Source organism: Rhizobium sp. TRM95796, assembly GCF_025779995.1.
In the GTDB taxonomy this organism is placed as follows: Bacteria; Pseudomonadota; Alphaproteobacteria; order Rhizobiales; family Rhizobiaceae; genus Rhizobium_E.
Genome location: NZ_JAOXHE010000008.1, coordinates 1 through 402,257, shown reverse-complemented (window position 1 = coordinate 402,257; position 402,257 = coordinate 1). Strand labels below are relative to the sequence as shown.

Sequence of the window (402,257 nt, the reverse complement as noted above, 5' to 3'; positions counted from 1 at the left end):
CACCGCCGAAACATCCGCTTCAGCCAGAATTCAGAGACGAGCGCGCCTGCCGCTAGAAGCAACCGCCGCCCCCGTCGTCTTGAAGCGGTTTATAGTCGCGTCCCCCTGACCTGTCAAAGGCTTTTTTGCGCCTTTGTGAAGTTTTTTTGAAAGCGCGAGAGTTTCAGGCTGTTGCGGCGCGCTCATCCACAGGCCCGCGTTTCGGGATCGCTTTCGCCGCTTTAATTTCACATTCTCGGCGCACAAGCCGCCCCTTGTTGCCGCCCCTTGTTGGAGTGTGTTCTCTCTATAGAGGCGCGGATTTGACTTGGGGGGGCGATTGATGCAGTCATTGTCTCCGCGCCGAACGCGACGGGAAAAAAGCGGTTTCCATGCAAGAAGTGAAGATCATCCGGTCTCTGGGCGAAGAACCGCCGATTCTGGCGGAAGGCCGCCGTACGCCCGACCGGCGCGAAGTCTCCCTGCGCTGGCTGTCGGGCACCGTGTTGACCGGGCTGACCAGCTCGGTGCTGATGGGCGTGGCGCTGTTCGCCGCCCTCGAGGGCCGGGAAATCCTCGCGACGCCGGCCGAAGCCTCGGCGATGAATCAACCGCTTCCCAATGATCGCGACGCCCAGCTTTCCTCCTCCCGCAAGGGCGCGCGGCTCATTTCCTCCCTGCTCGCCGCCAAGCCGGCCGACAAAGCGGTGATGGACGTGCCGACCGTGATCGTCGAGGGCGACAAACAGGTGGTGCGCAAGCTGCCGTTCGCGCATGTGAAGATGGCGTTGGCGGCCAATTACCAGATAGACCAGTCCTATCCCCGTTTCGATCCGCTCGACATCGCCTCCGAAGGCGAGACGCCCGCCTCCGCCGCTCCGTCCCCGGTGTTTTACGGATCGGACGTCGAATCGGAAGTGTCGCTCGAGGTCGAGGACTTCCGGACCGACCGGTCCGACCTGCCGCTCGCCCAGTCCATGTCGCTGGAAGAGGTCGAGGAAAATGTCCGCACCAACGGTTCGCTGCTGACTTCCGACGACGCCAAGGTGGCGACGCTCTATTATGTCGACCCCCAGCGCTTCGCCTCCGGCGACAACGGCATCGACATTCTCGGCCGGCTGTCGGCCAAGGTGGTCGAAGAGAATATGTCGGTGACCGAATCCGCCGCCGTCACCCCGCAAATGCCCGAATATGCCGACGACGTGATCCCCGTGCGCGTCGGCGCGACGCTGAGCGCCGTGATGGTGGGCGCCGGTTATGCGAAAGCGGAGGCCGGCGATGTCGAGGACTTCTTCGCCTCGGTCACCCAGCGCCGAGAGCTCGCCGAAGGCGATGTCGTCCGCGTCGGCGTGCTGCAGCAGGCCGAAAAGGCCCGCATCGTCCGCGTCAGCCTCTACCGCGACGGCCGTCACCAGCTGACGGCGGCGATCGACGACAAGGGCAAATTCGTGACCGGCCAGGAGCCGCCCTACCTCGCCGCCGTGACCAGCGCCTTCGACGATGCGCCGCCGGTCGTGGCCGGCAATCAGGATCTGCCGAGAGTCTATGACGGAATCTACCGCGCCGCGCTCTCCTACGGCATGAACAAGCGGATGGTGTCGCGGGTCATCCGGCTGCTGGCGCCGGCGGTGGATTTCCAGGCGCGGCTCAAGGCGACCGACCAGCTCGAAGCGTTCTATTCCGCCGAGGACGAGAGCGGTGAAGCGACCGACGAATCGGAACTGCTGTTCCTGCACGCCAAATTCGGCGATTCGGACACGCGGCTCTATCGTTTCCAGGACCCGACCGATCTGTCGGTCGATTATTACGACCAGAACGGCAAGAGCCTGAAGCAGTTCCTGATCCGCAATCCGCTGCCGGGCGGCGCGTTCCGCTCGGGCTTCGGCATGCGCCGCCATCCGATCCTCGGCTATATGCGCATGCATACCGGCGTCGACTGGTCGGCGCCCAGGGGCACGCCGATCATCGCCGCCGGCGACGGCATCGTCGAAAAGGCCGGCTGGGACCGCGGCGGCTATGGCAACCAGACGCTGATCCGCCATCCCAACGGCTATGTCACCTCCTATAATCACCAGTCGGCCATCGCCAAGGGCGTGGCGCCCGGCGCGCAGGTGCGGCAGGGCCAGGTGATCGGATGGGTCGGCACGACGGGACAATCGACCGGCCCGCATCTGCATTACGAAGTCATCGTCAACGGCAACAAGGTCGATCCGCAACGCATCCGCCTGCCGGCGGGCAAGGCGCTGAAGGGCGAGGCGCTGGCGAAATTCGAGGACGAGCGCAAGCGCATCGACGACCTGCTCGAAAAGGGCGAGGCCAAGCAGGTGGCGAGCCAGTAATCCGGGCGCAGGCCATGAATATGAAGCGGGGGCCTTGCGGCCCCCGTTGTCGTTTTCTGTGTCAGGCTGCGGCCTGGGCGTCGACGGCTTTGGCCGAGAACAACAGCCGGTCCGATCCCGCCGCGACATGGATCTTGGATCCATCGGCGAATTCGCCCGACAGCAGCCGCTCCGACAGCGGATCCTGCACATAGCGCTGGATCGCCCGCTTCAGCGGACGCGCGCCGTAGACCGGGTCGTACCCCTTGTCGGCCAGCCAGGCGCGGGCGTCCTGCCCGAGTTCCAGCACGATCTTGCGATCGGCCAAGAGCTTGGCGAGGCGGGTGAGCTGGATTTCGACGATCGCGCCCATCTCCTTGCGATGCAGGCGATGGAACAGGATGATCTCGTCGACGCGGTTGAGGAATTCCGGCCGGAACGAGGCCTTGACCACATTCATGACCATCTCGCGCACGCTGTCGACCTCGTCATTCTCGCCGAGCTGGGTGAGGAATTCCGCGCCCAGATTGGAGGTCATGATGATGATCGTGTTCTTGAAGTCGACGGTGCGGCCCTGGCCATCGGTCAGGCGGCCGTCGTCGAGCACCTGCAGCAGGACGTTGAAGACGTCGGGATGGGCCTTTTCGATCTCGTCGAACAGCACGACCTGATAGGGTCGGCGACGGACGGCTTCGGTCAGCGCGCCGCCTTCCTCGTAACCGACATAGCCCGGAGGCGCGCCGATCAGCCGGGAAACGGAGTGCTTCTCCATATATTCCGACATGTCCATGCGCGTGATCGCGGTCTCGTCGTCGAACAGGAAGCGGGCCAGCGACTTGGTCAGCTCGGTCTTGCCGACGCCAGTGGGGCCGAGGAAGATGAACGAGCCGATCGGCCGGTTCGGATCCTGAAGGCCGGCGCGGGCGCGGCGAACAGCGCGCGACACCGCCTGCACGGCGTCGCCCTGACCGACGACGGAGGCGGCCAGCATGTCTTCCATGCGCAAGAGCTTGTCGCGTTCGCCTTCGAGCATCTTGTCGACCGGGATGCCGGTCCAGCGCGAGACGACATGGGCGATATGGTCGGGGGTGACCACCTCCTGCACCATGGCCGCGCCCTGGCCCTCACGGCTTTCGGCGTCCTGCAACTGCTTTTCGAGCGACGGAATCGTGCCATAGGCCAGTTCGCCGGCGCGCTGATACTCACCCTTGCGCTGGGCGATGGCGAGTTCGTTGCGCGCGTCGTCGAGCGCTTTCTTGAGATCGGCGGCGAGACCCAGCTTCTGCTTTTCCGACTGCCAGCGGGCGGTCAGCGCATCGGCCTTTTCCTCGAGCTCGGTCAGATCGGCTTCCAGCTTTTCCAGCCGGTCGCGCGAGGCCTGGTCGGTCTCCTTCTTCAGCGCTTCCCGCTCGATCTTGAGCTGGATGATGCGGCGATCGAGCTCGTCGAGTTCTTCGGGCTTCGAATCCACCTGCATCCTCAGCCGCGACGCCGCCTCGTCCATGAGGTCGATGGCCTTGTCGGGCAGGAAACGGTCGGTGATGTAGCGGTTCGACAGCGTCGCGGCCGCCACCAGCGCCGAATCGGAGATCCGCACTTTGTGATGCTGCTCGTATTTCTCCTTGAGGCCGCGCAGGATCGAGATCGTGTCGTCGACCTTGGGCTCCTCGACGAAGACGGGCTGGAAGCGGCGGGCGAGTGCTGCGTCCTTTTCCACATGCTTGCGATATTCGTTGAGCGTGGTCGCGCCGACGCAATGCAATTCGCCGCGGGCGAGCGCGGGCTTCAAAAGATTGGAGGCGTCCATCGCGCCATCGGCCTTGCCGGCCCCGACCAGCGTGTGCATCTCGTCGATGAACAGGATGATCTCGCCATTTTCCGCCTGCACTTCGTTAAGCACGGCTTTCAGGCGCTCTTCGAATTCGCCGCGGAATTTGGCGCCGGCGATCAGCGCGCCCATGTCGAGCGCCATCAGCTTCTTGTCTTTGAGGCTTTCGGGCACATCGCCATTGACGATGCGCAGCGCCAGACCCTCGGCGATGGCCGTCTTGCCGACGCCGGGCTCGCCGATCAGCACCGGATTGTTCTTGGTCCGGCGCGACAGAACCTGGATCGTGCGGCGGATTTCGTCGTCGCGGCCGATCACCGGGTCGAGCTTGCCGTCGCGGGCCTCGGCGGTGAGGTCGCGGGCGTATTTCTTGAGCGAATCGAAGCCCTGTTCGGCATTGGCCGAATCGGCGGTACGGCCCTTGCGAATGTCGTTGATCACCTGATTGAGCGATTGCGCGGTGACGCCGGCCTTTTTCAGGCTGTCGGCGGTCGAGGCGGAGGCTTCCACCGCGAGCGCCACCAGCAGGCGTTCGACGGTGACGAAACTGTCGCCGGCCTTCTTGGCGGCGTTTTCCACTGTGTTGAACACGCGGGCGAGCGGTTGCGCCAGCGAGATCTGGCCATTGCCGCCGGAGGTCTTGGGCAGCTTGCGCAGCGCTTCGTCATTGGCCAGCTTGGCGACCTTAGGGTCGCCGCCGGCACGGGTGATGAGCGAGGCCGCCATGCCCTGGTCGTCGTCGAGCAGCGCCTTCAGCACATGTTCGGCGGTGAATTGCGGATGGCCTTCGCCCAGCGCATGGGTCTGCGCATTCTGGAGAAAGCCGCGCACGCGCTCGGAATATTTCTGCAAGTTCATGATCGTCTCCGTTTCCCGCCGCGCCCTTGAGGCGCGCGGCGTCTGTCAGGATCGAGCCCCCATTCGTGGCGGGCCCGGGAAGTCTTTCGCTTCTTGAGCCGCATATGGGAATGACCCCGATCAAAATAAAGAGGGCGGAAAAGACCATGTTTGCTGTTTGTTTTGCGAGGCTTGCGCTTCGTCAAGAAGACCTGCCCCGGCGATCAATCGATGTTGTATTTTTTCAGCATCGCCTCGGTTTCGGCGAGTTCCGCCCGGGCCTCGGTGAGGATCGCCTGCGTGTCGACGGGCTTGTCGAATTCTCCGGCCTTACGGCGCGCTTCCAGGCTTTCAAAATTCGAGCGCCAGGCCTCGAAGCGCCAGTATTGCGGGCTCCGCGGATGGAGAGTCGTCATGGCCAGCACAATACCCCTGTATTCCGCAAATTCCTCCAGAGGTCGGGCCGGCGAATGATCTGATGACGCGCTCGAAAAATATCGAGAATGATGAGCCTGACGCGGTTGAGGTTCGAGGCGAACTGACTGTCGGAATGACAGGTCAATCGAGCGCCCGGACTCTCGATTCTCTGGCATGACTGGGCGCGCCGGCAGTAGCGGCTACGACACGGCTTTTGGAAAAAACGGCAATGGCGTGCGGTCATCCTACGGTCCACCGCCAGCAGAAAGTCTTCCATATGCTCATCGTCATGATCAGGCATGATCCGCAATCCTTTGCAAAGGCAGCTGTTCCGCGCGCCAAATCGCTCCGCCGCGTCATCCCGCCCGGAGTTGTCCGTCATTGTCTCGCTTCGCCCATGAGGGCTCGGCCGGGGCGCGAAGAACGCCTCGTTAAGTGAGTTTAATATGACGCTCATCGCGCCCCGCATTCGGCGGTTTGTGCCTCGAACTTGACGCTCGTCGCCGCAGGTCGAGCCTGCGGGTAATCCGCCTCTAAAGCGGGCCTTACTATGACGTCCCTTGCGAGGCGCCACCCTGGGGGGACGCTTTCACGCCCAGGTCCCCAGTTTTCGGGGGTCGTCGTTTCTCGAAGCCCCGGAGAAAGAGGGCCACGTCGTCCCCCTTCCCCCAGCGCCGGCCCCATCTCGCCGCGACGCCTCGCGGTGTAGCCGATGACAGGACGAGAGACAGGATAGGGGGCGTGGGATGGTGGGGGATGAAAATATTTTTGGGAGGATGATTTTTTGGAGAAGACCCTCCCCCACCCCTCCCACAGGGGGAGGGGCTTAACTCGGGGCTGCCGCCGGCGCGCCACAGGTCAGCGCTGCGGACGAGAGGCCGATTTGGCTCGGCGGGTGAGGCGGCGCGAGCCCCTCCCCCTTGTGGGGAGGGGTTGGGGAGGGGTTTCCCCCGCTCTGTCGTCATCCTCGGGCTTGTCCCGAGGATCCAAGACAGTGAACAAAATCAAGCCGTTGCAGATGCTCGGGACAGGCCCGAGCATGACGACGACGAGGGTTTTAGTCTGTACACGGTTGACGGCGTGCACAGCCCCTCATCCGGCTGCCGCCACTTTCTCCCCGCGATTAGCGGGGAGAAGGGCGATCGGGGCGCCAACCGCGCCCAATACCAGTCCTCCCCAAAATCCGAAAATTTTCCGCATTCCCGTCTAGAAAAGGCCGGAATCACTCCCCAGATTAGGCTCGACCCTGGTCCGGGCCCCTCTGGTAGAAGCCGCCGGCGCTTTTACGATGTCGGACCTTACCGACAGCGATTGCCGGCGAGAGGATCTGGGCCATGACCATTTTCCCCATGACGACGCATGTCCGCGCGCCCCTGACCACAGGCGCTCGCAATCCCCTGCCCGCCCGCCCCGGGCTGGATGGCTCCGAGCCGCGTCAGGCGTCGGGACGGTTTCCCGCGACTATCTATCGCCAGCCGGCCAGCGCCGCGCGGCTATGACCGGCCGCGGGCCAGAGCAGGCCTGCGCGCGGAATGCGCCTCAAACTCATCCCCCACCTCCATCCGCGACGCAGAGCCCCAAGGCCGCGCCGGAGAGGCCCGAAAGGAAAAACTGAATGTCCGACTTCATCGCCGCCCTGATCGCCTTCTTCGTCATCGATCCGCTGACAGCGGAGCTCGACGGCAAGATCGCCGGGTTGAAATCCGCGCCCGAGACTGCGGCGATCGTCCGCGATTGCGCCGGCGCCATCGGCCCGCAACTGATCCAGAAGGCCTCCGGCGACTACTGGTGGGCCGCCACCACCGCCTTCAGCGTCGCTACCGGCCTGACCTCGCCCGAATCCCTGCTCGCCGACGGGCCCGCCTCCTGCCAGACCGCGCTTTCGCTGATGAAGGGCGAATCCGGCGAAGAGGCGGGCGAAGCCTGACGCCCGCTTTTATGGAGATCGACATGCATTCCCTGGAGACAATGATGCCCCCTCATACCGCCGCGCTTCGTCGCGAACCCGCTGATGACGTAGACAACGACAATATTCGCGCCCGCCGCAACGCGCTGATGGCCCATTGGGCGGCGGAGCGACTTGCGCTGTCCGCATGGGAGATCGCGGCCTATGCCGAGATGCTGCATGCCGTGGATCACGAAGAGCCCGGCGACGCCGATGTGCTGCGCCAACTGAAGGCGGATTTCGCCGAACGCGGCGTCGCCATCGACGAAAGGGAACTCGAAAGCGCCCTCAGGACTTGTCACAAGCAGGCGCTTCGCGAGACCTGGTGCACCGACTGACAGGCGACGGAATGGACGATACGACACAACAGCAACCGCCCCGCCGCGGCGTTGCCACGGAGACGCTCGAACGTCTGGTGGCGCGCGCCGCGGCGACACCCGATGGCAGCCTCAGCCTCAACGAGGTGGTAGGGGCCATGGGCCGCACCAGCATCGCCTTCACCATCCTCATCCTGTCGCTGCCGCCGCTCTGCCCGATCCCCGGCCCGTTCGGCGTGGTGTTCGGCACGGTGCTGGCGCTGGTGTCGCTGCAGATCATGGCCGGCGCGCGGCATATCTGGCTGCCGGGCTTTCTCGGCCGGCGGCGCATTTCAGCCCGCGTGCTGGACGTGACCTTCCGCTATACCGCGCCGATCATGGCGCGGGTCGAACGCTTCCTGAAGCGCGACCGGATGAAGGGCCTGACGGGGCTCGGCGTGCAGCGGATGCTGGGCCTGCCGGTGTTCCTGCTGGCGGTGGCGGTGGCGCTGCCCATTCCCTTCGGCAATTTCCTGCCGGTGCTGGCGCTGATGGTGATCTCCACGGCGCTGATCCAGCGCGATGGACTGGCGGTGATCGGTGGGCTGGCGATGACGCTGGTGGCGCTGGGCGCCACCGCGGCGCTGGTCTATGGCGCGGCGGAAGCCACGCTCTATCTGTTCGGTTGATCCGCGCTCGGACGCCTAGAGCCGCAGACCGGGAATGGCGAGCGGATTATCCTCGAGCGCCTGCCGATCCGGCCGATCGATCCGGGGGCGGCCGGTGAAGGCGTCGAACAGCGAGCGGACGAAGTCTTCGTCGAGATCCTGGGTGATCACCACCATGCGGGTGCGCCTGTCCTCGCCGGGCCAGGACGCCAGCCGCTCCGGCTGATGAAATACCGATTGCACGCCATGCAGCACCAAGGGACGGTCGGGATCGTCGCTCAGCTGCACGATGGCCTTCATCCGCAACAGCTTTTCCGCATGCGCAGAACGCAGCAGATCGACGAACATGCCGATGGCGGCAGGATCGATCGGCCGGTCATGGGTGATCGAAAAGGATCGGATCGCCTGATCGTGATGGTGGTGAGCGCCGTGATGATGGTCGTGCTCGCCGTGGTGAGGGTGGTCGTCATTATGATGACGGAGATGCCGGTGATGATCATGGCCGCAATGATCGTCGCAGACATGATCGTGATCGTCCTGCGCGGCGGCGTCGGCCAGCCAGCGGGCGGCGTCGGCGGTGCGGGTACGGGCGTCGAACAGGCCGGCGGAGAAGGTGTCATAGGCGCCCGCGCGGGCGGAATCGCCGTCGATCAGTTCGGCGCGCGGATTGAGCCCGCGCAGCCGCGCGATCAGTGCGGCGGCGGCCTCGTCCGAGGCCAGCGATTTCTTGGACAGGATCAGCCGATCGGCGAGCGCCGCCTGGCGGCGCGCTTCCTCATGCCGCTCCAGCGTCGAGACGCCGTTGACCGCATCCGCCACGGTGATGACGCCGTCGAGCGAAAAGACGCGGGCGAGATCGGGATGGCCGATGATCGACTGGATGACCGGGGCGGGATCGGCGAGCCCGGTGGTTTCGATCACCACGCGCGAGAGCGGTTTCATGCGGCCGCTCGCAATCGCTTCATGGAAGTTCATGAGCGTGTCCGTCAACTCGCCGCGCACCGTGCAGCACAGGCAGCCATTCGACAATTCGACGACCGAATCGGAGGCTTCCACCAGCAGATGATCGATGCCGACTTCGCCGAACTCGTTGATGATGACGGCGGCGTCGGCCATCTCGGGCTGTTTCAGCAAACGGTTGAGCAGCGTGGATTTGCCCGCGCCGAGAAAGCCGGTCAGGATCGAGACCGGGATGCGATCGGCCGGCGCGGCCATCAGTTGATCGGCCTCGGCTCGGGGATCGGGATATTGGCGATGACATCATCGCCGGCCGCGCTCTTGGCCGGCTTGCCCGCCGGCGTGATGGTGACGAGCGACAGCACCAGCGGCCGGCCGATCGGCTTCAGATAGGGCGACTTGACCTTCATGCTGACATCGTCATGGCCTTCCGAACGCACCTTCTTCTTGCCCTTCTTGGGGCAGATGTCGTCGGAAATGTCGCTGACCGCCTCGCGACCCGCGCCGTAAGCCGGCAGCCGGTCGATGCGCGGCATGCCGCCGTCGGAATTGATCGACAGGCCCTTTTCGAGCAGCGAGGCCGACAATTCGGCGCGCGCCACCAGACTGTCGGAGCCGAGCACGACCGAGAGGACCTGGCGGCCGTCGCGGGTGGCGGTCGAGACCTGGTTGAAGCCAGAGGCGCAGATGAAGCCGGTCTTCATGCCGTCGGCGCCCTCGAAGCGGCCGATCAGCTTGTTGTAATTGGGGATCTGCTTCTTGCCGACCTGCAGGCCTTCGATGCCGAAATAGCCGGCATATTGCGGATAGCGGTGGCGCAGCGTCAACGTCAGGATCGCCAGATCGCGGGCGGTGGTGTATTGGCCCTTGCCCGGCATGCCGTTGGGATTGATGAAATGCGACGAGCTCATGCCGAGATTGGCGGCCTCGGCATTCATCATGCCGACATAATTCTCCACCGAGCCGCCGAGATTTTCGGCGATGGCGAAGGCGATATCATTGGCCGATTTGACCAGCAGCAGCTTGAGCGCGTCGTCGAGCGTCATGGAATCGCCGGCCTTGAGATACATTTTCGAGGCGGGCTGGGCGGCCGACAGCTTGCTCATCACCACCGGCGTCGACAGCGAGGCCCGGCCGGCCTCGATCTGGCGGAAAGCGACATAGGCCGTCATCAGCTTGGTCAGCGAGGCTGGATACCACTTCTGAAAGGCGTCTTCGTGTTCGATCACCTTGCCGCTCTTCATGTCGACCAGGATATGCGGACCGGCTTCGGCCAGCGTTCCGCCCAGGGCAAGGCCCAAACCCAAGGTCACTGCGAGCAGTCTGTTCACGCCTTGCCGGACATCCGCCATCATCGCGTCTTCGCCTCGTCGATCGCCATCATAGAACTTTCTTTACCGGGCGGTATTTAGCCTATATGGCAAGGAGATGGCAGAAGTATTTTATTCTTCCGGTCATTTTCGCGCCTCCCCCGCGCGTCGACGCTCCGAGAAAGGATCGCCTGGAATGCCCATCCTCAACCGCGCCGGCGAAATGCAGGCGGAAATCGCCGCCTGGCGCCGCGACATTCATGAACATCCGGAACTGAATTACGACGTGGTGCGGACGGCCGCTTTCGCCGCCGCCAAACTGCGCGACTTCGGCGTCGACGAGGTGGTCGAGGGCCTGGGCCGCACCGGGGTGGTCGGGCTGATCAAGGGCGCCAAGGGAGATGGTCCGGTGATCGGCCTGCGCGCCGACATGGACGCGCTGCCGATGACCGAGATCAGCGGCAAGCCCTGGGCCTCCAAAACGCCCGGCAAGATGCATGCCTGCGGCCATGACGGACACACCGCCATGCTGCTCGGCGCGGCCCGCTATCTCGCCGAGACGCGGAATTTCGCTGGTTCCGTGGCGGTGATCTTCCAGCCGGCCGAAGAGGGCGGCGGCGGCGGCGACGCCATGGTGCGCGACGGCATGATGGAGCGTTTCGGCATTGCCGAAGTCTATGGCATGCACAATCTGCCGGGCCTGGAGATCGGCAAATTCGCCACCCGCAAGGGGCCGATCATGGCCTCGACCGACGAATTCCTGATCACCGTGCGCGGCAAGGGCGCGCATGCGGCGCTGCCGCATCGCGGCGTCGATCCGATCGTCATCGCGTCGCAGATCGTCTCGGCGCTGCAGACCATCGTCTCGCGCGTGACCGATCCGTTCGAATCGACCGTGGTGACAGTGACCAAATTCAACGCCGGCACGGCGATGAACGTCATTCCCGACGAAGCCCATCTCGGCGGCACCATTCGCACGCTGAACGCCGAGCAGCGCAGCCAGGCGCAGACGCGACTGAAGGAGATCGTGACGGGCGTCGCCACAGCGCTCGGCGCGGACGCCGATGTGCGGGTGCATACCGGCTACCCGGTCACCGTCAATCACGGCGCCCAGACCGACGCCGCCGTGCGCGTCGCCGCGGACATCGCCGGCGCGCCGAATGTCGACGGCGAGGGTTCGGCGATGATGGGCGGGGAGGATTTCTCCTATATGCTCAACGCCCGGCCCGGCAATTTCATCTTCATCGGCAATGGCGACAGCGCGGGGCTTCACAATCCGCGCTACGATTTCAACGACGAGATCATCCCCTATGGCGTGTCCTATTGGGTGAAGCTCGCCGAGACCAGACTGGCCGAACTCGGCTGAAAGCAAAAAGAATATGTAGGGAGGAGACCCTGACCATGAGCGCGACCAGCTGGCTCGACCTGCCCACCCATCGCGACTGGCTGAAGGCGGAAGCCGGCAAGCTGTTCGATTATTTCCAGTTCCGCTCGATCAATCCGAACGGCGGCTTCTTCGAATTCGGCCCCGATGGCCAGGTCCTCAATGCCGACAATCCCGTCCGCCCCGTCCATCTCGCCGCCCGCATGGTTCATTGCATGGTGATCGGCCATCTGCTCGGCCGTCCCGGCTGCGCCGATCTCATCGATCACGGCATGCGCTTTATCTGGGAGCGGCATCGCGATGCGGAGCATGGCGGCTATTTCTGGTCGGTCGACGACAACGGCCCCGTCGACGCCACCAAGCAGGGCTACGGCCACGCTTTCGTGCTGCTCGCCGCCTCCTCGGCGCTGCTGGTCGGCCATCCGCTCGCCGATCCGATGCTCGAGGATATCACCACCATTCTCGAAACCAAATTCTGGGAAGAGACCCACGGCGCGATCGCCGAGGAATTTGCCGCCGACTGGACGCCGGTCGCAGGCTATCGCGGCCAGAATTCCAACATGCATCTCACTGAAGCGCTGATGGCCGCCTATGAGGCGACCGAGGACGAAGGCTATCTCAAGATGGCCGAGCGCATCGCCGACCTCATCATCAACCGCAAGGCGCGGGAAGCGGGCTTCGTGGTCGGCGAACATTTCGACGAGAACTGGACGCTTCTGAAGGATTACAAGGGCAACGAGATGTTCCGCCCTTCCGGCACGACGCCGGGGCATGCTCTGGAATGGGCGCGGCTGATCCTGCAGCTCTACGCGCTCGGCGAGCGCAAGCTCGACTGGATTCCCGAAGCGGCGCAGGCATTGTTCGCCCAGGCCATGGCGCTGGGCTGGGACGGCAAGCATGGCGGCTTCTTTTACACGCTCGACTGGGACGGAGAGCCGGCCAAGCGCATGAAACTCTGGTGGCCGATGTGCGAAGGCGCCGCCGCAGCAGCCTATCTCATCCGCCACGTGCCCTCCGACATGCATGAGGATTGCTATCGGCTGATCTGGAACAAGATCGCGATGCACCATCTCGATCACGTCAGAGGCGGCTGGCATGAGGAACTGACCGAGACGCTTCAGCCCGCCCATGAAATCTTCCCCGGCAAGGGCGACATCTATCACGCGCTGCAGGCTTGCCTCATCCCGCTCTATCCCGCCGAGGGCTCGCTGACGCGGATGATCCTGGACGAGCAGGCCGGGCTGACGGCGACGGAAGAGTAAAAAACTCTCCAACGTCGTGCGCGGCCCCTCATCGAACGTCGCATCCGCACACCCTCCGTCATGCTTGGGCTTGTCCCAAGCATCTGCAACGGCTTCATGTTTCGCGATGGCTCAGATCCTCGGCACAAGGCCGAGGATGACGACGGAGAGGCCTTCAAACGCAAAAAAGTCGCCGACCTCTCGCGAGATCGGCGATCCTCATTCCATAAGCCAAAGCTATCTGATCAGAACTCTTCCCAGCCGCCGGCGCCGCCGCCTGCGGCAACTGCCCCGCCGCCTTCATAGGCGAGCGTGCTGGAGAACAGGTTTTCCAGATTGAGAAAACAGATCATCTGATTCTGATGCGCAAGAATGCCGTCGGCGAAGGCCGTGCTCTGGCCGGCGCTGGTCGGGATCGGCTGCAGGCTGTCGGCCGGCACGGTGAGGATGTCGGAAACGCCTTCGACCAAGAGGCCGACCGTCATCTTGTTGACGTCGGTGACGATGATGGCGCTGCGTTCGGAGGCTTCGGTGCCGGGCATGCCGAGTTTGACGGCGAGATCGATGATCGGGATGACCGTGCCGCGCAGATTGATGACGCCCAGCACTTCGTAAGGCGAATGCGGGATGGGCGTGACCGGGGCCCAGCCGCGAATTTCCCGGATCGAGCCGGTCTTCACGCAGAAGGATTGGTCATTGACTCTGAAGGCGATGATTTCCAAAGATCCGCTCATACCGATATTGATGCTCACGCCCCGACCCCCGCGACGACAGATGATATTGTTCTATCGCTATAGCGGGCAAAACTGGCGCAAGGCTGGCGCGGGGGCCTCGGGCCTGCGGCTACCGCCACTCGTGAAGTCTGTCGGTCATCAGCGGTCGGGCCGAGGCCAAAGACAGGGTCTCGCCCGCTTGCGCCGCAAAGGCTTGCGCATCGTCCGCAGCATTGAAGCCGATGAAGATCATCGACAGCGAGCGCGATTTCGCCGCGCCCTTCTTGCGATAGGCAAGCCGGACTGCGCAGTGCGGAAAATCCTCGTCGAGCGTCACGCCGGCCGGCAAGGCGTCGGCGAAGGCGAGATGCGCGCCGAGACCGAGAAAGCGGTCGATGGCGGCGTGAGCAGCCGCCTCGGGCAGCTGGCGGTTCTCAGTAGCCTTGGGCGGACGGCCCCAGAACAGACTGTCGACCACGCCCTTGGCCCGCTTGGTCTGCAACACCACCAACCCGCCCGCGGCGGCCAGCTCAATATGGGCGTCCCAACTCTGGAAGCGCTCGGGCGTCTGGGCGAGTTGGGTCAGGAGCGAGCGGAGGTCGGCGGTGAGATCGGAATAGAGGGCGGCGGGCATGGAGGTGGTCTCGGACTTGAGGAAGGTGGTGGTTTAGCGCCTCCTAGCATGACAGGAGTGTGGTGGACATGGGCGTTGTGAATTGCACGCAAGAAGCCTATATTGTGGTCTCTTGTGGTCACAGCGGAGATAATTCTATGGCCAGTGTCGGCGTGAAGGAAGCCAAGGCGGCGCTGTCGGGACTGGTGGATGAGGCGGCGTCCGGCGTATTCGTGACCATCACTCGGCACGGCAAACCTGCAGCGGTTTTGGTCAGCCTGGAGGCGGCGGAGGCGGCGAGGCGCGCTCTGGCTGCGGACCGCCCGAGTCTGGTCGATCACCTCAAGCGCTTTCCGGTCGATATCGATCTCGACGACGAGATTTTCTCACGGAGCAGAATGCCTTCCCGCGAGATCGATCTTTGAGCGGCTATCTGTTCGATACCGATGTGCTCTCCCTGCTGGCTCCGGGGCGCGTGAATGTGCCGGAAGGTTTTGTTGCCTGGGCGGAAGCGCGGGAAAGCCGGATCTTCATCTCAGCCGTGTCGATCCACGAAATTGAAAAAGGCGTTCGACTATTGGAGGCCAAGGGCGCTGTACGTAAGGCGCGCAACCTAGAACAATGGCTGCAATCGCTCGTCACGAAGCTCGGAGATTTCGTCTTGCCGGTCGATGCAGCCGTGGCCAGGGTTTCCGGAGAATTCGAAGCCAAGGCTATCACCGGTGGTTTCAATCCTGGCGCTTCAGATGCGATGATCGCCGGAACGGCGAAATATCACCAACTTACCGTCGTCACACGAAATATGCGGCATTTCAGTGCGTTCGAGATTGAGGTGATTGGCGTTGACGCCATCACATAGTGCGAACATTGCGCCGCGAGTCTCTCCGTTCGACGCCACAGAGGATGTCGAGCGTTGGTGCAAAGTGGAGACAGATTATGTCGGCAACAGCGCAGCGGGAATGATCACCCCGCCGCCTTCAGCGGCTCCGGACGCTTGACCAGCCTCGACGCCTCGATGACCAGCGGCAACAACCCCTCGCCGCCGGCGTCGACATGGTCGAGAAAGGCGCGGCGCATGCGCGGCTCCCAGAACTTGTTGATATGCGCCGCGACGCCTGACGCGCGCTCGGCTTCGGGCTGCGACAGAAAGAAAGTGGCGATCTGGTTGGCCATGCGCACGAGCTTGTCAGGCTGCATCGGCTTTGTCTCCCGTGATGATCCGGTCTGCGCCGGTGAAAATGTCGAAATCCTCGCCGCGCGCCAGCGCCACGAGCGTCATGCCGGCGCGCGCGGCCATGTCGATGGCGAGCGCGGTGGGCGCGGAAATGCCGATGAGCGCTCCCGAACCGAGCTTGGCCGTCTTCTGCACCAGTTCGACCGACAGGCGCGAGGTCATGATCACGGCGCCGGAGGCGCCCTCGACGCCAGCGCGGGCCAAGGCGCCGATCAGCTTGTCGAGCGCATTGTGGCGGCCGACATCCTCGCGCACGGCGACGAGGCCCTGGCCGGGAATGTAGAAAGCGGCGGCGTGGACGGCGCGGGTTTCAGTGTTGAGCGGCTGGCGCGGCGTCAGTTCCGCCATGGCGCGGGCGATGTCGGCGGGCGCGAGGCGGAGGCTGGCGGCGGAGACGTCGGCGGCGGGCTTCAACGCCTCCTCGATCGATTCCACCCCGCAGAGGCCGCAGCCGACCGGCCCGGCCTTGGCGCGGCGGCGGGCGCGCAGCGTGACATCGAGATCGTCGCGGAGCGCGATCTGCAGGTCGACGCCGCCCGAGGCGGGCTCGATGGCGATCGCCTCGATCTCATCGATGCCAGTGACAATGCCTTCCGACAATGAGAAGCCGATGGCGAAATCTTCGAGATCGGCAGGGGTCGCCATCATCACCGCTTCCGTCGAGCCGCCATAGGACAGCGCGACGGCGCTTTCTTCGGCGACGATGCGCTGGTCTTGCGAGAAGCGGTCGTTGCGGAAGATGAGGTCGGGGACGCGGCGGGAGGGGTCAGGCGCTTCAGGCATTGAGCATGCCCCCCTCTGCCCTGCCGGGCATCTCCCCCACAAGGGGGGAGAATAGCAGACGGCTCTCACCCTGCCTCATGGAGAAGTCGAGTGCTGCGTTTATGACGCTAGAGAGAGGGCGAACGGATGCCCCATACAATCTCCCCCCTTGAGGGGGAGATGCCCGGCAGGGCAGAGGGGGGTACGCCACCGATGCAATCAACAACCTTACTCCGCAGCTTCCAGCTTGCCGGCGATGCGGCGGCTGAGCCTGGAAAGTTCGCTGTAATCCTCCTGCCATTCCGACGGACCATTCGACGGCGACACCTGCACCGCCGTCACCTTGTATTCCGGACAATTGGTCGCCCAGTCGGAGAAATCGGTGGTGATGACGTTGGCCTGGGTCACCGGGTGATGGAAGGTGGTGTAGACCACGCCCGGAGCGACCTTGTCGGTGATCAGCGCCCGGAGCGACGTCTCGCCGGCGCGGGAGGCGAGCCGCACCCAGTCGCCATCGCGGATGCCGCGATTTTCGGCGTCATGGGGATGGATTTCCAGCCGGTCCTCGGGATGCCAGGCGGTGTTGCCGGTGCGGCGGGTCTGCGCCCCGACATTGTACTGGCTGAGCACGCGGCCGGTGGTGAGCAGCAGCGGGAAGCGCGGGCCGGTCTTCTCGTCGGTCGCCACATATTCGGTGCGGATGAACTTGCCCTTGCCGCGCACGAAACCATCGACATGCATGATCGGCGAACCCTCGGGGGCCTTCTCGTTGCAGGGCCATTGCACCGAGCCCATCTTCTCCAGATACTCATAGCTGACGCCGGCGAAGCTGGGCGTCGTCGCGGCGATCTCGGCCATGATCTCGGAGGGATGGCTGTAGGTCCAGTTGAGCCCCATCGCCTGGGCGAGATGCTGGGTGACTTCCCAATCGGCGTAGCCGTTTTTCGGGCTCATGACCCGGCGGACGCGGTTGATGCGGCGCTCGGCATTGGTGAAGGTGCCGTCCTTCTCAAGAAAGGTCGAGCCCGGCAGGAAGACATGGGCGTAATTGGCCGTCTCGTTGAGGAAGAGATCCTGCACCACGACGCATTCCATCGCCGCCAGACCCGCCGACACATGCTTGGTGTCGGGATCGGACTGCAGAATGTCCTCGCCCTGGATATAGATGCCCTTGAACGTGCCCTCGACGGCGGCGTCCAACATATTGGGAATGCGCAGGCCCGGCTCGTTGGAAAGCGTCACGCCCCAGAGATTTTCGAACACGGCGCGGGTGGCGTCGTCAGACACATGCCGGTAGCCCGGCAGTTCATGCGGGAAGGAGCCCATGTCGCAGGAGCCCTGGACATTGTTCTGGCCGCGCAGCGGGTTCACGCCGACGCCGGGCCGGCCGATATTGCCGGTGGCCATGGCGAGATTGGCGATGGCCATGACAGTGGTCGAACCCTGGCTGTGTTCGGTGACGCCCAGACCGTAATAGATCGCGCCGTTGCCGCCGCGGGCGAAGAGACGGGCGGCGCCGCGCGCCAGTTCCGGATCGACGCCGGTGACGGCGGCGAGAGCTTCGGGGCTGTGGCGTTCGTCGGAGACGAATTCCGCCCAGTCCTCGAATTCCGACCAGTCGCAGCGCTCGCGGATGAAGGCCTCATTGAACAGCCCTTCGGTGACGATGACATGGGCGAGCGAGGTGACCACCGCGACATTCGTGCCGGGCTTGAGCGGCAGATGGTAATCCGCCTTCACATGCGGCGAAGAGACGAGCTCGATCTTGCGCGGATCGATGACGATGAGCTTGGCGCCCTGGCGCAGGCGCTTCTTCAGACGCGAGCCGAACACCGGATGGCCCTCGGTGGGATTGGCGCCGATGACGATGACCACGTCGGTATGCTCGACCGAATCGAAATCCTGCGTGCCGGCCGAGGTGCCGAAGGCCTGGCCGAGGCCATAGCCGGTCGGCGAATGGCAGACGCGGGCGCAGGTGTCGACATTGTTGTTACCGAAGCCGGCGCGGATCAGCTTCTGCACCAGATAGGTTTCTTCATTGGTGCAGCGCGACGAGGTGATGCCGCCGATCGACTCGCGGCCATACTGATACTGGAGGCGGCGGAATTCCGAGGCGACATGCGCATAGGCCTCCGCCCAGGTGACTTCGCGCCAGGGGTCGGAGATCTTCTCGCGGATCATCGGGTTGAGGATGCGATCCTTGTGGGTCGCATAGCCATAGGCGAAACGGCCCTTGACGCAGGAATGGCCGCGATTGGCCTTGCCATCCTTCCAAGGCACCATGCGCACCAGCTCTTCGCCGCGCATTTCCGCCTTGAAAGAGCAGCCGACGCCGCAATAGGCGCAGGTGGTGACCTTGGAATGTTCGGGCTGGCCGATCTCGATCACCGACTTTTCCGTCAGCGTCGCGGTGGGGCAGGCCTGCACGCAGGCGCCGCAGGAGACGCATTCCGAATTCAGGAACTGCTCATGCATGCCGGGCGAGACGCGGCTGTCGAAACCGCGGCCTTCGATCGTCAGCGCAAACGTGCCCTGCACTTCCTCGCAGGCCCGCACGCAGCGCGAGCAGACGATGCATTTGGAGGGATCATAGGTGAAATAGGGATTGCTCTCGTCCTTGGCCATCCAGCGGGCGTTGACCTCGCCGCCGGTGTCGCGGGCCTTGACGTGATTGTCACCCTCATAGCCATAGCGGACATCGCGCAGGCCGACCGCGCCGGCCATGTCCTGCAATTCGCAATCGCCATTGGCGGCGCAGGTGAGACAGTCGAGCGGATGGTCGGAGATGTAAAGCTCCATCACGCCCTTGCGGATGTCCTTCAGCCGCGAGGTCTGGGTGTGGACGACGAGGCCATCGGCGACCGGCGTGGTGCAGGAGGCGGGCGTGCCGTTGCGGCCTTCGATCTCGACAAGACAGAGGCGGCAGGAGCCGAAGGCGTCGACCATGTCGGTGGCGCAGAGTTTCGGCACCTGAATGCCGGCTTCCATCGAGGCGCGCATGATCGAGGTGCCCTCGGGCACGCTGATCGTCTGGCCGTCAATGGTCAGCGTGACGGTCTTTTCGGACTTGGACGCCGGGGTGCCGTAGTCGATTTCATGAATGAGGCTCATGGATTTCCTCCAGTCAGTTCTGTCGCTGGCGAAAGGCGCACGCGCGCCTCACTGCTCATAAATTCAATCAGGCCCAACGGCAGGCCTTCCTCGAATGCGGAAAACGAGAAGCTTTTTTCTACGTCCGAATAGAAAACCTCAGCAACCTGCTCTGTCTTGTCGCCGAGGATCTCCCAAGCTTCCAGTGACATGCCGTTGCGTACGAGGTCAGAAGCAATCGCCGTTTCGAACACTCTGCTGCCAAAGGTCAAAGTCGCCATATTTACTCCGTGTGGAAGCCGGCTATTCTGAGTCGATTTCACGGATGAGGAACATGAATCCCAACTCTCTACTGTCATCCTCTGGCTTGCCGTTCGCACATTAATGTGCGACATTGATTTCTCGTGAACTGGATAGCCCCGATGAAGCGCGAGCAGTTTATCCGAGAACTTCGAAAGCTGGCGCGCGAGATGGGCAAGCCGTTCGACGTGTTCGAGGATCGCGGCAAGGGCTCTCACTACCGCGTGACCTGCGACGGACGGATGAGCACCATCAAATCCGGGGACCTGACGCCGACTTATATGAAGCTCGTCAAGAAGCAGCTCGGACTGGACTGAACAGTCTGCAGCTTCGTTGGAAGGAATGAGACCATGCGCTACGCCTATTTCGCCACTGTGACGGAAGATGCGGATGGAGGCTTCATCGTGACCTTCGACGACGTTCCCGAGGCGATCACCGCTGGCGACACGCGGGAAGAGGCGCTGAGCAACGCGCGCGACGCGCTGGGACTTGCCCTGCGCGGCATTCTCGCCGAAGGACGAACCATACCGACGCCCCAGGCTGATGACGGCGCGCCGATCTCTGTGGACGCCGATGTCGCCGCTAAGCTCGCGGTCGTTCAGGCCTTCCGTGACGCCGGCATTTCCAAGAGCGAACTCGCCAGACGGCTGGGCAAAAGCGAGAACGAGGCGCGGCGTCTTCTCGACCCCGACCATCCCTCCAAGATCGGCCCGTTGCAGGACGCGCTGAGAGCGCTGGGCATGCAGATGTATGTAACGGTTCAGGCTGCCTGAACCAGATCTCTCCGCCGTCATCCTCGGGCTTGTCCCGAGGATCTGCTGTGTCTGAATGTCGGCATTCGGCGCCGTCGCCCGAATGGCGATCACGCTAGATCCTCGGGACAAGGCCGAGGATGACGGAGAAGAAAGCACGCTCACTCCGCCGCCTCCCGCAGCGGCGCCGGGATGAAATCCTCCGGGAAATGCGTGATCGCGCTCATCACCGGATAGGGCGTGAAGCCGCCGAGCGCGCAGAGCGAGCCGAATTTCATCGTGTTGCAGAGATCCTTGATGAGCGCCATGTTCTTCTCGACCTCGACGCCCTGCAGGATTTTGTCGATCACTTCGGCGCCGCGGGTCGAGCCGATGCGGCAGGGAGTGCATTTGCCGCAGGATTCGACGGCGCAGAATTCGAAGGCGAATTTGGCCTGGGCCAGCATGTCGGCGGTGTCGTCGAACACGGTGATGCCGGCGTGTCCGATCAGCCCGTCCTTGGCCGCGAAGGCTTCGTAATCGAACAGCGTGTCGAAGAGGTCGGTGGGGAAATAGGCGCCCAGCGGGCCGCCGACCTGCACGGCCTTCACAGGACGGCCGGTGGCCGCGCCGCCGGCGATATGCAGCACGATCTCGCCGAGCGACAGGCCGAAGGCCGTCTCGTAGAGGCCGCCATATTTCACATTGCCGGCGATCTGGATCGGGATCGTGCCGCGCGAACGGCCCATGCCGAAATCCTTGTAGAAGGCCGCGCCGCGATCCAGGATCACGGGCACCGACGCCAGCGAGATGACGTTGTTGACCACGGTCGGGCGACCGAGGAAACCCTGAAGCGCCGGCAGCGGCGGCTTGGCGCGGACGACGCCGCGCTTGCCTTCGAGCGAATTGAGCAGCGCCGTTTCCTCGCCGCAGACATAGGCGCCCGCGCCGACCCGGACCTCCATGTCGAAGGCCTTGCCGGATCCGAGCACGGAGGGACCGAGCACGCCGGCGCTCCGGGCGATCTCGATGGCTTCGCGCATGATCAGGATGGCGTTGGGATATTCCGAACGGGTGTAGATATAGCCGCGCGTCGCGCCCACCGCGAGACCGGCGATCGCCATGCCCTCGATCAGCACGAAGGGGTCGCCTTCCATGATCATGCGGTCGGCGAATGTGCCGCTGTCGCCTTCGTCGGCGTTGCATACGATGTATTTCTGGTCGGCCTGCGCCTGGGCGACCGTGTTCCACTTGATGCCGGTGGGGAAGCCCGCGCCGCCGCGGCCGCGCAGGCCCGATTCGGTGACCTCTCGGACGATGGCGGCGGGATCGAGCTTGACGGCCTTTTCGAGCCCGGCGAGGCCGGCATGGGCGCGGTAATCCTCGAGCGACAGGGGATCGATGACGCCGCAGCGGGCGAAGGTCAGCCGCGTCTGGTTCTTGAGGAAAGGAATGGCCTTTGTGCGGCCATGACAGAGCGGATGATCCGCGCCCGCCATCAGGCCGGCGTCGAGAAGGCCGGCGACATCGGAGGCCTTGACCGGACCATAGGCGATGCGGCCTTCCGGCGTGGCGACTTCCACCATCGGCTCCAGCCAATGCAGGCCGCGCGAACCATTGCGGATGATGACGGCGTCGAGGCCGCGGGCGGCGATTTCGGCATGAAAGGCCTGGGCGACCTTTTCGGCGCCGAGGGCAAGGGCTGCGGAATCGCGGGGGACATAGATCTTGACGGTCATGCCCTGATCTCCTGGATGAGGGCTGACAACTCGTCCTTGGTCAGGCGGCCGTGAAGCGCCCCGTCCAACTGAGCGGCGGGGGCGGTGGAACAGAGCCCGAGGCAATAGACCGGCTCCAGCGTAACCTTGCCGTCGGGCGTGGTCTCGTGCCAGTCGAGGCCGAGTTCGGCGCAGGCATGCTCGGCGATCTCGCGCCCGCCCATGGATTGGCAGGCTTCGGCGCGACAGAGTCGCAGCACATGCCGGCCGGCAGGCTCATGGCGGAATTCATGATAGAAAGTGACGACGCCATGAACCTCGGCGCGCGACAGATTAAGCTCGCGGGCGATGACGGGCAGGCAATCTTCCGGCACATAGCCGAACTCTTCCTGGACGGCGTGCAGGATCGGCAGAAGCGGGCCTTCGAGACCCTTCAGCCGATGCACGATTTCAAGCGCCGCCTCAGTTGCGCCATCGGGCTTCACATGGATATTCATACGGTCCTCGCCGGTTCAGGTCGCCGCGTCCGGCAGGGCGAAAGCCATTGGGCCCCCTCCTCGCCTCCAACCGAGCCTGTGCGGAACACAGGCCGCCCGACCGGAACTCTGTCGGCCAGGCAATCGCTGACATCGGAGGGTGACGAAAGAACGGCCGTAGGTCAATAAGGGGGAATCGTGGATCGATAGGAAATTTCTATCAAGGCTGGACGGTTGCGCTCCGATAAATTCGCGTAATACTTTGATCTCCTGAAGCCAAGGGAGAGAAGCATGAAAGTGTCGTCAGCGGATCTCGTCGAGAATTTTGGCGCCATTTCAGACAAAGCGCTTGTAGAGCCGGTGACAATCACGGCTGATGGACAGGAGCGACTGGTGCTTCTTTCAAGCGCCGAATACGACCGTTTGAAGCGGCGAGACCGACGCGCCATCCTCGTTGAAGATCTGTCGGACGAGGAGATGGCCGACATCGTTGGCCAGCGCGTTCCGGAACGCTTTGACCATCTCAATGAAGAACTGAAAGACTGGCAGCCATGACATGGCCCCTTCCCGAGCCGGGCATGGTGATCCGCTATGCCTATCTCTGGAAGGAAGACGCGATCGCCGGTCGAGATGAGTCGAGAAAAGACCGACCCTGCGCGATCGTTCTTGTCACACGGATGGAACAAGACGATCGAAAAGTTCTTGTTGTTCCTGTAACGCACACGCCGCCCCGCATTAGCGCCAGCGCAGTTGAAATACCGTTGCAAGTCAAACAAAGACTGGGATTGGACAGCGAACGATCCTGGGTGGTGCTGACCGAACTGAATGAATTCATCTGGCCGGGCCCAGACATCCGCCCCATCGGCAAAACCGGAAGCCCTGTCTATGGATTTTTGCCCAACACCTTCTTCCGGCATCTGATAACGCGCCTTGCTGCAGCGCGGGCCAGCCGCATCAAACGAACATGACCTTCAACGCAGCCCCCGCGCCGCATTGATCAGCGCCGAAACCAGCGGCGTGTTGGGATCGCGTTCCAGCGCCACCAGACCGACGAGATGCGTGGGTGCGGGATCGGTGAGCGGAATGATCGCCACCTGGTCGGCAAAACCGAAGGAGCGGGCGGCTTCCTCCGGCATGATCGAGGCCCATTGGCCCGTCAGCACATGAGTGAAGAGCACGATCATCGAATTGGTTTCGAGCCGCGGCTCGACCTTGGCGCCGGCTTCGCCCAGATGCTTGTTGATGATGCGGCGGTTCTGCATGTCGGCGGTCAGCAGGCAGAGCGGCAAATCCGACGCCTCGCGCCAGGTGATGCTGGCGCGGTTTGCCTCGGGCGCGCGTTTCGATACGACGAGGTGATAGCGTTCTTCGATCAGGGGAACGCTGACCACCCGGCCGAGCGGCTCGTTGTCGAGATAGGTGATGCCGATATCGGTTTCGAGATTGTCGAGCTGACTGAGGATCTTGAGCGAGGTCGCCGACTGCACCGAAAAGGTGACGGCGGGGTGCTTTTCCTGAAACGGGCCCGTGAGCCTCGGGATCAGCGACAGCGCGGTCGGGATGGCGGCGATGCGAACATGGCCGGAGAGACCCGTGCGCGCCGCCCGCATCTCCTGTTTCATGGTGCGGGCGTCGCCGACGATGCGGCGGGCCCATTCCAGCACCCGCTGGCCCTCCGGCGTCAGACCCTGATAGCGTGAGCCGCGACTGACGAGCATGACGCCGAGTTCGTTTTCCAACTGACGGATCGCCGCCGACAGCGTCGGCTGGGTGACGCCGCATTCCTCGGCGGCGCGGCCGAAATGCTGCTCGCGCGCCAGCGTCAGAAAGAATTGCAGCTTGTCGATCATCTCGGCCTCTTCGCCCGAAAGGATGCGGCCGGGCGTCCGACCGGTTTGCAAGATTTTCCTTCAAAAGCCAAGCGATCTGCGCTAGAGGGCTGAACCAAACGAAGACCCATCGTCAGAAGGCCAGACCCATGGACAAGTTCACCACGCTGACCGGCATCGCCGCCCCCTATCCCGTCGTCAATATCGACACGGACATGATCATCCCCAAGGATTATCTGAAGACCATCAAGCGCACCGGTCTGGGCTCGGGTCTGTTCGCCGAGGCCCGCTTCAAGGAAGACGGCTCTGAAAACCCCGATTTCGTGCTAAACAAGCCGGCCTATCGCAAGGCCGAGATCCTGGTGGCCGGCGACAATTTCGGCTGCGGCTCCTCGCGCGAACACGCGCCCTGGGCGCTGCTCGACTTCGGCATCCGCTGCGTGATCTCCACCAGCTTCGCCGACATCTTCTACAACAACTGTTTCAAGAACGGCATCCTGCCGATCGTGGTGAAGCCGGAAGAACTGGAAAAGCTGCTCGACGACGCCTCGCGCGGCGCCAACGCCACGCTGACGGTCGACCTGGCCGCCCAGGAAATCCGCGGTCCCGACGGCGGCGTCATCAAGTTCGACATCGACGCCTTCAAGAAGCATTGCCTGCTGAACGGTCTCGACGACATCGGCCTGACGCTCGAAAAGGCCGCCTCGATCGACGCTTTCGAAAAGTCGAACGCCGCTTCGCGCCCCTGGGCGTAAACGCGCTCTCCGCTGGATTTGCTCTAGCGCATAGCTTGAAGAACCGGAGACGGCTCGCTGAGGCGGGCCGTTTTTGCGTCTGACGCGACCGTGATTCCCTGGTCGAGAAGCGCCTGCCGGATGGCGTCGACGGGCTCGGTGCTCGGAATGGCTCCGAGGAAACGCCGGAGCTTGCCATCGTCGAGCGAATGCGGTCGGCGCCAGAGATAGGTCATCGTCAGCAGCGCCTTGACCACCGGCGTGAAGGGCGCGACGAGCCGCATCGGCAGCCAGGACATATGCTTGAACGTCACGGGCCGGCCGAGCGCCTGCTGCGTGAGCGCGTGAAACGCATGGCCGGTGAGCGTATGCCCTTCGAAATTGAAGGTTTCGAAGGCGGGCAATTCCGTCATGCGTTCGCCGAGCCGCACGAAGGTTTCGGCGAGATCCGGCAGATAGGCAAAGGCGTGGGCGATATCCATGTCGCCCGGCCATTGCAGCACGCCCTTGCGGATCCGGGTGATCATCGCCTGGTCGAACCACGCGCCCTTGCCGGCCGTTCCGTAGAAATCGCCGGCGCGCAGGACGACCGTCTGGACGCCGGATCGTTCGGCCTCTTCCGCGAACAACGTCTCCATGGCGATGCGGATGCGCGCATGCTCGGTGTCGGGTGAAAAGGGCGTCTGCTCATCGGCCTGCATCGGAATGCGATAGCCGTAATTATAGACATTGCCGGCGAAGAGATGGCGCGCGCCATGGGCGCGGGCGGCCGCCATGACATTGCGCGCCATCGGCAGGGCGTAGCGCGGCCATTGATGATAGAGCGGATTGAGGCCGTTGAAGATGATATCGGCGCCGCGCGTGGCGGCGATCAGATCGGCCTCCACCATCGCATCGGCGGCGCGGTAATCGACGCTGCCGACCAGACCGCGGCAGACGCCGGAACGGGTGACGGCGATGACCTGATGGCCATGCGCGAGAAAGGCGCGGGCTACGGCATGGGCTACTCTTCCATTGGCTCCGAGAACGGCGATGCGCATGATGTTTTCTCCTGGTCGGTGCGTGAAGACTGGAACATAGCGATCGGCTTCGTTATATTAAATCGATAGAAAGCTATAGTTTCTATTCGAAAGTGAATAGATGGATCTCGACTGGAATCTGATCCGCAGCTTCGTCACCGTGGCGGAAAGCGGCAGCCTGATTGCGGCGGCGCGATGGATCGGCGTCAGCCAACCCGCGCTCGGCCGGCATATCGACGAACTGGAACGCCAGCTCGGGCTGACATTGTTCAGCCGCGGCCGCGCCGGCATGCGGCTGACGGAAGCCGGAATGGCGCTGCTCGAAGACGCCCGCTCGATCCGCAGCGACGTCGATCACCTCCTCTTGCGGGCGGCGGGCCAGAGCGACCGGGTGAGCGGATCAGTCAGGATCACCGCAAGCCAGGTAATGGCGACCTATGTGCTGCCGCCGATGCTGGCGCGCCTGAAACAGGCCGAGCCCGGGCTGGACATCGAACTCGCGTCCGACAATGCCATCGCCAATCTTCTGGCCCGCGACGCCGACATCGCCATCCGCATGGCGCGGCCCGTGCAGAACGACCTGATCGCCCAGAAGATCGGCGACCTCGCTCTGGGCTGTTTCGCGCATCGCGACTATGTCGCGCGGCGCGGCGCGCCCGTATCGCTGAAAGAATTCGGGGAGCATGATCTGGTCGGTTATGACCGCGTCACCCGCATTCTCGACGCGATGGGTCATTTCGGTCTGACGATGAACAGGAGCGATTTCGGCTTCCGCACCGATGACGAAGTGGCGCAATGGGAACTGGTGCGCGCCGGCGGCGGCATCGGCTTTGCGCAACTGGCGATCGCCGCCCGCGACGCCGATCTCCAGAGGCTTCTTACCGATCTGCCGCTTCCGCGCCTGCCGCTCTGGCTGGCGGCGCATCAGGAACTGAAGACCAACCGGCGCATCCGCCGCGCACTGGATTTCCTGCAAGGAGAACTCAAGGCCTATGCGGCCGAATGCGCCGAGCCGTGATCACGCCTCGGAAACCGACGCCTCGATCTCCTCGATGTCCTCGTCGGACAGGCCGAAGTGGTGGCCGATCTCGTGGATCAGCACATGGGCGATGATGTCGCCCAGAGTCTCCTCGTTCTCGGCCCAGTAATCGAGGATCGGACGGCGATAGAGGGTGACGCGATTGGGCAATTCGCCGTTTTCGACCGAGAACCGTTCGGTGACGCCGCGGCCTTCGAAAAGGCCGAGCAGGTCGAACGGCGTCTCCAGCGCCATGTCCTCGAAAATGTCGTCGGACGGGAAATCCGCAATCTGGATGATCAGATCCTGACAGAGCGCGCGGAAATCGTCGGGCAACTGCCCATAGGCCTCGCGCGCCAATTGTTCGATCGCTTCCAGCGACGGGGCATAGGCGTCCCGCCAAATATCCGTCTGGTCTATACTCGCCATGATCACTCCTGTCGGCCCGTATATAAAGCCAGGCTTTCGCTTTTGCGAGTATGAAAATCGTCAGTTTCGGCGCTCGGCTCAGGTTCCCGTGCGGATGATCCTGAGGATGACCAGCAGGATCACGGCGCCGATGGTGGCGTGGATCACCGACCAGACGAATCCGCCTCCGACCCCGAAGCCGAGATAGGGCAGCAGGAAGCCGGAAATGACCGCGCCGACGACGCCGACCACGATATTGCCGAGCAGGCCGAAGCCGCCGCCCTTGACGAGAAGCCCCGCCAGCCAGCCGGCCAGCGCGCCGATGATGAGGAAAACCAGAAGACTACCGACGCCCATGCGCGCCCTCCCATAATCCCGATGGATCATAGGTGGCGCGTCCCGAAGCCGCTGTCAATCAGGCTTCGGTCGACCAAAAGCCGGAAAAACAGGGGTCAGACGATGCCGCCGCCGCCGGACGTGACCACAGGGCGCTCGGCTGCGACCTTGGCGCGATAGTTGGAGGCGCGATAGGCGCCGATCGGGTTGATCGCGCCGCCGCGCTCCAGCCGGGCCATGGCCAGGATCGGCTCGACATCGGTGCGGAAGGCTTTCTTCAGCGTTTCCGTCGCCATGATCGCGTCATTGTTGTCCTGGCAGGCGACGAGCGTTTCGCGATTGACCATCAGCGCCTGGGCGTAAGCGCGGCTGACTTCGGTGGCGCTGGCGATCAGGCTTTCGATGGGATCGGTGACGTTATGGCTCTGGTCGAGCATATGCGCCGGCCGGAAGTCCTTGACCTTGTTGACTTCGGCGTCGACCAGCTCGTTGAACACCAGGAACAGCCGGTAGGGATCGACCGAGCCGGTGTCGAGATCGTCGTCGCCATATTTCGAATCGTTGAAATGGAAGCCGCCGAGCTTGCCGAACTGGATCAGCCGGGCGACGATCATCTCGATATTGGTGTTGGGCGCGTGGTGACCGAGATCGACCAGGCACTGCGCTTTGGGGCCGAGCTCCTGGGCGATGAGGTAATTGGTGCCCCAATCCTGCACCACGGTCGAATAGAAGGCCGGCTCGAACATCTTGTGCTCGGTGAACAGCCGCCAGTCGTCCGGCAGGCCGGCGTAAACGGCCTTCATGGATTCGAGATAGCGCTCGAAGCTCTTGGTGAAATTGACCTGGCCCGGGAAATTCGAGCCGTCGCCGATCCACACCGTCAACGCCTTGGAGCCGAGCGCCTTGCCGATCTCGATACATTCGAGATTGTGCTCGATCGCCTGCTCGCGGGTGGCGTAATCGGTGTGGCTGAGCGAGCCGTATTTATAGGAGCGCGCCTGGTCGGGCTGGTCCTGGAAGGTGTTGGAGTTCATCGCATCGAAGGCGAGATCGAGCTCGTCGGCCTTCTGCTTGAGGGCCGCGAGATCCTCCACCTTGTCCCAGGGGATATGCAGCGACACCGTGGGCGTGATGCGGGTGAGCTGGTGGATCACGGCGCAATCTTCGAGCTTGTCGAAGATGCCGCGCGGCTCGCCGGGGCCGGGGAAGCGGGCGAAGCGGGTGCCGCCGGTGCCGACGCCCCAGGAGGGCACGGCGACGCCATAAGCGGCGACCTTGCTCTTCACCCAGTCGATGTCGATGCCGCGACGGGCGAGCAGCTCGCCGAGATGATTGTATTCGCGGCGGAGCGCGCCGACATATTTGTGATTGTCGCTGTCAACGACACTGGACGTCAAGATTCCCATCCGCCTGTCTCCCGATCCCCTCAGCGCGTAAACGCCTGGGCGTTACCAGCATCTACATTCAATATATTACCAGTTGATTTGGAAGATGCCGAAGACGCGAAGAAATATATGCCCTCGGCGATGTCTTCGGGATAGACGGACAGTTTGAGCATCGAGCGGGCGCGATAATGCGCCTCGAGATCGTCGGTGGACATGTTGTAGGCGGCGGCGCGCTGTTCCTTCCATTCGCCGGTCCAGATCTTGGAGCCGCGCAGCACCGCGTCGGGATTGACCGTGTTGACGCGGATGCCCTTGTCGGCGCCTTCGAGCGCCAGGCAGCGGGCGAGATGGATTTCGGCGGCCTTGCCGGTGCAATAGGCGGCGGCGTTGGGCGAGGCGGCGAGCCCGTTCTTGGAGGCGACGAAGACGATGTTGCCGCCGATCTTCTGGGTCTCGAACAGTTTGAAGGCTTCCCGCGACACGAGGAAATAGCCCTTGGCGAGAATGTCGATATTCTTGTTCCAGAGATCGAGCGTGGTCTCGGTGATCGAGGCCGACGAGGCCAGACCGGCATTGGAGACCAGGATATCGAGCCCGCCGAATTCCGCCACGGCGTCGGCGAAACCGGCCGCGACCTGCGCTTCTGTGGTGACGTCGATCAGCACGCTGCGCACCTGATCCTTGCCGTGCCGGCCGGTAAAATCGGCCTGCGCCGCATCCAGCGCGGTCCGGTCGATATCGGCGAGCACCACGCAGGCGCCTTCCTTCAGGAAGCGTTCGGCGGTGGCCTTGCCGATGCCGCCCGCGCCGCCGGTGATCAGCGCGACTTTGCCGGCGAGCGATTTGGGCTTGGGCATGCGCTGCAGCTTGGCCTCCTCCAACAGCCAGTATTCGATGTCGAAGGCTTCCTGCTCGGGCAGACCGACATAGGTGGAGACGGACGAGGCGCCGCGCATGACATTGATGGCGTTGACGTAGAATTCGCCCGAGATGCGCGCGGTGGCCTTGTCCTTGGCGAAGGTGAGCATGCCGACGCCGGGCACCAGATAGACCACCGCATTGGGATCGCGGATGGCGGGCGAATTGTCGTGCTTGCAACGCTCGTAATAGGCCTTGTAATCCTCGCGATAGGCTGCGACCGCGCTATCGAGACCGGCCAAGGTCGCCGAAACATCGGGTTTGGCGGGATCGAAGTCGATCACCAGCGGCCGGATCTTGGTGCGCAGGAAGTGGTCGGGGCAGGAGGTGCCGAGCGCGGCGAGCGGGGCGAGATTGGCGGAGCAGACGAATTCGAGCACGGCCGGTGAATCGTCGAAATGACCGATCTTGGGCTCGGCGGCGGAGATCATGCCGCGAATGACGGGCATCAGCGCGCCGGCGACCTTGCGGCGTTCCTCAGCGGCGAGCGGCTGGCTTTTCGCGCCGCCGAACACCGGGCCGGTGATCCTGGCTTCGAGCCAGGCGATCGCCTTGTTGATGATTTCCACCGTGGTCAGATAAGATTCTTCCGCCGTATCGCCCCAGGTGAACAGGCCGTGGCTTTCGAGCACGCAGCCCCGCGCCGTCGGGTTCTCGCGGCAGAATTTTTCCAGCCAGAGGCCGAGCTCGAAGCCGGGCCGCTTCCAGGGCAGCCAGCCGATTTCGCCGCCGAAGATCTCTTCGGTCAACTGCTTCGAATTCTCTGACGCCGCAATCGCGATGATCGCGTCGGGATGCATGTGATCGACATGCTTGCGCGGCACATAGGCGTGCAGCGGCGTATCGATGGAGGCCGCGCGCGGATTGAGCGCGAAGGTGCAATGCGGCAGGTAATCCACCATTTCGTCCTCATGAGCGAGACCGCGATAGAGACCCTTCAGGGCTTCGAGCTTCTCCATGTAGAGCGTGGCGAATCCATCGCGCTTGATCGTGCCGACATCGCCGCCCGAGCCCTTGACCCAGAGCACCTCGACCATCTGGCCGGTGAGCGGGTCCTTTTCCATGACCTTGGCGGAGGTGTTGCCGCCGCCGTAATTGGTGATGCGCTTGTCCGACCCCAGGAGGTTGGAGCGATAGATCAACCGCTCCGACTCGCTCATCGCTTCCGCCTTGGCTTGATCCCAAAGGTTGGCGAGGCGCGCGCCGCCTGCTTGTGTGCTCATGATGTTTCCTCCACTAGGTCCGCGCCGGCGCGGATCGTTTGCGCTGAATTCACAGGACCACGGTCTATTTGTCAATCACAAATGATCATTTACAATCATATTGCGCCGCACAATGAAATAATATGATCGAACATGATTGACACTGACGAAAATCAATGAAAACTTAACCGGGAAGGGGAGAGCCGATGCACGAGAAGGAACGCCACAGGATCATCATGTCAGCGGTGCAGGAAAGGCCCGTGGTGACCGTGCCGGAACTCGTGGAACTCACGGACAGTTCCGAGGCGACCATCCGCCGCGACATCGCCGCGCTGCATGTGCAGAAGAAGCTGCGCAGGGTGCGCGGCGGAGCCGAGGCGCTGCATCCGCCGCAATTCGTGGGCCTGGCCGGACGGCCCTTCAGCGTCAACGAAACGATCAATTCCCGTCAGAAGCAAGCAATCGCCCGCGAGGCGGTGGCGCTGTGCGACGATGGCGACGCCATCATCATCAATGGCGGCACAACGACGTTCCAGATGGTGCATTTCCTGGTCAACAGGCGGCTGCAGGTGTTCACCAACTCGTTTCCGATCGCCGAGCATCTGCTGAAGAACTCCAAAAACACCGTGATGCTGTCGGGCGGGGTGATCTATCGCGAGCAGAACATCATTCTCTCGCCCTTCGACAATGACGTGACCCGCAATTTCTACGCCCAGCGCATGTTCATGGGCGCGCAGGGGCTCGGCGCGCTCGGCCTGATGGAGGCCGATCCGCTGCTGATCCAGGCCGAGCAGAAACTGATCGACCAGGCTGACGAACTGGTGGTGCTGGTGGATTCATCGAAATTCGCCAAACGGTCGAGCCTGATCCTCTGCGAACTCAGGCGGATCACCACCGTGATCACCGACGCCGGCATCGAGGACCGCCACGCCGCCATGCTGGAGCAGGCGGGCGTCACGCTGATCGTGGCGCAGGAGAGATCGAACGAGAAATCATCCGCCGCGTCGTGAGGAGACGGCGCGCGCGGAGGAGGAACTGAAACCCAAGGGAGGAGACATCATGGGTATTCTGAAGAAACTGCTGGTGACGGCGGCCATTTCCACGGCCCTCATCGCCAATGTCGCGCATGCCGAAAACAAGAAGATCGCCCTCGTCGTCAAGGCGTTGGGCATCGGCTTCTTCGACGCCGCCAACAAGGGCGCGCAGGAAGCGGCCAAGGAACTCGGCGATGTCGACATCATCTATACCGGCCCGACCGACACCACCGCCGAAGGCCAGATCGAAGTGATCAATTCGCTGATCGCCCAGAAGGTCGACGCCATCGCCATTTCCGCCAATGACCGCGACGCCGTGGCGCCGGCGCTGAAGAAGGCCATGGATCGCGGCATCACAGTGATTTCCTGGGATTCGGGCGTCGCGCCCGAAGGCCGGATGATGCATCTCAATCCGTCGTCGAATTCGCTGATCGGCAATATGTGCGTGAAGATGGCCGCCGACAATCTGCCCGAGGGCGGCGATGTCGCGATCCTCTCGGCCACCGCCACCGCCACGAACCAGAACACCTGGATCGAGGAAATGAAGAAGGTGCTGCCGAACTACAAGGGCATCAACATCGTCACGACCGTCTATGGCGACGACAAGACCGACAAGTCCTACACCGAGACGCAAGGCCTGATCAAAGCCTATCCCAACCTCAAGGCGATCATCGCGCCGACCTCCGTCGGCATCGTCGCCGCGGCCCAGGCCGTGGAAGACGCCGGCATGACCGGCAAAATCAACGTCACCGGCCTCGGTCTGCCCTCGGAAATGGCCGGCCATGTGAAGTCGGGCGCCTCCAAGTCCTTCGCGATCTGGAACCCGATCGATCTCGGCTACGCCGCCACGATGATTTCCTACAATCTCGTGACCGGCAAGGCCAAGGCGGACGCCGGCGCGGAAATCCCGATGGGCCGCATGGGCAATGTCAAGCTCGACGACAACAGAGAAGGCGCGATGGCCGACCCGTTCGTCTACGACGCCAAGAATGTCGAGGAATTCGCCAAGATCTTCTGATCCGGCAACCTCACCAAGACGCCGTTCTCGCCGGGCCTTCGAGCCCAGCGGGAACGGTTGATCCCAAGACGACGGCGGGCTTGATTGCGCGCCGCGCCGGTCGCTCTTTCTCTTTCGGTTCAGCTCTCATGAATGTCGTCGCCATGCTCAACACACCGACGGTCCGGCTGAAGGGAATCTCGAAATCCTTTCCCGGCGTGCGCGCCCTCTCCAATGTCGAATTGTCGCTGCATCCCGGCCAGGTCACCGCGCTGATCGGCGAGAACGGCGCCGGCAAATCGACGCTGGTCAAGGTGATGACCGGCATCTACCAGCCGGACGACGGCGCCATCGAGATCAACGGGAAGCCGACTGAACTGCCGAGCGCCTTCGCAGCCCTGAAACAGGGCATCACCGCCATCCATCAGGAGACCGTGCTGTTCGACGAACTCTCGGTCGCCGAAAACATCTTTCTCGGACATGCGCCAAAGAACCGCTTCGGCCTGATCGACTGGAAGAAGATGTATGCCGAGGCCGAAACGCTGCTCGGCCGCGCCGGCGCGAGTTTCGATCCGCGCGTCAGGCTCCGCGAACTCTCCATCGCGTCAAGACATCTGGTCGCCATTGCGCGGGCGCTGTCGGTCGACGCGCGCGTGGTGATCATGGACGAGCCGACGGCGGCGCTGTCGCATAAGGAAATCCACGAACTCTATGAGCTGGTCGAGCGTCTCAAGGCCGACGGCAAGGCCATCCTGTTCATCACCCACAAATTCGACGAGATTTTCAAGATCGCCGACCGCTACACCGTGTTCCGCGACGGCCAGATGGTCGGCGAAGGGCTGATCCGCGACGCGAGCCAGGACCAGCTGGTCAGGATGATGGTGGGCCGCGACATCGGCCAGGTCTTTCCCAAGAAGACGGTCGAACCAGGCCCCCCGGTGCTGACGGTGGCCGGCTATTGTCATCCGACCGAATTCGACGGCATCGGCTTTGAACTCAGGCGCGGCGAGATCCTCGGCTTTTACGGGCTGGTCGGCGCCGGCCGTTCGGAATTCATGCAGTCTCTGATCGGCGTGACCAAACCATCCAAGGGCGCGATCCGCATCGATGGCGATGTCGCCGTGATCCGCAGTCCCGACGAGGCGATCGCCAAGGGGATCGTCTATGTGCCGGAGGAGCGCGGCCGCCAGGGCGCGATCACCGCCATGCCGATCTTCGAGAATATCACCCTGCCCTCGCTGTCGCGCACCTCGCGGCGCGGCTTCCTGCGGCTGGCCGAAGAATTCAAGCTGGCGCGCGACTACACCCAGCGGCTCGATCTGCGCGCCGCCTCGCTCGACCAGCCCGTCGGCACGCTGTCGGGCGGCAACCAGCAGAAAGTGGTGATCGCCAAATGGCTGGCCACCAAACCCAAAGTCATCATTCTCGACGAACCCACCAAGGGCATCGACATCGGCTCCAAGGCCGCTGTGCATGAATTCATGAGCGAACTGGCCGCCGAAGGCCTGTCGGTGATCATGGTGTCCTCTGAAATTCCTGAAATTCTCGGCATGGCCGACCGGGTGATCGTCATGCGCGAAGGCCGCATCGTGGGCGAATACGCCCGCGACGGCCTGACCGCCGAAGCCTTGGTGCGCGCCGCCGCCGGCATTGGAGACGCAGCATGATCAAACTGCTCCGTTATCGTGAAATCCAGCTGCTGATCGCCATCGCCGCGCTGGCGCTGATGATCGCGCTGCGCTTTCCCTCCTTTATCTCGCCGGCGAGCCTCGGCAATGTCTATGCCGACACCTCGATCCTGATCATCCTGGCGCTCGGCCAGATGGCGGTGATCCTGACCAAATGCGTGGATCTGTCGACGGCGGCGACGCTGGCGCTGACCGGCATGGTCGCGGCCATGCTCAACAACGCTTTTCCCGGCCTGCCGATCACCGTGATCGTGCTGATCGCGATTGCGCTCGGCGCTCTGCTCGGAGCGGTCAACGGTCTGTTGGTCTGGAAGCTCGACATGCCGCCCATCGTGGTGACACTCGGCACCATGACCGTCTATCGCGGCGTCATCTTTCTCTTGACCAATGGCAAATGGATCAATGCGCATGAGATGACCGACGCCTTCAAGGCGCTGCCGCGCGATCATCTGTTCGGCCTGTCGCTGCTCAGCCTGTCGTCGCTGGTCGTCATCGCCGTGATGGCCGTCATGCTCGGCCGCACCACCACCGGCCGCGCCTTCTATGCAGTGGGCGGCAACGCCAACGCCGCCATCTATGCCGGCATCGATCCCGGCCGCACCCACTTCATCGCTTTCATCGTCTCCGGCGCGCTGTCGGGCCTGGCCGGCTATCTCTGGATCGCCCGCTATGCAGTGGCCTATGTCGATATCGCGCTCGGCTTCGAGCTCGACGTGGTCGCAGCCTGCGTGATCGGCGGCGTTTCGATCGCTGGCGGCATCGGCTCGGTCGCGGGCGCTGTGCTCGGCTCGCTGTTTCTCGGCGTGATCAAGAATGCGCTCCCTGTCATCAACATCTCGCCCTTCTGGCAATTGGCGATCTCCGGCGCCGTGATCATCCTCGCCGTCGCCTTCAACGCCCGCGCCGAACGCAAGAAGGGGCGCGTCATCCTCAAAAGCGCGGAGGTCGTCGCATGAGCACTGCTGCCGAAACCATGACGCCACGGACTATTCCCGACCGGCTGAGAACGCCGGGGCAACGAGCGGTCAGGAGCTGGGAAAGCCTGTTGTTCGCCGTGATGGCGGCGATCTTCATCGTCAATTCCTTCGCCTCGCCCTATTTCCTCGATCCCTGGAACCTGTCGGACGCCACCTTCAACTTCACCGAAAAGGCGATCGTGGCGCTGGCGCTGGCGCTGGTGATCATTTCCGGCGAAATCGACCTGTCTGTCGCCTCGATCATCGCGGTCGCCTCGACGCTGATGGGCGCGGCGCTCAAAGCAGGCGCCGGTCCCTATGAACTGGTGGCGGTGGGCCTTGCCGCCGGCCTGGTCTGCGGCATGATCAACGGCTATCTGGTCACCGGCCTCGGCCTGCCCTCAATCGTGGTGACCATCGGCACGATGAGCCTGTTTCGTGGCGTCTCCTTCATCATTCTCGGCGACAAGGCCTATACCGGCTATCCTGAAGAATTCTCCTGGTTCGGCCAGGGTTATGTCTGGTGGGTGTTCTCCTTCGAGCTCGTGCTGTTCGTCGGCCTCGCCATCCTCTTCCATGTCCTGCTGCACCGGACGAGTTTCGGCCGCACCGTCTTTGCGATCGGCAACAACCAGACGGCGGCGATGTTTTCCGGCGTGAAGGTGGCCAGGGTGAAGTTCATCCTCTTCGCGCTGACCGGCCTCATGGCCGGCCTCGCCGCCGTCTGCCTGACGGCGCGGCTCGGCTCGACCCGGCCCTCCATCGCCACCGGCCTCGAACTCGAAGCCATCACCATGGTGGTGCTCGGCGGGATCAACATCAATGGCGGCTCGGGCTCGATCCTCGGCGTGGTGCTCGCCGCGGTGATCATGGGGCTCGTCACCTTCGGCCTCGGCCTTCTCAACGTGCCGGGCATCGTGATGTCGATCTTCATCGGCCTGATGCTGATCCTGGTCATCGCCATGCCGACGCTGATCGCCCGCCTCGGCCGTCGCCGCGCCAAAGCCTGAGGGTCGCCATGCGGTATATCGCGGTCATCGATATCGGCAAGACCAACGCCAAAGTGGCGCTGTTCGATCTGGTGGAAGGCAAGGAAAGCGATGTCAGGCGCACGGCCAACCGGGTGATCGACGCTGCCCCCTACCCGCATCATGACATCGACGGGCTCTGGCGCTTCATCAAGGAAGCGCTGGCTGAGCTCGCGCGGAACCATCAGATCGACGCAATCTCGATCAGCGCCCATGGCGCCTCGATCATCCTGCTCGACGAGAAGGGCGACCTCGCGCTGCCGATGCTCGATTACGAGCATCGTGGCGTGGATGAAACCGCAGCGGCGTATGACGCGATCCGCCCCGGGTTCAACGAGACCGGTTCTCCCCAGCTGGCGGCGGGGCTGAATGTCGGCGCGCAGCTTCATTGGCAGCAGAGGCGCTTTCCCGAGGACTTCGCGCGGGTTGCGACTATTATCCCCTATCCGCAATACTGGGCCTTCCGGCTGACCGGCCGACGCGTCAGCGAAATGACCTCGCTCGGCGCCCATACCGATCTCTGGAACCCTGAAGCGCGCGATTATTCCTCGCTGGTCGACAAGATGGACTGGCGTCGGCTGATGCCGCCGATGAGCGATCCCTTCGAGCCGGTGGGCGGGCTCGCGCTGGAGATCGCCGCAGAACTGGGTCTAGCCGAGGGTCTGCCGGTGTTCGGCGGCCTGCATGATTCCAACGCCTCGCTGCTGACCCATCTCAAGGTGCGGGCCGCGCCCTTCTCGGTCGTGTCGACCGGAACCTGGGTGATCTGCTTTGCGATCGGCGGAAGGGCCGTCGCGCTCGACCCCGCCCGCGACACGCTGGTGAATGTCAACGCCTATGGCGACCCGGTCCCCTCCTCCCGCTTCATGGGCGGCCGGGCCTTCGCGGCTCTGGGGGCCGATCCCCAGGCCGATGTGTCGGAAGACGACAAACGCGCGGTGCTTGAGGGCGGCGTGATGTTCCTGCCTTCGGAACCGGTCGACACCGGCCCCTTCATCGGCCGCAAAGGCGGTTGGACGCATCCGGCGGACGCGCTCACGCCCGGAGCCCGGCTCTATGCAGCCTCGCTCTATCTCGGCCTGATGACCGGCGTCTGCCTGGAACTGATCGGCGCGGACGGGCCGAGCATCGTCGAAGGCCCCTTCGCCGCCAACGCCGATTATCTCGACATGCTCGGCGCCGTGACGGCAAGGCCCGTGGAAACCGGCGGCGCCGGCGCGACCGGCACCAGCGCCGGCGCCGCAGCGCTCGCGCTCGGTCGCGCCGGTCGGATGAAGGCGGCAGGCAAGACGGCGCCCGCCCCCGACCCGCGCCTTGTCGAATACGCCCGCCGCTGGCGCGAAACCGTGGACAAGCATGAGGGTTAACGCCCGCCGAACACCCATGGTTAATGCTCAATTAACTCTCTGCCGCTAAAGTTCGAGCAATCTGGCCGCGTTTCTCAGCGGCCGTGAACGGCATTTGCGAACGCGGCGAGTCGACATCCATGGCGAGAAGCATCCCGGCGGACTACGAAAACCGCTCCCTGCGCTTTATCCTGACCTCCTTCCTCTGGCGACAGACCAAGGCGGTGTCGGGCTTCGCGCTGCTCGGCCTTCTCGGCCTGGCCGTCACCGCGCTGTCGACCTGGGATGTGCTGGACCCCAGCTATTCCAACGCCACGTCCCGCGAGCCGACCAATCTGCTCGGCTCCGGCGGCGCCTATTTCGCCGACATGATGATGCAGTTCTTCGGCCTGGCTTCGGTGATGGCGCTGCTGCCCGTTTTCGCCTGGGCGCTGATGATGATCCTCAATGTGCCGGTCTACCGGTTGATCAAGCGCGGCGCGGCCTGGTTCGGGGGCTCGGTGCTGGCCGCGGGGGCCTTGTCCTGCTTCCAGGCGCCGGCGACATGGCCGATTCCCAACGGGCTCGGCGGCGTGTTCGGCGACATGATCCTGAAATTTCCCGGCCTGTTCATCGGCGCCTATCCGCAAGGCGCCCTCGCCGCCGTGATCGGAACGATCTGCGCCGCGCCCGCTTTCGGCCTGCTCGCCTTCGCCGCCAATCTGATCGTCACCGAAGAGCCGGAAGAAAACGAGGAAGACGAAGCCCGCGCCGTGATGCCGATCCGGCATGCCCGCGCGTCGCAACAGGCGAGCCTGATCGAGGAAGACGACGAGCGCGAAAGCGCCTTCGCCTTCATCCGCGGCTATGCGGCGCATGCGATGTTTTCGCTCAAGGCGCGGATGCGCCGGATGGCCGGCAAGCAGGGACGCCCGCAATCGCGCCGCGACATCGAGCATCCCTTCGATCTCAACGAAGAGGAATTCGGCCTGCAATCGGCGGGCGGACGGGCGGAGCCGGATCTCAGCGAAGACAAGCGCCCCTATCTCCGCCGCATCATCTCTTCGCCGCCGCTCGACGCCGGTTACGATGACGACGAGGAAGAGGACGACGACGCGCTGGAGCTCGACCGCCACCGTCCCGCCGGCCTGCTGGCGGACGACGAGGACGACGACGAGGGCGACTGGGCTGTGAAGGCCGAACCGCGCGGCGCCCGCCGCCCGGCGCCGATACAGCCAGCCCCGCAGCCGCAAGCCGCCCGTGCGCCGCAGCCGCGCATGGCCCCGCGCCCCATCCAGCCCGGCCCACGCACCGACAACGGCTTCGACCTGCCGCCGATCGGTCTGCTCGCCGAGCCGAAGAACGTGGCGCGCGACGCGACGCTGTCGACCGACGCTCTGGAGCAGAACGCCCGCATTCTCGAAGGCGTGCTCGACGATTTCGGCGTCAAGGGCAACATTATCCATGTGCGCCCCGGTCCTGTGGTGACGCTTTACGAACTCGAGCCGGCGCCGGGGATCAAGTCCTCCCGCGTCATCGGGCTCGCCGACGACATCGCCCGCTCGATGAGCGCCATCGCCGCCCGCGTGGCCGTGGTGCCCGGCCGCAACGCCATCGGCATCGAACTGCCGAACCGCAATCGCGAGATGGTCTATCTTCGCGAAATGTTCGCCTCGCGCGATTTCGACGGCTCCAAGGCCAAGCTCGGCGTGGCGCTCGGCAAGACGATCGGCGGCGAACCCGTGATCGCCGATCTCGCCAAGATGCCGCATCTGCTCGTCGCCGGCACCACCGGCTCGGGCAAGTCGGTCGCCATCAACACGATGATCCTGTCGCTGCTCTACAAGATGACGCCGGAACAGTGCCGCCTGATCATGATCGATCCCAAGATGCTCGAACTCTCCGTCTATGACGGCATTCCGCATCTGCTCTCGCCTGTCGTCACCGATCCCAAGAAGGCCGTCGTGGCGCTGAAATGGACGGTGCGCGAAATGGAAGAACGCTACAAGAAGATGTCCAAGATCGGCGTTCGCAATATCGACGGCTTCAACGCCCGCGTGACCCAGGCGCACGAAAAAGGCGAGCAGATCACCCGCACGGTGCAGACCGGCTTCGACCGCCAGACCGGCGAGGCGATCTATGAGAGCGAGGAATTCGACCTCAAGCCGCTGCCCTATATCGTGGTGATCATCGACGAAATGGCCGACCTGATGATGGTGGCCGGCAAGGATATCGAGGGCGCCGTGCAGCGGCTGGCCCAGATGGCCCGCGCCGCCGGCATCCATGTCATCATGGCCACCCAGCGTCCTTCCGTCGACGTGATCACCGGCACGATCAAGGCCAACTTCCCCACTCGCATCTCCTTCCAGGTGACGTCGAAGATCGACAGCCGCACCATTTTGGGCGAACAGGGCGCCGAACAGCTGCTCGGCATGGGCGACATGCTCTATATGGCCGGCGGCGGACGCATTCAGCGCGTCCACGGCCCCTTCGTCTCCGACGGCGAGGTCGAGGATGTCGTGGCCTTCCTGAAGACGCAAGGGTCGCCGCAATATCTCGACGCCATCACCGAAGACGAGGACGAGGATGGCGAGGGCGGCCATGGACCTGCCGGAACCGGCAACATGGCCGACTCGGACGATCCCTACGACCAGGCGGTGGCCGTGGTGCTGCGCGACGGCAAGGCCTCGACGTCCTATATCCAGCGTCGCCTGGGGATCGGCTACAACCGCGCCGCCTCGATCATCGAACGCATGGAGAAGGAGGGCATCGTCGGACCCGCCAACCATGCCGGCAAGCGCGAGATCCTCGTGCCCACAGAGGACGACGTCCTCGCCCGCTAGGCGCTTTTTCGCATCCTGTGCGGAACGCCTTGAAGGCGCCGCACTTTCTATGGAGAAAAGGCCAAAAAGGAGACCAGAATGACGCGCAAGACGCTTCAAACGCCGCTCAAGACCGCCAGCCGCCGCTCCGTGCTGGCGAGCCTGGGCTTTACGGCTTTGCTGGCTTTGTCGCCTGTCGATTTCGCCGCCGCCCAATCCAAGTCGGTCGCGCAAACCATCGCCGACCACTTTTCCTCGGTGAAGACCATGGGGGGTGAATTCGTGCAGTTCGGCCCGCGCGGCGAGCAGACCGGCGGCAAGTTCTTTCTCGAACGGCCCGGCAAGATCCGCTTCAATTATGAGAACCCCTCGCCGATGCGGGTGATCTCCGACGGCCGAAACGTGGCCATCGGCAATGTCAAATTGAAGACCTGGGATCTCTATCCGCTGTCGAAGACACCGCTCGCTTTGCTGCTCGACAACAAGATCGACCTGACCGGAAAGATGGTGCGCGGCGTCAAAGAAGAGCCCGATCTCATCACCATCAAGCTCGGCGACCGCTCTCTCTTCGCCGACTCGACCATCACCATGATGTTCGATCCCAAGACCTATGACCTCCGGCAGTGGACCATCACCGACAATCAGGGCAAGGACACCTCGGTGATGATCTTCAATGTGCAGACGGGCCTGTCCTTCGACGATCGCGTGTTCCGTATGCCGCCGGAAATCCTCGACAAGCAACGTTGAACGCCTTCTTACTTGATGTGACGAAGCATATCGCGTCGACGGCCTGAAAATCGATTGGGATTTTCGGGCCGTTCGTTTAGTGTCCGGCCAAAACAAACGGACGAATCTTTATGACGCTGACGCTTGCCACCTGGAACATCAATTCCGTCCGACTGAGACTGCCGATCGTCGAGAAACTGCTCGACGAGAAGAATCCCGACATTCTCTGCCTTCAAGAAACCAAATGCGCCAATGAGCTGTTTCCCGCCGAGGCCTTTACCGCCCGCGGCTACCGGCATCAGGCGATCAATGGCCAGAAGGGCTATCACGGCGTCGCCATTCTCTCCAAACTGCCGCTGTCGGAGATCGATCGCCGCGACCACGGCAATGTCGGCCATGCGCGCCATGTCTCGGCGCTGTTCGAGGCGGGCGGCAAACGCATCCGGCTGCACAATTTTTACGTTCCTGCGGGCGGCGATGAACCGGATGCCGTGAGGAATCCAAAATTCGCCCACAAACTCGACTATATCGAGGAGATGAAGGGGATGAGGGCCGATGGCGAGCCCGGCGTCTCCAGCATTCTCGTCGGCGACCTCAACATCGCGCCGCTCGAACACGACGTCTGGTCGCACAAGCAGATGCTGAAGATCGTCAGCCACACGCCGGTGGAGACCGAAGGCCTGCTCGACGTGATCGCCAAGGGGGGCTGGGTGGACCTGATGCGCCGGCATACGCCCGAACCCGCCAAGCTCTACACCTGGTGGAGCTACCGCGCCGCCGACTGGGCCGCCTCCGACCGTGGCCGCCGGCTCGACCATGTCTGGTCGTCCCCCGACCTCGCTCCGCACCTGACCGGCGTCGAGATCCTGCGCGACGCCCGCGGCTGGGACAAGCCGTCGGATCATGTGCCGGTCATTGCAAATCTGACATTCTGAGGAGAGCGACGCCATGTTGACAGGCCGCGCGGACGAATTGGTTGACGGGAAGCTGGTTGGCTGGGCGTTCAACGAGGATAACCCGGACGAGCATCTCGTCATCCGGGTCATGTACGGCCAGCAGGTGGTCGGCAGCGGCGTCGCCAATATCGAGCGCGTCGATCTGGTCGACGCGGAGATCGGCAAGGGCGATCACGCGTTTCATGTCGTGCTCGCGCCGCATATCACCTCTTTGGACGGCTTGATGGTGATCGCGCAATCGGTCCGCTCGGGGGAGGCGCCTTTGCCGATCGCGTCGAGCGACGATCGCAAGATCGATACGCTGTTTCATGCCTTCGGAGAGCAGTATGACGCGGCAATCCAGCAGTTGAAGGAGGAGATCGACTCGCTGTCGGAGCAGGTAGCGGAGCAGATCGAGGCGTATCAGGCCCGTCCTGCACAGTCGGTGGACCTGCCGGAGAATGTCGCCGACCGACTGATCGCCATCGAAAGCCGGCTGGATGCGACCGAGGTGTTCATCATGCGCATCGACGAGTCGCTGCGGAAGCTGACGGCTGAGATGAGCCCGAAGAAGCGCAAGCGGCTGTTCGGCATTTTCTGACAGACGCGTCGCCATCAAGGCCGCGTCTCGGCGGAAGCGCGAGGACCGGTCGCTATGGTCCGAAAGCGTTGCCGACCCAAATGTCTGCTAACAGGCGATCCCCATGAAGATATTGTTCATCCATCATTATTTTCCCGGCCAATTTGCACGGATCGCACGCGATTACGTGACCCGCGGCCATGATGTGATCGCGCTTCATCGCGGACTGAAGGATGGGCGAAGCAATCCGCCGGTCGACGGCGTGCGGATGGTCGAATATGGGCAGGAGGTCGAGGTTGATCGCCCCGAACATCATTCTTTGTTCGAAACCGAACAATATATCCGGGAATCGGCGAGCGTCGTCAAACGGGCGCTCATGCTTCGAGACGATGGCTGGATCCCCGACATCGTCTATGGCCATACGGGCTGGGGCACCGGCGCATTCGTGCAGGATGTGTTTCCCGACGCCAAATATGTCAAATATTGCGAGTGGTTCTACAACAACAACGCCGAAAGCACGGAGTTTCTGGAGGGCGATCGCGGCTACGTGAACCGCTTCCTGACCAGCCTTCTCAATATGCCGATCTTGTCGGATCTGATGCGGGCGGACCTGATGATATCGCCGACGGAGTGGCAGAGGGCGCAATTCCCGGCAGCGATCCGATCGGCGATCCAGGTGCTTCCCGACGGCGTCGACACCGACCTTCTCAAGCCCGATCCCGATGCGACCTACACAACGCCGGCCGGCCGGACGTTCCGACATGGCGACCGCGTCGTCACTTATGTGGCGCGGGGCTCCGATCCATTTCGCGGCTTCAAGCCGTTCATCGGCGCTCTAGAAAAGCTTCAGAAGCGGGATCAGCGGGTCGAAGCGATCGTGGTGGGGGACCGCACGGTCTATTACGGCTCGGGGCACGACACGGAGACGCATTTCGACGAGGTGATGGCCGAGGCCGATCTCGATATGGCGCGCACGCATTTCGTCGGCTCCCTGCCCTATGACAGTTATCGGCGGGTGCTGCAGGTGTCGGCCGCGCATATCTACCTGACCGTGCCTTTCGTGCTGTCCTGGTCGGCGCTCGAAGCGCTGTCGACGGGCTGCGCCTTCATCGGCTCGAACACGGCGCCGGTGCGCGAATTCGTCACCGACGGGGAAAACGGGTTTCTGGCGGATTTCTTCGATCCCTCGGCGATCGCCGAGGCGGCGCTGCGGGCGCTGGACGGCGGTGACGGCGTCGACCGTATGCGCCGCAAAGCGCGCGAGACGATCCTCGCGCGGTGGGATGCCGACCATGCCTTGAATCGTCACAGGGCGGCGGTCGACAGCCTGTTTTCGGTGGAAGCGTCGCGATAAAGCGCCAGATGCGCGTTGAGAAGATCCGCCGGTCCGGGGAGCTGGCGCCGTGCGACCGAAACGGCTTCGGTCCCGCGGTCGAGAAACGCCCGCAGCGCCGCAGCGAGCGAGGCGACGTCGGACCTGCGGGCCAACCTGCCGGCCTGATGCCGGGCGAGAATTTCCGCGGCGCCGCCGTGGGGATAGGCGATGATCTCTCTGGCGTGGTGCATAGCTTCATAGACCACCAGCGGCGCGTTTTCCCACCAGATGGACGGGAAGACCACGCAATCGACATCCGCCATCAGCATGGGCAGGTCCTCGGGACGATAGGCGCCGAAGAACCGGACGTCACCCTTGATCTCGGCCAACGCCGCGTCGAGCCGCGCCTGGAAATCAGGATCCTTGTAGAGCTGGGATCCATGCACGTGCAAGCGGAAGCCTGTCACGCCGGCGGCCTTGAGCATGGCCAGCGCCTCGAGCAGATGATCGAGCCCCTTGATCGCCGAGACATTGCCGAAATAGCCGAACACCGTCGTCCCGCCCTTCGCCTCCGGCGCGTCCAGGACGTCCGCCGAACCGAGATAGCCGTTTTCGATGAACGTCACCGGCTGGGCGAGATCGAGGACGCCTTCGATCTTATCCTTGAGAAACATCGACGGCGACACCAGCGCGTCGCAAACCGACAGCGCCGCGGCGACATCGATTTGCCGAAGCTTCAGGCGCTCTGGGCTGATCGACGGCAGACATTTGCGACATTGGATCAGGCTCGGCCCGTCGCATCGGGTCTGGTCATGATGCTTGAAGAGCTGGCCGTTGTTGGCGCAGATCAAATAGTAATCATGCAGCGTCAGCACGATGCGCGCGGACGGGAGCCGCCGTCGCGCCGCAAACAACGCCTCGAGGCCGAAATTGATGACGTGGTGAAAATGGACGACATCGGGCTGGAGAGCTTCCAGATAATCGCCGAACTCACGCAGGAAGCCGAAGTGATCGGGCTGTGCGAGCATGAAATAATCGAAACTGTCGGTGAACAACGCCGCTTCCCGCTGATCGTCGCTCAGCGCCATCATATGCGTTCCCGGGTGCGGGACGGCGAGATCCTTGTCGAGCGCACCGAGGAACCAGCTGTCCAACCCCTCGGCGAGCGCCTGCCGATGCAGCGACATCGCAACCGCCTCGGTGCCGCCCGCCGGAAAGAGCGGGTGATTGTGGGCGATCTGGAGGATACGGAGCGTTTGGGCGCTCATGCGTCGGCTCCCAGCGTTTCGAGGACATCGTTCCAGCGATGCGTGTGCAAAAGGCGGTTGTAGACGCTTTCCGGCCTTTCGGACGGACCTTCCGCTCCGATCGACTGCCGTTCGAAATGGAAGAGTTCGGCTCGTGGAACGCAGACCATCTCACCGCCTCGCGCGGTGAGCGACAGGCAGAGATCACTGTCTTCGAAGTCGCCGCCGATATAATCGGTGGAGAAGCCGCCGACGGCGACGAAGTCGCGCTTGCGGATGACGAGGCATGCGCCGGTGAGCGCATCGACGCGCCGTTCGACCAGAGTTGGCGGGAAATGACGCGCGAAGCCTTTCCAATCGTGAAAATTACGCCAAAGGCCGTCGGAGAATCGTTTGAAACGCATGCCCACATGCTGGATCGATCCGTCAGCATATAGAAGTTTCGGTCCGACCGCCGAATAGGCCGGCATAGGCTCCAGTTTGTCTCGCAGCAGGTCCAGCCAGCCCGTTTTATCGGGCACGACATCGGAATTCATCAGGACGAGCGTTTCGCCCTCGGCGATGGAAGCGGCGATATTGTTGGCTTGCGCATAGCCGCCGTTCTGCTTGAGCGTCACCACTCTGAGATCGAGATCGTACACGAAAGCCGCGCCTTCGATCAGGGCGGCCACCCTATCGGCGAGCGGGGGATCGTCGACGACGAAGATGATCTCGGCCAATTGCGCCAGCTCCGCGTCCCGGGCGAAAGCCATCAATTGCGACCGCATAAAGGAAAGGTCGCGATAAAGCGGAATCAGCAGCGATGCTTTTCGTGAAGACCGTCGCCCGAAATCCGAGATATCCAGCACCTCCTGCCGCTCGAGCAGCGTCTGCTGCAACGGCGCGAGCGCCGGATGATAAACATGGTCGAACAGGGCGCGCGCATTCCTGCCTTGCTTGGCCAGAACGCTCAGCGCCGCCGCGCGCTGGGTCGAGAGATCGCGCGCGAACAATGCCGGGCTGACGAACACGGCGCCGCCATTTTTGAGACCAAGTCGCAATGTGACGGCCTGACAGGCGGGTGCGCCGTCTTTCCGACCGACGAAGACCGAGACATGTTTACCCTCACGTTCGGCGCCGAAGATCTTTTCCGACCCGGATGTGAGGAGCCATTGATCCGACAGAACCGGATCCGCGAGTGAATAATCGATGGCGACGACGTCCTCGATCTGCGCTTCCGGATCAAAACACCAGCCAGCGATCAGAAGCCCATGCGGCATCGACACGCACGCCTCCAGCGTGAAAGCCAGACTCGCGCCCCAATCCGCCGCCTGGCCGCTCCCGGTCGTGCGGCCGCGATGAAGATCGATCTCGCCGGCAAGAGCCTCGTCCGCAGCCTGGAGCAAAGCGAGTTTATCGAGATCGCCGTTCGGCCAAGGCTCCGTCTGCGCTGAAAAATCCGGGTAAACTTGTGTCTTGACCGTGGCGTCGAACAGTTCCCTCGACCCGATCAACAAGTAGCGGCCTTCCGCAAAAGACCGGCGTCGTTGAATGGCGGCAATGCGCTTGTCGGACTGTGGCGCGGACAGACGGCGCGCCGGCGCGCCGAGCCGCAGGATTTCCAAGCCGTCATCGACGGCAATCAGGAGAGCTCCGTCTTCAACGTCAAGCCTCCCCGGCAAAGACACGATCCCGTAATCCTGCTCGCCGAAAACATCGAGGGCGAGCGTCGCTTTCCGCAATTCACCGGCGAGGAGGCCTTCGAAGAGCGCCTTGAAACATGGATCGCGGTCGAGCTGCAGCATTGGTCCGGCGAATCCGAAAACGGATCTCAACAGGCTCGCCGTTTCATGGTCAGCGAGACCGATCAACGCGGAAAATTCTCGAAAATCGGCACAGAGGCGGATAGCGGATCCGTGATCGTCTTGCAGCGGCGAGCGAAGAACCGCGGCGGTGAACGCGCGGGCTCCTGCCCTGAGCTCGAGAAGGCGTTCGGACAGTGTCTCCAGCACGGGTGGCGAAGCACCCGCGCTCCGGAAGAGCAGGACACGCTCCCCGATGCGCATCACCACGGCAGGCGCATCGGTCCGGGGCTCGGCGGAGGCCTTATTGCTCACGGAAAGCCTTGTTGAAACCGCGCATCATGGGACCGGTGAGATAGGCGATCGCGGTTCTCGTCCCGTTGACGATGTACATGTCCGCGGTCATGCCGGGATAGAGAAACAGGTTGGGTTGCTTCGCCATCGATTCCTTGTCGATGACGGCTTGCACCACATAGACGGTCTCGCTGGTTTTCTCGTCGACGATACTGTCCGGCGCGATATACGTGATACGTCCCACAAGAGGATGCGTCTCGGCTGCCCCGAACGCCGACAGCCGGATTTCGGTCTTGGCGCCGACCCGCAGCGAATCGATGTCGGAGGCTCGCGCCCGCCCTTCGACCAGCATCAGCTGATCGTCAGGAACGACATCGAGGATCGGCTGACCGCCAGGCACCGCGGAGCCCGGCGTTCTGACCTTGATATTGGCGACGATGCCGTCTTGGGGCGAACGGATCTCCGCTTTTGCGACGACGTCTTCCGCCGAGACAATTTCCTGGCGGATACGAGCGATCTCGGCCTGCGCTTCCTGGATCTGCTCGGAAATGATCTTGAAATACTCCATGCGGCGATTCGAGAGGCCGAGTTCAGCCTGCATTTCGCGCTGCACATTGTCGGCGAGATCGAAGTCGTTGTCCGAAAGCCGCGTCTTGAGATCCAGCATCTGGTACTGTTTCTCATTGGCGTTGGTGCGGGTCGCCAACTGGCTCTTTTGCAGCTTCTCCAGCGCCTTGAAATCATCGGTGACGAAATCCAGCTGCTTCGCCAGCGCTTCCTTGCGGGCCAATAGAGCGACGCGCTGACTCTGAAGCTGCTGAACCATCGATCTGTCGGTGGCCAACTGATTGAGGAACTGATCGCGCCGTTCCTTGAACAGCTTCTGTTCGACGCTGATCATCTGGTCGATGACCGTTCGCTCCACGCCGGCCGGCAGCGCAGCGGAAAAGACGAAATCGTTCTTTTCGTCCTTCTCGCTCAACAGACGCTGCAGCTTGATGGTCTGGACGACCAGATCCTGCTTGAGGCGAACGAGTTGGGCGACGCTTCTCGTGACGTCGAGCCTGACCAGAAGGTCGCCCTGGCGCACATGTTGGCCATCATTCACCACGAGGGACTGCAGCGTGCCGCCTTCGAGATGGGTGATCGTCTTCGTCTTGCCCTCGACGATGATCTTGCCGGAGGCGGCGGATGCTTGCGCCATCTCGGCATAGCTGGCCCAGCCAAAAAATCCTCCGATTGCGATCAGCAGCGTCAGCCCGCCATAAACGATAGGGCCCCGCAGCGAAGATTTCTTGACGGATTCTTCCAGCACCACATCGTCCCAATCGCTGAGATTGGAGGCGGGTTGATGGCCGAGCACACGATATTCCGTCTTATCGATGGTGATGGAGGCTGACGACATCAGGCTTCTCCCGGCATGTTCGAATTGCTGATCTCGCGGCGACGCGATTCCGCCCGCGAGCGCGCATCCGGCGTGATCATGGCGATGACTTCCGTGCGCGGGCCAAACTGCGTCACCGCGCCGTTTTCGATCACGACCATCTTGTCGGTGGCCGCCATGACCGAAGGCCGATGCGCAATGATGACAACGATCGCGCCCCGGGCCTTGCAGGTTTGAATGGCGCGGATCAGAGCCTGCTCGCCGACGGAATCCAGGTTCGAATTCGGCTCGTCGAGAATAATGAGTTTTGGGTCGCCATAAAGGGCGCGGGCCAAGGCGAGCCGCTGCATCTGTCCGCCCGACATCAGATGGCCTGTCTCGGCCACAGGCGTGTCATAACCGAACGGGAGCCGACCGATCAGTTCGTGAATGCCGGCGAGCTGCGCGGCGCGAATCACGTCTCTCGGGTCGCTGTCGCGCATCCGCGCGATCGTCTGGCGCACGGTCCCGTCGAGAAGAGAAAGGTTTTGCGGCAGATAACCGATCGCTCGACCGAAGGAGCCGCGCTCCCAGAGATAGGTGGAGTGACCATCGAGATAGACGCCGCCCATGCTGGGTTTGATGATCCCGGTCAAGCAGCGGGCCAAGGTGGATTTGCCCGCGCCCGATGGACCGACGATGCCCAGAACTTCGCCCGGGGCTATCGAGAAAGAAATCCCGCGCAGAACGGGCGTGTCCCGCCCATCCGGCATATAGACGAGGTTGTCGATATCGAGATCGCCGTCGCCTGCCGGCGCCGGCATGGTCTGCCGCTCGTTCTCATAACCTTCGATCAGCAAGCGGATACGACCCCAGGAATCGACAGCGTTCACCCAGGAACGCCAGGATTCGATCATGTTGACGAACGGGCTGACGGCCTGCGACGTCATGATCATCGCAGGGAACAGCACCGAGTGGCCGACGGCGTTGGCGAGCGTGAGAAAGGCGCCGGTGGCGACCACGATCATGGTCAGGCTCTTCTGCAGGCTCTTGGTGATGGCGACGACGATCCGGTTGCGAACACTCGACACATGCCCCATGTCGAGCATTTCTTCCTGCGATCGACGCCAGGTCCGCACCAGCGCAGGCAACATGCCCATCGCTTCAATGACTTCGGCATGGCGAAGTGAATTCGCCACGTCCTGAAGATGTCGTTGCTGCGCCTTGCTTGCGTCCTGAATAGCCTGACGCGTCACCCGGTCGGTGATGAAATTGAGAAACAGCATCACCAGAATATAGATGATGGCGACCGCAAGATAGACGGGATGAAGAAAGTAGAGCGCGATCAGAAAAACGATCGACCAGAACGCATCGATCGGCGCAGAGATCGCGCCGCCCTGTATGAAGGCGCGTAATTCGGCGATGTCCTTGATGACCGCGCCGCCCTCTCCGGCGCCGCCCTGGATGGAACGGAGAACCCCGGCCTGCAGGGCGGGAAGATTGAGGCGGCGCGCGAAGACATCCGCCATGACGGCATAGGTCCAGCTTCGGATGAAGTCGAGCACGCCGAACAGAATCACGCCGAACACGCCGATGACGATCAGGCCATAAAGCGTTTCGTAGCTGCGTGACGGGATGACGCGTTCATACACCTGCATCATGAACAGCGGACCGATCAGCATCGTGAAGTTGATGAAGAAACTGACGAAGGCCGCATAGAGAAATCCGCGCAACATATTGCTTCGGACATAGTGAAACATCGACGTAGCGTCGGTCTTCGGATTCAAACTCTTCATAAACGCCTCAAAACCCTGTGCAGGTTCGACGAAGGCCGCATCATCGAAGTCCTGACGTTCTTTCTGCCATTCAACCGATGCCGGCCCGCAGGCGCGCCATCGGAATTCCCAACAGCCCTAGAACAGGGCCTCTCATCGATCGCGAAGCTGCCCCAAACCACGATGTGCGACGGGCAACCGCAAAGTTCATACCACAAAAGTTCCGTCTATGTGAGCATATTCGTCAAAGCGTTGCGCAGACGGCGACTTGCGACGATAAAAGCTTGTTCGTTCGCAAGAACATACTTCCGATCCCGTCTCTGTCTTCATAAAAGCGATAAAATTAAGCCTCACCGCTCCCGTTTCTACTTTTTTTCCGGAGTGGCGGCAGCAATGTCCAGGGATTGATGAAGCCTTCGCCGCCCATGCGATCGTCGACCTCTGCGATTTGCTGGATCATCACCGGGGCCAACTGACGATTGGTCAGCAGAGTCAGCAACAGGACACGGACGTTCTCCTTGAAGTCGTCCGAGAGAAGGTCATCGAGCGAGATATCTCCGCATGCGCCCAGTTCACGACAAACGGCCTCCTGTCCAAGCGCCAGCAGGGGAAAGAGATGCTGCGATCTGCTCTTCGCCCCGAATTCGAAGCGGTATCCCGGCGCCGTGGCGGTCGGTGTGATGTCGTCGACCTGGCCATAGTCGGCGGACATCAGCACTTCGAAGATCAGTGTGCTGTCGAGAAAGGGATTGCCGTCGCCGAATCGCCCTTGCCGCTCGAACAGGGCTTTCCTGCGTCCGTCGAGTTTCGACTGCGGCGACGTCAGCGCGTCGGAACCGATGCAGTAGAAACCGGCGCAGGTCCGGCCGGTGAGCCGGTGAAGAAGCTTTTGGATCGTGCCGCTATAGCCGACATCCGCGATCAATCCAGGTCCGTCAAAGTAGCCCGATTCTTTGAGATAGGCGGTATAGGCCTCGCGGCGGCCCGTGAGGAAGTCACCGAGGCCCGGAGCATGGTTCGCCAGAATATGCGCCAACCAGTCGGCATCGGCGGGAAGCGACAACTGGCCGGCAGCGATGGCCGGGGAGACGCCGATCCGCTCCAATTGTCCGGACGTAATCGATAGTCGATCGCTGAAAAATCCCGATACCGAGCCATGATAGCTGAGACCTGCCGACAACTCGCCGATCGCATCCGAAAAGACCATTTTCAGCAACAGCGTCCGAGACGCGATCAACGGCCGTGACCGCAGGGACAGGCCGCGCGCCTCGCAGAAAGCAGTGAAGGCGCGAGACAGAAACTGACCTTCCCGAGAGATGAAGAAGATGGTCGGTTGCTCGCTTGTCTCGTCCGCGAGGGAAGACGCCTCGGTCGCCAAGGCCGCGAAATAAGCGTTGAGGAGAGGCGCCAGAGAAAAGACGAAGTAATTTTCGAGATCTTGCAAGCCGTCGTCAGTCAACATGGATCGCAACCTCGTGGTCATAAAATGGATCGCAGCCGACGGCTTCGGCGATCCTCAGCCAATGCGCCCTCAAGGCTCCGCTCATCTGCTCGAGGTCGATCCGGCGGTTGGTGCAAGCGCGAAACTTGTCGAGCGGATGCAGGACGGCATAGGTTCCTACACCGTGGTCGGTCGCGATCTGGACATCTGAGACGAGATTGTCGCCGAGGTGCAGGATCTGGTTCGGCTCGACATTCATCGCGCGCGCGACATGACCCCATATGCGACCGGTGTCCTTTCGCGCTTGCAAAGCCGACGACACGAAGACCTCGTGCGCCGCATGAATGCCTGCTTTCGTGATCAGGCGCCCGATCTGTTCCCGGCTGTAGTAGGAATCGCTGGTAAAGATGAGCCTCGTGCGCCGGCCGATCGTGTTGAGGGCGTCGACGATGGCGAGGCGAGGCTTTTGGTCGGCCAGATCAGCCTCGAATTCGGATTCAGAGAGCTCCGCCGGGTCCGGACTGCCGACGCCCAGAACAGCGACGAGCCGATGATAAATCTGCTCCAGTCCGACGTCGCCGACGAAATTCTGCTCCAGGCGGAGCTCCAGTTCGGTGCTGTTGCGGAGGGAAACAAAATCGTCGACGCTGCCGATCAGCCCGAGATCGACGAGACGTCGACCGACCGCGCGTTTGCCGATTTCGACATCCATGCTGCGCCGATAAACGATCGTGTCGAAGACGTCGCTCGAAACGACATCGGCGTTGGCGGCGAGGCGAATGAGGTTCGCCTTACTTTCCTTCTTGTAAATCGCCAGTTCGTCGTAACGATCGAGCCCGTAGCGGTTCGACCACGGCTCGTAATAGAGCAGGTTCGAACCCGACGATCGGCAGATCGAGCCGACGCATCGCTCCAACGCATGCTGCGGCGCGCCATCGGTCTGGCCGTCTTCCGCAGGAAAATCGGAATAACTCCAGGGATAGTCCAGCAAAGACTTCAGCGCAGACGGACGCATCCAGAACATACCTCCCACAGGATAGCTGTGAAAGCCGAATTCCGGCTCAAATCCCAGGCGCGCGGAGAGATCTCGAACCGATTGGCTGTTCTTCAGCGTATGATTTGCCCAGTGCGGGAGCTTGTGGAACGGCGTCAGGGCCAGCAGACCGATGGAGGGATCGTTCTGCATGAGTTGAAGATGACGATAGACGACGTGATGATCGCCCAGCAGGAACGTATGCGCATAACTTGCCCAACCCGCCTGTTCGCCGCCGGCATAGAGCGATTTTTTCGAATGCAGGTGAAGAACGTAATCGTATTCTTGCAAGTCTTCGCGAAAATCGACCAGCATCGGCCCGAAATTCCGACCACGATTTTCTCCGACACGGCATTCGACGAGACGTACATTCGGCAGGTCATAGAAGAGACGACTGGACTCTTCGATGTCCTCGAACGGCGTCGAGATCAACAGATCGAATTCGAAGCGGACATTGCTCAAGAGGTCGAAGAACCGCTTGAGGTAATCGCGGTAGAAGATGTGCAGATGGATGGCGATATGCGGGGAAGCGTCCGATTGCGCGGCATCGTCAGGCTCGGCATACTCGATATTGTCCGGAATCCAGGAAAACTCGCGCCAGGCGTCGGCGATCCCGCGCTCCTCATCCTGGCCCTTTGACGCATAGTGCCAGAGCGGCGAATGCTCGGCGGCGATCACGTCCGGGTGTGAGCGCAGATATCCGATCGAATCGAATTTCGCCGAATATGAGCGGCCGTCATAGGCGGACCGGTTGAGGAAATGTGAAACGACTTCCTCATGGGAAATTTCAGCGCCGTAACGCGATCGATAAAAATTCGAATTGATGTGTCCGGATGAGATGAGGCGCTTCAGGCCCTTCTCATGAACACGAATCGTCATGGGACCGGTTTTTTCGGCTTCCGCATGACTGACGATGTCGTACCCCTTCGCCCGCCCTTCCCGGAGATAGTGAAGGATGGGCGACACTCCGCTCTCTTCCACCTCCGGATAGGCGTCCAGATACGCCCGGACATTCATCTTGGCGGAGTAGGAACGACCATCGCTTGACGAGTGCCATTTGAAGTGATCGAGCACCGCGTCGTCCGATATCGGCAGATTGTAACGGCGGCGGAAGAAGGCGGCGTCTATGAAGCCGCCTTGAAAGAGCGCGGAAATTTCAGAAGACGACAGAAAGAGGTATTTGCGCGGCTGTGTGCGGGCGTCCGGGGATCCGTTCTCGGTCCGTGAGGCAAGGTCGCCGCCTTCGTCTTCACCCGCCATGCTCATTCATTCGCCTCCGTTTCCGCTTGGGCCAAGCCGTCGGAAAAATTTATAAGACACCCCAACAATAAAAAAAGGGGGCAGAGCCCCCTTTTCCAAGACGAGAAGTGACGCCGTCTTCAGATGACGTCGAAAAACTTGTCCGGGTTCTTCTTGAGCTTGGCGAGATCCGTGTCCTTGATGGTGATCTTGCCATCCTTGCCGAGGTTGATCACGACGTCGCCGCCCTTGGTTTCCTTGGCGAGCTTGAGGATGTCGCCGACCTTCTTGATTCCAGCCACGCCCTTGGCGATCTGGATCACGTCCTTGCCAAGTTCGAACTTGGTGATCGTGTCGTTGCCGCCCTTCTTGCCGAAGACAAAATCGTCCTTGCCTGCGCCGCCGTTGAGGGTGTCGTTGCCCGAGCCGCCAGTGAGGACGTCATTGCCGTCGCCGCCGAACAGCTTGTCATTGCCGGAGCCGCCGAACAGCTTGTCATTGCCGGAGTCGCCGAACAGTTGGTCATTGCCGGAGTCGCCGTACAGCTTGTCATCGCCGGTCTTGCCCTTGATGATGTCCTTGCCGCCAAGACCCCAGATCTTGTCGTCTTTGTTTTGACCAAAGTCGCCGTTGAGCTTGTTGTCTTTGTTGTTACCCTTAAGTGTGGCCATTGTTGCCCCCTTTTCCTGCTTGAGCGCCGTTTACGCAGCCGGAAAGTTGCACAGGTATCCCTAAAATGCAAATGCAAAAATCACAGGATCTTTGAAACTGAAAATTAATGCTTTCCCAATCCGCGCCCCTACTATTTGCGAAGCGTCTAGCTGAAGCATAGAAAAGCAAGTAGATTCAGCAATGAACTTGAACACACTGAAGAAGAGACCGGTCAATTGGCGCACTGTTGTGCGCCTGCAACAACAGCCAATTTTCTTATGCACCGCACAAAACCGAGCGTGGCTCATTCCCGGAGACGGCGTCTCGCCCCGAGCTTTGACACCCGGCCGACAGGAGGCGAAGGCGTAAGGCGACGTCTCGCAAAGTTTCCGAATTCCGAAAAGAGACGGGCAGACGCCGCCTTTCGACGGGCCTGCCCGGCTGCTCTCAGGCTAAAATTCGTCAAAACGTCGCAGTGATCGGATCAGGGCCGATTCGGGCCGCCGGCGAATCGAGATCTGCGAGTTTCGCCACGTCCGAATCATCGAGGACAAAATCGAAGACCTGAATGTTTTCAGCGATTCGGCTCGGCGTGACGGATTTGGGGATGACGATCAGCCCGGACTGGATGTGCCAGCGGATGATCACCTGGGCGGCGCTGCGGCCGTGCTTTTCGGCGATCGCGGCGATGACGGGATGATCCAGCAGTGCGCCCTGGCCGAGCGGGCTCCAGGATTCGGTCGCGACGCCGAGTGAGGCGTGTTTTTCGCGCAGCGCCTTCTGCTGGAAATCCGGATGCAGTTCGATCTGGTTGAGCGCCGGCGTGACGCCGGTCTCGGCGATGACGCGGTCGAGATGTTCGGCTGCGAAGTTGGAAACGCCGATAGAGCGCGCCCGGCCCTCTTCCTTCAGGCGCGCCAGCGCTTTCCAAGCCTCGACATATTGGCCGCGATGCGGCGACGGCCAGTGGATCAGATAGAGATCGACATAATCGGTCTTCAGCCGCTTCAGGCTTTCGTCGAAGGCGGCGAGCGCGCTGTCATAGCCCTGCCGGTCGTTCCAGAGCTTGGTGGTGAGGAAGAGCTCGCTGCGCGGCAGACCGGATTGGCGTATGCCGTCGCCGACTCCCTGTTCGTTTTCATAGATCGCCGCGGTATCGACATGGCGATAGCCGGCCTCGATGGCGGTGCGCACCGCGTCCGCCGCGCCGTCGTTCGGCGTCTGCCAGACGCCGAGCCCGATCTGCGGGATCTTCGCGCTGTCATTCAATGTCATAAGGGGATTGTGCGTCATGATGTTCTCCTTGCCTCATGCGTCGGACCTGTCCGCCGCCGGGAAAGCGGATCTCGGCGGCGCGAGCGCGCGCCCCGCCTTGCCGCGCGTCACGATATAGGCTTTATTTCCGGCAAACCAACCAGTGGCAGCGACAAACGATCGACCCATGACCGAGGTTCCCGCAGAAACGTCGAACGCCGCCCCCGCGCGTCGATCCGACAAACGCCTGATCCTGCTGCGCCACGCCAAATCCGCCTGGCCGGATGGGGTCGAGGATCGCTTGAGACCGCTCGCGGATCGCGGTCGTCGGGCCGCGCCGCTGATGGGCGCCACTCTCGCCAAACGTCGCCTGACGCCCGACCTCGTTCTGGTGTCGCCGGCGCGGCGCACGGAGGACACCTGGTCGCTGGTGCGAAAACTGCTGCCTGAGACCACGTGCTCGCAGACCGAGGATAGGATCTATGAAGCCAGCGCCGAGACCTTGCTGGCGGTGGTCCACGAAACGAAAGCCTCGATCAAGACCCTGATGATCATCGGCCATAATCCCGGCCTCGAAGATCTCGCCCGCCGTCTCCTCGCGTCGCGCGAGGGTGAGCATGCCGAGCGTCTCCTCAAGAAGTATCCGACCGCGGGGCTCGCGGTCTTCGACTTCGAAGGCGCGGATTGGTCCGCCGTCCAGCCGGGCAAGGGGCGCCTCAAGGCCTTCGTGACGCCGAAGTCGCTGGCCGGGAAAGGCTGACCGCGTTCCTGAATCAAAGCACCCGCAGCATGGTCTTCGGTCCGATCAGCGGCAGAAGCCTCTCCATGTCGCGCCTGGCGATCGCCACGCAGCCTTCGGTGGGCGTGTAGCCGGGGCGGGTGAGGTGAAAGAAGATCGCCGAGCCCGCGCCCTGCTTGCGCTCGCTCATATTCCAGTCGAGCACGAGGCAGATGTCATAGAGACTGTCGTCGCGCGTCAGCACCTCATGGCTCTTGCCGAAAGGGATCCGGACCGGGCGGTTGTAATTGGCGTCCCCCGGCGCATCGCACCACAGCATCCAGCTCCGGATGGGGATGAGCTTCAGCAGGGAGCGCGGAGGGGCGCCATGATCGCGGCGATAGAAGCCGTAGAGAATCCGCATCGCGGCGATCGGCGTCGCGCCATCGCCTTCACGCTTGCGGCTCGACCGACCCGAGCGGCCGAGCGCGGCGCGAAAGGTCAGAGAGCCCGCCTGGACGATGGCGCGCCGCCGATCGCCGGGAGCGGGACGCACAATGATCTCGGGGAGCGGTTTTGCTGGCATCATCGCCTCCGGACGCTATTTTCACAGAGAATTGTGTTGCAGGTGATGTTTTTTCCGAAGCTAGGAAGGGGTGGAATCGCCCTGGCCTTGCCCTCGCTGCGTATTCTGACATACCAATCGATTGACTCGTTGCAAATGAGAGAACGACGCCATGAACGCCCGCAATCTTCTTCTCGTGGATGACGACCAGGACCTGCGCGAAGCGCTCGTCGAACAATTGTCGCTCTACGAGGAATTCCGCGTCGTCGAAGAAGCAAGCGCGACCAAGGGCATCCAGACAGCCCGTTCCGAACAGATAGACCTCCTGATTATGGATGTCGGCCTGCCCGACATGGATGGCCGCGAGGCGGTGAAGCTGTTGCGCAAGAACGGCTTCAAGAGCCCGATCATCATGCTGACCGGTCACGACACCGACGCCGACACGATCCTGGGACTGGAAGCCGGCGCCAACGACTATGTCACCAAGCCCTTCCGCTTCGCCGTATTGCTCGCCCGCATCCGCGCCCAGCTGAGACAGTACGAACAGAGCGAGGACGCGACTTTCAATGTCGGCCCCTACCTGTTCAAGCCGGCGCAGAAGCTGCTGACCGACCAGGACGGCAAGAAGATCCGTCTGACGGAGAAGGAAGCGGCGATCATTCGCTATCTCTTCCGCGCCGGGCAGAAATCGGTCAGCCGCGACGAATTGCTGGAAGAGGTCTGGGGCTATAATTCCGGCGTCACCACCCATACGCTGGAAACCCATGTCTACCGCCTGCGCCAAAAGATCGAGCGCGACCCCTCCAACGCCGAAATTCTCGTGACCGAGAACGGCGGCTACAAGATCATTCCGTAAGGCAGGACAGGCTTTGGCGCTCAAGGACGATATCGCGCTGTTTCAGCGTCTCTCGATCTTCCGGGATCTGAGCGAGGACCATCTGCGCCTTCTGGCCTTCGGCGCCGAGCGCCGCCGCATAGAGCCGGGCCGCATCCTATTTCGCCAGGGCGAGGCCGCCGACGGCGCCTATGTGGTGACGGCGGGGCGTATCGACCTCGTGCGCTATTCTCCCTCGCGCGGCGAGCACAAGACCGGCGAAGCCGGACCCGGCTCGATGCTGACCGAAATCGCCATGGTCGCCGAGGTGGAGCGGCAGTTCTCCGCCGTTGCGGCCGAAGCCAGCGAAGTGATCCGTATCTCCCGGGCGCTGTTTCACCGCATGCTGGAGGAATATCCGGAGGTGGCGGTGTCGCTGCAGCAACGCCTGCGCGAGAACTTCACGAAGCTCGCCGCCGATCTGGAGGCCCTGTCGTCGAGGCTCACGTGACGGCGCGCGGCGACCACGGCAACAAGGGCGCCGAGCCCTACCGGGTCGGCTTTCTGTTGCTGCCGGGTTACGCTCTGATGTCCTTCGCCTCGGCGGTGGAACCGCTGCGCGCCGCCAATCTCTTAGCCGGCAAAACATTGTTCGAATTGCGCTTTTTCGGCGCGGAAATCGACATGGCGGAATCCTCCGTGGGCGTGCTTGCCCCGGTCGAGCCGCTGCCGCGCGAGGCGAGTGAACTCGACATTCTTCTCGTGGTGGCCGGCGGCGATCCGGCCCGTTATCTCGCCAATGCGCAGCTGACGGCGTTCTTCAGACGGATGGCCCGGTCGGGTCTGGCGCTGGGAGGCATTTCAGGCGGCCCGCTTCTGCTCGCGGCGGCGGGCCTCTTGGCCGGACGTCGTTTCACCGTGCATTGGGAGTATGCCGCCGCGTTGACCGAGCGCTGGCCCAACCTGGTGCCGGAGCGGGTGCGCTTCGTGATCGATCGCGACCGGATCACCTGCGGCGGCGGCGTCGCCCCGCTCGACCTCATGCATTCGCTGATCGAGGATCGACACGGTCCGGATTTTGCGCGGGCGGTCAGCGACTGGTTCCTGCATCGGCATGTCGATCCGCCCACCAGCCCGCAACGGTCGTCGGTGACGGCGCGCTACGGCATACGCCATGCGGGGCTGATCGCCGTGCTCGAGCGAATGGAAACCTCGGTGGAAGAGCCGGCGAGCCGGGCGGAGTTCGCAGCGCTCGCCGGCGTATCCGAACGCCATCTCGACCGGCTGTTCGCCGCCCATCTCAACGCCAGCTTTCAGCAGGAATATCTGCGCATCCGTCTGGAGCACGGCCGGTCGCTGCTCCGGCAGAGCCCCATGAAGATCTCCGAGATCGCGCTGGCCTGCGGCTTTTCCGGCGCCTCGCAATTCTCGCGCGCCTTCCGAAGGCTCTATGGCGAGAGCCCGAGCGACATGCGAAAATAACCAAAACCTCTTTCCTGTGGCGGCGTATTCCTGTTAAGATTTTTCCCATCAGGAAATTCGGAAAGCGCAGAGAATGACGACAGTCGAAGCTGGCCATGACGGCCTGCCGTTCCAAAACCCGCATGCCGTGCGCGAGGATGCGCGGGAAAACAATCTGGAGCGGGCCATCGGCCATGAAGTCCGCACACTGCGCAAAAAGCTCGGCATCACCGGCTCGGATCTCGCCAGCGCCACCGGGATCTCGCTCGGCATGCTCTCCAAGATCGAGAACGGCAACACGTCTCCCTCGCTGACGACGCTGCAGGCGCTGGCCCAGGCGCTGGGCGTGCCGGTCACCGCGTTTCTCCGCCGCTTCGAGGAAAGCCGCAACGCGATGTTCGTCAAGGCGGGCGAAGGCGTGGAGCTCGAACGCCGCGGCACCCGCGCCGGCCATCAGTACAATCTGCTCGGCCATATCGGCAACAACACGTCCGGCGTCGTGGTCGAACCCTATCTCATCACGCTCACCACCGATTCCGATGTTTTCCCGACCTTTCAGCACGAAGGGCTCGAATTTCTCTATATGCTTGAAGGCGAAGTCCACTACCGCCATGGCGACAAACTCTATCCGATGACTCCCGGCGACAGCCTGTTTTTCGACGCCGATGCGCCGCATGGACCCGAGGTTCTGGTGAAACTGCCGGCGCGTTACCTGTCGATCATCTCCTACCCGGAAAAAGCGCGCGGACGCCGGTAAAATATCTTTCATAACAGTTGAACTAATTTCATGTGGGTGATATTTGTCCGGGCGTAGGAACTGGAGAATAAACCCATGTGCGGCATTGTTGGCCTCTTCATCAAAGACAAAAGCCTGGAGCCCGAACTCGGCGCGCTGCTCTCGGACATGCTGATCACCATGACCGATCGCGGCCCCGATTCGGCCGGCATCGCGATCTATGGCGGCGCGGAAGGCGGCAAGGCGAAAATCACCGTGCAATCGGCATCGCCGGAGACGGATTTCGCGGGCCTCGACGCAGATCTCGCCAAAGCTGGCGTCGGCGCTTCCGTCGAACGCAAGAGCACGCATGCAGTTATCGAAGTGGATCAGGCCGACCTGCCGCGCATGCGCGAGATTCTCGCCGAAATCCGTCCGGGCATCCGGCTGATGGGGTCGGGCGAAAGCGTCGAGATCTATAAGGAAGTCGGCTTACCCAAGGATGTCGTCGCCCGTTTCGGCGTCCGCGCCATGAAGGGCACCCACGGCATCGGCCACACCCGCATGGCCACCGAAAGCGCGGTCACCACGCTCGGCGCCCATCCCTTCTCGACCGGGCCGGACCAGTGCCTGGTGCATAACGGCTCGCTCTCGAACCACAACAATCTGCGTCGTGAACTGATCCGCGAGGGCATGCGCTTCGAGACCCAGAACGATTCCGAAGTCGCCGCCGCCTATCTCACCGCCGAAATGGCCAAGGGCAAGGATCTCGGCGAAGCGCTGACCGGCGCGCTCGACGATCTCGACGGCTTCTTCACCTTCGTGGTCGGCACCAAATCCGGCTTCGGCGTGGTGCGCGATCCCATCGCCTGCAAGCCCGCCGTCATGGCCGAGACCGACCAGTATGTCGCCTTCGGCTCGGAATACCGCGCGCTGGTCAATCTGCCGGGCATCGAGAACGCCCGCGTCTGGGAGCCCGAGCCGGCCACCGTCTATTTCTGGGATCACGACAAGGCGGCCTGAGCCCGTCCGCGCTTCAAGACAGGAAAGTTAGAAATCCATGCCAGTATTCGATCTGTCGCAAACGCCGCTGCGCGATCTCAACAAGGCGCTGCACGGCCTCGCCGCCGGCGCCAACGACACCAATTTCGAAGTGATCAATCCGCGCGGCCACCACGCCGTCGCCGTCGGCATCGACAGCCCCGTCACCGTCGAGGTCAAGGGCTCGGTCGGCTATTACTGCGCCGGCATGAATGACGGCGGGACCGTCACCGTGCATGGCTCGGCCGGCCCCGGCGTCGCCGAAAACATGATGAGCGGCGCGGTGGTGATCGAGGGCGACGCCAGCCAGTATGCCGGGGCCACCGGCCGCGGCGGCCTGCTCGTCATCAAGGGCAACGCGGCCTCGCGCTGCGGCATCTCGATGAAGGGCATCGACATCGTCGTCCACGGCTCCATCGGCCATATGTCGGCCTTCATGGGCCAGTCGGGTCATCTCGTGGTCTGCGGCGACGCCGGCGAAGCGCTCGGCGATTCGCTCTATGAAGCCAAGCTGTTCGTGCGCGGCTCGGTCAAAAGCCTCGGCGCCGACTGCATCGAAAAGGAGATGCGGCCCGAACATCTCGAAAAGCTCGCCGAGCTTCTCGAAAAGGGCGGCGTCACCGGCGTCAAGCCCGAAGAGTTCAAGCGCTACGGCTCGGCGCGCAAACTCTACAATTTCAACATCGACAATGCCGACGCTTACTGAGGCAAGGGGAAATCATGTCCTATCACAATCCCTATACCCCGCCCCGCAAATCCGCGACCTTCGACGACTACACGCTCGCGGAAATCCGTCGCGCCGCAGCGACCGGCATTTATGACATCCGCGGCGCCGGCGCCAAACGCAAGGTTCCGCATTTCGACGACCTCTTGTTTCTCGGCGCCTCGATCTCGCGCTATCCGCTCGAAGGCTATCGCGAGAAATGCGACACGTCCGTGGTGCTGGGAACCCGCTTCGCCAAGAAGCCGATCCATCTGAAAACGCCGATCACCATCGCCGGCATGAGCTTCGGCGCGCTCTCGGGCAACGCCAAGGAAGCGCTGGGGCGCGGCGCGACCATCGCCGGCACCTCGACGACGACGGGCGACGGCGGCATGACCGACGAAGAGCGCGGCCATTCCGAAAAGCTCGTCTATCAGTATCTGCCGTCGCGTTACGGCATGAACCCACGGGATCTGCGCCGCGCCGACGCCATCGAAGTGGTGGTCGGCCAGGGCGCCAAACCCGGCGGCGGCGGCATGCTGCTCGGACAGAAGATCTCCGACCGCGTCGCCAATATGCGCAACCTGCCCAAGGGCATCGACCAGCGCTCGGCCTGCCGCCATCCCGACTGGACCGGTCCCGACGATCTCGAGATCAAGATCCTCGAACTGCGCGAAATCACCGATTGGGAAAAGCCGATCTATGTAAAAGTCGGCGGCGCGCGTCCCTATTACGACACCGCGCTGGCGGTGAAGGCCGGGGCTGACGTCGTGGTGCTCGACGGCATGCAGGGCGGCACGGCCGCCACCCAGGACGTGTTCATCGAGAATGTCGGCATGCCGACGCTCGCCTGCATCCGTCCGGCCGTGCAGGCGCTGCAGGATCTCGGCATGCATCGCAAGGTGCAGCTGGTGATTTCGGGGGGCATCCGGTCGGGCGCCGATGTCGCCAAAGCCTTGGCGCTGGGCGCGGATGCAGTGGCCATCGGCACCGCGGCGCTGGTCGCGATCGGCGACAACGACCCGAAATGGGAAGAGGAATACAGACAACTCGGCTCCACCGCAGGCGCCTATGACGACTGGCATGAAGGCAAGGACCCGGCCGGCATCACCACGCAGGATCCGGAACTCGCCGCCCGTCTCGACCCCGTCGCCGCCGGCCGCCGTCTCGCCAACTATCTCAAGGTAATGACGCTCGAAGCCCAGACCATCGCCCGGGCCTGCGGCAAGAACAAGCTCCACAATCTCGAACCCGAAGATCTCTGCGCGCTGACGATGGAAGCCGCCGCCATGGCCCAGGTGCCGCTCGCCGGCACCAGCTGGTACCCGGGCAAGGGAGGCTTCTGACATGGCGAGCTACACCGCCACGATCCTCTGGGAGCGCGCGGAAGGCGAGGTGTTTTCGGACAATCGCTACAGCCGCGGGCATTCCTGGGCGTTCGACGGCGGCGTGGTTCTCCGGGCCTCGTCATCGCCGCATGTCGTGCCGCGCTATTCCGACCCGTCGGGGGTCGATCCGGAGGAGGCCTTCGTCGCCAGCCTCTCGTCCTGCCACATGATGACCTTCCTCTACCTCGCGGCAAAGCGGGGACTGGTGGTCAATCGCTATGAGGATGAAGCCGAAGGCGTCATGGAAAAGAACGCCTCGGGCCGTTTCTGGGTCAGCCGGGTGACGCTCCGGCCCCGCATCGCTTGGGAGGGCGATGCGCCGGAAAAGTCCGTCATCGATGATCTCCACCATCTCGCGCATGAGGAGTGCTTCATCGCCAATTCGGTTCGCACCGAGATCCGCTGCGAACCCGCCGTCTGAGCGAGAGCCCGGAAACAAACGCCGTCAGCGCGTCCGGGCTTTGCGAATGTCACATGTTCAGGGGCCGTAGAGCCCCGCCATCGAGGGGAACTGAAATGACACTGGATCTTGAAAGCTGGGCCAAGGAGCGCGGCGTCAAATATTTCATGGTCAGCTATACCGACCTGTTCGGCGCCCAGCGCGCCAAGCTGGTCCCGACTGCCGCCATCAAGGGCATGCAGGAGGAAGGCGCGGGCTTTGCCGGTTTCGCCACCTGGCTCGACATGACGCCCGCCCATCCCGACCTCTTCGCCAAGCCGGATCCGTCCTCGGTCATCCAGCTGCCGTGGAAAAAGGACGTCGCCTGGGTCGCCGCCGATTGCATCATGGAGGACGAACTGGTCGAACAGGCGCCGCGCGTGGTGCTGAAGAAGCGCATCGCCGAGGCGGCCGAGAAAGGCCTGCGCGTCAAGACCGGCGTCGAGGCCGAATTCTTCCTGATCACGCCCGACGGTTCGACCATTTCGGACGCCGCCGATACGGCCGAAAAGCCCTGCTACGACCAGCAGGCGCTGCTCCGCCGTTACGACGTGATCGCCGAAATCTGCGATTACATGCTGGAGCTCGGCTGGAAGCCCTATCAGAACGACCATGAGGACGCCAACGGCCAGTTCGAGATGAACTGGGAATATGACGACGCGCTGATCACCGCCGACAAGCATTCCTTCTTTAAATTCATGGTCAAGTCGGTGGCGGAAAAGCATGGCCTTCGCGCCACTTTCATGCCCAAGCCGTTCAAGGGCCTGACTGGAAACGGCTGCCATTGCCATATCTCGGTCTGGGATCTCGACGGCAAGGTCAACGCCTTCGCCGACAAGGCCATGCCCTTCGGTCTGTCGCAGAAAGGCAAGACCTTCCTCGGCGGCATCATGAAGCACGCCTCGGCGCTCGCCGCCATCACCAATCCGACCGTCAATTCCTACAAGCGCATCAATGCGCCGCGCACCATATCCGGCGCGACCTGGGCGCCCAACACCGTGACCTGGACCGGCAACAACCGCACCCATATGGTGCGCGTGCCCGGCCCCGGCCGCTTTGAACTCCGCCTGCCCGACGGCGCCGTCAACCCCTATCTCCTGCAGGCGATCATCATCGCCGCCGGCCTGAGCGGACTGGCGAGCGACGCCGATCCCGGCCCGCATCACGACATCGACATGTACAGGGACGGCCACAAGATCACCGATGCGCCGCGCCTGCCGCTCAACCTTCTCGACGCGCTGCGCGAATATGACCGGGACGAAGGCCTGAAAGCCGCCATGGGCGAGGCCTTCTCCTCGGCCTATCTCAAGCTCAAGCATCAGGAGTGGAACAGCTACTGCTCCCAGTTCACCGAATGGGAAAGGGCGACCACGCTCGATATTTGACGGGCGGCATCAAGGAGCTGTCGCAAACAGCAAATAGCGACACGGGAAATGCCCTATGCTGCCTCCGAACCGACGCGCCCGCCAAACACCGGCGGAAGGCGTCCGGACCGGGGGCGGCCTTGTCATAGACGCCAGGGGAAGTTAATGCGGGCCTCGCCGGCCCGCCGGGTGGAATTTTGTCAAACAGGCGTTCGAAAGGCCTCACATGAAGAACTATGTCCTGACCGTATCCTGTGTTTCGACCAGAGGCATCGTTGCGGCCATCACCGGCTTTCTGGCCGACAAGGGCTGCTACATCGTCGACTCCTCGCAGTTCGACGATCTCGACACCGGCATGTTCTTCATGCGGCTGACCTTCACCAGCCAGGAAGGCGTGGCGATCGAGGAAATCGTCGAAGGCTTCGAGCCGGTGAAGAAGAAATTCGCCATGGTGTCGGAATTCCATGACGGCGACGCCAAGATGAAGGTGCTGTTGATGGTGTCGCGCTTCGGCCACTGCCTGAACGACCTGCTCTATCGCTGGAAGATCGGCGCGCTGCCGATCGAGATCGTCGGCGTGGTGTCCAACCACTTCGAATACCAAAAAGTCGTCGTCAACCACGACATTCCCTTCCATCACGTCAACGTCACCAAGGCCAACAAGCCGCAGGCCGAAGCGCGCCTGATGGAAATCGTCGAGCAGTCCGGCGCCGAACTGATCGTGCTCGCCCGCTATATGCAGGTGCTGTCGGACGATATCTGCAAGAAGATGTCCGGCCGGATCATCAACATCCACCACTCCTTCCTGCCGAGCTTCAAGGGCGCCAACCCGTACAAGCAGGCCTTCGAGCGCGGCGTCAAGCTGATCGGCGCGACGGCCCATTACGTGACCGCCGATCTCGACGAAGGTCCGATCATCGAGCAGGACGTCGCCCGCATCACGCATGCGCAGTCGGCCTCCGACTATGTGTCGATCGGCCGCGACGTGGAAAGCCAGGTTCTGGCCCGCGCGATCCACGCCCATATCCACCACCGCGTGTTCCTGAACGGCAACCGGACCATCGTCTTCCCGGCGAGCCCGGGCTCCTACGCCTCCGAGCGCATGGGTTGACGCCCAGCGGCCAGCGCCCTAATCATCCGGCCGCAGACGGACACCGTCTGCGGCCGATTGTTTGAGTATAGGCGGCCGCGGCCGCCATGTGGAAAATACGAATTCCAGCACAATGCGACAAGTAACTGTTCCTTGCGAAGGAAAAGTGTGATTTTCTCAATTCGATTGTCTATTAGAAATCTTTAAAGCAGAACGAATCCGCATGGAGCAAGTCTTGCGATTCACAGAGATCATGCATTTTCTGGTAACCACGTCCGAAGTCCCCTCTTCGGAGAGATTATCAGCAGAAATCGAACGTATTCTAGGCGTTTACGGGTTCAAATATTACTGCGTCTTTCATCAGCCGAAGCCGATCGAAAACGCCGCCGAACTGATCGTCGCCGCAAATTGGCCGCCCGAATGGGTGAAACGATACGTCGCCAAGAAATATATCGTCATGGATCCGACGATCCGTTTCCTGCTGCGCGCCAACCGCAGCTTTTCCTGGCGCGACGCCGTGGAAGCCTATCGAGACAATCCGCATTACCGCCGGATGAAGGCGATGATGGCGGACGGCAAGGCGCATGGCCTGACCTCGGGATACATCTTCCCAGTCTTCTCCCGCGCCGGGCTGATCGGCGCGACCACGATCGGCGGCCCCGAGGACGTCGAACTGTCTCCCGCCGAAGTGGCGCTGTTGGAAACCGCCTTCCGCAACGCCTATATCCGCTATCTGGAATTCATGGGAGAGGCGCCTGCGACGGCGGTCCAGCCGACGGCGGAGATGACCATGACGCATCGCGAGATCCAGACGCTCAACAATCTCGCCGAAGGCAGAACCTCGCCCGAGATCGGCACCATCCTCAACGTATCGTCCAACACGGTCGACTGGTATGTCGCAAGCCTGCAGGCCAAGCTCAAGGCGCGCAACAGAAACCATGCCGTGGCACTGGCGTTCAGGCAGGGGCTGATCACCTGAATCGATTTAAATTGTTTCTGATCGATGAAACAATTCAAATTGAAATTCCGTGTGCGACGCGCTAGCGTCTGTTCGCGCACGCAATAATTTTCTGCCGTTCCGCACAAAATTCTTCGCCGGTAGGGGAAACCGGCGGCGCTGATTGAACAGGTCGACCGGCGCGGCGGAGATATCATGGGCGTGCACCACATCCGTGTCAGGAGGGACTTCGGCCTTGTCTATCAAGAAAATTCTCGTCGCCAATCGGTCAGAGATCGCGATTCGCATCTTCCGCGCCGCCAATGAACTGGGATTGAAAACCGTCGCGATCTGGGCCGAAGAAGACAAGCTGGCGCTGCACCGCTTCAAGGCCGACGAATCCTACCAGGTCGGCCGGGGCCCTCATCTGGAACGCGATCTCGGTCCCATCGAGAGCTATCTGTCCATAGACGAAGTCATCCGCGTCGCCAAACTGTCGGGCGCGGACGCCATCCATCCGGGCTATGGCCTGCTGTCGGAAAGCCCGGAATTCGCCGAGGCCTGCGCCGAAGCCGGCATCACCTTCATTGGCCCCAAGCCCGAAACCATGCGCCAGCTCGGCAACAAGGTCGCGGCCCGCAATCTCGCGATTTCCATCGGCGTGCCGGTGGTTCCCGCCACCGATCCGCTTCCCGACGATCCCGAGGCGATCAAGCGGCTGGCCGAAGAGATCGGCTATCCCGTCATGCTCAAGGCCTCCTGGGGCGGCGGCGGCCGCGGCATGCGCGCCATCCGCGACCCCAAGGATCTGCTGCGCGAAGTCACCGAAGGCAAGCGCGAGGCCAAAGCCGCCTTCGGCAAGGACGAAGTTTACCTCGAAAAGCTGGTCGAGCGCGCCCGCCATGTCGAAAGCCAGGTGCTGGGCGACACGCATGGCAATGTCGTACATCTCTTCGAGCGCGATTGCTCGATCCAGCGCCGCAACCAGAAAGTCGTCGAGCGCGCGCCCGCGCCCTATCTCTCGGACGCCCAGCGCCAGGAGCTGGCTTCCTATTCGCTGCGGATCGCCGAGGCCACCAACTATATCGGCGCGGGCACCGTCGAATACTTGATGGATTCCGACACCGGCAAATTCTACTTCATCGAAGTCAATCCGCGCATTCAGGTCGAGCATACCGTCACCGAACAGGTGACCGGCATCGATATCGTCAAGGCGCAGATCCACATTCTCGACGGCTTCACGATCGGCACGCCGGAATCGGGCGTGCCGGCCCAGGAGGACATCCACCTCAACGGCCACGCCCTGCAATGCCGCATCACCACCGAGGATCCGGAACAGAACTTCATTCCCGATTACGGCCGCATCACCGCCTATCGCGGCGCGACCGGCTTCGGCATTCGTCTCGACGGCGGCACCGCTTATTCCGGCGCCTTCATCACCCGCTATTACGATCCGCTGCTCGAAAAGGTGACGGCCTGGGCGCCGACCCCGACCGAAGCGATCCAGCGCATGCATCGCGCCCTGCGCGAATTCCGCATCCGCGGCGTGGCCACCAATCTGACCTTCCTGGAAGCGATCATCAGCCACCCCGCCTTCCAGAGCAACAGCTATACGACGCGCTTCATCGACACGACGCCGGAGCTTTTCCAGCAGGTCAAGCGCCAAGACCGCGCCACCAAGCTTCTGACCTATATCGCCGACGTGACGGTGAACGGCCATCCCGAAGTCAAGGGCCGCGCCAAGCCGCCGAAGGACGCAGCGGCGCCTGTCATCCCCTTCTGCGACCTGCCGCAGCAGCCGGGCACGAAGCAGCTGCTCGACGAACTCGGCCCGAAGAAATTCGCCGACTGGATGGTGGCGCAAAAGCGCGTGCTGATGACCGACACCACCATGCGCGACGGCCACCAGTCGCTGCTCGCCACCCGCATGCGCACCTATGACATCGCGGCCATCGCCGGCACCTATTCCAAGGCGCTGCCGAACCTCTTTTCGCTGGAATGCTGGGGCGGGGCGACCTTCGACGTCGCCATGCGCTTCCTGACCGAAGATCCCTGGGAGCGCCTGTCGCTGATCCGCCAGAACGCCCCGAACTTCCTGCTGCAGATGCTGCTGCGCGGCGCCAACGGCGTCGGCTACAAGAACTATCCTGACAATGTCGTAAAGTATTTCGTTCGCCAGGCGGCCAAGGGCGGTATCGACCTCTTCCGCGTGTTCGACTGCCTGAACTGGGTGGAGAATATGCGCGTCTCCATGGACGCCGTGATCGAAGAGAACAAGCTCTGCGAAGCGGTGATCTGCTACACCGGCGACATCCTCAACTCGGCCCGTCCCAAATACGACCTCAAATATTATGTCGATCTCGCCAAGCAGTTGGAAAAGGCGGGCGCGCATATCATCGCCGTCAAGGACATGGCGGGCCTGTTGAAGCCGGCCGCAGCCCGCGTGCTGTTCCGGGAACTCAAGCAGGCGACGTCTCTGCCGATCCATTTCCACACCCATGACACGTCGGGCATCTCGGCCGCGACCGTGCTGGCGGCGGTGGAAGCCGGCGTCGATGCGGTGGACGCCGCCATGGACGCCTTTTCCGGCAACACCTCGCAGCCCTGCCTGGGCTCAATCGTCGAGGCGCTCTCGGGCACCGAACGCGATCCCGGCCTCGATCCCGCCTGGATCCGCCGCATCTCTTTCTACTGGGAGGCCGTGCGCACCCAATACGCAGCCTTCGAAAGCGACCTCAAGGGACCGGCCTCCGAAGTCTATCTGCACGAAATGCCGGGCGGCCAGTTCACCAATCTCAAGGAGCAGGCCCGTTCCCTGGGTCTCGAGACGAGGTGGCACAAGGTCGCCCAGGCCTATGCCGACGCCAACCAGATGTTCGGCGACATCGTCAAGGTGACGCCGTCTTCCAAGGTGGTCGGCGACATGGCGCTGATGATGGTCAGCCAGGATCTCGCCGTCGAAGACGTGGTTGATCCCACCAGGGAAATCTCCTTCCCGGAATCGGTCGTCTCCATGCTCAAGGGCGATCTCGGCCAGCCGCCCGGCGGTTGGCCCGAGACGCTGCAGAAAAAGGCTTTGAAGGGCGAGAAGCCCTATACCGCCCGTCCTGGCTCGCTCTTGGCGGACGCCGACCTCGACAAGGAGCGCGCCGATATCGAGACCAAGCTCGAGCGCAAGATCAGCGACTTCGAGTTTGCCTCCTATCTGATGTATCCGAAGGTGTTCACCGATTTCGCCATTGCGCAGGATCAGTATGGTCCGGTCTCGGTGCTGCCGACGCCGAACTACTTCTACGGCCTGCCGCCGGGCGAAGAGCTTTTTGCCGATATCGAACAGGGCAAGACGCTGGTGGTTCTCAACCAGGCGATCGGCGAGACCAATCAGAAGGGTCTGGTCACCGTATTCTTCGAGCTCAACGGCCAGCCGCGCCGCATCAAGGTGCCCAACCGCGCCCAGGGCGCCGCCAACGGCGCTGTGCGCCGCAAGGCGGAAGCCGGCAATGCCGCGCAGCTCGGCGCGCCGATGCCGGGTGTCGTCTCGGCGGTGGCTGTTTCCGCGGGCCAGGCGGTGAAGGCCGGCGACGTGCTCCTGTCGATCGAAGCGATGAAGATGGAAACGGCGCTGCACGCCGAAAAGGACGGCGTGATCGCCGAAGTGCTGGTGCGCGCCGGCGACCAGATCGACGCCAAGGACCTGCTGATCGTCTTCGGTTGAGCGAAACAAGCCGGGACGGGGCGCGCGTCGCCCCGTTCTGGCGATCTAATGGTCGAGCCATAACGAATTCTTTACGCCGAATCTGAAAAGGGTTCGGATTATCGCGTAAAATTTGAGTCGATTTAAAACGAATTAATGCTTTTCGCCTAGCTTTTCCGCTGTCTGACAACGACCGCAAGGGCCGCGCCGTGGAACACGAGCCGCTTCAAGACCGCGCCACTCTCCGCCGACAGAGGATCGAAAACATCCTGATAGGCGGAGCAACTCTGGTTTTGTTCATCGTCGCGCTCATGGCAGGATTGCATCACGATCTCGTGGCGCTATTTTCCCGGTTGCACGTTTCCGAGACCCTGTCGACGTCTCAGCCCCTGACCAGGTCCTTCGGCGCTGTTCCCCGGCTCGGAGACGACCATCAAGCCTTCGACGGAATCCTGATGTTCGGCCTGTTTGCGAGCCTCGGCCTCACCGCATTCGCCGTCGTCCAGTATCAGCGGCTGCGCGCTGCGCTTCGCCGCCAGCAGCAGGCCGAGCTGCATTCGCGACGCCTCGCCCTGCATGACCAGCTGACCGGCCTCGCCAATCGCCGCAATTTCGAAAGCTTCGCCGAGCGCGCCATGTTCGAGCGCCCGGCGACGGAAAAGCGGGCGGTGTTCCTGATCGATCTCGATCACTTCAAGCCTGTCAACGACGCCCATGGCCATGCGGCGGGGGACAAGGTGCTGATCGATTTCGCAAGCCGGATCGAAGGCCATTTTCCGGGCGGCCTCGTCGCCCGTTTCGGCGGCGACGAATTCGCCGCCATCACCCCGCCGCTCGGCGACGAACAGGATGCGCTGAATTTCGCGCGCTATGTAATCGCCGCCGTTCAGGCGCCGTTCGACTACAATGACGTAGCGCTGCGCATCGGCGCTTCCGTGGGCGTCGCCATGATCGGCGACGACAAGGTCGACAGCGTCGGAGAGGCCCTGCGCCGAGCCGACATCGCCCTTTATGAGGCCAAGCGCCGCGGTCGCCGCCAGATCGCCGTCTATGAAAGCGCGCTGGAAAGCGCCGTGCAGGCCCGCAGCTGGATGGAAGCGGAGCTGAAGCTGGCGTTGCAGGCCGGCGACATCGTGCCCTATTTCCAGCCGATCGTCGATCTCGCGACCCGCGACGTCATCGGCTACGAGGCGCTGGCGCGATGGCGGCACCAGACGCGCGGCATGATCAACCCCGCCGACTTCATTCCCATTGCCGAGCAGACGGGCCAGATCCAAGAGGTCTGCGAGGCGATCATGACGCAAGCCGTCACGCTCGGTCGTTTCTGGCCGGCGCATGTGATGCTGTCGGTCAACCTGTCGCCGGTGCAGCTGCGCGACAAGGACCTTGCCCAGAAATTGCTCGCCATTCTCGCCGCGCATGATTTTCCCGCTTCGCGGCTGGAAGTGGAAATTACCGAAAATGCGCTGATCACCGATCTGATGACGGCCAAGACCAATATCGAGGCGCTCCGCGCCGCCGGCGTCTCCGTTGCGCTCGACGATTTCGGCACCGGCGCCTCGACGCTCAATCACCTGCGCGTCTGCCAGTTCGACAAGATCAAGATCGACCAGACCTTCGTGCAATCCATGGCCGACAGCAATGACAGCATCGCCATCATCAGCGCCATCATCGGGCTATCGCGCAATTTCAACCTGCGCTGCACCGCCGAAGGTATTGAAAAGGCGAGCGATCTCGAATTGTTGAGCGGCTGGGGCTGCGCCGAGGGCCAAGGCTATCTGTTCGGTCGGCCGGCCGAACGGACGGCGTTCGAGACGACCGCCGCACCGGAAGTCAGCGCCGCCGACGGTCGCTGACGCTTCATAACTAGCAAAATCCCGCCATTGACGAGTAATTCCCGTTTATGCATGTTCATGCCGAATTCGACAGGCATGACCATGACAGATCTTCTTCCACATGAACGGCACGCCGCGATACTCCGCAAACTGACGGAGGAAGGCCGCGTATTGGCTGCCGACCTCGCAGCCCTTTTCGAAACGTCGGAGGACACGATCCGGCGTGACCTGCGCGAAATGGCGGCGCAAGGCGTGTGCCGCCGCGTCTATGGCGGCGCTTTGCCGATCGACGCGCCGCCGCCGCTCAGCCGTCGCATCGACGTCGCCGTGGACCGGAAACAGGCGCTTGCGCGCCGGACGGCGCAATTGATCGAGCCCGGATCGAGCCTTTTCATCGACGCCGGGAGCGCCAATCTCGCGGTCGCCCGCAATCTGCCGCAAGACGCATCGCTGACCGTGATCACCAACGCCCCGGTGATCGCCGCCGCCCTGATGGAGCGACCCGATATCGAAGTGGCGCTGATCGGCGGGCGCATGGATCCCAAGTCCGGCGCCATCCTCGGCGCCAAGGCGATGAGCGAGGCGGCCAGTTATAGAACCGATATCTGCATCCTCGGAAGCTGCGGCCTGGATCTGGACGCCGGCGTCAGCGCGTCGTTCCTGGAAGAGGCGGAATTCAAGCGCGCCATGGCGAAGGCCAGCCGCCGCGTGATCGCCGCCGTGACCAATGAGAAATTGGGTCGCCCGGCCCCCTTTCCCGTCATCGGCCTGTCGAATCGTTTCACCATCGTCGTGGAACAGGATGCGGATGACGAGCTTTGCGCTGGCTTTGCCGAATCCGGCGCCCGCTTCGTGAAGGCGTCATCGCCTTGAGCGGCGCGCCTTGGGAATAACGATCGAAAGACATCGCGTCGCGGCCCGACCGCGCCAGGAGGAGTATTCATGACCACGCCCGTCCGTTCCGCCGCACCGCCCTTGACCGGCTCCGACCCCAGGGAGCGCATCGCGGTGTCGCTGCTGTTCCTCGCCAACGGTCTCTATATCGGGGCCTGGTCGCCAAAACTGCCGGTGATCGCCGAGACGCTGTCGCTGTCGCCGCAATGGATGGGCTATCTGCTGCTGTTCTTCGGCGTCGGCTCGGTCACCATCATGCCGATCGCCGGCGCCCAGATCGCCCGCTTCGGCTCCAGCAAGGTGGCGATGGCCTTTTCCATCCTGTTCCTGCCGTTGATGCTGATTCTCACCTTCATGCCGAACTTCGCGTCCGCGGCGGTGATCGTCTTCCTGCTCGGCGGTTTCGCGGGCGCCATGGACGTGGCGATGAACGCCAACGCCGTCGAGGTCGAAAAGCGCATGCGCCGGGCGATCATGTCGTCCTGCCACGCCTATTGGAGCCTGGGCGGCCTGATCGGCTCGGCGACCGGCGGCGCGCTCATCGACCAGTTCGGCCCGGCCTGGCATGCGGTGATCATCACCGTCTTCAATGCAGGCGTGGTGGCGCTGGCGCTGGCCTGGCTGATGCCGGACGGGCCGCATGCGGAAGAACATCACGACGCCGCGCCGCGGCCCAGCATCTTCTCGAGCCCCCTGCCCTGGCTTCTCGGCTTCATGGCGCTCTTCTCCATGCTGCAGGAAGGCATCGTCATCGACTGGAGCGCGCTCTATCTGAGCCGTGAACTCGGGGCGACGCTGACGGTCGCGTCGCTCGCCGCAGGCTCCTTCCACGCCACGATGATGGTCGTGCGTTTCGCCGGCGACGCGGTGCGCGACCGGCTGGGCGCGGTCAAGACCATGCGGGTCTCCGGCGTCATCGCATTCGCCGGCATGTGGATCGGGGCCTTCGCGCCGCATCCCTATGTCGCCGTGTTCGGCTTCGCGCTGGCCGGTCTGGGCGTGGCCAATCTCGTGCCGATCGCCTTTTCGGCCGCCGGCAATCTGCCGGGCATGGCCAAGGGCGTCGGCCTGTCGGTGGTCACCGCCATGGGCTATTCCGGCACGCTGTTCGCGCCGACCTTGTTCGGCTTCGTCGTCGAGCATACCGGCTACCAAGCCATCTATATCGGCGCGCCGCTGCTGCTCGCCATCGTGCTGGCGCTGTCGGGCCTGGCGCGCCACGCCGATGGCGTGAAGGGCGGAGGTCATTGACTTTGCGCCACAATCAGGGCGGCCGGGCTTGTCTCCCGGCCGCAAACATGATTGACCTTTCATCAGACAGATGCGGGGGTTGACATGTTGAGAGAAGCGCTTGTCGTCATCGACGTCCAGAACGACTTCTGCCCGGGCGGCGCGCTCGCGGTCGCCGATGGCGACGCCATCCTGCCGGCGGTCAACGCGCTGATCGCGCGCTTCGACCATGTTGCGCTGACCCAGGATTGGCATCCGGCCGGCCATTCGAGCTTCGCCTCCAGCCATTCCGGCAAGGCGCCCTTCGAGAGCGTGACCATGCCCTATGGCGAGCAGACGCTCTGGCCCGACCACTGCATTCAGGGCACGCCCGGGGCGGAGTTTCATCCGGATCTCGTCTGGACCAAGGCCGAACTGGTGATCCGCAAGGGGTATCGGACCGCGATCGACTCCTATTCGGCCTTTTTCGAGAACGACCATGCGACGCCGACCGGGCTGGCCGGCTATCTGCGCGAGCGCGGCATCGATGCCGTGACGCTGTGCGGCCTCGCCACCGATTTCTGCGTCGCCTTCTCGGCGCTCGACGCCGTGGCGGCGGGCTTCAAGACCACCGTGGTGCTGGAGGCCTGTCGCGGCATCGATCTCGGCGGATCGATGGCGGCGCAACTTGAAAAAATGCGGCAGGCGGGCGTGACGCTCGTCTGACCGACACGGAGGAGACGCCGCATGGCGGCCAAGACAGACATCGCCCGGCGCGTGTATAACCACGCCTGGAAACTGGACCCCATCGTCCGCAGCCTGCTGGACACGGATTTTTACAAACTCCTGATGCTGCAGATGATCTGGAAGCTGCATCCGGACGTCCGCGCCACTTTTTCGCTGATCAACCGGTCGACGCGCGTGCGCCTGGCGGACGATATCGACGAGCAGGAATTGCGCGACCAGCTGGACCATGTCCGCGAACTCCGCTTCACCAAGAAGGAGCTGATCTGGCTGGCCGGCAACACCTTCTACGGCAAGAAGCAGATCTTCGAGCCGGATTTCATCGCCTTCCTCGCCAATTTCCGCATGCCCGACTACGAATTGTCGGTGAAGGACGGCCAGTATGAGTTGTGCTTCGAGGGCCGCTGGATGGAAACCACGATGTGGGAAATCCCGGCGCTGGCGATCATCAACGAACTCCGGTCGCGCGCGGCGATGAAGGGTCTGGGCAAATTCACCCTCGACGTGCTCTACGCCCGCGCCAAGGCCAAGATGTGGTCGAAGGTCGAACGCCTCCGGCAATATCCGGGCCTTCGCATCTCCGATTTCGGCACGCGGCGGCGCCATTCCTTCCTCTGGCATCGCTGGTGCGTCGAGGCGTTGAAGGAAGGCATCGGCCCGGCCTTCACCGGCACCTCCAACGTGTTGCTCGCCATGGACACCGATCTGGAAGCGGTCGGCACCAATGCGCATGAACTGCCGATGGTGAAGGCGGCGCTGGCCGAAACCGACGAAGACCTGTGCCAGGCCCCTTACAAGGTGCTGCAGGACTGGACCCAGCTTTACGGCGGCAACCTGCTGATCGTCCTTCCCGACGCTTTCGGCACAGCCGCCTTCCTGCGCAATGCGCCGGATTGGGTGGCCGACTGGACCGGCTTCCGCCCCGACAGCGCCCCGCCGATCGAGGGCGGAGAGCGGATCATCGACTGGTGGGAGGCGCATGGCCGCGATCCGCGCGAGAAACTGCTGATCTTTTCGGACGGGCTCGACGTCGACACGATCATCGAGACATACAAACATTTCGAGGGCCGGGTGCGGATGAGCTTCGGCTGGGGCACCAATCTCACCAATGATTTCCAGGGCTGCGCGCCGACCGAGCTGATGGGTCTCGATCCGATCTCGATCGTCTGCAAAGTCGTCGAAGCCAATGGCCGTCCGGCGGTGAAACTGTCGGACAACCCCCGCAAGGCGACCGGCGACCCCCAGGAGGTCGAACGCTACCAGCGCTTTTTCGGCACCGAGGACTTTCACGAGCTGCAGCTCAAGGTCTGAACCCGGATGTAAAGTGGAGAGGCGTCGACATATTTTGTCGCAGGCCTCCTTGCTTATCTTGACATTTGCCATCCGCTTTAGGATACAGGACCCCATTGGAAGTCGAGCGGGTTCCTCGCCATGATGGTCTGCAGCTGCAACATTATCACCGACAAAGACATCAGGGACGTCATCGTCTCGATGCTCGACGAGGACTGTTGGCAGCTGATCGTGCCGGGCAAGGTCTATCACGCGATGAACAAGCGCGGGAAATGCTGCGGCTGCTTCCCCAATGTCGTCGACATCATCGTCAAGACCACCGAGGACTATCACGCCCGCCATCGCGGCGAGACGGCCGAAGTCGTGGATTTCCTCGACCGTCTCAAGCGCTTTCATGCCGAGCAGAAGGCCGCGATCCTCGAACGGCGCCAGCGCACGGCGCGCGTGGCCTGATTTCCCATACGACCGGTCGAAACACTCGGCTAGATTTGGAATCATTCCAAACTAGGGCCTCGACTTTGCGCCTATTTCCTGCTCTTATCCCATCATATTTACGCTGCATAACAGGAGATGGACTATGAAGGGCGACGCCAGAGTCATCGAACGCCTCAACGAAGCGCTTTTTCTAGAGCTTGGAGCGGTCAATCAGTATTGGCTGCATTACCGCCTGCTCGAAGATTGGGGCTATCAGAAGCTGGCGAAGAAAGAGCGCGCCGAATCGATCGAGGAAATGCAGCATGCCGACAAGCTCGTCGCGCGCATCATTTTCCTCGAAGGTCATCCGAACCTCCAGACGCTCGCGCCGCTGCGCATCGGCCAGACGGTCAAGGAAGTGCTCGAAGCCGATCTAGCCGGCGAATATGACGCCCGCACCGCCTACAAGAAGTCCCGCGACATCTGTCACGAGGCCGGCGACTATGTGTCGATGAAGCTGTTCGAAGAACTGCTGATGGACGAGGAGGGCCATATCGACTTCCTCGAAACCCAGCTGGAACTGATGTCGAAGCTCGGCGAGGAAAAGTACGGCCAGCTGAACGCCGTGTCCGCCGACGAAGCGGAATAACCCAGACCGCCGGAAATGAAGAAGCCGCCGGGGCAACGCTCCGGCGGCTTTTTGCATGCAGTCGGGCGTCAGGCGCTGACGCCGGAAAGATGGGCGAATTCGGCGACGACCTTGTCGTAGACGGCGCGCTTGAACGGCACGATCAGGCCCGGCAGATCCTCCATCCGCTTCCATTCCCACTGGTCGAACTCCGCCTCATGGCCGCCGGGCGGCGGGTTGATGGCGATCTCGGAGTCGTCGCCGTCGAAGCGGAAGGCGAACCAGGCCTGGGTCTGGCCCCGATATTTGCCCTTGAGGCCGATGCCGACCAGTTCCGGCGGCAGATCATAGTTGATCCAGTCCTTGGCGCGGGCGATCAACGTCGCCGACTTGATGCCGGTTTCCTCATAGAGTTCGCGATAGGCGGCGGCTTCCGGCTCCTCGCCCTTGTCGATGCCGCCCTGCGGCATCTGCCAGAGCTGCGGCGAGCCGTCATATTCCGAATTGCCGAGCGGGATGCGCCGGCCGGCCCAGACCAAGCCCTCTCGATTGAGCACCATGATGCCGACACAGGGGCGGTAGGGCAGGTCTTCGGCCTTGATCGTCTTGCTCATCGTCTTGTCCTTGCGCGGCGACCGCGCGTTCGTCAGTTGGGAACGGTTGCGAGGGCGGAAACGCCCACAATTTCGATGCCGCGGCGGCCCGCCTCGCGCGACCATTCGGCGATCGCCGCGACGCTGTCGTCGAAGGCGGAGGCGACGCCGATCGCAGAACCCTTGCGCAGCGCGATGCGTTCGAGGTCGTCGAGCTTGGCGAGGATCGCACCGTGATTGACCTCTTGGTCCAGCACCAGATCGGCAAAGGCGAGCGGCATGCCGTAGGCCTTGGCGTAGACCGGCGAGAGCGACTGCGTCGACGTGCCGTCGTCGAGGAACATCAGGCCGCGCCGCGCGATGTCGCGCATCACCGGCTCGGATGCTTCGGCGTCCGACAAGAAGCGGCCGCCGAGGTAATTCATCACCCCGGTGTAATTGGTCATCTTGCCCATGCCCTGATGCAGGAGATCGAGATTGCGCGCCTCGCTCTGGTCATGGGTCAGCGTCAGCGGACCGGGATCGTTGTCGGGATAGTCGAACGGCTCCATCGGCGCCTGCAGCAAGATTTCGTGGCCGGTGCGCCGCGCTTCCGGCGCCCAGCGCGACAGCGAATTGCCGTTTGCGGCGAAAGCCAGCGTGATCTCTTCGGGCAACGCCTGCAGCGCTTTCTGCGTGCCCGTCTGGCTGAGCCCGAGGCCGGCGACGACGATGGCGATCCGCGTACCGCGTGCGCCCGACCAGGGGCGCGCATAGCGGTCGAAGGGGCGCGTGCCGTCGTCGGCGACGATCGGCAATTTTCCGTCGGGCGTGTTCTCGATCAGCGCTTCGTCTGGAAAGGCGGCGAGATCGGGCGATTGCGGGCCGGTCGCCGTCGCGTCGATCAGCTTTGGCCCGTTCTCCGCGCTGGCGCGGGGTGTGTATTTGGTCACCACCGAACCATCCGGCATGACCTGACGGACGACATCGGCGCCGTCGGAAGGGCGGCTGGGCTTGATGCCGTCGGGATCAGCCGGCGCGGTCGGTGCGACGTCATCCGCCGACCCGGTCGGTTCATCGGCGACCGAGACGGGTTTTTGCAGCGGATCGGGGGAAAGATAGGGGTAGGCGACAAGACCGCCGAAAATCAGCGCGACGGCCGAAAACGCCGAAACGCTGCCCCAGGCGAACCTGGGGCGTTTTTCGGTTTTCGGCTTGCGCCCCTTGCCCAGCGGCGAATGGAGTCCCGACGTCACGTTCGAGCCTGCCCCCGTTCGACAGAGCGGCGGCGGGATCATGTCCCGCCGCGCCCGTCTTACTTCTTCTGCTGTTCGACCGCGACGGCCTTGGCCTGATCCGGCGGGAAGGCCGGATCGGTCTTCTTGCCGCGCAACAGGTCGAGCGCATAATTGAGCTGCACGTCGTCCTTGGGATCCGGCGGCACATAGGCGGCCGAACCGGAGCCTTCTTCGGTCTCGTCCTGGCCCTTGATATGGCCCTTGAGCGCCGATTCGGCGGCGGTCTCGATCTTGCCCTGCAGTTCGGCCGGGATCGGCTCCTCGACCTTGATGTCGGGGGTGATGCCGATGCCCTGGATCGATTTGCCCGACGGGGTGTAATAAAGCGCCGTGGTCAGCCGCAGCGCGCCGTTGTCGCCGAGCGGGATAATGGTCTGCACCGATCCCTTGCCGAACGACCGCGTGCCGAGCACGGTGGCCCGCTTGAGATCCTGAAGCGCGCCGGAGACGATTTCGGAGGCCGAGGCGGAGCCGCCATTGACCAGCACGATCACCGGCTTGCCATTGACCAGATCGCCATCCGTGGCGCTGAAGCGACGCGTTTCGCTTTCGACGCGGCCGCGGGTCGAGACGATTTCGCCCTTGTTGAGGAAAGCGTCCGACACGTTGATCGCCTGATCGAGCAGACCGCCCGGATTGAGGCGAAGGTCGAGGACAAACCCCTTGAGCTTATCGTTCGGCACCTGGGCCTGGATCTTCTCGATGCCCTTCTTCAGGTCATCATAGGTCTTTTCGGTGAAGGAGATGACGCGGAGGTACCCGACATCGCCCTCGACGCGGGTCTTGACCGCCTGCACGGCGATGATGTCGCGCTTGATGGTCAGTTCGATCGGCTTGTCGGCGCCCTTGCGCAGGATGGTCAGCTTGATCGGCGCGCCGACTTCGCCGCGCATCTTGTCGACGGCGTCTTCGAGCTTCAGGCCGCGCACGTCGGTTCCGTCGATCTTGGAAATCAGGTCGCCGGCCAGAACGCCGGCCTTGGAGGCAGGCGTATCGTCGATCGGCGCGATGACCTTGACCAGTTCGTTGTCCATGGTGACTTCGATGCCGAGACCGCCGAATTCGCCGCGCGTCTGCGTGCGCATGTCGTCGGCGTCCTTGGCGTTCATATAGCTCGAATGCGGATCGAGCGAGGTCAGCATGCCGCTGATGGCGGACTCGACCAGCTTCTGCTCGTTGGGCGGCGTCACATATTGCGCGCGCACGCGTTCGAAGACTTCGCCGAACACGCTGAGTTCCCGATAGGTCGAGGAGCCGGCGGCCTGGGCCGGAAGGCCGGCGGAATAGACAGCCAGCGTGGCGGTGGAGCCCAGCAACGCGCCCAGCAGCACCAGTGAAGTCTTACGTATCATTTCGCGCCTTTCCAAGCTCTTTGACGGACCACCAGGGCCGCGAATCGACCGGTTTTCCATCCTTTCGGAACTCTATGTACAGCGTTGGCCGGTCCGTTTCCAGATTGAGACCGGTTGCGCTGGCTATTCTCTTTTCGCCCATCTGGCCGACCGGTTCGCCGGAGACGACGAACTGGCCCTGACGGACGGAAACCTTGTCCATGCCGGAGAGCAGTATATGGTAATTCTCTCCCGCATTCATAATCACCATTTCGCCATAACTGCGAAAAGGCCCCGCGAACATCACCCAGCCGTCGGCCGGGGCGGTGACCACCAGGCCTGGTCCGGCCGCGACCGTGAGGCCTTGGGCGGGATGGCCGGTGCCGTCGTCGTCGCCGACCTGACGGATGACGTCGCCCGCCACCGGCAAGGCCAGCTTCGCCTTCAGAACGGAGAAAGGATATGCGGGGGCAATGCGGTTTTTGTCGGGCAGGATGGCGCCTGCCTCCTCCTGCAACCGGGCCCGCTGTTGAGGGGTGAGAGCCGCCATGTCGCGATCGTTGGCGCGAGCGGCTTCGGCGGCGTCGCGCGCCGAGGCGATGCTTCGCTCCAGCGAGGCGATGAGGTTTTCCAGGCTGGTGGCGCGGGCGGCCAGTTGCTCGACGCGCTGGTTCTCCCGCTCCAGTTCTTCCTTGCTCTCGGACGACAGCTTGGCGTTTTCTTCCAGAAGCGCGTTCATCCGCTGCTCCTCCTCGATCGCCGAGGTCATGGTGGTCACATAGGTCTGACGCTGGGCGGCGAGCGCGACGGAGAGGTCGGTGAGGCTCTTGAGGTCGGCGGCCAGGCGCTCGGTTTCACGACGCACGCCGGGCACGACGGCGCCGAGCAGAATCGCGCTGCGCACGGAGGAGAGAGCGTCGTCGGGCGACACCAGAAGGGCCGGCGGCGGATTGCGGCCCATGCGCTGAAGCGCGGCCAGCACTTCGGCGAGGAGGCCGCGCCTTTCGTGCAGCGACGCCTTGACCTTGCCGAGCCTGCCTTCGAGCTCGCGGAGCTTGGCCTCGTCCTCGAGCGTCTGATTTTCCAGCGATTTTCGTTTTTCGGCCGATGCGACCAGCGCCTGACGCAGCCCGGCGCTGGTGCGTTCGATGCCGATCAGACCCGCCTGCAGCGTCTTGGTGCGATCGCGCGATTCGGCCAGCGTCTTGGCGAGCTCGCGCAGCTCGCTTTCCGTGGCGTTTCGGCGGATGCGCAGCAAGCCCTCTTCATTGACCGCGGGTGCGGGTTTGACCGCGTTTTCCTGCGGAACGGCCGGGACGGCGAACGCAATGAGGCCCGCAGCCGCGGCCGCGCGCAGCAACGCACCCCGTTTCGATTGTCCGCCGATCTTCAACAAGCCACCGCCATTGCTCAATGGCCCGACTCTAAGCTGATTTGCCGCAAGCGCCAATCGATTTGATCAGGAGGAAAAATCCGAGGCCGCGCTCAGACGCGATGATAGGGATGGCCGGACAGTATGGTGACGGCCCGGTAGAGCTGTTCGGCCAGCATCACCCGCACCATCTGATGCGGCCAGGTCATCTTGCCGAAGCACAACATGTGATCGGCGCGACCGGCGAGCGCCGGATCGTGGCCGTCGGGCCCGCCGATGGCGATAACGACCTCGCGCCTCCCCTGGTCGCGCAGGCCCCCGAGCAGATCGGCGAAGGCGACGCTGTCGAGCGCCCTGCCGCGCTCGTCGAGCAGGATCAGTTGCGCGCCGTCGGCCAGCAGCCTGTCGAGGCTCGCGCCTTCCTCACGCTTGCGCGTCTCCGCATTGCCGGCGCGGCTTTCGGTGATCTCGGTGATTTTTCCCAATTCGAGGCCGGTCGCAGGCCCCGCCTTGGCGAAACGATCGAAGTAACGATCGGCCAACTCTCTTTCGGGTCCGGACTTCAACCTGCCGACCGCAAACACGGATATGCGCATGTCTTACCAGACCAGATCTTTCACGCCGGAGAAGATCATTCTCCGCGGGTATTGGCCTGCTTTCCCAGGGAAAGCGGCTTAGTGCAGGGTTTCTTCGTCGATATCAGGCGCGGCCCACATCTTTTCGATGTTGTAGAACTCGCGGATTTCGGGTCGGAACACATGCACGATGATGTCTCCGGCATCGATCAGCACCCAGTCGCCGGTTTCCAGCCCTTCGACGCGGGTCGGGCCGAAACCGGCCGCCTTGATGTCGTCGATGAGGTGATCGGCAATGGCTGTCACGTGACGGTTCGAGCGTCCGGATACGATCACCATGTGATCGCCCAGCGCGGATTTGCCCGTGATGTCGATATGGGAGATGTTTTCAGCTTTCGAATCCTCGAGGCTTTCGAGGACGGTTTCAAGAGCTTTGGCTGCGGCGTCGCTACCGCGCTCCATGCTCTTGGAGGGGGCGAAACGCGCCGCTCCTTTGGCGTGCACTGTCGTCAGAGGACTTCCTTTCTATCTTAAACGGACATGCACCGGCGCTGAAGCGCCGATCCCTAAAGATAGGCGCCAAAGGTTAAAAGTTTCAAGACAAGCCGGTTAACTATTTTCGGTCGAACTCCCCTTACGGCAGCGCGCCGTCGAGCAGCTTGGGATTGGCGCGCCCGGTGGTGCCCGCCGCCTGGCCGATGAAGAAATTCTTGAGCGACGGCAGGCGATCGACAAGGCCGAGACCGAAATCGCGGGCGATGCGGATCGGCGCGATGTCGTTGGAGAACAGCCGGTTGAGCACATCGGTGGTCACGCCCATGCGGAACGTGTCGAAGCGACGCCACGTCTCGTAGCGTTCGAGCCCCGAAAGCGAACCGATGTCGAGACCCAGCCGGTCGGCGTCGACGATGGTTTCGGCGAGTGCGGCGACATCCTTGAAACCGAGATTGAGGCCCTGGCCGGAGATCGGATGGATGCCGTGCGCGGCGTCGCCGGCCAGCGCGAAGCGATCGGCGACGAAGGCGCGCGCCAGCGTCAGCCCCAACGGATAGGCCCGACGCGGCGAGACCACTTTCAAGGCGCCGAGCTTATGGCCGAAACGCCGTTCGAGCTCCTCGTCGAACAGAAAATCGTCGCCGCGCACCAGACGTTCGGCATCCGCCGTTCTCTCCGTCCAGACCAGCGACGAACGATTGTTCGGCAAGGGCAGGATTGCAAAGGGGCCGGCGGGCAGGAAATGCTCTTCCGCGACGCCTTCATGCGGCCGCTCATGTTCCACTGTCGCCACGATGCCGGATTGGCCATAGTCGAAATGCACCGTCTTGATGCCGGCCGCGTCGCGCAGTTTCGAGCGAACGCCGTCGCAGGCGATCAGCAGGCGGGCCTCGACCGTCTCGCCGGTCGACAACGTCGCGGCGACGCGCGCGGGATCGCGCGAGAACCCATCCACCGTCGCCGCCTGGCGCAGCTCGACGCCGAGTTCGCCGACCAGCCGCAACAGCGGTCCGATCATGGCGGGGTTCGGCACCATATGGGCGAAGGGCTGGCCATCGGCCACCCTGCCGTCGAAGGTCAGGAAAACGGGACGAACGGGATCGGCCGTCTTGGAATCGGTGACGATCATTCTATTGATCGGCTGGGCGCTCGCCAGAATTTCATCCCAGACGCCGAGTGCGGAGAGCAGCCTCGAGGCAGCCGCGGCGATCGCGGAGGCGCGGCCATCTTTTTTCCAGGCGCCGGAGGGCGCTGCGTCGACCACCAGAATGCTGAGATGCTGAGCGGCCTTCTTGATCGATACCGCCGTCGAAAGACCGACATATCCGCCGCCTGCGATCAGAATATCATACATGAGGTCTTGCTCCTTCTCGCGGCTTGCCCGCATTCCGACTGGGAGTATAGAGGAATGAGGTCGTCGATTAAACCATCGGAGAAAGCCAAAATGCCGCGCCAGGGAAACAAGCTCACCGACATGGCCCAACTCCTGGAGATCCTCGATCTCGAAAAGATCGAGGAAGGCAAGTATCGCGGCGCAAGCCCCGATGTCGGCTGGCAGCGGGTGTTCGGCGGGCTGGTGATCTCACAGGCCCTGGTCGCCGCCTGCCGCACCGCGCCCGAAGGCCGGCATGTCCATTCGCTGCACGCCTACTTTCTGCGTCCCGGCGATCCCTCTTTGCCGATCCTCTATGAAGTCGAGAACATGCGCGACGGCGGCAGTTTCTCGACGCGGCGGGCGATCGCCATCCAGCATGGCAAACCGATCTTCGCATTGTCGGCCTCGTTCCAGATCGACGAATCGGGCCTTACCCACCAGATCGACATGCCCGACGTGCCCGCTCCCGAGACGCTGCCGGACGCTCGGGAACTCTACGACACCTACCTCAAGCAGGCGCCCGACCACGTGCGCGCTTATTGGCTGCGCGAGCGCCCCGTCGAGGTGCGCCCGGTGTCGATGGCGCATTATGTCTCGCGTGAAAGACTGACGCCGTCCCAGCATATCTGGATCAAGGGAAACGGCGCGCCGCCGGCAGACCGGGCGCTCCGCGCCGCCGTCCTCGCCTATCTCTCGGACATGACGCTGCTCGACACATCGCTGTTCGCGCATGGCCAATCGGTGTTCGACCGCGACATCCAGGCGGCCAGCCTTGACCACGCGATGTGGTTCCACGCCGAGGACCCGCTGGACGACTGGCTGCTCTATACGCAGGACAGTCCCTTCGCCGGCGGCGCGCGGGGGTTGAGCCGCGGCGCGATATATAACCGTTCAGGACGCCTGATCGCCTCCACCGCGCAGGAAGGTTTGATTCGCAAACGAGCAGATGATTAATTCATGGGCGTTTTTTGATTTTTGCACTTTTCTTGGGCGGTTAATGTCGAGTTAACTGCCTTCTTTTTGATCCAGAAACAAATATCTCATATTTTTCAACCGCTTAAAATTGCGGCGCGAATCTGGCACGCGCTTTGTATTGGTATGGGCAGTCACGGGAGGGCTTCAGACTTTTTCCCGAGATCACGGAGAGGCGGATCCCCGCCGGCATGTTCGTCAAAGGATGGGAAACCAGATGAAAATTGTGATGGCCATTATCAAGCCGTTCAAGCTCGACGAGGTGCGCGAAGCCCTCACGGCTGTCGGCATTCAAGGCCTGACCGTAACCGAAGTGAAGGGCTACGGGCGGCAGAAGGGACACACGGAAATCTATCGCGGCACCGAATACGCCGTCAGCTTCCTGCCGAAGCTGAAGATCGAACTCGCCGTATCGGGCGAACTGGTCGACAAGGCGGTCGAAGCAATCGCCGGCGCCGCCAAGACCGGCCAGATCGGCGATGGCAAGATCTTCGTCTACTCGATTGACCACGCCGTGCGCATCCGCACCGGCGAAACCGACGCCGAAGCGCTCTGACGTTCGCTATCGTAGGGAGTTATATTTTATGTCCGCAACGAGACTTTCCACTCTTCTGAGCCGCGCGGCGCTTGCCGCCTCGGCCGTGATGGCTCCGGTCGTCGCTTTCGCCCAGGAGGCCGCGCCGGCCGCCGCCGCCGCCGCGCCGGTTCCCGACAAGGGCGACAGCGCCTTCATGTTCCTCGCCACCATCCTCGTGCTGTTCATGGCCGTTCCCGGCCTCGGCCTGTTCTACGGCGGCCTCGTGCGCGCCAAGAACATGCTGTCGGTGCTGATGCAGTGCACCGTGATCGCGGCCGTCGTGATGATCGCCTGGGTCGTCTACGGCTATTCCTTCGCCTTCGGCGGCGGCGCGAATCCCTTCTTCGGCGGCTTCGCCAAGATGTTCCTCTCCGGCGTGACCAAGGACACGACCGCGGCCACCTTCAGCCAGGGCGTCGTGATCCCGGAATATCTGTTCGTGCTGTTCCAGATGACCTTCGCCGCCATTACGCCGGCGCTGATCATCGGCGCCTTCGCAGAACGCATCAAGTTCTCGGCCTCGATCCTCTTCGCGCTGCTCTGGGTGACCGTGGTTTATTTCCCGATCGCGCATATGGTCTGGGACGCCAACGGCTACCTGTTCGGCAAGGGCGCGCTTGATTTCGCCGGCGGCACCGTCGTGCACATCAATGCGGGCGTGGCCGGCCTCATCGGCGCGATCATGGTCGGCAAGCGCATCGGCTTCGGCAAGGACATGATGGCTCCGCATTCGATGACGCTGACCTATGTCGGCGCAGCGATGCTGTGGTTCGGCTGGTTCGGCTTCAACGCCGGCTCCAACCTCGAGGCCTCGGGCGGCGCCTGGCTCGCCACCGTCAACACCTTCCTCGCCACCGCCGCCGCGATCCTGTCCTGGTCGGCCGTCGAAGCCTTCACCCGCGGCAAGGCCTCCATGCTCGGCGCTGCGTCCGGCATGATTGCCGGCCTCGTGGCCGTCACCCCGGCCGCCGGCATCGTTGGCCCGATGGGCGCGATCGTCATGGGCCTCATCGTCTCGCCGCTCTGCTACTTCTTCGTCTCCGTGGTGAAGAACAAGTTCGGCTATGACGACACCGCCGACGTGTTCGGCGTCCATGGCGTGGGCGGCATCTTCGGCGCCATCGCCACCGGCATCTTCGCCTCCGCTTCTCTCGGCGGCATCGGTTACGCCGGCGAACAGACCATGGGCGGCCAGCTCTGGGTGCAGATCGAAGCGGTGGTGATCACCATCCTGTGGACCGGCATCGGTTCGGCGATCCTCTACAAGATCGTCGATCTGATCGTCGGCCTGCGCGTGCCGGTGGAAGCCGAACGCGAAGGTCTCGACCTCGCCTCGCATGGCGAAGCCGCCTACCACAACTGAGATTGCGCGCGGCGCCGGTCTTCCGGCGCCGCACCGCCCGGTCGGGGCTTCATCCTCCTTCCCGCCCCGACCGGCGCCATCCTCCCAGGCGGCCGCATGCGCATGCAGGGCTGCTACCTTCCACCCGGGATCGTCACGCGTCCCGGGTTTTTTCGTGTCCGCAGACACGAAAAAGCCGGCGGGGTGACCGCCGGCTCGAAATTTGGGAAAGTCTGGCTGGATCAGCCGCGCGCCCAGGCCGGCAGCCACTCGCCATGCGCCTTCAAGAGGTCGTCGGTGAGCGCCCAGATCTGGTCGAGATCGAGCTCGGCGGCCGTATGCGGATCCATCATCGCGGCGTGATAGATATGCTCGCGATTCTCCGTCAGGAGCGCCTTCACCGTCAGCTCCTGCACGTTGATGTTGGTGCGGATGAGCGCGGTGAGCTGCGGCGGCAACTCGCCGATATAGGTCGGCTGGATGCCATTGGCGTCGACCAGACACGGCACTTCGGCCGCGCAATTGGCCGGCAGCGAGGTGATGCAGCCATTGTTGCGGATATTGCCGTAGATCACCGAGGGCTGGCCGGTCCAGACCGAGTTGACGATTTCGGAGGCGTATTCATGGCTCTGCTTGATCTCGATGGTCGGCGAGTTCTTGAGCTCTTCGGCCTCGGTCTTCCAGCGCTCGATCTGCTCGACACAACGCTTGGGATATTCATCCAGAGGAATGCCGAACTTCTCGATCAGATCCTCGCGGCCTTCCTTGATGAAATAGGGCGTGTATTCGGCGAAGTGCTCCGAGCTCTCGGTGACGAAATAGCCGAGACGAGTCAGCATTTCATAGCGCACCTTGTTGGGGCAACGCGGATTCCAATGGCTCGGCTTGGGGAAGCGTCCTTCGCGATAGCCCTTGAGCAGATCCGGATAAAGATTCGTGAAGGAGCCGTCCGGCTGACGATGCTCGAAATTGAGGTAGAAGGCCATGTGATTGATGCCGGCGGCGCGATAGCGGATCTCCTCGACCGGGATGTCCAGATCGCGCGCCAGTTCCCAGGCGGTGCCCTGGACGGAATGGCAGAGGCCTACCTGCTTGATCGTGGGGTACTTTTCCGCGATCGCCCAGGTGTTGATGGCCATCGGGTTGACATATTGCAGCATGATCGCGTTCGGGCAGACCTCGAGCATGTCCTCGCAGATCGACCAGAGATGCGGCACGGTGCGCAGGCCGCGCATGATGCCTCCGATGCCAAGCGTGTCGGCGATGGTCTGGCGCAGGCCGTATTTCTTCGGCACTTCGAAATCGGTGACGGTGCAGGGCTCGAAACCGCCGATCTGGAAGGCGACGACCACGAAATCCGCGCCTTCCAGCGCTTTCTTCTGATTGTCGTAGGTCTCGACCTTGGCGCTGGCCCCGAGCGTGGAGACCAGCTTGCCCGCCACCACTTCGCTCTCGGCGAGGCGCTCGGGATTGATGTCCATCAGCGCCACCGTCGCGCCCGAAAGCGCCGGCCGCTGCAGGATGTCGCCGATAATGTTCTTCATGAACACGGTGGAACCCGCGCCGATGAAGGTGATCCTGGGATTTCTCGTCATTTTGTGCTGTCTCCTTGGGAGGGATGCGCCGATTGCGCGCACCATAATCCTCGTCTAATCAGGAGGTAAGAGGATAGTTGTGCTGCAAAGGGTAATATCGTGCTCTCGGATCTCATCGCCGCCGGACCCTATCTGAAAACGCCGCCCCGGGGCGGCGCGCCTTTCGTCATCTACCCGACCGGATGCGGCTACGAAAAAAGGCGCGGGCCCGATTATGACTGGGACGGGCGAAAGCGCGGCGCGGAACCTTTCACCATATTTCAATATACAATCTCTGGAGCGGGCCGCCTGACCTTTGGCCGCGACCGGCATGTGGTCGGAACGGGGCAAGCGATGCTCCTGATGGTTCCGGAAGATCATCGCTACTGGCTGGAAGAGGGCGAAAACTGGGAGTTTTTCTGGGTGTCGCTGCGCGGACCCGAGGCGCTGCGGCTGATGGAGCGGGCGCGGCTTGCTGGAGGCGCGACGCCAGTGATCTCACTCGACGCGGCGGACAGGCTCGCCGGTCTCTGCCTCGATCTCATGCGGGAAGACCACGATCCCTATCGCGCCTCAAGCCTCGCTTACGCCTTTGCGCTGGGCGCGCTTCAGGCGGTCACCGGCCAGAACGGCGCCCAAGGGGATGCGCCTGAGGGCGTGGCGCGGGTGCTCGCTTATCTCGCGGCCCATCCCGGCAAAGCCATGAGCGTCACGCGCATGGCCGAGCTCGCCGGTCTCAGCCGCGCGCATTTCTCCCGGCAATTCACGGCGGCGACGGGCGAGACGCCGGCGGATTATCTGTTGCAGGAGAATCTGCGTTACGCCGGGCGGCTCCTGGCTGCGGAGCCCGCGCCCTCGATCCGGGATGTGGCGGCGCAAGCAGGCTTCGCCGACGCCAATTACTTTTCGAAAGCCTTTCGGCGCATCTTCGGCGTCACGCCGACCGACTTCAGGGCGTCCGGAATGCATCGCGACCCGGCGCGGCCATGGGGCAGAGGCTAGCGGAACCACCATAAACCGCCCTCAGCACGGCCATTGCCGCCCGTTTAGAATGATGGTAAAGAAGCGCCATGAGCAAACGCGCGCCAAAGAGATATTTTTTCGTGCTGCAGGACCGCAAACGCCTGCCGCAGCGCTTCTTTGCCGCCCTTTCCGGCCGCGCCACCGCCCATCTCGGCTGATCCCGTCCGCTGACCGCGCTTGCGGTTCAGCGCCTCGCGACGCCTTCTTCCTCTATACTTCAGCACGGTGAAACCCATGAGCGCACCCCGCACACTCTATGACAAGATCTGGGACGACCACGTCGTCGATCAGCAGGCCGACGGCACCTGTCTCCTCTATATCGATCGCCACCTGGTCCACGAAGTGACCAGCCCGCAGGCGTTCGAAGGCCTGCGCATGACCGGCCGCAAGGTCCGCGCGCCGGAAAAGACGCTGGCCGTCGTCGACCACAATGTGCCGACCTCGCCGGATCGTCATCTCGGCATCAAGAATGAGGAAAGCCGCATCCAGGTCGAGGCGCTCGCCCAGAACGCCGCCGATTTCAACGTCGAATATTATTCGGCCAGCGACAAGCGGCAGGGCATCGTTCACATCGTCGGACCCGAACAGGGCTTTACCCTGCCGGGCATGACCATCGTCTGCGGCGACAGCCACACCTCCACCCATGGCGCCTTCGGCGCGCTGGCGCATGGCATCGGCACGTCCGAGGTGGAGCACGTTCTGGCCACCCAGACGCTGATCCAGAAGAAGGCCAAGAACATGCTGGTGCGCGTCGACGGCCAGCTGCCGCCGGGCGTCACCGCCAAGGACATCATCCTCGCCATCATCGGTGAAATAGGCACCGCCGGCGGCACCGGCCATGTCATCGAATTTGCCGGCGAAGCCATCGAGGCGCTGTCGATGGAAGGCCGCATGACGGTTTGCAACATGACGATCGAAGGCGGCGCGCGCGCCGGCCTGATCGCCCCGGACGAGAAGACCTTCGAATACATCAAGGGCAAGCCGCGCGCGCCGCAGGGCGAGGCGCTGGAGAAGGCGATCGAATACTGGAAAACGCTGAAATCGGACGAAGGCGCGCATTATGACCGCGTCGTCGTGCTCGACGCCGCCAATCTGCCGCCGATCGTGTCCTGGGGTTCTTCGCCTGAAGACGTCATCTCGGTTCAGGGCGTCGTGCCGAACCCGGACGAGATCACGGATGAAAACAAGCGCACCTCCAAGCAGCGCGCGCTCGACTACATGGGCCTCACCGCCGGCACCAAGATCACCGACATCGCTGTCGACCGGGTGTTCATCGGCTCCTGCACCAATGGCCGCATCGAAGATCTGCGCGCCGTCGCCAAGGTCGTCGAAGGCAAGACGGTGGCCTCCACCGTGTCTGCGATGATCGTGCCGGGCTCGGGCCTCGTCAAGGAACAGGCGGAAGCCGAGGGGCTCGACAAGATCTTCAAGGCCGCCGGTTTCGACTGGCGCGAGCCGGGCTGCTCCATGTGCCTGGCCATGAACGACGACCGCCTGAAGCCGGGCGAACGCTGCGCCTCGACCTCGAACCGCAATTTCGAGGGTCGTCAGGGCTTCAAGGGCCGCACACACCTCGTGTCGCCGGCCATGGCCGCAGCCGCCGCGATCGCCGGACATTTCGTCGACATTCGCGAGTGGAATTGATCCGGTCTCGCCGAGCGCTCTCATACGAACGGGCGGCCCTGAGGGCCGCCCGTTTTGTTTGCGCCCGAGCGATCCGCGGCGCATGGCGGAAAAGAAAAACCCGGCGTCTCCGCCGGGTTCAAAGTCTCTATCGGAAACTCGCCTCTCAGGCCGCGACCGACGACAGGCTGTCGAGGTCCGCGATCAGCTGAGAAATCCGGGTGCGGGCCTCATCGTCCGGCGCGCTGGCGAGATCGGCCTGCGCGACTTCTATCCGCTTGGCCAACTGATCCTTGCGGAATTCGCTGACCGGCAGCGCCGATTCGGCAAGCAGGGTGCAACCTGACGGCACGATGTCGGCGAAGCCGCCGAACACCACGAATTTCTGGGTCTGGCCGGAGGCTTCCTTGACGGTGACCACGCCGGGGCGGATCGTCGTCATGAAAGGCGCGTGATTGGCCATCACCGCCATTTCGCCTTCGGTCGCCGGAAGGACCACTTCGGTCGCGCTTGCCGACATGAGCAGGCGCTCCGGAGAGACAAGTTCGAAACTGAAGCTATCAGCCATGATCACTCACTCTTTCGTGTCGGAGACGGCGCGGCCGGAAGACCGCGCCAGAGATTATCAGGCGGCTTCGGCAGCCAGCTTCTTGGCCTTTTCGACCGCTTCGTCCATCGAGCCGACCATGTAGAAGGCGGCTTCCGGCAGGTGGTCGTATTCGCCGTTGACCAGGCCCTTGAAGCCCTTGATCGTGTCTTCGAGCGAGACGAGCTTGCCAGGCGAACCGGTGAAGACTTCGGCGACGTGGAACGGCTGCGACAGGAAGCGCTCGATCTTGCGGGCGCGGGCGACGGTCAGCTTGTCGTCTTCCGACAGTTCATCCATGCCGAGGATGGCGATGATGTCCTGGAGAGACTTGTAGCGCTGCAGGGTCGACTGAACCTTACGCGCCACTTCATAGTGCTCTTCGCCGACGATCATCGGGTCGAGCATGCGCGAGGTGGAGTCGAGCGGGTCCACGGCCGGGTAGATGCCCTTTTCGGCGATCGAGCGGCTGAGAACGGTCGTCGCGTCCAAGTGCGCGAAGGACGTGGCCGGCGCCGGGTCGGTCAAGTCGTCGGCGGGCACGTAGATGGCCTGCACCGAGGTGATCGAACCCTTGTTGGTGGTGGTGATGCGTTCCTGCAGAGCGCCCATGTCGGTGGCGAGCGTCGGCTGATAACCCACGGCCGAAGGAATACGGCCGAGCAGCGCCGACACTTCCGAACCCGCCTGGGTGAAGCGGAAGATGTTGTCGACGAAGAACAGCACGTCTTGGCCCTTGTCGCGGAAGTCTTCCGCGATGGTCAAGCCGGTCAGAGCGACGCGGGCGCGAGCGCCCGGCGGCTCGTTCATCTGGCCGTAGACGAGCGCGCACTTGGAGCCGGCAGCGGAACCGCCATGCTCGCGCGGATCGACGTTGACCTTGGACTCGATCATTTCGTGATAGAGGTCGTTGCCTTCGCGGGTGCGCTCGCCGACGCCGGCGAACACGGAGTAACCGCCGTGGGCCTTCGCGACGTTGTTGATCAGTTCCATGATCAGAACGGTCTTGCCGACGCCTGCGCCGCCGAACAGGCCGATCTTGCCGCCCTTGGCGTAAGGAGCCAGGAGGTCGACGACCTTGATGCCGGTGACGAGAATCTGGGCTTCCGTCGACTGCTCCACATATTCGGGAGCGGCCTGGTGGATCGCGCGGCGGGCTTCGGTCGGAACCGGGCCGAGTTCGTCGACCGGCTCGCCGATGACGTTCAGGATTCGGCCGAGCGTTTCGTCGCCGACCGGCACCGAGATCGGCGCGCCGGTGTCGGTGACGGCCTGGCCGCGCACGAGACCTTCGGTGGAGTCCATCGCGATGGTGCGGACGGTGTTTTCGCCGAGATGCTGCGCCACTTCGAGAACGAGGCGGTTGCCGCCATTGTCGGTTTCGAGCGCGTTCAGGATCGGCGGCAGAGCGCCTTCGAACGAGACGTCAACGACGGCGCCGATGACCTGGGTCACCTTGCCGGCGGCGGACTGGGTAGCTGCCGTAGCCATATTCATACCCTCTTTTCTTGTAGATCAGAGCGCTTCCGCGCCTGCGATGATTTCGATCAGTTCGGTGGTGATTTTCGCCTGACGCTGGCGGTTGTAGCTGAGCGTCAGTTTGTTGATCATCTCACCGGCGTTGCGCGTGGCGTTGTCCATGGCGCTCATCTTGGCGCCCATTTCGCCGGCGACATTCTCGAGCAGAGCCCGGAAGATCTGCACGGTGATGGCGCGCGGGATGAGATCGCCGAGGATGGCGCCTGCGTCCGGCTCGTAATCGTAAACTGCCGACGCCGAGGTCGTGTCCGCCGCGGCCACCGCCGGCGCGACGGCCGGGATGAGCTGCAGAGCGGTCGGGATCTGCGAGATCACCGACTTGAACTCGGAATAGAACAGCGTGCAGACGTCGAATTCGCCCTTGTCGAACAGGCTCATCACCTTGCGGCTGATGGCCTCGGCGTTCTCGTAGCCGACCTTCTTGACGTCGCGAAGTTCGACGCGGTCGATGATCAGGCTCGCGAATTCACGGCGCAGGATGTCGTTGCCCTTCTTGCCGACGGTGATGATCTTCACCGTCTTGCCTTCGTTCAGAAGGCGGCGGGCGTGATCGCGCGCGAAACGCGCGATCTGCGAGTTGAAGCCGCCGCACAGACCGCGTTCGGCGGTGCAGACGACCAGCAGATGGGTCTTGTCGGATCCGGTGCCGGTCATCAGGCGCGGCGCGTCGGCGTCCCCGCCCACAGCGCTGACGATGTTCGCCATGACGGCGCCCATGCGCTGTGAATAGGGCCGAGCGGCCTCGGCCGCTTCCTGGGCGCGCCGAAGCTTCGCCGCGGCGACCATTTTCATCGCCTTGGTGATCTTCTGCGTCGCCTTGACGGAAGCGATCCGGTTTTTCAGGTCCTTGAGGGAAGCCATTGGTTCTCCGTCCCAGCTTGTCCGATCAGGCGAACGTCTTGGAGAAGCTGTCGAGAGCGGCCTTCAGCTTGCCCTTGGTGTCGTCGGTGATCTGCTTGTCGGTGCGGATCGCATCGAGGATCGCCTTGCCTTCGGTGCGGAGGTAGCCGAGCAGACCCTGCTCGAACTTGCCGACCTGAGCCACAGTGAGCTTGTCGAGGTAACCGTTGACGCCGGCGAAGATCACCGCAACCTGTTCTTCCGTCTTGAGCGGAGAGAACTGCGGCTGCTTGAGCAGCTCCGTCAGGCGGGCGCCGCGGTTGAGCAGGCGCTGCGTGGCGGCGTCGAGGTCCGAGCCGAACTGAGCGAAGGCGGCCATTTCACGATACTGGGCGAGTTCACCCTTGATCGAACCGGCAACCTGCTTCATCGCCTTGATCTGGGCCGACGAACCGACGCGCGACACCGACAGGCCGACGTTCACGGCCGGACGGATGCCCTGATAGAACAGGTCGGTTTCGAGGAAGATCTGGCCGTCGGTGATCGAGATCACGTTGGTCGGGATGAAGGCCGACACGTCGTTGCCCTGGGTCTCGATGACCGGCAGAGCCGTCAGCGAACCGGAGCCGCGCTCGTCGGAGAGCTTGGCGGCGCGTTCGAGCAGACGCGAGTGCAGATAGAAGACGTCGCCCGGATAGGCTTCGCGGCCCGGCGGGCGGCGCAGAAGCAGCGACATCTGGCGATAGGACACGGCCTGCTTGGACAGGTCGTCGTAAGCGATCAGGGCGTGCTGGCCGTTGTCGCGGAAATATTCGCCCATGGCGCAGCCCGCGAACGGTGCGAGATACTGCATCGGCGCCGGATCGGACGCGGTCGCCGCGATCACGATCGAATATTTCAGCGCGCCGCGCTCTTCGAGAACCTTGACGAACTGTGCGACGGTCGAACGCTTCTGGCCGACGGCGACATAGACGCAGAACAGCTTGTCGTTGTCCGGGCCGTTGTCGTGGATCGGCTTCTGGTTCAGGAACGTGTCGAGAATGATGGCGGTCTTGCCGGTCTGGCGGTCGCCGATCACGAGTTCGCGCTGGCCGCGGCCGACCGGGATGAGCGCATCGATGGCCTTGAGGCCGGTCGACATCGGCTCATGGACCGACTTGCGCGGAATGATGCCCGGAGCCTTGATGTCGACGCGCGAACGGCGCGTCGCATTGATCGGGCCTTTGCCGTCGATCGGATTGCCGAGGGCGTCGACGACGCGGCCGAGCAGTTCCGGACCGACGGGAACGTCGACGATGGCGCCGGTGCGCTTGACGGTGTCGCCTTCCTTGATGTCACGGTCGGAGCCGAAGATAACCACGCCGACATTGTCGGATTCGAGGTTGAGGGCCATACCGCGAATTCCACCGGGGAATTCGACCATTTCGCCGGCCTGAACATTGTCCAGACCATAGACGCGGGCGATGCCGTCACCGACGGACAACACCTGACCCACTTCGGAGACTTCAGCCTCCTTGCCGAAATTCTTGATCTGGTCCTTGAGAATTGCGGAAATTTCCGCGGCGCGGATATCCATCAGCCAACCTCTTTCAGTGAAAGCTTAAGGGTAGAAAGTTTGGTGCGAAGCGAGGTGTCGATCTGACGCGAACCGAGCTTGACGATCAGGCCGCCAAGGAGAGAAGGGTCCACGGCAACATTGATCGCCACGTCTTTTCCGGTGACGCTCTTCAACGCCGCCTTCAATTCTTGTTCCTGCTCGGATGTCAGAGCATGGGCCGAAGTCACTTCGGCGACCGCCTCGCCGCGATGGCGGGCGTAGATGGCGCGATAGCCGCGGATCATGCCGGGCACGGCGAACAGGCGGCGGTTCGACGCCGCGACCTTGATCAGGTTGCCCGCGAGACCGCCGATGCCGGCCTTGTCGAGAATGGCGGAGATCGCGCGCAGCTGCTCGTCGGCGCCGAACACCGGGCTCGTCACGAGACGGCGCAGATCCTCCGACTCATCCAGAAGCGCCTGGAAGCGATCGAGCGCGCTGGCGACGTCGCCCGCGGCGTTCTGCTCCAGCGCCAGTTCGAAGAGGGACGAGGCATAACGTTCTGCCACGCCAGACACGATTTGCGATGACTCTGCCACGCGCCGAGTTTCCCTATTTCTCTTCAGGCTCAAGGGCCCGGCGCACCGAATCCAAGAACCTGAAAATGTTGCATTATTTTCGGAATTTCCCTGAGCGCAGACGCTCAACTCCCCAAAAACTCGCAAGCCATCTAGCATAGCTCCACAGGACTCGCAACACAGGATGTTGCGGCCAATCGCGGCAGAATCGCATTTATTTGCCAATTTACGGAGCGTTTGGCCTCGGCGTTGGAATTTTTTTCCCTTTGAAGCCTCGGACCGGCCTCAAATCATTCCCGCGAAGCCCCAGGCCAGCGCCGCCGCAGTTAGCAAGGAAAGAACGAGAATAATCAACGAAAACGGATAGTTGCCACGATTGAGCGTCAACGCTGCGATCCGACCGACACCCGAGACGATCAGCGCCGCGACCATTCCCATGGCCAGAAACAGATAGGCGACGTAAAGGCTTTCGGTCAGTCCTGCGACATAGATTCCCAGAAGACCAAGCGCGAGAAGAATTCCGCCTGCCGAGCGGATCGGGCCATGACCGGCCTGTGCGAGGAAGGCCAGACCGGCAGCGCGGGCGCTTACCCTGGGCATGAACATGATGACGAGGCCGGCTAATGCGAGAGCTGCATAGGCGTAAGCCGACAGTTGCGTCTGGAACTCGACCGGCCATAAAAAGGCTCCGGCTTCCGCGAGAGCTTCCGGAAGTCGCGCCGCGAGCGCCCCGGCCATAATGGCCTGCAAAACGAGCATGACGATATTGACGAGGCTCGCCGCCTGATCGGACATCAGCGACAAGAGCCTGCCGAAAGCGCCGACGCCGAGCGACAACCCCAGCGCTGCGTAGAGAATGGGTTGATCGAGAAGCAAGGTCGCGGCGGCGAAGCCGGCCAGAAATCCTCCGGCCGGGCGCAGCTCGCCGATCGCGCCGTCCCGACCCGACTGCAGCCCGATCAGGCGGCCCATGCGTTGCGGGATGATCAGGTAGAGGAGTCCGAAAGCGAGCGCGAGAGCGGCCGAAACGAAGGCCGCCTGTCCGACGGGGGTCGCGGGAAATTCGGGGAGGGAGAATTCCATATACGCCTCTCTGCTGCTTCGCTCCTTATGGCATAGGCGGCAGCCGCTGAGAATCGGGCCGAACGAGAATGCTGTGACTTTCGCCTCTGGATGAAGAGGCGATCAGAGAAAGCTCTGCGGATCGATATCCAGTTGCACCTGCACGGAGCCGCGCTCCTTCGGTCCCTGCTCGACCATGGCCCGCACGAAGGCCTGCATGTCCGATCCGCGCCGGCCATGGATCAGCAGGCGGAACCGGTGACGCCCGCGCACCAGGGCCAGCGGCGCTTCAGCCGGCCCCAGCACGCTCAAGCCCGACATCTGCGGAGCGGCCTGCCGGAGGCTTCGGGCATGGGCTTCTGCGTCGTTGCGGCTGTCGGCGGAAACGATGATCGAGGCGAGCCGTCCGAAGGGCGGCATCAGCGCCTTTTCCCGCTCGAGAATCTCGCGTTCGTAAAAGGCCTCGGAATCGCCCGACACGATGGCCTGCATCACCGGATGGCCGGGCTGATAGGTCTGGATCAGGCCCCGGCTCTGAAGCCCGCTGCGGCCGGCGCGCCCGGTGACCTGCGACAGAAGCTGGAATGTCCGCTCGGCGGCGCGCGGATCGCCATTGGCGAGACCGAGATCGGCGTCGACGATGCCGACCAGCGTCATTTTCGGAAAGTTGTGGCCTTTGGCGACCAGTTGCGTGCCGATGACGATGTCGGCGTCGCCCTTGGCGATCGCCTCCAGCTCCAGCCTCAGCCGCTTCACCCCGCCGGCCATATCCGACGAGAGCACGATGATGCGGCTTTCGGGAAAGCTCTTCTCCACCTCTTCGGCGATGCGCTCGACGCCGGGGCCGCAGGCCGCGAGATGGTCGAGCGCGCCGCATTCCGGGCAGGCGTCCGGGCTCTTCTCGTTGTGGCCACAATGGTGGCACTGCAGAACGCCGCGAAAGCGATGTTCGACCAGCCAGGCCGAGCAATTCGGACACTGGAAGCGATGGCCGCAGACCCGGCAGAGCGTCAGCGGCGCATAGCCGCGGCGATTGAGGAAGAGCAGCGATTGCTCGCCGCGCTCCAGGGTCTTGGCCATGCCCTTCAGCATGATCGGCGACAGAAAGCCGCCGCGCGCCGGCGGATGGCGACGCATGTCGACGAGATGAAGATCCGGCAGCGCCGCGCCGCCGAAACGCCCGGGAAGGTGCACTTTCTCATACCGTCCCTGATCGGCGTTGACCCGGCTTTCGACCGAGGGTGTCGCAGACGCCAGCACCACGGGGAAACCTCCGATGCGGCCGCGCACCACCGCCATGTCCCGCGCATTATAGAAGACGCGGTCTTCCTGTTTGTAGGCGGGATCATGCTCTTCATCGACGATGATCAGGCCGAGATTCTCGAACGGAAGGAAAAGCGCCGAGCGCGCGCCGGCGACGACCTTCACCCTGCCCTCGGCCGCCTGGCGCCAGACGCGCTCGCGCATGCGCGGCGGCAGATCCGAATGCCATTCGGCGGGCTTGGCGCCGAAGCGATCCTGGAAACGTTCGAGAAAGGCGGGCGTGAGCGCGATTTCCGGCAGCAGGATCAGCGCCTGCTTGCCCTGGCGGATCGCCTCGGCGATCGCCTCGAAATAGACCTCGGTCTTGCCCGATCCGGTGACGCCGTCGATGAGCGTGACGTTGAATTCGCCCCGCTGCACCGAGGCGATCAGCTGGTCGGCGCCTGCGCGCTGATCGGCCTCCAGCTTGGCCTGGGCGTAATCGGCGTCCGGCTCGGCCGTCACCGGCGGCGGCGGAAGAAACACCGGCTCGAACACGCCCTGTTTGGTCAAGCCGTCGATGACGGAGGAAGAGACCCCGGCGGCATGCGTCAGACCAGACCGGGTCCAGGCGGGAGCCTCCCCGGCGAGCGCGATCACGCGACCGCGCGCAGGGGTCACCCGCTCCGGCCGGCTGTCGGTGAGCCGAAGCCCTTCCACCATGGGCTCGGGATCGAAGGCGGCCGGCGCGCGCAACGCCATTCGCGCCACCAGCCCCGGCGGCGACAGCGTGTAGCTCGCGACCCAGTCGATGAACTGCCGCATGTCTTTCGTCAGCGGCGGGCAATCGAAAATGGCGGCGATCGGCTTCAGTTTCTTCGGATCGATCTTGTCGGATGGTTCGCCGTCCCAGACCACGCCGAACACCTGGCGCGGCCCGAGCGGGATCTGCACGATCGAGCCCGGCTCGACATGCATGCCCTCGGGCACCGCATAGGAATAAGGCTTCGGGGTCGGCAAAGGCGCCATGACCGCCGCCACTTTCGGCTGCGGTCTTTCTCCGAACAGGTCGTCGAGCGAATCTCTTGCCATAGCCGTGAAATGGCACATCCGGACCGGTAATGAAAACAGGTTCGGCGTAATTTATCCGTTTCGCCGCGCTTCGCCGGCGTAGCTCTGCCCCGTCATCAGCCTTCGAGCTCCTCGCGAAGAATTTCGAGCTCCAGCCACTCTTCTTCCATGCGGGCGACCTCGTCGCGCGCCTTTTCCAGCTGCGCGGCGATCTTGGAGAAGCCGTCGGGATCGCGCGCAAACAGATTGGGATCGGCCATTCTCGTCTCGAAGGCGGCGATCTCGGCTTCCTTGGCCGCCATCTGCTTGGGCAGGTTCTCGATCGCGAATTTCTGCTTGAAGGACAGCTTTCCCTTGTTCCTGCCGGCGTCGGACGAGGCGGCCGGCGCGTCGGCTTTCGCCTGAGCGGCTTTTTCCTTTTCGACCCTCCGGCGCTCGTCGGCCTGGCCCTTGCGTTGCGTCAGCATGTCGGAATAGCCGCCGGCATATTCGATCCAGCGACCATCAGGGTTTTCGGGATCGGCGGGAGCAATCGTCGAGGTGACGGTGCGGTCGAGGAAGTCGCGGTCGTGGCTGACGAGGATGACGGTGCCCTGATAGCCGGAGACGACCTCCTGCAACAGATCCAGCGTTTCGATGTCGAGATCGTTGGTCGGCTCGTCGAGGATCAGCAGGTTGGACGGCCGGGCGAGAATGCGCGCCATGATAAGCCTGGCCCGCTCGCCCCCCGACAGATTGAGGATCGGCGTGCGCGCCTGCTCCGGCTGGAACAGGAACTCCTTCATATAACCTGTGACGTGCCGCTGGACGCCGTTGACGAGCAGATTTTCGCCGCGACCATCGGTCAGGTAATTGGCGAGCGTGTCGGTGAGGTCGAGATCTTCGCGTTTCTGGTCGAGCGTGGCGATATCGAGATTGGTGCCGAGCTTGATCGTTCCAGAATCCGGCTCCAGCTGTCCGGTGAGCATCTTGAGCAGCGTGGTCTTTCCCGCGCCGTTGGGGCCAACGAGACCGATGCAATCGCCGCGATGCACGCGCAGCGAAAACGGCGCGACGATCGCGCGATCGCCATAGCTCTTGGTGATCTTGTCGGCCTCGATCACCAGCTTGCCGCTTTCGCGTCCTTCGGAGACGGTCGCCTGCACCAAGCCGACCGCGCCTTTGTGACTGCGGTGACGATGGCGCATGTCCTGCAATTCGCCGAGCCGGCGCATATTGCGCTTGCGCCGCGCGGTCACGCCATAGCGCAACCAATGCTCTTCGCGCTCGATCGCCTTGCCGAGCTTGTGCTGCTCCATCTCTTCTTCTTCGAGCACCTTGTCGCGCCAGGCTTCGAAATGGCCGAAGCCGCGATCGAGTCTCCTGGCGACGCCGCGATCGAGCCAGATGGTGGCGGTTGAGACTTTTTCGAGAAAGCGCCGGTCGTGGGAGATCAGGATCAACGCGCTCTTGGTCTTCATCAACTCGCCTTCCAGCCATTCGATGGTCGGCAGGTCGAGATGGTTGGTCGGCTCGTCGAGCAGGAGAATATCGGGCTCGGGCGCCATGACTCGGGCGAGCGCGGCGCGACGGGCTTCGCCGCCCGAGAGATTGGCGGGGCTCGATGCGCCGTCGAGACCGAGATGCTCGAGAAGATAGGTGACGCGATAGGGATCGTCGGAAGGGCCCAGACCTGCGGCGGCATAGGCTTCGATCGTGGCGTAGCCCTCGAAATCCGGCGCCTGATGCAGATAACGAACCGTCGAGGCCGGATGGCGAAACACCTCGCCCGATTGCGGCTCGACGAGGCTGGCGGCCATCTTGAGCAGCGTCGATTTGCCCGAACCGTTGCGGCCGACCAGGCAGACGCGCTCGCCGGGTTCGAGCTGGAAGCTGACGCCGTTCAGAAGCGGCGCGCCGCCGAAGCTCAGGTGAATGTCGTCAAGCTTGAGAATGGGCGGGGCCAAGGGTCACACTCCGGTCATGTCATAGGGACGCGCAAGCGTCACGGCCCGGCCGCTGCCGAGCTTCAGGGTGATCGGTCCTTCCGCGACATTGGACAGCGTGCGCGAAGAACCGAAAGGAAGGTGAAAATCGTCGAGCGGATACCGCGCGTTGTCGATCGACAAGCGAGTCAGATCGGAAAATCCCATGATCGAAAACAGGCTGCCGGAAGGAAGATCGAGACTGACCTCGCCCGCCAGCAGCGGATAGCCTTCTTCGTCGCCCGACGTCAGCATGACCTCGACGCCGCGCTCGGCGAGCGCCACGGCATGCAGGAGATGGCCGACGCCGTGATCGGTGCGCGCCCCGCCCATGGCGCCGACGAGGATCAGACGGCGGGCGCCGAGGGTAAGCGCCCGCTCGACGGCCAGCTCGCCGTCTGTGAGCGATTTGTCGGGCGGATGCGTCTCCCGCGGCGTCTCGGGAAACCGGGCGAGAAGCGTCTCGGACGCTGAATCGAAATCGCCGAGCCAGAGTTCGGGCGTCACTCCAAGCGTCTCGGCATGCGCCATCCCGCCATCGGCGGCGATGAAGCGCGCGCCGAGAAGTTGCGAGGATAGCCTTGTGGTCGCGACGAGACGACCGCCGAGCAAGATGGCGAATGTGGTCATGGCGATCGCTTTAGACGAAAACGATCCGCATGGGGAGGGCGTGACGGCAGGAATTTCAGTCGCGCAGCTTCTGGACCTTGTCGAAGAATTTCAGCACCTGGGCCAGTTCATGACCCCGCTTGAGGATGCGGCCCTGCGTGTTGACGATCGCGAACGCTCCTTGCTTGGCGGCGAGTTTCGGGACCTTTTCGACCTGATAGAGCGGCGCATCCCCGGAACGCTTGTAGATAGAGAACACCGCCTTGTCGCGAAAGAAGTCGATCGCGTAATCTCTCCACTCGCCCTCGCCGACCATGCGTCCATAAATGCGCAGGATCTGGTTGAGTTCGAGGCGATGGAAGGTGACGGGCGCGGGATCGCGCGCTTCTCGATAATCCTTGAGGTCGATGACCGCGGGACCGTTGCGCTCGGAAGAGCCCTGCTGCTCGGTGTGATCCGCCATGGAAACCTTTGCGCCGAAATGCCTTGCGTCTAGCTCCGTCGGATGCGCGTGATCATGACGGATTGACGACAGTGTGCCTGAAAGGCGCGGAAATGCAAGTCCAATTGGCGCATGGCGACCCCGGGCTAGAGGGCTGCGGCCCCGTAGATTCGTCCGGGATTGCCATCGGCGTCATGCGCCTGGAGCAGAATGGCGCAGCCGTCATAGCCGGGTTTGGAGCCCACGGAGGCCGGCAGTTTCAAGGTCATCGCCTTGCCGTCCCACATGCCGACCGTCTCCAACTTGGTCACCGCATTGCGGTAATGAAGCGTTCTTCCGGTATTCTCGCCACTCTCGATCGCGACCGTGGTGCTGCGCTTGAAATAGGCTACCACCACATTCGCCTTGCCGGAGCCCGCGCCGATGGCGATGGTCATCGTTTCTGGGGTAAGCCGGGCCGAAACGGGCACGCTGACCGCCTGACCGCCCCGCGCCAGGGCGTCGAGATCGGTCATGACGTGAGAAAGCCCTCCCGTCTTGGCCGTGCGCACGCCGTTCAGCACAACCTGCGGCGTGAAGACATTGCTCGCGCCGAAGCTCTTGCTATAGCCATATTGCCGCTCGGTGTTTTCGCGCGCCGACAGCGTGTCCTGCCAGCCCAGATAATTCCAATAATCGACATGATAGGAGATCGCGACGATGTCGCGGCGATCCGCCAGCCGCGCAAAAGCCGCATCGGCTTTCGGACAGGAGGAACAGCCCTGCGATGTGAAAAGTTCGACCACGCCGACGGGTTTCGAAGACACGGTCTCTCCGGCGCGGCATTGCAGACCGAACACGGCAAGGACGAACGCGCCCATGGCGAGAAGTACGAATGCGAGCCTGCGCAATGGATTTGCCTTTCGATCGGACGCGCTGATGGCGTCGCTTGCGGGACAATCATATAGCGAATAGGAGCCTCACGGCTAAATCAAATTCGCTTGAGCGGGAGGGGGCCGCCTCAGCGGCTTTTTTTGCGGCTGCGCGGAACGATTTCGCAATGAAACTGTTAGGTTGCAGGAAAACCCGCTTCTTTCACGAATGGCAAAAAAACGCCCTTCCGGCGTCGGGTTTTTCCGACTAAAAAGTTTCGCTCTTATAAAAAAAATCCGGAGGTTGCACATGAGTATTTTGGACGAAACGGATCGCAGCCTGCTCGCCCTGCTCCAGAAAAATGACAGGCTGTCGCTCGCGGAGATCGGACAAGAACTCAAACTGGCGCCCTCGACGGTGAACGACCGCATCAAGCGTCTGATTCGCAACGAAATTATTTCCGGCTTCCATGCAGCGGTCAATCCTGAGAAAGTCGGCCTCGATCTCCTGGCCTTCGTCTTCGTCGGCTGGAACGACCCGGAAGTGGAAGAGCGGTTTCTAAAGAAGGTTGCAGAGAGCGGCGCCGTCCTCGAATGCCACCACGTGACCGGCGCGTGGAATTACCTCCTGAAGGTGCGATTGAAGAACACCCGGGAGCTCGAACGTTTCCTGGCTCAGGAGCTGAAATCCATCGAAGGCCTGATGCGCACGGAAACACTCATCGTTCTCTCGTCCGCCAAAGAAGTCTCGACCCTCGCCGTCTGAGTTCGGCAAGGGTTCCCTCCTTGGCCCGTCGATGACGACGCGGCCTATCTTTACAGTTGCGGATTGACGACGATGCGGCCTTTGACGCCGCCTTTCAGGATGGAAGCGCCGAGCCCCGGCATTTCCGCGAGACCATGTTCGCTGACCATGGCTTCGAGTTTATCCATCGGCAGGTCGGCGGCCAGCCGCGACCATGCCTCGACGCGTTGATCATGCGGCCGCATGACCGAATCGATCCCGAGCAGATTGACGCCGCGCAGCAGGAAGGGAACGACGGTGAAGGACGGAACGGCGGCGCCGGCCGCAAGGCCGATGGCCGCCACGGAGCCGTTGTATTTGACCTGCTTCAGCACCCGCATCAGCATATCCCCGCCCACTGCATCGATGCCCGCCGCGAATCGTTCGGACTCCAGCGGCTTGGCCGTGGGCTCCGCAAGCTCTCCGCGGGGGATGATGGTCTCGGCGCCGAGATCGCGCAGATAGTCCTCCGTCTCGGGGCGGCCGGTGACCGCCGCCACGCGATAGCCGAGCCTGGCCAGGATCGCGACCGCAACCGACCCGACGCCGCCGGCCGCGCCGGTCACCACCACCTCGCCTTGATCAGGTTTGAGCCCCGCTTTTTCCAGCGCGATGACGGCCAGCATGGAGGTCAACCCAGCTGTGCCCACAGCCATGGCCTGACGCGTGGAGATGGCGTCCGGCAGTTTGACCAGCCAGTCGGCCTTGACCTTGGCGCGTGAGGCGTAACCACCCCACCAGACCTCGCCGACCCGCCAGCCGGTCAAAATGACACGGTCGCCCGGTCGATAACGCGGATCGGCGGATTGTTCGACCACGCCCGCGAAATCGACGCCCGGCACATGCGGGAAGGCGCGCACGAGCCCGCCTTTTCCATGCATGCAGAGGCCATCCTTGTAGTTTAGCGTCGAATAGTCGACCTTCACCGTCACATCGCCATCGGGAAGCATCGCATCGTCAAGCTCTTCGACCGCCTGCGAAATCGCACCATCCTCCGCCTTGCGAACCACCAGAGCCTTGAACATGAAAACCTCCCTTGATTGATGCGGCAGTGTTCGCCCGAACCGCGCGGGATGGCAACTGGCAAAAAGTCTGATGCGGCCGCATGGTTTTCTTCTTGCCTGCGCCGCACTATCTTCGGGCAAACAGGAGGCCGCCATGAGCGATCAGGACAATCCCGCCACCCAGGGCGAAATCGGCATTCTCGCCCGCCGCACCATCGAAGCCGGAATCATCAGGCCGATCTATGAAGAAATGAAGGCGGAGATCGGCGAGGACAAGGCCAAGGCGATCCTCGATTCGGCCATCCGCAAGGCGGCCATCGCCGCGGGCGCCGCCTTCGCCGCCAAGACGCCGGGCGGCACCAGCCTGAGGACCTTTCAGGATCTGCAGAGCCTCTGGACCCAGGACGACGCGCTGACGATCGAGGTGACCAAGGCGACCGACACGGAATTCCACTATCGCGTCGATCGCTGTCGCTACGCCGAGACCTACCGCGCCATGGGTCTCGGCGAAATCGGCCATCTCCTGTCCTGCAACCGCGACGGCACATTCTGCACCGGCTATGATCCACGCATTACGCTGAAGCGCACTCAGACGGTGATGGAAGGGGCCAGCCATTGCGACTTCCAATACAGTTTCGATCCGGATGCGGCGCCCGCCAAAACCGCGCCATGAATCAGCGCTTTCCTTGACATTGGCGCGCCTGTTTGCCACCTGACTGCCAACGACCTCACTTGCTGGAAAAAGCCATGTCGCTCCCTTCCGATTTCGATCCGAAACCGCGCCGCGCCTCCGTCGCCGTCGATGTCGGCGGCGTGATCGTCGGCGGCGGGGCCCCCGTCGTCGTGCAGTCGATGACCAATACGGATACGGCGGATGTCGATTCAACGGTGGCGCAGGTTGCGGCGCTGTTTCGCGCCGGCTCGGAAATCGTCCGCATCACGGTGGATCGCGACGAGAGCGCAGCCGCGGTGCCGAAGATCCGCGAGCGCCTGTTGCGGCTCGGCATGGATGTGCCGCTGGTCGGCGACTTCCACTATATCGGCCACAAGCTGCTGGCCGATCATCCCGCCTGCGCCGAGGCGCTGGCGAAATACCGCATCAATCCCGGCAATGTCGGCTTCAAGGACAAGAAGGACAAGCAGTTCGCCGATATCGTCGAAATGGCGATCCGCTATGACAAGCCGGTGCGCATCGGCGTCAACTGGGGCTCGCTCGACCAGGAACTGCTGACGCGGCTGATGGACGAGAACCAGGCAAACGGCTTTCCGCTTTCAGCCCGCCAGGTGACGCGCGAGGCGATCGTGCAATCGGCGCTTCTGTCGGCCCAATTGGCCGAGGAGATCGGCCTCGCCCGCAACCGCATCATTCTTTCCGCCAAGGTCAGTCAGGTGCAGGATCTCATCGCCTGCTATCAGATGCTCGCGGCCCGCTCGGATCACGCTCTGCATCTCGGCCTCACCGAAGCCGGCATGGGCTCCAAGGGCATCGTCGCCTCCTCCGCCGCCATGGGCTATGTGCTGCAACACGGCATCGGCGACACGATCCGCGTGTCGCTGACGCCCGAACCGAATGGCGACCGCACCCGCGAGGTGATCGTGGCGCAGGAGCTGCTGCAGGTCATGGGTTTCCGCCAGTTCCTGCCGGTCGTGGCGGCCTGTCCCGGCTGTGGCCGCACCACGTCGACGGTCTTCCAGGAACTCGCCCAGAAGATCGAGACCGACCTGCGCAAGAACATGCCTGTCTGGCGCGAGAAATATCCCGGCGTCGAGGCGCTCAACGTCGCGGTGATGGGCTGCATCGTCAACGGTCCCGGCGAGAGCAAGCATGCCGATATCGGCATATCCCTGCCCGGCACCGGCGAAAACCCGGCGGCGCCGGTGTTCATCGACGGGGAGAAGGCTTTGACGCTGCGCGGTCCCAAGATCGCCGAGGATTTCGAAGCTCTGGTGATCGGCTATATCGAAAAGCGTTTCGGCCAGAAAACGGAAGCGGCCGAATAAGCCGCGCCCGATGCTTGCAAATATTCAGCAAGCCGAAATGCTCCGGTCTTGCGTGGCATTGCCCGTGATTTTGCCGTATTTGTTCGGTTGAGCGGCAACGACGCCACGAAAGGACAGTCCGGCATGAAAAAAGTCATTTTGATCGCGCTTTGCGCGACCTACCTCTCCGCCTGCACGACGACCGATCCCTATACGGGCGAGAAGAAGATCTCCAACACCGCCGGCGGCGCGGCCATCGGGGCAGGCCTCGGCGCGCTCGCCGGTCTCGCGGTCGGCAATGACGGCCCGGGTCGCCGCAACGCCGCATTGATCGGCGCGGGCCTCGGTGCGCTGGCGGGCGGCGCGGTCGGCAATTACATGGACAATCAGGAAGCCGAACTGCGCGCCCAGTTGCAGGGCACCGGCATTTCCATCACCCGCGCCGGCGACCGCATCATCCTCAACATGCCGTCGAACGTGACCTTCGACACCGATCAGGACGCCGTGCGCTCGGAATTCTACCCGACGCTGAATTCCGTGGCGATCGTGCTGCGCAAGTTCAACAAGACGCTGATCGACATTGCCGGCCACACCGATTCGACCGGCAGCCTCGGGCACAATCAGGAACTCTCCGAGCGTCGCGCTGTCTCCGTCGCGAACTATCTCGGCGGCCAGGGTATCGACACCCGCCGCATCGCCGCCATGGGTTATGGCCCGAGCCGGCCGGTCGCGTCCAACGCCTCGCCCGAGGGACGCGCCCAGAACCGCCGCGTGGAAATTTCGATCTCGCCGCTCAAGGGCGCCTGATCTGTTGAATGAGAGAAGGCGCGGCGAAATACGCGCCTTTTCTTCTCAGAGCCGCGCCGTCAAGAGCTTGACGCCGGCAAAGGCGAAGAAGGCGCCCATGACGCCATCGATGCCGCGACGCCCCTTACGATAGAGCGCCACCACCGGCGACAGCGAAAACAACGCCGCCATACCGTTGAGCGAAATCAGACCGATCAGGAAGCATCCGGCGATGTATAGCGCGATCATCGACGCCGGCGCGCCCATGGGCAGGCCGAGCGAGATCAGCGAGATCCAGGCAAGCACCGCCTTGGGATTGGTGAGATGCAGGCCGAGTCCCTTGAGATAGAGGCGGCGCAGGCTTTCCTTTCCGCCGTTTTTCGAAGACTCGGCGAGATCGCCTGACGTCATCGCCGAGCGGAAGGATTTCCAGGCGAGATAGAGTAGATAGAGCCCGCCTGCGATCTTCAACACGATGAGCGCCTCGGCGTAACTCGCCATGACGGCCGCCAGCCCGATCGCCGAGGCGCAGGCCCAGGTGAGCGACCCCGTCATCACCCCCAGGGCAAAGGCCATGCCGGCGGCGCGGCCGCGCGTCATCGAAGTCGAGATCAGGGCAAGCGTCGCCGGGCCGGGGCTGACCACGGCGATGAAATAGGCCAGCCAGGCGACGGCGAGATGGGGAAGCGTGTCAGCGATCGACATGGAAGAAGATCCTTTTCGGCCGACCATACCCGAACCCGTGACGGGCGAAAGCGACATTTGCTGAAGCCGGCATCACTGAAAATGATGGATCATGGACGGATGGCGCGGATGTCTGCGATCGCCTCGTCGAAGTCTCGCGCCGGGCGGAGGGTGAAAGGGGTTTCGCTCAAATGCGCTTCGAGGATGCGGTCGCACCGAAAGCTGCGCACCGCCTCCCGCTTGTAGTCCCATCCCATGACATACCAGACAGGCGCATTCAGCAGCAGCCATTGCGGCTCGATCTCGCGCCCTGTCAGCCGCCCCTCGACATCGCGATAGGAAAGGCGCACGCGCTTCTGTTCCAGAAAACCCGTCAGCAGGGCTTCGGTGATTTCCGCCCCGAGCGGGGAGAAGCTTTCGACGACGGCGGCCGAAGCAGAGCCGCCGATCAGGATGCGGCTTCTCAAACCGGCGATCTTGTCCTTGAGCGACGGCGCGAAAGACGCCACCAGCTTGCGCCTGACGGCGGCCAGATTGGCGATCAGCCAGGGCGACGGCAATTGCTCGGCGATGGCGAGGCAGACCAGCAACTCCACCGCTTCGCGATAGGTGAGGCTCAACTTTCCCACGCCCCAATTACGCGGCAGGCGCACCCCGCCGCCGCGGCCCCTATCGGCCTCAACCGGCACGCCGCGGTCGCGCAACAAAGCAAGATCCCGGCTGACCGTCCTGAGGCTGACGCCCAATTGCTCCGCCAGGTCTTTCGCCGTCAGCCCAGCGTCGTCCTTGAGCCGGGCTGCGGTGGCGTCGAGCCTTTCAAAACGGGAGCGGTCGGTGGCGCGCATCGAAGAAACATGACATAAAATGGCGTATTAATCCATAGATCATCCTCATCGACAGAGGAGACCTTTGATGACGACGATAAATATCGAGATGGCCAGCTTCCGCCTGAAGCCGGAGATCGAGGAGACAATTTTCGTGGCTGCGTCCGACCGCTTTCAGCGTGAGTTCCTGAATGCCGCGCCCGGCTTTCTGAGCCGGGAATTGTTGCGTGGGGCGGAAGGCGTCTACCTCGATCTCATCCACTGGCGCAGCAAGGAGGACGCGGCGGCGATGATGAAGACGGCGGAGACGTCGCCCGATTGCGCAGAATATTTTGCGTTGATGGATGTTCAGGGCGCTGAAATGCGCCACTTTGAGCCTCTCGCCGTCTATCGGAAACAGTGAGCCCCCATGGAACCGCTCAAGAACCTATTCTCGCGCGAACTCGTGGCTTGGACCGCGTTTCATCTGCAGCGCGCCGCGCCGGACATCGAAGCGGATCCTTTCATCGAAGCCGTGATGGCGCGGCTGCCCGACCTCGAACTGAAAGCGCGGGCGCAACTGCTTGCCGACGCCCTGCATGAACGCCTGCCGAAGAACCCGACGCTCCGCTTTCCCATGCTCCGCGCCATGCTGCATCCCGATGAAGGCGGGGACAGCGACAGGGCTTCGGACGCAGATGGTTTGCGTGGTTGGGCGATCATGCCGCTGACCCTGCTGGTCGGCCAACATGGTCTCGACGATTTCGATGGCGCGATGGCGCTGATGCGCGACATGACCAAACGCCTCACCAGCGAATTCGGCATCCGCTATTGCCTCAGGCATGATCTCGCGCGCGGTCTCGCGATCATGGAAGACTGGGTCGACGATCCCAACCCGCATGTCCGGCGGCTGGTGTCGGAGGGGTCTCGCCCGCGCCTGCCCTGGGCGATGCAACTGCCGGCGCTGATGGCGGACCCGGCGCCGATTTTGCCGCTCTTGGCCCGGCTGCGCGACGACCCGTCGGACTATGTTCGCCGCTCCGTCGCCAATCATCTCAACGACATCTCCAAGGATCACCCGCGCCTGACGGTCGATCTGGGGCGGAACTGGGCGAAGGATGCGCCCCCTGAGCGTCTGTCTCTGCTCAAGCATGGGCTGCGGACGTTGATCAAGAAGGGCGATCCCGGAGCGTTGGAGATCTTCGGCCGCAATGCGCCGGCGGTGTCCGCCAGCTTGCTTCGGCTCTCCGCATCCGGCGTCGTCATGCCCGGCGTGCTGGTCTTCGAAGCCGGGATTACGTCATTGGCGGATCAGCCTCAGATGCTGACGGTCGACTACGTCATCCACTTCCGCAAGGCGCGGGGCGATACGGCGCCCAAGGTGTTCAAGGGCGGCTCGATGACGCTGGCGCCCAGCGAATGCAGGCTCTTCCGCCGCAGCCACGCTTTTCGCCCGATCACCACCAGACGATATTACGCCGGCGAACATTCGATCTGCCTGAGGATCAATGGCGTCGATCAGGATCCCGCCCTGTTCGATCTCACCCCATGAAAAAACCGCCGGGATTTCTCCCGGCGGCTCGATGTCGGTCCAGGCTGCCTGATCAGGCGGCGAGGTCGCGCAGCACCGTCTGCAGGATGCCGCCATTGTGGTAGTAGTCGATCTCGTCGAGCGTATCGATGCGGCAGATGATCGGGATTTCCTTCACCGCGCCGTCGCCATAGGTGACCTTGGCCACCGTCTTGTCGCGCGGCTTGATGTCGGCGAGGCCTTCGATCGTCACCACTTCATCGCCCTTGAGGCCGAGCGTCTGCCAGTTCTGGCCATCCTCGAACACGAAGGGAACGATGCCCATGCCGACCAGGTTGGAGCGATGGATGCGCTCGAAAGACTGGGCGATCACGGCGCGGACGCCGAGCAGGTTCGTGCCCTTCGCCGCCCAGTCGCGCGAGGAGCCGTTGCCATATTCGACGCCGGCGAAGATGACGAGCGGCACGCCCTCTTCCTTATACTTCATGGCGGCGTCGTAGATCGACATCTCTTCCTTGGACGGGTAGTGGATGGTGAACCCGCCTTCCTTGCCGTTCGCGCCCAGCATGTGGTTGCGAATGCGGATATTGGCGAAGGTGCCGCGCATCATCACTTCATGATTTCCGCGACGCGTGCCGTACTGGTTGAAGTCGGCCACCGAGACGCCATGGCCGAGCAGGTAGGCGCCGGCGGGAGACGCGGCCTTGATCGAACCGGCCGGAGAAATATGGTCGGTGGTGATCTTGTCGCCGAACAGGCCGAGTACGCGCGCGCCCTTGATGTCGGTCACGCCGCCAGCCTGCTTCTGCATGCCCACGAAATAGGGCGGGTTCTGCACATAGGTGGAGTTGTCGTCCCAGGCATAGGTCTGGCCATCCGGAACCTGCACGGCCTGCCAGTTGGCGTCGCCCTTGAACACGTCGGCATATTTGCTTTCGTAGAGCTCGCGGGTCACGTATTTCAGGATGAATTCCTGGATTTCCTTCGACGTCGGCCAGATGTCCTTGAGGAAGACCGGGTTGCCGTCCGGGTCATGGCCGAGCGGCTCCTTGGTGAGGTCCTTCTGCACCGAACCGGCCAGCGCATAGGCGACAACCAGCGGCGGCGAGGCCAGATAGTTGGCCTGCACGTCGGGCGAGATGCGGCCTTCGAAATTGCGGTTGCCCGAGAGAACGCCGGCGGTGATCAGGCCCTTCTCGTTGATGGTCTTGGAGATCGGCGCCGGCAGCGGGCCGGAATTGCCGATGCAGGTGGTGCAGCCGAAGCCGACCAGATTGAAGCCGAGCTTGTCGAGCGAGTCTTGCAGGCCGGACTTGGCGAGATATTCGCCGACCACTTGCGATCCGGGCGCCAGCGACGTCTTGACCCAGGGCGCCGACTTCAGGCCCTTGGCGACCGCATTGCGGGCCAGAAGGCCGGCGGCGATCAGAACGCTCGGGTTGGAGGTGTTGGTGCAGGAGGTGATGGCGGCGATCGCCACATCGCCATGGCCTAGATCGAAATCCTCGCCTTCGACCGCGTAACGGTTGGTCAGCTGTCCCGGCTTCTTGTAATCGCCTTCGAGCGCGGCAGCGAAGTTCGGCGCGATGGTTTCGAGGGCCAGACGGCCTTCCGGACGCTTGGGGCCGGCCATCGAGGGCACGACATCGCCGAGATCGAGTTCGAGCGTGTCGGTGAAGACGAGATCGGCGCCGTCGCCGTCACGCCACATGCCTTGCGCCTTGGAATAGGCTTCGACGAGAGCAATCCGGTCCGTGGTGCGGCCCGACATGGTGAGGTAGTTGATGGTTTCGCCGTCGACCGGGAAGAAGCCGCAGGTCGCGCCATATTCCGGACCCATATTGCCGATGGTGGCGCGGTCGGCGAGCGACATCGAATCCAGGCCCGGGCCGAAGAATTCGACGAACTTGGACACGACGCCCTTCTTGCGCAGCATCTGCACGACCGTCAGCACGAGGTCGGTGGCGGTGACGCCTTCCTTGACCTTACCGGTGAGCTTGAAACCGATGACCTCGGGCAGCAGCATGGACACCGGCTGGCCGAGCATGGCGGCTTCGGCTTCGATGCCGCCCACGCCCCAGCCGAGCACGCCGAGACCGTTGATCATCGTGGTGTGCGAATCGGTGCCGACGCAGGTGTCGGGATAGGCGACCGTCTCGCCGTCTTCATCCTTGGTCCAGACCGTCTGGCCGAGATATTCCAGATTGACCTGGTGACAGATGCCGGTGCCCGGAGGAACGACGCGGAAATTCTTGAACGCCTGCTGGCCCCATTTCAGGAAGCGGTAGCGCTCGCCGTTGCGCTCATATTCGAGCTCGACATTGCGATTGAACGCCTGCGGCGTGCCGAATTCGTCGACGATGACGGAGTGGTCGATGACCAGATCGACGGGCACCAGCGGATTGATCTTTTCGGGATCGCCGCCGAGCGCCTTGATGCCGTCGCGCATCGCCGCGAGGTCGACCACGGCGGGAACGCCGGTGAAGTCCTGCATCAGCACGCGGGCCGGGCGATAGGCGATCTCATATTCGCTCAAGCCCTTGTTGACGAGCCAGGCGGCGACCGCCTGAATATCGGCCTTGGTGACCGAACGGTCGTCTTCGTTGCGGAGCAGGTTCTCGAGAAGGACCTTCATCGAATAGGGCAGCTTGGAAACGCCGGCCAGGCCGTTGGCTTCGGCCTTCGGCAGGCTGTAGTAGACATAGTCCTTGCCGTTCACGGTCAGCGTAGAGCGGCAATTGAAACTATCGAGGGAATGCGACATGGAAAACCCGTCTCGTCTGTTCAGCTGAACTGACGTGCGAACGCCCGGCGCCCGAAAGCGCATGATGGGATGCGGGTGCAACCATTTCCGCTGTCCGCACGAAGAATTGTTTTTCAACTCTTGGTTCGGCGCAAGGATGACCTTCACGCCGGCTGCTGGCGCGATTGCGGACGTTATAGATAATTTCTAAACAAGGTTCCATACTGACGAAGGTCGAAGCTGAAGTTTTTTTGCATCGCAGAACAAATCGCCCGGGAGATGAAGAATGCGTTTGGAAGCCCGCGAAATCGCGGCAAACCGTGGCGGGGAAAGGCTTTTTTTGGCTGTTTCTTTCGACTTGGCCTCCGGTGAGAGCCTGGTTCTGAAAGGCAAGAACGGCACGGGAAAATCGACGCTGATTCGCACCGTGGCCGGTCTGCTGCCGCTGGAAGAGGGATCGGTGACGCTGACGCTCGACGATGGGAGGACAGCTCCACGCGCCGCCGAGGCCTGCCACTATCTCGGCCATCGAAACGCCATGAAAAAGGAACTGACGGTTGAGGAAAATCTCCAGTTCTGGAAGTCCTTCTTCGGAGATTATCAGGGCAGGTCCGGCATGGAGATCGACGAGGCGGCCGACGCGCTCGGCCTCATCGGCCTTTTGCACCTCCCCTTCGGCTATCTCTCGGCCGGCCAGCAGCGACGCATGGCCATGGCGAAGCTTCTGACCGCCTGGCGGCCGGTCTGGCTTCTGGACGAGCCGACGGCGGCGCTGGACAGCCAGTCCGAATCCCTGTTTGCACGGCTGATGAAAACCCATCTTGACCAGGGCGGACTGATCATTGCCGCCACGCACCAGCCGCTCGCCCTCGACGGCGCCCGAGAACTCGTTATGACCGGCTTCGATTATCTCGGCGAGGCCGCATGACCGCTCTCTTCCTCCGCGATCTCAGACTGGGTTTCCGCGCCGGCGGCGGCGTGATGATCGGCATCCTGTTCTTCATGACCGTGGTCGCCGTGATCCCGTTCGGCGTCGGCCCCGATCTCAATCTCCTGTCGCGCATCGGGCCTGCGATCCTCTGGGTGGGGGCGCTGCTCGCCTCGCTGCTCGGACTGGACCGGTTGTTCCAAGCCGATCGCGACGATGGGTCGCTCGATCTGCTGATGATGCAGGAGACGCCGCTGACGCTGATCGTGCTGATCAAATGCCTGGCGCATTGGGTCTCCGCAGTCCTGCCGCTGGTCGCAGCCTCGCCGCTCCTCAGCCTCTTCATGAATATGAACGAGACGGCGATGGGGGCTCTCGCCTTGACGCTGCTGGCCGGCTCGCCCGCCATCACCTTCATCGGGGCTGCGGGCGCTGCGGTGGCGGTGGCCCTGCCGCGAGGCGGGCTGATCGTCTCGATCCTCGTCCTGCCGCTGACCATCCCGGTGCTGATCTTCGGCGTCTCCGCCGTCTATGCGGCGGTCGAGGACCCCGCCCCCTTCCTGCCGCCCTTTCTGGCGTTGATCGCGCTCAGCCTGTTCTTCGCCGTCATCGGCCCTTTGGCGGCCGCTTTCGCGCTGCGCGCATCGGCGGAATGATGACCAAGATGTGAGGCCGATTCCGCTCCAGGTTTGACGAGGATCAATTGCGGGCCGCCCGCTTTGACGGTAAGACTTCGCCCATGACAGAGACAAGCCTCACCCTCTCCAAGCTCACGGCGCTCGCCAACCCGACGCGCTTCATCGCGCTGGCCACGCGGATCATTCCCTGGCTGGCGGCGATTTCGGCGCTCTGTCTGATCGCGGGCGTCTATCTGAGCTTCACCACCGAGGGCGATTATCAGCAGGGCGAGACGGTCCGGATCATGTATATCCATGTTCCCTCGGCCTGGCTGTCGATGATGTGCTATACGGTGATGGCGGCTTCGGCGTTGGGCACGCTGGTCTGGCGGCATCCGCTTGCGGACGTCTCGGCCAAGACCGCAGCGCCGCTCGGCGCCGCCTTCACCTTTCTGGCGCTGGTCACCGGCTCGCTCTGGGGCAAGCCGATGTGGGGAACCTGGTGGGTGTGGGACGCGCGGCTGACTTCGGTCTTCATCCTGTTTCTGATGTATCTCGGCCTCATCGCCTTCAACCGCGCCATGGACGATCCCGGCCGCGCCGCCCGCGTCAGCGCGATCATGATCCTGGTCGGTTTCGTCAATATTCCGATCATCAAGTTTTCGGTCGAGTGGTGGAATACGCTTCACCAGCCGGCCAGCGTCATGCGGCTCGACGGGCCGACCATCGATCCGGAATTTCTGAAACCGCTGTTGATCATGGCGATCGGCTTCACGCTGCTGTTCTTCACCCTGCATCTGACAGCCATGCGCAACGAGATTTGGCGGAGGCGCATCGCGGTGATGCGCCGCCACGCGGCGCGCTCCGCCCAGGCCGGAGGCGCGTCATGACGCATGCCTTTTACGTCTATGCGTCCTGGGGCGCCGCCGCATTGGTGCTGATCGGTGTGATCGCGGCGACCTGGCTCGACAGCCGCAAGCTCCAGGCCGATCTGAAGCGCCTGGAAGCCCAAGGCATCCGCCGGAGATCCGCCGCCGGGAGCGACGCATCGTGACCGATATGCCCGAGCAGCCCAAGGGCAAGGGACGTCGCGTCCTGATCGCGCTCCTGCCGCTTCTGTTGTTTTTCGGCCTGGCCGGCGTGTTCCTGATGCAGCTGACCTCGGGACGCGACAGGTCGATCATCCCCTCCGCCTTGATCGGCAAGCCTGCGCCGACGCTCGCGCTGCAGCTGCTCGACGGCGCGGTGAAGAACGGCCAGCCGGTTCCGGCGCTGACGTCGGAGGCGATCGCCGGCAAGCTGACGCTCGTCAATGTCTGGGCGTCCTGGTGCGTGCCCTGCCGGCAGGAGCATCCGATCATTCTCGGCCTGTCGACCGACGACCGGCTGACTGTCGTGGGGATCAATTATAAGGACAAGAACGACGCGGCGCTGGCTTTCCTCGGCGAGCTCGGCAACCCCTTCTCGGCGATCGGCGTCGATCCCAAAGGCGCAGCCGCGATCGACTGGGGCGTCTATGGCATTCCGGAATCGTTCCTGGTCGGGCCGGACGGGACGATCGTCTACAAGCATGTCGGCCCCTTCGACGAGGCGTCGGTGCGCGCCGAGTTGCTGCCCGCCATCGAAAAGGCGCTCGCACAGAAGAAGTAACGACCAGGCGAAGCGTCGTCGCCTTCTCGAACTGGATTTCAGACAACAAAAAAGCCCGGGCAGGCCGGGCTTTTTCGCAAAACTCTTTCGAGCGTCGATCAGATGCCGAGGCCGGAGAAGCGCTTGTTGAACTTGGAGACGCGGCCGCCGCGGTCCATCAGCTGCTGATTGCCGCCGGTCCAGGCCGGATGCGACTTCGGATCGATTTCGAGGTTCATGACCTGACCTTCCGAACCCCAGGTCGAACGGGTTTCGTATTCGGTGCCGTCGGTCATGACGACCTTGATCATGTGATAGTCGGGGTGAATTTGAGCTTTCATGACACTGTCCTGCCGTCAGAGTGGTCTTTTGCCGCATGACTTGCGGCTGCCGAGCCAAACGAATAAATGAAGCCGCAGTCGCCTGTGGACCACGGCTTCGCTTGATGGCGAGGCCTATACATGAAGCGATTGAGGATAACAAGTGCCTGCGCCCGGGAATCTCCGCAAGGATGCCCTCCAGCCGGCCTCACACAGCGGAGTAGGCCGGGTGGCCCGTAAAACAGAAACGACCTCGCGCGCGAACCTGAAACCGCTGGCGCGCCTCGCGCCCTACATCGGCCGATACAAGGGGCTGGCTGGCGGCGCGCTCTTCGCGCTGGCGCTGGCGGCGGCCACGACATTGGTCCTGCCGCTCGCCGTGCGCCGGATGATCGACAACGGCTTCTCCCATTCCGACCCGAGCTTCATCAATACCTATTTCTCGATGCTGATGGGGCTGGCCGTGGTGCTGGCTCTGGCCTCGGCGCTGCGCTACTACTTCGTCATCACCATCGGCGAGCGCATCGTCGCCGACCTCCGGCGCGACGTTTTCGCCCATATCGTCAAGCTGTCGCCGTCCTTCTTCGACGCCAACCAGTCCGGCGAGATCGTCTCGCGACTGACCGCGGATACGGTGCAGATCAAGTCGGCCGTCGGCGCCACCGCTTCGCTCGCGCTGCGCAATATGATCCTCTGTCTCGGCGCGATCGCCATGATGATCTACACCAGCCCGAAACTGTCGGCGCTGGTGCTGATCGCCATTCCGCTCATCGTCTTCCCGCTGGTCGGCTTCGGCCGCTCGGTGCGCAAGCGCTCGCGCGAGGCGCAGGACCGGTTGGCGGGGGCTTCCGCCTATGCCTCCGAAGCCATCGGCGCGATCCGCACCGTGCAGGCCTTCAACGCCGGCGGCATCGCCCGCGACCGCTTCGGCGACGCCGCGGAGCAAGCTTTCGAAGCCGCGCGGCTCTCCACCCGCCAGCGCGCCTTCCTGACCGGCTTCGCCATCACCATGGTGTTCGGCAGCGTGGTGGCGGTCCTCTGGTATGGCGCCCAGGGCGTGCTCGCAGGCACGATCACCGCCGGCACGCTCAGCCAGTTTCTGCTCTATTCGGTGATGGCCGCCGGCGCGCTCGGCGCATTGTCGGAAGTCTGGAGCGAACTGTCGCAGGCCTCGGGCGCAGCCTCGCGGCTGATGGAGCTCCTCGCCGAAACGCCCGATATCGCCGCCCCCCCTGCCCCCGCCGCTCTGCCGAGTCCGGCGCGCGGCGGCGTCGGCTTCGACCAGGTGGATTTCGCCTATCCCAGCCGTCCGGGAACCTCCGCCCTCAAGGGCTTGAGCCTGACCGTCGCCCCCGGCGAACGCGTCGCCGTGGTCGGTCCTTCCGGCGCGGGCAAGAGCACGCTGTTTTCCCTCATCCTGCGCTATTACGATCCCGGCGCCGGCCGCATCCTGATCGACGGCGTCGACGCCCGCTCGGTCGACCCGATAGATTTGCGCGACCGCATCGCCATCGTGCCGCAGGATGTGACGATCTTCGCCGCCTCGATCTTCGACAACATCGCCTTCGGCGCGCCGAACGCGACCCGGGCGCAGGTGGAGGCCGCCGCCCGCGCCGCCCAAGCCGAGGAATTCATCCTGAGGCTCGAAAACGGCTACGACACCGAAGTCGGCGAGCGCGGCGTGATGCTCTCGGGCGGCCAGCGCCAGCGCATCGCCATCGCCCGCGCCATCCTGCGCGACGCGCCCATCCTGCTGCTCGACGAGGCCACCTCGGCGCTCGACGCCGAAAGCGAAAAACTGGTGCAGACGGCGCTGGACGGGCTTATGACCGGCCGCACCACCATTGTCATCGCCCATCGCTTGGCCACCGTGCTCAAGGCCGACCGCATTCTGGTCATGGATCAGGGTCGCGTGGTGGAGGAGGGCACGCATGCCTCGCTCTCCGCGCTGGGCGGCATCTATTCGCGCCTCGCGCGTTTACAATTCGGGATCGAGCATGATGCGCCCGCCGGGACGCCGTTGCGCTCTGTGTCGGCGGGCGAATAGCCCGCCCGCGTTCATAGTCCGACACTCCTGCCGGCCACGCGGCCGGAATATAGGCACCCGCCGAGAAACGTGCCTTCGAGCGCGTTGTAGCCATGCATGCCGCCCCCTCCGAAGCCGGCGGCCTCGCCGACCGCATAGAGGCCGGGGATTTCCCGGCCTTCAGCGTCGAGCGCCCGCGCCTTGAGATCGGTGTGCAGCCCACCCAGCGTCTTGCGGGTGAGAATATTGAGCTTCACGGCGATCAGCGGCCCGGCGGCCGGATCGAGAATGCGGTGCGGCTTCGCCGTGCGCATCAGCTTATCGCCGAGATAGGCGCGGGCGCCGCGAATGGCCGTCACCTGCGCGTCCTTGGCGAACCGATTGTCGATCTCTCGGTCGCGGGCCTCGATCTGCCGGCGGATAGCTCCGGCGTCGAGCAGCGGCTCGTCGGTCAACCCATTCATGCCGGCGACGAGGTCCTCCAGCGTGTCGCGCACCACGAAATCGGCGCCCTTCTCCATGAAGGCCCGCACCGGTCCGGGCGGCTCCTTGCCGAGCCGTTTCAGAAGCAGCGGAATGTCCTTGCCGGTGAGATCGGGGTTCTGTTCGCTGCCCGAGAGCGCGAATTCCTTCTTGATGATCGCCTTGGTCAGGATGAACCAGGAATAGTCGTGCCCGGTGGAGAGGATCGCCTTCAACGTTCCGAGCGTGTCGAAGCCGGGCATGTAAGGGGCGGGAAACCGCCGCCCCAACGCATCGAACCAGAGGGAGGACGGCCCCGGAAGGATGCGGATGCCGTGATCGGGCCAGATCGGATCCCAATTGCGCAGGCCTTCGGTATAATGCCACATGCGGTCGGGATTGATGACGTCGCCTCCAGCCTCCTGGGCGATGTCGATCATGCGGCCGTCGACATGGGCGGGCACGCCTGACACCATGTTGCGCGGCGCCTGTCCCAGCCGCTCCACCGGCCAATTGCGCCGCACCAGATCGTGATTGCCGCCGATGCCGCCCGAGGCGACGATGGTCGCGCCCGCCGAAATCTCGAAATCGCCGATGACGTCGCGACTGCTCTTGCCGCCCCGGACCACGGCATCCTGCGCCAGCACGCTGCCTCGCGCCCCCGTAACGGCGCCGTTGACGGCAACGAGGCCATCGACCTGATGGCGGAAGCGGAAAGAGAGACGGCCTGCACGCTCCTGTTCGCGGGCGCGGCGGATGAAAGGAGCGAGCACGCCGGGACCGGTGCCCCAGGTGACGTGAAAGCGGGGAACCGAATTGCCGTGACCGCTGGCGAGCGCTCCGCCGCGCTCGGCCCATCCGACGACGGGAAACCAGCGCATGCCCTGCGCATGCAGCCAGGCGCGCTTCTCGCCGCTCGCGAAATCGAGATAGGCTTCCGCCCAGAGCCGTGGCCAGAGATCTTCGGGGCGGTCGAAAGCGGCGGAGCCGAACCAGTCCTGCCGCGCCAGGTCGAACGTGTCGCGGATGCGCATGCGGCGCTGCTCGGGACTGTCGATGAAGAACAGGCCGCCGAGCGACCAGAAGGCCTGGCCGCCCAGATTCTGCTCGCCCTCCTGATCCAGGACGATGACCTTAAGCCCCCGATCGGCGGCCTCGACGGCGGAAACCAAGCCCGCCAACCCGCCGCCGATCACCAAGACGTCGCAATCCATGAAATCCTCCCAAACTTCGACGGGAAGTCTAGGACGGGATCACGGCGCGCGCAATCATTTATGACAGATGATCAGGTTAACCCTTGGGGACGGGACGGTTCGCGACATCGCGCAGCGCCTTGTGGATATGCTCGTTGCCGGCCACGATCGTGCCGCTGCCGAAAATATCCGCGCCGCCGTCCATGTCGGAAGAAAAGCCGCCGGCTTCGCGGATCATGACGATGCCCGCCGCCATATCCCAGGGGGACAGGCCTTCTTCCCAGAAACCGTCCATGCGGCCGGCCGCCACGAAGGCGAGATCGAGCGACGCTGCGCCCAGGCTGCGCAAGCCCGCCGCTTCACCCATGACATGGCGAAGCTGGATGAGGTAGCGGCCATGCATGCCGTGGCCTAGATGCGGCATGCCGCAGCCGATGACCGCGTCCGACAGGCTCTTGCGGGCCGACACCCGCAGGCGTCGGTCGTTGACATAGGCGCCGCCGCCGCGTTCGGCGGTGAAGAGCTCGTCGCTGGCGGGATTGTAGATCACGCCGGCGACCATCTCGCCGCCGCGCTCCAGGCCGATCGACACCGCGAATTGCGGGATGCCGTGCAGGAAGTTGGTGGTGCCGTCGAGCGGATCGACGATCCAGCGATGCGAACCGTCGGTGCCCTTGATCTCTTCGCTTTCCTCGCCGAGGAAGCCATAGGTGGGACGCGCCTTGAGCAGTTCCTCGCGGACGATCTTTTCGGCCTTGCGGTCGGCCTGGCTCACATAATTGCCGGGGCCCTTCAGCGACACCTGCAGGTTCTGCACCTCGCCGAAATCGCGGGAGAGGGACTTGCCGGCCTTCAAAGCGGCCTGGACCATCACATTCAAGAGCGCCGAACGGGCCATGGGGGAGTTCCTTCAAAGTGAAGCGGCCCCGCAGACGGGGCCGTACAACGAGCAATCGGCTGCGGCTCAGAGGCGCGCCGATGAGATTGGCGGCCTCAAGACCACAAAACCCGGCTTTTTTCAAGCCTCTTGTGGCGCATGGCTCCCGCGCGCCGTCGTCAAGGTTAAGAGACCAGGCTCGCCGCTAGCGAGCGCGAAACTGGTTGGCCCGGTGAATGGCTTCCTTCTGCTGCTCGTCCTCGATGCCGAGAAAGAAATCCTCCAGATCGAGATCGGCAAAGCCCGCCCGCCGCGACAGCACATACCATTTGGCCGCCTCGACCGGGTCGGGTCGGGTGCCGATGGCGTAGACATAGAGATGGGCGAGTTTGTTCTGCGCCAGCACATGACCGCGATTGGCCGCGCGCTTCATCCATTGAAAACCGGTTTCGTAGTCGCGAGGGCCGGCGACGCCGTTGATGTTCCAGACGGCGAGATCGAACAGCGCCGTGTCGAAGCCGGATTTCGCCGCCTTCAACAGCCAGCCGCGGGCGGCGGCCTTCTTTTCGGCGTCGACCGGCAGGTTGGCGTAGATCTGCGCCACCGCGTATTCGGCGTCGGGCACGCCCTTCGCGGCGGCTTTCTCATACCAGGGCAATGCTTCGGTGAGCCCGTCCGGACCGGGTTTGGCGGCGACCAGGATCTGGGCGACGTTGAACTGCGCCTGCGGATTGCCGCCGCGCGCCGCCTGCCACATCATGTCGTCCGCCTTCTTCTTGTCGCGCGCAACGAGTCCGCCGTCCATCAGCATCAGAGCGTATTTGAACTGGGCGTTGGCGTCCCCGGCGCGGGCGGCCTGTTCATACCAGAACACCGCATCCTTGGGATTGCGCCGTACGCCCAGCCCGTTGTTCAGAAGCTCGGCCACCAAAGTCTGGGCGGCCGACTCGCCTTTCTGCGCCCTGGGAAGCGCCAGATCCATGGCTTCGAGATAATAGCCGCGTTGATAGGCGCCATAGGCGTCGTCGACCTTTCCCTGAAACGGCTTTTCCGGCGGAAGATCGGGAAGGGATGCGCCCATGCGCGCAAGCAGGCTCAGGCCGCCGGATGGGGCGATGTCGCTCTTCTGCGGCGAATTCAACGCCGGCAGCGCTTCGGCGTTGCCGGTGGGGGCCAGACGATCGCGCTTGATGGCGCGGCTTTCGTCGCCGCCGCCCAGCATGCGCTGCATGACGTCGGTCGACGCCGCCTGCGCGCCATGAAGGGCCGCCAGAAGCGCCGCCAGACCCAATAATCCCGCCCAAATCGATCTCTTCGCCGTCATGCGAATCGTTCAACCCTCAAAGCGTGGCGCTTTTTCGTCCAGCAGCGCATTCACTTCCTGCACGATCTGCGCGGCGCGGCCGGGTTCGGCGAACACCGCGAGTCGGAGGGCTGCGAATTCCGCGCCGCTCTCGGCGATCGCGATGACGGATGCAGGGTCGGTCCCGCCCATGACGATGCAGGGAATTTCCACCAGCGACGACCACCATTCGCCGAGCGCGACATTCTTGGGATGGGCCTCGGGCTTGATGTCGCCCGTCGCCTTGCCGAAGAAGATGTAGTCCGGCTGCGCCTCGCCCACCTCCAGCGCCTTGTGGCGATCCTGGGCGTTGCCGCCGCCGACGATCATCTTCGGCGCATGCTTTTCGATCGCTTCGGCCAGCGCCTCGGGATTGGCTTCGATATGCAGGCCGTCGGCTTTGACGCGGCCCGCCACGCGGCTGTCGCCCGCAATGAGGGCGGCGGCGCCGGCGTCCTGCACCACGGGGACGACGGCTTCGGCGAGCTTCTGGAACGCGCCGTCGTCGAGACCGTATTGCGGAATGATCACGGAGGCGACGTCGCCGCCTTTCAGCGCGTCGGCCATCGCCTGCGCCGCGTCCTGCGGGTCGGCGATTTCGGGCGCGATCAAGACGAGGCGGCAGCGGTTTTCGACGGTCGACATGGACTTCCTGTTCTCGTTCTGCTCTTTTGCGGCGCGACGCGGCCGAGAGCCTCGGCTTCTGCCATAACCCCGGGAATGAAAACGATCAACATGCCCATCGACGCCAGCTTCTATTTCATCGCCATTCCGGCCGTTCTTCTGGTGGGGCTGAGCAAAGGCGGGCTTGGCGACGCGCTCGGACTGCTGGGCGTGCCGATCCTCTCCATGGCCGTGCCGCCGGCGCAGGCGGCCGCCATCCTGTTGCCGATCCTGATCGTCATGGACGGGGCGTCGCTATGGATGTGGCGCAAGCACAATGCGCCGGGATTGGTGAAGATCATGCTGCCGGGCGGATTGGTCGGCATCGCGATCGGCTGGGCGACCTGGGCGATCGTCCCGTCCTACGCCATGCGGTTGATCATCGGCGTGATCGCCGTCACCTTCGCCGCCCGCTTCTTCATCAATCGCTACGGTCCGAGACGGCGTGAAGAGACGCCGCCTCGTCCCCACGACTGGCGCCGCGCCGGATTTTGGGGGACTCTTTCCGGCTATGGAAGTTTCGTCGCTCACGCCGGCGGCGCGCCGTTCCAGGTCTACGGACTGCCGCTCAAGCTGCCGCCCCGCGACTATACCGGCGCCGCCGTGCGCTTTTTCGCCATCGTCAATTTCATCAAGCTCGCGCCCTATCAGGCGCTGGGGCAACTCGACTTCACCAATCTGGCGATTTCCGCCAGCCTGTTCCCGATCGCGCCGCTGGCGACGATCGCCGGCGGCGCGATCGTCAGGCGCATGCGCGTCGAGGTGTTTTACCCCTTTATGTACGCCATGCTGTCGATCGCCGGGCTGAAGCTGTGCTACGACGGCGGCGCAGCGGTTGTTTCCGCGCTCGCTAAGCTTTGAATGCAATGCAGAAAATTTAAATGCGATGCACAAAAAACACTTGTGAGACCTGAAACTCTGGCTTAGCTTTTCGCTGATGAGCGCAGATCCTTTCGCAGCAATTTCCGATTCCAATCGCCGCTTCCTCCTGGAGGAATTGCGGAGGGCCCCGCGCACGGTCAACGAACTGGCGGCGCTTCTGCCTGTCAGCCGTCCGGCTGTGTCACAGCATTTGAAGGCATTGCTGGATTGCCACATGGTGACGGTGGAGAGCCAGGGCACGAAACGGATCTACGCGATCAATCCGCAGGGCTTCCAGAAAATCGGCTTCTGGCTGGATCAGTTCTGGTCCGCCTGAGCGTCGCGACGATCGTGGCGCCGGCGTAACTGTCGGTGGAAAGGGCCGCCTGTCGCGGCTCCCGAATTGACGCAATGACGATGCGCAGAAGCGGGACGGCGACCCTTCGAAGTTTGGGGGGATGGGCGGATCAGTGACGCGTATTCTTACGCAGCCGTTCGATTTCGTCCTTGATTTTCAGCTTCTCTCTCTTGATCTGGCTGATGGTCGTATCGCCTGTGGCGGGATGCAGCATTGCGGAATGCAGTTCGGCTTCAAGGGCTCCATGCTTTTTTTCGAGCGTCTGAATATGAGCTTCTATAGTCATGGGCAGTTTCCTTTTGGTTCGGCCCACACCCGGCCATCCTCCGCCGGATGTTTCAGGCTGCAACATAAGGAGTCTGCCATGTAATGCCCCGTTTGTCGAAGCCCATTTCGCCGGAAAGGAAAACTTCCCGTTAGCGGATGATTCGTGTTAGGAGCGAAATCTGCCAAGTGGCGGGACTACAGGCGCTTGCCGCCGAAGACAAAGAGAATGGGGACGGGACCGAATGGCCGATCAGGAGCAGGCTGAGCTTAGATTGAATGCGGCGAGACTGCGGCAGGAGCACGAGGATTACGACGTGGCGATCAATGCGATGATCGCGACCGGCTGCGACGCGCTTCGGATCCAGCGCATGAAAAAGAAGAAGCTGGTCATCAAGGACAAGCTAAGCCAGGTCGAAGACCAGATCATCCCCGACATCATCGCCTGACGAAAGCCTGTTCATGACGCTCTCCAAGCCGCCCGTCGCCATCATCATGGGAAGCCAGTCCGACTGGGAGACCATGAAGAACGCCGCCGACACGCTCGATGCGCTGGAAATTCCCTATGAAGCGCGCATCATTTCCGCCCATCGCACCCCGGACCGCCTGGTCAATTTCGCCAAGACCGCTCGCGACGAAGGCTTCAAGGTCATCATCGCCGGAGCCGGCGGCGCGGCCCATCTGCCCGGCATGGCCGCGGCGATGACGCCCTTGCCCGTATTCGGCGTGCCGGTTCAGTCCAAGGCGCTGTCGGGACAGGACAGCCTGTTGTCGATCGTGCAGATGCCGGCCGGCATTCCCGTGGGAACGCTGGCGATCGGCCGCGCCGGCGCCGTCAACGCCGCATTGTTGGCCGCAGCCGTTCTCGCCCTTTATGACGACGACCTCGCCGACCGGCTCGACACCTGGCGTGAAGAGCAGAGCGCGTCGGTGGCCGAACATCCGGTGGATCTCTGAGATGAGCGCAAAAACGATCGGCATCATCGGCGGCGGCCAGCTCGGCCGTATGCTGGCCATGGCCGCGAGCCGGCTGAATTTCCGCACCCTCATCCTGGAGCCAGCGCGCGACTGCCCGGCGGCGCAGCTCGCCAATGGCCAAATCGTCGCCGCCTATGACGACGAGGCGGCGTTGGCAGACCTCGCCGCGCGCTGCGATGTGGTGACCTATGAATTCGAAAACGTGCCGGTCGAGGCAGCACGCCGGCTCGCCGACAGCGTCGCGGTCTATCCGCCTCCCTTCGCGCTCGAAGTCGCACAGGACCGGCTGACCGAGAAGCGCTATCTCAATTCCGTCGGCATCCCCACCGCCGATTTCCGCGCCGTCGACAGTCAGGCCGATCTCGAAACCGCTTTGGCGGAATTCGGCGGCGAGGGCGTGCTCAAGACGCGGAGGCTGGGCTATGACGGCAAGGGCCAGATGCTGTTCCGCGAGGGCGACAGCGCCGAAGGCGCATTCGACAAGCTCGGCGGCGCGGCTCTGATCCTCGAAAGCTTCATCCCTTTCGAACGCGAGATTTCGGTGATCGCCGCCCGCGACGCGGAGGGCCAGGTCGTCTGCTTCGACCCGGCGGAGAATGTTCATCGCAACGGCATCCTGCACACCTCCACTCTGCCGGCCGCCATCGACGATCATGTCGCAGCCCAGGCGCGCGACGCCGCCGAAAGGCTGCTCGCTGGCCTCGATTATGTCGGCGTCATCGGCATCGAGTTCTTCGTCGGCAAGGGCGGCGCGCTGATCGCCAACGAGATCGCGCCGCGCGTGCATAATTCAGGACACTGGACGGAAGCCGCCTGTGTCATCTCACAATTCGAGCAGCATATCCGCGCCGTCTCCGGCCTGCCGCTCGGCGACCCTGCCCGCCATAGCGACTGCGTGATGCAGAACCTGATCGGCGACGACATTCAGAGCGTGGAAGACTGGGCGCGCCAGAAGGACGTCTATATCCATCTCTATGGCAAGACCGAGCCGCGGCCGGGCCGCAAGATGGGCCATATCACCCGTCTGACCGGACCCGCATCGCGATGACGGATCGCGCTCTGGTCGCCTGAAACCATCGCGCCGGGAATGTTCTGCCGGCGGCTTGCGCAGCGGCAGTGAAAGCGAGCCTCGCGCCAGGTCCATGCCGGCATTTTCTCTGCCTATAGACTTTGTCGGCGGCCTGTCGCCTCCTTGCCAAGAATGGCCGTTTTGTGACAGGGTTTGCCGCCACAAAATTCGGAGTTTCCCATGACCCTGCGTCGCAGTTTCCTTCTCGGCCTCGCCGCCCTCATCGCCGCCCCGTTTGCCTCGCATGCGGCTGAACTGCCCGATCTCGGCGGCCGCAAGGTGGTCGTGGTCACCGAAAACGCCTATCCGCCGCTGCAATTCGTCGACCCCAAGACCGGCAAGCAGATCGGCTGGGAATATGACGCCATGGACGACATCGCCAAGCGCCTGAACTTCAAGGTCGAATATCAGAACACCTCGTGGGACGCCATGATCCAGGCGGTGTCCGACGGCCAGTACAATATCGGCATGACGGGCATCACCATCAAAGACGACCGCAAGGAGAAGGTCGACTTCTCCGCCCCCTATATGCGCTCGCAGCAATTGATGCTGGTGCGCGGCGATGAAAGCCGCTTCACCGACGCCAAGACCTTCAAGGCGCTGGAAAGCGGTCTGGTCGGCGCGCAGCCGGGCACCAGCCCGTTCTACACCGCCGTCTACGAAGTGCTCGACGGCAACGAACAGAATCCGCGCATCAAGCTGTTCGAGACCTTCGGCGCCACGGTCCAGGCGCTCAAGGCCGGCGACGTCGATCTGGTGCTGACCGACAGCACCGCCGGCAAGGGCTATGTGGACGCCTCCAACGGCGCGCTGAAGATCGTCGGCGAGCCGCTCGGCACCGAGGATTTCGGCTTCATCTTCCCCAAGGGTTCCGATCTCGTCGCGCCTGTCAACGCCGCCATCGCCGCCATGAAGGCCGACGGCACAATGGACGCGCTCAACAAGAAATGGTTCCTGGACTACAAGATGGGCCAGTAAGTCGTCTGAGATGGCGACAGCCCCCACGAACGAACAGGCGGGCGCGACCGACTTCCCATGGTGGTTGGTCGCGCTCGCCGTTATCGGCCTCGGCATTGGCGGCGTCATCGTCGCCAACGACCTCTATGCGCAGGTCTTCACCACCGTCGCCAAGGGACTGGCGGTGACGATTTTCGTGACCTTGGCCGGTTTCACCCTTGCCACGCTACTCGGGCTCTCGGTTGCGCTGCTCGGCCTGTCCGATTCCAAGGCGCTTCGGCAGATCTCGCGCTTCTACATCGAGCTCATCCGCGGCGTGCCCGTGCTCGTGCTCCTGTTCTACATCGCCTTCGTCGGCGCGCCGGGTTTCGTCGCCGGCTGGAACTGGCTCACCGCCCCGCTGGCGACCGCAGGCCTGATCGAGCCGATGATGGTGAGGGACGTGTCGCTGATGTGGCGCGCCATCATCGCGCTGATGATCGCCTATTCCGCCTTCATCGCCGAAATCTTCCGCGCCGGCATCCAGTCGGTCGACAAGGGCCAGGTCGAAGCCGCCAAGGCGCTCGGCCTGTCGCGCGGCCAACGCTTCCGGCTGGTGATCTTTCCGCAGGCGCTGAAGGTGATCTTTCCGCCGCTCTCCAATGACTTCGTGGCTATGGTCAAGGACTCCTCGCTCGTCTCGGTGCTCGGCGTCGCCGACATCACCCAGATGGGCAAGGTCTACGCCTCCGGCTCTTTCCGCTTCTTCGAAACCTATTCGATCGTCGCCTATATCTATCTCGTGCTGACCATCGGCCTGTCCCTCGGCCTGAGACGCATCGAAAAGAGCCTGCGCGAGCGCAGTTCGGTCTGACGCCGGCCATCTCGGATCTGCGAGGAACTTAGGGCCTCTTCCGGAAGTTACACTCGGGAGCCCGTTAATCAGGACGGGCCGAGGATATCCGGGAGAGATCCATGAGCGAGAACGATATGACCCGCGACCTCGCGTCGCGGCAGCAAGCCGGCCAGGGCTCCCTGGGCGGCCAGACTGCAAACCCGACCGGCGCCTCGCCGGCGCCCAGCATCGAGGACATCAAGCGACAGGCCAAGGAAGATCTGGGCTCCGTCCGCGAAGCCGCCGCCGCCAAGGTCGAACAGGCGACGGACAAGGCCGCCGAGATGGCCGACGAACAGAAGACTTTCCTAGCCCAGCAGTTGTCGAGCCTTGGCGAGGCGCTCGAGCGCACCGGTCGCGACATGCAGTCCGGCGACGGCGCGGCCATGGGCCGCTATGCCGGCGACATCGGCTCGAGCATCAGCCGGTTCGCCGCCGATATCGAGGGCCGCGACATGGGCGAGATCACCGCGATGGCCGAAGATTACGGTCGCCGCCAGCCGCTCGCCTTTCTCGGCCTCGCCGCTATTGCCGGCCTTGCCGCCAGCCGCTTCGTGACCGCCTCCGCCCGCCGCCACGACAGGGGCATGAGCCAGTCGCACCGGCCGACCCCCGGCCTCGACCGCCGAGACGATTCCGCCGCGCTGTCCGACACCACCCTGCCCGCAACACCTTTCTCTGGAGACCGCGCCAATGTCCAATACTGACAATCGCCCGATCACCGAACTCGTCTCCGGCCTCGTCGGCGATATTTCCAGCCTGTTTCGGAAGGAAATCGCCCTCGCCAAGGCCGAGACCTCCGAGAAGATCTCCCGCGCCATGGGCGGGATCGAAATGCTGGCGATCGGCGCGGTCTTTGCGATCGGCGCCGTCGGCGTGCTGTTGTCGGCCTTGGTCACGGGGCTCGGCGCTTTCTTCGTCGCGCAGGGCATGACCGAACCCAACGCCAATTCGCTGGCCGCCGTGATCGTCGGCGTCGTCGTGGCCTTGGTAGCCTGGCGTCTCATGGCGAGCGGGCTCAATACGCTGCGCGGTTCGGAACTGTCGCTCGACCGCACCACATCGTCGCTGCAGCGCGACGCCAAGATCGTGAAGGAGAGACTCTGATGGCTCTGACAGACCGTAATCCCGCCGAAATCGAACGTGAGATCGATGGCGATCGCCGTCGCATCGAGGAGAAACTCGACGCGATTCAGGAACGCCTGTCGCCGGGCCAGATGGTCGACGAATTGCTCGGCTACGTGAAAGGCAGCGGCGGCGCCGATTTCGTCAACAATCTCGGCCGCTCCGTGAAGAACAATCCCATGCCAGTGGCGCTGATGGGCGTGAGCCTCGCCTGGATGATGGCGAACCAGGCCATGCCGGCCTCGTCCGAACGAGACAATCACGCGCGCGGCCATGACGACAGCGTCGACGAAGCGTTCTACCCGCTCGCGCCGGTCACCGGCTCAGTGCGCCGCCTCGGTCCTGCGTCGATGCACGAGGGTTCGAGCTACAGCCACTTCACCGACGACGCCGGCAAGCGTTTCCGCGCTTTGACCGACACGACGGGTCGCCGCGCCGGCCATTTCATCGACGAAACGGGCCAGACCTATCGCGGCTTCGCCGACACGGCCGGAAAACAGGTGTCGGACATCCGGGACGAAGCCGGCCGACTACTCGATGAAGCCTCGGGCTGGACCGCTTCGGCCTGGCGTGAAACCCGCCGCCGCGTGTCAGACATGGGGTCCTCGATCAAGAGCGGTTCGAACGCCGCCTACCAGGGACTGCAGCAACAGACGGCGCAGATGGGCGACATGCTGACGCGACAATTCCGCGATCAGCCGCTGGTCGGCGGAGCCCTCGCCTTCGCCTTGGGCGCGGCCATCGGCGCAGCCCTTCCTCACACCCGCATCGAGGACGAAGCGATCGGCGATGTCGGCGACAAGGCGCGAGACACGCTGTCGCGCAAGACGTCCGACGTGATGGACGAGGGCGAGAAGCTCGCCGCCGAAACCTATCAGAAAGCGACGCAGGTCGCCTCCAATGTCCAGGATGCGGCGCGCGAAAGCGTTCGCGACAGTTTCGGCGCAAACGGGCGTCCGAACACGCACTGATTGGATCGCCATCCGATGTGATCCGTTGAAACCCGGCCCCGGCGGCCGGGTATCTCTATGCGCTCATGCAGACAACGAAAAAGCGGCCCGTGAGAGCCGCTTTCAAAAAGAAATGCTATGTCTGCGAGGCGCGCCGCCCGCCGCCAAGGCGGACGGGCGCAAACGTCTCAGCGCAGGCCGAGGAACGAAAGGATTGCGAGGACGATGACGACGGCGCCGACGAGCCAGATCAGGTTGTTCATGATGGTGTGCCTCCTGTTGATCACACGTGTTGAACACGCGACGACGCTTTAGGTTCCCAATCGCGCGCCGTCTTTCCGTTAAAACAGCGGATTCGGGCCCGGCCTCCGTCATGGGTATCGGTCGCGCGAAATGATCGGGAGATCTGCGGAAGCCGCTTTTCGCCGCGCCGTCATCGGCAATCCGCTATGAAAGGTTCTCAGCCTTGCGGCCCACGGTGTCGGCGACGAAGGCGCCGCGATCGCCCATCGGTTTGGGCGCGCCGGTGGTGGAATCATGGCGTGTCTGATGTTCGAGCTCGGCGTTGATTTCCGCGCCGACGATCAGGATCATCACCGAGATCCACACCCAGATCATCACACCGATCAATGTGCCGAGCGCGCCATAGGTGGCGTTGTAGTCCGCGAAATGCGCGAGATAGTAGGAAAAGCCGAGCGTGGCGATGATCCAGAGCAATGCCGCGACGCCGGCGCCCCAGGTGATCCAGCGCAGTTTCGCCGGCTCGCGGCTGGGGCCGAAACGATAGACCAGCATGATCATGCCGATCATGATGACAAGCGCCAGCGGCCAGCGCAGCACCCGCGCCAGCATTTCCAGCCAACCGTCCAGTCGCAGGAAGGCGAGAACCGCCGGGATGACGCCGACGGCGACGATCAACAGCGTCGCCAGGAGCGTGGCGAGAAGCGTAAACGCCAGCGCGACCGCGTTGAGCTTGAGAATGCTGCGGCTTTCGGTTTCGCCATAAGCAACGTTCATCGCATCGAACAGCGCCTTGACACCGCTCGACGAACTCCACAGCGCCAGGACGAAGCTGGAGGCGAAGGCGAAGCTGAGGGTGGAATTCTTCTGCGACGACAGGCTCTGAAGCTGGTCGGTGATCAGCGCCATGCCGCCCGGCGGCAAAAAATCGGTGAGAAAACCGATCTGGGCTGCGATGGTGCTGGGATCGGAGAAAAAGCCGTAGATCGTCGCCAGCAGCGCCATGGAGGGAAAGAAGGCGAGCAGCAGGAAGAAGGTCACGCCGGCCGCGATCAGCGAGATACGGTCTTCGAAAATCGCATAGAACACCCGCCAGGCCACGTCCTTCAGGCCGAGCGGCGGAATGTCGTGCGGCGCAGTGGCGTCGCGACCCCGCTCCGCTTCATCCATGGGAGCATGTGTCTCGGTCAACATCGCGGCCTTCTTGTCGGTCATTCCTCATCCTTCCCCGGCGTCTGAACATTCTGTTCGGACAATCGCGGTCCGGCGCGAATGTTCCGGCTCTTCGGCGCGGTTTCGCCGGGAAATCTCGGGGCGGCGGGATGCCCGACCCTTGGGAGACCGCGCCGACATCGGATCATGATGGAATCGGCGCATAAGATTCCCGCCGGCCGACGGAACGAAGCAGCCGGTCTCGGCATTTCGCGTCCTGAACAGCATGAGGAGCGGCGGTGGTGAACTGGTCGAAAAGCGTGGAAGTGGCGATCAATCCAGCCCGCGAAACGCGCGTGATTTCCAACCTGCACGACGCCGCCCAATGTCTGCTGCACAAATGGCCGTCGAAAACCGGCAAGGCCTATTCCAAAGCCCGCACCGCCTGCCTGAACGCGCTCGACGGCCATGTTCCGGCCTACTACGCCCGCGAGGCCTTCGTGGCCGCCGCGTCCGAGGCGAACATCCTGCGCAGCGCCTGAAGCGAACCGGAAAGCCCCGCCCCGGACTTGACATTTGTCGCTCCGGCGTTAGGCGGAATGGATCTTTTCTTACAGCGCTTCGGATCCGCCATGCTCCATCCCGACAAGACCTATGCCGCCCTGTTGTTCGACATGGACGGCACGCTTCTGAGCTCGATCGCCGCCGCCGAACGGGTGTGGTCGAACTGGGCGCGCCGGCACAAGCTCGACGTCGGCGCCTTTCTGCCCACCATCCACGGCGTCCGCGCCGCCGACACGATCCGCAAGCAGGGGCTCGCCGATATCGATCTGGACGCCGAAGTGGCCTTTATCGAGCGCGCCGAGATCGAAGATGTCGAGGGCGTCATGCCGATCGACGGCGTGGTGGATTTCTTGAACGCGCTTCCCGAAGATCGCTGGGCGATCGTGACGTCGGCGACCGTGGAACTGGCGACGGCGAGGCTCGACGCAGCCGGCATCAAGCGGCCGAAGATCTGGGTGACCGCCGAGGACGTCGAGCGCGGCAAGCCCGCCCCCGACTGTTTCCTGCTTGGCGCCGAGCGTCTGGGCGTCGACATCGAAGATTGCCTGGTGTTTGAAGACGCTCCCGCCGGCATCGAGGCAGCCCGCGCGTCCGGCGCAGATCTGCTTGTAGTCACCGCCACCCATGCGCACCCGCAAACGGATGGCCCGGCCATCGCGGATTATCGCGGCATGACGGTGGGCGTGACGGAAAGCGGCCATATTCGCATCACCCATCGCCAAGCCTGACGCATTACACAAAAGATTTTCTTGGCGAAGCCCGCCTCTTTTTGTATGGAAGGGTCAGTGGTTCCGTAGCTCAGCAGGATAGAGCATCAGATTCCTAATCTGAGGGTCACGCGTTCGAATCGCGTCGGAATCACCATTTCAGCCCTGCGCAGGCGGACACGGCTCGGAGCCGCGCAAAAGTTAACCAACCCCTAATAAACGGATTGACTCCGAACCTCTGCGAGTCTTCTAATCGAAGACAATCAGGGAGCGGCATGATGGCCAATCAAAACGATGCCTATGAACAGGTCACGCACAATATCGGCGGGAGCGAACGTCTGGCGCAGCGGCTTTCCGCGACGATCGCGCATCTGAAAGCGCATGGTCAGGCGGTGGACACCGCAGAACAGCAGCAGAAGCGGCATGTGGCCATGGCCGAGGCCTATCGCGCCCATAAGAAGATGCTGGAAGAACGGTTCCTGGCGCGCCGCGGCGACAAGGCCTGATCCGTCATTCGCCGCCTGATTTTCGGTCGCCGCCGACGCTCATGTCATATCGGATGCGGCCGCCGATGCGGATGCACGTCTTGCCGCCATTGACGGGCGCATATCCCTCCCCATAGACCGCGCAGGGATTGGCGTCCGGGGCAGGCGTGTCAGAGGGAGGCGCCGTCACGGCGTCCTCCGCGAACGCTTCGGTCCCGAGAAAGACGAGGATGGCGGCGGCGGCAAATCTCTTCATTGTCGGGTCACCTGTCTGCAGCGCGACGAGCCTATCTCATGACATCCGCAACGTCAGCCCGCGCGAACGTGGAACTTTCACGCCGATTGCGGCATTCTGCGGGCATGACCAAGATCGAGACTGCCCAGAGAACCGAACGCCGCGCATCGCGCCGCATGATCTATTTCGTCCTGGCGCTCGCCGCCCTCGCGGCGGCGGTGACGCTGATCTACCTGCTGGGATTTCACCCCGGCGCGACCACGTCGATCTGACGTCGGCCGACGTCAGATCCCGCCTTGCCAGACCTTGATCGCCTCGATCGGGTAGATCAGCATGATCACGTTGAGCGTGAGATTGTCGCGGATGAGGATGCCCGTGGCGATCTCCGCCGCGATGGCGAGCGCGATCGTCACCTTCACCGGCAATTTCCAGGCTGCAAGAAAGCCGAGCGTCATCCACACGGTGTCCATGCCCGAATTGAGGATGGAATCGCCCATATAGTCATAGGCCATGGTCGCCGAGCGATAGCGCTCGATGATCACGGGCGAGTTTTCGAGCAGTTCCCAACCCGCCTCGATCAGCCCCGCCAACCCCAGCCTGAGCGACAGCGGCGCGCGGCGCAGCACGAGAAATCCTAGCCCGTAGAACAGGAAGCCATGGATGATGTGGCTCGGCGTATACCAGTCGGCGATCTGCTGGGAGTTTCCGGAAGAGTGAACCTCGCCCTCCCATAGTTTCACCACGCCGCATTCGCAGAGCCAGACGCGGCCCATCAGACGCTCGACGATCACCTGGACGAGAATGATCAGCGCGATCAGGCCGAGCCCGAGGAAAAGATGGCGACGGGTGCTGCCGCTTTCAGTCATTCTGTCCATCCAGCTGGTGTTTCATGATCAGCGGCATCTGGCTGAGCGTGAAGAGGAAGGTGATCGGCATGGTGCCCCAGACCTTGAACGTCACCCAGAAATCATCGGCGGCTTTGACGTCAGGCAGGTAATAGGCGTTGGCGCCGCGCCAGACCACTTCGTTGAGCACCGCGAGAAACAGGAAGAAGAAGCCCCAGCGCCAAGTCAGCTTGGTCCAGCCTTCGTCATCGAGCTGGAAGGCGGAATTGAAGACGTAACCGAGCAGGGAGCGGCCAAACAGAAGACCGCCCAGCAGGATGGTTCCGAACAGCGTGTTGATGATGGTCGGCTTCATCTTGATGAAGGTCTCGTTTTGCAGCCAGATCGACAATCCGCCGAAGGCCAGCACCACGACGCCTGACACGAGCGGCATCATCGGCAATTTGCCCATCACGATCTTGGAGACGACAAGCGAGATCACCGTCGCCGCCATGAACAGGCCCGTGGCGATGAAGATCGGCCCGCCCAGGCTCGCGAGCGGCGGATAGGCTTTCGCCAGCTTCTCGCCATAGGAATTGGCGAAGAAGAACACCAGAAGCGGCCCGAGCTCGAGTGCGAGCTTGATCACCGGATTTTCTTTGTGCGCGGCGGTCTTGCCATGGGTTTCGGCGGTCATGCGCCCGTCTCCTGTTGCGGCTAACGCCTGCTTATTGTTTCTGCGTCTGCAGGCCGGCGATGGCTTCGGCGAAATCTTCGGCGTCGAAGGGTTCGAGATCGTCGACGCCTTCGCCGACGCCGATGAAGTAAACCGGCAATTTGTGCTTGGCGGCGATGGCGACCAGAATGCCGCCGCGCGCCGTGCCGTCGAGCTTGGTCATGATCAGGCCGGAGACGCCCGCGACATTGCGGAAGATCTCGACCTGGTTGAGCGCATTCTGGCCGGTCGTGGCGTCGAGCGTCTGCAGCACGGTGTGCGGCGCCTCCGGATCGAGCTTGCCGAGCACGCGGACGATCTTTTCGAGCTCGGCCATCAGCTCGGTCTTGTTCTGCAACCGGCCGGCTGTGTCGATGATCAGCACGTCCTGTCCGGACGCCTTGGCCTTCTCGTAGGCGTCATAGGCGAGTCCCGCCGCATCGGCGCCGAGCTTGGTCGAGACGATTTCGCAGCCGATGCGGCTCGCCCAGATATGCAGCTGCTCGATAGCCGCGGCGCGGAACGTGTCGCCGGCGGCGAGCATGACTTTCAGGCCCGCGCGGCTGAGTTTGGCGGCGAGCTTGCCGATCGTGGTAGTCTTGCCGGTGCCGTTGACGCCGACGACCAGGATTACATGCGGCTTGTGGCTGAGATCGAGTTCCAGCGGCTTCGCCACCGGCTTCAGCACCTTGACGATTTCGCCGGCCATGATGCGCGACACATCCTCGCCCGAGACATCCTTGCCATAGCGTTCTGATGACAGCGTATCGGTGATGCGCAGCGCCGTCTCAACGCCGAGATCGGCGCGGATCAGCAGGTCTTCCAGCTCTTCCAGGGTGTCCTCGTCGAGCTTGCGCTTGGTGAACAGCGCCGAGATCTGCGCGCCGAGCTGAGCCGAAGTGCGGGCGAGACCCTGGCGGAGCCGCTCGATCCAGCTCAGTTTCCTGATTGGTTCAGGCGCTTCAGTGGCGAGGTCGCGCGCGCCGGCGACGACGAAGCCTTCGGGCAGAGCCGGCTCGCTTTGCGCTACCGTGTCAGACGGACTTTCGAGGAGATTGTCCGGCACTGGCGCCGGGTCCAGATCGGGCGCAGGCTCGACCCGCGCCTCCGGCTCAACGATCTCGGTGACGGGCTCCACGACGACCGGCTTGGGCTCAGGCTCCGGAGCCGGCTCGACGACCACAGCATCCGCCTCGACCTCCGCAGACTTCGCCTTGTCCTCGGCTTCGTCCTTGCCGAAGCTGAACATCTTCTTGATGAAACCGAGCGCCATGGCTGATCCGGCTGGCCTTTTCAGGCCGCCGCCTCCTGAATTCTGTCTGCGACGAGGTGCTTGCCGTTATGGCCCGTGACGGTGACCGTGGCAAGGCTGCGGGGCGCGAGCCCCAATCCCTCGCAAAGCGTGAAGTTTTCCGTATGAGCGAGACCGGTATTCTCGACGAGAATGGTCTGGCGGCTGCCGACCATGCGGTCGAGATGGGCGTGATGCAGCCGCTCGCCGGCCTCGCGCAGACGTGCGGCGCGTTCCTTGACCAGCCGGCGGTCGAGCGCCGGCATGCGAGCGGCGGGCGTGCCCTCCCGCGGCGAATAGGGAAACACATGCAGCTTGGCGATCCCGCATTCCTGCGCCAGCAGCACGGAGTTGTCGAACATCTCCTCGGTCTCGGTGGGAAAGCCGGCGATGATGTCGGCGCCGAAGCTGATCTCGGGCCTGAGAGCCCGGGCGCGGGCCACGAAGGCGATCGCATCCTCGCGGCTATGGCGCCGCTTCATGCGCTTGAGAATGAGATTGTCGCCATGCTGGAGCGACAGATGCAGATGCGGCATGAAGCGCGGCTCATCCGCGATCAGGTCCCAGAGATGCTCATCGGCCTCGACGCTGTCGATCGACGACAGTCGTAGGCGCAGGATGTCGGGCAGGTGGCTGAGGATGGATTTCGCCAGTTGCCCCAGCGTCGGCGCGCCCGGCAGATCTGCGCCATAGCTCGTGGCGTCGACGCCGGTCAGCACGATTTCCCGATAGCCGTTTTCGGCCAGCCTGCGAGCCTGCTCCACCACCGCGCCCATCGGCACGGAGCGCGAATTGCCGCGGCCATAAGGAATGATGCAGAAGGTGCAGCGATGATCGCAACCGTTCTGCACCTGGATAAACGCCCTGACATGGCCGTCGATGACATCCACCATTTGCGGCGCGGTGGCGCGCACGCTCATGATATCGTTGACCTGCAATTTTTCAGAGGCCGAGACGCCGAAATCGGGCAGACGGGCGAAGCTCTCCGCCTTCAGCTTTTCCTCGTTGCCGAGCACGGCGTCGACTTCGGGCATTTGGGCGAAGGTCGCGCCTTCGGTCTGCGCGCCACAGCCGGTGACGATGATGCGGGCGGCGGGGTTGTCGCGGCGGGCGCGGCGGATCGCCTGGCGCGCCTGGCGCACGGCCTCCCCCGTCACCGCGCAGGTGTTGAAGATCAACGCATTGTCGAGGCCGGCCTTGGAAGCCTCGGCCTTGATGACTTCCGACTCATAGGTGTTCAGGCGACAGCCGAAAGTGATGACGTCGACGCCGGTCACTGGGCCGCGGCCTCCTGGTCGCGCGAAAAAGCGCCGGTGGCGGGATCGAGCATGCCCGACCATTCCCATTCGGCCGGGCCGGTCATCACGACGTGATCGTTCTTTCGCCAGTCGATCGACAGCACGCCGCCGCTGGGCATGGTCACGTCGACCTGGTGTTCAGTGCGGCCGGTGCGCGCGGCGGAAACAGCGGCGGCGCAAGCGGCGGAGCCGCAAGCGAGCGTCAGTCCGGCGCCGCGCTCCCAGGTGCGCAGATCCAGCGAATGGCTGGACGTGACGCGGGCTATCGAAATATTGGCGCGCTCGGGAAACATCGGATGATGCTCGAGAAGAGGGCCGAATCTCGCGAGATCATAGTCCCAGACGTCGCGATCCACCCAGAACACCGCATGCGGATTGCCCATCGAGGCGACCGACGGCGAATGCAGCACCGGCGCATCGATCGGCCCGATCTGCAATTCGATCCGGCTTGTATCGTGAAATTCTTCCGAGAGCGGGATCTTGTTCCATTCGAAGTGCGGCTTGCCCATATCGACCGACAGCAGCCCGTCTTCGCGTTCCTCGCCGGTCAGCACGCCGGCGCGGGTGTGGAAGGTAAAGCTCTTGATCCCGGTTTCGGCGGCCAGCGCCTGCACCACGCAGCGCATGCCGTTGCCGCAGGCCTGCGCCTCGGTGCCGTCGCAATTGATGATGCTCACCCAGGCGAAGGTGCCCTCGGCCTTGGGGTCATGGATCGCCATGATCTGGTCGAAGGATGTGGCGGGGTCGGAAGCGAGCGCGATGGCCGCCTCGGGCGTGATGCGATCCTTGCGGCCGCGCATGTCCGCCACCAGGATCTTGTTTCCCAGTCCGTTCATCTTGGCGAAAGGCGCATTAATAGTCATGGCGTAAGCCGTAATCCTCGACAATTTGGCCCTATATGGCGGAAGCGCGTGAAAAAGGCCAGATGTTTCGCCTCCTACAAGGGAATGTCGACGCTTTCGCCTGCGCGAAGAGGCCGAAAACGCTCCCGTTCGACGCCGGCGGCGTCGAGCGCTGCGGCCAAGGCCTCCAGCGGAGCCTCCACGGCCTCGTTGGTGAGCTGGAACGTGCCCCAGTGATGACCCACGGCGTAGCGGGCCCCCGCAAGCCGCATGCCCTCGACCGCTTCGGCCGGATTCTGATGCTGCCCCTTCATGAACCAGCGCGGCTCGTAAGCGCCGATCGGCAGGATCGCCAGGCGAAAGCCGCCATGCTTCTCCGCCGCCGCGCGATAATTGATTCCGCCGTGAAAACCGGTGTCGCCGATATGGTAGATCGCGCCTGCTGGCGTCGTGATGACGAAGGCCGCCCACAGCGCCATGCGGCGATCGCCCATCCCGCGGGCAGACCAGTGATGACAGGCTTCGGTATGAATGGTGAAGGGTCCGAAATCGGTCTCGTCGCCCCAGTCCGTCGTGATAATCCGGGCGTTCGGGATCGACTTTCGGATGATGGCGTCGTTTCCGAGCGGCGTGATGATCTCAGGATGATGCTTCGCCACGATCGCCTTCAGGCTGGCGATATCCAGATGATCGTAATGATTGTGAGTCACCAGAACGAGGTCGATCCTGGGCAAATCATCCAGGCGGACGCCCGGCGGATTGTGCCGCTTGGGTCCAGCGAAGGAGAGCGGGCTCGCCCTTGTGGAAAACACCGGATCGGTCAGGATGTTTTGCCCCTGGGTCTGGATCAGCAGGCTGGCGTGACCCACCATCGTCACGCGGAGGTCGTCGCCCGCGACCCGCTCACCGGGCTTTGCCCCGACGAAGGGGCTGGGATAGACGTTCGGCCATCGGGCCCGTTTTTCCAGCCACTGCCATTTCAGCAGCGCAGTGAGGCCGAGCGGCTCGATCCCGTCGGGATTGAAGAACCTGACGCCGTCGAAATGGTCGCTTCGCGGCCCGTCATAGTAGGGGTTCTTCGCGCGCCGTCCGTTGCTCGTCATGAACTCATCTCGCTTTGTCGGTTTGACAGAGATAGAGGCTCGGCGCGCAGTTGCAAGGCGCAGGCGGCAGAGGCCGGTTTGACCTTTCGTCATCCTGTCATTAAAGCAGCGACACTGAGACGACAGGACGGGACAGCCATGATCGAGTACGAGAAGTTCATCTATCTGGACATGTACAAGACGGGCAGCAGTTACGTCGTCGCCCTTCTCAACCGTCTGGTTGCCGGCAAACCCGTGCGCGCCTTCCGTCATGCGCCGCTGACAAAGGGCCGCCCCTTCTTCTGGAAACAGGGTAAATACGCCTTCGCCACGGTCCGCAACCCCTGGGACTGGTATGTATCGATGTGGTCCTATTCGATCGAGCAGCCCAATGTCGTGTTTTTCCGTGATGTGAGGAAATCGCTCGGTGAAGAGGGCGTTCAACGCCTTTTCGACCGTTCAAACCCCAAGGCGTCCTTCCGGCTATGGCTGCGCTCGGTCAACGACCCCAGCTTTTTCAAGACGATCGAAACGGAAAACCCCTACGCCCATTCCTCGGTCAATCCGTTTCTCGGCTTCTATTCCTATCGCTTCTTGCGGGTGACGACGCCGCATCCCGCGCTTGCGCTGCATCGCGGCTATCTCTGGAACATGGACCGCGCCATCGCCCATCAGAAACGCTGGGCGATTTATGATCGCGTGTTCAAGAGCGAGACGCTGACCGAAGAGTTTTCCGCCTTCGTGCTGGACAATGTCGAGCGATGCGGCTTCAAGAAGAACGCCGAGGCGATTCTGAGGAAGCACGCGCCGCAGCCCAAGAACGTCTCGACTCGCACGCTGACCTCCTATCGCGATTATTACGACGACGAATTGCGCGAGCTCGTCGCCCGACGCGACCGCCTCATGATCGAGCTGTTCGGCTACGAATTCTGATCAATCGCCTGCAAGGCTTGACTTTTACGGCGCGCTGATGTTTAAGCCGCCGCATCTCACAGGTCTAGGATGATCTGAGCAGCCGACCGGACCGTCGTTCGACGATTGTGTCAGGAGGTCAACACCCGACAGCGCGACGCGCCCTCGGGTGCTTTTTTGCTTGGTCTCTTGTCAGATCGCCTGGGGATGCCGATGTTCCGGGCAGACAGGTTCGGACAAAAGGATGGTTGGATGTTTGAGAGCCTTCAGGAACGCCTAGGCGGCATATTGAACGGACTGACGGGCCGCGGCGCCCTGTCGGAGGCCGACGTCAACGCTGCGCTCCGCGAAGTGCGCCGCGCGCTTCTGGAAGCCGACGTGGCGCTGGACGTGGTCCGCTCCTTCACCGAGCGCGTCCGTGAAAAGGCGGTCGGCGCGACCGTTCTCAAGGCGATCAAGCCCGGCCAGATGGTCGTCAAGATCGTCCATGACGAACTTGTGGAGATGCTGGGCGCCGAAAGCGAGACGGTCGACCTCAACGCGCCCGCTCCCGTCGTCATCATGATGGTCGGCCTGCAGGGATCGGGCAAGACCACCACCACCGGCAAGATTGCGCTGCGCCTGACCAATCGCGAGCGCAAGAAGGTTCTGATGGCCTCGCTCGACACGCGCCGTCCGGCCGCCCAAGAGCAGCTCCGCCAATTGGGCGTTCAGACCAATGTCGACACGCTGCCGATCATTGCCGGCCAGTCGCCCGTGGACATCGCCGCCCGCGCCGTCCAGGCCGCCAAGCTCGGCGGCCATGACGTCGTCATTCTCGACACCGCCGGCCGCACCCATATCGACGAGCCGTTGATGGTGGAAATGGCGGAAATCAAGCGGAAGTCCAATCCGCATGAAATCCTGCTGGTCGCCGACGCTCTGACCGGTCAGGACGCCGTCAATCTCGCCCGCAATTTCGACGAACGCGTCGGCATCACCGGCCTCGTGCTGACCCGCATGGACGGCGACGGCCGCGGCGGCGCGGCGCTGTCGATGCGCGCCGTCACCGGCAAGCCGGTCAAGCTGATCGGCGCCGGCGAAAAGATGACGGATCTGGATGAATTCCATCCACGCCGCATCGCCGACCGCATCCTGGGCATGGGCGACATCGTCTCGCTGGTCGAAAAGGCCGCTGAGACGATCGACGCCGAAAAAGCCAAGGCCATGGCCGAGAAGATGGCCAAGGGCAAGTTCGACCTGAACGACCTCGCCGACCAGCTCGCGCAGATGCAGAAGATGGGCGGCATGGGCGGCATCATGGGACTGATGCCCGGTATGGCCGGCATGAAGGACAAGCTGGCCGGCGCCGGCTTCGATGATCGCTCGATCAAGCGCCAGATTGCCATCATCTCCTCGATGACCAAGGCCGAGCGCGCCAATCCCGACATTCTCAAGCATTCGCGCAAGAAGCGCATCGCCGCCGGCTCCGGCACCGACGCCGCCGAAATCAACAAGCTGCTCAAGATGCATCGCGGCATGGCCGACATGATGAAGGCCATGGGCGGCGGCAAGGGCGGCGGCATGATGAAACAGATGATGGGCGGCCTCGCCAGCAAGATGGGCCTCGGCGGCATGGGTGGAATGGGCGGCATGCCCGACCTCTCCAAGCTCGATCCGAAGCAGCTCGAAGCGCTGGCCAGGCAGGCGGAGGCCGCGGGCCTTCGCCCCGGCTCCGGCATGCCCGGCCTCGGCGGCCCCAAACTTCCGGGTCTGGGCGGCGGCTTCCCCGGCCTTCCCGGTCTGCCGAAGAAGAAGTGAGGCGCCGAGACATGACCGAAGCCGAGGTGAAGAGCCAACTCGCCCAGTATCGCCAGTCGATCGACAATGTCGACGCAGCGCTTGTTCACATGCTCGCCGAGCGCTTCCGCTGCACCAAGGCGGTGGGCGTGCTCAAGGCGACCTACAATCTGCCGCCGGCCGATCCGGCGCGCGAGGAATACCAGATCAACCGCCTGCGGCAGCTTGCCAAGGACGCCGATCTGGACCCTGATTTTGCCGAGAAATTCCTGAATTTCATCATCAAGGAAGTCATCCGGCATCATGAGGCCATCGCCGCCGATCTCGGCGGCAAAGAGACTGCCGCCTCCTGAGGGAAGCGGAACCACCATCTAGAGACATCCAAGGAGAAAAACATGTCCCTGAAAATTCGTCTGGCCCGCGGCGGCTCCAAGAAGCGTCCTTACTACCATGTCGTCGTCGCCGACGCCCGCTCGCCGCGCGACGGCCGCTTCATCGAGAAGCTCGGCTCCTGGAACCCGATGCTCGGCAAGGACGACGCCAACCGCATCGTTCTGAACAACGACCGCATCAAGCATTGGCTCGACAACGGCGCCCAGCCGACCGACCGCGTGCTGCGCTTCATCGCCGACGCCGGCCTCGGCAAGCGCGACGCCCGCAACAATCCGGAAAAGGCTCAGCCCGGCAAGAAGGCCATCGAACGCGCCAAGGAAAAGGCCGCCAAGGCCGAAGCGGCCGCCGCTGAATAATTCGGCTTCGCCGGCATTCGAAAGCCCTCGCGCGAATTCGCGCGGGGGCTTTTCTTCGTGTGCGCTTCGGCGCTAATAGCAGTCAGCGCCGACAGAGGCGAAAACCGCGATCCCAAGCGAGGTGACCATGGCCCTGGGCAACAAGAAACTCGAAAACCCCGTGCTGATGGGCGTCATCGGCGCGGCGCAGGGTCTGCGCGGCGAAGTGCGCGTCAAGTCCTTCACCGAAGAACCCGTCGCCATCAGCGAATACGGCACGCTCTACGGCGTGGACGGCAAGCCCTACGAGATTCTCGATATCCGCCCGCACAAGGACATGGTCGTCATCCGCTTTCGCGGCGTCAACGACCGCAACCAGGCCGAAGAATTGCGCGGGACCGAACTCTATGTCGAACGCGACGCGCTCGACGACGAGGATCTCGACGACGACGAGTTTTTCTATGCCGATCTCGAAGGCCTGGAAGCGCGCGACGCCGATGGCAACGCCTATGGGGTGGTCAGCGGGATCTTCGACTTCGGCGCCGGCGACATTCTCGAATTGACCCAGGAAGGAAAGCGGGCGCAATTGATCCCCTTCTCCGAGGCTGCAGTGCTCGAAATCGACCTCGAGGCGGGCGTGCTGCTGATCGACCCGATCGCCGCCGGCCTGGTCAATCCCGATGGCGACGACGAGCCTCGCGGCGAGGGTCGCGGATGACGTTCGGCGCCTCGATCCTGACGCTCTATCCGGAGATGTTTCCCGGCTATCTCGGCGAATCCCTGTCCGGCAAAGCGCTGTCGCGCGGCGATTGGGCGCTGGAGACGATCCATATCCGCGATTTCGCCAGCGACAAGCATCGCAGCGTCGACGACACGCCCGCAGGCGGCGGCGCCGGCATGGTGCTTAGGGCCGACATCCTCGCCAAAGCGATCGATTCGGTGGCGGCCGACGACCGTCCCCGACTGCTGATGAGCCCGCGCGGACGACCGCTGACCCAGGCGAAGGTGCGCGAACTCGCGGCCGGCCCCGGCGTCGTCATCGTCTGCGGCCGCTTCGAAGGCGTGGACCAGCGGGTGATCGACAGCCGCAATCTCGAGGAAGTGTCGATCGGCGACTATATCCTCTCGGGCGGCGAACCGGCGGCGATGATCCTGCTCGACGCCGTGATCCGCGTCCTGCCTGGCGTAATGGGCAATCCGCTGTCGGGGACCCACGAGAGCTTTGAAAACGGACTGCTCGAACATCCGCACTACACCCGTCCACAGAGCTTCGAAGGCGTCGATATCCCGGAGATCCTCACCTCCGGCAACCACGCCAGGATCGAGGCCTGGCGGCGCGAACAGGCGCTGAAACTGACTTACGAACGCCGGCCCGACCTCCTGCCGGCTCAGCCGGTCAAGAAGTAGTAGATAGACAATCCCAGCCCGCAGGCGACCACCATCCAGCGCAGGAGCGCCTGCGGCGCGCGCTTGGCGAAATGCACGCCGGCATAACCGCCCAAGGCTGCGGCCGGCAGCATGATGGCGGCATGCGTCCAGGCGACCGCGTCAGCCGCCGAAAAGACGATGATGGCGACCAGCGCGATGACGATGGCCAGGAAATTCTTGATGGCGTTCAGCCGGTGATAATCGCCGCCCATCGCGAGCCCCAGCGACGCCAGCATCATGATGCCCATGCCGGCGCCGAAGAAGCCGCCATATATGGACGTCGCCGTTTGCGCGGCGAGGCCGACAATGCCGGGGGCGTGGCGCTCGCCGAGATGTTTCGGCCTGAGCCATGGACCGGCGGCGAAGACGATGGTCGCGGCGAGCAACAGCCAGGGCACCATGCCGCGAAAATCCGCGTCGCTCAGCGACATCAGGAACAGGGCGCCGAGCAGACTGCCGACGAGCGACACGATGCCCAAGGGGAGCGCGCTCCGCCACAGGCGGCGGAAATCCCTGAAATAGGCGAGCGTCGAGGTGATATAGCCGGGAAACTGGATGATCGACGACGTGGCGTTGGCCGCCACCGGCGGCAGGCCCGCCAGCGTCAGCACGCCGAAAGTCAAAAACGTGCCGCCGCCGGCCACCGCATTGACGGCGGCGGACAGAAAACCTGCGGCGAACATGGCGGCGATCATGCCTGCGGTCACGGTGCGCTCTCTCCTATGGACATCAATCTCGCTCGACTACTCATAGACCGATTTGTCTGGAAACTCCCGCCTTACGAAATCGTCGAACAAGGGAACGGTGAATTCGGTGCTGCCATAGGCCGGGCTCCAAACCATGCCCTTCGCGATAAGGCTTGAGCGCAGGGGCGCGACGGTAGAGACCTTGGCGCCATAAGCCTTGGCGATATCTCCGGACAGATGCGGTCCTGGCCCGAGATAGGCCATCGCGATGATGTACTTTCGCTCGGTTGGCGTCATTCGCTCCAGACGCATTCGGAAGAAGCTCTCATCAAGCCGCCGCATGGCTTCAGGTCTCGCGCTAACCACGTCGGCTTCGGTGATGACCGGACCTTTGGCGACATTCCAGGACACAAATCCCCACTCCTGCAAAAAGTAAGGATAGCCTCTCGTCACGTCGAAGATCGCCTTGAGAGCAGCCTCGGTGAATTCCACGCCATTGTCGGCCGCAGGCTCGGAAATCGCCTTTCGCGCATCTGAATAGCTGAGAGCCTGAACCCGCGGAAAGTCGAACAGGCGCTCCGCATAGGATCTGGAATCGCCCATCTTGGCAAGCAACTGCGGAAGACCGGCGCCGAGGAGCACGATCGGCAGGCCGCGTTGATTGACTCGATGGATGGACATGACGAGCGCGCTCAGTTCGAGCTGCGAGAAATACTGCATCTCGTCGATCAGAATGGCGAGCGCGGTTCGCCGGGCCTTTGCCGCAAGTCCGACGGCTTGGATCAGTTCGGGAAGATCGTTGCTCAAGTCTCCGCTGTCCGCCGTGCCGGCTTCCTCTCCAAGGTCCACGCCGACTTCGATCTCTCCAAGCTTCACATTGATCGTCTTGGCAAAATTTCTGAGAATCCGCAGTCCTCGCTCCGCGAGCGCCTTGGCGGATTCCGTACGGGACATTTTCAAGAGGGCGCTTCTTAATTGTGGAACAATCAATTTCGCTAGCGAAGCGTCGTCATGCGCTTCCATGTAGATCACATGATAGTTGCTGTCCTCGGCGAGTTCCTGGACCTTGTTCAAGACAACCGTCTTCCCGACCCCACGCAAACCGACCGCGATGAAGCTCTTACCCTGAAAGCCGTTGCGAGCACGTTGAAGAGTCGCGGTGGCTGTGGCGACGAGATCGTCGCGGCCTGCGATAACAGGCGGCCTGCTGCCCGCGCCGGGCGCATAGGGGTTTGTGGCCAGATCCATATTTGATTTGCCAGCTTATCGAGATTAGGAAAGTTTAAGGTAGTTTATCATGAGCATGATAAGCGAGCAATAAACTGGTGAGGCGAACTGGGCTTGTTACGCTACGGTTTGAGCTCGATTATTGAGTTTAGGATAGTTTATGCGACTGTCGATGTGAGAACTGGCGGGCAAATAGTTTGCTCAACGGGGTGACAAACAGGCAAAGCTGGTGTAAAGCCCCGCGCGGAATGGGCAAAAGCCCATCAACCAGCAATGAAAGGCAGACGTATCCGCTCCCGCCCGAAAGGGCAAGCGCCAGAGGTTTCGACCAAAGGCGGATCGAGGGCGCTCTGGCTGTCAAACCACAAATGAGGTTGACTATGAACATCATCCAGCAGTTGGAAGCCGAACAGGCCGCCAAGATCGCCGCCAAGCGCACGCTTCCCGACTTCTCCCCCGGCGACACGATTCGTGTCGACGTGCGCGTCGTCGAAGGCACCCGCACCCGCGTGCAGGCCTATGAGGGCGTCTGCATCGCCCGTTCGGGCTCGGGCCTGAACGAGAGCTTCACCGTTCGCAAGATCTCCTATGGCGAAGGCGTCGAGCGCGTGTTCCCGGTCTACTCGCCGATGGTCGAAGGCGTGGAAGTTGTGCGTCGCGGCAAGGTTCGTCGCGCCAAGCTCTACTACCTGCGCGACCTGCGCGGCAAAAAGGCTCGCATCATCGAAAACACCAGCGTTCGCGCCCGCAAGCTCAACGAAGGCGTTCGTCAGGCTCAGCAGGCTGAAAAGGCCCGCATCGAAGCCGAGAAGGTCGCCGCCGCCCAGGCTCTGGCCGCCGAGAAGGCTGCTGCCGAAGCTGCCGCCGCTGCTGAGAAGGCTGCCGCCGAGAAGGCCGCCGCCGAAGGTTCTGCTGAATAAGCCGATCTGCACATGCTGTTCGAACGGCGCCCCCCGGGGCGCCGTTTTTGTTTGCAGGCGCCGATATCCAGCGAATCGATGAGGCGTGGATCGACGGCCAGCGCCCCCAATTCGTGCTTGCGGCCTGCTCAATCCAGAGTTACCTCCCAGGAATTCACCTGTGGAGTTTCTATGCGTTTCTTCAATTTCTTGAACTGCTTGGCAATTTGCGTTTCCCTGTCGGCATGCGTCCAGAGTGACGAGGATCTGAGGCGGCTGCGAACGGACATGAAAAAATACCCAGACGCCGTGGCGGCGGCTCAGAAAATATGTGTTCGCAATCTGACTTACTGGGATCTGGACACCAAGTCGAATGCGGCGATTTACATGCGCACGAGCAAGGAAGATTTGCCGAAGACCGCCTGCCGCCGCATTCTGAAGGCTCTGGCGTCGGATCGACTGCAAGCGTCCGATTTCGTCGCCCTCCGGCGGGACGGGCGTTTCACGCCGCGGATGATCGCGGCGCTCAGAAACGGCTGACGAGGTATTCGCGGATCGGAAGATGCTTATCCTTGCCGCCCTCCGGCGAGCGGGTTAGATACGACTTTCCAATTCATCGGGCGAAGCGGTCGGCATGACGAGAAGCATTACTATCCTCGGGGCCACGGGCTCCATCGGCGTCAATACGCTCGACGTGCTGACGCAAATGGAAGCCAAGGACGAATTCGAGGTGGCGGCGCTGACGGGCGCCGGCAATATCGCCCTCCTCGCCGAGCAAGCGGTGCGGCATCAAGCAAAGCTCGCCGTCACTGCCGATGAGTCCCGCTATCTGAATCTCAAGGACGCGCTGGCGGGCACAGGCGTCGCCGTCGCGGCCGGCGAGAGCGGTCTGATCGAGGCCGCCGATATGCCCGCCTCCATGGTCATGGCCGCGATCGTCGGCACGGCCGGGCTTGCGCCCACGCTCGCGGCCGCGCGCCGCGGCGCCGATATCGCGCTGGCCAACAAGGAATGCCTGGTGTCGGCGGGCGAGTTGTTCGTAAGCGCGGTCAAAGCGGGCGGCGGACGCCTCCTGCCGGTCGACAGCGAGCACAGCGCCATTTTCCAGTCGCTCGATCCCGAACGTCGTCATGCGGTGGAGCGTGTGATCCTGACCGCCTCCGGCGGCCCCTTCCGAACCTGGAGCCGCGAACAGATGGCCGGCGTCAGCGCCGACGTCGCTCGCGCCCATCCCAACTGGTCGATGGGGCTGAAAATCTCCATCGGCAGCGCCAGCATGTTCAACAAGGCGCTCGAGGTGATCGAGGCCAAGCACCTCTTCGATCTCGAACCGCATGAGATCGAAGTGATCGTGCACCCGCAATCGATCATCCATTCCATGGTCGGCTATCGCGATGGGTCGATCATCGCCCAGCTCGGCGCGCCCGATATGCGCACCGCGATCGGCTATGCGCTGGCCTATCCCGACCGCCCTGCCCTCAATGTCGAACGGCTCGATTTCGCCAAGCTCGCGCGGCTGGATTTCGAGGCGCCAGACGAAGTCCGTTTTCCGGCGCTCCGGCTGGCGCGTCTCGCGCTGACGCGTGGCGGCGTGCAGGCGCTGACGATGAACGCCGCCGAGGAAACCGCCTTTCACGCCTTCTGCGACGGCAGGATCGGCTTTCTCGACATGGCCGACATCGCCGAAAGCGCCATGGAGTCCATGGTGGATTGGCCGGCGGCGAACACCATCGAAGACGTCTTCGCCGCCGACGGCGAGGCGCGCCGGCGCGCGGCGGAATTCATCGCCCGCAAGGCGTTCTAATTTCAGCCATAGATCGCCTGGACGATTTCTTCGGGATAGCGGCCCGTGCAGCCTTCGAGCGCATTGTTGGTGACCGAAAGACCGGTGATGCGGTTGACGGGATCGATGAACCAGTTGAGCCCGTAGACCCCGCCCCATCGCACCGTGCCTTCGGGCTGGAGCGTCATCGCCAGACGACGGTCGGTGACGAGGGCGCCGACATAGGTGAATTTGCGGCCCGGCTCCGCCTCGATCTCGCCGATCTGGTTGGACAGCGCCGATCGCACCGTCTCGGGCGAGAGTATGTCGCCGCCGCCCTGCGCCAGCGTGTCGAGAAAGGTCATCACGTCCGGCGCCGTGCCGGCCATGCCGGCGCCGCCGGATTGAAACGCCCGGGGATTGAAGATCCGGCCCGGCGAGAAGGTCAGGGTCCAACCCTCCGTTTCCGGCGGGCTATAGGGATCGGGCATGCGGACCGCCTCCGGATGACTATCCGCATAGGCGACCGCCAGCCTGTTGGCGTCGGTGACATGAAAGCGGCAGTCATCGAGCCCCAGGGGATCGCAGACATAGGTCCTGACCGCCTCTTCCAGCGTTCCGCCCTGCACTCTGGCGATCACAGCGCCGAGAATGTCGGTGGCGTAGGAGTAAAGCCATTGGCTGCCGGGCTCGAAATGCAGCGGGATCGCGTTGACGCGGGAGAAATTGGCTTCATAATCGAGATCGGTGTCGGCGAGGCCGCAATTGACGGCGAGATCGGCCGGCAGGCGCTCAAGCGCTGGATCATAGGCGAGCCCGGCGGTATGGGTCAGCAGATGATGAAGCGTGATATCGCCCACTCGCCCATCCGCCAGCTTGGGCTGGAACCAGGGCAGATGATCGCGCACGAGATCCTGGACCGACAGCAGGCCGCGTTCGGCCATGGCGAGCGCCGTGGCGGCGACGAAGGGCTTGGTGACCGAGGCCAGGCGAAAGATCGTGTCCATGGCGACGGGTCGCCCTGCCTCGCGATCAGCAAAGCCAGCGGCGCGGGCATAGACCGGCTCGCCGTCGCGATGCACCAGAACCACAGCTCCCGTGATGCGCCCCTCGCCGATGGCGCGGTCGATCGTCTGGTCCAATCGCTGGTCCATACCCATGAAAACCCTCCCCTGAAACGACACATGCGGACCATCTCTCGATGATCCGCATGACGATTTCAAGCGATGGATTTGATCAGGCGACGGCGCGGGCCAGGGCGCAGCGCGCCCACAGCGAATGCAGCGAGCCGACCAGATGGTCGATATCGCCATCGGTGTGATAGGGGGCCGGGGTGATGCGCAGGCGCTCGGTCTTCTTCGGCACCGTCGGATAGTTGATCGGCTGGACATAGATGCCGAAATTGTCGAGCAACAGGTCCGAGATCCATTTGCACTTGGCGGCGTCCTTCACCATCACCGGCACGATATGGCTGGGATTGTGAAGATGTGGAATGCCGTTAGCGTCGAGTGCGGCGCGCAGCTTGCGCACACGGTCCTGATGCCGGGCGCGCTCGAACGGGCTCGCCTTCAGATGCTGGATCGAGGCGAGAGCGCCGGCGGCGATCGCCGGCGGCAGCGAGGTCGTGAAGATGAAGCCCGAGGCGAAAGAACGCACGAAATCGCACAGCGCATGCGACCCGGTGATATAGCCGCCCATGACGCCGAACGCCTTGCCGAGCGTGCCTTCGATCACCGTGAGGCGGTGCATCTGGCCGTCGCGCTCGGCGATGCCGCCGCCGCGGGGACCATAGAGGCCGACGGCGTGCACTTCGTCTAGATAGGTCATGGCGCCGAACTCGTCGGCGAGATCGCAGATTTCCTTGATGGGCGCGATATCGCCGTCCATCGAATAGACCGATTCGAAAGCGATCATCTTCGGCGCCTTAGGATCGGCAGCTTCGAGATGGGCGCGCAGATCGGCGAGGTCATTGTGCTTGAAGATTACGCGCTGACACTTGGCGTGACGAATGCCTTCGATCATCGAAGCGTGGTTGCCGGCGTCCGAGAATACGATCATTCCCGGGATCTTCGAACAGAGCGTCGAGAGCGTGGTCCAGTTGGACATATAGCCGGAATTGAACAGCAGCGCCGCCTCCTTGCCATGCAGATCCGCGAGCTCCTGCTCGAGCAGAACATGGTAGTGATTCGTGCCGGAAATATTTCGCGTGCCGCCCGCGCCGGCGCCGCAGGAATCGATCGCTTCCTTCATCGCCGCGATGACCTTGGGATGCTGGCCCATGCCGAGATAATCGTTCGAGCACCAGACGGTCACTTCCTGCGGGCCGTTTTCCGTATGGCGAATGGCCTTGGGGAATTGTCCCGCGCGACGTTCCAAATCGGCGAAAACGCGGTAGCGGCCTTCCTGGTGCAGCCCATCCAGCGCTTCCGTGAAGAAGGCTTCGAATTCCATAATCATCTCCAGACTCTTAAGGTCTTTTGTGTTTGGAATCATTCCAAACGTCAACCCCTGCCCCTGCGAATCATGAGCTCCGCGTCGTTACAGCGCATTATCATTCATATCGCTAAAATAGGCATTAAAGCCTGAAACACGATGCCGCCTTGACTTACGTCAAGACGGCCCGGAATGGCGCGAAAGAGCCGCGTTTCAGAATTCTTCCCAATTGTCCTGGGCGAGCGCGGTGGCGCCGATGGACGCCGGAGCGCTGCGTTGCGGCCTGGGTGAGGCATGTTTAGCCGGCGACGGCTGGGGCGCACGGATGGAGGGTTTCGGCGCGGTGACAGATTTGGCCGGCGCTCGCGTCCTCACGGCTTCCTTGGCCCGACCGGTGCGGAACTCGCCGAGCATCTCATTGATTCGCACCGCCTCGTCGGCAAGGTGATTGCTGGCGCTGTTGGTCTGTTCCACCATCGCTGCGTTCTGCTGCGTGCCCTGATCGATGACGGTGACGGAAGAATTGATGTCCGACAACGCATTGGTCTGGTCGCGCGCCGCCTCGTGGATGGCGTGGATATGCTGGCTGATTTCGGTGACTTCGTGGACGATGCGGCCAAGCGCCTCGCCGGTTTCGGCCACCAGCGCCACGCCGTTCTTAACCTGTTCGCCGGAATTGGTGATCAGGCTCTTGATTTCCTTGGCCGCCTTGGCGGAGCGTTGCGCGAGTTCCCGCACTTCCTGCGCCACGACAGCGAAACCCTTGCCGGCGTCGCCGGCCCGCGCCGCTTCCACGCCTGCATTGAGAGCGAGCAGATTGGTCTGGAAGGCGATCTCGTCGATCACGCCGATGATGTTGGAGATCTCCTTCGACGAATTCTCGATGCCGCTCATCGCCGCCACCGCCTGATCGACGATCTGGCCGGATTGCTGGGCGCCGGCCTTGGCGCGGCCGGCGAGATCATTGGCCTGGGCGGCGCGCTGGGCCGAATCGGACACTGTGGCGGTGATCTGCTGGAGGGCTGCGGCTGTTTCTTCCACGGAAGCCGCCTGCTGCTCGGTGCGCTTGGCGAGCTGGTCGGCAGAGGAATGGATGTCGCTCGCCTCGGTTTGTATCTGGGCGGCCGACGTCTCGATACGGTGAATGGTGCCGGCCAGCTCTTCCATCGCGGCGTTGAACGCCTGGCCCATCGCGGCATAGGCCGGAGGCAATTCCGCGCCGATACGGTGATCCAACCGCTTTTCGCCGAGCGCGGCGATCGCCTGGCCCAACACCTGGGACACGTGCTCGGCTTCCTGCAGCGCCTGTTGCTGCGTCGCCTTCAGCGCCGCTTCTTTCTCCTCGACATAGACGGAGATCGCCAGATCCATGTCCAGGAACACCGCCTTGGCGAGACTGCCGAGCATGGCCCCGAGTTCGTCTGCGTCGGCGCCCTTCTTGCCGAACAGACCGTTGCCCGGCGCATGCGCCTTGACCGCTTCTTTCAGGAGATGGTCGAGGATGATCGCGTAGCCGCCGATATACCATTGCGGTTCGAGCCCGATCCGGGCATGCGCCATGCCGATGGCCCGGACATTGGACGCATATTTCTCGGTGAAGTCGCCCTTGATGATGCTGGTCCAGTGACCGACTTGGGCGCCCTTGGCGGCCGCCATATGCTGATCGGAAGAAAAGAAGCGGCGCGTCTCCGGCGTGCCGGCGACCTTGCCGTAGAATTTGTCGAGCGCTTTGGGCAGTTCGCGCTCGATCACCTCGCGAAGAGACCCGACCTGCTCCTTTTCGGCCTGGGCGAATTGCATGAATTCCAGACGGCGGTCGATCTTGGGCGCGGCATTGTCTTGAAGCGGCGAGGTCATCGAAATTTCCTGAAAGCACTCCCTGCCCCAGCGCGCGTCATGCAGCCGAGCGGGCTCACGTCCGACAGCATCGTCGAACCCGACATCCCCAAATTCTTACAAATAAAACAATAAACACTTGTTAAACGGCAAATCGCCGCGACCCGAATTTCGACGGGTCGCGGCGATCGATTTGATCCGCTTCGATCAACCGGCGGCGGCGACTGCCCGCTTGGCCATTACCCGCACCAGATTGGCGCGATAGGCGGACGAGCCGTGGATATCGGCCATCATCGAGCCTACGTCGACATCGACGCCGGCGACCGCATCCGCCGACCAGTCGGCGGCGAGCGCCCCTTCCATGCCTGCATGGCGGAAGACGCCGTTGGAGCCCGCCCCCGTCACCGCCACGCGGACGCCGCCCGAGGCGGATTTCGCCACGAAGACGCCAGCCATGGCGTAGCGCGAAGCGGGATTGGCGAATTTCGAATAGCCGGCCTTGGCCGGCGCCTCGAATTCGAAGGCGACGATGATCTCGCCGTCCGAAAGCGCCGTCTCGAACATACCGCGGAAATAGTCGTCTGCGGCGATGCGGCGCTTGTTGGTCACGACGGTGGCGGCGAGCGCCAGAACGGCGGAGGGGTAATCCGCCGCCGGATCGTTGTTGGCCACCGATCCGCCCATCGTGCCCATGTGACGAACATGCGGATCGCCGATCATACCGGCGAGTTGCGTGATGGCCGGGCAGACGACGCGCAGCGCCGACGACGTCGCCACCTCGAAATGGGTGACGCCGGCGCCGATGCGCACCGACGAGCCGTTGACCGAGATGCCCTTGAGCTCCGGCGCATGCCGGAGATCGACGAGATCGGACGGCGCCGCCAGCCGTTGCTTCATCGTGGCGATGAGCGTCATGCCGCCGGCGAGATATTTGGCGTCTTCGCCGGCGCCGAACTTGGCCGCTGCGTCATCGACGGAAGAGGCGCGGTGATAGGACGTGTTGTACATCGTGGTTCCTCCCCGGGTCAGGCGTTGGCGAGCGACCACACCTTTTCAGGCGTGGCGGGCATGGTGAGCGCATTGTTGCCGATGGCGTCGGTGATGGCGTTTATCAGCGCCGGCGGCGAGCCGATGGCGCCGGCTTCCCCGCAACCCTTGATGCCGAGCGGATTGCCCGGGCAGGGCGTGTTCTGATGCGACACGGAGAAGGACGGCAGGTCGTCGGCGCGCGGCATGGCGTAATCCATATAGCTCGCCGTCAGCAACTGGCCGTTCTCGTCATAGATGACGCCTTCGAGCAGCGCCTGGCCGACGCCCTGGGCGATGCCGCCATGCACCTGCCCCTCGACGATCATCGGATTGATGATGTTGCCGAAATCGTCGGCGGCGACGAACTGGCAGATCTCGGTCTTGCCGGTTTCCGGATCGACTTCGACCTCGGCGATGTAGCAGCCGGCCGGGAAGGTGAAGTTGGACGGATCGTAGAAGGCGCTTTCCTTCAGGCCCGGCTCCATACCGGACGGCAGGTTGTGCGCGGTGTAAGCGGCGAGCGCCACCTGGAACCATGGCAGCTTCTTGTCGGTGCCGGCGACCACCAATTCGCCATTCTCGATCTGGATATCGGCCTCGTCGGCCTCCATCAGATGCGCGGCGATCTTCTTGGCCTTGGCTTCGACCTTGTCGAGCGCTTTGACGATCGCCGACATACCGACGGCGCCGGAGCGCGAGCCATAGGTGCCCATGCCCATCTGCACTTTGTCCGTGTCGCCATGGACGATATTGACATTGGCGATCGGCACGCCGAGGCGATCGGCCACGAGCTGGGCAAAGGTGGTTTCATGACCCTGGCCGTGGCTGTGCGAACCGGTCAGCACTTCGATCGTGCCGACCGCGTTGACACGCACTTCCGCCGATTCCCAGAGGCCGACGCCGGCGCCGAGCGAGCCCACCGCCTGCGAAGGGGCGATGCCGCAGGCCTCGATATAGCAACTCATGCCGATGCCGCGCAGCTTTCCTCGGGTCTTGGCTTCGGTCTTGCGGGCGGCAAAACCGTCCCAATCCGCAGCTTGCATGGCGGCGACGAGCGACGCCTCGTAGTCGCCCGCGTCGTAATTCATGATCACCGGCGTCTGATAGGGGAAGCTGCGGATGAAGTTCTGCTTGCGCAATTCGGCCGGCGAGACGCCGAGTTCGCGCGCCGCCGTTTCCATCGTCCGTTCGAGAAGATAGGTCGCCTCCGGACGACCCGCGCCGCGATAGGCGTCGACCGGGGCGGTGTTGGTGTAGACGGTGCGGACATTGCAGTGGATCGCCGGAATGGCGTATTGGCCCGACAGCAGCGTCGCATAGAGATAGGTCGGCACCGCCGAAGAGAACAGCGACATATAGGCGCCGAGATTGGCGATCGTGTCCACCTTGAGGCCGATGACCTTGTTGTCGGCGTCGAACGCCATCTTGACCTTGGAGACATGGTCGCGGCCATGCGCGTCGGTCAGGAAGGCTTCGGTGCGATCCGACGTCCATTTCACCGGCACGCCGGTCTTCTTCGAGGCCCAGAGACAGACGATTTCTTCCGGATAGATATAGATCTTCGAGCCGAAGCCGCCGCCGACATCGGGGGCGATGACGCGCAGCTTGTTTTCCGGCGCGACATTGTAGAAAGCGCTCATCACCAGCCGCGCCACATGCGGATTCTGCGAGGTGGTGTAGCAGGTATAGTGATCCTCGGCCTCGTCATAGATGCCGAGGGCTGCGCGCGGCTCCATCGGATTGGGCGAAAGACGGTTGTTGTGGATCTCGATCTCGGTGACATGCGCGGCGCGGGCGATGGCCGCATCGGCAGCCGTGCTGTCGCCGATCTCCCAGTCGAAGATCAGATTGCCGGACGCTTCCGGATGGATCTGCGGCGCGCCGGCTTCCAGCGCGTCGGTCGCCGAGACCACCGCGTCCAGCACGTCGTAATCGACCACCACTTGTTCGGCGGCGTCGCGGGCTTCGCCCACGCTGTCGGCCACCACCACCGCGACGGCGTCGCCGACATAGCGGACGGTGTCGTAGGCGAGTGGACGCCAGGCCCCCATCTTCATCGGCGAACCATCCTTGGAATGGATCATCCAGCCGCAGATCAGATTGCCGATGCCGTCTTCCTGCAATTGCTTGCCGGTCAGTACGCCGATCACGCCCGGCATCTCCTTTGCGGCGGAAAGGTCGATGCCGGTGATCTTCGCATGCGCATGCGGGCTGCGCACGAACACCGCGTATTTCATGCCGGGCACGCTCATGTCGTCGGTGTAGCGGCCCTTGCCGGTGAGGAAGCGCTTGTCTTCCTTGCGCGCAACGCGCGCGCCAATTCCTTCGATACCCATCGGTTTCTCCTCCCGAGAGATTGAATCTTATTCGGCGGCTTGCTTGGCGTTCATGTCGGCGGCGGCCGACAACACCGATTTGACGATGTTATGGTAGCCGGTGCAGCGACAGATATTGCCTTCGAGCTCATGCCTGACGGTCGCTTCGTCGAGCTGGCCGCCATGGCGGCGGATCATGTCGATCGACGTCATCACCATGCCGGGCGTACAGAAGCCGCATTGCAGGCCGTGGTTTTCCTTGAACGCCGCCTGCACCGGATGCAATTCGCCGTCGGCGGCGACGCCTTCGATCGTGGTGATCTCCGAACCGTTCGCCTGAACGGCCAGAACCGAGCAGCTCTTGACCGACTTTCCGTCCATGTGAACGACGCAGGCGCCGCATTGGGTGGTGTCGCATCCAACATGCGTGCCCGTCAGAGCCAGCTTGTCGCGTATGAAATTCACGAGAAGGGTGCGGTCATCGCAATCGGCGGACATGCGCCGGCCGTTCACCGTCAAGGTTACCTTTGTCATCCTAATCCTCCCAAGGGTTAGACCCTTCCGGCAGTGTGCCAGCTTCCCGCCGTTCATCAAGCAGCATCGTCGTGAGCGGGCCGTGCGCGCAGAAAAAGTGACGCATTGGTGAGACAGTGCCTTCGGGAACAACAACGGCCGATTGGCGCAGGGTAGAAATTTTTCTGCTCAAGGCTGGAACGAATTCACATTTTGAGCTTTTTTAGCTTCTAGCGATCTCCGGTCGGAATCGCGAAACGGGCGTTCGTTCCGGCTGGAAAGCTTGTTTTTGCCGGATGGCCGGCAAACTTTCGGAGGCAATCAATGTACAAAGCAATCGCAATCGTGGTGGCGGGCCTGACGGTGGCCGGCTGCACCCAGACGGAAAGAGGCGCAGCGGTCGGCGCGGCGTCCGGCGCCGTCATCGGCGGCATCGTGTCCAACGACGTGCGCGGCGCAGCCGTCGGCGCAGCGATCGGCGGCGTCCTCGGCGCCGTGGCCGCCCAGCCGGGCCAGTGCTACTATCGCGACAAGTGGGGCCGTCGCTATATCGACGATTGCCCGCGCCGCTATCGCCAGCGCACACGGGTGGTCGTGCGCTACTGAGCGTCGGCGCCAGAGAATTTTCAATCCCGGGGCGACGCTCCGGGATTTCTTTTATCGGGCGTTGCGTCGAGATGTCGGCCCGATCAGTTTTGCGCCCGTTCATGGAGCGAGAAACACGCTTTTTTATTAAAACATAATTCTTTGTTAAATTCTTTTGTGAAATCTACAGTGGCTTCGTGGATGAATTTTGGACCGACGGTGCGGCCCACCGTCTTGTCGACGTCCTGCCGGATGTCTGCGTCACTTCACGCTGTTTCTCCCGGCTTCGCACCGGCAGCGCCAGCTCGTATCCACACAACAAGATGATTGGATGTCCGAGATCATTCGGCGCATGTAGGACGAGTCTATAATGATGTCTTTCAGTCTCGGCGGCGACGCCGGAAGTATCTTGGCCGCCTTGCAAAAGTCGCTCGCCATCATCGAATTCACGGTCGACGGCGAGATTCTGTCGGCGAATGAAAATTTCTGCCGAACGCTGGGTTACAGCCCGGAGGAAATCCGGGGCCAGCATCACCGTCTGTTCGTCGACCCCGTAGAGGCCGCGAGCCCCACTTATGGCGAATTCTGGAACAAGCTGCGGCGCGGCGAATTCGACGCCCGCGAATATCTCCGCTTCGGCAAGAACCGGCGCGAAGTCTGGATTGCAGCGTCGTACAATCCCGTCTTCTCGGGCGGAAAACTGCGAAAGATCGTCAAGATCGCCACCGATATCACCGAGCAAAAGCTGAAATCCATCGAGGATGCCGGCAAGCTGGACAGCATATCCCGCATCCAGGCCGTGATCGAATTCACGCCGGCCGGCGAGATCATCACCGCCAACGAGAATTTCCTGACCACGCTCGGCTATTCGCAGTCCGACATCGTCGGCAAGAAACATGCGATGTTCTGCGCCGCCGACTACGTTCGTTCGGACGAGTACAGGCAATTCTGGGCCGATCTCGCGGGGGGAAAATTCAAGGCCGGCGAATTCGAGCGCATCGGCAAGGACGGACGCCCCGTCTATATTCAGGCGAGCTATAATCCGATCCTCGACCCCTCCGGCAGAGTGGTGAAGGTGGTGAAGTTCGCCACCGACGTGACGCTGCGCGTCAACGCCGTGGACGCCCTGGCGCAAGGACTTCAGGATCTCGCCGCCGGCAATCTCGATCAGACGCTGACGGCGCAGTTTCCCGACAATCTCGTCAAGATCCGCGATGACTTCAACAGTTCGATCAGCCGGCTGCGCGGCGCCATGGACGAGATCAGCAACAACGCGTTCGCCATCGGCTCGGGCGCCGACGAGATCCGCGCCGCCGCCGACGAACTCGCCCGCCGGACGGAGCAGCAGGCGGCGTCCGTGGAGGAGACGGCCGCGGCCCTCGAGCAAATCACCACCACTGTATCGGACTCCAGCAAGCGGGCGGACGAGGCGAGCCGGCTGGTCAGCCGCACCAAGGAGAACGCCGAGAAGTCCGGCGCAGTCGTGAAACAGGCGATTGCGGCCATGGGCGCGATCGAGAATTCGTCGCGCGAGATCTCGAACATCATCGGCGTCATCGACGAGATCGCCTTCCAGACCAATCTGCTCGCGCTGAATGCCGGCGTGGAAGCCGCCCGCGCCGGCGAGGCGGGCAAAGGCTTCGCCGTCGTCGCGCAGGAAGTCCGCGAACTGGCCCAACGCTCTGCGAAGGCCGCCAAGGAAATCAAGACACTGATCAACACCTCGTCGGAGCAGGTCCGGGGCGGCGTCGGACTGGTCGGGCAGACCGGCGGCGTTTGACCGAAATCGTCGGCCAGGTTCAGGATATCGACCGCAATATCCGCGCCATCGTCGAATCGGCCCGTGAGCAGGCGGTCGGTTTAAACGAAATTAACGAAACCGTGATACTCATGGATCAAGGCACCCAGAAAAACGCCGCCATGGTCGAGGAATCCACCGCAGCGAGCCACGGTCTTGCCAGGGAAGTGAGCGCATTGAACATGTTGCTCGCGACTTTCAAAACCGGCGCTTCGCGACAGAGAATTTCTTCGGCGCCGGTCGTCGCCGCGCAGGCGACGCCGCCGATGTCGACGCACAGGGTCAAGCCGCAAAAAGTCAACCGGGCATTCGCCTCCCAAGGCAATGCCGCTATTGCCCAGTCCGCTGACAACTGGGAGGAGTTTTGAGCATGGCGACACCGCAGTCCACCGCGATCTTCGAATCCGACACGATCGAAATCATCGCCTTTCGCCTGCATGATCAGGAGTTCTGCGTGAAGACCACGACCATCCGCGAGATCCGCGGCTGGGCGCCCTCGACGCCGATCCCGCACTCCCCCAAGGACGTCATCGGCGTGATGAACCTTCGCGGCACGGTGATCCCGATCATAGACCTCGCCCGCAAGCTGGGCCTGCCGAGCGCCGCCGCCAACGAGCGCAGCGCGATCGTGGTGACCGAAGTGCGCAACATGATCATCGGCATGCTGGTGGATCGCGTCTCGGACATCCTCACCATCAAGAGCTCCGAAGTTCAGCCGGCCCCCGAAATCACCACTTCTTTCGACAAGGCCTATACCGACGGCATCATCGCTCGCGAAAACGGCATGATCTGCTTCCTGAATCTCGCCAAGATGTTCCACGATCAGGAAGCCATCGCCGCCTGAGCTGCAGCAGAATAAATTGAAAAAAGCCGCGCCCGACAGCATCGGGCGCGGCTTTTTGTCGTTGGCGGCGCGCGCTCACTCGGCCGGAGCGGGCTCCGGCGCGGCTTCGCCGTTCTCGGCGCCTGCGGCGGCGCGCGGCGTCCGGCGCGGGCGGCTGGCGCTGCGACGGCGGGTGGCTTTTTCTGCGGCGGGAGCTGCGTCCTGCTGTGCGGCTTCGGTTTCGATCTGGACTTCGGCCGGAACGCCTTCGATGACCGGCTGAGGCGTGCTTTCGTCGATCACCGGCTGCGGCTGAGGCTGCGGCTTGGGTTGCGAATGACGCGGCGACTGCCTCTGCTGCGGCTGAGGCTGCGCTTGCGGCTGAGCCTGAACTTGCGGCTGAGGCTGTGGCTGTGGCTGTGGCTGATGGGCGGGTTCGGCCTGTACTGCGGACTCTGCCGGGGAGTCGCCGTCTTCTTCTTCGCGCTCGGAATAATCCTGACGTTCCTGGCCCTGTTCAAACCGGTCGTCGCGCTGATAACGCTCCTGATACATGGCCTGCGCCGCCGCGATGATTCGGTTGTAATGTTCGGCATGCTGGAGATAGTTTTCCGCCATGACCCGGTCGCCGGAACTCGACGCATCGCGCGCCAGCGCCATATATTTTTCGGCGATCGTCTGCGCCGTGCCGCGAACCTTCACATCGGGGCCGGAACTGTCATAGGTTCTGGTGAGCGGGTTCTGGCCCTTGCGGTTGTTGTTGTTGTTATTATTGTTATTGTTGTTGCTGTTATTGTTGCCGCCGCTGCTGCGGCCGCGGCTGCGCTGCTTCTGCTGTCCAGGCCTCATCAATCATTCACCCGAAATGTCTGTTTCCATTGCGCTCCGACGCGCCGCATCGGCGTTGAGAGCGCAGCTTTCGCGCTTCACTGTCGCGATCACGTCCACGGACGCCGCTGATCCCGGAATCTACTCCAAAAATCCAGAGCCCAGCACCGGACTCGATATGTCAGGACGTATGTTTTGAGAAACCCCAAAGCCCGGCAATCAATTATCGAATCGCTGATCCAGCGGATGCCGCCCGGTGCATGAGGCGACCCTAGACCGCTTTCCGAAGGATTCCAAGCCCTTTCTTGGGAAAGAGCTCAATATTCACGCGCTGAAAGCGGCCTGGACAGATCTTGTTTTGGAAAAGACCTGCACCCGATCATTGCCGCCATAGTCTCGCCGAGCTTCCGACAAAATGAAACCTTGCCCGCGAAAGATGTCTTCGACGCTCTGTCTTTGATCGAAGCCGGTTTCGACGGCGACAAAGCCCATGGACGCGAGATGCGCGCCGGCGCCGGCTGCAATGGCGCGATAGGCGTCCAGGCCATCCTCGCCGCCGTCCAGCGCCAGAAGCGGATCATGCTCGCGCACCTCCACATCGAGCGTCGGGATGACAGCGGAGGGTATATAGGGAGGGTTGGAGACGATCACGTCGAACACACGCCCCGCGAGCGGCGCAAACCAAGAGCCGCAACCCGTGTCGAAGCGATCGGCTAGACCCAGAACCTCGGCGTTCTTCTGCGCGGTGGCGAGGGCTTTTTCGGAGAGGTCGACTGCCATGCCTCGCGCGAGAGGCATTTCGGACAGGAGAGCCAGCAAAATCGCGCCTGTGCCCGTGCCGAGATCGACGATCGACAGCGGCTCCTCGCGCCGCGGCCGCAAGCGTTCCAAAACCGTCTCGACGAGGGTTTCCGTGTCCGGGCGCGGCTCCAGCGTCGCCTCGCTCAACTGGAATTCTAGGCCGAAGAATTCCCGCCGGCCGAGAATGCGGTGCGGCGGCTCGCCTGCGAGCCTGCGATCGAGCATCGCGTCGAGCCGCGTTTCATCTTCGGAGCGGAGAGCGAGTTCGGGGCGCGCCAGCATGGCGGCGCGATCGAGCCCCAGCGCGCCGCCGATGAGAATGCGGGTTTCGGCCGCGGCATCCTCGACCCCGGCAGCCTGAAGCGCGCGTCGAAAGCGATCCATCATGGCGCCGAGCGTGATGCTCACGAGAGGCCGCCTTCACCCAGGCGGGCGAGCTCCGAGGCCTGGAAATCGGCGATCAATGCGTCGACGACATCGCCGATTTCGCCCTGCATCACCCGGTCGAGCGAATAGAGGGTCAGATTGATGCGGTGGTCGGTCAGCCGACCCTGCGGGAAATTATATGTGCGAATGCGTTCGGATCGGTCGCCCGATCCTACCTGGCTGCGTCGATCCGCAGACCGGGCGCTGTCGGCCCGCTGACGCTCCATGTCCAAAAGTTTGGAGCGCAGCACCTGCATCGCCTTGGCGCGGTTCTGGTGCTGAGACTTCTCCGAACTGGTGACGACGATGCCGGTGGGAAGATGCGTGATGCGCACGGCGGAATCGGTGGTGTTGACATGCTGTCCGCCCGCGCCGGACGCCCGCATCGTGTCGATCCGGATATCCTCCTGGCGGATCTCGATGTCGATGTCCTCCGCCTCCGGCAGAACGGCGACCGTGGCCGCCGATGTATGGATGCGCCCTTGCGATTCGGTCGCCGGCACGCGCTGCACGCGATGCACGCCGGATTCGAATTTCAGCTTCGAGAACACGCCGCGGCCCGAAATCTCGGCGATGACTTCCTTGTAGCCGCCCGCCTCGCCTTCGCTTTCGGACAGGATTTCCACCTTCCAGCCATGGGTGGAGGCGTAACGCTCATACATCCGGAAGAGATCGCCGGCGAAGAGCGCGGCCTCGTTGCCGCCGGTGCCGGCGCGGATTTCGAGAATGGCGTTCTTTTCGTCGGCCGCGTCCTTGGGCAGGAGCGCGATCAGCAAATCCTTTTCGAGCTGCTCGATCCGGTCCTGCAGGTCGGGCAGTTCGAGTTCGGCGAGGTCGCGCATGTCGCGATCCATGCCGCCGTCGGCGAGAATGGCGCGCAGGCCCGAAAGTTCTTCCTGCGCCTTCATGTAGGCGGAAATCTTCGCCACGACCGGCTGCAGTTCCGAATATTCTGCGGCGAGCCTGATATAGACGTCTGCCGCCGGGCCCTCGCCCATGCGCGCCTCGACCTCCGCGAAACGGCGTTCGAGTTCCTTCATCTTGTCGAGCGGGAGCGTGGCCAAGGATCTATACCGTCAAAGCGGAATATTGTGTTCTTCGGCGAAGCGCTTCAGCAATTCGCGCATCGGGACTTTCGGCGCCTTTTCGTCGAGCGCATCGGTCATCATGCGCTCGAGAGCGCTTGCGTCGAGCCCGAGCAGCATGGCCTTTACCGGGCCGATCGCCGCAGGCGACATCGAGATCGACCGGAAGCCCAGGCCGAGCAGCGCCATCGCCGACAGCGGCTTGCCCGCCATCTCGCCGCACAGCGTCACCGGCGTGTTGTTGCGCTGGCCTGCGCGAACGATGTCGCGGAGAATGCGCAGGAACGGCCGCTCCAGAATGTCGAAACGGTCGGACACCCGCGCATTGCCGCGATCCACCGCCATGGCGAACTGGAAGAGATCGTTGGAGCCGACAGACACGAAATCGGTTTCCGCCATGAGTTCGTCGAGTTGCCAGAGCAGCGACGGAACTTCCAGCATCGCGCCGAACTGCAGCTTGCGCGGCAGGAGATGGCCGAATTTGGAGAGATGCTGCACTTCCTTTTGCAGGAGAACGCGGACCGCCCGCAATTCCTGCACCTCGGTGACCATGGGAATCATGATCTTCAGCTCGGTGCCGCCCGCCGCCTTGAGAAGGGCGCGCATCTGGGTGCGCAACAGGCCCGGACGGTCGAGCGCCAGGCGGATCGCGCGCCAGCCGAGCGCGGGGTTCTCTTCCTTGATCGCCTGGAAATAGGGAACGACCTTGTCCGAGCCGATGTCGAGGGTGCGGAACGTCACCGGCCGGCCGGCGGCCTGCTTGATGACGTTGCGATAGAAAGCTTCCTGCTCCTCGCCCTTGGGCATGGTCGAGGCGATCATGAACTGAAGTTCGGTGCGGAACAGGCCGATTCCCTCGGCGCCGGCTTCCGAAAGCTGCGGCAGGTCGACCAGCAGGCCGGCATTCATGTTCAGGCTGATGCGGCGACCGTCGCGCGTGGCGGGTTCGACGGCGCGCAGCGCCCGGAACTGCTCCTGCCGGCGAGCGCGGAAACGCACCTTTTCTTCATAGGCCTTCTGCACGTCCTGGGCGGGACGCAGGTGGACCTTGCCGTCTTCGCCGTCGATGATGATGGCGTCGCCCTTCTCCGCCAGCGACACTGCGCCTTCGGCCTGGCCGACGACGGGAATGCCCATGGCCTTGGCGACGATGACGACATGGCTGGTGACCGCGCCTTCCTCAAGCACGAGGCCGCGAACATTGGTCCGAGGGTAATCGAGGAGTTCCGCCGCGCCCATGGCGCGCGCCACGATGATGGCGTCGTTCGGAAACGCCGCCGCCGCCGCATGCGCGCCGTAGCCGGCCAACTGCCTCAAGAGACGATTGGCGAGGTCGTCGAAATCATGCATCCGCTCGCGCAGATAGGGATCGGTGAGCCGCATCATCCGGGCGCGCGTTTCGCTCTGCACGCGCTCGACCGCCGCTTCAGCCGTCAAGCCGTTGCGAATAGCCTCTTCGAGCTTGCGCACCCAGCCGCGGTCGTGGGCGAACATCCGATAGGCTTCGAGTACGGCGCGGTGCTCGCCTTCCATGGAGACTTCGCGACGCGACAGCATGTCGTCGATGCTGATCCGCAGCGAGCCCAGGGCTTCTCCGAGGCGGTTCAGCTCCAGTTCGACGTCTTCGTTGAGCAGGTTGGTGACGACGACGCGCGGATCGTGCAGCACGACATAGCCCAGACCGATGCCGTCGCCATAGGCGTCGCCTTCTATCGTGACGGGGCGGGAGAGGTCGAGCTCTTGGCCGGGCTTGGTGAGCTTCTTGAGTTCGCCCGACGCCACCATTTCGGCCAGCACCATGGCGACCGTTTCGAGCGCTTCGACCTCGTCGTCGGAATAATGGCGCTGCGCCCGGTTCTGGACGACGAGAACGCCGAGCGCGCGGCCGGCGCGCAGGATCGGCACGCCGAGGAAGGAATGAAACAGCTCTTCGCCCGTTTCGGGCAGATAGGCGTAGGCCGGATGGCTTTGCGCGTCCGACAGATTGAGCGGCTGGGCCGAGGCGGCGATCGTGCCGACCAGGCCCTCGCCCATCTTCAACTGGGCGAGGTGGACCGATTCCTTGTTGAGGCCTTCGGTGGCGTAGAGTTCGAGCACGCCATCGGCGCGCAGCACATAGACCGAGCACACCTCCGCAACCATGTTGCGGGCGATCTGCATCACGATCCTGTCGAGGCGATCCTGAGGCTCCAGCGGCTCCGCCGAAAGCTCTCGCAAGCGCCTGAGCAGGATACGCGGTCCAGCTGCCATGTCTCTGATCACGAAGGCGCCCTTCCGAACTGCTCTACCAGGAAAAGGAGTCGACGCAGTATGTCAAATCATGACGCTGACGCAGCCCCCCGGCTCGCCTTACTTCTTATCCAGTCCGTAGGCCGAATGCAAAGTGCGAACCGCGAGTTCTCCATAGGCGCCGTCGATCAAGATTGAAATCTTGATTTCAGACGTCGTGATCGCCTTGATATTGATGCCTTTGGCGGCGAGCGCGGAGAAGGCCTGGGCGGCGACGCCCGCATGGCTGCGCATGCCGATGCCGATGACGGACACTTTCACCAGCCCCGATTCGCTCTGGATCACGTCGAAGCCGACCTGATGCTTCTGCTCGTCGAGCACTTTCAGCGCCTTTTCGAGATCGCCGGTCGGCACGGTGAAGGTCATGTCGGTGCGCGAACCGTCTTCGGAAATGTTCTGCACGATCATGTCGACATTGATATGGGCTTCGGCAAGCGGTCCGAAGATCGCGGCCGACACGCCGGGCCGGTCGGCCAGACGGCGGAGCGAGATCTGCGCTTCATCCTTGGCGAAGGCGATGCCGGTTACGACTTCCTGTTCCACGATTTCTTCCTCATCACAAATCAGCGTTCCGGGCGGGTTGAGAAGATCGCCCATGCCCGGCGCATCGGGGTCTTCGAAAGACGAGCGCACGAAGGTGCGGACCTTGTGAACCATGGCGAGTTCGACCGAGCGGACCTGCAGGACCTTGGAGCCCAGCGAGGCCATTTCGAGCATTTCCTCGAACACCACCTTCTTCAGGCGCCTGGCCTTGGGTTCGATGCGCGGATCGGTCGTATAGACGCCGTCGACGTCGGTATAGATGTCGCAACGGTCCGCCTTGACGGCGGCGGCGATGGCGACGGCCGAGGTGTCGGAGCCGCCGCGGCCGAGCGTCGCGATGCGATTGTCCGGACCGAGGCCCTGGAAGCCGGCGACGACGGCGACCTGGCCGTCCTGCATGCGGCGGATGATCTCGGCGCCGTCGATTTCGAGAATGCGTGCGGCGCCATGGGCGTTGTCGGTGCGGATCGGGATCTGCCAGCCCTGCCAGGAGCGGGCGTTGACGCCGAGCGACTGCAGCGCGATGGCGAGAAGACCTGATGTCACCTGCTCGCCCGAGGCGACGACGGCGTCATATTCGCGCGCGTCGTAGAAAGGCGAATCCGCCTTGGCCACTTTCGGCGTGTTCTGCACCCAGCCGACGAGCTCGTTGGTCTTTCCGGACATGGCGGATACGACGACGGCGACTTCGTGACCGGCGTCGACCTCGCGTTTGACATGCCGCGCCACGTTATGGATGCGGTCTAGATCAGCGACGGAGGTTCCGCCGAATTTCATCACGATGCGCGCCATGCCAGTCTTTTCCATATCCCGCGCGCCATCCCGGCTGCGCCAAAATTTACGGCTTCCGCCTCTGCGCGGCGAAATTGTCGGGTCTCTTAAAGGAAGACCGACGCTGATTCAATGGGCGGAATGTGAGGCGAAAAGTTAAACTGGACGAGCCAGCCCCACTAAAGCTTCAGCCACTAAATCCAGGATCACCCTCACCTGCCGGCATTTGGGCGGGCGCTCGGCCTTCGGCGAGCCTCCAAGAGCATGACAAGGAGTCAGACCATGGCAAGCAAGACGACCAAAACCGTTTCCGATCTGAGCGCCGTGAGCGGAACATCCGCCGCCGACACCATCGTGGTGACGGCTTCGGTCCGCAACGACAGCGTCGATCTTGGCGGCGGTCGCGACACGTTGATCCTGAAAGCCGCCGGCAATACGGTCGTGGTCAGCGACATCGAATCCATTCTCGGTTCGAGCGGCGACGACATCGTTCGCTATGATTCCAATCTGACGCAGGGTGCGATCAATCTCGGCGGCGGCGACGACAAGCTGCAGCTGCAGGACAACGGCGCCACCGTGACGATCTACAACATCGAAACGGTCACCGGCGGGGACGGCACGCAGAAAATCCTGTTCGATCAGGTGGCCAACGGCGTCGTCATCAACCTCGGCGACGGCGCAACGGACACGGTCGACCTCGACAATTTCAAGAACAATCTCATCACGGTCTCGAACACGGAGACGGTTCTCGGCGGGTCCAACAGCGATATCGTCTATATACAGACGGAAATGGACGGCGGTCGGATCGATCTCGGCTCCAAGGGTGACAAACTCTTCCTCAACGATGCGTCCACCGTCACCATATCGGGCGTCGAAACGCTGACGGCAAGCAGCGGCAACGACGTGATCACGGTGAGCTCCGCAGTGACGCGCGTGTCCTACGATCTCGGCGGCGGCGCAGCCGACGAACTGATCTTGAAGGGCTCGAACAACACCATCACCATCGCCAACGCCGAATCCGTGCTCGGCGCAAACGGCATCGACAGCGTCGTCTGGAGCGGCGCCGCCAGAGGTCTTGAAATCGATCTCGCCGGCGGCAAGGACGTCTTGACGCTCGACAATTTCCGCAACACGGTCTCCCTCTTCAGCGTCGAGACCATCTATGGCGGCGGCAGCACCGACATCGTCTATATGATGGACAAGACGGCGACCTCGATCGACCTGCGTGGCGGCGACGACAAAGTGTTTCTGTTCGAGGACGGATCGACGATTTCGCTGCGCAATATCGAAACGATCATCGGCGCCGAAGACGGCAAGGACGTCGTCACGATCGGAACGCTGGCGAATGGCCTGACCATCGATCTCGGCGGAGAAGGCGACACGCTGAAGCTCGGAAAATACAACAACACGGTTTCCGTCCAAGGCGTCGAAACCATTACCGGCACGCTGCACACGAAAAGCGACGACATCACGGTGCTCGACCAGATCACCGGCGGGCGTTACGATCTCTATAACGGCAACGATCGCCTGAAGCTGGCCGACTTCGACAACACGCTGACCATCGCCTCGATCGAAACAGTGATCGGCGGGGCCGAAGACGATCTCATCACCGTATCGGGCCGGCTGACCCGCGCCACCATCAATCTGGGGGATGGCGACGACCAGATCACGCTCGCCGACGCGGCTAATTCGCTGACGATCGCCAATACCGAGACCATTCTCGGCGGCAGCCAGACCGACTATGTCTTTCTTGGAGCCCAGCCGACCGACGGCGAATTCAACGTTGATCTCGGAGGAGGCGTCGACACGCTCGTGACGTCGGTGAACGGCAACACCGTGACCGTCGAAAATGTCGAAACGATCATCGGCAAGGCCGGCGACGACACGATCTACCTCGTGTCCGCCATCAGCGGTCTCTCAATCGATCTGGGCGACGGCGAGGACACGGTAGACTTCTCCGAGACGGGCGCGACGATCACCCTCGCCAATGTCGAAAATGTCAATGCGGACGGCTCCAGCGTCGACAACAACGTCACCTTCAGCACCCAGATCACCGCGGGTCTGGTGACCCTCGGCTCCGGGATCGACATCGTTTCGCTGGCGAACTACGTCAACACCGTGACCATGGTGGACGTGGAGACCATCGTCGGCGGAACGTCGACCGACAAGGTCTATCTCTCTGGCTCCTATACGGCCGGGGCGATCGATTTGGGCGGCGGGCTGGATATGCTCGATCTCTCGGACGTCATGTCCGACACGACGGTTTCCGTCGCGCTTGCCGAAACGATCATCGGCTCCAATCAATCCGACCTCGTTACGATCGTGATGCCCGACAACAAGAAGGGATCGCTGATCGAACTCGGACTGGTGGATCTCCGGGGCGGCAGCGACGGCGTCATCATCAACGCCTTTGCAAAGGCGACTCTCACGAATACAGAGACGATCATCGGCAATGGCCAGAAGCAGGACATCACACTTCTGGGACCCTATGTCGGGGAAATCGACCTTGGAAATCCTGCAGATACGGTCGACGGCACGGGCCAGACGATCAGCGGCGGCGTGGATGGAGACATCCTGCGGCTGGGGGCGACCTCCGCGTCCGACGCCAACACGATCACTATCAGCAACATCGAATCCGTCGTCGGCTCCAGCGTCTCCGACGTGCTGATTTTCGGATCGAGCGTATCGGCGATGGTCCTCGATCTCGGCGACGGCCTCGATCAGGTGATCTTCGATTCGACCGGCGGCACCGTGTCGCTGATTTCGGTGGAAACGGTAACCGGCAGCGTCTCGGCCGACAGCGTTGTTTTCACCAAACAGGTCACAGGCGCTCAAGTCAATCTCGGCGATTCAACCGACAGCCTGACGCTCGCCAACTTCGCGAACACCTTGACCATTTCCAACACCGAATCGGTTCTCGGAGGATCCACCACCGATGTGCTGACGCTCGAGGGAGAGGTGACCGGTTCGCAGATCAATCTCGGCTCCGGGTTCGACACGGTCAATTTCGGCAATGTCGACACGACGGTGACGCTCATGTCGGTCGAAACCGTCAATGGCGGCAGCGGCAACGACGCCGTCACTTTGGGCTCCGCCGGCGTCACGGTGGGCTACTTCGATCTTGCCGGCGGCTCCGATCAGGTCATCCTCAACGGCTCGGGCTCCACCCTCACCGTGTTGAACGCCGAAACCATCACCGGCGCCGGAGGCGCCGACAAGGTTTATCTCGGAGCCAACGGCGCGGTCAGGATCGATCTCGGCGGCAATTCCGACGCGGTGTTTCTCTTTTCTGGCGGCAGCACGGTCAGCGTCCAGAATGTCGAGTCCGTTTCAGGGGGCGCAGGTGACGATCTCGTCGTGCTCACCGACACTTATTCTGGCGGAACGATCAATCTGGGCGGAGGCTCGGACACCGTGAAGATCGACGCGAGCGGCGCGATGATGACGATCATCGGCGTCGAATCCGTAGCCGGAGGCAGCGGGTCCGACATCGTCGCCTTCGTCGAACAGGTCACCGGAGCAATGCTTGATCTCGACGCCGGCGCGGATCAGGTGACGCTCGCGAATTTCAACAACACTGTCACGGTCAGGAACATAGAGACGGTGACGGGAGGCTCGCAGAACGACACGATTCAACTGTCCGACTCGTGGACAGGTGGTTCTTTCAATCTCGGCAGCGGCCAGGACACGCTTTACTTCGACGACGGCGGGACGCTGTCGGTCGGATTGATCGAGAGCATTTTCGGATCGAGCGACGCGGACAATCTCACGATCACCGCAGCCAGCGCCATAGCCATGATCGACCTCGGGGCCGGCAACGATATTCTGGCCTGGTCAAATGTGGCGGTCACCGCGACGGTGGCCTATGTCGAATCGGTCAATGGCGGGTCGCAGACCGACGTCATCGTCTTCGATTCGAGCCTTTCCGGCGGCTCGATCAGCCTCGGTGACGGCAGCGACCGGTTGACGCTCTACGCCGGCGACGGCAACACGCTCACGGTCACCGGCGTCGAAACCGTCTATGGCGGCACGGATCGGGACGCCGTCCATACGGGTTCATCGAGCTATCTCGGTTTCTTCAGCCTCGGAAGCGGCGTCGATACCCTAGAGCTTGGTTCCGGCAGCAACATCATTACGCTATCCAGCGTGGAAACCGTGACTGCAGGCGCAGGCGACGACAGGATCTCTTTCTCGGGGTCGGCGCAGGGCGTGATGCTCGAACTCGGCGGCGGCAACGACACGGTGTCGCTCGACAATGCGGTCAATACGCTGACGATCGAATTCGCCGAGACGATCAATGGCGGCAATTTCAACGATACGGTCAGGGTCGAGGGCGACATGACCGGCGGCGCCATCAATCTCGGCAGCGGCGCCGATACAGTGACCTTCGCCGATGGCGTGACCGCAACGGTGACGGCGGTGGAATCCCTGTCCGGAGCGTCGGAAGACGATTCGATCACCCTCAGCACAAGCTACACCGGAGCCTATATCGATCTGGGAGGCGGCACCGATTATCTGACATTCGCCGCAGCCGGCACGGCCACGCTCGCCAATGTCGAAAACATCCTGGCCGGCGCGGGCGTCAATTCCATCGTTCTCGACGAACAGGCGTCGAGTTTCTCAAAGATTGAACTGGGCACCGGCGACGACTCGATCCGCATGGGTCTGGGCGTCAACACAGTCTATGGCGGCACAGGCACCGATCAGTTCATCTTCAGCAGCATCAGCCAGTCGACGTCGACAAAAACCGACGTCATCGCGGACTTCACGGCCGCGACCGACGACCTCGTCTTTTCAGGCTTGCTGACCGGCACATTCACCTATCTCGGAAATGCGACGTCGTTCGGCGCCACGGGCAATTCTCAGGCGTATTTCTCGGAAATCGGCGACAAGCTCTATGTCGACGTCAACGGCGATGCGGCGACCGACATGGTGATCCAGCTGACCGGCATCGACTATGACGACCTGACGACCGCCGACTTCATCTGGAGCTGACGCCGTTCAGGCGCCCTCGCCGAGGGCGCCTTTGATCAGCGCCTTGGCGTCGTCGCTGTCCCAGGCGGCGGGGCCGTTCATGGCGCCGAGCATGCAGCCCTGGCCGTCGACGAGCACGGTGGCGGGCAGGCCCATGGCGACGCCGAGCTTCTTGAGCGCGTTGAAGCTCGACAGGCTGGCGTCGTGATGCAAGGGCAGCGCGTCGATCTCGTTGTCTTTCAGGAACGCGATCGGCTTGGCCGCGTCGCCGTTGTCGAGATTGATCGTGGTCACCTGAAAGTGATCGCCGCCCATGGATTTTTGCAACCCGTTCAGGGCCGGCATTTCCTCGCGGCAGGGTACGCACCATGTCGCCCAGAGATTGACGAGCTGAACCTTCGGCCGGTAGCCGTCGATCGATATGTCCTTGCCGGCCTCGTCCTTCAGCACGGGAAGAGACAGCGGCGTGGGATCGTTTGCCGGAATGAAGGCGGCCACCTGCCCCTTGGCGAGCGGCTGAAGCCGGGCCGCGACCGCTTTCGCCGGCGCGCATTGGCTGGCGGCGGCGGCGGATGCGCCATTGCCATCGCCGGCTTCCTTCATGTAAACGGCGATACCACCGGCGACAAGACCCGCAAGGGCGGCGATCGCCACGAGTTTGGTGGAGGGAAAGAGGGTCGGCTTCTTGTCCTTCATCGGGTCCATCTCTTGAAAAACGGCAAGGCGCGTCATGTCCGAGGGCAATTCGAATTCTTCCTCCAACCAGATGTGGGGCGGCCGCTTCGCGGCGGGCCCGGCGTCCATCATGGAGGAAATCAACGCCTCGATCGGCTTCGATAAGAAACTCTACGCCCAGGACATCGCCGGCTCGATTGCCCATGCGACCATGCTGGCGGCGCAAAAGATCATCACGGACGCCGATCGCGACCAGATCATCGCCGGGCTTAATCAGATCAAGGGCGAGATTGAAAGCGGACAATTTGTCTTCTCACGCAAACTTGAAGACATCCACATGAATGTGGAATCGCGGCTGGCCGAACTGATCGGCCCCGCCGCCGGCCGCCTGCATACCGGCCGCTCGCGCAACGACCAGGTGGCGGTGGATTTCCGCCTCTGGGTCAAGGCGGAACTCATCAAGACGGATGCGCTGATGACCGGCCTGATCAAGGCCTTTCTCGACAAGGCCGAGGCGCATGCCGACACCGTGATGCCGGGCTTCACCCATCTGCAGACCGCCCAGCCGGTCACTTTCGGTCATCATTGCATGGCCTATGTCGAAATGATCGGCCGCGACCGCTCGCGTGTCCGCGACGCAATCGCCCGCCTCGACGAATCCCCGCTCGGCGCGGCGGCGCTGGCAGGCACGCCCTATCCGATCGACCGTCACATGACGGCCACCGCGCTCGGCTTCCGCGAGCCGACCCGCAATTCGATCGACACCGTCTCCGATCGCGATTTTGCACTCGAATTCCTGTCGCTCGCCGCCATCTCGGCCACGCATCTGTCGCGCTTCGCCGAGGAGATCGTCATCTGGACGACGCCGCAGTTCGGCTTCATCCGTCTGTCGGACGCGTTCTCGACCGGCTCGTCGATCATGCCGCAGAAGAAGAACCCCGACGCCGCGGAACTGGTGCGCGCCAAGACCGGCCGCATCAACGGTTCGCTGATCGCGCTGTTGACGGTGATGAAGGGCCTGCCGCTCGCTTATTCCAAGGACATGCAGGAAGACAAGGAACAGGTGTTTGACGCCGCTGAAAGCCTGGAACTGGCGCTCGCCGCCATGACCGGCATGGTGGCGGACATGACTGTGAACGTGACCAGGATGAAGGCCGCCGCCGGCGCAGGTTTCTCCACCGCCACCGACCTCGCCGACTGGTTGGTGCGCGCCGTCGGCCTGCCCTTCCGCGAAGCCCATCATGTGACCGGCCGCGCCGTGGCGCTGGCGGAAAGCAAAGCCTGCGATCTATCCGATCTCTCGCTCGATGAATTGCAGGCTATCCATCCCGGCGTGACGGAAGACGTCTACAAGGTCGTCACCGTCGAAGCCTCGGTCGCCGCCCGCAAGAGCTATGGCGGCACGGCGCCCGACCAGGTGCGAAGCCAGATCGCCGCCTGGCGCGGGCGTGTCTGAGCCATAACGCCGGTTTGCGCGCGCATCACGATAATAGAGATGCGCGCCGCCGCTTTTTTCGCTAATCAGGACGGCAGTCAGTTTCAAGGATCCGCGATGTCGAAGACCCTTTCAGTCCGCTTTATTTCGATAGCCCTGTTGATGTCGGCCGGGCTGGCGCTGTCCGGCTGCGGCCGCAAGGGCGATCTCGAAACGCCCGGCCAGACCGAGCCGGCGCAGAAACCCAAGGCTGGCGAAAAAGCCAAGATCGAAGACCGCCCCTTCATCCTCGACCCTCTGCTCTGATCGGATCCCCGCCGTGAACCATTTCGACTACAAGGACGGCGTGCTCTACGCCGAGAACGTCTCCGTTCCCGAAATCGCCGCCGCCGTCGGCACGCCGTTCTATCTCTATTCCACCGCCACGCTCGAGCGTCATGTGCGGGTGTTCAAGGACGCCTTTTCGGACGTGGACTCATTGGTCTGCTATGCGATGAAGGCCAATTCCAACCAGGCGGTGCTGAAGACGATCGGCCGCATGGGCGCGGGCATCGACGTGGTGTCGGAAGGCGAATTGCGCCGCGCGCTCGCCGCCGGCATTCCCGCCGATCGCATCATGTTTTCGGGCGTCGGCAAGAAGACGCGCGAAATGAATTTCGCGCTCGACGCCGGCATCTATTGCTTCAACGTCGAGAGCGAACCGGAGCTCGAAGCGCTGAACGCCTGCGCCATCGCCAAGGGCAAGCGGGCGCCCGTGTCCTTCCGCATCAACCCCGACGTCGACGCCAAGACCCATTCAAAGATCTCGACCGGCAAGAAGGAAAACAAGTTCGGCATTTCCTATGACCGCGCCCGCGCCGTCTATGCGCATGCCGCGACGCTTGCCGGCATCGAAGTCACCGGCATCGACATGCATATCGGCAGCCAGATCACCGATCTGCAGCCGTTCGACGACGCCTTCCGGCTGCTCGCCGAGCTGGTCGAGACGCTGCGCGCCGACGGCCATCATATCGAGCATGTCGATATCGGCGGCGGTCTCGGCATTCCCTACAAGCTCGACAACAATCCGCCGCCCAATCCCGAAGCCTATTCGAAGGTCGTCAAGAACCAGCTGCGCGGCCTCGGCTGCAAGATCGTCACCGAACCGGGCCGGCTGATCGTCGGCAACGCCGGCATTCTCGTCACCGAAGTCGTCTATGTGAAGGACGGCGGCGACAAGACTTTCGTGATCGTCGACGCGGCGATGAACGACCTTATCCGCCCCACGCTCTATGAGGCCTGGCACGAGATCATGCCGGTCGAGATCACCGCCGCCAATTCGCCGCGCATCCGCGCCGATGTGGTCGGACCCGTCTGCGAGACCGGCGATTATCTGGCGCTGGATCGGGAAATGGCCGAGCCCAAGCCGGGCGATCTGCTGGCGGTCGGTTCCGCAGGCGCCTATGGCGCGGTGCAAGCCGGCATGTACAATTCGCGCCCGCTCATTCCCGAAGTCCTTGTCAAGGACGAGGCCTTTCACGTCATTCGCTCGCGACCGAGCTATGACGACATGATCGGCGCCGACAGCCTGCCCGATTGGCTGGAAGGCTGACGCTCCACAAGCAAGGCCTAAAGTCATTGTGATCGCGCAATTGCGGGGCTTGCCTCGCCTTTGCCCAAAAGAATGCTATGCTTCTGCTTCGGTCACAACGCATCAAGGGCTCCGGATGACAGCGACGGACGACAACGCGCCGCCCCCAGACATGAGCCGCCTGAAACGGCGGATCGCCTGGATGCGGAGGCTCGCAGCCTCGGTGATCGTCGCCGAACGCGGCGTTATCGCGCTCCTGCCCGTACTCGGCGTCATCAGCCTGTTCCTGATCGCAAGCTGGTTCGGCTTCTGGAGGCCGCTGCCGTCGGGATTGAAGATCGCCGCGTTGGTGGTCTTCGCGTTCGGCTTCTCCGTATCGCTCCTGTCTCTCGGTCGTTTCCGCTGGCCGACGCCGGACGAGATCGACAGCAGGCTCGAACAGAAGAGCGCCCTCGGCCATCAGGCGATCCGCGTCCAGGACGAAGCGCCCGCGACATCCGATCCCTTCGCGCTCGCCCTGTGGAAAGCCCACCAGGAACGTATGGCGCGCACGATCGGCGCGATCGACAGCGGCGGTCCGGCGCCGGATATCGCACGGCGCGATCCCTATGCGCTGCGCGCCCTCGCCGTGCTCGGGCTCGTGGTGGCCTGGAGCTTTTCGCTGTCCAATTTCGGCGGCCGCGTCTCCGACGCCTTCACCTTTTCCTCACCCGAGGATATCGCGGCTTCCAGCCGCATCGACGCCTGGCTGACGCCGCCCGCTTACACGGGCGCGGCGCCGATCTATCTCACCGCGCAACGCGGTGCGAACCCCCCTGCTCCAGACGCCGACGCCCCTGTCGTCGCCCCGCAATTCTCCGTGTTGACGGTCCGCGTCAGCGGTCTTGCCGCCGGAGAGCAGGCGAGCTTCACGCCCGCCGGCTCCGACAAGGACGTGCTGTTGACGCCGGACAAACCGACTGCCGAGAAGGATGCTGCGAAGCCTGTCGCAACCGCGCCCGAAAGCGCGAGTTACACCGTCAAGCTCGCCCGTGACGGTTCGTTTGCGCTGGGCGCGATCAATTTCGCCTTCAAGCTCACGCCGGACGCGGCACCGACCATTCGCTTCGACAAGGAGCCGGATCGCGCCGTCAATGGCGCGTTGGAAATCGCCTTCGCGGCGGGGGACGACTACGGGATCACCGAGGCGCGGGCCGAAATCAAGCCTGTCGATCAAGACCCCAAGGCGATCGCCCTGTTCGAATCGCCCATATTTCGGCTCGACGTGCCCGGCAACGCCAAGTCGGTGAAGGCCACCGCGAGCAGGGATTTGACCGAACATCCGCTCTCCGGCAAGAAAGTGGCGGTGACCCTGGTCGCCCGCGACGCCGCCGGACATGAAACCCGCAGCGAGACCAAGACGATCGTGATGCCGCAACGCATCTTTACCCAGCCGCTCGCCGGTTCGATCGCCGAACAGCGGCAGGTCTTCGCGCTCGACGTCAACAAAGTTCCCAAAGCGCTGCAACTCTCGGAAATCGCCGGCTTTCGCGCCGACGAGACGATCCCGAATCTCTCGCATTACCTGATGCTCGAATCGACCCGCAACCGGCTGCGCCTCGCCAACACCGTGCCGGCGCTCGAGGAAACGTCGGGCTATTTCTGGGACGTCGCCCGCTATATCGAGGACGGCGATCTCTCCAATGCCGAAAAGCGTCTTCGCGACGCCCAGCAGAAACTGTCGGAAGCCCTGTCGCGCAACGCCTCCGACAAGGAGATCGAAGCGTTGATGAAGGAATTGCGCGAGGCGATGAAGACCTATCTCAGCGAACTCGCCAAGCGCATGGGCAATCCCGAAAACAACCAGATGGCCAGCCAGCCGCAGAAGATGATGCGGGCGCAGGACATCGACAAGATGCTCAACCAGCTCGAAAATCTCGCCCGCTCCGGCTCGCGCGAAGAGGCGCAGAAGCTGCTGTCGGAAATGCAGCGCATGATGAACAACCTGCAGACGGCGCGGCCGCAGAACCAGCGCCAGCCGGGCGACAATCCGATGCGCGACCAGATCGACCGGCTGGGCGAGCTGATGCAGAAACAACAGAAGCTGATGGAGGAAACCCATCGGCTCGAACAGACGCTTCGCGACCGCATGCAGCGCGGCGATCCGCGCGACGAACAGGGTTTGAACAACGAAGATCCTTTCCAGGACATGACGCCGCCGGGTGAGGAGGGACAGCCGCAGGCCGGAGATCCGAACGGCGAGGAGCCGTCGCCGGATGACAAGATGACGGCCGACCAGCTGCGCGAGGCATTGAAGGCTCTCAAGGAGCGTCAGGCGCAGCTGCAGAAAGATCTGAAGGGCATGGAGAAGAAGCTCTCCGAACTCGGCATGAAACCGATGCCGGGGTTCGGCGAAGCCGGCAAGGAAATGGGCGAATCATCCGATGCGCTCGGCAAATCGCAGGGTCAACGCTCCGCCGACGCGCAGGGACGCGCTCTCGAAGCGCTGCGCAAGGGCGCGGGTGAAATGATGCAGCAGTTGCAGCAGGCCGGCGAAGGGCAGGGACAGGGCATGGGCATGCCGGGCCAGCAGGCCGACGGCGCCGATCCTCTCGGCCGTCGACCCGGCCAGATGGGCGGCGACATCGACGAGCAGGTCAAGGTGCCCGACCAGATCGATATCCAGCGCGCTCGCGAAATCCTCGAAGAAATCCGCAAGCGCCTCGGCGAGGGACCTGCGAGCATCATTGAACGTGATTATCTGGAAAGACTTCTCGACTTGAAGTGATCGCCGGCTTGGTGAGATGAACTTCGCGCCTGAGTCTTCGTCGCTCAGGGGCTTGGCTCAGGCCGCTTTCTGGCTGGTGAGCGCGCGCGCGACCGCGGTGCGGATATCGGGCAGCGAAAAGGGCTTGGAGACGACGTCGACGATCTTTTCCATCAGGTCGTCGGCGCGTTCGCGCTGTTCGGCATAACCGGTCATCAACAGGATCTTGAGATCGGGATGATTGGCCGACGCCTTGTGGGCCAGCTCGATGCCGTCCATCACCGGCATGCGGATATCCGACAGAAGCAGGTCGAACGGACCTTCTCCCAGGGCTTCCAGCCCCTCGGCGCCGTCGGCGGCCTCGACGGTCTCATGACCATCCAGCCGAAGCGCCCTCGCCACGAAACGGCGGAGTGAATCTTCGTCTTCGGTAATGAGAATGCGGGCCATGATGTTTACCTCGTTTTAACGCGAGGGCCAGTGAACACCATCGGCCCTTTGGGAAAGGTAAACGCGGGCGCCGTCGGCGCCCGCTAATCCCGCTTATGCTTGCCCAAAGGTTTACGTCGCAGACGATCCTTTTCGAGCAGCCGCCGTCACGCTTCGCCGGTGACGACGCCGACGAACGGCAGTTCGCGGAAAGCGTAGGCGACGTCCATGCCGTAGCCGACGACGAAATGATCGGGGCAGGAAAAGCCGACATAATCCGCTTCCAGCGCCGTCTGACGCTTGTCATGCTTGTCGAGCAGCACGGCGATGGTCACGGTGCGCGCGCCACGCTCATACATCAGTTCCTTGGCGAAGGTGAGCGTGCGGCCGGATTCGAGAATGTCGTCGATCAGCAGGATATCGCGGTCCTTCACGTCGCTGTCGATGTCCTTGATGATCCGGACGCCCTGCGACACGGTGCCGGCCCCATAGCTCGACAGCGTGATGAACTCCACCTCGGGCGCAAGCCCGGCCGTATGCAGCGCGCGGATCAGATCGGCGGCGAAGATGAAGGAGCCTTTCAGCACCGAAATCACCAGCAGATCCTTGGTGGGACCGGCGGCGATCTGTTGCGCGAGCGCCGTGTTGCGCTCGGCGATCATCTCCGCGGTGAAGAGCGGCTCGATCGTCTTGCCGCGAATGACATGCATGGTGAAGCTCCGATTGTGGTTCCAATAGGGTCCGTTACCACGACCCCGCATTCCGGTTCAACGCAGGGCGATCAGAATCGTCAGATCCTCGGCCTTTGCGCCGGCGATCTGGAACCGCCCGGAAAACGGAAAACGGATGGACGGCGCGATTCGGTCGGCGTCGATGCCGATCCTGCCGAGCCGCGTTCGGTTGGGACCGCCGACCAATTCCAGCACCGGCGCGACAAGCACCGTCGCCCCGTCATTGACGAGTTCGCCTTCGACCTCCGCCACCCGCATGCCGTCGAGATCGCGGGTGGCGATCCGGAGATTGGAGACGAGATAGGGGCCCGCGCGCAGATCGGTCGTCTGGCTGCCCAGCGCGCCGAAACCGCCGAGCATCCAGAACATCGCGATTGCCGCCGCCGACAGAAGGCACGTGAACGCTTGTGGCGAAAGCCGAAGCAGCCTGCGTTCCAGAGAGGCTGCCGTCGCGCCGCCCAGCCGGGCCGCAGCCGCCAGCATGGGCGCGAAAAGCGCGTGATTCGAGTGTCCGGAGCTTCGCGGCCTGTTGTCGTTGCTGCGGGCGCGGGACGGACCGCCCAGGACCTCGAACACCGCATCCTCGACATCGAGCCGTCCACCGTTTGTCGGTCTATTCGGCCTGGAAGCGCGATCGGGCGGCAGCACGTCGATATCGGCGACGGTTCGCCAGGCTTTGTTGTTGTTCGCCTGCATGGCCTTCCCCATCGGTTTGCCCGCCGACGCGTCGCCGGCATTGAACTTCACCTTTATGAGAAGTAAACTGCCGTGGTTAATGCTTCGCTAACGGCGCGCGAGCCCTTCTCCTCGGACCAACTGGACAAAACGTTGATTCATTTCGAAAATGTTGGCCTGCGCTATGGTATGGGGCCGGAGATCCTCAAGGATCTCACCTTCGATATTCCCAAACGATCATTTCAATTTCTGACCGGTCCGTCCGGGGCCGGCAAGACCAGCCTGCTCAGGCTGCTGTTCATGTCGCTCAAGCCGACGCGCGGGCTGATCCGCGTTTTCGGGCGCGAGGCTTCGACCATCCCGCAAAACGAGCTGCCGCTCTTGCGTCGGCGCATCGGCATCGTGTTTCAGGATTTCCGGCTGCTCGACCATCTCACCACCTATGAGAATGTGGCGCTGCCGCTGCGCGTGCGCGGCAAGGATGAAGCAAGCTACCGTTCCGACGTGGTCGAATTGCTGAAGTGGGTGGGACTGGGCGACCGCATCAACGTCCTGCCGCCGGTTCTCTCGGGTGGGGAGAAGCAGCGCGCGGCCATCGCCCGCGCCTTGATCGACCAGCCGGAACTGCTGCTCGCCGACGAACCGACCGGCAATGTCGATCCGCCCATGGCCAAGCGCATCCTCAAGCTGTTCATGGAGCTCAACCGTATCGGCACGGCCGTGGTGATCGCCACGCACGATCTCGCGCTGATGGACCAGGTCGAGGCGCGCCGCATGATTTTGACCTCAGGGCGGCTCGATCTCTATGAATGACGCGACCCAGAAAACTCGACGCGAAATCGCGCTTCGCCCGATGGCGGCGATCGTTCCGCAACGAAGCGTCCAGAGCAAGGCGCTGCTGGCGGTCATCGTCATCATGTCGTTCCTGGCCTGCCTGACGATCGGCGCGGTCGGCATGATCCGCGCCACCGCCGATTCCTGGGCGAGCCAGATCTCCCGCGAGATCACCATTCAGATCAAGCCGGACGACGCGCTTGATATGGAAAAGGCGCTCGCCGAGGCGCGCGATCTCGCTTTGTCCTTCGTCGGCACGAAGACCGGTACTGTCCTCGACAAGGCCGCAACGTCGCGGCTGCTCGAACCCTGGCTGGGCGCGGGCCTGGATATCGACGAATTGCCGGTGCCTCGGCTTGTGGTGATCACCATCGACGAAGGCAATCCGCCCGATTTCGCGGCGATGCGCGACGCGCTGCAGAAGAAGATCCCGCAGGCCTATCTCGACGACCATCGCACCTGGGTCGATCGGCTGGTGTCCATGGCCCGAACGACAGTGGTGATCGGTTCCGCCGTACTTGGCCTGGTGTTCTTCGCCATGGTGCTGACCGTGATCTTCGCCACGCGCGGCGCGCTGGCCGGCAACAGGCACATCGTCGAGGTGCTGCATTTCGTCGGCGCCGAATCGAGCTTCGTGGCGCAGGAATTCCAAAAGCACTTCCTGTTGATTTCGCTGAAAGGATCGCTGGCCGGCGCCTTTCTGGCCGCCGGTTCTTTCGCCGCCGCCGGATGGTGGCAGTCGAGCAGCATCGCCACGCCGGAGAGCGATCAGGCCACCGCATTGTTCGGCGCCTTCACCATCGACTGGACCGGCTATGGCGGCATTTTCATCACCATGCTGGTCATCGCAGCGCTGACGACGCTGACGGCGCGCTTCACCGTCATGAAAACGATCGACGAGATCGACCATGTGCGCTCCGACCCTGGTCGCCTCGATATATATCAGGAATGATCAATACAACCTGAAATGCCTATTTTGAGCCGCAAACTTTGGCTATTCCTCTTGGCCGATGACTCATGACGCCGAGCGAGAGCAGGACGCCCTCGGCCAGCCGCCCGCGCGCGGTCTGGCCTCTTTCGCCGTACGCCTGTTCCTGAGAACCGTCGGTTTCTTCGTGCTCGCCTCCATCGCCGCCTTCGGCGTCGGTTTTTTGGTGTTTTACGCTCAGGTCGCTGCACTCGCGCCGATCGACAATCCCAAAGCGGACGCCATCGTTGCGCTCACCGGCGGCTATCAGCGGATCGACCAGGCGGTGCAGCTTCTCGCGCAAGGGGCAGGCAGGCGGCTGTTGATCTCGGGCGTGAATCCGGCGACGTCGGTGCGCCATATTCGCTCCTTCACCAACAGTCGCGAAGAGATATTCCAGTGCTGCGTCGATATCGGTTACGACGCGCGCAACACCGAAGGCAATGCCTCGGAGACCGTTCAATGGATCCGCGCCCATCGGTACAAAACGGTGATCCTCGTCACCAACAATTACCACATGCCGCGTAGCCTGGCGGAAATTCGCCGCCTCGACCATGACACCGAATTCATGCCCTATCCGGTGGAAAAGCGGCTGACGCTATCCGACATCGCCGCCAATCCGCTGATGCTGCGAACGCTGGCTTCGGAATATGTCAAATATCTTCTGGTGGTCAGCCGCGACTATACAGGCATCGTCCTCTGACCAGATGCCGCTTTGCATCCCGACCCGCTTCGGCTAAGGAAAACGCAATTCGATGTTCGGGACATCTCCATGATCTATCTGCGTTCGGCCCTGTTTCAGCTCGCTTTCTATGTGAGCTTCATCGTTCAGATGATCATTTTTTCGCCAATCTATTTCTTCCTCCCGCGCAAGACCGCCTACATCATCCCGAAGAACTGGGCGCGGCTCAATCTCTGGCTCGCCAAGACCATCATCCCCTTGACCTATGAGATCGAGGGTCGCGAAAACATTCCCGAGGGCGGCTGCATCATCGCGGCGAAGCATCAATCCTTCTGGGACGTGATCGCCATCGTCCCGATGGTGGACGACCCCGTCTATATCCTGAAGCGGGAACTGCTCTGGATACCCTTGTTCGGCTGGTACGCCGCCAAGCAGGACATGATCCCGATCAAGCGCTCCGACAAGAGCCGGGCCATCCCCAATATGATCGCCCGCGCCCGCGAGGAGCTGGCGAAGAAAAGGCAGCTGATCATCTATCCCGAAGGCACCCGCAAGGCGCCGGGCGCGGAGCCGGACTACAAATACGGCGTCGCCCGTCTCTATAGCGATCTGCAGGTTCCGGTGGTCCCGATGATCGCCCATGCCGGGCTTTTCTGGCCGCGCCACGGCTTTCTGCGCCAGCCCGGCCATATCAAGATCCGCATCATGAAGCCGATCGAGCCGGGCATGCCGTCGCAGGCCTTCTTTCAGCATCTGGTCACCGAAATGGAAGCCGAAAGCGATCGTCTTCTGGTGGAGACCGTCGAAGCCAATCCGCATCTCAAGCTCTCGGCGATCACCCGCTCGCGGCTGAAGGCGATCAAGGACGCTCAGGCGGCGGGCTGATAGCCGCTCAACCCCTTCGCCACCGCTTCCATCCAATGGTCGCGAATGCCGAGTTCGCGCAGATGCGCGAGCGTGTTGAGAACATACTCGGCATTGGGACCGGACGCGCCCCGAGCCGTCGCCACGATCTCGGCGGCCCGCTCGACGCTCAACCCCGCCGCATATTGGCGATGGCGTCGATCCACCACATAGGTCACCGCCAGTCGCCTGGCGCCGCAGTCGAGCGTCACGGGCGCGACGCGCTCCAGGTAGACATTGGTGACGAGCTCGCGAGCGCGAAGATAGGCCAGCACCTCGTCGCGGCGATCGGCGCGCACCCGGAAAGCCGCGCCCTTGCAGGCGCCGCCGCGATCCAGACCCAGCACCAGTCCCGGTTTTTCCTCGGTGCCGCGATGGACCCAGGAATGGATGCAGAGGGCGCGGTGATAACCGCGGATCACCGCAAGCCGCCGCTCCTCATGGTCGAAGCCCGGATTCCACATCAGCGAGCCGTAGCCAAACACCCAAAATTCGTCCATATCGGCAGGCAAGGGCTTGATAGACATTCGCGACAGACTGATCCGAGAGACATTTCATGCAAGACAAGACCAGCGCGCCCTCATCCGCCTCCCGCAAGATCTGGCGGCTCGGCGTCGCGGTGGTGCTGATCGTCGTCCTTTATTCGGCCGGCTGGTTCTTCGTTGCAAGCAAAATCGAAGCAGAGCTGGATGCTAGGATCAGCAATCCCGAAAGTCTGGGCCTGTCCGAACTGAGTTGCGATAACCCGACCGTTGAGGGCTTTCCCTTTCTCATCGGCGCGACCTGCGCACGGTCGGCCCTGACCACCAAGAGCGGTCTGTCGGCCAGCGCCGGCGCTGCCCGCGTGGCCGCCCGCATTTATGCGCCGACAAGCGCCGTCGCCGAAGTCGACAGCCCCGGCGCAGTGACCGGTCCGGATGGATCGACAGCACAGGCGACCTGGAAGATGCTGCGCGCCGGCGTCAGCGCCGGCCTTAATGGCCTCTCTTCGCTTTCACTGACCGGAACCGACATCAGAAGCGGGCTTCGCCTGGCGCAATCGCCCGTCGACCTCGATGTCGGCGCCGAGGAGGGACAGGCGCATCTGCGCCGCGTCGATCGCAATCTCGAACTCGCTTTTCTCGCCCGCAAGCTGACCATCTCGTCCGAAACCGGCGAGGTCCTGCTGCCTGAGATTTCGACGAGTCTCGAAATGCGGTTCGACGACCAGGCGGATGTGCTGGCCGGCAAGCCGCTCCGGCTGAGGGCGTCGAGCGGCACGATCACCAGCTTCAAGATCGAGACCGGCGCCGGCCTGTTCGGAGAGCTTTCCGGCGATTTCGACATCGACGAAGACGGCTATCTGAACGGAAAATTCCGCGTCAAGCTCGATGATATCGACGGTTGGAAAACGCAGTTGAGCGCGCTCTTCCCCAACGCCGGCGACTCCATCTCCGCCGTCGCCGCTCTTCTGAAAGGGCTCGCCAAGGGCGATGAGGACGTGAAGGTGACGCTGCGCATCGATCGCGGCCGCATTTCGCTCAGCATGATCCCGCTCGGCCGCATTCCGCCCCTGTAAGCGTCAGGCGCTGTTGCGGCGTCTGATATCGCCCGCCGCTTCTCGCGCGGCGCGGTCGCGCAATTCGCGCCGGATCACCTTGCCGGTGGTGGTCAGCGGCAGCGCGTCGATGAAGTCGACCTCGCGCGGATATTCATGCATCGACAGGCGATGGCGAACCCAGTCGGAAATGTCCTGCTTCAGCGCCTCGTCGCCGATCACGCCGTCGACGAGCACCACATAGGCCTTGACGATTTCGGTGCGCAGAGAATCGGGCTTGCCCACCGCCGCCGCCAGACGCACGGCGGGATGCGAAATCAGGCAGTCTTCGATCTCGGCCGGGCCGATGCGATAGCCCGAAGACGTAATGACGTCGTCGTCGCGGCCGAAGAAATCGACATAGCCCTCGGCGTCCATCACGCCCTGGTCGCCGGTGAGCATCCAGTCGCCGATGAATTTCTTCTCCGTCGCCTCCGGATTGTTCCAATAGCCGAGGAACATCACCGGATCGGGCCGCCTGACCGCGATCTGCCCCGCTTTGCCCGAGGGCAGCACGCGACCGACTTCGTCGATCACGGCGACCGTATGGCCCGGCATGGTCTTGCCGATCGCGCCGGCCCGGCTGACGCCGAAGCCGACGATCGAGCCGAGCACGATATTGCATTCGGTCTGGCCGTAGAATTCGTTGACGGTGAGACCGAGCGCGCGGTTGGCCCAGTCATAGGTCTCGCGGCCCAGTGTTTCTCCCGCCGAGCCTATGGCGCGCAACTTCAGCGCATAGCGCTCGAGCGGCCTGTCGATCGCCGCCATCAACCGGAGCGCGGTCGGTGGAATGAAGGCGTTGGTGACGCCGAGATCGGCCATGATGCGAAAAGCGAGATCCGGATCGAATTTCTGCGCGGGAGAGGAGACCACGGGCACGCCGAGCATCAGCCCCGGCAGCAGGCAGTTGAGCAGCCCGCCCGCCCAGGCCCAATCGGAGGGGGTCCAGAATTTGTCGCCCGGCTGCGGCATCATCTCCTGCGCCGCCTGCACGCCGGGCACATGGCCCGCCAGCACCCGATGGGCGTGCAGCGCGCCCTTGGGCGGCCCCGTGGTGCCGGAGGTGTAGATCATCAGCGCCGGATCGTCCTTGCTGGTGTCGAGGGCGACGAAATCGCCTGCATCCGCGCCGATCAGCGTCCGAAACGCCGGAGACGAACCGCCAACAGGCTCGGTCGTCACGACGTAACGAAGCGACGGCAGACCAACCAGCAAGGGTTCGACTTTACCGTAACCATAGGCGTTTGTGACGATGGCCGCGGCGCCCGAATCCTTCAACCTGAAATCCAGCGCATCGGCGCCGAACAACAGTGCGAGCGGCAACGCCACCCCGCCCATTTTATAAATGCCGAGATGGGCGATGACGGTTTCGAAACACTGCGGCAGGAGGATCGCGACGCGATCGCCGGGCTCTACGCCGAGCCGGACGAGAGACGCGGCGAAGCGGTTGGAGAGATCGGCGAGTTCGCCGTAACTCATACGACGATGCCGGCCGTCGAGCTCGTAATGTTCGAGCGCCAGCCTTTCGGGTTCGCGCGCCGCCCAGAAATCGGCGACCGCGCGGCCCATATTGAATTTTTCGGGAATTTCCCAGCGGAAACGGGCCATCAGCTCGTCATAGCCGCCGCAATCTGGCAGGAACATGCAACAAACCCCGCGTTTTGGTGCGCTGCAATAGCATGTTTCGCACTGCGTGGAAATAGAAGGCTTTGACCGCGCCTGCGGCCGGAGGCAGTCTTCCGAATCGAGACAGAGGAGATAAACATGAGCGCGTCAGGCAAGATCCGCATCGGCATCGGCGGCTGGACATTCGAGCCCTGGCGCGGCCCGTTTTATCCCGATGGGTTGACCCAGAAGCGCGAACTCGAATATGCGGCCTCGAAGCTCACCGCCATCGAGGTGAACGGCACCTATTACGGCTCCATCAAGCCCGACAGCTTCATCAAGTGGCGCGAGGAGACGCCCGATGATTTCGTCTTCGCGCTCAAGGCGCCGCGCTTTGCGACGAACCGCAAGGTTCTGGCCGAAGCCGGCGGCAGCATCGAAAAATTTATCCGGGGCGGCATGCTGGAGCTGAAGCAGAAGCTGGGGCCGATCAACTGGCAGTTCATGGCGACCAAGAAGTTCGATCCCGATGATTTCGAGGCCTTCCTGAAGCTTCTGCCGAAAACCGCCGAGGGCGTGACCCTGCACCACGCCGTGGAAGTGCGGCACGACAGCTTTGCCAACCCCGATTTCATCGCGCTGGCCAGAAGCTATGGCGTCGCGATCATCACGGCGGGCGACTCGGAATTTCCCCATATTGCCGATCCGACCGCGCCCTTCGTCTATGCACGCATCATGGGGACAAAGGAAGACGAACCGAACGGCTATTCCGACGCCGAATTGGACGCCTGGGCCGACCGGGCGAGAAGTTGGGCGGCCGGCGGAACGCCGGCGGATCTGCGTTCGCTTTCCCTCGAGCCGGCAAAGACCGTTCCGCGCGACGTGTTCCTGTTCGTGATCAGCGGCCACAAGGTCAGCAATCCAGCCGCCGCCATGGAGCTCATCCGTCGAATTCGCTGAGACGCGCCGCATCTCCTGCGGCGTTTCCCGTCGTGAATGCGGCATCCCCCCGGTGTACGTCACGCTAGTCTTGGGGCTCGGGGAGCATGGAGATCAGATGACGCAGAATAGAACCGCCTTCGGGGTCGCCATGCTGTGCCTTGGCGTGTTCGTCTTCTCGCTGCAGGATGCGGTGATCAAATCCGTGTCCGGCGCTTACGCTCTGACCGAGGTCGTGTCGATCCGCTGCCTGATCTCGGCGCCGATCCTGCTCGCTTTCGTGTGGTGGGAGCATCGCAGCCTCAAGCCGCTGTTCTCGCCCAATGCGCGATCGCTGGCGGCGCGCTCGGCCATCATGCTGCTCGCTTACACCAGCTACTATATGGCTTTTCCCGCTCTGCCGCTGGCGGACGCCGTGGCGCTCTATTTTACCGTGCCGCTGTTCATGCTGGCGCTCGCGGCGCCCCTTCTGGGAGAGATCATCACGCCGCGCAAGATCGCTGCGGCGCTCATCGGTTTCGCCGGCGTGGTTGTCATGCTCCGGCCCGGCTTGGGCGTCTTCGAGCCGGCGGCGCTTCTCTCGCTGTTTTCGGCCGCCACCTACGCGCTATCCATGCTGATGGCGCGACGCCTCGGCGACAAGGAGACGGCCTCGGTGATGGCGAGCTACCAGAACGGCGTCTATCTGATCGGCGCGCTGATCATCGCGGCGATCACCCATCTGATCGGCGTCGAAGAACTCGGCCATCCCTCGCTCGATTTTCTCGTGCGCTCCTGGTCCTGGCCGACGCTCGCCGATTTTCTCGCCATTGCCTCCTGCGGCGTCATCGCCGCTGTCGGTGTGACGCTGCTCACCCAGGCCTATCGCGTCGCCAAGGCCAGCATCGTCGGCTCTTTCGAATATACCGGCATGCTCTGGGCCCCGCTCTGGGGCTTCCTGTTCTTCGGCGAGATTCCCTATCTGACCACGCTCGTGGGCGCGCTGCTGATCATCGGGGGAGGGTTGATTGCGCTGTTGGGACGGGAAGCGCGGACGGAAGCATCCGCATAATCTGGCGCAGCAAAAAAGCGGTGTTTCTGGGAAGGTGGTGCCCCATGCCGGACTCGAACCAGCACTCCTTTCGGAACTCGATTTTGAGTCGAGCGCGTCTACCAATTCCGCCAATGGGGCACATCAGTGAGGAAAACCACTGGGAGACAGCGCGGGACTATACGAAGGCGAAGGCCCTGGTCAACCGGTTTTTTGTATATTTGACTGTGATTTCGCCCCCCATGCTGGACCATGCTTTCACGCCGAAGTGTGCGGGCAAGCTTGCAAGGAAATTTGCAAATTTCCGGCGGCGGGCCTAAAGACGTTGCGCGTATTTGAACGGGGCCGAGAATGCTGAGACGACTTTACGACTGGACCATGCGGCTCGCCGAACGTCCTTCAGCCGAACTCTGGCTCTTCGTGATCTCCTTCGTCGAAAGCTCGATCTTCCTGGTGCCGGCCGAAGTGCTGTTCCTGCCCATGGCGATCGCCAATCCGCGCAAGGTCTGGCGCTACGGGCTGATCGCGGCGCTCGGCTCGATTCTGGGCGGCGTCGCCGGCTGGATGATCGGCTATTACGCCTTCGAGGCCATCGCCAAGCCGGTTCTGGAATTCTACGGCAAGCTCGACGATTTCGAGACGCTGAAATCGGCGGTGTCGCTCGATCTGGTGATGCTGTTCCTGGTGACCTCCGGGGTCGCGCATCTGCCGCCGCTCAAGGTCGTCACCATTCTGTCGGGCGTGTTGCAGGTCAATCTGCTGGTGTTCTTCCTAGCGGCGGTGGTGGCGCGCGGCGGCAAGTTCATGCTGCTCGCCTGGCTGTTCGCTCGCTATGGCAGCCCGATCCGCGACTTCATCGAGCGCAGGCTCAACATGTTGGCGGGGTCGGCGGCCGTGGCGCTGATCCTCGCTTATTTCCTCTATCTCGCGCTGAAACATTGAGGCTGCCATGATCGCGGACCGACCCAATCTGGGCGTCGCCCTCCTCCTCACGCTCGGCATGGCCGTGGTGATCGCAAGCGCGCTCGGCTTCGAACATATCGGCGGCTATGTGCCCTGCGCGCTCTGCCTGTTGCAGCGCGATCCCTATTATATCGGCGTGCCGCTCGGCGTGCTCGCAATTGCCGCCGCCTGGCTGCGCCTGCCCCCGATGGTCGCAAAAGTGCTGATCGCGCTGATCGTGCTCGCCATGCTGATCGGCGCCGGCCTCGGCGTCTATCACGCCGGCGTCGAATGGCGCTTCTGGGAAGGTCCGGCCAGTTGCTCGACCTCGGTGAACGCAGTGTCGCAGAATGCCGGCAGCCTGCTCGACGACATCAACAAGCAGCACGGCCCGTCCTGCACGGACGCGACGCTGCGGGTGCTCGGCCTGTCTTTCGCGGGCTGGAACGTGATTGCGAGCCTGGTCCTCGCGGCGACCGGCATCCGGGGATTGCTGCGCAAGGCATGAAAAAAGGCCCCGAAGGGCCTTTGTCACGGCTGCAATTCGGTGTCCCAGTAGAGATAATCGAGCCAGCTTTCATGCAGATAGTTGGGCGGAAACAGCCGGCCATTGTTGTGCAGGTCCTGCACCGTCGGCCGGTAAGGCTTCTGCATCGGGAACATGCCGGCCTGGCGCGGCAGTTTCGAGCCTTTGCGCAGATTGCAGGGCGCGCAGGCCGTGACGACGTTTTCCCAGGTCGTCTGGCCGCCCAGCGCCCGTGGCGTCACATGGTCGAAGGTCAGATCGTCGTCCGATCCGCAATACTGGCATTCGAACTTGTCGCGCAGGAAGACATTGAAGCGCGTGAAGGCGGGATAGCGCGACGGCTGAACATAGGATTTGAGGCAGACGACGCTCGGCAGCTTCATCGAATAGCTGGGCGAGGACACCGAATGTTCATATTCGGCGATGATGTTCACGCGGTCGAGAAAAACGGCCTTGATCGCGTCCTGCCAGGACCATAGCGACAAGGGATAATAACTCAAGGGCCGATAGTCCGCATTAAGGACCAACGCCGGAAGCGACTGGGGTGATACTGCAATCGTCAAGATGCACTCCCTGACCGATTCGAATTCCCTGCCCTTTCATACTAGGCGCATTGCAACAGGATTGTGAAGCCTGAAAAGAAACGGTTTTTTAAGAAAGCGCTGGTCAACCCGCCGGCATGCCCGCGCCGCGTCGCTCTGTCGCATAAAACGCCCAGAGAAGTCGCGCCGCCGCAGAGCGCAAAGGCCGCCAGTCCTCCGCCATCCGCCGCAACTGCCGGTGTTGCGGCGTTTCCGTCAGACCGAACGCGCGCGCCGCCGCCGTCTGCAACGCCACGTCGCCCGCCGGGAAAATGTCGGCATGACCGCCTGAAAACAAGAGATAGACTTCAGCCGTCCAGGGTCCGACGCCGCGAATGGCGGTCAGCGCCCCGATCGCCTCGTCGGCCGGAAGACCTGCAATGGCCTTCAGATCGAGACCGGCGCCGCAGGCCTCCGCCACCGCCCGAAGAGCGACGATCTTTGCGCCTGAAAGACCGACAGCCCTGAGATCGGCTTCGGCGAGCGACGACAAACGCTCAGGCTCCACCACGCCGCACGCAGTTTCAAGCCGCGCCCAGATCGCCTCGGCGGAAGCGCGCGACACCATCTGCGAAACGATGACCGAGGCGAGCGCCGCGTAACCCGCCGGCCGAAAGCGAAGCGGGATGGCGCCAGCCCGCGCCGCCACCGGCGCGAAGCGCGGGTCGAGCGCGACGAGGTCGGCCACGGCTTCGGTGATCTCGGTCTCGCTGGTCAGCAGACGCATGGTCAGAAGCGGTCCTTGCGGGCGCGGATTTCGGCGAAGACCTGCCAGTCTTCCGCCGCCTCCATACCCAGATGGGCGCGGATGGCCGGATCGTCGGCGCGGAGAAACGGGTTGGTGGCGATTTCGTCGGCGAGCAAAGTCGGCGCGGTCGGCCGGCCCTCGGCGCGCAGCGTCTCGATCGCCTGCGCCCGCGCCGTCAGCGCCGCATTGTCCGGATCGATCGTCACGGCGAAGCGCGCATTGGAGAGCGTGTATTCATGGCCGAAATAGACGGTGGTGTCGGCGGGCAGCGCCCGCAGTTTCAGAAGCGACGGCCACATCACCTCGGCCGGCCGCTCGAACAATCGTCCGCAGCCGAGCGCGAACAGCGTATCGGCCGAAAACAGCAACTTGTCCTCGGGCAGGTAGAAGCAGATATGGCCGGCGGTGTGGCCCGGCGTCTCGATCACCTCCACCCGATGGCCGGCGAAATCGAAACTGTCGCCGTCGCCGACCGACGTGTCGATGCCGGGGATCCGATCGGCTTCGCTGCCGGGGCCGACGATCGTCACACCGAACCGGTCCTTCAATGCGAGGTTGGCTTCGACGTGATCGGGATGATGATGGGTGGTGAAAATGTCGGTCAGCGTCCAGCCGCGCCGTTCGAGCGCCACCAGAATCGGGGCTTGTTCGGGCGCGTCGATCGACGCCGTGCGGCCGGTTTCGGGATCATGCAGCAGCACGCCGAAATTGTCGCTGCGGGCGGTAAACAGGTCGATCTCGAGCGTCGCCATGGGTCTCTCCTCTTTTCCGATGGGCAAGATTTAGGCGATCCAGGCTTGAAGTCCAACCCGCCCTCGTTACATTTGCGCCATGAACATCGACATCGTGGATCTCCGGCAATTCTATCACTCGCCGCTCGGCCGGCTGGCGGAGGCATCGATCACCGCAAGCCTCCAGGCGCTCTGGCCAAGGCTGCCGGACGAACGCCTGCTCGGTCTCGGTTACGCCCCGCCCTATCTGGATCGCTTCAAGAAAGACGCCGAACGCGCCTTCGCCTTCATGCCGGCGGGCCAAGGCGCCGTGAACTGGCCGTCGGACGGCAAATCGGCGACCGCTTTGGTGTTCGACGAGGAGCTGCCGTTGCCGGACGCCTCGATCGACCGGGTGCTGCTCGTGCATTCGCTGGAATTCGCCGAGAATCCGCGCGAGATGCTGAAAGAAGTCTGGCGGGTTCTGGCGCCCGGTGGGCGCTTGGTGGTGGTGGCGCCCAATCGTCGCGGCGTCTGGGCGCGGCTCGAACATACGCCTTTCGGGGCTGGCCGACCCTATTCGGGCGGGCAACTTGTGACGCTGTTGCGCGAGGCGAATTTCACCCCGGGCGCATCGGCCGGCGCTCTTTTCTTCCCGCCCTATCGCAGTCGGGCGATTCTCCGACTCCTGTCGGGTCTGGAGCCGCTGGGCCGGCGTCTCCTGCCCGTTTTCTCCGGCGTCATCCTGTATGAAGCGCAGAAACGCCTCTATCAGGGCCTGCCGGTGCATGCGCGAGCGTCCCGACGCGTTTTCGCGCCGGTTTTAGCCCCTCAAGGCATACCGACCGCACGTAAAGCGGATTAGAGTCTCTACTTACGCTACGACATCGGTGAAGAGGAAAAGCAAAATTGCATGCTTTCGCCTCGCCTGGACAGTCGAAGATCGAGTCGACTTCAAGTTTTTTATGCGATTTTATTCACGCGAAACAATAAATCACACGACCGCAAGCAATTGAATCTAACTGTTAATACTGCGATTTGCCTTTTCCGTAAAGAAAAATTTTCAACCATTTGGTGTCTTATTGAGTAAATATAATATTAACCGAACATTGCGTTGATTTGATTTATCGCAATATAACTCCAAAAGCATAAGAGAATTGAAGAGAAAATTCTTCTTTTGGGGGGAAGAAATCGTGGCGATTCCGCAGGGCACTGCCTATTATTATCTGAACAGTTCAAACGAACTCGTCATGAAAGTACAGGGGGTGGATACCCCTACCACGATCGTTTATGTGAAGCCGGACGGCTCGGCGGCCCCGGCCGGAAGTTACCCCCCTGCCGACGACGCGGTGTCCTTCACCCTCTATGCCGACGGCAGCCTGGAGTCCTACCGAAGCCTCGGCAGCGATGGCAGCTTTACCTGGCTCAAATTCGCACAAGCGGAACCCGGTTCCGCCAAGCCGTTCGGACCAAACAGCGAATATTCGCATGGCGACCTGGTGTTTTCCGAAACTCTGGATCGCGGCGTCGTGGATGGGGTGTCGGTTCTCGTCCACAAGGTTCAGTCCTTCCAGGACGGCAATCTGACCGACTACGAATTCAGCTATGGATCGCCTGAAAATTCCGCCGTCGTCGTCGAAGGCAATTATGATCCGGCAACGGGCCAGTCCACGGTGACGCTGACCAGTCTCGATCAACCGGCGCCGATCACCAACAGCGGGACGGGCTTCATCAACGGCCTCAACGGCCTGACCCCCGAATTCATACTCCGCAACGGCGGCGCCTTGATCGGCAATGATGGTGGAACCCTCATCGGCAACGATGGAAGCACGTTGATCGGCAATGATGGCGGCACGCTCAACCAGTTCGACGTCGCCTCCCTGATCGGCAACGACAGCGCCGGCCTGATCGGCAATGACGGCGGCACGCTGATCAATTTCAGCGGTGGCGGCAACTCGATCATCGGGCCGGCATATTCGCTGCAGGACGGTCGCCTGATCGGCAATGACGGCTCGACCCTGGTGGGCACGGATGGCGCGAGTTTCGCGGCCAACGCCATGGCGAGCTTTCGCGGTTTTTCGGCCTATACCCTGACCAGTTTCGAAGAAGACGCGGAGCCTCAGATCGATACCCTGTCGGCCGATTCCGAAACGACGGGACGGCTCGATCCTTTCGGCAACCTCGATAGTCAGATCGAGACGGCAGGCGATCGGGATTGGGTGAAGATCGAACTCGAGGCGGGGGAAACCTATATCATCACCGCCGACGGAGCGGCGTCGGGCGACGGGGCACTGTCCGATCCGAACATCAGGCTGCTCGGCGCCGACGGCGCCGTTCTCGGACAGGACGATGACAGCGGCGTCGATTCCAATGCGCGGCTTGTGTTCACGGCGACCACGGACGGCGATTATTACGTTGAGGTCAGCGCCGCGGGCGACACGGGCGTCGGCGCCTATGAGGTTGGCGTCCACAGTCAGCCGGCATCCTTCGTCAAGGACGGAGCTACGATCGACAATATCACCGGAGTAGGATTTCTCGGCGAAACTTCGATCACTGCTCTCGGCGACGGCGGATACGCGATCGGCTTTACGGCGCGTATCGACGGCCACTGGGATTTTCCGTTCAACCAGTCGTTCCACAGCCATGTGGAGATCATCAATGCCGAAGGGCAGGTGGTCGATCTCGATCCGCGCGCCGATTACAGCACCTTCTCGATCTACCGCGGAGGCGACTACAACAACCTGCCGGGCGCCACCCAGGTTGTCATGAATGCGGATGGCGGCTATTCGGTTATCGTGCCGAACACTTATCCGATCGAAACGGGCATGATCTACAGGGCCGTGGTTGCTCATGGAAGCGAACTGGGGCTGGGTGCAGAGCACCCGCTTACGCCGGACTCTACGTCGACGTTCAGGACTTATGCCACCTTCGCCGTCGACATCGCGACGCTCGCTAATGGCCAGTACATTGCCAGTATGGGCAGTGACGGCGCGCACGGCACTGACGTGACTGGCAACATGGTGCAGATTTCAATCAACGGCGGCTTGCCGATCACCATCGATTCCAGCACCGGCCTCAACCTCAACGGCCAGCGTACGTCGATCTCCGCTCTGGGCAGCGGCGCGGTCGTCATATGGACTGACTCGCAGGCAGATCCCGTGGGCGACCGTGGAGCCGGCAACGGGGTTCAAGGAGCGATCGTCGATGCGGCCGGCAACGTCTTGCAAAGATTCGATGTCAATCAGACGGAAGAGCGGTCGCAGTTTGTCGAGTCCGGGCAAGCTGTGGCAGAACTCGCCGACGGCGGCTTCGTCGTGACATGGGCATCCAAGGAGGATGATCCAAACCTGGCCGACCCCTATACCGACTGCTATTTCAGGGTCTTCAATGCTGATGGCACGGCCAGAACGGGAGAGATCCTTCTGGGCGACAATCAGGCTCTGGGGCAGAACAGAGCGGTCGTCGTCGGCTTGCCGGGCGGCGGGTTCGCAATAGCCTGGTCGGATATGGGCAACCTGAGGCTCCAACAATTCGACGACCTCGGCGCTGAAGTAGGCGCTGAAACAGGAATAGGCTTTGGCGGCAATCTGAGCCTGGCGGTCGGCGCGCATGGCAAGCTTGCCGTCTCCTACACTGACAATGGCATGCTCCGTGTGCAGATCATGGAGCCGAATCATGCGCCGACGGATATTTCGCTGTCGAACAACGTGATCCTAGAAAACACCATCAATGCACAGTGGACCGCCATCGGCGATCTGGCTGCTATCGATGACAATGCCTCGGACACATTCACCTATGAAATGGTCGACGATGCCGACGGGATGTTTCGGATCGAGGGGGGCAAGGTTTATTGGAATTATGATTCTGACCCGGACTACGAGTCTCAGTCCAGCTACGAGATCCGGGTGAAGGTTACCGACAGCGCCCTCACCAGTTTTGTCAGGACCCTCACGATCAACGTCGCTGATGTGAATGAACCCGTCATTGGTCTAAAAGGCGACACTTACGCGTCGGTGGAAGAAAACAGTGCGGCAGGGATGGTGATCGCGACGCTGGAGGGCAACGACCCCGATGCGGACGAAACATTCACTTACGAAATCATGGACGGCGACGACCTGCCGTTCACGCTTGTCGGCAACGAAATTAGACTGACCGCGTCGCCAGATTATGAAACGCTTTCCAGTTACGTCCTCACCATACGAACCACAGATTCCGCCAATCACACGGTGGATACGGCCTTTACGGTCTATGTGGACAACATAGATGACGCCGCGCCGACCATAATCGACCTCTATAATGACGACGTCCAGGAAAATGCGCCATCCGGGTCTGAAGTCGGCTACATATTTGCGCAAGACCCCGACACGTTTGCGGGGCTGAATTACAGCTTGATCGGCCCCAATGCCGATCTTTTCGAGATCCGGGAAGAGTCAGGCGGGATGCGACTTTACACCCGCGGCAGTTTCAATCACGAAACAACCCCGACCCTGGATGTGACCATTCGCGTCGAAGACGGCGGCGGCCGGTCTCTGGACAAGACTTTCACCGTCAATGTCGGCGACCTGAACGACCTCCCGATCATTACCAGCGAAAATGAGTTTCTGGTGAGAGAAGGCGACGACCGGATTGTCCAGCTTGCGGCAACCGACGAAGACGGCGATCAGATTACGTGGACTGTGAATCCGTCGGAAGGAAATTTCCAGGACTTCTTCGCGTTCCAGATCGATGGGGAGGGCAACCTCACGCTCGATCCCGGGGTGAAAGCCGACGCGCCTTGGGACACCGACGGCGACGGCGTGTACCATTTCAGAGTGTCTGCCAATGACGGCAGCGAAAGCGTCACCCAGGAGATGACGGTCACGGTGGTCGGCGGCAATGCCGATCCGGTGATTTCAGGCGGAATGAACACGCTCGTCAAGCTCAAGGAAAACCAGACAACCGTCAAGACCATCGTGGCGACCGATCCCGATGACGACGACCTTCAATATTCGATCGTCGGTGGCCCCGACTCCGATCTGTTCGACATCAAGACCGTCAAGGGCAAGGCGCAGCTGGCGTTCAAGGAAGCGCCCGACTTCGAAGATCCGTCCGATGTCGGCGGCAACAATTCCTACAACGTGATCATCCGCGCCGACGACGGCAATGGAGGCGTTGCGGATCAGGCCGTGGCCATCAGCGTGCAGAACGTCAAGGGAATCACATTCCAGGGCACCAAGGCCGCCGATGTCAAAAATGGCACCAACGAGGAAGACGTTCTCTCGGGCCAGGGCAAGAACGACACCCTGTCCGCCAAGGGTGGAGACGACATCCTGAACGGCGGCCTCGGCAAAGACAAACTGACCGGCGGCCTCGGCGAGGACATCTTCGTCTTCGACACCAAAATCGCCAAAAACAACGCCGACACCATTGGCGATTTTTCCGTGGCGGACGATCAGTTTCATCTCGAACTGGATGTCTTCGCAAAGATCGGCAAACTGGGAGGGCTGGCGAAAGCGGCCTTCGAGTCCAACGACACGGGCGACGCCGCGGATAGGTCGGATCGGATCATCTACAACGAAGGGAATGGCGAGTTGTATTTCGACGCCGATGGCAGCAAAGACAAATTCGACGCCATTCTCTTCGCCAAGATCGGCAAGGGTACGGACCTGACATTCCGGGACTTCGACATCGTCTAACAGGGCGTATTCTCGCGACCGGCGCCGCCGGTCGCCGTCATTCTGTCTCCTTGATGGGAGGACGGATGGATTTGGACGATCGCCGCCATCGGCGCGTCAACCCCAATCTCGACAAATGCCGGCGCGCAGTCTATGGCGTGAGCGAAATCCTTGGGGCGCGTCTTCTGACCATGAGCACAATGCAATTCGACAAGATCGCGCTGATCGGCATCGGCCTGATCGGCTCCTCCATCGCTCGCGCGGTCAAGCTCAAAGGCCTGGCGCGCGAGGTGGCGATATCCTCCCGCAGCCGCCTGACTTTGGAGCGCGCCGAGGCGCTCGATCTGGGCACGCACTACTACGAAATAGCCCGTGATTGCGTGCGCGACGCCGATCTCGTCATCGTCTCGGTTCCGGTCGGCGCTTCGGGCGCGGTGGCCGAAGAGATCGCCGGGACTCTGAAACCGGGCGCGATCCTGACCGATGTCGGCTCGACCAAGGCTTCGGTGATCAGCCAGATGCTGCCGCATGTGCCCGAAGGCGTGCATTTCATCCCCGGACACCCGATCGCCGGCACCGAACATTCCGGCCCGGACGCCGGCTTCGCCGATCTTTTCGAGGGCCGCTGGTGCATTCTGACGCCGGTGGAAGGCTCCGAAGCCGAGCCGATCGCGCAGCTGCGGCGCTTCTGGGAAACGCTGGGGTCAAAGGTCGAGGAGATGGATCCCGTCCATCACGACAAGGTGCTGGCGATCGTGTCGCATCTGCCGCATATCATCGCCTACAACATCGTCGGCACCGCGGCGGATCTGGAAACGGTCACCGAATCCGAAGTGATCAAATATTCGGCCTCGGGTTTTCGCGATTTCACCCGTCTCGCTTCGTCCGATCCCACCATGTGGCGCGATGTCTGCCTGCACAACAAGGACGCGATTCTCGAAATGCTGGCGCGTTTTTCAGAGGATCTCGCTTATCTGCAGCGGGCGATCCGCTGGGGCGAAGGCGACAAGCTGTTCGATCTCTTCACCCGCACCCGTGCGGTGCGCCGCTCGATCATCGAGGCGGGACAGGATACGGCCGCGCCCGACTTCGGCCGCCACATCAAGACGACGCCCTGATCAGCTGCGGCCGGCAAAGGCGCGGATCTTTTCTCGGATCATCTTCGCCACGCTCTTGGTGTTCTGGTAGAGATGCAATTGCGAGCCGGCCTGGCGCACGTCGCGGTCGGCATGCGGCGTCAGCCCGACGATCAGCGTGCCCATCGTCTCGCGTTCGCGCCAGAAGCGGCTCATGATCGGATGATCGGGCGCTGCGAGCGAATCCGTGCGGATGATGTTTGCGTCGTCGAGATGCCATTCGGTGACCTGCGCCATCAGCAGCTTGCCCGGCGAAAAACGCGCATAGGCCTCGTCGAAGGCAGTCTTCCAGGCATAGGCTTCGCCATTCATCATCAGCACGATCAGCGACGCGATGGCCTTGCCGTCGAGATCGATGGTGTGGATGCGCGCCTGGTCGACTTCGGCGAGGTTGTTGACCGCCTCGCGGGCCATGGCGGCGCGATAGCGGTCCGACAGCATGGCGGTGCGCTTGCGGCCTTTCCAGCCAGACGCTTCGAGCAGCAGGAACTCCTCCATGCGCAAGCGGATGTCGCGCGGTTGACGCGCCACCGCATAGCTGACAGCGCCCGCCTGTTCCAGCAGCCCCCATTGCCGGCGCATTTCGCGCAGATGCGACGCCTTGATCGAGGCGCGCAGATAGGTTTCGCCATCCTCGAGGCTCTCGAGCATCGGCCGCTCGCTGAGACCCACCACATCGACCGGCAGGTTGCGCGACATCGCAATAGCCTTCATCAACTGGGTAAAGGGGCCGCGCACCCGGACATCCGGGATCACGAGCACCTGCGGCAACTTCGCCCTGGGTTCGGCGAGCGCGGTCAGGAGATGATCCAGCGTCTCGGCCGCGCCTTCGGCATCGACCAGCGGCGTGCCGAGCGGGCCGAAATTGTTGGCCCAGACGCGCAAGATCGGCGCGCCCAGTGCAAACCCGGGCTTTTCGATCGAAAACGGCATGAGATAGCGGAGACGGCTGCGTCCCTCGTGGTCGTCGCGGATCAGGGCGAGACGCACTTCGCGATCTTCGAGTCGCGGCATCGCCGGGGCGAGGAACCGGCTGGAGAAAAAGACATTCGGCTCCAGCGCGCGGTTGGAGAGGAAGTCGAGTTCGTTCTGCAGGTCATAGCCCGATTGCGTGTGATAGATCGAAAGCGTCCGGCCGGGCTTGCCGGTCTCCAGCGTGATCAGCGCCTGAGGGCGATCGAGGTCGCTAGCCAGCCGCCCCTCGGCGAGCTGCAGCGAATTTTGCAATCCATCATCTTGTTGAGCGGGCGTCAGAGCCATGGTCAGGCTTCTCCCAAAGTCTTGTTTCCGGCGATCGGCCGGGCAAATGCGAAAAGGACTATTCCGAGTTTCCGCCGCACGGCCACATGCAGGAGCAGCGCTTCCGCCGCCATGGCGCCCGCTGCGGCAAAGGCCGCGCCTTCGATGCCGAACAGCGGCAGAAGCACGACGTTGAGACCGATATTGACGGCCAACGCCGCGACATAGAGTTTGACGCACAATGCCTGATGTCCGGACATCGTAAGGAGCACTTCGCCCGGGCCCACCAGCGCCTTCGTCATGATGCCGAAGAACAGGATGACCATGACGGCATAGCCTGAGACGAAGCCGGCGCCGAACATCGACAGCAGAAATTTGCCCGCCGCCAGCAAGCCCAGCCCGACGGCGAGCGACGGCCAAAAGGACCAGCGAACGGTGCGGCCTGCAAATTCCGCCAGTTCGCGCGTCGCGCCCCGCGCATGCAAGGCGGAAAACTGGGGGGCGCTCGCCGCTTTCACCGAAAAGAACACGAACTGCACGAGAACGATGGTCTTCGACGCCGCGAAGTAGACGCCGACCTGGGCAGGGTCGAGAAACAGCCCCGTGACCACGGTGTCTGAATTGGTGAGCAGGAAACTGAAGCCTTCGATCAAGAAGATCGGCAGCGCCACCCGCAGCCAGGAGCCGAATTCGACCACCGATGCGCCGCGCTCATAGCGGCGATTGAGCCGCCAGTTGATGTTGAAGAATTGCCCGATCGTGGTGGCGTAGGTGGCCACGAGACTGGCGACCAGCGCCGTTTCCGCCGTGCGCGGCTCTCCCGCCCAGACCGCCAGCAGCATGAAGACGAGGATGAGCGTCGGTCGGATGAGATAGGTCGGGCTCAGCGCCACGACCGCCCAGGAATTGGCGCGCGCCGTGCCTTCCATCGTGTCGCCGAGCGCAATCATCGGCAGGATGAACAGAGCAATGAACAACGGCGCGACGTAATAGGGCTCCAGCCGATCGGCGAACAGCGTCAGCACGACATAACCGATCAGCGCCACCAGGCTCGACGACACGAGCGCGAAGATGCGGGAGGCGGTTGTCAGGCCGCGGGCGCGGTCGTGATCGCGCTCGGCCTCGAATTGAGGCAGGAAGCGGATCTGCGCCGAATGAAAGCCGAAACAAGACAGATTGCCGATCAGGATCACCAGCACCCAGACGAACACGAACAGTCCATATTCATGCTCGCCCATGATGCGGGCGAGAATGATCTGAGAGACGAAGGCGATGCCGGCCGAGAGGATGCGGATGAGAAAGGCGATCAGCGCCATGCGCCCGGCGCGGCTTTCAGGGTCGGTCTCGCGCAGTCGAGTCCAGACCTTGCCCGCGAGCGCCTTGACCTGGCTCACGCGACCCGACGGGACGTCCTTGGCTGGGGCCTGCAGAAGGGCCATGATACGCAATACCCGAACTCATACGCGCGGAAAGGAACAGTCTCCGCTTGTACATGGGTCTTGGTTAAGAAAGGGTTGGACCGGCGCCCGAAATGCTGAACATCCAAGCGCAGAGGGCCCCCCGCCGAAGGCGGTTTTCAGTTGATATCGTCGGGAAGGACCGGAAGCGGCGCGATCTCGACGCCCTCCTCCAGCAGCGCCTTCACCTCGACGGGCGAAGCCTGGCCGATGATGCCGCGGGCTTCGGTCTCGCCGTAATGGATCTTGCGCGCTTCCTCGGGGAACCGCTCGCCCACATCCTCGGCATTGTTGCGTACTTCGGTGACGATCTCGCGCAGTTTCTGCATCACTTCCTTGCGAGTGACGTCGAGCGCCAGCGCGGTCGTTTCGTCCTTGCGGCGGCTGGTGGAAACGCTGGGCGCCATCAGCATCTTGGAAACTGACAGCGAGCCGCAGGCCGGACAGGAGACGAAACCGGCTTCGGCCTGCCGGTCGAAATCGGCGCTCGAGGCGAACCAGCCTTCGAATTCATGCGCCTTGTCGCAGTGGAGGGAATAGCGGATCACGATCTCACTTATCCTTGATGGAGGTCAGAGCCTGACTTCGGTCAGTTCGAAATCCCGCGCATTCTTGAGGTTGGGGATTTTGGCGCGAGCGGCGATTGTTTCCGCAATGTCGATATCGGCCATGATCACCGCTTCGCCCACCGAGGGCGCTCGGGCGAGAATGCGGCCCCAAGGATCGACGATCATCGAATTGCCATAGGTTTCGCGGCCGTCTTCATGCAGGCCCGCCTGGGCGGCGGCAATCAGAAACACGCCGTTTTCGATGGCGCGGGCGCGAACCAGCACCTCCCAATGCGCTTCACCCGTCTGGCGCGTGAAGGCCGCGGGCAGGCTGACGATCTCGGCGCCGGCCATCGCTTCGGCGCGGAACAGCTGCGGAAAGCGGACATCGTAACAAATGGCGAAGCCGAGCGCGCCGAAGGGGAGATGCGCCACGCGCGCCTCCGACCCCGGCCGATAGACGGCGCTTTCGCGCCAGCTTTCGCCATTGTCGAGATCGACGTCGAACATGTGGATCTTGTCGTAGCGGCAGACGAGTTCCCCATCGGGTCCGAACAGGAAGCCGCGATTGGCCGTCTTGCCGTCCTCGAGCGCGATCGCGGTCGAGCCGACATGCAGATAGACGCCGAGCTCGGCCGACAGCCCCTTGGCGCGCGCCACGATCAGATCCGTCTCTTCCGGTCGGAGGATCTCGGCGAGTCCCTTGCGGTCACGCTGCAGGGCGCCGGTCATCTCCGGCGTCTGGATATAGACGGCGCCGCCGGCATGCGCCTCGCGCACGAGAGCATCCATGCGCAGCGCATTCTTCTCCGGGTCCACGCCCGAACACATCTGGATCGCGGCGATTTTCACCATGATCAGGCGGCCAGGAGGGGATCGAGCTTGCCGGCGCGATCGAGCGCATGCAGATCGTCGCAGCCGCCGACATGCTGGCCGTCGATGAAGATCTGCGGGAAGGTGTTGCGGCCGGATTTCGCCATCATTTCCTCGCGGATATCGGGCTTGCCGGTGGCGTCATGCTCGACGAAATCGACGCCCTTTCCGCCGAGCAACGCCTTGGCGGCGCTGCAATAGCCACAACCCTGTCTCGTATAGATCACCACGGACGCCATGCCAGTCTCCGTTCAACGCCGAAAAAACGTTCTTCTTTCCGTCATATAGTGTCCGGCAAGGCCCTTGCAAAGGTCAAAACATCGACCCCCGTCGCCCCGCTGCGCGCAAGCAGCCGCGCGATGGCCGACACCGTGGCGCCCGTCGTGTAGACGTCGTCGACGATCAGGATGCGTCGACCGAAGATTTCGCTCGCGCCGCCCTCGTTCAGCCGGAACGCGCCGCGCACATTGGCGTCGCGGCCCAGTCGAGTGAGCCCGACCTGATGGGCGGTGTTGCGGATGCGTCTCACCGCGTCCGGCAACATCGGGACGCCCGTTCTGGCTGAGAGCGCGCGCGTGAGTTCCGCCGCCTGGTTGAAGCGCCGCTCCAGCATGCGCCGGCGATGCAACGGAACCGGCAGCAAAACATCGGAGGCGGCGATCAGCTCCGACCCGGCCCGCGCCATCCACAAAGCCATCATCGGCGCGAGTTCCGTCTGGTCGCGATACTTCAAGCCATGCACCAGCTCGCGCGCCGGTCCATCGAACAGGCAGGCCGAACGCAGGCGCGCAAAATCCGGCGGGTGGGCGATGGCTTCCGCAGACAGCGCGCCGGGCCCGAGATCATGGCTGAATGGACTGCCGAGAATGTCGCAATAGGGTTTTTCGATGAAGCGGACTTGCGACCAGCAGGCGGCGCACAGCGCCCCGCCGTTCATGGTCAAGCGTCCACAGACCGGGCAGGTCGGAGGAAAAAACAGATCGGCGGCCGAACGGCTCAGCCATCCGCCGGTTTCCTTCGCTGCGCGACCCAAGCCGCGCCAGGAGCCTGACACCCTCCACATCGCTTGACTTCGCCGGGCGTTTGGTGACTGTGCCGCCAATCCACGAGAGTAGCTGACGATGGAAATTCTGATTGATCCCGATCTCGCTGTAAAGCGCCGCCGGCGCGCCGCGCGCGCTTTCGATCCCAAAGCCGGATTTTTGCTCGATCTCGCGGCCGAGGAACTGTCGCTGCGGCTTTCGGCGATCGAACGCCGCTTCGACGACGCGGTCGAACTGTTCGGCGGCACGGGCGCGGCGGCCGGCGCCTGCCTCGCCACGGGCAAGATCGACGCGATGAAGACCGTGGAGGTCGCGCCCGAGGCGCATCCCGCCATGCTCGCCGGCAGCTTCGAAGATGTGCCGCTCGAAGCCGAGAGCGTCAATCTGGCAATTGCGCCGCTGTGCTTGCATCTCGTCAACGATCTCCCGGGCAGCCTGATCCGCATCCGGCGGGCGTTGAGACCGGACGGCTTCTTCATGGCGGCGATCCCCGGCATCGGCACGCTCGCCGAACTCAACGACGTGTTGATCGAAACCGACATCGCGCGACATGGCGGCGCGAGCCCGCGCGTGGTGCCGTTCGGAGAGGTGCGGGCGCTGGGCGCGTTGTTGCAGCGCGCCGGCTTCAGTCTTCCTGTGGCCGATGTCGAGAATTACACAGTTCGCTATGATTCACTCTTCTCGCTGATGGCCGATCTCCGGGCGATGGGTATGACCAGCAGTCTAGCGGCCCGGTCGCGGACGCCGGTGTCGCGAGGCTATTTCATCGAGGCGGCACGTCGTTATCAGGAGAAATATTCTGATCCCGACGGCCGCATTCGCGCGACATTCTCGCTGATTTTCCTGTCGGGCTGGGCGCCGCATGACAGCCAGCAGAAGCCGCTGCGGCCCGGCTCCGCCAAGATGCGGCTCGAAGACGCGATCCGCCAGGCGGCGCAGGCAGCCGAAGAAAATGGATCCTGAATCAAAAACCCGGCTTCGAGCCGGGCCGCCGCGTCTCGAAGCTGGTGAAGATAGGTCAGCAGCCGTTGCGCACGCCGTTCTGGTCGATGATGCAGACATCGCCGGGACTATCCTGCAGCACCGAACGGCGGATCGTGTAGCGCTTGACCTTGCCGTCGCCGGTCGGGATCGACCCGGTCTTGATATCGTCATAGCCGAGCGTGGCGCCAGCCTGCATCTCGTCGCTCTTCTGCGACACGATCGGGGTCAGGATCAGCGACAGCGCGATCGCCGCGGTGCCGAACAGCAATGCGACATTGACGGCTCCGATGCGATTGCGGCGCTCGTCGACAAAATCCCCTTCACGGGACTCTCTCAAGTCATCATCGTCCATGTTCACACAAGCCTGTCGTCAGTCCGGTTTGGTTACCGGATCGATAATGCCAGCGCTTACTAAACAGAGTCTTAACAGAAGGTTATTCCACAGGCTTTATGGGAGGAGATCGACCAGAAATGGCACAAGCGGATCGTCCGCCGGCGGCATGGGATAGTCGCGTAGATCCTTGGCGCGCACCCATTTGACCGCCTGTCCCTCCAAGCCGCGAGCGATGCCCTCGTAGCGGCGGCAGACATAGAGCGGCATCAGCAGGTGAAAATCGTCATAGCTGTGGCTGGCGAAGGTCAAGGGGGCCAGACAGGGGATCTTGGTCTCGATACCCAGTTCCTCGCGCAATTCGCGCACCAGCGTCTCCTCCGGCGTTTCGCCGGGCTCGACCTTGCCGCCGGGAAATTCCCAGAGGCCGGCGAGCGACTTGCCTTCCGGCCTTTGGGCGAGCAGCACTCGTCCGTCGGCATCGATCAGCGCGCAGGCGGCCACCAGAAGAATGCGTTTGCCGGGCCCGCTCATTCCCCATTCCCCTTGCGCCAATAGGCGTAGTCGTAAATCACGCTGAAGCCCATATCCTTGTAGAGAGCGACGGCGCCGTGATTGGCGGCGATCACTTGAAGCCACGCTTTGCGCGCGCCGCGCAGACGCGCCCAACGCAGGGCGCCGGCGACGAGTTCGCGACCCAGGCCCTGCCGGCGTAGATCGCGGCGCACCACGACCTGTTGCAGCCCGGCGAGATCATTGTCCTGCACGCAGATCGCCACGGCGCTCGGACCATGAGCGTCTTCCAGCAGAAATAGGCCGGCGGTCGGTTCGATCGCGGCAATGATGGCGCCGATCACCTCGGCGTCGGCTTCACGGCCGTCATCGACAGCCACACAGGCGTCCGAGAAACGGCGGATATCATGGCTCGGCAGGTGATCCATGCCATGGCTGAGATCGAGCGCGTCGAGATCGGCGCCCATCACATGCGTTTCCGATCCCCGCGTCCAGCCTTCCCCAGCCAGAACGTCCAGAAGAGCAGGCGGGCAGAGCGGCGATTGCCGCACCGTCGGCGTCACGCCCTCTGCCAAGAACCGGGCTTCCGCCTGACGCAACCGCTCCGTCATGTCGCGGCTGTCGAACGGATCGAGCGGCACCAGGCTGTTCAGGCGCTTCGAGGGATGGCCGGGCGTGATGCGGAGCTGCCAGCTCCCGTCGAAGGACACCGATTTCGCCGGCCAGGCGCGAAAGCCAACCGCCTCCAGCCGCCGCACCAGAGGCAGGGTTTTCCCGTCAGCTGCGATAGTCGCCATTGATCTCAACATAGTCCTTGGTCAGATCGCAGGTCCAGACCGTGGCCTGTCCCGAGCCGAGGCCGAGATCGACCCGAACCGGGATCTTGTCCTTTTTCATCACGGCGGAGGCCGCCTCTTCGGAATAATCGGGGTCGCGCTCGCCGTCGACGGCGACGCGGATATCGCCGAAGCTGATTTCCAGAAGATCGCGGTCCGCCGGCTCGCCCGACTTGCCGACTGCCATCACGACGCGACCCCAATTGGCGTCTTCGCCCGCCACCGCTGTCTTGACGAGCGGCGAATTGGCGATCGACAGCGCGACCTTCTTGGCGCTCTCGTCGCTGACCGCGCCGTTGACCGTCACTTCGAGCATCTTGCGCGCGCCTTCACCGTCGCAGACCACCTGATGGGCGAGGTCGAGAAGCAGGCTGTCAAGGGCCGAAGCGAAATCGGCGAGGGCGGCATCCGTCGCAGCGGTCACCGTGGCCTGGCCGCGCTTGGCGGCGGCGCGGGTCGCAAACAGCATCAGCGTGTCGGAGGTCGAGGTGTCGCTGTCGACGGTCACCGAATTGAAGCTCGGGCCGACGCCCTTCGCAAGAAGCGCCTGCAGGACATCCGCCGGAAGATCCGCATCGGTCACGACGAAGGACAGCATGGTCGCCATGTCGGGGGCGATCATGCCGGCGCCCTTGGCGATGCCGTTGATGGTCACGGTCGCGTCGCCGATCCTGGCGCTGCGGGTTGCGACCTTCGGATAGGTGTCGGTGGTCATGATCGCCTTGGCGGCTTCGAACCAGAAGTCGCCGGTCAGTCGCCCGGCGAGATCGGGCAGGACGGCGGCGATCTTGGCGGCGTCGAGCGGCTCGCCGATCACGCCGGTGGAGGCGAGATAAATTTCGTTTTCCTCAGCGCCGAGAGCAGCGGCGGTCGACTGCGCCGTCAGGGCGGTCGCCGCCTTGCCCTTCTTGCCTGTGAAGGCGTTGGCGTTGCCGGAATTGACGATCAGCGCCTTGGCGCGGCCATGCGGCAGATTGGCGCGGCAGAAATCCACCGGCGCCGACGGGCATTTCGAGCGGGTGAAGACGCCGGCGACGGTGGCAGGCTCGTCGAAGGCCATCATCAGCACGTCGGTGCGGTTCTTATACTTGATTCCGGCTTCGGCGGTGGCCATGCGGACACCCTCGATGACGGGCATCTCGGCATAGGACTTGGGCGCGAGGGGAGATACGGCGTGCGACATGGAGACCTCTCTTTTCGGGGACTTTTCCCAGTCTGGGGTCTGGAGTTGAAGGCCTGATGGCGAAAGGCGCCCCGGAAGGCGCCTTTTTTGATCAGTTTGCCGGCTTGTTGGCTTCTTCGTAGCCCTTGGCCAGCGCCGGATCCTTGACCTCGATCTTGGCGGCGTCTTTCGACGTCTTGATCAGTTCGAGATACTTATCGCGCATGATGATCTGGCGGATCTGATCCTTGACCTGCTCGAGCGGCGGCGGCGGCGCGATGCGCTTGTCTTCGACCTTGATGACATGCCACCCGAACTGGGTCTTGATCGGCGCCTTGGAGACCTCGCCCTTCTGCATGGCGAAAGCGGCCGTCTCGAATTCCGGCACCATCTGTCCCTTGCGGAAATAGCCGAGATCGCCGCCGTCGGACTTGTTCGGATCGGTGGACTTTTCCTTGGCGAGCTCGGCGAAATCCTTGCCCTCGCCCAGCGCCTTGATCACCGCCTTGGCTTCATCCTCGGTCTTGACCAGGATGTGGCGGGCGCGAACTTCTTCCTGCTTCGGCATCGCCTTGATTTCGGCGTCGTAGCGCGTCTGGACGTCGGCGTCGGTCACGGCGTCGACGACATGCTTCTTGAAATAGGCATTGTGGAGTTCGCGGTCGACGATGAAGGCGACGCGCTCCTTGAATTCGGGCGTCTCGTCGAGCTTCTCGCCCTTCGCTTTGACGGCGATGAGCTTGGCGTCGATCAGCGACGACAAAGCGGCCAGCCGCTTCTGCTCGGGCGGCAACTGCGACAGCTGCGGATCGATGTTGCTTTCGGCGAGATCGAGATCCGCTTTGGTGATGTCGACGCCGTCGACAGTGGCGATGACCGGGTTGGCCGCATCCTCGGCGAACGCCCCGTTGGAGACGATCAGGAGGGCGGTCAAAGCGGTTGCGGCTAGCAGGCCTTTGCGAAACATCTTCTCACCATTCTGGCACAAAGGAAAAACAGGGTCCGGGATTTGCATTTTTCAAGCCAAAAGGCAATCGGAAAAGCGGGCGCGCCAGCGCTTGCCGTTGACAGACCACCGGCCCCCTCTTATCTGTCTCGCGGGTTTGCGCTGAAGAAGAATGCGGCGCAGCGGAACGTTTTTACGGCTTGATACTTGAGACGCCGAAACCTCCGCATACAGAAGACAGTTCAGAAAGGACCATAGGCATGGTCAGTCTCGGCGGGCTCGCCCGTAAATTGTTCGGTTCCTCCAACGATCGCCGCATCCGTTCCTACAAAGTCCGTGTCGCCGCCATCAACGCCCTGGAAGCCGAGATCAAGGCTTTGTCGGACGACGCGCTGAAGGCCAAGACTGGGGAGTTCCGCCAGCAGCTGGCCGACGGCAAATCGCTGGACGACATTCTCGCCCCCGCTTTCGCCGTGGCTCGCGAAGCCGCGCGCCGCGTGCTCGGCATGCGCCCCTTCGACGTGCAGCTGACCGGCGGCATGATCCTTCATGAACGCGGCATCGCCGAAATGAAGACCGGCGAAGGCAAGACGCTGGTGGCGACTTTGCCTGTTTATCTCAATGCGCTCTCCGGCAAGGGCGTGCATGTGGTGACGGTCAACGACTACCTCGCCCAGCGCGACGCCGCCCAGATGGGCAGGGTCTACGGCTTTCTCGGCCTGACCACCGGCGTCATCGTTCATGGTCTCGACGACGACCAGCGCCGCGCGGCCTATGCCTGCGACGTGACCTATGCGACGAACAACGAACTCGGCTTCGATTATCTTCGCGACAACATGAAGTTCGAGAAGGGCCAGATGGTCCAGCGCGGACACAATTTCGCGATCGTCGACGAAGTGGACTCGATCCTGATCGACGAGGCGCGCACGCCGCTGATCATCTCCGGCCCGCTCGACGACCGCTCCGAACTCTACAACACGATCGACGCCTTCATTCCGCAATTGTCGAACGAAGATTACGAGATCGACGAGAAGCAGCGTTCGGTGAATTTCTCGGAAGGCGGCACGGAAAAGCTCGAAAACCTGCTGCGCGCCGCCGGTCATCTCAAGGGCGAGTCGCTCTACGACGTCGAAAATGTCGCGATCGTCCATCACATCAACAATGCGCTGAAGGCCCATAAGCTGTTCCAGCGCGACAAGGACTACATCGTCCGCAATGACGAAGTGGTGATCATCGACGAATTCACCGGCCGCATGATGCCGGGCCGCCGTTACTCGGAAGGCCTGCACCAGGCGCTGGAAGCCAAGGAAAAGGTGCAGATCCAGCCGGAAAACCAGACGCTGGCCTCGATCACCTTCCAGAACTATTTCCGCATGTATTCCAAGCTCGCCGGCATGACCGGCACGGCGAATACCGAGGCCGAGGAATTCGGCAATATCTACAATCTCGAAGTCGTCGAAGTCCCAACCAATGTGCCGATCCAGCGCATCGACGAGGACGACGAGGTCTACCGGACCGTCGAGGAGAAATACAAGGCGATCATCGCCGACATCAAGGAATCGCAGGCCAAGGGCCAGCCCGTTCTGGTCGGCACGACTTCGATCGAAAAGTCGGAACTGCTCGCCGAACTGCTCCGCCGCGACGGCGTGAAGGACTTTCAGGTTCTCAATGCGCGCTATCACGAACAGGAAGCCTTCATCGTCGCTCAGGCCGGCGTGCCCGGCGCTGTCACCATCGCCACCAACATGGCCGGACGCGGCACCGACATCCAGCTCGGCGGCAATGTCGACATGCGCATCGCCCGCGAACTCGCCGAGATGCCGGAGGGACCCGAGCGCGCGGCGCAGGAGCAGGCGATCCGCGACGAAATCAAGGTGCTCAAGGAGAAGGCGCTCGCCGCCGGCGGTCTCTACGTGCTCGCCACCGAGCGCCATGAAAGCCGCCGTATCGACAACCAGCTGCGCGGTCGTTCAGGTCGTCAGGGCGACCCGGGTCGTTCGAAATTCTTCCTGTCGCTGCAGGACGATCTCATGCGCATCTTCGGTTCCGAGCGCATGGACACGATGCTGGTCAAGCTCGGCCTCAAGGAAGGCGAAGCGATCATCCATCCCTGGATCAACAAGGCGCTCGAACGGGCGCAGAAGAAGGTCGAAGCCCGCAACTTTGACATCCGCAAGAACCTCCTCAAATATGACGACGTGCTCAACGACCAGCGCAAGGTGGTCTATGAGCAGCGCCTCGAACTGATGGAAGCCTCGAGCGTCACCGAGACGATCGACGATATGCGGCACGAGGTGATCGAGGTGATCACCAAGAAACATATTCCCGAGCGGGCCTATGCCGAACAGTGGGATGTGGCCGCCCTTCGCCAGGAAATCCGCGACACGCTCGGTCTCGACCTGCCGGTCGACGCCTGGGCCGCCGAAGAAGGCATCGCCGAAGACGACATCGTGGAGCGCGTCAAGGAAGCCTCCGACGCCGTCATGAAGGACAAGGCCGACCGCTTCGGCGCCGATCTCATGACCTATATCGAGCGCTCGATCGTGCTGCAGACCATGGACCACCTCTGGCGCGAGCATATCGTCAATCTCGAACACCTCCGCTCGGTCATCGGCTTCCGCGGCTACGCCCAGCGTGATCCGCTGCAGGAATACAAGCAGGAAGCTTTCGAGCTGTTCCAGGCGCTGCTGGCCAATATGCGCAACACGGTGGTGACCCAACTGATGCGCGTTGAACTCGCCCAGAGCGCGCCGGATCCCGACCTGCCGCCGATGGAAGGCCATCACATCGACGCTTCCACCGGCGAAGACGACTTCGGCGAAGGCGGCTTCCAGGCCACCGAAATCCGCCGTGATCCCAACGATCCTTCGACCTGGGGCGAAGTCGGCCGCAACGAGCCCTGCCCCTGCGGCTCCGGCAAGAAATACAAGCATTGCCACGGATCCTACGAGACGGTGTGAGATCGCCTATAATGTCAGACGAAGCCGCGCGGCCGCATGGCCGCGCGGCTTTTTATTTACATCGGCCGCGGAGCGCGCCAAGAAGGCGCGACGGATACTCGCAATCGGACCCAAAGGCATGTTCATCTCCAAGAAGGTCGTCTATCTGGAAATGCAGAAGACCGGCAGCACCCATGTGCGCCAGGTGCTGAAGCGTTACGTCGGCGGCAAGACCGGCGAGCGGCATGAACAACTCACCGATTTCGAAAGCGTCAAGGACCGTCTGATCGTGTCCTCGATCCGCAATCCCTGGGACTGGTATGTGTCGCTGTGGACCTTCGGCTGTTCGGGCTCGGGCGGTTTTGCGCGCTATCTGATGCATGCGCCTTTCAGCGAGATCAGGCATGCGGCGCGGCATTCCGGCTGGGCTGCGGGTCTTGCGGCGACAGGACGGGCTTTTGGGCGCATCGGCCGACATCCGCAATGGCGGAAGCTCTATTCGGACGCCGCTAACCAGGAGAACTTTCGGCGATGGCTGACGCTGCTTCTCAGCGAGGAAGGCCGGTCCATCGCCAAGGAGGGCTATGCATCGAGCGCCATACGCCATGAAGTTGGCTTCATGACGTTCCGGTTCCTGGCGCTCACGACGGAGTTCAACGCCTGGAACGCGACGGGGCGTCAGGCGGATAGCCGTGAAGGCATCCACGCCTTTATGGAGCGGCATAGCATCGCCAGCCGCATTCTGCGCATGGAAAGGCTGAACCAGGATCTTCATGGGCTTCTACAGGACATCGGCAAGCCGGTGTCGATGGAAGACCTGGAGGCGATCGGCAAGACCAATGCCCGTGAACACGCCAAGTATGGCTATTATTACGACCCCGAGACCATCGATCTCGTCGCGAAACGCGACTGGCTGATCATCGAGCGCTTCGGCTACACGGTCTGACGTCGACGTTCACAGCGGCTTCTTTTCCGCCACCAGCATGTAATTCACGTCCATGTCCTTGGACAAGTTCCACTGGTTCTGGAGAGGATTGAAGAACACGCCGGTGCGCTCGGTGACCGACATGCCTCCCATGCCGAGAGGCGCTTCGATTTCCTCGGGGCGCACCAGCTTCTCATATTGATGCGTGCCGCGCGGCAGCCAGCGCAGCACATATTCCGCGCCGACGATGGCAAGAGCCGCAGCTTTCAGCGTGCGGTTGATGGTGGCGACGAACATCAGCCCGCCGGGTTTTACAAGCGAGGCGCAGGTTTCCATGAAGAAGGCGACGTCGGCGACATGCTCGACCACTTCCATGTTGAGCACGACGTCGAACTGCTCGCCGTCCGCCGCCAATTGTTCGGCGGTGACGGCGCGATAATCGACGGCGACGCCCGACTGTTCGGCATGTGTGCGGGCGATGCCGATATTCTTTTCAGACGCATCCGCGCCGACGACGCTTGCGCCCATCCGCGCCACGGGTTCGGACAGCAGACCGCCGCCGCAGCCGATATCGAGCACCCGAAGACCGCTCAGCGGCAGATGCGCCTTGGGGTCACGACCGAAATGGACCGATACCCTGTCGCGAATATACTCGATGCGCACCGGATTGAATTTATGGAGCGGCCGGAACTTGCCGGTCGGGCTCCACCATTCCGCCGCCATGGCGGAGAAGCGATCGACTTCGGACTGATCGATGGTGGTCTTGGCGGCTTCGGTCATCGCGACGCTCCTTCGTTCCGGCGCCGGCTTCACCGACGCGAGGCTTTCGCCCTTATACGCAGGAGTGTCAGTTCGGCCTTGTGACAGCTGAAGTCAAGATCGGCAGATGCTCAGCGCGACAGTTCTTTTGCCGCAGCCTCCAAACCGCCCAGCGTCAGCGGATACATTTTGCCGGCGAACAATTGCCGGATCATGGCGATCGACTGCGTATAGCCCCATTGGCTTTCGGGCAGCGGATTGAGCCAGGCCCATTTGCGGAAATGGCCCGTGACCCGGTCGAGCCAGACAGCGCCCGGCTCGCGGTTCCAATGTTCGACCGAACCGCCGACCATCTTGATCTCATAGGGGCTCATCGCCGCGTCGCCGACGAACACCACCTTGTAATCGGGACCATAGGTGTGAAGCACCTCCTCGGTGGGGATGACCGAGACGCGACGGCGGAGATTGTCCTTCCACACGCCCTCATAGAGACAGTTGTGGAAGTAGAAATATTCGAGTTGGCGGAATTCGGAGCGAGCGGCCGAAAACAGCTCTTCGGCGACCTTAACATGATCGTCCATCGAGCCGCCGATGTCGAAAAACATCAGAAGCTTCACGCGGTTCCGCCGCTCCGGTCGGGTCTGGATGTCGAGCCAGCCATGTTCGGCGGTGGCGCGGATCGTGCCGTCGAGATCGAGTTCTTCGGCCGCGCCGTCGCGCACCCAACGCCGCAGCCGCTTCAGCGCCACCTTGATATTGCGCGTGCCGAGTTCGACCGTATCGTCGAGATTGCGGAAATGCCGCTCGTCCCAGACCTTCACAGCCTTGCGATGCCGGCTTTCCGTCTGGCCGATACGCACGCCTTCGGGATTGTACCCGCCGGCGCCGAAGGGCGAGGTTCCGCCGGTTCCGATCCATTTGTTGCCGCCCTGATGCCGCTCCTTCTGCTCGGCAAGCCGCTGCCTCAGCGTTTCCATCAATTTGTCGAAGCCGCCGAGACTTTCGACCAGCGCCTTCTCCTCTTCGGACAGATGGCGGTCGGCGAGCCGCCGCAGCCATTCCTCCGGCAGATCGACAGGGTTGCTCGCCTCGCCAGAGGTCTCACCTTGGCCGATTACGCCGCGAAAGACATGGGCGAACACGCGGTCGAAACGGTCGATGAAGCGTTCGTCCTTCACCAGCGCGGCGCGGGAAAGATAATAGAAGGCCTCGACGTCGAAATCGGCCACGCCCTCCTTCACCGCCTCGAGCAGCGTCAGATATTCCCGCAGGGTGACGGGGACCTGAGCCGATTTGAGTTCGAGGAAGAAGGGCAGGAACATGATTTCAGGCGATCTCCATGTCGGCCCGTAGCTCGCGCTGCCCGATATCGGCGAGATTGTATTCCGTCGTCTGATAGACCTGGTTGATCCAGTTGCCGAACAGAAGATGCGCGTGGCTCCGCCAGCGATTGAGCGGCTGCTTGGACGGATCATTGTCCGGGAAATAGTTTTCCGGCAGCTTGACCGGCACGCCCGCCGCCTGGTCGCGGAAATATTCGTCCGCCAGCGAGGTGGAGTCATATTCGACGTGATTGAACATATAGAGCCGGTTGCCGCGCTTTTCGGCCACCATGCAGACACCCGTCTCATGCGAGGTCATCAGAACCTCCAGCCCCGATTTCGGATCCATGTCCTTGCGCAGCACTTCCGTCCAGCGCGACACCGGCACGGCGAAATCGTCGGAAAAGCCGAGAAGATAGGGTGAGGCCGGATTGAGGTTGCGGTGCCGGTAGACGCCGAAGGCCTTTTCCGTGAGCGTGTATTTCGGCACTTTGTGGAAGTGATAGATCGCCGCCATCGCGCCCCAGCAGATGTTCAGCGTCGAATGGACATTGGTCTCGGTCCAGTCGAAGATCGCCTTCATCTCGTCCCAATAGGTGACGTCCTCGTAATCGAGCAGTTCAACCGGCGCGCCGGTGATGATGAAGCCGTCGAACTTGCGGTCCTTCACCTCGTCCCAGGTCTTGTAGAAGGACAGGAGATGATCCTCGGATGTGTTCTTGGACTTGTGGCCGCCGACGCGGACGAGCGACAGCTCCACCTGCAGAGGCGACGCGCCGACCAGACGGGCGATCTGGATCTCCGTCTTGATCTTGTTGGGCATCAGGTTGAGAAGACCGATCTGCAGCGGACGAATGTCCTGCCGGATGGCGACCGAATCGGTCATCACGGGCACGCCTTCCTGAACGAGGGTCTGGAACGCAGGCAGTTGGTCGGGAATCTTGATGGGCATCGGGGCACTCCTTAACGCCGGCGCCGAAATACAATTCGCCGGTCCCCTCGCCCCTTCGCGCGGTGGCCCTATTTAGCAAATTGTTTAACGTGGCTGCAAGCCGGCCGGCAAATCACCACGGTTTGACTTGTCATACACCGGGCGACGCCAATTTTCAATGTGATGAAAGCAGATGATTTACGGGCGAAAAGCTTGCTCAGGGCTTCTCGCCCTAACGCATCTCGCGCCGCGCCATGAAGGCGAGCCGTTCGAAGAGATGCACATCCTGCTCGTTTTTGAGGAGCGCGCCATGCAGACGCGGCAGAGCATTGGCGGGATTGGCCGCCAGCGTCTCGGGCTCCACATCCTCCGACACCAGCAGCCGGATCCAGTCGAGCGCTTCGGACGTCGACGGCTTCTTCTTGAGCCCTGGCGTTTCGCGGATCTCGAAAAACCGGGTCAGGGCCGAGTGCAGGAGACGCTGCTTGATGCCGGGATAATGCACCTCGACGATGCGGCCGAGCGTCTCTGCGTCGGGAAAGCGGATGAAATGGAAGAAGCAACGGCGCAGGAAGGCGTCCGGCAGTTCCTTCTCGTTGTTCGACGTGATGATGACGATCGGGCGATGCAGCGCCTTGATCGTCTCATTCGTCTCGTAAACATGAAATTCCATCCGGTCGAGCTCCTGCAGGAGATCGTTGGGGAATTCGATATCGGCTTTGTCGATCTCGTCGATCAGCAGCACCACGCGCTCGGAGGCCTCGAACGCCTCCCAGAGCTTGCCCTTGCGGATATAGTTGCGGATGTCTTGAACCCTGACATCGCCGAGCTGGCTGTCGCGCAGCCGCGAAACAGCGTCGTAATCGTAAAGCCCCTGCTGCGCCTTGGTCGTCGACTTGACGTTCCATTCGATGAATCCCAGGCCGAGGCTTTGGGCGATCTGCCGGGCGAGTTCGGTCTTGCCGGTGCCCGGCTCCCCCTTGACCAGCAAAGGACGTTCCAGACGGATAGCGGCGTTGACCGCGACCATCAGGTCCCTGTCGGCGATATAGCTGTCGGTTCCGGTGAATTGCATGTCAGGCTCTGGGCGTCTGAAAAACAGTCTGTATGGCGAATGTAGGATACAAAAAAGGCGGAACGCATGTCCGCCTTCGATCGGCCTGGGTTCTCGCCCGGCCGCGCCGTCACATGTCGATGATGGTGCCCTTGCCGTCGTTCCAGACCCGCATAGCCTCTTCGCGCTGACGGGCGCGATAGCGCGCATAGACACGGGCCGGTTGCTGTGTCGCTCCCGAATCGATCATTGCCGAAAGCCAGTAGCCAAACGCCAGCACCGCCATAGCGCCGATCAGGGCAAGGCCGATCGATGCGGTGAACACGGCGGCGACGGCGACCATCGTCAGGCCTGCCAGGGTCAGGAAGAAAGAACGAACGCTTTTCATGGTCATCACCACTCCTTCTCGAGGTAATGTGGGCGAGAAAGCCGCGATTTGCAAGGGTCAGAGGGTCGCACGGCGCCGAGTTATTCTTGATCGCCTCTGCGCCATTGGCCATAAATGGCGGATGACACATGATCTTCGCCCTTCGAGGCCCTCCCGTTCGATTCTCTGCCTGCCCGGCTCCAACGAACGCGCCATCGCCAAACTGGCGTCGCTGCGTATGGATGCGGTGATTCTCGATCTCGAAGACGCCGTCGCCGAGGGCGAGAAGGCGACGGCGCGCGACAAGATCCGCGCCTTCTTTCAAGGGCCGCCGATGGAGGGCGTCGAGCGGATCATCCGCATCAACGATCTCGGCTCCCGCCATGCTATGAAGGATCTGGCGCTGGTTCTGGAAACCAGTCCCGACGCCGTGCTCATCCCGAAAGTGCGCTCACCGTCCGACATTCTCGATGTTTCCGCCCATCTGGCCGACAACGACGCGCCAGAAACGATCCGCATCTGGGCAATGATGGAGACGCCGCTCTCGATCCTCAACGCCGGCGCCATTGCCGCGACGGGCCGCACCGCAGGAGGTCGGCTGGATGCGCTGGTGGTGGGTCTCAATGACCTTCGCAAGGATACGGGCGTTCTGCCCGATCCCGACAGGACCTTCGTGACGCCCTGGCTGATGCAGGTGGTGCTGGCGGGCCACGCCTACGGGCTCAGGGTGATCGACGCGGTGTGCAACGACTTCCGCGATCTCGAGCGCTTCGACCGGGAATGCGCAACGGGTCGCGCCATGGGCTTCGACGGCAAGATGCTGATCCACCCGGCCCAAATCGCCGCGGCCAATGCCCGCTACCGCCCATCGGCCGACGAAATCGCCGAGGCCGACGAGATCATCGCCGGCTTCACCGCGCCGGGCGCGGAGCAGGTGAACGCGCTTGACATCGGCGGCCGCATGGTCGAACGGCTTCATTATGAACAGGCCCTGGCGCTGAAGGCGCGGGCAGACCTCATCGCACGGAGAGATCCTTGAAAGTCTATCGTTTCCTCACCGGCCCCGACGACGCCTCGTTCTGCCACCGCGTCACCGACGCGCTCAACAAAGGCTGGGACCTGCACGGCGCGCCGTCGCTGACGTTCAACAGCGCGACCGGCCAGATGATGGCCGGCCAGGCCGTGGTGAAGGACGTTCCGGGCAAGGACTATCACCCGGATATCAAGCTGTCGGAACAGTAAGACAGGCGATCAGGGCTGGCGCAGCTTCGGCTCGGCTGCGGGAAGCGTGGTCGCGCCTTCGCCGAGTTCGAGCTGCATCAGCACCGTGTCGACCCATTGGCCGAATTTGAAGCCGGAGGCGGGCATGCGGCCGACATGCTTGAAGCCGGCTTTTTCATGCAGCGCCACCGAGGCAGGATTGCCGCCGCCGATTACGGCGATCATCTGGCGCAGGCCGAGTTCGGCGCTGCGGCTCATCAGAGCATCGAGCAAAGTCGAGCCGACGCCCAGGCCGCGACCGTCGGCGGCCACATAGATCGAATCTTCGACGAGATAGCGATAGGCCGGACGGGTGCGGAAGGGCGAGCCATAGGCGTAGCCGACCACATTTCCTGACGCATTCACAGCCACGAGATAGGGATAGTTCTGGCCGGTGACTGTTTCGAAGCGGGCGAGCATTTCGGCTTCTGTCGGCGGCTCAAGCTCATAGGTGCCGATGCCGTTGAGCACCGATTCGCGATAGATCGCGGTGATGGCGGGAATATCGGCGACGGTGGCGTCGCGCAGGCTGATCTTCATGGCTGCCTCGCATTAAAAAAGGGCGGCATGACTGCCGCCCTTCGATGGTCATGACTTCAGCAGGTCTTACTCGCGGTTGCCCAGGAAGCGCAACATGAAAAGGAAGAGGTTGATGAAGTCCATATAGAGGCTGAGCGCGCCCATGACGGCCTTCTTGCCGGCCACTTCGACGCCATCGGCTTCCCAGTACATTTCCTTGATGCGCTGCGTGTCCCAGGCGGTCAGGCCGGCGAACACCAACACGCCGATCACCGAGACGGCGAAATCAAGCGCCGACGACTGCAGGAAGAGATTGACGAGCGAGGCGATGATCAGGCCGAACAGACCCATCATCAGGAACGAGCCCATGCCCGACAGGCTGCGCTTGGTGGTGTAGCCATAGAGCGACAGCGCGCCGAACGAGGCTGCGGTCACGGCGAAGGTCTGCACGATCGAAGCGTCGGTGTAGACCAGAAAGATCGACGACAGCGAAGCGCCCACGAGCGCGGCATAGGCCCAGAAGGTCATCTGCGCCGACGCCAGGCTCATCTTCTCAATTCGGAAGGACAGGAAGAACACCAGAGCCAGCGGCGCGAACATCACCACATATTTCAGCGGGCTCATATAGATCGCCTGACCGAACGCGGTCAGTTGTCCGCCCGACACCGCCATTGCGGAGAAGGCGTAGGCCACCACGGCGGTCAACGCCACGCCCAGCGCCATCAGGTTGTAGACGCGGAGCATGTAAGAGCGCAGACCCTGGTCGATATCGGCATCCGCGCGCGCGGCGGCGGGATTGCTCATTCGGGTTTGGAAGTCTCTCAAGTCAGCCATTGTGTCCTCTAACAAAGCTCCGTTGTTGATCCGCCAGCCGCCTCGTGTGAGGGGATCGCCGGCGCAGCTCGCGGAGCTCCAGCAAGCATGTCGTGAATATGGGACCCGGCGCTGCCGCTGGCAAGCCCGAATGCATGACAAATGCGCAAGCTTCTTCAACCCATGGTAAAGCGGGCCCAAAAGCGGTGTTCACCTCGGCTCAAAGCTCGCGCAGAACCGGCGCGGCTTTCTGTCCGAGCACCCGCCAGGTGCCGAGAAAGCCGGTGCCGGCCGTCACCACCAGCGCCACCGCGAGCGTCCAGAGCGCAGCGCCCGGTAGGAACCGGAACGGCAACTCCATGATCTCCGTCACCACATACCAAGAGGCGACCGAGGCCGCGGCCAAGGCAAAGATCGACGCCGACAGACCGAGCAGCGCATATTCGTAGAAATAGGCGCGCGTCAGCATCGAGCGTCGGGCGCCGAGCGTCTTCAGCACCACCGCGTCGTGAATGCGGGCGCGATTGCCGGCGGCGATCGCGCCCGACAGCACCAGCACGGAGACGACCAGGGCGATGGAGGCGGCGGCGCGGACGGCGGTGGCCAGTTGTCCGACGAGATTGGAGGCGATGTCGAGCGCGTCCTTGACACGGATCGAGGTGATGCCGGGATAGGCGTTGGTGACCGAGCGCATCACCGCCTGCTCGTCGGCGGGCGTGGCGGCATGATCCGTCAACGTCGCCAGCCAGGCATGCGGCGCCCCCTTGAAGGTGTTGGGCGAGAAGACCATCACGAAATTGATCGACATCGAGCGCCATTCCACCTCCCGGAAATTGGCGATCCTGGCGGTGATGTTGCGGCCCAAAACATTGACGGTCACGGTGTCGCCGATCTTGAGACCCAGCTGACGACCTTCTTCGCTGGCGAAGGACACCAGCGGCTCGCCGCTGTAATCCTTGTCCCACCATGCGCCCTCTTCCACGCGGGAATTTTCCGGCACGGTTTCGGAATAGGTGATGCCGCGGTCGCCCTGCAGCACCCAGCGCGCCTCCTGCGGCACGCTGCGCTTTTGCACATCCTCGCCGTTGAAAGCGAGGATGCGGCCGCGCAGCATCGGCACGCTGCCGACGTCGCCGTTCGGGGCCGTCGTCTTGACCACGTTCCTGAAGCCGTCGATGTCGCGGTTCTGAATATCGATGAAGAAAAAGTTCGGCGCCTTTTCGGCCATCGCGCCGGCAAGACTGCCGCGCAGATTGCCCTCGATCAATGCGAGCGCCGACAGAAGCGTGAGGCCCAACCCCAGCGACAGGATCACCGAACTCGTCAGCGCGCCGGGTCGATGGATATTGCCGATCGCCAGTCTCAGCGCCGGCGAACGAACCTGCCGGACGCGCCTGGCAAGCGCGGCGACGCCGACGGCGACCAGCCTGAGAACGAGAAAGGCGCTCGCGGTCGAGGCCACGAAGACAAAGGCCAGGAAGCGCTGTTCGGCCGAGAAGACGGCCAGCGCCGCAACCGCCATAAACACTGCGCCCGCTGCGATGTAATATCGCGCCGGCACGCGCCAGCCCGTCTCGCTCTGGCTGCGGAAGAGCTCGGTCGCCCGCACGAGGCGGCTGCGTCCGAGCGGCAGGATCGAAAATGCGAGCGTGATCAGCAGGCCAAAGAGCGTGGCGAGACCGAGGGCGCGGGGATAGAGCGTCAACCCCTCCGGCGCCGGCATGTAACCCTTGAGGAAATAGCCCACCACCGGCGTGATCGCCGCCCCGACCGCGAGACCGCCGATGATCGCGAGCGTCGCGATCAGCAGGATCTGAATGAGATAGACCATGACGATCAATCGGCCGGGAGCGCCCAGGCTCTTGAAGCAGGCGATCACGCCGCGCTTTGCGTCGAGATAGGCGGTCACGGCATTGGCGACGCCGACTCCGCCGGCGGCCAGCGCCGCGAGCCCGACCAGCGTCAGGAATTCCGAAAAGCGCTCGATATTGTTGGACAGAGCCGGCGCGGCATTGCCGGATCCGCGGATGGCCCAGCCGGCTTCGGGAAATTTCGCCTGCGCCTCGCGCCGGATCTCGCCGTTGCTCTTCGCGCCCGCCGGAAGCTTGATCCGGTAGTTGTTGTCGACCAGACTGCCCGTCTGCATCAGGCCGCTTCTGACCAGCGCGTCGCGGGCGATCAACAGACGCGGCGCAAACGCGAAGCCGTCGGACAGCTGATCGGGCTCCGAGACGATCCGTCCGCGGATTTCGATCTGCATATCGCCGATCAGGACCCTGTCGCCCACCTTGCCGCCGAGCCGGTCGAGCAGCATCGGTTGCGCCAGCGCGCCATAAACGCCGTCCCGCTCCGCGAGCAACTCGGCGAGAGGCCGGTCGGGATCGGCCACGAATGCGCCATAGAGGGGATAAAGGCCGTCCACCGCCTTGAGTTCGGACAGCGTCTGCCGCGTCTTGTCTTCGCTGCGCACCATGGAGCGCATGTTGGAGGCCACGGCGACCTCGCCGAGACTGTCGAGATAGGCGCGTTCGGCCGTATTGGCTTCCCGCTGCTTGAGCTCGAAGCGAATGTCGCCGGCGAGGATTTCGCGGCCGCGGCCTTCGAGCGCCTCCGACATCGAGGCGGCGACCGAATTGACGCCGGCAATGGCGGCCGTGCCGAGAAGAATGCAGAGGATGAAGATCCTGAAGCCGCTCAGACCTCCGCGCATTTCACGAATGGCGAAGCGCCAGGCCAGCGACCAGTCTCTGAAGAGCGATCCCGCGCCCGTCATGCGGCCCGATCCAGGATCTGGCCGGAGCGGATGCGGATCTGTCGCTGGCAGCGGGCCGCAAGCGATGGATCGTGGGTGACGAGCAGCAGGGTCATGCCGCGCTCCGCTTGCTTGGCGAACAGAAGATCGGCGATCTGACGCCCGGTTTCGACGTCGAGATTGCCTGTCGGCTCGTCGGCGATCAACAATTTGGGCGATGGCGCGAGCGCTCGGGCGATGGCCACGCGCTGCTGCTCGCCGCCCGAGAGCTGGCCCGGATAATGATGCAGCCTTTCGCCGAGCCCGACCGCCTGCAACTCGCGCCGCGCAATGGCGAAGGCGTCGCCGCTGCCGGCGAGTTCGAGCGGAACGGCCACATTCTCGATCGCCGTCATATTGGGAATGAGATGGAAGGACTGAAAGACGATGCCGATATTGCGGCCGCGAAAGGCGGCCAATCGATCCTCGCTGGCTTTGTGCAGCGCTTCCCCGGCGATGACGAGCTCGCCGGCGTCGAGACTTTCCAGGCCCGCAAGCACCATCAGAAGCGTGGACTTGCCGGAACCCGAGGGACCGGTGACCCCGTTGGATGTGCCGGATTCGATGCTAAGACTGAGATCCTTCAGCACATGCACGGCGCTCGCCCCCTCCCCGAGAGTCAGATCCGCGTTTTTCAGCTCGATGATGGTTTCAACCACGGGGCGCCGGTCCTATATCTTTTTGACGAGGCGCAGGCCGCCTCTTTTTCCGCATCGCAAGGTAGGAGACGAGTGATGAGATTTAAAGCCGCGTTCAAGACTTTGTTATCTCTCGCGGGCCTCGCTGCGATCCTGTCGGGATTAGGTACGGCGGCGCGCGCCGAACCGATCAATCTCGTCGGCCTCGGCGATTCGTTGATGGCCGGCTATCAGTTGCCGCCGGACGAGGCCTTCCCGGCGCGGCTCGAAAAAAGGCTGAGAGACAAAGGCTTCGACGTGACGATCACCAATGCGGGCGTGTCCGGCGACACCACCGCCGACGGTCTCGCCCGGCTGGACTGGTCGGTGCCGGACGGAACCGACGGCGTGATCCTGGAACTCGGCGCCAATGACGCCTTGCGCGGCCTCCCGCCGACTGAAACGCGCAAGAACCTCGACGCCATTCTGGCGCGCCTCAAGGAGCGCAACATCCCGGTCGTCATGATGGGCATGCTCGCCCCGCCCAATCTCGGCCAGGATTTCGCCGCCGCCTTCAACCCGATCTACCCGGATCTCGCCAAGACATATGACGTCGCGCTCTATCCGTTCGTGCTGGACGGCGTCGCCCTGGACCCCTCGCTACAGCTCGAGGATCGCATGCATCCCAACGGCAAGGGAACCGATGTGATGGCTGACAAGTTTCTGCCGGTAGCAGAAATGTTTCTCAAAAACCTCGGTTCATGAATTTTTTATGCGCTGCGGGATAATCTGGAAACATCAATTGCGCTGACGCCGAATTAATGATTCGTTCATGTCAGAGAAGCGATTCGAGGAGCTCGTCATGCCGAGATTGTTCACCGCCCTCGAAATCCCGCAGAGCGCAGCCTTGAGTCTGTCACTGTTGCGGGGTGGACTTCCCGGAGCGCGTTGGATCGACAGGGAGAATTTCCACCTCACCCTGCGCTTCATCGGCGATGTCGATCACCGCACCGCCGATGATCTGGTCAACGGCCTCGATCGCGTTCATCGAACACAGTTCGACCTGTCGCTGGTTGGAACGGGCCTGTTCGGCTCCAAGAAACCGCACAGTATCTGGGCAGGCGTGCAGCCGTCCGCGGCGCTGAACGCGCTGCAGGCGGATATAGAGCGGGTTTGTCAACGGATCGGACTGCCGCCCGAACCGAGAAAATTCATGCCGCATGTCACCTTGGCGCGGCTGAAAAACGCCCGGGTCGAAGACGTCGTGCATTATATGAATGGGCGCGGCAATTTCTCCGCCGGCCCCTTCACCGTCACGCGATTCGTGGTGATGTCGTCGCGCGATTCGGTCGGCGGCGGACCCTATGTGGTCGAAGAAGTTTATCCGCTCGATATCCCCCGGCAGAAAGCGCCGGGCGCCGCACTGGAATTGAGGCCCTGAGTCGGCTTCAAACCCGCTCGCCCGGGCGGGTTGGGGGATAGAGAAAGGCTAGAAGCTTGGCGCAACCGGCGTCGAGCATGTCGAAGACCTTCTGGAAATCACGGTCGTCGCCGTAATAGGGGTCCGGGACGTCACGGTGTTCACCGCCGACGAAATCCATGAACAGATGGATATCGGCGCTGGAATCATGCGGAGCGATGCGCACGATGTCGCGCAGATTGCTGCGATCCATGGCGAAGATCATATCGAAATCGTTGAAATCGCTGGGGCTGATCTTTCGCGCTCGCTGCTCGGAAATGTCTACCCCCCGTCGTCGCCCGATCGCGATCGAGCGGGCGTCGGGGGCCTCTCCCTGATGCCAGCCGCCGGTGCCGGCCGAATCGGTCGATACGAGATGAGACAATCCCCGCATCTCGGCGCGATGGCGAAGAATGCCCTCGCCGAGCGGTGAACGGCAGATATTGCCGAGACAGACGAACAGAATCTTGCGATGATCCATAGCGATCCGGTGCGATGAGGAGGCGATACATGGCGCGCGACAGGTTTACCCCTAGCGAGATGGAAAACGCTCTACAAGAACTCGATGGCTGGACGCTCGCCGAGGGCGGGGATTCGATATCCCGACGATTTCGCTTTGCGGATTTCGCCGCCGCCTTCGGCTTCATGGCGGAATGCGCCGTCTACGCCGAAAAGATCGATCATCATCCGGAATGGAGCAACGTCTACCGGAATGTCGATGTGCGTCTCACCACGCATTCCGCCAAGGGCCTGACCGAGCTCGACATCGCCTTGGCCGCTTTCATGGACAAGGTCGCCCGGCGGCATTGAACAGCGGAACTTCTCCCCCATATCATTAGTTGGAAGGGCCGAGGATCTGCTATGAACGACATTAAAATCGGTGAAATCTTGTTGCCTGGTGAAGAGGCCGACACGGAGAAGCGCGAGGCGAAGGTCCGCACGCGCTTTTGGCCGGTGCTGAAGAAGGCTTTCTCCAGGCTTACATTCGCCCGCGACGTCGTGGCGAGCTATTATTGCGCGATCGATCCCGCCACGCCCCGTCGCGTCAAGGCCATACTGTTGGCGGCGCTCGCCTATTTCATCCTGCCATTCGACACGATACCCGATCTTCTGGCCGTCGTCGGGTTCAGTGATGATATCGCGGTGCTCGCCGCGGCGATCGCCGCCGTGCGGAGCTCGCTGAAACCGGAGCATTTCGATCAGGCCGATACGGCGCTCGAACTCGAAAAACTCGCCTCTTCCCAATCGAAAGGCTGAGCGGGGTGCCGGATTCGCCCCATTCTCGCCCAATTCCTGCTCTCACTCGCAAGACATGGTGTCGTTCGGCATCACACGAGACTTGCAAGGACGACCGCGCTCCCGGCCGCCTGTGTCGATAGGCGACTGTCGTTGAGAGTTTGGTAACCTGAATAAAGGCATAATGACCGCAAAGAAGGCGCGCGCCGTCGCGCCGGTCCCTGAGTTAATCGGAAGGAAATCATGTTTGCGAAAACACTGACTGCCGCCCTTCTGGCCGTCACGGCCATCGCCACGTCCGCTTATGCCCAGGCGCCGACGCGCATCGAGCAATTCAAGGCGTGGGGCGCATATTTTTACCAAGGCGGCAGCGGCAAGGTTTGCTATGTGCTCACCGTGCCGGACCCCAAGCAGCTGACCCCTGCCAATGTCGATCATGGCGACATCTTCTTTCTGGTGACCCAGCGTCCCGGACAGAACATCTCCTATGAGCCGCAGGCCATGCTCGGCTACGAGTTGCAGGCCGGCTCCAAGGTCAATGTGCAGATCGACGACAAGTCCTTCACCATGTTCACCAAGGGCAAGTCCGCCTGGCTCGAAAACGCCGCCGAAGAGCCTGCCCTCGTCCAGGCCATGCGCTCCGGCAAGTCGATGACCATGGGCGCCGTATCGCGCAAGGGCACGAAGACAGGCTACGTCTTTTCGCTCTCAGGTATTTCGGCCGCGCTGAAAAAGATCGAGAACTGCCAGTAAGGCGTCTCACCTAAAATCTGACGAGGCCGGGCGCTGAGCGCCCGGCCTTTGCCATTTCTGCACAGCCGCTGCCGACAGGCGCGCGAAGGGGTGACTTGCGGGACTTTCCATGATAAGGCGCTCGCAAAAGGCCCATTATCAGGGCATGCCGCGCCGCGATCCTGTCGCAGGCAGCGCAGGGCGTGCCGCTCAGGGAATTCTGCCATGGATATGATGACCGCCGTGAGCCCCTCGGCTCCGACCTCTTTAATGCCCGACGCCCTGTCGTTCGAAAACCGCCCGTCGCTGATCGGCCTCACCCGTGAGGAACTGGCCGAGGCGCTGGTCGAGAAAGGCGTGCCGCAGCGTCAGGCGAAGATGCGGGTGCAGCAGGTCTGGCACTGGCTCTATATTCGCGGCATTTCCGATTTCGACCATATGCTCAACGTCTCGAAGGATCTGCGCCAGCTTCTGAAGACGCATTTCACCATCGCGCGCCCCGAAATCGTCGAGGAACAGATCTCCAATGACGGCACACGCAAATGGCTGCTGCGCTTTCCGCCGCGCGGCGCGGGCCGCCCCGTCGAGGTCGAGACGGTCTATATTCCCGAAGAAGGCCGCGGCACGCTCTGCATCTCGTCGCAGGTGGGCTGTTCGCTCACCTGCGATTTCTGTCACACCGGCACGCAGCGCCTGGTGCGCAACCTCACCTCCGAGGAAATCATCTCGCAGCTTCTGCTCGCCCGCGACCGGCTCGGCGATTTCCCGGACCGTGAAGCGCCGCAGGGCGCGATCGTGCCGGCCGAGGGCCGCAAGGTCACCAATGTCGTGATGATGGGCATGGGCGAACCGCTCTACAATTTCGAAAACGTGAAGCGCGCTTTGCTCGTCGCCTCCGACGGCGACGGCCTGTCGCTGTCCAAGCGCCGCATCACGCTGTCGACCTCCGGCGTCGTGCCGGAAATCTATCGCACCGGCGCGGAAACCGGCGTGATGCTGGCGATTTCGCTGCACGCCACCAATGACGAACTGCGCGACAAGCTGGTGCCGATCAACAAGAAATATCCGCTCAAGGAGCTGATGGAGGCCTGCCGCGCCTATCCCGGCCTGTCGAATGCCCGCCGCATCACTTTCGAATATGTGATGCTGAAAGGCGTCAATGACAGTCTCGCCGACGCCAAGAACTTGATCAAGCTGCTCAAGGGCGTGCCGGCCAAGATCAATCTCATTCCCTTCAATCCCTGGCCGGGTTCGAAATACGAGTGTTCGGACTGGGAAACGATCGAGGCCTTCGCCGATTTCATCAATCAGGCAGGCTATGCGAGCCCGATCCGCACGCCGCGCGGTCGCGATATTCTCGCCGCCTGCGGGCAGCTGAAGTCGGAATCCGAACGCATGCGCAAGACCGAGCGCCTCGCCTTCGAAGCGATGATGATCGCCAATCACGGCGAAGACGACTGATAAGCCCTGCAGCCGGCCGAAAAATTTGACGCGATCCGGAAACGGGTCGCGTTTCTATTTTGGCAGGCGCCTTTTTCTTTTTTCCGTGATTTTAAGATGCTGGCGCTCCGGCGAGAGGCTTGGCGGAGGCGTGAGCGTGATATTCCAGGTTTTTCCCTAAAATTTTCTCGGGACGATGTCGATCCGCAAAACTCTGTTCGTCCTTGTCTCGCCGCATGATGATCGCGACGCGGCCGCGACGGAAAACAGGAGATTCGTATGAAATACATCGCGCTGATCTACACCAATCCGGAAACCGACGAGCGTCCCAATACGCCCGAATTTGGAAAGATGATGGCCGGCTACGACGCCTGCAACAAGGCCTATGCCGAAGCCGGCGTCTATGTCGGCGGCGACGCCCTGCAGCCGCCGATGACGGCGACGACGGTGCGCGTGCGCGGCGGCAAGACCGAAACCATGGACGGCCCCTTTGCCGAAACCAAGGAACAGCTCGGCGGCTTCTACATTCTCGACTGCAAGGATCTCGACGAAGCGGTGAAGTTCGCCGCGATGATCCCGCATGCCGCGAGCGGCGCCGTCGAAGTGCGCCCGTTGATGATCTTCGACGCGGAATGACGGCCGGAGCGCAAGGCGCTAATGAGGACGACGTCGCTTTAGCGCTGGATGCCGTGATGCGTCGGGATGGCGGTCGCCTTCTGTCGGGCCTCGTCAGCGTCTTGCGAAACTTCCAGCTGGCCGAAGACAGCCTGCAGGATGCGGTCGAAGCCGCGCTCCTGCATTGGCGACGGGTCGGCCTCCCGCATTCGCCCACGGGCTGGCTGATGCGCGCGGCGCGGCGAAAGGCGCTCGACCGCCTGCGTCGCGCCCAGAATTTCAGCCGCAAGTCGCCCGACATCGGCCGGCTCTACAACATGCTCGCCGAATCCCGTACGGAGGAGGAAGAGGAGCGAGATTTCTTCCGCGACGAACGGCTGGCGCTGATCTTCACCTGCTGCCATCCCGCCCTCGACCGGAAAACCAGCGTAGCGCTGACCCTCAGATCGATCTGCGGCCTCAAGACAGAGGAAGTGGCCGACGCCTTTCTGGATACGATAGAAGCCATGGCGCAACGGCTGGTCCGCGCCCGCCACAAGATCGCCAAGGCCGGCATTGCCTATCAGGTCCCTGGACCCGAGGACTGGCGTGAACGGCTGGAGAATGTGCTGGCCGTCGTCTATCTGATGTTCAACGAGGGCTACGCGTCATCAGGGGAGCATCTGCTGCGGGCCGATCTCTGCGCGGAGGCAATCCGGATCGCCCGGCTTCTGACGACACTAGCGCCAGATGAAAGCGAGGTCGAAGGCCTGCTCGCCCTGATGCTGCTGCATCACGCTCGCCGCGATTCGCGGCAGAATGCTGACGGATCGCTCGCCACGCTGGAACAGCAGGATCGACGTCTCTGGCGCAGCGACGAGATCGACGAAGGCCGGCAGGTGATCGAGCAAGCGCTCAAGCGAGGAACGCCGGGCCCCTACCAACTACAGGCGGCAATCGCAGCGCTGCATGCGGAGGCGCCGAGCTTCGCCGAGACCGACTGGCCGCAAATTCTGGCCCTATACGACATATTGGCGGCGAGATTCAGCAATCCGATCTTCGAACTCAATCGCATCGTCGCCCTTTCCTTCGCGCAAAGCCCTCAAGAGGCGCTCGCGGCTCTGGAGCCGCTGGGACGGCTGCTCGGCGCCTATCAGCCGTTTCACGCCGCCCATGCCGATCTCCTGATGCGAACGGGCAAACTTTCGGAGGCGGCGCTCGCCTTTTCCATCGCCCGCGATCTGTCGCAAAACGCCGCCGAGCAGGATTTTCTCGAACGGCGCCTGAAGGAATGTCAAAGCCTGATGCCGCCGCCGGACGCGCTCAGCGCGCCTGGGTCATGAAGATTTTGACCGCGAAGAGCGAAAAGACGCCGGCGAAGGTGTAGTCGATGCCGCGCAGGACCTTGCGGTTGGCGGCGAGCCAGCCGGCGAGCTTCTCGGCCGTGAGCACGATGATCAGATTGACCGGCATGCCGACGAGAATGAACCAGAAGCCGAGAAAGATGAGCTTGCCGGTCACATGCGGATCGTTGGCGGTGACGAATTGCGGCAGGAAGGTCATGAAGAAGATGATGACCTTGGGGTTCATCAAATTGACGGTAAAGCCCGAGACGAAGTTGGCGAGGCCGGATTTCGCCGGCCCATCCGCCTTCTTCACCGACAGGCTGGAGCCGTGCCGGATTGCCTGGATCGCCAACCAGACGAGATAACCGGCCCCGCCCGTCTTCAGGATCAGGAAGGCGGTCGGCGACGCCACGATCAGGGCCGAGACGCCGAAGGCCACCAGCAGCGTATGGATGACGATCCCGGAGGAGGTGCCCATGACCACCATGATCCCGCCCGCCTTGCCGTCCGACAGCGCCCGGCTGATCGAGATCGTCATATCAGGCCCCGGCGTGATCGCCAGCACCCAGCACATGCCGGTGAAGGTCAGGAGCGTGGCGAGGCTGGGCAGGAACTCCATCATGGCAGGGATCACTCTCCGGCGATGAACGCCTTGAACTTGTCGGCATAATCGGGATGCCAGCGGCTGAGCGGCGGGCGGTTGTCGATGATGTCATGCGCGGCCCAGAATATGCGCTTTTCATCGAGGTCGCGCGGCACGTCATTGTCGGGGCAGAGAATATAGAAATCGCCGCGCGTCAAGCTTTCCATCATGAAATCGACGGTCTGTTCCGGCGTCCAGGCGGCGGCGGGCTTTTCGCTGCGGCCATTGGCCGTGAGACCGGTGAACACGAAGCCCGGAATGAGCAGATGCGCCGACAGCGCGCCGCCCTCGACATTGCGCAATTCATGCGCCAGCGCCTCGGTGAAGGCTTTGACGCCGGCTTTGGCGGTGTTGTAGGCGGGATCGCCGGGGGGCGTGGTGATGCCCTGCTTGGAGCCGGTGTTGATGATCAGCCCGTGCTCGCCATGCGCCAGCATTTTCTGGCCGAAGACGCGGCTGCCATGGATGACGCCCCAGAGATTCACGTGGAACACTTTTTCCCAATTCTCGAGCGGGCCGAACAGCGCGCTGCCGGGCTGGATGCCGGCATTGTTCATGAGCACATGCACTTTGCCGAAACGGCTTTCCGCGTCTTCCGAGAGGATTTCGATCTCCGCGAGGCTCGACACGTCGGTGGGGATCGCCGCCACCGCGTCCTGGCCGCGCGGCGCAATCGCAACCACCGCCTTTTCCGCTTCGATCAACCGGTCGCCGCCGAGATCGGCGAGGACGACGTTCATGTCGAGTTCGGCAAACCGCTTGACGGCGGCGAGCCCGATGCCCGAGGCGGCGCCGGTGACCACAGCGGTGGCTTGGGGTTTGAAGACGGGGTGAAGCGCGTTATCGTTCATGAAGGCCTCCCTTGGCTGGTTCTTGCGCAGAACCCGAATAATGACTGGGCTCCATGCCTGTTCCCTTTTTCGTAGCGGAAAGCGGGGCCTGCCGCCACCTATCCATCCACTGCGGCGGAAATGTCCAGATTTCGCAGCGTCTGAGCCCACTCGCCGCCGCCCCCGGGCTTGAAACTGCCGCCAATAGGGCTAAAAGACCCCCGATATCTCGAACCCTGATGGATTTTTGCCATGGCGCTTCCCAAAGACGTGAAGAAAGTCGTTCTCGCCTATTCCGGCGGTCTCGACACCTCGATCATCCTGAAATGGCTGCAGACCGAACTCGGCGCTGAAGTCGTGACCTTCACCGCCGATCTCGGCCAGGGCGAAGAGCTGGAGCCGGCCCGCAAGAAAGCCGAGATGCTCGGCATCAAGGAAATCTTCATCGAGGACGTCCGCGAAGAATTCGTCCGCGACTTCGTCTTCCCGATGTTCCGCGCCAACGCCGTCTATGAAGGCGTCTATCTGCTCGGCACCTCTATCGCCCGTCCGCTGATCTCCAAGCATCTGATCGAGATCGCCAAGAAGACCGGCGCCGACGCCATCGCCCATGGCGCGACCGGCAAAGGCAACGACCAGGTTCGCTTCGAGCTCTCCGCCTATGCGCTGAACCCGGACATCAAGATCATCGCGCCCTGGCGCGACTGGTCGTTCAAGAGCCGCACCGACCTCCTGGAATTCGCCGAACAGCACCAGATCCCGGTCGCCAAGGACAAGAAGGGCGAAGCCCCCTTCTCCGTCGACGCCAACCTCCTGCACTCCTCTTCCGAAGGCAAGGTTCTCGAAGATCCGAGCCAGGAAGCGCCCGAATATGTGCATATGCGCACCATTTCGCCGGAAGCCGCGCCCGACAAGGCGACGATCATCAAGATCGGCTTCCGCAAGGGCGACGCCTGCTCGATCAATGGCGTTGAGATGAGCCCCGCGACGCTGCTGGCCGAACTCAACAATTACGGCCGCGACAACGGCATCGGCCGTCTCGACCTGGTCGAAAACCGTTTCGTCGGCATGAAGAGCCGCGGCGTCTATGAAACGCCGGGCGGCACGATCCTGCTTTCGGCGCATCGCGCCATCGAATCGATCACGCTCGACCGCGGCGCCGCCCATCTCAAGGACGAGATCATGCCGCGCTACGCCGAGCTGATCTATTACGGCTTCTGGTTCTCGCCCGAGCGCGAAATGCTGCAGGCGCTGATCGACAAGAGCCAGGAGCATGTCGAAGGCGAAGTGACGCTCAAGCTCTACAAGGGCAATGTCATGGTCATCGGCCGTGAATCGTCCAAGTCGCTCTATTCCGACCAGCTCGTCACCTTCGAAGACGACCAGGGCGCTTACGACCAGAAGGACGCCGCCGGCTTCATCAAGCTCAACGCTCTGCGCCTTCGCACGCTCGGCAAGCGCAACCTCAAGGGCTGAGCCCTGTTTCACGTGAGTCAAAAACGCCCGTCGCTCCCCGAGCGGCGGGCGTTTTCTATGAGGCCGCTTTGGCCCAGGCCGCAGTGAAGATGACGTAAGCCAGGAGCGCCACGAGCTCCATGGTCGGGATGATCAGGCCGAAAGCCGAGAGCGGATCGCCGATCCAAGCGGCGGCCGCCCCGCCCAGAAAGCCCGATCCCATCTGGATGAAGCCCATCAACGCCGCGGCCGTGCCGGCAAAATGCGGATAGGGCGTCAGGCCCGCCGTGGTGATGTCGGGGATCACGAAAGCCATCCCGAAGGAACAGAACGCCACCGGCAGCATGATCGACAGGAAGCTGGGCTCGACGAGACGGGTCGACAGGAAGATCGCCGCACCGCCCGTAACGGTAAGGACGAGCCCGATGCGCACAGCCCAGCCGGGCGGCAGTCGCGGTGAGACAAGTCGCAATGCGACGCTGCCGGCGAAATAGGAGCCGGTTTGCATCAGCATGCCCAGACCGAAAGCGACCGGCGTCAGCCCGACACGATTGATCAGGATGAAGGGCAGCATGGTCGACTGCGCGTAAAGCGCCCCGACGATGCCGGCCAGCACCAGCGCAGACGACAGAACCCGGAGATCGCCCGCCAGCGTTCCATAGGCTTTCGCGAGCCGCACGGGACGGATGAGCGCCGGGTCCGGCCGCGACGTTTCCGGCATAAAGAAGAAGACGACGGCGGCGCTCGCTGCACCGAAGATCACCATCAGCAGGAACACGGCGCGCCAGTCGAACAGCGCGAGCGCCAGCCCGCCGAGCGTCGGCCCCAACGCCGGGCCCACCGCCAGCATGATGCCGATCATGTTGAGCAGCCGGCTGGCCTCGGCGCCGGTGAACTGGTCGCGAACGATGGCGCGCGACACGGTGACGCCGACGGAAGCGCCCATGCCCTGCACCAGACGCGCAACCAGCAGCGCCTCGACCGAGGGCGCAGCGGCGGCGCCGATGCTGCCGGCGAGATAGATAGCGAGGAAGAACAGGCTCGCCTGGCGCCGCCCGAAGGCGTCCGAGGCCGGCCCCGACAGCAGTTGCGCGCAGGCGAAGCCGATGAAATAGACAGACAACGACAGTTTGATCATCGACTCGGTCGTGCCGAAAGCCTCGACCAGTTCCGGCATGGCGGGCGTGTAGAGCGCCATCGACACCGGCCCGAGCGCGATAAGCAAGGCGCCGATCAGGCTCGTCCTGAGGCTCGACATGCGGGCGGGGCTCACGCTTTTTCGGCCTTGCCGCAACCCGTCTGCGGCGCATCGAGCCGACGCCGGAGAGCGTCGCGGAGAATAACGAGACCATCGAGGAAACGCGCCCTGTCAGCCGCGTCGAATTCCGCAAACAGTTGATCATAGAGATCGCCGGCGCGGGACCGGACGGCGGCCAGAACAGTCTCCGCCTGCTCGGTCGTGCGGACATTCTTGGCGCGACGGTCGCGCGGATCGGGCGTCCGTTCCACGTAACCGGCCTTTTCCAGCCGATCCAGATAGGCGCAGACCGTCATCGGCTCCACACCCATGGCCTCGGCGATCTCCGCCTGCCGCGCCCCGCCGCGTTCGGCGACATGGGCGAGCGCCCGCGCCTCCGACGACGTCAGGCCGAGCCCCGCGTCGGCGAGTTCGCGTTCGATGGCGGCGCGCAACAGCCGGGCCGCCTCCGCCATGAGATATCCGAGACTGTCGCTTTGGGTCATGCCCGCTCCGAAAATTTAGTAAGCTTCACTTATTATCTGGGTGGCATAGTTTCAAGCGCGGCGATTTTCTCGCCGTTCTTTTCCGCCCATCGCCATTTTGCCGAAACTGCGCCTATATGTGGGAAAAGACGCCAGTGATTTGCGAGGATTGGACGGCATGAGCGAGACAGTGAACCCAGCCATTTTCACCTGGAGCGGCGCTCACGGCCTGCCGGGTTTCGAAGCGATCAAGGACGAAGATTTCGCCGCCGCCTTCACCCAGGCGCTCGCCGCGCATGAGGCTGAGATCGACGCCATCGCCGGCAATCCCGAAGCGCCGACATTCGCCAACACCGTCATCGCACTGGAAATCGCCGGCGATGAACTCTCCCGCGTCTCGGCCCTGTTCTGGAACAAGGCCGGCGCCGACACCAACGACGTGATCCAGGCGCTGGAGCGCGAAATCTCTCCGGTCATGTCGCGGCATTATTCCAAGATCGGCCAGAATGAAGCGCTGTTCGCCCGCATCGACGCGCTCTGGGCGAAGAAGGACGAGCTCGGCCTGACGCTCGAGGAAATCCGCGTGCTGGAGCGCCACTGGAAGGGCTTCGTGAAATCGGGCGCCAAACTCCCCAAGGAACAGCAGAAGCGCCTTGCCGAAATCAACGAGCGTCTCTCCACGCTCGGCACCAATTTCGGCCAAAACGTGCTGGCGGATGAAAAGGACTGGTTCCTGCCGCTGGAAAGCGAAGAGGACCTGGCGGGCCTGCCGGACTTCCTGCGCGACGCCATGGCCGCCGCCGCCGAAGGCCGCAGTGAAAAGGGCAAATACGCCGTCACCCTGTCGCGCTCGATCATCGAACCCTTCCTGACCTTTTCAGACAATCGCGACCTGCGTGAAACCGCCTTCCGCGCCTGGATCGCCCGCGGCGAAAATGGCGGCGCGACCGACAACCGCCAGATCATCGCCGAAACGCTGGCCCTGCGCGCTGAAAAGGCGGGTCTGCTGGGCTACCCGCATTACGCGGCGCTGAAGCTCGACAACACCATGGCCAAGACCGCCGATCACGTGAACGGCCTGTTGATGCAGGTCTGGGAAAAGGCCCGCGCCAAGGCGCTGGAGGAAGAGGGCGAACTCGCCCGCCTCATCGCCGAGGAAGGCAAGAATCACGCCGTCGAGCCCTGGGACTGGCGCCACTATGCCGAAAAGCTTCGCGCCCGCACCTTCAATTTCTCCGAAAGCGAGTTGAAGCCCTATCTGCAGCTCGAAAAGATCATTGACGCCTGCTTCGCCGTCGCCGAACGCCTGTTCTCCATCAAGGCGGTCCGCAGGGCGGATGTCGCCGGCTATCATCCCGATGTCCGGGTCTACGAGATCCGCAACGCCGACGGCTCCTTGAAGGCGTTGTTCCTCGGCGACTATTTCGCCCGTCCCTCCAAGCGCTCCGGCGCCTGGATGAGCTCGTTCCAGAGCCAGCACCGCCTGACGCTCAAAAACGGCGCCCAGGGCGAACTGCCGATCATCTACAATGTCTGCAATTTCGCCAAGCCCGCCGAAGGCAAGCCGGCGCTGCTCTCGCTCGACGACGCCCGCACGCTGTTCCATGAATTCGGGCACGCCTTGCATGGCATGCTGTCGAATGTGACCTACCCCTCCGTCTCCGGCACCGGCGTGTCGCGCGATTTCGTCGAATTGCCGTCGCAGCTGTATGAGCACTGGCTGACGGTTCCCGATATCCTCAAGACCTATGCGGTGCATTACGAGACAGGCGAGCCGATGCCGCAGGCGCTGCTCGACAAGGTCTTGGCCGCCCGCACCTTCAACGCCGGCTTCGCAACGGTCGAATTCACCTCTTCGGCGCTGGTCGACATGGCCTTCCACACGCGCGCGCCTGCTGACGACCCCATGGCCGTGGAGCGTGAAGTTCTGGCCGAGATCGGCATGCCCTCCTCCATCGTCATGCGCCACCGCACGCCGCATTTCCAGCATGTCTTCTCCGGCGACGGCTATTCTGCCGGCTACTATTCCTACATGTGGTCGGAAGTGCTCGACGCCGACGCGTTCGAGGCCTTCGAGGAAACCGGCGACGCCTTCGATCCCGAGACGGCGGCGAAACTCCGCGATCACATCTACGCCTCGGGCGGCTCGGTCGATCCCGAAGTCGCCTATATCGATTTCCGCGGCAAGCTGCCGAGCCCTGAGGCGATGCTGCGCAAGAAGGGTCTCGCGGCCTGAGGCGGCCGCTGCAGTCGGATTGTCAGAGAAACGTCATCGGGGCTTTGCCCCGCTGACATGAAAGCCTGTTTGTGTGGCGCGCCGGGCGCTAGGAGCCCGCGCCGAATTTCAAACAGGAGAGATCAATGTCAGGCATTTTGAAATCCGTCACCCGCCGCACGCTGATGCGCGGCGTCGGCGCGACCGGTCTGGTCGCGGCTTCCGGCCTTGCTTTGCCCGCCTATGTCCGCGCCGCCCAGCGCCCCGTCTTCACGCACGGCGTCCAGTCCGGCGATGTCGACGTCAATTCCGGCATGATCTGGACGCGAACCGATCGTCCGAGCCGCATCCAGATGGAAGTCTCGACGGTCGAGAGCTTCAAGAACGCCATCCGTCTCGCGCCCCTCGATGTCGGCCCGGAAAGCGATTTCACCGCCAAGCGCCTGATCGAGAACCTGCCGTCCGATCAGGACATCTTCTACCGCTTCGTCGCCGCGGACCTGCAGGATATCAACCTGACGTCTGAGCCGCTGACCGGCCGCTTCCGCACCGCTCCCACCTCCCGCCGCAACATCCGCTTCGCGTGGTCGGGCGACATGGTCGGCCAGGGCTGGGGCATCGATGGCGAAGGCGTGGTCACCTACAAGACCATGGCCAAGCATCAGCCGGATTTCTTCCTGCATTCCGGCGACACGATCTATGCCGACGGTCCGCTCAAGGACGAGGTCGAACTGCCGAACGGCCAGAAATGGATCAACAAAGTCGTCATCGACGAGAAGCGCAAGGTCGCCGAGACGCTCGCCGAGTATCGCGGCCAGTGGAAATACAATCTCATGGACGAACATGTGCGCGCCATGAACGCCGTCTGTCCGACCTTCTTCCAGTGGGACGACCATGAAGTGGTTAACAACTGGTCGGATTCCAAGAACCTGATGGGCGACGACCGCTATGCCGAAAAATCGGTCCATGTTTTGGCCGCCCGCGCCGGCCGCGCCTTCCATGAAATGACGCCGATCCGCTACACGCCGGCCGAACCCGGCCGCGTCTATCGCAAGATCGCCTATGGCCCGCTGCTCGACGTGTTCTTCATCGATCTGCGCTCTTATCGCGGCCCGAATGGCGACGACAAGGAAACCACGCTGTCGGACAAGGCCCGCATCATCGGCGCCGAGCAAATGGCCTGGCTCAAGCGCGAACTCGCCGCCTCCAAGGCCACGTGGAAGGTTCTCGCCTGCGACATGCCGATCGGCCTCGTCGTCTGGGACAACGGCAAGGACAAGAAGGGCCAGGAAGCCGTGGCCAATGCCGATAACGGCGCGCCGCTCGGCCGCGAACTGGAATTCGCCGAACTCCTGCGCTTCATCAAGAGCGCCGGCGTGACCAACACCGTCTGGCTAACGGCGGATGTCCATTACACCGCCGCCCATCACTACGACCCCTCGCGCGCCGCCTTCAAGGACTTCGACCCCTTCTGGGAATTCGTCTCGGGTCCGCTGCATGCCGGCACCTTCGGCCCGAACGATCTCGACATGACCTTCGGTCCGGAAGTGAAGTTCGTCTCTGCTCCTACCGCCGAGCAAGGCCAGAACCTGCCGCCGTCCGCCGGTCTGCAGTTCTTCGGCCTCGTCGACATCGACGGCCAGACCGAACAGTTGACGGTGCGCCTGATGGACCGCGCCGACAAGGAACTCTGGAAGATCACGCTCGATCCGACCCGCTTCGCCTGAGATCACGAGCTTTTCAGTTGCTCTCCGCGCAGTTCGTGCGGAGAGCTCTTTTCCTCCTGAGAAACCGCCGGGATTTACCGCGTTTAGACTTTATCAAGCCTCCCCCTTTCGCATTTGCAAAAAAAAGGGTATGAGGCCGCCAAACAATTGGCGCCGCGTCCCGTTGCCGCGCCCACGAACTCAGAGATCCACATCATGCAAATGCGCAATATCGCGATTATCGCACACGTTGACCATGGGAAGACGACGCTTGTCGACGAGCTTCTGAAGCAGTCCGGCTCGTTCCGCGACAACCAGCGCACGGTCGAGCGCATGATGGACTCCAACGATCTCGAAAAAGAGCGCGGCATCACCATTCTCGCCAAGGCGACCTCTATCGAGTGGAAGGGCGTGCGCATCAACATCGTCGACACCCCCGGCCACGCCGACTTCGGCGGCGAAGTCGAACGCATCCTGTCGATGGTGGACGGCGCGATCGTGCTGGTCGACTCCTCCGAAGGCCCGATGCCGCAGACCAAGTTCGTCGTGTCCAAGGCGCTGAAGGTCGGTCTCCGCCCGATCGTCGCGATCAACAAGATCGACCGTCCGGATGGCCGCCATGAAGAAGTCATCAACGAAGTCTTCGACCTCTTCGCCAATCTCGACGCCACCGACGAACAGCTCGACTTCCCGATCCTCTACGGTTCGGGCCGCGACGGCTGGATGAACGTCAATCCGGAAGGTCCGAAGGAAGATGGCCTTGCGCCGCTTCTCGACCTCGTGCTGCGCCACGTTCCGGAGCCGAGCGTCGGCGAAGAAGACGGCGCTTTCCGCATGATCGGCACCATTCTCGAAGCCAATCCCTTCCTGGGCCGCATCATCACCGGCCGCATTCATTCCGGCTCGATCAAGCCGAACCAGGCTGTGAAGGTTCTCGGCCAGGATGGCAAGCTCATCGAAACCGGCCGCATCTCCAAGATCCTCGCCTTCCGCGGCATCGAGCGTCAGCCGATCGAAGAAGCCCATGCCGGCGACATCGTCGCGATCGCGGGCCTCTCCAAGGGCACCGTCGCCGACACGTTCTGCGACCCCTCGGTCACCGAAGCGCTGACCGCACAGCCGATCGACCCGCCGACCGTCACCATGTCCTTCCTGGTCAATGACAGCCCGCTGGCCGGCACCGAAGGCGACAAGGTCACGAGCCGCGTCATCCGCGACCGCCTGTTCAAGGAAGCCGAAGGCAATGTCGCGCTGAAGATCGAAGAAGCCGAAGGCAAGGATTCGTTCTACGTCTCCGGCCGCGGCGAATTGCAGCTCGCCGTTCTCATCGAGACCATGCGCCGCGAAGGCTTCGAGCTCGCTGTATCGCGTCCGCGCGTGGTGATGCACAAGGACGAAGCCACCGGCCAGATGCTGGAGCCGATCGAGGAAGTCGTCATCGACGTCGATGAAGAACATTCCGGCGTAGTCGTGCAGAAGATGTCCGAGCGCAAGGGTGAAATGGTCGAACTGCGTCCCTCGGGCGGCAACCGCGTTCGTCTGCGCTTCTACGCTCCTACCCGCGGCCTGATCGGCTACCAGTCGGAACTCCTCACCGACACGCGCGGCACGGCGATCATGAACCGCCTGTTCCACGACTACCAGCCGTTCAAGGGCCAGATCGGCGGCCGCATCAACGGCGTGCTGCTCGCCAACGCCGCCGGTGAAGCGGTGGCCTATGCCCTGTTCAACCTGGAAGACCGCGGTCCGATGATCATCGATCCGGGCGAGAAGGTCTATATGGGCATGATCATCGGCATCCACAGCCGCGACAACGACCTCGAAGTCAACGTGCTCAAGGGCAAGCAACTGACCAACATCCGCGCCGCCGGCAAGGATGAAGCCGTCAAGCTCACCCCGCCGATCCGCATGACGCTCGACCGCGCGCTCTCCTGGATCCAGGACGACGAACTGGTCGAAGTGACGCCGAAGTCCATCCGCCTGCGCAAGATGTATCTCGACGCCAACGACCGCAAGCGCATGGAAAAGGCCAAGGCCGCCGGCGCCGCCTGAAAATTGGCGTTTGTGAATTAACCATTTGGCCCGGCCGCTTCCGAGCGGCCGGGCTTTTCTATGCGGAATGACCAATGACGGCTTGCGGCGCAGCTTAATTCCGCGTTAACTTTTGCGCGACTGCGTCGCATGGCGCGCTGGTGGTGTTTTGAGTAGGCCCGGATGATCCGGGGCCGGCATATGGGTGGAACGTTATGAAGACGTTGTCGATTGACTTGCGACGGGCGGAGGCTTCCGATGCGCGCGCCGTGGCCGAAACCCATCGGCGATCCTGGCTGCACGCCTATAGCGGCTTGATCCCCCATAAGGCGCTGATCCAGATGCTGGAGCGCCGCAGGGAGGACTGGTGGCGCCGCGCCGCCCAGGGACCTTCAACGCTGCTCCTGCTCGATATCGGCGGAACCATCGCCGGCTATACGACGATCGGCGTCAACCGCGCGCCGGCGCTCAAGCAGGAGGGAGAGATCTATGAACTCTATGTCCTGCCGGAATTTCAGGGCACGGGGCTGGGGAGCTACATGTTCCGCGAAGCCAGGGCCATCCTGAAGGGGCTCGGCATGCGCGGGCTCGCCGCCTGGTGCCTCGAAGACAGCGAGCACGCCGTCACCTTCTTCCGCGCCAGCGGCGGCCTCGACGTGGCCGAGGGAATGGAGGATTTCGGCGACGCCGCGCTCAAGAAGCTCGGCTTCATCTGGCCGAACTAAGCGTTTCGATTCGAAATTACGGTTCCGGAAAGCTGTAGGACGGCTCGCCGGCTTTCTCGCCCCGCTCGCCGTGATAGGTCGGCCGGTCGACGCCGCAGGCGAAACCGGGCGCGATCTCGTCGGCCACCTGCCGCGCCAGAAGATTGGGCTCCGGATTGGCGAGCGCGTCGACATAGCCGGCCACGCAGCCCATCGGATCGTCTTTGGTCGCGACCTTGGAGATCACCAGGACCTGCCCGTTCAGCGCCTTTTCAACCGCGCCGGTGTCGGGATTGGTGTTTTCGATGAACCAGCGCAGGATCGTGGCTTGCGGACTTCCATCCGCAGCCAGCCGCCATTCGATCTTCTTGCCGACATGATTGAAGGCGGAGAAGGTCTCGCCCGCTTCGTCGATGATCTTCTTGGACACCGGACCGTAATAGACGGTTTGGCGCAGGTCGAATTCCTTGAAATAGACGGGAGCGCCCTGATAGCCCGCGCAGCGCAGCGAGGCGAAGCCGCCCGGCTCTTCCTCGGCTGTCGGATTGATCGACACGCAGGCGTCGAGATCGAGGTCGGTATAGACGCTTTCTTCGGCATGCGCGGAGCCGGCGAACAGCGCCGTCAGAATGATACAGATTGCACCGTGTTTCATTGCGTCGCCCGCCCCGCCCGTCTCGTTTTGCGCCTTGGCCGGATCTAATGTTACATCACGCAACCAGCCGCGCCAGCCCGAAATCCGCGGGCGCTTTTGTCCGATGGTCTTGTTGTCTTCCCCATGTTTTTCGTCTATCGCAATGCGGAATTTTCCACCCAGCGGAGGCACAGATGCGCATCGACGCAGTATCCATCGGCAAAAATCCCCCCGAAGACATCAATGTGATCGTGGAAGTGCCCGTCGGCGGCCATCCGATCAAGTATGAGATGGACAAGGAGGCTGGCACGCTGGTGGTCGACCGCTTCCTCTATACGCCGATGACCTATCCGGGCAATTACGGCTTCGTGCCGCACACGCTGTCGGACGACGGCGATCCGATCGACGTGCTGATCGCCTCGACCCGTCCGCTGGTGCCGGGCTGCGTCATCAATGTCCGCCCGATCGGCGTGCTGATGATGGAAGACAATTCCGGCAAGGATGAAAAGATCATCGCCGTGCCTTCGCCCAAGCTGACGCTCCGCTATGAGAAAGTGCATGAATACACCGACCTGCCGGAGATCACCGTCAAGCAGATCGAGCATTTCTTCCAGCACTACAAGGATCTCGAGCCCGGCAAATGGGTCAAGCTGTTCGGTTGGGAAGGCTCCGCCCGCGCCAAGGAACTGATCGTCGAAGCCATCGAGCGCGCCAAGGCCGAAAAGGCCAAGTAAGCCTCAGTCCTTGCCGAGTTTGTTGAGAACATCCTCCGGATCGGCCTCGATCCGGAGGATTTTTTTACGCGACGTTTCGCCGGACTGAAAGGAGATGGACGATTTGGGCAGCCTGAGCGTCTTGGCTAGAAGCTCGACCAGCGCCTTGTTGGCCTTGCCGTCCTCAGGCGCGGCGCGCACGCGCGCCTTCAGCCAGCGCTCGCCGGCCGCATCCGTCTCGAAACCTTCGACGGCGTCGCGCCCGCCGCTCGGCGTCAGCCGCACGGCGAGCCGCAAAAACGGCTCTGTCGCCACTTAGTAGCCGGCCGCCATCGGATAGAGATAAAGAATGATGATCTGCTGAATGAAGTAGATCAGGATGAAGACCACGATCGGCGAAATATCGACGCCGCCGAGATTGGGCATGAAGCGCCGGATGGGTCGGAGGACAGGTTCAGTCAGCGCCGACAGGGCCTGGCCGATCATGGCGACGAACTGGTTGCGCGAATTGATGACGTTGAAGGCGTAGAGCCAGGAGAAGATCGCCGATGCGATGAGTATCCAGATATAGATGTTCAGCGCGAACAGGATCGTATTGAGAATGGCCAGCATGGTCTGCTCCGATTAAACGTTGACAGACATGTAATGAACCGGTCTTTATCGGGCAAGGGCGGCCTTGCGCGCCGGCTCATTCATACTTAATGGCCCGCATTTCAGAGGCCGGATCAATCGAGGAAATACTCCCAATGTCACTTGCCGCAGCGGAAGACCGCTTTGCCGCGTTCCGGCATCGGTCCTACACCTTGTTCTTTTTCGCGCGTTTCCTTGCCGCTTTCGCCATCCAGATCATCTCCGTGGCCGTCGGCTGGCAGATGTATGAAGTCACCAAGAGCACGCTGTTTCTCGGGCTGATCGGCCTTGTGCAGTTTCTGCCTTCACTTCTGTTGATTCTCGTCACCGGCTCGGTGGCCGACCGCTACAACAGGCGCGCCATCGTCGCCATCTGCCTGACCATCAGCGCCGGCTGCGCCGCAGCCCTTCTCGCCCTCACCGTCGCGGACGCTTTCGCGCCGGCGCTGGTCTTCGCCATCCTGACCATTTTCGGCATCGAACGCGCCTTCATGGGCCCGGCGGTGCAGTCTCTCGCGCCCAATCTGGTGCCGGAGAAGGATCTCGCCAATTCCTTCGCCTGGAACGCCTCGTCCTGGCAGACGGCCTCGATCGTCGGTCCCATGGCCGGCGGCCTTCTCTATGGCGTCGGTCCCGTCGTCGCCTATGGCGTCGCGTTCGTGTTCATGGCCGCCGGCGCGATCCTGATCTTCCTGGTGCCCAAGCCGAGCCAGAAGACGGTGTCCGAAGACAAGAGCTGGGCCTATATCGTCGCCGGCTTCGGCTTCATCAAGCAGGAAAAGGTCGTGCTCGGCGCGATCTCGCTCGATCTCTTTGTCGTGCTGCTCGGCGGCGCCGTGGCGTTGATGCCGGTCTTCGCCTCCGACATCCTCGTTCTCGGGCCCTTCGGCCTTGGCCTGCTGCGCGCCGCGCCCGGCATCGGCGCGATCGTGATGGCGATCTACCTCGCGAGCTTCCCGATCCGGAAAGGCGCCGGCGTCACCATGTTCATCGGCGTGGCGGTGTTCGGCCTGGGCACTCTGGTGTTCGGCTTGTCGCAAACCGCATGGCTTTCGATCGCGGCGCTGGTGGTGATGGGCGCGGGCGACATGATTTCGGTCTATGTGCGCGAAACGCTTCTGGCGCTCTGGACGCCCGACGAAGTGCGCGGCCGCGTCAACGCCGTCAATTCCGTGTTTATCGGCGCCTCCAACGAATTGGGCGAGGCGCGCGCCGGCGTCATGGCCTGGGGCTTCGGCGCGGTGCCGGCGGTGGTGATCGGTGGGGTCGGCGCGCTGATAGTCTCCGTCGGTTGGGCCTGGTTGTTCCCGCAATTGCGCAAGATCGATACGCTGGACGCTCCGGTGCGCGACTGATCAGCCGGTCGCGCTCTGCGCGGCGATCAGGCGTTGGCCGAAGACGAGGTCGAGCATGTTCGACATCCAGAGTTTCAGCGCCTGATCATGCAGGAAACGGCCTTCGAGATGCTTGTCGCCCGTCTGGGCGTTGGGCATTTCGAAACGATGCGCGCCATGCACCACCCAGCGATGCATCATCATCCGCGTCAATTCGCCGTGAAACTGCACGCCCCAGGCATTGTCGCCATAGCGGATCGCCTGGTTCTCATAGGTGTCGCCCCGCGCGAGCCGCACTGCGCCTGAGGGCAGATCGAAGCCCTCGCGGTGGAAGTGATAGACCATCGACGGCCAATCCATCAGCTTTTCGCCTTCTTCGGTCGCCGAAATAGGATACCAGCCGATCTCGGTCTTGCCTTCCGTATGGCTTTCCACCGTGCCGCCGAGATGCTTGACCAGCATTTGCGCGCCCAGGCAGATCCCGAGATAGGGCTTGTTTTCCGAGAGCGGCACCTCGATCCAGTCGATCTCGGCCTTGATGTAATCAAGATCGTCATTGGCGCTTTGCGGACCGCCGAACACCACGGCGCCGGCATGATTGCGCAAAGTGTCGGGCAATTTCTGGCCGAGCGCAGGTCGGCGGATATCGAGGCGGTAGCCCTTCGCCTCCAGCATCTGGCCGGCGCGGCCGGGCGTCGAGCGCTCCTGATGCAGCACGATCAGAACCGGGCGGTCATCCACCTTCTTGGTCTTGGCGGGTTGGCGCAACATGCTGTCAGGACGTCTCCCCATTTTCGTCGAGACGGCGCTCGACTTCCATGCGCTTGGTCACCCTGTCGCGACCGGACACGCCGATCAGCTCAGCGATCCGCCAGATCAGGTGATCCTCGAGCTCATTGCGCTCGTGATCGGCATGGACGATCTGCCAGAGCATGCCGATGAATTCGAGCTTCTGGCGTTCGTCGAGTTCCCTGTTGATGCGCGACGTGAAGCGGAAGAAATCGACCGCCTCCTCTTCCTGCTGGCGCGCGGTGGCGAGCAGGTCGCGAAACTCCGGACCGCTGAGATTGAAATAATCGCGGATCACCTTCTCCAGCATCTGCTCTTCGGCTGATTTGACCACCCCGTCGGCCTGGATGACGCTGAGCGCCAGCGCAATCACCGCCACCGTTGGGCTGTCCGGCTCCACCTTCGGCGTCTCGCCGCCCAGCGCGTTGAGGAAACCCATCAGCTTCTCGAACATGCGCGTCTCTCCCGATCAGAACAAACGCGCGCCATCGGCGGCTTTCGGTTGCTTGACGCCGGGATCATCCGGCGGGCGTCCAAAGAACGGCTGCACCGGCTCCTCGGCAGGCAGGGACGGCTTGCGCGGCGCGGCATGCGGCTGGACGGGAGCCGGCGGCTGAACGATGGGCGAGACGGGCGCGGGGGCGGCTTCGACCGGTGCGGCGACCACGACTTCGGTTTCTTTGACCGGGACCGTCTCCGCCTCGGGCATCCTGGTCGTCGTTTCACTGCGATCCGGCAATTGGCTGAAGGCGTCTGCGGCGCGATTGCCGTCCTCGATGGCGTCTGGTCTGGCTCTATGCAGACTCTTCCATTCGAAAGCGTCGAGCTTGCCGCTGACCGGCGACAACGGCAGCCAGACATCCGAGGCCTGACCATCCGCCACCCATTCGGGATCGCGCGGCGCGCGCAGGGCCTGGGCCAGCCAATGCCGGACGCGCCCCTGATCGCCGGTTTCGGCCTCCTCGATGTCGGCCATCAGCAGGAAGGCGCTTTCGCGGTCGTCGATGCGCGCAGCAGCTTCCGCCTTGGCGCGGGCGAGCGCGAATTCACGTGCGCCGAGCGCTGCGGCGGCAACCGCATAGAGCGATTCGTAAGCGTGAGACTGCATGCCTTCCAGACGTTGCGCCCGGCGGAGCTTGTCGGCGGCGGAGCCGCCGCCCGCTTCGACATAGGCGCTGGCCACCTGCGCATGCGGCGCGAGCTTCCAGGCTTGTTCGAGCACGCCGAGCGCCTTGCGCTGATTGTCTTCGCGCAGATAGGCTTTTGCGGCAACAAGGCTGGCGGCGACGAGATCCGGCGACAGCTTCAGCGCATGCACCGCGTCTTCGCGCGCGCCCTTGGGATCGCCGTCCAGACGCGACAAGGCGCGGCCGGCCAGCAGCACGGCCTTCTTGCGGTCATGGGTCTTGCGGTCCATGCCGTTTAGCACGCGCTGGGTTTCCAGAAGTCGGATGGCGTCGTCGAACCGGCCGGCCTGGGTGCGATATTCGAGCGTCGCTTCCGCGGCCCAGGGCAGATGCGGGGCCTTTTCGACCGCCTTCTCGGCGTAATGACGCGCCGCCTCATGCGCGCCGAGGCGCTGGGCCTCGAGATAGAGGCCGCGCAGGCCGAGTTCCCGCGTCTCGGGATCTTCCGCCATGGCCTCGAATTTCTTGCGCGCCTCCTCGGTCTTGCCCTCGATCAGCAGCGCCTGAGCTTCGAGAAGATGAATGAGCGGCTCGCTGTCGGCGCGGATGAGCCCCTTGGTGCGGTCGAGCATGCGCCGCGCGAGCGGCGCGTCGCCCGAGCCGACCGCGATCAGCCCCGTGGACAACGCCTGATAGCCGCGATCGCGCTTGCGGGCGCGGAAATAACGCGTCACCGAATGCGGCGAGGTCCAGACGACCCGGATGAGCCACCCGACCAGCATCACCGAGGCGATGAGCGCGGCGACAAGCACGGCCGCCGTCATCAGCGTCATTTCGATTCGCTGGCCCTGCCAGATGATGAAGAGATCGCCCGGACGATCGGCGAGCCAGGAAAAGCCGTAGCCGACCGCGAGAACGAGAGCGATGAAGACAAGGATACGAATCATCTCAAAACCTTTCTTCAGCCCTTGCTGTCGGTGTTGCGCACGGCGTTGGTCAGCGTCTGCGCGACGAGGTCTTCCACCTTGATGCGGGCGTCGAGCGCCTGTCGGAAGCTTGCCCCGGCCTTCCGGCCCTCTTCGGGAAGCTTGTCCCATTCGGCGGCGGCGGCCTTGAGATCGCCATTGGTCAGACGATCCTCGATCCGCGCCAGCATGTCGGCGGGCTGGTCGCCCTGCACATCGCCGACAGGTCGCACCTTGATGGCGGAGAAAGCGCTTTCCAGGAGACGGTCAGTGATGCTCTGATTGGGATCTTCAGGCTTCAGCGCCTCCATCACGAGATCGGCCGTCGCCGGGAAGGAGGCGACGAGCTTGGCGCGCGCCGGAGCGCCGGTGTCTGCGAATGGTCGCAGCGCCTCGAGCGCCGGCATGTCGGGCGCGACCGAGGCCAGAGTGTGGAGCTCCGTAGAGAACGGCCCACCGCGGTCGATCGCCGCCTTGAGGCTGGCAGAGGCGATGGCGACGGCCACCGCCACATCGTCGCCGGGCTCGGCGGCCTTCTTCTCCAACGCCTCGATGCGCATGACGAGTTCGGCGCGGGCGGTCTCCTCGGCTTTCCGCGCGTCGTCCAGCGACGTTTTCAAATCGCTGACCTGCTGGTTGAGCGCCGACAGACGCTGATCGGCGTCCACCGACAGGCCGTTCGCCTTGGGCACATCCTGCAACCGCGTTTCGATGGCGGCAATCTTGTCGTTGACGGGCGTGAGGTCGACTTCGGGCTTGGCGCTCGCCAGGGCCGACACCGAGGATTTCAGCGCTTCGACATCGGAGGAGACGAGGTTGATGGACTGCTCGACCTTTTCATTGCCGCCGAGCGACGGCAAAACGCCCCAATATTGCAGGCCCGCCGCCCCGGCCAGCGCCACGACGCCGCCGATCAGGCTGGCCGCGATCAGCGAAATCCCGCTTGCGCCGGACGTCGCGGCGGGGGAGGCGCCAACCGTCGTCGCGGAATCCCTATCGACGGGCTCGCGCGTTGGGATTGCTGGATCTGCCGCCTTTTCGGCCGTTTCCGACGCGACGACGGGCTCCTCGCTGACGTCGAGCGTCTCGGCCTCTGCCTCCGCTTTTACGGCGTCCGCGGTCAGATCGATCGTCCTGGGATCGACAGTGGTCCTGGAATGGCGAGGTTTTTCCGTTTCCATGGCGTTTTCCTTCAATCCGTTTTCCTGACCTTAACCGCCACCCCGGGACCCGCAAGCCCCCCGATGCGACATAAAGCGCGGCAAGGCGCTAGAGAAGATCGATCAATTCATCTTCATCCGGGCTGAGACTCGTCACGACGCTGTGAGCGAACTCCTCCGGCACCGCCGCGGCGATATTGCGGCTGAGGCAAAAAAACAGCGTTTTCCTCAACGATTCCTTGCTCAGCCGAAAAACCTCGAGATCGAAAAAGGCGCGTGCATTGTCCTTCGAAAATAGAAATGCCGCGTCGACCGGATTGTTCACCAGCATTTTTTGTTGATCCGCCAGAGAATGGTCGATCGCATCCATGCCGTAGACCTCCGCCGTTCGGCAGGCGAAGCCGTGCTCCCGAAGCGTCGCTTCGAAATCCGGCGATCGCTTGACGGCGGTGAGGTAGAGGACGGAGGCGCCCTGGGCGGCGTAGCGGCCGGCGATCTCCGCCGCCAGCGCCGCCCCGCCGCCCTGAGTGGCGATCACGGTCTTGAAGCCGAGATCCCGGGCGTGACGCGCGGTGGTCTTGCCGACGGCGAAGAGTGGAGTATCGACATGACGATCGATCGCCGCTCCCAGCTTGGCGAGACACCGCAGCGCCTCCGCCGAAGTGACCGCCAGCACGTCATGCGGCGCCGCCAGCCCCTCGCGCGCGGCGGCGAGATCGTGAAACGGCTCGAACAGCGGGAAGACGACGGCCTCATGCCCGAGCTCGGCGATCTTCCCTGCAGTCGCCACCCCTTGCTCTCTCGGACGGACGACGAGAACGCGCATGCCTCAGCTCCACGAGGCGAAGAAGTCGGGGCCGGCCTCGGCGACGATGGTCTCACCGGCCTTGCGCCCCAATTCGGAGAATTGCTCGGCGACGCCATCGATTTCGATGCGATGATGTCGCCCGCCATCCGGTGAGAGAATCATGCCGGAAAATGACAGCCGCTCGCCGTCGACGGTCGCAAGGCCGGCGATCGGTGTGCGACACGAGCCGTCCAGCACTTCCAGAAAGGCGCGTTCGCATGTTACGGCCGCGAAAGTGGGGCGATCATTGATCGGCGTCAGCAATTCGGCCACGCGCTGGTCGCCCGCGCGCGCCTCGATGCAGATCGCTCCTTGCGCCGGAGCCGGCGGAAACAGCTTGGGATCGAGAAGTTCGGTGACGACCTCTGGCTTGCCCAGCCGCTTGAGGCCGGCATAGGCCAGAAGCGTGGCGTCGGCGTCGCCCTCGGCCAGCTTTCTCAACCGGGTATCGACGAGACCCCGGAAAATCTTGACCTGCAGGTCGGGCCGAAGCATCCGAACCAGCGCCTGACGACGCAATGACGCGGTGCCGACCATGGCCCCCTCGGGAAGATCCATCAGCGTCGCCGCCGCGCGTCCCACGAAGGCGTCGCGCACATCTTCGCGCGGCAGATAGGCGGCGATCTCCAGCCCCTCGGGCAGCTTCGTCGCCATGTCCTTGGAGGAATGAACCGCGAAATCGAGTTCGCCGCGCGACAATTGCTCCTCGAGTTCGGCGGTGAACAACCCCTTGCCGCCGATTTCCGACAACGGCCTGTCGGTGACGCGGTCGCCTTTCGTGGACAGTACGACGATCTCGAAATCGTTTTCCGCAAGTCCATGCGCCGTCATCAACCGGTCGCGGGTTTCATGCGCCTGGGCCAGCGCCAGCGGACTGCCGCGCGTGCCGATCCTGAAAGCTTTTGTTTGCATTTGCGGCATTTCCTTGTAATCGGCTCCCAAGTAATCATCTTTCACCGCATCCGCAATCATTCTTAGGGTTCATGATGGCTGTGCTTCGCGTTCTCGGCATCGAGACAAGCTGCGATGAAACCGCAGCCTCCGTGGTCGAGCGCGCCGACGACGGCGCGGGGCGGATTCTCGCCGATGTGGTGTTGTCCCAACTCGACGAACACGCCGCCTATGGCGGCGTGGTGCCCGAGATCGCCGCCCGCGCCCATGTCGAGGCGCTCGACAGCCTGATCCGCGAAGCGCTGGCCCGCAGCAATATGTCGCTCTCCGATATCGACGCGGTCGCGGCCACAGCAGGTCCGGGTCTGATCGGCGGGCTGATCGTCGGGCTGATGACCGGCAAGGCGATTTCAATGGCGACAGGCAAGCCGCTCTACGCCGTCAATCACCTCGAAGGCCATGCGCTGACGGCGCGGCTGACCGACGGGCTGGCTTTTCCCTATCTCCTTCTCCTGGTTTCCGGAGGCCATACACAGCTGATCCTGGTCAAGGGCGTCGGCGATTATGAGCGCTGGGGCACAACGATCGACGACGCGCTCGGCGAGGCTTTCGACAAGACGGCGAAATTGCTCGGCCTGCCCTATCCGGGAGGCCCGGCGGTGGAGAAAGCCGCTCAGACGGGCGATGCGCAACGCTTCGCCTTCCCGCGTCCTCTGGTCGGCGAAGCGCGGCTGGACTTTTCCTTTTCGGGCCTCAAGACCGCCGTGCGCCAGGCCGCGGAAGCGGCCCAGCCGGTGACCGATCAGGATGTCGCCGATATCTGCGCCTCTTACCAGAACGCCGTCTGCCGGACCATGCGCGACCGCATCGGCCGCGGCCTGAAGCGCTTTAAGGAACGTTTCGCCGGCGAAGCAATCCAGCCGGCGCTGGTAGTCGCCGGCGGCGTGGCGGCAAACAAGGCGCTGCGATCCGTGTTGACCGAGATTTCCGAACAAAACGGCTTCCGATTCATCGCGCCGCCGCTCAGCCTCTGCACTGACAACGCCGCCATGATCGCCTGGGCCGGCCTCGAACGCATGGCGCTCGATCTGCCTGCCGATCCCGTCACCGTCTCGCCCCGCTCCCGCTGGCCGCTCGATGAAAACGCCGCGAGCAAGCTCGGCTCGGGCAAGCGAGGCGCAAAGGCATGACCAAGCGGCTCGTCGTCGTCGGCTCCGGCGCATTCGGCACGGCGCTCGCCGCCGCCGCGACCCTTTCGGGCGACGCCGAGAGCACCCTGCTCTGCCGCGACCCGGCGCAATGCGACGAAATGCTGACCACGCGCGTGAATGCGCGCAACCTGCCGGGCCTGCGCCTGCCGGACGCTCTCTCCTTCTCCGCCGACCCATCCTGCCTCGATGACGCCGATGTCGCGCTCTTCGTGATGCCGAGCCAAGCGCAGCGCGCGGCGGCGCAGGCGCTCGGGCGCTACCTCCGGACCGATATGGCGGTGATCACCTGCGCCAAAGGCATCGATCGCGCCACGGGCGAATTGCTGACCGACCTGCTGGAGCGCGAATTGCCGGGCCGCCGCATTTCGGTGCTGTCGGGCCCGGGTTTCGCCGCCGACATCGCCAAGGGTCTGCCGACCGCCATGGTCGTGGCCTCCGCAACGCTCGAAGAGGCGGATGCGCATGCGCGGCTGATCTCGGGGCCGACCTTCCGGCTCTATGCATCGTCGGATCGGATCGGCGTGCAATTGGGCGGCGCGCTCAAGAATGTGCTCGCGATCGCCTGCGGCATCATCGAAGGCGCCGGTCTCGGCGATTCGGCCCGGGCGGCGCTGATCTCGCGCGGACTTGCGGAAATGTCGCGTTTCGCCGCCGCCTTCGGAGGAGACGCGCAGACGGTGCGCGGGCTATCGGGCCTCGGCGACCTCGTGCTGACCGCCACATCGCATCAATCCCGCAATCTCCGCTTCGGCATCGAAACCGGCCGCACCGGCCGCGCGGCCCTACCCGCCGGCGAATTGGTGGAAGGCGCCGCAGCAGCAGCCGTGGCCGCCCGGCTCGCCGCTGAGCGCGGCGTCGATATGCCGGTGACAAATGCGGTCGCTTCGATCATAGAAGGCAGTCTCGACGTGGCCTCGGCCATGAATGCGCTGATGACGCGCCCGATCACCACCGAATGAAAGGATAAACCCATGCTCTTCGCCTTTCTCTGCCAGGACAAGCCCGGCGCGCTGCAACTGCGCATGGACACCCGCCCTGAACATTTGGCGTGGCTGAACGAGATCAACGCCGCCGGCGTGCTCACTTTCGCCGGCCCCTTCCTGGATGGCGACGGCAAGCCCAACGGCAGCCTGGTCGTGGTCAAGGCCGAGACGCTCGAAGAAGCGCAGGCGATCTCCGCCGCCGATCCCTATGCCAAGGCGGGGCTGTTCGCCTCGGTCGACATCCGGCCGTGGAACTGGGTCTTCAACAATCCGGAGGCCTGATCATGGCCTATTGGCTGTTCAAGTCCGAGCCGTTCAAGTTTTCCTGGGACAATCTGAAAGCCATCGGCGACAAGGGGCAGGAATGGGACGGCGTGCGCAATTACGCCGCCCGCAACAATATGCGGGCGATGAAACTGGGCGACAAAGGCTTCTTCTACCATTCCAATGAAGGTCTGGCCGTGGTCGGCATTTGCGAAGTTTCGGCCTTGGCGCATCCCGATTCGACGGCTGATGTCCCCACCTGGGAATGCGTCGACGTGCGCGCGGTCTGCGACATGCCCGTGCCGGTGACGCTGGAGAAGGTGAAGACCACGCCTGATCTCGCCAATATGGCCCTGGTGAAGCTCTCGCGCCTGTCGGTGCAGCCGGTGACCGAAGAGGAATATCGACTGGTCTGCCGCATGGGCGGCCTGGACAATCCGCCGCTCTCGCCATGAAAACCGAGCCGCGCGCCTTCATTCTCGCCAATACCGGCGTGATGTCGCCGCCGCATACGCCGGAGATCCGGCTACGGTTGGCGGACGAGGCGCATGATCTCTGGCTGAAGACCGAGGAAGAACTGGAGGAAATCGGCCTGCCGCCGCCCTTCTGGGCCTTCGCCTGGGCCGGCGGACAAGGTCTGGCGCGCTACATTCTCGATCATCCCGATTGCGTGACGGGAAAGCGCGTCGTCGATTTCGCCTCGGGCTCGGGTCTTGTGGCCATCGCAGCCGCCAAGGCGCGCGCGCGAAGCGTCAGCGCCGTCGATATCGATCCGTGGACTGAGACCGCGATTGCGCTCAACAGCGACCTCAACGCGGTCGAGATCTTCTTTTCCGGCGACAACCTTATCGGCGAACCCATCAATGCCGATGTCCTGCTCGCCGGCGACGTCTTCTACGACAAGAGTTTCGCCGACGCCCTCATCCCCTGGTTCGAAAGCCTGCGGAAACAGGGGACCGAAGTGATCGTCGGCGATCCCGGCCGCGCCTATTGCCCGCGCGAAAGAATGCAGGCTCTGGCCACTTATGAGGTGCCGGTGACGCGCGCACTTGAAGATTCCGAGGTCAAGAAGACCACGGTCTGGCGATTTTCATGATCCGCTAACCATTTCGCCGCACAACTGACCTCTTCAAGGAGGCTCAGGTGAACGATATCCTGATCATGGCGGACGAGACATTGCTGGCCGAGCGCGCCGCCTGGCTTGCCGCGCTCGCGGAGGAGCGGCGCTTATCTGCGCTGACGGTGGAGGCCTATGAGCGGGACACGCGGCAATTCCTGCTGTTTCTCGCCCGCCATCGCGGCGGCCCAGCGCGGCTCAAGGACATCGCCGATCTCCGGCCCTCCGATTTCCGCGCCTTCCTCGCCGCCCGCCGCAAGGATGGAACCGGCGCCCGCTCGCTTGGCCGCAATCTCGCCGGCCTCCGGTCGCTGCTGAGGCATCTCGAAAAGAAGGGGCTGGTTAACGCCGCCGGCGCCCGCGCCGTCCGCGCGCCCAAGCAAGGCAAGAGCCTCCCCAAACCCTTGTCGGCCGAACAGGCGCTGCTGGTCAGCTCCGATGACGGGCAATTGGCCGACGAGCCGTGGATCGCGGCCCGCAACGCCGCCGTGCTGAGCCTGCTCTATGGCTCGGGCCTGCGCATTTCCGAAGCGCTTTCCCTGAAGCGCGGCGACGTCAGCGGCGCCGCCGCAACCTTGCGCATCACCGGCAAGGGCGGCAAGACCCGCATCACGCCGCTGCTGTCGGCCACGCGCGAGGCCGTGGAGGCCTATTTGAAGCTCTGCCCCTATGCCATCGGCGCGGAGAGCCCGATCTTCCTCGGCGCGCGCGGCGGACCGCTGCAGCAAGGCATCATCCAGAAGGAAGTGCGCAAGATGCGCTCGGCGCTCGGCCTGCCGGAAACGGCGACGCCGCACAAGCTGCGCCATTCCTTCGCCACGCATCTCCTCTCCGCCGGCGGCGATCTCAGGGCCATACAGGAATTGCTGGGGCATGCGAGTCTGTCCACCACACAGATCTATACCGGCGTCGACGCCGCCCGCCTGCTCGATGTCTTCGATCGCGCCCATCCCCGCGCCGGTTAACCATGTCGGTTAAGCCGCTGGTGAGCGGCGACGCCTAATCTGCGTCCGATTGCCGACCCAAGGATTGCCATGTTGAACGCCCCCTTGCTCGATACCAATGTTTCCTCGTCTGCGGAGGATAGCTTTACACGCCGCATTGCAATGGGATTGGCGCTTTTTCCGCTCCTCCTTCTGGCCAGCCTGATCGCCACGCTGTTTTCAGCCCTGCCCGCCCATGCCGAAGATGAAGCCTGCGGCGGCAAGGATCTGCTGGCGGGTCTGGAGAACAGCAATCCCGCCGCTTACGCCCAGCTGCTCTTGCAAGGGGATAAGGTGAAGAACGGCTCGGCCCGTTTCTGGAAGCTCGAAAAGCCGGGCCAAGAACCCAATTGGCTGCTCGGCACCATGCATCTCACCGATCCGCGCGTCACCGACCTTCCCGACGCCGCCCGCAGCGCCTTCGAAAATGCCGCAACGCTGATCGTCGAATCCGACGAAATACTCGACCAGCAACGCGCGGTGGCCGCACTGATGGCCAAGCCAGACCTGATGATGTATTCCGGCAAGGCCAGCATCAAGGATTACCTGACGCCCGAGGACGAGAAGGTGCTGGAGGCGGGGCTGAAGAGCCGCGGCATTCCGCTCGCGGCCGTCATCAAGATGAAGCCCTATCTGCTGACCTCCATGGTGGCGTTGTCGCCCTGCGAACTGGCGCGCAAATCTTCCGGCAAGCCATTCCTGGACATGAAGCTCGCTCAGGAGGCAAAAGCCGCCGGCAAGGCGGTGAAAGGGGTCGAAACGCTCGCCGAGCAGATCGAGGCAATGGCGAGCCTGCCCAACGATTTCCACGTCCGATCGCTCGTCTCCACGGTCCGCTATCCAGATTACACCGCCGATGTGATGGAGACGACGATCAATCTCTATCTCACCGGTCGCATGGGTCTCGTCATGCCGGTGTCGCTCTATTTCGCGCCCGAGAAGAATCCGACTGACGCTCGCGACATGGCCGCCTTCGAAGAAAGGCTGATCACGATCCGCAACCGCCATATGGCCGATCGCGGCGCGCCGATCCTCGACCAGGGCAACGTTTTCATGGCCGTGGGCGCCCTGCATCTGATCGGCGATCAGGGCCTCGTCGAATTGTTGCGGAAGAAGGGGTATACGGCGACGCCGATGTTCTGAGGCGTCGCCTCTCTGCGGACCCTGTCGCTGACCGAAACGCGGCGGGCGAGCCTGTTCAGGCCTTCACGCCCTTGGTCATACGGTCGAGAAGATTGGTCTTCCAGTAGAATTTATGCACGAACACCGCGCCGATATGGCCGATGACGAGAACCCACAATGCGAGCTTCATCGGACCGCCATGGATGAAACCGGCAATGCCGACATGGCCGTAGAATTTGGCGATTCCGGCCAGCGGCATGGCGATCAGCAGCGCGTAAAGAAACGCATGCGCGACTTTGGCGATCCTCTGAAACAACATCGGCTCTTCCGCCGGCGCGTCCGGCGCGCCCTGAACAAATCGTAGGATCAGCCGGAGCAGGGTAAGAGCGAGAATCGCAAAGCCGCTGTAGATATGGAGATTGGCGGAGGTCCACTCCTCTGCGGTCGGCGCCTTGCCGCCGCCGAGCAGGTCGGCGACGCGTTCGATCTGACCCGGCAGAAGCAGGTTGAAGAAGATCAGCACCACAGTCAGCCAGTGGAGGATGCGCTGGGGGACGCTATAGCTCAAGGGCTTCATTTTCTTGCCTTTTATCAAGGTGATAATGGGTGTTTCAGCCCTAGAAACGCAGATTGCGCCCGCTTTCGCAAGGCGCAATCGCATCGTTTACGGAACTTTACATTCCGGCTCGGCTCACATGTGGATCGGCTTGAAGAAGGTCGCGAGCGCGGCTTCCTTGACCGCTTCCGACATGGTCGGATGGGCGTGGCAGGTGCGACCGAGATCTTCCGAGGATCCGCCGAACTCCATCAGCAGCGCCGCTTCATGGATCATTTCGCCCGCGCCGAAGCCGATGATGTGGCAGCCAAGCACCCGATCCGTCGTGGCGTCCGCCAGGAACTTCACGAAGCCTTCCGTCACTTCCATGGCGCGGGCGCGACCGTTGGCGGTGAAGGGGAACTTGCCGACCTTGTAGGCCACGCCCAGGGCCTTCAGTTCTTCCTCGGTCTTGCCGACGGAGGCGACTTCAGGCTGGGTGTAGACGACGCCCGGAATGACGTCGTAATTCACATGACCATGCTGGCCGGCAAGAATTTCGGCGAGCGCCACGCCCTCGTCCTCGGCCTTATGGGCGAGCATCGGGCCCTTGACCACGTCGCCGATGGCGTAGATGCCGGCGACATTGGTGCGGTAATGGCCGTCGATCTCGATGCGGCCGCGATTGTCGAGCGCAACGCCTGCCTCTTCCAGGCCGAGGCCTGCCGTATAGGGCTTGCGGCCGGTGGCGATCAGCACGACATCGGCGTCGACTGTTTCCGCGTCGCCGCCCTTGACCGGGGAGAAGGTCACCTGGGCGCCGGTCTCGGTGCGGGTGACGCCGGTGACCTTGGCGCCGAGTTTGAAATCGAAGCCCTGCTTGGCGAGAATGCGCTGGAACTGCTTGGAGACTTCGCCATCCATGCCGCCGAGGATCGTGTCGAGATATTCGACCACGGTGACCTTGGCGCCGAGGCGGCCCCAGACCGAGCCGAGCTCGAGGCCGATCACGCCGCCGCCGACGACGACCAGTCGTTCCGGAACCTTGTCGAGCGCGATCGCGCCGGTGGAGGAGACGATGACCTTTTCATCGATCTCGACGGCGACGCCCGGGATGCCCGCGACATCGGACCCCGTAGCGATGACGATGTTCTTGGTTTCCAGAACCTGGGTCTCGCCGGCGTCATTGGTGACCGAGACTTTGCCGGGGCCGGCGATCTTGCCGGTTCCCTGGAAGGCGTCGACCTTGTTCTTCTTGAACAGGTAGGCGACGCCGTCGACATTGGCCTTCACCACGCCGTCCTTGTGACCCATCATCTTCGGCAGGTTGAGCGAGGCGCCGGCGATTTCGATGCCGAGGCTGTCCATGCCGTGCGAGACATGGGCGAACTGTTCGGAGGCGTGCAGCAGCGCCTTGGAGGGGATGCAGCCGATATTGAGGCAGGTGCCGCCATAGGTGGCGCGCTTTTCGATGACGGCCGTCTTCAGGCCGAGCTGAGCGGCCTTGACCGCGCAGACATAGCCGCCGGGGCCGGTGCCGATCACGATGACATCATAGGACATGGTCTTTTCCTTCTATGGGGCGGTCAGCGGCCGCCGCTGACATTCAGCATGGCGCCCGTGACATAGGACGCCTGTTCGGACAGGAGATAGAGCGCGGCGTCAGCCACTTCATCGGCGGTGCCGGCGCGCTGCATGGGAATGACGGAGGCCATCTGCTGGGCGCGATCGGGCAACCCGCCGGAGGCATGGATATCGGTGTCGATGACGCCGGGCCGGATGGCGTTGACGCGGACGCCCTCGGTCGCGACTTCACGGGCAAGGCCGAGGGTGAACGTGTCGATGGCGGCCTTGGAAGCGGCGTAATCGACATATTGGCCGGCGCTGCCGATGATGGCGGCCATGGAGGAGATGTTGACGATGGCGCCGCCCCGGCCGCCATGGGCCGTCGACATCCGCTTGACCGCCTCGCTGGCGCAGCGGATCTTGCCGATGACATTGATCGCGAACATCCGGTCGAGCCGGGCGCGGCTGTAATCGACCACTTTCTCCGGCATGTCGACGACGCCGGCATTGTTGACCAGCCCGTCCAGGCGACCGAAGTCACGATCCACGGCCGTGAAGATGGCGGAGATGCCCTCTTCCGTCGAGGTGTCGCCCTGGACGATCCGCGCCTCGCCGCCCTGCCCTTCGATGTCGTCGGCGAGCGCGCGCGCCGCCTTCTCATTGCTGGCGTAATTGATCATCACCGCCCAGCCCTGCGCTGCGGCCTTGCGGCAGATGGCGGCGCCGATGCCGCGACTGCCGCCGGTGACGAGAAGAACGGGTTTTTCCGTCATGCGCCGCATCCCTTCAGCGTGAACACGTCCCAAGGCGCGATCCGGTCCTTGTCATTGTCCCAGGCGGAGGACTGGACGAGGGCCGGTCCGAAGCCGGACAGCAGAATTTCAGGCGCGGCGCGCTGGCCCTGTTGCGGCAGGAGGTTCAACCGTCCCGCCGCTTCGCCATAGATGACGCCTTCCCAGACGGTGCATTTGGCGAGGTCCTCGCCGGTCACGTCGCCTTCGGGGCATTGGTTGAACACCATGCCGCTGGACCGCGCCACGGGCTCGGTCGACATCACATAGCCGTCGAGCGTGGGGCGCTTGCCGGGCCTGACGATTTCGAAACGATGCGTGGCCGAGGCCGACTGGCTGTCGACCGGCAGGAAGCGCAGTTCGAAGAGCTTGTCCGCATCGGCATAGACAGCGCGCTCCTGCGTGCAGGCGCTCGGCGACGCGAGCGTCGGGCCGGCCGAGAGCAGGAGAGTGAATGCGGCGAAGGCCCGTCGCATCTCATCCCGCCTTTTCGGTCGCGAGCTTCAGGCCAAAGCCGATGAAAACGACGCCGCTTGCGCGGTTGATCCATTTGCTCATCCGGCCGAAGGCGGCGCGCATGGCGGGCGTGGTCATGAAATAGGACACGCCGACGAACCAGGCGATCAGGCAGGAGGCCATGACCAGACCATAGCCGAACTTCACGAAGGACGGCGTGTCGTGATGGACGACGGCGGAGAACACCGACAGGAAGAAGAACACCGGCTTCGGGTTGAGCGCATTGGCCATGAAGCCGAGTCCGAACGCCTTGACGGCGGATTGTCCGCGCGTTTCCGCTCCGCCAGGTTCCCGACCCGGGCCGATCTCGCTCGCGCCGGCGCGCAGCGATTGAATGCCGATATAGACGAGATAGGCGACGCCGCACCATTTGATGATGTTGAACAGCAAGATCGACTGGGAGATCACCAGCCCCAGGCCGAGGATCGTGTAGGTCACGTGAAACATCAGCGACACGCCGATGCCGATGCTGGTGACGATCGCCGCGCGTCGGCCATGTGTGACCGACTGACGAATCACCATCGCAAGATCCGCGCCCGGCGAGACGATGGCGAAGGAGAAGATCGCCATCAGCGACAGGAGTTCGAGAAGATAGTGCGACATCGTCAGGCGTCTCCGGTCAGAACAGCAGTGCGGCGGCCATGCAGCCGAGCCCGGCCATAGCGACGAGCCAGGCGAACGAGCGGATATAGGATACGCCGAAGAGGTAGAGAGGGATATAGGCGAGACGACCGACAAACCAGATGACGGCTCCGACTTGCCCAAGCCGAGAATGCGGCTCGGCGATGGCGAGCGCCAGCGCAAGACCGATGAAGGCCGGATAGGTTTCCTGGAAATTTCGCAGGGCGCGTTCGGCCCTTCCCGCCAACTTTCCCTGCGGCTTCTTGTCGTCGTCGCGCGGGCCGGCATTCCATTGCGAGCCGAGTTCGCGCGTGGCGAGGTTTCCCTGCAGCATGATATGGAGGACCAGCAGCACGACGCTGAGCCCAACGAGCCCCGGGAAAGTGAGGAAGATCAGGTTTTCCATGTGGGCCGTCTCCGGAAAGCGGCCGGGCGCGGAATGAACGCGCCCGGCAGGATCAGATCAGATTAGAGATCGAGAACCAGACGTTCCGGATCTTCCAGGCTTTCCTTGACGCGCACCAGGAAGGTGACAGCTTCCTTGCCGTCGACGATGCGGTGGTCGTAGGACAGCGCGAGATACATCATCGGGCGGATGACGACCTGGCCGCCGATCGCCACCGGACGCTCCTGGATCTTGTGCATGCCAAGAATGCCGGACTGCGGCGCGTTCAGGATCGGCGAGGACATCAGCGAACCGTAGACGCCGCCGTTCGAGATGGTGAAGGTGCCGCCCTGCATGTCGGCCATCGACAGCTGGCCATCGCGGGCCGCCTTGCCGAGACGACCGATATCCTTCTCGATTTCGGCGATCGACATCTGGTCGGCGTCGCGGACGATCGGAACGACGAGGCCCTTGTCGGTGCCGACGGCGACGCCGATATGGCAGTAGTTCTTGTAGATGATATCCGTGCCGTCGATCTCGGCGTTGACGGCCGGGATTTCCTTGAGCGCATGCGTCACGGCCTTGGTGAAGAAGCCCATGAAGCCGAGCTTCACGCCATGCTTCTTCTCGAAGATGTCCTTGTACTTGTTGCGCAGGCTCATGACCGCGGTCATGTCCACCTCGTTATAGGTGGTCAGCATGGCGGCGGTGTTCTGGGCGTCCTTGAGGCGCTTGGCGATGGTCTGGCGCAGGCGGGTCATCTTGACGCGCTCTTCGCGGACCTGATCCTGGGCGGAGGACGGCGCGCGGGCGGCGGCGGGAACTGCGGCCGGGGCTGCGGCAGCGGGCTTGGCGATGGCTGCGAGCACGTCTTCCTTGAGCACCTGGCCGCGCTTGCCGGAGCCATCGACGGAGCCGGCGGCGACATTGTTGTCGGCCATCAGCTTGGCGGCGGCGGGAGCCGGCGGCATGCTGGAGGCGGGAGCGGCAGGCGCAGCAGCCGGGGCAGGAGCGGCGGCGGCCGGGACCGCCGCGGGAGCCGGAGCGGCCGCAGGCGCGGTAGCGCCGGCGCCTTCGGAGATCTGGCCGAGCAGGCCGCCTGGAGCCACGGTGTCGCCCGCCTGGGCGGTGATTTCAGCGAGCACGCCCGCAGCCGGAGCCGGCACTTCGACCGTCACCTTGTCGGTTTCGAGCTCACAGAGGATCTCGTCGGCGGCGACGGCGTCGCCCACCTTCTTGAACCAGGTTCCAATCGTGGCTTCGCTGACGGATTCGCCGAGAGTCGGGACGCGGATTTCGGTGGCCATGTCGTTTTTCCGTTTGTGTGATCGTCGTGGATCAAATGTCGTGTTGGGCGGGGCCGGAAGCTGAAAATCAGCTTCCGAGCGCGTCTTCGAGGAAGGCGGCGAGCTGGGCAAGATGCTTGGACATCAGGCCCGTCGCCGGAGAGGCCGCCGCCGGACGGCCGGTATAGCGCACGCGCTGATACTTGGCGTCGATATGGGCCAGCACCCACTCCAGATAGGGGTCGATGAACGCCCAGGCGCCCATGTTCTTCGGCTCTTCCTGGCACCACACCATCTCGGCGTGACGGAAGCGCGAAAGTTCGTTGATCAGCGCCTTGGCCGGGAACGGATAGAGCTGCTCGACGCGCAGGAGATAGATGTCGTCGATGCCGCGCTTTTCGCGCTCTTCCAGAAGATCGAAATAGACCTTGCCGGTGCACATCACCACGCGGCGGATCTTGGCGTCCTTCTGCAGCTTGATCGGGCCGTCCTTGATGACCTCGGCGTCATCCCAGAGCAGGCGGTGGAAGGAGCTCTCGCCGGCCATTTCCGACAGCGAGGACACCGCGCGCTTGTGGCGCAGCAGCGACTTCGGCGTCATCAGGATCAGCGGCTTGCGGAAATCGCGCTTCATCTGACGGCGCAGGATGTGGAAATAGTTGGCCGGCGTCGTGACGTTGGCGACCTGCATATTGTCTTCCGCGCAGAGCTGCAGGAAGCGCTCGAGACGGGCGGACGAATGTTCGGGACCCTGACCTTCATAGCCATGCGGCAGAAGGCAGACGAGACCGGACATGCGCAGCCACTTGCGTTCGCCCGAGGAGATGAACTGGTCGAACACAACCTGGGCGCCGTTGGCGAAGTCGCCGAACTGGGCTTCCCAGAGTGTCAACGCGCCTGGACGCGCCAGCGAGTAGCCGTATTCGAAGCCGAGCACCGCCTCTTCCGACAGCATGGAATTGATGACTTCATACTTCGCCTGGCTGGGAGAAAGATTGGCCAGCGGGATATAGCGCTCTTCCGTCTCCTGATCATAGAGCACCGAATGGCGCTGTGAGAAAGTTCCGCGTTCGCAATCCTGACCCGACAGGCGGATCTTATGGCCGTCGAGGCAGAGCGAACCGAAGGCGAGCGCTTCGCCCATCGCCCAATCTATCCCCTCGCCCGTCTCGATCATGTTGGCGCGGTTTTCCATGAAACGCTGGATCGTCTTATGCGCCTTGAAGCCGTCCGGAATGGTCGACAGCTTCTTGCCGATTTCCTTGAGCGACTTCATCGGCACCGCGGTCTTGCCGCGACGCTGTTCATCGGCATTGTCGGCCGTGCGCAGACCCGACCAGAGACCGTCCAGCCAGTCGGCCTTGTTGGGCTTATAGGCCTGGCCGGCCTCGAATTCCTGTTCGAGATGGGCGCGCCAGTCGGCCCGCATCTTCTCGAATTCGCCCTGGGTTATCAGTCCCTCGGCGACCAGGCGCTCGCCATAGATCTGCACGACGGTCTTGTGGCCGCGGATGACCTTGTACATCTTCGGCTGGGTGAAGGACGGTTCGTCGCCTTCGTTGTGGCCGAAGCGGCGGTAGCAGAACATGTCGATGACGACGGGCTTGTGGAATTTCATCCGGAATTCGGTCGCCACCTTGGCGGCGTAGACCACGGCTTCGGGATCGTCGCCGTTGACGTGGAAGATCGGCGCCTCGATCATCTTGGCGACGTCGGACGGATAGGGCGAAGACCGCGAGAAAGCCGGATTGGTGGTGAAACCGATCTGGTTGTTGATGATGAAGTGCATGGTGCCGGCGACGCGATGGCCGCGCAGGCCGGACAGGCCGAGAATTTCGGCAATGACGCCTTGGCCGGCAAAGGCCGCGTCGCCATGCAGCAAGAGCGGCAGAACCTTGGCGCGCTCCTTGAGCGGGATGATGTCGCCGTCCCAGGTCTGGGCCAGCTGGTCCTGCTTGGCGCGGGCCTTGCCCATCACCACCGGGTCCACGATTTCCAGATGCGACGGGTTGGCGGTCAGCGACAGGTGAACCTTGTTGCCGTCGAACTCGCGGTCGGAAGACGCGCCGAGATGGTACTTCACGTCGCCCGAGCCTTCCACGTCGTCGGGCGCGTAGGAACCGCCCTTGAATTCGTGGAACACGGCGCGATGCGGCTTGTGCATCACATTGGTCAGCACGTTCAGGCGGCCGCGATGGGCCATGCCGAGCACGACTTCCTTGAGGCCGCTCTGGCCGCCGCGCTTGATGATCTGCTCCAGAGCCGGGATCAGCGATTCCCCACCGTCGAGGCCGAAGCGCTTGGTGCCCTTGTACTTGACGTCGATGAACTGCTCGAAGCCCTCGGCCTCGATCAGCTTGGAGAGAATGGCCTTCTTGCCGGCCGGCGTGAAATCCACGCCTTTATCGGGGCCTTCGATGCGCTCCTGGATCCAGGACTTCGCTTCGGGATCGGAGATATGCATGAATTCGACGCCGAGCGTCGAGCAATAGGTGCGTTCGAGGATCTCGATCATCTCGCGCACGGTCGCGTATTCGAGGCCGAGCACGTTGTCGATGAAGATCTTGCGATCCATGTCCTCGGGGCCGAAACCGTAATTGGACGGCGACAATTCGTTGAAGTCGTCGACAGGGGCGGCGATGCCGAGCGGGTCGAGCTTGGCGTGCAGATGGCCGCGCATGCGATAGGCGCGGATCATCATGATGGCGCGAACCGAATCGCGCGCCGAACGCTCGATATCCGCCGGGTTCACGGGCGCAGCGCCCGGGGTCGAGGCGGCCTTCGCCTCGATCTTCTTGGCGACGGCCTTTTCGACTGCCGGCCAGTCGCCGTCGAGCGCGTTGACGAGTTCGCCGTTCGCGGCCAGCGGCCAGTTCTTCTTCTGCCAGGACGCGCCCTTGGCGGCCTTGGAAACATCGCCGGGATTGTCCTGAAGCGCGCGGAAGAATTCCTGCCATTCGGGCGTCACCGAATCAGGGTTTTCCTGGAAGCGGGCGTAGATCTGCTCGATATAGTGGGCGTTGGCGCCGTCCAGGAAGGATGTCGCCAGGAAATTCTGATTGGCCTCTTGCCTTGCCATGTTTCCAATGCGGAGCGGGCTCCGCCTCCTGATCTGTCGTCGGGGCCTGTTCTATCGCCGGCCCGGTTGCAAAGGCGGAGGCATGACCTCCGCCTTCCTGTCATCAGCCCTTGAGCACTTCGACCAAGGTTTTTCCAAGGCGCGCCGGCGAAGGCGACACCCGGATGCCCGCCGCTTCCATGGCGGCGATCTTGGATTCCGCATCGCCCTTGCCGCCGGACACCACGGCGCCGGCATGGCCCATGGTGCGGCCCTTGGGCGCCGTGCGGCCCGCGATGAAGCCGGCCATCGGCTTCTTGCGGCCCTTCTTGGCCTCGTCGATCAGGAACTGGGCGGCATCTTCTTCGGCGGAGCCGCCGATTTCGCCGATCATGATGATCGACGTGGTCGCGTCGTCGGCCAGGAACATTTCCAGTACGTCGATGAATTCGGTGCCCTTGACCGGATCGCCGCCGATGCCGACGGCCGTGGTCTGGCCCAGACCTTCGTTCGAGGTCTGGAACACCGCTTCATAGGTGAGCGTTCCCGAGCGCGACACGATGCCGACCGAACCCTTGCGGAAGATCGAGCCCGGCATGATGCCGATCTTGCATTCTTCCGGCGTCAGGATGCCGGGGCAGTTGGGGCCGAGCAGGCGCGACTTGGACTTGTCGAGCTTGGCCTTGACCCGCACCATGTCCATGACCGGGATGCCCTCGGTGATGCAGGTGATGAACGGGATTTCGGCGTCGATCGCTTCGATGATCGCATCGGCCGCGCCCGCCGGCGGAACATAGATCACGGTCGCGTCGGCGCCGGTCTTATCGCGGCCTTCGGCGACGGAGGCGAAGATCGGCAGGCTTTCGCCCTTGGAGCCGGTCCAGGTTTCGCCCCCCTTCTTCGGGTGGATGCCGCCGACCATTTGCGTGCCATAGTAAGCAAGCGCTTGCTCGGTGTGGAAGGAGCCGGTCTTGCCGGTCAGGCCCTGAACCAGGACCTTGGTGTTCTTGTTGACGAGAATCGACATGGTGTTCCGGTCCTTCCGATTAGCCGTTGATCGCCGCGACGATCTTCTTGGCGGCGTCGTCCAGATCGTCGGCGGCGGTGATCGCCAGGCCCGATTCGTTCAGGATCTTCTTGCCAAGCTCGACATTGGTGCCTTCGAGACGCACGACCAGCGGAACCTTGAGGCCCACTTCCTGCACGGCCGCGACCACGCCTTCGGCGATGACGTCGCACTTCATGATGCCGCCGAAGATGTTGACGAGGATGCCCTCGACCTTCGGGTCAGCCGTGATGATCTTGAAGGCCGCCGCCACCTTCTCCTTGCCGGCGCCGCCGCCGACGTCGCAGAAGTTCGCCGGCTCCTTGCCGTAGAGCTTGATGATGTCCATGGTCGCCATGGCCAGACCGGCGCCGTTGACCATGCAGCCGATATTGCCGTCGAGGGCGACGTAGGCGAGATCCCACTTCGACGCTTCGATTTCCTTGGCGTCTTCTTCGGTCTCGTCGCGCAGCGCCTTGACGTCGTCATGGCGAAACAGCGCATTGCCGTCGAAGGACACCTTGGCGTCGAGCACGCGCAGATGGCCATCGGTCATGACGATCAGCGGGTTGATCTCCAGCAGCGACATGTCCTTCTCGTTGAAGGCCTTGTAGAGGATCGGGAACAGCGACTTGGCGTCTTCGGCGGCTGCGCCGTCGAGTTCGAGCGCGGAAACGATCTTGGCGACGTCGTCGGCGGTGACGCCGGTTTCCGGATCGATGGCGATCGTGTGGATCTTCTCCGGCGTGTCATGAGCGACCGCCTCGATGTCCATGCCGCCCTCGGTGGAGACGACGAAGGCCACGCGGCCGACCGAACGGTCGACGAGCAACGAGCAATAGAGTTCGCGGGCGATGTCGGCGCCGTCCTCGATATAGAGGCGGTTGACCTGCTTGCCGGCCTCGCCCGTCTGGGCGGTCACCAGCGTGTTGCCGAGCATGTCCTTGGCGTGGGAGACGGCTTCCTCGATCGACTTGGCGAGGCGCACGCCGCCCTTGGCGTCGGGGCCGAGTTCCTTGAACTTGCCCTTGCCGCGGCCGCCGGCATGGATCTGGCTCTTGACGACATATAGCGGGCCGGGAAGCTGCTTGGCTGCGGCCTCGGCCTCGTCGGCCGAATGGATCGCCACACCCTGGGCGACCGGCGCGCCAAAACCCTTCAGAAGGGCCTTTGCCTGATATTCATGAATGTTCATTGGGAAATCCTGTCAGGTAACGGATTACTTCAGCGACGGCGCGATGTTGACGCAGGCTTCGCAGAGGCCGGCGACGGAAGCGACCGACTTGTCGAAGGCGGCCTTTTCGGCGCTGTTCAGATCGATCTCGATAATGCGTTCGACGCCGCCCTGGCCGATGACCGTGGGAACGCCGACATACATGTCCTTCACGCCATACTGGCCGTTGAGATAGGCGGCGCAGGGAAGTACGCGCTTCTTGTCCTTGAGGAAGGACTCCGCCATCATGATGGCTGATGCGGCAGGAGCATAGAAGGCCGAGCCGGTCTTCAGCAGGCCGACGATTTCGGCGCCGCCGTCACGGGTGCGCTGGATGATTTCTTCGAGGCGCTCCTTGGAGACCCAGCCCATGCTGACCAGATCCGGAAGCGGGATGCCGCCGACGGTGGAGTAGCGGGCGAGCGGAACCATCGTGTCGCCATGGCCGCCGAGCACGAAGCCGGTGACGTCTTCGACCGAAACGTTGAATTCCTGAGCGAGGAAGTAGCGGAAGCGGGCGCTATCGAGCACGCCGGCCATGCCGACCACCATGTTCTTCGGCAGGCCGGAGAACTTCTGCAGCGCCCAGACCATCGCGTCGAGGGGGTTGGTGATGCAGATCACGAAGGCGTTCGGGGCGTATTTCTTGATGCCGGCGCCGACCTGTTCCATGACCTTGAGGTTGATGCCGAGGAGATCGTCGCGGCTCATGCCCGGCTTGCGCGGCACGCCGGCGGTGACGATGCAGACATCGGCGCCTTCGATGGCGGAATAGTCGCTCGCGCCGGAGTAATGCGCGTCGAAGCCGTCCACCGGCGAGGACTCGGCGATGTCGAGACCCTTGCCCTGCGGAATGCCGTCGGCAATGTCGAACAGCACGACGTCGCCGAGCTCTTTCATGCCCGCGAGATGCGCCAGCGTGCCGCCGATCATGCCAGAACCGATGAGTGCGATTTTCTTACGCGCCATGGGAAATCTTTCCTTCAGGTTGTTGGACGCAGGGCGCTTCGCAATCAGGGCCCTGGATGGCGCATCGGAGTAAACCCAAAAGGTTAAAATATCAACACATTATTTTGACGTAAGCAAATTCAATCGGTTAGAACTATATTTTCTTACGTAAACGTCAAAGTTTGTCGCGATGTTGAAATAGTGTTCCTCTATTTATTCGCAAGCGTCCAAATAATCTCGGCTGCGCATTTCGAACAAACGCGACACGGTCCGGTCGAATTCGAAGCCGACCGTTCCCCGACGCACCGGCAGAAGCTCCTCGGGCATGGCCGCAGCTGAAGCGACCAGGCGCACATGGCCGTCGTAAAGCGTGTCGACCAGATTGATGAAGCGCTTGGCTTCATTCTGTTTTTCGACGGTGAGCACCGGCACTCGCTCGATGAAGACGGTCTTGTAGCGCTCGACGATCGCCAGATAATCGGCGGCTCCCAGAGGAGCCTCACACAAGTCGGCAAAGGTGAAGCGAGCCGCGCCGCCAGCGGCGTGCGGCACCGGGATCGTCCGTCCGGGCCTCTCAATCTCCTCCGAGCGGCTCCTTGCGCCATCGGTCATCGACCGCCAGGCGGATTCGAGCCTCGCCTCGGTCTCGTCATTGAGCGGCGTCAGCCAGACCGGCATGCTCCTGTTCTTCTCCATGCGATAATCCGTTGGCGTGTCGAGCGAGACGATGTCGACATAGCGCTTCAAAAGATCGACGAAAGGCAGGAAGAGCTGGCGGTTCAAACCGTCCTTGTAGAGATTGTCGGGCTCGACATTCGAAGTCGCCACCAGCACGCAGCCGCGGGCGAACAGCTCGGTGAACAGCCGCGACAGAATCATCGCATCGGCGATGTCCGTGACGGTGAATTCGTCGAAGCAGAACAGCGTCGCCTCTTTGGCGATGGATTCGGCGACGGGCGGCACGGGATCGGCCTGCTTGGTTTCGCCGCGCTTGAGCTTCTGGCGATGCTCGTGAATGCGCGCATGCGCATCCGCCATGAATTCGTGGAAATGAGCGCGCCGCTTGCGCTCGACCGGCGCCAGCGCGAACATCAGGTCCATCATCATCGTCTTGCCGCGGCCGACGCTGCCATGGAGATAGAGCCCGCGCACCGGCTCTTGCGAGCGACGCCTGGAGGCGAAGAGCCAGCCGAGCGCCGAACTCTTGGCCGCCGGCTTCTGGGACTTCAGCGCTTCGAGAATGCCGTCCAGGCGCCTGGCGATGGCGATTTGTTGGGCGTCGCGGGTTATTTCGCCCGCAGCCGCCATCGCCTCCAGACGTTCGACGACGCTGGCAGAGTAGTCGGGAGGCGCTTTCATAAAATGCTGGACCTCAGCGGCTCAGGCTGACGGGCTGGCCGCCATTGACCGTGCCGTCATAGCGGTTCTCCGCTGATTTATAGAGCGTGGCGATGGTGTTGCCGGCACGGTCGCGCAGCATGACCTGCTTGCCTGACACTTCCCAGGATCCCATTCCGGCGAGCGGGCCGACGCAGCCGCGCGTGCCGCCGCGCGATCCCGAGCCGAGATTGGTCAGCGTCAGGAACATATCGCAGCCGGAGCCGGCGGAATTGACCTTCCAGCCGCCGACCATGGATTCCTTCTTGACGTCCAACGCCGTCGTGGGCGCGGCGGCCCCGGCAGGATTGGCGGAAGCGACCTGCTGGCCCTGTAGAGCCGGGTCGACGGTCGGCTTGTCGGGGAATTGCGAGGTGGAGGTCGTAGGGTCCGGAAGCTGTCCCGACTGGACCTGGCCGATCGGCTGAGCCTCGAGAGGTTGCGGACGAACGCCTGTGTCGATGTCGTCCATCCTGTCGCTCGCGCAACCGGCAAGCAGCCCCATGGTGACCATCATGCCGACGACGGGTGAAATTCGCATCCCAGACTCCTAGTAACCGTCCCGTATAACCATGCGTGAATATGGCGGAATTACCGTAGCGCGCCATGGTTAATCAAGCGCTAAGGTCGTCGGGCGAAAATTTTAACCCTTCTTGCGCGCCTTTGCCGCCAAACTGCCGAAAAGACCGGAAGTTCCGTTCCCGCATGCAAAAACGCCGGGCTCACGCCCGGCGTCGCGCCGCGCCGTCAGCTGCGGCGCTCGACCATCATCTTCTTGATTTCGGCGATCGCCTTGGCCGGGTTCAGCCCCTTCGGGCAGGCCTGGGCGCAGTTCATGATCGTGTGGCAGCGATAGAGCCGGAAAGGATCCTCGAGATCGTCGAGGCGTTCGCCCTTGGCTTCGTCTCTGGAGTCGATCAGCCAGCGATAGGCCTGCAGCAGGACGGCGGGACCGAGATAGCGGTCGCCGTTCCACCAATAGCTCGGACAGGAGGTCGAGCAGCAGGCGCAGAGAATGCATTCATAGAGACCGTCGAGCTTCTGGCGGTCGTCATGGCTCTGCTTCCACTCCTTCGCCGGCGTCGGCGACACCGTCTTCAGCCAGGGCTCGATCGAGCGATGCTGGGCGTAGAAATTGCTGAGGTCAGGCACCAGATCCTTCACCACCGGCATATGCGGCAGAGGATAGATCTTCACGGTGCCGTTGATGTCGTCGACGCCCTTGGTGCAGGCCAGCGTGTTGGTCCCGTCGATATTCATCGCGCAGGAGCCGCAAATGCCTTCGCGACAGGAGCGACGGAAGGTCAGCGTCGGGTCGATCTTGTTCTTGATGTAGAGCAGCGCGTCGAGCACCATCGGACCGCAGTCGTCGACATCGACGTAATAGGTGTCGATCGACGGATTTTTGCCGTCGTCGGGCGACCAGCGATAGACGCGATACTCACGGACATTCTTGGCCCCAGCCGGCTTCGGCCAGACCTTGCCTTCCGTCATCTGCGAATTCTTGGGCAGTGCGAGTTCAACCATGATCCACCATCCCCGGATTAATAGACGCGCGCCTTGGGCGCGATCTTGGCGAGATCGATGCCCTCGGCGATCAGGTCGGTATGTACCGGCCGGTAGTCGAGCTTGACGTCGCCGCTTTCGCCGACCCAGGCCAGCGTGTGCTTGCGCCAGTTGACGTCGTCGCGGCTGGAAAAATCCTCGCGGGCATGGGCGCCGCGGCTTTCCTTGCGCGCTTCCGCGCCATAGACTGTTACGATGGCGTTGGCCATGAGGTTGTCGAGTTCGAGCGTTTCGACCAGATCCGAATTCCAGATCAGCGAGCGGTCGGTGACCTTGACGTCGGGCAGTTCCTTCCAGATTTCGCTCATGCGGCGGCAGCCGCTTTCGAGCGATTCCTGGGTGCGGAACACGGCGGCGTCTTCCTGCATGGCGCGCTGCATCTTTTCGCGCAGCACGGCGGTCGGCGTCGAGCCGGACGCATAGCGCGTCTTGTCGAAGCGAGCCATGATCTTGTCGCAGGCGGCCTTGTTGACGGCCGGGATCGGCGAGGCGCGGTCAATAACTTGGCCGGCGCGGATGGCGGCGGCGCGGCCGAACACCACGAGGTCGATCAGCGAGTTGGAGCCGAGACGGTTGGCGCCATGCACCGAGGCGCAGCCGGCTTCGCCCACGGCCATCAGGCCGGGCGCGATGCGCTCGGGATTGTCGCTGTCGGCATTGAGCACTTCGCCCCAGTAATTGGTCGGCACGCCGCCCATATTGTAGTGGACGGTCGGCAGCACCGGGATCGGCTCGCGCGTCACATCGACGCCGGCGAAGATCTTGGCCGATTCGGAAATGCCCGGCAGGCGTTCGCCGAGAACGGCTGGATCGAGGTGATCCAGATGCAGGAAGATGTGATCCTTGCCCTTGCCGACGCCGCGGCCTTCGCGGATTTCCATGGTCATGCAGCGCGAGACGACGTCGCGCGACGCCAAATCCTTGGCGGTGGGCGCATAACGCTCCATGAAGCGCTCGCCTTCGGAATTGACGAGATAACCGCCTTCGCCGCGCGCGCCTTCGGTGATCAGGCAGCCGGCGCCGTAGATGCCGGTCGGATGGAACTGCACGAATTCCATGTCCTGCAGCGGCAGTCCGGCGCGGGCGATCATGCCGCCGCCGTCGCCGGTGCAGGTATGCGCCGAGGTGGCGGAGAAATAGGCGCGGCCATAACCGCCGGTCGCCAGCACCACCATCTTGGCGGCGAAGCGATGGATCGTGCCGTCGTCTAGGTTCCAGGCGACGACGCCGGTGCAGCGGCCATCGGCTTCCATGATCAGGTCGAGCGCAAAATATTCGACGAAGAATTCGGCGTTGTGCTTGAGCGACTGACCGTAGAGCGTATGCAGGATGGCGTGACCGGTGCGGTCGGCTGCGGCGCAGGTGCGCTGCACCGGCGGGCCTTCGCCGTAATTCTGCATATGACCGCCGAAGGGACGCTGGTAGATGCGGCCGTCTTCGGTGCGCGAGAAGGGCACGCCATAGTGTTCGAGTTCATAGACCGCCTTGGGGGCTTCCATGGCGAGATACTGCATGGCGTCGACGTCGCCGAGCCAGTCCGAACCCTTGACGGTGTCGTAGAGATGCCACTGCCAGCTGTCCGGCGTCATGTTTTGCAGCGAGGCGGCGATGCCGCCCTGCGCAGCCACCGTATGCGAGCGGGTCGGGAAAACCTTGGTGATGCAGGCGGTCTTGAAGCCCTGTTCGGCCATGCCGAGCGTGGCGCGGAGGCCGGCGCCGCCTGCGCCGACGACCACCACGTCATAAGCGTGGTCGACGAATTCATAAGCCTTGCCGCCGAGTGCGGGAGAGGAAGATGCAGCCATTGTTTTTATCCTGCAAATCCGATCTTGAGCACGGCGAAAAGACAGAGACCGCCGACCAGGACCGTGAAGAAGGTGTTGAGCATCAGAAGCGCCAGCTTGGCGACCTCTCCATGCACGTAATCCTCGATGACCACCTGCATGCCGAGCCGCATATGGGAAAGCGAGGAAATGATGAACAGGCCCATCAGCACCGAAACGACGGGATGGCCGAGCGCGGCGCGCAATTCGGTATAAGACGACGTCGAATGCGTGATGACGAAGCCGATGAAGAACAAAACCAGCGGCACATTGGCAACGGCCGTCAGGCGCTGGGTCCAGAAATGTTCGGTGCCTTCCTTGGCGGAGCCGAGGCCGCGGACCTTGCCGAGCGGGGTGCGCATATCCATGATGTCAGCTCCTTTCAGCGAACCGCATAACCGACGATCCAAAGCAGGACCGTGACCACGGGCGAGGCGACGAAATGTGCGATGGCGAGACGGGTGGAGAAATGCTTCTCGAAACCATGTCCGAGATCCCACATGAAGTGCTTGAGACCGCCGAGCAGGTGATGAACCAGCGCCAGCGTGTAACCGAACAGCACGATTTGGCCGATGATCGAACCGAAGACCGCGTTGACCATTTGGAAGTAGTCTTCGCCGGACGCCGCCGCGATCAGCCACCATGCCACGAGCAAGGTGCCGACAAACAGCGCCATGCCGGTGATTCGGTGCGAGATCGACGCCATCATCGTCGGAATCGGTTTGTAGATCTGCAAATGCGGGGAGAGAGGACGGTTTTTCACCGTATTCGCCATGGAAACCTCCTGGGAGGGCAATCGAAATGCGCCGGAGCCGGGGCGCACAAGGGTTTGTGTTGCACATAGGCCTGTGTGCAATGCGTCAAAATCGTGTTTAGTCCCGTCATGACAACGCCGCAAGCCCTGCCAAAGGCCAATTTCCGATTTAATCGATTATTGCATTTTACGCGCTCCGGAGACTGCCGGATTAGTATTAAGCCTTTGTCTCTGCGAGGGAAGATTCCGTCGTCCGGGCGTTGATTCGGACGGTCGGACGATGTTAACCTTTCGTTAACCGGCGTGTTCCGCGCCTCTTTGTGAAAGGGTTGCTTCCGTGTTGCGTTCAATCTTTCTCGCCGCCGCCTTTGCCGCAGTTTCCCTGCCGAGCTTCGCCGGCGATCGATCCGAACTCCGTCATCATCACAAACGCGATTTTCACAGCCGCGATTGGCGGGACTTCGATCGCTATTCGGGCGACGTCAGCATCGTGTCCATTCCCGGCGTCGGCTCCTGGTCCCTGGGCTCGGTCGGCTCCTCCATCGCTTATGTCGACACGATCGGATTTCGCGCCGAGCCTTTGATGATCGATGTAGGGGCGCTGCCGGACGGCAACGAATGCTCGATGGAGAACGGCGTCTGCGTCATCCGTCCCTGAACGAAGGCCGGACGCGCAGCTCAGTTCGAAAGCGCGCTATCGACAGCCTCGATCAGCCGGTCGCATTCGGCCTCCGTGCCGATGCTGATGCGCAGGAAGTCACCGATGCGCGGCTTGGCGAAATGACGCACCAGCACCGCCTCTGCGCGCAGTCGCGCCGCAAGTTCGGCGCCGTCGTGATCCGGATGGCGGGCGAAGACGAAATTGGCGAGCGAGGGCAGCACCTCGAATCCGCGTGCGGCGAGCACGTCGGTCATCCGGGCCCGCGACGCCATCACCTTCCGCCGCGTCTCGTCGAACCAGGCCTCGTCCTCGATCGCCGCTGTGGCGCCCGCTTCCGCGAGCCGGTCGATAGGGTAGGAATTGAAGGAATCCTTCACCCGCTCCAGAGCCTCGATCAGCGGACGCTGGCCGATCGCAAAGCCGACGCGCAATCCTGCCAGCGAGCGCGATTTCGAGAGAGTGTGCACGACCAGGAGATTGGGATAGCGGCGGGTGAGGCCGATGGCGCTGTCGGCGCCGAAATCCACATAGGCCTCGTCGATCACCACCGGCTGATCGGGATGCGCCCCGGCGAGCGCCTCGATCTCTTCGAGCGACAGCGCGATGCCCGTCGGCGCATTCGGATTGGGAATGACGATTGCGCCGCAGGGTTGGTCATAGTCTTCGATGCGTATCCGGAAGCCTTCGTCCAGCGGAACATGAATCGTCTCGATGCCGAACAGGCCAGCATAGACCGGATAGAAGCTGTAGCTGATATCCGGGAACAGCAGCGGCGCGTCATGCTTGAGCAACGCCTGGAACACATGCGCGAGCACTTCGTCGGATCCATTGCCGACGAACACCTCGTCGACCTCCACCCCATGCCGCGTCGCGATCGCCTGGCGTAGTCTGAGCGAGGACGGATCGGGATACAGCCGCATCCGGTCGTCGGCGGCCTCCCTGATGGCGGCCAGCGCCTTGGGCGAGGGGCCATAGGGATTCTCATTGGTGTTGAGCTTGATGAGATTGGCGATGCGCGGTTGTTCGCCCGCGACATAGGGCTTGAGGCCGGCGACGAGAGGCGACCAGAATTTGCTCATGACTTACTTCTCCCGCGTGGCGACATAGGTGGCGAGGCGCATCAGCATGTCGGCCCGCGCGCCATAGGGCGAAAGCGCCGCATGCGCCTCCTCGATCAGGTCTTTCAGCGTCCGCTCCGTCCAGTCGACGCCGTGAAGCGCCGGCAAGGTGCCCTTGTTGCGCGCCGCGTCCTTGCCGGCCGCCTTGCCGAGCGTGGCGCTGTCGGACACGAGATCCAGCACGTCGTCGCGGAGTTGGAAGGCGAGGCCGATAATGCGGCCGAAATGCGAGAGCCGCTCGATGTCCTCGACCGATGCGCCCGCTAGCGTCGGCCCGGCCTCGCAGGCGAAGCGGATCAGCGCGCCGGTCTTCATCGCCTGCAACTGGCGGATCTCGGTCTCGGCCAGCGTCTTGCTCTCTGCTTCGAGATCCAGCGCCTGGCCGCCGGCCATGCCGCCCGGTCCCGCCGCCCGCGCCAGCCTCAACACCAGATCGATCTTGACGGACGCCGGCAGCGTCGTGTCCGGAGAGGCCAACACGTCGAAGGCGTAGGTCAACAGGCTGTCGCCGGCCAGGATCGCTGCAGCCTCGTCGAAGGCCTTGTGGACCGTGGGCTGGCCGCGGCGGAGATCGTCGTCGTCCATCGCCGGCAGATCGTCATGGATCAGCGAATAGCAATGCACGCATTCGAGCGACGCCGCCACACGCAGGGCCGCGGCGCGATCGCCGTCGAACAGCCGCGCGCTTTCGATCACCAATGCCGGCCGCATGCGTTTGCCGCCGGCCAGCACGCCATGCCGCATCGCGGAAAAAAGCCGCTCCGGCCGCGTGACTTCGCCGGAGAGCGGCTCCGACGACAAAAGCGCCCCCAGCAACGTTTCGACGTTGCGGGCGTGATCTTGCAGAGTGGTCAAGAAGGGTTCGTCCAGCATGTCGGCTCTTTCGCATGCCGGCGCGGGGCTTGCAACCGCACAGTTGCCGGGGATGGCGCGACAAAGCGGCGCCGGTGGTCTGGTCAGGCCGCGTCGCCCGGTTTATGAAGACTTGGCGAAGGGCAAAAAGGAACCGGACGATCTTGGACGCCATGACGGAGGCGAATGCGGTAGTAGACGCCGGGCAGGAAACGCCCGCGGCTGCCGCGCCTCGTCTCGACGAAAGCGAAAGACCGATGCGCGATTATCTTCGGAAAGCCGGCCTTGCGCTTCTGGGCCTGCTGGTTCTCCCTTATCTTCTGATCCTCGTCTACAAGATCGACCTTGTGCGCCCGGTCTCGACCCTGATGCTCTGGGATCTCGCGAGTTTTCAGGGATACGACCGTCGTTGGGTCGAATTCGAGGAGATCGCGCCGGTTCTGGTCCAATCGGTGATGATGTCGGAAGACGGGCAATATTGCAGCCATTCGGGGGTGGACTGGGTGCAGATGAACGGCGTGGTCGACGACGCGCTCGCCGGAAAGCAGACGCGCGGCGCCTCGACCATCCCGATGCAGACCGCCAAGAACCTGTTTTTATGGAATGGGCGCTCCTTCCTTCGCAAAGGTCTGGAGTTGCCCCTGGCGGTCGGCGCGGACTTTGTCTGGTCCAAGCGTCGACTGATGGAAATCTATCTCAACATCGCCGAATGGGGCCCGGGGATCTATGGCGTCGAAGCGGCGGCCCAACACCATTTCAAGACATCCGCCGACAAGCTCAGCCGGCGCCAGGCGGCGCTTCTGGCCGTAGCGCTGCCCAATCCCATCACCCGCAACGCCTCCAAGCCCGGCCGCGGCATGAAGCGACTGGCCGCGCTGATCGAGCGCCGCGCCAAGGGTTCGGGCGATTACATCAAATGCCTTTATGACTGATCGCTTCTGAATTCATTGGTTCGACGGGGACGGATTGGTTAGATTTGCGGCCCTGGAGGATCGCATGGCTCAACTCAAGCTCTATGTCGGCAACAAGAATTATTCGTCCTGGTCGCTCAGGCCCTGGCTCGCCCTGAAGGCGGCGGGCGTCGAATTCGAAGACGAAGTGGCGCCCTTCGACTTTCCGGCCGGCAATCCGGCCATCAAGGCGTTGTCGGACGTCGGTCGCGTGCCGATCCTCGTCGACGGCGATTTCAGGCTCTGGGAATCGCTGGCGATCATCGATTACGTCGCCGACCTCTTTCCGGAAAAACGCCTCTGGCCGCAGGACATACGCGACCGCGCTCTGGCGCGCGCCTATAGTCTCGAAATGGCGACCGGCTTCCGCGCCTTGCGCAACGCCTGCCCGATGAACTTGCGCCGTCCGCGAAAGGCGATGGCGGTCGGCGAAGATGTGCTGACCGACGTCGCCCGCATCGAAAAGATCTGGTCGGATGCGCTGGCGAGAAGCGGCGGCCCCTTCCTGTTCGGAGAGTTCAGTGCCGTCGATGCGATGTACGCGCCCGTCGTCAATCGCTTCGACGCCTATATGCTCACGGAAAAGCCGCAGTCGCGCGCCTATATGCAGGCTGTCGTCGATCACCCCGCGTTTTGCGAATGGGCAGCCGCAGCTGCGCTCGAAACCTGGATCGTCCCCGAAGACGAAGCCTGATGAGGAATCGGCAGGGTTGAGAAAAAATGTCCGGGGGGACTGGTCAAAGCCCCCTGGCGCATGTATAAGCCCGCCAAATTTTCCGGAAAAGATCGCTGATGCGCGCGGCCTTCCTGGCTGAACGAAACGATGTCCGGGTGAGATTGGAGTTAAGAAAATGGCAGTTCCTAAGAGAAAAACCAGCCCGTCCCGCCGCGGTATGCGCCGTTCTGCAGACGGCCTGAAGGCGTCCACTTATGTGGAAGACAAGAACTCGGGCGAGCTTCGCCGTCCGCACCACATCGACCTGAAGACCGGCATGTATCGCGGTCGTCAGGTGCTGACGCCGAAGGAAAACGCCTGATTTCAGGCGCGCCTGCGCGTGAGTTTCGAAGGGCCGGCGAAAGCCGGCCCTTTGCTGTTGCGGACTTTTCGTCCGCGGGCAGCAGTCGAAGGCGGCTTTGCGCAGATCGAATTCGGCGATTGCCCGCGTTTCCCCGATTCCGTTTCGCGCCGAAAGCCTCTAGTGTCGCGCCGACAAACTAGCGGAGCGCATTATGGCCGTCATCCCACTGATGATCCTTCCTTTCATTCTCTACAATCTCGTGATGTTCGGGGCCATGGGCTCCGGCGGCGTTGCGGCTTTGGACAATTCGATCTTCAGCCTCGACATGATGTCCGGCGCGACCTGGACCATGAGCCTCGGCGATCTCTTGCTGCTCGTGGCGCTGTTCGTGCTGTTCTTCGAGATCATAAAGGCGACGCGGCGCAGATCGGCCGTCATGGACCACCTTTTGTCCATGCTGCTTTTCATCGTGTTTCTGGTGGAGTTCCTGCTGGCGCCGGCGGCGGCCACGCATGTGTTCTTCCTGCTGATGGCGATCTGCTTCATCGACGTCGCGGCAGGGTTTACGATCTCGATCACCTCGGCGGGCCGCGACGTGTCGATCGGCCTTTGACGGCCGTTGTCCGGGCGGCGAAAAACCGCCGCCCGCAGTCTCGCAATTACATGTTCTCGATCTTCGCCTGAAGAGCGCGCAGCTGCTCCTTCAGATCCTCGATATCCTTGGCGTCGGCCTTGCCTTTCGGCTCCGCCTTGGCTTGGGTCTGCGGCGCGAAAGGCGTGAACACTTCCATCGCCTGACGGAAAATCTCGGTGTTGCGCTTCACCTGCTCTTCCATCAGCTGCATCGGAATCTGCAGGTTCTTGGCGAGCGGCGTGTCGCCGAGCGACTTCGCCAGATGATCGCGGATCTGGTTCTGCTGGCTGCTGAAGGCGTGCATCGACTGTTCGAGGTAGGACGGCACGAACATCTGCATCTGGTCGCCGTAATAGGAGATGAGCTGGCGCAGGAAGGAGATCGGCAGCAGCGTGTTGCCGTTTTTGGATTCCTGTTCGAAGATGATCTGCGTCAGGACCGAATGCGTGATGTCGTCGCCGCTCTTGGCGTCCTGGACGGTGAAGTCCTCCCCCTTCTTGACCATCTGCGCCAGATCGTCGAGCGTCACATAGGTGCTTGTGCCGGTATTGTAGAGACGCCGGTTCGCGTATTTCTTGATGACGATCTGCCCATCATTTTTGGCCATTCGTTCCTCCTGACCGTCTTTTCTTTTGCAAAAACGCCTCCTCCACTCGATTTCTCAGGCGCTTTTCAACAGTCTATGCTGAAAAGCCCTTGAGGCACAATGGTTTTGTGCGTTGCGGCGTGGGCTGGAGCCGCAGCGCACCGGTCGCAGAACATCGGGTTTGCTCGCGCTCCCGGAGAGCAACCATGGCGGGAATGGCAGTGGCATGCCGCAATGCGGCATATTGGTCTTTCGCGTCATTGACAGCCTCCTGCGTGTTTGCGAGTGTCAGCATAACCCATTAAGGAGGAAACAATCATGAGCAGCCCTTCGATCGTCATCGCAAGCGCGGCGCGCACCGCCGTCGGCTCTTTCAACGGCAGCTTCGCCAATGTCCCCGCCCACGAACTGGGCGTGGCCGTCATCAAGGGCGTGCTCGAACGCGCCGGCGTCGAAGCGTCTGAGGTCAATGAAGTCATTCTCGGCCAGGTCCTTCCGGCCGGCGAGGGCCAGAACCCGGCCCGCCAGGCCGCGGTCAAGGCCGGCGTGCCGATCGAGGCCACTGCCCTCGGCATCAACCAGCTCTGCGGTTCCGGACTGCGCGCCGTCGCCCTCGGCATGCAGCAGATAGCCTCCGGCGACGCCTCCATCATCGTCGCCGGCGGCATGGAATCCATGTCCATGGCCCCGCATTGCCAGCATCTGCGCGGCGGCGTGAAGATGGGCGACGTCAAGCTGATCGACACGATGATCAAGGACGGCCTGACCGACGCCTTTCACGGCTATCACATGGGCATCACCGCCGAAAACGTGGCCCGCCAGTGGCAGCTGTCGCGCGACGAGCAGGACGCCTTCGCGGTGGCCTCGCAAAACAAGGCCGAAGCCGCCCAGGCCGCCGGCCGCTTCAAGGATGAAATCGTGCCCTTCATCATCCAGGGCCGCAAGGGCGACACGATCGTCGACGCCGACGAATATATCCGCGCCGGCGCGACCATCGATGCTCTCGCCAAGCTCCGTCCGGCCTTCGACAAGGAAGGCACCGTGACCGCCGGCAACGCCTCCGGCCTCAATGACGGCGCCGCCGCCGCCCTGCTGATGAGCGAAGAGGAAGCCGTCCGTCGCGGCATCGCCCCGCTCGCCCGCATCGTTTCCTGGGCGACCGCCGGCGTCGATCCCAAGATCATGGGCACCGGCCCGATCCCGGCATCGCGCAAGGCGCTCGAAAAGGCCGGCTGGTCGGTCGGCGACCTCGATCTGGTCGAGGCCAACGAAGCCTTCGCCGCCCAGGCCTGCGCGGTGAACAAGGATCTCGGCTGGGATCCGTCGATCGTCAACGTCAATGGCGGCGCGATCGCCATCGGCCATCCGATCGGCGCGTCCGGCGCGCGCGTCCTCAACACGCTGTTGTTCGAAATGAAGCGGCGCTCCGCCAAGAAGGGTCTGGCCACCCTCTGCATCGGCGGCGGCATGGGCATCGCCATGTGCGTCGAAGCGATGTAATCCCCATCGGGAGCGGCTGTCCGGCCGCTCCCCCACACAGGATCGACAAGAAAACCATCCAGGGAGGGAATTCATGAGCAGAGTAGCACTCGTTACCGGCGGAACGCGCGGAATCGGCGCCGCCATCTCCGTGGCGCTGAAGAATGCCGGCTACAAAGTCGCCGCCAATTACGCCGGCAATGACGAGGCCGCCAAGACATTCACCGCGGAAACGGGCATTTACGCCTTCAAATGGGATGTGTCGAGCTATGACGCCTGCGTGGCAGGCATCGCCCAGGTCGAAGCGGAATTGGGACCCGTCGAGATCCTCGTGAACAATGCCGGCATCACACGCGATGCAATGTTCCACAAGATGACGCCGGACCAGTGGAATGCGGTCATTTCCACCAATCTCTCCGGCCTGTTCAACATGACCCATCCGGTATGGTCGGGCATGCGCGACCGTTCCTTTGGCCGCATCATCAGCATTTCGTCGATCAACGGACAGAAGGGCCAGATGGGCCAGGCGAACTATTCCGCCGCCAAGGCCGGCGATATCGGCTTCACCAAGGCGCTGGCGCAGGAAGGCGCGGCCAAGGGCATCACCGTGAACGTCATCTGCCCCGGCTATATCGGCACCGAAATGGTGCGCGCCGTGCCGGAAAAGGTGCTCAACGAGCGCATCATCCCGCAAATCCCGGTCGGTCGTCTCGGCGAACCGGAGGAAATTGCCCGTTGCGTGGTTTTCCTCGCCTCCGACGACGCCGGCTTCATCACGGGTTCGACGATCACGGCCAATGGCGGTCAGTACATGGTCTGAGCACAAACGATGAGAGGCCGCCCAAAGGCGGCCTCCATGGTTGATATTCAGTAAAAATGCCAGATGTTGCGGCGAACGCTCAGGGAACCTGGAATCAGGCACGCTTCGTCGGTGATCCGTTTCGAACCTGTTCGCCCAGCGCCGTTCCGTCAGCAGCGCGCTTCGTAGCGACGGCCGTGGCGATCGCGATAGACGCAATATCCGTCACGGCTTGCATGACCGATCAAGGCGCCGGCCGCGCCGCCCACGACTGCCCCGACTGCCGCGCCGCCGACATCGCCGGTCACGACGCCGCCGACGACGGCGCCTGTCGCCGCGCCCACGCCGGCGCCTCTTTCAGTGGCTGTGCAGGACGCCAATGCGCCGATCATGGCCATGGACAGAATAACTTTTTTCATCGCTACGCTCCTTCTCCGTGTGGTCAGACCCGTCCCATCAGGACGAGTATGAGAACTATGACGAGAACAAGCCCGATTCCGCCTGACGGCCCGTAGCCCCATCCCCTGCTATAGCCCCAATTGGGCACAGACCCGATGAGAAGAAGGACCAGAATGACGAGAAGAATGGTTCCAAGCATGTCGCGACCCCATATGCGCAATCGAACTGACGGAAAGAACGAGCGATAAAGTGGATTGTTCCGGGGGCTGATGGATAATTTCGCGAAGACAACGGCAGCTCTCAAAACCATGAATAAACTGGTTAACAAGACGCTGACCCACAAGATGTTGTAGTGAACGGTTTGGCAACCGTTTGCGACGTCTGATTCGTCCGTGATTCGTGCTTGCTCGGTTCACGCCTTTCGTCGCGCCGTTCCGGCACAGGGCGGCGACCTTCGGAAAGCTTTGATTAACCATGATTTCGCGAATTCGTTGACCCGAAAATCCTGGGATCTCCGAGGCTCGCGCCTGCAACTCCAGCGATTCCGTGGACGATTCAACCTATCGATCGGTCGCCGTCGATTCCTCAAGATCTAGTAGGGAACGCTCCGTGAACACGAGAGGGTCTGTGATTCGTCTCCGATTCGTTCCCAAGCTGTTCCGAAGCCTGTGATTTTGCGCGCTGTCACGGGGAAAATCCCGCGCGGACGCCCTTCTTCTTGCAATTGCCGCTTTTAGAGGGCAAGGAAAGCCGCCGGCTTTCAGCCGACTCCTTCATCTGGACTGGACACATTGACTTCCGATCCCCTGATCTTGAGCGGCCGCGGCGTCACTGCGGTTCTCGGCCCCACCAACACCGGCAAGACCCATTACGCCATCGAGCGGATGGTGGCGCACGCCTCGGGCGTGATCGGATTGCCGCTTCGTCTGCTGGCGCGTGAAGTCTATGGCCGCGTCGCTGAAAAGGTCGGGGTCGCCAATGTGGCGCTGATCACCGGCGAGGAGAAGATTTCTCCCCCGGGCGCACGCTATTCGGTCTGCACCGTCGAAGCCATGCCCAGTGAAACCCGAGCCTCCTTCGTCGCCATCGACGAGGTTCAGCTCGCCGCCGATCTCGAACGCGGCCATGTCTTCACGGATCGCATCCTGCATCTTCGCGGACGGGAAGAGACGCTGCTCCTCGGCGCGGCGACGATGAAGCCGATCCTGACCCAGATTCTTCCGGGTCTGACGGTGGTCGAGCGGCCCCGCCTGTCGCAGCTCTTTTACGCGGGCCAGAAGAAGATCACCCGCTTGCCGCGTCGCTCGGCCATCGTCGCCTTTTCGGCCGACGAGGTCTACGCCATCGCCGAACTGGTGAAACGCCAGCGCGGCGGCGCGGCCGTGGTGATCGGCGCGCTCAGCCCTCGCACCCGAAACGCCCAGGTGGCGCTCTATCAGGAAGGCGACGTCGAATATATCGTCGCCACCGACGCCATCGGAATGGGCCTCAATCTCGATGTCGATCATGTCGCATTCGCCCAGGACCGGAAATATGACGGATTTCAGTATCGAAATCTGACGCCGGGAGAGATGGGGCAGATCGCCGGACGCGCCGGACGCCATATGCGCGACGGCACATTCGGAGTGACGGGCCAAACGCGACCGCTCGACGACGAGATGGTCCAGCGGATAGAGGGACACGAATTCGACCCGGTCAAGGTGATGCAGTGGCGCACCAAGGTGTTCGATTTCTCCACCATCGACAATCTGCGCAAGAGCCTGGACATGCCGCCCCGCCTGCAGGGCCTGACCAAGGCGCTGCCATCGGTCGACATGCAGGCGCTCGAGCATCTGGCGCGTTATCCGGACATTTTGGAGCTTGCCACATCGCGGGAAAGGGTGGAAAAGCTCTGGGAGATTTGCGCCCTGCCTGATTACAGGCGGATTACCTCGCTGCAACATTCCGATCTCGTCGCCGCCATCTACAAGGACATTGTCCGGCTCGGCGCGGTGAAGGAGGATTTCATTGCGGAGCAGGTGCGCCGGGCGGACAGGACGGATGGCGAGATCGACACGCTCTCGGCCCGTATTGCGCAAATCAGGACTTGGACCTATGTGTCCAACCGGCCCGGCTGGCTGGCCGATCCGGCGCACTGGCAGGAAAAAACGCGCGAAATCGAAGATCGTCTCTCGGACGCGCTGCATGAAAGGTTGACCAAACGCTTCGTAGACCGCAGGACATCTGTGCTCATGAAGCGGTTAAGAGAGAATGCTATGCTCGAAGCGGAAATCAGTGTGAATGGCGATGTCTTCGTCGAAGGGCATCATGTGGGACAGTTGTCGGGTTTCCGCTTTACGCTTGCGGGCGGAACGGACGGCCAGGATTTGAAGGCTGTCGAAAGCGCGGTCGGCAAGGCGCTGGGTCTCGAATTCGAGGCGCGCGCCGCACGGCTTCACGCCGCCGGCAACAATGACCTGGCGATCGCCAATGACGGTCTGGTTCGCTGGCTCGGCGAGCCCGTGGCGCGGCTGACGGCGTCCGATCACGTGATGCGTCCGCGCATCGTGCTTCTGGCCGACGAATTGCTGCAGGGCCACGCCCGCGATCACGTCCAGGCGCGTATCGAGCGGTTCGTGAATCATCATATCGCCACGGTCCTCAAGCCTCTGGACGATCTCGTCCGCGCCGAAGACCTGCAGGGCATCGCCAAGGGGATCGCCTATCAGCTCGCCGAAAGCCTCGGCGTTCTGTTCCGCCGCGACGTCGCCGACGATGTCAAGGCGCTCGACCAGGACGGCCGCGCGTCGCTGCGCAAATACGGCATCCGCTTCGGCGCCTATCACGTCTTCATGCCGGCGCTGCTGAAGCCCGCTCCCGCAGAACTCATCACCCTGCTCTGGGCGCTGAAGAACGACGCGCTCGGCCTGCCGGGCTATGGCGACCTGATCCCGGCGCTCGCCGCCGGCCGAACCTCGATCGTCACCGACCACAGCTTCGAGCGCAATTTCTACCGCCTCGCCGGCTTCCGTTTCCTCGGCAAGCGCGCGGTGCGAATCGACATTCTTGAGCGCCTGGCCGATCTCATCCGTCCGCTGCTGCAGTGGAAGCCCGGTTCCCCGACCCGTCCGGACGGCGCCTATGACGGCCGCCGTTTCATGACGACGCCGGCGATGCTGTCGATCCTCGGCGCCACCGCCGACGACATCGAGGAGATCCTCAAGGGTCTCGGCTATCGCGCCGACAGCGTCACCGCCGACGAAGCGAGCGCTCATCTGGTCTCCACCGCGCCGACGCCGGCGCAGCCGGCTGCCGCGGCAGTCGAGGACGCGACGTCGGAAGAGCCGAAGGCCGACGACACCGCGACGGCCGTCGAAGCCTCCGAGACTGCGGAAGCCTCTGAAACCTCCGTCGGCGAAGAGGCTCCCGTCGAAGCGGAAGCCGCGCCCGCCGAGCCGGCCGCGTCCGAAGAGCCGCAGGAAGAAAAGCGCGTTCTGCTCTGGCGTCCGGGCGGCCGCAACGATCAGCCGCAGCGCAATGCCGGCCCTCGTCGCGAGCAGGCTTCGCGCGAAGGCGGACGCCGGCCGGAGCGTCAAGGCGACGATCGTCGCCCGCAGAACGCCCAGAACCGCGGCGAAGGCCGTCGGGACCGCAAGGAACAGGGCGATCGGCCCCCGCGCAACGACCGTCCGCGCCAAGACAGGCCGGAGCGTCACGACCGCCAGGACGCCGCTCCACGCCAGGACAAGGGCAATCGCGGCCAGCCGCAGCGCTTCGAGGCCAAGCCCCGCAAGGAAAAGCCGATCGATCCGGATTCTCCTTTCGCCAAGCTCGCCGCGCTGAAGGAACAGCTGAAGAAGTAACGGATGAACGACGCCTCGGCCAGCCAACGCCAGCGGATCGACAAATGGCTGTTCTTCACCAGAATCGCCAAGTCGCGCACGCTGGCGCAGGGCTGGATCGAGGCGGGTCATGTCGCCGTCAACGGCGACAAGGTCCGACGCCCGAGCGCCGATGTGAAGATCGGCGACCGGCTTGAGGTGGCCACAGCCGAAAAGCACGTGATCGTCGTCGTCAAGGCGGCGGGAGAGCGCCGCGGCCCCTATGAGGAAGCGCGGCTGCTCTATGACGACGAGACGCCGCCGCGCGAGCGCCTGACGAAGTTCGAGCAGGCGACGCGCGAACCCGGCGCGGGCCGCCCCGAAAAGAAAGAGCGTCGCCAGATGGAACGGTTGAAGGGGCGCTACGATTTCGAGCCCTGAGAATTGCGTCGCGTAAGCCTCGCGCAAGGCAGATATGCATATGCCGCAACCCTCGTTTTCCCTGTCGTCGCCTTGCAAAGCAGGGGCAAAGAAGCTAGTGGACAAACGATCTTTGGGCCGTGCCGGGCCCCGTTGACTCGACTTTATCTGGAGCCTTCGAATGACTTATGTCGTGACCGACAACTGCATCAAGTGCAAGTACACGGACTGCGTGGAAGTGTGCCCGGTCGACTGTTTCTACGAGGGTGAGAATTTCCTGGTCATCCATCCGGACGAATGCATCGACTGCGGCGTCTGCGAGCCGGAATGTCCTGCGGAAGCCATCAAGCCGGATACCGAGAGCGGTCTGGATAAGTGGTTGAAATTGAATGCGGAATACGCCTCAATCTGGCCCAATATCACGCAGAAGCGCGATGCGTTGCCCGAAGCCAAGGACATGGACGGCGTCGAAGGCAAATTCGAAAAGTTCTTTTCTGAAAAGCCGGGCGCTGGCGACTGACGGATGGACGAAACGACCGCGCGTGGCGTAAGCCATCAGCGGTCGAGACAGCCCGGGCGGGGCGCAACGACCGCAGGCGACGAGCGCGCGCCGCCCATTAATCTGATTCCCCTGCTTAACCACGATGCGAAGCATCGCGGAGCCGCCTTGCGGCGGGTCAAAGCAAATTATTGATTTCCACCGTTTTTTGTGGTAGACACTCTTCCACTGATCCCGAAGGGCGTAATATGCCCAAACATCACGAAAGCTACGATCCCTTCATGCGGCGCTCTTGAAACCTGCACCATTCGGTGGACTGATTTCATCCGCTCCGCAACAAGGGCTTGCCTGCAATTTACATGTGGCGGTCAGACTACCAGGCGAAGCGTCGCCTCCCCCGGCCCCTGGGCCGCACCCGGGCAACCGGAAGCATTTTAGGGAGTTTGTGAAAAGCATGACAACCCAGATCAAGAAGACTTCAGCCCGTCACGGTTTCAAGACCGGTGAGTCGATCGTTTATCCCGCGCATGGCGTCGGTCAGATTGTGACGATCGAAGAGCAAGAAGTCGCCGGCATGAAGCTCGAGCTCTTCGTGATCGATTTCGAGAAGGACAAGATGCGCCTGAAGGTTCCGGTGGCGAAAGCCGTCAGCATCGGCATGCGCAAGCTGTCCGAAACCGATTTCGTCGATCGCGCGCTTAAGGTCGTGCAGGGCAAGGCGCGGGTGAAGCGCACCATGTGGTCGCGCCGTGCTCAGGAATATGACGCCAAGATCAATTCGGGCGACCTGATTTCGATCGCCGAAGTGGTTCGCGACCTCTATCGCGCCGAAAACCAGCCGGAACAATCCTATTCCGAGCGTCAGCTCTATGAACAGGCTCTGGACCGCATGGCTCGCGAAATCGCCGCCGTCAACAAGATGTCCGAAACCGAAGCCGTGCGCCTGGTCGAGACCAATCTCGCCAAGAGCCCGCGCCGCTCCGGCAAGATCACCGAAGACGACGAGCAGGAAGAGGCAGCCTGATCCTGCTTTCCATTCCCTCATTGCCAAGCCCGGAGCCAAAAACTCCGGGTTTTGCATTTTGAGGTGTTTCCCGACGATGGCGCAACCCGCGCGCCTCTATTCCGCGACGATCTTCAGCTTATCGCCGGGCGCGATCTGCGCCTGTGGCGTCAGTCCGTTCAGAAGCAGGAAGAGATCCAGCTTGCGATCTGTGCCAAGCATGCGCTGGGCGATGGAGGCTGCCGTATCGCCGGCCTTTGCTTCGATGACGCGAATGCGCAGCGGCTTGAGCGAGGCGATCTCGGAAGGGCTCATGCGGCGGAATGTCGCGCGCAGCCGATCCGCCGTCGATTTCAACAGCGCGTCCTGCCCTTTCGGCACCGCCGTTAGGAAGCGATAGATCTTCTGACCGTCTCTCACCACGGTGACGTCGAAATCCCACCGCTCCGCCGAGGCCCGCGCCACCGCAGCCGGCATGCCGTTGACGGTCGAGATTCGAACCGTCTCGGGCAGGAGACCGGTCACCCAGCCGCTGGAAATATAGGCCGCGAGGCTGCCGCCGGAATTGTCGTCCACCAGATCGAAGCGGATCGCCACATCTCCGGGGCCTGTCGCCATGACGGCGTCGACCTTGTTGTCGATCCGGAAGCCGGGCGGCGTGTCGAAACGTATGCCGAGATTGCCGTGCAGGAAGGACTGGCCGCGCACGTAGCCCTCCTGCGGGCTGTCGCCATAGAGCAGTCCATCGATGCCGGCGAGGAAATAGTCGCTTCCGCGATCGCCTGCCTTGCCTTCCATGCCGAATTGTCGGGCATGCATGCGCGCAAGCTCGACGCGCTGCGGCGTCGACGGATGGCTCGACAGGAAGTCGAGGCCCAGTCCCGCGCCGTCCGTTCCGGCGTTGAACTTCTGGAACGCCGCCATCGCATCGAGAAAGCGCGCTGCGGCGTAGGGGTCATAGCCCGCCTCGCCGAGCATGCGGACGCCGATGACGTCGGCCTGGAGCTCCTGATTGCGCGAGAAGGCGGCAAGGCGGAGTTTGGAGCGCGCCAGCGCCTGCTTGCCTGCGATTTCGGACGAGAGCACCTCGCTGACCACGCGGCTGGCGATCACCGCGGCTTCCTCGCGCTGCTGGCGCTCGATGCCGTGATTGGCGGTCACATGCGCCATCTCATGGCTGAGCACGGCGGCGACTTCCGACGCGTCGGTGGCCAGAGCCAGAAGCCCGCGCGTCACATAGACGTAACCGCCGGGCAGGGCGAAAGCATTGATAGCCGGTGAATTGAGAATGGTGATCCGATAGGATTGCGCCGGGTTTTCCGACACCACGGTCAGCGCGCCGGTAATGCGCGCCACCAACTGTTCGGTCTTGAGATCGTGATATTCGCCGCCATAGGAGGCGACGATGCGCGGATGCTCGCGCGCGCCCAGCTCGGCGCGAGGATCGTTCTTCTGCACTTCATCGACGATTTGCGGCGAGGTGGAAGGCGCGATATTGGGCTCGTAGCTCTGTTCCAGGATGGATTGGCAGCCCGAGGCGAACAACGTCACTCCCGTCAAGGCGATGGCGCGCAACAGATTGTCCCGGCGCGCACGACGATTTCGTCCGCCAGGTCTCTGGTCGCCGCTCGATCTCCTGCTTCCGACTGTCAGAGCGCTGTCCTCTTCTTGCCCGTATTCAACCGGACGGGGCACCATTAGCCGATTTCACGACGTGTTGCATAGCACAATCTGATATGCCGACGCCGTCAAATTCTTAACAAAATCAGTCGAATTTGAGGCTGGACGCCGCTTTATCCGTGATTTCGCCGGTCTTTGTCCACTCTGCGGCGGATCCCGCAAAAGCAATGGCGCCATGGTCGATCCCCACGACCCGATCGGCGATAGTCATGATCTCGCTCCGGTCATGTGTGATCATCATAACGATCATCGCCGCGGATCGTTGCATGGACCGGACGAGGTCGCCCATCTCCCGGCGCAGCCGTTCGTCGAGACTGGCGAACGGTTCGTCGAGCAGCAGCAGCGGCCGCTTCCTGAGCAGCGCGCGGGCGAAAGCCGCACGCTGCTTCTCGCCGCCGGAGAGATCGGCGGGCTTGCGGCGTTCGAAGCCGGCGAGACCGACGGCTTCGAACGCCGCCGACACCTCCGCCCGCGCCGCCGCGTCGAGCCGCAGGGCAGGGCTGATCCCGAGCGCGACATTGTCGAACAGGCTGAGGTGAGCGAAGAGATTGTGTTCCTGAAATACATAGGTCAGCGGACGGCGTCCCGGCGGCAGATGGGTGACGTCGACGCCATTGAGGACGATCCGGCCGCGCTCGGGCGTCTCGAATCCGGCCAGCAGATGAAAGAGCGTCGATTTTCCCGCGCCCGACGGCCCGGTGACCGCGACGACGCCAGGTCCTTCGATGTGAAGTCGATAGCGGAAATTCCGCGCGCCGAAGGAGATGCCGAGATCGTCGATCTTGAGATCGAGCGAGTCTTTCCCGAAATCAACCATGATGCGCCCCCTCCGCAGAAAAAGACCTCAACGCCGGCGCCATCAGCGCGAGACAGACAAGGCCTAGGATCAGTGACAGACCGGCGGCGTCCGTGCCGCGGTAGCTGCCGAGCTTGGCGTAGAGCAGGGCCGGCAAGGTGATGAAATTGTCGTCGCCGAACAGGGCGATGGCGCCGAGATCGCCGAGCGAAAGCGCCATGGCGAAAGCGAGCGCGGTAAGAAGCGGCGTCTTCAGCGCCGGCCAATCGATCAGCCGCAGCCGGTTCCACCCGGTCACCCCCAGACTGAGCGCCAGATGCTCGGTGCGATGGACATGGCTGTCGAGCGACGGCCCCAAAGCGCGGGCGACGAAGGGCATCGCCATCAGCGCGTTGATGACGATGACGGCGAAGGGCGCGCCGACGCCGACCCATCCCAGGCGGAGCGTCAGCACGAACCAGCCTGCCCCCAGCGCCAGCGGCGGCAGCAGCAGGATGAAGTCGGTGAGGCCGAGGCTCCGCCGCGCCAGCGATCCCGGCGCAAACCGCCGCCGCGCCTGGAGCAGCGTATAGCCGAGCAGGGTGGAGAGAAGCCCTGAAGATATGGCGATGACGAGGCTTATCGACAGCGCGCGGTGAAAGAGAGGATCAGAGACGAGACGGAATAGATCCGCTCTTACTCCGGCAGACGCCGCCGCGACGAGCGGCGCGGCCACGAACAGGGTGAAGACGAGGATGATCACACTGTCGACTCCCAGTGCCCAGGCGCCTCGCGCATCCGGTCGGAAAGGCCGTGACGACAGCGTCGAGCGGGCGTGTTCAACGTCAGGCGCGAGACGAAGAACCTGGAAAACGAAGCCGGTCAAAACAATCTGCAGCAATGTGAGCGCCAGCGCTCGTGCCGGATCGAAATCGAATTTCAGAGCCTGATAGATCGCGACTTCCAGCGTCGATGTCGCCGGACCGCCTCCCAGCGTCAGGATGATGGTGAAACTGGTCATGCACAGCATGAAGATCAGGCCCGCCGCGCCAGGCAAGGCTTTGAGGAGCGCCGGCCCCTCGACAAACCGGAAAAGGGAGAGCCGGGAAAAGCCGAGACTGGCGGCGAGCCGCCATTCGTCGCGCGGCGTCGCGTCGAGGCCCGTCAGCAGAAACCGCACGGCGAGCGGCAGGTTGAAGAACACATGGGCGATCAGAATGCCGGAGAGACCATAGATCGACAGTCGCGGAGCCCCGAACCAGACCAGCGCGTCATTGGCGAGCCCTTGCCGCCCCCAGATCTCGACCAGCCCGAACACCGCCGGCAGCACCGGCAGCCCCAAAGGCAGGACCATTAGCGCAACGACGAAACCGCGCCCCGGAAAAGACGGTCGACGCGCCAAGGCCAGCGCCACAGGAACGGCGAACGCCACCGAAAGCGCCATCGACAGAAAGGCCTGCCAGAGCGTAAACGCCGTCAGATGCCAGAGATAGGTCAGGGGCGGGTAGGAGGCCTCCGGCGCGGCGGCCAGAAGGCCGGCCGCCGCGAGCGCGACGAACAGCAGGATGCCGGCCAGGCTGAAGAAGCCGGCCGAGATCCAGACCCTGTCCTCGCGCGCGCGGATCATGAGCCGGCTTACTTCATGCTCATGGCGGCCAGCCACTCGTCGATCCAGGCTTTCCGCTGGGCCGCGACCTCTTCCGGCGCGATCACCAGCGTCTTCTCCGGACTGACCAGCTTGCCGAACACCGGGTTGAGCGGCGCCGATGTCTTGGCGGCCGGCATCATCCAGTTGTTCTCGGGAATGACGTCCTGAAACTCGGGCGAGATCATGAAGCTGAGGAAGGAGCGCGCGAGCTCCGCGTCTTTCGTCGTCTTCACCATGCCCGCGACTTCGACCTGGATCGGATGTCCCTCGGAGAAGGCGGCGGCCTGGTAGCGGTTCTGGCTCTCGGCGATCATGTGATAGGCCGGCGAGGTGGTGTAGGACAGCACCATCGGCGCTTCGCCCTTGGTGAACAGCCCATAGGCTTCCGACCAGCCCGGCGTCACGGTGAGCACGCGCGGCTTGAGCTTCGTCCAGGCCTCGCCCGCCTTGTCGCCATAGACCGCCTTCATCCAGACCAGCAGGCCGAGACCGGGCGTGGAGGTGCGGGGATCTTCGATGACGATCTTCTCGTCCGGATTGCCCTCGACCAGCTCGTTCAGGCTCTTCGGTGGGCTCTTCATCGTCTCGGTGTCGTAGATCACGGCAAAGTGGCCGTAGTCATAGGGCACGAAGACGGGATCGCTGAAACCGCCGGGAATCGCGACGCGGGTGGTGTCGACGCCGTGATCGGCGAACATGCCGGTGTCGCGCGCTTCCTGCACCAGATTGTTGTCGAGGCCGAGCACGATGTCGGCCTTGGTCTTGTCTCCCTCGGTCTTCAGCCGCGTCAGCAGCGCCACCCCGTCGCCGAGGCTGACATAATCCACCTTGCAGGCGCAGGTCTTTTCGAACGCCGCCTTCACCTTGGGGCCGGGACCCCATTCCGAGGTGAAGCTTTCATAAGTGTAGATCGTCAGCGTCTTCTCGGCCGAAAAAGCGGGATGGGCGAGGGAGAAAGCGGCGAGGGCCGCCAGAGAATACAGGGTCGCGTTGCGCATCAGCGCCTCCTTCATGTTTCAACAAACGGGAATAGGGCGCTGAGATATCGTGCCGTCTAATCCCTCCGCCGGTGCTAACCGGATCAGGTTCTTCGGGTTGGTCTTGGGACCTCTCAGCCGACGATCGTTGCCGATCGCAGCACCCCGTTAGAGCGGTTCTCTCTGTAAAGGGAGTTTTTCACTCTGGCAAGTTCGCCGCGTCAGCGAGGGAGCGTACGGGTGCGCATGAAACGTTGCTCCCTGACCTCCGCGCCCCACTGATGTCCCAGCCATTCCTCCTGCAACTTGAAGCCCGATCGTTCGTAGAGGGCGCGGGCGGGGTCGAGGCCGGCGAATGTCCAGAGGTGGATTTCCTTGAAATCGTTTCTGTCGGAGAATTCGAGCGCCCGCTGCATGAAACGACGCCCCAGTCCTCGCCCCTGCATCCGCTCCTCGACGATGACCCAGCGCAGATGCGCTTTTCCATCGCCGAGATCCTCGCCGTCGATGGCCGCCGAACCGACGATGTCGTCGCCCTGCACAGCCAGCCAGATTTCGTTGCAGGTCCTGGAGGCGCGGCCGATGAACTCCGCCAATCCGGATGCGACCTTCGCTTCGAAGGCGGCTCCGAACTTCCACCGCCGGCTATAATAGCGAGCGTGAAGCCCGGCTATGGCGCCGATGCAGCCCGGTCTGTAGCCGGAGACGATTTCGACCTCGGGAGGCGCAGACGAAGCGCCGGTCCTGACCTCCGCAAGCGCATCGGCATAGGCGTTCAGCCCCTCGCGGATCAGTCTGCGCCGGCCGGGATCGCACGTGGTCAACGCTCGGGACACCTGATTGTCGGCATAGCGATCGATGGCGGCGGCGAGCGCCACGCCTTTGTCGGTCAGGAAGAGCCTTTTTCTCCGTTTGTCCCCGTCGTCGCTCTCCTCCGCCAACAATCCGTCTTCCGAAAGCTTTGCAAGAAGGCGGCTGACGCTGGACTTTTCCAGCAGCAACAGCGATGCGAGATTCTTGGCGGTCAGGTCCGTCTGCATCAGTTCGACCAGCGTGTGAACCGCCGACGGCGACAGGGTCGTGCCGGCGAGCCCTCGTCGAAGAAAGCCGAGCTCCCGCACCAGCCGTCTCGACGATTGGCGGATAGCGTCGATCTCTTGCCGCATGCTCCCTCCCAATAGTTGTATCGTACAACGATATGACGGCGACAGCCGAACCGCAAGAGCGTCCCGACGGCTTGAAATGCCGCAAATGCAGGGATATGGAGGCCGCAGTCTTCAACCTCCGAACCGAAAGTGGCGGCACATGTCCGAACGCAAGCTTTTCCTTCTCCCCGGCGATGGCATCGGCCAGGAAACCATGGCCGAAGTCCGCAAGTTCATCACCGCGATGAACGAGAAGTTCGACGCCGGTTTCGTCACCGACGAAGGCCTGGTCGGCGGATCGGCCTATGACGCCCATGGCGCGGCGATCTCCGAACAAGACATGGAAAAGGCGCAGGCCGCTGACGCCGTTCTCTTTGGCGCGGTCGGCGGCCCGAAGTGGGATTCTGTTCCTTATGACGTCCGCCCGGAAGCCGGCCTTCTGCGCCTGCGCAAGGATCTGGCGCTGTTCGCCAATCTTCGTCCGGCGATCTGCTATCCGGCGCTCGCCAACGCCTCCTCGCTGAAGCCCGAGATCGTCGAAGGTCTCGATATCCTGATCGTCCGCGAGCTGACCGGCGGCGTCTATTTCGGCAGCCCCAAGGAAATCATCGATCTCGGCAACGGCCAGAAGCGCGGCATCGACACCCAGGTCTATGACACGTTCGAAATCGAACGCATTTCCTCGGTCGCCTTCGAGCTTGCGCGCACACGCGGCAACAAGGTCTGCTCGATGGAGAAGCGCAACGTCATGAAGTCGGGCGTGCTCTGGAACGAGGTCGTGACGGCGACCCACAAGGCGAAGTATCCCGACGTTAAGCTCGAGCATATGCTGGCCGACGCCGGCGGCATGCAGCTCGTCCGCTGGCCGAAGCAGTTCGACGTCATCGTCACCGACAATCTGTTCGGCGACATGCTCTCCGACATCGCCTCGATGCTCACGGGTTCGCTCGGCATGCTGCCGTCCGCCTCGCTCGGCGCGCCCGATCCGAAGACCGGCAAGCGCAAGGCGATGTATGAGCCCGTGCACGGCTCGGCGCCGGATATCGCCGGCCAGGGCATCGCCAATCCGATCGCCATGATCGCCTCCTTCGCCATGTGCCTGAGATATTCCTTCGCTATGATCAAGGAAGCCGATGCGCTGGAAAAGGCCATCGCCAATGTGCTGGAGAAGGGCATCCGCACCGGCGACATCATGGCCGAAGGCTGCAAGAAGGTCGGCACCGTGGAAATGGGCGACGCGATCCTCGAGGAGTACCTCACCCTCGCGGCGTAACGCCCCGAGGGAGGTTACTGCTGCATGACCATGACGACGACGCCCCGGATAGGCTTTTCGCTGGCAGAACTCAGGGCGACGGGGCTGTTGAGGCCCTATTTCGCCCTACCGCTCATCGTCGCGGTTTCCGTCATCATGGGATTGCAGTTCGACGCCTGGGCTGGCGGCCAGATGGGCCGCTGGCCGGTCTGGCTGAGCCATCCCAGCCGGCTGATGACCGATTACGCCAAATCCGGCTGGATCTTATGGTCCAGCGCCGCCTTGATCGTCACTATTTATGTCAGCTATCGCGACATGGATGGCGGCGCGGTCAGGGATTTCACCCGCCGCCTCATCGGGGCGGCAGCTTTCGTCTTCGCCAGCGTCGCCGTTTCCGGCCTTGGCGCCATGCTCCTCAAGAACGCCATCGGCCGCGCCAGACCCGCGCTGTTCTCGGAAGCCGGCGCTTTCGCGTTTCGGCCGTTCGAGATGCAATTCTTCTATCAGGGTTTTCCCTCCGGCCACGGAACCACGGCCGGCGCTTTCTTCACCGCCCTCGCCATTCTCTATCCCCGCTACTGGCTGATCTGGACCGCCCTGGGCGTCGCGCTCGCTTCGACGCGGGTATTCGTCGGCGCGCATTATCCCTCGGATGCGACGGCGGGCTTCCTGCTCGGCGCCTGGTTCGCTTTCGCCATTGCTTGCATTTTCCATGCACGCGGCTGGTGGCCCGACCGGCGACGGTGTTGAAGCCGGTCTTCAACGCCGCGCAATGCAAAAAGAATGGGGCCCGGCAAGTTCCGCCGGGCCCCTGTCGTTTGACCTTTTGAGACGCTTCAAAGAGCGTGCACGTCGTTGTGCCTGGTTTCCTTGAGGAAGATCATGCCGATGATCAGACTCATCACCGCGATCACGATCGGGTACCACAGGCCATAATAGATATCGCCCTTGGCCGCCGACATCGCGAAAACGATGGCCGGGAGCAGGCCGCCGAACCAGCCGTTGCCGATGTGATAGGGCAGCGACATGCCGGTGTAGCGGATGCGGGTGGGGAACATTTCCACCAGCATGGCGGCGATCGGGCCATAGACCATGGTCACATAGATCACGAGAACGGTCAGGATGGCGATGCACTGCACCCAGTTCACTTCGTCCGGATTGGCGACGATCTTGAATTCGCCGCCGGCCGGCACCTTGTAGACCGCCATTTCGGTCACCCCTTCGAGATCTTTGGCCGTCGCATATTTCTCGCGGATGATCTTGGCCGCCGACATCGTTTCCGGCGTCAGCGCGCGAATTGCCGCCTCATCCAGGTTCAGTTCCGGATTGGCCGCCACGAAACCGGCGATCTTCGTTTCCGGCACGAAAGCGGAGCCGCGGGCCAACGGATAACCAGCGTCCTTGAGGGCGAAGAAGGCCGCCTTCTGGAAGCTTGCGTCGAGCCCCTTGGCCTGATCGCCGGCCTTGGCGGCGTCATAGCTCTGCACCGTCTCGTTCTTGATCTTGACGGTCGCGGCGGTCCCGGCGGGAGCGGCCACGATGTCGTAGGGGATCGAGTTCTTGGTCAGGAAGGCGGTGGCGATGTCGCAGGACGTAGTGAATTTGGCCGTGCCGGTCGGGTTGAACTGGAAATTGCAATCCGCCGGATCGGCCGTCACCGTGGCGCGAATCTCGGCCTGCGCCTGGGCGAGGGCGGGATTGCCGGCCCAGGTCAACGCCTTGAACAGCGGGAAATAGGTGAGCGCGGCGAGCGCCAGCCCCAGCATGATCACCGGCTTGCGGCCGATCTTGTCGGACAGCCAGCCGAACACCACGAAGAACAGCGTGCCGATGGCGAGCGAGATCGCCACCATGACATTGGCGTCCTGCAGGTCGATCTTCAGCACGTTCTGCAGGAAGAACAGCGCGTAGAACTGGCCCGAATACCAGACGACGGCCTGACCTGCGACCGCGCCGAACAGAGCGAGAACGGCGATCTTGGCGTTCTTCCACTGGCCGAAAGCTTCCGAGATCGGCGCTTTGGAGGTCTTTCCCTCTTCTTTCATCTTCTTGAAGGCGGGGGATTCGTTCATCTGCATGCGGATCCAGACCGACACGCCGAGCAGGGCCACGGAGATCAGGAAGGGAATGCGCCAGCCCCATTCGGCGAATGCGTCGCGTCCGAGCAAGGTCTGCACGCCCAGGATCACCAGCAGCGACAGGAACAGGCCGAGCGTTGCTGTTGTCTGGATCCAGGATGTGTAGAAGCCGCGGCGATCATCGGGCGCGTGTTCGGCCACATAGGTCGCGGCGCCGCCATATTCGCCGCCGAGCGCGAGGCCCTGTAGCAGTCGCAGAATGATGAGAATGATGGGCGCGGCGATGCCGATCTGCGCCGAACCGGGCAGAAGACCGACCACGAACGTGGATACGCCCATGATCAGGATGGTGACGAGGAAGGTGTATTTGCGGCCGACGATGTCGCCCAACCGTCCGAACACCAGCGCGCCGAACGGACGCACGAGAAAGCCAGCCGCAAAAGCGAGCAGGACGAAGATGTTGCGCGTCGCTTCAGGGTAGGAATTGAAGAAGGCGACGCCGATATAGGCTCCCAGAGAGCCGTAGAGATAGAAGTCGTACCATTCGAACACGGTGCCGAGAGAGGAGGCGAAAATCACCTTCTTCTCCTCTCGCGACATCGGCCGGCCGCGGCTGTGTGTGGCTGCAATATCCGCCATGTTGAGATCCCCCAGTCAAAACATGCCGGACAGCGCCTCTCCTCTAAGGCCTTCATGGACTGCCGGCATATCCTGAATGATGTCACGATGTGGCGCGAGCGGGCAGATGGGCTTTGGGATTATGACGAACGTATTAGATGCATCGCAGAAAGCGCATACATCCCGCAGGAGGCGCGTTCGCTTCGACATCGCGGCTTGACTCCGGGCCAAAAGCCGCTAGAGGTGAGCGCCGAAAGGGAACCGCCCATGTCTGGCCATGCTCGAGCCTCGCTCCTGATGCGCCGTCCGGATCAACGATCCGGCGGACGTTCGCTTTTTTCTCCTGATTGCAAAACCAGGGCCACCAAAACGAAGACGAAAACCGTCTGACGTTCCTGGCCCGCCGCTCTCTCCCCGGCTTTAGGCCGGGAGCGGGAACCCGACGCAATGTCTTGCGGTCCGGTTCCGATCCAGCAACCGGCGGAGAGAAAAGAAAGAGACGATCATTATGGGTTTCAAAGTCGCAGTCGCAGGCGCCACCGGCAATGTCGGTCGCGAAATGCTCAACATTCTCGCAGAACGCAATTTTCCCGCCGATGAAGTCGTGGCGCTGGCCTCGAGCCGCTCGCTCGGCACCGAAGTCTCCTTCGGCGACAAGACGCTGGTGGTGAAGAACCTCGAAAATTACGATTTCTCGGCCACCGATATCTGCCTGATGTCGGCCGGCGGCGACGTGTCCAAGAAGTGGTCCCCGAAGATCGGCCAGCAGGGCTGCGTGGTGATCGACAATTCCTCGGCCTGGCGCTACGATTCCGAAGTGCCCCTGATCGTTCCGGAAGTGAACCCTGACGCGATTGCCGGCTTCCGCAAGAAGAACATCATCGCCAACCCCAATTGCTCGACCGCCCAGCTGGTGGTGGCGCTGAAGCCCCTGCATGATCGCGCCAAGATCAAGCGCGTCGTCGTCTCGACCTACCAGTCGGTCTCCGGCGCCGGCAAGGACGGCATGGACGAGCTGTTCAACCAGACCCGCGCCGTCTTTGTCGCCGATCCGATCGAGAACAAGAAGTTCACCAAGCGCATCGCCTTCAACGTCATTCCCCATATCGACGTCTTCATGGAAGACGGCTACACGAAGGAAGAATGGAAGGTGCTGGCCGAGACCAAGAAGATGCTCGACCCGGCCATCAAGGTCACCTGCACCGCCGTGCGCGTGCCGGTGTTCATCGGACATTCGGAATCGGTCAACATCGAGTTCGAGAACGAGATCACCGCCGACGAAGCGCGCGATATCCTGCGCGAAGCCCCGGGCTGCCTGGTCATCGACAAGCATGAAAACGGCGGCTATGTGACGCCTTACGAATGCGCCGGCGAAGATGCGACCTATATTTCGCGCATCCGCGAGGACGCCACCGTCGAAAACGGCCTGAACATGTGGGTCGTGTCCGACAATCTGCGCAAGGGCGCCGCGCTCAACGCCGTACAAATTGCGGAACTTCTTATTAACCGTGGCTTGATAAAGGCGGTTTAAGCAAAGTCTCACGAATATGTGACCCGGAATAAGCGTCGAGACCCCGCGGGAAACGTCATTCTCGCGGGGTTTTTTCTTGATGACCGAGCCGTGAGACTTGTAACTAAATTAGACCGAATCGGCGCCTTTCGCGCCGTTCCGCTGGGTGAGGCGCTGATGATTTCGATTTCCAAGCAATTGGCCGCAGGCATGGCTGTCGCGGCATTTCTTCTGACCGCCCCGGCGGCTTACGCAGCCGCTTGCGGCAACACGTCCAAAGGATTCGACGCCTGGGTGGACAACTTCAAGACGGAAGCAGCCGGCCGCGGCGTCAGCGCCCGCACGCTCGACAAAGTGTTCTCGTCGGTGTCCTACAGCCGCGCCACAATCCGCGCCGATCGCGGCCAGAAAAGCTTCAAGCTGAGCCTGGACGAATTCATGCGCAAGCGCGGCGCGACCACCATCGTGTCTCGCGGCAAGAAGATGCGTTCGGCCAACGCCGCCCTGTTCAACTCGCTCGAAGCCCGCTACGGCGTGCCTGCGGGCCCGCTGATCGCCATCTGGGGCATGGAGACGGGCTTCGGCTCCTATCTCGGCAATGAGCACACATTGTCTGCGGTTTCGACTCTCGCCTTCGATTGCCGTCGGTCCGACTATTTCACCGATCAGCTCTATGCGGCGCTCAAGCTCGTGGAACGCGGCGATCTCCCCGTCAATGCGCGCGGCGCCGCTCACGGCGAGATCGGCCAGACCCAGTTCCTGCCCAAGAATGTCGTGACCTATGGCGTCGACGGCGATGGCGACGGCCATATCAATCTCGTCGGCTCGCGCGCCGACGCGCTGGCGTCGACCGCCAATTTCCTGCGCGGGCACGGCTGGCGCGCCGGCGCAGGCTATCAGCCGGGAGAACCCAATTTCGCCGCCATCAAGGGCTGGAACGCAGCGAGCGTCTACCAGCAGGCGATCGCCATCATGGGCGCGCAGATCGACGGTCAATAATAGTTTGCCGATCCGGCAGGGCGACACGCAATCGTATCGCCCTGTCTGGAGCTCAGGACGAGACAGGCTGCTCGTCGTCTTTCTTCTCGATCGCTTCGAGATCGGGCCGGATGAAATCGCCGGTCTCTTGATTCATCACCCATAATTCGCCCGTGGAAATATCGAACCAGGCGCCATGCAGGCGAAGCTTCTGCTTGCTCTCCAGGATGGAGACGCAGGGAAACGTCCTGAGATTGGCGATGGAGTTGCGGATCGACACCCGCTCGAGCGTCCGCTGGCGTTCCGTGGGCGTCATGAATGTGTAGTGCTGCACCTCTTCCGCAGTCGGACGCAGCAAATTCATCCACTTGCCGATGAAATCGCCGGGGGACAGCGGCTCGCCGCCATAATTCAGCGCGGCGTGGATGCCGCCACAGCGGCCATGCCCCATCACCACGATGTCGCGGATCTTGAGCGATTGCACGGCGAACTCCAGCGCCGCCGAGGTGCCGTGATAATTCTCATCCGGCGCATAGGGCGGCACGAGATTGGCGACATTGCGCACCACGAACAGTTCGCCGGGTCCGGAATCGAAGATCGTTTCGGGCGCGGCGCGGGAATCGCAACAGGCGATCACCATGGTCGTCGGCGTCTGACCCTTTTCCGCCAGCTTGCGATAGCGGTCCGATTCGCTGGAGTAGCGGCCGTTCATGAAGGCGTTGTAGCCCTCCAGAAGTTGCGAAGGAAATCCGGTCACATCCATTCCTTTCATGAGGTGCGGTTGCGCGAGGGATGCAGAAGATGACGCATCTGCACCATCGCCATCGGCGTCGAAAAACTGTGATGATCCTCGGCCAGCATCAATTCATCCGAACCCCGCTTGACCGCCCGCGCCAGGATTTCGAACACCGACGCCGTCGCCATCTGCAGGGCGCGCTCATCGCTGTCGCCCTTCAGCAGGCGGGACAGGAAAAGCGCCGCCGTGAGATCGCCGAGACCCTTGGGCGCGTCGTTGACCAGCCGGTGCTCGGCAAGCAGCGCATGGCGATCTGTGAGCAGGAGATTTCCGGTGCCGCCCGCCATCATCGCCACGGCCGACGTCACCAGCACCCGGCGAGGGCCGAGCGCAATCGCGGCGTCGAGCGCCTGGGCGTTGCTGTCGAGCGGCGCGCCAGCCAGCCAACCGAGTTCGAAACGATTGGGCGTGGCGATGTCGGCGAGCGGAATTAGCTGATCGCGAATGACCGATGCTATGTCCTCGGCCACATACAGCCCGCCTTCATCGCCGAGAACCGGGTCGCAGAGGTAGACGAGATCGGGCGCGCGCGCCTTGAGTTGGCCGATGAATCGCGCCGCCGCCTGCGCCTGGCCCGAGCTCGCGAAATACCCCGTGATGACCGCGCGGACCCCGCCCGCGCCGGGAGAAGCGGCGAGATCGTCGAGTATGGCCGAAAACCCCTCATCGGGCAGCGCAAGGCGGGTCGAATTCCCATGCCCGGGATGCCAGGGGAGGATCACCGTCGGCAGGGAGAGGACCGGATGCCCCATGGCCTCCAGGCTGAAGACGACGGCGCGATTGCCGACCGATCCGCGGACGACCTGGCTGGAAATGGCGACGATTTCCGCCGGCGCGTCATTGCCCATAGTTCTACCCCGTCTATTCCACGCCTTGATTGCCGCAGTGCAAGAAATTGTCAACCTATTATGAACCCGCCGGCGGCAAAGCCCGCCTTGAACCCGGTCCAAGGCCATGCGACGGTGAAACCGCATGTGAAATACGACGGGATTGTCATGACGACTGCGGAAACGACGCCGGCAAAGCCGAGCCGACGGGCAATATTCGGATGGATGATGTTCGACTGGGCGGCGCAGCCGTTCTTCACGGTGGTCATCACGTTCATCTTCAGCCCCTATTTCGTGTCCCGCATGGTCGCCGATCCCGATCAGGGCCAGCAATATTGGAGCAATATCAACGTCGTATCCTCGATCATCATCGCGCTTCTCGCGCCGGTGATGGGGGCGATCGCCGATGCGAGCGGCTACAAGAAACGCTGGATCGGCGCCTTCGCGGCGGTCAAGATCTTCTCGCTCCTGCTGCTGTGGCAGGCCGCGCCCGGCAGTTCCGTTCTCTTCATCGGCATGTTGATCGTGTTCGCCTCGATCGCGGCGGAATTCTCGATCGTGTTCAACGATTCCATGATGCCGCGGCTGGTGGACAACGCCAATGCCGGCAGGATTTCCAACATCGCCTGGGGTTTGGGATATGCCGGCGGGCTGGTGTCGCTCTTCGCCGTGCTGCTGTTCATGGCCGGCTCGCCACAGACCGGCAAGACCCTCATCGGACTCGATCCGATCTTCGGACTCGATCCCGCCCAGGGCGAGGATGCGCGGGTGACAGGGCCGCTTTCGGCGATCTGGTATCTCATCTTCATTCTGCCGATGTTCCTGTTCACGCCCGATATCCGCAAGAGCGTGCCGATCGGCCGCGCGGTCGGGCAAGGGCTGCGCGAGTTGCGCAGCGCGATCCTGTCGCTCGGGGAACGCAGACCGCTCCTGCGCTTCCTCATCGCCCGGATGATCTATCAGGACGGGGTCAACGGCCTGCTGATCCTCGGCGGCGCCTATGGCGCGGCGATGTTCGGCTGGGAAACGACCGAGGTCGGACTCTACGGCATCATGCTGGCGGTGGTGGCGATTTTCGGATGCTGGGCGGCCGGCCATATCGACGGCGCCTTCGGCTCCAAGAATGTCGTCATTCTCTGCCTGGTCCTGCTTCTCATCGCCACGATCGGCGATATCTCCACCACCCGAGACTTCACCCTGTTCGGCCTGATCCCGCTCGATCGCGGCGACACGACCGGCCTGTTCAGCACCCAGGGCGAACGGATCTATATACTCTTCGGCCTGTTGATCGGCCTGGCATTCGGTCCCGTCCAGGCGTCGTCACGTTCCTATATGTCGCGCAGCGTCGAGGCGGAGGAAGCAGGCCGCTATTTCGGCCTCTATGCGTTGTCGGGTCGAGCGACCACCTTCATGGCCACGGGCCTCAACAGCCTGATGATCTGGGCGAGCGGCTCGGCCCGGGTCGGCATGGCCTCGCTGATCCTCTTTTTGGTGGTCGGCCTGGTTCTGCTGATCGCCACGCCCTATCCGGCGGACAAGAAGGCGTGAAAAAACCCGCCTTCCCTGAAAGAAGGCGGGTGAAATGAAGCCGGCTTCGCTCAATGGCGGAAGTGGCGCATGCCGGTGAACACCATGGCGACACCATGGGCGTCGGCCGCGTCGATCACCTCCTGGTCGCGCATAGAGCCGCCCGGCTGGATGACCGAGGTCGCGCCGGCCGCAATCATCGACAGAAGACCGTCCGCGAAAGGCAGGAAGGCTTCCGACGCCGCAGCCGAGCCGCGGGTCTTGGGCTCGGCCCAGCCGGCTGCCTTGGCCGCATCCTCGGCCTTGATCGCGGCGATGCGGGCGGAATCCACCCGGCTCATCTGGCCTGCGCCGATGCCGGCCGTCTGGCCGTCCTTGGCGTAGACAACCGCATTCGACTTGACATGTTTGGCCACCGTATAGGCGAATTTCAGGTCCTCGATTTCCTGCGCGGTCGGCGCGCGCTTGGTGACGACCTTCAGCGTGACGTCGTCGATTGCCCCCGCATCGCGGGCCTGAACGAGCAGGCCGCCGGAGACTGTCTTGGCCGTCAGCCCCGGATGACGCGGATCCGGCAGCGCGCCGGTGGTCAGGAGCCGCAGATTGGGCTTGGTCGCGATGATCGCCTTGGCCTCGTCGCTGACTTCGGGGGCGATGATCACTTCGGTGAACAGCTTGACGATTTCCTGCGCGGTCTCGGCGTCCAACAGCGAATTCAGCGCGATGATGCCGCCGAAGGCCGAGGTCGAGTCGCAGGCGAGCGCCTTGAGATAGGCGTCCCGAAGCGAGCCGCCGGTGGCGACGCCGCAGGGATTGGCGTGCTTGATGATGGCGCAGGCCGGACCCTTTTCGGGTGAAAACTCCGCCACGAGCTCGAAGGCCGCGTCGGTGTCGTTGATATTGTTGTAGGAGAGCTGCTTGCCCTGGAGAAGCGCGGCGGTCGCCACGCCGGGGCGGTTTTCGCCCGTCACATAGAAGGCGGCCTTCTGATGCGGATTCTCGCCATAACGCATTTCCTCGCGCAGCACGCCGCCGACGGTGCGGTAGCGCGGCGCGTCGACGCCGAGATCTTCGGCCATCCAGTTGGCGATCGCCGTGTCGTAAGCCGCCGTGCGGGCGTAAGCCTTCTGCGCCATCAGTTGACGGAAGCGATAAGGCGTGCCGCCTTCGGACTTCAAATGGTCGACCAGCGTCGAGTAGTCGGCCGGATCGGTGATGACGGTCACGTAAGCATGGTTCTTGGCCGAGGCGCGGATCATCGCCGGCCCGCCGATATCGATATTCTCGACGCTTTCCGGGTAGTCGGCGCCCTTGGCGCGAACCTCTTCGAACGGATAGAGATTGATGATCGACAGATCGATGGCGGAAATTCCGTGATCCGCCATGGCCTTCTGGTGATCGGCGTCGTCGCGTATGGCGAGAAGTCCGCCATGCACGTTCGGATGCAGCGTCTTGACGCGGCCGTCCATGATTTCCGGAAAGCCGGTGACCTGAGAAACGTCGGTGACCGCGAGGCCGGCCTCCGACAGCGCCTTGAACGTGCCGCCGGTCGACAGGATGGTCACGCCGAGCGCGATCAGGTCGCGGGCCAGCTCCACCACGCCTGATTTGTCCGATACCGAGATGAGCGCGGTCTTGACTGTCACCAGATCCGGCGCGGGAATTCGTTTCGATTGCACGGCCATGCCATGAGCCCCCTGAAAGCGATGTCTGCCGCGCCGTTAGCACAGGCGAGCCACGGTTTAAACCCGCTTTCGGCAGTCGCCAGGCTTTACGGGCTCAACCCGGGCCGCGATGGGTCAACACCCATTGGATTTCCGGCAGTAGACCCGCTGTGTAGGAAAGCTCCAGCATGCGGCTGGCGCGAACGCCGCTCGGATCGGCGAAGAACACGTCGTCTTCGATGAGGACTTCCGCGTCCATGCAGACGAAGGTCCATTGTTCGCCGTCGGGCGCCACCAGCCGAACCTCGTTCTCGTCGATCCGACGGATGTCGATCTGCGGATGGATGTGGAAGCGGATCGAGACCTTGTCCAGCCGGTCTTGGCCGACGTCGGAGCCTTCGGCCGTCCTCAGCCGGTCCTTGCCGCGCAGCAGCGCGCCGGTGGAATTGATGCTCAGCGTGCGCTCATGCACCAGTCCGAACAGGCCGACATAACCGTCATGCGCGGCGGCCACAGCCTGGCCTCCCTCCTCCGCGTCCTGCCTGCGGAGCTGCACCGCGCTCGGCCCTTCGAGGACAGGCGGGCCGTCGCTCTTCTTCTTGACCATGCGGGCGGACGACGTGTCGTTCAGCGTCAGCGTCGAATGCGCCGCCGTGGCGCGCGCCAGCTGCCGGTAATGGTCGCCGGCGAAATGCGGCGAGCCAGAATTGATGATGAAGCGGTGTTTCCCCGACGACAGCTCGAAGGAGAGACAGCCGGCATGCGCCTCGCGCGACATGTCCTGGGTGACGGGCAGGCCGACATCCATCAGCACCACCGCGCCGCCCGCAGACAGCCGCTGATAGCCCATATGCGGCAAGGCCTTGAACGGCGCCCCCGCCGTCTCGTCGTAGCGCAGCACCGACATCAATTCGCGCGCCAGCGTGGAGGTCGCGCCATTGAACAGAGCGAGTTCCCCGCCCTGGTGGCGGAAGAAGCGCAGGGCCGGGAACATCCGGTCTATGGTCGGCACCAGTCTTACCGGCAGGTCGTGGCCGAGATTGACATAGGTCTGCCTGAGCGGCAGCAGGTCGAGCAGGATCTCCAGCCCGGCGCGGGGGTTCCGAGAAATGTGACCGCCATCGGCGAGGATCTGCCGCTCCAGTTCCGCATCGAGCAGACTCGCGGCCTTTTCCACCCGTTTGGGCGACATCGGCGTCGCCAGCGAGGCCATGGCGAGCGCAATCCGCGCCGTCAGACGCGGCATGCCGTCGGCGCTGGAGGGCGCCATGGCTTCGAGATAGCGGATGTGGTCGGAAATCGACCGCAGGAACCGTCGATAGAACGCCATGTCGGTGTTCTTGAGCAGGACCGTCGAGTGCGACAGCCATGCGATCAGCCTCTGGGCGACCAATCCGGTCTCCCAGACGAAGCCGGACATCTGGCGGCCATGCGCGGTCAGCCATTCATCCGCCAGCCGCCGGGCGACGGCGGCATGCGCGTCGTTCTTGGAGGCGCGGACATGTCTCAGCCACGAAAAGCCGTGCAGACGATTGGCGAATTCCTTGGAGGGCAATTCGAGCAGAAACGGCGAACGCCCTTCGCTGATCAGCAACCGTCCCGCCAAGGGGAATCGTCCTTCGGCGATCTCTTCGGCGACGAAGGGATCAGCCGCGCGCAGATCAGTCGGCGCCACCAGCAGCCGATCCGGCGGGCGGCGCAGACTCGGGATCGAGGCGATTTTCCAGGCGGTCAACCGCCCCAAAGCCCGTCGCATGCGCTCACTCATGACCGAGGCCGCGTCCCATGTTTCTCGAACGGAGGATGGTCCAGCATTCAGCCAATACAATTTTCCTAATACAGCACGATGTAAAGGCCTCTCCCGATTTTTTGGAAGATTAGGCGCCGAATCGGATGATTACAGAGCCGAAGACCGCGCCGCTATCGACAAGATCGGTTATTCAGACCTTTCGAGGACGGCGGCATAGAAGCCGTCGACTCCATTCAACATATCGGGCGTTGTGCGGATCTGGCCATTTTTTACGATTTCATCGGGAAGAGCCGGTTCTTCTTCGGTCGTGACCGCCCGCATCCGCGCTTCAGGCGTTTCCTTGAGGAAGCGGGCGATCAGTTCCTCCCCTTCGAGCGGGTCGAGCGAACAATTGGCGAAGACCAGTCGGCCGCCGGGCTTCACCATCCGGAAGGCGGCGTCGAGCAGGCGCCGCTGCACCGAAGCGAGCTTGACGACGTCTTCCGGGCTCTTTGTCCAGATGACATCGGGATGCCGGCGGATGGTGCCGGTCGAAGAGCAGGGGGCATCGAGCAGGATGGCGTCAAAAAGCTCTTCGGGCTTCAGCTCTTCGAGCTTGGCCACCACGAATTCCGCCTCGAAGCCGAGGCGGGCGAGATTGCCCTTGAGCCGTTTCATGCGGCTGGCCGATTGCTCCACCGCCGTCACCTTGCCGCCTGCCAAGACCAGTTGCGCCGTCTTGCCGCCGGGGGCGGCGCAGAGATCGGCGACGCGCTTGCCCGAAATGTCCCCCATCAATTTGGCGGGAATGGCGGCGGCGGCGTCCTGCACCCACCAGGCGCCGTCGTCGAAGCCTTCGAGCTCGGTCACTGCGCGCTGAAGCTCCGTCAGGCGCACGCTGCCGGTCGACAACACCGCGCCGCCCAGCCTGTCCGCCCAGCCCTGGGGATCGCTTTTCACGGTCAGGTCGATCGGCGGAAGCGTAATGAAATTCTCTCCGATCCGTCGGGCGACCTCTTCGCCATAGGCCGCCACCAGACGCTTCTGGAACCAGGCGGGGAAGATCGGAACCTCGGCGCGGACGCGGGCGAGGGCTTCTTCTTTTTCGCGGCCCAGCCGGCGCAGCAACGCGTTGACGAGATTGGCGAAGCGGGCCGAGCGCGGATCGAGCCTCGCCTGTTCCACCGCGAGATCGACCGCGGAGTGGTCGGGCACGTCGAGAAACAGGATCTGCGCGGCCGCGACCGCCAGAACATGCCGAAGATGCCGGGCGCCATCCGGCAGCGGCGTCTGCAGATAGCCGTCGAGAATGGCGTTGATCCAGGCGAGATGCCGAAGGCCGGAATTGAGAATGGCGCGGACCAGCGCCTTGTCGGCCCCGGACAATGCACGGAAGGCCGGATTGCCGTGATCGTCATCGATGACGCCATCCATCGGCGTTTTCTGGTCGATGATCGCCGCCATCATTTTGGCGGCCGCGGCCCGGGCGGCATAGCCCGGTTTGGACGAGATCTCGGCCGCCTCTTTTCTGTCGAACGTCTTGCGGGGAGGGCGGCCGGGTGTCTTGGTCAAGAATAAGGTCCTTCGGGAGGTTTGCGATCGCCGCGCCCCCAGGTGATATTGGGCACGGAGCGGCCTTTGCGACCCGAACTATCAGGCGCGGGCGCGTCCGTCGAGGCCCCCCATGGGCTCGGGCGCTCCTGAGACGGCTGCGCAGCCGGCGGCGCCGGCCGGGGCGGGGAAGGCTGCGGACGCTCCGGCGCCGCCCGCATGCCCCGCGCCAGTTCCTGCAAGGCCGCGATGCGGTTTTCGGTGTTGGGATGGGTGGAGAACAGACTGTCCATCCGTTCGCCCGACAGCGGATTGATGATGAACATATGCGCGGTGGCCGGATTGGCCTCGGCGCGCGGATTGGGAATGTGATGCGCCGCCGTGGCGATCTTGTCGAGCGCGGAGGCGAGCCAGAGCGGATTGCCGCAGATTTCCGCGCCGCGCCTGTCGGCGGCATATTCGCGCGTACGGCTGATCGCCATCTGCACCAGCATGGCGGCGAACGGCGCGATGATCATCGTGGCGAGCACGCCGATGAAGCCGAAGGGATTGCTGCGATTGTCGCGGTTGCCCCCGAACAAAAAGGCGAAATTGCCGAGCATCGAAATCGCGCCGGCGAGCGTCGCGGTGACCGTCATGATCAGCGTGTCGCGATTTTCGATATGCGCCAACTCGTGCGCCATCACGCCGGCGACCTCTTCGGGCGTCAGTCGCTGCAAGAGACCGGTGGAGGCGGCCACAGCCGCGGCATCGGGCGCGCGGCCTGTGGCGAAGGCGTTCGGCTGGTCGGAGTTGATGATATAGACGCGCGGCATCGGCAGATTGGCGCGGGCCGCGAGATCGCGGATCATCCGGTAGAATTCCGGGGCGCTACGCTCGTCCACTTCCTGAGCGTCATAGGAGGACAGCACCATGTTTCCCGAATTCCACCAGGAGAACAGGTTCATGCCGGCGGCGACGACAAGGGCGATCATCATGCCGCCGCGTCCGCCCAGCATGAAGCCGACACCCATGAACAAGGCCGTCATGAAGGCGAGCAACATGGCAGTCTTGACGTAATTCATGTTTTTCTCCTCGGTGCGGGTCTTGAAATCGCCCGCCATGCAATGACATGGGAAATGACGTCATAAAATTCAATCCGGGTAAAGCCATGACCGACGCCGACAACGACAATGACGAAACCGGCCGCAAGCCGCTGTCGCCAGCCGCGATGCGCGCCCTTCAGGAAGCCGAGGACCGTCGCAGGGCGGCCGAAGCCCCGGAGCCGGCCCCGGAAGTCGGCGGTCGAGGCGGAGCCGATCCCGCCCGTTTCGGCGATTGGGAAATCAACGGCCGCGCCATCGATTTCTGATCTGAAATAATTCCTATTGAATGCGGTTTGAATTCGGAATATTTTCCTTTGATGTTCAGACCGCTCCGACTTGTCAACCTATTGTCTGTCACAACGCTCGCCCTTCTGGGCTACGGCGCTGTTGACGGCCGGGCCGAAGTCAGCCGCCGCTACCATGTCGATGGTCCCGTGGCGGCAGAACTCGTCTCGGTGATCGATGGCGACACGGTGCTGGTCAACGCCCGTCCCTGGCCGCAACAGATCATATCCGTGATGGTGCGCCTGCGCGGCATCGACACGCCGGAGCTCAAAAGCCGCTGTCCCATGGAACGCGAAAGGGCCCGCGCCGCCCGCGACCTGCTCGTAGAGCGCCTGAAAGGCGGCGATCTCGCTCTGTCCGATATCGACGCCGACAAATATTTCGGCCGTGTGGTGGCGCGCCTCTCCTTCGGGGAGGCGGATGACGCTTCCGATTTGCTGCTCGCCGCCGGTCTGGCGCGGCCTTATGACGGAGGGAAGAAAGCGTCGGTCTCTTGCTGAGGTTGCAGCGCGTTGGTGGATTCTTCGCGTCCGGCGGATAAAGCTGCGGCAGGAGTTTTCCCATGCCGCTGTTTTTCCTTCTTTCTCTGATCCCGCAACCGCTTGCCACGACGCCGCACAATCCGCAGTCCTTTGTTCATACTGTGAGGTTGAGCTGCAAACAGATCTCTTCCTGCGAGGACGCGGTCGCTCTCTGGTGCTCGGGCTATCGCCGCGCCGATGGCGACAATGACGGCGTCCCCTGCGAGAATGTCTGCCATTCTCTGCAGCAGGTCGAAGAGATCATCAGCCGGCAAGGGTGCTGAGAGGGCCGGCCCCGATGGCGCCGGCCCCTCACAATGTCACGAGGCCTTCTTCATCTGACGGTTCTGGCGATTGGCGATCAACTCGTCGACGACGCCTGGATCGGCGAGCGTCGACGTGTCGCCCAACGCCCCGAAATCGTCCTCGGCGATCTTGCGCAGAATCCGGCGCATGATCTTGCCGGAGCGCGTCTTCGGCAGGCCCGGCGAGAATTGGATCTTGTCGGGCGTGGCGATCGGACCGATCTCGCTGCGCACATGCTTGACGAGTTCGGCGCGCAGCGCGTCATTGCCTTCGACGCCGGACATCAGCGTCACATAGCAATAGATGCCCTGGCCCTTGATGTCGTGCGGATAGCCGACGACGGCGGCTTCCGACACCAGATGGTGCGACACCAGCGCCGATTCCACTTCCGCCGTACCCAGGCGATGGCCCGAGACATTGAGCACATCGTCGACGCGACCGGTGATCCAGTAATAGCCGTCCTCGTCGCGCCGGCAGCCGTCGCCGGTGAAATACTTGCCCTTGTAGGTGGCGAAATAGGTCTGGATGAAGCGGTCGTGATCGCCATAGACGGAGCGCGCCTGGCCGGGCCAGCTGTCGGTGATGCAGAGATTGCCGTCGGCCGCGCCCTCGATCGGATTGCCCTCGTTGTCGACCAGCTCGGGCTTGATGCCGAAGAACGGCCGCGTCGCCGAGCCCGGCTTGAGGTCGGTCGCGCCCGGCAGCGGCGAAATCAGGATGCCGCCGGTTTCGGTCTGCCACCAGGTGTCGACGATCGGGCATTTCGCCTCGCCGACGACATTGTAGTACCACTCCCAGGCTTCCGGATTGATCGGCTCGCCGACCGAACCGAGCAGACGCAGCGTCGAGCGCGAGGAGCGCTTCACATAGTCGTCGCCGGCGCCCATCAGCGAGCGGATCGCGGTAGGGGCGGTGTAGAAGATATTGACCTTGTGCTTGTCGATCACTTCCCAGAAGCGGCCCTGATCCGGGAAATTCGGCACGCCTTCGAACATCAGCGTCGTGGCGCAATTGGCGAGCGGACCATAGACGATATAGGAATGTCCGGTGACCCAGCCGACATCCGCCGTGCACCAGTAGATGTCGCCGTCGTGATAGTCGAACACATATTCATGCGTCATCGAGGCATAGACGAGATAACCGCCCGTCGTGTGCATCACGCCCTTCGGCTTGCCGGTCGAGCCCGACGTGTAGAGGATGAACAGCGGATCTTCGGCGCGCATCTTGACCGGGGGGCAGTCGGGCTTGACGGTGGCGACTTCCTGGTGATGCCAGAGATCGCGGCCCGGCGCCCAGCCGATCTTGCCGCCGGTGCGGCGCACGACGAGGACCTTGTTGACGATGACGTAATTCTTCGCCGCGATATCGATGGCGATATCAGTGTTTTCCTTGAGCGGCACCGGCTTTCCGCCGCGCACGCCCTCGTCGCAAGTGATGACGAAGGTGGATTCGCAGTCGACGATGCGGCCGGCCAGCGCTTCCGGCGAGAAGCCGCCGAACACCACCGAATGGATGGCGCCGATGCGGGAGCATGCCAGCATCGCATAGGCGGCTTCCGGGATCATCGGCATATAGATGGTGACGCGGTCGCCCTTCTTGACCCCGTGCTTCTTGAGCACGTTGGCCATGCGGCATACCTGATCGTAAAGTTCGTTATAGGTGATCTTCTTGTCGATATAGGGATTGTCGCCTTCCCAGATGATGGCGGTGCGGTCGCCATGCGTCTTCAGGTGACGGTCGATGCAGTTATAGGAGACGTTGGTCTGGCCGTCTTCGAACCACTTGATCGGCACGCGCCCCTTGAAGGACGTGTTCTTGACCTTGGTGTAGGGCTTGAACCAGTCGATGCGCTTGCCGTGTTTGCCCCAGAATTTGTCCGGGTTCTCGACGCTTTCCTCATACCACTTCTGATATTTTTCATCGTCGATCAACGCGCGCGTTTTCGCCGGCTTCAGCACCGGATAGACTTTGGCGGACATTGGCTCCTCCCAATTCGTTCGCTCGGAACCGCAACTCTTTTGCGGTTGGATGACAATAACATAGCACCTCAGATGGCCGCGGCAATGAGACTTTGGTCAACGGATTTGCAAACAATTGCATTTTCGCGACGCTTGGGATATAAGCCCGTCCATCCCCGGACATTGTGGTTAACACAAACGGCCTGCGACCCCGGCGCAGGCGGCTCAGAAGGATTGTATCCATGGCTCAACAGCTGCTCATGCCGAAGGCGACGGCGATCTGGCTGGTAGACAACACGGCGCTGTCGTTCGATCAGATCGCACAGTTTTGCAAGCTGCATCCGCTCGAAATCAAGGCCATCGCCGATGGCGAAGCCGCCCAAGGCATCAAGGGCCTCGACCCGATTTCGACCGGCCAGCTGTCGCGTGAAGAAATCGCCCGCGCCGAAGCCAATCCGAACCACAAGCTGAAGCTGTCCGAGCCGAAGGTCCGCGTTCCCGAGTCCAAGCGCAAGGGCCCACGCTACACGCCGGTCTCCAAGCGCCAGGATCGCCCCAACGCCATTCTCTGGCTGGTCCGCAATCATCCCGAGCTCAAGGACGCGCAGATTTCGCGTCTGGTCGGCACCACCAAGAACACGATCCAGCAGATCCGCGAACGCACCCACTGGAACTCCACCAACCTGACCCCTATGGATCCGGTGACGCTCGGCCTCTGCTCGCAGATCGATCTGGACATGGAGGTCGACAAGGCCGCCCGCAACCGTCCGTTCCAGACGGAAGAAGAGCAGGGCGCCACGCTCGAATCGGCCCGCGAGACCGAGCGCGCAGCCGACAACGACGATTTCAAGGAAATCGACGCCGACGCCGTCTTCGCCAAGCTCAAGTCGCTGTCGTCGAATCGCTCCGACGAAGACGACGATCAGTACTGATCCGAAAGATTCGCATGATGTCATAAGGCCCGTTTCTCGCGAAACGGGCCTTCTTTTTATGCCGGGTCACGCTGGTGAAGAGCGTTGCGCTCAGTGACCATGCGCCCTGAGCGCCGCCTCGATCTCGCCGAGGATTGCGGGATCGTCGATGGTCGCCGGCATTTTCCAGGGTTGGCGATCGGCGATCTTCTGCATCGTGCCGCGCAATATCTTGCCCGAGCGCGTCTTGGGTAGCCGCGTCACCGGAATGACCATCTTGAAAGCAGCGACGGGGCCGATTTCCTGACGGACCAGATTAACCACTTCCTTTTCGATCGCGCCGGCTTCACGTGAAACATTGTTCTTGAGCACGAGGAAACCGCAGGGGATCTGCCCTTTCAACTCGTCGGCAACGCCGATGACGGCGCATTCGGCGACGTCGGGATGGGTCGCGCAGACCTCCTCCATCTGCCCGGTCGACAGGCGGTGGCCTGCGCAGTTGATGATGTCGTCGGTGCGGGCCATGATGAAGAGATATCCGTCTTCGTCGCGATAGCCGGCGTCGGCCGTCTTGTAGTAGCCCGGAAACTCTTCGAGGCAGCTCTTGCGGAAGCGGTCGTCCGCCTTCCAGAACGACGCGAGACAGCCGGGCGGCAAAGGCAGCTTGATGACGATATTGCCGAGAACGCCGTTCGCCACCGGATGACCGGCGTCATCGAGCACATCGACCTGATAGCCCGGCATCGGCAGCGCCGGCGATCCATGCTTGACCGGCAGGAGATCCAGCCCGAAGGGATTGGCGGCGATCGCCCAGCCGGTTTCGGTCTGCCACCAGTGATCGATGACGGGAACGCCCAGATACCGCTCGGCCCATTTGAGGGTTTCCGGATCGGCGCGTTCGCCGGCGAGAAACAGCGCCTTCAGAGTCGGCATCGGATATTTCCCGACGAACTCCGCCTCCGGATCCTCCTTGCGGATGGCGCGGAAGGCGGTCGGCGCGGTGAAAAGCGCGCTGACGCCATGTTCCGCGACCACGCGCCAGAAGGTGCCGGCGTCCGGCGTGCCGACCGGCTTGCCTTCGAAGACGATGGTGGTCGAGCCGTTGATCAGCGGCGCATAGACGATATAGGAATGGCCGACCACCCAGCCGATATCGGACGCCGACCAGAAGACATCGCCGGCTTTGACGCCGTAGATGTTCTGCATCGACCAGGCGAGCGCGGCCATATGGCCGCCATTGTCGCGCACCACGCCCTTGGGCTGGCCGGTCGTGCCGGATGTGTAGAGGATATAGAGCGGATCGGTCGCGAGCACCGGTTCGCAGGCGATCTGGTCGCGGCCCGCAGTCTTGGCGTCCTTGACCGCCGCGGCGAAATCGACGTCCCGGCCGGCGATCATTGCGGCCTCAGCCTGCGGCCGCTGATAGACCAGCACATGCGCTGGCTTTATATGACCATCCGCGATCGCTTGATCGACCATCGGCTTGTAGGGCACCACCCGGCCGGGCTCCAGCCCGCAGCTTGCGGTGATCACCAGCTTGGCTTCCGAATCCTCGATGCGATGCATGAGCTCATGCGCCGCAAAGCCGCCGAACACCACCGAATGCACGGCCCCGAGCCGGGCGCAGGCCAGCATCGAAAACACCGCTTCCGGGATCATCGGCATATAGATGACGACGCGATCGCCTTTGCCGACGCCGAGGCTGCTCAGGACGCCGGCGATCGCTTTCACCTCTCCAAGCGCTTCGGAATAAGTGTAGCGGATGACGGAACCGGTCATCGGGCTGTCATGGATCAGCGCCAGTTGGTCGCCTCGTCCGTCCTCGACATGGCGGTCGAGACAGTTGTAGCAGGTGTTGGTGACGCCGTCGGCATACCACCGGCCGTAGACGCCCTGGCCTTCGTCGAATATCCTCGTCGGCGCGCGAAACCAATCGATCGTCTGGGCAGCCTGTTCCCAGAAGAACAGCGGGTCCCGCTCCCATGCCGCATAAACATCCCTGTATCCGCCAGTCATCGTTTCCGCCTCCCGATCGAAACCGCCTGATGCGCAATTATCGTGAAGGGGCGGATGGGGACAATCCGACCAAAGGGTTAGATGCGACGCGATACGACGGTTTTAATTGACAAAGCGCAAGGCCTGGCTGGCAAACGCGCCCTGGAGGACTTTTATGAATACACTTTCTCGCAGTTGCTGGATCGCTTCTGCACTTTATCTCACCATCGGCATGGGCCTGGGGATCTATATGGGCATCGCACAGGATCACACCTTGGCGCCGGCGCATGCCCATCTCAATCTCGTCGGAGGGGTGCTTCTGGCGCTGTTCGGCTCCTACTACGCTCTCGCTGGCTCCGGCGTTCGGCGGCTCGGCGTCATTCAGGTCGTCTTCGCCAATCTCGGCGTCGTGACGCTGGCGCCCGGCATCGCGCTGGCGGTGCAAGGGCAAGGCGAGGGGCTGGCGATCGTTGGCAGCCTTCTGGCGCTCGCCTCCATGCTGCTGTTCCTGACAGTCGTCGCCACCCAGCCGCGTCCCGTCTCAGCGTGAGCCGAAGATCGCGGAGCCCACGCGGACGCTCGTCGCCCCCATGGCCGTCGCGATCTCGAAATCCCCCGACATGCCCATCGACATCTTGTCGACGCCGTTTTCCCGGGCCAGTTTGGCGAGCAGCGCGAAATGCGGTCCGGGATTCTCATCCGCCGGGGGAATGCACATCAGCCCTTCGATTGCCAGACCCAGGTCATCGCGGCAGAAGGACAGGAAAGCGGGCGCGTCGTCCGGGGCGACGCCCGCTTTCTGCGGCTCGAGCCCGGTATTGATCTGCACATAAAGGCGAGGGCTGCGGCCCTGCTTGTCCATCTCGGCCTTCAGGGCACGGGCGATCTTCTCGCGGTCGACGGTTTCGATCACGTCGAACAGCGCCACGGCGTCCTCGGCCTTGTTGGATTGCAGCGGCCCGATCAGCCGCAACTCGATATCCGGAAACGCCATCCGGAGCGCCGGCCATTTCGCTTCCGCCTCCTGAACCCGGTTTTCCCCGAACACGCGATGGCCCGCCTCGATCAACGGCCGCACCTCTTCGCCTGAAAACATCTTGGTCACCGCCACCAGTTGCGGAGAGGATTTGCCGGCTTCATCGGCGGCTTTGGCGATGCGGGCGAGAATCTCTTGATAGCGTTCGACGGTCGACATGAACGGCTCCTTCTTCGTTGCGCCTACCTAGCCTCCGCCCCCTGTCTTTGCCAAGAGCCGGAGCGGCTTCGACCGGCCTAAAAACTTGACGCGCTCCCGCTTTCATGATGAAGGTCACCCCCGATTTGATCGAGAATTCAGGGTCCCGGACAAGAAAAATGGCGTCAGAACGTTACAATCCGCGCGAGGTCGAACCCCGCTGGCAGCAACGCTGGAACGAAGGCAAAGTCTTCGAAACCGACAACAACGACCCGCGCGAGAAGTATTACGTCCTCGAGATGTTCCCCTATCCCTCGGGCCGCATCCATATGGGTCACGTGCGCAACTATGCGATGGGCGACGTGGTCGCCCGCTTCAAGCGCGCCCGCGGCTACAATGTCCTGCATCCCATGGGTTGGGACGCCTTCGGCATGCCGGCTGAAAACGCGGCGATGAAGAACAAGGTGCACCCCAAGGCCTGGACCTACGAAAACATCGCCGCTATGCGCAAGCAGCTGAAGAGCATGGGCTTGTCGCTGGATTGGTCGCGCGAATTCGCCACCTGCGACGTCGATTACTACAAGCGCCAGCAGCACCTCTTCATCGACATGATGGAAAAGGGCCTGGTCTATCGCAAGAACTCCAAGGTCAACTGGGATCCGGTCGACATGACCGTGCTCGCCAATGAGCAGGTCATCGACGGCCGCGGCTGGCGCTCCGGCGCGCTGGTGGAACAGCGCGAACTGACCCAGTGGTTCTTCAAGATCACCGATTTCGCCCAGGACCTGCTCGACAAGCTCGACACGCTGGAGAACTGGCCGGAAAAGGTCCGGCTGATGCAGAAGAACTGGATCGGCCGCTCGGAAGGTCTGACCATCCGTTGGGACGTCGTGGCGCATGACGGCTTTGCCGATCTGAAAGACATCACCGTCTACACCACCCGTCCCGACACGCTGTTCGGCGCCTCCTTCCTGGCGATCTCCGCCGACCACCCGGTCGCCAAGGCCGCCGCCGCCAGGGACGCCGCGATTGCGGAATTCTGCGAAGATTGCCGCCGCGCCGGCACTTCGCTCGCCGCTTTGGAGACCGCCGAGAAGAAGGGCATGGATACGGGCCTGCGCGTCCGCCATCCCTTTGACGCGTCCTGGGAAATCCCGGTTTACATCGCCAATTTCGTGCTGATGGATTACGGCACGGGCGCGATCTTCGGCTGCCCCTCCGGCGACCAGCGCGACCTCGATTTCGCCAACAAATACGGCCTGCCGGTCACCCCGGTCGTGATGCCCGAAGGCGCTGATAAGGACGAATTCCGCATCATCGACGAAGCCTATATCGGCGACGGCGTGATGATCAATTCACGCTTCCTCGACGGCATGACCACCGAGAAAGCCTTCGACGAAGTGGCGAACCGCCTGGCGGCGACTGACCTGCATGGCGCGCCGCAGGCCGAGCGCAAGGTGAACTTCCGCCTGCGTGACTGGGGCGTCTCGCGTCAGCGCTATTGGGGCTGCCCGATCCCGGTGATCCATTGCGAAGTCTGCGGCGTCGTGCCGGTTCCGAAGAAGGACCTGCCGGTGCAACTGCCCGACGACGTCACCTTCGACACGCCCGGCAATCCGCTCGACCGTCACCCCACCTGGCGCCATGTCGCCTGCCCGCAATGCGGCCATGACGCGCGTCGTGAAACCGACACGATGGACACCTTCGTCGACTCCTCCTGGTATTACACGCGCTTCACCGCGCCGTGGGAAGATGCGCCGACGGATCCCGCTGCCGCCGACGCCTGGCTGCCGGTCGATCAGTATATCGGCGGCATCGAGCATGCGATCCTGCATCTGCTCTATTCCCGCTTCTTCACCCGCGCCATGCGTGAAACCGGCCATGTTGGTCTCGACGAACCCTTCAAGGGCCTGTTCACACAGGGCATGGTCGTGCATGAAACCTATAGCCGCGGCGAAGGCGCCCAGCGCGAATGGATCGAGCCGGCGCAGATCCGGATCGAGGAGGTCGACGGCGCGCGCAAGGCCTATCTGCTCGACGGCGGCGACGAAGTCGCCATCGGCTCGATCGAGAAGATGTCGAAGTCCAAGAAGAATGTCGTCGACCCCGACGACATCATCGCTTCCTACGGCGCCGACACCGCCCGCTTCTTCGTGCTCTCCGACTCCCCGCCCGATCGCGACGTGATCTGGACCGAAGGCGGTGTCGAAGGCGCGCATCGCTTCGTGCAGCGCGTCTGGCGCCTGATCTCCGAAGCCGCCGAACAGCTGAACACAGTCGAGGCGACTCCGGCTAAGCAAGGCGATGCGCAATCTGTTTCCCAGATCGCGCACAAGACGCTGAAGGCGGTCGAAGGTGACTACGAGCGCCTCGGCTTCAACAAGGCCGTGGCTCGTATCTACGAATTCGTCAATGCTCTGGCGCAGCCGCTGACCACAGTCGCCTCGGGCAAGGCGGACGCGGCCTATATCGCAGCCGTTCGTGAAGCCGCCGAAATTCTCGTGCATCTGATCGCGCCGATGACGCCGCATCTGGCAGAGGAATGCTGGACGGTGCTCGGCAAGGATGGTCTCGTTGCCGAAGCCAACTGGCCGGTGTTCGACAAGGATCTCGTCGCCGAAAACGAGATCACTCTGCCGGTGCAGATCAATGGCAAGAAGCGCGCCGATTTGACAATCGCCCGCGATGCGGATCAAACTTCGATCGAACAGGCGGTGCTGGCGCTCGACGCGGTCAAATCCGCGCTCGAGGGCAAGACGCCGAAGAAAATCATCGTGGTGCCGCAAAGGATCGTCAATGTCGTCGTCTGATCGCAAATTCGCAGCGCCGCTGAAGCGCATTGCCGGCGCAGCCGTCGCCGGCCTCCTCCTGGTGTCCGCGGGATGCCAGGTTCGACCCCTTTACGCGACCGGCTCAGGCGTGGACGCCGCATTGAAATCCATCGAATTTTCCGAAGCCGACGATCGAATCGAGCTGGAAGTTCGTAACAACCTGATCTTTCTCGCCGCTGGTGGAGCTGGCGAGCCGGTAAATCCCGAATATGAGGTCGACCTGAAGGTGAAGACCCGGAATGTCGGCGTGCTCGTCGATAGCTCCAGCGATCAGGAGCGGGCAGGGCGTCTGGTGCTCAAGGCCGATTTCACTCTCACCAAGAAGTCGACCGGTGAAGTTTTGAAGACTGGCCATCGTTCGGCGGTGGCGCTGGTCGATTTCAACACCCAGGAATACGCCAAGATCCGCGCCACGCGGGACGCCGAAAATCGCGCGGCGCGAGAGTTGGCTGAACTCATCCGCGCCGACCTCGCGGCTTGGCTCGGCCGGTAACATGGCCGAAATCAAGGCCCATGAATTCGATTCCTTCTTGAAGCGGCGGCTGGGCGACCACCGCCTCTTTCTCGTTTATGGACCGGACCGCGGCCTGGTGTCCGAGCGCGCAGCAGCCTTGGCGGCCGCCACCAAGGTCGATCTCAAGGACGCCTTCTCCTTCATGCGCTTAGAGGCCTCCGATCTCTCTGGCGACCCAGGCCGCCTTTATGACGAAGCCCGTTCCACAGGGCTGTTCGGCGGCGAAAAACTCATTTGGATCAAGGGCGCCGGCGCCGACAAGGGACTGGCGGACGCGGTCGCCAATCTCGGCGCCGACAAAGAACTGGGCGCCTGGATCATCATCGAAGCGGGTGACCTCAAAAAGGGGGCCAATCTTCGCAAAGCGGCAGAAACGGCATCCGGCGCCATGGCCATTCCATGTTATGCGGACGACGCCCGGGCGTTGAATGGATTGATCGATGAAGAATTGGCCGCTTTCGACCTCAGGATCACGCCGGACGCGCGAGCGCTTCTTGCGGAATCGCTCGGTGGAGACAGGCTTGCATCACGAGGCGAAATCCGCAAGCTGGCGCTCTACGCCTTGGGCCGCCCGACGATCGAGGCCGACGACGTGGCCGCCGTGATCGGCGACGCCAGCGCCATTTCCACCGACGACGCCGTCGACGCGGTGCTGAAGGGCGACCGGAACGCGTTTCTCCATGCTACCCAGAAAGTCATCGCCTCGAAGACGCCGGTGTTCCTCGTCATTCAGGGCGTGATGCGGCAATTGCAGCTGCTCGATCTGATGCGCTCCGATATGGAGGAACGCCGCTCCAGCGCCGCAGACGCCATCGCGGCGCATGGGCGCCATCTACATTTTCGGAGAAAGCCCGTGATCGAGGCGGCCCTCCGCGCCTGGACGGGCGACCTGATCGCCCGTGAACTCAACCGGCTGCATTTCGCGATCCTGCAATGTCGGCGGCGCAACAGCCTCGAGGACACGATTGCGCTGCAAACCCTGCTCGCCACCACCCTCATCGCCGGCAGAGGCAAACAGGCGCGCAATTAGTTAGCCGGATTCAGCTTCTCTCCAACAGACGGCAGAGCTCTTCGAGCTGATCTAGCGTTTTATAGGCGATCGTCACGCGTCCACCATCGCCCTTATGGGCGACTTTGACCTCGAGCCCCAGCTTGTCAGAAAGCGTCCGTTCCAGCGCCAAGGTATCGGCATCCGGCTCGACCGCTTTTGGTCGCTCGCCGCCGGCGCTACTATGCCCTCGGATATCGTTTTGCGCGATGCGCTCGGCGTCGCGGACCGAAAGACCCTTGGCGACGATCGTGCGAGCCAGCGCCACAGGATCGGATGTCGGAATCAACGCCCGGGCATGACCTGCAGACAGTTTCCCATCATAAAGCATGTCCCGAACGGGATCGGGCAGCTTCAACAGCCTTAGGCTGTTGGCCACGTGAGAGCGGCTTTTGCCGATAATTTCGCCGAGATCATTCTGCGTATAGCCGTGCTCGGCGATCAGCTGGTCGTAACCCATCGCCTCTTCGATCGGGTTGAGATCCGATCTCTGAACGTTTTCGACAATCGCCAACTCCAGCGCTGTCCGATCGTCGACATCGCGGATGATCACTGGGATGTCGACAAGACCCGCCAATTGCGCGGCGCGCCAGCGTCGCTCACCCGCGATGATCTCGTATTTCCCATCCGGCATGGTTCGCACCACGACCGGTTGGACGATGCCATGCTGGCGAATCGAAGAGGCGAGATCCTGAAGTTCTTCTTCGAGAAAATTCTTCCTCGGATTACGCGGATTTCGGATCACCATCTCGATCGGCACCCGGCGATCCGGCCCGACAGTCGGCTTGCCCTGCTGCACCGACAAGGGTTGGTCCATCTCGCCGATCAAAGCGGCGAGGCCGCGCCCAAGACGACGCTTTGAAGGATCTTCGTTCATGTCAACACCAGACTATTTCGACACCGAAATGTTATGCCGCGCGGCTGTGCTGCCGCTCCCGCTGAATGACTTCCGAGGCCAATTGAAGATAGGCCTGGCTGCCGGCACATTTCAAATCATAGAGAATTGCGGGTTTGCCATAGGACGGCGCTTCCGAAACCCGGACATTTCGTGGAATCAGCGTGTGGTACACTTTCTCGCCGAGATGTTCGCGCACGTCCGAAACGACCTGCTGCGCCAGATTGTTGCGAGAGTCGAACATCGTCAAGACGATGCCCTGAATGTCCAATCCCGGATTCACGGAACGCCGCACCTGGTCGACCGTCTCGAGAAGCTGGCTCAATCCCTCCAAAGCAAAGAATTCACATTGCAGCGGAACCAGCACCGATTGAGCAGCAGCAAGCGCATTCATGGTCAGAAGGTTGAATGACGGCGGGCAATCGATCAGAATATAATCATATTCGGCGGCCTCCGGGCTACTCAGCGCCTGACGCAGCCGATAGACGCGGTCCGGCTGCTGGCCAATCTCCATTTCGACGCCGAGCAAATCCATGGTCGATGGCGCGATGGTGAGATTGGGAACGACGGTAGGCATAACAACATCGGCGACCCCATGCTCGCCTATAAGAAGATCATAGGTCGACAGCAGGCGGCTTCTTCGATCGATGCCCAGCCCCGTACTGGCGTTGCCCTGTGGATCGAGATCGACGATGAGGACATTCTCACCAATTGCAGCCAGCGCCGTCGCCAGATTGATGGCGGTGGTGGTTTTGCCGACGCCGCCCTTTTGATTGGCGATGGTGATGATGCGGTGCTTCGGCTTGTTCATTCGGCCCACCAAAATGAGGTCAAGTTATCTTCTGGAGCCGCCGAATTTCAAGGACCACGGAATCCGGCTCCACAATGCTGGTGTGTTTTACCAGATCATACGACCAGCGCCTACGCGATTTTTCGACCTCGCTGCGGTAATCCCGGCCTTTATGCAGGTAGCATACGAGGTCGGGATTTCGCGAAGCCCAAGGCTCTGCAAAATCAAAAAGTATGTCGAGCTCCGCGAGCGCGCGTGCAGATAGGAAATCACAAGATTTGATCAGATCGGGTGCTGTTTCGATCCGAACTGCATGCACGGTTCCCCTGCCGTTGGTCGCCGAAAGCGCGGCGCGGAGAAATGCAGCCTTCTTGTGGTTGCTTTCGACCAGGTGCACCTGACCGTCACCACGCTCCGCCAGGAAAATCGCTGTGACGATTCCGGGAAAGCCGCCTCCGCTGCCCAGATCTACCCATTGTCCAGCATTCGGCTGCAGCGTCACCAACTGAGCGCTGTCGAGTATATGACGCTCCCAGAGATCCGTCTTCGTCGACGGCGCGACGAGATTGATGACTGCCGCCCATTTGGCAAACACGTCCGCGAACGTTTCTAGCCGGTTCAGCGTTTCACGTGAAACACCCATGCCGATCAGTTTGTCGCGGAGACTCTTTTGCATTGCAGGCAATGTTCAACCAACCTTCCGTAATTGTTCACGCTTTTTAATCGTCGTAAGCAATAGCGTGATGGCCGCTGGGGTCATGCCATCGATTTTGGCCGCTTGCGCGATATTCCGCGGCTTGAAGCGACCGAGCTTCGACTTCAATTCTGCCGACAGGCCAGGAAGCTCCGAAAAATCGAGCTCTTCGGGAATGAGACGTTCTTCTTCTCGTCGCGTCTCCGCTGCCTCCGTCGCTTGGCGGTCCAAATACACGGCATAGGCAGCTTCGATCTCGATTGCATCCCGACTCCATTTTGGAACAACATTCAGATCGGGCCACACCGCTCCCAAACGGTCGAGATTCATGTCCGGGTAGGACAGAAGTTCATATGCGCTGCGGCGCTGCCCATCCTGATTGATCCGGAGACCGTACTTTGATGCCTCGCTCGGTGTTAGGCTGTAGCCCTTCAAACGATCCCGGACAGAATCAAGGTCCTGCAGATAGGCGTTGAGACGCTCTCGTCTTTCTTTGCCGACCAAGCCCAGCGACAATCCGATCGGCGTCAGCCGTTGATCGGCATTGTCAGCCCGGAGCGACAAGCGGAACTCGGCCCGCGAGGTAAACATGCGATAAGGTTCACTCACGCCTCTGGACGTCAGATCATCGATCATGACGCCAATATAGGATTCGGTGCGGCTGAAAATGTAGGGCTCCATACCGCCGACCCGGCGCGCAGCATTCAACCCCGCGACAAGCCCTTGCGCCGCCGCCTCTTCATAGCCGGTCGTGCCATTGATCTGGCCGGCCAGATAAAGACCGCGCAAAGCCTTGACTTCGAGGCTTGGATGCAATTCGCGGGGATCGACATGGTCATATTCGATTGCATAGCCCGGCTGCAGGATCGCGACCCGCTCGAGGCCGGGGATGTTGTGGATGAAGGCGGCCTGGACATGTTCAGGAAGGGAGGTTGATATCCCGTTGGGATAGATGGTCGGATCATCCAGCCCCTCAGGCTCCAGGAAAATCTGATGGCCGTCGCGCTCGCCGAACCGCACGATCTTGTCCTCGATCGACGGACAATATCGTGGACCGACGCCTTCGATCTGTCCGGAATACATCGCCGAGAGATGGATATTGTCCTGAATTATCTTATGGGACGCCGGGGTCGTGCGGGTGACTCCGCAATCAATTTGCGGATTGGTGATCGCATCCGTCATGAAAGAAAAGGGCGAAGGGTATTCGTCCGGACCTTGCCGATCCAGTCCCGTCCAGTCGATGGTTCGTCCGTCGAGTCGAGCAGGTGTTCCCGTCTTCAATCGGCCGAGCCTCAATCCCAGCTTTGCAAGTGTCGCCGACAGTCCGATCGAAGGGTCCTCCCCGACGCGACCCGCCGGGATCTTTCGGTCGCCGATATGAATCACACCACGCAGGAAGGTGCCTGTGGTCAGAACAACAGCTCCACATGAAATCACATCCCCGCTGCCGAGGGCGACGCCGGAAACGCCTTGCTCATGCTGGAGCAGATCAACGATATCCCCCTCGATAACATCAAGCTGGGCGTGCCCGCCGATTTCCGCCTGCATGGCTTCGCGGTAAAGCCTTCTGTCTGCCTGAGTTCGTGGCCCGCGCACCGCGGGCCCCTTTTTACGATTAAGAAGCCGAAACTGAATCCCGCCTTTGTCCGCCACGCGTCCCATCAGCCCGTCCAGAGCGTCAATCTCACGAACCAGGTGTCCTTTGCCCAACCCGCCAATCGCCGGATTGCAAGACATCGCTCCGATGGTGGAGGCTTTATGGGTGACGAGAGCCGTTTTCGCGCCCAGCCGAGCGGAAGCGGAAGCGGCCTCTGCGCCGGCATGGCCACCGCCGACCACGATGACATCATAACGTCGATGCATGTGACACTCCATTCGTTGCGTTTCCGAATCGGTTACGCGCCAGTGTTTCACGTGAAACGCGAGACTCGCAATGCGAGAATCCCAACTCATTTCCCAATGCAAAATTCCGAGAAGATCACTCCGAGCAGATCGTCCGGATCAACAAAACCAGTGATTCGGCCCAGGTCCCGTGCTGCAAGCCGCAGACGTTCGGATCGAATTTCAAGAGGTTGATCGACAGCTATTTCAGCGTTTCTAATATGCGAAAGTGCAGATGCCAAAAGAGTCTGATGACGCGACCGCGCAGGTGCGAGATCTTGCGTTCCATTTTCGAAGGCGAGACCAACCCTCGTCAGGATGGCGTCGATGAGGGCCTCGATGCCAAATCCCGTAGCAGTCGATATCGCCATCCCGGTCTGATCTGCGGAAGGACAACGATCGACCTTGGTCTCGACAAAAATATGTTCCACTTCCGAATCGATTTGTTCGAACGGATCCTGATCACCCGTCTCGCGGAGGCTCAGGACGAGATCAGCGTTCTGCGCAGACGATAGCGCCCGCTTGATCCCTTCGGCCTCGACGACTTCATCCGTGTTCCGCAACCCGGCCGTATCGGTGATACGAACCAGATATCCCCTCAGGTCGAGATCAATGGTAATCAGATCGCGCGTCGTGCCTGGGATATCTGTTACGATTGCAGCCGGCCGTTGCGCCAAATAATTGAGAAGGCTAGATTTTCCCGCATTTGGACGTCCGATGATCGTGACGTTGAAGCCGTCCCTCACCATCTCACCGATGCGGCCCCTATCGAGAAACAATTTTATTTCGTTTCCGATTTGATTCACGTCCGCCCAGACTCGCTCGCTCACGGAGCCGGGTACATCGTCCTCTTCGGGGAAATCGAGCTCGGCCTCGATCAAAGCGCGCGCCCTGGTCAGGCGATCCATCCACTCACGATAGAGCCGACCTTGATCTCCCCGCGCCTGAGACATAGCGAGACGGCGCTGCATCTCGGTATCGGCTGAAATGAGATCGGCGATGCCCTCGGCTTCGGTCAGGTCCAGCCGGTTGTTGTCGAATGCCCGTCGCGTGAATTCTCCAGGCTCCGCATGGCGACAGTTCGGTACGGAAGCCAACTCGTCGAGAACCGCGCGCACCACGGCTCGGCCGCCATGAAGATGGAGTTCGAGCACATCCTCACCGGTGAACGAGTGGGGCTTCGCGAAATGGAGGACGAGCGCTCTGTCGATCAGATCGCCGCCTTGCCGGCGCACAGACCTCAACAGCGCGGCGCGTGGCGCCAGCTCGCCAAGGTGGAGATGGCGACGCACCGCATCCACCTCCGGCCCGCTGACGCGCACCACCGCCACGCCGCTGGGCAGCGACCCGGATGAGAGTGCATAGATCGTGTCGCCAAACGACGTCATCAACAGTGGGTCCTGAGAGAATGGGCGCAAACAAAAACCGCCGGGCTGGCCCGGCGGTTGCCATACTGTATTTTGCTTCGACGCTCAAGTCATTGCGGCTTTGCGATCGGTGCAGGCCTATCACGTATTCATCGAATCGAAGAAATCGCCGTTGTTCTTGGTCTGCTTCAGCTTGTCGATCAGGAATTCGATTGCATCGGTCGTGCCCATCGGGGCGAGGATGCGGCGCAGCACGAAAACCTTCTGCAGGTCCTGGCGCGGAACGAGCAGGTCTTCCTTGCGGGTGCCAGACTTGAGAATATCCATCGCGGGGAAGATTCGCTTGTCCGCCACCTTGCGGTCCAGAACGATTTCGGAATTGCCGGTGCCCTTGAATTCTTCGAAGATCACTTCGTCCATGCGGCTGCCGGTGTCGATCAGCGCTGTGGCGATGATCGTCAGCGAACCGCCTTCCTCGATATTGCGGGCGGCGCCGAAGAAACGCTTGGGGCGCTGGAGGGCGTTGGCGTCGACGCCGCCGGTCAGAACCTTGCCCGACGATGGGACCACCGTGTTATAGGCGCGGCCAAGGCGTGTGATCGAATCCAGCAAAATAACCACGTCGCGGCCATGTTCGACAAGACGCTTGGCTTTCTCGATCACCATTTCGGCGACTTGAACATGCCGCACCGCCGGTTCGTCGAAGGTCGAGGAAACCACTTCGCCGCGCACCGAGCGCTGCATGTCCGTCACTTCTTCCGGGCGTTCGTCGATCAGCAGAACGATCAGATAGCATTCCGGATGATTGGCGGTGATCGAATGGGCGATGTTCTGCAACAGCACCGTTTTACCTGTGCGCGGCGGCGCAACGATCAGGCCGCGCTGGCCTTTACCGAGAGGCGCGACGAGGTCGATCACCCGCGGCGACATGTCCTTGTTGGTCGGAATGTCCAATTCCATCTTGAAGCGCTCATTGGGGTAGAGCGGCGTCAGATTGTCGAAATGCACCTTGTGACGGATCTTTTCCGGATCGTCGAAATTAATGGTGTTGACTTTCAGCAGCGCGAAATAGCGTTCGCCTTCCTTGGGGCTGCGGATCGGACCTTCGACCGTATCGCCGGTCTTCAACGAGAAACGTCGAATTTGCGAGGGCGAGATATAGATATCATCCGGACCCGGCAGATAGTTGGCGTTTGCCGACCGCAAGAATCCGAAGCCGTCCTGAAGTAGTTCCACTACGCCTTCGCCGATGATCTCGACCTCCTGGGCGGCGAGATTCTTCAAGATCGCGAACATCAACTCCTGCTTGCGCATGACGCTGGCGTTTTCGACGTTCACGGATTCGGCGAAGGCCAGCAAATCGGTGGCGGTCTTGTTCTTGAGGTCTTGGAGTTTCATCTCGGCCATGAAGCGAACCATCGGGGCGTTGGGGGAAGACAACCGGAAAGGTCTTGAGATCGGCATGAAGGAAGGAAGGGCATGCCGCTGTGCAGAATGAAGCAAAATTGCGCCGTCATTCCGCGTGTGATTAGTGCTCTGCCAGACTCGACGCGCTTTGACAAGTCAAATCAGAACGGCTTGACGATTACCAACAAAACGATGGCGATCATCAGAAGCGCCGGAACTTCGTTGAGAAAGCGCCAACCGCGCTCCGTCGAAGGACGCTCGTCGCGGCCGAAGGCGCGCATCGCCCGACCGAAATACACATGCGCTGCGGTCATCAGCGCCACGGCGGCGATCTTGGCGTGCAGCCAGCCGCCGATTAAGCCGAAACCGTCCCACGCCAGATAGAGGCCGAGCGCCCAGGAGATCATCATGGCCGGGTTCATGATCACCCGAAACAGCCGGCGCTCCATCACCTTCAGGGTGTCGGAAGTCCCCGAGCCCGGCGCGGATTGATGATGGTAGATGAACAGACGCGGCAGGTAGAGCAGCCCCGCCATCCAGGAGATCACCGCGATGACATGCATCGCCTTGATCCAGAGATAAGCATCGTCCGGAGCGAAAAAGAACACCGCCCCGATCAAGGCGAGAAACACTGCGATCGCCGCGCCGGCGCGTCGCCAGGCTCCTGCTCCGGCATCTGCCTCAGGGTTCGTCATGGCGCTCTCCTCAACCACCGCGAATAACCTGAAGCAGTCGCGTCACGTTCTCGGGATCGGCCTGCGGCGTGATGCCGTGGCCGAGATTGAAGATCAGCGGTCCATGGCCGAGCTTGTCGACGATGCGGCGGGCCCGGCTCTCCATCGCGTCACCACCCGCGACCATGAGCAGCGGGTCTAGATTGCCCTGCACCGCGCCGTCTTTCTGTAGCTCGGCGGCGAATTCCAGCGGAAGCGTCCAATCGAGACCGATCGCGTCGGCGTCGACGCCCTGGCGATAGCTGCGGAGATTTGCGCCCGCGCCTTTGGCGAAGGCGATCACCCTGGCGCTCGGCCGCGCCGCCCTGAGCGTATCGACGATGCGCCGCACCGGCCGCACCGCATATTGCTCGAACTCTTCGTCTCCGAGAACCCCGGCCCAGGAATCGAAGATTTGCACCGCATCGGCGCCGGCGTCGATCTGGCGGATCAGATACTCCGCCGACGCCTCGGCGACGACGGAAAGCAGCCTTTCGAAAGCCGAAGGATGCTTGTAGGCGAACAACCGCGCCGGCGCCTGGTCCGGCGTGCCGTGCCCGGCGATCATGTAGGTGGCGATCGTCCAAGGCGCGCCGCAGAAGCCGAGAAGCGTCGTCGCGTCCGGCAGGCCTTCGCGCAACCGGCTCACCGTTTCGAACACCGGGGCGAGGCGCCGCGCGACATCGGGAGCTTGCAACCTCTCGATTTCATCCAGAGAAATGGGATCGAGTTGCGGTCCTTCACCTTCGACAAAACGCACATTGCGGTTCATCGCGTCGGGAATGACGAGGATATCGGAGAACAGGATCGCCGCATCGAAGCCATAACGCCGGATCGGCTGCATGGTCACTTCGACTGCGAGTTCGGGCGTGTAACAGAGATCGAGAAATCCCTTCGCCTGGCTTCGGGTCTGGCGATATTCCGGCAAGTATCTGCCGGCTTGTCGCATCAGCCACACCGGAGGCGGGCTGACCGTTTTTCCGGAGAGAACCTCCATCACCTTTCGCGCCGTCTTTTCCACATCCCGCCTCATAAAAGAATAGATAGATCTAGATTGCTATTTCTTAAGAGTCGGTGGGATTCAAGGATTATCAGGCCTCAACAGGTTTTTCCTTCCGCGACGCAAGCGCACAGGAGTCGGGAGCGCGGAATCCCCGTCTTGTGGATAAACGGCAGCCGAGCGGATTCAGCTCGGGAATCCAAAGCTTTGACGACAGCTGCTTTCGATCTCGTCTGTGGATGATCGAAGAACTGAATCTTCCGTCGATGAAAGCATGAGTCTTTTCCACACCCCTGCCTTTCCGTTCTCCGCGCGGGCTTTCGCTGTGGACAAATCGGGGGTTTTCCCAGAGAGCTTGTGCCGCATGGTCCGAAACGGCACTTTATCCACACTGCTCAACAGGGGGCGCCAAAAGCGTGGAAAACAAGAAGAAATTCTTTCACCTGCACCTGATCTCCGATTCGACGGGCGAGACGTTGATCGCAGCGGGACGGGCCGCCGCCGCTCAATTCGGCGATTGCATGGCGGTCGAACATGTCTATCCGCTGGTGCGCAGCCGCAAGCAGGTGAGTGACGTGCTGGCGGCGATCGACGAGGAGCCCGGCATCGTGCTTCACACCATCATCGATCGGGACATCGCCGCCGTCATCGACGAGACCTGCGGCGAGATGGGTGTGCCTTGCGTGTCGGTCATCGAGCCGGTGCTGGAAATCTTTCAGTCCTATCTCGGGGCGCCCAATCGGCGGAGAGTGGGAGCGCAGCACCAGTTGAACGCCGGTTACTTCGCCCGTATCGAGGCGCTCAATTTCACCATGGATCACGACGACGGCCAGTTGCCGCACAATATCGACGAAGCCGACGTCATTCTTCTGGGCGTCAGCCGGACATCGAAAACCCCCACGGCGATCTACCTCGCCAATCGCGGCATCAAGACTGCCAACATCCCCCTGGTTGTCGGGGCCAAGCTTCCGGAGAAACTCTTTGCGGCCAAACGCCCGTTGATCGTTTGCCTTGTGGCGAGCGTCGACCATATCAGCCAGGTGCGGGAGAACCGGATCCTCGGCTCTACCTCCGGCTATCAGGATAGTTATACGGACAGGGCGACCATCTCCGAGGAGATCAAATACGCCAGGCAACTCTGCGCCCGAAACAATTGGCCGCTGATCGACGTCACCCGAAAATCGATCGAAGAGACGGCCGCGGCGATTGTTGCGCTTCGACCTAAGCTTCGTTAGTCCTCGGCGTAATAGAGGAGGCATGGCATGGCCAGATTGATATTGGCGTCCAAGAGCGCGTCGCGTCGTCAACTGATGAGCGGCGCAGGGCTAGTCTACGAGGCGATCAGCGCCGATATCGACGAGCGCGCCGTCGAAGAACCGCTGCTGGCGCGAGGCGCGCATCCGGACGAAGTCGCGCGCGGCCTGGCGGAAGCGAAGGCTCTGCACGTGTCCTTGGATCATCCCCAGGCATTCGTCATCGGCTCCGACCAGACGCTGTCGCTGGGTGAGCGCATCTTTCACAAGCCGCGCGACATGGCGGAAGCGGCCGATCACATCCGCGCCTTTTCCAGCAGGACGCATCATCTCAATTGCGGCGTCGCCGTGGCCCGTGACGGCAAGGTCGTTTGGTCCGACGTCTCCATAGCGCACATGACCATGCGCGCGATCTCCGAGCCGTTCCTGTCTCACTACCTCGAACTTTCGGGCGACGGAATCCTGCAATCCGTCGGCGCCTACCAGTTCGAAGGGCCGGGCGTGCAATTGTTCGAACGGATCGAGGGCGACTATTTCACAATCCTCGGCCTGCCGATGCTGACGCTGCTCGCCGGCCTCCGATCTCTGGGAGCCATCAATGGCTGATTCACGTGAAACATCGTTAAAAAAGGCTTTCGTCTGCGGCTTCCCGATCCGGCATTCGCGCTCGCCGATGATCCATACCCATTGGTTGAAGACGTTGAAGCTCGAGGGCTCCTACCAGGCGGTCGAGATGGCGCCAGATCAATTCGCCGACTTTATCGACATCGTGAAGAGCGGCGCATCCGGCTATCGGGGCGGCAATATCACCATCCCGCATAAGGAGGCGGCTTTCGCTCTCGCGGATGAACCCGATGAGATCGCCCGCGAATTGGGTGCGGCGAACACGCTCTATCTCGAGCAAGGCCGTCTCATGGCGACCAATACCGATGGTTATGGCTTCCTCGCCAATCTCGACCAGCGGGCCGTAGGTTGGGATGATCGTCGCGATCGGGCGGTGGTGCTGGGGGCGGGGGGCGCCAGCCGCGCGATCCTTCAAGCGTTGCGGGATCGCGGCTTTTCAGAGATTCACGTCTTGAACCGCACGCTCGCGCGGGCGCAGGAACTGGCCGACCGCTTCGGCCCGCGCCTTCACGCCGCGCCGATCGACGCGCTCGCCGAGCGACTGGCCGGGGCCGATCTCTTCGTCAATACGACGTCGCTCGGCATGGACGGCGCGGATGCGCCGGCGATCGATTTTTCACCGATGGCGGAGGGCGGACTGGTCACCGATATCGTCTATGCGCCGTTGATCACCCCCATACTCGCCATGGCGAAGCAACAGAGACGACCAGTCTGCGACGGTCTCGGCATGCTGCTGCACCAGGCCGCACCCGGTTTCGAGAAATGGTTCGGCGTTCGCCCAGACGTGACCGACGAACTGAGAGCGTTGATCGTCGCCGATCTGGAGCGGCATTGATGCTGCGGCTGGGACTGACCGGATCGATCGGCATGGGCAAGTCGACGACCGCGGATCTGTTTCGCGGCGAAGGCGTGCCGGTGATCGATGCCGACGGCATCGTCCATGACCTCTATCGAGGCGAAGCCGTAGCGCCGATCGGCGCCGCTTTTCCCGGATGTGTGGTCGATGGCGTGGTCGACAGGAAATGCCTGTCTGCGGCCCTGGCCAGCGAACCGGATCGCTTTCGCGACCTCGAAGCGATCGTGCATCCTCTGGTTTGGACGAGAGAGACAGCGCTTCTCGATTCCTACCGCGAATCCGGCGAAAGATTGGTCGTGCTCGATATCCCGCTCTTGTTCGAGAACAAGGGGGAAGCGCGTGTGGACAAGGTCGTGGTCGTCACTTGCGATCCCGATATCCAGCGCCGTAGAGTTCTCGCGCGGCCGGGCATGACCGAAGAGAAATTCATGCTGATCCTGTCGCGACAGATGCCGGATGCGGAGAAGCGCAAACGCGCCGACTACGTCATCGACACCGGCCTCGGTATCGAGCACGCTCGCGCGGACGTGAAGCGCATCCTGGGCGAATTTGGACTTGGAGATCGCTGACCATGCGGGAAATCATCTTCGACACGGAAACCACCGGCCTCGACTCGCGCGAGGATCGCATCATCGAAATCGGCGGCGTGGAGCTTCGGGATCACTTTCCGACCGGTAGGACAATCCATCTCTATATCAATCCCGATGGCCGAAAGGTCCATCCGGACGCCTTGGCCGTGCACGGAATTACCGACGAGTTTCTCGCCGATAAACCCGTCTTCGCCAATGTCGTCGATGAAATTCTGGAGTTTTTCGACGGCGCCCAGTGGATCGCCCACAACGCCAATTTCGACATGGGCTTCATCAATGCCGAGCTCGCCCGGATCGGTTTGCCGGCTATCGCCAATGAGCGGGTGGTCGACACGCTGCAGATGGCGCGGCGCAAGCATCCGATGGGACCGAATACGCTGGATGCGCTCTGCCGTCGTTACGGCGTCGACAATTCACATCGCCTGAAACACGGCGCGCTTCTCGATTCCGAACTGCTCGCCGAAGTCTATATCGAATTGATCGGCGGCCGGCAGACGGCGCTCGGCCTGGCGGGACCGGAACGGAGCCGCGCCCAGCAGATCGAAGACCAGTCCGACATCATCACGCTCACGCGCCCTCAGCCGCTGCCTTCGCGTCTGTCGGCTGTTGAAGCCGAAGCGCATAAGGCGTTGGTCAGGAAAATGGGCGACAAGGCGATCTGGATGAAATACGGCCTCGGCGCGGAGCCGGCAAGCCAATAAAAAACGCCCGGCGGAGGCCGGGCGCTTTCGAATGCAAGCCTGTCAAGCTGCTCAGTTGTTGGCGGCGACGCGCGCTTTAGCCTGTTCTTCGGCCATGCGCTGCTGGAACATCACCGCGAAATCGATCGGGTCGATCATCAGCGGCGGGAAGCCGCCATTGCGGGTGGCGTCGGCGACGATCTGACGCGCGAAGGGGAACAGCAGGCGCGGGCATTCGATGAAGAGCACCGGCAGCATATGCTCCTGGGCGAAGCCTTGAACGCGGAACAGGCCGCCATAAGCGAGCTCGGCGTGGAAGACCACCTTGTCGCCATCCTTGGCCGAGGCGTCGAGCGTAAGCACCACATCGAAATCGGTGTCCGACAGCGGATTGGCGTTGACGTTCACCGAGATATTGATCGACGGGGCCTTGTCGCGCGCCTGGAGCGAACGGGGCGCGCCCGGATTCTCGAAGGAAAAGTCCTTCACATACTGCGCCAGAATGTTGATGGCCGGCTGCGCTTCGACGCCGTTCGCATTTTCGTTCGACATGATCTCTTTCCTCATCGCCAGGGCGAATGACTGGTTCGCCTCAAAGATTCCATTGTCCGGGGTTCACGGCGACGGGCCGGCGGTGAAGTTCGACTTCTCTGACCGAAGCATAGGGCGCTGAGCCCCGGGGCTTGCCATCTAGCATCTAGGCCCGATGCTTACAACCCTCGGCGCCTCAGTCCGGCCGTTCGAGCCGCGAAGCGTCGGGATCCGCCGCACGGCGAAAGTCCTCCGGCGAGAGATCGACGAAATCGCGGTTGGATCGTGCGTCGCTATTTGCGGGTCCCCGGGAATGACTGGAGCTGTAATAGCTGCGCATCTCGATCGAACTGGCCCAACGCCGCCAGATCAGACGGCGGACGGGCGGCAGAAGCAGGAGAAGCGCGGCGATGTCGGTCAGAAATCCGGGAATGATCAGCAGCACGGCCGCGACCGCAATCAGGAAGCCGTCCGCCAGTCCTTCTCCGGACAGGCTCTCGCGGCGCAGATTTCGGTTCAGTTTCTTCAGCGCGCCCAGCCCCTGCCGTCGCAAGATCATCACGCCGGCAAATCCGGCGAGCAGCACCAGAAGAAGCGTCGGTCCGACGCCGATCCGTTGTCCGACGAGAATGAAAGTCGCGATCTCCAGGATCGGCGTGGCGAGAAACGCCAGAAGCGGCAGAGTGGTGCGCATTGTAATTCCCTTGTCTCCTCCGTTTGAATGATATTCATAGGACGACTATATGGGAAGCGAAGCAGGCAATTTAAGAACCGAGGGCAAAGCCAGCCATGGGCACAGACAGTATCATCACCCTGTTTTTCCTGATCGTTGCGGCGTTGATTTTTTTGAACCTCCGCAGCGTTCTGGGAAAACGCACCGGGCATGAGAAGCAGCCCTACGATCCTTTTTCGCCGCGCGAATCCGCACGGGAGGCCGAACGGCCCCAGCCGCCGGCGGAAGACGGCAAGGTCATCACGCTGCCGCGGCGCGGCGCATCCGAACCTGAAAATCGCTATCAGGCCATCGATGATTTCGCCCCGCCCGGCGCCGCGCTGAACGAATCATTGCGCCGGATCGTCGACGCAGACCCATCGTTCGACCCGCAGCAATTCGTTCAGGGAGCGCAGGCGGCCTATGAAATGATCGTCACCGCCTATGCGGAGGGCGACCGCAAGACCTTGAAGAACCTGCTTTCCAACGACGTCTATGAGGGCTTCAACGCCGCGATCGCCGAGCGGGAGAAGGCGGGCGAGAAGGTCAAGTTCAGTTTCGTCGGCATCGATAAGGCGGAAATGGTTGCGGCCAATCTCGAAGGCCCGGAGGTCACCGTGACGATGAAGATCGTCAGCCAGCTGATTTCCGCCACCTATGACAAGGCGGGAACGCTGGTGGATGGCAATGCCGAAGATGTGTCCGAGGTCAAGGACCGCTGGACCTTCCTGCGCGACACCCGTTCGCGCGATCCGAACTGGAAGCTCGTTTCGACCCAGTCGGAAGGCTGACCACGATGAGCTTCGGCCTGATCCCGGCGGCGTATTCCGAACTGCCCGGCTGGGCCGAAGACGATCCCAGCGATCTGCTCGGGTCGATGCGGCGTTGTCTCGCGCATGGTCGCGAGGTCAAACCTTATCGAACCGGGGCGCTGGGATTGCGCCCCGAATTGCTTGCGGAGATTTTCGAGCAGGCGGTCGAGATCGATCCCCAGGGCCCGGCCGAAATGCGGACATTCATCGAGACCCGTTTCCAGCCGTTTCGCATTCGGCCCGCCTCCGGCGACGCGGGTTTCGTCACCGCCTATTATGAGCCGATCGTGGATGTTTCAGAACATCGAGACCACGAGTTCCAGCACCCCTTTTATCGCCGCCCCTCGGACCTGGTCGATCTCGACGAGGCCAATCGCCCCCTTGAGCTCGATCCTTCCTACGCCTTCGGCCAGCGGCGACCGGATGGGACGATCTGCGCCTATCTGGACCGCGGCGAGATCGATCGCGGCGGATTGGCGGGCCGGGGGCTGGAGATTGCCTGGGCCCGGTCGCGCGTCGACGTCTTTTTTGCTCATGTCCAGGGCGCTGCGCGGTTGCGCTATCCGGACGGCGCGATCCGCCGCATCACCTATGCCGCCAAGGCTGGACATCCCTTCTCCGGAATCGGCCGGCGGTTGATCGAGCTCGGAGAAGTCGCCGAGGCGGAGATTTCCATGCAGTCGATCCGCGCCTGGCTCGCGGCGCATGAAGATCGGCAGGACGAAATCCTCTGGACCAACCGCTCCTACATCTTTTTTCGGGACGCCGAGGTCAGCGATCTCGCCTTGGGGCCCGTTGCCGCCGCCAAGGTTCCGTTGCAGCCGATGCGCTCGATCGCGGTCGACAGAACGATCCACACGTTTTCGTCACTGTTCTATCTCTCATCGGACAGCCTCACGCATCTCACCGGCGGAAAACCGTTTCGTCGGCTGATGATGGCGCTCGACACCGGTACGGCCATCGTCGGTCCGGCCCGCGCCGATATCTTCACCGGCTCGGGCGACGCTGCGGGCGAGCTTGCGGGCAATGTGCGCGACGCCGCCGATTTCTTTCTTCTTCTTCCCCATCGCGCCGCACGGGAGCTGGGTTATGGCGAGTGAGAAGAAGCTCTCCCACGAAGACCGCATTCTCTGGGGCAAAGTGGCGCGCACCACCCGTGCGCTGCCGGGTCGCATAGGCGATATCGACGCTTTTGAAATCTTGATGAAGGAGCATGAATCCGGCGAAGCAAACTCGCCGCCGAGCCTTGTGTCGGCGCCCATGAGCGAGCCTGCGCCCACCCCCCGCCCGCAACAGCCGCGCCATCATCCACTCGAAAAGCCGGTCAAGCGAAAGCTCGCCAAGGGGCGGCTGGAGCTTGAAGCGCGGATCGATCTGCATGGCCTTTTCCAGTCCGAGGCGCACGCCATCCTGCATTCCTTCTTGGTCCGCGCCCATGAACGCGGCCTCCGGCATGTGCTGGTGATTACCGGCAAGGGCGGTTCGATCGGCAGCGACGGCGCGCTCAAGCGCGCGGTGCCGCTCTGGTTTTCCAAGCCCGATTTCCGTCCCCTGATTTCGTCCTATGAGCCGGCGGCCGCCAATCACGGCGGCGACGGCGCGCTTTATGTGCGCCTGTCGCGCAGCCGCGGTGAACGGTCATGACGCCGTTCGGCGAGGCCGTGCGGCGGCTGCGCCGCGAACGGGGCGTCAGCCAGAAGCAGATGGCGGCGGCATTGGGTGTGACGCCGGCCTATCTCTCAGCGCTCGAAAACGGCCATCGCGGCCGGCCGAGCTTCGATTTCCTCCAGCGTGTCGCCGGTTATTTCAACATCATCTGGGATGAAGCCGACGATCTCTTCCGTGTCGCTTCCCATTCGCACCCGCGGGTCGTGGTCGACACGACAGGCCTGCCTGCGGCTTACACGGCCCTGGCCAACCGTCTGGCGACCGAAATTCGCGGCCTTCCGCCCGATGCCGTGACGGAACTGACGGAAACGCTCGATCGGATCGTTTTTCTACGGGAAAAAGCCCGCTAGCGACCGGTTTTACGCCCTATTTCCATGGCCACGCTTTGGCCTTTCGGGGAAAAATCCTATAGTCGGTCACCTTCTGAAAAGTGATTCGCAAGGCCGATTTTTCGCCTTCGACGATTTTGCAAGACAGCCAAGAGAAAGCCATCCATGACCGGACCCACCGAAGACGACGCACCGGCGCCCGCCGGCGAATACGGCGCCGATAGCATCAAGGTTCTCAAGGGCCTCGACGCGGTGAGAAAACGTCCGGGCATGTATATCGGCGACACCGACGACGGGTCCGGTCTGCATCACATGGTCTATGAGGTGGTCGACAACGCCATCGACGAAGCGCTGGCCGGCCATGCCGATCTGGTCACCGTCACCCTCAATGCCGACGGGTCCTGCACCGTCACCGACAATGGCCGCGGCATCCCCACGGGCATCCATCACGAGGAGGGCGTTTCCGCCGCCGAAGTGATCATGACCCAGCTGCATGCCGGCGGCAAGTTCGACCAGAACTCCTATAAAGTCTCCGGCGGTCTGCATGGGGTCGGCGTCTCGGTCGTCAATGCGCTGTCGATCTGGCTCAAGCTGAAGATCCGCCGCGAAGGCAAGATCCATGAGATGAGCTTCACCCACGGGGTCGCCGATGCGCCCCTGAAGGTGATCGGCGACTCGCCGAATGAAACCGGCACCGAAGTGACCTTCCTGCCGAGCCCCGACACCTTCACCAAGACGGTTTTCGACTATCAGACGCTCGAACATCGCCTGCGCGAACTGGCCTTCCTGAATTCCGGCGTCCGCATCGTGCTCACCGACAAGCGTCATTCCGACATCAAGCAGGAAGAGCTTCTCTATTCCGGCGGTCTCGAAGCCTTCGTCGCCTATCTCGATCGCGCCAAGAAGCCGCTGGTCGACAAGCCGATCTCGATCAGCAGCGAGAAGGACGGCATCACCGTCGAAGTCGCGATGTGGTGGAACGACAGCTATCACGAACACATGCTGTGCTTCACCAACAACATCCCGCAGCGGGACGGGGGCACCCATCTCGCGGGTTTCCGCGGGGCTCTGACCCGCCAGATCACCGGCTATGCCGAGAGCTCCGGCATTCTCAAGAAGGAAAAGGTCTCGTTGACCGGCGACGATTGTCGTGAAGGCCTGACCGCCGTTCTTTCGGTGAAGGTGCCGGATCCGAAATTCTCGTCGCAGACCAAGGACAAGCTCGTTTCCTCCGAAGTCCGCCCGGTCGTCGAAAACCTGGTCAACGAAGCGCTCAACCAATGGCTCGAGGAGCATCCGTCCGAGTCCAAGACGCTGGTGGGCAAGGTGGTCGAAGCCGCGGCCGCCCGCGAAGCCGCCCGTAAAGCGCGCGAATTGACCCGCCGCAAGGGCGCGCTCGACATCGCCTCGCTTCCCGGCAAGCTGGCCGACTGCTCCGAGCGCGATCCCTCCAAGTCCGAACTGTTCCTCGTCGAAGGTGATTCGGCAGGCGGCTCGGCCAAGCAGGGCCGCTCGCGCGAGAACCAGGCGATCCTGCCGCTGCGCGGCAAGATCCTCAACGTCGAACGCGCCCGCTTCGACAAGATGTTGTCGAGCCAGGAAATCGGCACGCTGATCACCGCGCTCGGCACCGGCATCGGCAAGGACGAGTTCAACGCCGACAAGCTGCGCTATCACAAGATCATCATCATGACGGACGCCGACGTCGACGGCGCCCATATCCGCACGCTGCTGCTCACATTCTTCTTCCGGCAGATGCCGGAGTTGATCGAGCGCGGCCATTTGTTCATCGCCCAGCCGCCGCTCTACAAGGTCAGCCGTGGCAAGTCCTCCACCTATCTGAAGGACGAAAAGGCGCTGGATGAATATCTCATCGACGCCGGCCTCGAAGATGTGTCGCTGCGTCTCGGCGGAGGCGAAGTTCGCATCGGCGCCGATCTGCGCGACGTCATCCAGGATGCGCTGCGCGTCCGCACGCTGATCGACGGTCTGCATTCCCGCTACAACCGCGCCCTCGTCGAACAGGCCGCGATCGCCGGCGGTCTCAACGCCGAACTGATGAGCGACCGCGCCCGCGCCGAAGCCGTGGCCGCCGAAATCGCTCGCCGCATGGACGTCATCGCCGAGGAGACCGAACGCGGCTGGACGGGTGAAATGTCCGACGCCGGTTCGCTGCGTTTCGAACGCATGGTGCGCGGCGTCAAGGAATCGCTGGTCATCGACATGGCGCTGATCGGCTCGCAGGATGCGAGGATGATCGACCAGATGTCGTCGCGCCTCGGCGAAATCTATGGCGTGCCGCCGGCGCTGGTGCGCCGCGAAGGCGAGACCGAAATCGCCGGCCCGCGCATGCTGCTCGAATCGGTCTTCGCCTTCGGCCGCAAGGGCCTGTCCATGCAGCGCTACAAGGGTCTCGGCGAAATGAACGCCGAGCAGCTCTGGGAAACCACGTTGGATCCGAATGTCCGCTCGTTGCTTCAGGTCAAGGTGCAGGACGCCACCGACGCCGACGGTCTGTTCTCCCGCCTGATGGGCGACGAGGTGGAGCCGCGCCGCGACTTCATCCAAGAAAACGCCCTCAGTGTCGCCAATCTCGATATCTGATCGCCTTCGATACGCGTCGCCTTGATACGAAAACGCCGGGTTATCCCCGGCGTTTTCTATGATTCACGTGAAACATTCAGAGTTTGTTAGGCTTTGAATTCGCCTTTGAAAGCAAATTCCGAGACCGGCATGCGGTCGCTCTTCACTTCGCGTTCCTGCAGTTTTTCGGGCAGGGCCTCCCTGGGGCCCAGCTTGCCGATCGCGATAGCGCTTTCCACCTTGTAACCTTCGGGAATGGAGAAGACCTCCTTGGCCTTTTCGCCCTCGACGCCGCCCATCGAATGCGCGTGATAGCCGAGCGCCTCGGCCTGCAAGGCGATGGCGAGGCCGGCGGCGCCGGTGTCGTAGGAATGCCAGCGCAGTGGGCTCTGAGCGCCGTCGGCATTGACCGTCTGGGTCTTCGACACGACGAGCAGCAGCGCGCCCGCCTTGGGGGTCCAAACCTGGTTGAAGCCCATCAGCACCGAGACGAGCTTGTCGAATTCAGGCGTTCCGTTCAAACCATAGACGAAGCGCCAGGGCTGGGTGTTGCTGGCCGAGGGCGTCCAGCGGGCGGCCTCGAGAATGGTCATCAGCGCCGATTCCGGCAGGGCTTCGCCGGTGAAGGAGCGGGGCGACCAGCGCTCCACGAACATCGAGGCGGCGGGATGGTCGGCGTGGCGGCTATCGGACATGTCTATTCCTTGTCGAGAATGTAGCCGCACCCGATCGGGATGCGGCGCAAGGTTGATTTCAGCATCGGTTCGGACCGAGCGGGCTTTCTGCGCATCGGGCATACGACCCGGGGAGGAGCACGCGCTAGCAAAAGCCCGACGGCCCTCCGTGCTTGCTGTTGAACAAGCGGGCGGAAACGAACCGAAGATGCGGCTGCGATAAGAGTCGAGCCGGCGGAAAACATCAACCACCGGATCGGAGGACGCAGCGTTTATTGAACGCACTAGGCGGCCGTTCGGATCATATTTTCGAGAGTGGGCGTATGGACGCCGGTCCAGTCGAGAAAGCCGCCGGCGCGTCGGCGGATCTTTTCGAGGTGGTTCTGGGCGATGTCGGAGAGCCGGTGATTGAGGAACGGGTTGCGGAAGCGCTCGATCGTCTGGCGCGCATAGGCCTCCGCCTCGTCCCTCATGCCGTGAATGGCGAAGCCGGGGATGATCTCCTCGGCGTAGAGTCGCTCCAGGAAATCGAGATACTCCGGCCGCGCCAGCAGATCGCGCACCACCATGTCGCGCGGCAGGTCCGAGGCCAGCCACTTCTCGGTCATCGCCGTATGGCCGAGATTGAGAATGAACAGCTTCAGCCGTTCATACGAAGAGATATCCGGCGCTGTCACGATATCGGGATGCAGACAGGGCAGGATCTGGCCGGGCCGTGTTTCGATCGCCCAGAGCGCATAGGGTTCCGCCACCGCGCCAGCCGGCTCGATCGGCTCGGAGACGATACGGTCGACCAGCGTGTTGGAGAAGATGACCTCGCTCTCGAGCCAGTCGTGAAACGACTGCGGCAGCCGCCACCGCGCCGCGAGCCTCAGGACGATCCCCTTCAACGCATCGCCATTGCGCGAAATCAGCTCCGCCGGAAGGATGGTCAGCGCCGCCCCGCCGGTTTCGAACCGGCCGAGCAGGAGCTTGGTCAATTTGCCGGGAAAGCTCTCTGGCGCGCCCTCCGGCATCACGTCTGCTTCGGCGCCGATGTCGAAACCGGCGTCGCCGGTATTGGAGATCACCGCTCTGGCTTCTCCAGAGAAGATCCGAGCCGTCTCGGCCCAGTCGTCATGGATCGACAGCGCCTTTTTCACGGAGGTGATCCGCCTGGTCTCGTCGATCACTTCGCCATCTTTCAAACCGCGGATGCGCACGGGAAACCCCTCTTGCGCGGCGAGCGCCGTCAGCCGCTTGCTGCGTTCGCCGGATCGTGTCGTCTGGACGATGGTGATGGGGCCAATCGCCTCGCCGCGCGTCAGCGCTTCGCTGACGAACAGATCGGCATGGGCCTGCAGAAATCGGCTGGTGCCGAATTGAAGAATGGGCGTCGTCATCATGGGTCTCAATGGGGAACGGAGGCGATCAGCGTTTCGCGCGCCGATGCGAGATGAATGCGGCAGGCGGCGTCGATCCGGGCGGGATCGCGCGAGCGCAGCGCGGCGATATAATCGAGATGTTCGCGCAGCGCCCGCTCGTTGCGCGCCCGGGCATGCGTCTTGTTCCACTGATAGTGATAGTGGAATATGAAGGCGATCACGTCGTGAAAATCGATCACGAAACGGTTGCCCGAGGCGCGATGCACGAGCAGATGGAACCGCTCGTCCAGCGCCGAAAAATCCAGGAAGCGGTTTTCGATGTCGGCGAGCAGGTCGTGATGCTCGTCCTCGATCGCATCGAGCTCCGCCCAGGCCGGATGCTCGGGCGGCAATCTGGCGAAGGCCGCGGCCGATTTGAATTCGAACATCTCGCGCACTTCGCTGAGTTCGAGCGCAAAATTCAGCGTGAAACCCTTGAGCACCCAATGGCTGTTGGGTCGCTTCTCGATCAGGCCGAAGCGCGAGAAACGGATCAGGAATTCACGCACGCTGGTCGTGCCGGCCCCGACTTCGCGGGCGATCTCCGCCTCGCTGATCTGCGCGCCCGGGCTGGCTTCGCCGGTGAGGATGCGTTTCATGAAGGCGCGTTCGATGATTTCGTTCAGCGAATTGGTTTCTTCGGCGGGAAAATAGTCTTCGTCCTTGGGTGGCCGAAGCACGATCTTGTTGCGCTTGTCCCATTCGATCAGGCCGCTGTCGCGCATCCGCCCGAGGATCGCTCGCACCGTGGTGCGGCTGATGCCGTATTTCTCGCCCAGTTCCGGCTCCGACGGCAGGTTTTCCTGCTCCTCGATATCGCTCAGGCACCTGTTATAGGCCTCCTTGAACAGCGTATTCTGCCGCGCCATAGGTCCTCCGTCCGCCCCTGTCGCCACGTTCCCCGACGACAGATCCTCCCATTGCGCGAATTGTATATTGTAGATAAAAGACAAAAGCAATTCGCATGACGCCGCTCGAGGGAGCGGCGAGGGGAGGAAAGACGATGAAAGCGATTCTGTGCGCCGAACCCGGTCGGCTCGAACTGGTGGAGCGCGCCGCGCCTCAGCCCGCGGAGGCCAGCGAAATCCGGCTGAAGGTCAGCCACATCGGCATTTGCGGCACCGATTATCATATCTATGAAGGCAAGCATCCCTTCCTCGCCTATCCCCGCGTCATGGGTCACGAGATCTCCGCTCATGTCATGGAGGCGCCCGCCGGCTCCGGTCTCGAACCCGGCGATCTCGTCGCTGTCAATCCCTATATCGCCTGCGGGCGCTGCATCGCCTGCCGCCGCGGAAAACCCAATTGCTGCATGGCGATCGAAGTGCTCGGCGTTCATCGCGACGGCGCCTTCTGCGAGGAAATCGTGGTGCCCTCGGTCAATGCTTACCCGGCGAAAGGCCTGTCTCCGGAACAGGCCGCGACGGTGGAGTTTCTCGCCATCGGCGCCCATGCCGTGCGCCGCGCCGGTTCCGTCGAGCCGGGAGCGCGCGCGCTCGTGGTCGGCGCCGGTCCTATCGGTTTGGGAACAGCACTCTTCGCCCGCATCGCCGGCTTCGAAGTGACGCTGATGGATCTGAGCGAAGAGCGTCTGGCGGAAGCGAATGGCCGCTTCGGTCTGGCGTCCTCCATCACCGTCGGCCCGTCCGCGCTCGATCAGGCCAAGACCATCACCGAAGGCGAAGGCTTCGAGGCCGTGTTCGACGCCACAGGCAATGCCGCCTCGATGATGGCGGCGCTGCCTTTCGTCGCTCATGGCGGCGTCCTCGTTTATGTCAGCGTGGTCAAGGACGACATCACTTTCGCCGATCCGGAATTCCACAAGCGGGAAATGTCGATCATCGGCAGCCGCAACGCCCAGAAGGCCGATTTCGATCACGTCATCGCCTCTATCCGCAGCGGCGCGATCGACACGGACCAGCTGATCACCCACCGCACCGATTTTCCGGGTGCGATCACCGACCTGCCGCGCTGGGCGCATCAGAAATCTGGGCTGATCAAGGCGGTCATCCAGGCGCAAGGCTGATCGGTGAGAATCATCACAAAGATGGTGCATTTCCCGCATTTCGTCACCAGATGTGATGACTTCGATCGACTTGGCGCGATCGCGTTTCTTGTCCATTAAGTCGGAACTGTTAGTGTCGATCATGAATTAACATGCGTGACCGGCGGTCCGGCCCAGGAAAAGGTGCAGGTTTTACATGTTCTATCACATCTACGAATTCGGCCACGCCGCCATGGCGCCCGCTCGTGCAACGGCTGAATCGCTCAGGATCGCGTATTCCAATCCCTTCAATCCGCTGTCCTACACTGCTCTCGGCAGGTCGATGGCTGCGGGGCTGGAAGTGTTCGAACGCGCCACCCGCCGCTATGGCAAGCCGGCCTTCGAACTGCCGACCACGACGATCGCGGGCAGACCGGCATCGGTGCACGAGCATGTGGTGCTCTCGAAACCCTTCTGTGATCTCCTGCATTTCGAGCGGGTTCTGCCCCCGGGTCATGGTCGCGATCCCAAGTTGCTGATCGTCGCGCCGATGTCCGGCCACTACGCCACGCTGTTGCGCGGCACGGTCGAAGCGCTGCTCCCCCATGCCGATATCTACATCACCGATTGGAAGGACGCCCGCATGGTGCCCTTGAGCGAGGGCTCCTTCGATCTCGACGACTATATCGATTACATCATCGACATGGTTCGGTTCATCGGTGAAGACACGCATGTCCTGGCCGTCTGCCAGCCCTCCGTGCCGGTCCTCGCCGCTGTCGCCCGTATGGAAGACGAAAACGATCCGCTTGCGCCCGCCTCCATGACGCTGATGGGCGGCCCGATCGACACCCGCATCAATCCCACCGCCGTCAACCAGCTTGCGCAGGACAGGCCGCTCAGCTGGTTCGCCGACAATGTCGTGATGCAGGTTCCCTGGCCGCAGCCGGGCTTCATGCGCAATGTCTATCCCGGCTTCCTGCAGCTGTCGGGCTTTATGTCGATGAACCTCGACCGCCATATGATCGCGCACAAGGATTTCTTTTTCCACCTCGTCAAGAACGACGGCGATTCCGCCGACAAGCATCGCGATTTCTATGACGAATATCTGGCCGTGATGGATCTGACGGCCGAATTCTATCTGCAGACGGTCGATACCGTGTTCATCAAGCACTCCCTGCCCAAGGGCGAGATGATGCATCGCTCCGCCCGCGTCGATTGCTCCAAAATTCGCCGCACCGCGCTCTTCACCGTCGAAGGCGAAAACGACGACATTTCCGGCGTCGGCCAGACGCATGCGGCGCAGACGCTCTGCTCCTCGCTCGCCGACGGCAAGCGCGCTCATTACGTCCAGCCGGATGTCGGCCATTACGGCGTCTTCAACGGCTCGCGCTTCCGCAAGGAAATCGTGCCCCGCATCATTTCCTTCATGCGCGAACATGGCGCAAGAACAGAGGCGGTCAATTCCAACTCGCCGGCGAAATCGTCCGCGCCGAAGCTCAGGCTGCCGCGTCGGGGCGCCCGGTCCCAGCCCAAGGACTGAGTTTCGCGTTATGCGTGTTTAAGCAGGCATTGAAAAACGCAAGACGTTTCAGGCTCTTGTCCGATTTCGACCGAGATCTGCTTGAATGCGTCACGGCGTTTCCCACATCGATTGCAATGGTCCGCGCTTTTGCGGGCCAGGCAATCGTGAGGAAACGACATCATGTACCGCACCGCCCCTCTCATACGGCCCGAATGGACGCCGGCCACCATCGCTTTGATGGTCCTCGGCTTCGTCGTCTTCTGGCCGCTTGGATTGGCCATGCTGGCATATATCCTGTTCGGCGATCGTCTCAGCGCCTTCAAGCGCGACGCCAATGCGCGTGTCGACGGCTTCGCCCGCGCCTGCCGCTCCGGCCGCTGGCGCGACAAAGGCTTCCAGTTCGCCTCGGGCAACATGGCCTTTGACGACTGGCGCAAGACCGAACTGGACCGCATCGAAGAAGAGCGCCGCAAGCTCGACGAGATGCGCGAGGAATTCGACTCCTATATGCGCGAATTGCGCCGCGCCCGTGACCAGGAAGAATTCGACCGTTTCATGCGCGACCGCGAGGCGCGCCGCAATCAGGTCGATACGCCCGATCAGGGTTATCCCGCCTGAGCAATCAACATCTCGACAAATCGAGCCGGCGCGTCATGCGCCGGCTTTTGTTTTGCGCGCTGAATCTGCTAGACCTCGTCTCATGTTGTCGCGGCTGTCCTTCCTGCAGAAACCCGAGCGGCCCAATGCGCCGTCCACTCGCACCCATGAGGTCGCGGGCCGGTCTCTGCCGCTCACCGTCAAACCAGACCGGCGCGCCCGCCGCATCACGCTGCGCATCGAGCCGGGCGGTCAGGCGCTGAAGCTGACCGTGCCCTTCGGCCTGAAGTCGCGCGAGATCGACGAGTTCCTCGCCCGCCACGAAGGCTGGTTGATGACGCGGCTCGCCCGCTTCCCGACCACCAACGCTTTGGCCGAAGGCCGCTATCTGCATCTGCGCGGCGTCGCCCATCGCATCGAACGCACCGGCCTCCTGAGGGGCCTGACCCAGATAACGGAGGTCGACGGCGAGGCTGTCATTCGCGTCGGCGGCGCCGAAGATCATCTCGCCCGGCGGCTCAAGGATTATCTGAAGGCCGAAGCGCGCAAGGATTTGGAAGCGCGGGCCCAGGCGCATGCCGCCGCAGTCGGCGCGACGATCAAGAGCATCACGCTCAAAGACACCAAGAGCCGCTGGGGCTCCTGCTCGCATGACGGCGCGCTCAGCTTCTCCTGGCGCATCATCATGGCGCCGTCTTACGTGCTCGATTACCTCGCCGCCCATGAAGTTGCCCATCTCAAGGAGATGAACCATTCCGATCGCTTCTGGGCGATCTGCGCCCGGCTCTGCCCGCGCATGAACGAGGCGCGGCACTGGCTGAAGCGCAACGGCGCGATGCTGCATGTGCATGATTTCGGCTGATTGCGCCGCATTGTGGGCGCCGGAACGACGTAAAAACGGCTCGACTCTTCCTCCATTTCATGCGAGTTGGGCCGGATGAAACTCGACATCAAAATCTGCGGATTGAAGACCGAAGAGGCTGTGGATCACGCCGTCCGTCTGGGCGCGACCCATATCGGTTTCATCTTTTTCGAAAAGAGCCCGCGCCATATCGAGCCCGCCGACGCCGGTCGTCTGGCCGATCGCGTCCGTGGCCGCGCCAAGATCGTCTCCGTCTCGGTCAATGCCGATGACGACGACCTCGACGAACTGATCGCGATGATCAAGCCCGATATTCTGCAATTGCACGGAACGGAGAGCCCTGATCGGGTTCTCACCGTAAAAGCCATGACGGGTCTGCCGGTGATGAAGGCCTTGTCGGTGTCGACGTCGGAGGATCTGGCGCGGATCGAGCCCTATGATGGGCTCGCAAACCGCTATCTGTTCGACGCCAAGCCGCCCAAAGGCTCCGAGCTCCCTGGCGGCAACGGCGTCAGCTTCGACTGGTCGTTGCTGACGGCGCTCGATCCTTCGGTGGATTACATGCTGTCGGGCGGACTGACGAAAGACAATGTCGGCGAGGCCATCCGCATCGCCCGTCCCAGGGGAATCGACGTGTCGTCGGGCGTAGAATCCGCCCCCGGCGTCAAGGACCTGGCGAAAATGGACGAATTTTTCGCCGCTGTGCGTCGCGCGACGCAGGCGGCCTGAGGAGAAAACGCGTGAACGAGATCGCAAAGCCCAATTCCTACCGCGCCGGACCGGATGAAGACGGCCGTTTCGGCATTTTTGGCGGCCGCTTCGTGGCCGAGACCCTGATGCCGCTGATCCTCGATCTGCAGGCGGAGTGGAACAAGGCCAAGACCGATCCGGAATTCCAGGCCGAGCTCGCCAATCTCGGCACGCATTATATCGGCCGCCCGAGCCCTCTCTATTTCGCCGAACGCCTGACGGCCGAGCTCGGCGGCGCGAAAGTCTATTTCAAGCGCGACGAACTCAACCACACGGGTTCGCACAAGATCAACAACTGCATCGGCCAGATCCTGCTCGCCAAGCGCATGGGCAAGACCCGCATCATCGCCGAAACCGGTGCCGGCCAGCACGGCGTCGCTTCGGCCACGGTCGCCGCCCGCTTCGGCCTGCCCTGCGTCGTCTATATGGGCGCGACCGATGTCGAGCGTCAGGCGCCCAACGTCTTTCGCATGAAGCTGCTCGGCGCCGAAGTGATCCCCGTCTCCGCAGGCAACGGCACGCTGAAGGACGCCATGAACGAGGCGTTGCGCGACTGGGTCACCAATGTCGACGACACCTATTACATGATCGGCACCGCCGCCGGCCCGCATCCCTATCCGGAAATGGTGCGTGAATTCCAGTCGGTCATCGGCAAGGAAGCCCGTGAGCAGATGCTCGCCGCCGAAGGACGCCTGCCCGACATGATCGTGGCGGCGGTCGGCGGCGGCTCCAACGCCATCGGCCTCTTCCATCCCTTCCTCGACGACAAGTCGGTTCGCATCGTCGGCGTCGAAGCCGGCGGCAAGGGCCTGGACGGCGAAGAACATTGCGCCTCGCTGACCGCGGGTTCGCCCGGCGTGCTGCATGGCAACCGCACCTATCTGCTGCAGGATGGCGACGGCCAGATCAAGGAAGGTCATTCCATCTCCGCCGGTCTCGATTATCCCGGCATCGGCCCGGAACATTCCTGGCTCAAGGATATGGGCCGCGCCGAATATGTGCCGATCATGGATGACGAGGCGCTCGCCGCCTTCCAGCTGCTCACCCGCACCGAAGGCATCATCCCGGCGCTCGAGCCGAGCCATGCGCTGGCCGAAGTCGTCAAGCGCGCGCCGAAAATGGGCAAGGACGAGATCATCCTGATGAATCTCTGCGGCCGCGGCGACAAGGACATCTTCACCGTCGGCAAGATTTTGGGAATGGGGCTCTGATCGCGATGACCGCACGCATGGACAAGAAATTCGCCGACCTCAAGGCTGAGGGTCGGCCCGCGCTCGTCACCTATTTCATGGCGGGCGACCCGGATTACCAGACCTCGCTCGAGATCATGAAGGCGCTACCGGGCGCCGGCGCCGACATCATCGAGCTCGGCGCACCCTTTTCCGATCCGATGGCCGATGGCCCGGCCATCCAGCTCGCCGGCCAGCGGGCGCTGAAGAACGGTCACTCGCTCGCCAAGACCATCCAGATGGCCCGGGAATTCCGCGAGAACGACCAGACCACGCCGATCGTGCTGATGGGCTATTACAATCCCATCTATATCTACGGCGTCGATCGCTTTCTTGACGACGCGGTCGCAGCCGGCATCGACGGGCTGATCATCGTCGATCTGCCGGTCGAGATGGATGACGAACTCTGCATCCCGGCCATCCGCAAGGGCGTCAACTTCATCCGCCTGACCACGCCCACCACCGACGACAAGCGCCTGCCCAAGGTGCTGACCAACACGTCGGGCTTCGTCTATTACGTCTCGATGAACGGCATTACGGGGTCTGCGCTGCCGGATCCCTCGCTGATCGCCGGCGCTGTGCGCCGCATCAAGAGCCATACCGACCTGCCTGTCTGCGTCGGCTTCGGCGTCAAGACCGCCGAGCATGCCCGCCTGATCGGCGCGGCCGCCGATGGCGTCGTGGTCGGCACCGCCATCATCAACCAGGTCGCGACCTCGCTGGATAGGGAAGGCCGCGCCACGGCCGATACGGTCCAGGCGGTCGTCACTTTCGTCAACGGCCTGTCCACCGGCGTGCGCGCCGCCCGCCTTGCAGCCGCCGAGTAAAACAGCCATATCGGGGCGGAAACGCCCCCGGTCAGGAGTTTGAGCCATGAACTGGATCACCAATTTCGTCCGTCCGAAGATCAATTCCATGCTCGGCCGGCCCACGGCCGATGTGCCTGAAAATCTCTGGATCAAATGCCCGGAGACGGGCGAAATGGTCTTCCACAAGGAACTGGAAGCCAACAAATGGGTCATTCCAAATTCCGGCTATCACATGAAGATGCCGGCTAAGGAACGTCTCGTCGACCTCTTCGACGACGGCCGCTACGAGGCTCTCCCGCAGCCGAAAGTGCCGCAGGATCCCCTCAAGTTCCGCGATTCCAAGAAATATGCCGACCGCCTCAAGGATGGTCGCGCCAAGACCAGCCAGGAAGACACGATCCTCGCCGGCGTCGGCCTCGTGCGCGGCGTCAAGATGGTCGGCGTCGTGCATGAATTCGCCTTCATGGGCGGTTCACTTGGCCTCGCCGCCGGCGAAGCCATCATCAAGGCCTTCGAGCGCGCCATCGCCGAGCATTGCCCGCTGGTGATTTTCCCGGCCTCGGGCGGCGCCCGCATGCAGGAAGGCATTCTGTCGCTGATGCAGCTGCCGCGCACCACGGTGGCGGTGGAAATGCTGAAAGAAGCCGGCCTTCCCTATTTCGTCGTGCTGACCAACCCCACCACCGGCGGCGTCACCGCGTCTTACGCCATGTTGGGCGATGTCCATCTCGCCGAACCCGGCGCGGAAATCTGCTTCGCCGGCAAGCGCGTCATCGAGCAGACCATTCGCGAAAAACTGCCGGAAGGCTTCCAGACCTCGGAATATCTGCTCGAACACGGCATGGTCGACATGGTCATTCGCCGTCACGACATTCCCGACACGCTGGCGCGGCTGACCCGCATGATGCTCAATCTGCCCGACGTCGTCGCCGAAGCGGCATAAGATCCGGACCGGGGAGGGGCCATGACCGCGACGCAACCGAGCCGCGCCGAACAGGAGATCGAACGTCTCCTCGGCATCTATCCGCGCGGCTTCGATTTGTCGCTGGATCGCATCCGCCGGCTTCTCGACGATCTCGGCCGCCCGCAGGACAGGTTGCCGCCGGTGATCCACATCGCCGGCACCAATGGCAAGGGATCGGCGACAGCCTTTTCGCGCGCGCTGATCGAGGCCGCCGGCCTGAGCTGCCACGTCCATACGTCGCCGCATCTGGTGCGCTGGCATGAGCGCTACCGCCTCGGCGCCACCGGCGGCGGTCGTCTCGTCTCCGACGAAAAGTTGCTGGATGCGGTTTTCCGCGCCGAACAGGCCAATGCCGCCCAGCCGATCACCGTCTTCGAATTGCTGACGGCGGTGATCTTCATCCTGTTTTCCGAACATCCGGCCGACGCGGCAGTCATCGAAGTCGGGCTGGGCGGCGAATTCGACGCCACCAATGTCTTCGATCATCCCGCCGTCTCGCTGATCATGCCCATCGCGCTCGATCATCAGGCCTGGCTCGGAGACACGATCGAACAGATCGCCGCCGCCAAGGCCGGCATCATCAAGCGCCGCCGCCCGGTCGTGCTCGGCAAGCAGGAAGATCCGGCGGCCCTCGACGTCTTGGTCAAAAAGGCCGAACGCGCCGGCGTCGACCCGGCCGTCTATGGCCAGGATTACTTCGCCTATGAGGAAAACGGCCGTCTCGTCTATCAGGATGACGACGGGCTGATGGATCTGCCGTTGCCGGCCCTGCCGGGCCGCCACCAGATCGCCAATGCCGCCGCCGCCATCCGCGCCGTGAAAAGCGCCGGCTTCGCGCTCAGCGAAGAGGTGGTCGCCCAGGCTATGAAATCGGTCAGCTGGCCGGCGCGCCTGCAGCGACTCAAGACCGGCAATCTCATTCCCTTCGCGCCGCCGGGCGCGGAAATCTGGCTGGATGGCGGCCATAATCCACATGGCGGCCGCGCCGTCGCCGAAGCCATGGTGTCCTTCGAGGAGCGCGAGCCGCGCCCGCTCTATCTCGTCACCGGCATGATAAACACCAAGGATCCCAAGGGTTATTTCGAGGCCTTCGAAGGCTTGGCCCACAAGGTCTATACGGTGGCGATCCGCAGTTCCGACGCAGGGCTCGATCCGGTCGCGCTCGCCCATGACGCCGCCGAAGCCGGCCTCCGCGCCGAACCGGCGACCTCCACCGCCGCGGCCCTCAGCCAGATCGCGGTCGAAACCGAAACCGATGCGGTTCCCCCGCGCATCCTCATCGGCGGTTCGCTCTATTTCGCCGGCACGGTGCTCGAAGACAACGCCACCCTGCCGGAATGACAAAGCCCGGCGCGAGGCCGGGCTCCATCGTCATATCTCAGATAGAAGTATCAGGCGGCGCCGGAGATCCAGGCGGTCAGCGCGGTCTTGGGCGACGCGCCAACCTTGATGTCGGCGACCTGGCCGGCCTTGAACATCGCCAGCGTCGGGATCGAGCGGACGCCGAACTGGGCGGCGAGCTGCGGATTTTCGTCGATGTTCAGCTTGGCGATCTTCACCTTGCCGGCATATTCCGAGGCGAGTTCTTCGAGCGCCGGCGCGATCATCTTGCACGGGCCGCACCATTCGGCCCAGAAGTCCACCACCACCGGCTCGGCGGAGTTGAGCACTTCTTCCTGGAAATTGTTCACGTCGACTTTGACGGTGGCCATCGGAAATCTCCTTCTTGGGGCGGATCATTGCAGGCCGCCCAGGCTTGTTCGGACACATATGTGGTCATGCGCCGGTATCGGTTCAATGACCTAAATCATCGGGCCGAAATATCAAGCAGAGCTTTTTCAACTTCGGCCTCCGTCAGAGAATAAAGCTGTGGTCCCTCGGTGTAGAGCAGCAGGCAGCGGACGGTTTCGTCCGGGAAAATAGATTCCAAAACCGAGCGATAGAGCGCGAGCTGGGCGCGATGGGCAAAGGGAATGTCCTCCCTGCGCTCCGGCGGCGACAGATTGGTTTTGTAATCGAGGATGAACACGCCCTCGGCATTGCGCCCCATCCGGTCGATCCGGCCCGACACGGCGAAAGCGCGTCCCCCAAGGTTGATCTCACCCATGATCGAGACCTCGGCCTTGGTGTCGGCATGATGCAGGAAGGCAAGCTCGGGATCGTCGAGAATATCGAGCGCCTGGACGGCGATGCGCATCCGCTCGGCCTCGCTCCAATCCGGCGCGGCCCGCGACAGATAGCGCTCCGCAGCCTCAGGCCTTTCCGTCTCCTCGAATTCGGGCAGCGTCTGCAGCAGCCGGTGCATGATCTTTCCGCGCGTCTGCGCGCCTGAGCCCGAGCGCTTCGGGCCGAACAGCAGCGATGTCACAACCTCGTCGCCGGCGCTCTCGTCGATCACCGCATGCGCGCCCGACGGCGCGAGCGGCCGCGGCAAATCGACAAGCGGCGGAAGCGGCGCGTAAAGCCCCGGCGGCGGCTCTCTCGGCGTCAGCGGTCGCGCCTCGACATTTGCAGCTTCGACGGACGCCTCGACGTCTCCACCGGCGTGCCGGCGCCAGGTCCAGCCCTGCCATTCCAGCGCGCCGGCGCGGAAGGTCTCGGGCCGGCAATGGCTCTCATCCGCCGTCAGCGCCGTTCGCACGATCTCGGACCATGTCCCGGCATTCTCCCGCTTCTTGCGATAGCTCGCCAGCACCAGCCTGTCCGACGCCCGGGTCATGCCGACATAGAGCAGCCGGCGATATTCCTCTTCCGCGCTCGCGCCAAGCCTCGCCTCGTCGGCGGTGATCACCGGGCATTGGAAATCGCGATTGGGATACCAGAGCGGCAGGCGGGCTCCGCCTTCTCCGCGCTCGACGATGCGCATGCGCGGCAATAGCGTCTTGTCGAATGGCTTGCCGCCGCTGTCGACAAGGAACACCACCGGCGCTTCCAGCCCCTTGGAGGCGTGCACGGTCATGATGCGGACTTCGTCACGACCCTTGTCCTGCTCGCGTTTGATCTCGGGGGAATCCTCCTCCATCGTCGCGAGGAAGGTGGCGAGTCCCGGCAGCCCCGCCTGTTCGTGATCGAGCGCGAAGCTCAGGAATTCGTCGAGCACGTCGCTGACTTCGGCGCCGAAGCGGGCCAGGAACAGCCGCCGCCCGCCTTCCGAGCCGAGCAAACGCGCGTAGAAATCATGCGGGCGCAGCGAACAGGCCATCTTTCGCCAGGTGTCCAGCCGGTCGCGCGCCGTCCGCCAGCGCGCGGATGTCTCGGCTAGCGCATTCAGCCGCTGCCACAGGCTTTCCGCCGGACTGCGCTCCGCCGCCAGTTCATACAGCGCGTCTTCGTCGAGATTGATCAGTGGCGATTTGATCAGCGCCGCGAGCGACAGATCGTCTTCGGTCAGGATCAGGAAGCGACCGAGCGCCATCAGGTCCTGCACGGCGATATGGCTCGACAGCACCAGACGGTCGGCGCCCGCCACCGCCACGCGGCCGCCCTTCTTCAATTCGCGCGACAAGGTCAGCGCAAAGGCGTCGCGCTTGCGCACCAGCACCAGAATGTCGCCGGGCCTGATCAGCCGCACGCTGCCGTCGCGCTCCACCACCGTCTGCTTGCCCGCCATCGCCTCGATCGAGGCCGCCACGCGCCGGGCGAGTTCGGCCGCCGCCGACCGTTCTGCCACGCGGTCGAAGGGTGCGAGCCAATCCTCGTCTTCCTCAGTGCTGGTTTCCTCCGCAATCGTTTCCCAGAGATCGACGCGGCCAGCCTGGCCGATGCGGTTGGAGACATGCACGACAGGATCGCCCATCGCGCTCAGCCCCCGCGCATTGGCGGGGTCGGCGAAGACACGGTCCACCGCCGTCAGCACATCGTCAGTCGAGCGAAAGGAGACATGCAGATTGATGGGCCTGAAGGCCCGTTCGCCTTCTTCCGCGCGGCGCTTGGTCAGGCTGCGCTCTTCGGCGAAACGCTCGGGCCGCGCGCCCTGGAAGGAATAGATCGACTGCTTCTCGTCGCCGACCACGAAGACGGTGCGGTTCAGCGCTCGCGCGCTTTCGCCGGCGAAGAAATCCTCGGTCAGCGAGCGGATGATTTCCCATTGCGCCGGGCTCGTATCCTGCGCCTCGTCCACCAGAATATGGTCGATGCCCTGGTCGAGCTTGTAATGCACCCAGGGCCCGATGCCCTCTTTCTTCAGCAGCGCTTCGGTGCGGGTGATGAAGTCCTCGAAATCGAGGAAGCTGCGCTCCTTCTTGAGCGCCTCGTAATTGTCGATCAGCCGCTCGCCGAGCGTCAGGGCCGCGAGCGTCGCCTCATAGAGCCGCGCGGTCTTGTAATCCTGCCAGATCCGCGCCAGCCATCCCGTCGCGCCGATCAGCCGGTCGATGAGGCCGGCGTCGCGGTTGCGCATATCCTTGTTGGCATAGGTGCTTTCCGCATAGGGCGCCTCGTCCGTCGCTTTCAGCAGCCCCTCGCGCAGCATAATCAGCCGCTTGACCGGATCCTCTTCACGGGCGGCAAGCCCCAGCGCATAGGCGCAACCCTGCGCTTTCGATCCACCCTTGTCATTGGCGAGATCGATATAGGCCTTGACGTCGCCGGGCGAGAATCCGGCTAACGGCCAGGCGCGGGCCGCGGTGCTCGCCACCGTGGCTCCGGGCTCGAGCCCCAGCGCCTCGGCGAGAACGGCTTCATAGCCACGTTCCCGGCTGGCGGCGAGAAAGCGCCGGATGGCGGTGCGGTTCTGGATCAGGTCGTTCAGCAGCCGGTCGAGGCCGGTTTCGTCGGCGATGGACAAAGCGTCGTGAAAGGCCCGCGCCAGCGCCTCATCGCCCTCGGCCTGCGTCGCCGTCAACAGCAAGCGCCGGGCTTCCGACAGCAGGCTCGCCGCCGCCTTGTCGTCGAGCACGCTGAAATGCCCGGCGACATTGGCCTCCAGTGGAAACTGGTGCAGCAGCGATTCGCAGAAGGCGTGGATGGTCTGGATCTTCAGACCGCCCGGCGATTCCAGCGCCCGGGCGAAGAGCTTGCGCGCCTCGGCCAGTTTCAGCGGGCCCGGCGCTTCGCCTTCCATTGCCGCGATATCCCGGGCCAGCTGTTCGTCGTCGAGCGCGGTCCAGCGCGACAGTTTTTCGAACACGCGGTTGGACATCTCTGACGCCGCCGCCTTGGTGTAGGTCAGGCAGAGAATGGAGGATGGCCGCGTGCCGTTCAGCATCAGCCGGATCACGCGCTGGGTCAGCACATGCGTCTTGCCCGAGCCGGCATTGGCCGACACCCAGACCGACATGCCCGGCGAGGATGCGGCGTTCTGGAGAAGCGTCGTTTCGCTGAGCGGCGTTGTCGTCGCGGCCTCACTCATCGCCGGCCTCCTCGTCGCTGTCGGCGGAGGACCATTCCGCCACCCGGGCGAGATGATCGTAATCGCCGCCATGATCGCTGTCGCGGAACGGCGCGACACGGGATTTGAATCCGGCTTTGCCCGTCTTCAGCGCCGCCGTCAGCTTGGCGAGCTGCAACAGCGCCTCGGTGGCCAGTTCATCGGCAGAGCGCCGATCCTCCGGCTTGGTTTTGGTGGATTTCTCGTTGTTGACGCAGTCGACTTTGAAATTGCGGCCGGGCCGCAGTCGCACATAGAGCAGATCTTCCGCCTCCCGCGCCTTGAGATCGGCAAAGCCGCCCGCCTTCAGCACCGCCGCCTCTAGCGCCAGCTGCGGCTCGAGCAGCGACCGCGCCTCCTTGGGCGAGGGCCCAAGCCCGGTCTTGTAGTCGATGATATCGGCGCGGCCATCTTTGCGCAGGTCGATGCGGTCGGCGCGGCCCGACACGGTGAGCCCCGTTAGATGATGTTCGCCGCGGATCTCCACGAAGGACCTGTCGATCAGCGGCTGACGCTCGGCCTCATGCGCCAGGAATTCCCGCGCCACTTCCAGAAAGCGCGGCCGCCAGACGGCCTCGACATGCGGGGGCAGGGCGGCCTCCGCGAAGACCTCGCCTGTCAGCCGCGTGATCACCTCGAACGCGCCGGGCGCGCGCGCGTCAAAGCCGCCTCTGACAAAGCGCTCGACCACGGCGTGATACAGATTGCCGCGCTCCAGCGCCGCCGGCTCGCGGTTGAACGGCTCCAGCGGATCGAGCTTCAGGATGCGGCGGGCATAGATCTGATAGGGGTCGCGGCGCAGCCGGCCGGCTTCGCTGAAGGAATAGCGCTCCGGCTGCCTTGCAGCCGGCGGAAACGGTTCGGGACGCGGCGAAAACGGCTGTTCGTCGCCGTAATCGAGCGATTCCGCCAGCGCCCGATAGTCGTCGCCGCGCTGGCGCATCGCCTCCGTCACGCTTTGACCTGCCGCCGACTGCAGGCGTTGCAGGAAGCGCGAGGCGACCGAGGGCGCGCCGCCCTGGCGCAGCGCGCGGGTCAGGATCACCTTCTGCGCGCCCAGTCCCATCACGAAATCATGCGCCGCCTGGCCGATGCGCCGTTCGGGCGGCTCGAGCCCCATCTCCGTCTTCATCATGCGCGAGAGAAAGGGATTGTTCGCCGTCTGCGCCGGCCAGATTCCTTCGTTGAGACCGCCGAGCACCAGCGTGTCCACCTCCAGAAGACGCGCTTCCAGCGTGCCCCAGATCATCACCCGTGGATGGTCGTTGCTTTTCGGCTTTACCCCGACGCCGGCGATTAACGCCGTCAGCGCGTCGATCCATTGCGGCCCGTCGGCCTCCAGCACATCGCCGGTCTCCTGCAATTCGCGCAACAGCCGCGCGAGCGTCACGCCCGCTTCGCTCGACCACAGGCTTTCGAGACTGTCGCGCTCGTCGAGACAGAAGGCTTCGAGCGCCTGTCCCGTCGCCTCGGCCCAGGCGGGCAGGGGATAGCGCTGCACCGGTCGACCAAACTGGTCGCGCGCCGCCATCCTGGTCAGCGGCTCCACCGCCTGCTCGATCCGCCGCGCCAGCGTGATCAGCATCTCCAGCTGGTCTTCGATCAGCAGATGCTGCTGCCAATGCGTTTTGTGCGGATTGTCCTTCAGCCGGGCGATGGCCTCCGTTACCCTGGGCGTCAGCGCCGAGGGATTGGCGGGCGCCGTGCCGCCGCGCAGCGTCAGCAATTCCAGCCGATTGACCTGCTTTTCCAGCTCCGCTTTGTCCATGCCCAACCGGATGATCGGATGTTTGAGCAGGCTGATCAGCGCTGCGGGGTCGCCGGGCCTGAGCGTGGCTTCCAGCACCAGCCGCGCCAGCGCTCCCTGCGGCGCGGTCATCAGCGGCGTCCCGGCCGAATCATCCGCCTCGATGCCGAAGCGCCTGAGCTCAGTGGCGACGCGCCGGGCGAGATTACGGTCCGGCGTCACCAGCGCCGCCCTTGTCCGGGCCGCGCCGTCCGTGGCGTCCAGCGCCAGCTTGAGCGCGATGGCTGCGGCCAGCGCTTCTTCGCGCTCATTGGCGGCCTCGATCAGCGCCATGTCCTCGAAGGCCTCGGCTAGCGCCGTCTCGCCGGTCTCGTCGCGCCAGGCGCGGTGATTGGCCTCGGCTTCCGCCGGCGTAAAGGCCTGGCTGACGGCGCGGCCGCGCAGGCGCAATCCGTCTTCCTCCAGCGCCAGTGGCGCGACATCGCGCCGCTCGGTCTTCAGTCGGACGAGCAGATGATAAAGCCCGTATTGCGGATGGCTGCGGCTGGCCGGATCGCCGTCCTTCTTGCCGTCAGGCGCAAGGGCGCCGGCCAGCCGCCAATGGGTCTCGGGCATGTCGAGATCGAGCCCCGGCAGCACCACGCGTCCGCAATCAAGCCCGTGAATCGCCTCAATCAGCTCGGCGGTCGCAGGGATCGAGCCGGTCGAACCCGCCACGATCACCGGATGCGGCGTCTGTTCGCGCCTGTAGCGTCGCGCTTCCGCACGGATCGCCTCGGCGCGATGGGCGGCGGGCGAGGAGCGGTTGAGCTCCGTGAGACGCTCCGGCCAGAAGGCGCGGGCGATCTTCAGGAATTCACCTGTCAGCTGCTGCCAGATGGCGCGGTCGCCGAGATCGATTCGGTCGAGCCCGTCCCAGCCGGTTTCCTCGGTCTCGATCGCGTCGATCAGCTCCACCAGGCTGCGGGCCAGCCAGATGGCGTCAGCAGGGCTCGCCGGCGCCACCAGCGGCGAATCCGTATGGATGTCGCGCAACATGGCCGGCAGCTTGTTTCGCCAGGCGAGAATCAGGCGAGATAATTCAATGAGCCGGCGAACGGGCGAGATCGGCGGCAAGAGATCGAGCGCCGCATCCGGCGTCTCGTCGAAATAGCCGGCGTCGTCGTCGATCTCGCCGAGCGGACGGATGACCGGCAGGATCGCCGCGCGCCCCGCCATCAGGTCGACGAATTCCGACCGAAGCGCGCGGGCCGCGCGCCGGGTCGGCAGATAGATCGTCGCCCGCGACAGCGACAGCGGATCCTCGGGCGTCAGCCGGAAGGACGAGACCAACCGACCCTCGACGAGCGCCCGCGCCAGCGTCTTGAGAAACGGCGCACCGGGCGGGATGGTGAAGACGCGGGGGTCGCTCATCTCACGCGCTCGCGCGATGGCGGAGCACCACGGCTTCGGCGGGCGCGATCGCCTCGGGCGTGCCGGCGGTCGCCCAGTCGCCGTCGAGCATCAGGCCTTTCAGCCTGCCCGCCTTGATCGCCCGGTCGAAATAAATGTTGAGATTGAAGGCGCCCTCCGGTGCATCGGCGAATAGCCGCGAATCGAGCACGATCGCGCCGGCATAGATCACGCCTTTCCCGCCCGTCTCGGTGGTCGCCTCGCGGGCGCGAAGCAAATCGCCGCCCTCAATCAGCCGGAAGTCGTCGCCGCCGTCATGGCCGGTCGCCCGTTCGGTCGGCGCCAGCAGCATGGCCATATCCATGGTCGCGGGATCGAAGAAACGCGCCAACCGGCCGAGATTGCCCGCCTCGCCTTTGCCGTCGCCGGCCCAGAACAGATCGGCATTCATCACATAAACGGGGCCTTCAGGCAGCAATTTCAAGCCCTTGACCAGTCCGCCACCTGAATTCAGCAATGCGGCGCGTTCGTCCGAAATCAGGATCTCCAGCCCGGAATAGGCGCTGAGATGCGCCTCCATCTGCTCGGCGAGATAATGCACATTGACCACAGCCCGGCGCACCCCGGCCTCTTTCAGCGCATCCAGCGCATAATCGATCAGCGGCTTGCCGGCGATCGGCACCAGCGGCTTGGGGATCGTATTGGTGATCGGGCGCATACGGGTTCCAAGCCCCGCCGCCAGCACCATGGCGTTTTCGATCGTCATGATCTCAATCTTCGGGTGATTCGGCTGCGGGGATTCCAGCCTTCCTGATCCAGTCGCGCAAGGGGGCGCAGACAGGATGTTCGAGCGCCATGGTGAGATGCCACAGCGTGCGCGGCATATGCCGCATATAATGGGGCATGCCGTCGCGCTTGAGGAGCCGCACCCAGAGCCCATTCAGCCGGCAGGCGCGCTGCGCCGACATGATGGCGAAGGCCTTGAGGAAACTGTCGCGGTCGAAATCGCCTTGAGCGGCGCGATCGTCCATATAGGTGTCGATCAGCTTTTCCATCAGCGGCCGTTTCACCGTCACCCGCGCGTCCTGGGCGAGCGACACCACGTCATAGGCCGAGGGCCCGATGATCGCGTCCTGGAAATCGATCACGCCGATGCGCTGGAAGCCTTCGCGTTCCGGCAGCCAGAGAAGATTGGGCGAATGATAATCGCGCAGCGCCAGCCGCTTTTCCACCGTGGCGAGCTCGTCGATCAGATGGTCCCAGATGGCGAGATAGTCGGCCTTCTCGGCCTCGTCGACCACAGTTCCCCGACGCCAGGGGATGTGCCAGTCGATCAGCACCTCTGCTTCGAACTTCAGTGTTTCACGTGAAAATTCAGGCAGCTGATGCCATTCGCCCGTCTGGATCTCCAGCCGTTCGGGCGTCGGATGCCGGTGGTAATCCGCCAAGAGCTTGACCGCCTCGACATAGCGTTCCGGGATCGGTCGGCCATTGTCGTCGAGCACGCCTTCGGAGCCGAGATCCTCGATCAGCAGCAGGCCCGCATCCATATCGGCGGCATAAATCTCCGGCGCCGAGACGCCGAGCGAGCGCAGATAGCGCGCCACCGCCACGAAGGGTTTTACATCCTCGGCCAGATGCACGAGCTGCGAATAAGGCTTGCCGTCGCGGATCGGCGGACCGTTGGAGCGCCGGGGCGCATCCATCAGCACCAGTTGCTCGCCCGCGGGCGTCGCCACCCGCTCATAGGCGCGGAAGGAGGAATCGCCGGTCAGGAAGCGGCGGCGGGCCACTTCGCCGCGCTGGTCTTCGAGAAAGCGCCGTATCGCCAGCACACGCTCGAGACGCGTCGCGAAGCGTTCATTGGTCGTCTCGATCGCCAGCCGCCGCCCGTCGCCTTCGTGGGTAATGGCGATGCGGATGGCGTCCTTCGGCAGGCGCGCGCCGGCGCGGTCGGGCCATTCGATCAGCGCCACGCCCTCGGAAAGCGCCTCGTCGAGCCCGAGTTCGTCGAGTTCGCTTTCGTCACCCAGCCGGTAGAGATCGAAATGATGGATCGGAAAGCGCAGCTCGTAGCTCTGCACCAGTGTGAAAGTCGGGCTCGGCGCTTCCAACTCGTCGTCATCGGCGACAGCACGGATCAGCGCGCGGCTCAGCGCGCTCTTGCCGGCGCCGAGATCACCCGTCAGCGCCAGGCAGTCGCCGGGCTTCACGGTCAGAGCGAGGTCTTCGCCGAGCCGCCGCGTTGCGGCTTCATCGGGCAGAAAAAGGCTGATCGACGTCATAGAGCGACCTTGTCGAGCCGCGCCGCCGCCGCCATGGCCGCCGGAATCCGGCACGTGATCCTGGTTCCCGCGCCGGGCGCGCTGTCGACGCTGATCCGGCCGTGATGCAGGCTGACGAAACTGTCGACGATGGCGAGGCCGAGGCCCGCGCCGGACTTGCGTCCGCCATTGTTGCTGGATTCGAAGCGGTTGAAGATCTTCTCCACCGCTTCCGCGCTCATGCCCGGGCCCGGATCGCTGACGGTGAACAGGAAGTCCTCGCCCTCGCGCCAGCATTTCAGCCCGATCGCGCTGCGCTCGGGGGCGAAATTGGCCGCGTTGGTCAGAAGCTTGATGAAGATCTGCTTGAGCCGCTGGTGATCGGCATAGACGACGCCGAGATCGTGATCGGCCGTGATCTTCAGCGTCACATGGTTTTCCTGCAGCTTGTGCGCCACCTGCAGCGCCACCTCGTCGAGCAGGTCGTTCACCGTCACCGGCTCGTAATGCAGCTCCATGATGCCGGCGTCGACGGTGGCGAGGTCGAGGATATCGTTGACCAGCGTCAGCAGCACCGAGGAGGAGTTGGAAATATGGTCGAGATATTCGGCCTGGCGGGAGGTCAGAGGGTCCATGCCTTGGGTGCGCAACAGGTCGGTGAAGCCGATGATGTTGGTCAGCGGCGAGCGCAATTCGTAGGAAACGTGTTGGACGAAGGCGTTCTTGATCTCGTCGGCCTTGTGCAGCGCCTCGTTCTTTTCCTTCAGCGCCCGTTCCGCCAGCTCGCTCGCCGTCACGTTGACGAAGGTCAGCATGGTCTGGGCGTTGGGCAACGGAATGACGGCATAATCGAGCACGAGGCCCGTCTTGAGCTCGATCTTGCCGGCCGCCTGCATGCGCTGGTCGTTGAAGCTGGTGATGATCCGGCTGAAATTCTTCCAGCCGTCCGCCTGGTCGTAGGAGGGAAGGCAGGCTTTCTCGATGTCCTTGATATGCGTGCCCGGGGCCGCTTCGTCGCCGGTAATGTTCCAGAGCGCCCGGAAGGCGGGATTCGACAGCGTGATGCGGCCATCGGGCGCGAACACCGCCACGCCTTCGGCGAGATGATCGATGGTCTCGCCCTGCACCTTGAGGAGCGTGTTGTAGCGGGTTTCGAGATCGACCTGCTCGGTGAGATTCTCGAACACCCAGGTGGCGCCGCCTTGCGGCCGCGCCGTGGCGAAGACGCGCAGCGTCTGGCCGTTCGGCATGTGCCAGAGATCGGTATGCGGATCGATGGCGCGGTAGACCGACAGGATCGTGTCCTTCCAGGCCTTCCAGTTCAGCTGTTCCGGCAGGCGGCCCGCTCCGCGCAGCCGGTCCAGCAGCTCGGCATGATCAGGCGTCGATTCCAGGAAGGGAATGTCGAGATTCCAGAGCTGGCGGAAGGCTTGATTGTAATATTGCAGCTTCTGCCGCTCGTCGAAGATCGCCACCGGCGTCGCCAGCATGTCCAGCGTTTCGGCGTGGCTCTTGATGGTGCGGCGCAGCTCGTCGCGCGCCGCTTCGGAACGCGAAACGTCGACGGCGATGCCGGCCGAGCCTTCGCGGCTGCGCACATCCACCACGTCGTAGAATGTCCGGTTGCCGTTGACGATCGTCGCGACCTTGTCGCGGAACGGATTGTCAGGCGTGGCCATGGCCTTGATCTTCTCGCGCGTCACCGTCTCCAGCAATTCGCGGCTCTCGCGCACGGCTGCTTCGGGCGAGGGGGCCGCGACGGCTTCGCCATAGGCTTCGTTCACCCAGGTCAGCGCGCCGGTGCGGTCGCGCTGCCAAGTGGGCATGTCCACGGCGTCCAGCAGCGTCTGGAAGGAGCGGATCGAGCTTTGCAGCCTTTCGCGTTCGATCTGCAGTTCGGCCAGTTCGGCGCGGAGATTGTTGAGCGCGAGGAAGCGCACGAAGGCGCGACCGCCCGAGACGCGTCCTTGCGCTTCCAGCACCTCGTCGCGATGGGTTTCGACCACGATGTCGAAGCTCGCCGCCTCGCCGCGCAGCATCTCGACGGCGCGCTCGAGTTCGCCGGCGGAGCGGGGTTTCAGCCATCGGCCGAAAGCGAGAAAGTCGCGGTCGTCCCGCGGCGCGCCGGTTTCGATCGGCAATTCGCCCAGCACTTCGGCCTGACCGGTCATGCCGTCCCAGATGACGATGCGCCGGTTCTTGTCGGCGATCAGCGCCTCGTAGCGCGAGATCTTGCCATGGGCGTCGGACAGGGCGGATTTGATCTGGCGGTTCTCGTTCTCCACCGCCGTCTTGCGTCGGAACAGCGTAAAGGCGCCGATCAACAGCGCCGACACCAGTCCGCCGACGGAAGACAGCGCCACGACATGCCCGCTGGTGAAGGCGTGTCCGGGAACATCGGCGGCTTGCGCCGCCGCTGGAAACAGGCTGGTGGCGGAATAGAGAAGGCTCTTCGTGCGCAGCCGCATCCGCTTCTTGCCCGCGTCGGGACGTTCCCCGCCCCGCCGAGCGCACTCGAATAGCCTGTCATATTCCATCATGATCTAGACCAGTCCCCGTAACCTGTTCCGTCATTGCTGTGGAGCTCGGCATTGAGCCCGATCCAAATGGATCGTGTAGTCCGCCGCGCGCGTGGCGGATCGACCCCGGAGTCATTCGGGACCCATGATGGAAACCGCCCGCCGCAAAGCGCCGTTTCCGTCACCGTTCGGTTCGCCGCCGCTCGACCAGCCGGACCGTGACATTCGAATCATGTTCAAAAACAATACTATCTTGCAGTTTGCTCGCAAATAGATTTGCCCAAAAAAGAAACCGCGCGGCTCTTACACCGCGCGGTCCCTAGATATGGTATGGTTAACGGCGCCTTATCAATAGCGGTAGTGTTCAGCCTTGAAGGGGCCGGTCTTTTCGACGCTGATATAGCCGGCCTGCTCGTCAGAAAGCTCGGTGAGCCTTACGCCGAGCTTGTCGAGGTGCAAACGCGCAACCTTCTCGTCAAGGTGTTTCGGCAGCACATAGACCTGATTTTCGTACTGGCCCTTATTGGTGAAGAGTTCGATCTGGCCGAGAACCTGGTTGGTGAAGGAGGCGCTCATCACGAAGGATGGATGACCGGTGGCGTTGCCGAGGTTGAGAAGACGGCCCTCGGACAGCAGGATCATGCGGTTGCCCTTGGGGAACTCGACCATGTCGACCTGCGGCTTGATGTTCGTCCAACGAAGATTGCGGAGCGCCGCGACCTGAATTTCATTGTCGAAATGGCCGATATTGCCGACGATCGCCATGTCCTTCATCTCGCGCATATGCTCGATGCGGATGACGTCCTTGTTGCCGGTGGCGGTGATGAAGATGTCGGCGGTGGAGACCACGTCTTCCAGCTTGACGACTTCGAAGCCGTCCATCGCCGCCTGCAGCGCGCAGATCGGATCGATCTCGGTGACCTTGACGCGGGCGCCGGCTCCGGAGAGCGAAGCGGCCGAACCCTTGCCGACATCGCCGTAACCGCAGACGACGGCGACCTTGCCGGCCATCATCACGTCAGTGCCGCGGCGGATGCCGTCGACCAGCGATTCCTTGCAGCCATATTTGTTGTCGAACTTCGACTTGGTGACGGAATCGTTCACATTGATGGCCGGGAAGGGCAGCAGGCCCTTTTCAGCCAGCTGATACAGGCGATGCACGCCCGTGGTGGTTTCCTCGGTCACCCCCTTGATGGCGTCGCGCTGCTTGGTGAACCAGCCGGGCGAAGCGGCGAGACGCTTCTTGATCTGGGCGAACAGGATTTCTTCTTCTTCCGAGCCCGGGATGGACAGCACGTCCTCGCCGGCTTCGGCGCGGGCGCCGAGCAGGATATACATCGTGGCGTCGCCGCCGTCATCGAGGATCATGTTGGACAGGCCGCCATCGGCCCATTGGAAGATCTGGTCGGTATAGGTCCAGTACTCTTCCAGCGTCTCGCCCTTGACGGCGAAGACCGGAATGCCGGCTGCGGCGATCGCGGCGGCGGCGTGGTCCTGGGTCGAGAAGATGTTGCACGAGGCCCAGCGGACGTCGGCGCCGAGCGCCACCAGCGTTTCGATCAGCACGGCGGTCTGGATCGTCATATGCAGCGAGCCGCTGATGCGGGCGCCCTTGAGCGGCTTGCTCTCGCCATATTCGGCGCGGGCGGCCATCAGGCCCGGCATTTCGGTTTCGGCGATCGAGATTTCCTTGCGGCCGAAATCGGCGAGCCCGTAATCGGCGACATGATAGTCTTGCTTGGCGGTCATTCTGTGCGTCTCCAGATGAAAGAGGAACATGCCGCGCTCAGGCGGCCGGGTCGCGGCGCGCGCCCAGGATTGCATGGCGCGTGGTGTAGCACCCGCCGCCGCGCAAGGCAAGAATGACATAAACAAATCTTTATATGTTTATGAAGCCGTGGTTAGCGCTTCGTCATATTTCTTCGCCGAACTTGTCGGCGATCAGCGCTTCGATCGTGGCCAGCGCCTCATCCGCCTGATTGCCGCTGGCGGCGACGTGGATGGTGGAGCCGGGGCCGGCCGCCAACATCATCAGGCCCATGATTGAGGTTCCCCCGACCGTCATGCCGTCCTTGCTGACCCGGATGTCCGCATCGAAAGTTTCGACGGTCTGCACGAATTTCGCCGAGGCGCGGGCATGCAGGCCGCGTTTGTTGATGATCAGAATTTCGCGTTCGAGCATTCTCCCCCCGGACAGCGCTTATTTGCCGTTCAGCACGCGGCTGGCGACATAGATGTATTTGCGGCCGGCGTCGGAGGCTTCCACCAGCGCCTTCTGCATGTTGTTTTCGGCGCGCACGCCGGCGAGCTTGATCAGCATCGGCAGGTTCATGCCGGCGATCACTTCGGTGTTGCCGCGCGCCATGGCCGAGATCGAAAGGTTGGAGGGCGTGCCGCCGAACATGTCGGTGAGGATGATGACGCCATGGCCGTCGTCGTTGCCGGCGACCGCGTCCATGATGTCCTGCCGACGAAGATCCATGTCGTCGTCGGGGCCTATACAGATCGTTGCGAGGGCTTTTTGGGGGCCGACCACATGCTCCAGAGCTGAGCGGAATTCCTCCGCCAAGCGGCCATGTGTCACAAGCACCAGTCCGATCATACTCGGTACAGCTCCTAATCGTGGATCGTAGGGCGGTGCTGTTACCGAATAATCCCGCGTCCGTCCACCGTCAGCGCGCCATCATGGCAAGGAAAGCCGGAAGTTCAAGCCCCAAATTACGATTTGAGACAATCCCACGCGGATGCCGCGTCCCGCGCCGGGGCTGTTGTGCCGATCAGGCGCATCAGGACCGCGAAGGGATCGGGCAGCGCCCAGTCGAGCGACAGAAGCGGCAGCGCGGCGCCGCCCGGGCTGGTCCAGCGCCTGTCATCCTCGGGAATCCGGTTTTCCGCAGTCACGGTCACCGGCTCGAGCGCCACGTCCATCACCGCCGCCTCGACCGTCTCGACGCCGAGCACGCCGGCCCCGCGCGACTCGATCAGGCCCCGAATTGTCGTAGGCGCGCTGGCGATCAATCGTCCGTGACTCTCCGTGAGCCGCGTCTGGTCGTCGCTGACGAGCCGCGCATATCGACCCCGGAGCGCGGCGTTCTCGATCAGCCGCAGCGCCAACGCGCTCTTGCCGCAGCCGGACGGCCCGGTGATCAGGATCCCGGTCGTCCCGACCACGAGCGATGTGGCGTGGACGAGTTCGCTGCTCATGACTGGCCCTTTTCGGGAAGGGTCAGGATGAAGCGCGCGCCGATCCTGTCGCCGTCGCCGTCGAGAATATTCTCCGCCGTCAGCGTGCCGCCATGCGCCTCGGCGATCTGGCGGCTGATCGACAGGCCGAGACCCGAATTCTGGCCGAAGGCTTCGGCGCCCGGCCTGTCGGTGTAGAAGCGTTCGAAGATTCGGTCGATATTCTCCGCTTCGATTCCCGGACCGTTGTCCTCGACCAGGATGACGCAGTCGCCGCCGGACTTGCGCATCTTCACGGTGATCCGGCCGCCTTCGTCGGGCACGAAGGAGCGGGCGTTCTCGACGAGATTGGCGATGATCTGGCCGAGTCGCAGTTCATGGCCGGTGACGCTGAACTTGCCCTTGCCGGCGCTCTTGAGATCGACGTCGAGGCCGATCTCCACCTGCTTGCCCTTGGCGCGCACCTGGCGTGAAATGTCCACCAGGCTTTCGAGCAGCTTGACGAGATCGACGGGTTTGGAATCGGCGCGCGCCAGTTCGGCGTCCAGCCGCGAAGCGTCGGAAATATCCGAGATCAAGCGGTCCAGTCGCCGCACGTCATGCTGGATGATGTCCATCAGCCGCTTCTTGGAGTCGTCGCTTTTCGCGAGCGGCAGCGTCTCGACCGCGCTTCGAAGCGATGTCAGCGGGTTCTTGAGTTCATGGCTCACATCGGCGGCGAAGCTTTCGATCGCGGCGATGCGGTCATAGAGCGAATTGGTCATGTCGCGGATGGCGGCCGAGAGATTGCCGATCTCGTCCTGGCGGAAGGAGAAGTCGGGGATTTCCTCGCGCGATTTCACCCCGCGCCGCACGCGGATCGCCGCCGCCGACAGCCGCCTCAGCGGGTTGGCGATGGTGGAGGACAGAAGCAGCGACAGAATGACATTGACCATGGTCGCGACGCCGAACACCCGCATGATCGCGAGCCGCTCGCTATGGACGATCTGGTCGATGTCGCCGGCCTGGGTGGAGAGCAGCAGCACGCCGACCACGGCGCGGAAACGCTGCACCGGCACCGCCACCGACACGATCAGCTCGCCCTTTTCGGTCACGCGCACCACCGCGCCGCGCACGCCGGTCAGGGCGTTCTTGACCTCGGGATAGATCATCCCGTCGCCGCCGGGGCTCTCTTTATAGACCGGCAGGTTGGAGGGCTGCAGCATCCGGTTGATCCAGGAGGCGAACTGATCCGACAGCGCCGTCGATCCGTCGTCGACGGGAGCGAGATCGAAGCGCAGCACCTGGCCGCGCGAATAGAGAAAGCGCGAATCGAGAATGAGATTGGCGTCGGGGTCGAAAATGCGCGCCCGCGTATGGGTCGGCGAGATCAGCCGGCGCAGCACCGGCGCAACGCGCTCGGGATCGATCGGAAATTCGAGATCCTCGTCGTTCGGCACCGGCGTGATCGATTGCCCCGCCTGCAGCTCCAGCAGTTTTTCCGGATCGATGGTGATCGAATTGGTGTCGACCTGCGCCGAGGCCGAAATCGCCGCCGAGATGATTTCGCCCTGGGTCAACAGGCTTTCGACCTTGGCGTCGATCAGCCCTTCGCGGAACTGGTTGAGATAGAGGATGCCCCCCACCAGCACCACCAGCGCCACCAGATTGAAGAACAGGATCTGACGGGTCAGCGACGAGAACACCGCGTGCCCGAGCAGCTTGCGCAGATAGAGAAATGGGCGGGACAGGCGCAGCCGCTTGCGTTGGCGGGGCTTGGCCGCCGCCTGCGCATTCGTTCTGTTTCTGCCGATGTCCTCAGCGGTCATCGCTTGGTCTTCCCGCCGCCTCGCTGTTCGGCCGCGCTATGCCAGCATTCGGCCATGGCTGCAAGCTCAGGCGCCCGCGGATTCGCGGAAGCGATAGCCGACGCCGTAGAGGGTCTCGATCATGTCGAAATCGTCGTCGACCGCCTTGAATTTCTTGCGCAGCCGCTTGATGTGGCTGTCGATCGTGCGGTCGTCGACATAGACCTGTTCGTCATAGGCGGCGTCCATCAACGCGTCGCGGCTTTTGACCACGCCCGGGCGCAGCGCCAGCGCATGCAGGATGAGGAATTCGGTCACCGTCAACGTCACCGGCAGGCCCTTCCAGGTGCAGGTGTGGCGCTCCTGGTCCATGGAAAGAAGCCCGCGGTCGAGCGATTTGGTCTGGACGGCGCCCGGCTTGGCGGGGGCGGCGGGGCCGGCGGCCGCGGCCGCTTCGCGGCTCGCCACCCGGCGCAGCACCGCTTTGACGCGCTCGACCAGCAGGCGCTGGGAGAAGGGCTTGGTGATGAAATCGTCGGCGCCCATCTTCAGCCCGAACAGCTCGTCGATCTCTTCATCCTTGGAAGTGAGGAAAATGACCGGAATGTCCGACTTCTGGCGCAGGCGGCGCAGAAGCTCCATCCCGTCCATGCGCGGCATCTTGATGTCGAAGATCGCCAGATGCGGCGGGCGCTGCAACAGGCCGTCGAGCGCGGAAGCGCCGTCGGTATAGGTCTCCACCTTGTATCCCTCCGCTTCCAGCGCGATGGACACCGAGGTGAGGATGTTGCGGTCGTCGTCGACCAGAGCGATTGTCGCCATGAAAGTCTCCAGTTTCAGATGCCAATTGTGGCGGCCCTGCCTCTCATGAGTATAAAGGTGGAACAAATTGTGGCAAAGACTTTCTCGTCACTGCTTTTCTACGAGAAGGTGTAGAGCAACCTCTTTCCCCACGAACCGATTTAAAGGCTTTCTTCAAACGATTTAAGTTATATGACATATTTTTAAATCGATTAATGCATTGATCCTATTAGGTTATTCTGCATGTTTTCGCTTGTGCGTTTAAATTATTTGTGTCTATCTCCGGCTCATCAGCGCTCTGTCTCACTGGGAAAGGACATCGTCATGCAAGAGCTCGGAACAACCAATCCGGATAATCGACTCGCCGCCCTTGGTTTTGAAGGTCTTGTTTCTGTCCGGTATAACTATTCCGAGCCCGAACTCTATGAGGATGCGCTGCGCAACGGCGAAGCCGCGCTCACCGCCCACGGCGCGCTCCGGGCGCTCACCGGCCAACACACCGGCCGTTCCGCCAAGGACAAGTTCGTCGTCGACGACGCCTCCACCCATGACAAGATCTGGTGGGACAACAACAAGCCGCTGTCGCCGGAGCATTTCGCCGTGCTCAAGGCCGACATGCTGGCCTTCGCCGCCGGCAAGTCGCTCTATGTCCAGGATCTGATCGGCGGCGCCGATGCTGAAAACGCCCTGCCGACCCGCGTCGTCACCCAGCTCGCCTGGCATTCGCTGTTCATCCGCAATCTGCTGATCCGTCCGGAGCGCGCGGCGCTCGACGGCTTCCTGCCGAAGCTGACGATCATCGATCTGCCGGAGTTCAAGGCCGATCCCGTCCGTCACGGCTGCCGCTCGGAAACGGTCATCGCCTGTGACCTGACCAACGGCCTCGTGCTGATCGGCGGCACTTCTTACGCTGGCGAGATGAAGAAGTCGGTGTTCACCGTGCTCAATTATCTCCTGCCGGAAAAGGGCGTCATGCCCATGCATTGCTCGGCCAATATGGGTCCGGAGGGCGACACGGCCGTGTTCTTCGGCCTGTCCGGCACCGGTAAGACCACACTGTCGGCCGATCCCAACCGCACGCTGATCGGCGATGACGAACATGGCTGGGGCGAAAACGGCGTCTTCAATTTCGAAGGCGGCTGCTACGCCAAGACCATCCGCCTGTCGCGCGAGGCCGAGCCGGAAATCTACGCCACGACGGAGCGCTTCGGCACCGTGCTGGAAAACGTGCCGCTCGATGAAAACCGCCTGCCGGATTTCAACGACGCCTCGCTCACCGAAAACACCCGCTGCGCCTATCCGCTGCATTTCATTCCGAATGCCTCGGACACCGGTCTCGGCAGCCATCCGCGCACCATCATCATGCTCACCGCCGACGCCTTCGGCGTGATGCCGCCGATTGCGCGGCTGACGCCGGACCAGGCCATGTACCACTTCCTGTCGGGCTACACCGCCAAGGTCGCGGGCACGGAAAAGGGCGTCACCGAGCCGGAAGCCACCTTCTCCACCTGCTTCGGCGCCCCCTTCATGCCGCGTCACCCGACGGAATACGGCAATCTGCTCAAGGAGCTGATCGCCCGCCATGGCGTCACCTGCTGGCTGGTCAACACCGGCTGGACCGGCGGCGCCTATGGCCAGGGTTCGCGCATGCCGATCAAGGCCACGCGCGCGCTGCTGACCGCGGCTCTGTCGGGCAAGCTCAACGATGCGATCTTCCGCCGCGACGCCAATTTCGGTTTCGAAGTGCCGGTCGCGGTCGAAGGCGTGCCGACCAAGATCCTCGATCCCCGCTCGACCTGGATCGACGGGGCCGCCTATGACACCCAGGCGCAGAAGCTGGTCGACATGTTCGTCGCCAATTTCGCCAAGTTCGAAAACCATGTCGACGGCTCGGTGCGCGACGCCGCTCCGGGTATTCGGCTGGCCGCCGAATAGCTTCCGCTTCGGATTCACGTGAAACCTGGCGATGTCACCATCGCCATGAAGCCCGGCGGCGCCCCTCCGCCGGGTTTCGCTTGTCTCGGTGCGCGCCGCGTGGCAAAGCGAAGCCAGGAGAACGAGAGCCATGGCCGCCGACCCGCTTTACATCGATGACCGGATCGTGATCGCCGGCTGGGAACTGACGGAGAGTTTCGTCCTGGCCTCGGGCCCGGGCGGGCAGAATGTCAACAAGGTCGCCACCGCCGTCGAACTGCGCCTCAACCTCATGAACTCGCCGTCGCTGCCCGAGCGCGTCAAGGCCAATGCCCCTCGCGTCTTCGGCCGCAAGCTCACCAAGGACGGTGACGTCGTCCTCTTCGTCGACGCCTATCGCTCGCAGGACCGCAATCGCGAAGAAGCGCGGGAACGGCTGAAGGCGCTGATTCTGGAAGCCAACCAGCCCCCGCCGCCGCCGCGCCGCAAGACGCGGCCCACCAAAGGCTCGATCGAACGCCGCCTGAAAGCCAAGTCGGGTCGCTCGGAGATCAAGAAGGGCAGGGGCAAGATCGAGTCCGATTGACGCCCGTTACGCCCGCGCGCGGCGTACGCGCTGCGTCATCCAGGCCGTCGCATAACCGATCGGCGCGCCGATCACTGCGCCTGCGGCTTTCACCAGCGCATCGTCGATCCGCGCATGCCGGCTGGGTGAGAGCTCCTGCAGCGCTTCGATCCCGAAGGCCGCAACCACCAGCACCGCGAGCGTCGTCGCCCATGCCTTGGGATAGGCGAGCACGAACAGCGCGCTCAATCCTGCGAAAGCCAGACCGCGATCGAAATTCACCGGCCCGAAATCCTGCGGCCTGAGCCCGATCGGCGACACGGTGACGAAAATGATGACGGCCAGCGCGGACCAGGCGAGAATTTTGGCGATGCGATCTGTCATAACTTCATCATACGAGGAAATACGGCGGCATTGTGCAATGCACATAAGGCCGACGCGTCGGCGGTTCTTAGCAGCAAAAACCTCTCCCCCGTCAAACTCGGGCTGGTCCCGAGCATCTGCAACCCTTTGATTTTGCTTACTGGCTCAGATCCTCGGCACAAGGCCGAGGATGACGACGCATGGCCGAGTCCTGATTTGTTGACGTCCTGCTCCGCCCCTCATCCCCCTGCCGGGACCTTTTCCCCGCGCCTGCGGGGAGAAGGCGGATGTGACGCGGACGGCGCTCGATCGCCCTTCGCCCCGCAATGCGGGGAGAAGGTGGCGGCAGCCGGATGAGGGGCCGCGCACGCCGTCAATCGCAAACGGAACAGAACCCTCGCGATCGTCATGCTCGGGCTTGTCCCGAGCATCTGCAACCCTTTGATTTTGCTCACTGGCTTAGATCCTCGGGACAAGCCCGAGGATGACGACGGAGGGCGCGATCCTCTCCCCGGTCCCTCTTGTGGGAGGGGTGGGGGAGGGCCTTCCTCAAAATAATCATCGCCCCGAAAATATTTTCATCCCCCACCATCTCACGCCCCCTATCCTGTCTCTCGTCCCGTCATCGGCTACACCGCGAGGCGTCGCGGCGAGATGGGGCCGGCGCTGGGGGAAGGGGGACGACGTGGCCCTCTTTCTCCGGGGCTTCGAGAAACGACGACCCCCAAAAACTGGGGACTTGGCGTGAAAGCGTCCCCCAGGGTGGCGTCTCGAAAGGGACGTTACAGTAAGGCCCGCTTTAGAGGCGGATTACCCGCAGGCTCGACCTGCGGCGACGAGCGTCAAGTTCGAAGCACAAACCGCCGAATGCGGGGCGCGATGAGCGTCATATTAAAACTAAATTAAACGAGGCGTTCTTCGCGCCCCGGCCGAGCCCTTATGGGCGAAGCGAGAGAATGATGCGGAACTCCGGGCGATCAGACGCGGCGGAGGGTTTTGGCGCGTTTTATGGCCTCCAGGCGTCGAAGCCGCGTATTATCGCTGCAAGGAGAGTGATTCTGATGCTCGTTCTGCCCAAAGGCATTCGCCATATTCCCGGCTTTCTGTCCCGAAGCGCGCAGGAAGACCTCGTCGAGGTGATCAGGCTGGTCGTCGCCGAGGCGCCGCTGTTCACGCCGGAAATGCCGCGCACCGGCAAGCCGATGAGCGTGCGCATGACCAATTGCGGTCCCCTCGGCTGGGTCACCGACAAGGAGCGCGGCTATCGCTACCAGCCTGTGCATCCGATCACCGGACGTCCCTGGCCCGCCCTTCCGGATAGGCTGCTCGATCTCTGGCGGGAGATGTCGGGTTTTGAAGGTCCGCCCGAAGCCTGCCTCGTCAATTACTACGGGCCTGACGCCAAGATGGGCCTGCATCAGGATCGCGACGAGCAGGATCTCGCGGCCCCGGTCCTGTCGATCTCGCTGGGCGACGCCTGTCTGTTCCGGGTCGGCGGTCTCCGGCGTGAGGATCGCACGGTGTCTTTTCGCCTCGACAGCGGCGATCTCGTGCTGATCGGCGGCGAAAGCCGTCTGGCCTTCCACGGCGTCGACCGTCTCTATCGCGGCACGTCAACGCTTCTGAAACGGGAAGGCCGTATCAATCTCACCTTGCGGCGCGTGACGCCATGGCGGGGTGAGGGCAATGGCGGATAGCGTGTCGGGGGGCCTGGACTGGCGGCGCCGAGGTCGGGACGAACTGCGGTTTGCAATGCTCTGCGTCGCCGCAAGCCTCGTGATCGCCCTTCGCTATCAGATCGAACTCTGGCAATTCGACGAGAAGGGCTTTTCCATTCTCTCGGATAGGCTGCCTTATTGGGACTTCACAAATCTCTGGGCGGGTTCGCAAATGGCCCGGCAAGGCCATGTCGACTGGCTGTTCGATATCGAAGCCTATCGCGCCGGGCTCCGCGCCATGTTCAGCCCGCTTCTCCCAAATCAGGAATGGAGTTATCCGCCGTCGATTCTCTGGCTCGGGCTGCCGCTGAGCTTGCTGCCGTTGCCGATCGCCTATGCCGTCTGGACCTTCGGCACGATCGCAGCTTTGGGTCTGGCGCTCAAACCGCTTCGTCTGCCCCGCCTGGCTCTTGTCGCCATCCTGACGTCGCCTGCCGTTGTCACCAGCGCGATCTTCGGCCAGAACGGCAGCCTGACGGCGGCGCTGCTGCTCGGCTCTCTGCTGACGTCGACCCGAGCGCCGTTTCTCTCGGGCCTTCTCGCCGGTATCCTGACCATCAAGCCGCATCTCGGCCTGCTCATTCCCGTCGTCTATTTGGCCACCGGCAACTGGCGCGCTTTCCTCACGGCCGCGGCGACCGCAATTGCCCTCGTCGCCGCCACCGGCCTCGTCTTCGGCGTTCAGGTCTGGACCGGCTTCGTCACCGTCACCTCGCCGCTGATGGCGCGGATTCTCGAAGCGCCTTATCCGCAGCTCTACCACGCCAACGCCACGACGTTCTTCATTCTGGGCCGCTCCATCGGCCTGGGCGTGGCGGCGTCCTACGCCTATCAGGGGCTGTTTTCGCTGATCGCCGTCGGCGCGGTCGCCTGGCTCTGGCGGAGGCCGGAGGTGGATCTGCGAATCAAGGCGGTGCTGACGGCGCTTCTGGCGCTCGCCGCCACGCCCTATGGCTACACCTATGACGCTGTGCCGTTCAGCGTGGCCGTGGTCGTGCTGTTCCTGTCCGGCAGCGCGCCGAACAGATATGCCTTCTGCCTGCTGTGGCTCTATCCCTATTTCGCCCATCTGCCGAATTTCCAGGGAATCGGCGTCGGCGTCCTCGTCCCCGCTGGGCTCGCGCTTTACGCCCTGCTGGCGGTCAAGCGGGGCGATTTCAGCGGCGGCCGGCTCAAAGCCGGCGCAGCGACACTTTCTCGACCAGATGGTTCTCGCCCTTCTGCAGGATGAGATCGGCGCGCGGCCGGGTCGGCAGGATATTCTGGCGCAGGTTCTTGAGATTGATATTGGCCCACAGGCCCTCGGCGATCTCCAGCGCCGCTTCTTCCGAGATCGTCGCATAGCGATGGAAGAAGGATTCCGGATTGCGGAAGGCGGTCTCGCGCAGCCGCATGAAGCGGTTCACATACCAGCGATGGATCAGGTCTTCCTGGGCGTCGATATAAATCGAGAAGTCGAAGAAATCCGACACCATCGGCACGATCCGCCCATCGGCGGGCAGGTCGCGCGATTGCAGCACATTGATGCCCTCGAAGATCAGGATGTCGGGCCGGTCGACGTCCTGATTCTGGTCGGGCAGCACGTCATAGGTCAGATGCGAATAGAGCGGCGCCGGCACATGGCTCATGCCCGCCTTGATCGCCGACAGGAACTTCAGAAGCGCCGGCATGTCGTAGCTTTCCGGAAATCCCTTGCGCTCCATGAGGTTGTCCTTCTGGAGCCGCGCATTGGGATGAAGAAAGCCGTCGGTGGTCACGAGATCGACCTTGGGGCTCGACGGCCAGCGTGACAGCAACTCTTTCAGAATGCGGGCGGTGGTGGATTTGCCCACCGCCACCGAACCCGCGACGCCGATGATGAACGGCGTCTTCTGGTCGCCGGCCAGATTGAGAAAGCGCTTGCGCTGCGCAAACAGCATCTGCGAGGATTCGACATGCGCCGACAAAAGCCGCGACAGCGACAGATAGATCCGCCGGACTTCGTCGAGATCGATCGGGTCGTTGAGCGATCGCAGCCGCGCCACTTCGTCTTCGGTCAGCGTCAGCGGTGTCGCGGCGCGGAAGCGCGACCACTCCTCGGCGGTGAAGAAACGATAGGGCGAAAAGGAATCGTCCGCCATGTGGTCGAGCGCGGCGAGCGCCTGCTTCTCCGCCGGGCTCATGCGGGCCGGCTCGCTTTTTCGGCGAGGCCGGATTGGCTTGTGCGCGCCTCCAGCACCGCCATCACCGAAGAGAGGGGGATGTCGGCTATCTTCAGCACCACCAGCAGATGGAAGAGAAGATCGGCGGCCTCGTCGGTGAGGTTCTTGCGATCGCCGGAGATCGCGGCAATCACGGCTTCGACCGCTTCCTCGCCGAGCTTCTTGGCGGCCTTGGTCTGGCCGGCGGCAAAGAGTTTGGCGGTCCAGGATTCCTCGGGCGAAGCGAGCGCGCGGCGCGCCACGATGGCCTCGAGATCCGACAGGGTGAAATCACTCATCATGCGTCTCCCGTCAGGCGCGATCGAGCCGCATCGGCACGCCGCATTCCGCCATGTAACGCTTGGCTTGGCCGACGGTGTAGGTGCCGAAATGAAAGATCGAGGCGGCCAGCACGGCGGTGGCATGCCCGTCGCGCACCCCTTCGACCAGATGGTCCAGCGTACCGACCCCGCCCGAGGCGATCACCGGCACATGCACGCTGTCAGCGATGGCGCGGGTCAGCGCGATGTCATAGCCGGTCTTGCGGCCGTCCTGGTCCATCGAGGTCACCAGCAATTCGCCTGCGCCGCGCTTGACCATGGCTGTCGCAAATTCCAGAGCGTCGATGCCGGTCGGGTTGCGGCCGCCATGGGTGAAGATCTCCCAGCGGTCGGCCTCGCCTTCGCCCGAGACCTTCTTGCAGTCGAGCGAGACGACGATGCACTGGTCGCCGAATTTGTCGGCGGCCTCGGCGACGAAATCGGGCGTCTTCACCGCCGCTGAATTGATCGACACTTTGTCGGCGCCGCAGAGCAAGAGCTTGCGGATGTCGGCGAGCGCGCGCACGCCGCCGCCCACCGTCACCGGCATGAAGCAGTGGTCGGCGGTGCGCGCCACGACGTCGAAAATCGTGTCGCGATTGTCGGAAGAGGCGGTGATGTCGAGAAAGCAGAGTTCGTCGGCGCCCGCCGCGTCATAGGCGATCGCCGCCTCGACCGGATCGCCGGCGTCGATGAGGTCGACGAAGGAAACGCCCTTGACGACACGGCCGTCCTTGACGTCGAGACAGGGAATGACACGAGCCTTGAGAGTCACCCGACATCCTCATATGGTTGCGCTAGCTGAGGGGTTCATACGCACTCGAATGGAAAATGGCGAGTATATTTTTTATGCGGATGAAAGCGGCGACCATTCGCTGACGGCGATTGATCGGGGCTTCCCGATTTTCGTGCTTTCCATATGTGGTTTTCGAATTTCGGACTATTGTAAAAAGGTTGTGCCAGCATTTCAGCAGCTGAAGTTTCGGTATTTTGGGCATGACATGGTCGTTTTGCACGAACGGGATATTCGCAAGCAAACCGGCGATTTCACCTTCTTGGCGGACATGGCGGCGAGAGAGCGCTTCCTGCTGGATCTGACGGAAGTCATTCGCGCCGCGCAATTCAAAATTTTCAGCGTCACTATCGACAAGGATAAGTTCAGCGCTGATTTCTTTCCCGACAATCCGTATGTGATCGCACTTCGTTATTGCCTCGAAGAGATTTACCGGCATTTGAAGTCAAAGAAGATCTCGCAGAAAAGCTATCACTTCGTATTCGAGCGTCGCGGCTTAAAGGAGGATCGTGATCTCGAGCTCGAGTTCAGGAGAATTGCCGACGGAGAGAATGTTTTCCGGGAAGCGCTTCCCGGTTTTCACATAAAATTTGCCGATAAAGAATCGAATTCAACGGGGATGCAATTGGCGGATCTCACCGCGAGGCCGATCGGAATTCACTATTTGCATCCGGGTCAGCAAAACCGTTCTTTTGATACGATTATGGATAAAATCCACAAGCACAAAAACATAAGGCGCTTCAGAAGTGGTGTGTTATCCGAGCTATGAAAGCGAAAAGCCCCGGACAATGCCGAGGCCAGACGCCGACCGGGAACCCCCAATCCATTTGTCTTAATATAACGATTGTCCTAAGAAAATCCAGTGTTGAATCAGCGGTGTAGCGGATAGCGCGCAAGCGATTCGTTTCGTTGCCTTTTTTATAGTGGCTCATGCGCCCTTGAGAATGGCCAGCGCCGCCGCCGGATCGATCCGTCCGTCATAGAGAGCCCGGCCGGAGATCGCCCCTTCGAGAATGGCGGCGTCCGGTTCAGCCAACCGCCTGATGTCGTCGAGCGAGGCGAGGCCCCCCGAGGCGATGACCGGGATGGAGACGGCGCGGGCCAGTTCCAGCGTCGAGGCCCAGTTGATGCCGGCGAGAATGCCGTCGCGGTCGATGTCGGTATAGATGATCGCCGCCACGCCCGCGCCTTCGAAGCGCTGGGCCAGTTCGATCACGCCGAGTTCGGACGCCTCGGCCCAGCCTTCGACGGCGACCTTGCCGCCCTTGGCGTCGATGCCGACGGCGACCTTGCCGGGAAAGAGCCGGCAGGCTTCCTTGACCAGCGCCGGATCGCGAACGGCGATGGTGCCGAGGATGACGCGGGAGAGACCTTTGGTCAGCCAGGCCTCGATATGATCGAGCGTGCGGATGCCGCCGCCGAGCTGCACCGGGTTCTTCGTCGCCTTTAGGATCGCCTCGACAGCTGCGCCATTGACGCTTTCGCCGGCGAAGGCGCCGTTGAGATCGACCACATGCAGCCATTCGAAACCCTGGTCTTCGAAGGCGCGGGCCTGGGCGGCCGGGTCGGGATTATAGACGGTGGCCTGCTCCATGTCGCCGAGCTTCAGGCGCACGCATTGACCGTCCTTGAGATCGATAGCCGGGAAAAGAATCATGTCAGGGCTTCCAGCTCAAAAAGTTTCCGATCAGGCGCAGGCCGAGCGTCTGGCTCTTTTCCGGATGGAACTGCGCCCCGGCCATGTTGTCGCGGGCGACGAAGGCTGTCATGGGGCCGCCGTAATCGGTGGTCGCCACGACGTCGTCGGCGCGTTCGGCCGCCAAGTGATAGGAATGGACGAAATAGGCGTGCAGCCCGTCTTCGCCGGTGGGGACGCCGTCGAACAGCGAGTGTTCGCGATGCAGCGTCAGCGTGTTCCAGCCGATCTGCGGGATCTTGAGCGCGGGATCGGCAGGCGTCATCAGCGTCACGTCGCCCTTGATCCAGCCGAGGCCTTCGGTGACGGTCTTTTCCAGCCCGCGCGACGACATCAGCTGCATGCCGACGCAGATACCGAGAAAGGGCTTGCCCTTCTGTTCCACGCTGTCGCGCAATGCGTCGACCATGCCGGGCACGGTGTCGAGACCGCGACGGCAATCGGCGTAAGCGCCGACGCCCGGCAGCACGATGCGGTCGGCGCTGGCGACGCGGTCGGCCTGGTCGGTCAGTTCGATCTCGGCGTCTATGCCTGTTTCACGTGAAGCGCGCTCGAAGGCTTTCACCGCCGAACGCAGATTTCCGGAACCGTAATCGATGATCGCGACGCGCATCAGCGTCCTCCATAGGGTTCGATGAGGCCGAGCGCCACGCTGGGCCTCGGCGCGCCGGGCCGCGCCTCGGGCATCATGGGGCGAGGTGACGGCGGGGCGGGCGTCTTGTCGGCGCGGGCCTCGAAATAGATGGCCTCCGCCGTGTCGATATCGGGGGCGTTGATCACGTCCTCGATCCGCCAGCCCTTCTTTTCCAGATGCATGGCGCGGAGATGGCCGCCTTCGAAACCGGTCCACAGCGACAGGATCAGGCCGAAGGCCAGGGACAGACCGTCGAGCCCGAACTCTTCGGCCGCAAGGCTTGTGATAAACAGCGCGACGACGGAAAGGACCGTGATCAGCCACAGCCGGCGATAGAGCATCCAGGGCAGGGGCAACAGAAATGCGCCCCAGGAAAAGCCGTCACGGATGAACAGAGTCTCCACCGCCGGATCGCGGCAGACTTTCGGCGTCAAGGCGTAGAAACTGGCCATGGAACCCCTTAGAGAGCGCCTTTGGTGGAGGGAATGCGTCCCGCCTGGCGCGGATCGATTTCGAGCGCCGTGCGCAGCACGCGGGCGACGGATTTGAAGCAGGTCTCGGCGATATGATGGTTGTTGGCGCCGTAGATATTCTGGATATGCAGGGTAATCCCGGCATTCATGGCCAGCGCCTGGAAGAATTCCCGCACCAGTTCGGTGTCGAAGGTCCCGATCTTCGGCGCGCTGAAGGCGACGTTCCAGACCAGGAAGGGACGCCCCGACACGTCGATGGCGGCCTTGGTCATCGTCTCGTCCATGGCGAGATCGAGCGAGGCGTAGCGGGTGATGCCGCGACGATCGCCCAGCGCCTTGGAAATGGCCAGACCGATGGCGATGCCGGTGTCCTCGACCGCGTGATGGTCGTCCACATGCAGATCGCCTTTGGTCTCGATTTCCATGTCGATCAGCGAATGGCGCGACAACTGGTCGAGCATATGGTCGAAAAAGCCGACGCCGGTGGAAATCGTGTTGGCGCCGGTTCCATCGAGATTGACCGAGACGGAGACCGAGGTCTCGTTGGTCTTGCGCGACACGCTGCCGATGCGTTGGGATTGTTGCTGGGACATGGTTTTACTCGCCGCCACCCGTTTGCCTTGCCGGCTCCATAACAGTCCGCTGGCCAAGAATCCAGCCGATAACGCCCTTGGCGACCGCCCGACCCGCCGGGATTGTATTTCAAAGTCTCTCGATTACATAAAGCCGGACAAGCGGCGCAAATTCGCGCCGGAGAGAACAAAAACAAGAGACAGTTATGCGTGAAGACAATCCCTATCAGTCCATGCACGCCACCACCATCATCACCGTCCGCAAGGGCGGCCAGGTGGTCATGGCGGGCGACGGCCAGGTCTCGCTGGGCCAGACCGTGATGAAGAGCAACGCCCGCAAGGTGCGCCGCCTCGCCAAGGGCGAGGTCATCGCGGGCTTCGCCGGCGCCACAGCCGACGCCTTCACCCTGCTCGAGCGGCTTGAAGCCAAGCTCGAACAATATCCGGGCCAGCTGATGCGCGCCTGCGTCGAACTCGCCAAGGATTGGCGCACCGACAAATATCTGCGCCGGCTGGAAGCGATGATGCTGGTCGCCGACAAATCGATCACGCTCGCCGTCACGGGCCAGGGCGACGTGCTGGAGCCGGAACATGGAACCATCGCCATCGGCTCGGGCGGCAACTACGCCTATGCGGCGGCCCGCGCGCTGATGGACAGCGAGCACTCGGCCGAAGAGGTCGCCCGCCGCGCCATGACCATCGCCGGCGACATCTGCGTCTACACCAACCACAATATCGTGGTCGAAACCCTTGAAGCCGCCTGACAAGGTCTATCGCTTTCGTCCCATGGAGCGCGCCGATCTCGCATTGGTCGGCGGCTGGCTCATCGCTCCGCATGTGCGCCAGTGGTGGGGCGAGGCGGCGACGGCGCTGGAGGAAATCTCCGAAATTCTCGATCTCGGGCTGGTGAAGCCCTATATCGGCGAGTTCCTGGGACGTCCGGCCGGTTACTTCCAGGCTTACGACCCGCATGAGGATTACGGCCATCCCTATGCCGACCAGCCTGCCGGAACTCTGGGGATCGACCAGTTCATCGGCGCTTCAGAACTGACCGGCCTCGGCCATGGCACGGCGATGACGCGGGCCTTCTGCCAGATGCTGTTCACGAATGGCGCGCGCCGCATCATCGCCGACCCCGACGCGGAAAACGCGGGCGCCATCCGCATGTATGAAAAAGCCGGCTTCTCGCGGCTCGACCAGAGAGACACAGAATATGGCGTGGTGCTTCTGATGCATCTCGACGCCCAACAGGAAACGGAAAGACAATGACGACATTCACCCCCAGGGAAATCGTCTCCGAACTGGACCGCTACATCATCGGCCAGAAAGAGGCCAAGCGCGCGGTCGCCATCGCGCTGCGCAATCGCTGGCGCCGCCAGCAGCTGTCGGACGATCTGCGCGACGAGGTCATGCCGAAGAACATCCTGATGATCGGCCCGACCGGCGTCGGCAAGACGGAGATCTCCCGTCGCCTCGCCAAGCTTGCCGGCGCGCCCTTCATCAAGGTCGAAGCGACCAAATTCACCGAAGTCGGCTATGTCGGCCGCGACGTCGAACAGATCATCCGCGATCTCGTCGAAGTCGGCATCGGCCTGGTGCGCGAAAAGAAGCGCGCCGAGGTCAAGGCCAAGGCGCATCAGAACGCCGAGGAACGAGTGCTGGACGCGCTCGTTGGCGCGACCGCCTCGCCGGCGACGCGCGATTCCTTCCGCAAGAAGCTGCGCAACAACGAACTCGACGACAAGGAAATCGAGGTCGAGGTGGCCGACGCCTCCTCTTCCGGTCCGACGCTCGAAATGCCGGGCATGCCGGGCGCCAATGTCGGCGTGTTCAATCTCTCCGACATCCTCGGCAAGGCGATGGGCGGCCGCTCCAAGAAGGTCAAGACGACGGTCAAGGACTCCTATGATCTGCTGGTCGCCGACGAATCCGACAAGCTGCTCGACAATGACCAGATCGCCCGCGAAGCGGTGAAGGCTGTGGAGAACGACGGCATCGTCTTCCTGGACGAGATCGACAAGATCGCCGCTCGTGACGGCGGCGTCGGCGCGGGCGTCTCCCGCGAGGGCGTGCAGCGCGATCTGCTGCCGCTGGTCGAAGGCACGACGGTGGCGACCAAATACGGACCGGTGAAGACCGATCACGTGCTGTTCATCGCCTCGGGCGCCTTCCATGTCTCCAAGCCCTCGGATCTCCTGCCGGAACTTCAGGGTCGTCTGCCGATCCGCGTCGAATTGAAGGCGCTGACCAAGGAAGACTTCCGCCGCATCCTCACCGAGACGGAAGCGAGCCTCATTCGCCAATATATCGCGCTGATGGGTACGGAAGAGGTGAAGCTCGCCTTCACCGAAGACGCCATCGACGCGCTGGCGGATGTGGCCGTCCGGCTCAACTCCACGGTCGAGAATATCGGCGCCCGGCGTTTGCAGACGGTGATGGAGCGGGTGCTCGACGAATTGTCCTTCGAGGCGCCGGACCAGCCGAATCGCGAACTCACCGTGGATTCTGCCTATGTGCAGAAGCATGTGGGCCAGCTTGCCGAGAACGCCGATCTGTCGCGCTATATTCTCTGAAGCCTGGCAAGGGCTTGGGAGAAATCGGAGCCGGGCCTCGCGCCCGGCACTTGATTTTGACACGATTGCAGGCCATCCGCATGTGACATTTCAATCATACACCCTGCGGATCCCGACCTTGCGCCTGTTGCTGCTCTCCCTGACCACGGTCCTCGGCTTTTCCTTCGCCGTCTCTGCTCACGCCGATGGCGTGACGCTGGTGCCCAAGGGCAACCGCAATGCCGAGCAGCCCGACATTCCCGGCGCCTCCAAGCGCCGCACCAAGGCCGGCCGAACCACCTTCGACGACAAATATGACAAGGTGCGCGATCTGCTCGCCAATGATCGCAAACTGATGGACAAGATCAAGGCGACGGCGCGGGACTATCGGATCGACCCGATCCATATGGTCGGCGCGATCGTCGGCGAGCATACGTACAATGTCGACGCCTATGATCGTCTGCAGTCCTATTACGTCAAGGCGGCGGCCTATGCCGGCAATTCCTTCCGATTCGCCTATGACGGCATCAAGGTCTCGGATTTCGTGACGCGCGCCGAATTCTCGGCCTGCGCTGGCGAGAATGGGTCCTACGATCTCTGGACGTGCCGCGAGCGGATCTGGGACAAGACGTTCCGCGGCAATACCGTGGACGGCGTGGATTTTCCCAATAATCGTTTCTCGGCGGTGTTTTTCCAGCCCTTCTATGCCGGCCAGACTTTCGGTCTCGGCCAGATCAATCCGCTGACCGCGCTCGAACTGTCCGATATGGTCCACGAGAAATCTGGCTATCCCAAGCTCGATGAAAACGACGCCAACGCCGTCTATGAGGCGATCATGGATCCCGACAAATCGCTCGCCTATATGGCCGCCTCGATCCGCATGTCGATCGACGACTACCGGCGGATTGCAAAAATGGACATTTCCAAAAATCCAGGCGTGACCGCGACGCTGTATAATGTGGGCAATTCCGATCAGCGCGCTGCAAGGCTCGCCGCCAGGAACCGCTCGCGCGGCGAGGGCGTTGCGCCGATACTGCCGGAAGAAAATTATTACGGCTGGCTGGTCAACGACAAGCTGGCGGAACTCGAAAGCCTTCTCTGACGATAAAGCGGCGGGGGCGAGGAGACGATCATGGACATCCGCCCCGAACCCTTCGAGCCGCCGGCCCCGATCCCGCGCACCGTGCCGCCCTCGCGGCTCGACATCATCAAGGTGATGTTCCGCAATCCGCTCGAGCTCTGGGGCGCTCCGAGCTATTCGCTGCCTTACATCCAAGTGAAGTTCTTCGGTCGGCTGACCACCATCGCCAATCACCCCGGCCTGATCCGCCATGTGCTGGTCGACAACGCCGCCAATTACGCCATGCAGCCGATCCGGCAGCTGGTTCTCAGGCCGATCCTGCGCGACGGGCTGCTGACCGCCGAGGGGCAGGTTTGGAAGCGCTCGCGCAAGGCCATGGCCCCGGTCTTCACGCCCCGCCACGCGCGCGGCTTCGCCGGCAAGATGCTGAGGATCTCCGAAGGCTTTGCGGAACGCTACGATGCGGCGGCCCGGACGGGCGAGCCGGTCAACATCGCCGTCGGCATGACGGAGCTCACTTATGAAATTCTCGCCGACACGCTGTTTTCAGGCGAAATCGCCACGGGGACCGAGGGTTTCGCCGATCGTGTCGATTCGCTGCTGCACAATATGGGCCGCATCGATCCGCTCGACCTGTTGCAGGCCCCGGCCTGGATCCCGCGCATCACCCGCATCCCGGGCAAGCGGGCGCTGTCGGCCTTCCGCAAGATCGTCTCCGACACGATGGACGCCCGCCGCGCCCGGATGACGACCGAACCCGAAGGCGTGCCCGACGATTTCCTGACGCTCTTGTTGCGGCTCGAAGGCCTTGAGGGTCTGACGCGCGACGAGATCGAGGACAATATCCTCACCTTCATCGGCGCGGGCCATGAGACGACCGCGCGGGCGCTGGCCTGGACGCTGTATTGCGTGTCGGAAAGTCCGCATTTCCGCCTTTTGATGGAAGAGGAGATCGACCGGGTTATCGCCGAGGGCCGCGATCCCGTCGAATGGCTGGAGGCGATGCCGCATGTCCGCGCCGCTTTCGAGGAGGCCTTGCGGCTCTATCCGCCGGCGCCCTCGATCAACCGGGCGCCCATCCAAGACGACCAGTGGACGGATGAAAACGGCCGCACCATCACGCTGCCCAAGGGCACGTCGGTGCTGATCATGCCCTGGACGCTGCATCGACACGTCCTCTATTGGGACAAGCCCCGGCATTTCATGCCCGAGCGCTTCCTGCCCGAACATCGCGACCGCATCGGCCGTTTCCAATATCTGCCCTTCGGGGCGGGGCCGCGCGTCTGCATCGGCGCAACATTCGCGCTGCAGGAGGCGGTGATTGCGCTGGCCGTGCTGATGAAACGATTCCGCTTCGATGTGTTAGCCGGCGAAAGACCATGGCCGGTCCAGCGTCTGACCACCCAGCCGCTCAACGGGATTGCGATGCGGGTTTCGGCGCGTCCGGCTTGACCTCCGGACGGTCGATGGCCTTGATGCGGGCGCAGGCGCTTTCTCCGACATTGTCGCAAGGGCGATAGGTGACGATCTCGCTGCCCGCGCCGTCGTCCCAGACCGCCTGAACCGTCACCGTCTGGGCTTCGCCTGCTTTGAGCTTGAGATAGACATATTTGTTGTCGGGATCGTCTGGCACGTTGAAAGGCTGCTGCGGATCGCAGGGGCCGAGCGGAAAGCGCCGGTCGAGGGTGGTGGAATTGATCGAATAGCGCACTTCCGACAGCCGGCAGCGCATGACCTGCAGCATGGTGAAATAGAGATACTGGCCGCCGGCGAAATTGCGGAACTGCACCCAGCCGGTGGGCTTGTTGGCGTCGAGCATGGCTTCATAGATGCTGCGTTCGGGCAGTTTCGGCGCGAATTCGTCCTCGCTCTGATCCTGCGCGTAGGAAGATGCGGCGGCTGAGAGACACGTCGCGAGCAGCGTGAGACGGAAAAAGGAAGGGCGCATGACCTGATCTCGCTTGATTTTGCTCAAATTCACCGCGGATCTGCCGCAGCCTGACCTTTCGTTGACGGATGAAATCCCATAATCGAAGGCTCGGCGCAACTCAGGCTTCAGGCGGCCTTCGCCTGCTTATGGGGATGTAACGGCGTGACCTCGCAATTTCTTCTCGGCATCGACACCGGCGGCACATATACGGACGTGGTCATCTTCAGCCCCGCCGAGGGCGTGAAGGCCCGCGCCAAGGCGCTGACGACGCGGCACGATCTGGCCGAGGGCATTCGCGGCGCGGTCGATCGCGTGCTGGCCGATACCGGCGTTGACATCGCCTCGATCCGTCTCGCCTCGCTCTCGACCACGCTCGCCACCAATGCGCTGGTCGAGGGGCAGGGCGGGCGCGTCGGCCTGATCATGATCGGCTTCGGCCCTGAAGATCTCGAGCGCGACGGGCTCAAGGCGGCGCTGGGGACCGATCCCGTCCTCTTTCTGCCCGGCGGCCATAATGTCCATGGCCATGAAACGCCGCTCGACATGAGCGCGCTCGAAGAGGCGATCGAGACGCTGGGTTCGAGCGTCACCGCCTTTGCGGTGGCCGGCTACTTCGCGGTCCGGAATCCGGCGCATGAAATTTGCGTCCGCGATTTCCTGCGCGATCACACCCATCTGCCGGTCACCTGCAGCCATGAACTCTCCTCCAAGCTCGGCGGACCGCGCCGGGCGCTGACCACGCTCTTGAATGCGCGGCTGGTCTCCATGATCGACCGGCTGATCGGCTCGTCGGAGGATTTCTTGAAAGCGCGCGGCGTCGAAGCGCCCTTGATGGTGGTGCGCGGCGACGGCGCGCTGATCTCGGCGGCGGAAGCGCGGTTGAGGCCGATCGAGACCATTCTGTCCGGCCCTGCCGCCAGTCTCGTCGGCGCGCGCTTTCTCACCGGGCTCGATGACGCCGTCGTCTCCGATATCGGCGGCACCACCACCGATGTCGCCATTCTCGACAAGGGCAAGCCGCGGCTGGATGGCGACGGCGCCGTGGTCGGCGGCTATCGCACCATGGTGCAGGCGGTGGCGATGCGCACCTATGGCCTCGGCGGCGATTCGGAAGTGCATGTCTCGACCCGCGGCCTCGAGGGCGCCCTGACGCTCGGGCCGCGCCGCATCGTGCCGCTCAGCCTGGCGGCGCATCTGCATGGTCCCGAAATCAAGGAGATGCTCGATCGCCAGCTGAAAGCCACCCATGCGGGCCGGCATGACGGACGGTTCGCGCTGCGCTCCGGCCTGCCGGATCGGTTTGCCAGCGGGCTCTCGGCTGCCGACGCGGGCCTGTATGAACGAATCACCGAAAAGCCGCAGGCGCTCAACGATCTGCTGCTGTCTTCGATGCAGCGCGCCTCGCTCGACCGGCTGGTCAGCCGCGGCCTCGTACATATCTCCGGCGTCACGCCGTCCGACGCCATGCATGTGCTGGGGCGTCAGGGCCAGTGGGATGCGGACGCCGCCCGTCTCGGTCTGGAACTCGGGGCCCGCGCCCGCACCGGCGCCGGCAAGCCGATCGCCGAAACGGCCGAAGCCTTCGCCGAACTGATAGCCGACCGCATGACGCGGCAATCTTCCGATGTCATCCTTGCCGCAGCACTCAGCGAGGATGGCGTCGATGGCGTCGATCCCACCCAATCATCGGCCGTCGACCGGGCGTTGAAGCGCAAACCCGGCGTCGTCCGCTTCGCCGTCAGCCTCGACCGTCCGCTGATCGGTCTCGGCGCTTCGGCGCATGTCTATTATCCGGATATCGCCGAGATGCTGTCGGCCGAATCGGTCATCCCAGCTGACGCCGGCGTCGCCAACGCCATCGGCGCGGTCGCCGGCGAAATCAGCCAGACGGTGCAGGTCACGGTGACCGCGCCTGAGGAGGGCGTGTTCATGGTCTCCGGCGGCGGCGAGACGGAGCGGCGCACCAATGAGGCGGCCACGCTCGATTACGCCCGCGACCGGGCCCGGGCCGCCGCCATCCAGGCCGCCATCGACAGCGGCGCCGACGAGCCCGTCGTGCGGATGATCGAGGAGATCGACCGGCCCGAGATCGAGGGCAGCCCGAAGCTCGTGGAAGCGCGATTCATCGCCACCGCGTCGGGGCGGCCGAAAATCACCTAAGATTGTTTCCTCTAGCGGAAACAATCCTGTCTCGCCCGATCTGATTGACGCTGGGCTGCGCTTACAGCACTGTTGCCGCGCCAGTATTTGACGCGGGAGCATGCGCATGACCGACCGGATCGACATTCACGGCCTGAAGATGGCCGCCGACCTCCATGATTTCATCCGCAACGAGGCGGCGCCGGGGACGGGCGTGGATGTGGACGCGTTCTTCGCCGCCTTTGCCGCGATCGTTCATGATCTTGCGCCCGAAAATCGCGCTCTGCTTGAAAAGCGCGACGCCATCCAGGCTGAGATCGACGCCTGGCATCGGGAACACGGCGCGCCGAGCGATCTCGCCGCCTATGAAAGCTTCCTGCGCGAGATCGGCTATATCGTGCCGGAAGGCGAGGCGTTCCAGGTCGACACCGACCATGTCGATGCCGAAATCGCCGAAATCGCCGGGCCGCAGCTCGTCGTGCCGGTGATGAACGCCCGTTACGCCCTGAACGCCGCCAATGCCCGCTGGGGCTCGCTGTATGACGCGCTCTACGGCACCGACGCCATTCCGGAAACTGACGGCGCGGAAAAGGGCAAGGGTTACAATCCGGTGCGCGGGACGCAGGTCATCGCCTGGGCCAAGGCCTTTCTCGATGACGCCGTCCCGCTCGCCGGCGGCAGCTGGAGCATGGCGACCTCGCTCAGCGTCGACGATGGCGGACTGTTCGTGGAAAACGACATCGGCGTCACCGGGCTCAAGGATCCCGCGCAATTCGCCGGCTCCACTCTGGGCAAGACAGGTGAGCCGCGCCTCCTGCTGCGGCACAATGGCCTGTTGATCGAGATCGTCGTCGACAGCCAGAGCCAGATCGGCGGCTCCGATCCTGCCCATATCGCCGATGTCAGGCTCGAATCGGCCATCACCACCATCATGGACTGCGAGGATTCGGTCGCCGCCGTCGATTCCGAAGACAAGGTTACCGTCTATCGCAACTGGCTCGGCCTGATGAAGGGCGACCTGACCGAAGAGGTCAGCAAGGGCGGCCAGACTTTCACTCGAAAGCTCAATCCGGACATGGAGTTCACCGGCCCCGATGGTCAGCCGGTGCGCGTGCGAGGCCGCTCGCTGATGCTGGTGCGAAATGTCGGCCACCTCATGACCAATCCGGCCATTCTTGACCGCGATGGCCATGAGGTTCCCGAAGGAATCATGGATGCGCTGGTCACCGCGCTGATCGCGCTGCACGATATCGGTCCTGATGGCCGCCGCATGAATTCGCCCGCGGGCTCGATGTATGTCGTCAAGCCGAAGATGCATGGCCCGGAGGAAGTCGCCTTCGCGGTGAAGATCTTCGACCGCGTCGAACAGGCGCTCGGCATGCGGCCCAATACGATCAAGATGGGCATCATGGACGAGGAGCGCCGCACGACGGTCAACCTCAAGGAATGTATCCGCGCCGCCCGGTCCCGCGTCGTCTTCATCAATACCGGCTTCCTCGATCGCACCGGCGACGAGATCCACACCTCGATGGAAGCCGGCCCGATGATCCGCAAGGGCGACATGAAGCAGGCCGCCTGGATTGCGGCCTATGAGAACTGGAATGTCGACACCGGCCTCGAATGCGGCCTGTCCGGCCGCGCCCAGATCGGCAAGGGCATGTGGGCCATGCCGGACCTGATGGCGGCGATGCTGGAGCAGAAGATCGCCCATCCCAAGGCTGGCGCCAACACCGCCTGGGTTCCCTCGCCGACGGCTGCGACGCTGCACGCCACCCATTATCACAAGGTCGATGTGATCAGGGTTCAGTCCGATCTCAAATCCCGCCCCAAGGCGAAATTGTCGGATATTCTCTCCGTGCCGGTCGCGGTGCGCCCCAACTGGACGGCCGAGGAAATCCAGCGCGAGATCGACAACAACTGCCAGGGCATTCTCGGTTATGTCGTCCGCTGGGTCGACCAAGGGGTCGGCTGCTCGAAAGTGCCCGACATCAACAATATCGGCCTGATGGAAGACCGCGCCACGCTGCGCATCTCCGCCCAGCATATGGCCAACTGGCTGCATCACGGGGTGATCACCGAAGCGCAGGTGACCGAAACCATGAAGCGCATGGCAGCGGTGGTCGATGGCCAGAACGCCGGCGATTCCCTCTATCAGCCGATGGCCGCCGACTTCGACGGGTCGATCGCCTTCCAGGCGGCGCTCGACCTGGTGTTCCAGGGGCGCGCCCAGCCGAACGGCTATACCGAACCGGTGCTGCATCGCCGCCGGTTGGAGCTGAAGGCGAGAAGCGCAGCGTAAGCCGCGCCTAAATCCTCACGACAACGAAAAAACCGCCTCGGTCTCCCGAAGCGGCTTTTTCAATGCCGGCGATCCATCGTGGGCGATGGATCTCGATATCAGACTATAGAACCACCACGCGGGTGCCCTTGCCGGGACGGACGCGGTTATAAAGGTCGATCACGTCCTGGTTCATCAGGCGGATGCAGCCCGACGACGCGGCGGTGCCGATGGAGCTCCATTCCGGCGTTCCATGCAGGCGGAACATCGTGTCCTGGCCTTCGTCGTTGAACAGATACATGGCGCGCGCGCCGAGCGGATTGGTGAGACCGGGGCCCATGCCCTTTTCGACATATTTGGCGACTTCCGGCTTGCGCTCGGCCATCTCCGCCGGCGGATGCCAGGTCGGCCATTCCTGCTTCCAGGCCACATAGGCTTCGCCCTTCCAGGAGAACCCCTGCTTGCCGACGCCGATGCCGTAGCGCATCGCCTTGCCATTGCCCAGAACATAGTAGAGGAAGCGGTTCCGGGTGTCGACGATGACGGTGCCGCGCTTGCGGTCGGTTTCGTAATTCACCACCTGGCGATGAAACTTCTTGTCGACCCGGTTGATCGGGATCGCCGGCAGGGCATAACCTGAATCCGTGGTTTTGCCGTAGGAATCGGTGAAGATCTCCGCGGTCTCGACCGTGGCGGGCGCATTTCCGGCCGTCTTGGTTTCGGACGTGGTGGTGCAGGAAGCAAGGCCCATGGCGAGGAGCATGCCAAAAGCCGTAGTCGCAGTGCGAAAGCGCATCTTTGTCTCTTGTGTCGGTTCTCGGAGGGAGGATGGCGTTACGCCCACCATCTCTATGGGCGTGTTATTTTCGATAAATCCCGGCTTTGCAAGCGGCCCCAAACCCCTGTCCCCTACGCTCGCGGGCAAAGAGGGAAAGAATGGTTTTTTTGCAACATTTAGAAGAATGCGGATCAAAGTCCGCGCTGTGCGAACGAGGAAGTGCCGATGTCGATCATATCCGTACATGGGGACAATCCGCTCAGAGATGGGAGGCAGTCTCAGCGCGCGCTGTCGGTTCGACGCGGCATGCAGCGCTTGCTGCTCGATATGAGGCATTCGACCTTGCCCGAGCTTGGATTGGCGAGTGGACGCCGCGCCGATCTCGTTTCGCTGACGCCAAAAGGCGAGGTCTGGATCATCGAGATCAAATCGTCGATCGAGGATTTCCGCGTCGACCGCAAATGGGGCGACTATCGCGCCTTCTGCGACAGGCTGTTTTTCGCCACCCTGCCGGACGTGCCCCCGGAGATTTTTCCGGAGGATTGCGGTCTTTTCGTCTCCGACGCCTATGGCGCGCATATGCTGCGCGAGGCGCCCGAACATCGGCTGTCGCCGCCGCAGCGCAAGGCGATGACCCTGTCCATCGCCCGCATCGCCTCGCACCGGTTGATGCAGGCCGAATGGGCGGCGGAACGTCTGGGACTTTCCGATCCGCAGGACGTCGGCGTCAATTTCAGCTGACGCCCGCCGGCGCGGTTATTTCGGCGCGCGCTTGGCGAGAATGCGCTGCAGGGTGCGGCGATGCATGTTGAGTCGGCGCGCCGTTTCCGACACGTTGCGCTCGCACATTTCGTAGACGCGCTGGATATGCTCCCAGCGGACCCGATCGGCCGACATCGGATTTTCCGGCAGCTCGACCTTATCGCCCGCCCGGCGGGTGAGCGCGGCATAGACTTCGTCGGCGTCGGCCGGCTTGGCCAGATAATCGACCGCGCCCAGCTTCACCGCCGTCACGGCCGTGGCGATATTTCCGTAGCCGGTCAGCACGATCATGTTGCTGTCGTCGCGCTTGGAACGGATCGTCTCGATCACGTCGAGCCCGGAGCCGTCAGCCAGGCGCAGATCGACCACGGCGTATTTCGGCGGTCGCGCCTTGGCCTTGGCGATGCCTTCCGTGACGGTTTCGGCGGTTTCGACCTTGAAGCCGCGCATTTCCATGGCGCGGGCCAGGCGCTTGAGAAACGGCGCGTCGTCTTCCACGATCAGGAGCGAGGCGTCTGCGCCGATGACGTCCTGTGAAGCCGTTTTGGATGCTGCGTCCATTGTTCTTGCCTTTTTTCAATCTCGGTCGCGCACTATGTCTACGAATATAATGCGCTTTGGGATTTGCCAAATGGTCTCAGGCGCAAATCACGCCTTCTGGTCCATATATTCGCGCTTCCAGATCACTGTGATGCGGGCGCCTGGGGCGTTTTCGAATGTCAATTCCGCGCCGGAGCGTTCGAGCAGCGTCTTGGCGATGAACAGGCCGAGACCCAGGCCTCCCGCCTTGGCGTGCGGCGAGCGCCGGGTCACATAGGGTTCGCCGATGCGCTGGAGAATGTCGGGCGCGAAACCCTCGCCATTGTCCTCGATCGACAGCCGCACGAAATCCCTGTCGTGATAGACCCGCACCACCACTTCCGAGCGCGCGTAATCCACCGCATTTTCGATGAGATTGCCGAGCCCGTAGACGACGCCGGCATTGCGCCGGCCGAGCGGCTCCTCGGCGCGGGGGCTTTCCTCGATCACCCTGATGTCGATGCCGAATTCGCGATGCGGCGCGATCACCTCTTCGATTAGCGACGATAGCGGCATGTTGCGCATATGCTCCTCGCTGCCGGAGGACAGCGTGGTCAGCCTCTGCATGATGTCGCGGCAGCGTTCGCTCTGCGAGATCAACAGATGCACATCGTCGTGAAAACGGTCGCCCGGGCCGATCTCGCGGCTCATCTCCTTGGCGACCAAAGAGATCGTGGCGAGCGGCGTGCCGAGTTCATGCGCCGCCGCCGCCGCCAGTCCATCGAGCTCCGAAAGATGCATTTCCCGCTGCAGCACCAGTTCCGTGGCGGCCAGCGCTTCCGACAATTGGCTCGCCTCCAGTGACACGCGATAGGAATAGAAGGCTGCAAATGACGTGGTCAGCACGATGGCGAACCACATGCCGGCGAGAAACAGCGGCTCGAACGGCACGGTGACGCCCTGATACCAGGGCAGCGGATAGGGCGTGAAGGCGAGCGCGGTGATGCAGAGGATCGCCACCGCTACCAGCGCGAGACTGTAGCGCAGCGGTTGCGAGGCGGACGAGATGATCACCGGCACCGAGATCAGCGGCGCAAAGGGATTGGAGAGACCTCCCGTCACATAAAGAAGAGCGGCGAGTTGCAGCAGATCGAAGGCCAGCAGCGCCAGCGCCGGCTCCGGCGCCAGCCGGCGGGTCGAGGGATAGCGCAGCTGAAGAAAGGCGTTGACCACCGCCAGCAGCGCAATCAGCGCCGCGCAGGTCTTCAGCGGCAGCGCGAATTGCAGCACCAGCGCCACGATCAGCACCGCCGCCGTCTGTCCGACCACCGACAGCCAGCGCAGCCGCACCAGCGTTTCCAGCCGTAGCCTGCGGCTGTCGTCCCCTTGGGAAAAAGCCTCGATCGCCATTCTCAATCCTTTCGCGCCTCATGTGCCGCGCGGCTTGGCCCGCGCGGTCGGAGCCGCCTCCGCCGGATCCTCCGGCCAGGGATGTTTGGGATAGCGCCCGCGCATATCGGCGCGCACATCCTTCCACGAGCCTTTCCAGAAACCCGGCAGGTCCCGCGTCGTCTGTATCGGCCGGTGCGCCGGCGAGGTCAATTCCAACACGAGCGGTATACGGCCATTGCCGATGGCGGGATGGCTCTTCAGGCCGAACAATTCCTGGACCCGGATGGTCAGCAGCGGCTCCTCGCCCGAATAATCGATCGGGTGGCGGTTGCCGGCGGGCGAATCGAAATGGGTCGGCGCCGCTTTGTCGAGCTCGCGCCTGACCTCATGCGGCACGAGGCTCATCAGGCCCTCATGGAGCGCATCCGCTCCGATCGAATCGACGCCGCGCGGCTCGAGCACGAAGGGCATCAGCCAGGTCTCGAGACCGGCCAGCAGCGCCGCATCGCCCATATCCGGCCAGGGCTCGCCGAGCATGCGATGGAGAAAGCCGATGCGCTCGCGCAACTGCCGCGCCGCTTTCGAAAACGGCAGGGCGTCGAGCCCGAGATTGCGGATGCCCTCGGCGAGCGCTCTGGCCGCCTCCTCTCCATTCGGCCGCGGCAAGGGCTGTTCTTCGAGGATGATCGCGCCGAGCCGCGTCACCCGGCGGGCGCGCACCTGCCGCGATCCCGTGTCGAAGACGCACTGGCTCTCCGTCACGATCGCATCAGGCAGTTCCTCCTCGATCTCGGCCCGGGTGACGCTGGCCGCAGATAGAATGCGTTGCGCCGCGGCGCGGCCGGTGAGATCGGCGACGACGAGCATGTCGGAGCGCGCCAGGGCGTCCGTGTCGGCGAGTTCGCCGCCCCGGCCATTGGCCATGACATAGCGCCCGCGCGCGCCGCGCTGGGCGGCAATCCGGTCCGGAAAGGCGTGCAGCAACAGCCGCCCGGCGGTGACGGGCTGATCGGCCGCCGCCGTCTTGGGAAGCGCGTCCGCAATGCGCCGGGCGAGGCCGCGCGCCGCCTGCGCTCGTTCGGAGCGTTCCGAACGGAACCGCGCCAGCCGCGCGTCGAGATCCACCGCCGTGCCGCCGAGCCCCTGTTCGGTGATCAGCACGGCGAGTTCGGCGGCCTGGCGGCCCAGGCCATGGGAGGCCGCGCTCGCCGTCATGGCCGCCAGCCTTGGCGGCAGCGCCAGCCGCCGCATCATCCGCCCTGTTGCGGTCAGGTCGCCCTGCCGATCGAGCGCGCCGAGCCGCATCAGCAGCGTCTTGGCCTCGGTGAAGGCCGCGTCCGGCGGCGGATCGAGAAAGGCGAGCGTGGCGGGATCCTTCACCCCCCAGGCGGCGAGATCGAGCGCGAGGCCCGAAAGATCGCTGGCGAGAATTTCCGGCGGCGTGAACGCTTCCAGCGCCGCATTCTGGCCGGCGAGCCAGAGCCGGATGGCGATGCCCGGCTCGGTGCGGCCGGCGCGGCCGGCGCGCTGGTCGGCCGAAGCGCGGCTCACCCGCCGCGTTTCCAGCCGGGTGATCTGGGTGGCCGGCTCGAACACCGGCAGCCGCTGCAGGCCGGAATCAACCACGATGCGCACGCCGTCGATGGTGATCGAGGTCTCGGCGATCGAGGTGGCGAGCACGATCTTGCGCTGACCCGGAGGCGCCGGCTTGATGGCGAGATCCTGCTCGGCCTGGCTGAGCGCGCCATAGAGGGGCGCGATGATCGTCTCGGCTCCGAACCGTCCCTGCAGCCGTTCCGCGGTGCGGATGATTTCGCGCTGCCCGGGCAGGAAGGCGAGGATCGAGCCTTCTTCCGAGCGATGCGCTTCCGCGATCACCCGCGCCACGACATCCTCGATCGGCTGGGAGGAATCGCGGTCCTGATGACGGATATCGATCGGAAAGCCGCGGCCGAGGCTCTCGATCTCAGGCGCGCCATTCATGAGCCCGGCGATCCGCGCAATATCCAGCGTCGCCGACATCACCAGAATGCGCAGGTCCTCGCGCAGCGCTCCCTGCACGTCGAGCGCCAGCGCCAGGCCGAGATCGGCGTCGAGGGAGCGCTCGTGGAATTCGTCGAAGATCACGCAAGACGTGCCGGAGAGTTCGGGATCGTCGAGGATCATCCGGGCGAACACGCCTTCGGTGACGACTTCGATCCGGGTGCGCCCCGAAATCTTCTGGTCGAGCCGCATGCGATAGCCGACGAGACCGCCGACCTCCTCGCCGATCAGCGCCGCCATGCGCCGGGCCGCCGCCCGCGCCGCGAGCCGCCGCGGCTCGAGCAGGATGATTTTGCCATCGCCACGCCAGGGCGCGTCGAGAAGGTGGAGTGGAACCAGCGTGGTCTTGCCGGCCCCCGGCGGCGCCGAGACGACCGCGCGGCCCGCCTCCGTGAGGGCGGATGCAATGTCGTCGAGGACCTCGGAGACCGGATAATGCGGCAGGCGGAATGGCATGGCGGACGTCACAATTCTTCTGCGGCCTTGCGCTGCACCTGTTCGAGCGCCAGGATCGCGCCGGCCAGATCCTCGATGCTCGCGCCCACCGATTTGAACAGCGTGATTTCGTCTGCGCTTGCGCGACCGGAATGCCGACCCGCGCAAAGGTCGGCGAGATCCGCCTTGAGCGCCGTCTTTTCGATGACGCCGGCCTTGAGCGGCTGCAGAATATCGCCAGCTTCCGCGAGCGCCCCTTCATACGTGTCGACGAACAAGCTGGCGCAGGCCACGGCGCGATCGTCGCTTTCGCGCATGCTCGGCTTGAAAGCGCCGACGAGATCGAGATGCGCGCCCGGCTTCAGCCAGTCGCCGCGGATCAGCGGCTCCTCCGATAGGGTCGCGCAGGAAATGATGTCGGCCTCGCGCGCCGCGCTTTCGAGATCGGCGGCGACCTCCACGGTAAGGCCGGAGCTCGAGGCCTCCTCAGCGATGGCCTCGGCCTTGGCGCTGTCGCGACCCCAGATCAACACGCGGGCGAGGGGACGCATCACCGCATGCGCCTCGATCAGGTTGAGCGACAGACGACCGGTTCCGACCATCAGCATGGTCGAGGCGTCCGGGCGCGACAGATAGGAGGAGGCAAGCGCCGAGGCCGCCGCCGTTCGCCGCGCCGTCAATTCGCCGCCATCCATGACGGCGAGCAGTTCGCCTGTCAGCCCGGACGAAAGAAGATAGGAGCCGTAGATCGCGGGCAGCCCGCGCGCGCCGTTGCCGGGAAACACCGACACCATCTTGACGCCGAAATAGCGTCCGGCAACCCAGGCCGGCATCAGGAGAAGCGTGGCGGCGGCTTCTCCGGGAACCTCCATCTCGTGATGATGACGGGGCGGGGCGGTTCCTCCACCGGAGAACATGACCCGAAGCGCGTCGATCAGCTGCGGGAAAGGGAGGGCATTGCGCGTTTCGGCGCTGTCGAGAACCAGCATGGAAGCCTCATTCCTGTGCCGCTTGCAGCGGCGTGTTTGTTCTCAAGTCCCATAGCACCGGGCGCGCCGGCTTTCACCGACGAAAAGCAGCAGAGACCCCTCTATGAGCAGCCTCATATTTCAGCAGTCTCGGATGCAATTTTAGGCATCCACACAACCGTCATGGAAACTTCATAGGAATATCAATCGCTTATCATTTTTCTTTTGTTGCCTTTGATTTTCCGGTTGACGGTGTGGGGGGTGGTTTGTATAAGCCGGGACATCGACGGGGGCGGCGGTTGCTTCTAGCGGCAGGCGCGCTCGTCTCTGAATTCTGGCTGAAGCGGATGTTTCGGCGGTG

The 402,257-nt window shown here is 62.9% G+C and carries 384 protein-coding genes, 2 tRNA genes, 1 pseudogene and 2 riboswitches; of the genes and pseudogenes, 190 read left to right on the top strand and 197 right to left on the bottom strand.

Annotated features, from left to right (window positions below; genetic code table 11):
- The first annotated feature begins 371 nt into the window (after window positions 1-371).
- Window positions 372-2,318: a M23 family metallopeptidase gene (locus tag OCK01_RS18420; protein ID WP_263825173.1), complete on the top strand. Its 1,947-nt coding sequence runs from the start codon at window positions 372-374 to the stop codon at window positions 2,316-2,318.
- Between the two features lie 61 nt (window positions 2,319-2,379).
- Here the strand turns inward: OCK01_RS18420 and clpB are convergent, their stop codons facing one another.
- Window positions 2,380-4,983 (bottom strand): ATP-dependent chaperone ClpB, encoded by a 2,604-nt coding sequence (gene clpB / locus OCK01_RS18415; RefSeq protein WP_263825172.1) that lies wholly within the window; start codon window positions 4,981-4,983, stop codon window positions 2,380-2,382.
- A 203-nt stretch (window positions 4,984-5,186) separates the two neighbouring features.
- Complete coding sequence (locus tag OCK01_RS18410; protein WP_263825171.1) at window positions 5,187-5,378, bottom strand: hypothetical protein; 192 nt, start codon at window positions 5,376-5,378, stop codon at window positions 5,187-5,189.
- A 1,335-nt stretch (window positions 5,379-6,713) separates the two neighbouring features.
- Between OCK01_RS18410 and OCK01_RS18405 the strand changes: the two genes are divergently transcribed.
- From OCK01_RS18405 to OCK01_RS18390, 4 genes are all read left to right on the top strand, one after another.
- Window positions 6,714-6,878: a hypothetical protein gene (locus OCK01_RS18405; RefSeq protein WP_182828190.1), complete on the top strand. Its 165-nt coding sequence runs from the start codon at window positions 6,714-6,716 to the stop codon at window positions 6,876-6,878.
- 116 nt (window positions 6,879-6,994) lie between these two features.
- A complete protein-coding gene (locus OCK01_RS18400; RefSeq protein ID WP_182828189.1) occupies window positions 6,995-7,306 on the top strand; it encodes a hypothetical protein in 312 nt (103 codons plus the stop codon).
- A 44-nt stretch (window positions 7,307-7,350) separates the two neighbouring features.
- Window positions 7,351-7,662 (top strand): DUF1476 domain-containing protein, encoded by a 312-nt coding sequence (locus OCK01_RS18395; RefSeq protein ID WP_263825170.1) that lies wholly within the window; start codon window positions 7,351-7,353, stop codon window positions 7,660-7,662.
- A gap of 11 nt (window positions 7,663-7,673) precedes the next feature.
- Window positions 7,674-8,309: an exopolysaccharide biosynthesis protein gene (locus tag OCK01_RS18390; protein WP_263825169.1), complete on the top strand. Its 636-nt coding sequence runs from the start codon at window positions 7,674-7,676 to the stop codon at window positions 8,307-8,309.
- A 15-nt stretch (window positions 8,310-8,324) separates the two neighbouring features.
- On the opposite strand, the gene OCK01_RS18385 is transcribed toward OCK01_RS18390, so the two are convergent.
- Together OCK01_RS18385 and OCK01_RS18380 are read right to left on the bottom strand one after the other, a co-directional pair.
- On the bottom strand, window positions 8,325-9,503 hold the full coding sequence (locus tag OCK01_RS18385; protein ID WP_263825168.1) for a CobW family GTP-binding protein: 1,179 nt from the start codon (window positions 9,501-9,503) through the stop codon (window positions 8,325-8,327).
- Window positions 9,503-10,597: a D-alanyl-D-alanine carboxypeptidase family protein gene (locus tag OCK01_RS18380; protein ID WP_412179031.1), complete on the bottom strand. Its 1,095-nt coding sequence runs from the start codon at window positions 10,595-10,597 to the stop codon at window positions 9,503-9,505. The genes OCK01_RS18385 and OCK01_RS18380 overlap by 1 nt, the downstream gene beginning before the upstream one ends.
- Window positions 10,598-10,751: 154 nt before the next feature.
- Between OCK01_RS18380 and OCK01_RS18375 the strand changes: the two genes are divergently transcribed.
- Window positions 10,752-11,921, top strand: coding sequence for a M20 aminoacylase family protein (locus tag OCK01_RS18375; RefSeq protein WP_263825166.1), 1,170 nt, complete (start codon window positions 10,752-10,754; stop codon window positions 11,919-11,921).
- Between the two features lie 35 nt (window positions 11,922-11,956).
- Complete coding sequence (locus tag OCK01_RS18370; protein ID WP_263825165.1) at window positions 11,957-13,201, top strand: AGE family epimerase/isomerase; 1,245 nt, start codon at window positions 11,957-11,959, stop codon at window positions 13,199-13,201.
- A 224-nt stretch (window positions 13,202-13,425) separates the two neighbouring features.
- Here the strand turns inward: OCK01_RS18370 and OCK01_RS18365 are convergent, their stop codons facing one another.
- Both OCK01_RS18365 and OCK01_RS18360 read right to left on the bottom strand, forming a co-directional pair.
- The gene (locus tag OCK01_RS18365; protein ID WP_263825188.1) at window positions 13,426-13,914 is read right to left on the bottom strand and encodes a chemotaxis protein CheW; all 489 of its coding nucleotides are present in this window, start codon (window positions 13,912-13,914) and stop codon (window positions 13,426-13,428) included.
- 109 nt (window positions 13,915-14,023) lie between these two features.
- Window positions 14,024-14,527 carry a hypothetical protein gene (locus OCK01_RS18360; RefSeq protein WP_263825164.1) on the bottom strand — a complete coding sequence of 168 codons (504 nt, stop codon included), beginning with the start codon at window positions 14,525-14,527 and terminating at the stop codon, window positions 14,024-14,026.
- A 137-nt stretch (window positions 14,528-14,664) separates the two neighbouring features.
- Between OCK01_RS18360 and OCK01_RS18355 the strand changes: the two genes are divergently transcribed.
- Window positions 14,665-14,931 carry a type II toxin-antitoxin system Phd/YefM family antitoxin gene (locus OCK01_RS18355; protein WP_263825163.1) on the top strand — a complete coding sequence of 89 codons (267 nt, stop codon included), beginning with the start codon at window positions 14,665-14,667 and terminating at the stop codon, window positions 14,929-14,931.
- Complete coding sequence (locus tag OCK01_RS18350) at window positions 14,928-15,365, top strand: type II toxin-antitoxin system VapC family toxin (protein WP_263825162.1); 438 nt, start codon at window positions 14,928-14,930, stop codon at window positions 15,363-15,365. The genes OCK01_RS18355 and OCK01_RS18350 overlap by 4 nt, the downstream gene beginning before the upstream one ends.
- A 104-nt stretch (window positions 15,366-15,469) precedes the next feature.
- Here OCK01_RS18350 and OCK01_RS18345 read toward each other — a convergent pair whose 3' ends face one another.
- The 4 genes from OCK01_RS18345 to OCK01_RS18330 form a co-directional block, all read right to left on the bottom strand.
- The gene (locus OCK01_RS18345; protein ID WP_263825161.1) at window positions 15,470-15,703 is read right to left on the bottom strand and encodes a formate dehydrogenase subunit delta; all 234 of its coding nucleotides are present in this window, start codon (window positions 15,701-15,703) and stop codon (window positions 15,470-15,472) included.
- A complete protein-coding gene (gene fdhD, locus OCK01_RS18340) occupies window positions 15,693-16,523 on the bottom strand; it encodes a formate dehydrogenase accessory sulfurtransferase FdhD (RefSeq protein ID WP_263825160.1) in 831 nt (276 codons plus the stop codon). The genes OCK01_RS18345 and fdhD overlap by 11 nt, the downstream gene beginning before the upstream one ends.
- A gap of 207 nt (window positions 16,524-16,730) precedes the next feature.
- The gene (fdhF, locus tag OCK01_RS18335; RefSeq protein WP_263825159.1) at window positions 16,731-19,613 is read right to left on the bottom strand and encodes a formate dehydrogenase subunit alpha; all 2,883 of its coding nucleotides are present in this window, start codon (window positions 19,611-19,613) and stop codon (window positions 16,731-16,733) included.
- Complete coding sequence (locus OCK01_RS18330; RefSeq protein ID WP_263825158.1) at window positions 19,610-19,873, bottom strand: hypothetical protein; 264 nt, start codon at window positions 19,871-19,873, stop codon at window positions 19,610-19,612. Before OCK01_RS18330 ends, fdhF begins: the two co-directional genes overlap by 4 nt.
- A 141-nt stretch (window positions 19,874-20,014) precedes the next feature.
- Here OCK01_RS18330 and OCK01_RS18325 point away from each other — a divergent pair, with 141 nt between their 5' ends.
- Window positions 20,015-20,209 (top strand): hypothetical protein, encoded by a 195-nt coding sequence (locus OCK01_RS18325; RefSeq protein ID WP_263825157.1) that lies wholly within the window; start codon window positions 20,015-20,017, stop codon window positions 20,207-20,209.
- Between the two features lie 33 nt (window positions 20,210-20,242).
- Window positions 20,243-20,665, top strand: a complete 423-nt coding sequence (locus tag OCK01_RS18320) for a type II toxin-antitoxin system HicB family antitoxin (RefSeq protein ID WP_263825156.1) — start codon at window positions 20,243-20,245, stop codon at window positions 20,663-20,665.
- A 140-nt stretch (window positions 20,666-20,805) separates the two neighbouring features.
- Here the strand turns inward: OCK01_RS18320 and OCK01_RS18315 are convergent, their stop codons facing one another.
- Together OCK01_RS18315 and OCK01_RS18310 are read right to left on the bottom strand one after the other, a co-directional pair.
- The gene (locus OCK01_RS18315) at window positions 20,806-22,362 is read right to left on the bottom strand and encodes a formate dehydrogenase beta subunit (protein WP_263825155.1); all 1,557 of its coding nucleotides are present in this window, start codon (window positions 22,360-22,362) and stop codon (window positions 20,806-20,808) included.
- Complete coding sequence (locus OCK01_RS18310) at window positions 22,359-22,838, bottom strand: formate dehydrogenase subunit gamma (RefSeq protein WP_263825154.1); 480 nt, start codon at window positions 22,836-22,838, stop codon at window positions 22,359-22,361. Before OCK01_RS18310 ends, OCK01_RS18315 begins: the two co-directional genes overlap by 4 nt.
- Before the next feature lie 270 nt (window positions 22,839-23,108).
- Between OCK01_RS18310 and OCK01_RS18305 the strand changes: the two genes are divergently transcribed.
- Both OCK01_RS18305 and OCK01_RS18300 read left to right on the top strand, forming a co-directional pair.
- Window positions 23,109-23,372: a type II toxin-antitoxin system Phd/YefM family antitoxin gene (locus OCK01_RS18305; RefSeq protein ID WP_263825153.1), complete on the top strand. Its 264-nt coding sequence runs from the start codon at window positions 23,109-23,111 to the stop codon at window positions 23,370-23,372.
- Between the two features lie 23 nt (window positions 23,373-23,395).
- Entirely contained in the window at window positions 23,396-23,785 is a 390-nt protein-coding gene (locus OCK01_RS18300; protein ID WP_263825152.1) for a hypothetical protein, read from the top strand.
- Between the two features lie 3 nt (window positions 23,786-23,788).
- On the opposite strand, the gene OCK01_RS18295 is transcribed toward OCK01_RS18300, so the two are convergent.
- Window positions 23,789-24,667, bottom strand: a complete 879-nt coding sequence (locus OCK01_RS18295) for a LysR family transcriptional regulator (RefSeq protein WP_263825187.1) — start codon at window positions 24,665-24,667, stop codon at window positions 23,789-23,791.
- 128 nt (window positions 24,668-24,795) lie between these two features.
- Between OCK01_RS18295 and leuD the strand changes: the two genes are divergently transcribed.
- Window positions 24,796-25,401 (top strand): 3-isopropylmalate dehydratase small subunit, encoded by a 606-nt coding sequence (gene leuD / locus OCK01_RS18290; protein ID WP_263825151.1) that lies wholly within the window; start codon window positions 24,796-24,798, stop codon window positions 25,399-25,401.
- Between the two features lie 23 nt (window positions 25,402-25,424).
- On the opposite strand, the gene OCK01_RS18285 is transcribed toward leuD, so the two are convergent.
- Window positions 25,425-26,420 carry an NAD-dependent epimerase/dehydratase family protein gene (locus tag OCK01_RS18285; protein WP_263825150.1) on the bottom strand — a complete coding sequence of 332 codons (996 nt, stop codon included), beginning with the start codon at window positions 26,418-26,420 and terminating at the stop codon, window positions 25,425-25,427.
- Between the two features lie 100 nt (window positions 26,421-26,520).
- Here OCK01_RS18285 and OCK01_RS18280 point away from each other — a divergent pair, with 100 nt between their 5' ends.
- Complete coding sequence (locus OCK01_RS18280) at window positions 26,521-27,417, top strand: LysR family transcriptional regulator (protein WP_263825149.1); 897 nt, start codon at window positions 26,521-26,523, stop codon at window positions 27,415-27,417.
- Here the strand turns inward: OCK01_RS18280 and OCK01_RS18275 are convergent, their stop codons facing one another.
- The 4 genes from OCK01_RS18275 to OCK01_RS18260 all read right to left on the bottom strand — a co-directional run bounded on the left by OCK01_RS18275 (window position 27,418) and on the right by OCK01_RS18260 (window position 31,687).
- Window positions 27,418-27,846 carry a metallopeptidase family protein gene (locus OCK01_RS18275; RefSeq protein ID WP_182828173.1) on the bottom strand — a complete coding sequence of 143 codons (429 nt, stop codon included), beginning with the start codon at window positions 27,844-27,846 and terminating at the stop codon, window positions 27,418-27,420.
- 78 nt (window positions 27,847-27,924) lie between these two features.
- Window positions 27,925-28,182, bottom strand: a complete 258-nt coding sequence (locus OCK01_RS18270; protein ID WP_263825148.1) for a GlsB/YeaQ/YmgE family stress response membrane protein — start codon at window positions 28,180-28,182, stop codon at window positions 27,925-27,927.
- Window positions 28,183-28,277: 95 nt separating this feature from the next.
- Window positions 28,278-29,567 (bottom strand): L-rhamnose catabolism isomerase, encoded by a 1,290-nt coding sequence (gene rhaI / locus OCK01_RS18265; RefSeq protein ID WP_263825147.1) that lies wholly within the window; start codon window positions 29,565-29,567, stop codon window positions 28,278-28,280.
- A gap of 20 nt (window positions 29,568-29,587) precedes the next feature.
- Complete coding sequence (locus OCK01_RS18260; protein WP_263825146.1) at window positions 29,588-31,687, bottom strand: bifunctional rhamnulose-1-phosphate aldolase/short-chain dehydrogenase; 2,100 nt, start codon at window positions 31,685-31,687, stop codon at window positions 29,588-29,590.
- Window positions 31,688-31,872: 185 nt separating this feature from the next.
- On the opposite strand from OCK01_RS18260, the gene OCK01_RS18255 reads away from it, so the two are divergent.
- The 11 genes from OCK01_RS18255 to OCK01_RS18205 all read left to right on the top strand — a co-directional run bounded on the left by OCK01_RS18255 (window position 31,873) and on the right by OCK01_RS18205 (window position 45,111).
- Window positions 31,873-32,676 (top strand): DeoR/GlpR family DNA-binding transcription regulator, encoded by an 804-nt coding sequence (locus tag OCK01_RS18255; protein ID WP_263825145.1) that lies wholly within the window; start codon window positions 31,873-31,875, stop codon window positions 32,674-32,676.
- Between the two features lie 49 nt (window positions 32,677-32,725).
- Complete coding sequence (gene rhaS / locus OCK01_RS18250) at window positions 32,726-33,718, top strand: rhamnose ABC transporter substrate-binding protein (protein ID WP_182828168.1); 993 nt, start codon at window positions 32,726-32,728, stop codon at window positions 33,716-33,718.
- Window positions 33,719-33,861: 143 nt separating this feature from the next.
- Window positions 33,862-35,364: a sugar ABC transporter ATP-binding protein gene (locus OCK01_RS18245; RefSeq protein ID WP_263825144.1), complete on the top strand. Its 1,503-nt coding sequence runs from the start codon at window positions 33,862-33,864 to the stop codon at window positions 35,362-35,364.
- The gene (locus OCK01_RS18240; protein ID WP_263825143.1) at window positions 35,361-36,341 is read left to right on the top strand and encodes an ABC transporter permease; all 981 of its coding nucleotides are present in this window, start codon (window positions 35,361-35,363) and stop codon (window positions 36,339-36,341) included. The genes OCK01_RS18245 and OCK01_RS18240 overlap by 4 nt, the downstream gene beginning before the upstream one ends.
- The gene (locus OCK01_RS18235) at window positions 36,338-37,351 is read left to right on the top strand and encodes an ABC transporter permease (protein ID WP_263825142.1); all 1,014 of its coding nucleotides are present in this window, start codon (window positions 36,338-36,340) and stop codon (window positions 37,349-37,351) included. The genes OCK01_RS18240 and OCK01_RS18235 overlap by 4 nt, the downstream gene beginning before the upstream one ends.
- A gap of 8 nt (window positions 37,352-37,359) precedes the next feature.
- Window positions 37,360-38,736 (top strand): FGGY-family carbohydrate kinase, encoded by a 1,377-nt coding sequence (locus OCK01_RS18230; protein ID WP_263825141.1) that lies wholly within the window; start codon window positions 37,360-37,362, stop codon window positions 38,734-38,736.
- A 119-nt stretch (window positions 38,737-38,855) separates the two neighbouring features.
- On the top strand, window positions 38,856-41,537 hold the full coding sequence (locus OCK01_RS18225; protein ID WP_263825140.1) for an FtsK/SpoIIIE family DNA translocase: 2,682 nt from the start codon (window positions 38,856-38,858) through the stop codon (window positions 41,535-41,537).
- 78 nt (window positions 41,538-41,615) lie between these two features.
- Window positions 41,616-42,263, top strand: coding sequence for an outer membrane lipoprotein carrier protein LolA (locus OCK01_RS18220; protein WP_263825139.1), 648 nt, complete (start codon window positions 41,616-41,618; stop codon window positions 42,261-42,263).
- Between the two features lie 110 nt (window positions 42,264-42,373).
- Window positions 42,374-43,177, top strand: coding sequence for an exodeoxyribonuclease III (locus OCK01_RS18215; RefSeq protein WP_263825138.1), 804 nt, complete (start codon window positions 42,374-42,376; stop codon window positions 43,175-43,177).
- A 13-nt stretch (window positions 43,178-43,190) separates the two neighbouring features.
- Entirely contained in the window at window positions 43,191-43,778 is a 588-nt protein-coding gene (locus OCK01_RS18210; protein ID WP_263825137.1) for a hypothetical protein, read from the top strand.
- A 103-nt stretch (window positions 43,779-43,881) separates the two neighbouring features.
- Entirely contained in the window at window positions 43,882-45,111 is a 1,230-nt protein-coding gene (locus OCK01_RS18205) for a glycosyltransferase (RefSeq protein ID WP_263825136.1), read from the top strand.
- Here OCK01_RS18205 and OCK01_RS18200 read toward each other — a convergent pair.
- The 8 genes from OCK01_RS18200 to OCK01_RS18165 form a co-directional block, all read right to left on the bottom strand.
- A complete protein-coding gene (locus tag OCK01_RS18200; RefSeq protein ID WP_263825135.1) occupies window positions 45,063-46,340 on the bottom strand; it encodes a glycosyltransferase in 1,278 nt (425 codons plus the stop codon). The genes OCK01_RS18205 and OCK01_RS18200 overlap by 49 nt on opposite strands.
- Window positions 46,337-48,415, bottom strand: a complete 2,079-nt coding sequence (locus OCK01_RS18195; RefSeq protein WP_263825134.1) for a glycosyltransferase family 2 protein — start codon at window positions 48,413-48,415, stop codon at window positions 46,337-46,339. The genes OCK01_RS18200 and OCK01_RS18195 overlap by 4 nt, the downstream gene beginning before the upstream one ends.
- Window positions 48,405-49,799 (bottom strand): HlyD family type I secretion periplasmic adaptor subunit, encoded by a 1,395-nt coding sequence (locus tag OCK01_RS18190; RefSeq protein WP_263825133.1) that lies wholly within the window; start codon window positions 49,797-49,799, stop codon window positions 48,405-48,407. Before OCK01_RS18190 ends, OCK01_RS18195 begins: the two co-directional genes overlap by 11 nt.
- Window positions 49,799-51,553 (bottom strand): type I secretion system permease/ATPase, encoded by a 1,755-nt coding sequence (locus tag OCK01_RS18185; protein ID WP_263825132.1) that lies wholly within the window; start codon window positions 51,551-51,553, stop codon window positions 49,799-49,801. Before OCK01_RS18185 ends, OCK01_RS18190 begins: the two co-directional genes overlap by 1 nt.
- Before the next feature lie 322 nt (window positions 51,554-51,875).
- On the bottom strand, window positions 51,876-52,910 hold the full coding sequence (locus OCK01_RS18180; RefSeq protein ID WP_263825131.1) for a hypothetical protein: 1,035 nt from the start codon (window positions 52,908-52,910) through the stop codon (window positions 51,876-51,878).
- Between the two features lie 73 nt (window positions 52,911-52,983).
- Window positions 52,984-55,272, bottom strand: coding sequence for a rhamnan synthesis F family protein (locus OCK01_RS18175; RefSeq protein WP_263825130.1), 2,289 nt, complete (start codon window positions 55,270-55,272; stop codon window positions 52,984-52,986).
- Window positions 55,273-55,385: 113 nt separating this feature from the next.
- Window positions 55,386-55,916, bottom strand: a complete 531-nt coding sequence (locus OCK01_RS18170) for a calcium-binding protein (protein ID WP_263825129.1) — start codon at window positions 55,914-55,916, stop codon at window positions 55,386-55,388.
- 442 nt (window positions 55,917-56,358) lie between these two features.
- Window positions 56,359-57,189, bottom strand: a complete 831-nt coding sequence (locus OCK01_RS18165) for an aldo/keto reductase (RefSeq protein WP_263825128.1) — start codon at window positions 57,187-57,189, stop codon at window positions 56,359-56,361.
- 148 nt (window positions 57,190-57,337) lie between these two features.
- Here OCK01_RS18165 and OCK01_RS18160 point away from each other — a divergent pair, with 148 nt between their 5' ends.
- A complete protein-coding gene (locus tag OCK01_RS18160; protein ID WP_263825127.1) occupies window positions 57,338-57,910 on the top strand; it encodes a SixA phosphatase family protein in 573 nt (190 codons plus the stop codon).
- Between the two features lie 13 nt (window positions 57,911-57,923).
- Here the strand turns inward: OCK01_RS18160 and OCK01_RS18155 are convergent, their stop codons facing one another.
- Window positions 57,924-58,454 (bottom strand): L,D-transpeptidase family protein, encoded by a 531-nt coding sequence (locus tag OCK01_RS18155; RefSeq protein ID WP_412179027.1) that lies wholly within the window; start codon window positions 58,452-58,454, stop codon window positions 57,924-57,926.
- A gap of 151 nt (window positions 58,455-58,605) precedes the next feature.
- Here OCK01_RS18155 and OCK01_RS18150 point away from each other — a divergent pair, with 151 nt between their 5' ends.
- The 19 genes from OCK01_RS18150 to bfr all read left to right on the top strand — a co-directional run bounded on the left by OCK01_RS18150 (window position 58,606) and on the right by bfr (window position 79,114).
- Window positions 58,606-59,289: a response regulator transcription factor gene (locus OCK01_RS18150; RefSeq protein ID WP_182828151.1), complete on the top strand. Its 684-nt coding sequence runs from the start codon at window positions 58,606-58,608 to the stop codon at window positions 59,287-59,289.
- Between the two features lie 13 nt (window positions 59,290-59,302).
- Window positions 59,303-59,758 carry a cyclic nucleotide-binding domain-containing protein gene (locus OCK01_RS18145; protein WP_182828150.1) on the top strand — a complete coding sequence of 152 codons (456 nt, stop codon included), beginning with the start codon at window positions 59,303-59,305 and terminating at the stop codon, window positions 59,756-59,758.
- Window positions 59,759-59,835: 77 nt separating this feature from the next.
- Window positions 59,836-60,729: a GlxA family transcriptional regulator gene (locus OCK01_RS18140; RefSeq protein WP_263825186.1), complete on the top strand. Its 894-nt coding sequence runs from the start codon at window positions 59,836-59,838 to the stop codon at window positions 60,727-60,729.
- Between the two features lie 73 nt (window positions 60,730-60,802).
- The gene (locus tag OCK01_RS18135) at window positions 60,803-61,465 is read left to right on the top strand and encodes a helix-turn-helix domain-containing protein (protein WP_263825125.1); all 663 of its coding nucleotides are present in this window, start codon (window positions 60,803-60,805) and stop codon (window positions 61,463-61,465) included.
- Between the two features lie 75 nt (window positions 61,466-61,540).
- On the top strand, window positions 61,541-62,446 hold the full coding sequence (locus OCK01_RS18130; RefSeq protein WP_263825124.1) for a class II glutamine amidotransferase: 906 nt from the start codon (window positions 61,541-61,543) through the stop codon (window positions 62,444-62,446).
- Window positions 62,447-62,483: 37 nt separating this feature from the next.
- Entirely contained in the window at window positions 62,484-63,170 is a 687-nt protein-coding gene (locus tag OCK01_RS18125; protein WP_182828147.1) for a GXGXG domain-containing protein, read from the top strand.
- A 14-nt stretch (window positions 63,171-63,184) separates the two neighbouring features.
- Complete coding sequence (locus OCK01_RS18120) at window positions 63,185-64,513, top strand: FMN-binding glutamate synthase family protein (protein ID WP_182828146.1); 1,329 nt, start codon at window positions 63,185-63,187, stop codon at window positions 64,511-64,513.
- A gap of 1 nt (window position 64,514) precedes the next feature.
- Window positions 64,515-64,976 carry an OsmC family protein gene (locus tag OCK01_RS18115; RefSeq protein WP_263825123.1) on the top strand — a complete coding sequence of 154 codons (462 nt, stop codon included), beginning with the start codon at window positions 64,515-64,517 and terminating at the stop codon, window positions 64,974-64,976.
- A gap of 95 nt (window positions 64,977-65,071) precedes the next feature.
- Entirely contained in the window at window positions 65,072-66,379 is a 1,308-nt protein-coding gene (gene glnT, locus OCK01_RS18110) for a type III glutamate--ammonia ligase (protein WP_263825122.1), read from the top strand.
- A 205-nt stretch (window positions 66,380-66,584) separates the two neighbouring features.
- The gene (gene purU / locus OCK01_RS18105) at window positions 66,585-67,469 is read left to right on the top strand and encodes a formyltetrahydrofolate deformylase (RefSeq protein WP_182828144.1); all 885 of its coding nucleotides are present in this window, start codon (window positions 66,585-66,587) and stop codon (window positions 67,467-67,469) included.
- Window positions 67,470-67,683: 214 nt separating this feature from the next.
- Window positions 67,684-68,427: a helix-turn-helix transcriptional regulator gene (locus OCK01_RS18100; protein ID WP_263825121.1), complete on the top strand. Its 744-nt coding sequence runs from the start codon at window positions 67,684-67,686 to the stop codon at window positions 68,425-68,427.
- 214 nt (window positions 68,428-68,641) lie between these two features.
- On the top strand, window positions 68,642-72,100 hold the full coding sequence (pyc, locus tag OCK01_RS18095; protein WP_263825120.1) for a pyruvate carboxylase: 3,459 nt from the start codon (window positions 68,642-68,644) through the stop codon (window positions 72,098-72,100).
- A 272-nt stretch (window positions 72,101-72,372) separates the two neighbouring features.
- Window positions 72,373-73,935 carry a putative bifunctional diguanylate cyclase/phosphodiesterase gene (locus OCK01_RS18090; RefSeq protein ID WP_263825119.1) on the top strand — a complete coding sequence of 521 codons (1,563 nt, stop codon included), beginning with the start codon at window positions 72,373-72,375 and terminating at the stop codon, window positions 73,933-73,935.
- Window positions 73,936-74,016: 81 nt separating this feature from the next.
- Complete coding sequence (locus OCK01_RS18085) at window positions 74,017-74,787, top strand: DeoR/GlpR family DNA-binding transcription regulator (protein ID WP_263825118.1); 771 nt, start codon at window positions 74,017-74,019, stop codon at window positions 74,785-74,787.
- A gap of 69 nt (window positions 74,788-74,856) precedes the next feature.
- Window positions 74,857-76,059 carry an MFS transporter gene (locus OCK01_RS18080; RefSeq protein WP_263825117.1) on the top strand — a complete coding sequence of 401 codons (1,203 nt, stop codon included), beginning with the start codon at window positions 74,857-74,859 and terminating at the stop codon, window positions 76,057-76,059.
- An 84-nt stretch (window positions 76,060-76,143) separates the two neighbouring features.
- Entirely contained in the window at window positions 76,144-76,743 is a 600-nt protein-coding gene (gene pncA, locus OCK01_RS18075) for a bifunctional nicotinamidase/pyrazinamidase (protein WP_263825116.1), read from the top strand.
- 21 nt (window positions 76,744-76,764) lie between these two features.
- Window positions 76,765-78,072, top strand: a complete 1,308-nt coding sequence (pncB, locus tag OCK01_RS18070; RefSeq protein ID WP_263825115.1) for a nicotinate phosphoribosyltransferase — start codon at window positions 76,765-76,767, stop codon at window positions 78,070-78,072.
- Between the two features lie 120 nt (window positions 78,073-78,192).
- Entirely contained in the window at window positions 78,193-78,504 is a 312-nt protein-coding gene (locus OCK01_RS18065) for a bacterioferritin-associated ferredoxin (protein ID WP_263825114.1), read from the top strand.
- Between the two features lie 124 nt (window positions 78,505-78,628).
- Window positions 78,629-79,114 (top strand): bacterioferritin, encoded by a 486-nt coding sequence (gene bfr / locus OCK01_RS18060; protein WP_182828135.1) that lies wholly within the window; start codon window positions 78,629-78,631, stop codon window positions 79,112-79,114.
- Between the two features lie 68 nt (window positions 79,115-79,182).
- Here bfr and OCK01_RS18055 read toward each other — a convergent pair whose 3' ends face one another.
- From OCK01_RS18055 to OCK01_RS18025, 7 genes are all read right to left on the bottom strand, one after another.
- Complete coding sequence (locus OCK01_RS18055) at window positions 79,183-79,707, bottom strand: RNA pyrophosphohydrolase (protein ID WP_182828134.1); 525 nt, start codon at window positions 79,705-79,707, stop codon at window positions 79,183-79,185.
- A 32-nt stretch (window positions 79,708-79,739) separates the two neighbouring features.
- Window positions 79,740-80,921 (bottom strand): divergent polysaccharide deacetylase family protein, encoded by a 1,182-nt coding sequence (locus OCK01_RS18050; RefSeq protein ID WP_263825113.1) that lies wholly within the window; start codon window positions 80,919-80,921, stop codon window positions 79,740-79,742.
- 59 nt (window positions 80,922-80,980) lie between these two features.
- Entirely contained in the window at window positions 80,981-82,315 is a 1,335-nt protein-coding gene (locus tag OCK01_RS18045; RefSeq protein WP_263825112.1) for a S41 family peptidase, read from the bottom strand.
- Complete coding sequence (locus tag OCK01_RS18040; RefSeq protein ID WP_263825111.1) at window positions 82,305-83,708, bottom strand: murein hydrolase activator EnvC family protein; 1,404 nt, start codon at window positions 83,706-83,708, stop codon at window positions 82,305-82,307. Before OCK01_RS18040 ends, OCK01_RS18045 begins: the two co-directional genes overlap by 11 nt.
- A gap of 71 nt (window positions 83,709-83,779) precedes the next feature.
- On the bottom strand, window positions 83,780-84,262 hold the full coding sequence (gene rlmH / locus OCK01_RS18035) for a 23S rRNA (pseudouridine(1915)-N(3))-methyltransferase RlmH (protein ID WP_263825110.1): 483 nt from the start codon (window positions 84,260-84,262) through the stop codon (window positions 83,780-83,782).
- 78 nt (window positions 84,263-84,340) lie between these two features.
- Window positions 84,341-84,754, bottom strand: a complete 414-nt coding sequence (rsfS, locus tag OCK01_RS18030; protein WP_246697602.1) for a ribosome silencing factor — start codon at window positions 84,752-84,754, stop codon at window positions 84,341-84,343.
- 121 nt (window positions 84,755-84,875) lie between these two features.
- A complete protein-coding gene (locus OCK01_RS18025; RefSeq protein WP_263825109.1) occupies window positions 84,876-86,090 on the bottom strand; it encodes a ubiquinone biosynthesis hydroxylase in 1,215 nt (404 codons plus the stop codon).
- Between the two features lie 90 nt (window positions 86,091-86,180).
- Between OCK01_RS18025 and OCK01_RS18020 the strand changes: the two genes are divergently transcribed.
- The 3 genes from OCK01_RS18020 to OCK01_RS18010 all read left to right on the top strand — a co-directional run bounded on the left by OCK01_RS18020 (window position 86,181) and on the right by OCK01_RS18010 (window position 89,023).
- Window positions 86,181-87,065 (top strand): acyl-CoA thioesterase, encoded by an 885-nt coding sequence (locus tag OCK01_RS18020; protein ID WP_263825108.1) that lies wholly within the window; start codon window positions 86,181-86,183, stop codon window positions 87,063-87,065.
- A 223-nt stretch (window positions 87,066-87,288) separates the two neighbouring features.
- Complete coding sequence (locus tag OCK01_RS18015; protein WP_170976542.1) at window positions 87,289-87,639, top strand: P-II family nitrogen regulator; 351 nt, start codon at window positions 87,289-87,291, stop codon at window positions 87,637-87,639.
- Between the two features lie 28 nt (window positions 87,640-87,667).
- Window positions 87,668-89,023 carry an ammonium transporter gene (locus tag OCK01_RS18010; RefSeq protein WP_182828128.1) on the top strand — a complete coding sequence of 452 codons (1,356 nt, stop codon included), beginning with the start codon at window positions 87,668-87,670 and terminating at the stop codon, window positions 89,021-89,023.
- Window positions 89,024-89,244: 221 nt separating this feature from the next.
- On the opposite strand, the gene OCK01_RS18005 is transcribed toward OCK01_RS18010, so the two are convergent.
- Window positions 89,245-90,597 carry an alpha-glucosidase/alpha-galactosidase gene (locus tag OCK01_RS18005; protein ID WP_263825107.1) on the bottom strand — a complete coding sequence of 451 codons (1,353 nt, stop codon included), beginning with the start codon at window positions 90,595-90,597 and terminating at the stop codon, window positions 89,245-89,247.
- 99 nt (window positions 90,598-90,696) lie between these two features.
- On the opposite strand from OCK01_RS18005, the gene OCK01_RS18000 reads away from it, so the two are divergent.
- On the top strand, window positions 90,697-91,578 hold the full coding sequence (locus OCK01_RS18000) for an AraC family transcriptional regulator (protein WP_263825106.1): 882 nt from the start codon (window positions 90,697-90,699) through the stop codon (window positions 91,576-91,578).
- 255 nt (window positions 91,579-91,833) lie between these two features.
- Window positions 91,834-93,243 (top strand): 3-isopropylmalate dehydratase large subunit, encoded by a 1,410-nt coding sequence (leuC, locus tag OCK01_RS17995; protein ID WP_182828125.1) that lies wholly within the window; start codon window positions 91,834-91,836, stop codon window positions 93,241-93,243.
- A 145-nt stretch (window positions 93,244-93,388) separates the two neighbouring features.
- Here the strand turns inward: leuC and OCK01_RS17990 are convergent, their stop codons facing one another.
- The 11 genes from OCK01_RS17990 to OCK01_RS17940 all read right to left on the bottom strand — a co-directional run bounded on the left by OCK01_RS17990 (window position 93,389) and on the right by OCK01_RS17940 (window position 105,582).
- On the bottom strand, window positions 93,389-93,790 hold the full coding sequence (locus OCK01_RS17990) for a F0F1 ATP synthase subunit epsilon (RefSeq protein ID WP_182828124.1): 402 nt from the start codon (window positions 93,788-93,790) through the stop codon (window positions 93,389-93,391).
- A 57-nt stretch (window positions 93,791-93,847) separates the two neighbouring features.
- Window positions 93,848-95,299, bottom strand: a complete 1,452-nt coding sequence (gene atpD / locus OCK01_RS17985; RefSeq protein WP_263825105.1) for a F0F1 ATP synthase subunit beta — start codon at window positions 95,297-95,299, stop codon at window positions 93,848-93,850.
- A gap of 24 nt (window positions 95,300-95,323) precedes the next feature.
- Window positions 95,324-96,208 carry a F0F1 ATP synthase subunit gamma gene (locus OCK01_RS17980; protein WP_182828122.1) on the bottom strand — a complete coding sequence of 295 codons (885 nt, stop codon included), beginning with the start codon at window positions 96,206-96,208 and terminating at the stop codon, window positions 95,324-95,326.
- Window positions 96,209-96,233: 25 nt separating this feature from the next.
- The gene (gene atpA, locus OCK01_RS17975; protein WP_263825104.1) at window positions 96,234-97,763 is read right to left on the bottom strand and encodes a F0F1 ATP synthase subunit alpha; all 1,530 of its coding nucleotides are present in this window, start codon (window positions 97,761-97,763) and stop codon (window positions 96,234-96,236) included.
- A complete protein-coding gene (locus OCK01_RS17970; RefSeq protein ID WP_263825103.1) occupies window positions 97,763-98,323 on the bottom strand; it encodes a F0F1 ATP synthase subunit delta in 561 nt (186 codons plus the stop codon). Before OCK01_RS17970 ends, atpA begins: the two co-directional genes overlap by 1 nt.
- 264 nt (window positions 98,324-98,587) lie before the next feature.
- Window positions 98,588-99,385 carry a hypothetical protein gene (locus OCK01_RS17965; RefSeq protein ID WP_263825102.1) on the bottom strand — a complete coding sequence of 266 codons (798 nt, stop codon included), beginning with the start codon at window positions 99,383-99,385 and terminating at the stop codon, window positions 98,588-98,590.
- A gap of 102 nt (window positions 99,386-99,487) precedes the next feature.
- Window positions 99,488-101,698, bottom strand: coding sequence for a primosomal protein N' (locus OCK01_RS17960; protein ID WP_263825101.1), 2,211 nt, complete (start codon window positions 101,696-101,698; stop codon window positions 99,488-99,490).
- A gap of 95 nt (window positions 101,699-101,793) precedes the next feature.
- Window positions 101,794-103,623 (bottom strand): ABC-F family ATP-binding cassette domain-containing protein, encoded by a 1,830-nt coding sequence (locus OCK01_RS17955; protein ID WP_263825100.1) that lies wholly within the window; start codon window positions 103,621-103,623, stop codon window positions 101,794-101,796.
- A 3-nt stretch (window positions 103,624-103,626) separates the two neighbouring features.
- Window positions 103,627-104,271 carry a thiamine diphosphokinase gene (locus OCK01_RS17950; protein ID WP_210275449.1) on the bottom strand — a complete coding sequence of 215 codons (645 nt, stop codon included), beginning with the start codon at window positions 104,269-104,271 and terminating at the stop codon, window positions 103,627-103,629.
- Between the two features lie 55 nt (window positions 104,272-104,326).
- Complete coding sequence (locus OCK01_RS17945; protein ID WP_182828118.1) at window positions 104,327-104,713, bottom strand: DUF2794 domain-containing protein; 387 nt, start codon at window positions 104,711-104,713, stop codon at window positions 104,327-104,329.
- Window positions 104,714-104,838: 125 nt separating this feature from the next.
- Complete coding sequence (locus OCK01_RS17940; RefSeq protein ID WP_263825099.1) at window positions 104,839-105,582, bottom strand: DUF1223 domain-containing protein; 744 nt, start codon at window positions 105,580-105,582, stop codon at window positions 104,839-104,841.
- Window positions 105,583-105,745: 163 nt separating this feature from the next.
- Between OCK01_RS17940 and OCK01_RS17935 the strand changes: the two genes are divergently transcribed.
- A complete protein-coding gene (locus OCK01_RS17935; RefSeq protein WP_263825098.1) occupies window positions 105,746-106,309 on the top strand; it encodes an Lrp/AsnC family transcriptional regulator in 564 nt (187 codons plus the stop codon).
- A 50-nt stretch (window positions 106,310-106,359) separates the two neighbouring features.
- Here the strand turns inward: OCK01_RS17935 and OCK01_RS17930 are convergent, their stop codons facing one another.
- Entirely contained in the window at window positions 106,360-107,352 is a 993-nt protein-coding gene (locus OCK01_RS17930; RefSeq protein WP_263825097.1) for an MDR family oxidoreductase, read from the bottom strand.
- A 133-nt stretch (window positions 107,353-107,485) separates the two neighbouring features.
- Between OCK01_RS17930 and OCK01_RS17925 the strand changes: the two genes are divergently transcribed.
- The 3 genes from OCK01_RS17925 (at window position 107,486) to OCK01_RS17915 (ending at window position 110,118) form a co-directional block, all read left to right on the top strand.
- Entirely contained in the window at window positions 107,486-108,004 is a 519-nt protein-coding gene (locus tag OCK01_RS17925; RefSeq protein WP_263825096.1) for an L-2-amino-thiazoline-4-carboxylic acid hydrolase, read from the top strand.
- A 74-nt stretch (window positions 108,005-108,078) separates the two neighbouring features.
- Entirely contained in the window at window positions 108,079-109,332 is a 1,254-nt protein-coding gene (ispG, locus tag OCK01_RS17920; protein WP_263825095.1) for a flavodoxin-dependent (E)-4-hydroxy-3-methylbut-2-enyl-diphosphate synthase, read from the top strand.
- Window positions 109,333-109,455: 123 nt separating this feature from the next.
- A complete protein-coding gene (locus tag OCK01_RS17915; protein WP_263825094.1) occupies window positions 109,456-110,118 on the top strand; it encodes an OmpA family protein in 663 nt (220 codons plus the stop codon).
- 45 nt (window positions 110,119-110,163) lie between these two features.
- On the opposite strand, the gene OCK01_RS17910 is transcribed toward OCK01_RS17915, so the two are convergent.
- Entirely contained in the window at window positions 110,164-110,802 is a 639-nt protein-coding gene (locus tag OCK01_RS17910; protein ID WP_263825093.1) for a LysE family translocator, read from the bottom strand.
- Window positions 110,803-110,891: 89 nt separating this feature from the next.
- A complete protein-coding gene (locus OCK01_RS17905) occupies window positions 110,892-111,626 on the bottom strand; it encodes a helix-turn-helix transcriptional regulator (RefSeq protein ID WP_263825092.1) in 735 nt (244 codons plus the stop codon).
- Between the two features lie 67 nt (window positions 111,627-111,693).
- Between OCK01_RS17905 and OCK01_RS17900 the strand changes: the two genes are divergently transcribed.
- The gene (locus OCK01_RS17900; RefSeq protein ID WP_263825091.1) at window positions 111,694-112,008 is read left to right on the top strand and encodes an antibiotic biosynthesis monooxygenase family protein; all 315 of its coding nucleotides are present in this window, start codon (window positions 111,694-111,696) and stop codon (window positions 112,006-112,008) included.
- A 6-nt stretch (window positions 112,009-112,014) separates the two neighbouring features.
- Complete coding sequence (locus tag OCK01_RS17895; protein ID WP_263825090.1) at window positions 112,015-113,136, top strand: DNA alkylation repair protein; 1,122 nt, start codon at window positions 112,015-112,017, stop codon at window positions 113,134-113,136.
- 52 nt (window positions 113,137-113,188) lie between these two features.
- Here OCK01_RS17895 and acnA read toward each other — a convergent pair whose 3' ends face one another.
- Entirely contained in the window at window positions 113,189-115,879 is a 2,691-nt protein-coding gene (gene acnA / locus OCK01_RS17890; protein WP_263825089.1) for an aconitate hydratase AcnA, read from the bottom strand.
- Window positions 115,880-116,144: 265 nt separating this feature from the next.
- Here acnA and ccmA point away from each other — a divergent pair, with 265 nt between their 5' ends.
- From ccmA to OCK01_RS17865, 5 genes are all read left to right on the top strand, one after another.
- Window positions 116,145-116,786: a heme ABC exporter ATP-binding protein CcmA gene (gene ccmA / locus OCK01_RS17885; protein WP_263825088.1), complete on the top strand. Its 642-nt coding sequence runs from the start codon at window positions 116,145-116,147 to the stop codon at window positions 116,784-116,786.
- The gene (gene ccmB / locus OCK01_RS17880) at window positions 116,783-117,442 is read left to right on the top strand and encodes a heme exporter protein CcmB (protein WP_137157221.1); all 660 of its coding nucleotides are present in this window, start codon (window positions 116,783-116,785) and stop codon (window positions 117,440-117,442) included. The genes ccmA and ccmB overlap by 4 nt, the downstream gene beginning before the upstream one ends.
- An 83-nt stretch (window positions 117,443-117,525) precedes the next feature.
- A complete protein-coding gene (locus OCK01_RS17875) occupies window positions 117,526-118,293 on the top strand; it encodes a heme ABC transporter permease (protein WP_263825087.1) in 768 nt (255 codons plus the stop codon).
- Window positions 118,290-118,457: a heme exporter protein CcmD gene (ccmD, locus tag OCK01_RS17870; protein ID WP_263825086.1), complete on the top strand. Its 168-nt coding sequence runs from the start codon at window positions 118,290-118,292 to the stop codon at window positions 118,455-118,457. The genes OCK01_RS17875 and ccmD overlap by 4 nt, the downstream gene beginning before the upstream one ends.
- A gap of 5 nt (window positions 118,458-118,462) precedes the next feature.
- Entirely contained in the window at window positions 118,463-119,053 is a 591-nt protein-coding gene (locus OCK01_RS17865; protein WP_263825185.1) for a DsbE family thiol:disulfide interchange protein, read from the top strand.
- Between the two features lie 98 nt (window positions 119,054-119,151).
- On the opposite strand, the gene rpmE is transcribed toward OCK01_RS17865, so the two are convergent.
- Complete coding sequence (gene rpmE / locus OCK01_RS17860) at window positions 119,152-119,373, bottom strand: 50S ribosomal protein L31 (protein ID WP_182828106.1); 222 nt, start codon at window positions 119,371-119,373, stop codon at window positions 119,152-119,154.
- A gap of 208 nt (window positions 119,374-119,581) precedes the next feature.
- Here rpmE and OCK01_RS17855 point away from each other — a divergent pair, with 208 nt between their 5' ends.
- On the top strand, window positions 119,582-121,399 hold the full coding sequence (locus OCK01_RS17855) for an ABC transporter transmembrane domain-containing protein (RefSeq protein WP_263825085.1): 1,818 nt from the start codon (window positions 119,582-119,584) through the stop codon (window positions 121,397-121,399).
- Between the two features lie 11 nt (window positions 121,400-121,410).
- On the opposite strand, the gene OCK01_RS17850 is transcribed toward OCK01_RS17855, so the two are convergent.
- From OCK01_RS17850 to OCK01_RS17835, 4 genes are all read right to left on the bottom strand, one after another.
- Entirely contained in the window at window positions 121,411-123,054 is a 1,644-nt protein-coding gene (locus OCK01_RS17850) for an FAD-binding dehydrogenase (RefSeq protein WP_263825084.1), read from the bottom strand.
- A 76-nt stretch (window positions 123,055-123,130) separates the two neighbouring features.
- Window positions 123,131-123,931: an inositol monophosphatase family protein gene (locus OCK01_RS17845; RefSeq protein WP_263825083.1), complete on the bottom strand. Its 801-nt coding sequence runs from the start codon at window positions 123,929-123,931 to the stop codon at window positions 123,131-123,133.
- 184 nt (window positions 123,932-124,115) lie between these two features.
- Entirely contained in the window at window positions 124,116-125,234 is a 1,119-nt protein-coding gene (locus tag OCK01_RS17840; protein WP_263825082.1) for a tetratricopeptide repeat protein, read from the bottom strand.
- A gap of 9 nt (window positions 125,235-125,243) precedes the next feature.
- Window positions 125,244-125,897, bottom strand: a complete 654-nt coding sequence (locus OCK01_RS17835) for a thiamine phosphate synthase (protein ID WP_263825081.1) — start codon at window positions 125,895-125,897, stop codon at window positions 125,244-125,246.
- A 90-nt stretch (window positions 125,898-125,987) separates the two neighbouring features.
- Here OCK01_RS17835 and OCK01_RS17830 point away from each other — a divergent pair, with 90 nt between their 5' ends.
- Window positions 125,988-126,776: a sulfite exporter TauE/SafE family protein gene (locus OCK01_RS17830; protein ID WP_263825080.1), complete on the top strand. Its 789-nt coding sequence runs from the start codon at window positions 125,988-125,990 to the stop codon at window positions 126,774-126,776.
- Between the two features lie 73 nt (window positions 126,777-126,849).
- Window positions 126,850-127,113, top strand: coding sequence for an ArsR/SmtB family transcription factor (locus OCK01_RS17825; protein WP_263825184.1), 264 nt, complete (start codon window positions 126,850-126,852; stop codon window positions 127,111-127,113).
- A 130-nt stretch (window positions 127,114-127,243) separates the two neighbouring features.
- Here the strand turns inward: OCK01_RS17825 and OCK01_RS17820 are convergent, their stop codons facing one another.
- On the bottom strand, window positions 127,244-127,420 hold the full coding sequence (locus tag OCK01_RS17820; protein WP_263825079.1) for a YdcH family protein: 177 nt from the start codon (window positions 127,418-127,420) through the stop codon (window positions 127,244-127,246).
- Between the two features lie 223 nt (window positions 127,421-127,643).
- Here OCK01_RS17820 and OCK01_RS17815 point away from each other — a divergent pair, with 223 nt between their 5' ends.
- From OCK01_RS17815 to OCK01_RS17780, 8 genes are all read left to right on the top strand, one after another.
- Window positions 127,644-127,847 (top strand): YdcH family protein, encoded by a 204-nt coding sequence (locus OCK01_RS17815; protein WP_182828100.1) that lies wholly within the window; start codon window positions 127,644-127,646, stop codon window positions 127,845-127,847.
- A 13-nt stretch (window positions 127,848-127,860) separates the two neighbouring features.
- Window positions 127,861-128,355 (top strand): 5-(carboxyamino)imidazole ribonucleotide mutase, encoded by a 495-nt coding sequence (gene purE, locus OCK01_RS17810; protein WP_137157208.1) that lies wholly within the window; start codon window positions 127,861-127,863, stop codon window positions 128,353-128,355.
- Window position 128,356: 1 nt separating this feature from the next.
- Complete coding sequence (locus tag OCK01_RS17805; protein WP_263825078.1) at window positions 128,357-129,424, top strand: 5-(carboxyamino)imidazole ribonucleotide synthase; 1,068 nt, start codon at window positions 128,357-128,359, stop codon at window positions 129,422-129,424.
- 201 nt (window positions 129,425-129,625) lie between these two features.
- Entirely contained in the window at window positions 129,626-130,423 is a 798-nt protein-coding gene (locus OCK01_RS17800; RefSeq protein WP_263825077.1) for a transporter substrate-binding domain-containing protein, read from the top strand.
- A 10-nt stretch (window positions 130,424-130,433) separates the two neighbouring features.
- A complete protein-coding gene (locus tag OCK01_RS17795) occupies window positions 130,434-131,255 on the top strand; it encodes an amino acid ABC transporter permease (RefSeq protein ID WP_263825076.1) in 822 nt (273 codons plus the stop codon).
- A 101-nt stretch (window positions 131,256-131,356) separates the two neighbouring features.
- Complete coding sequence (locus OCK01_RS17790; RefSeq protein WP_263825075.1) at window positions 131,357-131,983, top strand: nutrient deprivation-induced protein; 627 nt, start codon at window positions 131,357-131,359, stop codon at window positions 131,981-131,983.
- Window positions 131,970-132,383 (top strand): phage holin family protein, encoded by a 414-nt coding sequence (locus OCK01_RS17785; RefSeq protein WP_182829374.1) that lies wholly within the window; start codon window positions 131,970-131,972, stop codon window positions 132,381-132,383. Before OCK01_RS17790 ends, OCK01_RS17785 begins: the two co-directional genes overlap by 14 nt.
- Window positions 132,383-133,372, top strand: coding sequence for a DUF3618 domain-containing protein (locus OCK01_RS17780; RefSeq protein ID WP_263825074.1), 990 nt, complete (start codon window positions 132,383-132,385; stop codon window positions 133,370-133,372). The genes OCK01_RS17785 and OCK01_RS17780 overlap by 1 nt, the downstream gene beginning before the upstream one ends.
- Window positions 133,373-133,798: 426 nt before the next feature.
- On the opposite strand, the gene OCK01_RS17775 is transcribed toward OCK01_RS17780, so the two are convergent.
- Window positions 133,799-134,806, bottom strand: a complete 1,008-nt coding sequence (locus OCK01_RS17775) for a YihY/virulence factor BrkB family protein (protein WP_263825073.1) — start codon at window positions 134,804-134,806, stop codon at window positions 133,799-133,801.
- A 239-nt stretch (window positions 134,807-135,045) separates the two neighbouring features.
- Between OCK01_RS17775 and OCK01_RS17770 the strand changes: the two genes are divergently transcribed.
- The 4 genes from OCK01_RS17770 to OCK01_RS17755 all read left to right on the top strand — a co-directional run bounded on the left by OCK01_RS17770 (window position 135,046) and on the right by OCK01_RS17755 (window position 136,520).
- On the top strand, window positions 135,046-135,285 hold the full coding sequence (locus tag OCK01_RS17770) for a DUF982 domain-containing protein (RefSeq protein WP_263825072.1): 240 nt from the start codon (window positions 135,046-135,048) through the stop codon (window positions 135,283-135,285).
- Window positions 135,286-135,375: 90 nt separating this feature from the next.
- Window positions 135,376-136,035, top strand: a complete 660-nt coding sequence (locus tag OCK01_RS17765) for an HAD family hydrolase (protein ID WP_263825071.1) — start codon at window positions 135,376-135,378, stop codon at window positions 136,033-136,035.
- Window positions 136,036-136,094: 59 nt separating this feature from the next.
- A tRNA-Arg gene (locus tag OCK01_RS17760) sits at window positions 136,095-136,171 on the top strand.
- 121 nt (window positions 136,172-136,292) lie between these two features.
- Window positions 136,293-136,520: a hypothetical protein gene (locus OCK01_RS17755; protein WP_182828094.1), complete on the top strand. Its 228-nt coding sequence runs from the start codon at window positions 136,293-136,295 to the stop codon at window positions 136,518-136,520.
- Window positions 136,521-136,524: 4 nt separating this feature from the next.
- On the opposite strand, the gene OCK01_RS17750 is transcribed toward OCK01_RS17755, so the two are convergent.
- Window positions 136,525-136,755 carry a porin gene (locus OCK01_RS17750; protein WP_263825070.1) on the bottom strand — a complete coding sequence of 77 codons (231 nt, stop codon included), beginning with the start codon at window positions 136,753-136,755 and terminating at the stop codon, window positions 136,525-136,527.
- Window positions 136,756-136,859: 104 nt separating this feature from the next.
- Between OCK01_RS17750 and OCK01_RS17745 the strand changes: the two genes are divergently transcribed.
- Window positions 136,860-137,006 (top strand): hypothetical protein, encoded by a 147-nt coding sequence (locus tag OCK01_RS17745; RefSeq protein WP_263825069.1) that lies wholly within the window; start codon window positions 136,860-136,862, stop codon window positions 137,004-137,006.
- A 12-nt stretch (window positions 137,007-137,018) separates the two neighbouring features.
- On the opposite strand, the gene OCK01_RS17740 is transcribed toward OCK01_RS17745, so the two are convergent.
- The 6 genes from OCK01_RS17740 to OCK01_RS17715 form a co-directional block, all read right to left on the bottom strand.
- Entirely contained in the window at window positions 137,019-137,600 is a 582-nt protein-coding gene (locus OCK01_RS17740) for a DUF2585 domain-containing protein (RefSeq protein WP_263825068.1), read from the bottom strand.
- Window positions 137,593-138,255 (bottom strand): septation protein A, encoded by a 663-nt coding sequence (locus OCK01_RS17735; protein ID WP_182828090.1) that lies wholly within the window; start codon window positions 138,253-138,255, stop codon window positions 137,593-137,595. Before OCK01_RS17735 ends, OCK01_RS17740 begins: the two co-directional genes overlap by 8 nt.
- Before the next feature lie 31 nt (window positions 138,256-138,286).
- The gene (gene ftsY / locus OCK01_RS17730; protein ID WP_263825067.1) at window positions 138,287-139,546 is read right to left on the bottom strand and encodes a signal recognition particle-docking protein FtsY; all 1,260 of its coding nucleotides are present in this window, start codon (window positions 139,544-139,546) and stop codon (window positions 138,287-138,289) included.
- A gap of 20 nt (window positions 139,547-139,566) precedes the next feature.
- Entirely contained in the window at window positions 139,567-140,841 is a 1,275-nt protein-coding gene (gene mtaB, locus OCK01_RS17725; RefSeq protein WP_263825066.1) for a tRNA (N(6)-L-threonylcarbamoyladenosine(37)-C(2))-methylthiotransferase MtaB, read from the bottom strand.
- Complete coding sequence (dapF, locus tag OCK01_RS17720; protein WP_263825065.1) at window positions 140,838-141,725, bottom strand: diaminopimelate epimerase; 888 nt, start codon at window positions 141,723-141,725, stop codon at window positions 140,838-140,840. The genes mtaB and dapF overlap by 4 nt, the downstream gene beginning before the upstream one ends.
- 74 nt (window positions 141,726-141,799) lie before the next feature.
- Window positions 141,800-142,807: an MBL fold metallo-hydrolase gene (locus OCK01_RS17715; RefSeq protein ID WP_263825064.1), complete on the bottom strand. Its 1,008-nt coding sequence runs from the start codon at window positions 142,805-142,807 to the stop codon at window positions 141,800-141,802.
- 138 nt (window positions 142,808-142,945) lie between these two features.
- Here OCK01_RS17715 and OCK01_RS17710 point away from each other — a divergent pair, with 138 nt between their 5' ends.
- The 6 genes from OCK01_RS17710 to trmD all read left to right on the top strand — a co-directional run bounded on the left by OCK01_RS17710 (window position 142,946) and on the right by trmD (window position 147,612).
- Complete coding sequence (locus OCK01_RS17710; RefSeq protein WP_182828087.1) at window positions 142,946-143,719, top strand: sulfotransferase family 2 domain-containing protein; 774 nt, start codon at window positions 142,946-142,948, stop codon at window positions 143,717-143,719.
- 231 nt (window positions 143,720-143,950) lie between these two features.
- On the top strand, window positions 143,951-145,498 hold the full coding sequence (ffh, locus tag OCK01_RS17705; RefSeq protein ID WP_263825063.1) for a signal recognition particle protein: 1,548 nt from the start codon (window positions 143,951-143,953) through the stop codon (window positions 145,496-145,498).
- An 11-nt stretch (window positions 145,499-145,509) separates the two neighbouring features.
- Window positions 145,510-145,830 carry a chorismate mutase gene (locus OCK01_RS17700; protein WP_182828085.1) on the top strand — a complete coding sequence of 107 codons (321 nt, stop codon included), beginning with the start codon at window positions 145,510-145,512 and terminating at the stop codon, window positions 145,828-145,830.
- Window positions 145,831-145,872: 42 nt separating this feature from the next.
- Window positions 145,873-146,226 (top strand): 30S ribosomal protein S16, encoded by a 354-nt coding sequence (gene rpsP, locus OCK01_RS17695; RefSeq protein ID WP_263825062.1) that lies wholly within the window; start codon window positions 145,873-145,875, stop codon window positions 146,224-146,226.
- Window positions 146,227-146,353: 127 nt separating this feature from the next.
- A complete protein-coding gene (rimM, locus tag OCK01_RS17690) occupies window positions 146,354-146,923 on the top strand; it encodes a ribosome maturation factor RimM (protein ID WP_182828083.1) in 570 nt (189 codons plus the stop codon).
- Window positions 146,920-147,612, top strand: a complete 693-nt coding sequence (gene trmD, locus OCK01_RS17685) for a tRNA (guanosine(37)-N1)-methyltransferase TrmD (protein ID WP_263825061.1) — start codon at window positions 146,920-146,922, stop codon at window positions 147,610-147,612. Before rimM ends, trmD begins: the two co-directional genes overlap by 4 nt.
- Here the strand turns inward: trmD and OCK01_RS17680 are convergent.
- Both OCK01_RS17680 and OCK01_RS17675 read right to left on the bottom strand, forming a co-directional pair.
- Complete coding sequence (locus OCK01_RS17680) at window positions 147,594-148,328, bottom strand: sulfite exporter TauE/SafE family protein (RefSeq protein WP_263825183.1); 735 nt, start codon at window positions 148,326-148,328, stop codon at window positions 147,594-147,596. The two genes, trmD and OCK01_RS17680, sit on opposite strands and share 19 nt — an antisense overlap.
- Before the next feature lie 48 nt (window positions 148,329-148,376).
- Complete coding sequence (locus tag OCK01_RS17675) at window positions 148,377-149,567, bottom strand: ATP-binding protein (RefSeq protein WP_263825060.1); 1,191 nt, start codon at window positions 149,565-149,567, stop codon at window positions 148,377-148,379.
- 359 nt (window positions 149,568-149,926) lie between these two features.
- On the opposite strand from OCK01_RS17675, the gene rplS reads away from it, so the two are divergent.
- The 3 genes from rplS to dxr all read left to right on the top strand — a co-directional run bounded on the left by rplS (window position 149,927) and on the right by dxr (window position 152,249).
- Window positions 149,927-150,466, top strand: a complete 540-nt coding sequence (gene rplS / locus OCK01_RS17670; protein ID WP_263825059.1) for a 50S ribosomal protein L19 — start codon at window positions 149,927-149,929, stop codon at window positions 150,464-150,466.
- 171 nt (window positions 150,467-150,637) lie between these two features.
- On the top strand, window positions 150,638-150,985 hold the full coding sequence (locus tag OCK01_RS17665; protein WP_263825058.1) for a hypothetical protein: 348 nt from the start codon (window positions 150,638-150,640) through the stop codon (window positions 150,983-150,985).
- A gap of 94 nt (window positions 150,986-151,079) precedes the next feature.
- Window positions 151,080-152,249, top strand: coding sequence for a 1-deoxy-D-xylulose-5-phosphate reductoisomerase (gene dxr, locus OCK01_RS17660; protein WP_263825057.1), 1,170 nt, complete (start codon window positions 151,080-151,082; stop codon window positions 152,247-152,249).
- A gap of 2 nt (window positions 152,250-152,251) precedes the next feature.
- Here dxr and OCK01_RS17655 read toward each other — a convergent pair whose 3' ends face one another.
- The 6 genes from OCK01_RS17655 to OCK01_RS17630 all read right to left on the bottom strand — a co-directional run bounded on the left by OCK01_RS17655 (window position 152,252) and on the right by OCK01_RS17630 (window position 160,354).
- Window positions 152,252-153,367: a serine hydrolase domain-containing protein gene (locus OCK01_RS17655; RefSeq protein WP_263825056.1), complete on the bottom strand. Its 1,116-nt coding sequence runs from the start codon at window positions 153,365-153,367 to the stop codon at window positions 152,252-152,254.
- A 76-nt stretch (window positions 153,368-153,443) separates the two neighbouring features.
- The gene (hemA, locus tag OCK01_RS17650) at window positions 153,444-154,658 is read right to left on the bottom strand and encodes a 5-aminolevulinate synthase (protein ID WP_263825055.1); all 1,215 of its coding nucleotides are present in this window, start codon (window positions 154,656-154,658) and stop codon (window positions 153,444-153,446) included.
- 195 nt (window positions 154,659-154,853) lie between these two features.
- Window positions 154,854-156,497, bottom strand: coding sequence for a globin-coupled sensor protein (locus tag OCK01_RS17645; RefSeq protein WP_263825054.1), 1,644 nt, complete (start codon window positions 156,495-156,497; stop codon window positions 154,854-154,856).
- A gap of 186 nt (window positions 156,498-156,683) precedes the next feature.
- Window positions 156,684-157,484: an FAD binding domain-containing protein gene (locus OCK01_RS17640; protein ID WP_263825053.1), complete on the bottom strand. Its 801-nt coding sequence runs from the start codon at window positions 157,482-157,484 to the stop codon at window positions 156,684-156,686.
- Between the two features lie 17 nt (window positions 157,485-157,501).
- Window positions 157,502-159,841 carry a xanthine dehydrogenase family protein molybdopterin-binding subunit gene (locus tag OCK01_RS17635; protein WP_263825052.1) on the bottom strand — a complete coding sequence of 780 codons (2,340 nt, stop codon included), beginning with the start codon at window positions 159,839-159,841 and terminating at the stop codon, window positions 157,502-157,504.
- 27 nt (window positions 159,842-159,868) lie between these two features.
- Entirely contained in the window at window positions 159,869-160,354 is a 486-nt protein-coding gene (locus OCK01_RS17630; RefSeq protein ID WP_263825051.1) for a (2Fe-2S)-binding protein, read from the bottom strand.
- Window positions 160,355-160,657: 303 nt separating this feature from the next.
- Between OCK01_RS17630 and OCK01_RS17625 the strand changes: the two genes are divergently transcribed.
- The 3 genes and pseudogenes from OCK01_RS17625 (at window position 160,658) to OCK01_RS17615 (ending at window position 163,560) form a co-directional block, all read left to right on the top strand.
- The gene (locus tag OCK01_RS17625) at window positions 160,658-160,939 is read left to right on the top strand and encodes a YMGG-like glycine zipper-containing protein (protein ID WP_182828073.1); all 282 of its coding nucleotides are present in this window, start codon (window positions 160,658-160,660) and stop codon (window positions 160,937-160,939) included.
- Window positions 160,940-161,288: 349 nt separating this feature from the next.
- Window positions 161,289-163,084, top strand: a pseudogene (locus tag OCK01_RS17620) (methyl-accepting chemotaxis protein).
- A gap of 2 nt (window positions 163,085-163,086) precedes the next feature.
- On the top strand, window positions 163,087-163,560 hold the full coding sequence (locus OCK01_RS17615; RefSeq protein ID WP_182828072.1) for a chemotaxis protein CheW: 474 nt from the start codon (window positions 163,087-163,089) through the stop codon (window positions 163,558-163,560).
- A 75-nt stretch (window positions 163,561-163,635) separates the two neighbouring features.
- Here OCK01_RS17615 and OCK01_RS17610 read toward each other — a convergent pair whose 3' ends face one another.
- The 5 genes from OCK01_RS17610 to OCK01_RS17590 form a co-directional block, all read right to left on the bottom strand.
- The gene (locus OCK01_RS17610) at window positions 163,636-164,388 is read right to left on the bottom strand and encodes a DUF4167 domain-containing protein (RefSeq protein WP_263825050.1); all 753 of its coding nucleotides are present in this window, start codon (window positions 164,386-164,388) and stop codon (window positions 163,636-163,638) included.
- A 303-nt stretch (window positions 164,389-164,691) separates the two neighbouring features.
- Window positions 164,692-165,576: a peptide chain release factor N(5)-glutamine methyltransferase gene (gene prmC / locus OCK01_RS17605; RefSeq protein ID WP_263825049.1), complete on the bottom strand. Its 885-nt coding sequence runs from the start codon at window positions 165,574-165,576 to the stop codon at window positions 164,692-164,694.
- On the bottom strand, window positions 165,573-166,658 hold the full coding sequence (gene prfA, locus OCK01_RS17600) for a peptide chain release factor 1 (RefSeq protein WP_182828069.1): 1,086 nt from the start codon (window positions 166,656-166,658) through the stop codon (window positions 165,573-165,575). Before prfA ends, prmC begins: the two co-directional genes overlap by 4 nt.
- Window positions 166,659-166,670: 12 nt before the next feature.
- Window positions 166,671-168,938, bottom strand: coding sequence for a phosphoenolpyruvate--protein phosphotransferase (ptsP, locus tag OCK01_RS17595; protein ID WP_263825182.1), 2,268 nt, complete (start codon window positions 168,936-168,938; stop codon window positions 166,671-166,673).
- 90 nt (window positions 168,939-169,028) lie between these two features.
- On the bottom strand, window positions 169,029-170,303 hold the full coding sequence (locus OCK01_RS17590) for an aspartate kinase (RefSeq protein ID WP_182829371.1): 1,275 nt from the start codon (window positions 170,301-170,303) through the stop codon (window positions 169,029-169,031).
- Between the two features lie 261 nt (window positions 170,304-170,564).
- Here OCK01_RS17590 and OCK01_RS17585 point away from each other — a divergent pair, with 261 nt between their 5' ends.
- A complete protein-coding gene (locus tag OCK01_RS17585) occupies window positions 170,565-175,277 on the top strand; it encodes a calcium-binding protein (RefSeq protein WP_263825048.1) in 4,713 nt (1,570 codons plus the stop codon).
- Between the two features lie 6 nt (window positions 175,278-175,283).
- Here the strand turns inward: OCK01_RS17585 and tlpA are convergent, their stop codons facing one another.
- Entirely contained in the window at window positions 175,284-175,952 is a 669-nt protein-coding gene (gene tlpA, locus OCK01_RS17580) for a thiol:disulfide interchange protein TlpA (protein ID WP_263825047.1), read from the bottom strand.
- A gap of 34 nt (window positions 175,953-175,986) precedes the next feature.
- On the opposite strand from tlpA, the gene argH reads away from it, so the two are divergent.
- From argH to OCK01_RS17560, 4 genes are all read left to right on the top strand, one after another.
- Window positions 175,987-177,387, top strand: a complete 1,401-nt coding sequence (argH, locus tag OCK01_RS17575; protein ID WP_263825046.1) for an argininosuccinate lyase — start codon at window positions 175,987-175,989, stop codon at window positions 177,385-177,387.
- Window positions 177,388-177,483: 96 nt separating this feature from the next.
- Window positions 177,484-177,672 (top strand): LPS translocon maturation chaperone LptM, encoded by a 189-nt coding sequence (lptM, locus tag OCK01_RS17570; RefSeq protein ID WP_263825045.1) that lies wholly within the window; start codon window positions 177,484-177,486, stop codon window positions 177,670-177,672.
- A 13-nt stretch (window positions 177,673-177,685) separates the two neighbouring features.
- Window positions 177,686-178,957 carry a diaminopimelate decarboxylase gene (lysA, locus tag OCK01_RS17565; protein ID WP_182828063.1) on the top strand — a complete coding sequence of 424 codons (1,272 nt, stop codon included), beginning with the start codon at window positions 177,686-177,688 and terminating at the stop codon, window positions 178,955-178,957.
- Window positions 178,958-179,072: 115 nt separating this feature from the next.
- Window positions 179,073-181,703, top strand: a complete 2,631-nt coding sequence (locus OCK01_RS17560; RefSeq protein WP_263825044.1) for a TIGR02302 family protein — start codon at window positions 179,073-179,075, stop codon at window positions 181,701-181,703.
- A gap of 57 nt (window positions 181,704-181,760) precedes the next feature.
- On the opposite strand, the gene OCK01_RS17555 is transcribed toward OCK01_RS17560, so the two are convergent.
- The 3 genes from OCK01_RS17555 to OCK01_RS17545 all read right to left on the bottom strand — a co-directional run bounded on the left by OCK01_RS17555 (window position 181,761) and on the right by OCK01_RS17545 (window position 183,538).
- On the bottom strand, window positions 181,761-182,132 hold the full coding sequence (locus OCK01_RS17555) for a response regulator (protein WP_182828062.1): 372 nt from the start codon (window positions 182,130-182,132) through the stop codon (window positions 181,761-181,763).
- 146 nt (window positions 182,133-182,278) lie between these two features.
- Window positions 182,279-182,821, bottom strand: coding sequence for a hypoxanthine phosphoribosyltransferase (hpt, locus tag OCK01_RS17550; RefSeq protein WP_182828061.1), 543 nt, complete (start codon window positions 182,819-182,821; stop codon window positions 182,279-182,281).
- Window positions 182,822-182,878: 57 nt separating this feature from the next.
- Complete coding sequence (locus tag OCK01_RS17545) at window positions 182,879-183,538, bottom strand: hypothetical protein (protein ID WP_263825043.1); 660 nt, start codon at window positions 183,536-183,538, stop codon at window positions 182,879-182,881.
- Window positions 183,539-183,670: 132 nt separating this feature from the next.
- Between OCK01_RS17545 and ftsE the strand changes: the two genes are divergently transcribed.
- The 4 genes from ftsE to OCK01_RS17525 all read left to right on the top strand — a co-directional run bounded on the left by ftsE (window position 183,671) and on the right by OCK01_RS17525 (window position 186,885).
- Window positions 183,671-184,330, top strand: coding sequence for a cell division ATP-binding protein FtsE (gene ftsE / locus OCK01_RS17540; RefSeq protein ID WP_263825042.1), 660 nt, complete (start codon window positions 183,671-183,673; stop codon window positions 184,328-184,330).
- Window positions 184,323-185,303, top strand: coding sequence for a cell division protein FtsX (locus OCK01_RS17535; RefSeq protein WP_263825041.1), 981 nt, complete (start codon window positions 184,323-184,325; stop codon window positions 185,301-185,303). Before ftsE ends, OCK01_RS17535 begins: the two co-directional genes overlap by 8 nt.
- Window positions 185,304-185,361: 58 nt before the next feature.
- Window positions 185,362-186,021: a YdcF family protein gene (locus OCK01_RS17530; RefSeq protein WP_182828056.1), complete on the top strand. Its 660-nt coding sequence runs from the start codon at window positions 185,362-185,364 to the stop codon at window positions 186,019-186,021.
- A 69-nt stretch (window positions 186,022-186,090) separates the two neighbouring features.
- A complete protein-coding gene (locus OCK01_RS17525; RefSeq protein WP_263825040.1) occupies window positions 186,091-186,885 on the top strand; it encodes a lysophospholipid acyltransferase family protein in 795 nt (264 codons plus the stop codon).
- Here OCK01_RS17525 and OCK01_RS17520 read toward each other — a convergent pair.
- A complete protein-coding gene (locus OCK01_RS17520) occupies window positions 186,870-187,430 on the bottom strand; it encodes a gamma-glutamylcyclotransferase (RefSeq protein ID WP_263825039.1) in 561 nt (186 codons plus the stop codon). The genes OCK01_RS17525 and OCK01_RS17520 overlap by 16 nt on opposite strands.
- Before the next feature lie 29 nt (window positions 187,431-187,459).
- Between OCK01_RS17520 and OCK01_RS17515 the strand changes: the two genes are divergently transcribed.
- Window positions 187,460-188,461, top strand: coding sequence for a DUF2125 domain-containing protein (locus tag OCK01_RS17515; protein ID WP_263825038.1), 1,002 nt, complete (start codon window positions 187,460-187,462; stop codon window positions 188,459-188,461).
- 3 nt (window positions 188,462-188,464) lie between these two features.
- Here the strand turns inward: OCK01_RS17515 and OCK01_RS17510 are convergent, their stop codons facing one another.
- Window positions 188,465-190,126: an AMP-binding protein gene (locus OCK01_RS17510; RefSeq protein WP_263825037.1), complete on the bottom strand. Its 1,662-nt coding sequence runs from the start codon at window positions 190,124-190,126 to the stop codon at window positions 188,465-188,467.
- Between the two features lie 120 nt (window positions 190,127-190,246).
- Here OCK01_RS17510 and OCK01_RS17505 point away from each other — a divergent pair, with 120 nt between their 5' ends.
- Window positions 190,247-191,047 carry a DUF72 domain-containing protein gene (locus OCK01_RS17505; RefSeq protein WP_263825036.1) on the top strand — a complete coding sequence of 267 codons (801 nt, stop codon included), beginning with the start codon at window positions 190,247-190,249 and terminating at the stop codon, window positions 191,045-191,047.
- A 97-nt stretch (window positions 191,048-191,144) separates the two neighbouring features.
- Window positions 191,145-192,077, top strand: a complete 933-nt coding sequence (locus OCK01_RS17500; RefSeq protein ID WP_263825035.1) for a DMT family transporter — start codon at window positions 191,145-191,147, stop codon at window positions 192,075-192,077.
- A gap of 35 nt (window positions 192,078-192,112) precedes the next feature.
- Here OCK01_RS17500 and OCK01_RS17495 read toward each other — a convergent pair.
- A tRNA-Leu gene (locus tag OCK01_RS17495) sits at window positions 192,113-192,197 on the bottom strand.
- A 210-nt stretch (window positions 192,198-192,407) separates the two neighbouring features.
- Between OCK01_RS17495 and OCK01_RS17490 the strand changes: the two genes are divergently transcribed.
- Both OCK01_RS17490 and OCK01_RS17485 read left to right on the top strand, forming a co-directional pair.
- On the top strand, window positions 192,408-192,998 hold the full coding sequence (locus tag OCK01_RS17490; RefSeq protein ID WP_263825034.1) for a YqaA family protein: 591 nt from the start codon (window positions 192,408-192,410) through the stop codon (window positions 192,996-192,998).
- A 7-nt stretch (window positions 192,999-193,005) separates the two neighbouring features.
- Window positions 193,006-193,506 (top strand): disulfide bond formation protein B, encoded by a 501-nt coding sequence (locus OCK01_RS17485; protein WP_263825033.1) that lies wholly within the window; start codon window positions 193,006-193,008, stop codon window positions 193,504-193,506.
- A gap of 23 nt (window positions 193,507-193,529) precedes the next feature.
- Here the strand turns inward: OCK01_RS17485 and OCK01_RS17480 are convergent, their stop codons facing one another.
- The 3 genes from OCK01_RS17480 to gloB form a co-directional block, all read right to left on the bottom strand.
- Window positions 193,530-194,087: an HNH endonuclease gene (locus tag OCK01_RS17480; RefSeq protein ID WP_263825032.1), complete on the bottom strand. Its 558-nt coding sequence runs from the start codon at window positions 194,085-194,087 to the stop codon at window positions 193,530-193,532.
- 103 nt (window positions 194,088-194,190) lie between these two features.
- Window positions 194,191-194,832, bottom strand: coding sequence for a DNA-3-methyladenine glycosylase family protein (locus OCK01_RS17475; protein WP_263825031.1), 642 nt, complete (start codon window positions 194,830-194,832; stop codon window positions 194,191-194,193).
- A 2-nt stretch (window positions 194,833-194,834) separates the two neighbouring features.
- Entirely contained in the window at window positions 194,835-195,605 is a 771-nt protein-coding gene (gloB, locus tag OCK01_RS17470; protein ID WP_263825030.1) for a hydroxyacylglutathione hydrolase, read from the bottom strand.
- 79 nt (window positions 195,606-195,684) lie between these two features.
- Here gloB and OCK01_RS17465 point away from each other — a divergent pair, with 79 nt between their 5' ends.
- The 3 genes from OCK01_RS17465 (at window position 195,685) to OCK01_RS17455 (ending at window position 202,335) form a co-directional block, all read left to right on the top strand.
- Window positions 195,685-196,428, top strand: coding sequence for a class I SAM-dependent methyltransferase (locus OCK01_RS17465; protein WP_263825029.1), 744 nt, complete (start codon window positions 195,685-195,687; stop codon window positions 196,426-196,428).
- Window positions 196,429-196,756: 328 nt separating this feature from the next.
- A complete protein-coding gene (locus OCK01_RS17460) occupies window positions 196,757-201,238 on the top strand; it encodes a cadherin domain-containing protein (protein ID WP_263825028.1) in 4,482 nt (1,493 codons plus the stop codon).
- Between the two features lie 170 nt (window positions 201,239-201,408).
- Window positions 201,409-202,335, top strand: a complete 927-nt coding sequence (locus OCK01_RS17455; RefSeq protein ID WP_263825181.1) for a prephenate/arogenate dehydrogenase family protein — start codon at window positions 201,409-201,411, stop codon at window positions 202,333-202,335.
- On the opposite strand, the gene OCK01_RS17450 is transcribed toward OCK01_RS17455, so the two are convergent.
- The 6 genes from OCK01_RS17450 to OCK01_RS17425 form a co-directional block, all read right to left on the bottom strand.
- Entirely contained in the window at window positions 202,336-203,613 is a 1,278-nt protein-coding gene (locus tag OCK01_RS17450) for a GNAT family N-acetyltransferase (protein WP_263825027.1), read from the bottom strand.
- A 2-nt stretch (window positions 203,614-203,615) separates the two neighbouring features.
- Window positions 203,616-205,031 carry a lipopolysaccharide biosynthesis protein gene (locus OCK01_RS17445; protein WP_263825026.1) on the bottom strand — a complete coding sequence of 472 codons (1,416 nt, stop codon included), beginning with the start codon at window positions 205,029-205,031 and terminating at the stop codon, window positions 203,616-203,618.
- 137 nt (window positions 205,032-205,168) lie between these two features.
- Window positions 205,169-205,597, bottom strand: coding sequence for a DUF1178 family protein (locus tag OCK01_RS17440; RefSeq protein ID WP_182828040.1), 429 nt, complete (start codon window positions 205,595-205,597; stop codon window positions 205,169-205,171).
- A gap of 24 nt (window positions 205,598-205,621) precedes the next feature.
- Window positions 205,622-206,455, bottom strand: a complete 834-nt coding sequence (locus tag OCK01_RS17435) for a carbon-nitrogen hydrolase family protein (protein ID WP_263825180.1) — start codon at window positions 206,453-206,455, stop codon at window positions 205,622-205,624.
- Window positions 206,455-206,709, bottom strand: coding sequence for a glutaredoxin 3 (gene grxC / locus OCK01_RS17430; RefSeq protein ID WP_263825025.1), 255 nt, complete (start codon window positions 206,707-206,709; stop codon window positions 206,455-206,457). Before grxC ends, OCK01_RS17435 begins: the two co-directional genes overlap by 1 nt.
- A 41-nt stretch (window positions 206,710-206,750) precedes the next feature.
- Complete coding sequence (locus OCK01_RS17425) at window positions 206,751-207,533, bottom strand: ComF family protein (protein WP_412179026.1); 783 nt, start codon at window positions 207,531-207,533, stop codon at window positions 206,751-206,753.
- Window positions 207,534-207,591: 58 nt separating this feature from the next.
- Here OCK01_RS17425 and OCK01_RS17420 point away from each other — a divergent pair, with 58 nt between their 5' ends.
- The gene (locus OCK01_RS17420; protein ID WP_263825024.1) at window positions 207,592-208,476 is read left to right on the top strand and encodes a methyltransferase domain-containing protein; all 885 of its coding nucleotides are present in this window, start codon (window positions 207,592-207,594) and stop codon (window positions 208,474-208,476) included.
- Window positions 208,477-208,531: 55 nt separating this feature from the next.
- Here the strand turns inward: OCK01_RS17420 and OCK01_RS17415 are convergent, their stop codons facing one another.
- The 5 genes from OCK01_RS17415 to OCK01_RS17395 form a co-directional block, all read right to left on the bottom strand.
- Window positions 208,532-208,849 carry a hypothetical protein gene (locus OCK01_RS17415; RefSeq protein WP_263825023.1) on the bottom strand — a complete coding sequence of 106 codons (318 nt, stop codon included), beginning with the start codon at window positions 208,847-208,849 and terminating at the stop codon, window positions 208,532-208,534.
- A 96-nt stretch (window positions 208,850-208,945) separates the two neighbouring features.
- A complete protein-coding gene (gene mutT, locus OCK01_RS17410) occupies window positions 208,946-209,362 on the bottom strand; it encodes an 8-oxo-dGTP diphosphatase MutT (RefSeq protein ID WP_263825022.1) in 417 nt (138 codons plus the stop codon).
- Window positions 209,359-210,138 (bottom strand): GNAT family N-acetyltransferase, encoded by a 780-nt coding sequence (locus tag OCK01_RS17405; RefSeq protein WP_263825021.1) that lies wholly within the window; start codon window positions 210,136-210,138, stop codon window positions 209,359-209,361. The genes mutT and OCK01_RS17405 overlap by 4 nt, the downstream gene beginning before the upstream one ends.
- Complete coding sequence (gene argJ, locus OCK01_RS17400) at window positions 210,119-211,360, bottom strand: bifunctional glutamate N-acetyltransferase/amino-acid acetyltransferase ArgJ (protein ID WP_263825020.1); 1,242 nt, start codon at window positions 211,358-211,360, stop codon at window positions 210,119-210,121. Before argJ ends, OCK01_RS17405 begins: the two co-directional genes overlap by 20 nt.
- A gap of 91 nt (window positions 211,361-211,451) precedes the next feature.
- Window positions 211,452-212,306, bottom strand: coding sequence for a peptidylprolyl isomerase (locus OCK01_RS17395; RefSeq protein WP_263825019.1), 855 nt, complete (start codon window positions 212,304-212,306; stop codon window positions 211,452-211,454).
- 239 nt (window positions 212,307-212,545) lie between these two features.
- On the opposite strand from OCK01_RS17395, the gene secA reads away from it, so the two are divergent.
- Together secA and OCK01_RS17385 are read left to right on the top strand one after the other, a co-directional pair.
- Window positions 212,546-215,245, top strand: a complete 2,700-nt coding sequence (gene secA / locus OCK01_RS17390; RefSeq protein ID WP_182828032.1) for a preprotein translocase subunit SecA — start codon at window positions 212,546-212,548, stop codon at window positions 215,243-215,245.
- 118 nt (window positions 215,246-215,363) lie between these two features.
- Window positions 215,364-216,170 (top strand): hypothetical protein, encoded by an 807-nt coding sequence (locus tag OCK01_RS17385; RefSeq protein WP_263825018.1) that lies wholly within the window; start codon window positions 215,364-215,366, stop codon window positions 216,168-216,170.
- Between the two features lie 9 nt (window positions 216,171-216,179).
- On the opposite strand, the gene ubiG is transcribed toward OCK01_RS17385, so the two are convergent.
- From ubiG to OCK01_RS17360, 5 genes are all read right to left on the bottom strand, one after another.
- Complete coding sequence (gene ubiG, locus OCK01_RS17380) at window positions 216,180-216,929, bottom strand: bifunctional 2-polyprenyl-6-hydroxyphenol methylase/3-demethylubiquinol 3-O-methyltransferase UbiG (RefSeq protein ID WP_182828030.1); 750 nt, start codon at window positions 216,927-216,929, stop codon at window positions 216,180-216,182.
- Between the two features lie 110 nt (window positions 216,930-217,039).
- A complete protein-coding gene (locus tag OCK01_RS17375) occupies window positions 217,040-218,230 on the bottom strand; it encodes a vWA domain-containing protein (protein ID WP_263825017.1) in 1,191 nt (396 codons plus the stop codon).
- A 4-nt stretch (window positions 218,231-218,234) separates the two neighbouring features.
- Window positions 218,235-219,182 (bottom strand): homoserine O-acetyltransferase MetA, encoded by a 948-nt coding sequence (metA, locus tag OCK01_RS17370; RefSeq protein WP_182828028.1) that lies wholly within the window; start codon window positions 219,180-219,182, stop codon window positions 218,235-218,237.
- A 51-nt stretch (window positions 219,183-219,233) separates the two neighbouring features.
- Window positions 219,234-219,311, bottom strand: a riboswitch (SAM riboswitch).
- Window positions 219,312-219,393: 82 nt separating this feature from the next.
- A complete protein-coding gene (locus tag OCK01_RS17365) occupies window positions 219,394-220,236 on the bottom strand; it encodes an AAA family ATPase (RefSeq protein WP_263825016.1) in 843 nt (280 codons plus the stop codon).
- Window positions 220,237-220,345: 109 nt separating this feature from the next.
- Window positions 220,346-220,609: a hypothetical protein gene (locus OCK01_RS17360; RefSeq protein WP_246697381.1), complete on the bottom strand. Its 264-nt coding sequence runs from the start codon at window positions 220,607-220,609 to the stop codon at window positions 220,346-220,348.
- A 115-nt stretch (window positions 220,610-220,724) separates the two neighbouring features.
- Here OCK01_RS17360 and OCK01_RS17355 point away from each other — a divergent pair, with 115 nt between their 5' ends.
- Window positions 220,725-221,621 carry an HpcH/HpaI aldolase/citrate lyase family protein gene (locus tag OCK01_RS17355; RefSeq protein ID WP_263825015.1) on the top strand — a complete coding sequence of 299 codons (897 nt, stop codon included), beginning with the start codon at window positions 220,725-220,727 and terminating at the stop codon, window positions 221,619-221,621.
- Window positions 221,618-221,824 (top strand): DUF1737 domain-containing protein, encoded by a 207-nt coding sequence (locus tag OCK01_RS17350; protein ID WP_263825014.1) that lies wholly within the window; start codon window positions 221,618-221,620, stop codon window positions 221,822-221,824. Before OCK01_RS17355 ends, OCK01_RS17350 begins: the two co-directional genes overlap by 4 nt.
- Window positions 221,825-221,833: 9 nt before the next feature.
- Here the strand turns inward: OCK01_RS17350 and OCK01_RS17345 are convergent, their stop codons facing one another.
- From OCK01_RS17345 to OCK01_RS17330, 4 genes are all read right to left on the bottom strand, one after another.
- Entirely contained in the window at window positions 221,834-222,382 is a 549-nt protein-coding gene (locus tag OCK01_RS17345; RefSeq protein ID WP_263825013.1) for a GNAT family N-acetyltransferase, read from the bottom strand.
- Between the two features lie 66 nt (window positions 222,383-222,448).
- Window positions 222,449-223,195: a Bax inhibitor-1/YccA family protein gene (locus OCK01_RS17340; RefSeq protein ID WP_263825012.1), complete on the bottom strand. Its 747-nt coding sequence runs from the start codon at window positions 223,193-223,195 to the stop codon at window positions 222,449-222,451.
- A gap of 199 nt (window positions 223,196-223,394) precedes the next feature.
- Complete coding sequence (locus OCK01_RS17335; RefSeq protein ID WP_263825011.1) at window positions 223,395-225,947, bottom strand: ABC transporter permease; 2,553 nt, start codon at window positions 225,945-225,947, stop codon at window positions 223,395-223,397.
- A complete protein-coding gene (locus OCK01_RS17330; protein ID WP_263825010.1) occupies window positions 225,944-226,624 on the bottom strand; it encodes an ABC transporter ATP-binding protein in 681 nt (226 codons plus the stop codon). Before OCK01_RS17330 ends, OCK01_RS17335 begins: the two co-directional genes overlap by 4 nt.
- 75 nt (window positions 226,625-226,699) lie before the next feature.
- Here OCK01_RS17330 and OCK01_RS17325 point away from each other — a divergent pair, with 75 nt between their 5' ends.
- Window positions 226,700-227,347 (top strand): arylesterase, encoded by a 648-nt coding sequence (locus OCK01_RS17325; RefSeq protein ID WP_263825009.1) that lies wholly within the window; start codon window positions 226,700-226,702, stop codon window positions 227,345-227,347.
- 97 nt (window positions 227,348-227,444) lie between these two features.
- Window positions 227,445-228,023: an RNA 2',3'-cyclic phosphodiesterase gene (gene thpR, locus OCK01_RS17320; RefSeq protein ID WP_263825008.1), complete on the top strand. Its 579-nt coding sequence runs from the start codon at window positions 227,445-227,447 to the stop codon at window positions 228,021-228,023.
- A 7-nt stretch (window positions 228,024-228,030) separates the two neighbouring features.
- Here the strand turns inward: thpR and OCK01_RS17315 are convergent, their stop codons facing one another.
- On the bottom strand, window positions 228,031-228,522 hold the full coding sequence (locus OCK01_RS17315; RefSeq protein WP_263825007.1) for a low molecular weight protein-tyrosine-phosphatase: 492 nt from the start codon (window positions 228,520-228,522) through the stop codon (window positions 228,031-228,033).
- 29 nt (window positions 228,523-228,551) lie between these two features.
- Between OCK01_RS17315 and OCK01_RS17310 the strand changes: the two genes are divergently transcribed.
- From OCK01_RS17310 to OCK01_RS17285, 6 genes are all read left to right on the top strand, one after another.
- Window positions 228,552-228,851 (top strand): 4a-hydroxytetrahydrobiopterin dehydratase, encoded by a 300-nt coding sequence (locus OCK01_RS17310; protein ID WP_263825006.1) that lies wholly within the window; start codon window positions 228,552-228,554, stop codon window positions 228,849-228,851.
- Window positions 228,852-228,902: 51 nt separating this feature from the next.
- Window positions 228,903-229,298, top strand: coding sequence for a YkvA family protein (locus OCK01_RS17305; protein ID WP_263825005.1), 396 nt, complete (start codon window positions 228,903-228,905; stop codon window positions 229,296-229,298).
- 222 nt (window positions 229,299-229,520) lie between these two features.
- Window positions 229,521-230,030 carry an invasion associated locus B family protein gene (locus tag OCK01_RS17300; protein ID WP_182828017.1) on the top strand — a complete coding sequence of 170 codons (510 nt, stop codon included), beginning with the start codon at window positions 229,521-229,523 and terminating at the stop codon, window positions 230,028-230,030.
- Between the two features lie 249 nt (window positions 230,031-230,279).
- Window positions 230,280-231,470 carry a 23S rRNA (adenine(2503)-C(2))-methyltransferase RlmN gene (rlmN, locus tag OCK01_RS17295; protein ID WP_246697598.1) on the top strand — a complete coding sequence of 397 codons (1,191 nt, stop codon included), beginning with the start codon at window positions 230,280-230,282 and terminating at the stop codon, window positions 231,468-231,470.
- A 258-nt stretch (window positions 231,471-231,728) separates the two neighbouring features.
- Complete coding sequence (locus OCK01_RS17290; RefSeq protein ID WP_182828015.1) at window positions 231,729-232,085, top strand: YciI family protein; 357 nt, start codon at window positions 231,729-231,731, stop codon at window positions 232,083-232,085.
- Window positions 232,086-232,141: 56 nt separating this feature from the next.
- Complete coding sequence (locus OCK01_RS17285) at window positions 232,142-233,386, top strand: RNA polymerase sigma factor (protein WP_263825004.1); 1,245 nt, start codon at window positions 232,142-232,144, stop codon at window positions 233,384-233,386.
- Here OCK01_RS17285 and OCK01_RS17280 read toward each other — a convergent pair.
- A complete protein-coding gene (locus tag OCK01_RS17280) occupies window positions 233,367-234,008 on the bottom strand; it encodes a LysE family translocator (protein WP_263825178.1) in 642 nt (213 codons plus the stop codon). The two genes, OCK01_RS17285 and OCK01_RS17280, sit on opposite strands and share 20 nt — an antisense overlap.
- A gap of 11 nt (window positions 234,009-234,019) precedes the next feature.
- The gene (locus tag OCK01_RS17275) at window positions 234,020-234,883 is read right to left on the bottom strand and encodes an SDR family NAD(P)-dependent oxidoreductase (protein ID WP_263825003.1); all 864 of its coding nucleotides are present in this window, start codon (window positions 234,881-234,883) and stop codon (window positions 234,020-234,022) included.
- Window positions 234,884-235,114: 231 nt separating this feature from the next.
- On the opposite strand from OCK01_RS17275, the gene OCK01_RS17270 reads away from it, so the two are divergent.
- Window positions 235,115-236,338, top strand: coding sequence for an argininosuccinate synthase (locus OCK01_RS17270; RefSeq protein ID WP_137157109.1), 1,224 nt, complete (start codon window positions 235,115-235,117; stop codon window positions 236,336-236,338).
- Between the two features lie 55 nt (window positions 236,339-236,393).
- Here the strand turns inward: OCK01_RS17270 and OCK01_RS17265 are convergent, their stop codons facing one another.
- Together OCK01_RS17265 and OCK01_RS17260 are read right to left on the bottom strand one after the other, a co-directional pair.
- Window positions 236,394-237,575, bottom strand: a complete 1,182-nt coding sequence (locus OCK01_RS17265) for a multidrug effflux MFS transporter (protein WP_412179030.1) — start codon at window positions 237,573-237,575, stop codon at window positions 236,394-236,396.
- 11 nt (window positions 237,576-237,586) lie between these two features.
- The gene (locus tag OCK01_RS17260; protein WP_263825001.1) at window positions 237,587-238,060 is read right to left on the bottom strand and encodes a MarR family winged helix-turn-helix transcriptional regulator; all 474 of its coding nucleotides are present in this window, start codon (window positions 238,058-238,060) and stop codon (window positions 237,587-237,589) included.
- A gap of 157 nt (window positions 238,061-238,217) precedes the next feature.
- Between OCK01_RS17260 and OCK01_RS17255 the strand changes: the two genes are divergently transcribed.
- The 4 genes from OCK01_RS17255 to OCK01_RS17240 all read left to right on the top strand — a co-directional run bounded on the left by OCK01_RS17255 (window position 238,218) and on the right by OCK01_RS17240 (window position 244,716).
- Window positions 238,218-240,275: a M3 family metallopeptidase gene (locus tag OCK01_RS17255; RefSeq protein WP_263825000.1), complete on the top strand. Its 2,058-nt coding sequence runs from the start codon at window positions 238,218-238,220 to the stop codon at window positions 240,273-240,275.
- A gap of 125 nt (window positions 240,276-240,400) precedes the next feature.
- Complete coding sequence (locus OCK01_RS17250) at window positions 240,401-241,981, top strand: alkaline phosphatase D family protein (protein ID WP_263824999.1); 1,581 nt, start codon at window positions 240,401-240,403, stop codon at window positions 241,979-241,981.
- Between the two features lie 195 nt (window positions 241,982-242,176).
- Entirely contained in the window at window positions 242,177-244,012 is a 1,836-nt protein-coding gene (gene typA, locus OCK01_RS17245; protein ID WP_263824998.1) for a translational GTPase TypA, read from the top strand.
- A 194-nt stretch (window positions 244,013-244,206) separates the two neighbouring features.
- Window positions 244,207-244,716 carry a GNAT family N-acetyltransferase gene (locus OCK01_RS17240; protein WP_263824997.1) on the top strand — a complete coding sequence of 170 codons (510 nt, stop codon included), beginning with the start codon at window positions 244,207-244,209 and terminating at the stop codon, window positions 244,714-244,716.
- A gap of 16 nt (window positions 244,717-244,732) precedes the next feature.
- Here the strand turns inward: OCK01_RS17240 and OCK01_RS17235 are convergent, their stop codons facing one another.
- Window positions 244,733-245,350, bottom strand: a complete 618-nt coding sequence (locus OCK01_RS17235; RefSeq protein WP_263824996.1) for a hypothetical protein — start codon at window positions 245,348-245,350, stop codon at window positions 244,733-244,735.
- 173 nt (window positions 245,351-245,523) lie between these two features.
- On the opposite strand from OCK01_RS17235, the gene ppa reads away from it, so the two are divergent.
- Complete coding sequence (gene ppa / locus OCK01_RS17230) at window positions 245,524-246,063, top strand: inorganic diphosphatase (RefSeq protein ID WP_137157102.1); 540 nt, start codon at window positions 245,524-245,526, stop codon at window positions 246,061-246,063.
- Between the two features lie 3 nt (window positions 246,064-246,066).
- On the opposite strand, the gene OCK01_RS17225 is transcribed toward ppa, so the two are convergent.
- A complete protein-coding gene (locus tag OCK01_RS17225; RefSeq protein ID WP_263824995.1) occupies window positions 246,067-246,357 on the bottom strand; it encodes a DUF167 family protein in 291 nt (96 codons plus the stop codon).
- Window positions 246,358-246,654, bottom strand: a complete 297-nt coding sequence (locus OCK01_RS17220; protein WP_182828005.1) for a YggT family protein — start codon at window positions 246,652-246,654, stop codon at window positions 246,358-246,360.
- Window positions 246,655-246,788: 134 nt separating this feature from the next.
- On the opposite strand from OCK01_RS17220, the gene OCK01_RS17215 reads away from it, so the two are divergent.
- Complete coding sequence (locus OCK01_RS17215; RefSeq protein ID WP_263824994.1) at window positions 246,789-248,027, top strand: MFS transporter; 1,239 nt, start codon at window positions 246,789-246,791, stop codon at window positions 248,025-248,027.
- Here the strand turns inward: OCK01_RS17215 and OCK01_RS17210 are convergent, their stop codons facing one another.
- The 6 genes from OCK01_RS17210 to hemC form a co-directional block, all read right to left on the bottom strand.
- Window positions 248,028-248,777, bottom strand: a complete 750-nt coding sequence (locus OCK01_RS17210; protein WP_263824993.1) for a glutamine amidotransferase — start codon at window positions 248,775-248,777, stop codon at window positions 248,028-248,030.
- 4 nt (window positions 248,778-248,781) lie between these two features.
- Window positions 248,782-249,249, bottom strand: coding sequence for a TerB family tellurite resistance protein (locus OCK01_RS17205; RefSeq protein ID WP_182828002.1), 468 nt, complete (start codon window positions 249,247-249,249; stop codon window positions 248,782-248,784).
- 15 nt (window positions 249,250-249,264) lie between these two features.
- A complete protein-coding gene (locus OCK01_RS17200; RefSeq protein ID WP_263824992.1) occupies window positions 249,265-250,869 on the bottom strand; it encodes a heme biosynthesis protein HemY in 1,605 nt (534 codons plus the stop codon).
- A gap of 14 nt (window positions 250,870-250,883) precedes the next feature.
- Window positions 250,884-252,068 (bottom strand): COG4223 family protein, encoded by a 1,185-nt coding sequence (locus OCK01_RS17195; RefSeq protein WP_263824991.1) that lies wholly within the window; start codon window positions 252,066-252,068, stop codon window positions 250,884-250,886.
- 88 nt (window positions 252,069-252,156) lie between these two features.
- Complete coding sequence (locus tag OCK01_RS17190; protein WP_182827999.1) at window positions 252,157-252,873, bottom strand: uroporphyrinogen-III synthase; 717 nt, start codon at window positions 252,871-252,873, stop codon at window positions 252,157-252,159.
- A gap of 3 nt (window positions 252,874-252,876) precedes the next feature.
- The gene (hemC, locus tag OCK01_RS17185; RefSeq protein WP_182827998.1) at window positions 252,877-253,806 is read right to left on the bottom strand and encodes a hydroxymethylbilane synthase; all 930 of its coding nucleotides are present in this window, start codon (window positions 253,804-253,806) and stop codon (window positions 252,877-252,879) included.
- Window positions 253,807-253,877: 71 nt separating this feature from the next.
- On the opposite strand from hemC, the gene tsaD reads away from it, so the two are divergent.
- From tsaD to OCK01_RS17150, 7 genes are all read left to right on the top strand, one after another.
- Window positions 253,878-254,975, top strand: coding sequence for a tRNA (adenosine(37)-N6)-threonylcarbamoyltransferase complex transferase subunit TsaD (tsaD, locus tag OCK01_RS17180; protein ID WP_263824990.1), 1,098 nt, complete (start codon window positions 253,878-253,880; stop codon window positions 254,973-254,975).
- Window positions 254,972-255,955 (top strand): NAD(P)H-dependent glycerol-3-phosphate dehydrogenase, encoded by a 984-nt coding sequence (locus tag OCK01_RS17175; protein ID WP_263824989.1) that lies wholly within the window; start codon window positions 254,972-254,974, stop codon window positions 255,953-255,955. Before tsaD ends, OCK01_RS17175 begins: the two co-directional genes overlap by 4 nt.
- A gap of 12 nt (window positions 255,956-255,967) precedes the next feature.
- Entirely contained in the window at window positions 255,968-256,261 is a 294-nt protein-coding gene (locus tag OCK01_RS17170) for a YciI-like protein (protein ID WP_263824988.1), read from the top strand.
- A gap of 2 nt (window positions 256,262-256,263) precedes the next feature.
- Window positions 256,264-256,698: an EVE domain-containing protein gene (locus tag OCK01_RS17165; RefSeq protein ID WP_263824987.1), complete on the top strand. Its 435-nt coding sequence runs from the start codon at window positions 256,264-256,266 to the stop codon at window positions 256,696-256,698.
- Window positions 256,695-257,339 (top strand): class I SAM-dependent methyltransferase, encoded by a 645-nt coding sequence (locus OCK01_RS17160; RefSeq protein WP_263824986.1) that lies wholly within the window; start codon window positions 256,695-256,697, stop codon window positions 257,337-257,339. Before OCK01_RS17165 ends, OCK01_RS17160 begins: the two co-directional genes overlap by 4 nt.
- Window positions 257,340-257,404: 65 nt before the next feature.
- Window positions 257,405-258,325, top strand: a complete 921-nt coding sequence (locus OCK01_RS17155; protein WP_412179029.1) for a tyrosine recombinase XerC — start codon at window positions 257,405-257,407, stop codon at window positions 258,323-258,325.
- A gap of 69 nt (window positions 258,326-258,394) precedes the next feature.
- Window positions 258,395-259,486, top strand: a complete 1,092-nt coding sequence (locus tag OCK01_RS17150; RefSeq protein WP_263824984.1) for a TraB/GumN family protein — start codon at window positions 258,395-258,397, stop codon at window positions 259,484-259,486.
- Window positions 259,487-259,541: 55 nt separating this feature from the next.
- Here OCK01_RS17150 and OCK01_RS17145 read toward each other — a convergent pair whose 3' ends face one another.
- From OCK01_RS17145 to sdhC, 17 genes are all read right to left on the bottom strand, one after another.
- Window positions 259,542-260,033, bottom strand: a complete 492-nt coding sequence (locus OCK01_RS17145; RefSeq protein ID WP_263824983.1) for a cytochrome b — start codon at window positions 260,031-260,033, stop codon at window positions 259,542-259,544.
- 123 nt (window positions 260,034-260,156) lie between these two features.
- Window positions 260,157-261,563 (bottom strand): dihydrolipoyl dehydrogenase, encoded by a 1,407-nt coding sequence (gene lpdA, locus OCK01_RS17140; protein ID WP_263824982.1) that lies wholly within the window; start codon window positions 261,561-261,563, stop codon window positions 260,157-260,159.
- Window positions 261,564-261,586: 23 nt separating this feature from the next.
- Entirely contained in the window at window positions 261,587-262,339 is a 753-nt protein-coding gene (locus OCK01_RS17135) for an SDR family oxidoreductase (protein ID WP_263824981.1), read from the bottom strand.
- The gene (locus OCK01_RS17130) at window positions 262,336-262,833 is read right to left on the bottom strand and encodes a hypothetical protein (RefSeq protein WP_263824980.1); all 498 of its coding nucleotides are present in this window, start codon (window positions 262,831-262,833) and stop codon (window positions 262,336-262,338) included. Before OCK01_RS17130 ends, OCK01_RS17135 begins: the two co-directional genes overlap by 4 nt.
- Before the next feature lies 1 nt (window position 262,834).
- Window positions 262,835-263,476, bottom strand: coding sequence for a LysE family transporter (locus OCK01_RS17125; protein WP_263824979.1), 642 nt, complete (start codon window positions 263,474-263,476; stop codon window positions 262,835-262,837).
- Window positions 263,477-263,492: 16 nt separating this feature from the next.
- A complete protein-coding gene (locus OCK01_RS17120; RefSeq protein ID WP_263824978.1) occupies window positions 263,493-263,900 on the bottom strand; it encodes an MAPEG family protein in 408 nt (135 codons plus the stop codon).
- A gap of 62 nt (window positions 263,901-263,962) precedes the next feature.
- Complete coding sequence (gene odhB, locus OCK01_RS17115) at window positions 263,963-265,186, bottom strand: 2-oxoglutarate dehydrogenase complex dihydrolipoyllysine-residue succinyltransferase (protein WP_263824977.1); 1,224 nt, start codon at window positions 265,184-265,186, stop codon at window positions 263,963-263,965.
- Window positions 265,187-265,253: 67 nt separating this feature from the next.
- Window positions 265,254-268,244 (bottom strand): 2-oxoglutarate dehydrogenase E1 component, encoded by a 2,991-nt coding sequence (locus OCK01_RS17110; RefSeq protein ID WP_263824976.1) that lies wholly within the window; start codon window positions 268,242-268,244, stop codon window positions 265,254-265,256.
- A 103-nt stretch (window positions 268,245-268,347) separates the two neighbouring features.
- Entirely contained in the window at window positions 268,348-269,250 is a 903-nt protein-coding gene (sucD, locus tag OCK01_RS17105; RefSeq protein WP_263824975.1) for a succinate--CoA ligase subunit alpha, read from the bottom strand.
- 19 nt (window positions 269,251-269,269) lie between these two features.
- Window positions 269,270-270,463, bottom strand: coding sequence for an ADP-forming succinate--CoA ligase subunit beta (gene sucC, locus OCK01_RS17100; RefSeq protein WP_263824974.1), 1,194 nt, complete (start codon window positions 270,461-270,463; stop codon window positions 269,270-269,272).
- A gap of 24 nt (window positions 270,464-270,487) precedes the next feature.
- Window positions 270,488-271,450, bottom strand: a complete 963-nt coding sequence (gene mdh / locus OCK01_RS17095; protein ID WP_263824973.1) for a malate dehydrogenase — start codon at window positions 271,448-271,450, stop codon at window positions 270,488-270,490.
- 192 nt (window positions 271,451-271,642) lie between these two features.
- Window positions 271,643-272,788, bottom strand: coding sequence for a cell division protein ZapE (gene zapE, locus OCK01_RS17090; RefSeq protein ID WP_263824972.1), 1,146 nt, complete (start codon window positions 272,786-272,788; stop codon window positions 271,643-271,645).
- Window positions 272,789-272,801: 13 nt separating this feature from the next.
- Window positions 272,802-273,347 (bottom strand): protease inhibitor Inh/omp19 family protein, encoded by a 546-nt coding sequence (locus OCK01_RS17085; RefSeq protein ID WP_412179025.1) that lies wholly within the window; start codon window positions 273,345-273,347, stop codon window positions 272,802-272,804.
- Window positions 273,348-273,553: 206 nt separating this feature from the next.
- Window positions 273,554-274,333 (bottom strand): succinate dehydrogenase iron-sulfur subunit, encoded by a 780-nt coding sequence (locus OCK01_RS17080; RefSeq protein WP_182827978.1) that lies wholly within the window; start codon window positions 274,331-274,333, stop codon window positions 273,554-273,556.
- Window positions 274,334-274,350: 17 nt separating this feature from the next.
- Window positions 274,351-276,177 (bottom strand): succinate dehydrogenase flavoprotein subunit, encoded by a 1,827-nt coding sequence (gene sdhA, locus OCK01_RS17075; protein ID WP_263824971.1) that lies wholly within the window; start codon window positions 276,175-276,177, stop codon window positions 274,351-274,353.
- A 5-nt stretch (window positions 276,178-276,182) separates the two neighbouring features.
- Window positions 276,183-276,563, bottom strand: a complete 381-nt coding sequence (gene sdhD, locus OCK01_RS17070; RefSeq protein WP_263824970.1) for a succinate dehydrogenase, hydrophobic membrane anchor protein — start codon at window positions 276,561-276,563, stop codon at window positions 276,183-276,185.
- A gap of 14 nt (window positions 276,564-276,577) precedes the next feature.
- Window positions 276,578-276,970 (bottom strand): succinate dehydrogenase, cytochrome b556 subunit, encoded by a 393-nt coding sequence (sdhC, locus tag OCK01_RS17065; RefSeq protein ID WP_263824969.1) that lies wholly within the window; start codon window positions 276,968-276,970, stop codon window positions 276,578-276,580.
- 316 nt (window positions 276,971-277,286) lie between these two features.
- On the opposite strand from sdhC, the gene OCK01_RS17060 reads away from it, so the two are divergent.
- Window positions 277,287-277,607, top strand: coding sequence for a hypothetical protein (locus tag OCK01_RS17060; RefSeq protein WP_263824968.1), 321 nt, complete (start codon window positions 277,287-277,289; stop codon window positions 277,605-277,607).
- Between the two features lie 20 nt (window positions 277,608-277,627).
- On the opposite strand, the gene hisC is transcribed toward OCK01_RS17060, so the two are convergent.
- Window positions 277,628-278,689 (bottom strand): histidinol-phosphate transaminase, encoded by a 1,062-nt coding sequence (gene hisC, locus OCK01_RS17055; protein WP_263824967.1) that lies wholly within the window; start codon window positions 278,687-278,689, stop codon window positions 277,628-277,630.
- 3 nt (window positions 278,690-278,692) lie between these two features.
- Complete coding sequence (locus OCK01_RS17050) at window positions 278,693-279,601, bottom strand: polyprenyl synthetase family protein (protein ID WP_263824966.1); 909 nt, start codon at window positions 279,599-279,601, stop codon at window positions 278,693-278,695.
- Window positions 279,602-279,837: 236 nt separating this feature from the next.
- On the opposite strand from OCK01_RS17050, the gene mtgA reads away from it, so the two are divergent.
- The 4 genes from mtgA to OCK01_RS17030 all read left to right on the top strand — a co-directional run bounded on the left by mtgA (window position 279,838) and on the right by OCK01_RS17030 (window position 282,162).
- The gene (mtgA, locus tag OCK01_RS17045) at window positions 279,838-280,512 is read left to right on the top strand and encodes a monofunctional biosynthetic peptidoglycan transglycosylase (protein WP_246697596.1); all 675 of its coding nucleotides are present in this window, start codon (window positions 279,838-279,840) and stop codon (window positions 280,510-280,512) included.
- A 64-nt stretch (window positions 280,513-280,576) separates the two neighbouring features.
- A complete protein-coding gene (locus tag OCK01_RS17040) occupies window positions 280,577-281,224 on the top strand; it encodes a glutathione S-transferase family protein (protein ID WP_263824965.1) in 648 nt (215 codons plus the stop codon).
- Between the two features lie 157 nt (window positions 281,225-281,381).
- On the top strand, window positions 281,382-281,567 hold the full coding sequence (gene rpmF / locus OCK01_RS17035) for a 50S ribosomal protein L32 (protein ID WP_137157063.1): 186 nt from the start codon (window positions 281,382-281,384) through the stop codon (window positions 281,565-281,567).
- Between the two features lie 190 nt (window positions 281,568-281,757).
- Window positions 281,758-282,162 (top strand): hypothetical protein, encoded by a 405-nt coding sequence (locus OCK01_RS17030; RefSeq protein ID WP_182829364.1) that lies wholly within the window; start codon window positions 281,758-281,760, stop codon window positions 282,160-282,162.
- A gap of 46 nt (window positions 282,163-282,208) precedes the next feature.
- Here the strand turns inward: OCK01_RS17030 and phaR are convergent, their stop codons facing one another.
- A complete protein-coding gene (gene phaR / locus OCK01_RS17025; RefSeq protein WP_182827972.1) occupies window positions 282,209-282,790 on the bottom strand; it encodes a polyhydroxyalkanoate synthesis repressor PhaR in 582 nt (193 codons plus the stop codon).
- A gap of 297 nt (window positions 282,791-283,087) precedes the next feature.
- Here phaR and OCK01_RS17020 point away from each other — a divergent pair, with 297 nt between their 5' ends.
- Together OCK01_RS17020 and OCK01_RS17015 are read left to right on the top strand one after the other, a co-directional pair.
- Entirely contained in the window at window positions 283,088-284,269 is a 1,182-nt protein-coding gene (locus OCK01_RS17020) for an acetyl-CoA C-acetyltransferase (protein WP_263824964.1), read from the top strand.
- Window positions 284,270-284,342: 73 nt separating this feature from the next.
- Complete coding sequence (locus OCK01_RS17015) at window positions 284,343-285,068, top strand: beta-ketoacyl-ACP reductase (RefSeq protein ID WP_263824963.1); 726 nt, start codon at window positions 284,343-284,345, stop codon at window positions 285,066-285,068.
- Between the two features lie 149 nt (window positions 285,069-285,217).
- Here OCK01_RS17015 and OCK01_RS17010 read toward each other — a convergent pair whose 3' ends face one another.
- Together OCK01_RS17010 and OCK01_RS17005 are read right to left on the bottom strand one after the other, a co-directional pair.
- On the bottom strand, window positions 285,218-285,466 hold the full coding sequence (locus tag OCK01_RS17010; protein WP_263824962.1) for a glycine zipper domain-containing protein: 249 nt from the start codon (window positions 285,464-285,466) through the stop codon (window positions 285,218-285,220).
- A 23-nt stretch (window positions 285,467-285,489) separates the two neighbouring features.
- On the bottom strand, window positions 285,490-285,645 hold the full coding sequence (locus OCK01_RS17005) for a DUF3309 family protein (RefSeq protein ID WP_182827969.1): 156 nt from the start codon (window positions 285,643-285,645) through the stop codon (window positions 285,490-285,492).
- Between the two features lie 583 nt (window positions 285,646-286,228).
- Between OCK01_RS17005 and OCK01_RS17000 the strand changes: the two genes are divergently transcribed.
- The 4 genes from OCK01_RS17000 to OCK01_RS16985 all read left to right on the top strand — a co-directional run bounded on the left by OCK01_RS17000 (window position 286,229) and on the right by OCK01_RS16985 (window position 291,189).
- Complete coding sequence (locus OCK01_RS17000; RefSeq protein ID WP_263825177.1) at window positions 286,229-289,288, top strand: helicase-related protein; 3,060 nt, start codon at window positions 286,229-286,231, stop codon at window positions 289,286-289,288.
- Window positions 289,289-289,291: 3 nt separating this feature from the next.
- A complete protein-coding gene (locus tag OCK01_RS16995; protein WP_263824961.1) occupies window positions 289,292-289,687 on the top strand; it encodes an RNA-binding S4 domain-containing protein in 396 nt (131 codons plus the stop codon).
- A 160-nt stretch (window positions 289,688-289,847) separates the two neighbouring features.
- Complete coding sequence (fdxA, locus tag OCK01_RS16990) at window positions 289,848-290,186, top strand: ferredoxin FdxA (RefSeq protein WP_182827967.1); 339 nt, start codon at window positions 289,848-289,850, stop codon at window positions 290,184-290,186.
- 433 nt (window positions 290,187-290,619) lie between these two features.
- Complete coding sequence (locus OCK01_RS16985) at window positions 290,620-291,189, top strand: CarD family transcriptional regulator (RefSeq protein WP_137157053.1); 570 nt, start codon at window positions 290,620-290,622, stop codon at window positions 291,187-291,189.
- Window positions 291,190-291,285: 96 nt separating this feature from the next.
- Here the strand turns inward: OCK01_RS16985 and OCK01_RS16980 are convergent, their stop codons facing one another.
- The 5 genes from OCK01_RS16980 to OCK01_RS16960 form a co-directional block, all read right to left on the bottom strand.
- A complete protein-coding gene (locus OCK01_RS16980) occupies window positions 291,286-292,866 on the bottom strand; it encodes a M48 family metalloprotease (protein WP_412179024.1) in 1,581 nt (526 codons plus the stop codon).
- A gap of 67 nt (window positions 292,867-292,933) precedes the next feature.
- Entirely contained in the window at window positions 292,934-293,665 is a 732-nt protein-coding gene (locus tag OCK01_RS16975) for an ATP-binding cassette domain-containing protein (protein WP_263824960.1), read from the bottom strand.
- Window positions 293,658-295,250 (bottom strand): thiamine/thiamine pyrophosphate ABC transporter permease ThiP, encoded by a 1,593-nt coding sequence (locus OCK01_RS16970; protein WP_263825175.1) that lies wholly within the window; start codon window positions 295,248-295,250, stop codon window positions 293,658-293,660. Before OCK01_RS16970 ends, OCK01_RS16975 begins: the two co-directional genes overlap by 8 nt.
- A gap of 8 nt (window positions 295,251-295,258) precedes the next feature.
- Window positions 295,259-296,269, bottom strand: a complete 1,011-nt coding sequence (gene thiB / locus OCK01_RS16965; RefSeq protein ID WP_263824959.1) for a thiamine ABC transporter substrate binding subunit — start codon at window positions 296,267-296,269, stop codon at window positions 295,259-295,261.
- Between the two features lie 43 nt (window positions 296,270-296,312).
- A riboswitch (TPP riboswitch) is annotated at window positions 296,313-296,426 on the bottom strand.
- Between the two features lie 43 nt (window positions 296,427-296,469).
- Window positions 296,470-297,414, bottom strand: coding sequence for a bifunctional helix-turn-helix transcriptional regulator/GNAT family N-acetyltransferase (locus OCK01_RS16960; RefSeq protein WP_263824958.1), 945 nt, complete (start codon window positions 297,412-297,414; stop codon window positions 296,470-296,472).
- Between the two features lie 139 nt (window positions 297,415-297,553).
- Here OCK01_RS16960 and leuB point away from each other — a divergent pair, with 139 nt between their 5' ends.
- Both leuB and OCK01_RS16950 read left to right on the top strand, forming a co-directional pair.
- Window positions 297,554-298,666, top strand: a complete 1,113-nt coding sequence (gene leuB, locus OCK01_RS16955) for a 3-isopropylmalate dehydrogenase (protein WP_263824957.1) — start codon at window positions 297,554-297,556, stop codon at window positions 298,664-298,666.
- A gap of 24 nt (window positions 298,667-298,690) precedes the next feature.
- Window positions 298,691-299,395, top strand: coding sequence for a phosphatase PAP2 family protein (locus tag OCK01_RS16950; protein WP_263824956.1), 705 nt, complete (start codon window positions 298,691-298,693; stop codon window positions 299,393-299,395).
- An 86-nt stretch (window positions 299,396-299,481) separates the two neighbouring features.
- Here the strand turns inward: OCK01_RS16950 and OCK01_RS16945 are convergent, their stop codons facing one another.
- The gene (locus tag OCK01_RS16945; protein WP_263824955.1) at window positions 299,482-301,362 is read right to left on the bottom strand and encodes an MFS transporter; all 1,881 of its coding nucleotides are present in this window, start codon (window positions 301,360-301,362) and stop codon (window positions 299,482-299,484) included.
- 487 nt (window positions 301,363-301,849) lie between these two features.
- Here OCK01_RS16945 and OCK01_RS16940 point away from each other — a divergent pair, with 487 nt between their 5' ends.
- Complete coding sequence (locus tag OCK01_RS16940) at window positions 301,850-302,872, top strand: aspartate-semialdehyde dehydrogenase (RefSeq protein ID WP_263824954.1); 1,023 nt, start codon at window positions 301,850-301,852, stop codon at window positions 302,870-302,872.
- A gap of 156 nt (window positions 302,873-303,028) precedes the next feature.
- Window positions 303,029-303,850, top strand: coding sequence for a lytic transglycosylase domain-containing protein (locus OCK01_RS16935; protein WP_409526920.1), 822 nt, complete (start codon window positions 303,029-303,031; stop codon window positions 303,848-303,850).
- A 52-nt stretch (window positions 303,851-303,902) separates the two neighbouring features.
- Here OCK01_RS16935 and OCK01_RS16930 read toward each other — a convergent pair whose 3' ends face one another.
- Both OCK01_RS16930 and pdxY read right to left on the bottom strand, forming a co-directional pair.
- Window positions 303,903-304,592, bottom strand: a complete 690-nt coding sequence (locus tag OCK01_RS16930; protein ID WP_182829361.1) for a carbonic anhydrase — start codon at window positions 304,590-304,592, stop codon at window positions 303,903-303,905.
- A gap of 5 nt (window positions 304,593-304,597) precedes the next feature.
- Window positions 304,598-305,473 (bottom strand): pyridoxal kinase PdxY, encoded by an 876-nt coding sequence (gene pdxY / locus OCK01_RS16925; RefSeq protein WP_263824953.1) that lies wholly within the window; start codon window positions 305,471-305,473, stop codon window positions 304,598-304,600.
- A 147-nt stretch (window positions 305,474-305,620) separates the two neighbouring features.
- Here pdxY and OCK01_RS16920 point away from each other — a divergent pair, with 147 nt between their 5' ends.
- Window positions 305,621-307,000 (top strand): MFS transporter, encoded by a 1,380-nt coding sequence (locus OCK01_RS16920; protein ID WP_263824952.1) that lies wholly within the window; start codon window positions 305,621-305,623, stop codon window positions 306,998-307,000.
- Window positions 307,001-307,050: 50 nt separating this feature from the next.
- Here the strand turns inward: OCK01_RS16920 and purH are convergent, their stop codons facing one another.
- From purH to htpX, 4 genes are all read right to left on the bottom strand, one after another.
- On the bottom strand, window positions 307,051-308,664 hold the full coding sequence (purH, locus tag OCK01_RS16915) for a bifunctional phosphoribosylaminoimidazolecarboxamide formyltransferase/IMP cyclohydrolase (RefSeq protein ID WP_263824951.1): 1,614 nt from the start codon (window positions 308,662-308,664) through the stop codon (window positions 307,051-307,053).
- A gap of 94 nt (window positions 308,665-308,758) precedes the next feature.
- Entirely contained in the window at window positions 308,759-310,399 is a 1,641-nt protein-coding gene (locus OCK01_RS16910) for a heparinase II/III family protein (protein ID WP_263824950.1), read from the bottom strand.
- A gap of 180 nt (window positions 310,400-310,579) precedes the next feature.
- Window positions 310,580-311,944, bottom strand: a complete 1,365-nt coding sequence (locus OCK01_RS16905; RefSeq protein ID WP_263824949.1) for an RsmB/NOP family class I SAM-dependent RNA methyltransferase — start codon at window positions 311,942-311,944, stop codon at window positions 310,580-310,582.
- A complete protein-coding gene (gene htpX / locus OCK01_RS16900) occupies window positions 311,941-312,987 on the bottom strand; it encodes a zinc metalloprotease HtpX (protein ID WP_263824948.1) in 1,047 nt (348 codons plus the stop codon). Before htpX ends, OCK01_RS16905 begins: the two co-directional genes overlap by 4 nt.
- 86 nt (window positions 312,988-313,073) lie before the next feature.
- Here htpX and OCK01_RS16895 point away from each other — a divergent pair, with 86 nt between their 5' ends.
- The 3 genes from OCK01_RS16895 (at window position 313,074) to OCK01_RS16885 (ending at window position 314,098) form a co-directional block, all read left to right on the top strand.
- The gene (locus tag OCK01_RS16895) at window positions 313,074-313,274 is read left to right on the top strand and encodes a DUF1674 domain-containing protein (RefSeq protein WP_182827954.1); all 201 of its coding nucleotides are present in this window, start codon (window positions 313,074-313,076) and stop codon (window positions 313,272-313,274) included.
- Window positions 313,275-313,325: 51 nt separating this feature from the next.
- Window positions 313,326-313,793, top strand: a complete 468-nt coding sequence (locus tag OCK01_RS16890; protein WP_263824947.1) for a thermonuclease family protein — start codon at window positions 313,326-313,328, stop codon at window positions 313,791-313,793.
- Between the two features lie 62 nt (window positions 313,794-313,855).
- The gene (locus OCK01_RS16885) at window positions 313,856-314,098 is read left to right on the top strand and encodes an excalibur calcium-binding domain-containing protein (protein ID WP_263824946.1); all 243 of its coding nucleotides are present in this window, start codon (window positions 313,856-313,858) and stop codon (window positions 314,096-314,098) included.
- Between the two features lie 36 nt (window positions 314,099-314,134).
- Here OCK01_RS16885 and acs read toward each other — a convergent pair whose 3' ends face one another.
- Window positions 314,135-316,099 carry an acetate--CoA ligase gene (gene acs, locus OCK01_RS16880; RefSeq protein ID WP_263824945.1) on the bottom strand — a complete coding sequence of 655 codons (1,965 nt, stop codon included), beginning with the start codon at window positions 316,097-316,099 and terminating at the stop codon, window positions 314,135-314,137.
- A 221-nt stretch (window positions 316,100-316,320) separates the two neighbouring features.
- On the opposite strand from acs, the gene OCK01_RS16875 reads away from it, so the two are divergent.
- On the top strand, window positions 316,321-317,010 hold the full coding sequence (locus tag OCK01_RS16875; protein ID WP_182827952.1) for a DUF1013 domain-containing protein: 690 nt from the start codon (window positions 316,321-316,323) through the stop codon (window positions 317,008-317,010).
- A gap of 90 nt (window positions 317,011-317,100) precedes the next feature.
- On the opposite strand, the gene OCK01_RS16870 is transcribed toward OCK01_RS16875, so the two are convergent.
- Window positions 317,101-319,005 (bottom strand): propionyl-CoA synthetase, encoded by a 1,905-nt coding sequence (locus OCK01_RS16870; protein WP_263824944.1) that lies wholly within the window; start codon window positions 319,003-319,005, stop codon window positions 317,101-317,103.
- Window positions 319,006-319,159: 154 nt separating this feature from the next.
- On the opposite strand from OCK01_RS16870, the gene OCK01_RS16865 reads away from it, so the two are divergent.
- A complete protein-coding gene (locus OCK01_RS16865; RefSeq protein WP_263824943.1) occupies window positions 319,160-319,534 on the top strand; it encodes a hypothetical protein in 375 nt (124 codons plus the stop codon).
- Here the strand turns inward: OCK01_RS16865 and OCK01_RS16860 are convergent.
- A complete protein-coding gene (locus OCK01_RS16860) occupies window positions 319,526-320,179 on the bottom strand; it encodes a YggS family pyridoxal phosphate-dependent enzyme (protein WP_263824942.1) in 654 nt (217 codons plus the stop codon). The two genes, OCK01_RS16865 and OCK01_RS16860, sit on opposite strands and share 9 nt — an antisense overlap.
- 158 nt (window positions 320,180-320,337) lie before the next feature.
- On the opposite strand from OCK01_RS16860, the gene leuS reads away from it, so the two are divergent.
- From leuS to holA, 3 genes are read left to right on the top strand one after another with little or no spacing between them, the layout of a single operon-like run.
- A complete protein-coding gene (leuS, locus tag OCK01_RS16855) occupies window positions 320,338-322,968 on the top strand; it encodes a leucine--tRNA ligase (protein WP_263824941.1) in 2,631 nt (876 codons plus the stop codon).
- Window positions 322,955-323,482, top strand: coding sequence for an LPS assembly lipoprotein LptE (gene lptE / locus OCK01_RS16850; RefSeq protein WP_263824940.1), 528 nt, complete (start codon window positions 322,955-322,957; stop codon window positions 323,480-323,482). Before leuS ends, lptE begins: the two co-directional genes overlap by 14 nt.
- 1 nt (window position 323,483) lies before the next feature.
- Window positions 323,484-324,533 carry a DNA polymerase III subunit delta gene (gene holA, locus OCK01_RS16845; protein ID WP_263824939.1) on the top strand — a complete coding sequence of 350 codons (1,050 nt, stop codon included), beginning with the start codon at window positions 323,484-323,486 and terminating at the stop codon, window positions 324,531-324,533.
- 10 nt (window positions 324,534-324,543) lie between these two features.
- Here the strand turns inward: holA and OCK01_RS16840 are convergent, their stop codons facing one another.
- The 8 genes from OCK01_RS16840 to hemE form a co-directional block, all read right to left on the bottom strand.
- Window positions 324,544-325,428 carry a ParB/RepB/Spo0J family partition protein gene (locus OCK01_RS16840; protein WP_263824938.1) on the bottom strand — a complete coding sequence of 295 codons (885 nt, stop codon included), beginning with the start codon at window positions 325,426-325,428 and terminating at the stop codon, window positions 324,544-324,546.
- A 31-nt stretch (window positions 325,429-325,459) separates the two neighbouring features.
- The gene (locus tag OCK01_RS16835) at window positions 325,460-326,257 is read right to left on the bottom strand and encodes a ParA family protein (RefSeq protein ID WP_263824937.1); all 798 of its coding nucleotides are present in this window, start codon (window positions 326,255-326,257) and stop codon (window positions 325,460-325,462) included.
- Window positions 326,258-326,276: 19 nt separating this feature from the next.
- Window positions 326,277-326,912, bottom strand: a complete 636-nt coding sequence (rsmG, locus tag OCK01_RS16830; RefSeq protein ID WP_263824936.1) for a 16S rRNA (guanine(527)-N(7))-methyltransferase RsmG — start codon at window positions 326,910-326,912, stop codon at window positions 326,277-326,279.
- Window positions 326,913-326,924: 12 nt separating this feature from the next.
- Window positions 326,925-328,793, bottom strand: a complete 1,869-nt coding sequence (mnmG, locus tag OCK01_RS16825; protein WP_263824935.1) for a tRNA uridine-5-carboxymethylaminomethyl(34) synthesis enzyme MnmG — start codon at window positions 328,791-328,793, stop codon at window positions 326,925-326,927.
- A gap of 86 nt (window positions 328,794-328,879) precedes the next feature.
- On the bottom strand, window positions 328,880-330,199 hold the full coding sequence (gene mnmE, locus OCK01_RS16820) for a tRNA uridine-5-carboxymethylaminomethyl(34) synthesis GTPase MnmE (RefSeq protein WP_263824934.1): 1,320 nt from the start codon (window positions 330,197-330,199) through the stop codon (window positions 328,880-328,882).
- A gap of 120 nt (window positions 330,200-330,319) precedes the next feature.
- A complete protein-coding gene (gene rho, locus OCK01_RS16815) occupies window positions 330,320-331,585 on the bottom strand; it encodes a transcription termination factor Rho (protein WP_263824933.1) in 1,266 nt (421 codons plus the stop codon).
- Window positions 331,586-331,746: 161 nt separating this feature from the next.
- Entirely contained in the window at window positions 331,747-332,280 is a 534-nt protein-coding gene (hemJ, locus tag OCK01_RS16810; protein ID WP_263824932.1) for a protoporphyrinogen oxidase HemJ, read from the bottom strand.
- A gap of 10 nt (window positions 332,281-332,290) precedes the next feature.
- Window positions 332,291-333,319 carry a uroporphyrinogen decarboxylase gene (hemE, locus tag OCK01_RS16805; RefSeq protein ID WP_263824931.1) on the bottom strand — a complete coding sequence of 343 codons (1,029 nt, stop codon included), beginning with the start codon at window positions 333,317-333,319 and terminating at the stop codon, window positions 332,291-332,293.
- Window positions 333,320-333,714: 395 nt separating this feature from the next.
- On the opposite strand from hemE, the gene OCK01_RS16800 reads away from it, so the two are divergent.
- Genes OCK01_RS16800 through dnaQ form a run of 5 tightly spaced genes read left to right on the top strand, consistent with a single transcriptional unit; the run spans window position 333,715 to window position 337,322 of the window.
- Window positions 333,715-334,533: a pyruvate, water dikinase regulatory protein gene (locus OCK01_RS16800; protein ID WP_182827939.1), complete on the top strand. Its 819-nt coding sequence runs from the start codon at window positions 333,715-333,717 to the stop codon at window positions 334,531-334,533.
- Between the two features lie 27 nt (window positions 334,534-334,560).
- On the top strand, window positions 334,561-335,157 hold the full coding sequence (locus OCK01_RS16795; RefSeq protein ID WP_263824930.1) for a Maf-like protein: 597 nt from the start codon (window positions 334,561-334,563) through the stop codon (window positions 335,155-335,157).
- A complete protein-coding gene (locus tag OCK01_RS16790; protein WP_263824929.1) occupies window positions 335,150-336,010 on the top strand; it encodes a shikimate dehydrogenase in 861 nt (286 codons plus the stop codon). The genes OCK01_RS16795 and OCK01_RS16790 overlap by 8 nt, the downstream gene beginning before the upstream one ends.
- Window positions 336,010-336,600 carry a dephospho-CoA kinase gene (gene coaE, locus OCK01_RS16785; protein ID WP_263824928.1) on the top strand — a complete coding sequence of 197 codons (591 nt, stop codon included), beginning with the start codon at window positions 336,010-336,012 and terminating at the stop codon, window positions 336,598-336,600. Before OCK01_RS16790 ends, coaE begins: the two co-directional genes overlap by 1 nt.
- Before the next feature lie 2 nt (window positions 336,601-336,602).
- Entirely contained in the window at window positions 336,603-337,322 is a 720-nt protein-coding gene (gene dnaQ / locus OCK01_RS16780; RefSeq protein ID WP_263824927.1) for a DNA polymerase III subunit epsilon, read from the top strand.
- Window positions 337,323-337,373: 51 nt separating this feature from the next.
- Here dnaQ and secB read toward each other — a convergent pair whose 3' ends face one another.
- Both secB and OCK01_RS16770 read right to left on the bottom strand, forming a co-directional pair.
- Entirely contained in the window at window positions 337,374-337,853 is a 480-nt protein-coding gene (secB, locus tag OCK01_RS16775; RefSeq protein ID WP_182827934.1) for a protein-export chaperone SecB, read from the bottom strand.
- A gap of 175 nt (window positions 337,854-338,028) precedes the next feature.
- Window positions 338,029-338,526 carry an FxsA family protein gene (locus OCK01_RS16770; protein WP_263824926.1) on the bottom strand — a complete coding sequence of 166 codons (498 nt, stop codon included), beginning with the start codon at window positions 338,524-338,526 and terminating at the stop codon, window positions 338,029-338,031.
- 95 nt (window positions 338,527-338,621) lie between these two features.
- Between OCK01_RS16770 and OCK01_RS16765 the strand changes: the two genes are divergently transcribed.
- From OCK01_RS16765 to gyrB, 5 genes are all read left to right on the top strand, one after another.
- A complete protein-coding gene (locus tag OCK01_RS16765) occupies window positions 338,622-339,335 on the top strand; it encodes a Tim44/TimA family putative adaptor protein (protein ID WP_263824925.1) in 714 nt (237 codons plus the stop codon).
- Between the two features lie 5 nt (window positions 339,336-339,340).
- Window positions 339,341-340,456, top strand: a complete 1,116-nt coding sequence (locus tag OCK01_RS16760) for a murein transglycosylase A (RefSeq protein WP_263824924.1) — start codon at window positions 339,341-339,343, stop codon at window positions 340,454-340,456.
- Window positions 340,446-341,000, top strand: coding sequence for a Smr/MutS family protein (locus tag OCK01_RS16755; protein WP_263824923.1), 555 nt, complete (start codon window positions 340,446-340,448; stop codon window positions 340,998-341,000). The genes OCK01_RS16760 and OCK01_RS16755 overlap by 11 nt, the downstream gene beginning before the upstream one ends.
- Window positions 340,997-341,374, top strand: coding sequence for a helix-turn-helix domain-containing protein (locus OCK01_RS16750; protein ID WP_263824922.1), 378 nt, complete (start codon window positions 340,997-340,999; stop codon window positions 341,372-341,374). Before OCK01_RS16755 ends, OCK01_RS16750 begins: the two co-directional genes overlap by 4 nt.
- Before the next feature lie 144 nt (window positions 341,375-341,518).
- On the top strand, window positions 341,519-343,957 hold the full coding sequence (gene gyrB, locus OCK01_RS16745; RefSeq protein ID WP_182827930.1) for a DNA topoisomerase (ATP-hydrolyzing) subunit B: 2,439 nt from the start codon (window positions 341,519-341,521) through the stop codon (window positions 343,955-343,957).
- Between the two features lie 86 nt (window positions 343,958-344,043).
- Here the strand turns inward: gyrB and OCK01_RS16740 are convergent, their stop codons facing one another.
- From OCK01_RS16740 to OCK01_RS16730, 3 genes are all read right to left on the bottom strand, one after another.
- A complete protein-coding gene (locus OCK01_RS16740) occupies window positions 344,044-344,631 on the bottom strand; it encodes a nitroreductase family protein (RefSeq protein ID WP_263824921.1) in 588 nt (195 codons plus the stop codon).
- Between the two features lie 263 nt (window positions 344,632-344,894).
- Window positions 344,895-345,992, bottom strand: a complete 1,098-nt coding sequence (locus OCK01_RS16735; protein ID WP_263824920.1) for a mannitol dehydrogenase family protein — start codon at window positions 345,990-345,992, stop codon at window positions 344,895-344,897.
- Between the two features lie 8 nt (window positions 345,993-346,000).
- Window positions 346,001-346,882: a GntR family transcriptional regulator gene (locus OCK01_RS16730; RefSeq protein ID WP_263824919.1), complete on the bottom strand. Its 882-nt coding sequence runs from the start codon at window positions 346,880-346,882 to the stop codon at window positions 346,001-346,003.
- Between the two features lie 134 nt (window positions 346,883-347,016).
- Between OCK01_RS16730 and OCK01_RS16725 the strand changes: the two genes are divergently transcribed.
- From OCK01_RS16725 to OCK01_RS16685, 9 genes are all read left to right on the top strand, one after another.
- On the top strand, window positions 347,017-348,039 hold the full coding sequence (locus tag OCK01_RS16725) for a zinc-binding alcohol dehydrogenase family protein (protein WP_263824918.1): 1,023 nt from the start codon (window positions 347,017-347,019) through the stop codon (window positions 348,037-348,039).
- Window positions 348,040-348,214: 175 nt separating this feature from the next.
- Complete coding sequence (locus OCK01_RS16720; RefSeq protein WP_263824917.1) at window positions 348,215-349,537, top strand: polyhydroxyalkanoate depolymerase; 1,323 nt, start codon at window positions 348,215-348,217, stop codon at window positions 349,535-349,537.
- Between the two features lie 162 nt (window positions 349,538-349,699).
- Window positions 349,700-350,137 carry a DUF2852 domain-containing protein gene (locus OCK01_RS16715; protein WP_182827925.1) on the top strand — a complete coding sequence of 146 codons (438 nt, stop codon included), beginning with the start codon at window positions 349,700-349,702 and terminating at the stop codon, window positions 350,135-350,137.
- 82 nt (window positions 350,138-350,219) lie between these two features.
- Window positions 350,220-350,978 (top strand): M48 family metallopeptidase, encoded by a 759-nt coding sequence (locus OCK01_RS16710; RefSeq protein ID WP_263824916.1) that lies wholly within the window; start codon window positions 350,220-350,222, stop codon window positions 350,976-350,978.
- A gap of 75 nt (window positions 350,979-351,053) precedes the next feature.
- A complete protein-coding gene (locus OCK01_RS16705) occupies window positions 351,054-351,707 on the top strand; it encodes a phosphoribosylanthranilate isomerase (protein ID WP_137157001.1) in 654 nt (217 codons plus the stop codon).
- Window positions 351,708-351,718: 11 nt separating this feature from the next.
- Window positions 351,719-352,939, top strand: a complete 1,221-nt coding sequence (gene trpB / locus OCK01_RS16700; protein ID WP_263824915.1) for a tryptophan synthase subunit beta — start codon at window positions 351,719-351,721, stop codon at window positions 352,937-352,939.
- Between the two features lie 5 nt (window positions 352,940-352,944).
- The gene (trpA, locus tag OCK01_RS16695) at window positions 352,945-353,784 is read left to right on the top strand and encodes a tryptophan synthase subunit alpha (RefSeq protein ID WP_263824914.1); all 840 of its coding nucleotides are present in this window, start codon (window positions 352,945-352,947) and stop codon (window positions 353,782-353,784) included.
- Window positions 353,785-353,830: 46 nt separating this feature from the next.
- Window positions 353,831-354,709 (top strand): acetyl-CoA carboxylase, carboxyltransferase subunit beta, encoded by an 879-nt coding sequence (accD, locus tag OCK01_RS16690; protein WP_263824913.1) that lies wholly within the window; start codon window positions 353,831-353,833, stop codon window positions 354,707-354,709.
- A gap of 21 nt (window positions 354,710-354,730) precedes the next feature.
- A complete protein-coding gene (locus tag OCK01_RS16685; RefSeq protein WP_263824912.1) occupies window positions 354,731-356,071 on the top strand; it encodes a bifunctional folylpolyglutamate synthase/dihydrofolate synthase in 1,341 nt (446 codons plus the stop codon).
- Between the two features lie 50 nt (window positions 356,072-356,121).
- Here OCK01_RS16685 and trxA read toward each other — a convergent pair whose 3' ends face one another.
- The 12 genes from trxA to OCK01_RS16625 form a co-directional block, all read right to left on the bottom strand.
- A complete protein-coding gene (gene trxA / locus OCK01_RS16680; protein ID WP_182827918.1) occupies window positions 356,122-356,442 on the bottom strand; it encodes a thioredoxin in 321 nt (106 codons plus the stop codon).
- 95 nt (window positions 356,443-356,537) lie between these two features.
- A complete protein-coding gene (gene addA, locus OCK01_RS16675) occupies window positions 356,538-360,080 on the bottom strand; it encodes a double-strand break repair helicase AddA (protein WP_263824911.1) in 3,543 nt (1,180 codons plus the stop codon).
- Window positions 360,073-363,258 (bottom strand): double-strand break repair protein AddB, encoded by a 3,186-nt coding sequence (gene addB / locus OCK01_RS16670; protein WP_263824910.1) that lies wholly within the window; start codon window positions 363,256-363,258, stop codon window positions 360,073-360,075. Before addB ends, addA begins: the two co-directional genes overlap by 8 nt.
- A 1-nt stretch (window position 363,259) precedes the next feature.
- Complete coding sequence (locus tag OCK01_RS16665; RefSeq protein ID WP_263824909.1) at window positions 363,260-364,003, bottom strand: nucleotidyltransferase family protein; 744 nt, start codon at window positions 364,001-364,003, stop codon at window positions 363,260-363,262.
- A 4-nt stretch (window positions 364,004-364,007) separates the two neighbouring features.
- Complete coding sequence (gene tsaE / locus OCK01_RS16660) at window positions 364,008-365,522, bottom strand: tRNA (adenosine(37)-N6)-threonylcarbamoyltransferase complex ATPase subunit type 1 TsaE (RefSeq protein WP_263824908.1); 1,515 nt, start codon at window positions 365,520-365,522, stop codon at window positions 364,008-364,010.
- Complete coding sequence (locus OCK01_RS16655; RefSeq protein WP_246697371.1) at window positions 365,519-367,969, bottom strand: sensor histidine kinase; 2,451 nt, start codon at window positions 367,967-367,969, stop codon at window positions 365,519-365,521. The genes tsaE and OCK01_RS16655 overlap by 4 nt, the downstream gene beginning before the upstream one ends.
- A 399-nt stretch (window positions 367,970-368,368) precedes the next feature.
- On the bottom strand, window positions 368,369-369,769 hold the full coding sequence (gene ahcY / locus OCK01_RS16650) for an adenosylhomocysteinase (RefSeq protein WP_263824907.1): 1,401 nt from the start codon (window positions 369,767-369,769) through the stop codon (window positions 368,369-368,371).
- 163 nt (window positions 369,770-369,932) lie between these two features.
- Complete coding sequence (locus OCK01_RS16645; RefSeq protein WP_182827913.1) at window positions 369,933-370,202, bottom strand: HPr family phosphocarrier protein; 270 nt, start codon at window positions 370,200-370,202, stop codon at window positions 369,933-369,935.
- A gap of 18 nt (window positions 370,203-370,220) precedes the next feature.
- Window positions 370,221-370,622 (bottom strand): PTS sugar transporter subunit IIA, encoded by a 402-nt coding sequence (locus OCK01_RS16640; RefSeq protein WP_263824906.1) that lies wholly within the window; start codon window positions 370,620-370,622, stop codon window positions 370,221-370,223.
- 116 nt (window positions 370,623-370,738) lie between these two features.
- A complete protein-coding gene (locus OCK01_RS16635) occupies window positions 370,739-371,224 on the bottom strand; it encodes an HPr kinase/phosphorylase (RefSeq protein WP_263824905.1) in 486 nt (161 codons plus the stop codon).
- The gene (locus OCK01_RS16630) at window positions 371,221-373,011 is read right to left on the bottom strand and encodes a sensor histidine kinase (RefSeq protein WP_182827910.1); all 1,791 of its coding nucleotides are present in this window, start codon (window positions 373,009-373,011) and stop codon (window positions 371,221-371,223) included. The genes OCK01_RS16635 and OCK01_RS16630 overlap by 4 nt, the downstream gene beginning before the upstream one ends.
- Before the next feature lie 66 nt (window positions 373,012-373,077).
- Window positions 373,078-373,812, bottom strand: coding sequence for a response regulator transcription factor (locus tag OCK01_RS16625; RefSeq protein WP_263824904.1), 735 nt, complete (start codon window positions 373,810-373,812; stop codon window positions 373,078-373,080).
- A gap of 303 nt (window positions 373,813-374,115) precedes the next feature.
- Here OCK01_RS16625 and OCK01_RS16620 point away from each other — a divergent pair, with 303 nt between their 5' ends.
- Together OCK01_RS16620 and arfB are read left to right on the top strand one after the other, a co-directional pair.
- The gene (locus tag OCK01_RS16620) at window positions 374,116-375,726 is read left to right on the top strand and encodes a phosphoenolpyruvate carboxykinase (protein WP_263824903.1); all 1,611 of its coding nucleotides are present in this window, start codon (window positions 374,116-374,118) and stop codon (window positions 375,724-375,726) included.
- Between the two features lie 130 nt (window positions 375,727-375,856).
- Window positions 375,857-376,291 (top strand): alternative ribosome rescue aminoacyl-tRNA hydrolase ArfB, encoded by a 435-nt coding sequence (arfB, locus tag OCK01_RS16615; RefSeq protein ID WP_263824902.1) that lies wholly within the window; start codon window positions 375,857-375,859, stop codon window positions 376,289-376,291.
- Between the two features lie 6 nt (window positions 376,292-376,297).
- Here the strand turns inward: arfB and OCK01_RS16610 are convergent, their stop codons facing one another.
- Entirely contained in the window at window positions 376,298-376,654 is a 357-nt protein-coding gene (locus OCK01_RS16610) for a VanZ family protein (protein WP_210275445.1), read from the bottom strand.
- Between the two features lie 1,040 nt (window positions 376,655-377,694).
- On the opposite strand from OCK01_RS16610, the gene OCK01_RS16605 reads away from it, so the two are divergent.
- Both OCK01_RS16605 and OCK01_RS16600 read left to right on the top strand, forming a co-directional pair.
- Complete coding sequence (locus OCK01_RS16605) at window positions 377,695-378,330, top strand: alpha-ketoglutarate-dependent dioxygenase AlkB family protein (RefSeq protein WP_263824901.1); 636 nt, start codon at window positions 377,695-377,697, stop codon at window positions 378,328-378,330.
- The gene (locus OCK01_RS16600; RefSeq protein ID WP_263824900.1) at window positions 378,320-379,582 is read left to right on the top strand and encodes a glycosyltransferase family 87 protein; all 1,263 of its coding nucleotides are present in this window, start codon (window positions 378,320-378,322) and stop codon (window positions 379,580-379,582) included. The genes OCK01_RS16605 and OCK01_RS16600 overlap by 11 nt, the downstream gene beginning before the upstream one ends.
- Here the strand turns inward: OCK01_RS16600 and coaA are convergent.
- From coaA to hisF, 3 genes are read right to left on the bottom strand one after another with little or no spacing between them, the layout of a single operon-like run.
- Entirely contained in the window at window positions 379,524-380,513 is a 990-nt protein-coding gene (coaA, locus tag OCK01_RS16595) for a type I pantothenate kinase (RefSeq protein WP_182827905.1), read from the bottom strand. The genes OCK01_RS16600 and coaA overlap by 59 nt on opposite strands.
- Window positions 380,510-380,830 carry a phosphoribosyl-ATP diphosphatase gene (locus tag OCK01_RS16590; RefSeq protein ID WP_263824899.1) on the bottom strand — a complete coding sequence of 107 codons (321 nt, stop codon included), beginning with the start codon at window positions 380,828-380,830 and terminating at the stop codon, window positions 380,510-380,512. The genes coaA and OCK01_RS16590 overlap by 4 nt, the downstream gene beginning before the upstream one ends.
- Before the next feature lie 13 nt (window positions 380,831-380,843).
- Window positions 380,844-381,626, bottom strand: a complete 783-nt coding sequence (gene hisF, locus OCK01_RS16585; protein WP_263824898.1) for an imidazole glycerol phosphate synthase subunit HisF — start codon at window positions 381,624-381,626, stop codon at window positions 380,844-380,846.
- 49 nt (window positions 381,627-381,675) lie between these two features.
- Here hisF and OCK01_RS16580 point away from each other — a divergent pair, with 49 nt between their 5' ends.
- Window positions 381,676-382,413 (top strand): DUF3800 domain-containing protein, encoded by a 738-nt coding sequence (locus tag OCK01_RS16580; protein ID WP_263824897.1) that lies wholly within the window; start codon window positions 381,676-381,678, stop codon window positions 382,411-382,413.
- A gap of 159 nt (window positions 382,414-382,572) precedes the next feature.
- Here OCK01_RS16580 and hisA read toward each other — a convergent pair whose 3' ends face one another.
- The 4 genes from hisA to hisB are packed head-to-tail and all read right to left on the bottom strand — an operon-like array spanning window position 382,573 to window position 385,040.
- Window positions 382,573-383,301 carry a 1-(5-phosphoribosyl)-5-[(5-phosphoribosylamino)methylideneamino]imidazole-4-carboxamide isomerase gene (hisA, locus tag OCK01_RS16575; RefSeq protein WP_263824896.1) on the bottom strand — a complete coding sequence of 243 codons (729 nt, stop codon included), beginning with the start codon at window positions 383,299-383,301 and terminating at the stop codon, window positions 382,573-382,575.
- A gap of 1 nt (window position 383,302) precedes the next feature.
- The gene (gene hisH / locus OCK01_RS16570; protein ID WP_263824895.1) at window positions 383,303-383,953 is read right to left on the bottom strand and encodes an imidazole glycerol phosphate synthase subunit HisH; all 651 of its coding nucleotides are present in this window, start codon (window positions 383,951-383,953) and stop codon (window positions 383,303-383,305) included.
- A complete protein-coding gene (locus OCK01_RS16565; RefSeq protein ID WP_263824894.1) occupies window positions 383,953-384,426 on the bottom strand; it encodes a DUF2628 domain-containing protein in 474 nt (157 codons plus the stop codon). Before OCK01_RS16565 ends, hisH begins: the two co-directional genes overlap by 1 nt.
- A gap of 8 nt (window positions 384,427-384,434) precedes the next feature.
- Complete coding sequence (gene hisB, locus OCK01_RS16560) at window positions 384,435-385,040, bottom strand: imidazoleglycerol-phosphate dehydratase HisB (protein ID WP_263824893.1); 606 nt, start codon at window positions 385,038-385,040, stop codon at window positions 384,435-384,437.
- A gap of 185 nt (window positions 385,041-385,225) precedes the next feature.
- Here hisB and hslV point away from each other — a divergent pair, with 185 nt between their 5' ends.
- From hslV to OCK01_RS16535, 5 genes are all read left to right on the top strand, one after another.
- On the top strand, window positions 385,226-385,783 hold the full coding sequence (gene hslV, locus OCK01_RS16555; RefSeq protein WP_263824892.1) for an ATP-dependent protease subunit HslV: 558 nt from the start codon (window positions 385,226-385,228) through the stop codon (window positions 385,781-385,783).
- Complete coding sequence (locus OCK01_RS16550; protein ID WP_263824891.1) at window positions 385,770-386,288, top strand: GNAT family N-acetyltransferase; 519 nt, start codon at window positions 385,770-385,772, stop codon at window positions 386,286-386,288. The genes hslV and OCK01_RS16550 overlap by 14 nt, the downstream gene beginning before the upstream one ends.
- Window positions 386,285-387,592, top strand: a complete 1,308-nt coding sequence (gene hslU / locus OCK01_RS16545; protein WP_182827895.1) for an ATP-dependent protease ATPase subunit HslU — start codon at window positions 386,285-386,287, stop codon at window positions 387,590-387,592. The genes OCK01_RS16550 and hslU overlap by 4 nt, the downstream gene beginning before the upstream one ends.
- Window positions 387,593-387,710: 118 nt before the next feature.
- Window positions 387,711-388,673 carry a DUF1402 family protein gene (locus OCK01_RS16540; RefSeq protein ID WP_412179028.1) on the top strand — a complete coding sequence of 321 codons (963 nt, stop codon included), beginning with the start codon at window positions 387,711-387,713 and terminating at the stop codon, window positions 388,671-388,673.
- Window positions 388,674-388,703: 30 nt separating this feature from the next.
- A complete protein-coding gene (locus OCK01_RS16535; protein WP_263824890.1) occupies window positions 388,704-390,104 on the top strand; it encodes a cytochrome P450 in 1,401 nt (466 codons plus the stop codon).
- Here the strand turns inward: OCK01_RS16535 and OCK01_RS16530 are convergent.
- Window positions 390,064-390,600, bottom strand: a complete 537-nt coding sequence (locus OCK01_RS16530; RefSeq protein WP_263824889.1) for a hypothetical protein — start codon at window positions 390,598-390,600, stop codon at window positions 390,064-390,066. The two genes, OCK01_RS16535 and OCK01_RS16530, sit on opposite strands and share 41 nt — an antisense overlap.
- A gap of 144 nt (window positions 390,601-390,744) precedes the next feature.
- On the opposite strand from OCK01_RS16530, the gene OCK01_RS16525 reads away from it, so the two are divergent.
- Window positions 390,745-392,742, top strand: coding sequence for a hydantoinase/oxoprolinase family protein (locus OCK01_RS16525; RefSeq protein WP_263824888.1), 1,998 nt, complete (start codon window positions 390,745-390,747; stop codon window positions 392,740-392,742).
- A 106-nt stretch (window positions 392,743-392,848) separates the two neighbouring features.
- A complete protein-coding gene (locus OCK01_RS16520; protein WP_263824887.1) occupies window positions 392,849-395,020 on the top strand; it encodes a malate synthase G in 2,172 nt (723 codons plus the stop codon).
- 103 nt (window positions 395,021-395,123) lie between these two features.
- On the opposite strand, the gene OCK01_RS16515 is transcribed toward OCK01_RS16520, so the two are convergent.
- Window positions 395,124-395,795, bottom strand: a complete 672-nt coding sequence (locus OCK01_RS16515; protein ID WP_182827891.1) for a L,D-transpeptidase — start codon at window positions 395,793-395,795, stop codon at window positions 395,124-395,126.
- A gap of 207 nt (window positions 395,796-396,002) precedes the next feature.
- On the opposite strand from OCK01_RS16515, the gene OCK01_RS16510 reads away from it, so the two are divergent.
- On the top strand, window positions 396,003-396,518 hold the full coding sequence (locus tag OCK01_RS16510; RefSeq protein WP_263824886.1) for an MmcB family DNA repair protein: 516 nt from the start codon (window positions 396,003-396,005) through the stop codon (window positions 396,516-396,518).
- 15 nt (window positions 396,519-396,533) lie between these two features.
- Here the strand turns inward: OCK01_RS16510 and OCK01_RS16505 are convergent, their stop codons facing one another.
- The 4 genes from OCK01_RS16505 to OCK01_RS16490 form a co-directional block, all read right to left on the bottom strand.
- On the bottom strand, window positions 396,534-397,100 hold the full coding sequence (locus OCK01_RS16505) for an ActR/PrrA/RegA family redox response regulator transcription factor (RefSeq protein ID WP_182827889.1): 567 nt from the start codon (window positions 397,098-397,100) through the stop codon (window positions 396,534-396,536).
- An 87-nt stretch (window positions 397,101-397,187) separates the two neighbouring features.
- A complete protein-coding gene (locus OCK01_RS16500; RefSeq protein WP_263824885.1) occupies window positions 397,188-398,468 on the bottom strand; it encodes an ActS/PrrB/RegB family redox-sensitive histidine kinase in 1,281 nt (426 codons plus the stop codon).
- A gap of 18 nt (window positions 398,469-398,486) precedes the next feature.
- Window positions 398,487-400,949, bottom strand: a complete 2,463-nt coding sequence (gene hrpB / locus OCK01_RS16495; protein WP_263824884.1) for an ATP-dependent helicase HrpB — start codon at window positions 400,947-400,949, stop codon at window positions 398,487-398,489.
- 8 nt (window positions 400,950-400,957) lie between these two features.
- Entirely contained in the window at window positions 400,958-401,917 is a 960-nt protein-coding gene (locus OCK01_RS16490; RefSeq protein WP_263824883.1) for an ornithine cyclodeaminase family protein, read from the bottom strand.
- Window positions 401,918-402,257 lie beyond the last annotated feature (340 nt).

What these genes read in the sequence shown, in the direction of transcription:
- htpX (WP_263824948.1), bottom strand. Translation starts at nt 312,987, where the DNA reads ATGAATTACGTCAAGACTGCCATGTTGCTCGCCTTCATGACGGCCTTG.
- OCK01_RS18285 (WP_263825150.1), bottom strand. Translation starts at nt 26,420, where the DNA reads ATGCGCATCGCCGTTCTCGGAGCCAATGGAAGAGTAGCCCATGCCGTA.
- OCK01_RS18045 (WP_263825112.1), bottom strand. Translation starts at nt 82,315, where the DNA reads ATGATACGTAAGACTTCACTGGTGCTGCTGGGCGCGTTGCTGGGCTCC.
- ffh (WP_263825063.1), top strand. Translation starts at nt 143,951, where the DNA reads ATGTTTGAGAGCCTTCAGGAACGCCTAGGCGGCATATTGAACGGACTG.
- OCK01_RS18230 (WP_263825141.1), top strand. Translation starts at nt 37,360, where the DNA reads ATGCGGTATATCGCGGTCATCGATATCGGCAAGACCAACGCCAAAGTG.
- OCK01_RS17165 (WP_263824987.1), top strand. Translation starts at nt 256,264, where the DNA reads ATGGCCTATTGGCTGTTCAAGTCCGAGCCGTTCAAGTTTTCCTGGGAC.
- OCK01_RS16590 (WP_263824899.1), bottom strand. Translation starts at nt 380,830, where the DNA reads ATGAGTGATTTCACCCTGTCGGATCTCGAGGCCATCGTGGCGCGCCGC.
- OCK01_RS17345 (WP_263825013.1), bottom strand. Translation starts at nt 222,382, where the DNA reads ATGAAGATCAGCCTGCGCGACGCCACCGTCGCCGATATTCCCGCCATC.
- OCK01_RS18130 (WP_263825124.1), top strand. Translation starts at nt 61,541, where the DNA reads ATGTGCGGCATTGTTGGCCTCTTCATCAAAGACAAAAGCCTGGAGCCC.
- rlmH (WP_263825110.1), bottom strand. Translation starts at nt 84,262, where the DNA reads ATGCGCATATCCGTGTTTGCGGTCGGCAGGTTGAAGTCCGGACCCGAA.
- trpA (WP_263824914.1), top strand. Translation starts at nt 352,945, where the DNA reads ATGACCGCACGCATGGACAAGAAATTCGCCGACCTCAAGGCTGAGGGT.
- OCK01_RS16945 (WP_263824955.1), bottom strand. Translation starts at nt 301,362, where the DNA reads ATGGCGGATATTGCAGCCACACACAGCCGCGGCCGGCCGATGTCGCGA.
- OCK01_RS17950 (WP_210275449.1), bottom strand. Translation starts at nt 104,271, where the DNA reads ATGACCACATTCGCCATCTTGCTCGGCGGTCGTCTCGTCGCGACCACA.
- OCK01_RS17420 (WP_263825024.1), top strand. Translation starts at nt 207,592, where the DNA reads ATGGAAATTCTGATTGATCCCGATCTCGCTGTAAAGCGCCGCCGGCGC.
- rlmN (WP_246697598.1), top strand. Translation starts at nt 230,280, where the DNA reads ATGCCCGACGCCCTGTCGTTCGAAAACCGCCCGTCGCTGATCGGCCTC.
- addA (WP_263824911.1), bottom strand. Translation starts at nt 360,080, where the DNA reads ATGAGTGAGGCCGCGACGACAACGCCGCTCAGCGAAACGACGCTTCTC.
- OCK01_RS17930 (WP_263825097.1), bottom strand. Translation starts at nt 107,352, where the DNA reads ATGTTCAAGGCTCTGGTGGTTCGCAAGGCGGAGGATGGTGCGATTTCG.
- dapF (WP_263825065.1), bottom strand. Translation starts at nt 141,725, where the DNA reads ATGACTATTAATGCGCCTTTCGCCAAGATGAACGGACTGGGAAACAAG.
- grxC (WP_263825025.1), bottom strand. Translation starts at nt 206,709, where the DNA reads ATGGCGTCCGTGGTGATCTATACGAGACAGGGTTGTGGCTATTGCAGC.
- OCK01_RS18065 (WP_263825114.1), top strand. Translation starts at nt 78,193, where the DNA reads ATGATGGTCTGCAGCTGCAACATTATCACCGACAAAGACATCAGGGAC.
- ispG (WP_263825095.1), top strand. Translation starts at nt 108,079, where the DNA reads ATGTCGCTCCCTTCCGATTTCGATCCGAAACCGCGCCGCGCCTCCGTC.
- fdhD (WP_263825160.1), bottom strand. Translation starts at nt 16,523, where the DNA reads ATGCCTGAAGCGCCTGACCCCTCCCGCCGCGTCCCCGACCTCATCTTC.
- gyrB (WP_182827930.1), top strand. Translation starts at nt 341,519, where the DNA reads ATGACCGGACCCACCGAAGACGACGCACCGGCGCCCGCCGGCGAATAC.
- OCK01_RS17980 (WP_182828122.1), bottom strand. Translation starts at nt 96,208, where the DNA reads ATGGCTTCCCTCAAGGACCTGAAAAACCGGATCGCTTCCGTCAAGGCG.
- OCK01_RS18385 (WP_263825168.1), bottom strand. Translation starts at nt 9,503, where the DNA reads ATGGCCGCGCCGGCCGATCGCATCCCGGTCTCGATCCTGACCGGCTTT.
- OCK01_RS17560 (WP_263825044.1), top strand. Translation starts at nt 179,073, where the DNA reads ATGACAGCGACGGACGACAACGCGCCGCCCCCAGACATGAGCCGCCTG.
- atpA (WP_263825104.1), bottom strand. Translation starts at nt 97,763, where the DNA reads ATGGATATCCGCGCCGCGGAAATTTCCGCAATTCTCAAGGACCAGATC.
- OCK01_RS18240 (WP_263825143.1), top strand. Translation starts at nt 35,361, where the DNA reads ATGATCAAACTGCTCCGTTATCGTGAAATCCAGCTGCTGATCGCCATC.
- OCK01_RS18210 (WP_263825137.1), top strand. Translation starts at nt 43,191, where the DNA reads ATGTTGACAGGCCGCGCGGACGAATTGGTTGACGGGAAGCTGGTTGGC.
- OCK01_RS18010 (WP_182828128.1), top strand. Translation starts at nt 87,668, where the DNA reads ATGTCCGCAACGAGACTTTCCACTCTTCTGAGCCGCGCGGCGCTTGCC.
- OCK01_RS17040 (WP_263824965.1), top strand. Translation starts at nt 280,577, where the DNA reads ATGGCTCAACTCAAGCTCTATGTCGGCAACAAGAATTATTCGTCCTGG.
- OCK01_RS17270 (WP_137157109.1), top strand. Translation starts at nt 235,115, where the DNA reads ATGGCGCTTCCCAAAGACGTGAAGAAAGTCGTTCTCGCCTATTCCGGC.
- addB (WP_263824910.1), bottom strand. Translation starts at nt 363,258, where the DNA reads ATGAGCGACCCCCGCGTCTTCACCATCCCGCCCGGTGCGCCGTTTCTC.
- OCK01_RS17525 (WP_263825040.1), top strand. Translation starts at nt 186,091, where the DNA reads ATGATCTATCTGCGTTCGGCCCTGTTTCAGCTCGCTTTCTATGTGAGC.
- OCK01_RS17485 (WP_263825033.1), top strand. Translation starts at nt 193,006, where the DNA reads ATGATCGCGGACCGACCCAATCTGGGCGTCGCCCTCCTCCTCACGCTC.
- OCK01_RS18275 (WP_182828173.1), bottom strand. Translation starts at nt 27,846, where the DNA reads ATGGCGAGTATAGACCAGACGGATATTTGGCGGGACGCCTATGCCCCG.
- hpt (WP_182828061.1), bottom strand. Translation starts at nt 182,821, where the DNA reads ATGCATGTCATTCGCGGCAAGACGATCGAGCCGCTCTTCACCGCGGAG.
- OCK01_RS18135 (WP_263825125.1), top strand. Translation starts at nt 60,803, where the DNA reads ATGACGACAGTCGAAGCTGGCCATGACGGCCTGCCGTTCCAAAACCCG.
- OCK01_RS17765 (WP_263825071.1), top strand. Translation starts at nt 135,376, where the DNA reads ATGCTCCATCCCGACAAGACCTATGCCGCCCTGTTGTTCGACATGGAC.
- sucD (WP_263824975.1), bottom strand. Translation starts at nt 269,250, where the DNA reads ATGTCGATTCTCGTCAACAAGAACACCAAGGTCCTGGTTCAGGGCCTG.
- OCK01_RS17250 (WP_263824999.1), top strand. Translation starts at nt 240,401, where the DNA reads ATGTCAGGCATTTTGAAATCCGTCACCCGCCGCACGCTGATGCGCGGC.
- OCK01_RS16770 (WP_263824926.1), bottom strand. Translation starts at nt 338,526, where the DNA reads ATGCGCACCACTCTGCCGCTTCTGGCGTTTCTCGCCACGCCGATCCTG.
- OCK01_RS16865 (WP_263824943.1), top strand. Translation starts at nt 319,160, where the DNA reads ATGAATACACTTTCTCGCAGTTGCTGGATCGCTTCTGCACTTTATCTC.
- OCK01_RS17080 (WP_182827978.1), bottom strand. Translation starts at nt 274,333, where the DNA reads ATGGTTGAACTCGCACTGCCCAAGAATTCGCAGATGACGGAAGGCAAG.
- OCK01_RS16985 (WP_137157053.1), top strand. Translation starts at nt 290,620, where the DNA reads ATGACAACCCAGATCAAGAAGACTTCAGCCCGTCACGGTTTCAAGACC.
- OCK01_RS16935 (WP_409526920.1), top strand. Translation starts at nt 303,029, where the DNA reads ATGATTTCGATTTCCAAGCAATTGGCCGCAGGCATGGCTGTCGCGGCA.
- OCK01_RS17865 (WP_263825185.1), top strand. Translation starts at nt 118,463, where the DNA reads ATGCCCGAGCAGCCCAAGGGCAAGGGACGTCGCGTCCTGATCGCGCTC.
- OCK01_RS17715 (WP_263825064.1), bottom strand. Translation starts at nt 142,807, where the DNA reads ATGACGAGCAACGGACGGCGCGCGAAGAACCCCTACTATGACGGGCCG.
- ubiG (WP_182828030.1), bottom strand. Translation starts at nt 216,929, where the DNA reads ATGACCGAAGCCGCCAAGACCACCATCGATCAGTCCGAAGTCGATCGC.
- OCK01_RS17820 (WP_263825079.1), bottom strand. Translation starts at nt 127,420, where the DNA reads ATGACTATAGAAGCTCATATTCAGACGCTCGAAAAAAAGCATGGAGCC.
- OCK01_RS17740 (WP_263825068.1), bottom strand. Translation starts at nt 137,600, where the DNA reads ATGACTGAAAGCGGCAGCACCCGTCGCCATCTTTTCCTCGGGCTCGGC.
- OCK01_RS17235 (WP_263824996.1), bottom strand. Translation starts at nt 245,350, where the DNA reads ATGAAACACGGTGCAATCTGTATCATTCTGACGGCGCTGTTCGCCGGC.
- rpmE (WP_182828106.1), bottom strand. Translation starts at nt 119,373, where the DNA reads ATGAAAGCTCAAATTCACCCCGACTATCACATGATCAAGGTCGTCATG.
- OCK01_RS17450 (WP_263825027.1), bottom strand. Translation starts at nt 203,613, where the DNA reads ATGGCTCTGACGCCCGCTCAACAAGATGATGGATTGCAAAATTCGCTG.
- OCK01_RS17850 (WP_263825084.1), bottom strand. Translation starts at nt 123,054, where the DNA reads ATGGATTGCGACGTCTTGGTGATCGGCGGCGGGTTGGCGGGCTTGGTT.
- OCK01_RS17845 (WP_263825083.1), bottom strand. Translation starts at nt 123,931, where the DNA reads ATGGCCCGTTCGGCGCTCTTGAATGTGATGGTCCAGGCCGCTTTGAAG.
- ccmA (WP_263825088.1), top strand. Translation starts at nt 116,145, where the DNA reads ATGCGTTTGGAAGCCCGCGAAATCGCGGCAAACCGTGGCGGGGAAAGG.
- tsaD (WP_263824990.1), top strand. Translation starts at nt 253,878, where the DNA reads ATGATGGCTGTGCTTCGCGTTCTCGGCATCGAGACAAGCTGCGATGAA.
- OCK01_RS18300 (WP_263825152.1), top strand. Translation starts at nt 23,396, where the DNA reads ATGGTGATCCGCTATGCCTATCTCTGGAAGGAAGACGCGATCGCCGGT.
- OCK01_RS17170 (WP_263824988.1), top strand. Translation starts at nt 255,968, where the DNA reads ATGCTCTTCGCCTTTCTCTGCCAGGACAAGCCCGGCGCGCTGCAACTG.
- lptM (WP_263825045.1), top strand. Translation starts at nt 177,484, where the DNA reads ATGTCGAAGACCCTTTCAGTCCGCTTTATTTCGATAGCCCTGTTGATG.
- tlpA (WP_263825047.1), bottom strand. Translation starts at nt 175,952, where the DNA reads ATGAAGGACAAGAAGCCGACCCTCTTTCCCTCCACCAAACTCGTGGCG.
- clpB (WP_263825172.1), bottom strand. Translation starts at nt 4,983, where the DNA reads ATGAACTTGCAGAAATATTCCGAGCGCGTGCGCGGCTTTCTCCAGAAT.
- ccmB (WP_137157221.1), top strand. Translation starts at nt 116,783, where the DNA reads ATGACCGCTCTCTTCCTCCGCGATCTCAGACTGGGTTTCCGCGCCGGC.
- OCK01_RS16505 (WP_182827889.1), bottom strand. Translation starts at nt 397,100, where the DNA reads ATGGACGCAGCATCCAAAACGGCTTCACAGGACGTCATCGGCGCAGAC.
- OCK01_RS18390 (WP_263825169.1), top strand. Translation starts at nt 7,674, where the DNA reads ATGGACGATACGACACAACAGCAACCGCCCCGCCGCGGCGTTGCCACG.
- ftsY (WP_263825067.1), bottom strand. Translation starts at nt 139,546, where the DNA reads ATGGCGCTCGGTTTCATCAAGAAGATGTTCAGCTTCGGCAAGGACGAA.
- hisH (WP_263824895.1), bottom strand. Translation starts at nt 383,953, where the DNA reads ATGCGCGTCGCGATCATCGATTACGGTTCCGGAAATCTGCGTTCGGCG.
- OCK01_RS18245 (WP_263825144.1), top strand. Translation starts at nt 33,862, where the DNA reads ATGCTCAACACACCGACGGTCCGGCTGAAGGGAATCTCGAAATCCTTT.
- OCK01_RS17120 (WP_263824978.1), bottom strand. Translation starts at nt 263,900, where the DNA reads ATGGAAAACCTGATCTTCCTCACTTTCCCGGGGCTCGTTGGGCTCAGC.
- OCK01_RS17275 (WP_263825003.1), bottom strand. Translation starts at nt 234,883, where the DNA reads ATGAACGATAACGCGCTTCACCCCGTCTTCAAACCCCAAGCCACCGCT.
- OCK01_RS17240 (WP_263824997.1), top strand. Translation starts at nt 244,207, where the DNA reads ATGAAGACGTTGTCGATTGACTTGCGACGGGCGGAGGCTTCCGATGCG.
- OCK01_RS17445 (WP_263825026.1), bottom strand. Translation starts at nt 205,031, where the DNA reads ATGGCCCTTCTGCAGGCCCCAGCCAAGGACGTCCCGTCGGGTCGCGTG.
- hemC (WP_182827998.1), bottom strand. Translation starts at nt 253,806, where the DNA reads ATGCAAACAAAAGCTTTCAGGATCGGCACGCGCGGCAGTCCGCTGGCG.
- OCK01_RS16765 (WP_263824925.1), top strand. Translation starts at nt 338,622, where the DNA reads ATGGGCACAGACAGTATCATCACCCTGTTTTTCCTGATCGTTGCGGCG.
- OCK01_RS17505 (WP_263825036.1), top strand. Translation starts at nt 190,247, where the DNA reads ATGAGCGCGTCAGGCAAGATCCGCATCGGCATCGGCGGCTGGACATTC.
- OCK01_RS16840 (WP_263824938.1), bottom strand. Translation starts at nt 325,428, where the DNA reads ATGAACGAAGATCCTTCAAAGCGTCGTCTTGGGCGCGGCCTCGCCGCT.
- OCK01_RS17310 (WP_263825006.1), top strand. Translation starts at nt 228,552, where the DNA reads ATGGCGCGCGACAGGTTTACCCCTAGCGAGATGGAAAACGCTCTACAA.
- rpmF (WP_137157063.1), top strand. Translation starts at nt 281,382, where the DNA reads ATGGCAGTTCCTAAGAGAAAAACCAGCCCGTCCCGCCGCGGTATGCGC.
- OCK01_RS16940 (WP_263824954.1), top strand. Translation starts at nt 301,850, where the DNA reads ATGGGTTTCAAAGTCGCAGTCGCAGGCGCCACCGGCAATGTCGGTCGC.
- OCK01_RS16530 (WP_263824889.1), bottom strand. Translation starts at nt 390,600, where the DNA reads ATGCGCCCTTCCTTTTTCCGTCTCACGCTGCTCGCGACGTGTCTCTCA.
- OCK01_RS16630 (WP_182827910.1), bottom strand. Translation starts at nt 373,011, where the DNA reads ATGACCGCTGAGGACATCGGCAGAAACAGAACGAATGCGCAGGCGGCG.
- hisB (WP_263824893.1), bottom strand. Translation starts at nt 385,040, where the DNA reads ATGTCCCAGCAACAATCCCAACGCATCGGCAGCGTGTCGCGCAAGACC.
- OCK01_RS17875 (WP_263825087.1), top strand. Translation starts at nt 117,526, where the DNA reads ATGACAGAGACAAGCCTCACCCTCTCCAAGCTCACGGCGCTCGCCAAC.
- OCK01_RS16750 (WP_263824922.1), top strand. Translation starts at nt 340,997, where the DNA reads ATGACGCCGTTCGGCGAGGCCGTGCGGCGGCTGCGCCGCGAACGGGGC.
- OCK01_RS18395 (WP_263825170.1), top strand. Translation starts at nt 7,351, where the DNA reads ATGCCCCCTCATACCGCCGCGCTTCGTCGCGAACCCGCTGATGACGTA.
- hemA (WP_263825055.1), bottom strand. Translation starts at nt 154,658, where the DNA reads ATGGAATTCGAAGCCTTCTTCACGGAAGCGCTGGATGGGCTGCACCAG.
- OCK01_RS16835 (WP_263824937.1), bottom strand. Translation starts at nt 326,257, where the DNA reads ATGAACAAGCCGAAGCACCGCATCATCACCATCGCCAATCAAAAGGGC.
- OCK01_RS17555 (WP_182828062.1), bottom strand. Translation starts at nt 182,132, where the DNA reads ATGGCCCGCATTCTCATTACCGAAGACGAAGATTCACTCCGCCGTTTC.
- rpsP (WP_263825062.1), top strand. Translation starts at nt 145,873, where the DNA reads ATGTCCCTGAAAATTCGTCTGGCCCGCGGCGGCTCCAAGAAGCGTCCT.
- OCK01_RS17755 (WP_182828094.1), top strand. Translation starts at nt 136,293, where the DNA reads ATGGCCAATCAAAACGATGCCTATGAACAGGTCACGCACAATATCGGC.
- zapE (WP_263824972.1), bottom strand. Translation starts at nt 272,788, where the DNA reads ATGAAAGCGCCTCCCGACTACTCTGCCAGCGTCGTCGAACGTCTGGAG.
- OCK01_RS18015 (WP_170976542.1), top strand. Translation starts at nt 87,289, where the DNA reads ATGGGAAACCAGATGAAAATTGTGATGGCCATTATCAAGCCGTTCAAG.
- OCK01_RS18085 (WP_263825118.1), top strand. Translation starts at nt 74,017, where the DNA reads ATGACAGATCTTCTTCCACATGAACGGCACGCCGCGATACTCCGCAAA.
- OCK01_RS16910 (WP_263824950.1), bottom strand. Translation starts at nt 310,399, where the DNA reads ATGCGACGGGCTTTGGGGCGGTTGACCGCCTGGAAAATCGCCTCGATC.
- coaE (WP_263824928.1), top strand. Translation starts at nt 336,010, where the DNA reads ATGCTGCGGCTGGGACTGACCGGATCGATCGGCATGGGCAAGTCGACG.
- OCK01_RS17840 (WP_263825082.1), bottom strand. Translation starts at nt 125,234, where the DNA reads ATGACGGCGAAGAGATCGATTTGGGCGGGATTATTGGGTCTGGCGGCG.
- OCK01_RS18160 (WP_263825127.1), top strand. Translation starts at nt 57,338, where the DNA reads ATGACCGAGGTTCCCGCAGAAACGTCGAACGCCGCCCCCGCGCGTCGA.
- OCK01_RS16720 (WP_263824917.1), top strand. Translation starts at nt 348,215, where the DNA reads ATGTTCTATCACATCTACGAATTCGGCCACGCCGCCATGGCGCCCGCT.
- OCK01_RS17590 (WP_182829371.1), bottom strand. Translation starts at nt 170,303, where the DNA reads ATGGCGCGCATCGTGATGAAATTCGGCGGAACCTCCGTCGCTGATCTA.
- OCK01_RS16600 (WP_263824900.1), top strand. Translation starts at nt 378,320, where the DNA reads ATGGCGGATAGCGTGTCGGGGGGCCTGGACTGGCGGCGCCGAGGTCGG.
- mdh (WP_263824973.1), bottom strand. Translation starts at nt 271,450, where the DNA reads ATGGCGCGTAAGAAAATCGCACTCATCGGTTCTGGCATGATCGGCGGC.
- acnA (WP_263825089.1), bottom strand. Translation starts at nt 115,879, where the DNA reads ATGTCGCATTCCCTCGATAGTTTCAATTGCCGCTCTACGCTGACCGTG.
- OCK01_RS17405 (WP_263825021.1), bottom strand. Translation starts at nt 210,138, where the DNA reads ATGGCGACTATCGCAGCTGACGGGAAAACCCTGCCTCTGGTGCGGCGG.
- OCK01_RS17255 (WP_263825000.1), top strand. Translation starts at nt 238,218, where the DNA reads ATGAGCGAGACAGTGAACCCAGCCATTTTCACCTGGAGCGGCGCTCAC.
- OCK01_RS17305 (WP_263825005.1), top strand. Translation starts at nt 228,903, where the DNA reads ATGAACGACATTAAAATCGGTGAAATCTTGTTGCCTGGTGAAGAGGCC.
- OCK01_RS16665 (WP_263824909.1), bottom strand. Translation starts at nt 364,003, where the DNA reads ATGACGATCGAAAACGCCATGGTGCTGGCGGCGGGGCTTGGAACCCGT.
- OCK01_RS17125 (WP_263824979.1), bottom strand. Translation starts at nt 263,476, where the DNA reads ATGTCGCACTATCTTCTCGAACTCCTGTCGCTGATGGCGATCTTCTCC.
- OCK01_RS18255 (WP_263825145.1), top strand. Translation starts at nt 31,873, where the DNA reads ATGCACGAGAAGGAACGCCACAGGATCATCATGTCAGCGGTGCAGGAA.
- dxr (WP_263825057.1), top strand. Translation starts at nt 151,080, where the DNA reads ATGACGAGAAGCATTACTATCCTCGGGGCCACGGGCTCCATCGGCGTC.
- holA (WP_263824939.1), top strand. Translation starts at nt 323,484, where the DNA reads ATGGCCGAAATCAAGGCCCATGAATTCGATTCCTTCTTGAAGCGGCGG.
- atpD (WP_263825105.1), bottom strand. Translation starts at nt 95,299, where the DNA reads ATGGCTACGGCAGCTACCCAGTCCGCCGCCGGCAAGGTGACCCAGGTC.
- OCK01_RS16610 (WP_210275445.1), bottom strand. Translation starts at nt 376,654, where the DNA reads ATGACAGATCGCATCGCCAAAATTCTCGCCTGGTCCGCGCTGGCCGTC.
- typA (WP_263824998.1), top strand. Translation starts at nt 242,177, where the DNA reads ATGCAAATGCGCAATATCGCGATTATCGCACACGTTGACCATGGGAAG.
- OCK01_RS17195 (WP_263824991.1), bottom strand. Translation starts at nt 252,068, where the DNA reads ATGGAAACGGAAAAACCTCGCCATTCCAGGACCACTGTCGATCCCAGG.
- OCK01_RS16930 (WP_182829361.1), bottom strand. Translation starts at nt 304,592, where the DNA reads ATGGATGTGACCGGATTTCCTTCGCAACTTCTGGAGGGCTACAACGCC.
- OCK01_RS17990 (WP_182828124.1), bottom strand. Translation starts at nt 93,790, where the DNA reads ATGGCTGATAGCTTCAGTTTCGAACTTGTCTCTCCGGAGCGCCTGCTC.
- pncA (WP_263825116.1), top strand. Translation starts at nt 76,144, where the DNA reads ATGTTGAGAGAAGCGCTTGTCGTCATCGACGTCCAGAACGACTTCTGC.
- accD (WP_263824913.1), top strand. Translation starts at nt 353,831, where the DNA reads ATGAACTGGATCACCAATTTCGTCCGTCCGAAGATCAATTCCATGCTC.
- OCK01_RS17160 (WP_263824986.1), top strand. Translation starts at nt 256,695, where the DNA reads ATGAAAACCGAGCCGCGCGCCTTCATTCTCGCCAATACCGGCGTGATG.
- trmD (WP_263825061.1), top strand. Translation starts at nt 146,920, where the DNA reads ATGACGTTCGGCGCCTCGATCCTGACGCTCTATCCGGAGATGTTTCCC.
- OCK01_RS18400 (WP_182828189.1), top strand. Translation starts at nt 6,995, where the DNA reads ATGTCCGACTTCATCGCCGCCCTGATCGCCTTCTTCGTCATCGATCCG.
- OCK01_RS16635 (WP_263824905.1), bottom strand. Translation starts at nt 371,224, where the DNA reads ATGAGCAGCGAACTCGTCCACGCCACATCGCTCGTGGTCGGGACGACC.
- dnaQ (WP_263824927.1), top strand. Translation starts at nt 336,603, where the DNA reads ATGCGGGAAATCATCTTCGACACGGAAACCACCGGCCTCGACTCGCGC.
- OCK01_RS17475 (WP_263825031.1), bottom strand. Translation starts at nt 194,832, where the DNA reads ATGCGTCTGCTGACCAGCGAGACCGAGATCACCGAAGCCGTGGCCGAC.
- OCK01_RS18225 (WP_263825140.1), top strand. Translation starts at nt 38,856, where the DNA reads ATGGCGAGAAGCATCCCGGCGGACTACGAAAACCGCTCCCTGCGCTTT.
- leuD (WP_263825151.1), top strand. Translation starts at nt 24,796, where the DNA reads ATGGACAAGTTCACCACGCTGACCGGCATCGCCGCCCCCTATCCCGTC.
- OCK01_RS16860 (WP_263824942.1), bottom strand. Translation starts at nt 320,179, where the DNA reads ATGTCGACCGTCGAACGCTATCAAGAGATTCTCGCCCGCATCGCCAAA.
- thpR (WP_263825008.1), top strand. Translation starts at nt 227,445, where the DNA reads ATGCCGAGATTGTTCACCGCCCTCGAAATCCCGCAGAGCGCAGCCTTG.
- OCK01_RS17630 (WP_263825051.1), bottom strand. Translation starts at nt 160,354, where the DNA reads ATGACAAAGGTAACCTTGACGGTGAACGGCCGGCGCATGTCCGCCGAT.
- OCK01_RS17135 (WP_263824981.1), bottom strand. Translation starts at nt 262,339, where the DNA reads ATGACGGAAAAACCCGTTCTTCTCGTCACCGGCGGCAGTCGCGGCATC.
- OCK01_RS16510 (WP_263824886.1), top strand. Translation starts at nt 396,003, where the DNA reads ATGTCGATCATATCCGTACATGGGGACAATCCGCTCAGAGATGGGAGG.
- OCK01_RS17710 (WP_182828087.1), top strand. Translation starts at nt 142,946, where the DNA reads ATGATCGAGTACGAGAAGTTCATCTATCTGGACATGTACAAGACGGGC.
- OCK01_RS17015 (WP_263824963.1), top strand. Translation starts at nt 284,343, where the DNA reads ATGAGCAGAGTAGCACTCGTTACCGGCGGAACGCGCGGAATCGGCGCC.
- OCK01_RS17315 (WP_263825007.1), bottom strand. Translation starts at nt 228,522, where the DNA reads ATGGATCATCGCAAGATTCTGTTCGTCTGTCTCGGCAATATCTGCCGT.
- pncB (WP_263825115.1), top strand. Translation starts at nt 76,765, where the DNA reads ATGGCGGCCAAGACAGACATCGCCCGGCGCGTGTATAACCACGCCTGG.
- OCK01_RS16735 (WP_263824920.1), bottom strand. Translation starts at nt 345,992, where the DNA reads ATGACGACGCCCATTCTTCAATTCGGCACCAGCCGATTTCTGCAGGCC.
- arfB (WP_263824902.1), top strand. Translation starts at nt 375,857, where the DNA reads ATGGCCGCCGACCCGCTTTACATCGATGACCGGATCGTGATCGCCGGC.
- OCK01_RS18200 (WP_263825135.1), bottom strand. Translation starts at nt 46,340, where the DNA reads ATGAGCGCCCAAACGCTCCGTATCCTCCAGATCGCCCACAATCACCCG.
- OCK01_RS17800 (WP_263825077.1), top strand. Translation starts at nt 129,626, where the DNA reads ATGACCCTGCGTCGCAGTTTCCTTCTCGGCCTCGCCGCCCTCATCGCC.
- OCK01_RS18055 (WP_182828134.1), bottom strand. Translation starts at nt 79,707, where the DNA reads ATGAGCAAGACGATCAAGGCCGAAGACCTGCCCTACCGCCCCTGTGTC.
- OCK01_RS16710 (WP_263824916.1), top strand. Translation starts at nt 350,220, where the DNA reads ATGTTGTCGCGGCTGTCCTTCCTGCAGAAACCCGAGCGGCCCAATGCG.
- OCK01_RS18020 (WP_263825108.1), top strand. Translation starts at nt 86,181, where the DNA reads ATGCCGCGCCAGGGAAACAAGCTCACCGACATGGCCCAACTCCTGGAG.
- OCK01_RS16645 (WP_182827913.1), bottom strand. Translation starts at nt 370,202, where the DNA reads ATGCTCGAACGCGAAATTCTGATCATCAACAAACGCGGCCTGCATGCC.
- rhaS (WP_182828168.1), top strand. Translation starts at nt 32,726, where the DNA reads ATGGGTATTCTGAAGAAACTGCTGGTGACGGCGGCCATTTCCACGGCC.
- OCK01_RS17455 (WP_263825181.1), top strand. Translation starts at nt 201,409, where the DNA reads ATGAGCACAATGCAATTCGACAAGATCGCGCTGATCGGCATCGGCCTG.
- mnmE (WP_263824934.1), bottom strand. Translation starts at nt 330,199, where the DNA reads ATGACGTCGTTTGGCGACACGATCTATGCACTCTCATCCGGGTCGCTG.
- OCK01_RS16740 (WP_263824921.1), bottom strand. Translation starts at nt 344,631, where the DNA reads ATGTCCGATAGCCGCCACGCCGACCATCCCGCCGCCTCGATGTTCGTG.
- OCK01_RS16885 (WP_263824946.1), top strand. Translation starts at nt 313,856, where the DNA reads ATGCCGCTGTTTTTCCTTCTTTCTCTGATCCCGCAACCGCTTGCCACG.
- OCK01_RS17735 (WP_182828090.1), bottom strand. Translation starts at nt 138,255, where the DNA reads ATGACCGCCGAAACCCATGGCAAGACCGCCGCGCACAAAGAAAATCCG.
- ahcY (WP_263824907.1), bottom strand. Translation starts at nt 369,769, where the DNA reads ATGACCGCCAAGCAAGACTATCATGTCGCCGATTACGGGCTCGCCGAT.
- purU (WP_182828144.1), top strand. Translation starts at nt 66,585, where the DNA reads ATGAAGAACTATGTCCTGACCGTATCCTGTGTTTCGACCAGAGGCATC.
- glnT (WP_263825122.1), top strand. Translation starts at nt 65,072, where the DNA reads ATGACACTGGATCTTGAAAGCTGGGCCAAGGAGCGCGGCGTCAAATAT.
- pdxY (WP_263824953.1), bottom strand. Translation starts at nt 305,473, where the DNA reads ATGGGCAATGACGCGCCGGCGGAAATCGTCGCCATTTCCAGCCAGGTC.
- OCK01_RS16705 (WP_137157001.1), top strand. Translation starts at nt 351,054, where the DNA reads ATGAAACTCGACATCAAAATCTGCGGATTGAAGACCGAAGAGGCTGTG.
- mtgA (WP_246697596.1), top strand. Translation starts at nt 279,838, where the DNA reads ATGCGCGATTATCTTCGGAAAGCCGGCCTTGCGCTTCTGGGCCTGCTG.
- OCK01_RS17835 (WP_263825081.1), bottom strand. Translation starts at nt 125,897, where the DNA reads ATGTCGACCGTCGAAAACCGCTGCCGCCTCGTCTTGATCGCGCCCGAA.
- leuB (WP_263824957.1), top strand. Translation starts at nt 297,554, where the DNA reads ATGTCCGAACGCAAGCTTTTCCTTCTCCCCGGCGATGGCATCGGCCAG.
- OCK01_RS18260 (WP_263825146.1), bottom strand. Translation starts at nt 31,687, where the DNA reads ATGAGCACACAAGCAGGCGGCGCGCGCCTCGCCAACCTTTGGGATCAA.
- OCK01_RS18305 (WP_263825153.1), top strand. Translation starts at nt 23,109, where the DNA reads ATGAAAGTGTCGTCAGCGGATCTCGTCGAGAATTTTGGCGCCATTTCA.
- OCK01_RS17005 (WP_182827969.1), bottom strand. Translation starts at nt 285,645, where the DNA reads ATGCTTGGAACCATTCTTCTCGTCATTCTGGTCCTTCTTCTCATCGGG.
- OCK01_RS17050 (WP_263824966.1), bottom strand. Translation starts at nt 279,601, where the DNA reads ATGCTGGACGAACCCTTCTTGACCACTCTGCAAGATCACGCCCGCAAC.
- purH (WP_263824951.1), bottom strand. Translation starts at nt 308,664, where the DNA reads ATGGCCGTGCAATCGAAACGAATTCCCGCGCCGGATCTGGTGACAGTC.
- thiB (WP_263824959.1), bottom strand. Translation starts at nt 296,269, where the DNA reads ATGCGCAACGCGACCCTGTATTCTCTGGCGGCCCTCGCCGCTTTCTCC.
- OCK01_RS16755 (WP_263824923.1), top strand. Translation starts at nt 340,446, where the DNA reads ATGGCGAGTGAGAAGAAGCTCTCCCACGAAGACCGCATTCTCTGGGGC.
- OCK01_RS17425 (WP_412179026.1), bottom strand. Translation starts at nt 207,533, where the DNA reads ATGTGGAGGGTGTCAGGCTCCTGGCGCGGCTTGGGTCGCGCAGCGAAG.
- OCK01_RS17190 (WP_182827999.1), bottom strand. Translation starts at nt 252,873, where the DNA reads ATGCGCGTTCTCGTCGTCCGTCCGAGAGAGCAAGGGGTGGCGACTGCA.
- OCK01_RS16620 (WP_263824903.1), top strand. Translation starts at nt 374,116, where the DNA reads ATGCAAGAGCTCGGAACAACCAATCCGGATAATCGACTCGCCGCCCTT.
- rsmG (WP_263824936.1), bottom strand. Translation starts at nt 326,912, where the DNA reads ATGCAAAAGAGTCTCCGCGACAAACTGATCGGCATGGGTGTTTCACGT.
- OCK01_RS16605 (WP_263824901.1), top strand. Translation starts at nt 377,695, where the DNA reads ATGCTCGTTCTGCCCAAAGGCATTCGCCATATTCCCGGCTTTCTGTCC.
- OCK01_RS18140 (WP_263825186.1), top strand. Translation starts at nt 59,836, where the DNA reads ATGTCCTTCGCCTCGGCGGTGGAACCGCTGCGCGCCGCCAATCTCTTA.
- OCK01_RS18270 (WP_263825148.1), bottom strand. Translation starts at nt 28,182, where the DNA reads ATGGGCGTCGGTAGTCTTCTGGTTTTCCTCATCATCGGCGCGCTGGCC.
- OCK01_RS17155 (WP_412179029.1), top strand. Translation starts at nt 257,405, where the DNA reads ATGGCGGACGAGACATTGCTGGCCGAGCGCGCCGCCTGGCTTGCCGCG.
- acs (WP_263824945.1), bottom strand. Translation starts at nt 316,099, where the DNA reads ATGTCCGCCAAAGTCTATCCGGTGCTGAAGCCGGCGAAAACGCGCGCG.
- sdhC (WP_263824969.1), bottom strand. Translation starts at nt 276,970, where the DNA reads ATGGCGAATACGGTGAAAAACCGTCCTCTCTCCCCGCATTTGCAGATC.
- OCK01_RS16715 (WP_182827925.1), top strand. Translation starts at nt 349,700, where the DNA reads ATGTACCGCACCGCCCCTCTCATACGGCCCGAATGGACGCCGGCCACC.
- OCK01_RS17130 (WP_263824980.1), bottom strand. Translation starts at nt 262,833, where the DNA reads ATGCGACGGGCCTTCGCCGCATTCACTCTCCTGCTCTCGGCCGGCCCG.
- OCK01_RS17465 (WP_263825029.1), top strand. Translation starts at nt 195,685, where the DNA reads ATGAACATCGACATCGTGGATCTCCGGCAATTCTATCACTCGCCGCTC.
- OCK01_RS18175 (WP_263825130.1), bottom strand. Translation starts at nt 55,272, where the DNA reads ATGAGCATGGCGGGTGAAGACGAAGGCGGCGACCTTGCCTCACGGACC.
- OCK01_RS17895 (WP_263825090.1), top strand. Translation starts at nt 112,015, where the DNA reads ATGGAACCGCTCAAGAACCTATTCTCGCGCGAACTCGTGGCTTGGACC.
- gloB (WP_263825030.1), bottom strand. Translation starts at nt 195,605, where the DNA reads ATGGCGACGCTCGAGATCGACCTGTTTACCGCCCGCAGCGACAATTTC.
- OCK01_RS17610 (WP_263825050.1), bottom strand. Translation starts at nt 164,388, where the DNA reads ATGAGGCCTGGACAGCAGAAGCAGCGCAGCCGCGGCCGCAGCAGCGGC.
- OCK01_RS16500 (WP_263824885.1), bottom strand. Translation starts at nt 398,468, where the DNA reads ATGGCGATCGAGGCTTTTTCCCAAGGGGACGACAGCCGCAGGCTACGG.
- OCK01_RS18355 (WP_263825163.1), top strand. Translation starts at nt 14,665, where the DNA reads ATGGCCAGTGTCGGCGTGAAGGAAGCCAAGGCGGCGCTGTCGGGACTG.
- OCK01_RS18150 (WP_182828151.1), top strand. Translation starts at nt 58,606, where the DNA reads ATGAACGCCCGCAATCTTCTTCTCGTGGATGACGACCAGGACCTGCGC.
- OCK01_RS17215 (WP_263824994.1), top strand. Translation starts at nt 246,789, where the DNA reads ATGTCACTTGCCGCAGCGGAAGACCGCTTTGCCGCGTTCCGGCATCGG.
- OCK01_RS18310 (WP_263825154.1), bottom strand. Translation starts at nt 22,838, where the DNA reads ATGAATATCCATGTGAAGCCCGATGGCGCAACTGAGGCGGCGCTTGAA.
- OCK01_RS18380 (WP_412179031.1), bottom strand. Translation starts at nt 10,597, where the DNA reads ATGGCGGATGTCCGGCAAGGCGTGAACAGACTGCTCGCAGTGACCTTG.
- OCK01_RS16685 (WP_263824912.1), top strand. Translation starts at nt 354,731, where the DNA reads ATGACCGCGACGCAACCGAGCCGCGCCGAACAGGAGATCGAACGTCTC.
- OCK01_RS17210 (WP_263824993.1), bottom strand. Translation starts at nt 248,777, where the DNA reads ATGTTGCGCCAACCCGCCAAGACCAAGAAGGTGGATGACCGCCCGGTT.
- OCK01_RS17500 (WP_263825035.1), top strand. Translation starts at nt 191,145, where the DNA reads ATGACGCAGAATAGAACCGCCTTCGGGGTCGCCATGCTGTGCCTTGGC.
- tsaE (WP_263824908.1), bottom strand. Translation starts at nt 365,522, where the DNA reads ATGACGTCGATCAGCCTTTTTCTGCCCGATGAAGCCGCAACGCGGCGG.
- OCK01_RS18170 (WP_263825129.1), bottom strand. Translation starts at nt 55,916, where the DNA reads ATGGCCACACTTAAGGGTAACAACAAAGACAACAAGCTCAACGGCGAC.
- OCK01_RS17265 (WP_412179030.1), bottom strand. Translation starts at nt 237,575, where the DNA reads ATGTCGAGCCTCAGGACGAGCCTGATCGGCGCCTTGCTTATCGCGCTC.
- OCK01_RS17365 (WP_263825016.1), bottom strand. Translation starts at nt 220,236, where the DNA reads ATGCAATTCACCGGAACCGACAGCTATATCGCCGACAGGGACCTGATG.
- leuC (WP_182828125.1), top strand. Translation starts at nt 91,834, where the DNA reads ATGAGCGCACCCCGCACACTCTATGACAAGATCTGGGACGACCACGTC.
- OCK01_RS16875 (WP_182827952.1), top strand. Translation starts at nt 316,321, where the DNA reads ATGGCTCAACAGCTGCTCATGCCGAAGGCGACGGCGATCTGGCTGGTA.
- OCK01_RS17545 (WP_263825043.1), bottom strand. Translation starts at nt 183,538, where the DNA reads ATGCAGGCGAACAACAACAAAGCCTGGCGAACCGTCGCCGATATCGAC.
- hrpB (WP_263824884.1), bottom strand. Translation starts at nt 400,949, where the DNA reads ATGCCATTCCGCCTGCCGCATTATCCGGTCTCCGAGGTCCTCGACGAC.
- sucC (WP_263824974.1), bottom strand. Translation starts at nt 270,463, where the DNA reads ATGAACATTCATGAATATCAGGCAAAGGCCCTTCTGAAGGGTTTTGGC.
- rplS (WP_263825059.1), top strand. Translation starts at nt 149,927, where the DNA reads ATGAACATCATCCAGCAGTTGGAAGCCGAACAGGCCGCCAAGATCGCC.
- rho (WP_263824933.1), bottom strand. Translation starts at nt 331,585, where the DNA reads ATGGCCGAGATGAAACTCCAAGACCTCAAGAACAAGACCGCCACCGAT.
- OCK01_RS17385 (WP_263825018.1), top strand. Translation starts at nt 215,364, where the DNA reads ATGTTCATCTCCAAGAAGGTCGTCTATCTGGAAATGCAGAAGACCGGC.
- OCK01_RS17615 (WP_182828072.1), top strand. Translation starts at nt 163,087, where the DNA reads ATGGCGACACCGCAGTCCACCGCGATCTTCGAATCCGACACGATCGAA.
- OCK01_RS17325 (WP_263825009.1), top strand. Translation starts at nt 226,700, where the DNA reads ATGAGATTTAAAGCCGCGTTCAAGACTTTGTTATCTCTCGCGGGCCTC.
- OCK01_RS17520 (WP_263825039.1), bottom strand. Translation starts at nt 187,430, where the DNA reads ATGTCTATCAAGCCCTTGCCTGCCGATATGGACGAATTTTGGGTGTTT.
- OCK01_RS17635 (WP_263825052.1), bottom strand. Translation starts at nt 159,841, where the DNA reads ATGGGTATCGAAGGAATTGGCGCGCGCGTTGCGCGCAAGGAAGACAAG.
- lpdA (WP_263824982.1), bottom strand. Translation starts at nt 261,563, where the DNA reads ATGTCCTATGATGTCATCGTGATCGGCACCGGCCCCGGCGGCTATGTC.
- OCK01_RS16790 (WP_263824929.1), top strand. Translation starts at nt 335,150, where the DNA reads ATGGCTGATTCACGTGAAACATCGTTAAAAAAGGCTTTCGTCTGCGGC.
- OCK01_RS18115 (WP_263825123.1), top strand. Translation starts at nt 64,515, where the DNA reads ATGGCGAGCTACACCGCCACGATCCTCTGGGAGCGCGCGGAAGGCGAG.
- coaA (WP_182827905.1), bottom strand. Translation starts at nt 380,513, where the DNA reads ATGAGCCCGGCGGAGAAGCAGGCGCTCGCCGCGCTCGACCACATGGCG.
- lptE (WP_263824940.1), top strand. Translation starts at nt 322,955, where the DNA reads ATGTCGTCGTCTGATCGCAAATTCGCAGCGCCGCTGAAGCGCATTGCC.
- OCK01_RS16920 (WP_263824952.1), top strand. Translation starts at nt 305,621, where the DNA reads ATGACGACTGCGGAAACGACGCCGGCAAAGCCGAGCCGACGGGCAATA.
- OCK01_RS17675 (WP_263825060.1), bottom strand. Translation starts at nt 149,567, where the DNA reads ATGGATCTGGCCACAAACCCCTATGCGCCCGGCGCGGGCAGCAGGCCG.
- argH (WP_263825046.1), top strand. Translation starts at nt 175,987, where the DNA reads ATGTCCGAGGGCAATTCGAATTCTTCCTCCAACCAGATGTGGGGCGGC.
- bfr (WP_182828135.1), top strand. Translation starts at nt 78,629, where the DNA reads ATGAAGGGCGACGCCAGAGTCATCGAACGCCTCAACGAAGCGCTTTTT.
- OCK01_RS17780 (WP_263825074.1), top strand. Translation starts at nt 132,383, where the DNA reads ATGGCTCTGACAGACCGTAATCCCGCCGAAATCGAACGTGAGATCGAT.
- OCK01_RS16725 (WP_263824918.1), top strand. Translation starts at nt 347,017, where the DNA reads ATGAAAGCGATTCTGTGCGCCGAACCCGGTCGGCTCGAACTGGTGGAG.
- OCK01_RS17490 (WP_263825034.1), top strand. Translation starts at nt 192,408, where the DNA reads ATGCTGAGACGACTTTACGACTGGACCATGCGGCTCGCCGAACGTCCT.
- OCK01_RS17900 (WP_263825091.1), top strand. Translation starts at nt 111,694, where the DNA reads ATGACGACGATAAATATCGAGATGGCCAGCTTCCGCCTGAAGCCGGAG.
- OCK01_RS17360 (WP_246697381.1), bottom strand. Translation starts at nt 220,609, where the DNA reads ATGACCATGAAAAGCGTTCGTTCTTTCTTCCTGACCCTGGCAGGCCTG.
- OCK01_RS17665 (WP_263825058.1), top strand. Translation starts at nt 150,638, where the DNA reads ATGCGTTTCTTCAATTTCTTGAACTGCTTGGCAATTTGCGTTTCCCTG.
- OCK01_RS17965 (WP_263825102.1), bottom strand. Translation starts at nt 99,385, where the DNA reads ATGGAATTCTCCCTCCCCGAATTTCCCGCGACCCCCGTCGGACAGGCG.
- OCK01_RS17395 (WP_263825019.1), bottom strand. Translation starts at nt 212,306, where the DNA reads ATGTTTCGCAAAGGCCTGCTAGCCGCAACCGCTTTGACCGCCCTCCTG.
- OCK01_RS17200 (WP_263824992.1), bottom strand. Translation starts at nt 250,869, where the DNA reads ATGATTCGTATCCTTGTCTTCATCGCTCTCGTTCTCGCGGTCGGCTAC.
- OCK01_RS17815 (WP_182828100.1), top strand. Translation starts at nt 127,644, where the DNA reads ATGGCCGATCAGGAGCAGGCTGAGCTTAGATTGAATGCGGCGAGACTG.
- OCK01_RS18325 (WP_263825157.1), top strand. Translation starts at nt 20,015, where the DNA reads ATGAAGCGCGAGCAGTTTATCCGAGAACTTCGAAAGCTGGCGCGCGAG.
- OCK01_RS17150 (WP_263824984.1), top strand. Translation starts at nt 258,395, where the DNA reads ATGTTGAACGCCCCCTTGCTCGATACCAATGTTTCCTCGTCTGCGGAG.
- OCK01_RS17515 (WP_263825038.1), top strand. Translation starts at nt 187,460, where the DNA reads ATGCAAGACAAGACCAGCGCGCCCTCATCCGCCTCCCGCAAGATCTGG.
- OCK01_RS18295 (WP_263825187.1), bottom strand. Translation starts at nt 24,667, where the DNA reads ATGATCGACAAGCTGCAATTCTTTCTGACGCTGGCGCGCGAGCAGCAT.
- hemJ (WP_263824932.1), bottom strand. Translation starts at nt 332,280, where the DNA reads ATGACGAACCCTGAGGCAGATGCCGGAGCAGGAGCCTGGCGACGCGCC.
- OCK01_RS17790 (WP_263825075.1), top strand. Translation starts at nt 131,357, where the DNA reads ATGAGCGAGAACGATATGACCCGCGACCTCGCGTCGCGGCAGCAAGCC.
- OCK01_RS18370 (WP_263825165.1), top strand. Translation starts at nt 11,957, where the DNA reads ATGAGCGCGACCAGCTGGCTCGACCTGCCCACCCATCGCGACTGGCTG.
- mnmG (WP_263824935.1), bottom strand. Translation starts at nt 328,793, where the DNA reads ATGCATCGACGTTATGATGTCATCGTGGTCGGCGGTGGCCATGCCGGC.
- secB (WP_182827934.1), bottom strand. Translation starts at nt 337,853, where the DNA reads ATGTCGAACGAAAATGCGAACGGCGTCGAAGCGCAGCCGGCCATCAAC.
- fdxA (WP_182827967.1), top strand. Translation starts at nt 289,848, where the DNA reads ATGACTTATGTCGTGACCGACAACTGCATCAAGTGCAAGTACACGGAC.
- OCK01_RS17655 (WP_263825056.1), bottom strand. Translation starts at nt 153,367, where the DNA reads ATGGGTATGGACCAGCGATTGGACCAGACGATCGACCGCGCCATCGGC.
- OCK01_RS17775 (WP_263825073.1), bottom strand. Translation starts at nt 134,806, where the DNA reads ATGACCGACAAGAAGGCCGCGATGTTGACCGAGACACATGCTCCCATG.
- OCK01_RS18235 (WP_263825142.1), top strand. Translation starts at nt 36,338, where the DNA reads ATGAGCACTGCTGCCGAAACCATGACGCCACGGACTATTCCCGACCGG.
- OCK01_RS16970 (WP_263825175.1), bottom strand. Translation starts at nt 295,250, where the DNA reads ATGATCCGCGCGCGCGAGGACAGGGTCTGGATCTCGGCCGGCTTCTTC.
- OCK01_RS16580 (WP_263824897.1), top strand. Translation starts at nt 381,676, where the DNA reads ATGGAAAATGGCGAGTATATTTTTTATGCGGATGAAAGCGGCGACCAT.
- OCK01_RS18025 (WP_263825109.1), bottom strand. Translation starts at nt 86,090, where the DNA reads ATGTATGATATTCTGATCGCAGGCGGCGGATATGTCGGTCTTTCGACG.
- OCK01_RS16960 (WP_263824958.1), bottom strand. Translation starts at nt 297,414, where the DNA reads ATGCGGCAAGAGATCGACGCTATCCGCCAATCGTCGAGACGGCTGGTG.
- OCK01_RS18330 (WP_263825158.1), bottom strand. Translation starts at nt 19,873, where the DNA reads ATGGCGACTTTGACCTTTGGCAGCAGAGTGTTCGAAACGGCGATTGCT.
- OCK01_RS18155 (WP_412179027.1), bottom strand. Translation starts at nt 58,454, where the DNA reads ATGCCAGCAAAACCGCTCCCCGAGATCATTGTGCGTCCCGCTCCCGGC.
- sdhD (WP_263824970.1), bottom strand. Translation starts at nt 276,563, where the DNA reads ATGGATATGCGCACCCCGCTCGGCAAGGTCCGCGGCCTCGGCTCCGCC.
- OCK01_RS17205 (WP_182828002.1), bottom strand. Translation starts at nt 249,249, where the DNA reads ATGTTCGAGAAGCTGATGGGTTTCCTCAACGCGCTGGGCGGCGAGACG.
- OCK01_RS16795 (WP_263824930.1), top strand. Translation starts at nt 334,561, where the DNA reads ATGGCCAGATTGATATTGGCGTCCAAGAGCGCGTCGCGTCGTCAACTG.
- OCK01_RS17110 (WP_263824976.1), bottom strand. Translation starts at nt 268,244, where the DNA reads ATGGCAAGGCAAGAGGCCAATCAGAATTTCCTGGCGACATCCTTCCTG.
- OCK01_RS17510 (WP_263825037.1), bottom strand. Translation starts at nt 190,126, where the DNA reads ATGTTCCTGCCAGATTGCGGCGGCTATGACGAGCTGATGGCCCGTTTC.
- OCK01_RS18375 (WP_263825166.1), top strand. Translation starts at nt 10,752, where the DNA reads ATGCCCATCCTCAACCGCGCCGGCGAAATGCAGGCGGAAATCGCCGCC.
- OCK01_RS18005 (WP_263825107.1), bottom strand. Translation starts at nt 90,597, where the DNA reads ATGACGAGAAATCCCAGGATCACCTTCATCGGCGCGGGTTCCACCGTG.
- OCK01_RS16520 (WP_263824887.1), top strand. Translation starts at nt 392,849, where the DNA reads ATGACCGACCGGATCGACATTCACGGCCTGAAGATGGCCGCCGACCTC.
- trxA (WP_182827918.1), bottom strand. Translation starts at nt 356,442, where the DNA reads ATGGCCACCGTCAAAGTCGACGTGAACAATTTCCAGGAAGAAGTGCTC.
- OCK01_RS18360 (WP_263825164.1), bottom strand. Translation starts at nt 14,527, where the DNA reads ATGCCCGCCGCCCTCTATTCCGATCTCACCGCCGACCTCCGCTCGCTC.
- OCK01_RS17585 (WP_263825048.1), top strand. Translation starts at nt 170,565, where the DNA reads ATGGCAAGCAAGACGACCAAAACCGTTTCCGATCTGAGCGCCGTGAGC.
- OCK01_RS17680 (WP_263825183.1), bottom strand. Translation starts at nt 148,328, where the DNA reads ATGATCGCCGCCATGTTCGCCGCAGGTTTTCTGTCCGCCGCCGTCAAT.
- OCK01_RS17700 (WP_182828085.1), top strand. Translation starts at nt 145,510, where the DNA reads ATGACCGAAGCCGAGGTGAAGAGCCAACTCGCCCAGTATCGCCAGTCG.
- OCK01_RS18320 (WP_263825156.1), top strand. Translation starts at nt 20,243, where the DNA reads ATGCGCTACGCCTATTTCGCCACTGTGACGGAAGATGCGGATGGAGGC.
- hisC (WP_263824967.1), bottom strand. Translation starts at nt 278,689, where the DNA reads ATGAGCAAATTCTGGTCGCCTCTCGTCGCCGGCCTCAAGCCCTATGTC.
- OCK01_RS16895 (WP_182827954.1), top strand. Translation starts at nt 313,074, where the DNA reads ATGACCGACGCCGACAACGACAATGACGAAACCGGCCGCAAGCCGCTG.
- OCK01_RS18080 (WP_263825117.1), top strand. Translation starts at nt 74,857, where the DNA reads ATGACCACGCCCGTCCGTTCCGCCGCACCGCCCTTGACCGGCTCCGAC.
- OCK01_RS17750 (WP_263825070.1), bottom strand. Translation starts at nt 136,755, where the DNA reads ATGAAGAGATTTGCCGCCGCCGCCATCCTCGTCTTTCTCGGGACCGAA.
- OCK01_RS16870 (WP_263824944.1), bottom strand. Translation starts at nt 319,005, where the DNA reads ATGACTGGCGGATACAGGGATGTTTATGCGGCATGGGAGCGGGACCCG.
- argJ (WP_263825020.1), bottom strand. Translation starts at nt 211,360, where the DNA reads ATGTCGCACGCCGTATCTCCCCTCGCGCCCAAGTCCTATGCCGAGATG.
- OCK01_RS18165 (WP_263825128.1), bottom strand. Translation starts at nt 57,189, where the DNA reads ATGACGCACAATCCCCTTATGACATTGAATGACAGCGCGAAGATCCCG.
- OCK01_RS17010 (WP_263824962.1), bottom strand. Translation starts at nt 285,466, where the DNA reads ATGAAAAAAGTTATTCTGTCCATGGCCATGATCGGCGCATTGGCGTCC.
- OCK01_RS17355 (WP_263825015.1), top strand. Translation starts at nt 220,725, where the DNA reads ATGACACATGATCTTCGCCCTTCGAGGCCCTCCCGTTCGATTCTCTGC.
- OCK01_RS17220 (WP_182828005.1), bottom strand. Translation starts at nt 246,654, where the DNA reads ATGCTGGCCATTCTCAATACGATCCTGTTCGCGCTGAACATCTATATC.
- OCK01_RS17340 (WP_263825012.1), bottom strand. Translation starts at nt 223,195, where the DNA reads ATGGCTGACTTGAGAGACTTCCAAACCCGAATGAGCAATCCCGCCGCC.
- OCK01_RS18185 (WP_263825132.1), bottom strand. Translation starts at nt 51,553, where the DNA reads ATGAAGAGTTTGAATCCGAAGACCGACGCTACGTCGATGTTTCACTAT.
- OCK01_RS17805 (WP_263825078.1), top strand. Translation starts at nt 128,357, where the DNA reads ATGAGCGCAAAAACGATCGGCATCATCGGCGGCGGCCAGCTCGGCCGT.
- OCK01_RS18405 (WP_182828190.1), top strand. Translation starts at nt 6,714, where the DNA reads ATGACCATTTTCCCCATGACGACGCATGTCCGCGCGCCCCTGACCACA.
- OCK01_RS17905 (WP_263825092.1), bottom strand. Translation starts at nt 111,626, where the DNA reads ATGCGCGCCACCGACCGCTCCCGTTTTGAAAGGCTCGACGCCACCGCA.
- OCK01_RS17915 (WP_263825094.1), top strand. Translation starts at nt 109,456, where the DNA reads ATGAAAAAAGTCATTTTGATCGCGCTTTGCGCGACCTACCTCTCCGCC.
- hslU (WP_182827895.1), top strand. Translation starts at nt 386,285, where the DNA reads ATGACGACATTCACCCCCAGGGAAATCGTCTCCGAACTGGACCGCTAC.
- OCK01_RS16890 (WP_263824947.1), top strand. Translation starts at nt 313,326, where the DNA reads ATGTTCAGACCGCTCCGACTTGTCAACCTATTGTCTGTCACAACGCTC.
- OCK01_RS17830 (WP_263825080.1), top strand. Translation starts at nt 125,988, where the DNA reads ATGCCCATCGACGCCAGCTTCTATTTCATCGCCATTCCGGCCGTTCTT.
- ccmD (WP_263825086.1), top strand. Translation starts at nt 118,290, where the DNA reads ATGACGCATGCCTTTTACGTCTATGCGTCCTGGGGCGCCGCCGCATTG.
- OCK01_RS17530 (WP_182828056.1), top strand. Translation starts at nt 185,362, where the DNA reads ATGACTCATGACGCCGAGCGAGAGCAGGACGCCCTCGGCCAGCCGCCC.
- OCK01_RS16535 (WP_263824890.1), top strand. Translation starts at nt 388,704, where the DNA reads ATGGACATCCGCCCCGAACCCTTCGAGCCGCCGGCCCCGATCCCGCGC.
- purE (WP_137157208.1), top strand. Translation starts at nt 127,861, where the DNA reads ATGACGCTCTCCAAGCCGCCCGTCGCCATCATCATGGGAAGCCAGTCC.
- OCK01_RS16490 (WP_263824883.1), bottom strand. Translation starts at nt 401,917, where the DNA reads ATGCTGGTTCTCGACAGCGCCGAAACGCGCAATGCCCTCCCTTTCCCG.
- odhB (WP_263824977.1), bottom strand. Translation starts at nt 265,186, where the DNA reads ATGGCCACCGAAATCCGCGTCCCGACTCTCGGCGAATCCGTCAGCGAA.
- OCK01_RS17640 (WP_263825053.1), bottom strand. Translation starts at nt 157,484, where the DNA reads ATGTACAACACGTCCTATCACCGCGCCTCTTCCGTCGATGACGCAGCG.
- OCK01_RS18205 (WP_263825136.1), top strand. Translation starts at nt 43,882, where the DNA reads ATGAAGATATTGTTCATCCATCATTATTTTCCCGGCCAATTTGCACGG.
- OCK01_RS17645 (WP_263825054.1), bottom strand. Translation starts at nt 156,497, where the DNA reads ATGACCTCGCCGCTTCAAGACAATGCCGCGCCCAAGATCGACCGCCGT.
- OCK01_RS17415 (WP_263825023.1), bottom strand. Translation starts at nt 208,849, where the DNA reads ATGGACGATGATGACTTGAGAGAGTCCCGTGAAGGGGATTTTGTCGAC.
- hisA (WP_263824896.1), bottom strand. Translation starts at nt 383,301, where the DNA reads ATGATTCTTTTCCCGGCTATCGATCTCAAGGACGGTCAATGCGTGCGC.
- OCK01_RS18220 (WP_263825139.1), top strand. Translation starts at nt 41,616, where the DNA reads ATGACGCGCAAGACGCTTCAAACGCCGCTCAAGACCGCCAGCCGCCGC.
- leuS (WP_263824941.1), top strand. Translation starts at nt 320,338, where the DNA reads ATGGCGTCAGAACGTTACAATCCGCGCGAGGTCGAACCCCGCTGGCAG.
- OCK01_RS18190 (WP_263825133.1), bottom strand. Translation starts at nt 49,799, where the DNA reads ATGTCGTCAGCCTCCATCACCATCGATAAGACGGAATATCGTGTGCTC.
- OCK01_RS18280 (WP_263825149.1), top strand. Translation starts at nt 26,521, where the DNA reads ATGGATCTCGACTGGAATCTGATCCGCAGCTTCGTCACCGTGGCGGAA.
- OCK01_RS17375 (WP_263825017.1), bottom strand. Translation starts at nt 218,230, where the DNA reads ATGTTCCTGCCCTTCTTCCTCGAACTCAAATCGGCTCAGGTCCCCGTC.
- OCK01_RS16760 (WP_263824924.1), top strand. Translation starts at nt 339,341, where the DNA reads ATGAGCTTCGGCCTGATCCCGGCGGCGTATTCCGAACTGCCCGGCTGG.
- rimM (WP_182828083.1), top strand. Translation starts at nt 146,354, where the DNA reads ATGGCCCTGGGCAACAAGAAACTCGAAAACCCCGTGCTGATGGGCGTC.
- OCK01_RS18215 (WP_263825138.1), top strand. Translation starts at nt 42,374, where the DNA reads ATGACGCTGACGCTTGCCACCTGGAACATCAATTCCGTCCGACTGAGA.
- OCK01_RS16730 (WP_263824919.1), bottom strand. Translation starts at nt 346,882, where the DNA reads ATGGCGCGGCAGAATACGCTGTTCAAGGAGGCCTATAACAGGTGCCTG.
- OCK01_RS17280 (WP_263825178.1), bottom strand. Translation starts at nt 234,008, where the DNA reads ATGGAGTTCCTGCCCAGCCTCGCCACGCTCCTGACCTTCACCGGCATG.
- OCK01_RS16980 (WP_412179024.1), bottom strand. Translation starts at nt 292,866, where the DNA reads ATGGTGCCCCGTCCGGTTGAATACGGGCAAGAAGAGGACAGCGCTCTG.
- hslV (WP_263824892.1), top strand. Translation starts at nt 385,226, where the DNA reads ATGCGTGAAGACAATCCCTATCAGTCCATGCACGCCACCACCATCATC.
- metA (WP_182828028.1), bottom strand. Translation starts at nt 219,182, where the DNA reads ATGCCCATCAAGATTCCCGACCAACTGCCTGCGTTCCAGACCCTCGTT.
- OCK01_RS17745 (WP_263825069.1), top strand. Translation starts at nt 136,860, where the DNA reads ATGACCAAGATCGAGACTGCCCAGAGAACCGAACGCCGCGCATCGCGC.
- OCK01_RS17910 (WP_263825093.1), bottom strand. Translation starts at nt 110,802, where the DNA reads ATGTCGATCGCTGACACGCTTCCCCATCTCGCCGTCGCCTGGCTGGCC.
- OCK01_RS18410 (WP_263825171.1), bottom strand. Translation starts at nt 5,378, where the DNA reads ATGACGACTCTCCATCCGCGGAGCCCGCAATACTGGCGCTTCGAGGCC.
- OCK01_RS16975 (WP_263824960.1), bottom strand. Translation starts at nt 293,665, where the DNA reads ATGGTTGATTTCGGGAAAGACTCGCTCGATCTCAAGATCGACGATCTC.
- OCK01_RS17785 (WP_182829374.1), top strand. Translation starts at nt 131,970, where the DNA reads ATGTCCAATACTGACAATCGCCCGATCACCGAACTCGTCTCCGGCCTC.
- secA (WP_182828032.1), top strand. Translation starts at nt 212,546, where the DNA reads ATGGTCAGTCTCGGCGGGCTCGCCCGTAAATTGTTCGGTTCCTCCAAC.
- OCK01_RS18420 (WP_263825173.1), top strand. Translation starts at nt 372, where the DNA reads ATGCAAGAAGTGAAGATCATCCGGTCTCTGGGCGAAGAACCGCCGATT.
- OCK01_RS16565 (WP_263824894.1), bottom strand. Translation starts at nt 384,426, where the DNA reads ATGGCCAGTTTCTACGCCTTGACGCCGAAAGTCTGCCGCGATCCGGCG.
- OCK01_RS17945 (WP_182828118.1), bottom strand. Translation starts at nt 104,713, where the DNA reads ATGGCGGATCACACCGAGCAGCAGGGCTCTTCCGAGCGCAACGGTCCC.
- OCK01_RS18365 (WP_263825188.1), bottom strand. Translation starts at nt 13,914, where the DNA reads ATGAGCGGATCTTTGGAAATCATCGCCTTCAGAGTCAATGACCAATCC.
- OCK01_RS17260 (WP_263825001.1), bottom strand. Translation starts at nt 238,060, where the DNA reads ATGACCCAAAGCGACAGTCTCGGATATCTCATGGCGGAGGCGGCCCGG.
- OCK01_RS16640 (WP_263824906.1), bottom strand. Translation starts at nt 370,622, where the DNA reads ATGATCGGACTGGTGCTTGTGACACATGGCCGCTTGGCGGAGGAATTC.
- OCK01_RS17290 (WP_182828015.1), top strand. Translation starts at nt 231,729, where the DNA reads ATGAAATACATCGCGCTGATCTACACCAATCCGGAAACCGACGAGCGT.
- OCK01_RS16950 (WP_263824956.1), top strand. Translation starts at nt 298,691, where the DNA reads ATGACCATGACGACGACGCCCCGGATAGGCTTTTCGCTGGCAGAACTC.
- OCK01_RS17285 (WP_263825004.1), top strand. Translation starts at nt 232,142, where the DNA reads ATGCGTCGGGATGGCGGTCGCCTTCTGTCGGGCCTCGTCAGCGTCTTG.
- phaR (WP_182827972.1), bottom strand. Translation starts at nt 282,790, where the DNA reads ATGGCCAAAAATGATGGGCAGATCGTCATCAAGAAATACGCGAACCGG.
- OCK01_RS18345 (WP_263825161.1), bottom strand. Translation starts at nt 15,703, where the DNA reads ATGCAGCCTGACAAGCTCGTGCGCATGGCCAACCAGATCGCCACTTTC.
- OCK01_RS18120 (WP_182828146.1), top strand. Translation starts at nt 63,185, where the DNA reads ATGTCCTATCACAATCCCTATACCCCGCCCCGCAAATCCGCGACCTTC.
- OCK01_RS17300 (WP_182828017.1), top strand. Translation starts at nt 229,521, where the DNA reads ATGTTTGCGAAAACACTGACTGCCGCCCTTCTGGCCGTCACGGCCATC.
- OCK01_RS18315 (WP_263825155.1), bottom strand. Translation starts at nt 22,362, where the DNA reads ATGACCGTCAAGATCTATGTCCCCCGCGATTCCGCAGCCCTTGCCCTC.
- OCK01_RS16515 (WP_182827891.1), bottom strand. Translation starts at nt 395,795, where the DNA reads ATGCGCTTTCGCACTGCGACTACGGCTTTTGGCATGCTCCTCGCCATG.
- OCK01_RS17535 (WP_263825041.1), top strand. Translation starts at nt 184,323, where the DNA reads ATGAATGACGCGACCCAGAAAACTCGACGCGAAATCGCGCTTCGCCCG.
- OCK01_RS17960 (WP_263825101.1), bottom strand. Translation starts at nt 101,698, where the DNA reads ATGGCAAGAGATTCGCTCGACGACCTGTTCGGAGAAAGACCGCAGCCG.
- mutT (WP_263825022.1), bottom strand. Translation starts at nt 209,362, where the DNA reads ATGAGCGGGCCCGGCAAACGCATTCTTCTGGTGGCCGCCTGCGCGCTG.
- OCK01_RS16625 (WP_263824904.1), bottom strand. Translation starts at nt 373,812, where the DNA reads ATGGCGACAATCGCTCTGGTCGACGACGACCGCAACATCCTCACCTCG.
- OCK01_RS18125 (WP_182828147.1), top strand. Translation starts at nt 62,484, where the DNA reads ATGCCAGTATTCGATCTGTCGCAAACGCCGCTGCGCGATCTCAACAAG.
- ppa (WP_137157102.1), top strand. Translation starts at nt 245,524, where the DNA reads ATGCGCATCGACGCAGTATCCATCGGCAAAAATCCCCCCGAAGACATC.
- OCK01_RS17335 (WP_263825011.1), bottom strand. Translation starts at nt 225,947, where the DNA reads ATGACGGGCGCGGGATCGCTCTTCAGAGACTGGTCGCTGGCCTGGCGC.
- OCK01_RS17085 (WP_412179025.1), bottom strand. Translation starts at nt 273,347, where the DNA reads ATGCGAATTTCACCCGTCGTCGGCATGATGGTCACCATGGGGCTGCTT.
- OCK01_RS16995 (WP_263824961.1), top strand. Translation starts at nt 289,292, where the DNA reads ATGAACGACGCCTCGGCCAGCCAACGCCAGCGGATCGACAAATGGCTG.
- OCK01_RS17175 (WP_263824989.1), top strand. Translation starts at nt 254,972, where the DNA reads ATGACCAAGCGGCTCGTCGTCGTCGGCTCCGGCGCATTCGGCACGGCG.
- fdhF (WP_263825159.1), bottom strand. Translation starts at nt 19,613, where the DNA reads ATGAGCCTCATTCATGAAATCGACTACGGCACCCCGGCGTCCAAGTCC.
- OCK01_RS17795 (WP_263825076.1), top strand. Translation starts at nt 130,434, where the DNA reads ATGGCGACAGCCCCCACGAACGAACAGGCGGGCGCGACCGACTTCCCA.
- OCK01_RS17625 (WP_182828073.1), top strand. Translation starts at nt 160,658, where the DNA reads ATGTACAAAGCAATCGCAATCGTGGTGGCGGGCCTGACGGTGGCCGGC.
- rhaI (WP_263825147.1), bottom strand. Translation starts at nt 29,567, where the DNA reads ATGGGAATCTTGACGTCCAGTGTCGTTGACAGCGACAATCACAAATAT.
- OCK01_RS16655 (WP_246697371.1), bottom strand. Translation starts at nt 367,969, where the DNA reads ATGCGGCTGCGCACGAAGAGCCTTCTCTATTCCGCCACCAGCCTGTTT.
- OCK01_RS17925 (WP_263825096.1), top strand. Translation starts at nt 107,486, where the DNA reads ATGAGCGATCAGGACAATCCCGCCACCCAGGGCGAAATCGGCATTCTC.
- sdhA (WP_263824971.1), bottom strand. Translation starts at nt 276,177, where the DNA reads ATGGCTGCATCTTCCTCTCCCGCACTCGGCGGCAAGGCTTATGAATTC.
- OCK01_RS17020 (WP_263824964.1), top strand. Translation starts at nt 283,088, where the DNA reads ATGAGCAGCCCTTCGATCGTCATCGCAAGCGCGGCGCGCACCGCCGTC.